This window comes from Salmonella sp. SA14318 (assembly GCF_029866905.1).
GTDB lineage: Bacteria > Pseudomonadota > Gammaproteobacteria > Enterobacterales > Enterobacteriaceae > Salmonella > Salmonella enterica.
In genome coordinates this window covers 1,034,511-1,495,883 of record NZ_CP123282.1, presented here as the reverse complement: position 1 = coordinate 1,495,883, position 461,373 = coordinate 1,034,511, and the positions used below count along the sequence as shown (strand labels likewise).

Below are 461,373 nucleotides of genomic sequence, written 5' to 3'. Positions count from 1 at the left end.
TTTTTTGGCTATCTCTCCCAATAATAAAATTCCTGCCATCGTCGATCACGCCCCGGCAGACGGCGGTCAACCGCTTAGTCTTTTTGAATCCGGCGAAATTCTTCTCTACCTGGCGGAAAAAAGCGGCAAACTGCTTAGCGGGGAGCTGCGTGAACGCCATACCACGCTGCAATGGCTGTTCTGGCAGGTCGGCGGGTTAGGGCCGATGCTGGGCCAGAATCATCACTTTAACCATTTTGCGCCGCAGGCCATCCCCTATGCGATTGAACGCTATCAGGTTGAAACGCAACGCTTATACAACGTCCTGAATAAACGCCTGGAAACCTCCCCGTGGCTGGGCGGCGACCACTACAGTATTGCGGATATCGCCAGTTGGCCGTGGGTTAACGCACATCAGCGTCAGCGAATCGATCTTGATACCTACCCGGCGGTGTATAACTGGTTTGAACGCATTCGCACGCGTCCTGCGACAGCGCGCGCACTGTTACAAGCGCAACTGCACTGTAACAGTGCGAAAGCGTAACGCGGTGGCATACATCATGTATGATGTAGAGGTGTATACACGGAAAAAACCTGCGTCCGGCACCCTTATTCGTATTAAAAACCTGACATTAGGGAAGAGGAAATCCTCCCTACTCTGGAGGTCATATGCAGATTCTGATTACCGGCGGTACGGGCCTGATAGGGCGTCATCTCATTCCCCGGCTGTTAACTCTGGGGCACCAGGTGACGGTCGTTACGCGCAATCCCGATAACGCGCGTCAGATTCTCGATTCCAGAGTGACATTATGGAAAGGGCTGGCGGAACGTGAGCACCTCAATGAGATTGATGCCATCATCAATCTGGCGGGCGAACCGATTGCCGACAAGCGCTGGACGTCGCAACAAAAAGAACGGTTGTGCCAAAGCCGCTGGGCTATCACGCAAAAGTTGGTGGATTTAATTCATGCCAGCGCTACGCCGCCCTCGGTGTTGATATCCGGCTCCGCCACGGGCTATTACGGCGATCTGGGCGACGTTGTCGTCACTGAAGATGAGCCGCCGCACAACGAATTTACGCATAAACTTTGCGCCCGCTGGGAACAGATTGCCTGTCGTGCGCAGAGCGACCAGACCCGCGTCTGCCTGCTGCGTACCGGCGTTGTCCTGGCGCCGCAAGGCGGGATTCTGGGGAAAATGGTTCCGCCGTTTCGCCTCGGACTCGGCGGTCCGGTGGGTAATGGTCGGCAATATCTGGCCTGGATTCACATCGACGATATGGTCAACGGCATCCTGTGGCTGCTGGATAACGATCTTCGCGGTCCCTTCAATATGGTCTCGCCGTATCCCGTCCATAATGAGCATTTTGCTCATGCGCTGGGTCGCGCGCTGCGCCGTCCGGCGATTATTCGCATTCCGGCGACGGCAATTCGCTTATTGATGGGAGAGTCGTCAGTGCTGGTATTGGGCGGACAGCGGGCGCTGCCAAAACGGCTTGAAGCCGCCGGATTCGCATTTCGCTGGTATGATTTAGAAGAGGCGCTGGCGGATGTGATTCGCTAGTTCCTAAAGCGCCGTATCCTGCCCGGTAAGCGATGCGCCGCCGGGCTTCTTTTATTTCAGCGAGCCTTTCAGGAATTGCTGTAAACGCGGGCTTTGCGGATTGCCGAACACCTGCTCCGGATCGCCCTCTTCTTCAATTTTCCCCTGATGCAGAAAAATAACGTGCGAAGAGACATGGCGGGCGAAGCCCATTTCATGCGTGACCACCACCATCGTTTTGCCTTCTTCCGCCAGTTGTTGCATGATGCGCAACACTTCGCCGACCAGTTCAGGATCGAGCGCCGATGTGGGTTCATCGAACAGTAAAACGTCAGGTTCCATCGCCAGCGCGCGCGCAATAGAAACGCGCTGCTGTTGGCCACCGGAGAGATGGACGGGATATTTGCCCTGAGCGCGCTCATCAATCCCCACCTTCGCCAGATATTTCAACGCCCGCTCGCGCGCGTCGTGCTTGCTTAATCCCAGTACCTGAATCGGCGCTTCCATCACATTTTCCAGCACCGTCATGTGGCTCCAGAGGTTGAAGTGCTGAAACACCATCGTCAGGCGGGTACGCAACAAGCGTAGCTGATTTTTATCCGCCACTTTGAGCTGCCCGTCTTTGTCGCGCACCAGATTAATGTTCTGACCGTTCACGATAATCGCGCCTTCGCTCGGTTTTTCGAGGAAGTTAATACAGCGCAAAAAAGTACTTTTACCGGAGCCGGACGAGCCGATGATGCTAATCACATCTCCGGCGCGGGCCTGCAGCGATACCCCTTTCAGCACTTCATGACCGCCGTAGCGTTTGTGCAAATCGATAACGTGTAATTTATTTTCTGACATCATGTTACTCGAATTATTTAGAGGACACGTGCTGCAACCAGCGTCTTTCCGCCCGACGGAACAGGCTTATCAGGACATACGAAATGAGTAAATACAACACGGCGGCAATGCCAAACGCGGTAAACGGCTGGTAAGTCGCTGAGTTAATATCGCGGGCGATTTTCAACAAATCCGGCACCGTCGCGGTAAACGCCAGCGCCGTAGAGTGCAGCATTAAAATCACTTCGTTGCTGTAGGCAGGCAAGGCGATGCGTAATGCCGATGGCAAAATAATGCAGCGATACATTTTAAATGACGAGAAGCCATAGGCCCGTGCCGCTTCAATTTCACCGTGCGGCACCGAGCGAATCGCCCCGGCGAAAATTTCCGTGGTGTACGCGCAGGTATTCAGCGTCAGCGCCAGTACGGTACAGTTCAGTCCGCTGCGGAAAAACGCGTTAAGAAGATCGGTGCCTTTGACTATCTCCAGCGTATACATCCCCGAATAGAACACCAGTAGCTGTACGTACAGCGGCGTGCCGCGAAAAATATACGTAAACAGCCAGATGGGAAAACGGATGAATTTATTACTGGAAACGCGGCCTACCGCCAGAATCACCGCCAGAAGACCGCCCATCACCACCGATGAAATTAACAGCCACAGCGTAATCGCCACGCCGGTAAAACGATAGCCATCCGTCCACAGCAGGGATTTCCAGTACTCCTGAATGATCTCAATCACAAATCGGCCCTCTTCACGCCCACGGAATAGCGACGCTCAAGTAAGAGCAGCACACCATTGGAAACGGTGGTAAATACCAGGTAGATAAGTCCACAGACCACGGCAAAATAGAAAGGCTCCCAGGTGCTTTTACCGGCAAGCTGCGTGGCTTTGACGACATCTTCCAGGCCCAGCAGCGACACCAGCGCCGTCGCTTTGAGTATCACCTGCCAGTTATTGCCGATCCCCGGCAGGGCGTAACGCATCATCGCCGGGAACATAATCCGCCGGAAGGTTTGCCCGTGGGTAAAACCAAAGGCCGTCGCCGCCTCGATATGGCCTTTCGGCACCGCCATAAACGCGCCGCGAAAGGTTTCGGTAAAATAGGCGCCGTAAATGAAACCAAGGGTGATAATACCGGCCACCATTGGATCAATATCTATCTGGTCGATACCCAGCGAATCGGTCACCACGTTAAGCGCGATTTGCAATCCGTAAAATATCAGCAGCATTAAAACCAGATCCGGCACCCCGCGAATCAGGGTGGTGTATCCTTCAAAAATAAGCCCCGTTACCCGGTTTTGCGAAAGCTTCGCCCCCGCGCCGACAAGACCAATAAGCACGGCCAGCACCACGGAACTGAGCGCCAGTTCCAGCGTGACGATCGCGCCCTGTAAAATTACGCCTGAAAACCCGTACAACATGCAGCCTGTCCTGTTGTGTGTGGTGAAGTAAGAAGCCTCTTTTGCATTTTTGCCTCACATCACGCCGGATGGCGGCTGTGCCTTGCCCGGCCTACGATGCTCCGTAGGCCTGACAAGCGCAGCGCCATCAGGCAATGCAGACAGTCAACATTCTTTGGGCTTTATCTGCACCGACGGTGATTAACCGCCATAAACATCAAAATCAAAGTACTTTTTCGCCAGCTTTTCGTAAGTACCGTCAGCACGCATTTCAGCAAAGGCTTTGTTCAGCGCTTCGCGCAGCTCGTTATCCTCTTTGCGCAGCCCCATACCGGTTCCTACGCCGAATAACTTCTCATCTTTCACCGCCGGGCCGCCGAATTTATAGTCTTTTCCGACGGGCTGTTTAAGGAAACCTTCGCTGGCCGCGACCTCGTCCTGGAACGCTGCATCAATACGGCCAGCCGTCAGATCGGAATAAATGTTGTCCTGCCCCTGGTAAGAGACGATCTCAATCCCTTTCGGCGCCCAGTGCTCATTGCCGAAGGTCTCCTGCGTCGTCCCCTGTAGCACGCCGACGCGCTTGCCTTTCAGCGACGCGACGGTCGGCTGAATATCAGAGTTCTTCGCCACCACCAGACGGGAATCAGCGGCGTAAAGCTTGTCGGTAAACGCGATTTCCTGCTGGCGCTTTTCAGTGATGGACAGCGAGGACATGATGGCATCAATTTTCTTCGCTTTTAAAGACGGAATCAGCGCATCCAGCGGGTTTTCCACGAACGTACACTGTGTGTTGATACGTTTGCACAGCTCTTTGGCCAGATCGATATCAAAGCCGACCAATTCACCTTGTGCATTTTTGGATTCAAACGGTGCGTATGTAGGATCGGTACCGATACGAATCTTTTGTGGAATAGCGGCAAATGCTGCGGTAGCGCTGGAAAATGCCAGCACCAGAGAAAGGGATAACGCCAGTTTTTTCATAACTATCCTCAACAGACTGTCTTTCCAGGAGATCTTTACAGATCCGATGCGACTATCGTGCCATTAATCAGGCCGACAAGGCAAAGCATTCTACCTTGTCAGCCGGTTTATTTTGCATAAAAATCGATTAAGTATGCATTTATGCGCCTGTTCCGCAACGGCTTATGCACCAAAAAGGTGCAAAACATCTATTTTGCACCGTGATAGTTCCCCAGCGCGGCGCGTTATCCCCTTCCCTCAATCGCCGTAGACATTAAAATCGAAGTACTTTTTGGCCATTTTGTCGTAAGTTCCGTCCTGGCGCAGTTCGGTCAGCGCTTTATCAAACGCGGCTTTTAGCTCGGTATCGTCTTTACGCAGCCCAACCCCCGTCCCGTCGCCAAAATATTTTTTATCCTTCACGGAAGGACCGGCAAACGCATACTCTTTGCCCGCTGGCTGCTTCAGGAAACCTTCGCTGGCGGCGACTTCATCCTGCAATGCGGCATCCAGACGACCGGCAGTTAAATCGGAATAGATAAGATCCTGGTTGGCATAAGCCACCACATCCACACCTTTTGTGCGCCAGTTATCATTGGCGTAAGCCTCTTGCGTGGACCCTTGCAGCACGCCGACATGCTTGCCTTTCAGCGATTCCAGCGTCGGCTGAATGGGAGACCCTTTTGCGGCAATCAGGCGTGAATCCGCCGCGTAAAGCTTGTCGGAAAACGCAATTTCTTGCTGGCGTTTATCGGTGATAGAGAGCGATGAAATAATGGCATCAATTTTTTTCGCTTTTAGTGAGGGAATAAGCGCATCAAAGTCGCTGGCGACCCAGGTACATTTCACCTGCATACGCTTACACATTTCATTACCGAGATCGATATCAAAGCCAATAAACTCGCCTTTGGCATCTTTTGATGAGAAAGGCGCGTAGGTGGTATCTGTTCCAATACGAACCGTTTGCGGGAGCGCGGCGTAACTGGCCGCCGTCGCGCCCAGACCTATCAGCAAAGACAAAGCGAGAACGGTCTTCTTCATACATACCCCTCAAGTGGCGTCATTTTCTTATGTTTTACGTGGTGTTGTGTGTTTGCAGACTTTTTCATGCAGGTCTTATGCCATTTTCACGTCAGCAAAACGATTCGACGTTAAATTTGTTAATAAAACGTTGCAATATTGTCCTGATGTTGAAGATAGCAGGTATGACGGTTGAACCGCAGCGTTTCGGCGGCTTTTAACGAATTAAATGTTGAGGATATGATCGCGGTTACAAAATTGCCCTGAAACAGGGCAACAGGGACAATAATGCACGCTAAACAGACAACGCTATGCGCCCTGCCAGCGAACAAAAAGATCGTGCGGAAGGGGGATATCAAACTGATCCAAAACTCGGTTAACCGTTTGATTTATAATATCATCTAACGTCTGAGGAAGATGATAAAAAGCCGGAACCGGCGGCATAATCACCGCGCCTATCTCAGCGGCCTGGGTCATTAAACGCAAATGCCCGATATGCAGCGGCGTTTCGCGCACACACAGCACCAGAGGTCGCCGCTCTTTTAATATCACATCCGCCGCGCGGGTAAGCAGTCCGTCAGTATAACTGTGGACAATCCCCGACAGCGTTTTAATCGAACAGGGCAAGATAACCATTCCCGCCGTCGGGTAAGAGCCCGAGGAAATGCTGGCGGCAATGTCGCGCGCATCGTGCGTCACATCGGCCAGCGCCTGCACCTCGCGCAGCGAAAAATGGGTCTCCAGCGCCAGCGTTTGCCGGGCCGCCTGGCTCATCACCAGATGCGTTTCCACGCTATCGACATCGCGCAAAATTTGTAATAAGCGCACGCCATAAATCGCTCCGCTGGCGCCGCTAATTCCTACAATGAGTCGTTTCATGTTCTCTTACCGTTTACGAGCGCCGTTCATCCCACTGTGTTACGTAATCGGCTCAAAGTGGGTCTGAAGAGATACCATGACAAAAGAATCCCTATCATAAAAGCCAGCTCAACCAACATTATCACTACCCCTTGCTCACTAAACCAGGTGCCGACCATAATGGCAAAATTGGTGATAATGACAAATCGGGCCGTCCAGGGGAAAAGCGGCGATCGATAGCGTAGCAAATCGCTGGCGTACGTTCCATTACGCACCGATTGTCGGAAACGATACTGGCACCATCCGATGGTTATCCATGCCAGGCAACCCACCTGCCCGGTACTGGCGATCAGATATAAATAAAATTGCTGTGCGGGAATATAGCGAGTCAGCAACGATACCAACGCCAACAAGGCCGTGATTAAAATAGCATACACCGGCACGCCGCCGCCGTTCGTTTTACCAAAGCAGGCTGGCGCAAAGCGATCGCCCGCCATAGACCACAGCATACGCGAACTGGCGTAAATGGCCGAGTTAGCGGCAGAAACCGCGGCGGAAAAGATCACCAGCGTCATCAGCGTATCCGCCCCCGGAATGCCCGCGTGGGAGAATACCCATACAAAGGGACTTTGTCCATTTGGCGTCAGTTCATGCGGATAGACCAGCGCCAGCACCGCAATCGCCAGGCCGTAAAACAAAATGATTCTGAGACCGATCCCCAGGATCACTTTCGGTAAAATAATGTGCGGCGATTCGGTCTCCCCTGCCGCATTTCCTACCAGTTCCACCCCCTGGAAGGAGTAAATCACGATCGTCATACAGACCACAATTTGCTCCCAACCGTGTGGAAACCACATTCCGTCTGTTTTTAACGTCGGGTGCCAGTCACTATGGCCCATTAGCGAGTAGATCATGACCCCGCCCGCGCAGATAAACAGCACGATCGCGAAGACCTTAATGGCCGAAAGCCAGTATTCGCATTCGCCAAAACTTTTTGCGGAGGTGAGATTGATGGCTGTCAGGATGAGCAGAATCGCCAGGCAGAACATATATACCGGAACCGCGGGGAAAAACTGGTGAGCAATAAACCCTGCGGCAGTGAGGTCGGCTGCCAGGGAAAAGACCCAGCTAAACCAGTAAAGCCAGCCAATGGTATAGCTCCAGCAAGGTGACGGCATAAACATCAGCGCGTAATGTTGAAATGAACCGGAGTGAGGAAAGGCGCATGATAATTCGCCAAGACACATCATCGTTGCCAGCATAATGGTTCCGGCAAACAGATAGGCCAGTAAGGTTCCCGCCGGCCCGACGCTGCTTAACGGTTCGGCAATGCCGATAAATAAGCCGGTGCCAATCGTGCCGCCCAGCGACATCATCAGCAGGTGCCGCTTCTTCAGGTTACGCCGCAGACCGCCTTCAGGCTCTGCTGGCGGAGATTGTTGCAGGGTATCCATCGTTACTCCCTGTCTTTCGTGAGGTCAAAGATGCCGCCGCGACATAGCCGCGGCGGTTATGCGTTAACGCGTAAACCTCCAGGCGACGCCTTTGGTCTGGCAGGCCATTAACAGGCCCGTATAATCCAGCTCAAAGCGAACCACATCGCCTACTTTTAGCGACTGACGACAATCTTCAATATCCACCAGCGTATGATCGCTGGTTTGCCCTAAGATAGTGATAGCGTCGTCGCATGGCACACAGTTATCCGACGGCACATCCTGGCGACCAAACGCCAGCAATGCGCGTCGGCGTATGCCACGATCGACAAAGGTTTTACTTTGCAAAAAGGCATCGACGCCCAGCTCCCCGACCGGGACGGTCGGTTTACTGTTCAGTTCGATGATTTCCGCTTCCAGGATATACATATCGGAACAGGCTTTATCGACCGGTTTTGCGGAGTGGTGAAATTCATTCAGGTATTTCATGTCCACATATTCAATGCCGAATTCATGCAGTCCGCCGATGCGCAGATGATTCAGCCCCTGCGGCCAGATACCTTTATCCAGCAGGTGATAGCTGGTGCAGTTTCCCGCAGAAAGCCGCCGGACAGGAATACCGCTGTCGGCTTCCAGCCGGGCGGCCAGCGCCAGAAAATCCTCGCCATTTTTTACCGTTGGCAACACGGTGCCGTAACAATTAAAGTTGGTTCCCAGTCCATATAATTCCAGACCGGGCAGACCAGTAATCAGAGTCACGGTCTCAAGAATGCGTTGATATTCACCAAACCAGATACCCTCGCGTAAATCGCCCATATCCACCATCAGTAATACCTGATGCGTTTTCCCCTGGCGTTGGGCTTCCTGCGATAATGCCCGTAATACCACCGGCTCGCTATTTAAACTAATATCCGCGTAGCGCACCACATCTTCGATTTCACTCAGACACGGGCTGCGTAACAGGCAGGTTGTACATCCTGTCTCGCGTATTTTTTTCAAATTATAGGTTCGTGATTCAGCAATAACGGTAATTCCGCCATTGAACACCGCCTGCGCAGTTTCCACGCAGCCGTCAAAAACTTTATTGACAGCCATCACGTCAATACCGCTACTTGCCAGCAGAGCTTTTTCCGTGCGGGCGTTTTCTTCCAGCTTGCGTAGATTTATTTCCAGAACTGGCATATACATTTTATTTTCCTCCCGCCATGCTTAAACGGGCATTACGTTTCTGCGCCCGATGGTAAATGTACTCCGCGACGACAACCGCCAGCACGGCTCCGCCAATAATTTTCCCGGCGTACTGGAAATATCCGCCCATATCAATTTGAGAAGGCGGAATAAATAACAGCGCAACGGCAAAGGCGATAGAAAGAAAGCCCAGCGCGGGTAAAATAGCCGGTAAAACCTTGCCCGGAATTTTAAAACTTCTTGGCGTATCCGGCTGAGTCTTACGTAAACGCCAGAACGCCGGGAACATCACCAGATAAGGAATAAAATAGGTGATGGTCGTTAGCGCCGTTAACATCCAGTAAGCCGCCGCAACGCTTGGCGAAATAAAAGTCGAAAAACACAGGACCGTGACAATAATCGCCTGTACAGTCAAGGCAAAGGCGGGCGTTTTCCACACCGGATGTAATTTGCCGATTCGGTCCCCCAGCAGATTATCTTCACGCGAGGCTTCCTGGAGCATATAAATCGGCCCCACCAGCCAGGAGTTAATCTGCCCGAGAGCGCCAAAAAACATACAGATGGCCATAACAGGAATTAACCACGGCATATGCAGCGTGTCCGCAGCAGCATGCATAGCCTGCATGACGCCTGCCACGATGTCGGTTTTCCCGGCGGGTAAAAGCGTGTTTAGCGCCCAGGTACCGACCATATAGATCCCAACGATAACGGCGGCGGAGACGGCCATCGCTCGCGGAAAATCACGCTGTGGATTACGGGTACGCCCGGCAATCATCGGGGCGACCTCCAGTCCGGCAAACGCAAACATCATGCTGGATAAGAAAACGATCGTATCCCAGTGTCCGAGATCCGGAATCCAGTTTTTCGCTGTAGTGTAGTCCGTCTGCATCTGGTGTCCGGTACATAGCCATACCACCGCCAGTAAAATGAGGATGGCGGAGGGAATAAATACACCGCACCAGGCGCTGATGCTATTAATAATTTTTGTCCATTCCATCCCGCGGATATTCATCAGCGTTAATAGCCAGAAAATTACCGCGGAACCAATACCGATAAATGCTTTATTTTCCGCCAGGCCGCCGCCGATCATATAGCCCAACGCGGTAAAGCCGAATTGCAGCATTAATGGGAAAAACAGTACGCAGGAAAAGAGAAAACAAACCACGACAATCCATGCAATACGTTTACCAAATGCCTCTTTAATCCAGACAAATATCCCGCCATCTTTCGGCCAGCCGGTTGACAGCTCGCCGCATACCATCGCTAAAGGAAAAAACAAGCAGAATGCGGCTATCACCCATAACAACATGGCCGATGCCCCGTAAGGCGCCACGTTAGGGATTTGCCGCAAACTCAGAATAGCGATGACATTCATAAAGACAATGTCTTTGATGCCAAGTAAGCCAGAATTCGTGTTACTCATGGCCATCTCCTGTTATGCATTCAGGCATCACTGCCCTCTTCTTATCATCTGACGACGGGCTTCAGCATAAAACTGAAGCCCAAAACAGTATTAATAAATGTCGTACTTGACCATATCTTCGTAACTGTCTTCCCGACGAATCAGACGCGTCTCACCATTTTTATCGATCATCACCACGCCCGTGCGCGGACGGTTGTTATAAACGGTTTGACTTTCAATGGTGTATGCCCCGGCATCAAGAAACGCGACAATATCGCCAACATGAGTCTCCTTCGGCAGTAAAAACTCTTCGCCTTTCACTCCCATGTGGAAATAATCTCCACCATCACACAGCGGCCCGGCTAATTTTATCCAGGCGTCGTGCGCTGCCGTCATGCGAGAGGCGTTATAGACATAAAAGAACCAGTCAAAATGCTGGCTGTCAGAGAGTACGCTGTAACCGGCGTCGACAAATTTCCATTCAACGTGGCATTCCACATTGCCGTTAAGATCGTAATTTGTTTTACGTTTTTCGCAGGAGACTTCCGTCAGTAAAACCGCCGCCGACCCGGTCACTTTACGTCCCGGTTCAATACATATTTCCACATCGGTACGCCATTTATGCACTTCGCGAATGACCGCATCGGCAAAATCCTGGGCGGTAATACCGGCATACATATTATCTTTTAACGGGTCGCCATTCTCGTCGTCATATTTATAGGGAACCGGAATTCCGCCGCCTACGTTGATCAAATCAAATTTAATACCGAGCACCTCTTCCAGGCGACGGGATTCATCCACCAGCACTTTAGTCGCTTTTGCGAAAGGCTCTGACTCCGGCACCTGATCGCCCACATGCATATGCAAGCCGCGCAAATGCACATAAGGCATCGCCAGAATGCGGCGGCAGGTTTCTTCCGCCTGTTCCAGGTCGAGACCCGACTTCGCATGGAAAGCGGTAACCAGTTCCGCATGCGTCGCCGAGGGAACATTCGGCTCTACGCGGACGCAAACATTGGCGACTTTCTTCAGCTTGCGAGAGATGGCATCAATATGTTCCAGCTCATACAGGCTATCAACATTAATAAGATACAGATCGTTAGCGATGGCATATTCCAGATCGGCAGGCTTTTTCACCACGCCGTTGAAGACGATCTGATCGCCGCGAAAGCCTATCTCCAGGCACTTGCGAACCTCATATTGTGAGTTTGCCTCCGCGCAAATTCCGGCGTCACGAATGGCTTTCAACACCCCCATGACCGAGCAGGTTTTTGACGCAAAGAAGGTTTTGGTATTTTTATGCGCCGCAAATGCCTGCTGGATTTCATGAATGTTACGAATAATCTCCGGCTCAGAAAACACATAGAACGGCGTGGGGTACTGGCGCGCCAGAGCGTCCAGATCGACCCCTTCAAAACACAAATGACCGTCTTTGTGCTGGAAACGGCGATCGCCGTTGATTACCTGCTCACGTAGCTGGTTGTAATTCTGCATAATCGAGTCAGTCATAACGCCCTCTGCTTAATGTTTATGGTAAAAATCCGCATTCTTTACAGGGATAAAGCAAAAGGCATGCCACTATTTTTTATCATAATAATCAATTGCTTATAAAAATAAGCTTTTTCTCATTTTCGTCATTGAGTTTGTTATTCATCACAACGACGAAAATTCGTCACTTTTATAATGACAACATGAACAATAGATATGAGGAATGCGTGTATGGCATCCACCAATCAGGAACTGGCCTCGGCGCTCAGGATGTTTTCCCGCTTTTTCGATTTGATTCATCAGCCGTTGGCCGTCATTAATGAGCGTGGTGAATACGTTTACTACAATCAGGAAAGCGCGGATCTGGACGGCTACAGTATTGAACGGGCAATGGGAAAACATATGCTGGATGTCTATCCGGGCATGAAAGAGACCCAAAGTACGATGCTTTCATCGTTAAAAAAAGGCGTGGAATACATTGGCCATTATCAAATTTATTACAATGCGCGAGGCCAGGCCGTTGACTATCAGCACACCACCGCGCCGCTCTATGCAAGCGATGGCGGCATGGTCGGCGTTATCGAAATCGGCAGGAATATGTCCGGCGTCAGGCGGCTCCAGGAGCAGGTGGTAGAACTGAACCAACTGCTGTATGCCGATCACCATGAGAAGCACCATGCCATTATTACCGAAAACCCGGAAATGCTCAGTAATATCGCCAAAGCCAAACGGCTGGCCGCCAGTAATATTCCGGTGACGATTGTCGGGGAGACGGGAACGGGTAAGGAGCTATTTTCCCGCCTGATACATCAATGCAGCAAGCGGGCGAATAAACCCTTCATCGCCCTGAACTGCGGCGCTCTACCGCCTACGCTTATCGAAAGTACGCTTTTCGGCACCGTGCGCGGCGCCTATACCGGCGCGGAAAATAGCCAGGGCTATCTGGAACTGGCAAACGGGGGAACGCTCTTTCTTGATGAGCTGAACGCCATGCCGATAGAGATGCAAAGTAAGCTGCTGCGATTCTTGCAGGATAAAACCTTCTGGCGGCTCGGCGGACAACAGCAACTCCACTCTGATGTCAGGATCGTTGCCGCCATGAACGAAGCGCCCGTCAAATTAATTCAACAAGAACGTCTGCGGGCAGATCTTTTTTATCGGTTGAGCGTCGGAATGTTGACGTTACCGCCGCTGCGCGCCCGCCCGGAAGATATTCCCTTACTGGCGAATTATTTTATTGATAAATACCGTAATGACGTGCCGCAGGACATTCACGGATTAAGCGAGACGGCGCGTGCTGATCTGCTCAATCACGCCTGGCCGGGTAATGTCAGGATGCTGGAAAACGCGATTGTACGCAGCATGATCATGCAGGAAAAAGATGGGCTGCTCAAACACATCATTTTTGAACAGGACGAGTTAAATTTAGGCGTACCGGAAACCGCGCCGGAAAATCCTTTTCCCTCGTCACCCGATCCGCAGTATGAAGGATCGCTGGAGGTACGGGTTGCCAACTACGAAAGGCATTTAATAGAAACCGCGCTGGATACGCATCAGGGGAATATTGCCGCCGCGGCCCGCAGCCTTAACGTATCGCGCACCACGTTACAGTACAAAGTACAAAAATACGCTATTCGCTTCGGCGTGGTGCGTAATTGACATCGGCCAGCGGCATCGCGCCGCTGGCAAAGCTATTAGCCTTCGTTATGCATTTCCAGGTTTTCCATTTCGTTCTGGAACAGCACCGCTTTGGCGTCGTCATTACGTAATGAATCCAGGAAGTCGAGGTATTGCTGGTCTACGTCTTTGGTGACATATACCCCGTTAAATACCGAACATTCAAACTGCTGGATATCCGGATTTTCCGCGCGTACGGCTTCGATCAGATCGTTCAGATCCTGGAAGATAAGCCCGTCTGCGCCGATGATCTGCCGAATCTCATCCACCTCGCGACCATGCGCGATCAGCTCATTGGCGGTCGGCATATCAATGCCATAGACGTTGGGGAAACGAATTTCCGGCGCGGCGGACGCCAGATAAACCTTCTTCGCGCCGGCTTCCCGGGCCATCTCGATGATCTGCTCTGATGTGGTGCCACGCACGATGGAATCATCCACCAGCAGGACGTTCTTATCGCGGAATTCCGCGCGATTAGCATTGAGCTTACGGCGCACGGATTTACGGCGTAGCTGTTGGCCCGGCATGATAAAGGTACGTCCCACGTAACGATTTTTGACAAATCCCTGGCGGTACGGCTTGCCGAGAATACGGGCAATTTCCAGTGCGATATCGCAGGAGGTTTCCGGGATAGGGATCACGACGTCGATGTCCAGATCTTCCCATTCACGAGCGATTTTTTCGCCAAGTTTGGTGCCCATATTCACACGAGCGCTGTAGACGGAGATCTTGTCGATAAAGGAGTCCGGGCGAGCGAAGTAAACATACTCGAACAGACAGGGGTTACTGACCGGGTTATCCGCGCACTGGCGCGTGAACAGTTGCCCCTTTTCGGTAATATAGATAGCTTCGCCCGGCGCGACATCGCGCAGAAACTCAAAGCCCAGCGTATCCAGCGCCACGCTTTCAGAAGCGACCATATACTCCGTACGACCATCGCCAACGTCACGCTTGCCCAGCACTAACGGGCGAATGCCGTGCGGATCGCGAAAAGCCACCATGCCGTGGCCGATAATCATCGCCACGCAGGCATAGGCGCCGCGGATTTGACGGTTAGTCGCGGCAATCGCGGCAAAAATATTGTCGGCTTCCAGCGGATAGTGACGGAAGTTGTCGAGCTCGCTGGCGAAAATATTGAGCAGGATTTCGGAATCGGAGGTGGTGTTGATATGACGGCGCTTTTCTTCAAACAGCTTTTTACGTAGCTCGTGCGCGTTAGTCAGGTTGCCATTATGGGCCAACGTGATGCCATACGGCGAGTTAACGTAAAAAGGTTGCGCTTCGGAAGCGCTGGAGCTGCCTGCGGTAGGGTAGCGCACATGGCCGATCCCCATGTTGCCCTGCAAACGCTGCATGTGGCGAGCTTCAAAAATATCGTTCACCAGCCCGTTTGCCTTACGCAAGCGGAAGCAGTTATTCGCATCAATGGTGATGATACCGGCAGCATCCTGACCACGATGCTGGAGCACTGTTAACGCGTCATAAATCGACTGGTTGACCGGCATAACACCGGCGATACCGACAATACCGCACATACGTCATTTTCCTCGTTAAGCCACATCTCAGAACCTGTTACGTCCTGGGCAAGAAACTCGACGAGCTTTGCAGATAGTCAAAGAACCATCTGATGATGAAGCTGAACTGCGGGATGAGCTGCGATTTGCTCCAGTCTTCGCTTTTCGACAAGCCGGTAAAGGTATCAAGGAAGAACAGAATGGCGGCGACAATCAGCGCGCCTCGCAGTGCGCCGAAACAGATCCCCAACACCCGGTCAGTTCCCGACAGGCCGGTCTTTTCTACTAGCTGACCTATCACAAAATTCACGATAGCGCCGACGATAAGCGTCGCGATAAACAGTACCGCGATAGCAATCCCATTACGAACCAGTTCGTCTTCAAAGCCCGTAAACCAGACAGACAGGTAAGTGTAGTAGTGACTGGCGACAAAGAAAGCACAACCCCACGTCACCAGCGATAACGCTTCACGAACAAAGCCGCGGATCAGGCTAACCAGACAGGAAAAAGCAATCACCGCGATAATGGCGTAATCAATCCAGACCATAGATGTCCCACGATTTTACGCCCTGTCGTCCTGTTCGGGGCGCATTCTAACAGAAAAAGAAAACGTTTGCGTAGGGATTTCCTTCCCACGCGTAAATAAAAATGGCGCTGAAAAAATATTCAACGCCATCACACTTTTTATCTCTTCGGGCACGACCAGAAGAGCTGCCATCGGCCTGATAAGCGCAGGATACCAGGTTTATTCCTTCTGCCGGATGACGGCGTAAACGCCTTATCCAGCCTACAGAACTTCGGCTATTACCAGATGAACACCGTAGGCCTTAACGCTGCGCGCTCAGGCAAAACGCGCCTTAGTTCGGGCTATATCCCATCACCACGCCGCTTAACCCGGAAATCTGCTTGAGCTCGCCAAGCGATCCTTTCATCTTATCTTTCGACGCATCCGGCCCGACGAGAATACGGGTTATTTTACCCTGTACCGGCGTTGAGGGGGAAGTATAAACCCGGAACCCGGCGGAACGAAGCTTGCCGACTATCTCGTTGACTTTATCCGCGTTTTTCAGCGCGCCCAACTGTACGACATAGGCTTTGCCGGTCGGCGCAGGTTTATCGTCGGCGACTGGTTGCGGAGCGGGCGTCGGCGTGGAAGCGGCGACAACCGGCTGTTGCGGTTTAGGCTGCGGCTTCGGCTTTTCAACCGGCTTCGGTTTAGGCGTCTCCGCCGGTATCGGATCAAGCTCAACATTGTTAGACGCCATGCGCGACGGGTCCAGCGATGGCGCTGCCGCATCTCCCGCCCGCACCTCTTCAGCCGCCCCTTCCGGCGGCTGTGTCGGCAGCGCCTGCGTTGCGGCAGGCATCATATCCGGCTCATCACGGTCGCCAGGCTTCGGTACCAGTGGAATCGCAGCAAATTCATCCTGATAATGCTTTTTCTGTCCGTCCAGCAGACCGGGAAGCACAATAACCCCCAGCGCGACTAACACAATCGTGCCGACTAAACGATTCTGAAACTTACTCGCCACCGATTCTCCCCGCGTCTATCACTTCCATAACATGTGCGACGGTGTGGAACGATCCGCACACCAGCACGGTATCTTCTGGCTGCGCCGCGTCGATAGCGGCCTGCCATGCCTGCGCGACGCTATCATAGACATTCCCTTTCCCCAGATGTTCCAGAAGTTGTTCCGCCGTCGCGCCGCGCGGCCCCTCTAACGGAGCACAATACCAGTCGTCAACCACGCTTTTCAACCAGGCTAACGTGCCGGCGATATCTTTATCATGCAGCATACCAATCACCGCAAGCACGCGCCCGCGTTTCGGCAACATTTTCAGACGACCCGTCAGGTATTCCGCCGCGTGGGGATTATGGGCGACATCAAAGATAACGCGCGGCGACTCACTCACGATTTGAAAACGTCCCGGCAAGGTAGCCTGCGCAATACCGTCGCGAATCGCCTGTTCGTCAATGTTCAACCCGCTGGCGCGCAGCGCGGCCAGAGCGGTGGCGGCATTCGGCTGGGGAACCTGCGGCAACGGCAGTCCGGCAAGCGTGCCGTCGCCATCGGTAAACGCCCAGTGGGTCGCTGTCACCTCATAACGCCAGTCAACGCCGCGACGCAGCAACAGCGCGCCGGTCTCCTGCGCGACATCCGCGATGGTTGCCGGCATTTCCGGTTCGCCGACGATAGCGGGTTTTTCCGCACGAAAAATCCCGGCTTTCTCGCGGCCGATACTTTCGCGATCCGGCCCCAGCCAGTCAGTATGGTCAAGCGCGATGCTGGTAATTACCGCTACATCGGCATCCACAATGTTCGTGGCGTCCAGGCGCCCGCCCAACCCGACCTCCAGAATCACCACGTCAAGGTTAGCCTGTTTAAACAGCCACAATGCCGACAACGTACCATATTCAAAATAGGTCAATGAAATATCGCCGCGCGCCGCTTCTATTTCCGCAAAGGACGCGGTATGCGCGGATTCCGCTAATTCTTTCCCCTGCACGCGCACGCGCTCGGTGTAACGTACCAGATGAGGCGAACTATAGACGCCCACACGGTATCCCGCCGCGATTAACACCGACTCCAGCGTTCGACAGGTCGTACCTTTGCCGTTGGTTCCCGCAACGGTAAAAACGAACGGCGCAGGCTTGAGGATGTCCAGACGCGCTGCCACCTGGCTTACGCGCTCAAGGCCTAAATCGATACTCTTGCTGTGCAGGTTTTCCAGATAAGAAAGCCACGAGGCCAGGGGCGACGCAGCTTGAGGTATAGATTTGTTTTTCATTGTTTCCGCTGCTTCTTTACGGTGAAAAGCAAAAGGGCAGAGCCTGCGGCCCTGCCCTTTTCAGTTATCAGGCCTCAGACTCCTGATCCGGCGCCGGAGGCACCACCACGCCTTCACGCGGGGCGTCCGGGTTCGGCGCGGGCAGATTCATCAGCTTCGCCAGAATGCTCGCCAGCTTCAGGCGCATTTCCGGGCGGCGGACTATCATATCAATAGCGCCTTTTTCGATCAGGAACTCACTGCGCTGGAATCCTGGCGGGAGCTTCTCACGAACGGTTTGTTCGATAACGCGCGGGCCGGCGAAGCCAATCAGGGCTTTTGGCTCGGCGATGTTGAGATCGCCCAGCATCGCAAAACTGGCGGAAACGCCGCCCATTGTCGGATCGGTCAGTACAGAAATGTACGGTAAACCGCGTTCCTGCATTTTAGCCAGCGCCGCCGAGGTTTTCGCCATCTGCATCAGCGACATCAGCGCTTCTTGCATACGCGCGCCGCCGGAAGCAGAGAAACACACTAACGGACAGTTGTCTTCCAGCGCCTGTTCAACGGCGCGAACGAAGCGTGCGCCAACGACAGACCCCATTGAGCCGCCCATGAACGCGAATTCAAACGCGGCGGCGACAACCGGCATACCGTGAAGCGTCCCTTTCATGACCACCAGCGCGTCTTTCTCGCCGGTTTCTTTCTGCGCGGACGCCAGTCTGTCTTTATATTTTTTGGAGTCGCGGAACTTGAGCACGTCTTTTGGCTCCAGCTCGCTACCCAACTCCACAAGGGAACCTTCATCTAACAGGCTATGCAGGCGATTGCGCGCCGACATGCGCATATGATGGTCACACTTAGGACAGACCTCAAGATTACGTTCCAGCTCAGCGCGGTATAAAACCTGACCGCAGCTATCACACTTGGTCCACACCCCTTCAGGAATGCTTGCCTTGCGGGTGGGAGTAATGTTGCTTTTAATTCGTTCAATCCAGCTCATTGGTGACCTTTCTGCCTGAACCTTAGTCAGCTTTATTATAAGGGGCGCATAATGCCATTTTTGCCCCCAACAGACCATGAATGTTGCACATTAAAACATAACAGCCCGAAACTTTGGATAAAAAAGTGGTCGAACCGCTGAGTTACTTTCTATTTTGCGGCACGCGACGCAGCGCGCTTATGCCGGACAATCTCAATGACGCCAGGTAATATCGAAACCACGATAATCCCCACAATCAGCAGCTTAAGGTTATCCTGAATCAACGGTATCGTACCGAAGAAATAACCGGCGTAGGTAAAGAGCAGTACCCACAGCAGCGCGCCGATGACGTTATAGGCTGCAAAATGCCGATAGGACATGTGCCCCATCCCTGCCACAAACGGCGCAAAGGTTCTGACGATCGGCACGAAGCGAGCGAGAATGATAGTTTTACCGCCGTGTTTTTCATAAAACTGGTGGGTTTTATCCAGATAACTGCGGCGGAAAATTTTCGAATTCGGATTACTGAACAGTTTTTCGCCGAACAGTCGACCAATCGTGTAATTTACCGCATCGCCGACAATTGCGGCGATCAGCATTAACGCCACCATGACATGCACATTGAGATCGTTGGTTTCCAGCGAAGCCAGCGCCCCGGCGACAAACAGCAGCGAGTCGCCCGGCAGGAACGGCGTGACGACCAGGCCGGTTTCACAAAACAGAATCAAAAACAAAATAGCGTACACCCAGACGCCGTACTCCGCGACCAGCTCCGCCAGATGCACATCGATGTGCAGAATAAAATCAATAATAAAGTAGATCAGGTCCATATTTGTCTTTGCCTTTCTACCCGACACGTTTCGGGTGTACGATTCGGATTAGTCCGCCAGAAATAGCGGGCCCATTGGCGGTTTTGGAAGGTCAAACCGGTCAGGGTAATCCACCGCAACCAAATATAGCCCCTCCGCCTTCGCCGTTGCCGCCGCCAGCGTTCTGTCCCTGGCCGCTAACAGCTCTGCGATCCAGCTCTCCGGCTGGTTGTGAGCGCCTACTTCCAGCAGGCTGCCGACAATATTCCTGACCATATGATGAACAAAGGCATTCGCTTTGATATCGACCACCACATAAGGGCCGTGGCGGGTAACGTTGATGTGCATCACATTACGCCACGGCGTGCGCGACTGGCACTGCACTGCGCGAAACGAGGTAAAATCATTTTCGCCAAGCAGACACTGCGCCGCGCGATGCATCCGCTCTGCATCCAGCGGCTCATAGTAATGCGTCACGCCTTTTGCTAATACCGCAGGACGCAGTCGATGATTGTAGATGATATAGCGATAACGGCGAGCCGTAGCGCTAAATCGCGCGTGAAAATCATCCGGTACAGTTTTCACCCAGCGCACGGCAATGTCACCAGGCAAATTCGCATTTACCCCCAGCGTCCATGCCGCATCTTTGCGCAATGCGGTCGTTTCGAAATGGACAACCTGCCCGGTGCCGTGAACGCCGGCATCGGTACGCCCGGCGCAGAACACGTTAATAGGTTCATTTGCCACCTGCGAGAGCGCTTTTTCCAGCTTTTCCTGCACGCTGCGCACTTCATTCTGACGCTGCCAGCCATAATACTTGCTGCCGTCGTACTCAATACCCAGCGCAATTTTATAGACCGGCGATGATTGCTGTCCGGACATCAGTACAGATACTCCTGCACCAGCTTCTCCGCAATTTTAACGGCCATCAGCGCGCCGCCGAAACGCACGTTGTCCGCCACTGACCAGAACTGAATTTGTTCCGGCATACCGTAATCATTATGCACACAGCCAATAGAAAGCTGTGGATTGCCGGAAGCGTCGCCCACCTGCGTCGGGTAATCCGTCTCTTCTGACAGTACGATATCTTCACCGCGGGAAAATGCCTCGCGCGCCTCTTCCGCCGCCAGCGGACGGAGCGCTTCAAAGCTCACCATCTGCGCATGGCCATAGAACACCGGCGACTGCACGACACTGGCGGAGATCATCACGCCATCGTCCTGCAAAATTTTACGCACTTCATCGACGATACGACGTTCCTGGCGCACGCTGCCTTCACGATCCGGCAGCAGCGGCAGCATATTGAACGCTAACTGGCGGCCAAAGAAATCATCTTCATCAATCGGTATGCCGTTAAGCAGCTTCGCACTCTGTCCGGCCAGCGCATCGACCGCTTTTTTCCCCTGTGCGGACGCTGATAACATACTGGTGACGGCGATGCGCGACAGTCCCCCCTGATCGATTAACGGCTTGAGCGCCGCCAGCAGTTGACTGGTCAGACTATCGGCGACCGCAATCACGTTACGGTTACGGTAATCCGCCAGTACATACGGGTTAACTTCCGGCACGACCAGCGGCACATCAGGCTCCAGCGCGAACAGACCGCTGGAATCTATCACCAGGCAACCTGCATTAGTCGCGTCGTCTATCCAGGCAGCCGATGCCTCTGCGCCGGCAACGAAAAACGCCAACTGCGCCTGCGTCCAGTCAAAGTCCGCCGCATCCTGGACAATGACCGACTTGCCACCAAAACGGAGGTGCTCGCCCGCGCTTTCATGACGCGCCAACGCATAAATTTCACCGACCGGGAACTGGCGTTCAGCCAGTGTTTCAAGCAGGGCTTCGCCTACGGCGCCCGTTGCGCCCAGAATGGCAATGTTCCAGCCTTCAGACATGGTGATTTACTCCAGAAATACATAAGCGTCCCTGTCGCATTATTCGACAGGGAGCATTAAGAAGACATTAATGTGCCGGGTGATGAACAGCGTTAAAACCTAGCTTACACAGCAAGGCGGCTGCCGTTTCGTCGTCACACATCACGTATAAAGACGACCATTCACGGCGCTCAAGATAATTTTTACGCAATTTATCAAATTCACCCGGAATTCCAGCGACTTTACGCAGCGGCGCATCGTCGCGGCGCACATCATACACCAAATGCGCCAGTCTTTTCAGCGTCGGTTGATCCAGCGGGCCATGAAGCGTAATACGACCAAACTCAGGCGCAGGCAGTAATGTCTCCAGCGCGACATGCTGCTCGCGGCCAATAAACGCGCTATACGCCTCAAAGACCTGGGTGGTGCCGCGCGCTTTGCCTTCCAGCGTATAGCCGGCAATATGCGACGTGCCGATATCCACGGCTTCCAGTAGCGCGACGTTAAGATCCGGTTCGCCCTCCCACACATCAAGCACCACGCTCAGCGGCTGCCCGGCATTAAGTCGCGCCAGCAACGCGGCGTTATCCACCACCGGACCGCGGCAGGCGTTAATGAGAATGGCGCCGGGTTTCAGTCGACGGATCAGCGTCTCATCGGCCAGATGCAGCGTTTTATACGGTCCGTCTTTATAAAGCGGCGTATGGAAAGTCAGGACATCCGCTTCCTGCACCAGCTCATCCAGCGTACGAAAATCACCCTCGTCCCCGCGTGCGGCGCGTGGCGGATCGCACAGCAACGTACGGATACCCAACGCTTCAAGCCTGGTCTGTAGCCGGCTTCCAACGTTACCCACACCGACAATCCCTATAGTGCGATCGCGTAACGAAAAGCCGTCACGTTCGGCCAGCATCAACAGCGCGGAAAACACATACTCCACCACGGCGATAGCATTACAGCCGGGCGCGGCTGAAAAACCGATGCCCGCCTGCTTCAGCCATGCCTCATCCACATGATCGGTGCCTGCCGTAGCAGTACCAACGAAGTTAATCGGCGTGCCGCTCAGCAGCGATTCATTCACTTTCGTGACCGAACGCACCATTAACGCATCGGCATGGTTCAATTCTTCAACGGGGATCGGGCGACCCGGCACTGCCTTTACCTCACCCAGGCGGCTAAATAATTCGCGGGCGTAAGGCATATTTTCATCAACGAGAATTTTCACGACTGTCGTACCTGTTTGAGAACGAGAGTTAACCGGACAAGTGTGCCATAATCTGGCCGCCAGGCATATATTGCTCAGATTTATGGTTAAAGGATAATTAATTATGCATCCCATCTCCGGCGCCCCTGCACAGCCTCCAGGCGAAGGGCGTAATCCTCTTTCCGCTGCGAGCGAGCAGCCGCTTTCCATGCAACAGCGTACGGTACTGGAAAGGCTGATCACGCGCCTGATTTCACTGACCCAGCAGCAAAGCGCGGAAGTATGGGCCGGAATGAAACACGATCTGGGGATAAAAAATGACGCGCCGCTACTGTCGCGCCACTTCCCCGCCGCTGAACAGAATCTTACCCAGCGTCTGGGCGTAGCGCAGCAAAATCACGCCAATCGTCAGGTACTTTCACAGCTAACAGAGCTGCTTGGCGTCGGGAATAATCGTCAGGCCGTCAGCGATTTTATCCGTCAGCAATACGGTCAAACCGCGCTTAGCCAGCTTACGCCCGATCAACTCAAAAACGTGCTGACGCTCCTGCAACAGGGGCAGCTTTCCATTCCGCAGCCGCAGCAACGTCCGGCAACGGATCGGCCATTATTGCCTGCTGAACATAATACGTTGAATCAGTTGGTGACGAAGCTGGCAGCCGCGACCGGCGAGTCAAACAAACTTATCTGGCAATCAATGCTGGAACTCTCCGGCGTGAAAAGCGGCGAGCTCATTCCGGCAAAACAGTTTACTCATCTGGCGACATGGCTACAGGCGCGGCAGACGCTGTCACTACAACACGCGCCTACGCTACATACGCTGCAGGCTGCGTTAAAACAACCGCTTGAGCCAGACGAGCTCACAGCGATCAAAGAGTATGCCCAACACACTTATCAAATTCAGCCGCAAACGGTGTTGACCACCGCCCAGGTGCAGGACTTACTTAACCATATTTTCCTGCGTCGCGTAGAGCGGGAGGCGGATGAGCTGGAACCGCTCTCTATTCAACCCATCTACCGCCCGTTCGCGCCGATGATTGAAACCGTAAAAAATCTGTCTGCGCGGCCAGGCCTGTTGTTTATCGCGCTAATAATTGTACTGGCGCTTTTCTGGCTGGTTTCTTAACCACGCCGGAACGATAATATCGTCACCAGGATGCCAACCACCGCGGAGATCGCTCCCGCGAGGAATACGGAAGGATAGCCGCATGACGTGGCCAGCACGCCCGCCAGCGGGCCGGTAACGCCGTAGGAGATATCCTGAAACGCGGCGTAACCGCCGAGCGCCGTACCGCGTACCTGAGAAGGTACGCGTTTCACAACCTCCACGCCCAGCGCCGGGAAAATCAATGAACACCCTGCCCCGGTGAGCGCCGCGCCTACCAGCGCTATCCAGGCCGTCGGCGCCAGCCACAAGAGCAGCAGTCCTGCCGTCTCAACCAGCAATGAGACAACGGCGACCTTCACGCCGCCAAAGCGGTCCGGCATCCAACCGAACAACATGCGCATCAGGACAAACGCACCGCCAAACGCGGTCAGGGTGAATCCCGCCATCGTCCAGCCATTGCTGACAAAATAAAGTGAAATAAACGTACCGATGACGGCAAAGCCCACGCCCTGCAATGCCAGGCCCAGGCCCGGTTTCCAGATAAGCCCGACCACGCTCCACAGTGAAGGTCGCTCCCCCGTATACGCAGGCACTTTACGCACGGTGCCGTTGAATGCCCAGGCCAGCAGCGGTAAAACCATCGTCGTCCCCGCCAGCGCCGCGAAGCCAAAGTGGCTATGGATCAGCAAGCCCAACGGCGCACCAGCCGCCAGCGCGCCGTAAATCGCCATTCCGTTCCACGACATCACCTTACCGGAACGCGTTGGGCCAACCAGCCCCAGTCCCCAGGTCAGGGTTCCGGTCAGCAGCTGGCTTTCGCCAAATCCGAGGATCAAACGCCCGACAATAAGCAGCGCGAATTTTACCGGCGCGGAAACCGGCAACAGCGCGGCCAGGAGCCAGGCGGCGCCCGCCAGTCCGCAGGCAAACATCCCCTGTAACGCCGATCGTTTAGCGCCATATTGATCCGCCAGCCGTCCGGCATAGCCGCGCGTCAGTACCGTCGCAAAAAACTGAATGCCCACGGCGATCCCAACCATCGTATTGCTATAGCCCAGTTCGTGATGGACAAAAAGCGGGATGACGGGTAACGGCAGGCCGACCGTCATATAGGTCAGGAAAACCGCAAAGGCGATGCGGAACAGCGAAAAATTCGCAGACGGGGTCGTTGTTTTTTGGCTAACTGCTGTCATGCATTACTCCAGAATGCAGAGTAAGGCGGGGAAAGGCCACGCCCCCCTCTACCTGAACGTCAGGATTAAGGTGCGTTGGATAACGTTAAACGCTTACGCATTATCGGAAGGATAATGTAGAAAGTGAAGTCTGCCTGTGAGACGCGAAACTTGTCAACCTTGAAATTGCAGCCAGGGTATCAACGTGGCGGCGTGTCATCAAACAGAAAGGGAAAGACCGCTTTCATCCCTCTCACCTTAAACCGTCCGGTCACCTGCTTGCGCTGTTCTGGCGTCAGTAACCTGAACATCATCTCCTGGATATCTTCAGGCTCCGCTTCCTGTAAGGAAATGGGTTCTGGCGTCGGTTCCTCTCCGCTGTCGTCAAGATAACGATGAACATAAAGAGGGAAAACAGATATATGAAACTCCTCGGCCTTTGATTTAACACGCTTACGCCTGACACCCTCTTTCCCTTCGCTGTACTTATACAAACGTTCGCGAACCGCAGGCTCGCTTCCCGGAAACCCCGGTAAGCCAAGACATTCCTTAACCGTGAACCATTCCTTTGCCATCGGTTTCTTTCCTTTCCCCTGATGAAATAAAAATATTTCTTCTTTTTCGCGAAATTTTGCTTTCTTTCTGGCACTATTCTCAGAGTGAAAAAGAAAGTAACTTTCTTTTTCTCGCGCTAATTTTTACCTTAAAAATATCGGTGCCGATAACACATCTTCTTAGGATTACAGAATGGAACCAAAAAGCCAGGACTGGCATCGTGCAGATATTAAAAGTGCACTTGAAAAAAGAGGTATTACGCTCAGAGATCTTTCTCGTCAGGCCGGTGTGCGGAATTTACCCGAAAGGCAATTCAGGCGGGCGGTATCACGCTGGGGCATACATATCATGCGAAAGATTATGGCCCAATGTTAAGAAGCGCCGGATTCACCGCTATTGGTACCTATGAAATGCCGCGCGAGGGTGACGTCATTATTATTCAACCTTACGCTGGCGGAAACCCGAGCGGTCACATGGCGATATACGATGGTGCAGAGTGGTATTCAGATTTTAAACAACGCGATATGTGGGCCGGCCCGGGCTACCGGGCAGCCAGGCCCTCATATACCATCTACAGGAAGAATTAATGAAAACGTTCTCCCTTGTCGCGCTTATCCTGTTGCTTTGTAGTTGCTCTGCGCCTCATCACGACAGTACGCAGGCCGTGAAGCAGTTCTATACCTCATGGATGACGACGTTCACGAACGATGTGAATACCCCTGACGACACCACCGCCTTAATGCAACGTTACGTTGCTAAAGAGGTTATTCATCGCCTGGCGCTAATACAGTCCCTTTATGAACAGGAGATTGTGGGGGCAGATTATTTTATGTATGCGCAGGACTATGCGCCAGAGTGGATTCCACAGTTACGGGTTGGGAAGGCACACCCTTTCCTCGGCGGAGAAAAAGTGGATGTTCTGTTGGCTACAGAGTCAACACCCATCCACCTGGAAGTTTATACCCGTTGGGAAGAGGGACGCTGGAAAATTTACCGCGTTCGGGATGCTGACAGGGGTTATGAACAGCCGATTTATGACGCAGGCGCCATCACCCAGGCTGAGGCCTGGTCAGCGAAAGTCGCGCCGGAATATAAGAAGCATTAAAAAAGGGAACCGCCATCGGTCTCTTGTTCGTACCGGAGAGGTTAAAGCGCCTCTTGCATCAGGCGCTTATTCCGTCGCTGAAAACAGTAAGCCGAAAATAACCCAGGCATTATTTAAAATATGAAGTATTATCGGTATCATTAACCCTCGACTTCTCATTCGAACAACGCATAATATCGATGAAAACACAAACAGATAAACAAAAGTCACCGCAAAGAGATATTGTGTATGCATAATTGCAAAAGCGAGTGAGGTAATAATAATACCGGAAACTCTTGAGTACCGACCCCAACCGATACTGCTGTTTAATAAAAACCCTCTGAATATAATTTCCTCCGTCACAGGAGCCAGAAAGCACATCGCCAGCGTGTTAAGAAATTTATGAAGAAAAAATTGCCTTGATAACTCGGCCATCCAGGGTTCCGGGCCACTAAAAGCATTGTAGAGAACGGTAAGGCACACCAGGGCCAGCGCCGGAAAAAAACATTCCACAAATGATAAGCGGCCCAATGATAAAAACGGGTAATACTTTGAATAAATACTCCAGGCAGCAATCGCATAGACAAAAACAATACTATATATAAAAGGCGCAGCCAGACCTCCCAAATAAAGCCAGGCATAGGAAGGCGAAAATGAGGCAAAAACAAAAATGCCAAGCAAACCAAATAAAACAGCCACACAACTCAAACTATGCCTAATTTTATCTAATGTATTAGTTGGCATTTATAGAATATCCATATAATTTGTTGTTCCCTGAATGAAAAAACAGGTCGCATTAGCGACCTGTTTCATTATTGATACTACAACGTAATAGTCAGGCTTACAACTTACGCATCACCAGCGTGGCGTTGGTGCCGCCAAAACCGAAGCTGTTAGACATTACAGTAGTCAGTTCACGCTCGGTCGTTTCGGTCACGATGTCCAGACCCGCAGCCTGCTCATCCAGCTCTTCGATGTTGATACTCGGCGCGATAAAACCGTGCTCCAGCATCAGCAGAGAGTAGATAGCTTCCTGCACGCCTGCGGCACCCAGCGAGTGGCCGGTCATCGCTTTGGTTGCAGAAATTGCCGGGCTGTTATCGCCAAACACTTCACGGATTGCACCGAGTTCTTTCACGTCGCCTACCGGAGTAGAGGTACCGTGAGAGTTCAGGTAGTCGATCGGCGTGTCTACGCCGTGCATCGCCATCTGCATGCAACGTACTGCGCCTTCACCAGACGGAGCAACCATGTCTGCGCCATCGGATGTTGCGCCGTAACCGACGATTTCCGCATAAATATGCGCGCCGCGCGCCAGAGCGTGTTCCAGCTCTTCGACAACAACCATACCGCCACCGCCTGCGATGACAAACCCATCACGGTGCGCATCATAGGTACGGGACGCTTTTTCAGGCGTATCGTTATATTTGGTGGACAGTGCGCCCATCGCATCGAACTCACAGGCCATTTCCCAGCACAGCTCTTCGCCGCCGCCAGCAAAAACGATGTCCTGTTTGCCCAGTTGGATCTGTTCAACCGCATTGCCGATACAGTGTGCGGAGGTCGCGCAAGCGGAGCTAATGGAGTAGTTTACGCCATAAATTTTAAACGGCGTAGCGAGGCAGGCGGAAACGCCGGATGCCATTGCTTTCGTCACCACATACGGGCCCACGGCTTTCAGACCACGCGGGCTACGCATGGCGTCTGCGCCAAAGACCTGGAATTTCGGGGAGCCGCCGCCGGAACCTGCAATCAGGCCGACACGCGGGTTATTCTGATAGACTTCCGGCGCCAGACCGGCGTCGGCCACTGCCTGCTCCATAGACAGATAAGCATAGATGGAGGCGTCGCTCATAAAGCGCACGACTTTGCGGTCAATGAGGCCAGTGGTATCCAGTTTTACGTTGCCCCATACCTGGCTACGCATGCCGGCGTCCTTCAGCTCCTGAGAGAAAGTGATCCCTGAACGTCCTTCACGCAGAGATGCCAGGACTTCCTGCTGGTTATTACCGATGCTGGAAACGATGCCCAGGCCAGTAATCACTGCACGTTTCATTCAATACCTCTGTAATTCGCACTATTTTTAAGTTTCGATTGGCACAATAGCGTACACTTGTACGCCGAACAAGTCCGATCAGCCATTTAGTACGGAAATTTGCGCCATCAGGCACACATCGTTAAGATCGCGATACCGCCCGTCAGACGAGTAACTTACGTGAAACAATACGCCATACAACCCGCCACACTCGAATTTAACGCTGAGGGTACACCTGTTTCCCGAGATTTTGATGATGTCTATTTTTCTAATGACAATGGACTCGAAGAGACACGCTACGTTTTTCTTGGCGGCAATCGTCTTGCGGAGCGATTTCCCGTACATTCACATCCATTATTTATAGTCGCGGAAAGCGGTTTTGGCACCGGACTCAACTTCCTGACGCTGTGGCAGGCGTTTGACAGCTTTCGTTCTGCGCACCCACAGGCGACGCTACAAAGGTTACATTTCATCAGTTTTGAGAAATTCCCGTTAACGCGCGACGATCTGGCGCTGGCGCACCAACACTGGCCGGAGCTCGCGCCCTGGGCAGAGCAGCTGCAGGCGCAATGGCCGCTGCCGCTCCCGGGGTGCCACCGCCTATTGCTGGATCGGGGCCGGGTGACGCTGGATTTGTGGTTTGGCGATATTAATGAATTGACCGACCAACTGGACGCCACGCTGAATCAAACAGTCGACGCCTGGTTCCTCGACGGTTTTGCCCCGGCGAAAAATCCGGATATGTGGACGCCAAACCTGTTTAACGCGATGGCGCGGCTGGCGCGGCCCGGCGCAACGCTGGCGACGTTTACCTCGGCGGGCTTCGTTCGTCGGGGGTTACAGGAAGCCGGTTTTACCATGCAAAAACGCAAAGGCTTCGGACGTAAACGCGAGATGCTTTGCGGAGTGATGGAACAACACCTCATGCCGACCCTTTCCGCGCCCTGGTTTTACCGCAGCGGAAGCGAAAAACGTGAAACGGCAATCATTGGCGGCGGCATCGCCAGCGCGCTGTTATCACTGGCGTTACTGCGTCGCGGCTGGCAGGTGACGCTCTATTGCGCAGATGATCAGCCCGCCCAGGGCGCTTCCGGTAATCGACAGGGCGCGCTTTATCCGCTCCTTAGCAAACATGACGCCGCCATTAATCGCTTTTTCCCGACCGCATTCACCTTTGCCCGTCGCCTGTATGATGCCCTGCCCGTCTCTTTTGATCATGACTGGTGCGGCGTGACGCAGCTCGGATGGGATGAGAAAAGCCAGCAGAAAATTGCCCAGATGCTGTCCCTGGCGCTGCCCGCCGGACTGGCCTCGGCGCTCAATGCCGAAGAGGCGGAACAGGCGGTTGGCGTGACGACACGCTGCGGAGGAATTACCTATCCGGCAGGCGGCTGGCTGTGCCCGGAACAATTAACTCGCGCAGTCATCGCACTGGCGACCGAACAGGGTTTACAAACGCGCTTTCGCCATACGCTCACGTCGCTCGTTGCGCAGGAGTCGCGCTGGCAACTGCGCTTTACGTCAGGTGAAACCGCCAGCCATGAGACCGCCGTTCTGGCGAACGGCCATCAGATTAACCGTTTTGATCAGACCCGGCCGCTGCCGGTGTATGCCGTCGGGGGGCAGGTCAGTCATATTCCCACCACCCCCGCTCTCTCGGCGTTGCGTCAGGTGTTATGCTACGACGGCTATCTGACGCCGCAAAATCCGCATAATCAGCAGCACTGTATTGGCGCCAGCTATCACCGGGGCGACGAAAGCACCGTCTGGCGCGAAGAAGATCAGCGTCAGAACCGACAGCGTCTGCTTGACTGTTTTCCGGATGCGAACTGGGCCACAGAGGTTGACGTTAGCGGCAACAGCGCTCGTTGCGGCGTGCGTTGCGCCACCCGCGACCATCTGCCGATGGTGGGCAATGTCCCGGATTACCATGCCACGCTGACGCATTACGCCGATTTAGCCGATAATAAAACGTCGGCGGCGCCTGCGCCTGTGTATCCGGGTTTATTTATGCTCGGCGCGCTGGGATCGCGCGGTTTGTGCTCAGCGCCATTATGCGCAGAAATTCTGGCGGCGCAGATGAGTAACGAGCCGATTCCACTGGATGCCAGTACGCTGGCGGCGTTAAATCCGAATCGGTTATGGGTGAGAAAGTTATTGAAGGGAAAAGCGGTGAAGTAATGGGCCAGTCAATAGCGGAAGGCGGCAAGCGTCGCCTTCCGGCCCACGGCGTTATTGTTTTGCCTTGTCGAACAAATTGTCCCACATCGCTTTGACTAACGCCTGATCGCGCGGCGACAGTTCGCCGGCGCCGATCGCTTTTTCCAGACTTTGGCTAACGTTGGCATAGACCGCCTCGACGGAGTGGTCATCACCGCTCTCCAGCTCGGCAATGGCTAACGTCAGGTGGCCACGCAGGTATCCACTGGCAAAAAGCTCATCGTCGCTGGCGTGCTCTACCATATCGTCAATTAATGCCAGAATGCGTGATTCAAACTCCGCGATCATCTTCTTTCCTCATTGTAAACGTGGCGCTGGCTTTAATTAAGCGCTTCCGGCCACGGGAACTGTTCCGCCTTAAGTTCGGGCGTGTGATAGTAATTCTGTAGCGCTTTGATGAAGCGGGCCGGACGTTCAGGAATGCCCTGCTCCAGATACGCCATTACCTGCGCATGAACCCGGCGCTGAAACGCCACGCGATCCGGCTCAATATCGCCTTCCAGATTGTCGCAACTGACGTTAAAGGGATACCCCGCCGCCACGCAAAACAACCAGTCGAAAGCCTGTGGCTTCACCTCAACGTCTTCGAATTGACTTTGGGTCTGCGCGTCGCGTCCGTCCGGGCAGTACCAGTAACCAAAGTCAACCAGTTCGCGGCGCGCCTTACCGGCGATACACCAGTGAGAAATCTCATGCAGCGCGCTGGCGTAAAACCCATGCGCAAAGACGATGCGGTGGTACGGTACCTGCGCGTCAGCAGGAAGATAGATCGGTTCGTCGTCGCCTTTAATCAGACGGGTATTAAATTCTTCGGCAAAGCAGCCGTTAAAAATCTCAATTAACTGTTCGTAATGGTGCGTATTGTTCATTAATTCATCCCCAACCAGTGGAGGATCTCCTGTCCGTGGCTATCATAAAGTAACCTGGCGCTCATTACCGCCGAGACAATAACGATCATCGGTCTGATAAGCTTTTGGCCTTTGCTCAACACCAGACGCGACCCCATTCGCGCCCCTAAAAACTGACCAACCAGCATCACGAAGCCCGTCGCCCAGATCACTTTGCCGCCGATGATAAATAACAGCAGGCCGCCAACGTTGGAGGTAGCGTTAAGCACTTTGGCATGTGCCGTGGATTTCGCCAGGTTATAGCCACATAAGGTGACAAACGCCAGGGCGTAAAACGACCCGGCGGCAGGCCCGAAAAAGCCGTCGTAAAACCCGACGCATCCCCCGGCTATCAGCGCGAACGGTAATCCATACAGGCGGCGCTGGCGATCTTCCTCGCCCAGCTTCGGCATCAATAAAAAATAGAGGCCGATGAAAATCACCAGGATGGGCAAGATCTGGCGCAAAATATCCGCCTGCACGTGCTGCACCAGCAGCGCGCCGCTCATCGAGCCAATGAACGTCATCAGAATATTGAGCTTTTGCTCGGCCAGGTTTACCACCTTACGGCGAATAAAATAGAGCGAAGACGAGAGGGAGCCGCCGCACGCCTGTAATTTATTGGTCGCCAGCGCGTTTGCCGGCGACATCCCGGCGGCCATCAGCGCAGGGATAGTGAGCAGCCCTCCGCCCCCGGCGATAGAATCGATAAATCCTGCCAGTACGGCGACAAAAAACAGCACCACCAGCAGCAGCGGGGAGACCATAAACAGATCATAAAAATTGTCCATCAGAGTACATGCTCATCCAGTAGCGCCTGGCAGGAAGGCGGCAGCGGCGGCGGTGTCTTCTTCTCAGGCTTTGTGGTGCCAGGTTTTGGCGGTTCGAACCAGCTTTGCAGTTCAGCGCCGCATCCATCGCCCGGCGGGGGTAAAGGTTGATCTTCGCACTCCAGGCTGTCGGCAGGGCAGCGTAAACGCACGTGCATATGCGCGCGATGCTGGAACCAGGGGCGTACTTTACGTAGCCAGTCACGATCGCTTCCGGCATCGAGGCAAAGCTGTTGTTTAATAGCCGGATTGACGAAAATACGGGTGACGTCATTGTCTTGTGCCGCCAGTTTGATCAGACTGGCGATATCCGACGACCAGCGAGACGGCACGACATGTTTACCGTCGCGGGACACCAGATCTAACGCCTGCGGGCGCAATAGCTGCGCCTGGCTCCAGCGCGTTTTCGGCAACTGCAAGAAAATATCCACATCAAGCCCGGTCTGATGACTGGCGTGTCCGCCATTAAAGCGGCCTCCGGCAGGCATCCCCATGTCGCCTATCAGGACGGTTCCGAGCCCCCGTTGCTGCGCCTGATGACTCAACCGCTGGATAAACATAACCAGATCCGGGTGGCCGAAATAACGGCGCTGATCGGTGCGCATCACCTGATAATTATCGGACTGTACCGGCAACGTGTCGGCGCCAATGATGCATCCGTTGGCAAAGCTACCAATAGACTGGGCGGCGCCGGGGACAGGATGGGTTATTTTCTGCCACGGCGTCGCCGCCAGGCTGGCGCTACTGACAAACCATGCCAGCAGCGCAATCGCGGTTTTTTTCATTTCTTACCAGCGTGGAATCTCTGTCTTTACATCCGCATTCTGTGCCCGATGGCGCAGCAGGTGATCCATCAGCACGATCGCCAGCATGGCTTCTGCGATCGGCACTGCGCGAATCCCCACACACGGATCGTGGCGCCCTTTGGTGATCATTTCGACTTCTTCACCCATCCGGTTGATCGTACGTCCCGGCACGGTAATGCTGGAGGTAGGTTTCAGCGCCATATGCGCCACAATGTGTTGCCCGCTACTGATGCCACCGAGGATGCCGCCAGCGTGGTTGCTCTGAAAACCCTGCGCCGTGATTTCATCGCGATTCTGGCTGCCGCGCAGCGCCACCACGTTAAATCCTTCGCCGATCTCCACGCCTTTCACCGCATTAATGCTCATCAGCGCATGGGCGATGTCCGCATCCAGTCGGTCAAATACCGGTTCGCCAAGCCCTGCCGGCACGCCGCTCGCCATCACCGTCACTTTCGCGCCGATGGAGTCACCCTCTTTTTTCAGCGCGCGCATCAGTTCGTCCAGCGCGTCAAGTTTGTCCGCATCGGGGCAAAAGAACGGATTAAGCTCAACCTGACGCCAGTCTTTAATCTCCAGCGGAATGTCGCCCATCTGGGTCAGGCAGCCGCGGATTTCGATGCCGAACTTTTCCGCCAGGTATTTCTTGGCGATCGCCCCTGCCGCTACGCGCATCGCGGTTTCACGCGCGGAAGAACGTCCACCGCCACGGTAATCGCGCAGGCCGTATTTCTGCTCATAGGTGTAATCCGCGTGTCCCGGACGAAAAACATCTTTAATCGCGCTGTAGTCCTGCGAGCGCTGATCGGTGTTTTCAATCAGCAGGCCAATGCTGGTGCCGGTCGTCACGCCATCAAACACGCCGGAGAGAATTTTTACCTGATCCGGTTCGCGGCGCTGGGTAGTATAGCGCGAGGTGCCGGGGCGGCGTCTGTCGAGATCGTGCTGCAGATCGGCCTCCGTTAACGGGATGCCGGGCGGCACGCCATCGACGATACACCCAAGCGCCAGCCCGTGTGATTCGCCGAAAGTGGTTACGCGAAAGAGTTGTCCAATTGTGTTTCCTGCCATCACGGCTCCGTTATCGTTGTTGTCGTTTGCGTGTTTTAATCTTTATAAATGTTGAAATGTTCACGGGCCGCGAGCAACTGCGCTTTGGTCAACATAAAGACGCCATCGCCGCCGTTGTCAAACTCCAGCCAGGTGAACGGCACATCCGGATACTGCTCCATCAGATGTACCATGCTGTTTCCGACTTCACAAATCAGAACGCCGTCATCGGACAGATAATCCGGCGCATTCCCCAGGATACGACGGGTCAATTTGAGGCCGTCAGTGCCGGACGCCAGCCCCAGCTCAGGTTCGTGGCGATATTCGTTCGGCAGATCGGACATATCCTCCGCATCGACATAAGGCGGGTTAGTGACAATCAGATCGTACTGAACTTTCGGCAGATCGCGGAACAGATCGGAACGGATTGGCGTCACGTGATGGATAAGACCGTGTTCTTCAATGTTATGCTCGGCGACAGCCAGCGCATCCGGCGAAATATCGACCGCATCAACCTCTGCGTCCGGGAAAGCATAAGCACAGGCGATGGCGATGCAGCCGCTGCCGGTGCACATATCCAGAATATATTTCGGCTGTTGGCTAATAAGGCCGGCGAAGTGGTTATTAATCAGCTCGCCAATGGGCGAACGCGGCACCAGCACGCGCTCATCGACATAAAATTCGTGGCCGCAGAACCAGGCTTTATTAGTCAGGTAGGCGACCGGGATACGCTCGTTAATGCGACGAATCACTCGCTCGACAATGCGGTGTTTTTCGCTGGACGTCAGCCGCGCGGTCCGCATATCTTCCGGAATATCCAGCGGCAGATAAAGAGACGGCAACACCAGTTGTACCGCTTCATCCCACGGGTTATCGGTACCGTGTCCATACCAGATATTCGCCGCGCTAAAGCGGCTTACCGCCCAGCGCAACATGTCCTGAATGGTATGCAGTTCACTTACTGCTTCATCGACGAAAATTTTATCCACGTATTCCTCCAGGGCATGCTCGCATTAAATTCGGCGGCTAGTTTGCCACGAAGACAGGGATAAATCAGCATTGACGCGGCGGGAGAATACGAAAAATCCGTTTTGACCGTTCGGATATCCTCCGGGTCGGGTAAACTAAGGCAAAAGATCAGACGAGACCCACGAATGAAAAAGAAAACATCGCTCAGCGAGGAGGACCAGGCGCTGTTCCGTCAGCTGATGGTCGGCACCCGAAAGATTAAACAGGATACTATCGTCCATCGGCCACTGCGCAAGAAAATCACGGAAGTCCCTACCCGAAGGTTAATTCAGGAACAGGCGGACGCCAGCCACTATTTTTCCGATGAGTTCCAGCCGCTGCTCAATACGGAAGGGCCGGTAAAGTATGTCCGTGAAGATGTCAGCCATTTCGAGCTAAAAAAAATGCGCCGCGGCGACTATTCGCCGGAACTGTTTCTGGATTTACACGGCTTAACGCAGCTTCAGGCCAAGCAGGAACTGGGGGCGCTGATTGCCGCCTGCCGTCGGGAACATATTTTTTGCGCCTGCGTCATGCATGGACACGGTAAACATATTCTGAAACAGCAAACGCCGTTATGGCTGGCGCAGCATCCGCATGTGATGGCCTTTCATCAGGCGCCGAAAGAGTACGGCGGCGACGCCGCGCTGCTGGTGTTGATTGAAGTGGAAGAGTGGCAACCGCCCGAATTACCCTGATGCGGAATTGCCGGATGGCGGCGCAAGCGCCTTATCCAGCCTACGAACAGCCAGCGCTGTCGTAGGCCTGATAAGCGAAGCGCCATCAGGCAGCAAAGATTAAATCGCTTTCGCCATTTTCAGATTGCAGGGACTCATTTGCCAGTTGAATGTCCCCTTGCCGCTTTCATCAAGCGTAACGTTGGCAATTGCGGACGTCGTGAACATCGGCGGCGTTTCGCCCGGACAAAGCTCAGATACCAGGTATCCGACCAGAGGTAAGTGAGAGATCACCAGCACCGATCCGATCTCTTCATTGGCCAGCGCCTGGAGGTAGGCGCTGACCAGACCGACATCGCCACAGGGCGTTAGCTCCGGCAGGACATCCACCTGAGCCGGCAGATTCATACAATCGCCGACCACATCTAACGTCTGTTCGGCCCGAAGAAACGGACTCACCAGAACACGTTCGATATCCACTTTTTGACCTTTCAGCCAGTTCGCCATCAGGCGAGACTCGTCACACCCACAAGGGGTCAAGGGACGAACCGAATCACTGGCGGCATCGAGGGCTGCGTCGCCGTGACGCATGATAAAAACTTGCATATTGCACCGCTTTTGTTAACCAGTTTCACCAACACGCTTACCACATGCCCCTATTGGCTGCGGCAAAAATGCGGTGGCCGGCATTGTGCCTTATCCATTCACTGAATGAAACGCTGTTTTTTACCTCAATGGCGTAAGTATAGTCAATCCTTGATTATTATTTCGCCACCAAGGAGGCATTCAGTGCGGATTCATATTCTCTTTGACCTCAATTTCCCTGGTCAGTTTCCCCATTCGTCCAGAAATGCTTCCTGCGCTCCGCCATGCGCACTAATTGTTCACAAGGCGCGTAACGAGGACCGTAAAGTGCGGCCAGGCGCTGTAATGTCGCCACCATTTCATCCGGCCCGAGAGCATCCATATAGCGGAACGGGCCACCGAGAAACGGCGGAAAACCGATACCAAACACGGCGCCAATATCGCCATCGCGCGCGCTGCGAATCACTTTTTCGTCGAAACAGCGCGCCGCTTCGTTAAGCATTAACATGACACAGCGCTCTGCCACCTGCTGCGCAGACAGTCGACTCTGCCCTTGCACGCCAATAAGCTTATAAATAGCAGGGTCAACCTGTTTTTTGCTTTTACGCCCTTTTTCGCCATAAAGATAGAAACCGCGACCATTTTTTCTACCTTTGCGATCGTCATTCAAAATTGAAGCGACAACATTTGCAGGGGCGCTAAAACGTTCTCCATACGCCGCCTCAAGCACAGGAATAATTTTAGTGCCCGTGTCGATTCCTACCTCATCCAAAAGTTGGATTGGCCCCACCGGAAAACCAAATTTTACCAGGGCGGCGTCAATATGTTCGACGCGTTCGCCTTCAGTCAGCATCCGAATCGCCTCATTGATATACGGCGCAAGAATTCGGTTAACATAAAACCCGGCTTTATCGCTGACGACTATCGGGGTTTTACCCTGTTTTTTCGCCAGCTTAACGGTCGTGGCGATGGTCTGCGCGGAAGTAGACGCATGAGGAATAACCTCAACCAGCGGCATTTTTTCGACCGGGCTAAAAAAGTGCAATCCAATCACCTGTTCCGGTCTGGCCGCATTCGCCGCAATATCGCCAATCGGCAGGGAAGAAGTATTGGAGGCAAAAATGGTGTGAGTAGCGCAATTTTGCTCCACTTCCGCCACCATCTGTTGTTTTAACGGCAGATCTTCAAACACCGCTTCAATGACCAGATCACGATGACTGAAACCACGGTAATCGGTCGAACCTGATATCAACGCCAACTGTTTATCGCGTTCGCTGGCTTTGATATGGCGGCGGCGTACTTTTGTTTCAAGCAGATCCCAGCTGTACTTCAGAGCATGATTGATCCCCTGAGTATTTATATCCTTAATTCGTACTGGCAAGCCGCCTTTACAGGCCGTAACCCAGGCGATACCGCCGCCCATTAACCCGCCGCCTAAGATGCCCACGCTGTTCAGCGGGCCGGGCGGCGCATCGCTACCGGGATCTTTTTTCACCTCGGTACTGGCAAAGAAAATAGCGCGCAGCGCCTGCGATTGAGGCGTCATCGCCAGCTCGCCGAAAGCGCGCGCTTCCGCGTCATAGCCGCTACTGCTGCCCTGCGCCAGTCCAGTTTCAATCACATCAATGATCCGCTCCGTCGCCGGATAATTACCCTGCGTTTTTTGCGCCGTCTTTTTACGCACCAGGCGAAATAACAGCGCGCGTCCCAGCGGCCCCGCCAGGATGCGTTCCCGGACCGGTAATGTCCGTTGCGCCAGGCGTTCTTTTTTAGCCAGCTCGACAGCCGCTTCCAGTAAAATAGTTTGCGGCACCACATCATCAACCAGCCCGGCTTTAAGCGCCTGTCTGGCGCGAAGCTGTTTACCTGTCAGGATCATATCCAGCGCGGTACTGACCCCCACCAGCCGTGGAAGTCGCTGCGTTCCGCCCGATCCCGGTAAAAGCCCTAACTGTACCTCCGGCAGTCCAAGAACGGTTTTAACGTCATCGGTACAGATGCGCCGATGGCAGGCCAGCGCCATTTCAAGGCCGCCCCCCAGACAGGCGCCATGAATGGCAGCGATAACCGGAACAGGCAACGCCTGAATCTCCGCCATCAGTTGTTGCCCCTGACGCGCCAGCGTTTCCGCTTCCTGCGCATTTTGGCAGTGACCTATCATGTTGATATCAGCGCCAGCAATAAAGTTATCTGCTTTGGCTGAGATAAAAACAACGCCCTGCAACGCTTTATTTTCCCGGATCTGCTTCAGGATGGCGCGTACCTGCGCGGCAAACTCCGCTTTCAGGGTGTTCACCTTTTCTCCAGGGACATCAATAGCGACAACCGCGACATTATCCAGACGCACGTTAAGCATAAAAGCTGATGTGGTAGTCATTATTCCGCCTCCAGAACCATCGCCGCGCCAAGACCGCCAGCCGCGCAGGCCGTGACCAGGCCAAAACCTCCGCCCCGACGCCGTAATTCATGCAACGTTTGGGTTATCATCCGTGCGCCCGTTGCGGCAAAAGGATGCCCGTAGGCGATTGAGCCGCCGAGCACGTTGAATTTAGCGTCATCCACCTCCCCTGTCGCCTGCGCACGACCAAGCACCTCACGGGCAAATCGTTCGCTGCCCAGCAGTTGTAAGTTCGCCAGAGTCTGGGCGGCAAACGCTTCATGCATGTCAAAAAGCGTCAGATCGGCCATCGTCAACCCGGCCCGCTCCAGCGCCAGCGGCGTTGACCAGGCCGGCCCCAATAGCATGTCCTGCCAGACATCAATAGCGGTAAAGGCGTAGCTGCGCAGATAACCAAGCGGGTGCAGCCCCAGCTCTTTAGCGCGGGATTCGGTCATCAGAATAACGGCGGCAGCGCCGTCGGTCAGCGGTGTACTATTGGCGGCGGTCACAGAGCCATGTTTTCTGTCAAAAGCGGGACGCAGTTTAGCGTAGTCCGCCAGCGTGGAGGTGCCGCGAATGTTGTTATCTTCTGCAAAGGGGTTTTTATACGGCGGCACATAGGTCGTCATCACTTCTTCCGCCAGTTTGCCCTCCGCCCATGCCTGCGCGGCGCGCTGATGTGAACGATGCGCCAGCGCGTCCTGCTGTTCACGCGTAATACCATACGTTTTCGCCATCTGTTCGGCGGTATCGCCCATGCGCAGACCGGTGGAATACTCAGCAACGGCGGGAGGCACAGGCAGCAGGTCGCGTAAGCGCAGACGAGAAAAAAGCGTCAGCCGTTGGCGGGTCGTCCGGGCTTTATTGACATCAACCAGTACCCGCGCCAGGGCTTTACTCACGCCTATTGGCAGTACCGACGACGAATCTGCGCCGCCAGCGATACCCGCGCGTATCGTGCCGGCCATCAGGCTTTCCGCCACATTCGCTACCGCCTGAAAACTGGTGGCGCAGGCGCGGCTTACGCTATAGGCATCGGTATGAACATTCATTCCCGTACCCAGCACAATTTCGCGCGCAATATTGGGGGCTTCCGGCATTTGTACTACCTGACCAAAAACCAGTTGCTCAATGGCATCGGCTGGAATTTCACTGCGCGCCAGCAGCTCGCCTACCACCATCTTGCCGAGATCAACAGCGGGAATACCATGAAATGCAGTGGCCTGACGAGCGAAGGGGGTTCGTAACCCACTGACAATAGCAATGCGATCGCCCTGACGGGTGACCAACGGTAAAGCCTGACGCATAGTACTCCCCTGTAAAAAAATAAATTAGTGGTCTGACCTGATCACAGTCTTAACCAATTTTTTACATTTAGCCAAGCAGAGAGAAAAGAAAGTGGGAGCTAAGGCACAGTGAAGGGAAGCGACAAAAAAAGAAAACGCCTCCGCCAGATGATGACGGAGGCGTCGTGAATGAACGGATTAACGCAGGCCGAGCTGGAAGATCAGCGTTTCTGCTTCGCAGGCGAAAACAAAATCAATATCCAGACGAACGCCTTCGGATTCCTCGGTAAAGGTTGGCGTAATTTGGCAAGGTTCAGACTCCACGCTACGCGCTTTTTCGGTTAACGCCGCCAGCGTCTCTTCAGCCTCTGCGCGGGTAGCGAATACGCGGCTGTATGACGCGGTGCAATCGGAGTTGTCCATGATGGTTCCAACGTCCATACAGCAGCAAACCGGGGTTTCATCAGCACTGCATTTACTCATTGTAGATTTCCTCTGTATTTGCACCCAGGGTGCCAGATAAACGATGGGGATATTTTACGCTCCCGGCATTCGCCTCTCCAGTCGTTAATGGTGGGAAACGCGTTAAGTGACCGAAATCACACTTAAAAATGATCTAAAACAAAAATCGCGCGATCGGGTGACCGTTAAGCCCGCCGATTTTGCCAGCCAGATCTCGTTTCTAAGATCACAATTGAAAAAACTTATAAACATACTTGCAACATTCTAGCTGGTCAGACCTATACTCTCGCCACTGGTCTGATTTCTAAGTCGTACCGCAGACCCTACACTTCGCGCTCCTGTTACAGCATGTAACATAGTTTGTATAAAAATAATCAATGAGGTTATGGTCATGAGCCAGAAAACCCTGTTTACAAAGTCTGCTCTCGCAGTCGCAGTGGCAATCATCTCCACCCAGGCCTGGTCTGCAGGCTTTCAGTTAAACGAATTTTCTTCCTCTGGCCTTGGCCGGGCCTATTCGGGTGAAGGCGCAATCGCAGATGATGCGGGTAACGTTAGCCGCAACCCGGCGTTAATTACCATGTTTGACCGCCCGACGTTTTCAGCGGGCGCGGTTTATATTGATCCTGATGTTAATATTAGCGGGACATCGCCATCTCGTCGGACGTTAGATGCGGATAACATCGCGCCGACGGCCTGGGTGCCGAACGTCCATTTTGTCGCCCCGATTAACGACCAGTTTGGCTGGGGGGCTTCTATTACCTCTAACTATGGTCTGGCGACAGAGTTTAACGACACATACGCCGGCGGCTCGGTTGGCGGTACGACCGATCTTGAAACCATGAACCTGAATTTAAGCGGCGCTTATCGCTTAAATGAGGCCTGGAGCTTCGGTCTCGGCTTTGATGCGGTATACGCGCGCGCGAAAATCGAACGTTTTGCGGGCGATTTAGGCCAGTTGGTCGCGGCACAGAATCCGGCGCTGGCGCCGGTCGCGGGTCAGATTCCCAGCGACACCAAGATTGCCCACCTGAACGGTAATCAGTGGGGCTTTGGCTGGAATGCCGGTATCCTTTATGAACTGGATAAAAATAACCGCTACGCGCTGACCTACCGCTCGGAAGTCAAAATTGACTTTAAAGGCAACTACAGTAGCGATCTTCCCATCGCTATAAACCGATTTAACCTGCCTATCCCAACGGCAACCGGCGGCGCGACGCAGTCAGGCTACCTGACGCTGAATCTGCCGGAAATGTGGGAAGTGTCCGGTTATAACCGTGTGGCGCCACAGTGGGCCATCCACTATAGCCTGGCCTATACCAGCTGGAGCCAGTTCCAGGAATTGAAGGCAAAATCGACCGCTGGCGATACGCTCTTTGAGAAGCATGAAGGCTTTAAAGACGCTTACCGCATTGCGTTGGGCACCACCTATTACTACGATGACAACTGGACGTTCCGTACCGGTATCGCCTTCGATGACAGCCCGGTACCAGCGCAAAACCGTTCTATCTCTATTCCGGACCAGGACCGTTTCTGGCTGAGCGCCGGTACGACTTACGCCTTTAACAAAGATACGTCTGTCGACGTTGGCGTCTCTTATATGCATGGTCAGAGCGTGAAAATTAATGAAGGCCCTTATCAGTTTGAATCTGAAGGGAAAGCCTGGCTGTTCGGTACTAACTTTAACTACGCGTTCTAATCTCTTTCTGAAACGGATCAAAAAGGTGAGCATTGCGCTCACCTTTTTATTTACTGCCGTTTATTCCGAGTCGATCTCTTTGAGTTCGTCCTGAATCGCCTGCGCGTTCGGGTTTTCCTGCGGCTTGAGTTTTCCGCCATTGGCGATAAAGTCATGACGCTGGAAGTACGCCTCGCGCACCATAATATAAGGATCGGAAGACTGGCGCAGCAAACCATCGGAGTCCAGCAACTGCGCGCGGGTTTCTATCCCTTCGATAGTCCATTTTCCTATGGACATTGGCCAGGTCAACCACGAGAGCACCGGATACAAGGTATCCGCCATATCCCCGCCATCTTCACGCAGCGTGAAGCTGCCGTAGAACGGAAGTTGCATATAAGGCCCATACCCCACGCCATAATGGCCCAGCGTACTGCCAAAGCGATGCGGTTCAACGCGCTGCAGCTTAGGATTCGCCATTCCCGCGACGTCAATAAAGCCGCCCATCCCTAATAAGGTATTCAGGAAGAAACGTGTGAAATGCACCATACCCTGATAAGGATCGCCCTGCAGGAAATAGTTCACCATGATCGCCGGTTCTTCGAGGTTGCCGGTGAAATTACTTAAACCGTTACGCGCAGGCTGTGGAACATAATCACGCCAGGCGACCGCGACCGGCCGAACAACATACGGGTCCAGCACATTAAAGTTGAAGTTGTACATGGTGCGGTTAAACCCTTCAAATGGGTCTGAACGCCCCTGCTGTTCTGTACCGGAACTCGCACACCCGACCAGCAGTGTGGTTCCCAGCGCCAGCGCCGACAGGCGAAGCTTCATAGATGTCTCCCTGTGAATTATGGCTATCGCTGATTGCCATCCATGACGGAACGCTACCGTATCCGCCTGTTTAGGTGTGAGCGATTTTAACAGCACGTCAAACGATGTCTATATGCGCGATCTCATTGCTTTGAGCATAGCCTGGTAACGCAACAACGTGACGGCCCTATTCTAACGAAACAGATAAAAACGAGCGTGATCATTTTTATTTTTTCGGAGAATGCCCCGGCCTGGGTAAATGAAAAACCGCTACGCTTTATTAATATGTGTTAATCAGCAGGGATCATCATGGATAGCCTTAACGACGATAAAATTAACCGGCACAGCAGTGACCTGGAAGTTGAAAGCGAAGAAAAACAAAGCGGTAAAAAGATTGAAGTGGATGAAGATCGTCTTCCTTCCCGCGCCATGGCTATTCATGAACATATTCGCCAGGATGGTGAAAAAGAGATGGAACGCGATGCGATGGCTTTGCTCTGGTCAGCCATTGCCGCAGGACTTTCTATGGGCGCATCACTCCTGGCGAAAGGGATTTTTCACGTGCAGCTTGAAGGCGTTCCCGGCGGCTTTTTACTGGAAAATCTCGGCTATACCTTTGGTTTTATCATTGTCATCATGGCCCGCCAGCAATTATTTACTGAAAATACCGTTACCGCCGTATTGCCGGTAATGCAAAATCCCACTCTGAGTAACGTTGGCCTGCTGATGCGCTTATGGGGCGTAGTCTTATTGGGCAACCTTATTGGCACCGGGGTTGCGGCGTGGGCATTTGAATATATGCCTATATTTGATGAAGAGACCCGCGACGCCTTTGTCAAAATTGGTATGGAGGTCATGAAAAATAGCCCAACGGAGATGTTTGCCAACGCGATTATCTCTGGCTGGATCATCGCCACAATGATATGGATGTTTCCTGCAGCAGGCGGGGCAAAAATTGTGGTCATTATTTTGATGACCTGGCTTATCGCGCTGGGCGATACCACCCATATTGTCGTCGGTTCCGTTGAAATTTTGTATTTGGTTTTCAACGGCACGCTGCCCTGGAGCGACTTTCTCTGGCCCTTCGCCCTTCCCACACTTGCCGGAAATATCTGCGGCGGCACCTTTATTTTCGCATTAATGAGCCACGCGCAGATCCGCAACGATATGAGCAATAAACGTAAGGAAGAAGCGAGGCTACGCGGCGAGCGCCTGGAACGGGAGCGGAAAAAAGCGGAAAAACAGCGCTGAGTGGCGACGGTTTAACCAGTCAGGCGGCGCTACACTTACTCCGGCGAATAAAAAACGCTATACTGGCGCCGCGTTGTCCCCTTAGTTAAATGGATATAACGAGCCCCTCCTAAGGGCTAGTTGCAGGTTCGATTCCTGCAGGGGACACCATTGATACCCAGGACATTCTCTTCTTGCTGCATAACCTTTCGAGCGGTTCCCCTTTCATGTTGCTTTTATTGCCCCTATGCAACATCACCGGATATGCCATACGTTCAGCAAAAAGTCGTCATCGGCCGGTTATGACCGATGACATCCCGATGTGGTCTAGAAGCGATACTGCAACCCCGCGGTAACCGTATAGTTATTATTAGCTATACCTGCGGCATCGCCACCAAAATACGCCGTATCACCGCTGGTTTTATCTATGATTTGCGTACCGCCCTTACCTTCTTCATATTTACTGTAAGCGAACTCAGCAAAGATTTTTGCATTACTGGTAATATAATATCCGGCGTCAATAGAAGCGCCATAATATCGTGAATTTTCCGTTTTTTCGCGGAAGGTAAGTTTGCGCATGTAGTGTTCGTCATTATCATGCGCATTTACCCAGTCGCTGTATTTAAACAGTACATTACACTCAAAGTCATTAATACGATAATCACCCGCCAGCCCGATATAGGGCATTTCGAAACGCTGGCTATAACCTATGCCGCGCACGCCATGAGGAAAGTTACCAATATATCGACCATTATCATAAATATAAGACCCGCCTCTTGCCGTCCAGCTAAAACGGGTTTCCTGATAGCCCGCTGTTACGCCCGCCTTGTAGTTATCGCCCTGCAATAACCAACCTTTCACGTTCAAATCGTATTCATTAGCATAGTTGGCGCTGGTGTCCGGATGAATTGAACGATCGGTCCAGCCAGGCTGCTCACTGCTCATCCAGTCATGGTCAACCATATGACCCGATCCCGACGCCAAAGACGTCCAGCCGCGGGCGTCCAGCGTCATGAACGAATAGGGTTCCCATGATAAATCCCCCTGCAACGTGGCGACATTTTTTATTTTCCAGTCCAGTTGACTCAGCTTCCGCCCGGTGTCGGTATCATAAACCAGCTCCCTGGATTTACCATTTAACACCCCCACAGAAAGGGATGTCGTGACGCTATCAGGAGAGACGTCCGGAATAAATAAGGTAGACTCCGCATAAACCGACTCAGAAAATACGGCGATCATCATTACTGCAATAGCATGTTTTTTCATTTCTCTTGTCCTCATATTCAGATGTAATCTGGAGAGGTGATGAAGTTTTCATCTTGTCAAATCGTCGGACAAGAGTACATTTATTACGCCAGAGAACTTGACGCATTTTTACCTTATATTGAAGTTAAGAAATAGAATTTGATGCTCAGGTGAATAATAAGCAATCTATAATCATGATGGAATGATTTACCATTACGGTGATGCGACGTTATCTGGCTAACGACATCGTTGCTGATGTTGTCAGCCAGATTGAAAGTAACTGTAATATCAGAATTTATAATGCTCTTTACTTAGACCATATTTTTTCATGCGCAGATAAAGTTTTTTACGGGGAATTTGCAGGTACTCCGCCACTTCATTAATTCGTCCCTGATGAATATTTAATGCTTCGGTAATAATTTGTCGCTCATACTCTTCAACGCGCCGGTCAAGCGGGGTCGGCTCCTGCAGAAGCAACTGCGGGTTGACCGTTTCCGCCAGCGGCAGCACGCCAACAGCAAAAAGCTCTGCCGCATTAGCCAGTTCGCGCACATTGCTTGGCCATGCGCGTCGCATTATTCCTTTCAGTAATTCCCCCGCTATTTCCGGCACTGGATGATTGAGTCGCAGGCAGGCTTTTCGAAGATAATGGCGAAATAACGGCTCGATATCATCCGGTCGCTGAGAAAGAGACTGGCAGGCGATTTGGGTCATGGCGAAACAGTAGTAAAGCTCGGCCGCAATCTGGTTAGCTGCCGCCTGCTCCACCAGCGAAGCGCTGCCAACGCCCACCAAACGAAAAGGCCGATGCTCCAGGCTTTGTAAACGCGCCAGATGGTGCTGCTGTTCGCGTGTCAGATATTCGGGATGACTCAACACCAGCGTGCCTCCTTGCGCCTGGTCGATGAATGTCTCCAACTGCCCGGCATTCTCCGGCGTCAGTTCATAGCGTACAAACGGCCCTTTCGCGTTACGCCCCAGTTGATGGAGATAACGGGCGCCAGTCATACGTCCAGTGCCATGCTCACCGTAAAACCATACGGCAATGTCCGTTTCCGCCAGTTGTTGTAACCGTTGTCGAAACTGATTCATCCACTCGCTGCGCCCAATCAGTTCAACCTGTAACGTCTGCTGGCAATATTGCCGCCGTGCAATGACCGACCGGCGCTGGCGTAGCGCGTCTTCAATTAATATCAACAGTTTGCCCGGATCGACGGGTTTTTGCAGAAAATCCCAGGCGCCCTTTTTCACCGCATCAACCGCCATCGGTACATCGCCATGTCCGGTAATCAATAAGATTGGCAGTTGATCGTCATCCTGATGAAACAGCGTCATAAGATCGATACCGGAACACCCCGGCATACACACATCGCTCAAAACGATCCCCTCCCAATCCGCTTTTACCCACTCTTTGGCCTCGAAAGGATGGGTAAAGCCACGCACGCGGTAGCCTGCCTGCTCAAGCATTTGGGTATAGGCGTCAAGTACATCAACGTCATCATCAATCAGCAAAATAGAACATTCATCATTCAACATCATCGACATCCGTTACCGAGAATTGCAGCACCACGCAAGCGTTACGCGTCAGCGTCGACGCCAGACGCAGGTCGCCCTTCATTTGCGCCATCAGCGACACGCTAATCGACAGCCCAATACCCAACCCGACAGCTTTACTGGTGGTAAACGGCTTGAGTAAAGAGGGCAACAGCGCCACAGGCCAGCCAGGACCGTTATCTGCAATATAAACCTCCAGCGCCTCTCCCTGCGTCTGCCACGTCACCGCGATCGCCGCATCATGCGAACAGGCGTCAAGCGCATTCGCCAGCACATTCACCAGAACCTGCTGAATACGCACTTCATCGCCGCTGACCCATACGGTGTCGGTTGGCAGTGAAAGCGCTCCCTGCCGGGATTGGTGGCGCATGGCTAATAACTCCCATGCCGCCACGAAGGTTTGGCGCAGATCAACGGGATACAATGGCGTTTCCAGCTCCGCCCGACGGGTAAACTGCCGCAGCGAACGGATAATGGCGTCAATCCGGTTAATGAGCCCTTCCGCTTTGGTGAGCGTATTTCTCGCCTGTCCGCTCTGACCTTGTTCAATCGCGCGTCCCGCCGTAAATAAATACATTGAAAGCGCATTCAGCGGCTGGTTAATTTCATGCGCCAGCGTGGTCATGGTCTGGCCGACTACCGCCAGTTTCGCCGTCTGAATCAACTCATCCTGCATGGCGCGCAGGTCGGCTTCTATCTCTTTGCGCTCGGCGACCTCTTGTTCAAGCTGTCTGCGTTGCATATTGAGCTGGCCCAGCGTATGGCGTAGCAAACGGGCTATCCGTCCTAGCTCATCGCGCCCGTAAACCGGGATAGTCGAGTCGGTTCTCCCCAGCCCTATCTGTACCACAGCCTGATTAAGCGCGGTAAAACGCTTTACCAGCCGGGAACGGATAAAATAGTGGTTGAGTCCCCAGGCCAGCAGCAACGCCAGGAGCGTCGCCACTAAAATAAGCCCGCCGCTAACGCGGACAATCTGCTCCAGGCGTTGATTGAACGTCTGCATTTGCTGGTGACTACTACCTAACTGCGCCTCAAGCAACGTGCGAAAGCGCCCTAGCGTAGCCTCTCTGGCGCGGCTGGCGTCCAGTAAGGCTTTTTGCGCCGCAACATAATCGCGCATGGTATCGGGCATCTTATTTTTTACCATCCCGATTTCCAATAGTTCGTCGATGGTTTGCCGCAGCGTGATCGTACTGGGCCAGTCATCGAGCGCACGAATATTCTCATCCGCCGTTTTTTTTAGGTTTTCCAGATAACGAATATGGGTCTCCACCAGCATCCCGTCATTATTGCCGGACTTGAGCTCATTCAATCTGTCGCGCAGGTCGTCAACAATCTGATTTTCAATTCGCGCCAGGGTATATACCTGCTGCTGCTCGTTCTGCACTTCGCGCGAACGTTGCAAGTACTGCGCCGCGTCGCCCTGATTCGCCTCAATTTGATCGAGTAGCGTCCCCTGCTGCCAGGTAAAATCCTGTACCAGCGAATTTAGCTCCGTGGTGAAATCATCATGGAGCCAGTCAATGCGAGCGGAAAGCTCGCTGACTTTCTCCCGCACCAAAAACATGTTGTAGAGGGCGTTGTCCAGCTCCGCCAGCAAGGTCCGGCTATCCTGTAAAATGACGGCCAGTTGCCGGCGTTCAGCAAGCTGAAGCCCCTGACTGAGACGCTCAATCTTATCCAGATGCTGAATAATCTGCGTACGTAACTGCAAACGTACCGTCGTGTTCGGCGCCAGCAAAAATTCATTGAGCTGATCCACGGCCAGATTCAGGTTCCCCTCAATTAAAAAAGCGGAGTGGATGCGAGGAAAATATTCATCAAGCGAATAGCGAACCTGCGAACTTTGCTCATGCCAGGAATAAAGGCTGACCATACTGACAATCAGCGTCAGTAATGCGCCCGTTAAAAATGCACCCCGTAAACTGTTGCTGATACTGAGCTGACGAAGCCGTTGCAATAATCTCCCCTTCATTTCAGCTCTTCCAGTTTGTGAATCGCCAGCCGCTGATTGTTCAGAAACCAGATCTGCCACTCCATCATTTTTTGTTCGGCAAAGCTTTTATTATCAAACTGCGCCAGCCAGGTTTCATCTTCGCTGCTTGCCGCATCCACCGGGACGCTGGTCAATAAGGCTCTGATTTCAGGTAAGGGGCGTTTAAGCCGCGTTTCTGCGCTGTGCAACGCTCGCCATGCATCTTTAAGCTGCGCGAGACGAAAACTGATCGCGGTATCAAACATGCGTTGTACCAGTTGCTGACGCTTCAGGATCAGACGATAGTTCAACGGCGGCTGGGCCATCAAACGCTGTTGTTGCGCGGCGCGAGGATTATCGGCGCTAAGCGGTGCAACGGGATACTTACCGGTATTCGCGTCAGCCAGTATCCTTTGCCCTTTCGGACTTAATAAGTAATGAATAAAAGCACGCGCTTCGTCTGCATGACGGCTGTTTTTCAACACCGCGACGTAAGTTGGCGACACCGCAGAATACGGAAAATAGGTAAAAGTAAGATTAGGATCGTTAAGTAGCAAATTAGCATAGTTATCAATGACCGGCCCGGCAACGCCAAGCCCGCTTTTGATTTTATCCGCTACGCCGAAACTGCGAGAGGAAATCGTGACCAGATTACCCGAGATTGCCAGCAGCGTCGCCCATCCTGCCGTCCAGCCTTTTTGCTGCAACAGCGACTCTACCATCAAATGATTGGTGTCTGAGCGTGACGGACTGCTCATTAATAGAGCGCCCTGGTAACTGGGCAGGCCCATATCCTGCCAGTCGGCAGGCGGCGGAAGATGGCGCGCAGCGAGCGCTGAACGGTTGATCAATAGCCCAAATCCGGATACCGCTACCGCCACTGAAGTTGAGCGGATAGAACGCGGCACCAGCTTCTGGCTGGCGGCAGGCGCGCTATCCAATAGCGCCAGCTTTTGGTGCTCCTGAAGGTGTTGCAACAGCATGGGGGATGACGTCAGGATCAGATCGACATTTTCCGCATTCGCCGTATCAAGTAATTGCTCTAAAGAACCGCTGGTACGGTTGAGCGTACGAATCATGACGGAACCCGGCTCCGTCTGCCAGCGCTGGATAATCCAGGCGGTCGCGCTGGGTGAAAAGGTCGTTGCCATCACCAGCTCGCGGCTGTACGCCTGGCAAGAACCGAACATTGCCGCCAGCCATAGCGTAAAAGCGCCCACTCTGGCGAAACGACTACAGCATGAGAAAAGTCGATTTGTGATCCCGTTCATAAATATCGATATCACATAAAGAAAATATTGAGACAAAACTTACCCTTTTATTTCTGTTGGCATCCAGAACAACGTTATTTGAATAATAACGGGTCCGTCGCCCGAAAACATCAATAAAGCGTATCAGATCACTGGCAGCAAATTTGTTAATATCCGCACATGCTAACGATAAAACGGCCATGCCAATAATTAAAGTTTCACCACACCCTTTAAAATGGGTCAAAAATAACCTTTAAATTCACCCAATTGAGTCAATTTTGACACATTTCTTCGACTTGAATTTTATTGTCACTCCTTTCACTCTACCGACAAAACCTCCTGATGTTCATCTCACTATAAAATACAGGTGACTCCATGTTAACAATATTAAAAACAGGGAAATCGGCGCATAAAGTCCCACCGGAAAAAGTCCAGGCTACGTATGGTCGATATCGTATACAGGCATTGTTAAGCGTATTTCTGGGATATCTCGCTTACTATATAGTCAGAAACAACTTCACATTATCGACGCCTTATTTAAAAGAGCAATTGGATCTCAGCGCTACGCAAATCGGCCTGCTGAGTAGCTGTATGCTTATTGCTTACGGAATCAGTAAAGGCGTAATGAGCAGTCTGGCGGATAAAGCCAGCCCAAAAGTCTTCATGGCGTGCGGTCTGGTACTCTGCGCGATTGTTAACGTTGGGCTGGGATTCAGTAGCGCATTCTGGATATTTGCCGCTCTGGTGGTCTTCAATGGTCTTTTTCAGGGCATGGGCGTCGGCCCCTCGTTTATTACCATTGCAAACTGGTTCCCTCGCCGGGAACGCGGACGCGTAGGCGCCTTCTGGAATATCTCGCATAACGTTGGCGGCGGGATCGTCGCGCCTATCGTCGGTGCGGCTTTTGCGATATTGGGCAGCGAACACTGGCAAAGCGCCAGTTATATCGTTCCGGCCTGCGTCGCCGTCATTTTTGCCTTAATTGTTCTGGTCTTGGGAAAAGGTTCGCCGCGCGAAGAAGGTCTTCCCTCCCTGGAACAGATGATGCCGGAAGAAAAAGTCGTACTGAAAACGAAGAATACGGCAAAAGCGCCGGAAAATATGAGCGCATGGCAAATCTTCTGTACTTATGTGCTGCGCAATAAAAATGCCTGGTATATTTCGCTGGTCGATGTCTTCGTCTATATGGTGCGGTTTGGCATGATTAGCTGGTTACCTATCTATCTGTTGACAGTAAAACACTTTTCAAAAGAACAGATGAGCGTCGCGTTTCTCTTTTTCGAGTGGGCGGCGATTCCCTCTACGCTACTGGCAGGCTGGCTGTCAGATAAACTGTTTAAGGGCCGCAGAATGCCGTTAGCCATGATTTGCATGGCGCTGATTTTTGTCTGTCTGATCGGATACTGGAAAAGTGAATCTTTGCTGATGGTAACGATTTTCGCCGCCATTGTAGGTTGTCTGATTTACGTCCCGCAGTTCCTCGCGTCCGTACAGACAATGGAGATAGTCCCCAGCTTTGCCGTAGGTTCCGCCGTCGGTTTACGTGGGTTCATGAGCTATATTTTCGGCGCCTCGTTGGGCACCAGCCTGTTTGGTGTAATGGTGGATAAACTTGGCTGGTACGGCGGATTTTATCTTCTGATGGGCGGCATCGTGTGCTGCATTCTATTCTGTTACCTCTCCCATCGCGGCGCGCTGGAACTGGAACGCCAGCGCCAGAATGCGTTACATAATCAGGACTCACTGCAGCTTGCGGACGCACAATAAACGATTAGCCTTCCCGGGGAACAGAAGCGCCGACATTGTCGGCGCTATCTATTCGCTGACATCGTGTATACCCAAAATAATTCGAGTTGCTTAAAAGCGGCAAGGGAGTGAGTCCCCGGGAGCATAGATAACGATGTGACTGGGGTGAGCGACGTCCCGTCAGGGCGAGGCCCATGAATGGGCCGAGTAATCCATAGCCAACACATCAGCAACTTGAAGTATGAAGGGTATGTACTGACTAACGCTTACCGTATCCCACCATAAAGCGAATAATTAACCCACATGCCGGTGCGAGAAAAAGCAATAATCCGCTAACGATGTCATCGCCATCCTGCAGCCATACATTGAGTAAATAAATCAGCGCGGCAAGGATAACCATTCCCGTAAAAGAAGAAACCGCAGAAAAAGCCCCCATCACCTGACCGATATAGCCACTCACGGCAAGTATACTTATTGCAAGAAATGTCCATAAATAGATCATCTATAATACCTCCTGTCTATGGCAAGGCTTCCATATAGCCTTACGGTCCCTCTCACTTCTCCTTTAAGATAAACCTTATCAGCACGTCATTTCCATAACATTTATCTCACATTTTATTTTTCTAATCATTTTTCAATGACCTTCGTCTGAAATAAAATTATTACTGTAAAAACAATGCATTAAAAATAATGATTAGCTTATTTTTGCTACGGAAGAAATATTTACGCTTCTTGATAAAGAATTTCTGGGCGCGAGTAAATAACTGGTGGTACATTAGCCTGCCTGGCGTTCATGCCCTCGTGGTTTAGTACTGACTTAGTTTTACACTCCTTACGGGAACCATTGTCGTACATGATGGCCTAACTATACGTAAATCATTCAAGTTACCCTGATGAGCTTACTCAAGTAAGTGCTTCGGATAAGCGAACGCAACTTGAAGGATGATGCGTATTTCAGAGTGTACCGCTGCGGATAATGACTCTTCTGCGATACATTATTTTCGTATCTACAGAAGGTATTTTATGTTTCCTCAAAGCAAATTTTCACGCGCGTTTTTGCACCCGCGCTACTGGCTGACGTGGTTTGGCGTTGGCGTCCTCTGGTTACTGGTGCAGCTTCCCTACCCGGTTTTGCGTTTTCTGGGCACCCGCACCGGTAAGCTGGCGCGCCCCTTCCTGAAGCGACGTGAGTCGATCGCCCAGAAAAATATTGAACTCTGTTTTCCGACCCTCTCCCGGGAAGAAAGGGAAAAACTGATCGCCGAGAATTTCCACTCTCTTGGCATGGCGCTGCTTGAAACGGGCATGGCCTGGTTCTGGCCTGATAGCCGGGTTCGCAAATGGTTTGATGTGGACGGGCTGGACAACCTTACCCGTGCGCAGGCGCAAAATCGCGGCGTAATGGTCGTTGGCGTGCATTTTATGTCGCTGGAATTGGGAGGCCGGGTAATGGGTCTCTGCCAGCCGATGATGGCGACCTATCGCCCGCATAACAATCCGCTCATGGAGTGGGTGCAGACGCGCGGTCGTATGCGCTCAAATAAAGCGATGATCGGCAGAAACAATCTGCGCGGCATTGTGGGCGCGCTAAAAAAAGGGGAAGCCGTTTGGTTTGCTCCCGACCAGGACTACGGCCCTAAAGGCAGCTCCTTTGCGCCATTTTTCGCGGTTGAAAACGTCGCCACCACCAACGGCACCTATGTACTGTCCAGGCTGTCTGGCGCCGCCATGTTGACCGTTACAATGGTAAGGAAATCCGATAACTCGGGTTATCGTCTGTATATTACCCCTGAAATGGAAGGTTACCCGGCAGATGAAAATCAAGCCGCTGCCTATATGAATAAAATTATTGAGAAAGAGATCATGCGCGCCCCGGAGCAATATCTCTGGATTCATCGCCGTTTCAAGACTCGCCCGTTGGGAGAAGCGTCACTCTACATCTGAAAAAGGCCGCAAGGCCTTTTATTTTATCATTTCGCATTGCCATAATATTCATATCGTAAATTACTCATTCCTGCTTTCAGCGATAAGTCTCCTGTTTACAGGCGATTTTTTACTGTGTCGGCGGCGTCGCTCAATAGCGATTCATCACTGTCAGAAATTAAACTGTCGCCGATTCCCGACACTTGTAAGTTACTAAAAGTAAATAAGAAAATGCCTCTTGTTTCACCTCATTTTTAGGCGTACATTAGCGCCGTCTGGAGCGATGACGCGCAGAATTCTGAGGTGATGCAGGCGGTCGAAACACGAATAATTCTCAATTTCGTATTGTCCGGCATCAACTCTCTATAATCAGGTAAGTGTAAGTTCATTTAGGCGTACGACAGGTACGCGGAGAGATGAAACGTGAAATATTTCTTTATGGGCATTTCATTTATGGTCATCGTTTGGGCCGGTACTTTCGCCCTGATGATTTAAAAGTACAATGCAAAGAAAAACAGGAGCCATGGGGCTCCTGTTTGCTTTTCTACTCCGTGCTCGCCTCAACGGGTTTTGGATGTGACGGCAGCACGCCATCGGCGCGGAACATCGCTTTAATCCCTCTGACGGCCTGGCGAATGCGGTCGCGATTCTCTATTAATGCAAAGCGTACATGGGTGTCGCCATAGTCACCAAAGCCTATCCCTGGAGAAACGCAAACCTTCGCCTCATTCAGCAGCTTCTTGGCAAACTCAAGCGATCCCATCGCCGCATATTGCTCCGGGATTTTCGCCCAGACGTACATTGAGGCTTTCGGCATTTCAACCATCCAGCCCGCCTCATGCAGCCCCTTCACCAGCACATCGCGACGACGTTTATACTGCTCGGCGATATCGCGCACGCACTGCTGATCGCCTTCCAGAGCGGCGATAGCCGCCACCTGAAGCGGGGTAAAGGTGCCATAATCGTGATAACTTTTAATGCGCGCCAGCGCGCTGACCAGGGTTTTATTGCCCACCATAAACCCAATACGCCAGCCCGCCATATTATAGCTTTTCGACAGCGTGAAAAATTCGACCGCCACGTCGCGCGCGCCGGGCACCTGCATAATGGATGGCGCTTTCCAGCCGTCGTACACGATATCGGCATACGCCAGATCGTGCACCACCAGCACATCATAACGTTTAGCCAGAGCGACCACTTTTTCAAAAAATTCCAGTTCGACGCACTGGGCCGTAGGGTTAGATGGAAAACCCAAAATCATCATTTTCGGTTTCGGATAACTTTCGCGAATAGCGCGCTCCAGCTCGTTGAAGAAATCCACCCCCTCTACCAATGGAACCGAACGCACCTGCGCCCCGGCGATAACGGCGCCATAGATATGAATTGGGTAACTGGGGTTCGGCACCAGAACCGTATCACCATGATCCAGCGTCGCCAGCATTAAATGCGCCAGTCCCTCTTTGGAACCGATGGTCACAATCGCTTCGGTTTCCGGATCGATATCGACATCATAACGTTCCTGATACCAGTGAGAAATCGCGCGGCGTAAACGCGGTATGCCGCGGGACGTGGAATAACCGTGCGTATCCGGACGCTGCGCGACGGTGCAAAGTTTTTCGACAATGTGGGGAGGGGTTGCGCCATCAGGATTACCCATACTGAAATCAATAATATCTTCGCCGCGCCGACGCGCAGCCATTTTGAGTTCAGCGGTGATGTTAAAAACATAGGGCGGAAGGCGATCGATACGCGTAAAGCGACGTTCAGGGCGGAAGTCAGCCATAATATCCTCAGATTAACGTTAGCGCCCGGACCGTCCGAGCGACGCTGCCACGATGGTGGCTCCTTTAGAAAATAGCCTGAAAATTTTCTTCCTGTCGAGAGGCTAATGAAAATATTTTTTAGCGACGAAAAAGAGGAACAAGCGTAAAAATTTACTTTTTAAGCGTGTCAGTTATAGCATCATACAAATCATATTATTAACAAATTGATATCTTTAAATTTACCTAACGTGGTAAAGCCGACGATAATTTCCTGTCAATAAACCTTATCTCAAATAATCCCCTTTTGATTTTGTGGTTTTTCCTCTTTAATTAAAGCCCTTACTAAAAATAATGGTATTCAATCATGTCATATTGCGGTGTTTTTCAGGGACATTTCCCCGAAAATGAGGATCCTTTCCGGCAAGCTGCCGCGATGAAAGCGTAAATAAGGCAGCGAACCGGATACGTATAGTAAAATAAATCCCTGTTTTCGCCTGACTAACCGCCATGACATGATGACTCAACGCGCTGGTGTTTGACCTTTCGCTCAGCAAGAGTAAAGTGAAATAATTCAGACAGTTGAAGCATTCATGCACAGGAAAGGCAATGAAAAAAACCGCGTGAGGAACGCGGTTTGAGACTGACAAGAGAATGTTTAATTGCCTGATGACGCTGCGCTTATCAGGCCTACAGATGACACACTTTTGTAGGCCGGATAAGGCGTTTATGCCGCCATCTGACTTATAGAATATGGCCTAATGTCTGACGCAGATGCGCGCCGGAACCTAACAAGCCAGGATTATCATGGACAATCAGATAGACCGGAATACCGTGTACATAATCTTTAAAGCGGCCTTTATCTTCAAAGCCACCACGGAAGCCGGACGCTTTAAAGAATTCCAGGAAGCGCGGGACAATGCCGCCAGCGATATAAACGCCGCCAAATGTCCCCATGGTTAACGCCAGATCGCCGCCAAATCGCCCCATGATGACGCAAAAGAGCGACAACGCGCGGCGACAATCGATACAGCTATCCGCCAAGGCGCGTTCGGTAATATCTTTCGGGCGCAGATTTTCCGGCAGACGGTTGTCGGACTTAACAATCGCCCGGTAAAGATTCACCAGCCCCGGGCCAGACAGCACGCGCTCGGCGGAAACGTGGCCAATTTCGGCGCGCAATATTTCCAGAATCATAGCTTCTTCTTCGCTATTAGGCGCAAAATCGACATGCCCGCCTTCGCCCGGAAGGCTAATCCAACGCTTATCCACATGCACCAGATGCGCCACGCCCAAGCCGGTTCCCGCGCCATACACCGCAATAGGTTTGCCGTCTACCGGTTCGCCGCCGCCGAACTGAATTAAATGCTCTTTTTTCAGCATCGGGATCGCCATCGACACGGCGGTGAAATCGTTGATGATTTCCAGATGACTAAAGCCGAGATTTTTTTTCATTTCCGCAATAGAAAAAGCCCAGGTATGGTTAGTCATCGCTACCCAGTCACCGGTAATCGGACAGGCTATGGCGATACAACCATCTTCCACGCTGACGCTATGCTCATCGAGATAAACGCGCACCACGGCCTCAAGACTGGGATAATCCAGGCCGGAATACGTTTTGGCCTGCGAGATTTCTCCACTGGCGATATCACACAGGGCAAGACGCGCATTCGTGCCGCCTACATCTCCTACTAAAGCATACTTTGTCATTCTTCTACTGCTCCGCTAAAGTCAAAATAAGTCTTTGTCACACTGTAAATTCATGGGGGCATAACAACAACGGCCATCAGGCTGACTGCCTATAAATATAGATCTTCATCACAGAATTACTTTCTTGTTTCAGCACCAATTGCAGCAATGCCGTCGGGCAGGCTGTGCAAAATAGGTATACGACCCCGTGTAAGGAAGAGATTATGTTCCACCCGCGTGCCCGAACGATGCTGCTGCTGTCGCTCCCCGCGCTGATTATTGGCGTAGCGTCAAGCCTGGTTTTAATCGCTGCGATGAAAGTCGCGTCGGTTTTTCAGCAATTTCTTTGGCAACAACTGCCCACCAGCATCGGCATCGCTTATGATTCGCCGTTCTGGATAGTGGGTATGCTCACGCTAACCGGGATCGTGGTGGGTTTGATTATCCGTTACAGTCCCGGACACGCTGGCCCCGATCCGGCCATCGAACCGTTAATCAGTATGCCGGTCTCGCCATCTGCGCTGCCCGGGCTGCTTCTCGCCTTAATCATCGGCCTTGCTGGTGGGGTAAGTTTGGGGCCAGAGCATCCGATAATGACAATAAATATCGCGCTGGCGGCGGCTTTCGGCTCCCGCCTGTTTCCACGTATTACGGCGTTAGACTGGACGATTCTGGCCTCAGCGGGCACCATCGGCGCGCTGTTCGGCACGCCCGTCGCTGCGGCGCTGATTTTTTCGCAAACGCTTAGCGGCTCTAACGATATTCCCATGTGGGATCGCCTGTTTGCGCCGTTAATGGCGGCAGCGGCGGGGTCACTCACCACCAGCCTGTTCTTTCATCCGCATTTTTCGTTACCCATCGCCCATTACACGCAGATGCGGCTGGTGGACATTGCCAGCGGAGCGATCGTCGCGGCGATCGCTATTGCCGCCGGGATGGTCGCCGTCTGGTGCCTTCCGCGTCTGCACGAGTTGCTGCACCGACTAAAAAATCCGGTCCTGATTCTCGGCATTGGCGGTTTTATACTGGGTATTCTGGGCGTCATTGGCGGGCCGCTTACCCTGTTTAAAGGACTGGACGAAATGCAACAAATGGCGTTTAGCCAGACGTTGGGCGCGGGAGATTATTTTACCTTAGCCGTCGTCAAACTCGCCGCGCTGGTCATCGCGGCGGCGAGCGGCTTTCGCGGCGGGCGCATTTTTCCGGCTGTGTTTATCGGCGCGGCGCTGGGGCTCATGCTCCATGCCCATGTTGAGGCCGTACCCGCGGCGATTACCGTCTCCTGCGCGATTCTTGGCTTAGTGCTGGTAGTGACGCGCGACGGCTGGCTCAGTCTGTTTATGGCGGCAGTCGTCGTACCGGATACCAATCTGCTGCCGCTGCTCTGCATTGTGATGCTCCCCGCCTGGCTATTGCTGGCGGGAAAACCGTTGCTGGCCGCCAACCGTCACGAACCCTAATCCGGCGCAGCGGGGGCCATTATCCCCCGTTGCGGGCTTCCAGCGCCCGGGTCACGGTACGCAGTAATTCCGGCAGATCGGCTTTTGGCAACATCACTTCAATAAATGACAGACGTTGTGGGCGCGCCAGACGTTCGAGGACCTCTGCCAGTTGGATAGCCTGCGTCACCCGCCAGCACTCCGCCTGTTGCGCCGCGTTTAGCGCCGGTGGTATCTGCGTCCAGTTCCAGCTCGCGATGTCGTTATACCGCTGGGCCGCGCCGTGAATGGCGCGCTCTACGGTATAGCCGTCATTGTTGAGCAGCAGGATGACCGGCGCCTGCCCGTCGCGTAACATCGAGCCCATCTCCTGAATCGTGAGCTGCGCCGCGCCATCGCCGATAATCAGAATCACCCGCCGATCGGGACAGGCGGTTTGCGCGCCAAACGCGGCGGGCAAGGAATAGCCGATAGACCCCCACAGCGGCTGAACCACAACTTCCGCGCCGTCAGGAAGCGACAGCGCGGCAGCGCCAAAGGCGGCGGTCCCCTGGTCGACAAGGACAATATCGCCCGGTTTGAGATACTGCTGTAAGGTTTGCCAGAAGCTTTCCTGGGTCAGTTCTCCCTTATCAATCCGCACTGGCTGTCCGGCGGAACGCGTCGGCGGCGGCGCAAAAGCGCATTCCAGGCACAGTTCGCGCAGCGTAGACACCGCCTGCGCCATCGGGAGGTTGAACCAGGTTTCGCCGATGCGCGACGCGTAAGGCTGAATCTCCAGCGTGCGTTCCGCCGGCAATTGTTGGGTGAATCCGGCCGTAAGGGTATCGACAAAACGGGTGCCGACGCAGATAACCCTATCGGCGTCCTCTATGGCCTGACGCACTTCTTTGCTGCTGGCGCCAGCGCTATAGGTGCCAACGAAGTTCGGGTGCTGTTCATCAAAAAGCCCCTTCCCCATCAGTAGTGTCGCATGAGCGATGGGCGTTTCCGCCATCCAGCGCTGCAACAGTGGTCGTAAACCAAAACGCCCGGCAAGAAAGTCGGCCAATAGCGCAATGCGCCGACTGTTCATCAGGCACTGACGGGCGTGGTAACGAAAAGCCGTCTCCACGCCGCTTTGCGCTTCATGCACGGGCAACGCCAGCGCCTGCGTAGGCGGGATGGCCGTTTTTTTCGCCACGTCGGCGGGCAACATGATGTATCCTGGCCTGCGTGCGGCAAACATTTCACCCAATACGCGGTCAATCTCGAAACAGGCGTTCTGTTCATCCAATATTGCGCTGGCAGCGGATATCGCCTGACTCATGCGATAAAAATGACGAAAATCGCCGTCGCCGAGGGTATGGTGCATCAATTCGCCACGCTGCTGCGCAGCGCTACAAGGCGCGCCGACGATATGCAAGACCGGGACATATTCCGCGTAACTGCCCGCGATACCGTTAATAGCGCTAAGTTCTCCCACGCCAAAGGTGGTGAGTAGCGCTCCAGCGCCCGACATGCGCGCATAGCCATCCGCGGCATAAGCGGCGTTCAGCTCATTGGCGCATCCCACCCAACGCAAGGTCGGGTGGTCAATCACATGGTCAAGAAACTGCAAGTTATAATCGCCCGGTACGCCAAAAAGATGGCCAATGCCGCATCCTGCCAGTCTGTCCAGCAAATAGTCGGCCACGGTATAGGGGTTTTGCATGACAGCTTTCCTTTTGACGTTGACATTATGTTGAGTATTAAGGAATGCCGATGGCTGTCCAGCACGACGGGGATGAAAGCCTGGAAAACAATGTTTACAGCGGCAAACAGTAAAATCCGGATACCGCCTGGCGAGTGTAACCGTATACACTATTTATTCACGCCACAGGGGGAAAGGTCATGATTTATCAGCCTGATGAAAATCGTTATCACACAATGGAGTATCGTCGCTGCGGGCGTAGCGGCGTCAAACTTCCCGCTATTTCGCTGGGGTTATGGCACAACTTCGGCGATGCGACACGGATAGAAAATAGCCGGGCGCTGCTGCAACGCGCGTTCGATCTGGGCATTACCCACTTTGATCTCGCCAATAATTATGGGCCGCCGCCGGGCTCCGCAGAATGCAATTTTGGCCGCATTCTGCAGGAAGATTTTTTACCGTGGCGCGATGAGTTAGTCATCTCCACCAAAGCGGGCTACACCATGTGGGATGGCCCTTATGGCGACTGGGGTTCACGGAAATACCTTATCGCCAGCCTCGATCAAAGCCTGAAACGTATGGGGCTGGAGTATGTCGATATCTTTTATCACCATCGTCCCGATCCCGAAACGCCGCTTAAAGAGACGATGAAAGCGTTAGATCACCTTGTGCGCCAGGGCAAAGCGTTGTACGTAGGGATCTCTAACTATCCTGCCGATCTGGCCAGACAAGCTATCGATATTCTGGAGGATCTCGGCACGCCTTGCCTGATTCATCAGCCTAAATATTCGCTTTTTGAGCGTTGGGTAGAGGACGGGCTGCTGGCGCTATTGCAGGAAAAAGGCGTCGGCAGTATTGCCTTCTCGCCGCTGGCGGGCGGGCAGCTCACTGACCGTTATCTGAATGGCATTCCGGAAGATTCCCGCGCGGCAAGCGGAAGCCGTTTCCTTAAACCAGAACAGATTACCGCCGACAAACTGGAAAAAGTTCGCCGGTTGAATGAACTGGCTGCGCGACGGGGTCAAAAATTGTCTCAGATGGCGCTCGCCTGGGTGCTGCGTAACGATAACGTTACCTCGGTACTGATTGGCGCCAGCAAACCGTCGCAAATCGAAGACGCCGTGGGAATGCTGGCCAATCGCCGTTTTTCAGCGGCGGAATGTGCAGAAATTGACGCTATTCTGGAGGGCCGGTTTTAGCAAAAAATGCTCTCCTTCATGATTTAAGAGTTAAGGCGATGAAACAAATCTTTACTGCTTTGTAATATTGCATTAACAGGCCGGCGACGGCTCGATCGTGAAGGAGAGAAAGTATGTTCAGGTCACTGATTCTGGCGGCAGCCTTGCTGGCTTTTACACCGCTTGCCGCGAATGCGGGCGAAATCACCCTGTTGCCCTCAATTAAATTACAGATTGGCGATCGCGATGATTACGGTAACTACTGGGACGGTGGTCGCTGGCGCGACCGGGATTACTGGCACAACCATTATGAATGGCGTAAAAATCGCTGGTGGCGCCATGACAACGGCTATCATCGCGGCTGGGATAAGCGTAAAGCGTATGAACGCGGTTATCGGGAAGGCTGGCGCGATCGCGACGATCATCGCGGGCGAGGCCGGGGTCACAAACATCATCACTAAGCCTCCTGCTGAATAATAGCCCGATGACGTTCACGCATCGGGCCTGCTATCTTTCTGTCTTTATGACAACCCCATCACCGTTCCAACCAGTAACCAGATATTCAGGGCGACGACCAGCACGACAATTATCCAGCCAATCTGTTTTACCCGCCGCGTGTTCACCAGCTCGCCCATTAGCGTAGCGTTACTGGTGAAAATCAGGAGCGGCACCAGCGCCAGCGCAATACCAAAACTCAGCAGCACCTGGCTCATCACCAGAATTCGGGTAGGGTCAAGCCCCATCAAAATCACAATAAATGAGGGCAGCATGGTAATGGTGCGCCGTACCCACAGCGGAATGTGAAAACGGACAAACCCTTGCATCACCACCTGCCCCGCCAGAGTCCCTACCACAGTGGAGGAAAGCCCTGCCGCTACCAGACTAAGACCAAACACCGTTGCCGCCGCATGGCTTAGTAACGGTTCCAGCGTCAGGTATGCCTGATCGAGGTCGGCGATGCCGGTGTGGCCGCTAAAATGAAACGCCGCCGCGGCGGTCGCCATCATTGCCAGATTGACAAAACCGGCAATCGTCATGGCAATAGCGACATCCCATTTCGTTGCTGAGTACCGTTGTTGCCGCGTTCCGCCGTGCAGATGCTGTGTTAATGACGAGTGCAGATAAATCACGTGCGGCATAATCGTCGCGCCAAGCACGCCGGCGGCTAAGAATACGGCTTCCGGGTTCGGTAGCGCTGGGATAACCATTCCTTTGCCGAGCTGCGCCATATCAGGCTGAGAGAAAAACAGCTCCACAATGTAAGCGGCGGCGACAAAAAGCAGTAAACCGCCGATGACTTTTTCAAGCGGTTTTTGACCGCGGCGCTGTAACATTAAAATCAGAAACGTCGCGATACCGGTCAATACCGCGCCCTGTAATAAAGAGACGCCCAGGATCAGCTTAAAACCTATTGCCGCGCCGATAAATTCAGCTAAATCGGTGGCCATCGCGATGATTTCCGCCTGTACCCAGTAAAACCAGACTACCGGGCGCGGATAATGGTCGCGAATTTGCTCCGCCAGGTTCTTGCCCGTGGCGATTCCGAGTTTTGCCGAGAGGATTTGAATCAGCATCGCCATCAGGTTCGCCCAGACCACCACCCAGAGTAGCTGGTAGCCAAAGCTGGCGCCGGCCTGAATATTGGTCGCGAAGTTACCAGGATCGATATAACCAATCGCGGCAATGAACGCAGGTCCCATTAATGCGAGCCTTAGCTTGCGCGCCGCCCGTCCGCTGCTATTCTCTACGCGATTGTCAGTCATCTTTTGCCTCAAAAACATAGCCTTTGCTATGTTTCATGCTATGTTTATTGATAATGATTATCAAGTGCATTTCAATGGGTACGGGTGATTACTTTGATAGTGTGAAACGATAGACCGATACGATGACGACCTGTATCAGAACAGTTTGGCTTAACATTACAAGATTAGCACACTGATATAACTTTTCATTTTCATATTCAGTACAGTAAAAGTGTATTACAGATCACTAATTTTGAATCTCGTCACAGGTCCTTATTATAGTGTGTGTTGGATCTCGTTTTCTTTACGGCTGTTGCATAGAATGTGCACGAAAATTAAACCTGCCTCATATTTGGAGCAAATATGGACCGCGTCCTTCATTTTGTCCTGGCGCTTGCCGTTGTTGCGGTACTCGCACTGCTGGTTAGCAGCGACCGTAAAAAAATTCGCATTCGTTACGTCATTCAGTTACTTGTTATCGAAGTATTACTGGCCTGGTTCTTCCTGAACTCGGATGTTGGCCTTGGCTTCGTAAAAGGTTTCTCCGAGATGTTTGAAAAACTGCTCGGATTTGCCAACGAAGGGACAAACTTCGTCTTTGGCAGTATGAACGATCAAGGTTTGGCGTTCTTCTTCCTGAAAGTATTGTGCCCGATCGTCTTTATTTCCGCGTTGATCGGTATTCTTCAGCATATCCGCGTTCTGCCAGTGGTCATCCGCGCTATTGGTTTCCTGTTGTCCAAAGTAAACGGTATGGGCAAACTGGAGTCTTTTAACGCCGTCAGCTCGCTGATCCTCGGCCAGTCTGAGAACTTTATCGCTTATAAAGATATCCTCGGCAAAATGTCCCGTAACCGCATGTACACCATGGCGGCGACCGCAATGTCTACCGTTTCCATGTCTATCGTGGGCGCGTATATGACCATGCTGGACCCTAAATATGTGGTCGCAGCGCTGGTTCTGAACATGTTCAGCACCTTTATCGTTCTGTCGCTGATCAACCCCTATGTCGTTGATGCCAGCGAAGAAAATATTCAGATGTCGAACCTGCATGAAGGCCAAAGTTTCTTCGAAATGCTGGGCGAGTACATTCTGGCAGGTTTTAAAGTGGCGATTATCGTCGCGGCGATGCTGATCGGCTTCATCGCGCTGATCGCGGCGCTGAACGCGCTGTTCGCAACGGTTACCGGTTGGTTCGGCTACAGCATCTCCTTCCAGGGCATTCTGGGTTACATCTTCTACCCGGTCGCATGGGTAATGGGCGTACCGTCCAGTGAAGCGCTGCAGGTAGGAAGTATCATGGCGACCAAACTGGTTTCCAACGAATTCGTGGCGATGATGGATCTGCAGAAAATCGCCTCTACCCTCTCTCCACGCGCTGAAGGCATTATCTCCGTCTTCCTGGTGTCCTTCGCGAACTTCTCTTCCATCGGTATTATTGCGGGCGCGATTAAAGGCCTGAACGAAGAGCAAGGCAACGTGGTTTCCCGTTTTGGTCTGAAACTGGTTTACGGTTCTACGCTGGTGAGCGTACTGTCCGCCTCTATCGCGGCGCTGGTACTGTAAGTCTGGGTTTAATGTAGAAACCGGGGAGCTATCCCCGGTTTTTTTATGCCGCTTATTTACCTAACGGGCGCGGGCGGCCAATCAGATATCCCTGCAAACTGTGTACGCCAAGCTGCAATAGCAGATCGCGCTGCGCAGGCGTTTCAACAAACTCAGCCACGACGCTCAACGATTTCGCTTTCGCTAAATCAGTGATGGATTTCACGATCATCGCATCCAGGGAGTCCGTCAGAATATCTTTTACGAAACAACCGTCGATTTTAATGATGTCCGCCTTGAGGCGTTTTAGCCGTTCATAGTTTGCATAGCCGGTGCCGAAATCATCAATGGCGATTTTTAGGCCAAACTTACGCAACTGGTTGATATTGTGCATACTGATTTCGGAATGAGAGAAGGCCTGTTCTTCAGTAATTTCGATGATGACCGAAGCAGGCGGGACGCCATAGCGTTTAAAAAGCTGCATAATGCGCGACGCCGTCTCTTTTTGCAGCAGCGTCAGCGGCATCAAATTAACCGAGAAACGCGCCCCCTGCTCCGCCGAAGGATGCGCGGACAACCATTGCAGGAGCGCTTCCATCACCTGCATATCAAACCGTACGCTCAGGTTAAACTGGGCGATAAGCGGAATGAACTGATTGGGCATCATGATACCGTCGTCGCACCGAAGCCGCGTCAGAATCTCGTCATACCCTTTTCCCTGCGCGTCGCGAATGGGTTGCGCATACAAAACCAGCGCGCCGCGCTCCAGCGCCTGACGGATTTTCTGCAACCGCAGCACCCGTTCCGTCGTCTGCCCGGAAGCGGCTTCAATACTCTGGGTCAGTGCAAGCACCCGACGATGCGAGCAGGATTGCTCCGCCAGCCAGCTTAATTGCCCCAACAGCGGTTGCAAGGTTTCCTGGCGACCATCGAATGTTCCCCACGATGCGCCGTATTCCATGTCCAGACCGGTATTGTTCCAGTAAATTTTGCGGTTATTAAGCACATTGAGCATATATTGCAGGCGGGCTTCCGTCTCCGGCCCCGTCAGCACCAGCAATAATTCACTGCCCGGCAGATGGAAAATTTTCTCCTTTTCCAGCAGCAGCGGCTGCAATACGCGAAACACCTCGCGTTCGCAATGCACGCGCATCTGCATACCGTAATGACGGCTCAGAAATTCCAGGTTTTCCATGCGTAAATAACACACGCTTTGCCCGGCATCCTGTAAAAGAAACTGCTCCAGCGCACGCAGGTTAGGCAGTTGCGTCAACGGATCGGTTAATGCCTGCGAGTGCCACTGTCGATTCAACCATTCGCTGCGCTGATTAATCCGCGCCATGTATAACAAACAAATACTAAAAGAAATGAGAACTGAAAGGATAAATGCCAGCGAATATTCTGAGCCCACGCCCTGCAGAAAATTGCGGTTATAGCTAAGCAGGAATAGCGCAGTGAGAGCCCAACTAAAATTCAACAGCGGATAGCTGATTTTCCCCACGCCGATGGTAAATCCAATGAACAGGACTGGCACCAGATAGCCAGCAATATACTTTGTCTCGAAAGGCGTACACAGCACCGCTAATAGCGTCGCCAGAGTGGCAAACCAGAGAAGCGTAAACAGGCGTTTTTCTTTGGCGAGATAAGGAGCGACATCCCTCCGCCAGAAAATACGAATATAGTGCGGGCTGACTATCATCCGCAGCGGATAATAGAAAAAGAGGGTAAAAATAAGCGCGGCAGAAATCAGACTCAATAAATCGACAATCGAGAAAATAGCGGTGCCGGTGCCAAAGAAGGTAGAGATGGTCACCGGGAAAGCCAGGTAGTGCCCCGCCAGATGCATACTGATTTTTATGCCAAACGGCGTCATTAACCCTAACCAGAAAACGCGTAGCCAGATGCCTTGGTTGGGTATTCCGTAGCGCCAGCGCGCGCCCAGCTGCCAGCGTACGATAGCGCAAACCAGCAACACGGGAAACGTTTGGCAAAATAGCAGCACCATCGCCTGTGGCAGAGGTAAATGAAAATTCCATTCATTAGTCAACATCATTCCGCCTACCATCGGCGCGACGCCACGGCGGCCAAATAAAAACAGCACGGAAAACATGACGCAGAGCGGTAGCCAGGCCAGAAAGATATAGCTGGAATCAATTGTGGCGCGGGGAGAAATGAGACGAGATAGCAGAATAGCCGGAACGGTCAGGCAGAAGGCCAGTAAGAATATTTTTATATTTTTTAATACGTTACACTTATCCGGCATTGCTTTAATGCTCACATCATTATATAAGGCGCATGAATAATAAGTATATTCGCATTATGAAGCAATCTAACAAAAGCTCATATTGACCGCAAAAGCAGCGGCAAACAAACGCACCTGAAGAGCAGATCAGACACCATGAATTTTGTGACAAAAAGCAAAAACCCCCGCTTTTCAGCGAGGGTTTGAATGTTGGTGGAGCTAAGCGGGATCGAACCGCTGACCTCTTGCATGCCATGCAAGCGCTCTCCCAGCTGAGCTATAGCCCCATAGTGCTTTTACGTATACGCCAAATTTATCGGGAGTAAATTTGGTGGAGCTAAGCGGGATCGAACCGCTGACCTCTTGCATGCCATGCAAGCGCTCTCCCAGCTGAGCTATAGCCCCACTACGTAAAGCTTGTCGAGTTGACGGGCGGCATCATATGAATTCCCTCGGCATGTGTCAACGGCAAAATGAACTTGCCGAATTCAATCGCTGAAAAAGCATTCAAATAAAGGACATTGCGGCACAACTCGCATTCAGTAGTTAAACACGTCACGGTTTCGACTAAAATGGTGCTATAAAATGAACCACTAATTAACCCCACGACTATTCAGGGAATCGTTATGTTCAAGGAACGGATGACGCCAGAAGAACTCGCTAATCTCACCGGTTACAGCCGACAAACCATCAATAAATGGGTACGGAAAGAAGGCTGGGCAACATCGCCCAAACCTGGCGTCCAGGGCGGTAAAGCCCGTCTGGTTCATGTAAACGAACAGGTTCGTGAATATATCCGCAGCGCTGAACGTTCAGTTGACCATCACGCAGACACATTTACGCCTGCCAGCAACGCATCGCTTGAAGCGCTGCTCATGACGCTTGCCAAAGAGATGACCTCATCCGAGCAGAAACAGTTTACCTCTCTCCTCGTGCGTGAAGGGATTACCGGTTTGTTACAACGCTTAGGGATACGCGATAGCAAATAATATGAAAAGATTACGCAGTAAAATGACCACTGAAGAGCTGGCTGAATGCCTCGGCGTGGCCAGACAAACCGTCAATCGCTGGATCAGAGAACAACACTGGAAAACCGAAAAATTTCCCGGCGTCAAAGGCGGACGCGCAAGACTCATCCATATTGATGCCAGCGTGCGGGAGTTTATTCTCAATATTCCGGCTTTTCGCAAACTGCCTGCGTTTTATCAGGCGGAAGAGGCTTTCGCAGAATATGCGAACGCGACGCACAGTCACGCTTATCGACAAATTATTGATGCCGTTGAAAATATGTCTGCTCAGGAACAGGAAAAACTGGCGCTGTTTTTATCGCGGGAAGGTATTCGCGGATTTCTGACGCGTTTAGGTATCAATGAGGCGGACTAACAAAGAATAAACGGCAGGCGTCTGCCCTGCCGTTTATTCTGTTTTAGCTGGCGTTACTGCTGACTTTCACGCTCGGCGATAAAGCCCAGCGCTTTGTTGATACGCTCAATGCTGCGGGTTTTACCAATCGCATGTACAGTGACATCCAGCGCAGGCGACTGCCCGGCACCGGTCACAGCCACACGCAGCGGCATCCCTACTTTACCCATCCCCACTTCCAACTCATCCGCCGTGGCCTGAATCGCGTGGTGGACGTTTTCTGCTGACCAGTCCGTAATCGCCGACAGCTTGTCGCGCACCACTTCCAGCGGCTGACGCGCCACCGGGCGGAGGTGTTTTTTCGCCGCATCGGCGTCAAACTCGCTGAAGTCTTCATAGAAGTAGCGGCAGCTCTGCGCCATCTCTTTCAGAGTTTTGCAGCGTTCGCCCAGCAACTTCACCAGTTCAGCAAGCTGCGGGCCGTTACGGGTGTCGATATTTTCCTGCTCGATATGCCACTGCAAATGCGTCGCCACATATTCCGGCGCCAGCGTATTGATATAGTGGTGGTTCAGCCACAGCAGTTTATCGGTGTTGAACGCGCTCGCAGACTTGCTCACCGCACCGAGGGAGAACAGCTTGATCATCTCTTCGCGGGTGAAGATTTCCTGATCGCCGCTGGACCAGCCCAGACGCACCAGATAGTTCAGCAACGCTTCCGGCAGATAACCGTCATCGCGATACTGCATCACGCTCACCGCACCGTGACGTTTAGACAGCTTTTTACCGTCGTCGCCGTTAATCATCGACACATGCGCGTACATCGGCACCGGCGCGTTTAACGCTTTCAGAATGTTAATCTGGCGCGGAGTATTGTTGATATGGTCTTCGCCACGAATCACATGGGTAATTTCCATATCCCAGTCGTCCACCACCACACAGAAGTTGTAGGTCGGCGAACCGTCGGTACGACGAATGATCAGATCGTCCAGCTCCTGATTGCTGAATTCGATCGGGCCACGGATCTGATCATCAAAAATAACGGAACCGTCCTGCGGGTTAGCAAAGCGCACCACGCATGGCTCATCGTCGGCATGATGTTCGTGACTGTGACGGCAGCGCCCGTCATAACGCGGCTTCTCGCCTTTCGCCATCTGATCTTCACGCAGTTGCTCCAGACGCTCTTTAGAGCAGTAGCATTTATAGGCCGTTCCCGCCTCCAGCATCTCGTCAATCACCGCGTTATAGCGATCAAAACGTTTGGTCTGGAAATATGGGCCTTCGTCCCATTCCAGGTTCAGCCAGTTCATACCATCCATGATGGCTTCAATGGCTTCCGGCGTGGAACGCTCAAGATCGGTGTCTTCAATACGCAGCACGAATTCACCGCCGTGGTGACGTGCGAAAAGCCAGGAATAAAGAGCAGTACGCGCGCCGCCGACGTGCAGATAACCTGTCGGGCTAGGCGCGAAGCGAGTTTTGATTTTCATGAAATGGCCTTACGTTTATAAAGATGCCGACAACCGGCAAATCCTGGAAAGATGAATAGCCTTGTATTCTATCACTGTGGCTTGATTCCTCAATGTTGATCCGGTCAGAACGCTGCGCTTTGCTATTTCCGTATAGAAATCATGCAGCGCGGGGTAATTCACGATCGTTTTGTTTAATTTTACGACGAACAAACAAAAACTTTAGAAAATGCGTTGACTCATTTTCAACTCTCCCTATAATGCGACTCCACACAGCGGGGGTGATTAGCTCAGCTGGGAGAGCACCTCCCTTACAAGGAGGGGGTCGGCGGTTCGATCCCGTCATCACCCACCAACTACTTTATGTAGTCTCCGCCGTGTAGATAAGAAATTGAGAAGTGGGTGATTAGCTCAGCTGGGAGAGCACCTCCCTTACAAGGAGGGGGTCGGCGGTTCGATCCCGTCATCACCCACCACTTTCTCGCCAGCTAAATTTCTTATTGTGAAGTACCGAAGTGGGTGATTAGCTCAGCTGGGAGAGCACCTCCCTTACAAGGAGGGGGTCGGCGGTTCGATCCCGTCATCACCCACCACTTCGGGTCGTTAGCTCAGTTGGTAGAGCAGTTGACTTTTAATCAATTGGTCGCAGGTTCGAATCCTGCACGACCCACCAATGTAAAAAAGCGCCCTAAAGGCGCTTTTTTGCTATCTGCGATATGGAAGATTCGAACCTGCAGCAGGTTCGGGTCTTGCCTGATGCGCTGCGCTTATCAGGCCTACAGACGACACCACACGCGTAGACCGGATAAGACGTTAGTCGCCATCCGGCACAGACGACACCGCACGCGTAGGCCGGATAAGACGTTAATCGCCATCCGGCACAGACGACACCGCACGCGTAGGCCGGATAAGACGTTAGTCGCCATCCGGCACAGACATCATACCGTCAACGCCGCCACCAGTTTCTCCAGTGCTGGCGTTGCCTGCTGCTGGTCATACACAATATACAAATCCGCCGGAATACGTTCCTCTAACGGACGGAACACCACACCCGGCCAGCTCATTTGCGCATAGCCATCAGCCATCAACGTAATCCCGATCCCCATACTGATCATCGCCAACACCGTTTGCGGCTCAACCACTTCCCGAATAATCATTGGCGAGAAACCCGCCTGTTGGCATACACGTTGTAAAAATCCCCAATCAGAATGTACGGAAGGCAACGTAACAAAATATTCATTGCGCAACGCCGCCAGCGGCACAGAATCTCTGGATGCCAGATCGTGATCTTCCGGAACTGCAACCATGAATGCAGATTCATGCAAACGTATGCTGGTAAAACCGACTGCCGGTTCGATAGCCATACGCCAGATCCCTGCATCAAGTTCCCGACGCTCTAACAACGCCATTTGCATACCTGGAGACTTTTCGCGAAAAAGTACTTCAACATTGGGATTTACTTTCAAAAAGTGACGCATCGCAGGACGCATTCTTCCCCACAGCGCCGTACCAACCACACCCAGTTCAATGCGCCCCGCTTCACCGCGACCAATCTGCTCCACTCGCGCCAGCGCCTGATTTGCATTGGCTAACAAGCGACGTGACTCCTCCATTAAAACTTTCCCGGCATGGGTTAATGCAACGCTGCGGGAATGACGAATAAACAGCAATGTACCCAGTTGCTGTTCAAGTTCTTTGATATGGATACTCAAGGGAGGTTGTGACATATTTAACCGGGCAGCAGCCCGGCCAAAATGCAATTCTTCTGCAACAGCGAGGAAATAACGTAATAGCTTTAGATCAATACGATGGGCTCGTTCCATCACTATCGCACTCCAGCAATAAAGGATAACGTCTGGAATTTACCATATTACTTAGTAAAAAATAGATTTAACGACAAGATACCCAATATACATAAATACAATAGATAAAACCCCGGGTAAAACATTTGGTGCAGGAATAGGTATTCGGCATAAAGTAAAAAATGCGCCAATACCAAATCCAATACCGGAGGAGAGAATAATTTCTTTCATGCTGTGTCCTTGTTCATAAAAATGGACTGGCGAACATCCTCTCGCCAGTCAAATAAAATTAATGTGCTAATGATTTGGTCGACAGTTTTTCTGGATGGTGCTGATATTTAAAGAACAATGCAAAAATAACGGCCAATGCCAGAGCGTAGGCGGCAAAAACCAGCCAAATGGTTTGCCAATCTTTTACACCATCAATAGAAAAATAATCCACGGCCATACCGCTTAAAAGAGACCCAATCCACGCCCCCACGCCGTTAACCATGGTCATAAATAGCCCCTGCGCGCTGGCGCGAATACTTGAGTCCACCTCCTGCTCTACAAATACTGACCCTGAGATGTTGAAGAAATCAAATGCGCAGCCATAAACAATCATCGACAGCAGCAGTAGCACAAAGCCAAACGGGGATGGATCGCCAAAGGCAAAGAAGCCGAAACGCAGCGTCCACGCCAGCATGCTCATCAGCATTACTGTTTTAATACCAAAGCGTTTAAGGAAAAACGGAATGGTGAGGATAAAGCCCACTTCCGCCATCTGCGAAACTGAAAGCAAGATAGAGGGATACTTCACCACAAAGCTGTCGGCAAACTCAGGATTACGGGCAAAATCATGCAGGAATGGATTACCGAAGACATTGGTAATTTGCAGCACCGCCCCCAACATCATCGCAAACAAAAAGAAGATTGCCATGCGTGGATTTTTAAACAGAACAAAAGCATCCAGTCCGAGCTTACTGACAAGCGTGGTGTTCGCCTTCTTCTCGGCTACCGGAATTTTCGGTAACGTCAGCGCATACAGGGCCAGCAATAACGATGCGCCAGAAGCGATGTATAATTGCGCACTGCTCAGTTCCAGCCCCATCAGGCTCACCGTCCACATCGCAACAATAAAGCCTATTGTGCCGAAAACGCGCACAGGCGGAAATGACGTTACCGGATCCTGACCTGCTTTCGCCAGACAGGAGTACGAAACGCTATTGGATAATGCAATCGTTGGCATATACGCCATCGCATTAACCAACATCACCCAAAACATCGTCTGGGGATCGGTAACGGTGGTGGCGTATAATAACGCCCCCGCGCAAACCAGATGGCAAAGCATATAGGCTCGCTCAGCGCGCAGCCATTTATCAGCAATGATCCCCATAATGCCCGGCATGATAATCGCTGCCAGTCCTTTTGAGCTGTAGACCATACCGACATTCGCGCCGGTAAAATCCAGAGTGTTGATCATGTAAGAGCCCAGGGTAACCAGCCAGCTCCCCCAGATAAAATATTGCAAGAACGACATGACTTTTAAGCGGGACGTAATACCCATTTTTTATTCCTTGCCGTGAGATAAAGCCCCAATACGGGGCCGTAGTCATTGTGTTTAGGCCAGCTTACGTAAAAAGCCGCAAATCAGATTGATAAAGTTCTGCCGGGAAAGTTCAGCCGCCGCCAGCGTTTGCGCATGGGAGAGTTTTACATCGCCCAGCCCTTCCGCCAGATTGGTGATCGCTGAGACGGCAACAACTTTGAGGCCACAATGACGTGCGCTAATCACCTCAGGGACAACGGACATTCCGACCACATCGCCGCCAATAATCTGCATCATGCGGATTTCTGCCGCCGTTTCGAAGTTCGGACCCGGATAAGAAACAAATACGCCTTCAGTGAGGGGGAATCCCTCCTCTGCCGCAACGGACTGAAGCATGGCGCGATAATCCGCGTCATAAGCATTAGCCAGCGAGAAGAAGCGATCGCCATAACGATCATCGTTTGGCCCCACCATCGGCGTACCGGGCATCGTATTAATGTGATCGCTAAGCGCAACCAGGCTACCCGGCCCCACTTCCGGACGCAGAGATCCTGCCGCATTGGTGCAGAACAACACTTCACAGCCCAGTAATTTCAACGTGCGAATGGCATCGGTCATCACCGCCATTCCACGCCCTTCATAAAAATGCCCGCGGCCTTTCATACAGGCCACCGGAACACCCGCCAGATGGCCGAGCACCAGTTCACCAGCATGGCCGTGTACGGTGCTGACGGGAAATCCCGGCAATTTCTCGTAAGAAATGGCTACCGCATCTTCGATTTGGTCCGCCAGAGCACCCAACCCGGAGCCTAAAATAAACGCGACTCGCGGGGTAAATGCCGGTTTATGTGCATGAATAATATCAACACAATACTCAGGATTATGAGAAAAAAGAGCGTGAGGCATAAGTTTCCTTGTTCTATCGGATTTAATTTGGCTCCTTTTTATAACGACCATCGCCCCTTGCTGACCAATACACTTTTCACGTGTCATCAATAGCCATTTAATATCGATAGATTTAGATCGCTTCTGTATTAATACAGAGGGAAAACAGTATTGGTTTTTGCTTGCACTTCATATTAACAATATGCCGCTTTCATATTTATAAATTGCCTCTTTTTAATTAACCCATTAATAATTATCGGCATAGGGAAATATGCTATGAAAAAAATTCTTACTCTGACGCTTTCTTCTTTACTCATTATTCCCACACTCACCCATGCGGAATTTAAAGGCGGGTTCGCCGATATCGGCCTCCATTACCTCGACTGGACATCAGACACCACGGAAAAAACCAGTAAAAAATCTCATAAAGATGATTTTGGGTACCTGGAACTGGAAGGCGGAGCGAATTTTAGCTGGGGAGAAATGTACGGGTTTTTCGACTGGGAAAATTTTTACAATGGCCGCCACGCTAAACCCGGCAGCGAACAGCGTTACACCTTTAAAAATACTAACCGTATTTATCTGGGCGATACAGGATTAAACCTCTATCTCCATGCCTACGGGACGTACGGTTCACCTCATCGCGCTAATTTCCATGATGACATGTTTCTCTATGGTTTAGGCTATAACTTCACAGGTAACGGTTACTGGTTTAAACCCTTCTTTGCCAAACGTTATACCGATCAAACCTACTACACAGGCGATAATGGTTATGTATTAGGTTGGGTGGCCGGCTATAGCTTCTCGTTGGGTAGTGAGAAATTCAGCGTAACGAACTGGAATGAGTATGAGTTTGACCGCGATGCGTCCTACGCTGCGGGCAATGGCGGGAAAGATGGCATTAATGGCGCAGTAGCGCTGTGGTGGAATGCGACTCCTCACCTGACCGCAGGAGTACAATATCGTTACGCTGATAATAAGTTAGGAGAATCCTTCCTGCAGGATGGCATTATTTATTCCATCAAATACCTGTTTTAACACACTGCCCTGTCAAAAATGGCAGGGCAAGACCGCACCTCACGCACGGACAGATAGATATTTATAGCTGATACAGCGGATCTTTCGCCCTCGCGGCGGTTAATTCGCTGGCCTGAGTACGCACCACGTCCCACAACGCCTGCGCCGCCGTGGAGAGCGATCGGTTTTTTCGCCGCGCCAGCATGAGCTGCCTTTCAACTACGGGCGTCAGCCGTTTAACCTGTAAGTGGCTGCCCTGCGGGAGCGGTAACGCCAGCGCGGGCAGCACGCTGATGCCGATTCCCGCTTCCACCATTGGAAACAGCGTGGCCGGGTGACCAATCTCCTGCACGATATCCGCCTCAATAGCAAAATGGGCCAGCGCCGCATCAATCAGCGGTCGACTGCCGGAAGCATAATCCTGTAAAACCAGCGAGGCCTGTTTAAGATCCTGCCAGCTCACCCATTCCTGATGCGCCAGCGGATGATCCTGGCGACACAACAGTAAAAAAGGCTCTGATAAGATGGCTTCACACTGTAAATCCACCGCTGCGCCGGGATCGATAACGATGCCAAAATCCACTTCACCCTGGCGGATGCTCTCCAGCACCCACTGCTGCGGACGATCGTGCAATACAAAATCAATAGCGGGATAAAGTGAATTACTTTGGGCAATGCATTGCGGAATAAGATGCGCAGAAATGGTTTGGCTCGCGGCAACGCGCACGGTGCCGGTTAATTGTGTCCCTACTCTACCTGCATCGCGCAGTATGCTGTTCAGTTCATCAAGCACCCGCTCCAGACGCGTCGCCAGTTGTTGCCCCGCCTCGGTCAGCACCACCTCACGCGTAGTGCGATCCAACAGTCTGACGCCGGTTTGCCGCTCCAGCTCTTTTACGCTATGACTGACCGCAGACTGGCTCAGTCCAATCCTGACCCCTGCCCGACTGAAACTTTTGGCCTGGGCGACGGTAATAAAAATACGCAGTTGACGCAGTGAATAGTTCATCGACTAGATTCATATATAGATGCAATAAATCAATTTTATTTCTCAAAGCGAAAAACGCAAAATAGCTGCACCGACTTTCAGGAGTTTTTATGAAACTTTTTCGAATCCTTGACCCTTTCACGCTGACACTTATCACCGTGGTACTACTGGCCTCTTTTTTCCCGGCGGAAGGCAGCTTTGTGCCTGTCGTTGAAGGCATTACGACAGCGGCTATCGCTCTGCTGTTTTTTATGCATGGCGCGAAGCTTTCGCGTGAAGCGATCATCGCTGGCGGCAGCCACTGGCGGTTGCATCTGTGGGTCATGTGCAGCACTTTTGTGCTCTTTCCTGTCCTCGGCGTACTGTTTGCCTGGTGGGCGCCTGTCAATGTCGACCCTATGCTCTACAGTGGCTTTCTGTATCTGTGCATTTTGCCCGCCACCGTGCAGTCGGCGATTGCATTTACTTCACTCGCGGGCGGTAACGTCGCGGCCGCGGTGTGCTCAGCGTCTGCGTCCAGTCTGCTGGGCATTTTCCTGTCGCCGCTGCTGGTCGGTCTGGTAATGAATATTCATGGCGCGCAGGGCAGTCTGGAAGAGGTGGGCAAAATTATGCTGCAACTGCTGCTGCCTTTTGTGCTGGGACACCTGTCTCGCCCGTGGATCGGCAACTGGGTCGCGCGCAACAAAAAGTGGATCGCGAAAACGGATCAGACCTCTATTCTGCTGGTGGTCTACTCGGCGTTCAGCGAAGCGGTGGTCAACGGCATCTGGCACAAAGTCGGCTGGGGATCGCTGCTGTTTATCGTCGTGGTCAGCCTCATACTATTGGCGATCGTCATCGCTATTAACGTCTTTGTCGCCCGTAAATGCGGCTTCAATAAAGCCGACGAAATCACTATTGTTTTCTGCGGTTCGAAAAAAAGCCTGGCCAACGGGATCCCGATGGCCAATATTCTGTTTCCGACGTCAGTGCTGGGTATGATGGTATTACCGCTGATGATCTTCCACCAGATCCAACTGATGGTCTGCGCAGGGCTGGCGCGGCGCTACAAACGCCAGACCGAGAAGTTACAGGCGCAGCAGGAAAGCCGCGCCGCGAAAGCTTAAAGCGGGCGTTTCAGGGGCTGCACCAGTTGCGTCAGCCCCTCGGTTTTAATCAGCAGCGTGATTTGCATCAATTCCCCCAGTTTACCCGCCGGAAATTGATCTTTACGGGCAAACCACAGCAAATACTCTTCCGGAAGGTCGATCAATCGACGTCCCTGATATTTGCCGAACGGCATCACGGTGTTGGCGATTTCAACCAGCTGCTCTTTCTCCATCTCAGGCATCCAGTAAGCGGATCATTTCCGCTTCATCAATCACGGTAATACCCAGTTCCTGCGCTTTTGCCAGTTTGGAACCCGCCGCTTCACCGGCAATCACCAGATCGGTTTTCTTCGATACGCTGCCTGCCACTTTCGCGCCCAGCGCCACTAAACGCGCTTTAGCGTCATCGCGGGACATCTGGCTCAGGCTACCGGTTAGTACCACGGTTTTACCGGCAAATGGGCTATCGATCTCTTGCACATTAATGACTACCGGCGCGGGCCAGTGAACCCCTTCCGCCAGTAGCTGCCCAATCACATCACGATTACTCTCTTCGGCAAAAAAGTTAAAGACGTGCGTAGCGACCACAATCCCCACGTCAGGTACTTTCTGCAACTCGTCAATGGTGGCGGCCTGCAGCGCCTCCAGCGTGCCGAAATAAGCCGCCAGCCCCGCCGCCGTCGCTTCACCCACTTCACGGATGCCCAGCGCATAGAGAAAACGCGCAAAGGTCGTCGCTTTGGCTTTTTCCAGCGCGTTAACAACATTTTGCGCGGACTTTGGCCCCATTCGGTCCAGGCCGGTCAGTTTACCCGCCGTCAGACGGAACAGATCCGCTGGCGTATGGACATACTCCCTTTCCACCAGTTGGTCGATGATCTTATCGCCCATCCCGTCTACATCCATTGCCCGGCGCGACACAAAATGTTTTAGCGACTCTTTACGCTGCGCGCCGCAAATCAGCCCGCCGGTACAACGGGTAACGGCTTCGCCTTCGACGCGCTCTACGTCCGATCCGCACACCGGACAGTGCGTTGGAAACACAATTGGACGCGTCTCTTCAGGGCGTTCGGACAGAACCACGTTGACCACCTGAGGGATCACATCTCCTGCCCGACGGATAACCACCTTATCGCCAATGCGCAAGCCAAGCCGTTCAATTTCATCGGCATTATGCAACGTGGCATTGCTGACCAGCACACCAGCCACCTGAACCGGTTCCAGACGCGCCACCGGCGTAATCGCCCCGGTACGCCCTACCTGAAACTCAACGTCGCGCACAAAAGTCATCTGCTCCTGAGCAGGAAATTTAAACGCCACCGCCCAGCGCGGCGCGCGGGCCACAAAGCCCAGCTGTTCCTGCAAAGCCAGCGAGTTGACCTTAATCACCACGCCGTCGATATCAAAACCGAGCGTGGGGCGATCTTTTTCGACGTTGTGATAAAAATCCAGTACCGCCTGGGGAGAATCGCACAGCGTCACGCGATCGCTGACCGGTAACCCCCACGCTTTAAATTGCAGCAAACGTCCCAGATGCGTATCCGGCAACTCGCCGCCTTCCAGAATACCGACGCCGTAGCAGAAAAATGTTAGCGGTCGCTTCGCCGTAATACGCGGATCGAGCTGACGCAACGAGCCCGCCGCCGCGTTACGCGGATTAGCAAACACTTTGCCGCCAGTACGGCGCGCGTCTTCATTGATCTTTTCGAACCCGGCCTGCGGTAAAAATACCTCTCCGCGAACTTCAAGACGCGCCGGAATATTATCGCCGTGCAGCTTTAACGGAATGGCGCGAATCGTGCGCACGTTTGAAGTGATATCTTCACCGGTGGTGCCGTCGCCACGCGTCGCAGCGCTCACCAGCACGCCGTTTTCATACAGAATGCTGACCGCCAGGCCATCCAGTTTTAGCTCGCAGCACCAGATGACATTTTCCGTGCTTTTTAGACGATCCTGCACTCGCTTGTTAAACGCCAGGAAGCTTTCTTCATCAAATACGTTATCGAGCGACAGCATCGGTACTTCATGGCGAATCTGGTTGAATGCCGTCAGCGGCGCCGCGCCAACGCGCTGCGTGGGCGAATCCGGCGTGATAAGGTCCGGACGTTGCGCCTCCAGCTCTCGCAGTTCCCGCATCAGGCGGTCATATTCGGCGTCGGGAATCTCTGGCGCATCCATCACATGATACAGATATTCATGATGGCGAAGCGTGGTTCGCAGTTCTGTCAGTTGTTGTTCGATTGGTTCCATATCACACCATCAATGATAAAAAACCCCCGACAGGCGGGGGTTACGTTAAAAATGTCACACCTGCGTTAACCTCAGGCGTTAGCGTCCATCACCTCGCGGATGCGGTCCTGATATTCGCGCAGTTTCTGCGGCGTCATCATCCGACGCTGGTCATCCAGCACGACGCCACCGACCTCATCAGCGATATGCTGCGCGGATTGCAGCATCAGCTTGAAGTTCTGCAGCGCATCGCCGTAAGACGGTACCTGCATAAAGATAGTGACGCCAGGCGTAGTGAAGTCCGTCATTTCAGGATCGAACGTTCCCGGATTGACCATATTCGCGAGACTGAACAAGGCCGGGCCGCTGCCGTCCGGGCTCAAATGACGATGGAAAATATTCATATCGCCAAATTTAAAGCCTGACTGCTGAATACTGTTCAGTAACACTTCACCATTAAGCTCGCTGCCATGATGGGCCGCGACGTTCATAATGATGACCGCCTCTTTACGCTGCGGTTTTTCCACAACCGGCGCTTCTTCCACTACCGGTTCCGCCTCAACCACAGGTTCCGCAGGCTGGAAGGTTTGCGCTGATGGCGGCGGCGCGGGCTGCGCAACAGGCTGCGGCGCTTGCGACGGCGGTGCAGGCTGCTGTTGCGGCGGCTGTACCGGCGGCGCAGATGGCTGAACCTGCTGAGGCTGCGGCGCAGGTTGGACCGGTTGCTGAACCGGCTGTTGCATCGGCGCTTGCGGCTGCGGCGGCGCCGCTGGACGCGGTTGCGCAGACGCATAAGGCGGCTGGTACTGGTGTTGCGGCGACTGACGAGGGGCATCATGCTCCTGCGACTGGCCGGGGGCATGATTTACGCGGTGAACACGAACTTCACCCACGCCTTCGTCTTCTTCGACATCGTCGTCATACGAGTCGTCGTCGCGTTTCGATTTCATGCGTTTTAGTGGACGATCGCGGAACATAGAAGATCGTTCTTTACGGCTGGTCCAGAAACCATGTACCAGTAAAGCGATTATGGCGATCGCGCCAACAATGATTAATATCAGACGCAAATCCTGCATCATTATATTCTCTGTTGTTCTAACACCTTGCCACCACGGCAAACATTTACTCACTAAGAGTATTTGCCGATTACGTCAAGTGCAAGTGTACTGTTGGCTTTCGCAGCATAAAGATGAAGGAAAATGTGCTTTTTGCTGTTTTTTCGAACATTTCCGAACTATCCACCGTCTGATAACCGGGTAAGATATCCCACGTTTACCCAGGGCTTTAAGAAAAAGGAGTATGTCCTGAATATGGTTTCATCATCCACAACCGTACCACGTAGCGGCGTCTATTATTTCTCGCAAGGATGGAAGTTAGTCACCCTACCGGGAATCCGCCGCGTTGTTATTTTACCTTTGCTGGTCAACATTGTGCTGATGGGCGGCGCATTTTGGTGGCTGTTTACCCAACTTGACGCCTGGATACCTTCGTTGATGAGTCATGTGCCGGACTGGCTGCAATGGCTGAGCTATCTGCTGTGGCCGATTGCGGTTATTTCTGTTCTGCTGGTCTTTGGCTATTTTTTCTCTACCCTCGCCAACTGGATCGCCGCACCGTTTAACGGCCTTTTAGCCGAACAGCTTGAGGCGCGGTTAACCGGCGCAACGCCGCCAGATACCGGCATACTCGGCATCATGAAAGATGTACCGCGCATTATGAAACGTGAATGGCAAAAGCTGGCGTGGTATCTGCCGCGCGCTATCGTGCTGCTGGTTCTCTATTTTATTCCTGGCATTGGCCAAACCATCGCGCCGGTGCTGTGGTTTTTGTTCAGCGCCTGGATGCTGGCGATCCAGTATTGCGACTACCCGTTTGATAACCACAAAGTGCCGTTTAAAACGATGCGCGCCGCGTTGCGCACGCAGAAGGTGGCGAATATGCAATTTGGCGCGCTCACCAGCCTCTTTACGATGATTCCGGTGCTTAACCTGTTCATTATGCCTGTCGCCGTCTGTGGCGCGACGGCAATGTGGGTTGATTGCTGGCGTGCTAAGCACGCGTTATGGAAATAACGTAAAAATGTATAAATAAGAGATGGCTTATGCTGTCTCTTATTCCATACTGATAACCATTATTCCCCATCAGCATATAGATATGCGAAATCCTTACTTCCCCATATCTGGCTGGAAGGTATGCTGGGAAGGTATCCCAATTTCATACAGTTAAGGACAGGCCATGAGTAAGATTTATGAAGATAACTCGCTGACTATCGGTCATACGCCGCTGGTTCGACTGAACCGTATCGGTAATGGACGCATTCTGGCGAAGGTGGAGTCGCGCAACCCGAGCTTCAGCGTCAAGTGCCGTATCGGCGCCAATATGATTTGGGATGCCGAAAAGCGTGGCGTACTGAAACCTGGCGTGGAACTGGTCGAGCCGACCAGCGGCAATACCGGTATTGCGCTGGCGTATGTCGCCGCCGCGCGCGGTTACAAACTCACCCTGACCATGCCGGAGACCATGAGCATTGAACGCCGCAAGCTACTCAAAGCATTAGGCGCGAATCTGGTGCTGACCGAAGGGGCGAAAGGGATGAAAGGCGCGATTCAGAAAGCCGAAGAAATTGTCGCCAGCGATCCGCAAAAATATCTCCTGCTCCAGCAGTTCAGCAACCCTGCCAACCCGGAAATCCATGAAAAAACCACCGGCCCGGAAATCTGGGAAGACACCGATGGTCAGGTGGATGTGTTTATCTCCGGCGTCGGCACTGGTGGTACGTTAACCGGCGTCACGCGTTATATCAAAGGGACGAAGGGTAAAACCGATCTTATCACCGTTGCGGTAGAACCCACTGACTCCCCGGTTATCGCCCAGGCGCTGGCTGGTGAAGAGATCAAACCGGGCCCGCATAAAATTCAGGGCATCGGCGCAGGCTTCATCCCAGGCAACCTGGATCTGAAACTGATTGATAAAGTGGTTGGCATCACCAATGAAGAAGCCATTTCTACCGCGCGCCGTCTGATGGAAGAGGAAGGTATTCTGGCGGGAATTTCTTCCGGCGCCGCAGTTGCTGCAGCGCTTAAGCTGCAGGAAGATGAAAGCTTTACCAATAAGAATATTGTGGTTATCCTACCCTCATCAGGTGAGCGTTATCTGAGCACCGCGTTGTTCGCCGATCTCTTTACTGAGAAAGAACTGCAACAGTGATGCCAGCATGTTAAAAACGCGTAAAAAAGCACCTTTTTGGGTGCTTTTTTGTGGCCTGCTTCAAACTTTCACCTCACCTGGCATTGATTCACCCTGCCGGAACTGGTATTTAACCAGACTAATTATTTTGATGCGCGAAATTAATCGTTACAGGAAAAGCGTTAGCTGAATCGATTTTATGATTTGGTTCAAATCTTCCTTTCGCGGCATAATGTTTAATGACGAGCGAAACGTCAGCGGCCATAAGTTGCCAGCAACGGATTGCGTAGAACACCTTTTGTGTCGCGTCCCGTTTACGCCGGCGCTAACAATACAGGCTAAAGTTGAGCCGCCAGGCTAGACTTTAGTTCCACAACACTAAACCTATAAGTTGGGGAAATACAATGTTCCAGCAAGAAGTTACCATTACCGCTCCGAACGGTCTGCACACCCGCCCTGCTGCTCAGTTTGTTAAAGAAGCAAAAGGCTTCACTTCTGAGATTACTGTGACTTCCAACGGCAAAAGCGCCAGCGCGAAAAGCCTGTTTAAACTGCAGACTCTGGGCCTGACTCAAGGCACCGTCGTCACCATCTCCGCAGAAGGTGAAGATGAGCAGAAAGCGGTTGAACATCTGGTCAAACTGATGGCGGAACTCGAGTAAGTTTTTTTCCGGGTTCTTTTAAAAATCAGTCACAAGTAAGGTAGGGTTATGATTTCAGGCATTTTAGCATCCCCGGGTATCGCTTTCGGCAAAGCACTGCTGCTGAAAGAAGACGAAATCGTCATTGACCGGAAAAAAATTTCTGCCGACAAGGTTGATCAGGAAGTTGAACGTTTTCTGAGCGGTCGTGCCAAGGCATCTGCGCAACTGGAAGCGATCAAGACAAAAGCTGGTGAAACGTTCGGTGAAGAAAAAGAAGCCATCTTTGAAGGGCATATTATGCTGCTCGAAGATGAGGAGCTGGAGCAGGAAATCATAGCCCTGATTAAAGATAAGCACATGACGGCTGACGCAGCCGCACATGAAGTTATCGAAGGTCAGGCCACTGCCCTGGAAGAACTGGATGACGAATACCTGAAAGAGCGTGCGGCTGACGTACGTGATATTGGTAAGCGCCTGCTGCGCAACATCCTGGGTCTGGCCATTATCGATCTGAGCGCGATTCAGGAAGAAGTTATCCTGGTTGCCGCTGACCTGACGCCGTCAGAAACTGCACAGCTGAACCTGCAGAAAGTGCTGGGCTTCATCACCGACGCGGGCGGACGCACGTCTCATACCTCCATCATGGCGCGTTCTCTGGAACTGCCAGCGATCGTAGGTACCGGTAGCGTCACCTCTCAGGTGAAAAACGGCGACTATCTGATTCTGGATGCCGTAAACAACCAGGTTTACGTCAACCCGACCAACGATGTTATTGAGCAACTGCGCGCCGTCCAGGAGCAGGTTGCGACCGAGAAAGCGGAACTCGCAAAACTGAAAGATCTGCCGGCAATCACGCTGGATGGACATCAGGTTGAAGTTTGCGCCAACATCGGTACCGTTCGCGACGTTGAAGGCGCTGAGCGTAACGGCGCGGAAGGCGTTGGTCTGTATCGTACTGAATTCCTGTTCATGGATCGCGACGCGCTGCCGACGGAAGAAGAGCAGTTTACCGCCTATAAAGCGGTCGCTGAAGCGTGCGGCTCGCAGGCGGTTATCGTCCGTACCATGGACATTGGCGGCGACAAAGAGCTGCCGTACATGAACTTCCCGAAAGAAGAGAACCCGTTCCTGGGCTGGCGCGCCGTGCGTATCGCCATGGATCGCAAAGAGATCCTGCGTGACCAGGTTCGCGCGATTCTGCGTGCCTCCGCTTTCGGTAAATTGCGCATTATGTTCCCGATGATCATCTCTGTTGAAGAAGTTCGCGCGCTGCGCAAAGAGATTGAAATCTACAAACAGGAACTGCGTGACGAAGGTAAAGCATTTGACGAAAGCATTGAGATTGGCGTGATGGTGGAAACACCGGCTGCGGCGACAATTGCGCGTCATTTAGCCAAAGAAGTTGATTTCTTTAGTATCGGCACCAATGATTTAACGCAGTACACCCTGGCAGTTGACCGTGGTAATGATATGATTTCACACCTTTACCAGCCAATGTCACCGTCCGTACTGAACTTGATCAAGCAAGTTATTGATGCTTCTCATGCTGAAGGTAAATGGACTGGCATGTGTGGTGAGCTTGCAGGCGACGAACGTGCTACACTTCTGTTGCTGGGGATGGGTCTGGACGAATTCTCTATGAGCGCCATTTCTATCCCGCGCATTAAGAAGATTATCCGTAACACGAACTTCGAAGATGCGAAGGTGTTAGCAGAGCAGGCTCTTGCTCAACCGACAACGGACGAGTTAATGACGCTGGTTAACAAGTTCATTGAAGAAAAAACAATCTGCTAATCCACGAGATGCGGCCCAATTTACTGCTTAGGAGAAGATCATGGGTTTGTTCGATAAACTAAAATCTCTGGTTTCTGATGATAAGAAAGACACCGGAACTATTGAGATTGTTGCCCCGCTCTCTGGCGAGATCGTCAACATCGAAGACGTGCCGGATGTAGTTTTTGCTGAAAAAATCGTTGGTGATGGCATCGCTATCAAACCAACCGGTAACAAAATGGTCGCCCCTGTTGACGGTACCATCGGCAAAATCTTTGAAACCAACCATGCGTTCTCTATCGAATCCGATAGCGGCATTGAGCTGTTCGTTCACTTCGGTATCGACACCGTTGAGCTGAAAGGCGAAGGCTTCAAGCGTATTGCTGAAGAAGGTCAGCGCGTGAAAGTTGGCGATCCGGTCATCGAGTTCGATCTGCCGTTGCTGGAAGAAAAAGCCAAGTCTACCCTGACTCCGGTTGTTATCTCCAACATGGATGAAATCAAAGAACTGATCAAACTGTCCGGTAGCGTGACCGTGGGTGAAACTCCGGTTATCCGCATTAAGAAGTAATTCTTGCCGCAGTGAAGAATGGCGCCTTTGGGCGCCATTTTTTTTGCCTGTACTTGCGCCGCCATCCGGCGATGGTGCAGCGCACTGCCTGATGGCGCTACGCTTATCAGGCCTACAAGGTTGCGAACATTTCAGCGCCAATCCACGGGTTACAACTGCGAGGTCACCGGGCGAAAGCACTTCTCGCGCATCAGGATCTTCATCCCATCCGGGCCACTCTCCAGCATCCTGCGTTCGGAATCGGACACTTGCAACTCGCACTGATAGCCGCCAGTGATGCCAAACATCGCCCGCGCTACGCAAATATCTTCCAGCGCGTCCAGCCCGCTCGTTTCAAAATGCCCCACGATACGTCCCTGCTGGCGAACGACCAGCCGATAACTCTTCATCGCGCCTCCCCTGCCGGCGGCAGAATTAACTCATCACAGCCACACTGCTGTGTCCAGGTCATCACCTCCAGCACGCGCTGCGCCGCATCTTTTGCCGCGGTCGTCAGTTTTTTTCCCTGCACAATACCGCTGACCAGCTCGGCGCAGAAGAGATCTCCCGTCCCTTTTAATTCCGTCGCCACCCGCGGATGAGAAAAGACCTCCACGACCTGCGCGGTAACGACGGCAACCGTTATGGTCTCCAGAGATTCGCCCGGCGCGCTGGTGATAACCACCCATTTCAGCGTATCGGAAAGCAGCGATTGCGCCGCCGCCACCGCCTCTTCCAGCGTGCGACACGGTTTACCACTCAGCATCTCCAGCTCAAATACGTTCGGCGTTAGCCCCTGCGCCTGCGGCAACAAATGTGTGCGATAAGCCTGCGGAATTTCCGCCTGCACATACATTCCACTGTCGGTATCGCCAATGACCGGATCGACAAGAATACACACCTCCGGATGCGAAGCCCGGATCGCCATTAGCCACTTCGAAAGCAAGACAATTTGGTCTGCGCTGCCCATGTAACCGGTGGTAATCGCTTTTAATTCACGTAACGCATCGCGCTCATTCAACGCCGTAAGGTAACCTGCAAACCACTCGGCGGGAATAATGCCGCCATAAAAGGTTTTATAGTGCGGCGTATTGCTGAACAGCACCGTCGGGACCGCCGTCACGCGTAATCCCTGCGCTTTAATGGCCGGAACAGCGATACTGTTGCCTACGCTGCCGTACACGACCTGTGACTGGACGGCGACGATATCGGTCTGTAACGCCCGATGGTTGTCGTCGAAGAGCACTGACTGAATATCACTCTCTTGTCCCATAAAATTTTCCTCTCGCTGGACAGCAGGCTACCGCCTCATTATCATTGTCATATGCTAAAATTCATTTTGTCATAGGTCAATAATGATCGACGGAAAAACCGCTAACGAAATTTTTGACAGTATCCGTCAACACATTATCGCCGGCACGTTACGGGCGAAGGATTCGCTCCCGCCGGTACGGGAGCTGGCAAGCGAATTAAAGGTGAACCGCAATACCGTCGCAGCGGCGTATAAACGGCTGATAACGGCGGGACTGGCGCAAAGTTTAGGCCGCAATGGGACGGTGATTAAAGGCAGTCCGTCTCCCGTAGCACTGGAAGGCGGCGATCCGCATACGCCTCTGCACGACCTTTCCGGCGGCAATCCCGATCCGCAGCGTCTGCCTGACCTTAGCCGTTATTTTGCCCGTCTCAGCCGCACGCCGCATCTCTACGGCGATGCGCCCGTTTCCCCTGAACTACACGCCTGGGCGGCGCGCTGGCTACGGGATGCCACCCCCGTCGCAGGTGAAATTGATATCACCAGCGGAGCTATCGACGCTATCGAAAGACTGCTTTGCGCACATCTGCTGCCGGGCGACAGCGTCGCGGTGGAAGATCCCTGTTTTTTAAGCAGTATCAATATGCTGCGCTATGCCGGTTTTAGCGCCAACCCGGTCAGTGTGGATAGCGAAGGAATGCAGCCTGAAAAGCTGGAACAGGCGCTAAACCAGGGCGCGCGGGCAGTGATCTTAACGCCGCGCGCGCACAACCCTACCGGCTGTAGCCTGAGCGCTCGCCGCGCCGCTGCGCTGCAAAATATGCTGGCGCGTTACCCTCAGGTACTGGTCATTATCGACGATCACTTCGCTCTACTTTCTTCGTCGCCCTGGCAGCCGGTTATTGCGCAGACAACGCAACACTGGGCGGTGATACGCTCCGTTTCCAAAGCCCTCGGCCCTGATTTACGTCTTGCTATTGTCGCCAGCGACAGCGCGACCTCGGCAAAACTTCGGCTGCGGCTAAATGCCGGTAGTCAGTGGGTCAGCCATCTGTTACAGGATCTGGTCTACGCCTGCCTGACCGACCCTGAGTATCAGCACAGGCTGGCGCAAACGCGGCTGTTTTACGCCGCCCGGCAACAAAAACTGGCCCGCGCCCTACAGCAATATGGCATCGCCATTTCTCCCGGCGACGGCGTGAATGCCTGGCTCCCGCTGGACACCCATAGCCAGGCTACCGCGTTTACGCTGGCAAAATCCGGCTGGCTGGTACGTGAGGGAGAAGCCTTTGGCGTAAGCGCGCCGTCTCACGGTCTACGTATCACGCTGTCGACATTAAATGACAGCGAGATCAACACGCTGGCGGCTGATATCCATCAGGCGCTAAATCGCTAACAGGAGAAAATAACGTGCGAGTTCATTTTGTTGTCCATGAGTCGTTTGAATCCGCTGGCGCTTATCTGAAATGGGCTGAAGATCGCGGTTATACCATTTCATGGTCGCGCGTCTATGCCGGAGAAGCGCTACCGCCCAATGCCGATGAGTTCGATATGCTCGTGGTATTTGGCGGTCCGCAGTCGCCGCGCACCACCCGCGAAGAGTGCCCGTACTTTGACTCTCGCGCCGAACAGCACTTAATTAATCAGGCGATTACGGCCCGGCGAATGGTTATCGGCATTTGTCTTGGTTCGCAGCTCATTGGCGAGGCGCTGGGCGCCGCTGTGTGCCAAAGTCCGGAAAAAGAGATTGGTCACTACCCTATTACGCTCACTGAAGCCGGTCTGCGGCATCCGCTTATCGCCCACTTTGGCTCCCCGTTAACCGTCGGCCACTGGCACAACGATATGCCAGGACTCACCGATCAGGCGACCGTGCTGGCCGAAAGCGAAGGCTGTCCACGTCAGATAGTGCAGTACGGCAATTTTGTCTACGGCTTCCAGTGTCATATGGAATTTACCGCTGAGGCGGTTGAAGGATTAATCCAACATTCGCAGCAGGAGCTGGCCGACGCGCAAGGGAAGCGTTTTATCCGCTCGGTCGCCGAGATGCGCGCATGGGATTACCAGCAGATGAATGAAAAGCTGTGGCGTTTTCTGGATGAACTCACGCTGGCGCACTCACAGAAATAACCCCACCAGGAGTGCAACTTATTACCCGGCTAACGGTCTGAGGTGCAGTAATTATCGCATGAAAAAGGATTTTACCATGAAGAAAATTGTCTGCGCCGTCGTTGCGCTCCTGCTGGCCCTACCCGCCTGGGCGAAGCTAAACGCCCACGAAGAAGCGCGCATTAACGCCATGCTTAATGCGCTGGCGCAGAAAAAGGATCTGACATTCGTTCGTAACGGTGATGCGCATAACTGCGAGGAAGCCGTATCGCACCTGCGCTTAAAACTGGGCAACACGCGCAATCGTATCGACACCGCCGAACAGTTTATCGATAAAGTCGCGTCGTCGTCGTCCATCACCGGAAAGCCCTATATCGTTAAAATTCCCGGTAAAAGCGATGAAAACGCGCAGCCTTATTTACATGCGCTTATTGCGGAAACGGATAAAACGCTATAACACACGGGTGTCATACGACGATGGCACCTCGTTTAAATCCCTGCCCCCTGGCTGAAATGCTCTTCACCAAACACGCCGGTCGAAAGGTAACGGTCGCCGCGATCGCAGATGATCGCCACCACTATCGCGCCGGGCGTGGCTCGTGCGACGCGTAACGCGCCCGCTACCGCGCCGCCGGAACTCACGCCGCAGAAAATGCCTTCACGAACGGCCAGTTCACGCATGGTGTTTTCGGCATCATTCTGGTGAATATCCAGCACCTCATCTACCAGCGAGGCGTTAAAAATGCCCGGCATATATTCCGCAGGCCAGCGGCGAATGCCCGGAATACTGCTGCCCTCTTCCGGCTGCAGGCCAACGATGGTGACCGGTTTTTCCTGCTCGCGCAGAAAACGCGACACGCCGGTAATGGTGCCGGTCGTGCCCATGCTGGAGACAAAATGCGTTACCCGCCCCTGCGTTTGCCGCCAGATTTCCGGGCCGGTGGTGGTGTAGTGAGCGTAGGGATTATCAGGATTATTAAACTGATCGAGCAGTTTGCCCTCGCCTCGTTCAGACATAGCGAGCGCTAAATCGCGCGCCCCTTCCATTCCCTGCTCTTTAGTGACCAGAATCAGTTCCGCGCCATAGGCCCGCATTGCCGCCCGACGCTCCTGGCTCATGTTGTCCGGCATCAACAGCTTCATGCGATAACCTTTCAGCGCGGCAATCATCGCCAGCGCAATGCCAGTGTTGCCGCTGGTCGCTTCAATCAGGACATCGCCCGGTTTAATTTCACCACGCTTTTCCGCCTCGACAATCATCGATAGCGCCGCGCGATCTTTCACCGATCCTGCCGGATTATTGCCTTCCAGCTTGACCCAGATTTCACTGCCGTTATCCGGCCCCAGACGTTGTAATTTGACCAGCGGCGTATTGCCGATGGTTTGTTCTAATGTATTCACGTTTTCAGCTCGTAAAAAAGCCCGGTATGCGTAGCGCCACCGGGCGATAACTATACAAATTAACCTATCAGGCCGATTGCGCCAGAGCAAGTTCCTCTTCACGCGTTTCAATACGCTGGTCGCCGTTATACAGACGCGCTTTTTGCAGTCCAACAAACAAACGCTCGCCGCGAACCGGAACATCCTCACCCGCCATCACCACCGTCAGCGGATCGTGATACCACCCCAGCGGCTGTACCACTAACTGTGTATAGTGACCTTTCGGGCTGGCCTCAATGACCTGTACTGGTAGCGGAGAATCCAGGCTGGTGCGGCGGCTAATATCCACCTCCCACGGACGCAGGAACAGATCGACCGGCCCCTGGTACGCGGGCGTATAACCCAGCGGCCAGCGATGCGCGCCAACGTGAAACTGCCCGCCGCGGACGGTGCCTGTCAGGCGGTTCACCTCGCCCATAAACTCCAGTACGAAGCGGGTTGCCGGTTCACGCCACACCCGATCCGGCGCATCAGCCTGTTCGATATTGCCCTGACTCATCACCACCACCCGATCCGCCACTTCCGTCGCTTCTTCCTGATCGTGGGTGACAAAGACGCTGGTGAATTTCAGTTCTTCATGTAGCTGGCGCAACCAGCGACGTAACTCTTTACGTACCTGGGCATCCAGCGCGCCAAAGGGTTCATCCAGCAGTAGAATTTGCGGTTCCACGGCAAGCGCGCGCGCCAGCGCCACGCGCTGTTTTTGTCCGCCGGAAAGCTGGGCGGGGAAGCGATCCGCGAGGTGCGCCAGTTGCACCATCTCCAGCAATTGCGTCACTTTCGTTTTAATCGCCGCCGCAGTTGGGCGGTCGCGTCGCGGCAGCACCGTCAGGCCAAAAGCGATGTTGTCAAACACCGTCATATGGCGAAACAGCGCATAGTGCTGAAACACAAAACCGACTTTACGCTCACGCGCGTGCAGGCGGCTAACGTCCGTACCGTGGAAACGAATATGACCGCTGGACTGATGCTCCAGCCCGGCAATAATGCGCAGCAGCGTCGTTTTGCCGGAACCTGACGGCCCCAACAAGGCAACCATCTGGCCGGAAGGAATATCCAGCGAGATATCATTCAGTACCTGAGTGCGACCAAAGGATTTCTTAATTCTGGCGATCTCAATGCTCATGATTTTCCTCCTGTTGCGCGCGTTTTTCCTGATTCTCCAGACGCCATTGCAACATGCTCTTCAAAAACAGGGTAATAATCGCCATTAGCGTCAACAATGCGGCGGCGGTAAAGGAGCCGACGGTGTTGTAGTCCTGCTCCAGTAATTCAATCTGTAACGGTAGCGATAACGTTTCGCCGCGAATCGAGCCGGACACCACCGACACCGCGCCAAACTCGCCAATCGCGCGGGCGTTGGTTAATACCACGCCGTAGAGTAGCGCCCAGCGAATATTCGGCAACGTCACGCGGCGAAACATTTGCCAGCCGGATGCGCCCAGTAAAATCGCCGCCTCATCTTCCTGGCTGCCCTGGCTGAGCATCACTGGCACCAGTTCGCGCACCACAAACGGGCAGGTGACAAAAATAGTGACCAGTACCATCCCCGGCCAGGAGAACATCATTTGCAAATTATGCTCATCCAGCCAGCCGCCCAACGGGCCGTTGGAACCATAAAACAACAGATAAACCAGACCGGCCACCACCGGTGAGACGGCAAAGGGAATATCCAGCAGGGTCAGCAGTAGCTGACGTCCGGGGAAGTTAAAGCGCGTCACCAGCCACGCCAGCAGAATACCGAACACCAGATTCACCGGCACTGCGATCAAGGCAATCAACACCGTCAGCCAGATGGCGTGCAGCATGTCCGGATCGGCCAGATTTTGCAGTACCGGCATTAACCCTTTGCTGAACGCCTGCACGAAGATGTAAATCATCGGCACCAGCAGGATAAAGGCCGAAACGAGCATCCCGACGCCAATCAAAAACCATTTTCCCCAGTTAATACGGGGGACGTCGTATCGCTTCAATTGAGTCACTTCCGCCATTAATGACCTACCACACGTCGACCAAAGCGACTTTGCAGAGTGTTAATTGAGAACAGCAGCAGCAGTGATGCCGCAAGGATCACCGAGGCAATGGCGCTGGCGGCGGGGTAATCAAACTCCTGCAAACGCACAAAAATCATCAGCGAGGTCACTTCTGTTTTCCAGGCGATATTTCCGGCGATAAAAATCACCGCGCCAAACTCGCCCAGGCTACGGGTAAAAGAGAGCGCCACGCCGGCAATCAGCGCAGGCGACAGCTCAGGCAGCACGACTTTGCGAAAACTTTGCAGGCGGGTGGCCCCCAGGGTTTGTGCCGCTTCTTCATATTCCGGCCCCAGCTCTTCCAGTACCGGCTGGACGGTGCGTACCACAAATGGAATGCTGGTAAAGGCCATCGCCACCGCAATGCCGAGCCAGGTATAGGTCACTTTGATATCAAACTGCGCAAGAAACTGACCGTAGAAACCGTTCACAGAGAACAGCGAGGCCAGCGTTAACCCCGCTACCGCTGTCGGCAGCGCAAACGGCAGATCCATCAGCGCATCCAGCAACGTGCGCCCCGGAAAACGGTAGCGGGTTAAAATCCACGCCATCAGCAGACCAAACACGCCGTTAAAAATCGATGCCACAAATGCCGCCAGTAGCGTCACTTTATAGGCAGCCACCACCTGAGGGTTGGTCACGACATCCCAGTATTGCGACCAGCTCATCTGTGAGAGCTGCATCACCAGCGCGCTCAACGGCAACAGCAGGATCAGGCAGACAAACAGCAAACTGGTGCCGAGGCTTAACGTAAAGCCGGGCAGCACGCGTCGGGAAGAAACGGCAAGCATTACTTACGCCCCGCCGCCAACAGTTTGTCCAGCTCGCCGCCGCTGGCAAAGTGCGTTTTCATCACTTCCGGCCAGGAACCAAACTTGTCTTCCACGCGGAACAGTTCGGTCTGCGGGAATTTATCTGCTTGCTTGCCCATGATTTCCGGGTTATTCACGCGGTAGTAGTAATGGGTGATGATGGTCTGCGCCTGCGGGCTATACAGCCAGTTCAGGTAAGCTTTGGCGGCTTTTTCTGTGCCGTTGGCCTGCACGTTTTTATCTACCCAGGCAACCGGGAATTCAGCAAGAATGTTCGTTTTCGGGATCACCACTTCAAATCCCTGGGCTTCATATTGTTTGCGGATGTTGTTCACTTCCGATTCAAAACTAATCAGCACATCGCCCAGACCACGCTCGGCAAAGGTAGTCGTAGCGCCGCGACCGCCGGTATCAAACACTTCGACGTTTTTCAGGAACTGGGTCATAAACTGTTCGGTTTTGGCTTTATCGCTGCCGTCCGCGTTATCCGCTGCGCCCCATGCCGCCAGATACGTGTAACGGGCGTTGCCGGAGGTTTTCGGGTTAGGGAAAATCAGCTTCACGTCGGAACGTACAAGATCGCTCCAGTCGTGAATATTTTTCGGGTTCCCCTTGCGCACCAGGAAGCCCATCGTGGAATAGAATGGCGAACTGTTGTTCGGCAGACGGCTTTGCCAGTCGGCAGGGATCAGTTTGCCTTTATCATGGAGAATCTGTACGTCGGTCACCTGATTGTAGGTGACGACGTCTGCCTTCAGTCCCTGCAAAATCGCCAGCGCCTGTTTTGATGACCCGGCATGAGACTGCTTAATCGTCAGCTTATCGCCGCCGTTATCCTTCGCCCATTGTTGCTCAAACGGTGGGTTAAGGGCGGCAAACAGCTCGCGGGAGACATCGTATGAGCTGTTCAGCAGCTCCGTTGCCTGCGCCTGCCCTGCCAGTAACAGCATTGCTGCCAGCGTCAGGGGTCTCTTTTTCAGTAAGTTAACGGCCATTGCGCACCCTTATAAATTTAATGACTTTCTTATGGTCATCATATTTATAACCAGCGCTAAAGGAGTAACGGTTTTATATACCGTTTGATGATTTGAAAGTTGAAAAGGGAATAAGAGAATCCCTCCCCACGCGGCGCGGGGAGGAGACCGGCATCAATCAGACGCCTACGCTTACGCTTTCAGGCAGGGTACTGCCGCCATCAATGACGTTTTGCGTTCCGGTAAGATAGCTGGACTCATCGGAAGCCAGAAATGCCGCCAGTTCCCCTACTTCCAGCGGATCGGCAAGACGGCGTAGCGGAATAGCTTTTGCCATTTCCGTTAATACCGATTCCGGATCGTCAGGGTTAGACTGACGGGCAATGCTTTCCGCCATCGGCGTTCTTACATAACCGGGGCAAATGGCATTCACACGAATACCGGACTGCGCATACTCTACCGCCAGCGATTTGGTTAAACCAACAATGGCAGCTTTTGACAGCGCATAGGCCGTTTCACCCGGGTCCGCCACCATATCTCCCGTGACGGAAGACATCATCACAATGCGGCCATCTTTACGTTTGATCATCTCCGGCAGGACGGCTTTGGTGACGTTCCAGACACCTTTAATATTAATATCAATGTGGAAATCGCGATCTTCTTCACTCATATCGAGGAAGTTGCCCAGACGGCACACGCCAGCGTTATTCACCAAAATATCAATTCTACCTTCAGTCTCTTTGGCGCGCGCAACCGCCGCCTGCACCGAAGCAAAATCTCTGACGTCAGCCTTAACGGCAGTGCAGCGATGCCCGCGCCCGCCCAGCTCATCCGCCAGCTTTTCAATCTCATCGGAGATATCCAGCAAGATTAAGTTCGCGCCGTGGCGTGCGAATACGCGAGCGATCCCTTCGCCAATGCCCTGCGATGCGCCCGTAATCAATGCTGTCTTGCCCGTGAGTTTACCCATTTTCAATGTCTCCTTTTGAATATGGAGTCTTACACTCCATTAACACTGAAAATACAGTAATAACAAATAAGTGCTGAGGAATAGCTCACTAATTCAGGTAAATATTAGGTAAAAAAATCCCCGCGGAGGCGGGGATGGGCATTTTTATGCTGTTCTGCCTGATGGCGCTGCGCTTATCAGGCCTACCAATCGTAGGTCGAATAAAGCGTTTGCGCTGCCATCCAACAGGGTTTTACCTTATAGCGCTAACAGGCGATCCAGCGACGGCGCAAAATAGTAGCCGCCAGTCACCGGTTTGGTGAAGCGCAGCATTGCGTCGCGTTTACCGTCGGTATCGCCGAACATACTCAGAAGCTGCTGTTCGATATTGTGCAGGCGTGCGCAGTAAGCGCAGAAATAGAGACCATGAGTACCGCTGGCGGTGCCGTATGGCAGGCTCTGGCGCACAATCTTCAGCCCTTTGCCATCTTCTTTGAGATCGACGCGGCTCAGGTGAGACGTTGCCGGACGCGCATCGCCGTCAATCTCTTCATTGGCTTCTTTGGTACGCCCGATCATCATCTCCTGATCGTGAATACTCATCCGGTTAAGTTGCTTGAGATTGTGCTCCCAACGCTGCACGAACACATAACTGCCGCCGGCATCCACGCCATCTTTGATCACCGCCACTTCACGACGCGTCTCTTCGCCCGCAGGGTTCTCTGTCCCGTCGACAAAGCCGCTCAGATCGCGTTCTTCCACCCAACGGAAGCCGTGAACTTCTTCTTTCACGTCGATACAGTCGCCGAAGGCTTCCATCGCCGCCTGGGCAACAGAAAAATTCACATCGTGGCGCAGGGAAAGGATATGGATCAGCACGTCATACTGCGTGGCCGGCGCCAGCCCTTTACCATAAGGAATAAAATCTTTCAGTTCTTCCGCCCCGACGCCGCCGCTCAGGGCACGCCAGGTATTGTTGCCAAACGCCACAACGGCCCCAAGATGGGCGTCCGGAAATTTGACTTCGAAGGTCGCCAGTTTATCGGCAAATGTTCTGCTGGCCGCGCGCAGGGCGTCCAGGTCGCCTTTCACATTGGCTTCAATCCAAATTGCCGCACGGCAATGTTCCGGCAAAATGCCACTTTGAACCTGAGACATGATTCCTCCTGAAAATGAGAATGCCACGCAGTCGTGGCATTAATGGAGGCTATTTTACCTTGTTTTTAAGCGAAGCGGTTTGTTCAGGCGCAAATTAACGACGCCAGATAATTTTGCGCACGTCCCAGTTTTTTAAGACGTCATCAGGAGGCATTAAGCCTTCCGGTCCGCTCCACTCGCCGGAGAAAACATAGCTAATATGCTGACTTCCCTCGGCTTTACATTCGACGCTGGTATGGCTATCGCTGGAAACCGGCTCGCAGTGACCAAAAGCTTTGCTGTAAAGGTCGCTAAACGGCGTACCGATTTTGCCCCCCGCGGCGGTTGGGATATCGCTGTCCAGCACATCAATACGGCTCACGGTTCCCTGCTCGCCGTTGATCACCATCGCGACGCTGTCGCCCTTCATCGCTTCGAAAAAGCGCACCACGTTGCCGTTATCGGTTTTCATACCGCTACGCAGGCGATAATCGCCATCTAATGCCTCTGCAATAGCCGGCTCTTCCAGCGGCGTGGCGGCGGTCAGCGCTCCCACGCCTTGCTCAGTGACTTCTGTCGAGGAACCAAACCAGTTCCATGGATTTGCGGCAGACCAGTTGACCGAGGAGAGCGTCGAGCAGCCGGTCAGCGCCAGCGGCAGTGCGAGTAAAGTCAAACGCAGCGATTTCATCTCACTTCCTTTCTTTTATTAATTAACGTTGATTGGAGTGCGGGTTCGCCAAAAAGTGCCGTTATTCTTTCTCAAGGGAAAAACAGGCACGCAAACGTTGATTGGTTAACAGCCAGATCAGCGCGACGATGTCCGCCAGCAGCAGCGCCAGCCCGACGCCGTTGACCGGGTCGCCACCCAGCCACATCACCGGCAGCCAGCACAACGACACCAGTTGAGCGAGGATCAGGAGTCCGCGCAGCCAGCGCCACACACCAGGAACCGCTTCACGCCGCCCGCTGAGTAAAAACGCCACTACCGCCGGAACGCCGGGCAACAGCCCCAGCCAAAAATTATCATGGTCGGGATAAAAAAAGTTTAACAAAGTATTACCCTGTCCACGGGATGAACCGGCAATGACAAAGAGTACCCAGGCGCGCGCCTGAAGTAACAGTACGCACCAGAACAGAAACGGCAGGCGTAAACGTCCGTGTACATCATAATCGGCTGGATGAAACTCAGTACTCTTCATCTTCAATCAGGCGTTTACCCAAACTTAGGGCGTCAGAATGCTCATACCCCAGACGTTCATACATGCCCAGCACAACGTCGTTATCATCACGCACCATAATTTGGATTTTCGGACACCCGCGAGCGATGAGTTTTTTTTCCAGCCGGTTAAGCAACGCATTCGCAATGCCGCGCCCGCGGAACTCCGGGTGAACGCCCAGGTAATACGCCGAGCCGCGATGCCCGTCATAACCGCCCATTACCGTACCGACGACTTCGCCGCTAACTTCCGCAACGAGGAACAAGCTGACATCGTGATTCACCTTGCGTTCAATATCCATTTCAGGATCGTTCCATGGACGCAGCAGGTCGCAACGCTCCCAGAGGGTAATCACCTCTTCGAAATCTTCCTGGCGAAAAACGCGTATTTCCATGGTATTCGTTGCCTTTTCGGGTGGAAAAACCAAGATTATGGCGCAAACATCTGATTCAGCCAATATCTGACGCGATGTAGCGGAAAAAATGGCATAATGGCGATGTGTCACGTATTGAAATGAAAAGTAAAACAATTCTCATCACCAACCGTCGTAACGGATTACGCGATACGATATAACATCTTGAACTTAATTTTCACAACTCAGGCCGTATGAGCACTTTTAAACTCCTAAAAACTCTCACTTCGCGCCGCCAGGTACTCAAAACAGGTCTGGCGGCCCTGACGCTGTCAGGTATGTCGCACGCAATAGCCAAAGAAGAAACGCTAAAAACCAGTAATGGTCACAGCAAACCCAAAACCAAAAAAACCGGCAGTAAACGGTTGGTGATGCTCGACCCCGGACACGGCGGCATCGATACCGGCGCGATTGGCCGCAACGGTTCTCAGGAAAAACACGTCGTACTGGCAATTGCCAAAAACGTACGCGCTATTTTGCGAAATCACGGAATCGATGCGCGTTTAACCCGGACAGGGGATACCTTTATTCCGCTGTACGATCGGGTGGAAATCGCCCATAAGCACGGCGCGGATCTGTTTATGTCCATTCATGCCGATGGTTTTACCAATCCGAAAGCGGCGGGCGCTTCCGTTTTTGCGCTTTCCAACCGCGGGGCCAGTAGCGCCATGGCGAAGTATCTCTCCGAGCGTGAAAACCGCGCGGACGAAGTGGCGGGTAAAAAAGCCACTGACCGGGATCATCTATTACAACAAGTTTTGTTTGATCTGGTGCAAACCGATACGATTAAAAACAGTCTGACGCTGGGTTCGCATATTCTCAAGAAAATCAAACCTATACATAAATTACACAGCCGCACTACCGAACAAGCGGCTTTCGTGGTGCTAAAATCACCGTCAATTCCGTCGGTACTGGTCGAAACCTCGTTTATTACCAATCCGGAAGAAGAACGCCTGCTGGGCACGACGGCGTTTCGCCAGAAAATCGCTACGGCGATCGCCAACGGCATCATCAGTTATTTTCACTGGTTTGATAATCAGAAAGCACACACGAAGAAACGGTAATCATGAAACCCGATGCTCATCACGTAAAACAGTTTCTGCTACGCCTGCAGGATGATATTTGCCAAACGTTATCCGCTGTGGATGGCGCAAACTTTGTCGAAGATAGCTGGCGACGCGAAGCGGGCGGCGGCGGACGCAGCCGGGTATTACGCAACGGCGGGATTTTCGAACAGGCGGGCGTTAATTTCTCTCACGTTCACGGCGATGCAATGCCCGCGTCCGCCACCGCGCATCGGCCAGAACTGGCCGGGCGTAGCTTTGAAGCGATGGGCGTATCGCTGGTGGTGCATCCGCACAATCCGTATATTCCCACCAGCCATGCTAACGTGCGCTTTTTTATTGCCGAAAAACCGGGCGCCGATCCGGTGTGGTGGTTTGGCGGCGGGTTCGATTTAACGCCCTACTACGGCTTTGAAGAGGATGCCGTTCACTGGCACCGCACCGCCCGCGACCTGTGCCAGCCGTTTGGCGACGATGTGTATCCGCGCTATAAAAAGTGGTGCGATGACTACTTTTTCCTCAAGCATCGTAACGAGCAGCGCGGTATCGGCGGCCTGTTTTTTGACGATTTGAATACGCCGGATTTCGACCACTGTTTTGCTTTTATGCAGGCGGTCGGTAACGGCTACACCGAGGCGTATTTACCGATTGTCGAACGACGCAAAGCGATGGTCTGGGGAGAGCGGGAGCGTAATTTTCAACTTTATCGCCGCGGTCGCTACGTGGAGTTCAATCTGGTATGGGACAGAGGCACCCTGTTTGGTCTGCAAACCGGCGGGCGCACTGAATCTATCCTGATGTCGATGCCGCCGCTGGTGCGCTGGGAGTACGACTGGCAGCCGGAAGCGGGTAGCCCGGAAGCGGCGCTGAGCGAGTTTATTCAGGTACGCGACTGGATTTAACTTATTTATAAAGTAAAACAATGCAAACAAATACACGAAAAGTAGTAACCAGTGACGCCAAATGGCATCCCCATCTGGGTATAAGTTTTATTGGCTGCCTGCTTGCCATTACGCTAGAAATATATTTTGAAGAAAGAATATTCATCCCTCATAGCGGAGGGGTGAGCTTCGGTCTGATCGTGCTTCTGGTTATCAATATGGTGACCATCCCTGTGGTCATGGCCCTGATAACATTACTCTGCTTTATTATTCATATTCCGCGTAAAAGCGTTAACTGCATCTTGCTATGCCTACTGGCATGTATTTTGACGATAGCCGGTTTGTTTATCGCCTATCCGGTTGGCCGTTGAATAAAAGCAGGCTCGTAGAAATAAACGAGTTCATTGTAGATAAAGAATTCGGATAACCGCCCGCTGCCGTTATCATTAGTAAAACAGTACAGTAAGCACTCGTAGAATTTGCAGTGGAGCACTACCGCATGGACGAGCGTATTCCTTGTAAAAACCCGCAATGCTCACACTTCATCCTGCCAGCAACGGCTGCCCGCACGGAGGGCTATTGTATGCCCTGCGTCCAGGCGCGCTATCGGCAAGAGCAGGAAGAATATATCCGGAAAAACAGAAAAACGATCGACGCGTTCAGTGGCATTACCAACCCTGTTGAAATGCTTAAACTCGTTCATGAACCCCGGGAACACGATCCGTTAATCGAGTGGATTCCCTGCCCCATTCCGACCGATGAGCTTTACAAAAAGCTCTCCGATGATGAAAGCCGCGACATGGTCGATTATGCAGAAGAATTATTTGATTCCGGATGGCAGGAGGAAGCTCAGGAAATTGCGCTGTGCCTGGCGGCATTTACCCGGGCCAATCTGGATAATTTCCTGCGCCAGGTAATAAATGAAGAAGAACTGGAGCTCTCTTCACCCCTACCTTTTCACCGTGCGCCGCCTGACGTACGCGACGCGCTTTTGCAGAAGGTGGAAACCGATGACGAAAACCGTGACGGCATTCTTTGCGCCCTGGCCTGGATTGGCGATGAGGTTGTCGTTGAGCATTTTAACCGCTGGCGCCAGGAACCACCTGCGTGGAGTGCTTCACTTCATATCCTCCCTCATCGCTATGCTCACCAGGCGGGATGGGAGCTCACTGAAAATGGCCGCAGGCGCGATCTTTACTTTACGCAATGTACCCATCTGGTAAAACAGGCACCTGAACAGCCTGCCGTTTTTCGCGCCGTCGCAGAATATGGTGAAAACTGCCCACACTGTTCCCTGCCGCTAATCAATCTGTTTGAGGTTGCGCCGAGCGCCGTCGGCCTCAGCACGCAGGGTTGGCCCGGTCAAATTCGTATTCTGACCTGTCAGTGTTGTACGGCATATAACACCGTTTTCGCCACCGTCGATCCACAAGGCCAGCCGCGATGGTGCGAAAAAAATGCGCTCTCGACGCTGGCGGTGGAGAATTCCTCTGACTGGATAACGCTACCGCTTGATGTTCTGCACCCCGGGGAATCCCGTTTGCCGCTATTCGCTGCTGAAATATTTTTACCCACCACCTTCTCACAGCTCGGCGGCCATCCCGCATGGGTTCAGGATGCAGACTATCCCACGTGCCCAACGTGCGCGCAAACGATGATGTTTCTTGCGCAGCTAAGCTATGAAGATATTGAGGAAGAGGAATATGCGGAAGGAATGCTTTACGGGTTTATCTGCCCCTCCTGCCAAACAACGGCAACGTCTTATCAGCAAACATAAACGTTCATCCTCATGACCTGATGACAAAACTGTTTTGCACGTTGTGCGCGCGGTTCCCCGGAGGCGGCGCTGGCGCGCCTTGTCCGGGCTACCAACCACAGACGGCAGCGAATCCGTAGGCCCGGTAAGGCGCCAGCCGCCACCGGGTAATTCCCGACACGCGCACGTTATCAGCAACCGGAGAGCCTACCCATCAATATCAAGCCCATTGCCGCATCCGTTGATGCAGCGTCAACGACGGTTTTTCGGCAAATAATTGCTGATAATCGGTGGCAAACTGCCCCAGATGCCAGAATCCCCACTGCATCGCGGCATCTTTGACCGTGGTGCTCTGCGACCACGGGCTAATCAGTTCCCGGCGTACTGCGTTTAAGCGAATACGTTTCAGCCACGCATTGGGGCCAATGCCCAAAATGGCGTGAAACGCATTTTGCAGCGTGCGACGGCTTACGTGTAGCTGGTTACATAAGTCGAGCACCGTCAGCGGCTCCGACATATTTTCCAGCACATATTCCCGCGCCCGCGACAGTAGCCTACGATATCCCTGATGGCTGATGCTCTCAGCGCTATGAATCGGCTTCGCCTCTTCCAGCATCGTGCCCATCGCCAGCAATAAATTATCACTCAAGACCTTACGCACCGCAGGTTGATGCAGGGTTTCAGGACTCTCGCTGAAGGTGGCCAGCGCCTGCTGCACAAAGCCCCACAGCGCTGCTTTATGCTGCTCTTTTACCTCCAGCGCTAGCTGGTTACGCAGCATATGCAGCACCCTTTCCGGGTTATGCAAAAACGTGGCCTGACGGGAAATAACATCTTCCGAGATAACGACGCCCAGAATGGTGTAATCATCCGGCGTGCTCAGTTCAAACTCGGTGCCTCCCGGTCGGGTGGCAATCTCGGCGCTGCCGAGCCCCTGCGCGCCGATAAATCCCTGTTCGCCGCGCGTCGCCGGAATACCAAACCAGAAAGAGTTTGGCCAAACCAGACACGACTGACGCAGCGCCAGGCCGGTGTATTCACGGAACACCTGAATCTCATCAAGCAGGATTTCCGTGAACTCGCCATGAAATTTACCCGGGTGTAACTGATCGTAGATCTGCTGCCAGGCGGTGATAGTCAGAGCATGTTCATAGACATCCGTCGTCCGTCTCTGATGAACATTGTCCACCTCGACTCTGGGCGTAAGTTTAACGTCTTCGGGTAACGCTTCATGATAAAGATGGTGCAAATTCGCTGTACGGGTCTTTTTCATGATCTTCTATGCCGGACGCCCGCCAGGACGCCCGGCCCTCCGACAGATTAATTTTTGATGCGATAGCGACTACTGCGTTTACGCAACGCTCCGTCAGAAAAGAGTTGTTCCAGCACGTTTCTGGCCTGCTCCAGCGGCCAGCCAAAATGCGCGGCCACCTCTCCCGCCGTCATTCCCTGGCGTACTGATGCCAGCAGCGCCAGTAACGCTTCAGCGAACTCAGGCGTTGCGGGTACCTGGGGCGCTTTCTCAGTCGGCGTTGTCGCACGCGCAAACCCGCCAATCAGCCACTGGGTGTCCTCTTCCGGACGACCAATTTCTTTGCGACTAATCACACGGCCTGTGCGCTGCGCGGCGGCGCTTCCGGCATCCAGCGCCGCACGACACGCCGCCAGATCGCCCTCCACCACCAGCGTTAGCCTGCCAGGGTCGAGCACTTGATGACTGAGCAAACGCACGTTGGCCGCTTTCAGCATGGCATCCGCCGCATCGACGGCGGCGACCATTCCGTCCACTTCCAGTAATCCCAGGGCATTGATCATTGGCAGCCTCCGTTACGCACGCTGGACAGGGTTACGGGCGATATCCAGCACGGCGTCGGTAAAGGCGTTGCAGGCGGCTTTACACGCGGCCTGGCTTCCCGTTAAGAACGCGGCCGAATAGTTGGTTTCCGACGGCGGCGGCACGTAAGTCACCAGCTGAACGTCAGCGGATTTCATCGCCGCGTCAATGCCGAATGTCGCTTCCAGCGGCGGCGCCACCAGATAGGCCATTGGATCGCCCAGCGCGATACCTGCGGTAGACGAGAGGTACGAGCCGGTACGCGAAACCACATGCGCCAGGAACGCGGTATTTTCCGCATCGTTCGCCCACTGGAACGCCGCGCCGTTTTCAATGCTGGCGACCATTGCATCCAGACCGGCGCGCACTTCCGCCGGGTTCGGTCCGCCCAGCATAATCAACACCTCACCGGCGGTAGGCGACGGCCCGTGAGCCGCCCCGGCATAGAGGGAGCGGCCATAGACTACTTCCACCATCGCCTGTTTGGTCGCTTCGTCAGCGGCAATATAGGTCACATCATCAGAATCTGCCGTGATGAGTCCGAGACTACGTATATGTGGCGGTAATTTAAGTTCCCGCGCAAAGCCGTCATTCACGGAGGCAATCACGCGCATGGCAGTCACTGAAGGTCGAATCAAATCTAATGCAGGCATGATGTCTCCTTAACGGGTCATGTTGATGCCGGACGCTTTCTGCTCCAGCATCCGTTTGGCCAAATCCACAATCACGGCGGCGGCTTCTACTGGCGGCGTCCCCCCCTGATGAATGTTTGAAATACAGGTTCTGTCGGCCTCGACGGTGGTCGCCACGCGCGGGGAATAGACCGCGTAGCAGGAAAGGCTTTCCGACTGCCCCAGCCCCGGACGTTCGCCCACCAGCAGGATGACGACCTTCGCGCCGAGAATTTCGCCAATCTGATCTTCAATCTTCACGCGGCCATAGCGCACAAAGAACGGCGTGCCGACGTTCAGCCCGGCCTGCTTCAGACCGGCAAGCAGCGGCGGCAGGATCTCTTCATAGTTGGCGGTGATCGCATCCGTAGAGAGGCCATCGGAGACCACTACCTGCACATCCGGGTTCATCACGCACTGCGACTTCAGCGCGTCAATGGCTTCCGGGCTCAGGCGACGCCCCATATCCGGGCGCGTCAGGTACAGGTTTTTGTCGCTGATTTCCGAACGCACTTCCAGCAGCCCTTGCGCTTTTACCCACTCTTCCGGTACTTCTTTGAGCACGGTGTCTTTCGAACGGGAGTGATCCGCCAGGAAGCGCAACAGCGCCTGGGTACGTGGACGCGGCCCGGCACGACCCGTACAGACACGTGCCGCAGTACTGCGACGCAGTTCGGTCAGCACGTCCGCACGATGCGGGTTCTCGACGCCAATCCAGGCTTTTGCCTCTGCGGAACCTAAATCCAGCGCGCAGCTTTCGGTCACCGTCGGCGCGGCGCACTGCGGCTTTGCGCCTTCCTGCGTTGACGGCGCGACGGGCTGCGGTACGTCCTGTCCCATTGACGCCATCACGCTACGTACAATTTCTTCAATCTGTTTTTGATCCATGGTGTTATCCCCGCGTCATCAGAAGAACAGTGACGGATCGCCCGCCCGTTTGGTCAGACGACCGTTTGCCATAATGCCCATCGTTTCCAGCCAGCGTTCAAACTCCGGCGATGGCCGTAAATTCAGCAACTGACGGACGGTGGCGGTATCGTGGAAAGCGGTGGTCTGGTAGTTGAGCATGATGTCGTCGCCGAGCGGCATCCCCATGATGTAGTTACAGCCGGCAGTGGCGAGCAGAATCATCAGGTTTTCGTTAAGGTTCTGGTCGGCGTCGGCATGGTTGGTATAGCAGCAGTCGCAGCCCATCGAGATGCCGCTCAGCTTGCCCATAAAGTGATCTTCGAGACCGGCGCGGATAATCTGCCTGTCGTTGTAGAGATACTCCGGCCCGATAAAGCCCACCACGGTGTTCACCAGGAACGGATCGTAGTGGCGAGCCAGCCCGTAGTTACGCGCTTCCATCGTCACCTGGTCGGCACCAAAGTTCGCGCCAGCCGACAGCGCAGACCCCTGCCCGGTTTCAAAGTACAGGCAGTTTTCCCCGGCGATGCGGTTGAACTCCGCCCCCACAGCCCGCGCTTCGTCGAGCATCGCCAGTTCGACGCCGAACTCTTTTAAGCCCTTCTCGCTGCCGCAAATGCTTTGGAAAATCAGTCCGCCCGGCGCGCCGCGACGAATCGCTTCGATCTGGGTGGTGACGTGCGCCAGCACGCAGCCCTGGGTCGGAATATTGAATTTATCGATAACGCCGTAAACGGTGTCGAGCACGCGGGTCAGGTTCTCCACGTCATCGGTCACCGGGTTAACGCCGATCACCGCATCGCCTGCGCCGAAAGAAAGCCCTTCGTAGATTTGCGCGGCGATACTCTGTACATCGTCACGGGTATCGTTCGGCTGCAAACGGCAGCTAAAGGTGCCCGGAATACCGATGGTGGTATTGGCTTTTTTGATCACCGGCATTTTCTTGCCGCCGTAGATCAGGTCAGCGTTGGAGCAGATTTTCGCTACTGCCGCCACCACTTCGGAGGTCAGGCCTTTGCGGGTAAACGCGATGTCGTCCACGGAGGTTTCATCGCTCAGTACGTATTCGCGCAGTTCGCTGATGCTCCAGTTTTTAATCCGGTTATAGGCCGTTTCGTTGACGTCGTCCTGAATCAGGCGCGTCACGCAGTCCTCTTCATAGGCAATCACCGGATTGTTGCGGATATCCGCCACCGTCATTTCCGACAGTACCTGTTTTGCCGCTACGCGCTCCTGCGAACTTGCCGCGGCAACCCCGGCCAGCACATCCCCCGAACGCAGTTCGTTGGCTTTGGCCAGTACCTCTTTTACATCCTTAAACTGATAAACATTGCCGAACAATGTGGTCTTTAGTTTCATAAGTCGTTCCCTCAGGAAGGAAATGCGAGTGATTTCACCGTCACCGGCACAACCGATCCGCCAAAAAGAGGCGTACCAATGTCGATATAGTCTCCCGCCCGCACGACCACCTCATCGATGACCGCCAGCGGAAGTTGCGGTAACTGTGGGCGCAATAACATGCCCAGCGCTTTACCAAAATCCTGCTCGGCCACCACCAGCAGGGGATGTGGATTGGGATAACGCGCGACAAAAGCCGTCAGCGCGTTGATGACCGTGAGTAATGCGGCGTAACGCACCGGAAGCGTGGCGGGAAGCGCCAGCACGTAAGCGTCGGTTTGCGGGTCGAGATCAAGCTGGAGAAGCGCCTGCCGCCAGGCGTTCACCAGATCGGCGTCATCCTGCGGGATCGCCACCGGCAGGTTGCGCAGCGGCAGTTGGACGTCTTCCAGCCAGATAGTACTGCCGGAAAGCGACAGCGTATGGGCCCCCGCGCCAATCACCGTGGCGCGCACGGTTTGCGCCGGAAACTGCACGTTCATCTCGCGCAGACGCGGGTGCTCATGCAGCGCGGTCGCCAGCAGCGGCCCGATATCAGAAAAGCAGAACGGATCGGCAGGTTGGTTGCGGTAGCATTCACCTACCCCACCGGAAAGGGTGATCACCTCTGGCGTAATATCGGCGGGCAGTAGCCCGGTTTGCATCAGCGATTGCGCCAGCGGCGAGAGCGCGCCGGTGATAACCTCGACGATGAGATCCGCCATCCGCCGCGCCACCTGCCCCAACTGTGCGGCAGCTAAGGCGCGAGCATCAGTACCCGAACCGAATACCTCATCGATAATCATCTGCCCCGGCTGATGGGCATAAACCACGCGCCCCTGAGCGTCGGTTTCCAGCAGGCGACCACCGACGTTAAGGCAGGCGGTGCCGCTGACTTTTCCCGCGTCAAACAGCGCGTAGTTAGACGTGCCGCCGCCGATATCAATATTCAGCACCCGACACATCCGCTGCTCAGACAGGCTTTGCGCTCCGGCGCCGTGACCGGCAATGACTGATTCCAGATGCGGCCCGGCGCTGGCGACCACAAAGTCGCCCAGCGACTGCGAGAGCGCCATGACCGCCGGACGGGCGTTGCGGGTTTTGGCGCTTTCGCCGGTGATAATGATAGCCCCTGAGTCCACCGATTCAGGCGCGATGTCTGCGGCCTGATACTGGGCCAGAATCAGCGCTTTAAGTTCGGCCTCTTTCAGACCGCCCTGCTTATCCACGGGCGTAAAGAAGACCGGGCTTTGCCAGCTAATGTCGCGTTTGATGAATTCGTAGCGCGGCACCTGCGACACCGCCGCACGGTTAACCAACTCCAGGCGCGAGAAGATCACCTGCGTGGTGGTGGTGCCGATATCGATACCGACGCTCAGTAGCTGGCGAGTGTTCACGATTGCGCCTCCGCTTCGGTTTTCACCTGGGCGGCGTCATCTTTCGGCACCAGCATCATCGCCACGCCAATCGCCGTCACGCCGCCGATCAGCTTGCCGACAATCATCGGGAAGATCATGGCGTTCATGTTGGCAGCGGCGAAGCCTAAATGGTCGCCCAGCGCGAACGCCGCAGAGACGGCAAATGCGCAGTTAATCACTTTGCCGCGGGTATCCATCTGCTTCATCATGCCGAACATGGGGATATTGTTCGCCAGGGTCGCTACCATGCCTGCCGCCGCAATATTATTTACGTTCAGCAGTTTACCGACATTCATCAACGGTTTTTCAAACCAGCGGGTCAGTAACAGCACCATCGGATACGCGCCAAGCAGCACGCAGGAGATAGAGCCGATCACTTCAATGGCGCGCATCACTTCGCCGGGTTTGTCGCCTGGCGCCATAAAGATTGGGTCGAGTCCCGGAATCAACTCCCAACCCAACAGGAATTTAACCACCGCAGCCGCCAGACCGATGGTGATCAGCGCCACCAGAAATTTGGCGAAAATCTGGAAACCGTTGATCATTTTTTCCGGGATGAACTTCAGCCCCAGCGCTACCAGCACCGCGACGATCAATACCGGGATCATGTTCATCAGGATCAGCGCGAAGGTAAACTCCACTGGCTGACCATTGATCTGCACGCCTGAGTACATGGCGATCAGTCCCCCCGCAATGCAGCCAATGGGAATGGTGACGATACCCGCCAGTACGCCAAGCGCCAGGTAGCGGCGGTCAGACGGTTCGATAATGCCGAGCGCCACCGGAATGGAGAACACAATGGTCGGCCCCATCATCGACCCAAGTATTAATCCTGAGTATAGCCACGCCGCGACATCACCGCCGGCCAGCTCTTTGGCGAGGAAGAACCCGCCCATATCACAGGCCAGCAGCGTACCCGCGAACATGGATGGGTTCGCGCCCAGCATTTCGTATACCGGGATAATAACCGGCCCCAGTACATGCGCCAGCACCGGCGCCAGCGCGGTCATACCGACCATCGCCAGTCCCAACGCGCCCATCGCCATAAAGCCCTCTTCAAACTGGCCGCCAGACCCCTCGATACTCTTGCCGAATTTACCGAGAAAGCGCGCCGACCCGCCGAACTGTGACAGGATTCTGTCCACGGCGGCAATCAGCATAAAGAACATCATGATGTACATGATGATTTCGTTAATTCCCATAGCCCTTACTCCCTGCCATTTATGATTTGTAGGCCGGATAAGACGTTTACGTCGCCTCCGGCATTAACGCCGTGTTATTGCCGGATGGCGGTGCGAGCACCTTATCCGGCCTACAGGCATTACCCGGCAGCCACGTACAGGTCGATAATCTGTGCCTGTGTGGCGGTGCGTGGGTTACTGCGCAGACAAATATCCTCCAGCGCGGCTTGCGCCCACGCGCTGTAGTGTTCGGGTTTGGCGCCAGCGTCAGCCAGCCGTTTGCTCTGCCCCACTTCGGCAATCAGCTCGCTCACCGCCGCAATCGCATCGCGATCGTCCGATTTCTTATTGGTTAGCGCCCGGCCGATTTGACTGAAGCGTTCGCGGCATACCATCCGGTTAAAGCCCATGACCGTTGGCAGCAGCATAGCGTTGGCCTGGCCGTGCGGAATATGCAGCGCCGCCCCTGGCTGGTGCGCCATCGCATGACACAGCCCCAGACCGGCGCTGGAAAAGGCCATTCCCGCCATACAGGAGGCCAGTAACATATTTTCACGCGCCGCCAGATCGTGGCCGTAACCCACGGCTTTCGGCAGCGATTTGCCAATCATCGCTATCGCGCCAATCGCCAGGCTGTCGGTAAACGGCGTGGCGTTGAGCGCGCTGTAGGCCTCAATCGCATGCGTCAACGCATCGATACCGGTCATCGCCGTCACGTTTGGCGGAACGCCTTCGGTCACGGCAGCATCAAGAATCGCCACGTCCGGCATTAGTGACGCGTGCGCCAGCACCTGCTTGCGCCCGCTGACCGCGTCGATAATCACCGTCACGTTGGTGGTTTCAGAACCGGTTCCGGCGGTGGTCGGCACCGCAATCAGCGGCAGACGCGGGCGTAATGTACTGCGCTCGGTCATGGCGCTCAGCGTCTGGTCAGGGTTAGTCACCAGCAGGGCAACCGCTTTCGCCGCGTCCAGCACCGAACCGCCGCCAAAGGCCACTACGCCGTCGCACGCCGCCTCACGCAGTTGCGCCACCGCCGCGCAGACATCGGTGATGCACGGCTCGCCTGGCGGACACGGCCAGACCGTCATCGCCACGCCTTTCATCGCCAGGCTGCGTGCCAGCGGCGCGGTCATTCCCGCCTGATGCAGGAAGCTGTCGACCATCACAAACAAATGGCTTACGCCTCGCGCTTGCGCTTCCTGGCCGCAGGCGCCGAGCGCCCCAAGCCCGCATAGCGTGACCGGCGGTACGCTGAACGTTTTCACCCGTTGCAGATTCAGGGTGTCGAATGCCTGAAACAGCGCCGTCTGTAGTTCAGCTTGCATAGAGTCCCTCCGCTTTCGCTCTCCCGCTGTTAGCTATCGCCAGCGGGGTCATAAACAGGCTGTGCTGCGGCAAATGCACCTGTAACTCCGGGAAACGCTGGCGAAATAACGCCTCCACGCCCGGCTGCATACAGGAACCGCCCGCCAGCCATAAATCAGCAATTCCTTGCCCTTCAATGTGGCGAGCAACGATTTCCGCCATTTTTTCGTACACCGGCTTCACTACCGGCCAAATCTCCTGCGCATTGCTGCGCTTGTACTGTTCCGCCTCTTCCAGGGGAATACGGCGGTTGCCCGCCAGCGTCAGGGAGATATGGTGCCCGCCAGTGGCTTCATCGGCGGAGTAAGTCACCTTGCCCTGTTTGACGATGGCAATGCCGGTAGTGCCGCCGCCAATATCCACCACGCCTGCATTATCAAGCGCCAGCAGATCCGCTACCGCCGTCGGTTCATCCAGTACGTGGCTGACTTCTAACCCGGCAGACTCCAGCACGTTGATCGAAATACGCGGGTCGGTGCCTGGCGGAAACGAGGTCGCCGCGTGGGTAAAGCGGCAGCCGAGCTGCTGTTCAAGGGTGTCGAGATGGCGGCGCACGAGGGTGACGGCGCCGAAGAAATCCCAGACGATGCCGTCACGCACAACGTCGGCCCAGTCAAGGCACACCGCCACCGGCTGGGCGTTGCCGTCGACCACCATCGACACCACGTCGCAGGTGCCCAAATCGACGCCCAGCCACAGCGGTGTATCGCTGGCGGCGGGCGTCTGGTTACACAGGGCCGCCGCTTTTTGCAGTCTTGGGGTGAGCCAGAGTTGTTCGTCATGCGCCATGAGTCATCCCTTATACAATGCGAAACGCATCCACCAGCACGCATCGACGCAGGCGAACAAAGGTACGCGCGCTGGTCACCCCTTCGCCGGTTGGCGTAGTGATAGTCATGGTGGTCCAGCCTTCTCCGCCCAATCCAAGCCCGGCAATGCACGGCCCGTTTTTGACGAAAATGCTGGTGTCGATGGCGTTCGCCATCTGGTTCATGTTGTCGATATTGCGCGAGTGCATCGCCGCCGTATGGTGGCAACCGCCTTCAAGCTGAACCGCCAGGGCGATGGCTTCTTCGACGTTGGCGACCCGTACCACCGGCAGTACCGGCATCATCATTTCAGTGACGGCAAACGGATGGTTAGCGGGCGTTTCCACAAACAGCAGGCGCGTTTGATCCGGGACGTTCAGGCCAATGGCTGCGGCAATCTTGCCCGCGTCACGACCGACCCAGTCACGGCTGACGGTGCCTTTGCCGCGTTCATCGATATTCTTCAGCAGCACCGGCTGGAGCTGTTCGGCCTGAGCGGCGGTCAGTTTCACCGCGTGCTGACCTTCCATCAGACGCATCAGCTCGTCGGCGACGCTATCCACCACAATCAGCACTTTTTCGTCGGCGCAGATGATGTTGTTATCAAACGACGCGCCTTTGACGATGGATTGTGCAGCGCGCGGCAGGTCGGCGGTCTCATCCACCACCACCGGGGGATTACCGGCACCGGCGGCGATCAGGCGTTTATTAGTATGTTTACGCGCCGCGTCCACCACCGCTTCGCCGCCAGTCACCACCAGCAGGCCAATATCGGGATATTTGAACAACCGCTGGGCGGTTTCGATATCCGGGTTCGCCACGGTGACCAGCAAATTTTCCGGGCCACCGGCGGCGACCACCGCCTGATTGAGGAGGGTGATTGCCCGCTGAGAGACCTTTTTAGCCGCCGGATGCGGGGCAAACACGACGCTGTTGCCTGCGGCAATCAGGCTGATGGCGTTATTAATCACCGTCGCCGCCGGATTGGTGGACGGCGTGACCGAGGCCACCACGCCCCACGGCGCATTTTCAATCAGCGTCAGGCCGTTATCGCCGGTCAGCACCTGCGGAGATAAACACTCGACGCCCGGCGTGCCGCGCGCCTGCGCCACGTTTTTAGCAAATTTATCGTCAACGCGTCCCATGCCGGTTTCGCTGACGGCAAGCTCCGCTAATTCTCGGGCGTGTTTTTCGCCCGCTTCGCGAATGGCATGAATGGCAAGCTGGCGCATCGCCACGCTCTTCAGCCCCTGCTGGGCCCGTTTTGCTGCCGCCACTGCGTCATCCAGGGAGGCAAAAACGCCCATCTCATGAACAGTGCTGGCCGGCTGGCTGCTGTCTTTCATTTTCAGCAGTACCGCTTTCACCACCTGTTCAATATCCTGTTGATTCATGATGTTCAGTCCTATTTATGGAAAACCACTTTCCCGCCAGCCACCACTTCATCGACGATGCCAATGACGCACAGATCGACCGGTGATAATTCGCTGCGATGCGCCTGGCGCGCGGAACTGCCGCTGACCAGCAGTACCCACTCTCCGGTTCCCGCCCCGATACTGTCGATAGCGACGGCACACTGCCCGTCGGGGTTGCCCTGGGCATCGATCATTTCCACCATCAGCAATTTGTCATGCGCCAGTCCCTGATGGCGGACGGTACATACGATTTGTCCTGTGACGACTGCCAGTTTCATATCCGCCTCCATGGATTGCCCGTTGGGTCGTAGGCCTTGAATCTGCGCACCATCAGGCAATGGCGCGCATTCATGCCGGATGGCGACGCTGCGCGTCTTATCCGGCCTACCATCAAATGTTGCTGTCGCCTTTGAAGCTGATCGGGAACACTTCCTCCAGATCGCCGTGCGGGCGTGGAATCACGTGTACAGAGACCAGCTCGCCAATGCGCTGCGCCGCAGCGGCGCCAGCATCGGTTGCGGCTTTGCACGCCGCCACGTCGCCACGCACCATGGCCGTACACAGGCCACCGCCAATCTGCTTCACGCCGACCAGCTTCACGCGTGCGGCTTTTACCATCGCATCTGAGGCCTCAATCAGCGCAACCAGGCCCCGGGTTTCAATCATTCCTAATGCTTCCATCGTGTTTTCCTCTCATTAAAGGGGTCCAGAACGGGACCGTTCATTCAACCAGTGTGTGTAAGCTGCGTTCGCGGCTCACGTCAGCCTGGCGCGGCACGGCTGCCACCAACGCCAGTTCGATAATTTCCTGCACGCTACAGCCTCGGGAGAGGTCGTGAAGCGGCGCGGCAAGCCCCTGAATTAGCGGCCCAACAGCGCGATAGCCTCCCAGACGCTGAGCGATTTTGTAGCCAATATTGCCCGCCTCCAGCGACGGGAAAATCATCACGTTGGCGCGGCCTTGCAGCGGGCTGTCAGGCGCTTTTTGCGCGGCGACCTCCGGTACGAAAGCGGCGTCAAACTGCAATTCACCGTCCACAAGCAGTTGCGGCGCACGTTCGCGAACGAGCTCTGTCGCCTGCTGCACGTTGGCAACATTGGGGTGACGGGCGCTGCCGTTGCTTGAAAATGACAGCATCGCCACGCGCGGCTCTTCGCCGGTAATGGCCCGCCAGGTGTCGGCGCTGGCGAGAGCGATATCCGCCAGCTGCGCCGCCGTCGGCTGCGGCACTACGCTACAATCGGCGAACCCTAATGCCGGGCCGGCATACTGCGGCAGCATCAGGAAAATAGACGACAATGTTTTGCACCCGGGTTGCAGGCCAATCACCCGCAGCCCTGCGCGCAGCACATTCGCCGTTGACGACAGGTTGCCTGCGATACACACATCAGCCTCACCGGCGCTCACCATGGCGGCAGCGAACATTAGCGGGTCGCTAAGCTTTTCCACTGCGTCCGGCGGCGTTTTTTCTCCGGCACGGGCAAGCCAGCGTTGCGCAAAACGCTGGCGCATACTCAGGTTGCTGTGTGGGTCGATGACCTGAATGCCATCCATCGCCATACGATGACTCAGGGCAAACTGACGCAGCGCAAACGGACTGGCGACCAGAACGGGGCGAGCCAGACCGTACTGTTGCAGGTAATGCGCCGCTTTCAGCACGCGTTCGTCCAGCGCATCGGGAAAGACGACTCTGGCGGGGGCGCGTACCGCCAGTTCGCGGGCGCGTTCAATGATCATGGCTTCTCTCCCAACCGTTGTTGAATTTGGGCGACCGTCAGCGGATGTTTCGCCACGCTCAAAATCATCATCACGTAAACCGTGCTGGAGAGTCGGTTCAGCGCCTGTAAAATGTCCGGGCGCAAGACCTCAAAACTACGGGTAATAAACACTTGTGCGGCGAGGGTTTCCGTTTCGCGGACTTTGGTTCGCAGCAGATTAAGCAGCGCCGCATCGCGACCGTGGCTGGCCTCCGGCACCAGGTGATCGTGGTCGAGATAGCGCAGCGGCTGGTGGGAAAGCCGATGCAGCTCATCCTCGTTCAGCCCGACGATAGACTGCGCCGCCAGCGGCTCATCTATAGCGTCGGCGCGCATAATGTTGCCCAGCCGCGACCGGATATCGAAAAGCCACGGCTGCCAGGGTTCCGCCAGTTCGATTTGTAGCCACACGGTCAGCGCGATGGCGCTGTCGAGCGCGGCGCGAAAGCCGAGGCGCGGGTCGCTTTTGGCGACCATTTTGTCCGCCGTCAGATGGGTCAGCGTATCGGGCTTTTTCACCACCGGCTGGCGGCACAGTTCACAGCAGGCCTGTGGGTGCGTATCGCTACTGGTTAAGCCATGTACCGGCTGCGGCTGCTGTTCGTCATCATCGACAAACAGCCGGCCTTGCTGATCCAGAAACTTAATGCGCAGGCGGCGGCTTTCCAGCAGTTCCCGGGCCGAGGGCGTCAGTCGTGCATCAGCGGGCAGATGGATTTCCGATCCTTCGCTGAGCGTGTGATTCGCTCTGAGCCACGTTTCGGTGATGAAATCGTTCATACGGATTGCCAGTTCGCAGGCCAGGCGACGTACAGAAAGCGCACAGTCGTCGGCGTGCCAAATTCAATGCTGGAGCCTTTAGGGATGAACATGACATCTCCGGCTTTGGCAATCATGGTTTCGCCTTCATGACGTACGTGCAGTTCGCCCTCCAGCACCATGTCGATTTCGTCGTAGTTCAGCGTCCACGGGAAAAAGGCGTTGTCCCACTGCATAAACCCGGCGGCCATGCTGCTGCCGTCCTGCTCTGTAACCAGATCGGTTAAGCCGACGCAGTGCGGTTCGGCGCCGTCGAAGCGGCCAAATTTCACGCTGCTGCCGTCAATGACTTTCACGCCGCCTTTACCCGTGACGGAGGTAAAGCTCGGCTGCATCGTCCCCAGTTCCAGCGACTGCTTTTCCTTGAGCACTTTTTCCATCAGCTGCGCCACCAGGCTTTCAGTAAACTGCCCTTCCGGGAGCTGCGCGATGATGGCTTCCCGAATGCGCTGGCTTTCGCTTTTACACGCCTGCGCCGATGTGGATGCCGGGACGGACTCGTCGCATTCGGTAATCGTGAAGCCCAGTAGTTCCGCCACTTCGCGAGCCTCCGGGGTAATAATGCTGGCGCGCAGCACTACCGACATCGCCTGTTCGCCGCGGGCGTGGGCCGCACGAATATCGTTAGCTGTGATAAGTTTTTTCACCTGCCTCTTCCTCCTGTTCACTGAGAGCCGCCAGATAATCCACCAACTGCCGCACGCTTTGCGGGTCGTGACCGTTGAGCTCGAAAATCGGCTCCCGGAATCCAATCTCGCAAAGCAACTGCCGCGTAGCGGCGACGTCGGCATCCGGCATGTCCGTTTTGCTGATAACGGCGATATGTCGTTTACGGGTTCCAACATCCAATAACCCGGCAGGTAAGCGACTTTCTTTATCGTTTGCCGCGTGGACATAAATCAGCGTGTCCACATCCTGCAACGTGGTAATTAAGGCGTGATACCAACGGGGATGGCTAAAATATTCACCCGGCGTATCGATATCGCCATGATCATTAAATTCCACGGCCTGCGTTTTTCTGGCGAGGGAATAATTTCCCCGTAACGCGTTAAAAAGCGTTGTCTTTCCGGCACCGACCGCGCCGACAAAAGCAATACGTTTCATTACCGCCACCAATTAACTTTTTGTTAACTCACACAGGGTAAAGTTTAATAATCGCCCCAGCCCGCTGACCGTCTGTAATAGCGCTTCTTCTACTGCACCGACGGTGCCATAAATCACCAGCGCGCCGCTAAATCTGTCGAGAAAACCGATGTGTACATCCGCAGCCTTCATCGCTAAATCGCCAGCGATCATGGCCGTTTCCCCCGGCGTTAAGGTCATAATGCCAATCGCGCCGGCATCGGGAACGCCGATCTTTTTCGCCAGTTCTTCACCAGGGTGCGCAATGAGATGCGCCAGCGTGACCTGTTTGCCCGGCACAAATTCCTGAATAATGCGTTCTTTATTCATTGCTCACCGTCTCCACTGAAACTGCCGTCATCGTGGCAATTTTTTGTCGGAGTAAATAACAAAATTCGGCAAGGTGATGTAAAAGGTGAGGTAGATCACTAAGAGAAAGAAAATAAAAGGGACTTCTGTCGAAGGTGTTAACGATAAATATCGTGGTGCATCACATTTTCAGGCGTCATTCTGAATTTAAGCTTGTTCCTCAATAAATACCCACCGGCTATTCTTTGTATTACTATTATTGATAAAAATAATGCGTATCACTCGATTTGTGCATAGTACAGATTCAGTGAAATAAGTAGGGGTAACGCAATAGGTTCCAGAATATCCCCACCCGAGCCTTTCATGCCATGGCGAAGCCCAGCGGCGCATAAAAAAAGCGCAGGAGAACCTGCGCCAGAAGAGAGAGTAATGCGTTATTAAAGCGGCGTGGTTTGCGCTTCAACTACCGCTAACGCCACCATATTCACGATACGGCGTACAGAGGCGATCGGCGTTAATACATGTACCGGTTTAGACACGCCCATCAGGACCGGACCGACCGTGACGCCTTCGGAACTGGAGACGCGTAGTAAGTTGTAACTAATGCGGGCGGCTTCCATATTCGGCATCACCAGAATATTGGCGGCTCCCTTCAGCGGGCTATCCGGCATCCGGTCATTACGAATACTTTCCACCAACGCCGCATCACCGTGCATCTCACCGTCAATCATCAGATCGGGCGCTCGTTCGCGTACCCGCTCAAGGGTTTCGCGCATTTTGCTGGCGGACAGCGAATTTGAGGAACCAAAGTTAGAGTGCGACAACAGCGCGACTTTCGGCTCAATACCAAAGCGGCGAACGGTTTCCGCCGCCATTACGGCGATCTCCGCCAACTGTTCCGGCGTGGGATCTTCGTTAACATAAGTATCGGCGATAAAAGTGTTGCCGCTTGGCAGCAGTAAGGCGTTCATCGCCCCTGCCGTATGCACGCCGTCACGGTAGCCAAAGACGGCTTTCACGACGCTGAAATGCTCATGGTAGTCGCCGATGGTGCCGCAGATCATCGCATCCGCTTCCCCACGCTGCACCATGATCGCGCCAATGGCCGTATGGTTGCCGATCATCGCACGCTGCGCCTGTTCCTGAGTTACCCCGCGACGCTTCATGATCTGGTAATACTCGCTCCAGTACTCTTTGAAGCGCGGATCGGATTCATTATTCACGATCTCGAAATCAACGCCCGCTTTGATCTGTAGCCCCAGTTTCTGGATACGCATTTCGATCACGCTCGGACGTCCGATCAGGATGGGCTTCGCCAGCCCCAGGGTGATCAACTCCTGAGTTGCGTGCAGCACGCGCGCCTCTTCCCCTTCCGGCAGCACTACGCGCTTCGGATCTTTGCGTGCCTGCGAGAAGATCGGCTTCATGAACAGGTTGGTTTTGTAGACAAACTCGGTCAGTTTATCGATATAGGCATCAAAGTCAGCAATCGGGCGCGTCGCCACGCCGGAATCCATTGCCGCTTTCGCGACCGCCGGAGCGATTTTGACAATCAGACGCGGGTCAAACGGTTTCGGAATAATGTATTCCGGCCCAAAGCTCAGGTCCTGATCGCCATAGGCCGAGGCCACCACTTCGCTCTGTTCGGCGTGCGCCAGCTCGGCAATCGCACGGACCGCCGCCAGTTTCATCTCTTCGTTGATCGCCGTCGCGCCGACGTCCAGAGCGCCGCGGAAGATAAACGGGAAGCACAATACGTTGTTCACCTGGTTCGGATAGTCGGAACGACCGGTACAGATAATGGCGTCCGGACGCACTTCTTTCGCCAGCGGCGGCAGAATTTCCGGTTCCGGGTTGGCCAGCGCCAGAATCATTGGCGCGCGGGCCATTTTCTTCACCATCTCCTGAGTCAGCACTTTCGGGCCTGAACAGCCGAGGAAAATATCCGCGCCGTCAATGACCTCATCCAGCGTGCGCTTGCCGCTGTCGTCTACCGCATAGGCCGCTTTGGTCTCCGCCATATTCGGCTCACGGCCTTTGTAAATAACGCCCTTAGAGTCGCACACCACGATGTTGTGCTTTTGCATCCCCAACGCGACCAGCAGGTTCATACAAGCGATTGCCGCCGCCCCTGCGCCGGAGACGACCATCCGCACGTCGGAAATATTTTTCTCTACGACTCGCAGGCCATTAAGAATGGCGGCCGTACTAATGATCGCCGTTCCGTGCTGATCGTCATGGAAAACCGGGATGTTCATGCGCTCGCGCAGTTTCTGTTCAATATAGAAACATTCCGGCGCTTTAATGTCTTCGAGGTTAATGCCGCCAAAGGTCGGCTCCAGCGCTGCGACCACATTGATAAATTTGTCCGGATCAAGCTCATCGACTTCAATGTCAAACACATCGATGCCGGCGAATTTTTTAAACAGAACGCCTTTGCCTTCCATGACCGGCTTGCCGGCCAGCGCGCCAATGTTGCCTAACCCCAGTACCGCTGTACCGTTGGAAATGACCGCGACAAGGTTGCCGCGCGCGGTGTATTTGTAGGCTGCCAGCGGATCTTTTTCGATTTCCAGGCAGGGCGCCGCCACGCCTGGCGAGTAAGCCAACGCCAGATCGCGTTGGGTGGCAAGGGGCTTAGTCGGAGAAACCTGAATTTTACCGGGTACCGGAAATTCGTGGAAATCAAGGGCGCTTTGTTTTAACTGCTCATCCATTTTGTTGTTCCTTTCACGTATCGTTCAAAAAGTGACGCGGCCTGGTGCGCCGCACATTATCACCGTACTGCGCAACACAAACTTTGAAGGTCTGCAAACTATCACGACGCGGCGCAAGAGTTTGTTATCAACTTATAACAGCCATGTTACCTGCTTATACCAGCAATACCATGCCTGTCTGCTATGCTTTTTGGTTATGTAGTGTATCAATCTTTCAGAAGTGTGAATCAACACACTCATCTAACACTTTACTTTTCAAGGAGTATTTCCTATGAACCAGCTAGACGGCATCAAACAATTCACTACCGTCGTCGCCGACAGCGGCGACATTGAGTCCATCCGCCACTACCAGCCGCAGGATGCCACGACAAATCCCTCTTTACTGCTGAAAGCCGCCGGGCTTGAGCAGTATGGTCATTTGATTGAGGATGCGATTGCCTGGGGAAAAAAACACGGCGGTACGCAGGAACAGCAGGTTGCAGCAGCCAGCGATAAACTGGCGGTCAATTTTGGCGCGGAAATACTGAAAAGTATTCCCGGTCGCGTCTCCACTGAAGTCGACGCGCGGTTATCATTCGATAAAGAAAAAAGTATCGAGAAAGCGCGCCATCTGGTGGATCTCTACCAGCAGCAGGGTATTGATAAATCGCGCATTCTGATCAAGCTCGCCGCAACCTGGGAAGGTATCCGCGCCGCCGGGCAGCTCGAAAAAGAGGGCATTAATTGCAACCTGACGTTGTTGTTCTCTTTTGCCCAGGCGCGCGCCTGCGCCGAAGCGGGCGTCTATTTGATCTCTCCGTTCGTGGGCCGAATTTACGACTGGTATCAGGCACGTAGTCCGCTGGAGCCGTATGTCGTGGAGGAAGATCCCGGCGTGAAATCGGTACGCAATATCTACGATTACTTTAAACAGCATCGCTATGAAACCATCGTGATGGGGGCAAGTTTCCGCCGTACTGAGCAAATCCTCGCGCTAACCGGCTGCGATCGACTGACTATCTCCCCCAACCTGCTTAAAGAGCTGAAAGAAAAAGAAGAACCGGTGATCCGTAAACTGGTGCCTTCCTCGCAGATGTTCCACCGTCCTACGCCAATGACGGAAGCGGAGTTCCGCTGGGAACATAATCAGGACGCGATGGCCGTAGAGAAGCTGTCGGAAGGTATCCGTCTTTTTGCCGTTGACCAGCGCAAACTGGAAGACCTGCTTGCCGCCAAACTATAAACCTTGCATGGAGTGATTTATGTCCCGTAAAGACCTTGCCAATGCGATTCGTGCGCTGAGCATGGATGCCGTTCAAAAAGCCAATTCCGGGCACCCCGGCGCGCCGATGGGGATGGCGGATATCGCTGAAGTGCTATGGAACGATTTTCTTAAACATAACCCCACCGATCCGACCTGGTATGACCGTGATCGTTTTATCCTTTCCAACGGTCACGCCTCCATGCTGCTCTATAGTCTGCTGCATTTAACCGGCTATGACCTGCCGCTGGAGGAGCTAAAAAACTTCCGTCAACTGCACTCTAAAACGCCAGGTCACCCGGAGATTGGCTATACGCCCGGCGTTGAAACCACCACCGGGCCGCTGGGCCAGGGGCTGGCGAATGCCGTCGGGCTGGCGATTGCCGAGCGTACGTTAGGCGCACAGTTCAACCGGCCGGACCATGAGATTGTCGACCACTACACCTATGTCTTTATGGGCGACGGCTGTCTGATGGAGGGGATCTCGCATGAGGTGTGTTCGCTGGCTGGTACGCTGGGGCTGGGCAAACTGATCGGCTTTTATGATCACAACGGCATCTCCATTGATGGCGAAACCGAAGGCTGGTTTACCGACGATACCGCCAAACGTTTTGAAGCCTACCACTGGCATGTCGTGCATGACATTGACGGGCACGATCCGGAGGCGGTGAAAAAAGCCATTCTGGAAGCCCAGAGCGTAAAAGACAAACCTTCGCTAATTATCTGTCGGACGGTGATAGGTTTTGGCTCGCCGAATAAAGCCGGGAAGGAGGAGTCGCACGGCGCGGCGCTGGGCGAAGAAGAGGTGGCGCTGACTCGCCAGAAGCTGGGATGGCATCATCCGGCGTTTGAGATCCCAAAAGAGATTTACCGCGCGTGGGATGGCCGTGAAAAAGGCGAGAAAGCGCAGCAGCAGTGGCAGGAAAAGTTTGCTGCTTATGAGAAGGCTTATCCTGAGCTGGCCGCAGAGTTTACCCGCCGGATGAGCGGCGGATTGCCGGAGGCATGGGAATCCGCCACGCAAAAATTTATTAACGACTTGCAGGCTAATCCGGCCAAAATCGCCACCCGTAAAGCATCGCAAAATACGCTCAATGCCTACGGTCCCCTGTTGCCGGAACTGTTGGGCGGATCGGCGGATCTGGCGCCGAGCAACCTGACTATCTGGAAAGGTTCGACCTCGTTGAAAGAGGATCCGGCAGGTAATTACATCCACTATGGCGTGCGCGAATTCGGCATGACCGCCATTGCCAACGGCATCGCCCACCACGGCGGCTTTGTACCGTATACCGCCACGTTTCTGATGTTTGTCGAATATGCGCGTAACGCGGCGCGTATGGCGGCCTTAATGAAAGCCCGGCAGATTATGGTCTATACCCACGACTCCATCGGCTTGGGCGAAGATGGCCCGACGCACCAGGCCGTGGAACAACTGGCGAGCCTGCGCTTAACGCCCAACTTCAGCACCTGGCGTCCCTGCGATCAGGTTGAGGCGGCGGTCGGCTGGAAGCTGGCCATTGAACGTCAGCACGGGCCGACGGCGTTGATTCTCTCGCGGCAGAATCTGGCGCAGGTGGAACGCACGCCGGAACAGGTGAAAGCGATTGCCCGCGGCGGTTATATTCTGAAAGATAGCGGCGGCAAGCCGGATATCATTCTGATCGCTACCGGATCGGAAATGGAAATTACCCTCCAGGCGGCGGAAAAATTGACTGGCGAGGGGCATAACGTTCGCGTGGTGTCGTTGCCTTCAACGGATATTTTCGATGCGCAGGACGAGGCATATCGCGAATCAGTGCTACCGGCGCACGTGACCGCCCGCGTCGCGGTGGAAGCCGGTATAGCCGACTACTGGTATAAATATGTTGGCCTAAAAGGTGCAATTATCGGCATGACGGGATACGGTGAATCCGCCCCGGCTGACAAACTGTTCCCGTATTTTGGCTTTACCGTGGAAAATATTGTAGAAAAAGCCCGCCGGGTGCTAAACATCAAAGGCTAAGGCGAGCGTTAGCAACACAGACTTTGCACAGTCTGCAGACCTGTTCTGTAGGCTGTGCAAAATTACTTCGTAGACTCAGGCGCATCTGACTGCCCGATGACGACCTCATCAATGGATTTATGGCACATCAGGCAAAAGGCCTTTTTTTTATGCGCCTGTAATGTTGAATCCCACGCCGCTGATCCGCCTTCTTTATTCACTTTTTCTCTTATCGCCGCCAGTCGATCTATTTCATAATAAGCGCTCAGGCAGCCACAATGGGGGCATAATACGGGGCCATTATTTATTTTCATACTATTTCCTGCTGTGGTGAGGCTATCGGGTAAAGTAACAATCCTACCGTAACGTAGCAATCTCTATACCATAAATGAAACCTCAATAGGTGTATCCCTATTCTGAAAAGGGGATAAAAACCAGGATTCAACGCGTGATCCACAGCGTAGGCCAGGCATCCGGCCCGTGCCAGTTATCGCAGCTCGGTTCTTCGGCATAACGTACCAGACGAAAACGATCGCCATCATAGCGCCAGCGCGTCTGGATACCACAGTCGGTTAACCCCCGCCCTTTCGCCAACGTCACCAGCTCGCGCGTTTTCTCGTCAAAGAAGGCGTTCATCAACTCCATGTCATTACTTTCGACGCCGCGATTAAACGGCAGCCGCAAACGTACGGCGCGCGAGGCGAGCGTTTTTTTGCGTGAAACTACCCAGGCGAGATCAATAGTGTTATAGGCGCCGGCTTCGCAGTTAACAATCAATAACGCTTTATCATCCGTCAACGCGCTGACCTGCGTCTCGCGACGCAGCGGATCAAGCGAACAGCGAATGCCGTTTACCCGCCATGCTGCGTAGTCCAGCAGATCGTCGCGTTCTTCCTCACTCAGCGGTACGGGCGTTGGATTAATCACGGCGATCCCCTTTAATGCCGGCGCCGGGGGCACGCTGAGCGGCGGTTCGTTTCCTTTTTCAATCCAGGCGGTTTCGCTGCCCACACGTTTTTGTTGCGCGTCGATAAACAGTAATGCCGCTTTTAATCCCGCCAGCGAAAGCGTCTGAACGCCGTTTTTTAAGGTGATAGCCTGCGCATCCTGAATCGTCTGTAAAAATGCGGTGATGGTGGCAGGATCGCCGGTCATGAGATGCCAGGGCGACACGCGCCAGTGTGGACTGTTGAACGAAAGCGGTTTGCCATCCAGCAATAAGCGAGGCGCAATTGCGGCTTCTTTAGCGTCGGGCGGCGCCAAACCGCCGCGGTCGATACGCAGTACCGCATCGGTACGCGCCCCGGCGCTGCGGCTTAATGTCATCACCAGCCCATGATGTTCGCCAGTATTGCGCGCTACGCAAAAATTTTGGTTATTGCAGGTGACCTGCCAGTCGGAAAAAGTCCGTTGCGCTGGCGCAGCCCACAGTAGCTGGACCGGCAACAGGCCAAACAGACAAAAAAGAATAACGCGGTAGCGCATGAACGGAACAACCCCAGATTCAGAACAACACAGCTAAGGCGGTATCTTCCTTGCGCGCATCAGGGTTCTCAATCAGATTTATCGGATTGGTCTTTTTTGTGTAAAGAAATATATTTCTTTTTTTTCAGTCCATTAGATGAGACGTCTGTAAATAGTTAAGCAATAACACGGTCTTACCGTCCCGAATCTCACCTGAGCGCACCATTTCCAGCGCCCGGGAAAACGGCAGTTCAAGCACCTCAATCTCTTCGTCCTCCACGCCGCCGCCGATGCTGGCACGCTCGCTATCATGATATTCGGCAATGAAGAAATGAATCAGCTCCGTGACGCCGCCTGGCGACATATACAGCTCAAATATCTTGCGTACCTCACCAACGTCATACCCTGTCTCTTCAATGGCCTCTTTACGGATACAGACCTCCGGCTCGTCGTTATCAAGCAGGCCAGCGCAGGTTTCAATTAACATACCGTCTTGATTACCGTTGACCCATGTCGCCACGCGAAACTGACGAACCAGAAGCACGGTTTTTTTAGTTGAGTTGTAAAGCAGAATGGTTGCGCCATTCCCGCGATCGTAAACCTCACGCTTGTGACGGATAACCTCGCCATTACGACGGGTCAGGTCATAGGTAATGTTGCGCAGAGTAAAATAATTATCAGAAAGAATTTTATCCTTAATAAGCGTAATGGTTTGCGACATGCTGGCTCCAGGGTGTAAAAAGAGCATTAATATTACGCCGTGAGGCCGGTTTTGTCTGCTGAAGGGTTAATCCTTAATGCCGACTGAACGGACGTACAGCCATATTTTTCTGTCACTGCCATGACCATATTCTGCTTCTCCGGGCCGCAGAGTCCATGCTCGCGATATGATTTGACGGCCGGAGTGAGACTGAGGGAATCATCATGAAATTTACTCTCGTTGCGACGGTTCTACTGACGTTTTCCCTTTCAGCTTTTGCCGTTGAGTATCCGGTATTGACCATCGCGAGCCCTGATCAGGTGGGGTTTGATAGCCAAAAACTTCACCGACTTGATGGCTGGATTCAAAATCAAATTGATGCCGGATATCCCAGCATCAATCTTCTGGTGATAAAAGATAATCATATTGTTCTACAAAAAGCCTGGGGCTATGCTAAAAAATATGACGGTTCCACGCTGTTAGCCCATCCCATTCGGGCGACCACTAACACGATGTATGATCTGGCTTCAAACACAAAAATGTATGCCACTAACTTCGCATTGCAAAAACTAGTGTATGAAGGAAAAATAGATGTCAATGATTTGGTATCAAAATATATCCCCGGCTTTAAGGATATGCCTGGGGATAAAATAAAAGGCAAAGATAAACTCCGCATTATTGATATTCTTCATCACGTCGCGGGCTTTCCTGCCGACCCACAATATCCCAATAAAAACGTCGCCGGTAAATTATTTTCACAGAGTAAAAGCACTACTCTGGAGATGATTAAAAAGACACCGCTGGAATATCAACCTGGGTCGAAGCATATCTACAGCGACGTGGATTATATGATTCTTGGTTTTATCATTGAATCGATAACGGCAATGCCATTAGATCGCTACGTCGAAACCACCATTTATAAACCGCTCGGATTAAAACATACCGTCTTTAACCCGCTGATGAAAGGCTTCACGCCGCCGCAAATCGCCGCAACGGAACTACACGGCAACACGCGTGACGGCGTGATTCATTTCCCCAATATTCGCACCAATACACTATGGGGCCAGGTGCATGACGAAAAAGCCTGGTACTCAATGGGCGGCGTTTCAGGACACGCCGGACTGTTTTCTGACACCCATGATATGGCTGTGTTAATGCAAGTCATGCTCAATGGGGGCGGCTACGGTAACGTGAAGCTATTCGACGACAAAACGGTTGCGCAGTTTACTCGCCGCTCGCCAGAAGACGCTACCTTTGGTCTGGGGTGGCGCGTTAACGGCAACGCCTCAATGACCCCCACGTTCGGGGTATTAGCCAGTCCGCAAACGTATGGACATACCGGATGGACCGGCACGCTGACGTCTATCGATCCGGTTAATCATATGGCGATTGTGATTTTAGGTAACAGGCCGCACTCGCCGGTAGCAAATCCTAAAGTGAATCCGAATGTTTTTGTCAGTGGATTATTACCTGCGGCGACGTATGGCTGGATTGTTGACCAGATATATGGTTCCTTAAAATAAAAATTAAGAGCCTGTCCCACCAGGCGTTATTGGCGCAGCCAGTTTGGACACGGACAGCGCGCAAAAACCGCAGCGTACACGTAGTACGTGAGGTTTGACTCGCTACGCTCGCCCTTCGGGCCGCCGCAAGCGGCGTTCAAAACGCTAACGCGTTTTGGCGAGCACTGCCCAGGACCAAAATGGCAAGTAAAATAGCCCTAATGGGACAGGCTCTAAGAAGGGATTCTGATAGCGTCCCTTCCTTCAATTTACACTCTATTTTCAATACTAAGATTGGCCTCATCAGGCCTGTTAAACGTCGACCCGACGGAAAAATGTTTATCGCAGGGCGTCCAGCCCTGCGAGCGTCAACATTTCTGCAAACGGAGTAAGGTTAGCCAATAAGTTTAAGATTTTTTATCACTCAATCATTTAACCGTTCCAGGCCTTAACCGGCCTACAAATACGCTTATTTAGCTAACCAGTCGAGTATCCCCTGCGCCGCATGTCGGCCTTCTGCCATCGCCGTCACCACCAGATCGGCGCCGCGCACCGCATCGCCGCCAGCGAAAATTTTCGGGTTGGACGTCTGGTAACGAAACTCGCTCTCGACGCTGGCGGCAATACGTCCCCAGTTATCCACCTTCACGCCATGCGATTCCAGCCACGACATACCATGCGGATGAAAACCAAACGCCATAATGACCGCATCCGCCGGCATCACGAACTCGCTGTCCGGTACAGGTACCGGGCGGCGTCGCCCCTGACCATCCGGTTCGCCAAGCCGCGTACGCAAAAAGCGAATACCGCTGGCGCGCCCGTGCGTATCCAGCACCAACTCAACCGGCTGAACGTTAAATTCAAAGTTCGCGCCCTCTTCACGCGCGTTTTTCACCTCTTTTTTCGACCCTGGCATATTGGCCTCATCGCGGCGATAAGCGCAGGTGACGTTGGCAGCGCCATGACGCAGCGCCGTACGTACGCAGTCCATTGCGGTGTCACCGCCGCCCAACACAACCACGTTAAGGCCCGCAGTATCAATAAACGGCTCGTCAGGCAACGCCGGAAGCCCCATCACCTGTTTGGTATTGGCGATGAGGAATGGCAACGCATCATATACCCCCGGCGCGTCTTCATTCGGTAAATCAGCCTTCATGGAACGATAGGTTCCTACCCCGACAAAGACGGCGTCATAACTCTCCAGCAGCGTCTCCAGAGAAATATCTTTCCCTACTTCGCAGTTAAGCTCGAAACGAATCCCCATCGCGCTGAAGATCTCCCGACGGCGCGCCAGCAGAGATTTATCCAGTTTGAAAGCCGGAATACCAAAGGTGAGCAAACCGCCGATTTCCGGGTGGCGATCGTAGACGGTGGCGCTTACGCCATGGCGCGCCAGCACGTCAGCGCAGGCAAGACCTGCCGGCCCCGCGCCGATAATCGCCACGCGCTTATCGCTCTTCTGTACGTCCGACAGGTCGGGACGCCAGCCTTTGCTCAGAGCGCGATCGGAGATATAGCGCTCAATGTTGCCGATGGTAACCGCGCCATACTCATCGCGGAGTGTACACGCGCCTTCGCATAGCCGGTCCTGCGGACAGACGCGCCCGGTAATTTCCGGCAGGCAGTTGGTCTGGTGGGAAAGCTCTACCGCCGCATCAATATCGCCAGCTTTCACCAGTTCGATCCACTGGGGAATATGGTTATGCAGCGGACAGGTCCATTCGCAGATACTGTGTTCCCCGCATGTGAGGCAGCGGGCCGCTTCACGCTCCGCCTGCGCGGCACGAAACGGCAGATAAATTTCCTCAAAGGTGGTTTTACGCGCTTCAATCGCCAGTTTATCCGGTTCGCCGCGTGGTGGCGTCGCCTGCATACGCTCGACTTTGCTGCTTGCTGTCCCACTGTGTTGTGTATCCACGGTATGCCAGGGGCGAATCTCCTGCCGGGCGGTACGAAGCCGTCGCGTTTTAGCCAGACGGGTCAACGAGTCTTCGGTGACCAGTTGCAGCGCATCCGCCGGGCAATTTTCCACACAGGCCGGGCCCTGTTCACGTCCCTGACACAGATCGCATTTATGCGCGCTGGCTTTGAACTGGTTTGGCGCGACGGGCGTTAATACCATCTGCATGGTGCCGAATGGGCAGGCGACGACGCAGGATTTACAGCCGATGCACTTCTGCGCATTGACCTGCACGCTGTCGTTAATATGCGCGATCGCGCCGTTCGGACAGCTACGGGCGCAGGGCGCATCTTCACAATGGTGACATGTGACCGCGCTGCGCTGGTGCTGATGTTTGATGACAGTAATTCGGGGCTGATAGCGCTGTGACGTCAGGACATGTCGCTCATCATTGTGAGCCATTACGCAGGCGACCTCGCAGGCATGGCAGCCCAGACACTGCTGGCTATTGGCCATAATAAAACGATTCATGGCATCCTTCTGTTTTGGTTGTAAAAACCTTATTCTTTATATGAGCATTGTTATTAACTGACGAAGGCGGGGTCGGCAATGTTCATCTGCCCAGGAAGCACAACTATCTGTCCAGAACCTGTGGCAGATCAATTTATTTCAAAGCAAATGCAATTGCGATTCAGCTAAATGCGGGGAGTACCAGCGTGACGGTTAAACGCCCGGTCTCAGCCAGTCTGGCTAAGGCTTTTTTCTATATTGTGCTGTTGTCTATTCTGTCCACCGGCAGCGCATTACTGACGCTGACCAGCAGTTTACGGGATGCAGAAGCGATCAATATCGCCGGTTCGCTACGAATGCAGAGCTATCGGCTGGGTTACGATCTGCAAAGCCGTAGCCCGCAGATTAATGCGCATCGTCAACTTTTCCAGCACGCGCTCAACTCGCCGGTACTGCAAAATCTCAACGCCTGGTATGTGCCGCAGGCGGTGAAAACTCGCTACGCGCGCCTGCACGCCAACTGGCTGGAGATGAATAGCCGCCTACAGGACGGCGACATTGCCTGGTATCAGACCAATATCAACAATTACGTCGATCAAATTGATCTCTTCGTTCTGGCATTACAGCATTACGCCGAGCGTAAAGTCATGCTGGTCGTAGCCATATCGCTGGCGGGCGGTATCGGCATATTTACGCTGGTCTTTTTTACCCTACGGCGTATCCGCCAGCAGGTCGTTCGCCCGCTGAATCAACTGGTCACCGCCAGTCAGCGAATTGAACATGGTCAGTTCGCCCCGCTGCCGCTGGATACCAGCTTACCCAATGAGCTGGGATTGTTGGCGAAAACGTTTAGCCAGATGTCGAGCGAGCTGCATAAACTTTACCGTTCGCTGGAAGCCTCGGTGGAAGAAAAAACGCACGATCTGCACGAAGCGCATCGCCGCCTGGAGGTGTTATACCAGTGCTCCCAGGCGCTGAATACCAGCCAAATCGATGTCCACTGTTTTCGCCATATTTTGCAAATTGTCCGTGAACATGACGCCGCCTGGTATCTGGAGTTAACCGTGGGCGATAACTGGCGGATTAGCGAAGGCACGCAAAGCCCCGACCTGCCGATGCAAATGCTGCCAGTGACGATGCAGGACACGGTCTATGGCGAACTCCACTGGCAAAGCCCCAACGTTAATGCCTCTACGCCGCTGCTGAACAGCGTCTCCACGATGCTGGGGCGTGGTTTGTACTTTAATCAGGCGCAAAAACACTTCCAGCAACTTTTGTTAATGGAAGAGCGCGCGACAATTGCCCGTGAGCTACACGATTCGCTGGCGCAGGTACTTTCTTATTTACGTATTCAGTTAACGCTTTTGAAGCGCGCCATTCCAGAAGATAACGCCGGCGCGCAAAGCATCATGGCGGATTTTTCCAGAGCGCTGAACGACGCCTACCGCCAGCTTCGCGAGCTACTCACCACGTTCCGTCTGACGTTACAGCAGGCCGATTTACCCTCCGCATTGCATGAGATGCTGGAAGATTTACAGAGTCAGACTCCGGCCAAACTCACGTTGGATTGCCGTTTACCCACGCTGGCGCTGGATGCGCAAATGCAGGTGCATTTGTTGCAAATTGTGCGTGAAGCGGTCCTGAACGCCATTAAACACGCCAACGCGAGCGAAATCGCCGTGAGCTGCGTCACCGCGCCTGACGGCGATCATACCGTTTATATTCGCGATAATGGCATTGGTATCGGCGAACCGCATGAGCCTGCCGGACACTATGGTCTGAATATAATGCGTGAGCGCGCGGAGCGCCTTGGCGGCACGCTGAATTTTTCGCAACCCTCCGGCGGCGGCACGCTGGTCAGTATCAGTTTTCGCTCCTCCAACAAGGAAGAGAGTCAGTTAACGTAAAGAACGGCAAATCGCCGGAAGGCCAGATGTCAGGCTTTCCGGCGTTGGCACAAAAAGTATGCTGTAAAAGCGCATGATAATTTACATTATCTCCTTTATTTCTCCACGTTTGGCTCGTAGCTTGCCGCTACAGTGAAGCAGTTCAAATCTATAACGATATGTAGAAACACGAGGTTTCCCTTTAATGGCGAATTTTTTTATCGATCGCCCCATTTTTGCCTGGGTGCTGGCTATCCTGTTATGTCTGACAGGGGCGTTAGCCATTTTCTCTTTACCTGTTGAACAATATCCCGATCTGGCGCCGCCCAACGTACGTATTACCGCAAATTATCCGGGAGCGTCGGCGCAAACGCTGGAAAATACCGTAACCCAGGTTATTGAGCAGAATATGACGGGCCTCGATAATCTGATGTACATGTCATCACAAAGCAGCGGAACCGGACAGGCGACCATCACGCTGAGCTTTATTGCGGGAACCGATCCTGATGAGGCGGTTCAGCAGGTGCAAAACCAGTTACAGTCCGCGATGCGTAAACTGCCGCAGGCGGTACAGGATCAAGGCGTCACGGTACGCAAAACGGGCGATACCAATATTTTGACCATCGCTTTCGTCTCTACCGACGGTTCTATGGACAAGCAGGATATCGCCGACTACGTCGCCAGTAATATTCAGGACCCGCTCAGCCGCGTCAACGGCGTCGGCGATATTGACGCTTATGGTTCACAGTACTCTATGCGTATCTGGCTCGATCCGGCCAAATTGAATAGTTTTCAGATGACCACGAAAGACGTGACCGATGCGATTGAGTCGCAGAATGCGCAAATCGCCGTCGGGCAGCTTGGCGGTACGCCTTCGGTCGACAAACAGGCGCTGAACGCCACCATTAATGCGCAGTCATTGCTGCAAACGCCGCAACAATTTCGCGATATCACCCTGCGCGTTAATCAGGACGGTTCCGAGGTCAAACTGGGCGATGTCGCCACCGTGGAGCTGGGGGCGGAAAAGTATGACTACCTCAGCCGTTTTAACGGCAATCCGGCTTCCGGTCTTGGCGTTAAGCTGGCCTCCGGCGCAAACGAAATGGCGACCGCGAAGCTGGTGCTGGATCGCCTCAACGAGCTGGCGCAGTACTTCCCTCAAGGGCTGGAATACAAGATCGCGTATGAAACCACCTCCTTTGTCAAAGCCTCGATTATCGATGTGGTCAAAACGTTGCTGGAGGCTATCGCGCTGGTTTTCCTGGTGATGTACCTGTTCCTGCAAAACTTTCGCGCCACGCTAATTCCGACGATCGCCGTGCCGGTAGTATTAATGGGCACCTTCTCTGTGCTTTACGCGTTCGGCTACAGTATTAACACATTAACCATGTTCGCGATGGTGCTGGCAATCGGGCTCCTGGTCGACGATGCCATCGTGGTGGTGGAAAACGTCGAACGTATCATGAGCGAAGAAGGGCTCACGCCGCGTGAAGCGACGCGCAAATCCATGGGACAAATCCAGGGGGCGCTGGTCGGTATCGCGATGGTGCTGTCTGCGGTATTCGTGCCGATGGCGTTCTTTGGCGGTACCACCGGGGCGATTTATCGTCAGTTTTCTATCACCATTGTCTCGGCAATGGTGCTGTCGGTGCTGGTCGCCATGATCCTGACACCGGCGCTGTGCGCAACGTTATTAAAACCGCTGCACAAAGGCGAACAACACGGGCAACGCGGATTTTTCGGCTGGTTTAACCGTACCTTCAATCGTAATGCCGAACGTTATGAGAAAGGCGTAGCGAAAATTTTGCATCGCAGCCTGCGCTGGATTCTGATTTATGTTCTGTTGCTTGGCGGCATGGTGTTCCTGTTTTTGCGTCTCCCCACCTCCTTTCTACCGCAAGAAGATCGGGGCATGTTCACTACGTCTATCCAGCTACCGAGCGGTTCTACGCAACAACAGACCCTGAAAGTCGTTGAAAAGGTTGAAAACTATTACTTCACCCATGAGAAAGACAACATTATGTCGGTCTTCTCGACGGTAGGTTCCGGCCCTGGCGGGAATGGGCAAAACGTCGCGCGCATGTTTGTTCGCTTGAAAGACTGGGACGCGCGCGATCCCACCACCGGCTCCTCGTTCGCCATTATTGAGCGGGCGACAAAAGCGTTTAACCAGATTAAAGAAGCTCGCGTCTTCGCCAGCAGCCCGCCGGCAATTAGCGGTCTGGGCAGCTCCGCCGGTTTTGATATGGAATTACAGGATCACGCCGGAGCAGGCCATGACGCGCTGATGGCCGCACGAGATCAACTCATTGAGCTGGCCGGGAAAAACAGTTCCTTGACCCGCGTGCGCCACAACGGCCTGGACGACAGCCCGCAACTGCAAATTGATATTGACCAACGGAAAGCGCAGGCGCTGGGCGTATCGATTGACGATATCAACGACACCCTGCAAACAGCCTGGGGATCGAGCTACGTCAACGACTTTATGGACCGTGGTCGCGTGAAGAAGGTCTATGTTCAGGCCGCAGCGAAATATCGTATGTTGCCGGATGATATTAATCTTTGGTATGTCCGTAACAAAGATGGCGGCATGGTCCCCTTCTCCGCCTTCGCCACCTCGCGCTGGGAAACCGGCTCGCCGCGTCTGGAACGCTATAACGGCTATTCGGCGGTAGAAATTGTCGGAGAGGCCGCGCCGGGGGTCAGTACCGGGACGGCGATGGATGTCATGGAGTCGTTGGTGCATCAGCTACCGGGCGGTTTTGGCCTGGAATGGACAGCCATGTCTTACCAGGAACGGCTCTCCGGCGCGCAGGCGCCCGCGCTGTACGCTATTTCGCTATTAGTCGTCTTCCTGTGTCTGGCGGCATTGTATGAAAGCTGGTCGGTGCCCTTCTCGGTGATGCTGGTTGTGCCGCTCGGCGTCATTGGCGCGCTACTCGCTACCTGGATGCGCGGGCTGGAAAACGATGTTTACTTCCAGGTGGGGCTGTTGACCGTTATCGGCCTCTCGGCGAAAAACGCGATTCTGATTGTGGAATTCGCCAACGAAATGAATCAGAAGGGACACGCGCTGTTAGACGCCACGCTGTACGCCAGCCGCCAGCGCCTGCGACCGATACTGATGACTTCGCTGGCGTTTATCTTTGGCGTATTGCCGATGGCCACCAGCACCGGGGCAGGCTCGGGTAGCCAACATGCTGTCGGAACCGGCGTGATGGGGGGAATGATCTCAGCAACCATTCTGGCTATCTTCTTTGTACCCCTGTTTTTCGTGCTGATACGTCGCCGCTTCCCGCTGAAGCCGCGCCCGGAATAAGCTCCTGGCCAGCCTGATACGAGGTGTCGGGCACAAAAAAGGCGACTTTCGTTGAGTCGCCTTTTCTTATCCCCTATGGGAGCGCGGTGCCTTCCAGGCATTTATTTACGAAGCATGACTTCGATAAAATCTTTCCAGTTCCCCAGTTCACGTTCAATCATAATAGCCTCTCTTATTATTATGGGTATTCTACGTAGTTAGCGGTATAGAGAGAAGTTCATTTAACCGATTGTTGCGATATCCTCTGGTTACGCTGTCTATGATATTACTATGGCGCTGTAGCCGTAAATTTTATGTGACTTACTGCAATATTTAGCAACATTAATACCTTTTCTACTACTTTATCAAATCGGGTTAAAAAACAATCAATTGCATGTGCGCAAAATAGGATTTTCCTCGCGAATTATAAACAAGCCACATCTGGAACGTTTTGGAATCATTATTCACATTCACTCAACAATGTTATATTGATTGCCGATCAGCGCTGGATAAATAACCATTAATAGCCACACTTATTATCCCGCAGACGATACTATTGATTATTTATTCGAATTTCGCGTTAAAGGATTCAATATGATTACCCTCTATGGCATTAAGAATTGCGACACGATCAAAAAAGCGCGCCGTTGGCTGGAGGAGCATGGCATTGATTATCGTTTTCACGATTACCGTGTGGATGGCATAGACCTCCCTCTTCTTAATACCTTTATTGCCGAACTCGGCTGGCAGCCTTTACTGAATACGCGCGGCACAACATGGCGCAAACTGGATGAAGGCGACCGCAGCGGGATTACCGATGCCGACTCCGCCGCTGCTCTCATGGTTGAACAGCCGGCAATCATCAAACGCCCATTGCTCTGCGCGCCCGGGAAGCCTATGCTGCTTGGTTTCAGTGAATCCCGTTATCAGCAGTTTTTTGATGAGGTGTAGTCTATGTCGTGCCCGGTTATTGAGCTGACACAGCAACTTATTCGTCGCCCCTCCCTGAGTCCGGATGACGCAGGCTGTCAGGCATTAATGATTGAACGCCTGCGTAAAATCGGTTTTACCATTGAGCATATGGATTTTGGCGACACGCAAAATTTTTGGGCATGGCGTGGGCGTGGCGAAACGCTGGCGTTCGCCGGGCATACTGACGTCGTACCGGCTGGCGATGTCGATCGCTGGATCAATCCGCCGTTTGAGCCTACGATTCGCGACGGAATGTTGTTCGGTCGCGGCGCGGCGGATATGAAAGGTTCACTGGCGGCCATGGTGGTGGCTGCTGAACGTTTTGTTGCGCAGCATCCTCATCACCGGGGCCGTCTCGCATTTTTGATTACCTCTGATGAAGAAGCCAGCGCAAAAAATGGCACCGTAAAGGTGGTTGAAGCGCTGATGGCCCGTCACGAGCGGCTGGATTACTGTCTGGTCGGCGAACCTTCCAGTACTGAAATTGTGGGTGATGTCGTCAAAAACGGGCGTCGCGGTTCCCTCACCTGTAACCTCACTATTCATGGCGTTCAGGGGCACGTCGCCTATCCGCATCTGGCAGATAACCCTGTTCATCGCGCCGCGCCTTTTCTTAATGAACTGGTCGCTATCGAGTGGGATCGGGGCAATGACTTTTTCCCGGCCACCAGTATGCAGGTAGCCAATATCCAGGCAGGCACCGGCAGCAATAATGTCATTCCCGGTGAACTGTTCGTGCAGTTTAACTTCCGTTTCAGCACGGAACTGACCGATGAGATGATCAAAGAGCGGGTACATGCGCTGCTTGAGAAGCATCAGCTACGCTATACCGTAGACTGGTGGCTTTCCGGCCAGCCGTTCCTGACCGCACGCGGCAAGCTGGTGGACGCGGTGGTAAACGCCATTGAGCACTATAATGAAATTAAACCGCAATTACTGACGACGGGCGGTACGTCCGACGGACGTTTTATCGCCCGTATGGGAGCGCAGGTGGTAGAACTGGGGCCGGTGAACGCCACCATTCATAAAATTAATGAATGTGTGAATGCCGCCGATCTCCAGCTACTGGCCCGTATGTATCAACGCATTATGGAACAGCTCGTCGCCTGATGAGCGTTCCGGTAAGAGGAAATAAGCATGGACTGGCTGGCAAAATATTGGTGGATTCTGGTATTGGTGTTTCTGGTAGGCGTACTGCTGAATGTGATCAAAGATCTCAAACGCATCGACCATAAGAAATTCCTTGCCAATAAACCTGAGCTGCCCCCGCATCGCGATTTTAACGATAAGTGGGACGATGAAGACGACTGGCCGAAGAAAGATCAGCCGAAAAAGTAACCGGATATCATGCCGGACAGGTATCGCTATCCGGCATGGTCCCCACCGCCGGGCATTACGTCGCGCAAACGCTGCGTTCGTCCGGCATCCAGCGCAATCAGCGCCTGCGCCGCCTGCGCACGCTGCAACGCCAGCAGAGCTTTACGGCCTGAAATGCGTAGCCGGGCGCACAGTTCGGCATCGCTGGCTTTTTCTTCCAGCCGCCCTCTCAGCGCTGGTAATGGCAATGCGCTGTATTGCAGTAAACGATGCAGGCAACCTAACGATGTCAGTAGCGGGCGGTGCGCGAACGCAAAACCGACCAGCTCACGCCAGTCTTCATCATTAAGCGCCTGTTCATCTAACGCCGCCAGCGGTATCGCCTCGCCGTTCCACTGCGTCAGGATATCCGCATCGCGGCGCAAACGTTGGTGTTCCTGCTGCGCCAGCCGTTTTCCCGCGTCGCTCAGCGGCAATAACGCCATCGCCGTATAGCAACCGCTGCTCGCCTCCCGATGGTTGCCCATCCGTACCAGCACAAAGCCGCAGCGTTGCCAGAAACGCCACAGCTCCGGCGTATAGCCGAAGCTGACGGAGAGATAATCACACTGCGCCGCCTGCATGCACGCGCAGGTAATCAACTGCTGACCGATGCCTTCACGCTGGCGAGCGGGGTGCACTGCGATACGGCTTACGCGACGCCCAACCAGCGTCGCGGCTAAAGGGTCGCTACCGTGCGCCGCCAGCGACTGCGCCACCAGATTTCCACGCGGCCGCCGGAAACCGCCCCATACAGCCTGACTGAGTTCTGCGGATAAGCCCCCCTCTTCGACCAGCCAGACGGCGCCCGCCACACGGTTATTCGCCGTGGCCTGCAAGAAATGCTGTCCTGGCGCATCCATCATTCGGCGCAGATCCAGCGGCGAAGTACGATAGTGCGCCCCCGACAGTAACTGATACACAGCCCTCGGCAACGCGGGCGTCTCCCCCCAGGCCTGCTGGTAAAACGACGAGATTGCTATCGCACCATGTGGCGCCTGCGCAAACGCTTCATCGTCGAATATCAGCGCCTCGCTGACGATATTTTCCAGCGGGCATTCTGGCGCCCAGCGGACAGGCTGACGAAGCGTGAAGCGGTGAAGCTGCGGAAAACGGGCGCAAAACTTAAGTAAAAAGCCGCGTCCGGTGCCTTCGTAGCCCTGAACGGTGGTGGTGAGTAGTATGCGGGAAAAGCGCGAAACCAGTTGCAGCAGCAGCGGCGCGGGGATTGCCGCCGCCTCGTCAACCACCAGCCAGTCGGCTCTTGCCCCGCTCGCCAGCAACGCATCCGGCGCCATAAAGCAGAACCGCTCACCGGCAAACGCTGCCAGGATATCCGTTGCCGTTTTCGCCGGTGCGGTCACGATAGCCGTGCCCGCCATCCGGGAGATGAATTGCCCGGCCAGCGCCGATTTGCCGCGCCCACGGGGGGCAATCACCGTCGCCACGCCGGGCGGCATTTCACGTAAACGCGATAAGATAGCCGCCTGCTCCGGCTGCGGCTCGCCGGTGGCGGGTCGCCAGCGTTCACGGGAAGGATAAGATGGCCAGCAAAACGGCTGGCGCTGTCGCCACAGCAGCGTTTGCGGATCGCGGGAAAGAGTCCGTTTAAGATGCTGTGCAAACTGCGGTGTGGGGATAGGCTGCGCGCAGTCGCTCCAGCGCAGTGAATCGGTATCAGGTCTGCTTTCCCACGTCTCGTACGGCGGCATCAGCAGAAGCAGCCAGCTTCCGGCCTGCAAGGTCCCGCTCAGAGCGGCAAACGCTGCGGCGTCAAAGCCCTGCCAGGCATCAAATATCGCATGACGGAATTCACGGCCCAGCAGCGTTTGTAACGCCTGTGGCGTACAGCACGGCTGGGCGGGCGCGTCAGGCGCGACCCACAGCCAGTCACCGGGCAACGCAGCGCGTATCGCCTCGGCCCGCTCCCGGCACCACGCCGCATCGCCGCTGATGACCAGTAAACGGCGAATGCCTTCCTGTGTCATTTGCGACGTTAACGCCTGTAGCGCATCGATATCAGACATCCCTGCCCCGGTTTATCAAAAGTTTTTGCCAAACGTATTACATTGCGCCGGGTCACCGCTGTCAAAGCCACGCTTAAACCAGCTGTAGCGCTGTTCTGAGGTGCCGTGGGTAAAACTATCCGGCACGACGCGCCCCTGCCCCTGTTGCTGTAAGCGATCGTCGCCGATAGCCTGTGCGGCATTGAGCGCCTCTTCCAGATCGCCCGCCTCCAGTACGCCTTGCTGCTGCATACTGTGTCCCCACACGCCGGCAAAGCAATCCGCCTGTAGCTCCATGCGCACCGAAAGGCGATTCACCTCCGTTTGCGACGCGTTTTGCTGCAACTGGCGTACTTTCGGCTCAATACCTAACAGTTTTTGTACGTGGTGGCCGACTTCGTGGGCGATGACATAACCCTGAGCAAAATCACCGTCCGCGCCCAGCTTATTTTTCATATCATCGTAAAATGAGAGATCGATATAAACGGTGCCGTCCGCCGGGCAGTAAAACGGCCCCATCACGGACTGACCCGCACCACAGCCGGTGCGCGTCATACCACGGTACATCACCAGTTTTGGCTGCTGATAGCCGCGCCCCATTTTTTGAAAGAGTTGACCCCAGGTATCTTCGGTCGTCGCCAGAATCACCGAGGTAAATTTTGCCGCTTCATCATCATTGGGGCTTATCGAACGCGTCGACTGCTGCTGCGAAACCGGCTGGCCGGTCAACAGACCGGTTAAATCCACCCCATAGTACCCTGCGACCAACACCACCACCAACAGAATGATGCCGCCTTTTCCGCGCGGAAGACGAAAGCCTGGGCCACCCAGCGAGGGGCCGCCTGGCCGATTACGTCTGTCCTCTACATTGTTACTTTCACGACGCCCTTGCCAGCGCATAATCACCTCATTCTCTCTTTGTTATACAGATGATCGTAGGCGGTCAGGCGCAGGATTACCACAGGTAAACGCTATCAGAATGAGGAAAGGATGATACCGGAGAGCGGTTGCCCTCCGGTCAGAAGCGGAATTAATCTAATTTCACGCCCAGGCGATGCGCGACGGCTTCATAGGCTTCAATCAGACCGCCCAGACTCTGGCGGAAGCGGTCTTTGTCCATTTTGTCCAGCGTCTCTTTATCCCACAGGCGGCTGCCGTCCGGCGAAAACTCATCGCCCAGCACCACTTCGCCTTTATACAGGCCAAACTCCAGTTTGAAATCCACCAGGATAAGACCCGCGTCATCAAACAGTTTTTTCAGTACGTCGTTGGCTTTGTAGGTTAGCTCTTTCATACGCGCCAGATTTTCCTGACTTACCCAACCGAACGTTTCACAGTAGGAACTATTCACCATCGGGTCGTGCAGCGCGTCGTTTTTCAGGAACAGATCGAATATCGGCGGGTTAAGCTCCATGCCTTCTTCCACGCCCAGACGCTTGACCAGCGACCCTGCCGCACGGTTGCGCACCACACATTCAACCGGCACCATCTCCAGCTTCTTCACCAGACACTCGGTATCAGACAGCAAACGTTCCATCTGGGTCGGGATGCCCGCCTCGGCCAGTTTGGTCATAATGAAATGGTTGAATTTGTTATTTACCATGCCTTTGCGATCAAACTGTTCAATGCGCGCGCCATCCCCTGCTGACGTATCATTGCGGAATTCGAGCACCAACAGGTCCGGGTTTTCCGTGCTGTATACGGTTTTCGCTTTACCACGATACAACTCAGCTTGCTTTTGCATCTTTAACACTCCTGGGTGTGAATTAACGATAAGTATTCATTTCCTGCTACGCCTGCCGGAGACGTCAGCCTGTAATTGTGGTGCGAAATAGCGGTTAAATCGCGTTTTTGTACCGACGCACACGTTTGCGTATCTTATCAGAAAAAAGGGCCGGATTACTCCAGCCCTGTTAAATTACTTGTTGAACGCTGCCTGGAAGACGGCAACCAGCGCGTCGTTCTGGCTTTGCGTCAGAGTATGCCCCTTAGGATCGATAAACTGCAAGCTGCTGCGGTTATCTAAATCGCCGACCTGCAATTTATAGTCTCCGGATGCCAGGCCCGGGTCGCTAGCGCCCAGATCCCGCCAGTCGCTGTCAGACAACGGTTTGTACGTTACCGCCATGCTGCCCTGAGAGCGAGTGCTGTCGGTGACTTTCATGCCCACTTTTTCCAGCGCGGCCGGGAGGCGCTGCCACACGAGGTTGAACGGACCGCGAACGACCAGCATAGGTAAACCGGTATCATCAGCGGCGCTCTGCACATCCATCGTTGCGGCGGAACGGTTCTGCGCGGCATTTGCCGCATCCGTAGCGGTCTTATCCAGACCGGCGGAAATGACGTTCATCATTTCCGTGCTATAGCGCTGCAGCGACGCCGCGTCAGCGACCGGCTTGCCAGCCTGTTCCAGATTAACCAGTTTTACCGTTACCGCCTGCTGATAGCCCTGCGGCTTCACCGAGATTTGATAACGTCCACGATACTGTTCGTCTTCATCCAGGCGGTTCCAGTTCACCCAATCGGTCGTCAGGGTCTGGCTGGCATCGTCACGTTTTTCAATCGGATAATTTTTCGCCTGAATCACGCTGACGACTTGCGGCCACAGCGTGCTGCTACGACCATTTTCCACCAATAGCGTAGCGGTATCGCCAGAGAACTGGGTACGCGCGCCGCTCACTAACGCTAACGGCTGCGCTGGCGGACGGATATCCAACGCCTTACCAACCGCGCCGCTCCCCTTCGTGACCGGAATAACGTAGTCGCCGGTCGTTATCGGCAGGATCATTCCTGCCGGGGCGTGAAGTTCAGCAAGCGGCGCGGCATCCAGATAGGATTCATCGCCGCTTACCTGGCGCTTGTAGCGCGAATCGGAACTACAGGCAGCGAGCAGCAAAACAAGCGAAACACCCGCAACCTTCGCCAGGCGCGACTTTTGTACTGAGTAAGCCATCAAATCTCCCTAAACTTTACAGCAGGCCAGCATGCTGAAGCGCTGCTTTGACGATGTCACGACCATGGTCCGTGATAGGCGTCATTGGCAGGCGCAGCGTGTCGGTCGCCACAAGACCCAATGCCTTACATGCCCATTTCACCGGGATAGGATTGGGTTCGACAAATAGTTTGTTGTGTAACGGCATCAGACGCTGGTTGATAGCGCGCGCCTCGGCAAATTGCCCTTCCGCCGCCAGTTTGCACATGTCAGCCATCTCGCGCGCCGCTACGTTAGCCGTAACGGAAATCACGCCATGACCACCCAGTTGCATAAAGTCCAGCGCAGACGCGTCATCGCCGCTAAGCAGAATAAAATCGTCTGAAACCAGCTCTTTGATCTGGTGAACGCGGGTTAAGTTCCCTGTCGCCTCTTTGATAGCGATAATATTTTTTATTTCCGCCAGACGACCCACGGTTTCCGGCAACATGTCGCAACCGGTACGGGACGGCACATTATACAGAATTTGCGGCAAGTCAGTGTGTTCCGCGATGGCTTTGAAATGCTGGAACAAACCTTCCTGCGTCGGGCGATTGTAGTACGGCGTTACCGTCAGGCAGCCAACAATGCCGCTATCGTTAAAACGCTGCGTCAGGCTAATCGCTTCCGCGGTCGCGTTTGCGCCCGTGCCGGCGATAACCGGAATACGTCCGTCAGCCAGTTCCAGCGTCATCATCACGACATCGCCATGTTCATCATGGCTTAGCGTGGCAGACTCGCCGGTAGTGCCAACCGAAACAATCGCCGAGGTACCGTTGGCGACATGATAATCAATGAGTTTTTTCAGGCAAGACCTACTGACGTTACCTTTCTCATCCATCGGCGTAACAAGCGCGACAATACTTCCCGTGAACATGGGCCATCCTCTGTGCAAACAAGTCTCTCAATGGTACGTTTGGTATGGCAATAAAAGCAAGCGACCAAAGCCGTTCTGATTGTTGTATGCAGGTTTTTTTTATGGTTTCCTTAAGATTACCTCACCGCTCAAAGGAATAACTGGTTTGACACCGTCATCACAACACTATTTGGTTATCACTGCGCTGGGCGCCGACAGGCCCGGTATTGTGAATACCATTACTCGCCATGTCAGCAGTTGCGGCTGTAATATCGAAGACAGCCGACTGGCGATGCTGGGCGATGAATTCACGTTTATTATGCTGTTGTCCGGCACGTGGAACGCGATTACCTTGATTGAATCGACATTGCCGTTAAAAGGCGCGGAGCTGGATCTGCTGATTGTGATGAAACGGACGTCCGACCGTCCCCGCCCGGCAATGCCCGCGACGGTATGGGTTCAGGTTGAGGTCGCCGACTCCCCGCATTTAATTGAGCGATTCACCGCGCTGTTTAATAGTCATGAAATGAATATTGCGGAGCTGGTCTCCCGCACGCAGCCGGCTGAAGGTGATAAAGCTGCGCAATTATTTATTCAAATCACCGCACATAGCCCGGCGTCGCAAAATTCCGCAAATATTGAGCAAGCCTTTAAAGCACTATGTACAGAACTCAATGCGCAAGGCAGTATAAACGTCGTCAATTACTCACAACATGATGAACAGGATGGAGTTAAGTAATGAATCCACTGAAAGCCGGTGATATCGCACCGAAATTTAGCTTGCCGGATCAAGACGGGGAACAAGTAAATTTGACCGACTTCCAGGGACAGCGCGTTCTGGTTTATTTCTACCCAAAAGCCATGACACCCGGCTGTACCGTGCAGGCCTGCGGCTTACGCGATAACATGGACGAGCTCAAAAAAGCAGGCGTGGACGTGCTGGGCATCAGCACCGATAAACCTGAAAAACTCTCCCGTTTCGCTGAAAAAGAGCTGCTGAACTTTACCCTTTTGTCCGATGAAAACCATCAGGTGTGTGAACAGTTCGGCGTCTGGGGCGAAAAGTCGTTTATGGGCAAAACGTATGACGGCATTCACCGCATCAGCTTTTTGATTGACGCTGATGGTAAGATTGAACACGTCTTTAATGATTTTAAAACCAGCAATCACCATGATGTGGTGCTGAACTGGCTGAAAGAAAACGCGTAAAAGCCTCAGGCCGCGCTGATGTGCGGCCTGGAAAGGGAATGCGCCGTCAGACTTGCCGCGCCAGACGCCATATCGCCGCCACATTGCGCGCCGACAGGCTCAGGTTATATTCCGCCTCGTGTAAGGCTTCCGGCAGCGTAACGATATGCGACAAAATCGATAGCGCCGCATCGATACCCTGCTGATACACAACGTGATGATCGTGTTGCAGCCCACCGGCGAGCGCGATAACCGGTTTATGATACCGCTTCGCCACTCTGGCGACGCCAATCGGCGTCTTGCCGCAAATACTTTGGCTGTCCAGCCGACCTTCTCCGGTAATCACCAGATCGGCATCTTTAACCGCCTGCTCAAGCTGTAGCGTTTCCACGACAATCTCTACGCCGGCGCGTAATTCCGCATTGAGCAACCCTAAAAGCGCGGCGCCCATTCCACCTGCCGCGCCCGCGCCGGGAGCATTAATCACCTCACGTCCCGTAGCCTGATAAATATGCCGGCCCCAGTTTTCCAGCGCCGCGTCCAGGGTGTTCACCATTTCCGCTGTCGCCCCTTTTTGTGGGCCAAAAATGGCCGATGCGCCCTGGGGACCACACAGCGGATTGTTGACATCGCACGCCACGGTTATCGATACCTTACGCAGCAATGGGTGACAACCGGACAGATCGATAGAGGCCAGCGCCGCCAGCGCCTCGCCGCCCGGAGAAAGCGAGCGCCCCTGTTTATCGCGCAATATAACGCCAAGCGCCTGCATCATCCCCGCGCCGCCGTCATTCGTCGCGCTGCCGCCAATTCCCAGAATAATACGCTTTACGCCACGCTCCAGCGCCGCGACGATTAACTCGCCGGTGCCGTAGCTGGTGGTATTAAGCGGGTTGCGCAATTCAGGCGAAACGTGATGCAGCCCGGATGCCGCCGCCATTTCAATCACGGCGGTATCGCTATCGCCCAGCATTCCCCAGCGCGCGGCCACCGGTTGCCCAAGCGGGCCTTGTACCCACTGGTCGACATAACGCCCGCAGCTGGCCTCCACCATTGATTGTACGGTTCCTTCCCCGCCATCCGCCATGGGCACTTTAACGTAGTCGGCGTCAGGATAAATTTCGCGGAACCCCTTTTCTATCGCCTCAGCGACCGCCATTGCGGACAAACTTTCTTTAAATGAATCAGGAGCAATAACAATTTTCATAGGGATTATCCTGCAAAACCAAAGAAACCGAACATCAGAGTAGAAATAAAGGTAATGGCTAACCCCACCAGCGTTTCATACGGCATTAGCTTTAAACGTTCATGAATTTGCATATTGACGCTGCCGCCCGTCGCGTGGAAAAAGCTGCCGTGCGGCAGATGGTCCAGCACCGTGGCGCCCGCATGGATCATAGCGGCTCCCGCCAGGGCGGAAACGCCAAGTTCAAGTAACGTGGGAGAGAAAACGCCGGACGCCACCGCCGTTCCCGCCGTGGTTGAGGCCGTCGCCATTGACATCATGGCGCCAGACACGGGCGCCAGCAGCCAGGACGGCAATCCCGAAGCGGTGAGGCCATGAATCAGGACATCTTTAAGTTCGGAATTAGCGATAATGCCGGCCAGCGTACCGGTTCCCAGCAACATAATAGCGACAGGCGCCATACGCATCAGACCGGCGACCATGTACTGGTTACAGTGGCGCGCGCGTCCCATCAACAGCAGACCGACCAATCCCCCTACGGGCAGGGCAATTAACGGGTCAATGGAAATGCCGGCAAACGGACGGAGAGAAAGCAGGAAAATAGCGACCAGCGGCGCGCTAATCGCCACCAGAAAGCCGGGTCTGGCGACGGAGTCATCATGGTGAGTCACTTCATGATCGGCGACGCCCGCGCCTTTATTATTCAGCCGTTTCGCTAACAGATAGGCGATAATAAGCCCAACGATGCCCGGAACCACGCCCGCCAGCATAATAGAGGTAAGAGGAACATGAAACGCATCGGAGGCGGCAATAGCGTTCGGGTTGGGTGACATCACGTTACCCGCTTTGCCGCCGCCGACCATCGCCAGCAGAATAGCGCTTTTTGACAGCCCTGCATTACGCGCAATCGACAGCGCAATCGGCGCGACGGTAATCACCGCCACATCAATAAATACGCCGACGGCGGTCAAACATAGTGTGGCAATGGCTAATGCCAATAATGCCCGGGTTTCCCCCACTTTGCGGACAATCGTCTCAGCAATCGTATTCGCCGCCCCGGACTCAATTAATACGCCCGCCAGTACGCCTGCGGCCAGAATACGCAATACGGCATTAACGATGCCCTGCGCGCCTGACACCATCAGCGACACGGTTTGCAGAAGATCGGCGCCGCCAATCAAACCGCCGACCAGCGCGCCCGCCATCATGCCGTAGGCTGGCGACACTTTTCTTAAAATTAATACGATGGCCACAACCAATGCGGCAATGGCTCCCAGGGTGGATATCGACGTCATATACTGCGCCTCCTTTAACATGGAGCGCGCAGTATGGAAAAACCCGCCTAAAAATCCGCTGGAGCTTTCAACAAATTTCGATTCGACCTGGCAGCGGTAACTTGTCGGACGGTACAGATTCGGCCTGGAGCTCCATACCGATATAAAGCCAAAGCGTACTTTTTAACTCATTGATTTTTATGTGCGTAATATCCTCACAGCGCTGTAAGCGATAGCGCAATGTATTCACATGAATATGCAATGCTTTGGCCGTTTGCGTCAGGTCACAATTATGTTCAAACCAGGTCCGCAGCGTCTGTTGCAATACGCCTTTCGCGTCATGTTGCGCCAGTTGCAGCCACAGACGCGATAACTCCTGCACTTGCCAACTTTCAGACAGCCCGCTTAGCAGCGCGGGAAGCGCGTGGTCATGATAAAAAATGTACTGGCTGCGCAGCTTTTGTCTTTTCGCCATCGCCTGCGTGGCTCTCGCAGTGAGCAAAGATCGGTGCAATCCCGTCTCGCCGGCAAAATAGCCCCCAACCAAAATACGGCTAAAGCCCGATGATGCAGCCCATGATTTAAAAATCTGCAATTCACCCATTTCCTGGCGGGTATTCCACTTTCCCTCTTTTAACGTGATAGGCTTAATAATGATTAATTCATTAAATTCGGTAAACGTCACCAAATGGTTGCGCGCGTGATTCTCGAAATAATCCATTACATTGCGCAGCGCTTCGCGATCCGGCTGGGAAAGTTCAATAATCAGCACCACTCTGGGAACCGCCAGATCAATGCCCAGATAGGCCGCCATAGAGCGCAACGACTCTGTTGAATTTTCTCGCAAAATCAATTGGTTGATCAGCTCTTCGCGATAGCGTTTATCCCACTGTCGCTGTTCGATCAGCACCATATGCTCGATCACCAGCTCCGCCGCCATTTTAACCAGCTCGGCATACGCGCGAACCTCCTCCGGCTCGCCGGTAATGCCGACCACGCCGATAAGCTGTTCATGAAAAGAGATGGGAAGATTAATGCCGGATCGCACACCTTTAAGCTGATTGGCGGTAGCGGAATCAATTTCTACAATACGGTTTTCCTTCAGCGCCAGAATGGCCCCTTCATGACGCTGGCGAAGCCGCGAAGGTTCGCCAGACGCGATAATGACGCCATGTTCATCCATGACGTTTACCGAGTAAGGAATAATTTTCATGGCTCGCTGTACAATTTGCCGCGCGGTATACCCTTTCAAGTAATGTTTTCTCAACACACTCATTCCCTGTTTCGTTATCGCTTCACATTAAAAAAACAATCTCGCATCAATGATGTCACTTATTAACGAATTTCTCAGAAGAATGCTTAGGCTAAGTCACCAAATTTTGGCGGCTTTACAGCGAGAATTTTGTAGGTTCCGACAATAAAAATGCCGCAACACGGTGCGGCATTAAAAAAAAGAGCGGCTTTCTAAGCGCTTGTCCCTCATCAGGCGTGCGCAAAATGGCGGCAGGGCACTATGATGTCGTTCACGCTTTACAACTTTTGTACAGACCGCTCAGGATGAGGTATCCGTCACCTGACCATCCGGCCAGGCATGGACAACGGCTTTAATCAGCGTCGCCAATGGAATGGCGAAAAACACTCCCCAGAAACCCCACAGACCGCCGAAAATCACCACTGACAGAATAATCACCAGCGGATGCAAATTCACCGCTTCGGAGAAAAGTACCGGTACCAGCAGATTGCCATCCAGTGCCTGAATAATCAGATAAACGGCAAAACAGCTCCAGAATTCCGTCCCCAGGCCAAACTGAAACAGCGCGACGCCCACCACCGGAATTGTTACCACAAAGGCGCCGATATAGGGGATCAGGACCGAAAAGCCCACCAGTACCGCCAACAGTAGCGAATAGTTGAGGCCAAACAGCAAAAAGCCCAGCCAGGTCGCTACGCCCACCACCACCATCTCCAGCACTTTTCCGCGGATATAGTTGGTGATCTGCTGATTCATCTCATTCCACACCTGCCCCGCCAGCCCGCGATTACGCGGCAGCACGCGGCGCACGGCATTCAGCATCTGCTCTTTATCTTTTACCAGGAAAAAGACCATCAGCGGCACCAGCACCAGATATACCGCCAGCGTCAGTAGCCCGACCAACGAAGCCAGCGAATACTTCACCACCGAATCGCCCATGTTAAGCATCCGGGTACGCATGTTTTCCGCCATCGCATCAATAATGCCCGCATCCATCAGCGCCGGATAGCGTCGCGGCAAGGTCGCGGCAAAATCGGACAGTTTATTCAGCATACCGGGCATATCACGAATCAGGTAAATACCCTGCTGCCAGGCAATCGGCATCACCACAAACGCCATTAATAACAGAATGCCGACAAAGAGGATAAGGACAATGGAGGCTGCCCAGCGCCGGGAACAGCCAATCGCCTGCAGGCGCGCCGTCGGCCACTCCAGCAGGTAGGCCAGTACGATAGCGACCAGCAGCGGCGCTAACAGGCCGCTAAAGAAAAAGAGGATGCTAAAACCAGCCACCAGAATGACCAGCAAGGCAATCGCCTCCGGGTCGCTGAAGCGACGGCGATACCATTGCATTAACATTTCGAGCATAAAACCCTTCCCAGAACTCAACTGCGGGATTGTGATGCCGAATTGTATCGAAATGTCACAAAAAAGACTTCGCTTTTTATCGTTGATTCAGGAAACTAAAATAGTGAGTCTGTGCTCATCACAGTTACACTTATGAAGTGTCGGAGCGTGGAACGATATTTCACGACGTTGGTCAAAGGGCTATCTCAAAACAACAGGATAGAGGTTATGTTCAGGCAGTTGAAAAAAAACCTGGTGGCAACCCTCATTGCAGCATTGGCTCTCGGTCAGGTCGCGCCCGCATTTGCCGACCCTGCCGACACGCTGCCCGATATGGGAACCTCGGCAGGAAGCACGCTTTCTATCGGACAAGAGATGCAAATGGGCGACTTTTATGTGCGCCAGCTACGCGGCAGCGCGCCGTTAATCAACGATCCGCTGCTGGTGCAATACATTAACGCGCTGGGTATGCGTCTGGTCTCGCACGCCGACTCCGTCAAAACGCCCTTCCATTTTTTCTTGATCAATAATGACGAAATCAACGCGTTCGCGTTCTTTGGCGGCAATGTGGTGCTGCACTCGGCACTTTTTCGCTACGCGGATAACGAAAGCCAGCTAGCTTCAGTCATGGCGCATGAAATCTCCCACGTGACGCAGCGCCACCTGGCGCGCGCGATGGAAGATCAAAAGCGCAGCGCGCCGCTTACCTGGGTGGGCGCGCTGGGTTCCATTTTGCTGGCCATGGCCAGCCCACAGGCCGGTATGGCGGCACTAACCGGTACTCTGGCGGGAACGCGCCAGGGAATGATAAGTTTCACCCAGCAAAATGAGCAAGAAGCCGACCGTATTGGTATTCAGGTACTGCAACGCGCCGGATTTGACCCACAGGCGATGCCCTCTTTCCTCGAAAAACTGCTCGACCAGGCGCGTTACTCCACGCGTCCGCCTGAAATTTTGCTCACTCACCCCTTACCGGAAAGCCGCCTTGCGGATGCCCGCAACCGTGCCAACCAGATGCGCCCGGTCGTGGTGCAATCTTCCGCCGACTTTTATTTCGCCAAAGCGCGCGCCCTGGGAATGTACAATTCCGGACGTAACCAGCTAACCAGCGACCTGCTGGATCAGTGGTCTAAAGGCAACGTGCGTCAGCAACATGCGGCGCAATATGGCCGGGCGTTGCAGGCGATGGAAGCGAGCAAGTACGATGAAGCGCGCAAAACGTTGCAGCCGCTGTTAAGCGCGGAACCGAACAATGCCTGGTATCTTGACCTCGCCACCGATATTGACCTGGGGCAGAAAAGAGCCAACGACGCGATTAATCGCCTGAAAAATGCCCGCGATCTGCGCGTTAATCCTGTGCTGCAGTTAAACCTCGCCAATGCGTACCTCCAGGGAGGCCAGCCGAAAGCGGCGGAAACCATTCTGAATCGCTACACCTTTAGCCATAAAGATGACGGTAACGGCTGGGATCTGCTTGCTCAGGCCGAAGCCGCGCTGAACAACCGCGATCAGGAGCTGGCGGCGCGCGCTGAAAGTTATGCGCTGGCGGGACGACTGGATCAGGCAATTTCACTGCTCAGTAGCGCCAGCGCCCAGGCAAAACTGGGTAGCCAGCAACAGGCGCGTTACGATGCGCGTATCGACCAGCTGCGCCAGTTACAGGAACGCTTCAAGCCATACACGAAAATGTAATCGCCGTTTATTAGCCGGATGGCGTCACAAGGAGAACTCATGACCGACACGATTAAAATCTACCATAACCCGCGCTGCTCGAAGAGCCGCGACACGCTGAACCTGCTGAAATCTAACGGCGTGGAACCGGAAGTGGTGCTTTATCTGGATACGCCCGCCGACGCCGCCACCGTGCGGGAACTGCTGCGTATGTTGGGCATGTCCAGCGCGCGCGAACTGATGCGCCAGAAAGAAGATCTCTATAAAACGCTTCACCTGGCGGATAGCCAGCTGAGTGAAGAGGCGTTAATCCAGGCGCTGGTTGAACACCCTAAACTGATGGAGCGCCCCATTGTGGTGGCAAATGGTCAGGCGCGCATTGGCCGACCGCCTGAGCAGGTGCTGGACATCCTCGGTTAACCGTTGAACGCCGCCGTCGCGGCGTATTACAGTTTCAGGATCTCTTTGACAAACGGGATCGTCAGTTTTCGCTGGGCAGTGATCGACGCATGATCGAGCTGATCCAGCGTCATAAACAGCGTACGCATTTCGCGATCAAGACGTTTGAGCAAAAACCGCCCGACATCTTCCGGCAGTTCAAACCCCCGTAACCGGGCGCGCAACTGTAGCGCCTGAAGTTTGTCTTCATCGGAAAGAGGCTGGAGTTTATAGATTTGCCCCCAGTCCAGACGGGAAGCGAGATCGGGCAAGCCCAGATTTAACTGTCTTGGCGGACGATCGCCGGTGATCAATAACCGCGTCTTACCGGACTCCAGAATGCGGTTATAGAGATCAAAGATCGCCATCTCCCACAGTTCATCGCCAGCGACACACTCAATGTTATCAATACACACCAGCGAGAGGTGTTCCATACCGTCGAGCACTTCCGGCACGAACCAGGTACGTTTATCGAGCGGGACGTAGCCTACCGCATCTCCACGCTGCGACAATTCAGCGCAGGCGGCGTGCAGCAAATGGCTGCGGCCCGCGCCTTCACGCGCCCAAAGGTAGATATATCCACTATGTTCCTGGCGCAACACGTTTTGTAACGCGGCCAGTAGAGAGGCGTTATCCCCCGGCCAGAAACTTGCGAAAGTTTCGTCGTCAGGAAGATAAAGTGGCAAAGAGAGCTGTGCCGGTGTGTTCAGAGATACCTCAACCCAGGATGACATAAAATCGCGCTGAGTTTACCACATAATTCCCTTGAGATAGAACCGGGCAGCATCGCTGCCCGGCAACCCGTTACTGATGCGGAGACTCCGCATCATTTGCCTCCAGTACCACTTCTTCCGGACGCAACAGGCTAATCAGTTTAAAAATCAGGCTCAGGCAAATCCCGACGATGGTCGCCAGCGCCATCCCTTTCAATTCTGCCGCACCGATATGCACTTTCGCGCCGCTCACGCCGATGATCAAAATCACCGAGGTGAGGATCAGGTTTTGCGCTTTGTTGTAGTCGACTTTTGATTCGATCAAGACGCGAATCCCCGACGCGCCGATAACGCCGTACAACAGCAGCGAGACGCCGCCCATCACGGGTAACGGGATAATCTGAATCGCCGCCGCCAGTTTGCCAACACAGGAAAGCAGAATGGCGAAAATCGCCGCGCCGCCGATAACCCAGGTACTGTAAACGCGGGTGATCGCCATGACGCCAATATTTTCCCCATAGGTGGTATTCGGCGTGGAGCCGAAGAAACCGGAAACGATCGTCGATAGTCCGTTAGCGAACATCGAGCGGTGCAAACCGGGATCGCGCACTAAATCTTTTTTGACGATATTCGCCGTCACCACCAGATGACCGACATGCTCGGCGATCACGACCAACGCTGCGGGCAGAATCGTCAGGATCGCGAACCATTCAAAACGCGGCGTATAGAAGGTCGGCAGCGCAAACCAGTGCGCCTGGGCAATCGGCGTGGTATCGACCACTCCCAGCGCGAATGACAGCGCATAGCCCGCCAGCACGCCGATCAAAATCGGAATGATCGCCAGGAAACCGCGAAACAGTACGGAGCCGAACACCGTCACCGCCAGCGTGACCATGGAGATGATAATTGTTTTCGTGTCCGGCGACTGCCCTTGCGCAGGCAGCAATCCGGCCATCCCCGCCGCGACGCCAGCCAGCTCCAGACCGATGACGGCAACGATTGCGCCCATTGCCGCAGGCGGGAACATCACATCCAGCCAGCCGGTGCCCGCTTTTTTAACGATGAAAGAGACCAGACAGAACAGCACGCCGCACATAATAAAACCGCCCAGCGCCACTTCATAACCCAGCGGCAACAGCAGTAGTACCGGGGAAATAAAGGCAAAGCTCGATCCGAGGTAGGCCGGAATTTTACCTTTGCAGATAAAGAGATACAGCAACGTTCCGATACCGTTAAACAGCAGAACCGTCGCGGGGTTGATATGAAACAGAACTGGCACCAGCACGGTCGCGCCAAACATGGCGAAAAGGTGCTGTAAACTAAGCGGGATTGTCTGTAAAAGCGGCGGTCTTTCACTCACCCCGATAGCACGGCGCGTCATAGTGTTTTCCTCTAAGTGTGTTTGTTATGAGTTGTTTTATTCAAAAAAAAGCCGACTCTTAAAGTCGGCTTTTAATTATTTATTCACTTATTTGGTACCAAAAATCTTATCGCCGGCATCGCCAAGCCCCGGAATAATGTATCCGTGCTCGTTAAGCCCCTGATCGATAGAGGCGGTGTACAGTTCAACGTCCGGGTGCGCTTTTTCCAGCGCCGCAATGCCTTCCGGCGCGGCGACCAGCACCAGCACCTTAATGCTGCTACAGCCTGCTTTTTTCAGCAGGTCGATGGTCGCGATGACAGAACCGCCGGTCGCCAGCATCGGGTCGACGATCAGCGCCATGCGCTCATCAATGTTCGATACCAGTTTCTGGAAATAAGGTACTGGCTCAAGCGTCTCTTCGTTACGGTACATCCCGACTACGCTGATACGCGCGCTCGGTACATTTTCCAGAACGCCTTCCATCATGCCCAGACCCGCGCGCAGAATCGGCACAACGGTAATTTTTTTACCTTTGATCTGGTCGATTTCCACCGGGCCATTCCAGCCTTCGATGGTGACTTTTTCCGTTTCCAGGTCGGCTGTCGCTTCATACGTCAGCAGGCTGCCTACTTCTGAGGCGAGTTCACGAAAGCGTTTAGTGCTAATGTCGTTTTCACGCATCAGACCCAGCTTGTGTTTGACGAGTGGGTGTTTGACTTCCACGATCTTCATACTCTTCTCCTATCCTCAGATGACTGGCAACCACAAAAAAAATCGCCGGATTATACCGCTTTTCCTCTCTGACGCAACACAATGTATGCTTGACCTGGATCAACCAAAAGCGCAGATAGCGGAAAAGTGAGTATAAATCACTCACGTTGAAACAGGCGATAAAGGCTAACAACCGTTTGAATCTTAGCAATTTTAAGGATGAATGGCCTGTCCCGACCGCCTGTCGTAAACCAAGTGCTGGATATCCTTTTCTTTTTTACCAACAGAGAAATTTTCAAGCAGCGACCGAAACCATGCCAAAAAAATCGCCCGGATATCCAGGGCGCAGACCACGCTCGCAAACGTTTGCTTTCCCTGTTAGAATTGCGCCGAATTTAACTTTTACCGCAAGAAAAAACGTGGGGAACCAGGCAGTGACCGATAAGACCTCTCTTAGCTATAAAGATGCCGGCGTCGATATTGATGCGGGTAACGCTCTGGTTGATCGAATCAAAGGCGTAGTGAAGAAAACTCGCCGCCCGGAGGTTATGGGCGGTCTGGGCGGTTTCGGTGCGCTGTGCGCGTTGCCGCAAAAATATCGTGAACCGGTACTGGTTTCCGGCACTGACGGCGTAGGCACCAAACTTCGCCTGGCGATGGACTTAAAGCGTCACGACGCTATCGGTATTGATCTGGTGGCGATGTGCGTAAACGATCTGGTCGTTCAGGGCGCGGAACCGCTGTTTTTCCTCGATTACTATGCCACGGGTAAACTGGATGTCGATACCGCTGCCAGCGTGATCAACGGTATTGCCGAAGGCTGCCTGCAATCCGGCTGCGCGCTGGTCGGCGGCGAGACGGCGGAAATGCCGGGCATGTATCACGGCGAAGATTACGATGTGGCGGGTTTCTGCGTCGGCGTAGTCGAAAAATCAGAAATCATCGACGGCTCCCGGGTTGCCGAAGGCGACGTGCTGATTGCGCTCGGCTCCAGCGGCCCGCACTCGAATGGATATTCGCTGGTGCGGAAAATTATTGACGTTAGCGGCTGCGACCCACAAACCACTCTGCTGGAAGGGAAGCCGCTGGCCGATCATCTGCTTGAACCGACCCGTATCTACGTAAAATCGGTTCTGGAACTGATTGAAAACGTCGATGTGCACGCTATCGCCCACCTCACCGGCGGCGGCTTTTGGGAAAATATTCCGCGCGTTCTGCCGGAGAATACCCAGGCGGTAATTAATGAGTCGTCATGGCAGTGGCCCGCCATCTTTACCTGGCTGCAAACCGCCGGTAATGTCAGCCGACATGAAATGTACCGTACCTTTAACTGCGGCGTCGGCATGGTGATTGCGCTCTCCGCTCCGGAAGCGGACAAAGCGCTTGCTCTGCTAAACGAGAAAGGTGAAAACGCATGGAAAATCGGTATCATCAAAGCCTCTGATTCCGAACAGCGTGTGGTTATTGAATAATGAATATTGTGGTGCTGATTTCCGGCAATGGAAGCAATTTACAGGCGATTATCGATGCCTGCGAAGCGAAGAAAATTAAAGGCACCCTCAGGGCAGTATTCAGCAATAAGGCCGACGCGTTCGGCCTTGAACGCGCCAGAGAAGCCGGCATTCCGGCGCAAGCGCTGACTGCCGATCGGTTTGACAGCCGCGACGCCTTCGATCGCGAGTTGATTCGCAAGATAGACGCGTATGCGCCCGATGTGGTCGTGCTGGCCGGTTTTATGCGTATTCTGAGTCCGATGTTTGTCGCGCATTACTACGGGCGTCTGCTGAACATTCACCCTTCCCTGCTGCCAAAATATCCGGGGTTGCATACCCATCGCCAGGCGCTGGAAAACGGCGATGAGGAGCACGGTACCTCGGTGCATTTCGTGACAGACGAGCTCGACGGCGGCCCGGTCATTCTCCAGGCGAAGGTGCCGGTTTTTGCCGACGACAGCGAAGATGATATCACCGCACGCGTACAGACTCAGGAACATGCGATTTATCCGCTGGTGATTAGCTGGTTTGCGCAGGGGCGTCTAAAGATGCGCGATAACGCCGCCTGGCTGGACGGGCGTCGTCTACCGCCGCAAGGTTATGCGTCTGACGAATAATACGTCATCGAACAGGACTGCGTCTGCTTGCCGGATGGCGGCATAAATGCCTATCCGGCCTACTCTTTTCCCTTCCTTTATGCTATCAGTTTATTGTCATATTTTTCTGGCGCAGTTGGACATTAACGCGTAATGCTCGCCATAATCATCAGGCAGTGTCCCGTGAATAAAACGGAGTATAGGTAGTAATGGGTCAGGAAAAGCTATATATCGAGAAAGAACTAAGCTGGTTAGCATTTAACGAACGCGTGTTACAGGAAGCGGCGGATAAATCCAACCCGTTGATTGAGCGGATGCGGTTCCTGGGAATCTATTCTAATAACCTCGACGAGTTCTACAAAGTGCGTTTCGCTGAACTGAAACGACGCATTATTATCAGCGAAGAACAGGGTTCAAATTCTCATTCACGCCATTTGTTAGGTAAAATTCAGTCCCGCGTGTTGAAAGCAGACCAGGAGTTCGACGGCCTGTACAACGAATTACTGCTGGAAATGGCGCGTAATCAAATCTTTCTGATCAACGAGCGTCAGCTCTCGGTGAACCAACAAAGCTGGTTGCGCCACTATTTTAAGCACTATTTGCGCCAGCATATTACCCCGATTCTCATTAACCGGGAGACGGATCTTGTTCAGTTTTTAAAGGATGATTACACCTATCTGGCGGTGGAGATTATCCGCGGCGACACCATCAACTATGCGCTGCTGGAGATACCGTCCGACAAAGTCCCACGCTTCGTTAATCTGCCGCCGGAAACACCGCGCAGACGCAAGCCGATGATTCTTCTGGATAATATTCTGCGCTACTGCCTGGATGACATTTTTAAAGGGTTCTTCGACTATGACGCGCTTAATGCCTATTCGATGAAAATGACCCGCGATGCCGAATATGACCTGGTGCATGAGATGGAATCCAGTCTGATGGAGCTGATGTCTTCCAGCCTGAAGCAGCGCCTGACCGCTGAACCTGTGCGCTTTGTCTATCAACGCGATATGCCCGCCGCGCTGGTCGACGTGCTGCGGGAAAAACTGACGATCTCCCGGTATGACTCAATCGTACCCGGCGGGCGCTACCACAATTTTAAAGACTTTATTAATTTTCCGAATGTCGGTAAAGCCAACCTGGTCAATAAACCGTTACCGCGGTTACGCCATCTTTGGTTTGATAAAGAGAAGTTTCGTAACGGTTTCGACGCGATTCGCGAACGTGATGTGCTGCTCTATTATCCTTATCACACCTTTGAACATGTGCTGGAACTGCTGCGTCAGGCGTCGTTTGACCCAAGCGTGCTGGCGATCAAAATCAATATTTATCGCGTAGCGAAAGACTCGCGCATTATTGACTCGATGATCCATGCCGCCCATAACGGCAAAAAAGTTACCGTGGTGGTGGAGTTGCAGGCGCGCTTCGATGAAGAGGCGAATATTCACTGGGCCAAGCGGTTAACCGAAGCGGGCGTCCACGTTATTTTCTCTGCGCCCGGGCTGAAAATTCACGCCAAACTCTTCCTCATCTCACGAAAAGAGGGCGATGACGTGGTGCGTTATGCGCATATCGGCACCGGTAACTTCAACGAAAAAACAGCGCGGCTGTATACCGATTATTCGCTGCTGACCGCCGATGCGCGCATTACCAATGAAGTGCGCCGGGTCTTTAATTTTATTGAAAACCCCTATCGCCCGGTCACTTTCGATTATTTGATGGTTTCTCCACAAAACTCACGGCGTCTGCTGTATGAGATGATCGATCGTGAAATCGCCAATGCCCAGCAAGGCTTACCGTCAGGGATTACCTTAAAGCTTAACAACCTGGTCGATAAAGGGTTGGTCGACAGGCTATACGCCGCGTCGGGTTCGGGCGTCCAGGTCAATCTGCTGGTGCGCGGTATGTGTTCTCTTATTCCGCAACTGGAAGGCATTAGCGATAATATTCGTGCGATTAGCATTGTGGATCGCTATCTGGAACACGATCGGGTTTATATTTTCGAAAACGGCGGTGATAAGCAAGTTTGGCTCTCTTCAGCTGACTGGATGACGCGTAATATTGACTACCGTATCGAAGTCGCTACGCCTATCCTCGACCCGCGGCTTAAACAGCGCGTCCTGGATATCATTGACATTCTGTTTAGCGACACGGTAAAAGCGCGTTTTATCGATAAAGAACTCAGCAACCGCTACGTACCGCGCGGCAATCGCCGTAAAGTCCAGGCGCAGCTGGCAATTTATGACTACATCAAATCACTCGAGCAACCAGACTAACGCTATGCCAATTTACGATAAATCCCCCCGCCCGCAGGAGTTCGCTGCGGTCGATCTCGGCTCAAACAGCTTTCATATGGTCATTGCCCGCGTGGTTGACGGCGCAATGCAGATTATCGGGCGCTTAAAACAGCGCGTCCATCTGGCGGACGGGCTGGGCGCAGATAACAAACTCAGCGAAGAAGCCATGGAACGGGGGCTTAGCTGTCTGTCGCTGTTTGCTGAACGCTTACAAGGTTTCTCCCCTTCCAGCGTCTGTATCGTAGGTACCCATACGTTACGTCAGGCGCAAAATGCCGCTGATTTTCTCAAACGCGCGGAAAAGGTTATTCCCTACCCGATAGAGATTATTTCCGGTAACGAAGAAGCGCGCCTGATTTTTATGGGCGTAGAACATACGCAGCCGGAAAAAGGCCGCAAGCTGGTGATCGATATCGGCGGCGGGTCAACAGAGCTGGTCATTGGCGAAAACTTCGAACCCAGGCTGGTTGAAAGCCGTCGTATGGGCTGCGTGAGCTTCGCGCAGCTCTACTTTCCCGGCGGCATTATCAATAAAGAAAACTTCCAGCGCGCCCGAATGGCGGCGGCGCAAAAACTGGAAACCTTAACCTGGCAGTATCGTATTCAGGGTTGGAACGTAGCGATGGGCGCTTCCGGTACGATTAAGGCCGCTCATGAAGTTCTCCTGGCGCTGGGTGAGAAAGATGGCTTCATTACACCGGAGCGCCTCGATAAACTGAAGTCAGAAGTGTTGAAGCACCGCTCCTTTAATGCGCTCAGCCTGCCGGGTCTGTCTGAAGAACGAAAAGCGGTCTTTGTGCCGGGCCTGGCGATTCTGTGCGGCGTTTTTGATGCTCTGGCTATCCGCGAGCTTCGCCTTTCCGACGGCGCGTTGCGCGAAGGCGTGCTGTATGAAATGGAAGGCCGCTTCCGCCATCAGGATGTTCGCAGCCGTACCGCAAAAAGTCTGGCCAATCAATACAACATTGACAGAGAACAGGCCAGGCGCGTGCTGGAAACCACCATGCAGATGTACGAACAGTGGCAGGCCCAGCAGCCAAAACTGGCGCATCCGCAGCTTGAAGCGTTGCTCCGTTGGGCGGCAATGCTGCATGAGGTTGGACTGAATATTAATCACAGCGGTTTACATCGCCATTCGGCTTATATTCTGCAACACAGCGATTTGCCCGGCTTTAATCAGGAGCAGCAAATGATGATGGCGACGCTGGTGCGTTACCATCGTAAAGCCATAAAACTGGATGATATGCCCCGCTTTACGCTGTTTAAGAAAAAACAGTATCTGCCGTTAATTCAGCTACTTCGGCTGGGCGTATTACTGAACAACCAGCGGCAGGCGACCACCACGCCGCCGACGCTGCGGCTAACGACCGATGACAGCCACTGGACGTTATGTTTTCCGCATGACTGGTTCAGCCAGAATGCGCTGGTACTGCTTGATCTGGAAAAAGAACAGCAGTACTGGGAAGCGGTAACTGGCTGGCGTCTCAATATTGAGGAAGAAAGCTCGCCGGAGATCGCCGCGTAAATTGTGAGCCAGACGCCGCGCCGCGGCGTCTGCCTTTACTGAATCTCAGATAATAGCTGCGGCTCGCCAATTAAATATCCCTGAAGATAGTCGATTCCCAACGAGAGCACGACGCTTCGTATTTCTTCGCTCTCGACATACTCCGCGACGACCTGCATATTTTTCATTCGCGCTAAATGACAAATAGAAGCCACAATCTGATAATCGAGACTGTTTGACACTATATTGCGAATAAAACTGCCGTCAATTTTAAGAATATCGGCGTCAACGTTTTTCAGCCGCGCATAGCTGGCGTAGCCAGTACCGAAATCATCAATCGCTATCTGACAGCCAAACTGCTGTAGCTGTCCCAGCGTCAACTGCGCCTGCTCAGCATTGGTGAGAGAGTTGCTTTCCGTTACCTCAAAAACCAGTTGCCAGGGTTCAACCTGATATTGCGTAAGCAACTGCTTAACTTCTGCAGGAAAACGAGCGCGGCATACCGATGTTGGCGACAGATTAATGGCAAAACGATGCGCGGGCATATATTCCCGGCTGGCCGCCATAAACCGCAGCGTGTTTTCAATCACCCAGAGATCGATAGCGGAAGACAAACCAAACTCATGCGCCACGGGTAAAAAATTGTCCGGGTTGATAACGTCGCTGTTGTCATCCCTGAGTCGCAGTAAAATTTCATGGTAAACGTCCCCACGAACGCCGAAAATAGGCTGCGCCATCAGGAAAAAATGATCGTGCTCCAACGCCTGTTGCAGGCGATTCATCATTGCAATTCTGCCCTTCAAATCGCGCTGCAGGTGCATTGCGCCGCGCCGCTGTAAATCCTCCGGCGCGTTAGTCGTCAACGAAAGATCGGAACTGGTGCTTAATTCGCCCAGCAGAAGATAAAGGTGGCTAACCGGAGAACGCACGCAGCAGTAGCTCACGCCGACAGGCGGCTGTAGCGGCAGTCCATCCCAGATAAACCGAAACTGCTTAATATGTTTATCCAGCGCTTCAATACGCTGCTGATGCGCCTCTGTATTAAGACGCAGCACCAGGTCGTGCCCTGACATCTGGTAGACGCACTCATTTGAGGCCAGCATCGGCGTAATCCAGTGAGAGAGCTTTTGCTTATACTGGATGCGTAGCATGACGCCATAATTTTTACCCAATAGCTCCAGGCCCGGCACGTGTAAAAAACAGATCGTAGACCAGGGCGCATTTTGGAGCGCGCGGTTTAACGCACGTAAATTGGGAAGATGTACAACCGGGTCAAGATAGGCCAGCCGCCGTGCGCGACCACTCACTACGCGCTGACGCGTGGCCAGTACAGACATATAATTAACAATAAAAGAAAAAACCAGATAGCTCGAAGAGGTAATCGCTAATTGCGTATCATAACCTGAATACCAGGGCATATAACGCTGATAATAATGAATCGACGTAATTAGCACGACGGCCCAGATAATTGAAATAAACTTATAGCCATAGCGCATCGCACCCCACAGCATGACCGGCAATAATAACGAAAGCGTATAGTTGGTACTAAATATTGAACTATTATCAGTCAATGGCATACACAGTATAAACATTAGTGTAGTCAATACGGCCAGCCAAATAACGATCTCTTTTTTAGTGGCCTTGCTATCAATCTGTAGCTTTAATTGCTGATAATACCCCCGCAGGTGCAGCGGATTGCGGAGAGTACGAATAATAAAATAGCACAATGGCACGCCGACAAGGTTACCGACCAGTAACGCCTGGTAATTAATCAGCGTGTTGATATTAAAGGGCATTACCCCCATCAGGCTGGCTTTGCTTTCGTACATGCCAACAAAAGCGGCAAACTGGTAGATGACCAGAAATAATGTTGCTGAACAAAATACCTGCCAGAATATTCGTTGAAACAACAGGTGGGCGTCGCCGTGGGAAACATTGTTTCGCCGGGGGGAAAAGACACGATAGCCGCCCCAGCTTAGCACGATAGTAATGATAAAGTGCATCGTCACAGAAAGGGTTTCATACAGCCCTGTCTGCGGGTATCTGCGCCAGAAGATAGCAAGCACAATGCCCGGCAGTGCTGCCCAGCCGAAAAAGAGCATCAGGCTAAGCATAAAAGCTAACGGCAGGTAAAAAAGAACCACATTTCCAGTGCTGGTAAGCGCATAAGTATTTGCGCTACTTAAAACAGGTAGTAAAATCGAAGGAAGGATGAGCGGTAGTCCCCACCATTTATCTCTGATATTTATATAAGTTTTATTTAGTTTCATAGATGCTCAGCAGAACCCCCCAATCCCAAAGGGGCGTTAACAGACAGGCATCCCACCTGACTTTAAATTGATGATGCGATATACATCACACGATAGTCATCGATTGTAATTATTAAACAAAAGTAACATTTGATTTAAGTCAATTATTACCTTTCTCCTGCAGCCTTTATTCGCCTTTTTATTCTTTGTTATCATTAATTTATTATTAATGTAAATACTAAAATTATCTTCCATAACAATATAAGATAAATCAACTGACGCAATTTTACATTAAGAGGAATTGACCATCGGTTCGCAGTATGCCTTAATGTAGAGTGAACGCAGGCTTGTTACGTTCTTCGCCTTGATAATACCCTTGAAGAACCCAGCCTGATCCCGCCCATACCGCTGGGCCAACGTTAAGGAACCCTTTGTGAGTCAGGCCAACAGTATGCGAAAACGACATCGATTTAACACTCGCATGACCCGTATCGTACTGCTTATCAGTTTTCTCTTCTTCTTTGGACGTTTCGTCTACTCTTCTATCGGCGCCTGGCAGCACCATCAGGATAAAAAAGAAGCGCAACAGTCATCGCTTTCTGTCACCACGCCGGGACAACGTTAAGCTGTTATCCGTTAAAAAGCCCGCGCAAGAAAAAGAAGCTTTAGCGTTAACGCAAAAAGACAACCCACTCAATGGGTTCAGGCCATGATCAGACGCTTAAAGAGCAACCGCGGGATATCCTGCCTGGGTGATAAGATCACATGCGCGGTTACTAAGATTCCCTTGACCGAATACAAAACCCGATAGCCTTCAGCGTGGTTAAACTCCCGGTAGCTGGCACAAGTTCAGGGCAAATCTGGCATCCCAGCGGGCACTGGCGTACGGTACTCTCAAACTGTATGAGTATCTCTACGATAGCCGGACGTGGTTCAACATCAACGCGCTTCAGGAACCCGCTATTGTGTCGATGCAGTGCTTTACCGTAAACGTATACTCAAAGGTCACCTGCGGTTCCGCCCTATCCGCCAGAGTCAATGCGAAATCAGGAAGATAACCATCGTGGGAGGAGAATAAGGTGACCAGTCCCATACGTCAGAATTTGTTTTGTAAAGAGCCACCTGGGATCAGATTACCAACGTTGACAGGCAAAACCATCAACTCATTACAGCTAAGCTCAACGAATAATTTAGGTCGTTTCGTTGGTCGTAATGTACCCTGGCTCGGTTGGGTTATGACATTCACTACGATTTATGATATCCAGCGTGATATTAAAGATACATTTAATCGTGTGGCGGTTCCTAAAGATCGCATTCAGTGGACGTACTTCTAATGAGAGATATTGAGAAAGAAATTATCGATTTTATCGATCAGGAATATAACACTAAAAAGTACTTTCTCTGTGGGCCAAAGCGAACCATCACGCTTGATACCAGTATTAGGGATGATCTAAAACTCGTTTTTGAAGATAGTGAAGAACTTCTACAAGAGTACTTCAAGCGTTGGAATGTAGATTCAGAAGGATTTGACATACTCAACTATCTGAATCCAGAGTACTTTGGAAGTAAAGAGCCTGATCCGCGTAAACCACTAACGGTTGGTATGCTCGTTGAAAGTGCTAAAGCTGGACGTTGGTTATATAGTTGAAGAATAAAGTTATTATATTTTAAATACCCCTTATTTGGGCTGAATCGCCACGGATAACCAGGGCCTTCTGAGTCGTTGGTAGATCTTTTTCTTTATCCGTTCACGCTTCAGTAGCTGGAAAAAGCTTTCTGCAACCGCATTGTCATGACAGTTGCCACGACGGCTCATACTGCCTTCCAGTCCGTGCAATTTCAGCCATTCATAGCGGGTGTATTGACTATCCTGATCAGAATGAACCAGCACCTGTTTTTGGGGATGACGTCGCCACACGGCCATCAGAAGCGCATTCAGGACAATATCTTTTGTCATTCGTGGTTGCATTGACCAACCGATAACTTTGCGCGAGAACAAATCAACGACCACGGCAAGATACAGCCAACCTTCGTGGGTTCGTAATTACGTCAAATTTGCCGTCAGGAACTGTGCGCCACATAGAAAATTCATGAATGCACATAAATAAAAACCCTCTGCAAAAACAGAGGGTTAAATTCACTTTTACCTGTTCATGAAAACACAGGAAGGATTATCGACTTATTCCCACTCAATTATCAATTAAATTAAAATTAATCGAAATAACAGTTAGTTATAAAGTCGATCTTTCTCGATACCACAATCTATACCATGCGGAGATTTTTTTATTTTTTCTGCTCATCGATGTTTATTAAGCTCAGGCTCATGCTGAGAAAACTCTCGCACAACATGAATAAAATCTCAAATTAAAGATAAAAATCAGTATATTACACAAATTTATGCACAACCTCCATTTGAACTCCTAAGCAGATTCTACCGTCCATGACATCTCTTGTATTTCATGCCACTGCCACATGGACAAGGGACATTACGGCCAATCTTTTTGCTCTTGCGACCAAGGTGGACTTGTTTTTCCCGTTCGAGATTGACCGTACGTACAGGATTGGCCATTTTCGCCGCGTCTTCATAAATGTGTGCGTTTTCTGCTGTTTGCTCCGTCGGTATGTAAATTTTGAAAGACCGCGCCTGGACATAAGTACCATCGGCACTAACTTCAGCCACAACGCCAATGACGTTAGTAGCCTTGGCGCTCAACGCAACTGCGCTAGCCTTATTGTTCACCTTATTCCAGTCAATTGGATGACCATGCCGTTGAAGCCAAACGAAGAGCAGTACACCGTCCCCGCCCAGAACAAAGTAACGAACGGGATGCTGAATCAGTGTTTTTCGATGGTCGGACAGCATCCTGGCCAGATTATTCCGGCCTTCCTCTCCTAGGTCACGGATATGACTCTCTGCTGAAAGCCAGCCGCTAGCTCGGGTGCTATCGAGTGCTCCAAGCAGCTTCAGAACCTCCTCCGGGAACTTCTGACTTGGGAACGGTTTGCTTTCCCACTCCTCACCTTCGAAGGCCCTGTCGACGATGTCACTCATGCCATCCCAGATAACCATGTTCGCTTTCTCTTCCTTCAATTGCTCGATAATATCCTGATCAAAACGGTTCTTCGACAGGTAAGCACCCAAGTGATCGAACTCATCAAAGAGATGAGCCCCGCGTATTCCGGCCACGGCTTGCCGCACCTCCAAGTAATGGACAAACTCCCCGGGTGTGGGCAAGAGTCGCTTGAGCACAAACAAATCGTCGATGGACAGTGAAATGAAAGCATGCTTTCCAAGTAAAGGCTCAACCTGCGGTAATTCTTTACAGTACGTGGAAAAGGGCGAGAACGACTCGACTGTCAACCCAATCGGCACCATCACCCGGTAGTCAGAGCGACGCACACGACAACACTCTTCGTATTTGCCATTCACGAGGTGGTAGAGGGACACTTCATCCGCCGAATTCATATAATTGAAGAAGCGCGCACATTGTTTATATGCCTTGAGTACTAAGTCCTGCACTGATTGAGCATGGCGGCCAAAATCAAGCGCCGGTGATGCAATGGTGGCAGCTGCACCAGCCTTAGCCTCAACTAGTAACAGCACATCATCGACCAGGATGAGAGTATCATTTTCGGACCACTGCTTGCTGTCAGGATCCTTGTAGTAAACCTCCTGGAGAACTGTGGCTCCCGGAAGCTGGGCATAGAGAATGTCAGCAAAGGCTGCTTCGCTCATCATTTTCTGCCGATCTTTAAAGACCTTATTGTAATCCGGCTTTCGCTGAAGGAGATTAAATAGGAGCGCACGATACCCCGCATCGCGAGCAAAACAGGGATCGACCGCGTAGTAGTCCGACCCAAGTTGAATTAGAGGTTTCTTACGTGCTGGCAGTGTCCGAAAGGGTGTCCCCTTAAAATCGCCCGCTGCGAAGAACTCTGTATCTTCTCCTCGCTGGTATGACAAGTCTGCTAGCAATGTCGGTGGCAACTTCGTGTGACGACTTACATTGGCAATACCGCCGCGAAGTATATCCTCCATCGCCCCCCGGGCCGCTTTCGACTGCTCCTCATTTTCAGCAATCCATGACTCCATAGCGTCTTCCATAGACTTACTTTGCTCTATAGAAAAAGCTTTTACCGCCTCAAACTGCTTCATCATCTCAATGATAGCGTTGGCCTGTCCAGAACGAGTAGCGTCGGCCATGGCTTGAAAGCCTTCCGCAATATCGGTGGCACCAATGCCGTACACCTCCTCCAAAACATCATTGTGAGGCGCCAGAACGTAGCGATAGAACTCGCCCTCCAAAACTTGATAACGATTCCCGCGTATCATGACCCAAGTGGATTTCGCACGGAATTCAATGTCGGCCGTATTAGGACCGAAGATGCCATCTTTGGTATCAGCAGAGGTGGCCATAGCAAAGAACATGGCCAGCTCTCTCAGTTTTCGGCTACGTTCAAACAGCTCAGCGCACAGTGCTTCGTCGAATTCCATATCCGCAGGTGCGGCCTCAGATGCCAGAACCGCGTGAACATACTCCAGTAAGAACTGGGTTTCATTAACTACGTCAGCTGGGCTACCCTCTTGGCCTTGCTTTTCGCCCCCAATTTGGTTTCCCATTTTTTTCATCATGTGCTGAGCGTAGATGTACCCGAGCAAATCATGCGGAGGCATTTTGACAATCAACTCACGCATTCGGTCAGCAATGGATTCCATATCCTTCAATAAAGAAGCTACAGCCTTCTTTCGATCTTCTTCCATATTCATTCTTATCACCCCATTTTGAACTACTGATCTTTCGAGCACCATAATGCTCACTCGTCAATCATATCAGCTCAGTCCTGCATCTTGGCTTTACGCTGTTCACGATAATCAGCTTTCTTATATATCGCCCTTACTCTGGTTACGTCGAGGTTTCGAGTGACCTTCCACTGGCAACCATTTTTTTGGCTTCATTGAGCCGTTCACGCGCTTCTGCAAGCGTGATCCCTCCAACACCATAGCGGCCAAAAGTAACGGTCTCCTGTCTTCCGTTTATTGAATAGTTATAACGAAATGAAATAGTTCCAGCCGGAGTGACCGCAACATACAGACCATCACGGTCATTAACTTTATAGAGTTTCTCCTTCGGCTTAAGGTGACGCAGCCTGGTGTCAGTCAACATGGTTTATTGTTTTCCTTTATCAAAAAATACCATGTTGTAAAAAATTCAGAAAATTCATTTAACTCGCTGTTTTTAATTGAGTTATAAAAAAAAAATACCATAACTCAACCGAAATTTATCACATGGTACTTTTTCAAACCTGAATTCAAAACCAGAGAGTACCATCAAAAATTCCATTGAAAAAACCATGCTTCCCGTTGCTAAAAGCTGCCAGAAAGTGCCAGACACAAAAACAAAAAAGCCCGCAGTTACGCGGGCTTAGAGGTACTTTACTGCTTTTACGTGCAGGCTGTTGCCAGACGTTAAATCATTCCCACTCAATGGTAGCCGGTGGCTTACCGCTGATGTCATACACCACACGGGAAATCCCGTTGACTTCATTGATGATGCGGTTGGAAACACGACCCAGGAAGTCATACGGCAGATGTGCCCAGTGTGCGGTCATAAAGTCGATGGTTTCGACGGCACGCAGGGAGACCACCCAGTCATACTTACGACCATCGCCCATAACGCCAACGGAACGAACCGGCAGGAAGACGGTAAACGCCTGACTGACTTTGTCGTACAGATCCGCTTTGCGCAGCTCTTCAATGAAGATAGCGTCCGCGCGACGCAGCAGGTCGCAGTACTCTTTCTTCACTTCGCCCAGTACGCGCACGCCGAGGCCCGGCCCCGGGAACGGATGGCGATACAGCATGTCGTACGGCAGGCCCAGCTCCAGACCAATCTTACGCACTTCGTCTTTGAACAGCTCTTTCAGCGGTTCAACCAGACCCATCTTCATCTCTTTCGGCAGGCCGCCGACATTGTGGTGAGATTTGATGACGTGCGCTTTACCGGTTGCAGACGCCGCAGATTCGATAACGTCAGGGTAGATGGTGCCCTGCGCCAGCCATTTCACGTCTTCCAGTTTGAGCGCTTCTTCGTCGAACACTTCAACGAAAACGCGACCGATGATCTTACGCTTGGCTTCCGGATCGTTCTCACCAGCCAGCGCGGACAGGAAGCGATCTTCTGCCGGTACGTGAACGATATTCAGGCCAAAATGGTCGCCAAACATGTCCATCACCTGCTCGGCTTCGTTCAGGCGCAGCAGGCCGTTATCGACGAAAACACAGGTCAGATTTTTACCGATCGCGCGGTGCAGCAGCATTGCGGTGACGGAAGAATCCACGCCACCAGAGAGGCCGAGGATCACTTTGTCGTCGCCCACCTGCTCGCGAATGCGCGCCACGGCGTCGTCGATAATTTTCGCCGGCGTCCACAGCGCTTCACACTGGCAGATATCACGCACAAAACGCTCCAGCATGCGCATACCCTGGCGGGTATGAGTCACTTCCGGGTGGAACTGTACGCCGTAGAAGCGTTTTTCTTCGTTGGCCATAATGGCGAACGGACAGCTCTCGGTGCTGGCGACGGTCACGAAGTCGGACGGAATCGCCGTCACTTTATCGCCGTGGCTCATCCACACGTCCAGCAGCGGTTTGCCGTCTGCGGTCAGGGAATCTTCAATACCGCGAACCAGCGCGCTGTCGGTCAACACTTCGACCTGCGCGTAACCAAATTCACGCTCATTAGAACCTTCTACATGACCGCCAAGCTGCATCGCCATGGTCTGCATCCCGTAGCAGACGCCAAATACCGGCACGCCTGCTTCAAAGACATACTGCGGCGCGCGCGGGCTGTTTTCTTCGGTGGTGCTTTCCGGGCCGCCGGAAAGAATAATGCCGCTTGGGTTGAAGTCACGAATTTGTGCTTCTGTCACATCCCACGCCCACAGTTCGCAGTAAACACCCAGCTCACGCACGCGGCGTGCAACCAGTTGAGTGTACTGAGAACCGAAGTCCAGAATGAGGATGCGATGCTTATGAATGTTTTCCGTCATTGACGCTTATTCCGAGGCAAGTGAAACAGATTAAATAAATCGCCCGACGCGAAGGTCGGGCGAAGAAAATCAGGAGCCCAGACGGTAGTTCGGGGACTCTTTGGTGATGGTCACGTCGTGAACGTGGCTTTCCTGGATACCCGCACCGCTGATACGCACAAACTCCGCTTTAGTACGCAGTTCGTCGATGGTAGCACAACCGGTCAGCCCCATACAGGAGCGCAGGCCGCCCATCTGCTGGTGAATGATCTCTTTCAGGCGACCTTTATAGGCTACGCGGCCTTCGATACCTTCCGGCACCAGTTTGTCGGCGGCGTTGTCGCTCTGGAAGTAACGGTCAGAAGAGCCTTTGGACATCGCGCCCAGCGAGCCCATGCCGCGGTAAGATTTGTACGAACGGCCCTGGTAGAGTTCGATTTCGCCCGGGGATTCTTCGGTACCGGCCAGCATAGAACCCACCATCACCGCGCTCGCGCCTGCGGCGATGGCTTTGGCGATGTCGCCGGAGAAACGGATACCGCCGTCAGCGATAACCGGAATCCCGGTGCCTTCCAGCGCTTCCACCGCGTCGGAAACAGCGGTGATCTGCGGAACGCCCACACCAGTCACGATACGAGTGGTACAGATGGAACCCGGGCCGATACCCACTTTCACCGCGCTGCAACCGGCTTCCGCCAGCGCGCGAGCGCCTGCGCCAGTGGCGACGTTGCCGCCGATGATTTGCAGGTCAGGATATTTAGCGCGCGTCTCACGGATACGTTGCAACACGCCTTCTGAATGACCGTGAGAGGAGTCGATCAGCAGGACATCAACGCCTGCCGCCACCAGCGCGTCAACGCGCTCTTCGTTGCCCGCGCCTGCGCCGACCGCCGCGCCGACACGTAAACGGCCCTGCTCATCTTTACAGGAGTTTGGTTTACGTTCCGCTTTCTGGAAATCTTTTACGGTAATCATGCCAAGCAGATGGAAGTTATCATCAACGACCAGCGCTTTTTCTACGCGTTTTTCGTGCATTTTTGCCAGCACGACTTCACGGGCTTCGCCTTCACGAACAGTCACCAGACGCTCTTTCGGCGTCATGTAGACACTTACCGGCTGGTTCAGGTCAGTCACAAAACGCACGTCACGACCGGTGATGATACCCACCAGCTCGTTATCTTCAGTCACCACCGGATAGCCCGCAAAACCGTTACGCTCGGTCAGGGCTTTCACTTCATGCAACGTGGTGGTTGGCAGGACGGTCTGCGGGTCGGTCACTACACCGGACTCGTGTTTCTTCACGCGGCGAACTTCTTCCGCCTGGCGCTCAATGGACATGTTTTTGTGGATAAAACCAATGCCGCCTTCCTGGGCCAGGGCAATTGCCAGGCGCGCTTCCGTCACGGTGTCCATCGCCGCAGAAAGCATAGGAATATTCAGACGAATAGTTTTCGTCAACTGCGTGCTGAGATCGGCAGTATTCGGCAAAACGGTGGAGTGAGCGGGAACAAGGAGGACGTCGTCAAACGTCAGGGCTTCTTTAGCGATACGTAGCATGGGCAATATCTCACCTGGGAGGTTAATAAATATTGCCGCGGCATTATACAGAACGTAATCGGTTGCATCTACATTTTTTTGCAAATAGTGCTTGCGATCCCCCGTGAGCAGGTTACTATCGATTGAATAACCTGCTGATTTAGAATTTGATCCCGCTCACATGTTATCCTCTCAAACTTCCTCAATTTTTACCGTAAGCCGCCTTAACCAGACGGTTCGTCTGCTGTTAGAACAGGAGATGGGACAGGTATGGATCAGCGGCGAGATTTCTAATTTCACGCAGCCTGCGTCGGGCCACTGGTACTTTACGCTCAAAGACGATACCGCTCAGGTGCGCTGTGCGATGTTCCGTAACAGCAACCGTCGGGTGACGTTCCGTCCGCAGCACGGGCAGCAGGTGCTGGTACGCGCCAATATCACGCTGTACGAGCCGCGCGGCGATTATCAAATCATCGCCGAAAGTATGCAGCCCGCGGGCGAAGGCTTGTTGCAGCAGAAATATGAGCAGCTAAAAGCCAAACTGCAGGCCGAAGGCTTGTTCGATCAGCAGCATAAACAACCGTTGCCCTCCCCGGCCCACTGCGTGGGGGTGATCACCTCGAAAACCGGCGCGGCGCTGCACGATATTCTCCACGTGCTAAAGCGTCGTGACCCATCCCTGCCCGTAATTATCTACCCGACGGCGGTCCAGGGCGACGACGCGCCGGGGCAGATCGTTCGTGCTATCGAACTGGCGAACGCGCGCGGCGAATGTGATGTACTGATCGTCGGGCGCGGCGGCGGTTCGCTGGAAGATTTGTGGAGTTTTAACGACGAACGCGTGGCGCGGGCGATTTTTGCCAGCCGTATTCCGGTGGTCAGCGCCGTCGGTCACGAAACGGACGTCACGATAGCTGATTTTGTCGCCGACCTGCGCGCGCCGACGCCATCAGCAGCGGCAGAAATTGTCAGCCGCAACCAGCAGGAGTTGTTGCGCCAGATTCAATCCGCCCAACAGCGTCTGGGCATGGCGATGGACTACTACCTCGCCAACCGCAGCCGCCGTTTCACGCAGATTTTTCACCGTCTGCAACAGCAACATCCGCAACTGCGTCTGGCCCGTCAGCAAACCGCGCTGGAACGTTTACGCCAACGGATGGGATTTGCGCTTGAGGCCAGGATTAAGCAGGCCACTCAGCGCCAACAGCGCGTAAGTCAACGCCTGAGCCAGCAAAATCCGCAGCCGCGCATTCACCGCGCGCAGTCGCGCATCCAACAGCTGGAATATCGTCTGACGGAGAATACCCGCTCACGGTTAAGCGAACAGCGCGAACGCTTTGGCAACGCGGTCACGCATCTGGAAGCGGTCAGCCCGTTAGCCACGCTGGCGCGCGGCTATACGGTTTCGACGACAACGAACGGCAAGGTGCTGAAAAAGATCAAACAGGTCAAAGCAGGCGATATCATGACCACGCGGCTGGAGGACGGCTGGCTTGAAAGTGAAGTCAAATCCGTCACGCCGGGCACGTAATCCAATATTCCCCCACCCTCGGCAGCGCAATGTCAGGTTTCGGTTTCTCCTCAGCCAACCTACGCGCCACGTCGGATAAGGTGTAGCCGCAATCCGACGATCAACCGGTTTGTCATTCGCCTCAAAACCGGGCAGGGAACACCCGCCCGGTTTTGTCTAACTTACCAGTTATAGCGCAGATTCAGGCTACCGTTCAGATCGCCAAAATCATTGCTGCCAGTCTGCCCGGCAACCTGAGCGCGAACGCTCCACTGCTTATCGATATCTGCCTGCAGACCCACTTTCAGCTCCGCACGGTTAGCCGGAAGATCCTGTTTCACCGTGGCATCATCAAACGATACCGACACATCATCGCTGGTGTGCAGCCAGTTAGCTTCAGCAAACGGCTGGATAACCGTACGGCTGCCTTTGTACAGCTTGCCGTCAACACGCAGACCCAGACGCGTTGTCCAACTGTCGCCATCCTGACCATCGATCCGGGTGCCGTAGTTATCCTTCACGCTATCCGCTGAGTAATTCTGCCAGACAACCTGCGCCTGCGGCGTCAGACTGACAGTATTGCCGTTGCTAAGCGCAATATCGTAGCGATAACCAGTTTCCAGCGAGACAGCGTTAGCGGTTGAATCATAAGATTCAGATCCCGCATCACCGCTCTCTACGCTGTTGTTGTAGAAACCGTATTGATACCAGCTATCGACATACGCGCCGCTATGCGTTTGGGCATCGGCAAACCAGGTGGCATAGACACCGAGGTTGTAGCCGTCTACGTTGGCGCTACTGGTGAACTGGCTACCGTCTGCGCCACGGTTACCGGTGCTGTCGGTATCGGCGTTGATGTAGCTCGCCATGACGCCAACGGTAAAGCTCTGCTGGCCGTTACCCCAGGCCAGAATGTCACCGCCTAGCTGGAACTGGGAGTAGTTGCTGTCCATATCGATATTGCCGCTGACAGCCTCGGATTCCGCTTTACCCGCTTTGAAGCGCGCCCATACGCTGCCATCGGCATTACGATACTGGCTGCCCTCGCGGTCATAGAGGGTCTGCATTTGCAGGTTGCGCGCCATCCACTGGTTGCCCATGTACGCGCCGATATCCGCACGGTACTGCGGTGCGACATCGCCGCCGTGGTCCGGAGGCGTGACATCGCCGCCGTCGCCGCCGTCGTCCGGAGGCGTGACATTACCGCCATCGCCGCCATCGTCCGGAGGCGTGACATTACCGCCATCGTCACCGCCATCCGAAGGCGTGTCATCACCGCCGCTGTCGTCATCATCAGACTGTGCTTTTGATGCCAGATACCAGTCGTTGTCACTTTCATTCCAGTACAGACGGTAGGTATACAGACCGGCGTTAACCTCATTTTTTAGCTCAAACGCATCGCTGGTCGATACGCCGCCAACATCCACCACTTCGATACCGTTAGTGGTCTGTGCTCCATCGCCGATGCCGTTGATGTACAGATCGGTGGTGCCGGAGGCATCGCCGGTAATGACTAACTTATCGGTCGCCGAATCATCGTCGCCCAGGACGGTATTCAGGTAAAGCGAGCCGCCGTTGCCGGTGTAATTGCCATCAACATAAAGCGTATTGCCAGGCGTGCTGGAGCTGCTACCGCTGGTTATTGTCCCCATGTTGATCAGATCGCCATTGAGGGTAAAGATGGCGCCTGTTTCCTCGCTGTCGCCAAAGACCAGCGTCCCTTCGTTGGTCACCTTACCGTTAACGGTCGTACCATTGCTGCCGCCGAAGGTTGCCCCGGAGGCGACGTTCACCGCCTGCTGGCTGCCCATCTCGCCAATCGTACCGTCTCCGGACAGCCATAGCGTGCCTTCCTGTACGTTAGTATCGCCGGTGTAGGTGTTCGCGCCGCTCAGCGTCAGTTTACCCGCGCCCAGTTTGGTCAGCGATTTACCGTCCCAGTCGCCGTTGCCGGTTTTATCGCCCAGTACGCTGGTGACTTCAAAACTGTCGCCTGCGCCCAGGGTAAACGTGCCGTGTGCTGGCGTCGCTGACGTGGCGGTCGCATTCCAGCTCAGCCCTTCGGTAAGCAAATATTCTGACGCATCTGCAGGATTGATTGTCCCGGTTACGGTCAGATAGTCCGGCTGGTCGGTGAGGTTCATCGTCAGGCTGGTAAAGTCGCCGCTGATATCGCTGTCCATATCCATCAGTTTAAAGGACTGGAACTCCGCGTCGGAGGCGCGCGCTTGCAGGCTGGCGTCGCTGACGACCAAATCGCCGCCAAGCGTGGCGCTGCCGCCGGTGATCAGCGGTTGCACTGAGTCACTATTCAGCTCAACGTTCAGCGTACTGCCATCTTGCTGAATTAACGCGCTGTCGCCGAGATCCAACGAGGTGCCGAGCGCCAGTTGGGTCGTCGCGCCGCTATGAGTGGTGATGCCGCCCACCGCGCTGACTTCGCCGTCTACGTCCAGCACCAGCGTGGCGTTATTGTCTACCAGACCGGTGCCCAGCGCCGTCGTACTGGCGGCGACCAGCGTACCTTCATTGATGGTGGTGCCGCCGCTGTAGTCGTTGTCGCCGGAGAGGAACAGCGTGCCTGCGCCTTCTTTGGTCAGCGATTTACCGTCCCATCTGCTACCCGGATCCAGCGTGTCATCAACGTCTGTCAGTGTAGCCGCAACGTTAAAGCTGCCGTCAGGGTCGCTCAGGGTAAAGGTGCCGTGGGCGTCGGTAGTGGCGTTGTCTCTGTCCGCATACCAGGAGAGGGAGGCTGTCAGATCATAGTGGGTGTTGTCCGTTTCATCGACTTTTCCGTCGATAGTCAGGAAGTCAACATCTTCGCGGTTCATCCCTGCAATGGTCAGATCGTCGAAATCGCTCGTAATGGCGCTGTCGCTGTCAATCAGCGTGTAGGTGTATGCCTCGGGCGTCCAGCTGTCTGTAACGCTGCCGATGCCGGTAACATTCAGAGTGCCGCCCAGCGTGACGCTGTCGGCGGTAATTACTGCGTCGTCGGTGGCCGCGCCGAGGTCAATACTTAGCGTACTGCCGTCTTCCTGAGTAAGCTGGCTCGCGTAAAGGGTGCTGCCCGCCGCCAGCGCGGTAGTGGCGCCGGTATGGGTGGTGATGTTCGCAAGCTCAAATGCGCCGTTGGCATCCAGCATCAGCGTACCACTGTTGTCGATATCGCCGCTGCCCAGCGCGTTCACGTTGGCGGCAATCAGCGTGCCGTCAGAGATAGTGGTGGCGCCGGAATAGCTGTTATCGCCGCTTAACGTCAGCTCGCCGGTACCGGTTTTCACCAGCGAGCCGCTGCCGAAAAGCGTATTTTCCAGCTCGCCCTCGCCCACCTTAAGCACGCCGCTGTTGTCGATATCGCCGCTGCCTAACGAATCCGCATGGTCAGCCGTCAGCGTACCGCCGGAAATAGTGGTGCCGCCGGAGTAATTGTTATCGCCGGTCACGATCAGCTCATCGCTACCGCTTTTGACAATTTGGCCCCCGCCGGTCACGTTGTTATCCAGCGTGCCCTGGCTCAGCGCAAGCGTTGCGTTTTCTGCAATCGTCACATCGCCAGTGCCGAGCGAGGCGGCGTCTTTGGCGGCCAGAATGCCGCCGACAATTTCAGTGTCGCCGTAGTCGTTGCCGGTGTTGCTGAGGATCAGCGTGCCGTCGCCTTGTTTGGTTAGCTTGCTGCCGTTCCAGTTGGAGTTAGCCGTGGTTTCGTCCAGTTCGCTGGTGACGGTAAAGGTATTGTCTGCATCAACGGTAAAAGTGCCATGCGCAGCGCGCGCAGAATTTGCGCCCGCGTACCAACTCAAGCCCGTAGACAACTCGTAGTTGGTATTATCATTCGCATCAACGCCCGCGTTGATCGTAAGGTAATCCGGCATAGCGGAGGTGTCGGCATCCAGCGTTACGCTGTCAAAATCGGTAGTGATCGCGGTTTGCGAATCAATCAGCGTGACCGATCCAAAGTGTTCGTCGGTTTCGGGCGCGACAAAGGTGGCCGTTGAGCTAAGGTTCAGCGTCCCGCCCAGCGTGACGTTGGCGGCTTTGATAATTGGCGAGCTGTTGGCGGTATCCAACGTCGCGTTTATCTGGCTGTCATCCTGCAAAGTCAGGGTATTGTCCACCGTCAGTAGCGTACCTGTCGAACCGCTCGCGTTGCCCAGCGTAATGCCGCCGTCGTTGGTCAGATTGCCGATGATTGACGGGTCGGTCATGTTCCACAGGCTGGTGTCGTCGAGCGTCAATGAACTGTTCAGGCCGTTGACGCTCCCTTGCAGTGAGGATTTTTCGGCCAGCGACAAGGCCGATACTGTGCTCCCCGTCTCAATGTTGCCATTCAGCGTTGTGTTTTTGGCCTCTACGGTTGCCGCATTATCCAGTTTAATAGCCGTTGGGCCGGTCAATGTGCTGTCGGTTAATGTAATGGGCGTTTCTATCACCGTGTTTTTATCAACGTGCAGCGCGGCGGCGTTGTCTGAGGTCACGTCCGCATTTTCGACCGTCAGCCCGGAGATATTGCTGTAAAAACTGCTGCCTCCCGTGGTCATCAAAATGCCATCGCCTTTGGCTCCGACGGTGGCGCCATTAATTTTGACGGAAGATCTCGCGCTTTTAATGCCTATATCTTCGGAGGTGATGACCATCAAACTTTTTTTGCCGGAAATATTCACCGTTGAGGCGTTAGCGGCCTCAATGGCGGCGCCTTTGGCATTATCGTGCGTGACGGTAGAGTTCGTAATATCAAGAACGCCCTTGTTGGACGCAATAACAGTACTGTCTGTACCCGTGGAACTAACTGCACTACCGTCCACCTCCAGCCAGGAGTTGTATGTCGTATCGCCAACCACACGCACCTGGCCGTTTGTCAGCGTGATTGTGCTGCCGCCCTCAATTCTCAGCGTACTTCCTTCTTGCGATGTTAAGTCACTGGTATTTTCCGTTGTCGCCTTAACCTCAGTCCCTATCAAGGTTGCTTTTGACTCGCCATTGAGCGTCAGGACACCATAGTTCCCCCCGATCTGGATGATTCCCCCCGTTAGTGTCATGCTACTTTGTTCTTTGAGATCGATGCCGGCAGTGTAGATTCCTGTCGTAGTGATTTGTGCGTCGGTAAGGTTAAGCGTCGCCCCTTTGTTAAGCGAAACCGCCGTGCCGATCGCACGAGTACTACCTGAGAGGATGTCTCCACCGCCGTCTGTTTCAATCACAACATCCGTGCCTGTACCCGACGTTGCCTGCCAGCCCCCCTTATCCGTTGGCAGACCTTCCAGAGACAGTGCTGTACCCTGGCCGGTACCTGAATAAGAGATTGGAGACGTTTCTGTGCTCAGGTCATGCTTGGTTCCGTCAATGTAGGACACTTGATTGTCGGCCATGGCCAGCGGGCTGAAAAATCCGAGCGCCGCAGCCACGGCGCAAGCCAGCGCCGCTCGCGTAGCTTTTATTATTTGTCCATATTCGGACTTTTGGTTTGGGGAATGGGTTTCACTCGCGCATACTTGCGCTTTAACTTTGCTGTGGCCTCGCGCCAGTTCTGAAGCCACAACATACATATTTCGCACGGCGCTCCAGACAATACTGTAGGTCCTGTTCAATTTTTAAATTTCCTTTTAATAACGTTCACGAAGCAAACTGGATTTTGATTGGCTGTAAATAGCTTTTAAATGGTGTATATAAATGAGATAAATAATAAATGATAAAAATATGGTTTTATGAATGATTGCAATCACCTGTAACAATATATTATCAAAGCCAAATTATTAACCAATTTCAAGGCCTATTTCAATATCAGGTCAACTTTTGATTAATTTATAATTGATATAAATATATCCATCTCTTTTATATATATTTATATTGTGAATATCATTTAATGATTTCATATATTGAGATAAATAGATGCGCGAAGCAAAAAGGGGTAATTATCATGCGACACCTGGCGTTATTTTAAATATACTCGTCATACTTCAAGTTGCATGTGCTGCGGCTGCGTTCCCTCACCCCAGTCACTTACTTTAGTAAGCTCCCGGGGATTCGCTCGCTTGCCGCCTTCCTGCAACTCGAATTATTTAGAGTATATAGGTAGCGCCAGACGCGTAATACGTAACTCCACACACGTCGCATAACCTGCTGTGCTTGCCGGCTTAATGGCGCAGTTTTGTTGCCTGGTATTCTCATCCACGCCGCAATACATGCCGCCGCTCGAGGTTGATTTAGATAAACAGGGATAGCCCTGCGTCGGCCAGCCTAACGAGCTACAGGATTCGCCGCATCAGAGCGCAACTGAACGCTACCCTGATATACCGGGATCGTTACACTGTCGGCCTGAGGCGGAGTGCCGTTAATAGCCGCAGTTTGCTCAGTGAGTTCCTGCCATGCGCCGCTGCTTCGCACGGCCTGCGCGAAGAAAGGCGTTAAACTGAGGGCGCATAGCAGCAGCCAGAATAAAAAACCGACACACTTTTTCGATTTCACTGACGTACCTGAGAAAGGTCCATTTCGTTGCAGTTCATTCCGTGAATACAAAAACGTAAAAATGCATCGCTACCGGAACAACGCCAGCCGCAAGGGATACCCAGGTTGGGCGACGCGAAGCGTCACCCAACATTCAAAGGCGCTCCCGGCCCCATTCACTACGGCACCCGGCACGAGCCTAAGCCCGAGGTCGTCGATTTTTCACGAGTACAGGTTGTCTGGCCGGTCGTTTCGTTAAATGAACAGTAGTACTTATTGCTTTGGCCTTCATCTTGCGACACATAATCCCAGGACGATGTCGTCGGCCATTGCAACGTGCCGATAACGCTCTGCAACGCTTTCAGATCATCCAGCGAGGCCATATTTTCCTGCGATCCGCAAAGATGTGTCAGCGATGTTTCAACGTGCTCGGACTGATAATAATAGTTCGACGCCCAGTATTCGTTAGTCATCAGCCAGGTATACTGGGGCATGGCAGAGAGCTCGGCTTTCAGATACGGGCGGCGCAGCGTAACGCCGTTCACCTGCACGGTATCCGGCATATGACCCCAGTATGACGCATACGGCGTATCCGGGCTGGTTTGTACCGTAAAGATTGCATCCACACTCGCCGCCTCATCAAATTGATTCGCAAGCGCCGCCGTGACAGACGTTTTTAACCCCGACGATTTATCCTGAGTTAACGTAAACCGCAACTTACCGTCATCGCCAGTGAAGCCAGACCATTTTGTGCTGAGGCCATTCTGGTTATTAAACACCACTGCCGTACCCGCCACAGGTGAAACCGGCGTCAGCATCATATTCGCTGGCGAAGTTGTAAACGGAACCGGCTCGCCAATCACGCCGGGATCAATGTATTGCTTATCCACCGCACCGCGCGAATAAGCGTATCCACGCGTCAACAGTACGGCCACCCCGGCCTGCGGCTGCCCGGCGTCGTTAGTCACCGTTACCGTCATCGGTATCGTTTCGCCTTTTTTCGCCACGGCCGCCGATTTATCGGCGTTCCATGCGTCGGAAGAGAGCGCGATATTCAGCCCGCTGCGCGGTTCTGTCAGGCAGAGTTGTAAGTAGTAGCTACCCGGGGTTTCCGACATGCTGTAGTTTTTCCCCGACTTGAGATCTTTATACTGCCAGTAAAGGGTTGAGCCTTTCAGCAGGCTATCGCCAGCCCACCACCGCTTCCCGACGGGCAATCCAATATCGGTCGCCACCTTGCCGCCTGGGTGATCGTTGTACAGCGCCGTGAAATCATCTATCGCAGCCATCTGGTTCATCGGGCACCCACCGTAATTACCGGTATTAAAATTATTCACCATGATCCAGTATTCATTGGTTTCGAAATAGGTATCCGTGTGCGCCTCCGATGAGGGCTCGCCTACCACCAGCGGGCGCTTAAACTCCGCACCGTTGCTGGCGGTGAAGGTCTCCGGCATATGGCCGTACATGTTGGCCTTGTCGCTGTCCGGGCTGGTGAGGACGGTGAACACCACCGGCAGCGATGAGGTCGCCGTCGGCGTATCGTACAGACTCGCGGTCAGCAGGTTTTTCAACCCTATGCCGCCGGGTTCGGCAAGTGTCAGAGTCAGCGTACCGTCCGCGCCGGTGGTGCCGGTCAGAGCCGATGTGGCATAGTAAAACTGTTGCTGCGCACCGGCTAGCGGCGTCACCGTCATGTTGGTGCCGTTAGTGGCTACAAATTTATTATAGTCAGTGTTGCGCGGCGTCCCGGCGTCGCGTTTAAGCGAAAAAGCCGTATAAGGCATCGGGTTGCCCATCGCATCGGTAGTGGTGATGAGCAGCGGGATCGACTCGCTGTTTTTCGCCTTCACCGCCTGAATAGCGTCATCCATCGCCTGCGGGGAGGTGAGGGTGATCTGCGTGGCCTGCGGTATCGGCGTCCTGGCGCAAATTTGGTACTGCCAGACAGAGTTGGGCGAGCTGTTTTCTGACCGACGCGAACCATCAGCCAGATCGACTACGTAATAGAAGTCAACTTTTGCCCCGCTGGAGAGTGACGTCGAGTTCGATCCGCTCCAGTAAGAATAGTAGACCGGCCAGCCCTGGGCAGTATTTATCGTTCGGTTCGGGTATTTGCTGTAGAGCGAATCCAGCGCCTCAACGGCAGGGTAATAGCCCGCCGCGCAGCGGGCCGAATTTGCCCCTGTATTGGCTGGCCCATGAAAAATCGCCCAGGTTTCGTTGGTTTCTTGCTTAGTCGTAGTATTGTCCGTACTGGCCAGCTCAGCGTACAACAGCGGGCGCTGGTACACCGCGCCATCTGCCGCCGTCAGCGACGGCGCCATATGCCCCCACATGCGGGCGACGCTGACATCCGGGCTGGTGACGACGGTAAAGATGGTGTCGATGCTGGCGCTCACGGCGGCATTTTCATACAGCGTCGCGTTAATCGCGGTGCGGGTGCCGTGGGTGTCCGGGCGGGTGACGCTGATGATACGGGTGCCGTCAGGACCGGTCTGCGACCCCATTTTAGTGGTGGTCCAGGCCAGCGATTCGCCGTCGATCACCACGGGCGTCACGATGCCTTGCATATCGTCGCCGTCCTGGGCGGTATACTTTTCGCCACGGCGATCGTAACCGTCGCCGCGGGTGAGCACAAACGGCGCTTCCGGGATCGGGTTGCCGCTGGCGTCCTTCACCGTCACCTTGAGCTGTAGGGTATCGCCCTTTTTCACTTTGACTGCATGCACGTCGCTGCCGTCGTACCACAGCGATGGATCGACCGGTTCAATGGTGATGGCGGCTGGTACCGGGTTGTCTCTGGCCAAACAACTGGCATAAATGGAGTCGGTGTTGCCCGCGGAGACGTTGCCATCCTTCAGCGCGATCCATTTCCACGTGCTGGCGCTCTGGAAGGTGGACGACCAGTAGTTCAGATAGACTGGCCAGCCCTGAATGCCGTTAATTTTGCCACCGCTGTTGGCGTTATACAGCGCCTCAAGCTGGTCGATGCGCGGCAGGCGGTTCGCCGCGCAGCCGCCCGCATCCGGATTGCCCGCCGCGTCGGTGTGGGCCACACGCGTCCAGGTCTCATTGCTCTCGTCCTGGGTACGCAGCGGGTTGCTCACTTCATCCGCCAGTTTGGGCCGCTCAAAGGTCCAGTCACCCACGGTAATTGTGTCGGCCATATGGCCCCACATTTTGGCTTTTGCCGTATCCGGGCTGGTGGCGACGGTAAACTTCACGCTGCGGGAAACCGGCGTATTGATGTATGAATGGATGGGCACGATGCTTAACTGTGTCAGCAACCCCACGCCCTTATCCTGGGTGAGGATAATGGTCGCATCGCCGTTGGCGTCGGTGATCCCCTGATAAACCTGTCCGGCAATGTAGCCGACGCCGTCAAACTGCATCTCGCCGTTGCTGGTATCGGTAAAACCGGTCGTCAGCCCGTCGCGCCGCCTGCCGTTCGCCATGGTGATGGTGAAGTCGGTATTGGCGATCGCCATGCCGTTAAGAGCGTTGCGCGAATGGATGTTCAGCTTAATCTGTTCACCCACTTTGGCGGTCATATCGGCGTTTTTGGTCGCCGGGTCGTCGTTGAAATAGACGTCCAGCACCGCCACCATTTCATTGGCCGAGCAGGTCAGGTAGTTCGGCGTATCGGTAAATTTGCCGCTATCGCCGTTTTCGAGGTTGACGTGTACCGTCCCGGAGGCGTCGCTGTCGGCGGCGATGTAATAATCTTCGGTCGGCCAGCCGTGTTCGCTTTCCATCTGCCCGCCCGCATGTTCGCTGTACAAATGCGCCAGCGACGACTGATCCGGCACCTGGCCGACACCGCACTGCGCGGTGGCCGACGCCACGGAGTTAAATGTCGCCCACTGTTCGTTGTTTTCGTCGAACTGGCCGTCTTTATGGCTGGCCTCCACCGCCAGCAGCGGACGTTTGTACAGGTTGCCCGCATCCACCACGCCGCGCATATGGCCCCACATGTTGGCGCCGTCCACGTCCGGGCTGGTGACTACGGTAAAAATCACACTAAAGGGCAGCTCAACGTTGCCGCCTTCATCGTCCGGCATCACGATGCGGATGGGCGTCTCGACGCCCAGACCACTGTCGTGTTTTAACGTCAGGTGCGCCTGACCGTTGACGTCGGTCACGCCGGTATAGTGCTCCGGCGACGAGGCGCGCATGTCTTCGGAACTGACGGTCACCCGCAGGTTATCCCACGCGTCCTGATGCTCCCCTTTGCGGTTTTTCGCCGGGTCGATAAACAGCTCCATATAACGGTAAGGCAGCGGTTTTTGCGTGTCCCGGTCGACTACGGTCATCGTCAGATTGATCTCGTCCCCCACCTGCGCTTTATACGGCCCCACCGGAGAAAGGGTAATCTGCGGGTGCGCCGCAGGCTGGGCTTTATCCACGCAGCTGACCAGCAGCGTGTCGCTGTCGGCGGCCCTGACGACCGATGCGCTGTTCATATGTACGGCAGCGTGGTAGCCGCTCATCTGATCTTTGGTCGACGACCAGTATTCGGCATCGTCCGTCGCCGGCCAGCCGGTGTACGTTGCCAGCGTGCTGTGCTCATGTCGCATCTGCACCAGTTGTTCGGCGTCCGGCAGAATATTGCAATGGTTATCGGCGCCGTTCCAGTCGAACAGCGCCCAGGTTTCGTTGGTATCGACGACGCTTTTGTCAGCGCCGCTCGCTTCCGCCGCCAGCTTCGGGCGGGTGAAGGTGTAGGTTATACCGTTCAGCGTCGCGGTAGCGCTCTCTATCATGTGGCCGTACATACTGGCCTTATCGCTGTCCGGACTGGTGATGGTGGTGAAAATGACGTCGACATTGTCGGTCAGCGTGGGATAGTTTTGCGAAGAGACGATAAGTCGCGTTTTTACCCCCGGACCGTTCTCTTGCGTTACCACCACCGTGGCGTTGCCCTGCCCGTCCGTTACACCATGATATTCTGTTTGCGCAGTCGTTAACTCGGTATTGCCAACGCGCACCGGGTTAGCGTTATTGACCACACCCTGGCGATTTATTGCATCCTCGCGACGGATCACAAACGGCGCATTGATCGCAGGTTTGCCATCACACGCTTTGGTGGTGACAGTAAGAGTAATACTTTCTCCGACCTTAACTTTCGATGCTTCAAAACTGGCATCGACATGATCGCCGCTCACAGAAACAGGGTCGCTCACCGCTGGTTTGATATTCAGCGTCACTTTCGGGCTTAACAGCGGAATGGTCGCATAATTCGGCACCCCGGTATTCGTAAAGAGCCACAGCGCGGGAACGTTGGTTTCATCTTCCACCTGCGCCCAGGCCACCAGCTGTCGCCCGGCGAGGTTTTGGGCGCAAAAGGTCAGGTTCGGAACCGGCTGCGGCGAGAGCGGCGTATCGGGCGTGGCGGCATCGGCCCATACCAGACCCATGGCGGGCGGCTGGCGGTTTTCCCAGGCGATGGTGGGCGGATCGCTAAAGAGATCGCCTTCGGTATCGGTGGAATTGACCGCCTGCATCGAGGTTGAGGCAGCATCCGCGCTAAAATCGCGCGGCATGGCGCTGAATTCAATATCGTGGGTTTTGGTAGGGTCAAGCAGCATACTGCCTTGATACAGGGGAATAATCGCGCCGTCGGCCAGCGGCGCGGTGCCGTTAACAGCGCCGGTGACTGAGTTCAGCTCTTGCCAGGTTCCGCCCTTCAATAGCGCCTGCGCAGGCGCGATCGACGCTGCAAACATGACCAGTAATGTCAGTAAGAAATGTACAACTTTATTCACTTGCCGATTCCCGTCCATGAGCGATAGCTACCCGTTTTCATTTTCTGTCGTGATTCAACCCACTTTGCTTAGCGCGCGGCTAAGCAAAGTGCGCGGAAAATACCACTCCCCGCAGGGAGTGGTATGTTGAGGACAACTTATTTGCGTTTGTAGTCGATGGACAAAGCAAAGCCCTGGACACCGTCGCTACCCACGGTAACGCCGCCTTCCGCACCCTCGAACGCCTCTTTCGCTTCGGCGTTGGTAAGCGGGATGACAAGGTCTTTATCGTTCCAGCTTTCGTTGACAATACCGCCGGCACCAGTACCTGCTTTTGCGCTGGTCCCCATGAATTTCCAGCGGTAGTCATACTGGCTGGTAACCTCTTCACCGGTATCGTATTTACCTGCCGTACCACCCTCTTTATCTTTCCACAACAGAACCTTATAAGTTGTGTTGGTTTTGAGCGGAGTAGAGGTACCCAGCAGGTTGGTGGTTGAGCCAGACTCGTAGATCACAACATGGACGTTTTCATCCACCACCGGACCTTCCGGAATATCGTCGCCATCCGCACCACCGCCCGCATCGGTCGACAGGTCTTTCAACAGCAGTTCGGTTGCCACGGCAGGGTCACCGGTGGTGGTGGTTGGCGTGATTTTGATACCGATATAATGGTCTGCGTCAGCCGCCTGAATTTCATAGGTATCGCTACCTTCGGTGCCAATCTCTTCGGGATTGCTACCATTCTGGTCGCTGTATCTCATCCACTGCACCGTCTGTTTCGTGGCGGCGTTGTCGGCATCCAGGTCGCCTTCCGTATCGCCAATCGCCCAGTTCACCGTGACCTTATCGCCAACGTGAAACTGCTTATCGCCTTCGGTCACAATTTTACGATCGCCGCGATCGATAGTTACCGTTACGTGATCTTTGTCGGTATCCGCGGTTTTATCCGCCGCACGGGTAATCCACGGCACCGTACCCTGAATGGTGCCCGTCTGTTCAGTGGCACTCTGCCACTGCCCCGATTTCAGATTACCGTTTGCCGCCACCGCTGGCGCGGCGCAATATCCGGCAACTACTAATGCTAAAGCGACCTTCGTCAGCCGCCGTTTTACTGTTGCTTGCATTCAGACTCTCCTTTTTCTCAAAATTCAGCGGCTGGCTGGTCAGCCATAACGCTGACGCTATTTCTGGCTATACGTAACGCGTATGCCGTAACCCTGAACGCCATCTTCCTCGTTGGCGGCAAACTTCTGCGCCGCCTCTTTATTGGTTACTGGCAGGACAAGATCTTCATTCATGGTGTTGGCCAGCGCGCCGGTATGTCCGTTTGTACTCTGCCCGGTAAACTCCCACTGGTAGTCGTACAGCGCCATCTCTTCTTCCGTGAGCTGCTCGGACATCTGAAAAACATTGTCTTTATTTTTGTCGCGCCACAGCAGGAAACGGTAAGCATTATTGACCGTAGGGTGCTTATCTTCTTTGCCGATAAGGTTGACAGGGTTAGCGGCTTTGACCTGATAAATCACCGCATTCAGCGCGCTCAGGCTGTCGCCGATAAAAGTGACATCAACGTAGTTACTGTCGCCATAGGCGTCTGCTTTCGCCTTCCAGCGGAAAGTGCCCGGCAGGGTGCTGGAAAGCGTCACCGTCCCCGCTTCTTTATCACGGCTGGCAATAAACACGCAGGGGGTTTCCGTGGTGCAGGGCGTCTGGGCCAGGGTGACTTTTTTATCATTGCTGTCGTACAACACGGGCGTCATGGCATCGTCCACCAGTTCGTTACCATTGCGATCCGTGGAGTCGCCAAAGGAATCGGTGATCAGCAGATCCATCACCACGCCGTCTTCGCCATCGGCCAGCGCGCTGGCTTCATGGCTGTGATCGCTGCGATCGGTATCGGCAATGTTGTCGACGATCAGCTCAATTTTGCGATCCTGCTGGACGGTGATTTCCACCACGCCAGAGTTCTGCTTATTGCCCTTTTCGTCTTCCAGCGTCATGCGTACTTTCCAGGTGTTCATGGCGGTACGCTGCTCTTCGGTATCGGCGTTAACCCAGGCAGGAAGCACCAGATTCCAGCTGTTATTGTTGCCTTCGGTTAACGCATTAGCTTTTACCACCGGCATCACCAGCGTACGGGCGGCGTTGTTTTTCGCCTGCCAGGAAGCAGAAATAATTTTGTAATGGTGGTTAATCAGCGCGTTGACCGTCCACTTACATTTCTCCAGCCCCACCGCGGCCTCAGGCGTATCTTCAATCACGCATTCCGGGTGTTCGTTGGTGGCGTCAGCCTTCAGCCACAGCGTGACGTCCAGCGGATCTTTCTCGCGATATTCGAGAATGATGAAATTGTTACGATCGACAAAATCGGTGCGGCTGCCCATTAAGGAGTGCTGAATTTTAACGTTTTCCGGATCGAGTTGCGCCGCCAGCGGCGTGCCTATCTGGTAGTTCACAGTCGCGTTAACGCTAAAATCGTTACTATCGCCAGTACCGGCTTTGTAATCCGTACCAACCGTGACCAGCGGTACCGGCGTATATTCCAGCCCCAAAGTGACGGCATGAGGATCTTTTTGCAGATTATCGGTGCCAAACAGCGCTACTTCATCGCCGTAGTACTGTTCGTAAACTAATTTAGCGCCAAGCTGCGGATAAAACGGCAGCCAGCTTTCCATGCGGATATCCCAGCCGCGCGCGGGTCGTTCTTCATAAAAGTCGAAATCTTCGGAGTCTTTCCAGTCAGAAAGAGGATGGTAATAGTTGCCGGAGAATTTCAGGTAATCCGTCCAGGCTTCGGTTCCCAGACCTAATCGACGGTGACCGCGCGTAAAATCGTAGTCATAGAATGCGTTGCCGCCAAGCAGCCAGTTGCCGACGTTCTGGCGAACGCCAAGCCCAAAGTTACCAATGGTGCGGTCTTCCTTACGCTGAGCCGAAATCTGGCTAAAGAAAAGCGTGCTCTGATTGTCATACCAGGGAATAAAATAATCCAGCGAACTGCCGTCCAGATCGCCGCCTTCGCCTACGGTGAGGCTGGTACGGATCTTGCCATAAGGTGACATTACGCCTTCAAGATATGACTGTGCTGAGGAAGTGATTTGGTTTTGCAAATAGCTACGCGCCTGGGATTCCAGCGCTTCCGGGGTGAGATTATCAAAGCCCTGGGTGGCGGAATTAATAAAGTAGTCAGCGCCCTGTTCTTTAAAGGACTTTCCTTTATTTTCCTGTTCTTCTTTTTTGGCGGATTCACTGGCTAAATCAGGCAGAGAGGAGTGGCTTTCATCATTTGCAGATACAGAGTTATCTGCGCCGGAAGCCGCAACTGATACTCCAGACACTACTAGCAAAACCAGAATGCGAATCCTTCGCACCATATGATATCCCTGTCGTTAAATAAACACGCCTCAATGAAAAGATATTATATGGATGATTCAGATGGAATCATAACTAACAGACCTAAATATATTCCTAAAAAGAAAAGTTTAATATGAAACAGACTTATAATATTGATATAATAAATAAAAAGAAGGCTGTTATTTATTTCTAATATTAATTTTTGGGAATAATATTCTCTATAAATAGTTGAATCAATAAAAAGAATAAAATAGCCGCCGGGCAGGATACTATGCTGATATTACGGGAGTATCGAATAACGCTTTTGTCCTTAGCCGGATAAGACGCCGACGCCTCTGCTCTGCGGCGCAACGTCGACAGCGGTTTTATTGATTGGAAATGACGAAGTTAACCCGTTTTTTTGAAATTAAACCATGACCGTTCTGGCAAAAATAGTCCACTGCGCCGCAGGCTTTCAAAACCTGTAACGGCTGGCGGCAGTCAGGACAAAGTGCCTGTAACGAGAAATCTTTAGCGCATGTCTCGCAATGCGCTGTATCGCCATTGCGCTCCAGCGCGTGATGGCAAACGGGGCAGGTTATTTCCATAACATTCTCCTCAGGCGCGTGACTCACTTTTACTTGAAAGGCCTGATAGCGCAGCGCTTGTCAGGCCTGGAATATTACTGAAAAAGCATTACTTGCTTTTCTTGATATGTTTCATCAGACGCTTACGTTTGCGCATTTGCGTTGGCGTCAGTGTGTTACGCTTGTTCGCATACGGGTTCTCCCCTTCTTTAAACTGAATGCGAATCGGCGTCCCCATCACTTCCAACGACTTGCGGAAGTAGTTCATCAGATAGCGCTTATAGGAGTCTGGCAGATCTTTTACCTGGTTGCCGTGAATCACCACAATCGGCGGGTTATAGCCGCCAGCGTGGGCATATTTCAGTTTCACACGGCGACCGCGCACCAGCGGCGGCTGATGATCTTCCACCGCCATCGTCATGATACGGGTCAGCATCGCAGTGCTCACCCGGCGAGTGGAACTGTCGTAAGCCTCGCGTACGGACTCAAACAGGTTGCCGACGCCGCTGCCGTGTAGCGCAGAGATAAAATGGACGCGGGCAAAATCAATAAAGCCCAGACGGAAATCCAGCGTCTCTTTCACCTGCTCTTTGACTTCCTGGCTCAGGCCATCCCATTTGTTGACTACGATAACGAGTGAGCGCCCACTATTGAGGATAAAGCCCAGCAGAGACAAATCCTGGTCGGAGATCCCCTCGCGCGCATCGATAACCAACAGTACGACGTTAGCGTCTTCAATCGCCTGCAACGTTTTAATCACCGAGAACTTTTCTACCGCATCGGTGATTTTTCCGCGCTTACGCACTCCTGCCGTGTCAATCAGCACATATTCCCGTTCGTCGCGTTCCATCGGGATATAAATGCTATCGCGAGTGGTGCCCGGCATGTCGTATACCACCACGCGCTCTTCACCGAGAATACGGTTAGTAAGTGTGGACTTACCTACGTTCGGGCGACCGACAATCGCCAGCTTTATCGGCAGGCTTTGCGGGTCAAAATCATCTTCCGGCGCTTCTTCGCCATTTTGTTCCGCCTCGAACTGCGCCCAGTATTCCGCGTCTTCATCCACCTCTTCCTGCGGCGCGACATCATCCATCCACGGCAGAAGCACATGTTCCAGCAGGCTCAATACGCCGCGACCATGTGAGGCGGCGATAGGGTAAATTTCGCCTAATCCCAGCGAGTAAAAATCGACAACCGCCTGATCGGGATCGAGACCATCCGTTTTATTCGCCACCAGGAAGGTCGGTTTTTCACGGGAACGCAGATGTTTGGCAATCGCTTCATCCGCCGGCATCAGGCCAGCGCGCGCATCTACCATGAATAACACTACATCCGCTTCTTCAATCGCCAGCAGCGACTGTTCCGCCATCCGCGTTTCGACGCCGTCTTCGGTGCCGTCAATACCGCCGGTGTCGATACAGATAAACTCGCGGCCTTCAACTTCCGCACGACCGTACTTACGGTCACGAGTCAGACCCGGGAAATCCGCAACCAGCGCATCTCGGGTGCGGGTCAGACGGTTAAATAGCGTGGATTTTCCGACGTTAGGGCGCCCGACAAGCGCGACCACAGGTACCATGTTTAAAGCCTCATTAAAAAAATCATCAGACAACGCGCGCATTTTGCGCCATTGTTAAAAACAGGAAAACGGCCCCTACACCAGGAGCCGTTTTTTAAAACGCACAACCGTGACGATTAACGCGTAATCGCGTAGACCGTACCGTCTTTGGCCTGGATGAGCAGTTTACCATCCGCCACCGTCGGTTCGGTCAGGAAACCGGAACTGTCTACTTTTTGTTGGGCCACAAAACGCCCGTCATCAACATTTATCCAGTGCAGATAACCTTCGCTATCGCCGACGACTAAATCACCATTATACAGCACCGGGGAGGTCAGCAAACGGTGCAGCAGATCGCTTTGCGTCCACAGCGTTACGCCGCCGTCAGTGGTCAGCGCCAGCACGCGATCGTTCTGATCGACCAGGTAGATACGGTCGCCGTCGACGATAAAGTCATTGACCGAACCCAGCTCGCGTTTCCACATAATCTGACCACTGCGCAGATCCAGTGCCGTTAAGTTACCATTATACGCCAACGCGTAAACGACGCCGTTTACCACAACCGGCGTGGTATCAACGTCGCTCAGACGGTCAATTTCCGTTGGGCCAGTGGCCTGGGAGATACGCTGTTGCCAAATCATCTGGCCTTGTTGCATCAACACGGCGCTGACGCGGCCATTATCACCACCAACGATAGCCGCGCCGAACGCGGTTGCCGGCGCAGATTCGCCGCGCAGCGACAGCGAAGGCATATCCAGGTTCACCGTCCATTTAATGGCGCCATCCGCCTGATTTAGCGCCTGCAACTGACCGTTGCTGGTATGGATAAGGACGATTCCATCACTGACAACCGGGCGAGACAACGCTTCGCCTGCGACCTTCGTCTGCCATGCTGTGGTGCCGTCGCTGGTATTCAGCGCATAAACCTCGGCCTTTTCACTGCCGATATAGACGTGACCGCCCGCGACAGTGACGCCGCCGGACAACAGCGCGGACGAACGAGAGAACCAGCCGTCTTTTTCGCCCAGATTCACAGACCAGATCTCTTTGCCATCATCCGCATTGAGCGCTTTTACCACGCCCGCGCGATCGGCTGCATAGACCACGTTATCTGCCATTACCGGATGAAGGTTAGAATAAAATTCGCCAATTCCGTTACCGACAGAGGTGCTCCAGACAGTGGTCGGGGTAAACTGGTTTTCAACCTGCGGTAATGGAGACATCTTGACGACATCTTCTTCGCCGCTAAACAGTGAACAGCCGCTGAGCAGGGTAACGGAAAGCAACCCTGGCAGAAGTAATTTACGCAATTGCATCGGGTCCCTCTCAGATGGACAAGTTATTGATTTTCATCTGCATCATTTCGCTCAACGCCGGAGAAGCATCGCTATTGACGCCCGCTTCCCATGCGCTGCGCGCGCCTTTTTTATCACCCTTACTCAGCAACGCTTCGCCGCGCAAATCAGCGACAATGGCCGTCCATCCTTCGCCTTTAACGGCATCCAGAGTTTTCAGCGCGGCGTCAGCTTGCTTAAGCTGCAACTGAACGCGAGCGAGACGCAGATTAATCACCGCTTTGAGATTTTCATCGCTGGTGGCCGCCAACCCCTGCTGCAACTGGGCTTCGGCTTTTTTAAGTTCATTCTTATCCACAAACTGCTGCGCCAGTTCCATAGACGCCAGCGCACCATAGGTATTTTTATTCTCAGCCGCGAATTTTTCAGCGGCGGGAATGCTATCCGGCTTATCGGCGCTTACCGCCGTCACCGCATTTTGATACGCCAGAGAAGCAGCACGCGCGGACTCCGTCTGATGGCTGCTCCAGTAACGCCAGCCAACCAGCGCGCCAACCCCTAAAATCACTCCGACAGCCAGCGCTTTGCCGTTTTCGGCAAAGAAGCGTTTAATCGCATCCACCTGGTCGTGTTCGTTCTCGTAAATTTCCACGCTGTCCTTCTCCTTAGCCCAATAAAGTGCGCAAATGCGCGGCGACGCTGTCCTGCGCCACTGCCGTTTGCTCACCGGAGCGCAAATCCTTCACTACAACAGTCCCATCGGCGACTTCAGATTCGCCAAGAACCAGTGCAATACGGGCGCCCCACTTATCGGCGCGGGCAAACTGTTTCTTAAAGTTGCCGCCGCCGTGGTTTGTCATTAGCTTCACGCCTGGCATTTCATCGCGCAGCCGCTCCGCCAGCGTCATTGCCGCAGACTGCGTTTGTGCGCCGGCAGCTACCAGGTATATATCGACAACAGGAGAGGCAATAAATTCCGGATTAACTGCCTGAACTAACAAAACAAGTCGTTCCAGGCCCATCGCAAAGCCCACTGCCGGGGTAGCGCGACCGCCCAGTTGTTCCACCAGACCATCATAACGACCACCCGCACAGACGGTGCCTTGTGACCCCAGACTGTTTGTTACCCATTCAAATACGGTGCGGTTGTAGTAATCCAGACCGCGTACCAGACGCTGGTTGACGGTGTAGGCAATCCCCGCCGCGTCCAGCAATTTACACAGGCCGGAAAAGTGCTCGCGTGAATCGTCATCGAGATAGTCGCCGAGAGCGGGCGCGTCGTTGAGCAGCGCCTGCACGTCCGGATTTTTTGAATCCAGCACGCGCAGCGGATTGGTATACATACGGCGTTTGCAGTCTTCGTCCAGCGTCTCTTGATGCTGTTCGAGGAACGCGACCAGCGCATCGCGATAGTTCGCACGCGCCTCTAATGAACCAATAGAGTTCAGCTCCAGGCTAACGTGGTCAGCGATGCCCAGCGCGCGCCACCAGCGTGCGGTCAGCATAATCAGCTCCGCGTCAATATCCGGGCCTTGTAAGCCGAAGACTTCGGCGCCTAGCTGATGGAACTGACGGTAGCGGCCTTTTTGCGGACGCTCATGACGGAACATCGGGCCGATATACCACAAACGCTGTTCCTGATTGTACAGGAGACCATGTTCGATGCCGGCGCGTACACAGCCCGCCGTACCTTCAGGGCGCAATGTCAGGCTATCGCCGTTGCGATCCTCAAAGGTGTACATCTCTTTTTCAACCACGTCAGTAACTTCACCGATCGCGCGTTTGAATAACGGGGTCTGCTCTACAATCGGCAAGCGGATTTCACTGTAACCGTAGCTGCCGAGCACGTTTTTGAGTGTGCCTTCAATGCGCTGCCAGATGGCGGTTTCGCCAGGCAGATAATCGTTCATGCCGCGAATGGCTTGAATGTTTTTTGCCACGTTTATTCTCTTTCTGAATATAAAAATGAACCCTCAGCGCTTCCCCGAACGAACCGGGAGCCATGCGGGTTCAATCATACACGGGAAGCGCGCCGCTTCCCATCACGTTCTTATTTTTCAACCTGCAGCACGTCAATCCGACGCGCTTCATCAAGTTGACTTGCTTTCGCGCGAATACGGGATTCAAGCTGCGCGATCATATCGTCGTTATCGAGTCTGTCCTTACGCACGCCGTCTTCATACAGGCCGCTTTTCTTATTGCCGCCCGTCACGCCCAGCGTCGATACCAGCGCTTCGCCCGGCCCGTTCACTACGCAACCGATGATCGAGACGTCCATCGGGGTGATGATATCTTCCAGACGCTGCTCCAGCGCGTTCACCGTGCCGATAACATCGAACTCCTGGCGAGAACAGGTCGGGCAGGCGATGAAATTGATGCCGCGCGCGCGAATGCGCAGCGACTTCAGAATATCGAAACCGACTTTGATCTCTTCCACCGGGTCGGCCGCCAACGATACGCGCAGCGTGTCGCCGATACCTTCCGATAACAGCAGACCTAAACCGATCGCCGACTTGACCGCCCCGCTACGCGCGCCGCCCGCTTCGGTGATCCCCAGATGCAGCGGCTGATCGATCTGTTTAGCCAACAAACGATAAGACTCAACGGCAAGGAATACATCGGACGCTTTTACGCTCACTTTGAACTGATCAAAGTTGAGACGATCGAGATGATCGACATGGCGCATGGCTGATTCCAGCAGCGCCTGCGGCGTCGGCTCACCGTATTTTTCCTGCAGATCTTTTTCCAGCGATCCGGCATTTACGCCGATACGAATAGGGATGTTTTTGTCGCGCGCGCAGTCCACCACCATACGAATACGTTCTTCGTTACCGATATTGCCGGGGTTGATACGCAAGCAGTCAACGCCGTATTCCGCTACTTTCAGCGCAATGCGGTAGTCGAAGTGAATATCGGCAACCAGCGGGACGTTAACCTGCTGTTTGATAAGCTTGAACGCTTCGGCGGCGTCCATGGTCGGTACAGAAACACGAACAATATCTGCGCCAACGCGTTCCAGCGCTTTGATCTGATTAACCGTCGCTTCCACGTCAGTGGTACGCGTGTTAGTCATCGACTGGACGGCGATGGGGGCGCCATCGCCAATCGGCACATTCCCAACGTAAATACGTGTCGATTTTCTACGTTGAATCGGAGCCTGGTTATGCATGAAAAATCTCCCGCGTTACCCGTCTGTTACTGCGCCGGTGTCGGTTCGGCATTAAGGGTCAGACGCGCAACCTGATTAGTTCTGATAAAGCGGCTCAGATCGACAGGTTTTCCTTGATACTGGATCTGCACCGCGGCCGGCGCGCCAATTTTAAGTTTATAAGGCGCCTGACCGGTTAGGTTTAAATTACCATCTTTACGCTGCATACCGCTAAACAGCTTCTTACCCGTGGCGTCAGTGACTTCGAGCCAGCAGTCAGCGGTAAAATTCATCACCAGCGCGTTCGGATCGGCAGCAGGCGCCGCTATGCCAGCCTGACTGGTCGGCAGCGCGGACGGCGTCTCCGTTGCCGCTGGCGCGGCAGATGTCGCAGCCGTATCGACATTCGCCTGCGAAGGCGCGACTACCGTATTTTGCGTCGCCGCCGCCGTTGGCGCTGGCGTTTGCGTCGCCGCCGTCGAATCAACCGGCGTCGCAGGAGCCGGAGCCGTTTGCGCTGGCGTCGTATCCTGGCTTGTCGCGGCACCGGTGTCCAGCGGTACGCTTTGGCCGCTGTCTTTATCTGCGTTCAGTTCAGCCGTGCTTTGATCGGCCATTGTCGTGATCTCTTCCTGCTGCGCCTTATGGTTCTGCCACCACCAGGCGCCGGTCAGCCCTACGACCACAAACAGTACCAGCCAGGTAAAAGACATTAACCAGCCGTCGCGTTTTTTACGACGCTTTCCTAATGAGAAACTCTGCATCGGGGCGACTTTGGCGGCGCGCAGCGGGGCCTGCTTTTCCAGCCCCGGCAGCAGTTCCTCTTCTGGAACATGCACCAGACGCGCATATGAGCGGATATATCCGCGCAGGAAGGTTGAAGCAAGATCGGACGGCGCCTTATCTTCTTCAATATCGCGTACCGTAGAAACCTTCAGGCAAAGTCGCTCAGCGACAGCCTGCTGGCTGAGTCCGAGTTGTTCACGGGCATTGCGCAGACGAACGCCGGTGGTTTGTGCTTCATTTTGGTCGTGCGTGGCTTCAGTATTCATTCGCTACAGCTACAGGTACGTGTAAATTAGGATTCAGGCGCCGACGAGCCGTAATGCCCGCCCACACCGCGAAACATCAGGTTAGTTAACCTTAGTCAGACAGTATAAGCCTGTCAGGCCGCAGATGACAAAACCGCTAAGACACAAGGCTAAACTCTTGTTGCACCATTACATACTGCCTTAAAGTCGACAAAAACGCACCGTTATTATTGACCAGACAAGTACAACGCCAGACATTATTCAACTGACATTGCGCCACGGTATAATGAATGCCCCGTGGCGCAACTGCTATCAAATAGCCTTGATGTCAATCACCTCTCCCTGCATACGCTTACGCAGAGTACGTTTAGTACGGTCAATCACATCGCCTGCCAACTGTCCGCATGCCGCATCAATGTCATCGCCACGCGTCTTGCGTACGATGGTCGTGAAACCATAACTCATCAAAACCTTAGAAAAGCGATCGATACGGCTGTTAGAGCTGCGGCCATACGGCGCGCCAGGGAACGGGTTCCACGGAATCAGATTAATCTTGCAAGGCGTCTCTTTTAATAGCTCCGCCAGTTGATGCGCGTGTTCAGTGCCGTCGTTGACGTGGTCAAGCATCACGTATTCAATCGTCACGCGCCCCTGATTGGCGTTAGATTTCTCCAGATAGCGGCGAACCGCGCCCAGGAACGTTTCGATATTGTATTTTTTGTTGATCGGGACGATTTCGTCGCGAATAGTGTCATTCGGCGCATGTAAGGAGATAGCCAGCGCGACATCTATCATATCGCCCAGTTTATCCAGCGCAGGCACCACGCCGGACGTTGAGAGCGTGACACGACGTTTGGACAGGCCGAAACCAAAGTCATCGAGCATAATTTCCATCGCCGGTACGACATTGGTCAGGTTAAGCAATGGCTCGCCCATCCCCATCATGACCACGTTGGTGATCGGACGCTGGCCGGTGACTTTGGCCGCGCCGACGATTTTCGCCGCACGCCAGACCTGACCGATAATTTCCGATACGCGCAGGTTGCGGTTAAAGCCCTGCTGCGCAGTTGAACAAAACTTGCACTCCAGCGCGCACCCTACCTGTGAAGAGACACACAGCGTAGCGCGGTCGTCCTCCGGGATGTAGACCGTTTCAACGCGCTGATCACCGACAGCAATCGCCCACTTGATGGTGCCGTCTGAGGAACGCTGCTCTTCAACGACCTCCGGCGCGCGGATTTCCGCGACCTCTTTTAATTTGCCGCGCAACACTTTGTTGATGTCGGTCATCTCATCAAAATTATCGCAGCAATAGTGATACATCCATTTCATCACCTGATCGGCGCGGAAAGGCTTTTCACCTAAGTTTTTAAAAAACTCGCGCATCTGCTGACGGTTGAGATCCAGCAGGTTGATTTTTGTTTCGTTGTTAAGAACTACCGGGGTACTGCTTTCAGGTGTGACAATTTGTTCAGACATATGCTATTCCGGCCTCGTTATTACACGTTATGGCCCCTGGAGGGTTGAAAAAAGAAACGCCCCGGTAAGCTTACTGCTCGTCCGGGGGCGCTGCATTGTACAAATTCTGGCGTAAGGATGCCACGTCTGCACGCGGCATTAGCAAAAATAATATTTGAACCGATAATTTATCGCCAACGCATTTACAGCGTGAAAGACGAAGGAGATTAACGGGTGCGCGGGCACACTTCGCCTTCACCGAAGAAAAAGGCGATTTCGCGCTGCGCGGATTCCAGCGAATCCGAACCGTGGGTGCCGTTTTCAGTTAAGCTATCAGCGTAGTCGGCGCGCAGCGTACCCGCCAACGCGTTCGCCGGATTGGTGGCGCCAAGCAGATCGCGATGACGCTGTACCGCATTTTCACTTTCCAGCACGGATACCACGATAGGGCCAGAGGTCATGAACTCCACCAGACCGTCAAAGAACGGCTTGCCGTCGTGCTCAGCATAGAAGCCGCGCGCCTGCTCAACGGTCAGGTGCAGCATTTTAGTGCCAACAATTTTGAACCCTGCAGCTTCAAAGCGCGCAAAGATGCTGCCAATAACGTTTTTTGCCACCGCGTTGGGTTTAATGATGGAAAAAGTCCGTTCAATAGCCATGTTTACCTCTGAAATATGTTCTGTTGTTATGTCAGGCGCGGATTATAAAGAGCATCCCATCAATTGCCTATGGATGCAGGTAACATTTTTTTAAAATAAAATGAGCATTAGCAACAAAAGTTAAAGGCGCACAGCAAACCCAGGGGACTGACACAGCACGCAGTGCGTGTGTTCAGGCGTGAGAGCATGGAAAGTACGTTTGCAGATGTCGCAGGTGAGCGTATGCACCGCACTATGCCGCGTTGAGGCGGGTTCCACGTCAAACCGCAGCCGCAGCGCCTGATGCGGACATACCGCCGCACAGCCGCCGCATCCCGTACAACGCACCGCCACTATCGTCAGGGTATTGTCGTCAAACTGGATAACGTTCTCCGGGCAGCTTCGCCAGCAGGCACCGCACATCCTGCACTCTTGCGGACTGATTTCGGGTACGCATTCGCTGAACGCGGAAAACGCCTGTCTGAGACGCCGTTTCCCCGGCTCGACGGCGCACGGGGTAATGGCGTCGCGCGGAACATGAAACAGAGTGCGCCGCGAGGCGTTAATCTCCGCGCCGACAACGTGTTTGAAAGACCAGCCCGGCTCGCCGTAGCGGCGCAGCGCTAAATTTAGCCCCGCCAGCGCCATCAGCCACTGCGCCGATCGCTCCACCGCAATATCAATAAAGCGAATACCGTACTGGCTATGCCAGAGAAGCAGTTCATCGACCGTTGGCGCCTGTAGCGAAAACGGCCCCACCAACGTATCCCCCTGCACAAAGCGTTTAACCGGTTTGATACCGGTAATGGCGTCAACAGGACAGACAAACAGACAGTCGCCACAGGCTATGCAGCGCGTCGTATCTATGCTGACCTGCCCCTGCGCCAGCGAAAACGCCTGCGCCGGACAAACATCGGCGCAAGCGCGGCAGGAAGAAAAACGAAAGCGACGACGGACGCAGGCCTGCGTCACGTCTACCGCCGGATCGATCGTCAGGTTAACCATCAGCCAATACTAAAGAAGACGTAGCGCAGCACAATCTCGCCGATAAGCAGCAATACGCTGCCCGCCACCAGAGTTCCTCTGGCGTTTCGCAGACCGCCTGCGGCAAAGCAGAGCATTCCCGCCGCTGAGACACACCAGCCGAGAAGATAGACGTCACGCAACTGCGCCAGCGCCTGTAGCGGATGATGCGGGAAAGTGACGACCGTCGTATCCACCGCATTAACATCCGCCAGCCATAGCGGCTGCATGATCAGACGAATCAGCACCATCAGTGCGACCACCACCACAGCGCAGCGCATTGCGGCGCCAGCGTTGCGCAGATAAGCCAGCGCAATGACTACCGAACCGATAATGCCTGACGTGCCAAAGAACAGCGCCAGCGTGTTGCTATGCTGCCAGGTCGCCACCGAGGCATGGATATAAACCTGCGCCATGCAGAATACATCCACCAGCCCAAACGCTGCCGCCAGCGCCAGCAGCGGCTGCCAGCCTGGCTTTCGGAAAAACAGCAGCACAACCCCCAGCCCCAGCGCCGCCAGATAAAGGCTGGCAAAGACGATTTCGCGACTCAGCCACGAACTGGCGACATGACGTAACGCATTTAGCGCATTCAGGGGATAGCCCATGTGCAGCGCTGAAGCAAGCAGCCCTACGCAGGCCAGTACAAACGCCCCCGCCATCGCGGGAAGCGCGCCGCGTGCAGGCACGCGTCCCTCTACGGCGTACTGGCGGCCCAACGCCAGCCACAGAGTCACACCCACAGACCCTTGCAAACAGAGCGTAAAAATCAGCAGCGGTAACTCATGCATGGCGTTTACCCTCTTTTTCTGCGCCCTGATGCGCTTTTACAACCAGATTAGGCTTGGTTATGGATGAATCTGGCAGCCCGTTAACGTCGCATACGCTACCGTACTTCGCGCGCAGTTCATCAATCGGGCCAAACTTGATGGCCTCCAGCGGACAGGTCGCAACACAGACGGGCGGTTCACCTTTCGCCAGTAAATCAACGCACATGTCGCATTTGGACATTTGGCCGGTCTGCTCGTTAAGCTGCGGCGCGCCGTAAGGGCAGGACCAGGCGCAATAGCCACAGCCGACGCATTTGTCGGTATCAACGCGCACGATGCCGTCGCCCGGGCGTTTATGCATAGCGGTAGTCGGGCAATTTTTGGTGCAGACAGGGTCCGCACAGTGGTTGCAGGAAATGGAAAGCGTATAAGCAAATACGTTATTGCTGACCCCGCCCTGCCCGGTCGGGATGAAACTTCCGCCCTTGACTTCATAGACGCGGCGGAAACGACGGCCTACTTCCAGATTGTTTTTGTCTTTGCAGGCCACCTGGCAGGCTTTACAACCGGAGCAGCGTGAGGAGTCGATGAAAAATCCCAGTTGTTTATCGCTCACCGGCGGGTAATGTGTAAACTGACTCATGCTTTAGCCACCTCCACCAGCATGGTTTGATGTGAATTTCCCTTCGCCAGCGCGGTAATACGGGCCGAGCTGAGGACGTTCGCACAGCCGCCTTTATCAATACCGTTCTCATCCGGCTGCCACCAGGCGCCGGCCTGCATCGCGACAACGCCGGGAATAATGCGCGGCGTCACTTCCGCCGGGATTTCGCAAATCCCGCGTGAGTTATGAATGCGCACCATGTCGCCATGCGTAATGCCGCGCTTTTGCGCATCCTGCGGGTTGATCCACAATGTTTGATGCTGCACTTCAATCAGCCACGGGTTAGCGTATTGGGTTGAGTTGGCGCGGTTTTTTCCTTTCCACGTAATTAACTGGAGCGGAAAATCTTTCGCCAGCGCATCCTCCGGGCCTTCATGCGCGGGAACGTAGTGCGACAACGCCGGGATTTCCGGATGCTGCATGTCGTACAGGCGCTTCGAGAAGATCTCTATTTTCCCTGACGGCGTCGGGAACGGATGATTTTCCGGATCGCGAATATTGTCTTCAAAGGCGATAAATGGCGCGCTTTTGAACAGATGCTGACGGGTCTTTTGCAGCGTGGCGAAATCCGGCAGATTTTCGTCCGGCATCGCCAGGCGCGTCTGTTCCCAGATGTGTTCAATCCACGCTTTCTCATCGCGCCCCTGGCTAAATTCATTCTCAATGCCTAATTTCGCCGCCACCTCACGTAGCCAGTCGTAGTCGGAGCGACGCTCAAATTCAGGCTCAATCAGTTTTTCAGAGAGTATCAGGTAGCTTGCCGTGCCCCAGGTTTCACCGATGTTCCAGCGTTCCATAAAGCTGGTTTCCGGCAGCAGTAGATCAGCGTATTTCGCGCTCGGCGTCATAAACAGATCGCTGGCGACAATAAACTGGATCTTTGATTCATCCTCCAGTACGCGTACCGCCTGGTGCAGATCGGGGTTCTGATTCGCCAGATAGTTTCCGGCCAGCGAGAACAGAATACGGATGTTACTGTCCAGCTTATCGGCATCTTTCAGCCCAATATCCGGCGTCACTTTGCTGGCGTCGTCTGCGGCCTGCACCCAGTTCATCACCGAAATTTTGGCTTTTACCGGGTTATCCGGCATCTCCGGACCCGCGGCGAATTTACGGTTAGCGCAGCCGCCGTAACCCGCAGCCCAACCGCCTTTGATGCCGACATTACCGGTAATGGTCGCCAGTAGGGTCGAGCCGCGCGCGGTGCGCTCGCCGCAGTTGTGGCGCTGTGGTCCCCACCCCTGAATCAACGCGGCGGGTTTGGTATTCGCGTAATCACGCGCTAACTGGCGAATGGTTTGCGCCGGCACATGGGTGATCTTTTCCGCCCACTCGGGGGACTTAACGACACCGTCTTTGGCGCCGGTCAGATACGCCACCAGCGATTCGTTAGCCGGTACGCCTTCCGGCATTGAGTCTTCATCAAAACCGATAGCGTAGCGCGCAATAAATGCGCGATCGTGCAGATTCTCGCTGATGATGACGTACATCATCGCGTCCATCAGCGCATTGTCGGTGGTGGGCAGCAGCGGGATCCACTGATCCGCCAGCGACGAAACGGTGTCGGAATAGCGCGGATCGACCACGATAAACCGCGTACCGTTCTGCTTCATCTTCTGCAGGAAATAGTTGGTATGACCAAAAATGGTCTCCGTCGGGTTATGGCCCCACAGAATCACCAGTTTGGTCTCCAAAAGCGTATCCAGCGAACTGCCGCTGGCGGCAATGCCGTAAGTATAAGGCGTCGCGGCCGCCGTGTTGCCCATACTCACAGAATGGTAGCTTTCGAGATAGCCGCCGGTCAGATTCAGCAGGCGACGCGCCATTTTATCGCCGGAAAAGGTGCCGCCGGAAACGGCGGTGCCAACATGAACATAGCGCGAAGCCGGGCCATATTTTTCAGTAATCGATTTTAAATTATCGGCGATTAAGGTTGTCGCTTCATCCCAGGAAATTCGCTCGAACTTTCCTTCACCGCGTTTTCCTACGCGCTTCATGGGATATTTAAGTCTGTCAGGATGATAAACAAATTTACGGTATGCGCGTCCACGAACACAGGCACGCATCACCGGCATTTGCGCATCCAGCGCATTATCCGGTCGCGTTGAAATTCGCGTCACGATACCGTCACTAACATGCGCCCGAATATCGCATTTGCCCCCGCAGTCAAAAGTGCTGCATGTCTGAACGACTTTTTCCGCAGGACTGTTTTCAGTTGCTGTCACAGCGCGCGCCTGAGCGGTAGCTGGCGAGGAGACAAACGGTAACGCAATAAGCGCGGAGCTGGCCTGGATAAAGTGGCGGCGAGAAATAGCAGGCTGTTCGCCATTTCCCTGGCTTTTTATATTTTTCATGATCCGTCTCGTCAAATAAAAACCCATTCTCACGTTTTTAAGTGTTAGATCTCTTGATATTTATCAAGCTCCCTCATTAAGGGTAATTTCGGAAAAATTAATAATTCTCATTAACTTTAAATTAAATGAAATTCATAATTTATTCTGAAGAGTTGTTAACGTATTAATTCAAAATTAACCGCTGCAACCTGACCGGACTCATCCATTACGACAAGTTGATAACGTCCAGCGATATTGAGTAATAAAGAAAGGCGATTATTTTCGCCATTAACAGGTTCGCCATTTAAAAACCACCAGCGACGCCCTTTGCCGCCGGTAGTCGAGACGGGCAGCGTGACGTTTTCCTGGCCTGGCAGTTGCCTGATCACCGCGCCATCCCTCACTCCTGACAGCATTAACGGCGCGGCATCATTGCCCTGTAGCGGCGGGCAGTGGTCGGACGCCGCGGGCAAGCGGGCGCTACGTCTTTCCGCAGGCGGCAGCCACGGCTCCAGCGGCCGCGGCCAGACGATAAACGTATGCGCACGCGCCTGCGGACAGTCGGCAGCGACACGCCGCCCCGTATCATCCAGCCAGACCGGGAAACGAATACCGTTGATGTCTTCCTGCTCAGGTAACAGCAGCGTGGGCGGCTGGCTGTCATCGAGAAGCCATGTCGCCAGGCGGCGGCGACAGTTGCTGTCTCCGGCAGGCAGAGTCTGTCCGCCCGGCCAGCAAATGACGCCGCGGCTTACCGCCTGCGGACGCGGATCTTCCGGCAGGCGTCCCGTATGCGCCAGTAACAGATTATTGACCTGGTTAAGCAATGGCACCGCGCTGGCAAAACCAAATTGCCCCACCACAGGCGTGCCGTCGGGTCTGCCTGTCCAGATGCCGATGATATAGCGCGCGTTAACGCCAATAGCCCACGCATCGCGATAGCCGTAGCTGGTGCCGGTTTTCCACGCCAACGGCACAATGCGCGGCAGCGCATTATCCGGTAAGGGTTGCGCTTCATCCGCCATAATTCGTCGAATGATCCACGCCGCTCCCGGCGACATTAATGGTCTTTCCGACAGCGGATCGTCCGGCTGTAACCGTAATTTCGCCGCTTTCCCATGACGAGCGAACGCGCTGTATGCCGCCGCCATCTCGTCAAGCCGCGCGCCCGCGCCGCCCAGAATCAGCGAAAGATTGGGCGCCGCGCCAGCAGGCAAATATAGCGGCAGGCCGACGTTACGCAGTTTTGCCGCAAATCGTTTCGGCCCATAGGCTTCAAGCACCTGAACGGCAGGCAGATTCAGTGAGCGTACCAGCGCGTCGCTCATGCTGACCGGGCCGTGAAATCCGCTGTCGAAGTTTCCCGGGCGGTAATCTCCGGTGCGGCGCGGAACGTCCTGTAATAATGATGCGGGATGGATCAAGCCGTCATCCAGCGCCAGACCATACACAAAGGGTTTGAGTACCGATCCCGGCGATCGGATCGCCGTTACCATGTCGACATGACCAAAACGGCTGTCGTCATTAAGGTCTACCGATCCGACCCAGCCGCGCACGCTCATATCGGTATGATCGACAACGATCATCGCCAACGAACTGCGTGCAGGCAGCCGCCCTTTCCATGCCCGCGCCAGATCTTCCAGTTGCCGCTGCAACCCGGCGTCCAGCGTGGTCACAATTTTGTCGTTCTGGCTTTTACTCAACATCATTCGGGCAAAAAGCGGCGCCAGTTGCGGCATTTGACGCGGCGCCAGCCAGACCGGTTCTTCACGCGACTCGCGTACCGTTTCGGCAGGCCAGACGCCCTGAGCCGCCATCCGATCCAGCACTTTATTTCGTGCCGCTTCGGCTCTCGCAGGCCAGCGGTCGGGGCGTAACCGGCTCGGCGCCTGCGGCAATACGGCCAGCAGCGCCGCGTCAGCGTAGCTCAGGCGCGCGGGCGGCTTGCCGAAGTAGGCCCAGCTTGCAGCGCCAATACCCTGTAGCGTGCCGCCGAACGGCGCGCGGTTCAGGTACAGCGTCAGGATATCGCGCTTGGACAAATGCCATTCAAGCTGGAGGGCGCGCCAAAGCTGGCGGATTTTACCGCCGAACGTGCGCGAATGCGGGTCCAGCAGTCTCGCCACCTGCATAGTCAGCGTACTGCCGCCGGAAATAACGCGCCCGGCGGTAAGATCCTGCCATGCCGCGCGCGCGACGGAGAAAGGGTTAACGCCAGGGTGCCGCCAGAACCAGCGATCTTCGTAATTGATTAAGGCCTCCAGGTAACGGGGAGAGACCTCTTCAATCGTCACCGGATAACGCCAGATCCCCCCGGCGTCGGCAAAGCGCCACAGCGGCGTACCGTCATGGGCTACCACGACCCGCGCAGGATGGACCTCATTGAGCGGCAGCGGCCAGAGTTTATCCGCTGCCCATAACGCCAGGAAAATAAAAAGCGGCGCGCCCGCCAGCCACAGCCAGCGGCCACGTTTACCACGCCAACCGTTCATTTAAGGCGTCACAATCAGCAGCCCCTCGCTCGCGCCGGTTGCCCGCCACTGAGGCGCGTACATCGATTCCACCTGCGGTTGCGCAAGCTGGTACGTTCCCGGCGTTACCGCGCGCGCCAGGTAGACCAGCGTCACGGGCTGGCCCTCATTGACAACGACGGCAGCCACAAACCGATCGTCGCGGAATTCCATATACTGAATATCCGCCTGCTGCATCTGATTAAGCAGATTTTGCACTTCGCTACCGCTCTCCGGCAGGCTGGCGCTGCTGTCAGCCAGATTCTGGTTTTCCAGCTCCAGCCCGGCCGGGAGCAGGTCCACCACCAGAGCATCCGGCACATTGCGATCGGCCACTACCGTTAACCAGACCAGCACCAGTTCGCCGCTACGCAACGAGGACAGCGATTTGCGCTGACCATCGGTCCCCAGTATTTGTCGTTCAATCTGCAAAACGTTGCTGGCAGGCTCAGGCGCAGATGAGGGATAGCCGCTGCTATCCAGACGCAGCCATAGCGGCTGGCTACCGGTGTTCGTCACCTCAAGGGCGGCCAGCTGGTCAGCATCCAGATTACGGGTCAGCGCCTTGTCGCCCGACAGCGGCTGCGCCTCTAACGAGGTCTGCGCCTGCCAGGCGCCCGCACTGGCCTGTCGCGAATGCGCGGCGAGGAACAAGGCATTGTTCTCCTGGGTAGAGAGCCAGCGCTGACCGAAGGCCTGCTCAGAAAGCGAGCTTAATAGCGCGTTTTGCGCGTCCGGTCTGAGGTTGTTCTCTTCCAGTAACGACAACATCAGAGCGTTATCGCGCAGAGAACTGCCGTAATCCGCTATCCATTGCCGTTCGTCCTGACGCGGCGTATTCAGAGCCAGCGTAATGGCCTCTTCGCCGCGTCTGGCATCACCCATCGTGTTTAACGCGATGCCCAATTGCATCAGCGGCAGTCCTGAAGCCGCCTGACTACGGCGCTCCCAGATTTCGCGCAGCGCGCCGAGCGGCGCTTTCTGCTGACGCGCCAGTACCAGCGCGGCGTAAGCCTGAGCGGCAAAAGTACTGGCCTGGGTATTATCGCTATAACGAATCAGCATCAGCATCGTGCCGGGATCCTGCAGATAGCGCAGCAGTCGCTCATTGCCCCGGTTAATGGCCTCCGGCGGGACGCTATATCCCTGCTCGCCCGCGCGAATGAGGAAATCCATCGCGTAGGCCGTTAGCCAGGGCTCTTCCGCCCCATTTTCATCCCATAGCGCAAAACCGCCGTTATCACGCTGCATCTGTAGTATGCGGGAGATGCCGATATCCACCGCGGCGCGCCGTTTTTCATCGCTATCGCCGGTAATACCGAGCGACTGCAATTGAGCGGCATTAGTATACAGCGCCGGGAATAACCCGCTGGCGGTTTGTTCCAGGCACCCGTACGGATATGCTTTCAGCTCGCGAATGTAGCGCGCCAGATTGAGCGGCGGTTTTCCGCTTAACAGCAGTTGTCCCTGTAACGTGGCTGGCGAGACGTTTGCCAGATGCTGCTCTGGTAAATGCCAGCTCTCTCCCGGCGCCAGCGCAATGCCGCTATTTACCGTTTGGGCAGGCCAGGCCGGACGCACGCCGATTTGCCACTGCTTATGCTGCGCGCCGAGGGTTTCTCCCGGCAGATTCAGACCGCTAATGGTCGCCTGGATTTCGCCTTCGCCAAAACCTTCCAGCGCACGTACCGGAACGAATAAGGTGGTGCGCACGCCCGGCGCCAGGTTGACCGGTTGCGGCTGTTGACTAAGCAGTTCCAGTAACCCACTGGCGGCGAGCGCAATATTCAGCGTCTGCGGGCGGTCGGTCAGATTGGTGACGTCCAGCACCAGTCGCGAAACATCCCCTCCCGCCAGAAAACGCGGCATATTCAGCTCGGCAATCACTGGCGCGGCGACAACGACTTTGCTTTCGCCGCGACCAAAATCGTCCGCTGTCCATGCCTGCGCCATAACCCGCAGTTCGCCGTTAAAGTCGCCAATCGGCAGCGTTACGACCCCTTCGCCCTGCTCATTGAGCGTGATCGGCTGCGCCTGCTGCGCGATGATATTGACATGGTTTACCGGCGGTTTTCCGCCGCGCTTAAGGTCGTCGCCATCGCCGCCAAAACGCAACGCCGCCAGCCGCCCCTGCCCTTCAATGACCTGGCCGTAAATATCGTAGATATCCGCACCGTAGCGTTTTTGACCGAAGAACGCCTGCCACGGGTCCGGCGTCGCGTAATCGGTGATATTCAATACGCCGCTATCGACCGCGGAGACCAGCACGTTGATCTGTTTTGGCATTTCGCCGTGTTTAACGCTGGCTTTCACCCTGACGGTGAGCGGCTGATTCGGGCGCATTTTAGCCGGGCTTTCCAGCGCCAGATCGAGGCGGCGGTTTTCATCCCCCAGCGGTAGGTGTAGTAACCCCACGGCGCGTTTTGGCGTCGCGGAACGAGATTTATCGCCGGGACGCACCACCAGCGTACTGAGATAGAGATCGTGGCGATTCCAGGTTTTATCCACCGGAATCGTGAGCTCCAGACCTTGTGCCGGCACATCGATCGCCTGCCACCACAGCGGACCGTCGCTGGACTCCACCATGGCATAACCTTTACCGGCGACCGGCGCGGCGATATGCAATTTCATGGTGTCGCCTGGACGATAATTCGCTTTATCCAGTTTGAGGGTGACGCGATCCGGACGCGCCGCGTCGCTACCGTCGCTGTTATCCTGCCAGCTATAGCCGGCCCAGAAACGAACGCTGCTGACCGTCTCATTCGGCGCTTTGACCTCCAGACGGTACGCGCCCCATTCCACCGGGAAGCTGACTTTTCCGGTTTCATCCGCGTTAAGATCCAGCGTCTGCTCGCCCTCCACCAGATCTTTTTGATCAAACTGCGACTGCCAGCCTTCGCTTTCCGACCAGTTCCAGTAATAGTCGCGACGCTCGCGGATGAGCCGCACCTGTAAACCAGACACCGCTTTTTTCTCGCCCTGCGCGTTGGCGTAAACAATATCGAATGCGGCGTTGCTGTCTTCGTCGACAATCGGTTGATTAACGGTGGTATCCGTACGGTAGTCGTATACCGCCTTGGCGGCGAACTGTGGACGAATTCCCGGTAACGTATCGGCAGGCCAAATCGCCTGCTCTACGCGACGAGTGACCGGACGACCGCCAGACTCCAGCAGGCTGGCCTGTAGAATTACCTGCAGCGGCGAATGCGCTTCTTGCCACTGGCTGGCAGCACTCACTTCACCACGTCCGCCTTTATCCAACGTCAGTTGAACTTCGTCCAGGCTGCGCGAAAGATTCTCTTCGGCAATATTGCCGAACTGGAAGCCAGGCAACGCCGCGACAGCGTCGCGCAGCGGACGCAGGAAAAGTTGCCCTTGCAGGGTATTGCCGTTAGCAGGCGCGCCATACAAGTAATAGCCGACAACGGAGAATTTCACCTCATCCGCAGGCGCCAGCGGTGTTTTTTGCGCCGTCAGGTTGAGCGCCATCCGCTCCGGCATAAAGTCTTCCACGTGGAAATCCCAACTCCGCAGCAAATTATCGCCGGTGTTGGCGCGGACATGCCACAAGCCGGTCGGCGCGTTGATATCCAGCGGATAATTCAAACGGTATAGCCCGTTTTCCGGCTGGCTGACGACGGTACGCATCACCTGTCCGTCTGGTTTTACCACTTCCAGCTTAACGGGTTGATCGGGCAGCGTTTTACCGTCGCTATCGCGCAGTAATCCGTTGAGGATAACCGTTTCGCCCGGTCGGTAGAGATCGCGCGGGCTGAACATAAAGAACTGCTTGCTGTAGCCGGGCGCGCCAGCGACATTAAATTCCGACAGATCCAGAGCCGGAAGCGTGAGATCGAGCAGCGTGGTCTGCTCCTCTTTACGCGCCAGTAATAGCGCCGCCGCTTTATCAGCTTCCAGTTGCACATGTCCCTGCGCGTCGCTCGTCGCCTGCGCCAGCGTCTGACCTTTATCATTCAGAAGAACGATCTCAATTCCCGACTGCGCCGCGCCGTTTTCCAGGCTTTGCGTAAAGATATCCAGCCGATTATGGTAACGGTGCGCGGACACGCCGATATCGCTAAGGGTAAACAACGTAGCGGCATTACTATAGTTGTAGTGTCCAGCCTGATTCATTACCGCCACATATACGCCCGCCTGTTGCAGCGGCTTAATATCGCTTAATGGCAGCAGCAGTTTCTCACGCGTATTGCGCGCCGGATTAAGATCAAAACGACCGGTATAAACCAGATCCGCCATTTTCAGCAGATGGTCGGACTCCCAGTTAGAGAGAGAACTACGGTACTCCCACTGGCTGACAAATGACGCCAGCGATCCGGGCTTAACGCGGAAAAAGTTCACATCAACGTGGTTGACGTTAAGCGCCATGACCGGCAGTCCTTCCGCGATTTTCCCCGGTAGCAGCGATCCCCGGCTGGCAAAGCCGACGCTGGGCTGGACATCACGCGTGGTAATCGTTTTTTCATAAGACTTGCCGAAGGTGGCGTTATTCAGCGCTTTAACGGCGGGATCAACCGTGACCACCAGCACGCGCTCAGGTTCCAGATGACGTAACCTTAGCTCTTTTAAATTTGGCGCCAGCTCCCATGCGCCATCAACGCTGCCGCTTTTCTTATCAACCACGTGAACCACACGGGAAAAATCCTGTTCAGGATCTAAAGGAATTGAAAACGTCAGCACCAGCGTCGCAGCGCCGTCGAGCTGCGCTTCGGAGGCGTCTAATAGCGTGAGCGCTTTGCCCTGGCTTTGCTGCGCCAGCTTTTGTAGCTGTGCCGGGTCTTGCGCGGGCGAGGGCTGCGCTACGGCTGGCGCTTCGCTTTTAGTCGTCGGGGCGGTTTTATCGTTGTTATCGCATCCCGCCAGCGCCAGCATGATCATGCAGGCCACCACGCGTAAATGTTTCATCTTTCATCCCTGGCCTTAACGGCCTGTCAGCAACGGTTGATGAGATATTATGCGCGAGAAATTTTATTGTGTAAGTCCGTATTACTGTGATGATGCGAAAATTTTACGCAGAAATGTGGTTTCGCCAGCCAAAACAGCCTCTTCTACTTGTCCCTTTTCGGGAAACGTCCGACAATTTGATCATAATCAGGTAACAATGGAGATGCCCATGACCACCGCCTTTTTTGTCGCCGCCGACTGGCTTGCCGAACATATTGATGATCCGGAAATACAGATTCTTGACGCCCGTATGGCGCCGCCAGGACAGGAACATCGTGATATGGCGGGCGAATATCGCGCCGGACATATTCCCGGTGCGCTGTTTTTTGATATTGAAGCGCTTTCCGATCGCGCATCGCCGTTGCCGCATATGATGCCGCGCCCGGAAGCGTTTGCGGTGGCCATGCGTGAACTGGGTGTTCGCCAGGATAAACACCTGGTCATATACGATGAAGGCAATCTGTTCTCCGCTCCGCGGGCGTGGTGGATGCTGCGCACGTTCGGTGCCGAGAAAGTGTCCATTCTGGCGGGCGGACTGGCGGGCTGGCAGCGCGACGAATGGCTATTGCGCGAAGGCGAGGAAGCGCATGAAGGAGGCGAGTTTGAGGCGAAATTCACGCCGCAAGCCATGGTGCGTCTCACCGACGTATTGCTGGCAAGTCATGAAAAAACCGCGCAAATCGTTGACGCGCGTCCGGCGGCACGTTTCAACGCTCAGGTTGATGAACCGCGTCCGGGACTGAGGCGCGGACACATTCCTGGCGCGCTAAACGTCCCGTGGACGGAACTGGTGTATGAGGGCGAATTAAAGACCACTGACGAACTGAATGAGGTTTTTTTCAGCCACGGCGTGAGTTTCGACAGACCGATTATCGCCAGTTGCGGTTCCGGCGTGACGGCCGCGGTCGTGGTGCTGGCGCTCGCCACGCTGGATGTGCCTGACGTCACGCTTTACGACGGCGCGTGGAGCGAATGGGGCGCGCGTACCGATTTACCGGTTGAACCCGCTTAATATCTGCCATGCCGGATGGCGCTCACGCTTATCCGGCCTACCGTTCAGGCTGATGTAAAACGATCTACAGACATTGTTTTTATTCAGCTCTTTTCCACTGTCCTGCAAACGGGCATTATTTTCTCTTAATAAAATCCTATTTTTTATCGGTAAATACTTTACGTCGGGTATAAGGAGTATCATCACCGCTGTTTTGGTTTTCACCGGGAAATAACTCCTGTAAATATAATTTTTTAAGGATGGAAAATGGATATTTCACTCGCTAATTTAATGGAGCTAGTTAAAAAGGTTAACCGCAATAAGGTGCCTACTCCTATGCCTGCCGAGGAAATAAGTCGTCTGCGAGTGCGTAAGTATCGCGATCCGCAAAATACGGAAACCACTGAGTTACCTGATAGCTTGAAGGCGTTACTGGCCTACGACCGCGATCTACTTAGCAATTATAATATGCCTGTGATTGAAACATTACAAAGATCTATTGATAAAGAGGGAGTAATACATTCTTACTCTCCTGATGAAGAGGCGTATTACGGCGCTGGCATGGATAGCTCAGGTATTGATATTGAAGATCTGATGCCTGTCTGGAGTAACGATCCCCGTCTTCCGGCATTAATTCGTATCGATCATGTCGGCGATCAGGCCATTTTTATCTATATCACAGAACGGGATGCCAACGGCGAATACCCTATTGCCCGCATGGAACGTAATGAATTCTGGCTGGCGGAGTCTTCTCTGGTGGAATATCTCTATAATATTATTTCGGGCGCTAAAGACATTGGCTTTACCGAAGAGGATTTACATCTTCCGCAATGGAAGGCACAGCAAAAAATGAATGAACAACGCGATGCCGCTTTACTTGACCTGGAGGATTATCATGAGGCGTTTTGGGCAAAACTGGACGCGCTCGTCGATTAATCGACATGCTGTCGGGTGGCGCTCACGCTTATCCAGCCTACCGTTCAGGCTGATTTAAAACGAATCTACATAAATTCGGTTTAAGCAGGCCACAAAAAAACCGCTCAATTGAGCGGTTTTTTTGTGCTGGTCCGGTTCGCGGCCTTTCCAGCAGGCTTTGTTGCCATAGCAACGCAGGCACACCGTAGGGGATTAATACTCCCTTTTAAGGGAGCAAATGTCAATATGATTTACCGGGAAACTATTCAACATTTGAGGTATTATCTTTCCCGGCCCTTTCCGCCGTCTCGCAAACGGGCGCTGGCTTCAGGAGAGGATAACCCATGGCCGTAAGCGCAGGCACACCGTAGTGCCTGCTATCACGGCATTATCGCCAGCGGTGCTGCCGTGATGCGGTCTTCGCAAGGACCGCAACATGAAGGTACGATACTTTTGTGTCGTGCTTCTTGTTTCTGGCACGTTGTGTCTTCACGCAGACAGAAGCTACCCAGGTAGCTCTGTTCCCGTAACGCTCAACGTCCAGAGCAGGTAAGCCAGGAGGCCGCCCTGTTGGGCGGCTTTCTTTTCTTCAGATGATGCGGTTCTGTTTAAAATCGCGCAGGAACCCGCCCCAGCGGCGCTCGTAGAACGGCGCGATATGCTCAGTGATAAAGTGGCTGATACCCTGCTCGCCCTTCCTCACCTGACAAATATCGATCGGTTCGTCACCCGGTAACGTGTCGGTCGCCACATTGCCCGCTGCGTGAATGATCTCTTCAATTTCGCCGTCAGCCTCAATGCCAATCAGCAGATTGGGTTGGGCGTCCGCATGTTCTTTAATCGCGCAGAGAAACGCGCGTTTCACCGGTTTGATGGTTTTAAACAGCGTAGTGAGGGAATCAATCATCTGCGACGGCGGCTCGGCCACTTCGGATAAAATAAGCGACTCGCCGCCTTCCAGCACTTCCTGCGTACTTAATGGGCTGCTTTCCTCAGCGAGAAGCAGGCTGATTTCACGCGGCATAAACTCTTTGCCGGTCGGCAATTTAGCGTTGAGGAATAGCGTTTCGCCAAGCGTCATTTCAAACAGCGTGCGCGCTGGCATCACCACAAACGCCTGTTCGTCTTCCACGGCCTGCTGCAGCGCCTCCAGAGAAGTAAAGAAGGGAATGACGGTCGTGCCGTCTTCTTTTTCCCAGTGCTGCAAATCCAGAGCGCTGTCTTCCACTATCGCCTCGCCTTCGGCAGCGCTGCCCGGCACCCAGACGGTGGACTCCAGTAAGGTACGGAAAAATGCCGGACGATGCGCGGGCTCAGTCGCCGCTTTCTCCAGCAAGATTTCTAATTCATTTTTAGTTTCGGACATAGGAATCACAAATTATGTATATGGGTTGTAGGCCTGATAAGACGCACGGCGTCGCCATCAGGCAAAATGCCGGGTGGCGCTTCGCTTACCCGGCCTACAAAAACACCGTTCAGGCGGTCAGCAGATTCGCGATGGTGCGCACACCCAAACCGGTTGCCCCGGCAGCCCACTGCTCAACCGGCGCTTTGCGATAAGTGGCGGAACAGTCAATGTGCAGCCAGCCTTCGCGGTAATTTTCAACAAAGTGCGACAGAAAACCCGCGGCGGTGCTTGCCCCAGCGGGATACGCCGCGCTGCCGGTGTTGTTCAGTTCCGCAAAGTTAGACGGCAGCTGGTTACGGTGAAACTCCGCCAGCGGCAGACGCCAGAACGGTTCATTCTCTTGCGCCGCGCTGGTCAGCAAGCGCCCCGCCAGCGTATCGTCAAAACTGAATAGCGCATGATAGTCGTTACCCAGCGCCGTTTTCGCCGCGCCGGTTAACGTCGCCATATCAATGATTAGCTGCGGGTGTTGCGCGCTGGCGTCAATCAGGCCATCCGCCAGTACCAGTCGCCCTTCCGCATCGGTATTCATGACTTCAACATTCTTGCCATTACGGTAGCGAATAATATCGCCCAGTTTAAACGCATTGCCGCTGATCAGATTATCGGCGCAACACAGGAACAGTTTTACGCGTTTATTCAACCCACGGGTAATGGCGAACGCCAGCGCGCCCGTTACTGTCGCCGCGCCGCCCATATCGGATTTCATTGAGTCCATAAAAGCGCTTTGTTTGATACTGTAGCCGCCGGAGTCAAAGGTGATACCTTTACCGACCAGGCAAGCATAAACCGGCGCATCTTTGTCTCCCGTCGGGTTGTAATCCAGCGCCAGCAGCACCGGCGGACGCTCAGAACCACGGCCTACGGTATGCAACCCCATATAGTTCTGCTCGCGCAGATCTTCGCCTTTGGTGATACGATAAGTGACGCTATCGCACGCGACGCTGCACAGCAGATCCACTGCGCGCTGCGCCAGTTGCTCCGGCCCAAGCTCTTCCGCCGGAGCATTAATGGTGTCGCGCACCCAGTCAATAATGGTCAGGCGGTTATCCAGTTCCTGACGTTGGGCATCGTCTAAATCCGGCCACATTACGGTACGGACGCCTTTTGGTCCTTTGTAACCCGCCCAGAATGCCCAACAACGCTCGGTATCCCATCCTTCGCCTGTCAGCGCGACCTGTTTTATTCCCAGGCCGTCGATTTTACGCGCCGCACGCTGGATCAACCCCAGATCGTCTTTACCGTTAAGATGCAAGGTAATACCGTCGTTATTAATACTGTAAGTGGCTTTATCGCCCCAGCGCGCATCGGCAGGCTGCGTGGAAAGCGTAATTTTCATGGCTTCTGTCATTGTTATTTTCCTTATTAGCAAACGGGCCGCCGTAGGGCAGCCCGTTATTTGACTTACTCTGCTTCATCCAACCAGACTAGCAGAATCGCCTCCAGAATTTTTTCATTGGATGCGTTAGGGTCGTCGTCAAAATCGTCCAGTTCGCAGATCCACTGATGCAGATCGGTGAAACGAACGGTTTTAGGATCGACATCAGGATATGCGTCGTATAACGCTTCGCCGATCTCGCGGCTATCGGTCCACTTGAGTCCCATACTACCCTCTGTTAATGCTCACGCGCATGGTTGATTGTGTAACGTGGAATTTCGATAACCAGATCGTCGTCGGTAACGCGGGCCTGGCAGCTCAGTCGACTTTCCGGCTCCAGCCCCCACGCTTTATCCAGCATATCGTCTTCTTCTTCCGAACTTTCCGGCAAGGAGTCGAAGCCTTCACGTACAATACAGTGACAGGTGGTGCAGGCGCACGATTTCTCACAGGCGTGTTCAATCTCGATGCCGTTGCGCAGCGCAACGTCAAGAATGGTTTCACCGGTCTCAGCTTCCAGAACTGCGCCATCCGGACAAAGATCCTGATGAGGCAGAATAACAATCTTCGGCATGTTAAACCTCGTCTACGGAATGGCCTTTCAACGCGCGACGAACCGACTGGTCCATGCGGCGAGCGGCAAATTCCTGGGTTTGTTTATCTACGTTTTTAATGGCTTGTTCTATGGCGTCAACATCATCGCCTTGTGCGACCGCGCTTAAATGTGCGGCGGCATCATCAATGCATTGACGTTCTGCGGCGCTTAACAGCGCGGCGTCGGCAGTTAGCGCGCCGGTCAAACTTTCCAGCACGCGCGCGGCTTCGACTTTTTGCTCCGCCAGCATACGCGCTTTCACGTCCTGCTCGGCAAAACTCATGGAATCCTTGATCATCGAGGCGATTTCGCCATCGGTCAGGCCATAGGAAGGTTTGACCTGAATGGAGGCCTCGACACCGGTGGATTTTTCCATTGCGGTGACGCTCAACAGGCCATCGGCGTCTACCTGGAAGGTCACGCGAATATGCGCCCCGCCCGCCGGCAGCGGCGGAATCCCGCGCAGCGCAAAGCGCGCCAGCGAGCGGCAGTCCTGCACCAGTTCGCGTTCGCCCTGCATCACATGGATAGACATCGCGGTCTGACCGTCTTTGAAGGTGGTGAAATCCTGCGCGCGCGCCACCGGGATAGTGGTGTTGCGCGGAATGACTTTTTCCACCAGGCCGCCCATCGTTTCCAGCCCAAGAGAGAGTGGAATCACGTCCAACAGCAGCATTTCGCTGTCTGGCTTGTTGCCGACCAGAATATCGGCCTGAATCGCTGCGCCGATAGCGACCACTTTATCCGGGTCGATAGCGGTTAACGGCGTGCGGCCAAAAAATTCGCCCACCCGCTCACGAACCAGCGGTACACGGGTCGAACCGCCGACCATGACCACTTCCAGAACGTCCTGGGGCTCAACGCCGGCATCTTTCAATGCGCGACGGCAGGCCAATAGCGTGCGCTTAACCAGCGCGGAAATGAGATCGTTAAACTGCTCGCGAGTGATCTCCCCCTGCCAGCCCGCAACGTTAACGCGAACGGTATCGGCATCGCTTAAGGCAATTTTCGCCGCAATCGCGGCATCCAGCAGTTCGCGCTGAACGCGATTGTCGCTACGATCGGCAATCCCCGCCTGCTCGCGAATATAGTCCGCCAGCAGATGGTCAAAGTCATCGCCGCCGAGCGCAGAATCACCGCCCGTCGCCAGCACTTCAAACACCCCGCGGCTCAGGCGTAAAATAGAGATATCGAAGGTACCGCCGCCGAGATCGTAAACAGCAATAACGCCTTCTTTGCCTGAGTCCAGACCGTAGGCAATCGCCGCTGCCGTCGGTTCGTTGAGCAGGCGCAGTACATGCAGGCCCGCCAGCCGCGCGGCGTCTTTCGTCCCCTGACGTTGGGCATCATCGAAATAGGCGGGAACGGTAATCACCACGCCATCCAGCTCGCCGGAGAGCGATTCGCTAGCCCGCGCGGCCAGCGCTTTGAGAATATCAGCCGATACGCGTACCGGATTGAGCAATCCAGCCGCCGTGTCAATCATCGGCAGCCCATTAACGCTTGCCTTAAACCGGTAAGGCAGATGCGGATAGCGCGCCTGGATATCCGCCAGCGAGCGTCCCATCATGCGTTTCACAGAGCTGATAGTGTTGGTCGTATCCTGCGCGGCATTGTCACGCGCAGCGTAACCGACCGTATGGCCCTGCTGCTGATAGTGAACCACTGAAGGCAACAGGTGGCGCCCTTCGTGGTCAGGCAGAGTTTCCGCCTGGCCGCTGCGAACCGTCGCAACCAGAGAGTTGGTAGTGCCTAAGTCGATGCCCGCCGCCAGACGACGCTGATGCGGCGCGGCGCTCAGACCAGGCTCACTAATTTGTAATAAGGCCATGTTAGATTCCAGTTAAAAATCGAGCAGCTTTTCTTCGAGTTGTTCTGCGCTGCTTCGCAGTTTATCGAGAAACCGCAGTTTGCGCACCGTATCCGCCGCCGCGTCCCACGCGGCGTTGTCCAACTGTTCCACCATTTGCTGAAGACGAGCATCAAACATCTTTTGTACGCGTTTGATGAAGCTTTCCAGCCGCGCGTCGTCTTTTGTTTGCTCGATATCGTCCAGCTCTTCGCGAAGCGTGAGTTGTTCCATCAGAAACGCGGTGTCGCGTACCGTATGTTGCTCACTGGCCAGATCGAACCCGTGTAAGGAAAGCAGATACTCCGCGCGCGTCAAAGGGTGACGCAGCGTTTGCCAGGCCTGGTTGATCGTGGCGGATTGCTGGACGGCGGCAAGCTGCTGCGCCTGGGTGCCGTTGGCAAATTTGTCAGGGTGATACTGGCGTTGCAGATCCTGAAAACGAAGGCTCAGCGCCTGGGTGTCAATCTGATAACGGGCTGGTAAGCCAAAGAGGGTGAAGTAATCCATAACATTCTCAGGGATAGCCTGTCAGAACAAACCCCACACGCAGGCGACCACGGTGGGGTTATACCTTCTTACTTCGCGCCGCAGATGCGTTGTCTGCGCGGGTTCCCCCAGTCATTTACTCAAGTAAGCGCCTGGGGATTCACTCGCTTGCCGCTTTTCTGCAGCACGAATGCTCGGTATAACAGCGGAACACGGTTACACGTGGAAGCTTTCGCCGCAACCACATTCATCTTTCACATTCGGGTTGGAGAATTTAAACCCTTCGTTCAGACCTTCTTTTACGAAGTCCAGCTGTGTACCGTCCAGAAATTGCAGGCTCTTGCCGTCAACCACTACCTTAACGCCTTTGTCTTCAAACACGGTGTCTTCCGCCGTTGGCTCGTCAACAAATTCCAGTACATAAGCCATACCTGAGCAGCCGGAGGTTCTCACGCCCAGACGCAGACCAAACCCTTTACCACGGTTGGCCAGGAAGGTATTAACTCGCGCTGCTGCACTGTCGCTAAGTGTAATCGACATAACAAAACCTCAATGTTAACGTTCTATTTTATTTCGCTTCGCGTTTGCTTTTGTAATCCGCAATAGCGGCTTTAATCGCGTCTTCCGCCAGAATAGAGCAGTGAATTTTCACCGGCGGCAGCTCCAGTTCGTCTGCAATGTCGGTGTTTTTAATCGCCTGCGCTTCGTCCAGGGATTTCCCTTTCACCCACTCCGTTACCAGAGAACTGGAGGCGATAGCGGAACCGCAGCCGTAAGTCTTGAAGCGCGCGTCTTCAATGATACCTTCATCGTTAACTTTAATCTGCAACTTCATGACGTCGCCGCAGGCCGGCGCGCCAACCATGCCGCTTCCCACGTTATCGTCGTTGTTGTCAAACGACCCTACGTTACGCGGGTTCTCATAGTGATCGATTACTTTTTCGCTGTAAGCCATTATAAATTCTCCTGATTCCGATACCGATTAATGATGTGCCCATTCGATGCTGTTCAGATCCACACCCTGCTTGTACATTTCCCACAGTGGAGAAAGGTCACGCAGACGGCCAATGGATTTACGAACCAGATCAATGGTGTAGTCGATCTCTTCTTCAGTGGTAAAACGACCTAAAGAGAAACGGATAGAGCTATGCGCCAGCTCGTCATTCATGCCCAACGCGCGCAGCACGTAGGACGGTTCCAGACTGGCGGAGGTGCAGGCGGAACCGGAAGAGACCGCCAGGTCTTTCAGCGCCATGATCAGCGACTCGCCTTCAACGTAGTTAAAGCTCACGTTGAGAATGTTTGGCGCGCCCTGCTCAAGGTCGCCGTTCAGGTAAACTTCTTCAATATCTTTGATGCCGTTCCACAGACGGTTACGCAGACCGCGCAGACGGGCCATTTCGGTCTCCATCTCTTCTTTCGCGATACGGTAAGCTTCGCCCATGCCGACGATCTGGTGGACAGGCAGAGTACCAGATCGCATACCGCGCTCGTGCCCGCCGCCATGCATCTGCGCTTCAATGCGAATACGCGGCTTACGACGCACATACAGCGCGCCAATGCCTTTCGGACCATAAATTTTATGACCGGAGAAGGACATCAGATCCACTTTCAGTTGGCTCAGATCGATAGGCAGTTTGCCCACGCTCTGGGTGGCGTCAACGTGGTAGATGATACCGCGCGCGCGGCACATTTCGCCGATGGTCGCGATATCCTGCACCACGCCGATTTCGTTGTTCACGTGCATGATGGAAACCAGAATGGTGTCGTCACGCATCGCTGCTTCGAGCTCGTTGAGATCGATGATGCCGTTGCGCTGCGGTGCCAGGTAGGTCACTTCAAACCCTTCGCGCTCAAGCTGACGGCAGGTGTCCAGCACCGCTTTGTGCTCGGTCTTGCTGGTGATGATGTGCTTGCCTTTTTTCTGATAAAAGTTGGCAGCGCCTTTAATCGCCAGGTTATCGGACTCCGTCGCCCCTGAGGTAAAGACGATTTCACGCGGGTCGGCGCCGACCAGTTCAGCAATCTGGTTGCGGGCGATATCGACGGCTTCTTCAGCCTGCCAGCCGAAACGGTGTGAACGAGACGCCGGGTTCCCAAAGGTTCCGTCCAGGGTCAGAAACTGCATCATTTTCTCGGCAACACGCGGGTCCACCGGCGTGGTTGCGGAGTAGTCGAGATAAATCGGTAATTTCATTGCTCTTAAACTCCGTACATCACTCAATGCAAGGAATCAGGCAACCGGCTGGATGTACGACCGTGTTGACGGGACGTCCGCGTCCCGGCCTGATTCTGAATTCTTTTTTACGCTTCATCCTTCAGACGACCGCGGCATTCACCGCATGAGGCCGCCAGAAGAGATGGCGTAATATTTTAATTAAGCGCGTAATTTAACGTCGATAGCGTCCTGCGCACGACCACTGGCGCGCGGCGCGTCATGCGTGTGCTGGCGACCAGACACATCCAGAACTTCCTGGTTATTCACCAGCTCGCCTAAGGTAATATTGTTGAGAAAACCGGTCAGGCGATCGCTTAAATCACGCCACAGCGCATGGGTCAGGCATTTATCGCCGCCCTGGCAGCCGCCTTTGCCCTGGCAACGGGTCGCGTCAACGGATTCATCAACCGCGCTGATCACTTCGCCGACCGCGATACTGCCAGCATCTTTACCCAGCAGATAACCGCCGCCCGGCCCGCGTACGCTGGAAACCAGACCGTTTTTACGTAAACGGGAAAATAGCTGTTCCAGATAAGAAAGGGAAATCCCCTGACGTTCAGAAATATCAGCCAACGGTACCGGGCCCGCTTCGGAGTTGAGCGCAACGTCTAACATTGCGGTCACGGCATAACGCCCTTTAGATGTCAGTCTCATGTCTTACTTAACCTCAAACTCGCCCCTGCCCGGGGTTTTTTATTGTAAAATGGGGGTATTGCATAGCAGGGACAAGTCTGACATTCCCGAGTAATTTGGTCAACTATTTACTTGAGTAAATTAGTCAGGTATTTAGCGTTCCGTGCGGCATTAACGCGGTTACTTGCCTTTATTCTGCTGCTCAATAGACGCCAGAATCCCACGCAGAATATTCAACTCCTGGCTTTCCGGGCGGGCGCGGGTAAACAGACGGCGCAATTTATTCATCACCTGCCCCGGATGGTTTTCGCGAATAAAGCCAGTGGAGAGCAACGTCTGCTCCAGATGGCCGTAAAAACGTTCAAGATCGTCCACCAGCGGATACGGTGTCTCTTCATGATCTGCCGCGTCGCCGTTTTCCTGCGTCGCCAGCCAGGCCATGCGGACTTCATACGCGATGACCTGTACCGCCATCGCCAGATTCAACGAGCTGTACTCCGGGTTAGCGGCAATAGCGACGTGATAATGGCATTTTTGCAACTCATCGTTAGTCAGCCCGACACGCTCACGACCAAAAACCAGCGCAACCGGCGTATTTGCCGCTTCCGCCACGCTTTTTAAGCCGCACTCGCGCGGATCAAGCATCGGCCACGGCAGAGTGCGGGAGCGGGCGCTGGTGCCGACCACCAGGCTACAGCCAGCCAACGCTTCGTCCAGCGTATCGACGATCTGCGCATTACCGATCACATCGCTGGCGCCTGCCGCCAGGGCGATGGCCTGGGAGTCCGGTTTCACCAACGGGTTTACCAGCCACAGGTTAGTTAAGCCCATGGTTTTCATAGCGCGAGCCACGGAGCCCATATTGCCGGTGTGGGAGGTTTCCACCAGCACAATTCGAATGTTTTGCAGCATTGTCTTTCTTCAGCTAAAGATTATTCTGACATCTTACCATAAAACCAAGACAGATTCCGATCTCGCTGCTATACTCTGCGCCGTTTTCCCGTTCTTTAACATCCAGTGAGAGAGACCGATGCATCCGATGCTGACCATCGCCGTGCGCGCAGCGCGCAAGGCGGGTAATGTAATTGCCAAAAACTATGAAACTCCGGACGCTGTAGAAGCGAGCCAAAAAGGCAGTAACGATTTTGTGACCAACGTAGATAAGGCCGCTGAAGCGGTAATTATCGACACCATTCGCAAATCTTACCCGCAACACACTATTATCACCGAAGAAAGCGGTGAGCACGTTGGCACAGATCAGGATGTTCAATGGGTTATCGATCCGCTGGATGGCACCACCAACTTCATCAAACGTCTGCCACACTTCTCCGTTTCCATTGCCGTACGCATTAAAGGCCGTACTGAAGTGGCTGTCGTTTACGATCCGATGCGTAACGAACTGTTTACCGCCACCCGCGGTCAGGGCGCGCAGCTGAACGGCTACCGTCTGCGCGGCAGTACCGCGCGCGATCTGGACGGCACTATTCTCGCCACCGGCTTCCCGTTCAAAGCCAAACAATACGCGACCACCTACATTAATATTATCGGCAAGCTGTTCACCGAATGCGCCGATTTCCGCCGCACCGGTTCCGCCGCGCTGGATCTGGCCTATGTGGCTGCAGGTCGTGTCGATGGTTTCTTTGAAATTGGCCTTCGTCCGTGGGATTTCGCCGCGGGCGAACTGCTGGTTCGTGAAGCGGGCGGTATCGTCAGCGATTTCACCGGCGGTCATAACTACATGATGACCGGTAATATCGTGGCGGGGAATCCGCGCGTCGTTAAAGCCATGCTGGCGAATATGCGCGACGAACTGAGCGATGCGCTGAAGCGCTAAGTCTCTTCGGCGGATGGGGCCACTCATCCGCCGTGCCTTTTCAGGCGTTTTTCCTAAACACAGCCTCATCGCTTTACTTGCCTGCATGTTTTTGTACGATCGCTCCCTGCTCCGCTATTGGCATAAAGCGGCAAGGAAGCGAACATGACCCTTCAACATACCCGACGCATCGTCAAATCCCTTTTTATTCTGTTTATTATTGTGGTCTGTATTTACCTGCTACCCCGCGTAGCGATCAATGCCTTTTATTACCCGGACAATAAAGTCTATGGACCAACCCCTGCCGAAGCTGAATCCATTACCTTTACCGCCAAAGATGGCACGCATCTGCACGGCTGGTTTATTCCCACTGCTTTCGGCAGGCCGGAAAACGCCGTCGCGACGGTGATTCATGTCCATGGCAACGCCGGAAATATGTCGGCGCACTGGCCGTTAGTCAGTTGGCTGCCAGAACGCAACGTAAACCTGTTTATGTTTGATTACCGTGGTTTTGGCGAATCGGAGGGCACCCCATCACAAGAGGGGCTACTGGACGATACGAAAAGCGCGATAGATTATGTGCGGCATCGCGCCGACGTTAACCCCGAGCGCCTGGTACTGCTGGGACAGAGCCTGGGCGGCAATAATGTACTGGCCGCCGTAGGCCACTGCGTAGGCTGCGCAAATATGCGCTACGCCGACCAGGCGGGCATACGTGCGATTATCCTCGACTCAACGTTTTTATCCTATTCCTCCATCGCCAACCAGATGATCCCGGGCAGCGGCTATTTGCTTGATGACCGCTATAGCGCGGATCGCAATATCGCCAGCGTCAGCCCCATTCCGGTATTGATTCTTCATGGCACGGCAGACCATGTTATTCCCTGGCAGGACAGTGAGAAATTGTATGCCCTCGCCCGGGAGCCCAAACAAAAAATCTTCATTCCTGACGGCGATCACATTGATGCTTTTTCCGGACGTTATGCAAACCTTTACCGTGATGCAATGATTAAATTTATTCAGACCGCGCTATCCGCTAAATAGCACGACGCTGTATATATGCATATTTTATGATTAAGAATATATTTATTATACCGATAGTAAAAACCATTTTTTCCCGTTAGCGAAGGCGGTGGATTAGCGCTAGCGTAACAGTAATATTCAACTGATTTTTATAACAATTTATTTTCATTTGTTTTTCCTGAATATTACTGTGGAGTATGTGATGGCTATCAAAATTACGCCTGACGAGTTTAGTTTGCTTATCCAGCGATTAAACAAAAAATGGCGCGTGTTTGCCCCGTCCGCAGAGTTTCGCGGCGGACGTTTTTCCGACACTGACAACATTATTTATCAACGGATTAGCGGCTGGCGCGATCTCATCTGGCACGAGAAATCGCACATGTCGCCGAATACCATTATCGCCCCTATCACCGAAACGCTCTTTTATTTCGATAAAGACACCATTCAAATTGCCGAGACAGACACTTCCCCGATAATCATCTTTGCCCGCGCCTGCGACATTAACGCCATGTCGCGGCTGGATTATATGTATTTATCAAATGGGAATAATTCCGATTACAGTTATCAACTGCTACGGGAGCATATTCGTTTCGTCCTTATTGAGTGTGAAGAAAGCTTCGAAAATTGTTTCTGCGTCTCAATGGGTACTAATAAAACTGACTGTTATAGCGCCGCCATGCGTTTTAGCGATGAGGGCGCGCTTGTCAGCATCCGCGATCCCTTTATCGAGGCGGCGATACAAGGGCTGGGGCAGGAGGCTGACTATACCCCCTCTTTCGTCAGCGAAAACCGGGAAACCGTCGTCACGCCGGACAGCGTTTGCCGCGATCCGCAAAAAATTCGCGACATTCTCACCCGCCACTCGCTATGGGACGCCTACGACAGCCGCTGCATCAGTTGTGGCCGCTGCACTACCGGGTGCCCAACCTGTACCTGCTATAGCGTCTTTGACGTCGCCTATGATGAAAATCCGCAGCGCGGCGAACGCCGTCGCCAGTGGGCAAGCTGCATGGTGCCGGGCTTTAGCGACATGGCCGGCGGTCATGGTTTTCGCGAAAAACCCGGCGAGCGTCTGCGCTACCGCGCCCTGCATAAGGTCAATGACTACAAAGCGCGCAACGGCATTGAACATATGTGCGTCGGCTGCGGCCGCTGCGACGATCGCTGCCCGCAATACATCAAATTTTCTTTGATTATCAATAAAATGACCGCTGCCGTTCGGCAGGCGCTGGCAGAGGAGGCATAACGCATGTCACATTGTTCCTGTCATGATAAACCGCAGCACAGTTTGCTGCCTGCGGCGTACCGCATCCTCAGTATTACTCGCCACACGCCGCTGGAGTGGAATTTCCGCGTGGCCGTCGATTTTCCTGCGCACTGGGGGCAATTTGTTGAGGTGTCGCTGCCGCGCGTCGGCGAAGCGCCCATCTCCGTTTCCGACTACGGCGACGGCTGGATAGATCTGCTGATCCGTAATGTCGGAAAAGTGACCAGCGCCCTCTTTACGCTGAAAGAAGGCGACAACGTGTGGCTACGCGGCTGCTATGGCAATGGCTATCCGGTCGATACGCTGCGCCATAAACCCTTACTGGTTGTCGCAGGCGGCACGGGCGTCGCGCCGGTGAAAGGCTTAATGCGCTATTTCGTTGAGAATCCCCAGGAAATTGGTCAACTGGATATGATTCTCGGCTATAAAAATCGCGATTGCGTGCTGTACAAAGAAGAAATGGCGACATGGCGCGGCAAACATAATCTGGTGCTCACGCTGGATGAAGGCGAGGCTGATGACCGTTACCAGATTGGTCGGGTGACCGATCGGCTTGCCGACATGACGCTTAGCGATATCGACACCATGCAGGCCATCGTCGTTGGGCCGCCAATAATGATTACCTTTACCGTAAAAATGCTGCTGCAAAAAGGGCTCAAGCCGGAGCAAATTTGGGTGGACTACGAACGCCGGATGGCCTGCTCCGTCGGGAAGTGCGGCCACTGCCGTATGGGCGAAGTGTATGTCTGCACCGACGGCCCGATATTTAACTACGCCGTCGCGCAACGTTTTGCCGATTAAGGAGAACATCATGAGCATTGATATTGATATCATTAAAGCCCGTGCGAAAAACGAATATCGCCTGTCAAAAGTGCGCGGCGAAGCCATGATCAGCGTCCGCATTCCCGGCGGTATTTTGCCCGCGCATTTGCTAACGGTGGCGCGTGACATCGCCGAAACCTGGGGCAACGGACAAATTCACCTCACTACCCGCCAGAAGCTGGCGATGCCGGGTATCCGTTACGAAGATATCGACAACGTGAACGCCGCGCTGGAGCCGTTTCTTCGCGAGATTGAAATAGAACTGTGCGACGTCCAGGTTGAGGATACCAAAGCGGGCTATCTCGCTATTGGCGGGCGAAATATTGTCGCCTGTCAGGGGAACCGCATTTGCCAGAAAGCCAACACTGACACGACCGGTCTGTCCCGTCGTCTTGAAAAACTGGTCTATCCCAGCCCTTATCATCTCAAAACGGTCATCGTTGGCTGCCCGAATGATTGCGCGAAGGCGTCAATGGCCGATCTGGGAATTATTGGCGTGGCGAAAATGCGCTTCACTGCCGATCGCTGTATCGGTTGCGGCGCCTGCGTGAAGGCCTGTAGTCACCACGCGGTAGGCTGCCTGGCGCTGAAGAACGGCAAAGCGGTCAAAGAAGAGTCCGCCTGTATCGGCTGCGGCGAGTGCGTGCTGGCCTGTCCGACGCTGGCCTGGCAACGTAAGCCGGATCAGCTCTGGCAAGTCCGTCTGGGCGGACGCACCAGTAAAAAGACGCCGCGCGTCGGCAAGCTCTTCCTCAACTGGGTGACTGAAGATGTGATAAAGCAGGTGATCGTTAACCTGTATGAATTTGAAAAAGAGATGCTCGGCGGAAAACCGATCTATCTCCATATGGGCCATCTGATCGACAAAGGCGGCTACCTGCGTTTTAAAGAACGGGTACTGCGCGGCGTTCAGCTCAATCCGGAAGCGATGGTCGCCGAACGCATTTACTGGGCCGAAGACGAATCCGTCGCGCGGATGCATCTCAAACCCGCCGGGCACTAATCAACCACGCCATGGCCGCAGCCCGCCCACAGGCTGCGGCACGCTAAACCACATGACCAGCGCCGCAACAAGCAGTATGACCCCTCCGGCCAGCGCCAGCGTTGACCAGCCTACCTGCCGCCATAACGCCGGCGCTTTGTTTACACTGAGTTTCACCGCCAGAGCACGAAAAGTGTGTACCAGCAGCGCCAGCGAGGTAATCGTTAGCGAGGTTCCCGCCGCCATCGCCAGTACCGACGCCATTCCCCAGCTAAAAACGCCAATCACTTTACTGAATAACAGCACCATTATCGCGCCGGAACAGGGCCGCATCCCCATAGACAGTACGATCATGAGCCGCGCGCGCCAGTCATCGCCGCTATGCAATTGTTCCTGCGTCGGTAAATGCTGATGTCCGCAGCCGCATTTTTCATGGTGAACATGGCGCGGCGTAAAAGCGATAAAGACAGGTTTACGTAGCAGCGCGCGTAACCTTTTTATGGCCCGCCAGCACAGCAAGATGCCCAGCCCGCCAACTAACGCATAGCTCCCCTTTTCCAGCCAGAAACCGCTCAGATGTAGCTGCCTGGCCGGAAGTTGCAATACGGTCAGCACGCCCACCACCAACCCGATAGCCACGAACCCCTGTAATAACGCGGCGGCGAGGGTTAACACGATACTTGATTTCAGCTTCGAAGGATGCGTCGCCAGCCATGTCGCGATCACCACTTTGCCGTGTCCCGGCCCCAGCGCATGAAGCACGCCATACATAAAACTCAGCAGAAGCAACGATCCGCCCGCCCGCTCAGGATGCGTCGCCACCGCGTTAAGCAGCGCGCTCAACTGCTGATTCACGTCCCGCTGCCAAAGAGCGCTTTTCAACATCACCTGCGGCCAGGCCTGCCATATCCACAGACCGCCAACCAGCATCAGCAGCAGGAATAACGCCAGTGGCCACAGCGAGAGCCAGCGTCGCCCCGGAGCGCGTTGAGAAAAAATTACTGACATTGCAAGGTCACCGTTTGGGCAAACTGTTTACCTAAATCCATATCCTCCGGCGGCGCGTCCTCTTTATCCAGCGACTGGGCGAAACGTAGCGTCTCTTCGCCGGGCGCAGGAGTATAAACCTGAATCCGACACTTTTCGCGCAGCGGTTCCGGCATCGTAATATCGCTGTCCTGGTCATAATGCATATCGACATAATAAGAGGGATCAAACGTTGAAAAGGTATAAGTCTGTCCGCTTAACGGCTGCGGTTCAGCCAGCGGTAGCGTAAAGTTCAATACCGCCTGATGCGCCTCACGCGTCATACCGTATTCTGTCGGCCTGTTTTTAAACTTCACTTTCGCGCCATTGCGCCACACTTCTGTAAAATAGTGCTGCCCAAGTACGTTAGCCATCACTTCCGCCGCCAACTTTTTCCATATTTCTGACCCCGGTGCCGCGTTTCCGGCGTCATACAGCAGATCTGCGGACGTCAGCGCGTCCATTGTCCAGCGCATTTTTAACGCCACAAATTGCTCATTTTCACTGACCACCTGCGTTTGCAGACGGATGAAGCTGTGCGGATGCGCCGCCGCCACGAAAGATAAAACGGCAAGAAATAGTGTTAAGGCGCTGCGTTTCACTGGCTTCATCTGTTCCTCGCGATAAAAATTCTGTGACGTTCCTCAGCATTCCTGGCCTAAAAGCACGCTTATCACATTTTTCACACGCAAACTTTAGCTATCCTTACCAGACAAACTAACGGGAGACCTGACAGATGATGCCGACAATTGCCCCACCATCTGTACTTTCCGCTCCCCAGCGCCGCTGTCAGGTATTGCTGACGCTTTTCCAGCCGGAGCCAATTGCCACGGTGGAAATCTTCAGCGCGCTTAATGGCGTTGATGATGATACTGCCCGTGAGGATATCACTGAGACAAGCCTGGAGATCCAGCGCTATCATCGCCTTGCCATCACAACATGCCAGAACGGTTGCTATCGGATCGAAGGTACAGCACTCGATCAGCGCCTTTGCCTTTTACACTGGCTCAGGCGCGGCCTGCGTTTATGCCCGACCTTCGTCACGCAACAGTTTACCCCGGCCTTAAAAAACGCGCTAAAGCAGCGCGGTATCGCGCGTCCGCTGTATGATGATATTAATCTTCACGCGCTCATCAATCTGTGCGCCCGCCGGTTGCAAAAACCATTTGAACATCGCGACGTGCAGTTCCTGCGTCTCTTTTTACAGTATTGTCTGCTACAACACCATGCCGGCATCACCCCGGAGTTCAACCCTGTACAGCAGATTTGGGCGCAGTCGTGCGCGGAATATCCACTCGCCCAGGAAATTGGTCGTCACTGGCAGCGCCACGTGATGCAGGCCGCACCGCTCAATGAAGCGCTGTTTATGGCGTTACTGTTTTCAATGATTCGCCTCCCCGACCCGATTCGCGACACGCATCAACGGGCGCAGCAACTGCGACTGGAGGTGGCGCGGCTGGTGCTGCGCTTTCGAGAAAAAGGGAACGTACGCTTCAGCGACGAACAAGGGCTTAACGATCAGCTGTATGTCCATCTCGCCCAGGCGCTGAACCGAAGTTTATTCACGATTGGCATCGATAATACGCTTCCGGAAGAGTTCAACCGTCTTTATCCGCGTCTGGTTCGCACCACACGTGAGGCGCTCGCCGGGTTTGAAGCCGAATATGGTATCCACTTTTCCGAGGAAGAGACGGGGCTGGTGGCAGTGATTTTCGGCGCCTGGCTAATGCAGGATAACGATTTGCATGAGAGACAGATCGTATTGTTAGCGGATAAAAATGATGCGCTGGAGACGCATATTGAGCAGCAACTGCGTGAACTGACCCTGTTGCCGCTGAATATCAGACGGATATCGCTCCAGGCGTTTCAAAAAGAGGGATGCCCGCGCGGCGTAGCGCTGATTGTTACCCCTTACGCCACGCCGCTACCGCTCTTCTCACCGCCATTAATTCATGCGGATCGCGCCCTCACAGAGCACCAGCAGCAGCAGATCCGCAAGATCCTGGAATCATGACGCGGCAACCACTTTGGGCCGAAGGAAGATAGCGGGCAATGCCACCAGCGCCATAATCCAGAATACGCCGCCGCCCAGATGTTGATACAGAAAACCGGCAAATACCGTCATAATCGCGATACTGCCGCCCATCGCCACAGCGGAATAGACGGCCTGCAAACGAATCACCTCGCTTCCCTGACGCGCAGCGATATAGCGCATGGCGGCCAGATGGCAAACGGTAAACGTGCCACAGTGCAGGATTTGTATCACAATCAGCCACGGCAACGCCGTACTCCAGCCCATCAGTCCCCAGCGTACCACGCCGCACACAGCGGAAAGCAACAGCAAGTCGCGGGCGCTAAACCGGCGGAATAGCTTTTTACTCAGGGCAAAAATGATCACTTCCGCCACCACGCCCAACGACCATAAATAGCCGACCGCCGATGCTGAATAGCCAGCCCCCTGCCAGTAGATGGCGCTAAAACCGTAGTAGGCGGCGTGCGCCCCTTGCAGCAAACAGACGCAGGCGAGAAAACGCCAACTTTGTGCCACCAGCGTACGCCAGGCGGGCCAGCCTGCGCTCTCCTGCTGACGGCTTTCCCCTTGCGGCGGCACGCTGGGACGTAACAACATACCCAGCAACATCGAGGCGACGCCGAGCGTCAGTAGCGCCAGAATCGCCTGGTAATCGTATAAACTCACCAGCTTACCGGTCAGCGCCGACCCTATCACGAAGGCGATGGACCCCCACAGCCGCACCCGACCATAGTCCAGGGTAATTTGCTTTTGCCAGGTATTGGCCAGCGCATCGGTCAGCGGCACCAGTGGTGAAAAGAAGAGGTTAAACCCAACCATCACCACCATTAGCCACGCGACATGCGTTCCTGCCCAAAATGCCAGCGCAAATACCAGCGTCAGCAATGCCAGTACGCGCAGCGCGGAGATCAACCGCGAAGGATCGCTTACGCGAGGCGCAATGAGCAGGCTGCCAAGAAAACGCGCGACCAGACCCACACCCAGCAGAAGACCGATGGTTTCCGGCGTTAGCCCAAGACCTTTGAGCCAGACGCTCCAGAAGGGCAGAAAAATACCGTAACTAAAGAAGTAGGTGAAATAACTGAGCGCCAGCCAGCGCGTGGAATGCAATGCCATGATTCCCTCCCGTTTGGAGGCGATAGTCTGGCGGTAAACGGTTGCGCTGGCAAGGGTAACATAAGGTTAACAGGCGGAGGGAGAAGTTCAAACGACAACGCCGCCGGATAATGACTTCCGGCGGCGTCACGTTATGGCGCATAAGTAATGCCCGACAGACGCAGCGCCATCGGGCCATTCTCACAACACAAGCGCTTACGCGTAAACCGGGAAGCGGGCGCAGATATCCAGCACTTTCGCTTTCACGCGTTCAATGGTGGCTTCATCATTGATGTTGTCCAGCACGTCACACATCCAGCCAGCCAGCTCTTTCACTTCCGCTTCTTTGAAGCCGCGACGAGTAACCGCCGGAGAACCAATACGGATACCGGAGGTCACGAACGGGCTCTTAGGATCGTTCGGCACGCTGTTTTTGTTCACGGTGATGTTAGCACGGCCCAGCGCGGCGTCAGCTTCTTTACCGGTCAGGTTTTTATCCACCAGGTCCAGCAGGAACAGGTGGTTCTCAGTGCCGCCAGACACCACTTTGTAGCCGCGGTTCAGGAACACTTCCACCATCGCTTTGGCGTTTTTCGCCACCTGCTGCTGGTAAACTTTGAACTCCGGCTCCATCGCTTCTTTCAGCGCTACCGCTTTACCCGCGATCACGTGCATCAGCGGGCCGCCCTGCGCGCTTGGGAACACGGCGGAGTTCAGTTTTTTGTACAGCTCTTCATCGCCGCCCTTCGCCAGGATCAGGCCGCCGCGCGGACCCGCCAGGGTTTTGTGGGTGGTGGTGGTGACAACGTGAGCGTGCGGAACCGGGTTCGGGTAAACGCCTGCGGCAATCAGGCCCGCCACGTGCGCCATGTCGACAAACAGGTATGCGCCGATGCTGTCAGCGATTTCACGCATTTTTGCCCAGTCAACCACGCCGGAGTAGGCAGAGAAGCCACCGATAATCATCTTCGGCTTGTGCTCTTTGGCCAGCTTCGCCATCTCGTCATAGTCAATTTTACCGGACTCATCGATACCGTAAGGTACGATGTTGTACAGTTTACCGGAGAAGTTAACCGGGGAGCCGTGAGTCAGGTGGCCGCCCTGCGCCAGGTTCATACCCAGAACGGTATCGCCCGGTTGCAGCAGCGCGGTGTAAACAGCGAAGTTAGCCTGAGAACCGGAGTGCGGCTGCACGTTAGCGTAGTCGGCGCCGAACAGTTCTTTCGCGCGGTCGATAGCCAGCTGCTCAACGACATCAACGTATTCGCAACCGCCGTAGTAGCGCTTGCCCGGATAACCTTCAGCGTATTTGTTGGTCAGCTGAGACCCCTGCGCCTGCATCACGCGCGGGCTGGTGTAGTTTTCGGAGGCGATCAGTTCGATGTGCTCTTCCTGACGTACTTTTTCCTGCTCCATAGCCTGCCACAACTCGGCATCATAATCGGCAATGTTCATTTCACGCTTTAACATCCGCATCTCCTGACTCAGCTAACAATAAAATTTGTGCCTGAAAAGGCAGTCCGTGGGACTTCGGCCAACAGTATAACCGAATCATTCTTCGATAACAGGTCTTGACAAAGGTTTTTACGCAAACGATTACCTGTGCGTCAGATAAGGGTTTCCTGAATGAGAGTCTGACGAATTTCAACGGATTTCTTTTCAGCTTTGTGATGCAGATTTTTCACGTTGTTACATCCATAACGTAAAGCAGAGAAGATCCATTTACAATGCAAGGGTATTTTTATAAGATGCATTTGATATACATCATTAGATTTTCACATAAAGGAAGCACGTATGCTTGACGCACAAACCATCGCTACAGTAAAGGCCACCATTCCCCTGCTGGTTGAAACAGGACCGAAACTGACCGCCCACTTCTACGACCGTATGTTTACGCATAATCCGGAGCTCAAAGAAATCTTCAATATGAGCAACCAGCGTAACGGCGATCAGCGCGAAGCCCTGTTTAATGCTATCGCGGCCTACGCCAGCAATATCGAAAATTTACCGGCGTTGCTGCCGGCGGTAGAAAAAATCGCGCAGAAGCACACCAGCTTCCAGATTAAGCCGGAGCAGTACAACATCGTCGGGACGCATCTGCTGGCGACGCTGGACGAAATGTTCAACCCGGGCCAGGAAGTGCTGGACGCGTGGGGCAAAGCCTATGGCGTACTGGCTAACGTCTTTATTCATCGGGAAGCCGAGATTTATCACGAGAACGCCAGCAAAGACGGCGGCTGGGAAGGCACGCGCCCCTTCCGCATCGTTGCGAAAACCCCGCGTAGCGCACTGATCACCAGCTTTGAGTTTGAACCGGTCGACGGCGGTACGGTGGCGGAATACCGTCCCGGGCAGTATCTGGGCGTCTGGCTGAAGCCGGAAGGTTTTGCGCATCAGGAGATCCGCCAATATTCACTGACCCGTAAACCCGATGGCAAAGGGTACCGTATTGCCGTGAAGCGTGAAGACGGCGGCCAGGTATCAAACTGGTTACACCACCACGCCAGCGTGGGCGATGTGGTGCATCTGGCTGCGCCGGCAGGTGACTTCTTTATGAATGTCGCCGCTGATACCCCCGTTTCGCTGATTTCCGCTGGCGTCGGCCAGACGCCGATGTTGGCGATGCTCGATACGCTGGCGAAAGGACAGCATACCGCGCAGGTGAACTGGTTCCACGCGGCGGAGAACGGCGACGTTCATGCGTTTGCCGACGAAGTGAGCGAGCTGGGCCGTACACTGCCGCGTTTCACTGCCCATACCTGGTACCGCGAGCCGACTGAAGCCGATCGCGCCCAACGCCTCTTCGACAGCGAAGGGCTGATGGATTTAAGCAAACTGGAAGCCGCGATCAGCGATCCGGCAATGCAGTTCTATCTTTGCGGCCCGGTAGGCTTTATGCAGTTTGCCGCAAAACAACTGGTTTCACTTGGCGTGAATAACGAAAACATTCATTACGAATGCTTCGGCCCGCATAAAGTGCTGTAATTGCAAGAAATCCGCTGAAAAAACGGGCGTTATCGTTAAGGCGAACGCCCGTTTTCCTCCCCGTTCTCCTGCTTATTGCGCTGCTTTTTATGCCTTTCTTTTACAAAAAAGGGGAATAAAAAAAGTCTGTGCAAATCGTGTTATTATTAACGTTTGACTTAGCTCGTTAGGGCATCTTTTTATGCAGCAACCTGTTGTACGCATTGGAGAGTGGCTGGTTACACCTTCTGTTAATCAGATCAGTCGTCAGGGACGCCAGATTACTCTTGAACCACGGCTGATCGATCTTCTGATGTATTTTGCGCATCATCCGGATGAAGTGTTAAGCCGGGATAACATTATTGATCATGTCTGGATGCGCACCATCGTGACCAACCATGTTGTCACCCAAAGCATTTCTGAACTACGCAAATCATTAAGAGATGGCGGAGACAGCAATGCTGAATACATCGTTACCGTACCTAAACGCGGCTATAAGCTGACGGCACCGGTTATCTGGTGCGAAGAAAATAGCGATGAGATCGATAATTCATCAACGTCGCCGCCGCCGCCGATCGCAGCGACGAATGCAGAACCGACGGAGGGGGTTCCTGCCGCTGCGCCTGTGCCGCCCGCCTCTTTGCAAACGCCGACTAAAAAGGCGAAAAAGCCGCGTATCGCCGCTTTCTGGACGTGGGTGATGTTCCTGCTCTCGCTGGCGACGCTGGTGGTGTTTATCGTGATGTCGGTGGTAGATCATAATGCCGCGGTAACAAAAACGCGGTTATTACTTAACCCACGAGATATAGATGTTCGTTTTGAAGGCGGCAATTCCTGTAATAACTGGGTCTCGCAGGAGTCCTACGCCATCGGTCTGGGCGGCTTAATCACCGACCTGCTGAACACCTACTCGACCTTTATGGTGCACGATAAAACTAATTACCGGGTCAATGAGCCAAGCAGCTCCGGTAAGACGTTAACCATTCAGTTTGTCAATCAGCGCCACTATCGGGCGCAGCAGTGCTTTATGTCTGTGGTGCTCATTGATAACGCCGATGGTTCAACCATGCTGGATAAGCGTTATTTCGTCACCAATACTAACCAGTTGTCCATCCAGGATGATCTGTTTAATAGCCTGTCTTTCGTTTTAACACAGCCCTGGCCTAATCGAATGCGAGAACAACTGGCCCTGTTCAGAACGCCGCAAAATACCGCGCTGATGCGTTTTTATGAGGCGCGCCAGCTTATTCTGAGCGGCGATGCGCAGGCGCTAGGTAAAGCCAGCGATATTCTGAATGGCATTATTAAGGAAACGCCTGATTTCAACTATGCCTATGAATATAAAGTGCTGGTAGATGTATTACGGCAATCACAACAGCCGTTTGATAAAGAACAAGTGGCTGCGCTGAACGAAGAGTTTAAAAAAATAGATCAAATTCCGGGCGTTGAGAAAACGTCTGTTTATTATAAAATCAAGACCGTTGATCTTTTGGGCAAAGGTGATATCGATGCAGCGTATGAGGAAATCAATAAAAGCATCGAGCTTGAAATGTCGTGGTTTAACTATGTCCTGTTGGGGAAAGTTTACGAAATGAAAGGTGAGAATCGTCTGGCCGCTGATGCCTATCTGACCGCCTTTAATTTACGTCCAGGTGAAAATACGCTGTACTGGATCGAGAACGGCGTATTTCAGACATCCGTTCAGAAAATTGTCCCTTATCTGAATAGTTTTCTGGCAGAAGATTAAATTTAACGCTGAACCATGACAAATAAAAGCGAAAAGATATTAAATTTTTCGCTTTTATTTTGTGAAAAATATGTTGCCAAAAATAGCTTATGTTAATTTTGGCAACATATTCATCGCAAAGAAATGTAAATATAACCCTTTGTAATTAAACGATGTTTATCCTTTCATGATATTTTCCATGATATTTATATGTTAATTCAAAAAAATCAATCTATCAGTTTTTTCATGTTTGTGTTTATTTCACTTTTTCTTTAGGACTTATCTCAACCCATTCGTTAATCTTGTCGACAGTTGAACGGGCACGCAGCATATATGAAGCATAAGCCCGGTTCTTAAAAATACAGCTCAGGAGAAATGAACATGAGTTCTGTCAAAAAGATCGGGCTATTTGCCTGTACTGGCGTCGTTGCCGGTAATATGATGGGGAGCGGGATTGCATTATTACCCGCCAACCTTGCCAGTATTGGTGGCATTGCCATCTGGGGCTGGGTAATTTCTATTATTGGGGCAATGTCGCTGGCTTATGTTTATGCGAGGCTGGCAACCAAAAACCCTCAACAGGGTGGCCCTATCGCTTATGCTGGGGAAATATCTCCGGCGTTTGGTTTCCAGACCGGCGTTCTTTATTATCACGCAAACTGGATTGGTAACTTAGCCATCGGCATTACCGCTGTTTCTTATCTTTCTACGTTCTTCCCGGCATTAAATAATCCAATACCGGCAGGTATTGCCTGTATTGCTATCGTCTGGCTGTTCACCTTTATTAATATGCTGGGTGGGGCCTGGGTCAGCCGCTTGACAACGATTGGCCTATTCCTGGTGCTGATCCCGGTAGTCTTGACCGCAGTCGCCGGCTGGCATTGGTTCGATATCGCGACCTATCACGCGAACTGGAACACGTCCACGACGACCGACTCTCACGCCATTGTTAAAAGTATTCTGCTCTGCCTGTGGGCGTTCGTTGGCGTTGAGTCTGCCGCCGTCAGCACCGGCATGGTGAAAAACCCGAAACGCACCGTACCGCTGGCAACCATGCTGGGTACCGCGCTGGCAGGCATCATCTATATCGCCGCGACTCAGGTTATCGCCGGGATGTTCCCAGCTTCCGTTATGGCCTCTTCCGGCGCGCCGTTCGCTATCAGTACCTCCACGATTCTGGGTGGCTGGGCTGCGCCGCTGGTTTCCGCCTTTACCGCTTTCGCCTGCCTGACGTCTCTGGGCTCCTGGATGATGCTGGTCGGCCAGGCTGGGGTTCGCGCCGCCAACGACGGCAACTTCCCGAAAATTTACGGTGAAATGGATAAAAACGGTATTCCGAAAAAAGGTCTGCTGTTGGCTGCGGTGAAAATGACGGCGCTGATGATTCTGATCACCATCATGAACTCCAGCGGCGGTAAAGCGTCCGACCTGTTCGGCGAACTGACCGGGATTGCCGTACTGCTTACCATGCTGCCGTACTTCTACTCCTGTGTTGACCTGATTCGCTTCGAAGGGTTCAACATCCGTAACTCGGTAAGCCTGATTTGTTCTGTACTGGGCTGCGCATTTTGCTTCATCGCACTGATGGGCGCCAGCTCCTTCGAACTCTCCGGCACCTTTATCGTCAGTCTGATCATCCTGATGTTCTACGGTCGCAAAATGCACCAGCGCCAGAACAACGACAGCGACAACAATACGGCTGAAGCGCTTTAACCGCTAACTCCTTTTTCTCAAAGCCCCTTTCGTCACCTGCTATAGCGTAGCGGGAGGGGCCCACTTTACCAGGAACAAGACTATGAACGTTATTGCTATCATGAACCACATGGGCGTCTACTTTAAAGAAGAGCCTATTCGTGAACTGCATCGTGCACTGGAAGGTTTAAATTTCCGTATCGTCTATCCAAACGACCGAGAAGACCTGCTGAAGCTGATTGAAAATAACTCCCGCCTTTGCGGCGTCATTTTCGACTGGGATAAATATAACCTTGAGCTTTGCGAAGAGATTAGCAAGCTGAACGAGTATATGCCGCTGTACGCCTTCGCCAACAGCTACTCTACGCTGGACGTCAGCCTCAACGATCTGAGAATGCAGGTTCGCTTCTTTGAATATGCTTTAGGCGCCGCAGCCGATATCGCGGCGAAAATTCGCCAGAATACCGATGAATACATCGACAATATTCTGCCGCCGCTGACAAAAGCACTGTTCAAATATGTGCGCGAAGGGAAATATACTTTCTGTACGCCTGGCCACATGGGCGGGACCGCTTTCCAGAAAAGCCCCGTCGGCAGCATCTTTTATGATTTCTTCGGCCCGAACACGATGAAATCCGATATTTCGATTTCCGTTTCTGAACTGGGTTCGCTGCTGGACCACTCCGGCCCGCATAAAGAAGCGGAAGAGTATATCGCCCGCGTCTTTAACGCCGAACGTAGCTACATGGTGACGAACGGCACCTCTACGGCGAACAAAATCGTCGGTATGTACTCCGCGCCGGCAGGCAGCACGGTACTGATTGACCGTAACTGCCATAAATCGCTGACCCATCTGATGATGATGAGCGACATTACGCCGATTTATTTCCGCCCAACCCGTAACGCCTACGGTATTCTTGGCGGTATTCCGCAAAGCGAGTTCCAGCACGCCACTATCGCTAAACGGGTAAAAGAGACGCCTAACGCAACCTGGCCGGTCCATGCTGTTATTACTAACTCAACCTATGACGGTCTGTTGTATAACACTGACTACATCAAGAAAACTCTGGATGTGAAGTCCATTCATTTTGACTCCGCCTGGGTGCCTTACACCAATTTCTCCCCTATTTATCAGGGTAAATGCGGTATGAGCGGCGACCGTGTAGAAGGCAAAATCATTTATGAAACCCAGTCCACGCATAAACTGCTGGCGGCGTTTTCACAGGCATCCATGATTCATGTTAAAGGCGACATTAACGAAGAAACCTTTAACGAAGCCTACATGATGCATACCACCACTTCTCCGCACTACGGTATCGTAGCGTCTACTGAAACCGCAGCGGCGATGATGAAAGGTAATGCGGGTAAACGCCTGATTAACGGCTCTATTGAACGTGCGATTAAATTCCGTAAAGAAATTAAACGCCTGAAAAGCGAATCTGACGGCTGGTTCTTTGACGTATGGCAGCCGGAACATATCGATGGAGCTGAGTGCTGGCCGCTGCGTTCAGATAGCGCATGGCATGGCTTCAAAAATATCGATAACGAACACATGTACCTCGACCCGATCAAAGTCACTATCCTGACGCCGGGGATGAAGAAAGACGGTACGATGGATGAATTCGGTATTCCGGCAAGTCTGGTCGCCAAATATCTCGATGAACGCGGCATCATCGTAGAAAAAACCGGTCCATACAACCTGCTGTTCCTGTTCAGCATTGGTATCGACAAAACCAAAGCTCTGAGCCTGCTGCGCGCGCTCACTGAATTTAAACGCGCCTTTGACCTGAACCTGCGCGTCAAAAACATTCTGCCGGCACTGTACCGCGAAGCGCCTGAGTTTTATGAAAATATGCGCATCCAGGAACTGGCGCAGAATATTCATAAACTGGTCGAACATCATAATCTGCCGGACTTAATGTACCGTGCGTTTGAAGTGCTGCCGAAAATGGTGATGACGCCGTATACTGCGTTCCAGAAAGAGCTGCATGGCGAAACGGAAGAGGTGTATCTTGAAGAGATGGTTGGTCGCGTCAACGCCAACATGATCCTTCCTTACCCTCCGGGAGTGCCGCTGGTGATGCCTGGTGAAATGATCACCGAGGAAAGCCGTCCGGTACTGGAATTCCTGCAAATGCTGTGCGAAATCGGCGCCCACTATCCGGGCTTCGAAACCGATATCCACGGCGCCTATCGTCAGGCAGACGGACGTTACACCGTTAAGGTGCTGAAAGAAAATACGAAATAAGTACCAAAGGGAAGTGGCTTGCCACTTCCCTTTTTTCACGCAGCAAGGAGACTTTATGAAAACACCCTCACAACCGCGCGCGATTTTTTACATCGTGGCGATTCAAATTTGGGAATACTTCAGCTTTTACGGCATGCGTGCCTTACTCATCCTTTATCTTACCCACCAGCTTGGTTTTAATGACAGCCACGCGATCAACCTCTTCAGCGCCTACGCCTCTTTAGTTTACGTTACCCCTATTCTTGGCGGCTGGCTTGCCGACCGCCTGCTTGGCAACCGCGTGGCGGTTATCACCGGCGCCCTGTTGATGACGCTGGGTCATGTGGTATTGGGCTTAGAATCTGATTCAACGCTGAGTTTATATGCGGCGCTGGCCATTATTATCTGCGGCTACGGCTTGTTTAAATCCAATATTAGCTGTCTGCTGGGCGAACTTTACGCCCCTGATGACAACCGCCGCGACGGGGGATTCTCGCTGCTCTACGCCGCCGGGAATATTGGATCGATAGCCGCGCCGATCGCCTGTGGTCTGGCGGCGCAGTGGTATGGCTGGCATGTCGGCTTTGCGCTGGCGGGCGTGGGAATGTTCATCGGCCTGCTCATCTTTTTAAGCGGTCATCGCCACTTTCAGCAGACGCGTGGGGTTAATCGCCCCGCGCTGCGGGCGGTTAAATTCGCCCTTCCAACCTGGGGTTGGCTGGTATTAATGCTGTGTATCGCGCCGGTATTCTTCACCCTCCTGCTGGAAAATAACTGGTCTGGCTATGTGCTGGCCATTGTCTGCGTCTTCGCGGCGCAACTTATCGCCCGTATTATGGTTAAATTTCCCGAACACCGTCGCGCCTTGTGGCAAATCGTTCTGTTAATGATCACCGGCACTCTCTTTTGGGTTCTGGCGCAGCAGGGCGGAAGTTCGATCAGTTTATTCATCGACCGTTTTGTCAACCGCCACTGGCTGAATATGACCGTCCCCACCGCATTGTTCCAGTCGGTCAATGCGATTGCGGTGATGGCGGCGGGCGTGGTGCTGGCGTGGCTGAGCAGCCCGAAAGAGAGCGCCCGCTCGGTGCTGCGCGTCTGGCTTAAATTTGCCGTGGGGCTGGTATTGATGGGCGGCGGTTTTATGCTGTTGGCGCTAAACGCGCATCAGGCCCGGTTAGACGGGCAGGCATCAATGGGAATGATGATCGCAGGGCTGGCGCTGATGGGCTTTGCAGAGCTGTTTATTGATCCGGTCGCGATGGCGCAAATTACCCGCCTCAACCTGCCTGGCGTCACGGGTGTACTGACCGGTATTTATATGCTGGCGACCGGCGCGGTCGCTAACTGGCTGGCTGGCGTCGTCGCGCAACAAACCACGGAATCGCAAATTAGTGATACGGCGGTAGCCGCCTACGGACACTTTTTCTCGCAAATGGGCGAGTGGACGCTAAGTTGCGTGGCGCTGATCGTCGCCATTGTCGGCCTGAGATGGGTTTGCACCCGGACAACATCGGCGCTACCGCAGGGCGATTAAACGGTGGTTCGCTGCCCACAAGGAGGGGACGGGCAGCGAATCGGCACATCAGATAGCCGCGTCGTCTTCTTCGCCAGTACGGATACGAATAACGCGGGCGACATCAAAGACAAAGATCTTACCGTCGCCGATTTTCCCCGTCTGCGCGGTACGAATGATGGTGTCAACACAGGTATCCACGATGTCGTCAGGCACAACGATTTCAATTTTTACCTTCGGCAGAAAATCCACCATATATTCCGCGCCGCGATACAGCTCGGTGTGGCCTTTTTGACGGCCAAAGCCTTTGACTTCGGTGACCGTCATGCCGGTAATACCTACCTCGGCCAGCGCTTCACGGACATCGTCCAGCTTGAAGGGTTTAATAATCGCATCAATCTTTTTCATGCTATTCCTTGAAAAGGTCGCCTGTGTTTTGATCGGTTAAACGTAACATATTTCGCGCTACTTTACGGCATGAAAACTACTCTTTGAAATCATTCGCATCCAGTTCGTGACGGGAGAGTAGCTTATAGAATTCCGTGCGGTTGCGCCCCGCCATCCTTGCCGCGTGCGTCACGTTACCTTTGGTAATTTGCAGTAACTTGCGCAGATAGTTCAGTTCAAATTGGTTTCGCGCTTCGGCAAAGGTGGGCAGCGCGGTGTTTTCGCCTTCCAGCGCCTGTTCGATCAACGCATCGCTGATCACCGGCGAAGAGGTTAACGCCACGCATTGTTCAATGACGTTGACCAGTTGGCGCACGTTGCCCGGCCAGCTTGCCGTCATCAGCCGTTTCATTGCATCAGTAGAAAAGGCGCGAACAAACGGTTTATGCCGCTGTGCCGACTGTCTGAGCAGATGATTAGCCAGCAGCGGAATATCCTCGGTACGCTCCGCCAGCGCCGGAATTTTCAGGCTCACGACATTCAGCCGGTAGTACAAATCTTCACGAAATTCGCCCCGCGCCATCGCCTTCGGCAGATCGCGGTGCGTTGCGGAAATAATTCGCACGTCGATATCAATATCGCGATTGCTACCCAGCGGCCTGACTTTGCGCTCCTGTAACACCCGCAGCAGCTTCACCTGTAACGGCGCGGGCATATCGCCAATTTCATCCAGAAACAGCGTGCCGCCTTCCGCCGCCTGGAACAACCCTTCACGATTGCTCACTGCGCCGGTAAAGGCGCCGCGCGCATGGCCGAATAATTCGGACTCCAGCAACTGTTCCGGCAACGCGCCGCAGTTGATGGCGACAAACGGCTTGTTACTGCGCGGGCTGGCATTATGAATCGCCTGTGCGAAAATCTCTTTCCCGGTGCCGCTTTGTCCGTTAATCAATACGCTGACATCCGACTGCGCGACCATGCGCGCCTGTTCAAGCAGTCGCAGCATCAGCGGGCTACGGGTAACGATAGCGTTGCGCCAGCTATCGTCCGTCGCGGGAGCGGACTGTTCCAGCGCTTCATCTATCGCTTTATATAACGCGTCTCTGTCGATCGGCTTCGTCAAAAAGCTGAATACGCCTTTCTGGGTAGCGGCCACCGCATCCGGAATGGAACCATGCGCCGTCAGAATGATAACCGGCATTCCTGGCTGTACTTTCTGAATTTCTGTGAACAGTTGCATACCATCCATTTCGTCCATGCGCAGGTCGCTTATTACCAGATCCACTTTTTCCCGATGTAGTACCCGTAGTCCTTCCTGGCCGCTCTCTGCGGTCACGACGCTGTATCCTTCACTGGTCAGGCGCATACCGAGCAATTTCAGTAATCCGGGATCGTCATCGACCAGCAGCAGGTGCGCCGGTTTACGGCTTATCATGGCGTTACCTCATCTTGTGACGGCGACGGCGCCGCGCCATCTTCAGACGTCGCGGGTTTGTCATTCGTATGCGGCGTATCGGCGTTGTAATTCCCTGCCGGTTTTCGTGTCGAAAGCTGGCGCTCAATATCGGTTAAACTCTCCAGCTTACGGGTGGTAAGATCGAGCTGCGTTTGCAAGGCCTGTTGCTGCTGGCGCAGCGCATCCAGCTCACTATCTGACGTTTGCTGGAGTTTGCTATAACGCTGACGTTCGGCAGAAAGTGCTAATTGCAGCGCCTGACCGTCATGCCAGATTTGGTAGACGGGCCGTACCTGAGCCGGTATTTGCGCGCTTAACGCCTCCAGACGGGTCACGATGGCGCGCCGCTCCGGCGGCGTAATTTTTGCATCCGCCAGTAAAATCCCGCGCCTGAAGGCATTCTGCCAGTTATCATCCGTCAACGCGCGCGCCTCTGCGCGCGACTGAACCGGCATCAGACGATCGGCGCAGTCAATCGTGCGTAGCCAGTACAGCGGATTCGTCTCCACCGCCTGCCCGCGTAGCGACCAGATATCCGCGCACGCCGTCGGGAGATAATCCGCCAGTTGATAATGGGGGAGCGTGTCCTGCGCTGCGCTACCGGGCAGTTGCTGTGAAGCATGGGGAACACATGCGGTCAGCGCCAGACACGATATGCCCACCGGTATTCCCCACCGCAAAAGGCATCGTTTAATAGTTTGGACGAAAACGTGTGACATACGCACCAGGCTTAAATTCATATTAGTGTTTGTCAGATGCAGGCAATGGCAGCGAGATGCGAAAACAGACTTCCTGCGCGTTGTCATCCACCAGTTGGATCTCTCCCTGCATTCGACGAATACAATCTCTGGCGATACTCAGCCCTAACCCACTGCCTTTTACCGCCCCTTTTCGCTGGTGGCTTCCCTGGAAAAAAGGCTCAAAAATCATTTCTCTTTCGGTTTGCGGAATCGGCTCGCCGCTATTAACCACATCGATATAAACCGTGGAGCCCTGAGAGCGACTACGGATACAAATGTTACCGGATTCAGCGCCATAGTGCACCGCGTTGGAATAGAGATTATCCAGCACGCTCATCAGCAACATGGGCTCTGCTATGCAGCGTTCGGCCTCCAGGTCGACATCGGTATGCATCATTTTAGCGCGGGCAGGCAAACTGTGGGCGGAAACCACCATATCCACAAGCGGCGCGATATCGACCGCTTCCAGCTCTGTGGCACTGTCTACCAGTTTCCGGTTGTAATCAAGCAATTGCTCAATCAATTTTTGTAAATTACGACTGCTGTCATCCAGAATATCGACCACCTCTTTTTGCTCCGGCGTCAGCGGCCCAACCACCTGATCGGCCAGCAGCTCTGTCCCCTCGCGCATACTGGCCAGCGGGGTTTTCAGCTCATGGGACAGATGACGTAGAAACTGATGGCGCTGGGATTCCAGCCACGCCAGACGCTCACTCAGCCAGATAATGCGCTGCCCCACCGATCGTAATTCACGCGGACCGGTAAAGGTGACGGTATTCCCCAAAGAACGGCCTTCGCCCAGGCGATTAATCATCCGTTCAATTCCTTTCACCGGCCCGATAATCATGCGGGTAAAAAGTAGCACCATCGCCAGGCTCACCAGAAATAGCACCAGCGCCTGCCAGCCGAAAAATTGTCCGCGCTCGGCGATTTCTTGTTGTAACTGCTGCCCGCGCGAGTAAACCACAGTACGCGTCGCCTGCACCATTTCCGTATTCGCGTTGGCAAAGGCCTCCAGACGCGCGGCCGCTGCCGCTTCCGGGCCGCTATCTTTACACTGCAATTGCGCCAGCGCGTTTAAATCCTGGCGTAACGCCTGATACAACTTATCATCCGGCAAGACGCCGGCATGGGCGTCCAGCATATCGCTATAGCGCTTACGCTGGCTTTGATACACTTTTGCCAGCGTCGGATCGTCAAGCACGCAATACTGTCGGTAGCTTCGCTCCATCTCCAGCGCGACGTTGGTCATCGCCTCGCTGCGCCGGGCGTCAATAAGCGTGCTGCGGTTAGTCACCGCAGCCTGATCGCTTAACGCGTTAAGGCTTTGCCACGCCTGCCAGGCCAGAACCAGCAACGGCAGCAGGATCAGCAAAAAGGCCAGCATGACCAATTGTCGTAAAGAACGGGGGAAAACAGACCAGCGCTTCAACGTGTCGCTCACATAAAAGAAGAATAAAAAAGATGCTAACCGAGGGAAGCGCCAGATACAACAAAGCCGGGCTAAACCCGGCTTTGTTATGGAATAAGGCGGTGCCTAACTCGACGTTTCGCCCGGAGGTTGATAAAGCTACGCTATTATCAGAAGTTGGACGGCAGGCACCTTGTTGTGCGTCATTCGAAGTTTATGTAGCGCGTCCCTAAGGGGCTGACATAAGAAGGTGAATGAGCCACTGGTTATCATTATGCAGTAATTGTGCCAGGTTGCAAAACAATTAATTAACATGATGATTTTAATATATTTTATAACTTAACCTCACTCTGGCGCTAACGAGCAAAACTTAAGCAATATGTCGCCAAAAGGCAACACTAAACACCATCACCTTAATATTAATCGAAAAACAATGAGTTAAGTGTCACCTTTTAGCGACACTGTATTTAGGGTGATGTCGGCATTTCGCGACACCACCCAAATACGGGACGGCGATGAATGGAACTACCCTAGCTGCTTACGCGCATTACGGAAGATACGCATCCACGGGCTATCCTCGCCCCAGTTTTCCGGGTGCCAGGAGTTGGCGACGGTGCGGAATACGCGTTCCGGATGCGGCATCATAATCGTCACCCGACCATTTTCGGTCGTCACCGCCGTGATGCCGTTCGGCGAACCGTTCGGGTTAGCCGGATAGGTTTCGGTCACCTTACCAAAGTTATCAACGTAGCGCAGGGCGACCAGGCCTTTGCTCTCAAGCGCGGCAAGATGCGCATCGTCCCGCACCTCAACGCGCCCTTCCCCATGGGAAACCGCAATCGGCATCTGTGATCCTACCATTCCTTGCAGCAGCAGCGATGGGCTTTGCGTCACTTCCACCAGGCTGAAGCGGGCTTCGAAGCGGTCAGAATGGTTACGTACAAAACGCGGCCACAGTTCGCTGCCCGGGATCAGCTCGCGCAGATTCGACATCATCTGGCAACCGTTGCACACCCCAAGCGCCAGCGTCTGCGGACGATGGAAAAAGGTTTCGAATTCGTCGCGCACCCGATGGTTAAACAGAATGGATTTCGCCCAGCCTTCGCCCGCCCCCAGCACGTCGCCGTAGGAAAAGCCGCCGCAAGCCACCAGCGCATGGAAGTTACCCAGACCGATACGACCGCCCAGCAGGTCGCTCATATGGACGTCAATCGCGTCAAAGCCCGCACGATGGAACGCCGCCGCCATCTCCACGTGAGAGTTCACCCCCTGCTCGCGCAGTACAGCGACTTTCGGTCGTGCGCCTGTCGCAATGTACGGCGCGGCGATATCTTCATTAATATCAAACGACAGCTTCACGTTGAGGCCCGGATCGGCATCATTCGCTTTCGCCTCATGTTCCTGGTCAGCACATTGCGGATTGTCGCGCAGACGCTGCATCTGCCAGGTGGTTTCCGCCCACCAGACACGCAGCGTAGTGCGGCTTTCGCTGAATACCGTCTGGTCATTAGCGGTAATCACAAAGCGATCGCCAGCCAGGGCCTGACCAAGGTAGTGGACGCAGTCAGCAAGGCCGTACTGCGCCAACAGCGCTTCGACCGCGTCTCTGTCTTCAGCGCGTACCTGAATCACGCCGCCCAGCTCCTCGTTGAACAGTGCGGCCAGATGGTCATCGCCCAGCGCAGCGATATCGACCTGCACGCCGCAGTGGCCGGCAAAGGCCATCTCGGCCAGCGTCACCAGCAGACCGCCGTCGGAACGGTCGTGCCAGGCCAGTAATTTACGCGCAGCGACCAGCGCCTGCATGGCGTCATAGAAGCCTTTCAGTTGCGCGACGTCACGCACGTCCGCGGGTTTGTCGCCAAGCTGACGATAGACCTGCGCCAGCGCCGTTGCGCCCAGCGCGTTGTGGCCCTTGCCAAGATCGATCAGCAGCAAGGCGTTATCTTCCGTTGACAGCTGCGGCGTAAGGGTGTGACGCACGTCTTCCACGCGGGCAAACGCGGAAATAACCAGCGACAGCGGCGAGGTCATTTCGCGCTGTTCGTTGCCTTCCTGCCAGCGGGTTTTCATCGACATCGAATCTTTGCCCACCGGAATCGTCAGGCCAAGCTGCGGACAGAGTTCCTCTCCCACCGCTTTAACCGCGTCATACAAACCGGCATCTTCGCCAGGATGACCGGCTGCCGCCATCCAGTTAGCGGAAAGCTTAATGCGCTTGATATCGCCAATCTGCGTCGCGGCAATGTTAGTCAACGCTTCACCGACGGCCAGACGGGCGGAGGCGGCAAAGTCCAGCAGCGCCACCGGCGCGCGCTCGCCAATCGACATCGCTTCGCCGTAGTAGCTGTCGAGGCTGGCGGTAGTGACCGCGCAGTCAGCCACCGGGACCTGCCACGGGCCAACCATCTGGTCACGCGCCACCATACCGGTGACGGTACGGTCGCCAATAGTGACAAGGAAGGTTTTTTCCGCCACGGTCGGCAGATGCAGAACACGATTTACCGCGTCGGCAATAGTGATATCCGCGCGGTTCAGCGCATCGCCTTTCGCCTTCAATGTTTGCACATCGCGGGTCATTTTCGGCGTTTTGCCCAGCAGGACATCCAGCGGCAGGTCGATCGGCTGATTGTCGAAATGGTTATCATGCAACGAGAGATGCTGTTCTTCGGTAGCGTCGCCAATGACCGCATACGGCGCGCGTTCGCGCTTACACAGTTCGTCGAACAGCGGCAACTGGTCAGCCGCGACCGCCAGCACATAGCGCTCCTGGGATTCGTTACACCAGATTTCCAGCGGGCTCATGCCTGGCTCGTCGCTAAGAATGTCGCGCAGTTCGAACTTCCCGCCGCGCCCGCCGTCGCTCACCAGCTCCGGCATCGCATTGGAGAGACCGCCCGCGCCCACATCATGGATAAACAAGATTGGGTTGGCGTCGCCCAACTGCCAGCAGCGGTCGATCACCTCCTGGCAGCGGCGTTCCATTTCCGGGTTGTCGCGCTGAACAGAGGCAAAATCGAGATCCGCATCAGACTGGCCGGAAGCCATTGACGATGCCGCGCCGCCGCCGAGGCCGATATTCATCGCCGGGCCGCCAAGGACGATCAGCTTCGCGCCCACGACGATCTCGCCTTTCTGCACGTGATCGGCGCGAATATTACCGATCCCGCCCGCCAGCATGATCGGCTTATGGTAGCCGCGCAGCTCTTCGCCGTTGTGGCTGTTCACTTTCTCTTCATAAGTACGGAAGTAACCGGTCAGCGCCGGGCGACCAAATTCGTTGTTAAACGCCGCGCCGCCCAGCGGACCTTCGGTCATGATATCCAGCGCGGTGACAATACGTTCCGGCTTGCCAAAATCCTCTTCCCACGGCTGTTCAAAGCCCGGAATACGCAGGTTGGAAACGGAGAAGCCCACCAGCCCGGCTTTTGGTTTCGCGCCACGCCCGGTGGCGCCTTCATCACGAATTTCGCCGCCGGAACCGGTCGCCGCCCCCGGCCACGGAGAGATAGCGGTTGGGTGGTTATGCGTTTCGACCTTCATCAGAATGTGCGCGGGCTCCTGATGAAAATCGTAACGGCCGGTATTGTGGTCGGCGAAGTAGCGCCCCACCGCAGATCCTTCCATCACCGCGGCATTGTCTTTATAGGCAGAGAGCACATAGTCCGGCGTGGTTTCGAAGGTGTTTTTAATCATTTTAAACAGCGACTTCGGCTGCGGTTTACCGTCGATAATCCAGTCGGCATTAAAAATCTTGTGGCGGCAGTGCTCGGAGTTCGCCTGGGCGAACATGTACAATTCGATATCGTTCGGGTTGCGCCCCAGTTTGGTAAACGCCTCCTGCAAATAGTCGATTTCATCTTCCGCCAGCGCCAGACCAAGACGCAGGTTGGCGTCAATTAACGCCTGACGGCCTTCTCCCAGCAGATCGACACTGGAAACCGGCGCAGGCTGATGGTGGATAAACAGTTTTTCCGCATCGGTTAAAGAAGAGAACACCGTCTCCATCATACGGTCGTGCAGCTCTGCGGCCACTTGTCGCCACTGTTCCGCCGTCAACGTCGAAGCCTCGATATAGTACGCTACGCCGCGCTCCAGCCGATCAACCTGTTGCAGGCCGCAGTTGTGGGCGATATCCGTTGCTTTTGAAGACCAGGGGGAGATGGTACCAGGACGCGGTGTGACCAACAGGAGTTTACCCGCCGGCGTATGGCTGCTAAGCGCCGGGCCGTATTGCAGCAGACGGGTAAGCTGCGCCTGCTCGCTATCATTTAACGGGGCGTTCAGGTCAGCAAAATGGACATACTCAGCGTATATATTGTGGACCTGGAGGTTGGCAGCCTGAAAGCGCGCCAGCAGTTTATTGATACGGAATGCAGACAGTGCAGGCGAACCACGCAGAATTTCCATCATAAGTCTCTCGTCTTCTAAGCTTCGGTGTGCGCAAGGGGGGAAACGGCCGTCATTATAAAGAATCTGACGCGTCGACGAAACCGTTTGCGTAGAAATAAAATCACCGCTTTTTCTTGTCATACGGTGCGGCTATCGTTGCGAATAAGTTGCCAACTGGCGCATTGTTACGCAAAATGCCGCTCATTAATGACTTATCTATTGCAGCAAAACATCTTTTTCAGCCCGAGGCAACGCACGATCCAGAGAATTAACTAATTGAAAAAATTAAAGATTAATTATCTGTTCATCGGCATATTGACGCTGCTGCTGGCAGCAGCCCTTTGGCCCTCAATCCCCTGGTTCGGTAAAACCGAAAACCATATCGCCGCGATTCAAGCCCGGGGGGTACTGCGCGTCAGTACGATCGACTCGCCATTAACCTATTCCGTTATCAACGGTAAAAAATATGGTCTGGACTATGAACTGGCGCAGCAGTTCGCCAACTATCTCGGCGTGAAGCTGAAAGTGACGGTGCGCCAGAATATCAGCCAGTTGTTTGACGATCTGGATAACGGCAATGCCGACCTGCTCGCGGCAGGGCTGGTCTACGACAGCGCACGCGTTAAAAACTATCAGCCCGGTCCCATGTATTACTCGGTTTCGCAACAGCTCGTCTACCGGGTCGGACAATATCGCCCACGTTCGCTGGCGACCGTTAACGAGAATCAGCTTACCATTGCGCCAGGGCACGTCGTGGTCAATGATTTACAGCGTTTAAAAGAGACAAAGTTTCCCGACCTGAGCTGGAAAGTGGATGATAAAAAAGGCTCGACGACGCTGCTGGAAGAGGTCATCAGCGGCAAACTGGATTACACCATTGCCGATTCAGTGGCGATCAGTCTGTTTCAGCGCGTTCATCCCGAGCTGGCCGTGGCGCTGGACGTCACGGATGAACAGCCCGTGACCTGGTTTAGCCGACTGGACGACGATAATACGCTCTCCGCCGCGCTGCTCGATTTTTTCAATTCGATCAATGAAGACGGGTCGTTGGCGCGGATCGAAGAGAAATATCTGGGGCATGGCGATGATTTCGACTACGTTGATACCCGCTCTTTCCTGCGAGCGGTGGATAACGTCCTGCCGGAGCTGGAGCCGTTATTTAAAAAATATGCCAAAGAGATAGACTGGCGCCTGCTGGCGGCGATCTCTTATCAGGAATCACACTGGGACCCGCTGGCGACCTCGCCAACCGGCGTGCGCGGCCTGATGATGCTGACTAAAAATACCGCCCAAAGTCTGGGGCTGACCGACCGTACCGATGCGGAGCAAAGCATCAGCGGCGGCGCTCGCTATCTTGAAGATATGATGGCTAAAGTTCCCGAAACCGTTCCGGAAGACGAGCGTATCTGGTTTGCCTTAGCCGCCTACAATATGGGTTATGCGCACATGCTCGATGCCAGATCGCTGACGGTAAAAACCAAAGGCAATCCGGATAGCTGGACCGATGTGAAGCAGCGTTTGCCTCTGTTAAGCCAAAAACCGTATTACAGTAAGCTAACCTACGGTTACGCGCGTGGACATGAGGCTTATGCTTATGTGGAAAATATCCGTAAATACCAGATAAGTTTAGTGGGGTATTTGCAGGAAAAAGAAAAGCAGGAAGCGGAAGCCATGAAACTGGCGCAGGATTACCCGGCGGTGTCGCCGGAGGAGCTGAATAAAGCCCCCTTCCCCCTCCTGTCGTTTTTATCGCAGTCATCAGGCTACCTGACGCATTCGCCGTCTTTACTGTTTACGCCGCAGAAGAAAGAAGAAAAATAGCGCGATGGTCTTATCGGATGGCGACGCGCAACCTCTTATCCGGCATTGCGCTATACTGTCGGCCCCGCGCCTTCCGCACGGTCGGCTTTCTTCAGGGCTTTAATTTCCTGACGACGCATACGGAAAAAATCACTGAGCAGCGTCGCACATTCATCGCGCAGCACCCCTTCAATAATCTCGACCCGGTGATTCATTCCCGGATGGTGCAGCACATCAATTAGCGATCCGGCCGCGCCGGTTTTTGCATCGCGCGCGCCAAAGACAACGCGTCCAATGCGGCTATGCACCATAGCGCCTGCGCACATCACACAGGGTTCCAGCGTGACATACAGCGTGGTATCCAGTAACCGATAATTCTGCAATACCAGACCGCCCTGACGCAGCGCCATTATTTCAGCATGCGCAGTAGGATCGTGGCGGCCAATGGGTCGGTTCCAGCCTTCGCCAATGACGCGATGGTTATGCACCAATACCGCGCCAACCGGAACCTCGCGTTCGTCCCAGGCGCGTTTCGCCAGCGTCAGCGCGTGGCGCATCCAGTATTCGTGATCTAATTCGACATCAGACAAAGAGGTAACTCCGGTAATGAAAGCGGGCGGCATTATACACAGACGCTATGCGTTTCACTATTCGAGCTGCTGCAACTCGCCGTGCGGCGTCACCCGCCAGCGATGCTGGCAAAAATAAAGCAGCGGGTTATCCTGTTTGCTGTCGCTGTAGCCGCTATAAAGACGCAGCGGCGTACCGATTTTACGTTCCAGTTGCGCGACTTTTTCATGGCCCAGACAGCGCACGGTTAATACCCAGCCGCCATACCGTCGCGCCATCTGGCTGGCGATGAGGTTAACGCGCGGCAGCCACGGCGTATCAAAATAGACTTGCTCTACCAATGATTGCGGAGAACCGGTAATAAGCCAGATATCCGCGTCAGAGCTCAATAGATAGGTGGTCAGACGCTCCTGTACAACCGGAAACGCCGTGACGTTAGCGCGAAACCAACGGACAAAATCCGCCTGATGCGCCTGCAAACGCGTTTCGCTATGGCCAAAAGTACAGCCCCACAACAACAGACTCATCGGCCAGCGGGCCGCACGCCCTTTTACCAGTAAACCGATACCGATAATGGGCAACAACGGCAGTACGAGCAGCGCATTTAGCGGCTGACGGCGCAGCAAATAACGCAGAAAACTGCCGAACATATCCTGTTGATGTAACGTTCCATCCAAATCAAAAAAGACGACACGACGCTCGTGGCTGACCAAACCTTACTCCTCTGGATCATTGAACCCCAGCAGCCAGGTAAAAATAAACCCGGCAATTACCGCTATTAAATAGCCTAACAGATAGAACAGGACTTTTCCGGCAACAATTGTTAATGCCAGCGGCAAACCGGAAATACCAAAGGTAATTACCGTCGCCACTTTCCAGTAGCTGATCAACGCCCCGCCTACCGCGCCGCCGAGGCAAGCGCCAATAAATGGCTTACCCAATGGCAGCGTGACGCCAAAAATCAGCGGCTCGCCAATCCCCAGCAGTCCGACCGGAAGCGCGCCTTTAATCACCTTTTTGAGCCGCGCATTGCGGGTTTTCATCAGTACGGCAATGGCCGCGCCTATCTGACCAACGCCCGCCATCGCCAGGATGGGAAACAGCGCGTTATAGCCGTGCGCTTGCACCAGCTCCACATGAATAGGCACCAGCCCCTGATGCAGCCCGGTCAGTACCAACGGCAGGAAGGTTCCGGCTAACACCGCGCCCACCAGAAAACCGCCGCGATCGATAGCCCAGGACGCGCCGTGAGCGATAGCGTCTGAAATCCAGCCGCCAAGCGGTTGCAGAGCGACAATCGCTACCGCGCCGGTGATAACAGTCGTCAATAAAGGGTTAAGAATTAACTCCAGCGACCCCGGCAGCAGCTTACGGAACTGGCGCTCAATCCAGCACATTAACGCCACCACCAGCAGGACGGCGATAACGCCGCCCCGTCCCGGCTGAAGCGCCTCGCCAAAGAGCGTAATCTGCGCCAGTTGCGGGCTGGAAAGGATCCCCGCCATCACGCCGCCTAACGCCTGCGATCCGCCAAAGACTTTCGCGGTATTGACGCCAACCAGAATGTTCATGATAGCGAACACCGCGCTACCAAATATCCCCATCAGGCCCAGCAGGTTAGGATAGTGGACGGCAACATCGCCGACGATATCCGGACGTTTAAGAATGTTGATAATGCCGGTAATCAAGCCGGATGCGATAAAGGCGGGAATAAGCGGAATAAAAACATTCGCCAGCTTACGCAACGCATCGCTCATCGGCGCTTTATACTTCGCTTTCACCTCGGATTTGGTACGCGCCATAGCGTCGTCCGGCTTTACACCACCTGCGGCAATCTGCACGCGCATCGCATCAACCACCTGTGCAGCCTTCCCCGGCCCAACGATCAGCTGATGTTGCTCCCCTTGCTTTACGTATCCACTGACGCCAGGCAACGCTTTTAAGCGCGGAATATCCAGTTGGCTGTCGTCCTGTACCTCCACCCTGACTCGCGTCATACAGTTTTCCAGGCGCAGAATATTTTGCTCTCCGCCGATACCACGTAAAATGTCGCTGGCGAGCGCTGCCGTCTTATCCATACACACCTCTTTAGTGTTCTAACGCCGCCCTTAAAAAGCCCTGATGAGCGGCGAGTTTTTCCCTGGCGGCTGCAGCATCCAGCCCCGTAAGCGCCATCAAAATGGCGGGCTTAACCTCAAAATCGGTCTGTTTCAGCAACGTTTCCGCCTCTTCACGACCTATCCCGGTCGCTTCAACGACCATCCGACACGCGCGATCGACCAGTTTGACGTTGGTGGCTTTCATATCCACCATCAGGTTTTGATAGACCTTGCCGAACTTCACCATCGCGCCGGTAGAAATCATATTGAGCACCATTTTCTGCGCGGTGCCGGATTTCAGCCGCGTGGAGCCGGTAAGCGCTTCCGGCCCGACAACGGGCGAAATAGCGATATTAGCCTCCCGCGCAATAGGCGAATCTGGATTACAGGAGACGGCAACAGTGGTACAACCGGACTGTCGCGCATAGCGCAGGCCGCCAATCACATAGGGTGTACGACCCGACGCCGCGAGCCCCACGACCAGATCCTGTTCTTGCAGATTTAGCGCGACAAGATCGTCTTCGCCTGCCTGTTGGCTGTCTTCCGCGCCTTCGACCGCTTTCAGCAACGCGCCCGGCCCACCGGCAATCAGCCCGACGACCAGACCGTGCGGAACGCCAAACGTCGGGGGGCATTCTGAGGCATCCAGTACGCCAAGCCGACCACTGGTGCCCGCGCCCATATAGATGATACGTCCGCCAGACTTCAGCGCCGCCGCAGCGGCATCCACCGCACGCGCAACGTCAGGCAGAGTGGCTTTTACCGCTTCCGCTACCCGCGTATCCTGTTCATTAAAACGCTTAACTAATTCAGGAGTAGGCAACGCATCCAGATCCATCGTTTGCGGGTTACGGGTTTCAGACACTAAGGTACCAAGATTCATTTTTGTCCCTCTGGAATTTTTAATTCATAATAAGCGTCCATGATGGAATAGAATATTCCCCCAGGCGAGTGAAATTTCGTTTTGTCGTCGCCATCACGTTTCGCAGGAGCTGCTCATGAACTGTTTGATTCGTATTCGCCAGCGTTATCCGGATCTCGCGCAAAGCGACAGGAAACTGGCGGATTATCTGCTCGCGCAACCGGATACGGCGCGGCATCTGAGCTCACAGCAACTGGCGGCCGAAGCGGGCGTCAGCCAATCCAGCGTAGTCAAGTTCGCGCAAAAACTGGGGTTTAAAGGGTTTCCGGCGTTGAAACTGGCTCTCAGCGAAGCGTTGGCCAGCAATCCTAATCCGCATTCCGTTCCCGTTCATAACCAGATTCGCGGCGACGATCCGATGCGCCTGGTCGGGGAAAAATTAATTAAAGAGAATGTGGCGGCGATGCACGCCACGCTGGACGTTAACAGTGAAGAAAAGCTGTTAGAAAGCGTCACGATGCTGCGCCACGCCCGCCGTATTGTGATCACCGGGATTGGCGCCTCTGGGCTGGTGGCGCAAAATTTTGCCTGGAAGCTACTGAAGATTGGCATTAACGCGGTGGTTGAGCGCGATATGCACGCCCTGCTGGCGACGGTGCAGGCGCTGGCGCCGGAGGATCTGCTGCTGGCGATCTCTTATTCCGGGGAACGGCGCGAGCTGAACCTGGCGGCGGACGAAACATTACGCGCAGGCGCGAAGATCCTGGCCATTACCGGTTTTTCTCCCAACGCCTTGCAGCAGCGCGCCACCCGCTGTCTGTATACGATTGCTGAAGAGCAGGCGACGCGTAGCGCCGCTATCTCCTCGACACATGCGCAAATGATGTTGACCGACTTACTGTTTATGGCGCTGGTACAACAGGATTTAGAGCGGGCGCCGGAGCGTATTCGCCATAGCGAGGCGCTGGTAAAAAAACTGGTTTGAAAATGGCTCTTCCGCCTCATGCAGAAGAGCTATCAAGTTTATTGCGCTTCTTTCGCGTGAATCAATTGCGTCAGGAGTGTGTTAACCGGTACGGCAATATTGTTCTGAGCGCCGATTCGCGCAATCGCACCATTTAAATAGTCGATTTCAGTCAGTCGGCCTTTATGTAAATCCTGATGCATAGAAGGATAGTGGTGGCCGCTCTCACGCGGATCGAACACTTTCTTCACCGTATTCATCACCATTTGCTCAGTCAACGGAATATTCTGGCTGGCAGCAACTAACACAAACTCATCAACTACCGCTTGCGCTAAATCTAAAGCACCAGGCCGCTGACCAAATCCGCCGACATTACAATCCAGTAGCGCGCAATAGGTGTTCATTACGCTATTAAAGGCTGCCTTCTTCCAGATCGATAATAATACGTCAGGGCTTATTTCAGCATTCAATCCAGCGCTATTAAGGGTGGCAATGACCTTAGTCTCTTGAGCCGAATCCTGGCTGGCAATCGGCTGCAGTTCAATCGTTCCGGTACCGGTGGCCATAATATGCCCAGCCCCCTCCAGTTCGCTGGACCATAACGTCACACCCGCATAGATTTTCTGCCGATCGACATATTTCTCCAGGGTTTCGATATTTCCCAGGCCGTTAGATAAAATCATCACGACCTTCGCGGCTGGCAGCAGCGGCTTAATACGCTGTAACATGCTATCCAGCTGCATGGCTTTGGTAAACAGAATAACCAGCTCAAACTCCCCCTGGGATTCATCAGCCAACATAGCAGGGATGGGGTAATACTTCTGAGTCGTTTCCGTTTCGACAAACAACCCCTTGCTACGAATAGCGTCGACATGCTCCTGCCAGCTATCGATAAGCGTCACGTCATGCCCGGCCTCCAGCAGCATATAGCCAAAACGACATCCCATAGCGCCTGCACCTGCGATTGCAATTTTCATTTTTATTTCCTTATTATCTGATTAATGAATTTTGGCTAAAACCGTTGCGACATATTTTTTCGTTATCAGGGTCAACACGACTCCAATAAGCAATAGCACCGTGGTTAAAATAAATACTGTATTGTAGCTTCCGGTATATTTTGCAATAGCGGACGTTACATAAGGAGCAATAACCGCACCGACGGCAAAACCAAAATACATAAAGCCGTAGTTTAGCCCCTGGTTACGCATACCAAAATTCTGGCTGGTCAAACCAGGGAAGATAACTAATATACCGGCATAAGCAAAGCCCACGCCCAGAGCGCTGAAATAAAATACCGAAGTATTGCCATTGAAGAAAAATAACAGCAGCATACACAAGCAAGTAAAGAGGTAAACAATAACCAGCGTATTATAGCCGCCTAATTTATCGGTTAACCCTCCCCAGAACAGGCGACCGATCGAGTTAAATATCGAGACCAGGCTAACGACTAATGCACCGGACAGTAAACCGTACTGCGTCATACCAATTTGCGCAGAACTTGAGCTAATTACCATCCCAGAGAACACGCCCAGCGCCAGAATCATAAACAGCAGCCAGAAGCGCAGATCTTTCAGCATGTGCCGATAGTCTTTATCCAGTGGCGACGCTTTAATTCCTCCACTATCTTTTGCTGGCGCGCTACGAATAAAGAACTGGACGATAAAAATAACCACCAGATAAACAATGCCCAGATATAACAACGCCCGACTAACATCGTGAGTTTGCGCCATAAAATATTCGGCCAGGCGGGTGCAAAGTAGCGTCCCGACGCCAACACCCGCCAGTACGATACCGCTGGCAAGACCGCGACGGTCAGGGAAAAATTTCAGAATATTATTAAGATTACCCGTAAAAGCCAGGCCCGATCCCAACCCGGCAATGACGCCGTAGGTTAAAAACAGCATGGGCAAATTATCCACAAACCCGGACAAGATAAAACCTAAAGAAAACAGGATACCACCGATAACTATCGCCTGCTTTCCTTTACCATTGTCGATCATTCTCCCGCCCCAAATCATCGGTAAAGGAATGATCCCCATGTTGATAGAGAATGCTAACGCCAGCGTAGCCGGATCCCAGTGATATTGCGCCATGAGTGGTGTTTTGAAATAGCTAAATGCGTAGACGCCCCCGAGCACAAAATTGATGCACACGTGAGCGGCAAGCATTCCCCAGCGGTTGATTGATGCCGACATAATTTTCCCTTTTTAAAATGTACTGATCACAGTTTAAAAAAAGCAAAATAGGCAAACAATTTGGTATTTTTTATAATCGTTATAACAAAACCCAATCGATTGGCATTAAATTTTAATGAATATCAAACAACTACACTCCTTCCTGATATTGTGTGATGAATTACATTATGGTCGGGCAGCCAGTCGCCTGTTTATCACTCAGCCATCATTAAGTCAGCAAATCAAACAACTTGAGTCATCACTTAAAACAATATTATTTAAGCGAAAAGGTAGAGGAATTAAATTAACAAAAGCAGGCATTATTTTGCAACGACACGCTAACAAAATAATGCTGGATTTAAAAAATGCCGAAAATGAACTTCTTCCCTATCAGGATCAACAGCGCGATACTATTTCAATCGGGGTGTCAGGCAGCTACCTGGTCCTGCCCGCTTTTCGCAACTTTATGGCGCACCATCCGGAAATATCTTTAAATGTTAAAGAGTTCTCAACTGAGCAAACCATTAAAAAGCTGACGGATAGCGCCGTTGATATTGGCATTGTTTATCGAACAGCGCTCCCTGCCCAGCTAAGCTCGACCATGCTGTTTGAAGATGAAATTATCGCTGCAATCCCACTTTCTCATCCTCTGGCGACACGCGAACGTCTGCATTTAAAAGATTTAAACGACCAGCCCATTATCGTGCTTAATGACTCTCTGCTATTAAGAGGGATCATCACCACAGAATTTAATAACCGCAAAGTCGTTCCTAACGTCATCTGCGAACTGGATAACCACTACTCATGCCTTGAGTATGCCGAAGCGCAGATTGGCATCGCATTTATTACCCGCTCGCTAACCCATTTATCGACACCCAAAAATGTTCGCCTGGTTTCACTGGGCATCCCCGCATTCTTTATTCCTGTCATGCTGGTGCACAGTAATGACCTTTCACTGGATAACGCAACCATCTGCCTGCTCAAGCAGATCAAAAATTTTTACACTGTAGATAACAAATCAGCGCCAGAAAAGAGCTGGCCCGAGCAGAAAATAGGCGTATAATGCCCGCCCGATTTGTGTTGTTTCTGAGAATTTCCTGATGGCGCTGTTAATCACCAAAAAATGTATCAATTGCGATATGTGCGAGCCGGAGTGCCCGAATGAGGCGATTTCAATGGGCGACAGCATTTATGAGATTAACAGCGACAAATGCACCGAGTGTGTAGGCCATTACGAAACGCCGACCTGTCAGAAAGTCTGTCCGATCCCCAATACGATTTTGCAGGATCCCGCCCATGTCGAAACCGAAGAACAGTTGTGGGATAAGTTTGTTCTGATGCATCACGCAGATAAACTGTAAGCGGGTTAACGCACTTCCAACGCAACAATGCCTGATGGCGCTATGCTTATCAGGCCGACAATATATCGGCCTGTAGGTCAGGTAATGTGTTTACGCCGCCATCCGGCAAATCTAACTTTCCAGAATGACCGTAGCGCAGGCGTAATGGCGTTCATCGGCCAACGTGACATGCATGTGCGCCACACCGAGTTTTTCCGCCAGCGTTAACGCCTCGCCCCACAGCCGCAAACGTGGTTTTCCCAGCTCATCGTTAAACACTTCGAACTGATTAAACGCCAGACCGTTGCGGATGCCGGTGCCAAAAGCTTTCGCTGCCGCCTCTTTGACCGCAAAACGCTTGGCGAGAAAACGCACCGGCTGCTGATGCGTCTCCCAGATAGCCCACTCGTTGTCACTGAGCACACGCCTTGCCAGACGTTCGCCGGAACGGGAGATCACTGCCTCAATGCGGGCAATCTCTACAATATCCGTTCCCAGGCCGAGAATCGCCATTAGCCGCGCGCTTCCAGCATCAAACGTTTCATTTCAGCCACCGCCTCTTTCAGCCCCGTCATCACCGCCCGACCAATAATGGCATGACCGATATTGAGCTCGTGCATTTCCGGCAGTGCGGCAATAGCTTTGACGTTATGGTAGGTCAGGCCATGACCCGCATTTACTTTTAGCCCCAGACGGGCCGCCAGGGTCGCGGCGCTGGCAATACGCGCCAGCTCTTTTGCCTGTTCCGCATCGGTTTCTGCGTTGGCATAGCAGCCGGTATGGATTTCGATAAACGGCGCGCCGACTTCCGCTGCCGCGTTGATTTGCGCTTCATCGGCATCGATAAAGAGCGAAACCTGGATGCCAGCCGCCGCCAGGCGCGCGCAGGCATCACGCATTTTATCGCGCTGTCCGGCCACATCCAGACCGCCTTCGGTGGTGACTTCCTGGCGTTTTTCCGGCACCAGACAACAGAAATGCGGCCTGGTTTCTACGGCGATCGCCAGCATCTCTTCGGTCACCGCCATCTCCAGATTCATACGCGTATGCAGCGTCTGACGCAGAATGCGCACATCGCGATCGGTAATGTGGCGACGATCTTCGCGCAGGTGTACGGTAATGCCGTCCGCGCCTGCCTGTTCAGCAATAAACGCCGCCTGTACCGGATCCGGATAGTCGGTGCCGCGCGCATTACGTAACGTGGCAATGTGGTCAATATTGACGCCTAACAGTAATTCAGCCATGACAATCCTCGTTAATCTTTCTTCGTTTTTACTGTGCGTTTGGGCATAAATTGCCGGAACAGCTCCCGGCTTTTTAACGGTTTTCCCCCAAGATACGGCTTTAATGCCATACGGGTAAAGCGTTTAGCGGCACGCAGGGTATCTACATCCGGAAATTCCCGCGCCTCCAGCGCTTTCAGGTGCCGTCCGGTAAAGGTGTTGTTATCGATGACGACGCTGGCGAAAAAGCCTTTTTCTTCGCGGTAACGGTAGGTCATGGTGTCATCCACCCGTTCGCCGCTGCCTGCACAGTGGGTGAAATTGACGCCATACCCCAGATGGCCCAGCAACGCCAGTTCGAAACGTCGCAACGCCGGTTCAGGTGAGCCGGTGGTTCCCGCCAGCGCCTGAATACAGTTCAGATAATCAAAAAAGAGTTCGGAGAAGCGCGTTTCATATTCCAGTACGCGAGAGAGGAGTTCGTTGATGTACAGGCCGCTATAGAGCGTAATACCGCTTAACGGCAGCGCCAAAGAAACTGCCTCGGCGCTGCGCAGGGTTTTCACCTCGCCGCGTCCGCTGTAGCGTAGCAATAACGGCGTAAAAGGCTGTAACGCGCCTTTCAGATTGGAACGTTTAGATCGCGCGCCTTTGGCGACAAGGCGCACGCGCCCCGATTCTTCCGTGAAGACGTCCAGCATCAGGCTGGTTTCGCTCCAGGGGCGACTGTGCAGGACAAATGCGCGCTGCCACCCTTCCACGCTGTGTTAACTCACAGATCGTCTACGTAACCGAGACTGCGCAGAGCGCGTTCGTCATCGGCCCAGCCGGATTTCACTTTCACCCACAATTCCAGGTGTACCGGCGCTTCGAACATCTCCTGCATGTCTTTACGCGCTTCAATACCAATGGTTTTGATTTTGGCGCCTTTGTTGCCAATCACCATCTTCTTCTGCCCTTCGCGCTCGACGAGGATCAGCCCGTTGATATCATAGCCGCCGCGTTCGTTGGTAACAAAACGTTCAATCTCAACGGTAACGGAATACGGCAGCTCGGCGCCGAGAAAACGCATCAGCTTTTCACGGATGATTTCAGACGCCATAAAGCGCTGAGAGCGATCGGTGATGTAATCTTCCGGGAAGTGGTGAATAGCTTCCGGTAAATGTTTACGCACGATACCGGCAATGGTATCGACGTTCATACCCGTTTCAGCAGAGATGGGTACGATATCAAGAAAGTTCATCTGGCTTGCCAGGAACTGGAGGTGCGGCAGCAAATCAGCTTTTTCCTGCACGTTATCCACCTTGTTAACGGCGAGAATAACCGGCGCTTTGCCATCGCGCAGTTTGTTCAGGACCATTTCGTCGTCCGGCGTCCAACGGGTGCCTTCCACAACGAAAATCACCAGCTCAACGTCGCCAATCGAACTGCTCGCCGCCTTATTCATCAAACGGTTAATGGCGCGCTTTTCTTCCATATGCAGTCCCGGGGTATCGACATAGATTGCCTGATACGGGCCTTCGGTATGAATACCGACAATGCGGTGGCGCGTGGTCTGCGCTTTACGGGAAGTGATCGAAATCTTCTGCCCGAGCAGTTTGTTCAGCAAGGTGGATTTGCCAACGTTCGGACGTCCGACGATGGCAATAAATCCGCAGTAAGTTTTGTCGGTGCTCATTCCAACTCCAGTTTTTTCAGCGCCTGTTCGGCGGCAGCCTGCTCCGCCTTACGACGGCTGGAACCCGTGCCAACCACCGGTTCGCTCAGGCCGCTGACCTGGCAGTGGATAGTAAATTCCTGATCGTGCGCCTCGCCGCGCACCTGCACAACCAGGTAAGATGGCAGCGGCAGATGGCGACCCTGCAAATACTCCTGCAAGCGCGTTTTAGGATCTTTTTGTTTATCGCCCGGACTTATCTCATCCAGACGGGTTTTATACCAGTTAAGGATTAACTGCTCGACGGTCTGGATATTGCTATCGAGAAATACTCCGCCGATTAACGCTTCCACGGTGTCCGCCAGAATGGACTCCCGACGAAATCCGCCGCTTTTTAATTCGCCCGGCCCTAAACGCAGGCACTCGCCTAAATCAAATTCACGGGCTAATTCCGCCAGCGTATTACCACGTACCAACGTGGCGCGCATACGGCTCATATCTCCCTCATCCACCCGTGGAAAACGGTGATAAAGCGCGTTAGCGATAACGAAGCTCAGGATTGAATCGCCTAAAAACTCCAGGCGTTCGTTATGTTTACTGCTGGCGCTGCGGTGAGTTAATGCCTGCTGCAACAGCTCCTGATGATTAAAAGTGTAGCCCAGCTTCCGTTGAAGCCGATTAATTACGATGGGGTTCATGCGATACCAATAAATGAATGCGTCAACAATCCAGCACACGAAACAGACCTGATACACGTCATCTGTCCTGCCGCATCGCTGCAGCGGAAAGAAGGTTGTCTATAACCAACGCTGTTTCGTGTGCCGTGGCGACCAAACGGCGCCAACCTAAAACTTCGGGGGAATATTCTATACACAACGACAGGGGATGTCGTTAGTCTGAGGGAATTTATCCAGGAAATAATTCACGCTGCCGCTAAAAAGACGGCAGCGTGAACGATCATTTCGTCACAGTTAGTGAATACCGCCGATACGACTCAGGCGTACGCCTGTCGGCCACTCCCCTTCCTGCTTGTCAAAGCTCATCCAGATAGCGACCGCTTTACCGACCAGATTCGCTTCCGGAACAAATCCCCAGTAACGGCTATCCGCGCTGTTATCGCGGTTGTCGCCCATCATGAAATATTGCCCCGGCGGTACAACCCAGGTCGCCAGCGGTTGTCCTGGCTGTTGGTAATACATGCCCAACTGATCCTGAGCTATCGGCACCATCAGGATGCGGTGGGTCACATCGCCTAACGTCTCTTTACGTTCGGTCAGGCGAATGCCGTTTTCTTTTGTCTCGTTTAGCGGAACCTCAAAGAAACCGCTGGTCGCTTCTCCGCCGTTACGGCGGGCAAAGGTCTGTACAAAATCGCTCGGCTCAACGTTAGAGTAGGTAACCGGCAGCGCATTTTCGCACGCCTGACCGGAGCTACAGCCAGGCTGAATCGTCACCTCTTTCGCAACCGGATCATAAGTGATTTTATCGCCCGGCAAACCGACTGCGCGTTTGATGTAATCTAACTTAGGATCTTCCGGATATTTAAATACCACAATATCCCCGCGCTTTGGATGACCGGTTTCAATCAGGGTTTTCTGGTAGATCGGATCTTTAATGCCGTAGGCAAATTTTTCCACCAGAATAAAATCGCCGATAAGCAGTGTCGGCATCATTGAGCCTGACGGGATCTGAAAGGGTTCATAAAGAAATGAACGAACGATCAGAACGATCGCCAGAACCGGGAAAACCGACGCCCCGGTCTCCAGCCAGCCCGGCTTAGGCGCCACTTTATTGAGCGTAGCGTTATCCAGCGCATCTCCCGACGCCGTTTGCGCGGCAGCCTGGCGCGCCCGACGTTTTGGCGCGAAAACAAACTTATCAACGCACCATAAAATGCCCGTCACCAGTGTGGCTATCACCAGAATCAGGGCAAACATGTTCGCCATGCCAACTCCTTAGGGATTATTTATTGTCTTTACCGACATGCAGAATGGCGAGGAACGCCTCCTGAGGCAGCTCGACGTTACCGATCTGCTTCATGCGTTTCTTACCTTCTTTCTGTTTCTGCAGCAGTTTTTTCTTACGACTGATATCGCCGCCGTAGCACTTCGCCAGCACGTTTTTACGTAACTGTTTTACCGTCGAACGGGCAATAATATGCGTACCAATCGCCGCCTGAATCGCGATATCAAACTGCTGACGTGGGATCAAATCTTTCATCTTCTCCACCAGCTCGCGACCACGGCTTTGCGAGTTATCACGGTGCGTGATCAGCGCCAGCGCATCGACACGTTCGTTGTTGATTAACACATCAACACGCACCATATCGGAAGCCTGGAAGCGCTTGAAGTTATAATCCAGAGACGCATAGCCGCGCGACGTTGATTTCAGACGGTCAAAGAAGTCGAGCACCACTTCCGCCATCGGGATTTCATAGGTCAACGCGACCTGGTTACCGTGATACACCATGTTAGTTTGTACGCCGCGTTTCTCAATACACAGCGTAATAACGTTACCTAAATAGGCTTGTGGTAACAGCATATGACATTCGGCGATAGGCTCGCGCAGTTCATAAATGTTATTCAACGGCGGCAGCTTGGAGGGGCTATCAACATAGATAGTCTCTTTCGCCGTTGTTTCTACTTCATAAACCACGGTCGGCGCAGTGGTGATCAGATCCAGATCGTATTCGCGTTCCAGACGCTCCTGAATGATCTCCATGTGCAACAGGCCGAGGAAGCCGCAGCGGAAACCAAAGCCCAGCGCCGAGGAGCTTTCCGGTTCATAAAACAGTGAGGCATCGTTCAGGCTCAGCTTGCCGAGCGCGTCGCGGAAACTTTCATAATCGTCGGAGCTGACCGGGAACAGACCTGCATAGACCTGCGGTTTCACCTTCTTAAAGCCCGGCAACGCTTTTTCCGCTGGGTTACGCGCTGAGGTTAAGGTATCGCCAACCGGCGCGCCGAGGATATCTTTAATGGCGCAGACCAGCCAGCCTACTTCGCCGCACTTCAGCTCGGTACGATCAACCTGTTTTGGCGTGAAGATCCCCAGGCGGTCAGCGTTGTAGGTCTGCCCGGTGCTCATCACTTTAATTTTGTCGCCTTTACGCATGGTGCCGTTTTTAATACGCACCAGCGATACCACGCCCAGGTAGTTATCGAACCAGGAGTCAATAATCAGCGCCTGCAGCGGGCCGTCCGGATCGCCTTGCGGCGGCGGGATATCGCGCACCAGGCGTTCCAGAACATCCGTCACGCCGACACCCGTTTTGGCGGAGCAGCGTACCGCGTCCGTCGCATCGATACCGACAATGTCTTCGATTTCTTCCGCCACACGCTCCGGATCGGCGGCCGGCAGGTCAATCTTGTTAAGCACCGGCACCACTTCAAGATCCATTTCCATCGCGGTGTAGCAGTTCGCCAACGTTTGCGCTTCTACGCCCTGGCCGGCATCCACCACCAGCAGCGCGCCCTCGCAGGCGGCTAACGAACGGGAAACTTCATAGGAAAAGTCAACGTGTCCCGGCGTGTCGATAAAGTTCAGTTGATAAGTTTCACCATCAGACGCTTTAAAATCCAGCGTCACACTCTGGGCTTTAATAGTAATACCGCGCTCACGCTCAAGATCCATCGAATCAAGTACCTGAGCTTCCATTTCACGGTCAGACAGGCCACCGCAGATTTGGATAATACGGTCAGACAGCGTCGATTTACCGTGGTCAATGTGAGCAATGATCGAAAAGTTACGTATGTTCTTCATAGAGATAAATTATTATGCCTTACGCCTGGTTGACCAGACTTTAGAGGTCGCTGTTCTGAGCTTAACGTCTGTTTTAACTGAAACGCCGCATTCTACACTACAACGCTAAGGCGAGGAAATGTTCATAGTGTACGGAGAGCGGGAACTGGAAAACGCCTCGCTTTTTTCCTGTAAAACACCGCAACGCAGGAAAAGCGCATGCTTATCGGGACAACAACCCAACGCGGCAGGTGTACCGTTGGGCAAAACGTTTACTGGCGCGTTTCGATTGAGGTAGTTTCGACGCGAACAAGGTCCGGCGGGAGGGCAACGTTTAAAATCACCGGCTGCCAGGCGTCGCGCTCCGCCAGTTTTCGGGAATAGCCGCGGGCAACCAGAAAACCGCCCACGCCGCCCAGCACGGCCCCGCTTAATGCGGCAAGGTCAGATCCAAACAGCATCTGAAAAAGCGCCGCACAAAGAAATAGCCCCGCTAAAGGCGACATATAGACCAGCAACGCCGAACCTAAAAGGCTTTTTTCGGCGATGCCCAACTCGACTTTCTGCCCCGGCGCCAGCGGCTCCGCGCTTGGCACAACAATGGTATGGGTGGTTTGCGGCCCTAATTTATTCAGCACGCGACTGCCGCATCCCGCACGGGAGGCGCAGCTGCTGCATGACGCTTTAACGTCGCAGCTCACCACCGCCTGACCATTCTGCCAGGAGATAACGGTTGCCCACTCTTTAATCATTGTACTGCCCTGAATTTGATACTGTCGGCAATGCGCTTCGCCGTTTGCGGCGGAAGCTCGCCGACAATGGTGATTTCCGCGTTGTCGCGAATGCTGCTATAAACCGTTCGGCGCCCGGTGCGCAGCATCTGATCGCTGCTGTTTTGCGTCGCCCGGTTCACATTGACGGAAAAGCTAAACAGACCGTCAGAATAAAGCCGCGATTCGATAGGCAGGTTATCCATCGTCGGCAACGGACGACGGCTGCTGGAAACTTCGCCAAAGCCTTGCGGCACCCAGGATGGACTCCAGTTAAATTTCGTTTTTTCGCCACCGGGAACAGAAAGCAGCGGCGGCAGATTCGCCTTCGCCAGCGCCTGCATGTTGCTGCCGATATCCTGACTCACCGTGAACGCAATAACGCGGAACTGCTCCAGCGTCTCGCCATCGCGATCCAGCAGATCAACGCGCATCGGTAGTTTGGTGTCCATGTCCATCCAGACAATATAGCTGTAACGCGTACCATCGCGCGCCACAACGCGGATAACTTCGCACAATCTGTCTGCGATACGGGTGCGTCCGACGGAAATAAAGTCGTAGTAAGGCGCCAGACGCTTGAAATCGGTGTAAATCAGGGAAGGCAGGGAATCGACAATATAATCACCGTTCAGGGTGAACGGCTCAAGGCCCGGTTCAAAATAACTGATTTCATTACCACGCTGTACGACCTCCCGGCGGGGACCGTCCAACTGTAGCAATTGCGCAAGCGGGCGACTATCCAGGCGTGCGTGTCGATAACGCAGAGATTCAACGCCTTGTTTCGTGATGCTGACGAATGACAGCTCGTAATTCAGTGACTGACTGGCGATGTTCATCTGCTGCAATAACGCCCCGGACGCAGGGTCGGCCGAGGCGTTTGCTGAGAAGAACAGGCTAGCCGCCACAAGGGACATGGCAAACCAAAGTTGCTTCATTACTGCGATTGCGTTCCTAAAGTTTGGATTCCTGGCACCTGTACCGCGGCTTGCTGGGTTTGCGCCTGCTCAAACTGAAGCTGTTCGGAGTGCAGTCGGCGCTGCAGTTCATAGTCCTGCAACATGGCATTAATGCGACGACGCTGCTCCTGTACCTGCTGTTGCTGACTGCCGACAGGCGCTGCTTCAGAAGGCACTCCCAGACTTACCGGGCTGGCTTTCCCCATCATAGGCAGGGTATTGAAAACCGGCGTTTCAGGTTGTTGGGATGTTTCAGATTGCCCATTATAGTGCTGGACACCGACGATAACTGCAAGTGAAACGCACGCCGCCACGCCCATTTGGGTAAGCTGCGCCGCCCACGGACGCACTTTTTTCCAGAACGGCATTTTCTGCCATTGCTGCGGAGCGGGTTGGGCCTCAGGGATTAATGGCGTCACCTGACGTACTGGCTCGTTTTCAATAGCGGCCATCACGCGAGCGGATATATCGAAATGGAGAACGTCAGGCGTATCCCCCCGCATTGAATCGCGGATCAGGTGATAACTCTCCCAGGTTTTCTGCATTTCCGGGTCGTGCGTAAGCGCTTTGAGCAGCTCACTATCCAACGTTTCGCCATCCATCAAAGCGGAAAGTTTTTCTTTCTGCATGCCTAATACCTTTTCCAGTATCCCGCTATCGTCAACGCCTGATAAGCGGTTGAACTTTATTATCAATAGCTTCCCGCGCCCGGAAGATACGTGAACGCACCGTCCCCACCGGGCAATCCATGATAGCCGCTATCTCTTCATAGCTCAGGCCATCCAGCTCCCGTAAGGTGATTGCCATACGTAAATCTTCCGGGAGGGACTCAATAGTTCGGAAAACTATCTGTCTCAGTTCTTCTGACAACATTAAGTTCTCAGGGTTCGAAATTTCTTTCAGCGCGCCGCCGCTTTCAAAGTTTTCTGCTTCAATCGCGTCTACATCACTGGAAGGCGGACGACGCCCCTGCGCAACCAGGTAGTTCTTCGCGGTATTGACCGCAATACGATACAACCAGGTATAAAAAGCGCTATCCCCCCGGAAAGAATCCAGCGCGCGATAGGCCTTAATAAATGATTCCTGTACGACATCGGGAACGTCGCCCGATGGCACATAGCGGGAAACCAGACTCGCCACTTTATGCTGGTAGCGCACTACCAGTAAGTTAAAGGCTTTCTGATCTCCCTTCTGGACCCGTTCAACCAGGACCTGGTCCGTTAACTGCTCGCTCATCCGAGGTAATGTCTCCCCAAACCAAATTTCCACGCGCTTTCGAAACGCCACTCCATAAGCCGCACTATGAGCAAGCAACAGGTTAGAGTGTCTATGTTTCGTAAAGTTCCGTTACGCATTTGTTTTTGTTTGTCATGTTGTAGACAGGTCTTATCTTCCATTATAAGTCTACAGATGCTGAACAACGCACTATCTGTACAGAAATGCCCATTTCGTCGTTTGCAGAGTAACCTAACAGCATCTTTATTTCACTACAAAATCCGACGCTAACACCCTGCCCTATAAAATATTTTTTGCCGTTTATCTCTCGCCGTATTTTTATTTTATGTTTAATAAGCACAACACCAGCGAAATCATTACGTGCTTTTTAGCGCCATATAGTGCTAATCTGCCGCAACCATGTTTAGTAAATTAAACAAGAACCATGATGACAACTCCTGAACTGTCCTGTGATGTGTTAATTATCGGCAGCGGCGCGGCCGGACTCTCGCTGGCGCTGCGTCTGGCTGAAAAACATAAGGTTATCGTCCTGAGTAAAGGGCCGGTGAGCGAGGGCTCCACGTTTTATGCGCAGGGCGGTATTGCCGCCGTGTTTGATGAAACCGACAGTATTGCGTCGCATGTCGAAGATACGCTGATTGCCGGCGCCGGAATTTGTGATCGCCACGCGGTGGAGTTTGTCGCCAGCAACGCCCGTACCTGCGTGCAGTGGCTTATCGATCAGGGCGTGCTGTTTGATACGCATGTCCAGCCAAACGGCAAGGAGAGCTATCATCTCACGCGTGAAGGCGGCCATAGTCATCGCCGTATCCTTCATGCCGCCGACGCTACCGGAAAGGAAGTCGAAACCACATTGGTCAGTCGGGCGCAAAATCATCCTAATATTCAGGTGCTGGAGCGCAGCAACGCCGTTGATTTAATTATCTCCGATAAAATGGGTCTGCCGGGGCCTCGCCGGGTCGTCGGCGCCTGGATCTGGAATCGCAATAAAGAATGGGTTGAAACCTGTCATGCGAAGTCGGTGGTGCTGGCGACCGGCGGCGCCTCAAAGGTGTATCAATATACCACTAACCCGGATATTTCCTCCGGCGACGGTATCGCGATGGCCTGGCGCGCGGGCTGTCGGGTCGCTAATCTGGAATTTAACCAGTTTCATCCCACCGCCCTTTATCACCCGCAGGCGCGTAATTTTCTCCTTACCGAAGCGCTGCGCGGCGAAGGCGCATACCTTAAACGTCCGGACGGTTCACGGTTTATGCCGGACGTTGACGAACGCGGGGAACTGGCGCCGCGCGATATTGTCGCCCGCGCCATTGACCATGAGATGAAACGACTCGGCGCAGACTGTATGTTTCTCGATATCAGCCACAAGCCTGACGATTTTGTCCGCCAGCACTTCCCGATGATCTATGCGAAACTGCTCGATTTGGGGATGGATTTAACCAAAGAACCGATTCCCATTGTTCCTGCCGCGCACTATACCTGCGGCGGCGTGGTCGTCGATGATTATGGTCGTACCGATGTAGACGGCTTATATGCCATTGGCGAAGTCAGTTACACCGGCCTGCACGGCGCTAACCGTATGGCGTCCAACTCGTTGCTGGAATGCTTAGTGTACGGCTGGTCCGCAGCAATGGATATCGACAGGCGAATGCCTTCTGTCCACAGCGTTGACGCCCTTCCCGCCTGGGATGAAAGCCGCGTGGAGAACGCCGATGAGCGGGTGGTGATTCAGCATAACTGGCACGAACTGCGCCTGCTGATGTGGGACTATGTGGGCATTGTGCGCACGACGAAACGGCTGGAGCGCGCCCTACGGCGTATTACTATGTTGCAACAAGAGATTGACGAATATTACGCCAACTTTCGCGTCTCGAATAATTTACTGGAGCTGCGCAATCTGGTGCAAGTGGCCGAACTGATTGTGCGTTGCGCGATGATGCGTAAAGAGAGCCGGGGGCTGCACTTTACGCTGGATTATCCGCAACAACTGGCTGAATCAGGCCCATCGATCCTTTCGCCGTTAACGCCTCACATAAACAGATAAAATGCCTGGGTCAGCGCCGTATAACTTTCAGAATAATGCTGGTCTGACCCGCGAATTACTAATCTGTCGCTAAAGCACTCCCCGGCTTGCGGGGAGAATGCGAGCAAAACCCGGTGCGGCAAGCGCGCTTCGTTTTCCGCAACGTCAGTACGTAGCCGCAAATGCCATCCCATGTTGAGCGCTTGCTGCGTAAAAGCGTTACCTATTTGTTCCGGCAAGACTACGCAAAAAAAGCCATCTTCGGTAATACAATCCGCCGCAATAGCCAATAACGTCTGGTGATCCAGCGTAGCGGTGTAACGCGCCTGCTCCCGCTGCGGCGTGGCGCATTCCACTCCGGGTTCGTAATAAGGCGGGTTGCTGATAATAAGATCAAAGCGTACCGTCTGGCGAGGCGCCCAACGCTGAATATCGTCAGTATGCACCGTTATTCGATGCGGCCAGGGAGAGTGAGCCACGTTTTCCTGCGCTTGCATGGCAGCCCCGGCATCCAGTTCCACGGCGTCAATAGGCACATTGTCATCCGTCCGCTGCGCCAGCATTAACGCCAGCAGACCGCTTCCAGTACCGATATCCAGAATTCGCTTTACATCCGCGACCGGCGCCCACGCCCCGAGTAAAATACCGTCAGTTCCCACTTTCATCGCACACCGATCGTGTGCGACAAAAAACTGTTTAAACGTAAATCCGTTACGACGAAGAACGGAGCCAGACTGAGACATGTAAAAACAACCTTGCAAAAAACGGCGACAGCGCCGGGTGAAAACAATACCTGAGAAGGGATATCCATACAAACAGATGAAGATTGCGGCCGTAACGTCTATAATCAGCGCCCCACACAGAGGTAGAACATGACTGTAACGACTTTTTCCGAACTTGAACTCGACGAAAGCCTGCTGGATGCCCTCCAGGATAAAGGTTTCACTCGCCCGACCGCCATTCAGGCTGCCGCCATTCCGCCTGCGCTCGATGGCCGTGATGTACTCGGTTCTGCGCCGACAGGCACCGGTAAAACGGCGGCATATCTGCTGCCGGCGTTGCAGCACCTGCTCGACTTTCCGCGTAAAAAATCGGGGCCGCCGCGTATTCTGATCCTGACGCCAACCCGCGAACTGGCAATGCAGGTTGCCGATCACGCTCGTGAACTGGCTAAGCATACTCATCTGGATATCGCCACGATTACCGGCGGCGTGGCCTATATGAACCATGCTGAAGTGTTTAGCGAAAACCAGGATATCGTGGTCGCCACGACGGGCCGTCTGCTGCAATATATAAAAGAAGAGAACTTTGACTGCCGGGCGGTTGAAACACTGATCCTTGACGAAGCTGACCGGATGCTCGACATGGGCTTCGCTCAGGACATTGAACATATCGCCGGTGAGACCCGCTGGCGTAAACAGACGATGCTGTTCTCCGCCACGCTGGAAGGCGATGCGATTAAAGATTTTGCCGAGCGCCTGCTGGAAGACCCGGTTGAGGTTTCCGCCAATCCGTCAACCCGCGAGCGTAAGAAAATTCACCAGTGGTACTACCGTGCCGACAATTTCGAACATAAAGTTGCGCTGTTGAAGCATCTGCTAAAACAAGACGATGCAACCCGTTCTATCGTGTTTGTACGTAAACGTGAACGCGTCCATGAACTGGCTGAAACGCTGCGTCTGGCAGGGATCAACAATTGCTATCTTGAAGGTGAGATGGCGCAGATCAAACGTAACGAAGGTATTAAGCGTCTCACCGACGGTCGCGTTAACGTGCTGGTCGCGACCGACGTCGCGGCACGCGGGATTGATATTCCTGACGTCAGCCACGTTATTAACTTCGACATGCCGCGCAGTGGCGATACCTATCTGCATCGCATTGGTCGTACAGGCCGTGCGGGCCGCAAAGGCACTGCAATCTCGCTGGTAGAAGCCCACGACCATCTGTTGCTGCTGAAAATCGGTCGCTACATCGAAGAGCCGCTAAAAGCGCGCGTCATTGATGAGCTTCGCCCGACCACGCGTGCGCCCAGCGAAAAGCTGACCGGCAAACCGTCGAAAAAAGTGCTGGCGAAACGCGCCGAGAAGAAAAAAGAGAAAGAAAAAGAGAAGCCGCGCGTGAAGAAACGTCACCGCGATACAAAAAATATCGGTAAGCGCCGCAAGCCAAGCGGTACGAAAATGCAGGAGCAATCCAGCGAAGAGTGATGATAATGCCGGGTTCGTTAACCCGGCATTTTTTTATCTTCCACGGTAAAACACGCCTCCATACACTGCATAAATATCTGCATTGCCGGGCTGACCGCTTTCCCGGCATGATGGGCGCACAGCGCCATGATCGATAGCGACGGCGCGCCAAACGGCAGCTCTTTCAACTGACCGGTACTAAGTTCTCGTTCAACGGCAAAACGTGGTAAAAAGCTGATGCCCAGGTTAGCAGCCACACACTGTTTAATGCTCTCAATACTCCACAGTTCAATGGTGTTTTCCAGCGTAATCCGCCTCTGCCGTAGCGTACTTTCAAACAGCTGGCGGAAGACACATTGCGGTTCATTGATGATGAAGCTGCAGGGGATATGCTGATCTGGCTGCGTAAAATCAGCATCCTGTAGCAGTGGAGAGGCCACCAGCGCCAGCGACTGCTCCCCCAGTTGCTGCATCGTGAGCGCGTCATCATTACCTACGCGATAAAAAACGCCTAGATCGACCTCGTCATTCAGCAACGCATCACGTATCACATAGCAATTCAGCGATTGTAGCGACAATCTGACATTCGGCGCTCGCAGCTTAAAACGTTGTAAAACCTGCGGCATTTTGTACGCCAGTAAGGTTTCACCTGTCGCCACGCGCAGCTCTCCGCCGGGTTCCGCATCCTGTCTTGCGGCTTCACGAATCGACTCCATCACACGCGTCAGTTCATGGATATGCGGCATCAGCTTTTTCCCCTCATTGGTCAGGCACATTCGGCGCCCTATTTTCTCGAACAGTTGCAGGGAAAACTCACGTTCAAGCTGTTGAATATGAAAAGTTACTGTCGACTGAGTGCAGCACAGCTTTTGCGAAGCCCGCAGAAACGAGCCCTCTTCCACTACCGTTTTCAGCGTAATAAACCGACGCAGATCCATAACCACCAACCTATCGAAAATCTCGAATTCAGAATTAAAAAACATTCATTTTTTTAAATATTTCATATCGGGTACTGTCTGCTAAAACAGAGGAGATGACAAGTGACACCGATGCTTTTAAGCGCTTTCTGGACTTATACATTAATCACCGCCCTTACCCCCGGCCCAAACAATATTCTCGCGCTTAGCGCAGCAACTGCACATGGTTTTCGGCAGAGTATTCGTGTACTGGCAGGTATGAGTCTGGGATTTTTGGTCGTCATGCTGCTGTGCGCCGGGATCGCGTTTTCCCTTGCGGTTATCGATCCGGCAATCATTCATTTGCTCAGTTGGGTAGGGGCTGCGTATATCCTGTGGCTGGCGTGGAAAATTGCCACCAGTCCAGCGGCGGATGAGAAGGTCAGACCAAAACCGGTTGGCTTTTGGGTAAGCTTTGGCCTGCAGTTTGTGAACGTCAAAATTATTCTGTACGGCATTACCGCTCTGTCTACATTTGTTTTACCGCAAACGCAGGCGCTGAACTGGGTCATCGGCGTCAGTATATTGCTGGCATTGATCGGCACGTTCGGTAATGTGTGCTGGGCGCTGGCGGGACATCTGTTTCAGCGGGCGTTTCGCCATTATGGTCGCCAGTTAAATATCATTCTGGCGTTACTGCTGGTGTACTGCGCGGTGCGGATTTTTTACTGACACAAATAAAACAAAAGCGGAAAAGGCCCGGCCTCTTCCGCTTGTTATTACCGGATAAGCCTTACAGGCTTTCGGTAAAGGTACGAGCGATAACGTCGCGCTGCTGTTCCGGCGTCAGGGAGTTAAAACGCACCGCATAACCAGAAACACGAATAGTCAGCTGCGGGTATTTTTCCGGATGCTTAACCGCGTCTTCCAGAGTTTCACGACGCAGAACGTTAACGTTCAGATGCTGACCGCCTTCAACGCGTACTTCCGGTTTAACTTCCATCGGAATTTCACGGTATTCAATCTCGCCCAGTTTGCTGACAGCCACAACTTCATCTTCAGCAAAGCCGGATTTTGCAACGATGCAGCGCGCTTCGCCTTTTTCGCTGTCCAGCAGCCAGAAGGAATTCAGCAGGTCGTCGTTAGCGGCTTTAGTAATCTGGATACCTGTAATCATGTGATGCCTCCCCAGGCAAAATTATTTGATTTCGGTCGGCCTAATCCCGGCCAATTGGTAAAACCATTGTTGCTTGAGTGTATATATACCCTTCGATCACCCTTCATTCTTTGATTTAAATCAATAAAAACCACACCACAAAAAGGGTGATGAAGGGAATTTATTGTTTTACATCAACTTACACCATTCAGACCTATAAACTTTTTACATAAATTTTCAACTATCTTTTGTAGGTAACCGTTTTTGTAGCACGCAGGATTTTGCACTGCAGAAAGAAGCAGTTAAGCTAAGGGAACTGGAAATTCGCAGGAGAGCGAGATGGCGACTGAGTTAACCTGGCACGATGTGCTGGCTGATGAGAAACAGCAACCTTACTTTATCAATACGCTTCACACTGTTGCTGGCGAGCGTCAGTCGGGTATCACGGTCTACCCGCCGCAAAAAGATGTGTTTAACGCCTTTCGCTTTACGGAACTGGGCGACGTTAAGGTGGTGATCCTGGGACAAGATCCTTACCACGGCCCCGGCCAGGCACATGGTCTGGCGTTTTCCGTGCGTCCTGGGATCGCTCCCCCGCCGTCATTAGTGAATATATACAAAGAGCTGGAAGCCTCCATTCCCGGCTTTGTTCGCCCCGCGCACGGTTATCTGGAAAGCTGGGCGCGCCAGGGCGTACTGTTACTGAATACGGTGCTCACGGTACGGGCAGGCCAGGCGCACTCTCATGCCAGCCTGGGGTGGGAAACCTTTACGGATAAAGTGATAAGCCTGATTAACCAACACCGCGAAGGGGTCGTCTTCCTGCTGTGGGGCTCGCACGCCCAGAAGAAAGGCGCGATTATTGATCCACAGCGCCACCATATTCTGAAAGCCCCGCATCCCTCGCCACTCTCTGCGCACCGTGGATTTTTTGGCTGTAACCATTTTGCGCTAACGAACCAATGGCTGGAACAACACGGCGAGAAAACTATCGACTGGACGCCAGTATTACCGGCTGAGAGTGAATAACGTTGGCGGCTCGCCGTTTTATCGCCCGGATAACGGCGCGAAAGCGCCTTGTCTGGCCGGGCGGCAGGAAGTACATCATTGGCCCGGCGCGCGTTGCGTCACCGGGCTGCAGCCCTTACGCTTTATTCTGTCGCCACCACTCGGCGAGCAGCACGCCTGTCGCAACCGACACATTCAGGCTTTCCACGTTCCCGGTGCCGTTAATTTTCACGCACAGATCGTCGGGTTCGCGCGCCGCTTCCGGCAGGTAGTCATATTCACGGCCTAAGACCAGCACCATCTTTTCCGGCAGGGTCGTACTAAAGAGCGCCTGACCGCGATCGCTGGACGTCGTCACCACGGTGTACCCCGCCTGACGAAAATCATCCAGTACGTCAACAATGCTTTCACCAGTGATCGGCTGGACATGCTCCGCCCCGCCTTCCGCGGTACGAATCGCCGCGCCGGACTCCAGCAACGCCGCATCCTGTACCACCACGCCTTTCACGCCGAAGTGCGCGCAGCTACGCATCATGCCGCCCAGATTATGCGGGTTAGCGACATCTTCCAACGCCAGCACGCAGTCTTGATCCGCCGCCTGCTTTACCCATTGCTTAACGGTCGTACCGTTACGCTTTTTAATCAGGAAACACACGCCACCGTGGTGCTCGGTGCCGGAAGCTTTTGCCAGTTCGGCTTCATCCACCACATGGTAGGCTTTACGATTCGCCGCCATCCAGCGCAGCGCCTCTTTAAAACGCGGGGTCACGCTTTGGATAAACCATGCGCGCACGATGGCGTCAGGACGGCTCTGGAATAGCGCCTGGCAGGCATTTTCGCCGTAGACGCGTGTCTCTTCCGCACGCTGGCGACGCAAAACTTCAGGGTCGATAAAACTTTTACCGCTAATACCACCATGATCGACTTTCTCAGGAGTTTCATCGCCTGGCGCGCGGGACACGGTGCGCCACGGCGAAGTTTCATGTTTACGGTCACGGCTCTGATTATTTCGCTCATCACGGGCGGGACGACGTCCACCGTCAGTGCGAGACTTTGCTGGGCGGCCTCCCCCTTTCCCGGTACGCGGGTTATGGGTGCGTTTATCAGAGTCATCATCACTACGGACATACATCACTTTGACTTTGCCGCTTTTGTTTTTTAATTCATCGTTCATGCTTTTCTCCACCAGCGCTGCGCGAAGCGCGAAGATTACCCGATGTGCATCCGGTTAGCCATGATTTCGTTTAAAAGCTTGCGACTATTGTACTCATTGAATAAAACACATTGTTGTTTAGCACAGACTCCTCGATAATATGTAACATTATAGAAACATCCCGCGCGTAGCGGGACGTCTTCCGACGTATTCAGAGGTTAGCTATGAACACCGTTTGTACCCATTGTCAGGCCATTAACCGCATCCCCGACGATCGGCTTCAGGACGCGGCAAAATGTGGACGCTGCGGTCATGAGTTGTTTGACGGAGAAGTCATTAATGCGACCGGCGAAACGCTGGACAAACTGTTGAAGGACGATCTTCCAGTGGTGATCGACTTTTGGGCCCCCTGGTGCGGCCCTTGCCGTAACTTTGCGCCAATCTTCGAGGATGTCGCAGAAGAGCGCAGCGGTAAAGTCCGTTTCGTCAAAGTGAATACCGAGGCGGAACGGGAACTCAGCGCCCGTTTCGGTATCCGCAGCATCCCGACGATTATGATTTTTAAACATGGACAGGTGGTCGATATGCTTAATGGCGCAGTGCCTAAAGCGCCTTTCGACAGCTGGCTGAACGAAGCGCTGTAAACGCCACGGGGCGCATCTTGTGCCCCGTTTTCACCTCTGCCACAATAGCGTTTTTCTCCGCAAACGCTTTCTATGACCAATAACGCTGTCCTTCAGTTACGCGCCGAACGGCTTGCGCGCGCTACTCGCCCTTTTCTTGCCAGAGGCAATCGGGTTCGCCGCTGTCAACGCTGCCTGCTGCCGCTAAAATCTTGCCTGTGTGATACGTTAACGCCTTCTCAGGCGAAAAGCCGTTTTTGTCTGGTCATGTTTGACACTGAACCGATGAAACCCAGCAATACCGGCCGGCTGATAGCCGATATTTTGCCGGATACCGCGGCGTTTCAGTGGTCGCGTACCGAGCCGCCGCAGGCGTTGCTGGAGCTGGTACAGCATCCGGATTATCAGCCGATAGTGGTTTTTCCTGCGTCCTACGCCGACGAAGCGCGCGAGGTCATTTCCACCCCGCCCGCCGGGAAACCGCCGCTGTTTATCATGCTGGACGGCACCTGGCCCGAAGCACGTAAAATGTTTCGTAAAAGCCCTTATCTGGATCATCTGCCGGTCATTTCCGTCGATTTATCGCGTCTTTCCGCTTATCGTCTGCGTGAAATCCATGCCGAAGGGCAATATTGCACCGCCGAAGTCGCCATAGCGTTGTTAGATCTGGCGGGAGATACCGAGGCGGCAACCAGTTTAGGTGAACATTTCACCCGTTTCAAAACGCGCTATCTGGCAGGAAAAACGCAACATCCGGGAAACGTCACAGCATAAAATAGCGAAAGCGTTTAAAATTATCCGGTCACTTCTGTGTAAGGGAAACCGGTATGAGCCAGCAAGGACTGGAAGCGCTACTGCGACCAAAATCGATCGCGGTGATTGGCGCATCAATGAAGCCCCACCGCGCGGGTTACCTGATGATGCGTAACTTGTTGGCGGGCGGATTCAATGGCCCCGTCCTTCCCGTGACGCCCGCCTGGAAAGCCGTTTTAGGCGTCATGGCCTGGCCGGATATCGCCAGTCTTCCTTTCACCCCCGATCTGGCTATTTTATGCACTAACGCCAGCCGTAACCTGGCGTTACTGGACGCGCTTGGCGCGAAAGGGTGTAAAACGTGCATTATCCTTTCTGCTCCCACGTCGCAACATGAAGAACTTCTTGCCTGTGCCCGGCATTATAAAATGCGTCTGCTGGGTCCAAACAGTCTTGGGCTCCTCGCGCCGTGGCAAGGGCTGAATGCCAGCTTTTCTCCCGTCCCGATTAAACAGGGCAAGCTCGCTTTTATTTCCCAGTCTGCCGCCGTTTCCAATACTATTCTTGACTGGGCGCAACAGCGTGAAATGGGCTTTTCCTACTTTATCGCGCTGGGCGATAGCCTGGATATTGATGTCGATGAACTACTGGACTATCTGGCGCGCGATAGCAAGACCAGCGCAATTTTGCTCTATCTGGAACAGTTAAGCGACGCCCGCCGTTTTGTTTCCGCCGCCCGTAGCGCTTCACGTAACAAACCGATTCTGGTGATTAAAAGCGGCCGAAGCCCGGCAGCCCAGCGTTTACTTAATACCAGCGCGGGAATGGACCCTGCGTGGGATGCGGCCATCCAGCGCGCAGGCCTGCTGCGAGTCCAGGATACGCACGAGCTTTTTTCCGCCGTCGAAACACTGAGCCATATGCGTCCGCTACGCGGCGACAGACTGATGATCATCAGCAATGGCGCCGCGCCTGCCGCGCTGGCGTTAGATGAGTTGTGGTCGCGTAACGGCAAGCTGGCGACGTTGAGCGAAGAGACCTGCCTGCAACTACGGCAGGCGCTTCCCGCGCACATTGATATTGCCAATCCGCTGGATCTGTGTGATGACGCCAGCAGCGAACATTACGTCAAAACGCTGGATATCCTGCTCGCCAGTCAGGATTTTGACGCGCTTATGGTTATCCACTCTCCCAGCGCTGCCGCGCCGGGTACGGAAAGCGCCCATGCTCTGATCGAGACGATTAAGCGCCACCCCAGAGGCAAGTTTGTTACGCTGCTGACAAACTGGTGCGGCGAGTTCTCGTCTCAGGAGGCAAGACGGCTATTCAGCGAAGCCGGATTACCAACCTACCGCACGCCGGAAGGCACGATTACCGCGTTTATGCATATGGTGGAATACCGGCGTAACCAGAAGCAACTGCGGGAAACGCCAGCGTTGCCGAGTAACCTGACGTCCAATACCGCTGAGGCGCATAATCTGTTACAGCGGGCGATTGCGGAAGGCGCCACCTCACTGGATACCCATGAAGTACAGCCGATTTTACACGCCTATGGGCTGCATACGCTCCCAACCTGGATTGCCAGCGACAGCGCTGAAGCGGTGCATATCGCCGAACAGATAGGCTATCCGGTAGCTCTCAAGCTGCGCTCGCCCGACATTCCGCATAAATCTGAAGTTCAGGGGGTCATGCTTTACCTGCGGACCGCAAGCGAGGTACAACAGGCCGCGAACGCCATTTTCGATCGTGTAAAGATGGCCTGGCCGCAGGCGCGGATTCACGGTTTGCTGGTACAAAGCATGGCTAACCGCGCCGGCGCGCAGGAGCTGCGTGTGGTGGTCGAGCACGATCCGGTGTTTGGTCCTTTGATTATGTTGGGTGAAGGCGGCGTAGAGTGGCGTCCGGAAGAGCAGGCTGTCGTCGCGCTGCCGCCGCTCAACATGAATCTGGCGCGCTATCTGGTGATTCAGGGCATTAAACAGCGGAAAATTCGCGCCCGTAGCGCGCTGCGTCCGCTGGATATTGTCGGTTTAAGCCAATTGCTGGTCCAGGTTTCAAACCTGATTGTCGACTGCCCGGAAATTCAGCGTCTGGATATCCATCCGTTGCTGGCTTCCGCCAGTGAGTTTACCGCGCTGGATGTGACGCTGGATATTGCCCCGTTTGATGGCGATAACGAAAGTCGACTTGCGGTACGCCCCTATCCCCACCAGCTTGAAGAGTGGGTGGAGATGAAAAATGGCGATCGCTGCCTGTTCCGTCCTATCCTGCCGGAAGATGAGCCCCAACTGCGACAATTCATCGCCCAGGTCACCAAAGAGGATCTTTACTACCGTTATTTCAGCGAGATCAACGAATTCACCCATGAAGATTTAGCCAACATGACGCAGATCGACTACGATCGAGAAATGGCCTTTGTGGCCGTGAGGCGGATGGACAACGCTGAAGAGATCCTCGGCGTAACGCGCGCGATCTCCGATCCTGACAACGTAGATGCCGAGTTTGCCGTATTGGTGCGTTCAGATCTCAAAGGGTTGGGTTTAGGACGCCGTTTAATGGAGAAATTGATTGCCTATACTCGCGATCACGGATTGAAGCGGCTGAACGGTATTACGATGCCAAACAATCGCGGCATGGTCGCGCTGGCCAGAAAACTGGGATTTCAGGTCGATATCCAGCTCGAAGAGGGCATCGTGGGATTGACGCTGAATCTGGCCAAATGTGATGAATCGTGAGTAATGTACTGGAAATGTTGACCACTTTAACGGGTACTGATGTTATTATTGCTCGCTTATGTCGTCTGCATAGCACAGAGGACCCTTCAATGAACAGAGAAGAAATGCACTGTGATGTTGTCAAAATTTAAGCGTAATAAACATCAACAACACCTTGCCCAACTCCCTAAGATTTCTCAGTCAGTTGATGATGTAGATTTCTTTTATACTCCTGCTACTTTTCGGGAGACACTGCTGGAGAAAATCGCCAGCGCGACGCAGCGTATTTGTATCGTTGCCCTGTATCTGGAACAGGACGATGGGGGTAAAGGTATACTCGACGCGCTCTATGCGGCTAAACGGCAGCGTCCTGAACTGGACGTGAGGGTGCTGGTCGACTGGCATCGCGCGCAACGCGGGCGCATTGGCGCAGCGGCCTCGAATACCAATGCAGACTGGTATTGCCGACTGGCGCAGGAAAACCCCGGCATTGATGTCCCGGTTTACGGCGTACCGATTAATACGCGAGAAGCGCTTGGCGTACTGCATTTTAAAGGCTTTATCATTGATGATAGCGTCCTGTACAGCGGCGCCAGCCTGAACGATGTCTATCTCCATCAGCATGACAAATATCGTTACGATCGCTACCAGCTGATTCGCAATCGGCAAATGGCAGACATCATGTTTGACTGGGTGACGCAAAATCTGATGAATGGCCGTGGTGTGAATCGTCTGGATAATACCCAGCGTCCGAAAAGCCCGGAGATTAAAAACGATATCCGCTTATACCGTCAGGAGCTGCGTGATGCGTCATATCATTTTCAGGGTGACGCTAATGACGAGCAACTCTCCGTTACGCCGCTGGTCGGGCTTGGCAAATCCAGTCTGCTGAACAAAACCATTTTCCATCTCATGCCCTGTGCGGAGCATAAGCTCACCATTTGTACCCCTTATTTCAATCTACCAGCGGTGCTGGTGCGGAATATTATTCAGCTACTGCGCGACGGAAAGAAAGTCGAAATCATTGTTGGCGATAAAACCGCGAATGATTTTTACATTCCGGAAGATGAACCGTTCAAGATCATTGGCGCGCTGCCCTATCTCTATGAGATTAACCTGCGCCGCTTCCTGAGCCGTTTACAGTATTACGTCAATACCGATCAGCTTGTGGTGCGTCTGTGGAAAGATGACGACAATACCTATCATCTGAAAGGGATGTGGGTAGATGATAAATGGATGCTACTCACCGGCAACAATCTGAATCCCCGCGCCTGGCGTCTGGATCTGGAAAACGCCATTCTGATCCACGACCCTAAGCAGGAGCTTGCCCCTCAGCGGGAAAAAGAGCTGGAACTTATCCGAACGCACACAACCATCGTAAAACATTATCGTGACCTGCAGAGCATTGCCGACTATCCGATAAAAGTGCGTAAATTGATTCGCCGTCTGCGCCGGATCCGCATCGACAGATTAATTAGCCGTATCCTGTAATCGAAGCCCCGTCCTGTACGGGGTTTTCTCTTAGGAGTGAACTGGTGCGCGTGTTGATTCCTTTTACGGTGTTGTTTCTCTCCGGGTGCAGCCATCTGGCTAACGACCACTGGAGCGGTCAGGATAAAGCCCAACATTTTATGGCATCAGCGATGCTATCGGCAGCCGGTAATGAGTATGCGCGTCACCAGGGAGTAAGCCCTGACCGCAGCGCAGCGATAGGGCTGATGTTTTCTTTGAGTCTCGGAGCCTCAAAAGAACTCTGGGACAGCCGCCCGGAAGGCAGCGGCTGGAGCTGGAAAGATTTTGTCTGGGATGTCGCTGGCGCGACAACCGGTTACGCTATCTGGCAAATGGCGCGATACTAAAGGCGCAAGCCCTTTCCTTTACGGTGCAACATCAGCGAAACCAGGAAAGCCAGAACGGCCATCGCGGTAACATACCAGAAGAACGAACTCTCCATACCGACAGATTTTAGCGACAGCGCGACATATTCCGCAGAGCCGCCAAATAACGCATTTGCTACCGCGTAAGATAAACCGACGCCCAGGGCGCGAACCTGCGCCGGAAACATCTCCGCTTTCAGGATCCCGCTAATCGAGGTATAGAAACTCACAATCAATAGCGCGCACATCACTAAAGCAAATGCGGCATAAGGCGACGTCACATTCTGCAACGCGGAGAGAATTGGAACGGTGAAAAGCGTCGCGAGTGCGCCAAAACATAGCATAGAGGTGCGCCTGCCAATCTTATCGGATAACGCGCCGAATAACGGCTGCACCAACATGAAAACACACAGCGCGACCGTCATAATGACGCTGGCGACATTGGCATGCATACCTGCTGTATTTACCAGATATTTCTGCATATAGGTGGTGAAGGTATAAAAGCACAGCGAGCCTGCCGCGGTGAAACCAAGCACCATCAAAAAGGCTTTGCGATTACGCCACAAACCTTTCAACGAACCGGCTTCTTTTAATGCGCGAGTCTCATGCTTCGAGGTTTCATCCAGCTGGCGACGTAGCCATAACGCCACAACCGCCAGCACGGCGCCCAGCGCAAAGGGAATACGCCATCCCCAGGCACGAAGCTCAGCATCTTCCAGAACCTGCTGCAAAATCACAACGACCAGCAATGCCAGCAGTTGGCCACCGATAAGCGTAACATACTGAAACGAGGCGAAAAATCCCTTACGACCTTCAAGCGCAACTTCACTCATATATGTCGCGCTGGTCCCATACTCTCCCCCTACCGAGAGCCCCTGAAATAACCTTGCAATAAGTAGCAGCGCCGGTGCCCAGGTGCCGATGGTATCGTAACCAGGTAAGCAGGCAATCACCAGCGACCCCATGCACATCATGCACACCGAAATCAACATTGAGGCTTTGCGCCCGCGTCGATCGGCAATGCGTCCAAACAGCCAACCACCGATAGGTCGCATTAAAAAACCGGCGGCAAAGACGCCTGCCGTTTGCAAAAGCTGAGTGGTGGTATTACCAGAAGGAAAGAAGATATGTGCAAAATAGAGCGAGCAGAAAGAGTAGACGTAGAAATCAAACCATTCCACTAAGTTTCCGGAAGAAGCCCCCACGATAGCCCATATGCGCCGCCGCATCTCCGGAGCCTCAGCGTTGTTTTTATCTATACGCTGAATAATTTCTGCCATACTGTTCTCCTTGTTGCCAGGCTTAATCGGCCTTTTATTTTGGAGATTCAGATTACGCGAGACCAAAAAGTAAATAAAGTGTTAATTATTTGTTTGCTAATTTTTATCCCCACCGTGCCTGATGCTGGCGTTTCCGTTTCAGATAGTCTTCGTCCTGACGAATTTTATCCCACCAACCTTTGAAAACCGTTGCCGCCGCGGCCTTAATAGGATCATTACCCCGTGTATTCAGGCTGCCGTCTTCTGCATACTTTTTACCACCTTTATAGTTAGCGTATCGCCTGGCGCGGGTGTATCCCATCTGAATAAATTTACGCGCCATGTCCATACCAACGAAATCATCCTGCTGCCGGTAAGCTTCGAACAACTGGTAGATTTGCTCTGCGGATTTCATCGCCGATGCTTTATCTTTATAGCGCCAGAAAGGAAGAATTTCGCTTTTGTAGGGTTCAACCAGTAGCACCCCCTGCTCGCCTCGTCCAACCTGATACAATTCAGGCTGCTGGCGGAAGTCGATGCTGGAAAAGTCCTGCTGGTAGTTAAAAGGTTTGATAGCCAATGAAAATCCTCACTGCTTATATAAGCACGTGTAAAGGATAGTTCATCGTTAACGATTGGGTGGGTTGTGCTCTTATCAGTTCTACAAGAGCACCAGCTTCGTAGGCGGAATAATTGCTGTGGGCCGGATAAGGCGAAGCTGCCATCCGGCGGTGCCGGTTGCCTGATGGCGCTGCGCTTATCAGGCCTACATTTTTACAGTTACCACACACGCAAAGAAGCCCGTCCAGACGGACGGGCTTCTTCACTTGTCTGATGCCTGGCAGTTTATGGCGGGCGTCCTGCCCGCCACCCTACGGGCCGTTGCTGCGCAACGGGTGCTCACCGGCAGACCACAGATAAAACAAAAGGCCCAGTCTTTCGACAGGGCCCTTCGTTTTATTTGATGCCTGGCAGTTCCCTACTCTCGCATGGGGAGACCCCACACTACCATCGGCGCTACGGCGTTTCACTTCTGAGTTCGGCATGGGGTCAGGTGGGACCACCGCGCTACGGCCGCCAGGCAAATTCTTTGTGCTCTGTACGCAATTCTTTATCGCATCAGCGGCGTTGCCTGCGCTCGTAAACTCAGTCACATACTTCTGTATGCTCCTTCCTTTCCTTCGCTTGCCGCCTTGCTGCTGCGCAAATTATTGCGTACTCAACTCTGAATCAGTGCTGAAAATCGTCTCTCATCCGCCAAAACATCTTCGGCGTTGTAAGGTTAAGCCTCACGGTTCATTAGTACCGGTTAGCTCAACGCATCGCTGCGCTTACACACCCGGCCTATCAACGTCGTCGTCTTCAACGTTCCTTCAGGAGACCTAAAGTCTCAGGGAGAACTCATCTCGGGGCAAGTTTCGTGCTTAGATGCTTTCAGCACTTATCTCTTCCGCATTTAGCTACCGGGCAGTGCCATTGGCATGACAACCCGAACACCAGTGATGCGTCCACTCCGGTCCTCTCGTACTAGGAGCAGCCCCCCTCAGTTCTCCAGCGCCCACGGCAGATAGGGACCGAACTGTCTCACGACGTTCTAAACCCAGCTCGCGTACCACTTTAAATGGCGAACAGCCATACCCTTGGGACCTACTTCAGCCCCAGGATGTGATGAGCCGACATCGAGGTGCCAAACACCGCCGTCGATATGAACTCTTGGGCGGTATCAGCCTGTTATCCCCGGAGTACCTTTTATCCGTTGAGCGATGGCCCTTCCATTCAGAACCACCGGATCACTATGACCTGCTTTCGCACCTGCTCGCGCCGTCACGCTCGCAGTCAAGCTGGCTTATGCCATTGCACTAACCTCCTGATGTCCGACCAGGATTAGCCAACCTTCGTGCTCCTCCGTTACTCTTTAGGAGGAGACCGCCCCAGTCAAACTACCCACCAGACACTGTCCGCAACCCGGATTACGGGTCCACGTTAGAACATCAAACATTAAAGGGTGGTATTTCAAGGTCGGCTCCATGCAGACTGGCGTCCACACTTCAAAGCCTCCCACCTATCCTACACATCAAGGCTCAATGTTCAGTGTCAAGCTATAGTAAAGGTTCACGGGGTCTTTCCGTCTTGCCGCGGGTACACTGCATCTTCACAGCGAGTTCAATTTCACTGAGTCTCGGGTGGAGACAGCCTGGCCATCATTACGCCATTCGTGCAGGTCGGAACTTACCCGACAAGGAATTTCGCTACCTTAGGACCGTTATAGTTACGGCCGCCGTTTACCGGGGCTTCGATCAGGAGCTTCGCTTGCGCTGACCCCATCAATTAACCTTCCGGCACCGGGCAGGCGTCACACCGTATACGTCCACTTTCGTGTTTGCACAGTGCTGTGTTTTTAATAAACAGTTGCAGCCAGCTGGTATCTTCGACTGACTTCAGCTCCGTGAGTAAATCACTTCACCTACGTGTCAGCGTGCCTTCTCCCGAAGTTACGGCACCATTTTGCCTAGTTCCTTCACCCGAGTTCTCTCAAGCGCCTTGGTATTCTCTACCTGACCACCTGTGTCGGTTTGGGGTACGATTTGATGTTACCTGATGCTTAGAGGCTTTTCCTGGAAGCAGGGCATTTGTTGCTTCAGCACCGTAGTGCCTCGTCGTCACGCCTCAGTGTTAAAGTGAACCGGATTTACCTGGAACACACACCTACACGCTTAAACCGGGACAACCGTCGCCCGGCCAACATAGCCTTCTCCGTCCCCCCTTCGCAGTAACACCAAGTACGGGAATATTAACCCGTTTCCCATCGACTACGCCTTTCGGCCTCGCCTTAGGGGTCGACTCACCCTGCCCCGATTAACGTTGGACAGGAACCCTTGGTCTTCCGGCGAGCGGGCTTTTCACCCGCTTTATCGTTACTTATGTCAGCATTCGCACTTCTGATACCTCCAGCAACCCTCACAGGCCACCTTCGCAGGCTTACAGAACGCTCCCCTACCCAACAACACACAGTGTCGCTGCCGCAGCTTCGGTGCATGGTTTAGCCCCGTTACATCTTCCGCGCAGGCCGACTCGACCAGTGAGCTATTACGCTTTCTTTAAATGATGGCTGCTTCTAAGCCAACATCCTGGCTGTCTGGGCCTTCCCACATCGTTTCCCACTTAACCATGACTTTGGGACCTTAGCTGGCGGTCTGGGTTGTTTCCCTCTTCACGACGGACGTTAGCACCCGCCGTGTGTCTCCCGTGATAACATTCTCCGGTATTCGCAGTTTGCATCGGGTTGGTAAGCCGGGATGGCCCCCTAGCCGAAACAGTGCTCTACCCCCGGAGATGAATTCACGAGGCGCTACCTAAATAGCTTTCGGGGAGAACCAGCTATCTCCCGGTTTGATTGGCCTTTCACCCCCAGCCACAGGTCATCCGCTAATTTTTCAACATTAGTCGGTTCGGTCCTCCAGTTAGTGTTACCCAACCTTCAACCTGCCCATGGCTAGATCACCGGGTTTCGGGTCTATACCCTGCAACTTAACGCCCAATTAAGACTCGGTTTCCCTCCGGCTCCCCTATTCGGTTAACCTTGCTACAGAATATAAGTCGCTGACCCATTATACAAAAGGTACGCAGTCACACAGGTAAACCTGTGCTCCCACTGCTTGTACGTACACGGTTTCAGGTTCTTTTTCACTCCCCTCGCCGGGGTTCTTTTCGCCTTTCCCTCACGGTACTGGTTCACTATCGGTCAGTCAGGAGTATTTAGCCTTGGAGGATGGTCCCCCCATATTCAGACAGGATACCACGTGTCCCGCCCTACTCATCGAGCTCACAGCACATGCGCTTTTGTGTACGGGGCTGTCACCCTGTATCGCGCGCCTTTCCAGACGCTTCCACTAACACACATGCTGATTCAGGCTCTGGGCTCCTCCCCGTTCGCTCGCCGCTACTGGGGGAATCTCGGTTGATTTCTTTTCCTCGGGGTACTTAGATGTTTCAGTTCCCCCGGTTCGCCTCATTAACCTATGGATTCAGTTAATGATAGTGTGACGAGTCACACTGGGTTTCCCCATTCGGGTATCGCCGGTTATAACGGTTCATATCACCTTACCGGCGCTTATCGCAGATTAGCACGCCCTTCATCGCCTCTGACTGCCAGGGCATCCACCGTGTACGCTTAGTCGCTTAACCTCACAACCCGAAGATGTTTCTTTCGATTCATCATCGTGTTGCGAAAATTTGAGAGACTCACGAACAACTTTCGTTGTTCTGTGTTTCAATTTTCAGCTTGATCCAGATTTTTAAAGAGCAAATATCTCAAACGTGACTCGTAAGTCAGTTTTGAGATATTAAGGCAGGTGACTTTCACTCACAAACCAGCAAGTGGCGTCCCCTAGGGGATTCGAACCCCTGTTACCGCCGTGAAAGGGCGGTGTCCTGGGCCTCTAGACGAAGGGGACACGAAAATTGCTTATCACGCGCTGCGTGATATTTTCGTGTAGGGTGAGCTTTCATTAATAGAAAGCGAACGGCCTTATTTTTTCAGCCTCACTCCCAACGCGTAAACGCCTTGCTATTTACTTTCTATCAGACAATCTGTGTGAGCACTGCAAAGAACAGTTCTTTAAGGTAAGGAGGTGATCCAACCGCAGGTTCCCCTACGGTTACCTTGTTACGACTTCACCCCAGTCATGAATCACAAAGTGGTAAGCGCCCTCCCGAAGGTTAAGCTACCTACTTCTTTTGCAACCCACTCCCATGGTGTGACGGGCGGTGTGTACAAGGCCCGGGAACGTATTCACCGTGGCATTCTGATCCACGATTACTAGCGATTCCGACTTCATGGAGTCGAGTTGCAGACTCCAATCCGGACTACGACGCACTTTATGAGGTCCGCTTGCTCTCGCGAGGTCGCTTCTCTTTGTATGCGCCATTGTAGCACGTGTGTAGCCCTGGTCGTAAGGGCCATGATGACTTGACGTCATCCCCACCTTCCTCCAGTTTATCACTGGCAGTCTCCTTTGAGTTCCCGACCTAATCGCTGGCAACAAAGGATAAGGGTTGCGCTCGTTGCGGGACTTAACCCAACATTTCACAACACGAGCTGACGACAGCCATGCAGCACCTGTCTCACAGTTCCCGAAGGCACCAATCCATCTCTGGAAAGTTCTGTGGATGTCAAGACCAGGTAAGGTTCTTCGCGTTGCATCGAATTAAACCACATGCTCCACCGCTTGTGCGGGCCCCCGTCAATTCATTTGAGTTTTAACCTTGCGGCCGTACTCCCCAGGCGGTCTACTTAACGCGTTAGCTCCGGAAGCCACGCCTCAAGGGCACAACCTCCAAGTAGACATCGTTTACGGCGTGGACTACCAGGGTATCTAATCCTGTTTGCTCCCCACGCTTTCGCACCTGAGCGTCAGTCTTTGTCCAGGGGGCCGCCTTCGCCACCGGTATTCCTCCAGATCTCTACGCATTTCACCGCTACACCTGGAATTCTACCCCCCTCTACAAGACTCAAGCCTGCCAGTTTCGAATGCAGTTCCCAGGTTGAGCCCGGGGATTTCACATCCGACTTGACAGACCGCCTGCGTGCGCTTTACGCCCAGTAATTCCGATTAACGCTTGCACCCTCCGTATTACCGCGGCTGCTGGCACGGAGTTAGCCGGTGCTTCTTCTGCGGGTAACGTCAATTGCTGCGGTTATTAACCACAACACCTTCCTCCCCGCTGAAAGTACTTTACAACCCGAAGGCCTTCTTCATACACGCGGCATGGCTGCATCAGGCTTGCGCCCATTGTGCAATATTCCCCACTGCTGCCTCCCGTAGGAGTCTGGACCGTGTCTCAGTTCCAGTGTGGCTGGTCATCCTCTCAGACCAGCTAGGGATCGTCGCCTTGGTGAGCCGTTACCTCACCAACAAGCTAATCCCATCTGGGCACATCTGATGGCAAGAGGCCCGAAGGTCCCCCTCTTTGGTCTTGCGACGTTATGCGGTATTAGCCACCGTTTCCAGTAGTTATCCCCCTCCATCAGGCAGTTTCCCAGACATTACTCACCCGTCCGCCACTCGTCAGCGAAGCAGCAAGCTGCTTCCTGTTACCGTTCGACTTGCATGTGTTAGGCCTGCCGCCAGCGTTCAATCTGAGCCATGATCAAACTCTTCAATTTAAAAGTTTGATGCTCAAAGAATTAAACTTCGTAATGAATTACGTGTTCACTCTTGAGACTTGGTATTCATTTTTCGTCTTGCGACGTCAAGAATCCGTATCTTCGAGTGCCCACACAGATTGTCTGATAAATTGTTAAAGAGCAGTGCAACGCGGCTTTCGCTCACCGTTGCGAGGTGGCGTATATTACGCTTTCCTCTTTTTGAGTCAAGCCTTTATTTTCGCTTTCCTCACAGACTTCTTAACGAAGCCTTTCTGACCCGGCGGCCTGTATGCCGTTGTTCCGTGTCAGTGGTGGCGCATTATAGGGAGTTATTAGAGCCTGACAAGACCTAAATGCAAAAAAAAGCTCAACCGTTCACTTTTCAAACAACATTTGAACCAAAAGCCTATTTTCGCCTGGTTTTTAAACAAAAACGAGCCCGTCAGGGCCCGTTTTATTCAAATTTGTGACTTACTGCACTGCCACAATACGATCATCATTGGCTTCAAGGCGAATCACTTTGCCAGGAACCAGTTCACCAGACAGGATTTGCTGCGCCAGTGGGTTTTCGATCTGCTGTTGAATAGCACGTTTTAACGGACGCGCCCCGTAGACCGGATCGTAACCGTTGGCGCTCAACAGTTTCAGCGCCTCGTCGGAGATATGGATTTCATAACCACGTTCTTCCAGACGTTTGTACAGACGCTGCAGCTGGATCTGAGCAATAGAAGCGATGTGTTGCTCACCTAACGGATGGAATACCACAACTTCATCAATACGGTTGATAAATTCCGGACGGAAGTTTTGGCTAACCACACCCAGCACCATCTCTTTCATTCGACCGTAATCCAGTTCGCCAAAGCGCTCCTGAATGAGATCGGAACCGAGGTTAGAAGTCATAATGACCACCGTATTACGGAAGTCGACCGTTCTCCCCTGCCCGTCAGTCAGCCGACCGTCGTCCAGCACCTGCAACAGAATGTTGAATACATCCGGATGCGCTTTTTCTACTTCATCCAACAAGATGACGGAATAAGGACGACGGCGTACCGCTTCTGTCAAATAACCGCCTTCTTCATAGCCGACATATCCCGGAGGCGCCCCGACCAAACGAGACACGGAGTGTTTCTCCATAAACTCAGACATGTCGATACGCACCATCGCGTCGTCGCTGTCGAACATAAAGTTAGCCAGCGCTTTACACAGTTCGGTTTTACCGACCCCCGTCGGCCCAAGGAACAGGAAGGAACCAATCGGACGGTTCGGATCGGACAGCCCTGCACGGCTACGACGTATGGCGTTCGATACTGCTTCAACGGCTTCATTCTGCCCGATCACACGGCTGTGTAACTCTTGTTCCATACGCAACAGTTTTTCACGTTCGCCTTCCAGCATTCTGGCAACCGGAATACCGGTCCAGCGCGCCAGCACTTCGGCAATTTCCGCATCCGTTACTTTGTTACGTAACAGACGCATGGTTTTACCTTCCGACTGGGTCGCGGCTTCCAACTGTTTTTCCAGCTCCGGAATTTTGCCGTACTGCAGTTCAGACATTCGCGCCAGGTCGCCAACGCGACGCGCCTGCTCGATGGCGATCTTCGCCTGCTCCAGCTCCGCTTTAATAGTTTGCGTACCAGAGAGCGACGCTTTTTCCGCTTTCCACTCTTCTTCTAACTCAGAATACTGGCGCTCTTTGTCGTCCAGTTCTTCGTTGAGCATATCGAGACGTTTTTTACTCGCCTCGTCAGACTCTTTCATCAACGCCTGCTGTTCCAGTTTGAGCTGAATAATGCGGCGGTCGAGTCTGTCCAGCTCCTCCGGCTTAGAGTCAATCTGCATACGAATGCTGGATGCCGCTTCATCGATCAGGTCGATAGCTTTATCCGGCAACTGACGGTCGGCGATGTAGCGGTGAGATAATGTTGCCGCCGCCACAATCGCCGGGTCAGTGATCTGCACATGGTGGTGCAGCTCGTAACGTTCTTTCAGGCCACGCAGAATAGCAATGGTGTCTTCCACTGAAGGTTCTGCGACAAACACTTTTTGAAAACGACGTTCCAGCGCCGCGTCTTTTTCAATGTACTGACGGTATTCATCCAGCGTGGTGGCGCCCACACAGTGCAGTTCACCACGCGCCAGCGCCGGTTTCAGCATATTCCCGGCGTCCATGGCGCCATCGGCCTTACCTGCGCCAACCATCGTGTGCAGCTCATCGATAAACAGGATGACGTTGCCTTCCTGTTTCGCCAGATCGTTCAGCACGCCTTTCAGACGCTCTTCAAATTCGCCGCGATATTTCGCCCCGGCCACCAGCGCGCCCATATCCAGCGCCAGTACGCGGCGACCTTTTAAGCCTTCAGGGACTTCACCGTTAATAATGCGCTGCGCCAGTCCTTCAACAATTGCCGTTTTACCGACCCCTGGCTCACCGATTAACACCGGGTTGTTTTTAGTACGACGTTGCAGTACCTGAATGGTACGGCGAATTTCTTCATCACGACCAATTACCGGGTCAAGCTTACCTTGTTCAGCCCGCTCGGTCAGATCGACGGTATATTTTTTCAAGGCCTGACGTTGGTCTTCAGCCCCTTGATCGTTCACGCTTTCACCTCCGCGCATCTGTTCAATTGCCTGAGTGATATTGACCGTGGTCGCACCGGCTGATTTCAGCAGATCGGTTAACGTGCCGCGAGACTCAAGCGCCGCCAGAACAAACAGCTCTGACGAAATAAAATTGTCCCCTCGTTTTTGCGCCAGCTTGTCGCAAAGGTTCAGTACGCGTACCAGTTCCGAAGAAGGCTGTACGTCGCCGCCGGTGCCTTCCACCTGCGGTAAACGGCTCAGCGCCTGATCGATAGCGGTGCGCAACTGGCCAGCATTAATGCCGGCGGAGGTTAATAAAGGACGTATCGATCCCCCTTCCTGGTTCAGCAAGGCGCTCATTAAATGAAGAGGTTCGATGAATTGGTTGTCGTGCCCCAGCGCGAGCGACTGGGCATCGGCAAGAGCAAGCTGGAATTTGTTAGTAAGACGATCCAGACGCATAACTCCTCCCATAACAGGTCAAAATTGCTACTGGAGATTAAATGAGGTCATCCCTCAATTATTCAAGGTGAATGACCTGAATTATGTGAAAAGAAAGTTACCCGTACCGGATCGTCTTGATTCTTTAGGTTATATCAGCCAAATAAAACTTGCCATACGACCTGTCGTCTTGTCGCGACGATAAGAGAAGAAAGTCTCACTTTCGCTAAAGGTGCAGCGATCCCCGCCATAGACATGTTCAACGCCGGTATTCGCCAGACGTTGGCGTGCAAGCTGATAAATATCCGCCAGAAATTTTTCCCCGTGCGGCAAAAATGCGCTATCGGCTTGCGCATCTTTTGCTAAAAATGCGTCACGCACTTCCGGCCCCACTTCAAACGCGGTCGGGCCGATCGCCGGACCTAACCAGGCGATGATATTTTCTGGTTTGTCAGCAAAGCAGGTGACAGTTTCCTCCAGTACGCCTTCACATAATCCGCGCCAGCCCGCATGAGCCGCCGCCACTTCTGTTCCCTCACGGTTACAGAATAGCACAGGCAGGCAGTCTGCCGTCATTACCGCGCAGACGGTTCCTGGCGTATTGCTGTAAGACGCATCCGCACGTTTGGAGGCATAAGGTTCTCCGGTAAGCCTCAACACATTTTTACCGTGAACCTGTTCAAGCCAGACAGGTTTCGAAGGCAGATTGCCCGCCGCAAACAGACGCTTGCGGTTCTCTTCAACATGCTCCGGGTTATCGCCGCAATGCGCGCCCAGATTCAGCGAGTCGTAAGGCGGTAAACTCACCCCGCCAATACGGGTAGAACTACAGGCTGCGACGCCTTTCGGCAGCGGCCACTGCGGGACAATCAGTGCATTCATAACCAGTCCACATCATCTTTATGATCTTCGAAATCGACGCGCATCGCATCAATAAGGTCCACCATATCCTGTGGAATCGGCGCGTGCCACTCCATTTCGATACCCGATACAGGATGGTAGAGACGCAGCATCGTTGCATGAAGCGCCTGGCGGTCAAACTTACGCAGAGTGGAAATAAACTCTTCCGATGCGCCTTTCGGTGGACGTGGACGACCACCGTAGACCTGATCGCCCACTAACGGGTGCGTAATATGCGCCATATGCACGCGGATCTGGTGCGTACGCCCGGTCTCCAGACGCAACCTAAGACGCGTGTGCACACGGAAATGTTCCATAATGCGGTAGTGGGTCACCGCCGGTTTGCCCATGGGATGTACCGACATATGGGTACGTTTGGTCGGGTGACGACTAATGGGTTCATTCACCGTTCCTCCCGCCGTCATATGTCCGATCGCGACCGCTTCATATTCGCGGGTAATCTCGCGCAGCTGCAAAGACTCCACCAGGCGCGTTTGCGCCGGAACGGTTTTGGCCACCACCATCAGCCCCGTCGTGTCCTTATCCAGACGATGCACAATGCCCGCGCGCGGAACATCCGCAATCGGCGGATAATAATGTAGCAACGCGTTCAGTACCGTACCGTCCGGGTTACCCGCGCCAGGATGTACCACCAGATCGCGTGGTTTGTTGATAACCAGAATATCGTCATCTTCATAAACAATATCTAACGGGATATCCTGCGCTTCAAAACGAATCTCTTCGTCGATCTCCGCATCAATAGCCACCCGCTCGCCGCCTAACACTTTTTCTTTTGGCTTATCGCAAAGTTGACCATTGACCAACACGCGCTGATTCAAAATCCATTCTTTTATACGCGAACGTGAATAATCCGGGAACATTTCGGCCAAAGCCTGATCTAAGCGTTGACCGAGTTGGTTTTCGGAGACCGTTGCGGTGAGTTGTACTCGTTGTGCCATATACAGCTTCTTCGTTTAACGTTGGGTTTTACGGCTTTGCCGTTTAATATAGTGTGCTATTGTAGCTGGTCTTAACCGGGAGCAGGAACAGAGAATCTCCCGTAAAACATTTTGAGGAAAGTCAAAACGTCATGACGCGCATGAAATATCTGGTGGCAGCAGCCACGTTGAGCCTGTTTCTGGCGGGTTGCTCGGGTTCAAAGGAAGAGGTGCCCGATAATCCGCCGAATGAAATCTACGCGACTGCTCAGCAAAAGCTGCAGGACGGTAACTGGAAACAGGCAATAACGCAATTGGAAGCGTTAGATAATCGTTATCCATTCGGACCGTATTCTCAGCAGGTGCAGTTGGATCTTATCTACGCCTATTACAAAAACGCCGATTTGCCGCTAGCGCAGGCCGCTATCGATCGTTTTATGCGTCTTAATCCAACGCACCCTAATATTGACTATGTCATGTACATGCGCGGCCTGACGAACATGGCGCTGGATGATAGCGCGCTGCAGGGTTTCTTTGGCGTCGATCGCAGCGATCGCGATCCGCAACATGCGCGGGCGGCGTTCAATGACTTTTCGAAACTGGTACGCAGCTATCCTAATAGCCAGTACACCACCGACGCCACTAAGCGTCTGGTATTCCTGAAAGACCGTCTGGCGAAATATGAATATTCCGTCGCAGAGTACTATACCGCGCGCGGCGCATGGGTTGCGGTCGTAAACCGGGTAGAAGGTATGCTACGCAATTATCCTGATACGCAGGCCACGCGCGATGCGTTGCCGCTGATGGAAAACGCCTATCGTCAGATGCAGCTGAATGCGCAGGCTGACAAAGTCGCGAAAATTATTGCCGCTAACAGCAAAAACACCTGAAGCAATACCAACAAGCAAAACGGCAGCCTTCCGGCTGCCGTTTTTTTATTCGATATCTGATGCAACAGAAATGATTTCACTGCAACGCATCCAGTCAAATATGGCCTGCTTTCAGCCATTCCTCAAGTAAAAGATCGCTTCTTCCTGCGATGCCTCACAAAAAGTTCGCCTTGACAAAAAGTGACAAAATAATGTGATTTACATCACACATTTTGACATTAAGAACGGTATGCTGGAATCACCAAGACGGGAAAGACAAGAGGTAAAATTTATGACAATGAACATTACCAGTAAACAAATGGAAATTACTCCGGCAATCCGCCAACATGTCGCAGACCGTCTCGCCAAACTGGAAAAATGGCAAACTCACCTGATTAATCCTCATATCATTCTGTCTAAAGAGCCACAGGGCTTTATTGCTGACGCCACCATTAATACACCGAACGGACATCTGGTCGCCAGCGCAAAACACGAAGATATGTACACCGCTATTAATGAATTGATCAACAAGCTGGAACGGCAGCTCAATAAAGTGCAGCACAAAGGCGAAGCCCGTCGTGCCACCGCATCGGTGAAAGATGCCAGCTTCGTCGAAGCAGAAGAAGAGTAGTCCCTTACATTGAGTGTATCGCCAACGCGCCTTCGGGCGCGTTTTTTGTTGACAGGATTAAAACAGTACGGGTACTGTACTTACGTACACAAAGGAAACAGTTATGAAGCTAACCCGGTTTTTCTTCGCATTCTTTTTTATCTTCCCCTGACCGGGAGGCGTTTCGTCATGTGATAAAGAATGCGAAGACGAACAAGAAGGCCTCCCCCACCGGGAGGCCTTTTTTATTGATAACAAAAAAGGCAACACTATGACATCGGAAAACCCATTACTGGCGCTGCGAGATAAAATCAGCGCTTTAGACGAAGAGTTACTGGCCTTACTGGCAAAACGACGCGCGCTGGCGATTGAAGTGGGACAAGCAAAACTACTGTCGCATCGTCCGGTTCGGGATATCGATCGTGAACGCGCGCTGCTGGACAGGCTCATCCATCTCGGTAAAGTCCACCATCTCGACGCACACTACATTACCCGTCTGTTCCAGCTTATCATTGAAGACTCCGTGCTTACTCAGCAGGCGCTGCTGCAACAACATCTGAATAATACTCACCCTCATTCGGCACGTATTGCGTTTCTTGGGCCGAAAGGCTCCTATTCTCATCTCGCGGCGCGCCAGTATGCCGCACGCCATTTTGAGCAATTTATCGAGAGCGGTTGCGCAAAATTCACCGATATTTTTCATCAGGTCGAAACCGGCCAGGCCGATTACGCCGTGGTTCCGATAGAGAACACCAGCTCCGGCGCTATCAACGATGTGTACGACTTATTGCAACACACCAGTCTGTCGATTGTCGGTGAGATGACCGTCACTATCGATCACTGCGTACTGGTTTCCGGCGCTACGGATCTGAATACCATCGAAACGGTGTACAGCCATCCGCAGCCGTTCCAGCAGTGCAGTAAATTTTTGAGCCGCTATCCGCACTGGAAAATTGACTATACCGAGAGTACGTCGGCAGCGATGGAAAAAGTCGCGCAGGCAAACTCTCCGCGCGTCGCGGCGCTCGGCAGCGAGGCAGGCGGCATGTTGCACGGTTTACAGGTGCTGGAACGCATCGCCGCAAACCAGACGCAGAATATCACCCGCTTTCTGGTACTGGCGCGCAAAGCCATTAATGTTTCCGATCAGGTTCCGGCAAAAACCACTCTGTTAATCGCCACCGGGCAGCAAGCTGGCGCGCTGGTCGAAGCGCTGCTGGTGCTGCGTAACCACAATCTCATCATGACGAAACTGGAGTCGCGCCCCATTCACGGCAATCCGTGGGAAGAGATGTTTTATCTCGATATTCAGGCGAACCTGGAGTCGCAGGTAATGCAAAGCGCGCTAAAAGAGCTGGGCGAGATCACGCGCTCAATGAAAGTGCTTGGCTGCTATCCCAGCGAAAACGTCGTGCCGGTAGAACCTGCCTGACGTTCAATAAAACGGCTTTTCTTCATCCCTGCGACGGCTACCTGCAGGGTGAAGATGGCGCCGGAGAGCGGATAATCCGCCACTTCCTGAGCAGACATATTTTCTCTGGTAGTTGTAATAAACAGCGTTTTCATATCTGCGCCGCCAAAGCAAACCATCGTCGGACAACGTACCGGCAACCGGTACTCTTCCAGTTGCTCTCCTTGCGGTGAGAAACGCGCCACGCGCCAGCCGTCAAACATCGCGCTCCAGTAGCACCCTTCGCTATCCATCGCCGCGCCGTCGGGAAGTCCTTCTCCTTCGCCAAAATGGCGAAAAAGTTCACGCTTGCCCGGTTCGCCATGCTTATCAAGTAACGTGCGGTATATCACGCCATTCGGCGTATCGGAGGTATACATCCACTGGTTATCCGGGCTGAACGCCAGGCCGTTGTGTCCCTGGATATCGCACTGGATCACTTTTGCCGTCAGGTCATGATCGATCCGCATCAGCAACGCGCCATTATAGTCACCTGGCGCCCAGAACGTTCCAGCATAAAAACGTCCATCGCCATCAGTGCCGCCATCGTTGAAACGCGCCAGTTTCGTATTAGAGGGATTGTCGCAAACCTTACGCTGCAATAATCCATTTTTATCGGCCAGCCAGATAGCATGACGCATGGCCACAATAAATCCGCCCTGCTCACGCAAGGCAAAACAGCCTACCTCTTCCGGAAACGCCAGCACGCTATGCGTCCCGCTCGCCGGATGGTAACGATGGATCTCCTGTTCCAGGATATCGGTCCAATACAGCGCGCTTTCATCCTCGCTCCATGTGGGGCATTCTGGTAGATGTCCGACATAATCAAATAAAACGTGCGGCGTAGTCATAACGGTTCCTTAAACGAAAAAAGCCAGCAAAGCTGGCTTTTAGTATAGATGTCATCATTATGGTCGGCTGTCATTCGCCTGACGCAATAACACACGGCTTTCATTCTGGAAGCGTCTGGCATAATCGCCAAACCAGTGTTCAACTTTGCGAAAACTGTCGATAAAAGCCTGCTTATCACCCTGTTCCAGTAACCCGATCGCATCGCCAAAACGTTTATAGTAACGCTTGATAAGCGCCAGATTGCGCTCCGACGACATAATAATGTCCGCATACAGCTGCGGGTCCTGGGCGAACAGACGCCCGACCATCGCCAGCTCCAGTCGATAAATCGGCGATGATAGCGCCAGAAGCTGCTCAAGCTGGACGTTCTCTTCCGCCAGATGCAGCCCATAAGCGAAGGTAGCAAAGTGGCGCAGCGCCTGGATAAAAGCCATGTTCTGATCGTGCTCGACAGCGCTAATTCGGTGCAACCGCGCGCCCCACACCTGGATTTGCTCAAGGAACCACTGATACGCTTCCGGTTGACGCCCATCACACCAGACCACCACCTGCTTCGCCAGGCTCCCGCTGTCCGGACCAAACATCGGATGCAAGCCCAACACGGGGCCATCATGGGCCGCCAACATTGCCTGCAACGGACCGCTTTTCACCGATGCCAGATCGACCAGAATACAGTCGGACGGCAGGGGCGGCAGTTGCGCTATGACCTGTTCAGTAACATGAATCGGCACGCTGACGATCACCATTCCGGCATCGGCGACAATGGCCCTGGCGCGCGGCCAGTCCTGCTGTTCCAGAATACGGACCTGATAGCCCGACAGCGTGAGCATTTTTTCAAACAGACGCCCCATCTGTCCGCCGCCGCCCACAATGACGACCGGACGCAGAGAAGGACAAAGCGTTTTGAACCCCTTATCATTTTCGCTGGAGTAAGATTCACGCATTACCCGGCGCAGGACATCTTCAATGAGATCGGGCGGGACACCGATCGCTTCTGCTTCCGCCCGTCGTGAAGCCAGCATAGAGGCCTCACGCTCCGGCACGTAAATAGGCAGGCCAAAACGGCTTTTCACCTCGCCGACTTTGGCAACCAGTTCCAGGCGCTTAGCCAGTAAATTCAACAACGCTTTATCGACATCATCTATTTGATCGCGTAACGCGGTCAATTCAGCAACCATAACAACCTCTTATGCGACGCGCACCGCCAGCTGGCCGCTCAAATCTTTATGAATTTCACGTAACAGGGCATCGGTCATCTCCCAGCTAATACAAGCATCGGTGACGGAAACGCCATACTTCATTTCGCTGCGCGGCTGCTCGGAAGACTGATTACCCTCATGAATATTACTTTCAATCATTAAGCCAATGATTGAACGATTGCCATCTTTAATCTGCGCAACCACAGATTCGGCAACGGCTGGCTGGCGGCGATAATCTTTATTGGAGTTACCATGACTGCAATCTACCATCAGCGAAGGACGTAGTCCCGCCTGTTCCATCTCTTTTTCACACTGAGCGACATCTGCCGGGCTATAGTTTGGCGCTTTGCCGCCACGCAGAATTACATGGCCATGCGGATTTCCCTGGGTTTGCAATAACGCAACCTGACCGGCCTGGTTAATGCCAACAAAACGATGAGGTTGCGCAGCGGCGCGCATGGCGTTAATCGCTGTCGCCAGGCTGCCATCCGTGCCGTTTTTAAAGCCGACCGGCATAGAAAGACCAGACGCCATTTCGCGGTGGGTTTGCGATTCGGTTGTGCGCGCGCCTATCGCCGACCAGCTAAACAGATCGCCCAGGTATTGCGGGCTGTTCGGATCCAACGCTTCGGTCGCCAATGGCAACCCCATATTCACCAGTTCCACCAGTAGCTGACGCGCTATTTTCAACCCGGCTTCCACATCAAATGAGCCATCCATGTGAGGATCGTTAATCAGCCCTTTCCAGCCGACGGTAGTCCGCGGCTTTTCAAAATAGACGCGCATTACCAGATAGAGGCTATCGCTGACCTCTGCGGCAAGGGCTTTAAATCGACGGGCATATTCCAGAGCGGTTTCAGGATCGTGAATAGAACAAGGACCGCATACCACCAACAGACGCGGATCGCGCCCGGCAATAATGTCAGAAATGATTCCCCGGGACTGCGCTATCTGCGCTTCCTGCGCCAGGCTCAACGGAAAGGCCGCTTTAAGCTGCTCCGGCGTCATTAATACCTGTTCATCGGTGATACGTACGTTATTCAGCGCGTCTTTTTGCATGATGGCGATCCTGTCTTTTCTTGTTTGCGATAGTTGATCCTCCACGAGGATGTTTAAACCATACCACAAAAAGTAAAGATTTCAATCCATATTACGTAAAATAAACTTTACACCATGCGCAATCGTCGATTGAACCCCTTCATTTCGTATCAAAAACTTTACACAACAAGTGAATTATTTTATTCCCAGCCTCAGAAAAGCGGTAAAATGAGCGATGCTCGCTATTTTTTGATTATTTTTTCTCCGCACACATATTTTTACTTTCTGATATAGGGTGATTAATACCATTATCACAAGAATTTAATATTAGGGATGCCATTTAAATTATTCATATTATCAATAAGAAATAATGACGATATGGCAAAATAATGTTATTTTGCTACAAACAATCACGGATGTATTTTAATGCTTTACGACTGAAGATGGTGAGGACTTGTTAATGCGTTTTTCTCACCGATTTATCCTTCTGTTATCGCTATTATTAGCAAGCTTGCCTCTGTATGCTCAACGCGTCACGGAAGAAGAGAAATCCGTACGCGCCATCGTCTCCGGTATCGTCAGTTATACACACTGGCCAGCGTTATCCGGGCCGCCAAGGCTATGCATATTTTCATCTGCGCGTTTTGTCAGGGTACTTAGCGAAGAGGCTGACTGGGCTTTCCCTTATCAACCGCTTGTCATCCGTACCACACAAGAAGCCCTGAGCGCCCGCTGTGATGGTTTTTACTTTGGCAATGAATCGCCAGCTTATCAGGTGGAGTTAACGCGTCATTATCCAGTTAATGCCTTGTTATTAATTGCCGAGCAAAATACCGAATGTATTATTGGCAGCGCATTTTGTCTGATCATTAACAATGATGAAGTCAAATTTTCCGTCAACCTGGACTCCCTCTCGCATAGCGGCGTGAGAGTAAATCCAGAAGTATTAATGCTTGCACGGAATCAAAAGCATGAATAAGGAATTTTCTCTGTCCAGGCCAACATTTAAACGCACACTACGGCGGATTAGTATAATCAGCGTGCTGCTTACAATGACATTGATCTGGCTATTAATTTGCGTTGCGTCTGTCCTTACACTCAAACAGTATGCGCAAAAGAATCTCGATTTGACCGCCGCCACAATGGCCCATAGCCTTGAAGCGGCACTGGTATTTTCCGATAACGCGGCCGCAGCGGAAACGCTCGCCACACTGGGACGCCAGGGACAATTTTCAGCGGCGGAGGTCCGCGATAAAAATGGCCGTACTATCGCCTCATGGCGCTATGATGCGCGAGCCGCAGACGATAAGCTCATTGGCTTAATTAGCCACTGGCTTTTTCCATTGCCGGTATCACAACCCGTCTGGCACAACGGCAGGGCCATCGGCGAAGTACGGCTTGTCGCCCGCGACAGCCTTATTGGTCATTTTATCTGGCTATCGCTGGCAGTGCTGACAGGATGTATTCTGCTGGCATCCGGCATTGCCCTGCTGCTCACGCGTTATTTACACAATGGCGTTGTGGATGCGCTGCAAAATATTACTGAAGTTGTACACGACGTTCGCACTAACCGAAATTTTTCACGCCGGGTACCTGATGAGCGTATTGCGGAATTTCACCTGTTTGCGCAGGATTTCAATAGCCTTCTGGATGAGATGGAAGAATGGCAGCTACGGCTTCAGGCTAAAAATGCCCAGTTACTACGTACCGCGCTGCACGATCCGCTGACGGGGCTTGCCAATCGCGCGGCATTTCGCAGCTGTATTAACGCGCTGATGAAGGACAATTCCGCTCGTAGCAGTTCGGCATTGTTATTTCTGGATGGCGATAACTTTAAATATATTAATGATACCTGGGGACATGCGGCAGGCGACCGCGTACTTATAGAGGTTGCCAAAAGATTAGCGGAATTCGGTGGTAGCCGTTATCAGACTTACCGACTCGGCGGCGATGAATTTGCGATGGTGCTTTACGATGTACATTCGGAATATGAAGTACAACGTATTTGCGCAGCGCTATCCCAGGCGTTTAATCGACCTTTTGAACTGCATAACGGCCAGCGGATAACGATGACCCTGAGTATTGGCTTTGCGCTGACATGGGAACATGCCACTGCCGAAAAACTACAAGAACTGGCCGATCGAAATATGTATCAGGCTAAACACCGGCGTGCGGAGCGCTCGCTAAACTAAGGAACGGGCCTGGCCGTTTCTGACTCAGCGTTGAGACCACAGACCCAACCTAATCATGCAACCGTCTATGGCGTGGAGCAAACCCATAAAAAAGGGGCCAGCGTAATGCCAGCCCCTTCTTTTCTACAAGCTTTCGGATGTTGCGAAAGCGCGTTCTTAGTTAAGACGCTCTTTGATACGAGCCGCTTTACCAGTACGCTCACGCAGGTAGTACAGTTTAGCTTTACGAACAGCACCACGACGTTTAACAGCAATGCTGTCAACTACCGGAGAGTGAGTCTGGAAGACACGCTCAACGCCTTCGCCGTTGGAAATTTTACGAACAGTGAATGCAGAGTGCAGACCGCGGTTACGAATAGCGATAACCACGCCCTCGAATGCCTGCAGACGTTTCTTGGTACCTTCAACAACCCATACTTTCACTTCCACGGTATCGCCCGGACGGAAGGAAGGTACGTTCTGCTTCATCTGCTCTTGTTCAAGTTGCTTAATAATGTTGCTCATAATTTAATCTCTTATCCTGGGTAAACTGATATTCGGGGGCCTATGCCATCCCATCATGTTTATGCTGCTGTTGTGCGTGTTCTGTTTTGAACTCCGCCAGCAACCTTGCTTGCTCTTCAGTCAGAGCCAGGTTTTCCAGAAGTTCAGGTCTTCTAAGCCAGGTTCGGCCCAGCGACTGTTTCAAACGCCAGCGACGTATCTCAGCATGGTTTCCCGACAGCAATACTGGCGGTACTTCCATCCCCTCTAACACTTCAGGGCGCGTATAGTGCGGACAATCCAGCAACCCATCAGCAAACGAATCTTCGATTGCTGATGCTTCATGCCCCAGAACTCCCGGTATAAACCGGGCCACGGAGTCAATCAGCGTCATTGCCGGTAGTTCGCCACCGCTGAGAACGTAATCGCCAATTGACCATTCTTCGTCAATTTCGGTCTGAATTACGCGCTCATCTACGCCTTCGTAGCGACCACACACCAGAATGAGTTTCTGATTCGTGGCCAGCTCGCTAACGCCCGCTTGATCAAGCTTGCGTCCCTGAGGCGACAGATAAATCACTTTAGCGCCTTCACCTGCCGCGGCTTTTGCTGCGTGAATGGCGTCCCGCAAGGGTTGCACCATCATTAACATCCCTGGTCCGCCGCCGTAAGGACGATCGTCCACGGTACGGTGCCGGTCATGCGTGAAGTCGCGAGGACTCCAGCTTTGGATGTTCAGCAGGCCTTTTTTTACTGCCCGGCCAGTTACCCCGTAATCGGTAATTGCGCGGAACATTTCAGGAAACAGGCTAACTATGCCAATAAACACGAGCCAATCCCCATAACGCCATTTATTACCGTTTATTCGGTGGTTTAAAAACCAGGATCCCAGTCTACTTCGATAGTACGAGTAGCGAGATCGACTTTCTTGATAACCTGCCCATCGAGGAACGGTACTAGTCGTTCCTTGATACCAAATGCATCTTTCAGGTTCGCCTTAATGACGAGAACGTCATTCGACCCGGTTTCCATCATGTCGATAACTTTACCGAGATCGTAGCCTTCAGCGGTGACTACCTGGCAACCCATCAGGTCTTTCCAGTAATAGTCTCCCTCCTCAAGCGCAGGAAGTTGCGAGGAATCCACGACAATTTCGCAATTGGTCAGAAGATTCGCTGCATCTCGATCGTCAACGCCTTTCAGCTTGATGATCAGATCCTGATTGTGGTGCTTCCAGCTTTCCAGCTGTACCTGCTGCCACTGACCCGCCTTCTGGATAAACCAGGGCTGATAGTCAAAAATGCTTTCGGCGTCTTCAGTGGAGGAAAACACTCTGAGCCAACCACGGATACCGTATGAAGAACCCATTTTCCCCAGTACAACCGGTTCAGCGGGTACTTGTGCGGCGAGTTGCTTGCTCATCATGACCACCGTGACAGATTAAGCTGCTTTTTTTACTTCTTTGATCAGCGCCGCAACGCGATCGGAAATGGTTGCGCCCTGGCCAACCCAGTGAGCGATGCGATCCAGATCCAGGCGGGTGCCTTCTTCTTTTTCGCTAGCGATTGGGTTGAAGAAACCAACGCGCTCAATGAAGCGACCGTTGCGTGCATTACGGCTGTCGGTGACAACAACCTGGTAGAACGGACGCTTTTTAGCGCCGTGACGAGCTAAACGAATAGTTACCATAACATCCTCTTGTGTGAATAAAACAACCGGGCCCCATCGAGGAACGGAGCCCGGCGTCATATTAAAAGCCCGAAAATTTTACTGATTTCTGGGAAAAAAGCAATCAACAGTTAATAACTCTGCTGTAGAAGGCCGTCGGCGGCGCAGCGAGTTCGGTGCCGGCGTGCGCGCAGCCACCGCAGCGTACACGCAGTACGTGAGGATGGCGAGCACACCCCGGTGCCGAAATAGCAAGTGAGCCAGGCAGGGAAATTAGCGGCCAGGGAAGCCTGGCGGCATCATCCCCTTCATACTCCGCATCATCTTCGCCATCCCGCCCTTCTTCATCTTCTTCATCATGCGCTGCATGTCGTCGAACTGTTTCAGAAGGCGGTTAACGTCCTGCACCTGCATCCCACAGCCCTGCGCGATACGACGCTTGCGGGAACCTTTGATGATTTCCGGCTTCGCGCGTTCTTTCAGCGTCATCGAATTGATGATCGCCTCCATACGCACCAGCACCTTATCATCCATCTGCGATTTAACGTTGTCCGGAATCTGCCCCATGCCCGGTAATTTGCCCATCAGACTGGCCATACCGCCCATGTTTTTCATCTGTTTGAGCTGTTCCAGGAAGTCGTTCAGGTCGAAACCGTCGCCTTTCTTCAGTTTGGTCGCCAGCTTCTCAGCCTGTGCGCGGTCAACTTTGCTTTCGATATCTTCGATAAGAGACAGTACGTCGCCCATGCCGAGAATACGCGAGGCGATACGATCCGGGTGGAACGGCTCCAGCGCGTCGGTTTTCTCGCCGACACCGAGGAATTTAATCGGCTTGCCGGTGATATGACGAATAGAGAGCGCCGCACCGCCACGCGCATCACCATCAACTTTGGTCAGCACCACGCCGGTTAACGGCAGCGCTTCGTTAAAGGCTTTTGCGGTATTCGCCGCATCCTGACCGGTCATCGCATCGACGACAAACAGCGTTTCTACTGGCTTGATAGAAGCGTGGACCTGTTTGATTTCGTCCATCATCGCTTCGTCAACGTGCAGACGACCGGCGGTATCCACCAGCAGCACGTCGTAGAATTTGAGCTTCGCTTCTTTCAGCGCGGCGTTGACGATATCAACCGGTTTCTGGCCGACATCAGACGGGAAGAAATCCACGCCAACCTGCTCAGCCAGCGTTTCGAGCTGTTTGATCGCCGCCGGGCGATAGACGTCGGCAGAGACGACCAGCACTTTCTTCTTGTGCTTCTCGCGCAAGAATTTACCCAACTTACCGACGCTGGTGGTTTTACCCGCCCCCTGCAGACCCGCCATCAATACTACGGCTGGCGGCTGCGCAGCTAAATTCAGCGTCTGGTTCTCTTCGCCCATCGCCGCAACCAGTTCGCTACGGACAATCTTGACGAACTCCTGCCCTGGGGTCAGGCTCTTGTTAACTTCATGACCAACCGCTTTCTCTTTTACGCGATTGATGAACTCACGCACTACCGGCAGCGCAACGTCAGCCTCCAGCAGCGCCATGCGCACTTCGCGCAGCGTCTCTTTAACGTTGTCTTCAGTAAGGCGCCCACGGCCACTGATATTGCGCAGCGTGCGCGACAAACGATCGGTTAAATTATCAAACATTGTCTCTCGCCTGGGGTGGAAACGGTTGGTCGCCGCAGCGACACAGTTACAGAATTTCGCCACAGTATACCATGAAGCCGTCTTTGTTGTTATGCAACGGTTGGAGCTGCGGTCACGTAACGCTATACTGCTTCTCTTTCTCACTGGTCAACTGTCGACACAACTATGCCCGTTTTTGCTTTACTTGCCCTTGTCGCCTACTCCTTCAGCCTCGCGCTGATCGTTCCCGGACTGTTGCAAAAAAACAGCGGCTGGCGGCGTATGGCTATTCTTTCTGCGGTCATCGCGCTGGTGTGCCATGCTGTCGCGCTGGAATCGCGTATTCTGCCCGGCGGCGACAGTGGACAAAACCTGAGCCTGCTGAATGTCGGTTCGCTGGTCAGCCTGATGATCTGCACGGTGATGACCATTGTCGCGTCGCGTAATCGCGGCTGGTTACTTCTGCCCATTGTCTATGCTTTTGCGCTGATTAACCTGGCCTTCGCCACATTCATGCCTAATGAATATATTACGCATCTGGAAGCGACCCCAGGCATGATGGTGCACATCGGTCTGTCGCTTTTCTCTTACGCGACGCTGATAATCGCCGCGCTGTATGCGCTACAGCTGGCGTGGATCGACTATCAGTTGAAGAACAAAAAGCTGGCGTTTAGTAATGAAATGCCGCCATTGATGAGCATTGAGCGCAAAATGTTTCATATCACGCAGATTGGCGTCGTACTGCTGACCCTTACTCTGTGTACCGGCCTGTTTTACATGCATAACCTGTTCAGTACTGAAAATATTGATAAAGCCGTGCTCTCTATCGTGGCATGGTTTGTCTATATCGTTCTGCTGTGGGGGCATTACCATGAGGGCTGGCGGGGTCGGCGGGTCGTGTGGTTTAACGTCGCAGGCGCGGGTATTCTGACGCTGGCCTATTTTGGTAGCCGCATATTACAGCAATTTGTAAGCTAAGCTTTTAAAGGAGTTTCCCCTGGAACACATCTCCACCACCACGCTGATTATCATATTAATCATCATGGTGGTCATCTCGGCCTATTTTTCCGGTTCCGAAACTGGAATGATGACGCTAAACCGTTACCGTTTACGCCATATGGCGAAGCAAGGTAATCGCTCGGCAAAACGGGTAGAAAAATTATTGCGTAAACCCGACCGACTGATAAGCCTGGTGCTGATCGGCAATAACCTGGTCAACATTCTTGCCTCGGCGCTCGGCACGATTGTGGGTATGCGGCTTTACGGCGACGCCGGCGTGGCTATCGCCACCGGGGTACTGACGTTTGTCGTGTTAGTTTTTGCCGAAGTCCTGCCCAAAACTATCGCCGCGCTCTATCCGGAAAAAGTGGCCTATCCCAGCAGCTTCCTGCTGGCGCCGTTACAGATACTGATGATGCCGCTGGTGTGGTTACTTAACACCATCACCCGCCTGCTGATGCGTCTGATGGGAATTAAAACGGACATCGTGGTCAGCGGGTCGTTAAGCAAAGAGGAATTACGCACTATCGTGCATGAATCCCGTTCGCAAATCTCTCGCCGCAATCAGGATATGCTGCTGTCGGTTCTCGACCTGGAAAAGGTCAGCGTGGATGACATCATGGTGCCGCGTAATGAAATTATCGGGATCGATATCAATGACGACTGGAAGTCTATCGAGCGGCAGCTCACCCACTCGCCGCACGGACGCATTGTGCTCTATCGCGATTCGCTGGATGACGCCATCAGTATGCTGCGCGTGCGTGAAGCCTGGCGGTTAATGGCCGAGAAAAAAGAGTTCACCAAAGAGATGATGCTGCGCGCCGCCGATGAAATCTATTACGTCCCGGAAGGTACGCCGCTCAGTACACAACTGATTAAATTTCAGCGCAATAAAAAGAAAGTCGGACTGGTCGTCAACGAATATGGCGATATCCAGGGGCTGGTCACCGTGGAAGATATTCTCGAAGAGATCGTCGGCGACTTCACCACATCGATGTCGCCGACACTGGCGGAAGAGGTCACACCGCAAAACGACGGTTCGGTCATTATTGACGGTACCGCCAACGTCCGGGAAATCAATAAAGCGTTTAACTGGCACCTGCCGGAAGATGACGCGCGCACCGTCAACGGGGTGATTCTGGAGGCGCTGGAGGAAATTCCGGTTGCTGGCACGCGCGTGCGCATTGAGCAGTACGATATCGATATTCTCGACGTACAGGAAAATATGATTAAGCAGGTAAAGGTTGTACCGGTAAAACCGCTGCGCGAGAGTGTGGCGGAGTAACCCAATGGCGAACTCCGGTTCGCCTTTTTTATCGCCGTCTTTTAAGATTCCATCAATTCCTGCCATTTACTTAACAATGCAATAATGTCTTTTCAGGCATTCAGAAAGGATATTGATGTTATGTCAGAAGATTATGTAATTGAATGGGATAAGAATTTTGCAGACGACCTCAACGTCGTCGCCAACGTTTTTTTATCGCACAACCCAACCTTATGGCCCACTATTTTCTCTCAACTTTCGACGCAACCTGAAATCTTTGAAGACGAAGATGAAGACGAATATGGGTTGCAGGACGTCCTGGATTGTAGCGGTGGCGATCTCGGAAATAACGATCTGGCACAGGCATTTTTACAAGTTCTACGCGGCGAAGGATTTATTCACCTCGTTGACTGGAAAGGTGAAGATGAAGAAGGCGAACTGGCTAATTTTGCCGCAGATCGCTTTTATGAACTCACAAAAAACCTGACGGATTCTGAGGAATTAAGAAATCTTCTTGTCGAAATAACCCAAGAGGATGAAATCTCCGATGTCTGTGAAGCCGGGGACCGTTACCTTGACGAGATCTTTGAACGCATCCAGACCGAACTCAATAAGAGGGGCTTCCAGATTTTTGATCTGAATGAAGGATCTGACACCTATAATGTGGTCGTTCTGCCAATGAGCGAATATAAAAAAATAGAGGATTTCAACACGCCGTGGCTGGAAGTGCAGGATTTTTTAAGCTAAAAAAATGGCCGACTTTACATCGGCCATCAGACTTTTACTTCGCCTTCGCTACCGTCACCATCGCCGCGCGAATGGTACGACCGTTCAGCGTATAGCCTTTCTGCATAATACCCAGCACATTGCCTGCCGGAACCTCTTCCGACTCCACCATCGCAATCGCCTGATGCACGTTCGGGTCCAGCGGCACGTTGGTCTCAGCAATCACTTCCACGCCGAACTTACGCACCACATCCAGCATAGACTTCAGCGTCAGCTCAATCCCTTCGACCATTGCCGCCATATCCGGATTGGCTTTGTCTGCGACTTCCAGCGCGCGATCCAGGCTATCGATTACCGGCAGCAATTCGTTGACGAACTTCTCGAGAGCGAATTTATGCGCTTTTTCGATATCCTGTTCAGTACGACGGCGCAGGTTTTCCATTTCCGCTTTGATGCGCAACACGGTGTCGCGTTCGCGAGTCTGGGCTTCTGCAAGCTGAACTTCCAGATTCGCAATTTTTTCATCGCGCGGATCCACCTGCTCAGCAGAATCGTTTGGTTCAACTGCCTCAACCTCTTCGTGCTGATCCATGATAATTTCTTCCGGGGCTTGCCCCTCAGGCGTTTTCTGTTCTTTACTACTCATGAATTTCTCCGCGTTTTTTTTCGCATTCATCTCGCTAACTTCGCTTATTATGGGGATCAGATTCAAGGTTTCAAGGGAAGTACTCACATTGTCATCAATCTTCGCTACAAGGACCTCAGAAAAATGAATAATCATTTCAAGTGTATCGGCATTGTGGGGCATCCGCGTCATCCCACCGCACTCACGACACATGAAATGCTCTACCGTTGGCTATGCGATCAGGGTTATGAGGTCATTGTGGAGCAACAAATCGCCCACGAATTACAGCTAAAAAATGTGCCAACCGGCACGCTGGCGGAAATTGGTCAACAGGCGGATCTGGCGGTAGTCGTGGGCGGCGACGGCAATATGCTTGGCGCAGCGCGTACGCTGGCGCGTTATGACATCAATGTGATTGGCATTAACCGCGGTAATCTTGGCTTCCTGACCGATCTCGATCCGGACAACGCCCTGCAACAATTATCGGATGTGCTGGAAGGGCGCTATATCTCCGAAAAACGTTTTCTGCTGGAAGCGCAGGTCTGCCAACAGGACCGCCAGAAGCGTATCAGCACAGCCATTAATGAAGTGGTGCTGCATCCGGGAAAAGTGGCGCATATGATCGAATTCGAGGTTTATATTGATGAAACCTTCGCTTTTTCACAGAGATCTGATGGTCTGATCATTTCTACGCCGACCGGCTCCACCGCCTATTCGCTCTCCGCAGGCGGCCCTATTCTGACCCCTTCACTGGATGCCATCACCCTGGTGCCGATGTTCCCGCATACCTTGTCGGCGCGCCCGTTAGTCATTAACAGCAGTAGCACGATTCGTCTGCGTTTTTCGCATCGCCGTAGCGATCTGGAAATTAGCTGCGACAGCCAGATAGCGCTGCCTATTCAGGAAGGAGAAGATGTGCTGATTCGCCGCTGCGATTACCATCTCAACCTCATACATCCCAAAGACTATAGCTATTTCAATACATTAAGCACAAAACTCGGTTGGTCAAAAAAATTATTCTAATTTTACGTTAGCCTCTTTACTGTATAAAAAACCAGTTTATACTGTATTTAATTACAGTCATGGTTTTTCATACAGGAAAACAGCTATGTTGGCGCAACTGACCATCAGCAATTTTGCTATCGTTCGTGAGCTTGAGATCGATTTTCAGAGCGGAATGACCGTCATTACTGGTGAAACCGGCGCGGGTAAATCTATTGCGATTGATGCCCTGGGTCTGTGTCTGGGCGGTCGCGCTGAGGCCGATATGGTCCGTACCGGAGCGACCCGCGCCGATTTGTGTGCCCGCTTTGCGCTGAAAGACACGCCTGCGGCATTGCGCTGGCTGGAAGAAAACCAGCTTGAAGAAGGGCGCGAATGCTTACTTCGCCGCGTTATCAGCAGCGATGGTCGCTCACGGGGCTTTATTAACGGCACCGCTGTGCCCCTGTCTCAATTGCGCGAGCTCGGTCAGTTGCTGATTCAAATTCACGGTCAACATGCGCACCAGCAGCTTACCAAACCCGAACAGCAAAAATCGCTGCTGGATAGCTATGCCAACGAAGCCGCTTTAGCGCAGCAGATGGCTGCTCGCTACCAATTATGGCATCAAAGCTGCCGCGATCTCGCCCATCACCAGCAACAAAGCCAGGAACGCGCCGCGCGCGCGGAACTGCTGCAATATCAGTTAAAAGAGTTGAACGACTTTAATCCGCAGGCCGGCGAATTCGAGCAAATTGACGAAGAGTACAAACGGCTGGCCAACAGCGGGCAGTTGCTTACGACCAGCCAGAACGCTCTGGCGCTACTCGCGGACGGCGAAGACGTTAACCTGCAAAGCCAGTTATATAGCGCAAAACAACTGGTTAGCGAGCTGGTAGGTATGGACAGCAAGCTTTCCGGCATCCTGGATATGCTGGAAGAAGCCACTATCCAACTCACCGAAGCCAGCGATGAATTACGCCACTATTGCGAGCGTCTGGATTTAGACCCCAATCGCCTGTTTGAGCTTGAACAGCGCATCGCTAAACAAATTTCGCTGGCGCGAAAACATCACGTCAGCCCGGAAGCGCTGCCGCAGCTTTATCAGTCACTGCTCGAAGAACAGCAGCAGCTCGACGATCAGGCCGATTCGCTGGAAACGCTAACGCTGGCGGTTAATAAGCATCACCAACAAGCGCTGGAAACGGCGCAAGCACTGCATCAACAGCGTCAGTTTTACGCCCAGGAGCTGGGGCAGTTGATCACTGAAAGTATGCATTTACTTTCGATGCCGCACGGTCTGTTTACTATCGACGTGAAATTTGATGAGCATCATCTGAGCAACGACGGCGCCGATCGCGTGGAGTTTAAAGTGACGACAAACCCGGGTCAGCCGCTGCAGCCTATCGCTAAAGTCGCGTCTGGCGGTGAACTGTCGCGCATTGCGCTGGCTATTCAGGTGATTACCGCGCGCAAAATGGAAACGCCGGCACTGATTTTTGACGAGGTCGATGTTGGCATCAGCGGCCCAACCGCCGCCGTGGTCGGTAAACTCCTGCGTCAGCTTGGCGAATCCACTCAGGTGATGTGCGTCACTCACCTGCCACAGGTAGCCGGGTGCGGTCACCAGCACTTCTTTGTCAGTAAAGAAACAGACGGGGCAATGACCGAAACCCATATGCAACCTTTGGATAAACGTGCGCGTTTACAAGAACTGGCCCGCCTGTTGGGAGGAAGTGAAGTTACGCGTAATACGCTGGCAAACGCAAAAGAACTGCTGGCGGCGTAAACTTTTTTATCTCCCGAAGGTCTGAGTTCACAACAAAAACGCCGTAAGACCCGACAGCAAAAGGTTTTAAAGTGATGAAAGGTCTATTATCATCGGCATATTAATATGAGCCACGTACTGCTCAGGCCCGAAAAGGAACCCAATCACTATGCGCTGTAAAACGCTGACTGCTGCCGCAGCAGTACTCCTGATGTTGACCGCAGGCTGTTCCACTCTGGAGCGAGTGGTTTACCGACCTGACATCAATCAGGGGAACTATCTTACACCTACGGATGTCGCCAAAGTGCGTGTTGGTATGACGCAACAACAGGTTGCGTATGCTTTAGGCACGCCGATGATGACCGATCCTTTTGGTACGAACACCTGGTTTTATGTCTTCCGCCAGCAGCCAGGACATGAGAACGTGACGCAGCAGACTCTGACGCTCACCTTTAACAGCAGCGGCGTGTTAACCAATATTGATAACAAACCGGCGTTGACGAAGTAATTTTGTGATACCGCCTGATGAGGTTACGTTCATCAGGCCTGCAAACCTCTCCCCCGCCATTTGGTACGAATTTGCCTGATGGCGCTACGTTTATCTGGCTTACAGGCACGCCTGTGCTTCAGGTGTGGTACGGCTTTCACACCGTTATCCGGCAAAAGAGGCTAATTATCTGCCAGCCGATTTTTCGGCACGCTGGCGGCGTAACGCTTTTGGATCGGCGATTAAGGGACGGTAAATTTCAACCCGATCGCCATCCTGCACCGTATCGGTGAGTTTTACCGGACGACTGTAGATACCTACTTTATTTTTCGCCAGATCGATATCCGTGCGCAATTCCAGCAAGCCGGAAGCGCGAATCGCCTCTTCGACCGTCGCGCCCTCCTCCAGCGTTACGCGCTGCAAATACTGCTTTTCCGGCAGCGCATAAGCCACTTCAACCACAAGTTTATCCGGCACGGTAAACCTCTTTGGCGCGAACCGTAAACGCCTGCACCATGTTGGACGCTAACTCTTTGAATATACGACCAAACGCCAGCTCAATGAGTTTATTGGTAAACTCAAAATCAAGCTGAAACTCAATGCGGCACGCCTCGGGGCTGAGCGGGGTAAATTTCCAGCCGCCGATCAGCTTTTTAAAAGGGCCATCCACCAAATGCATCAGAATGCTCTGGTTACGCGTTAGCTGATTACGCGTCGTAAACGTCTTGCTGATACCCGCCTTCGACACGTCAACAGCCGCCGTCATCTGTGCTGGCGATGACTCCAGGACACGACTGCCAACACACCCAGGCAAAAACTGGGGATACGATTGCACGTCATTCACTAACTGATACATCTGTTCCGCACTGTAGGGGACTAAAGCAGTCCGACTAATCTGAGGCATAGCAATTCCCATCAACATAAATCGTGTAAATAATACCACTTATCAGCGAGTAAAAAAAATGCTGTCCCCAACCGTCATGCCTTAATTGTGCGTGCATAGCCCAACTCATGCTAAGATAGATTTTTGCACCTCATCAGGACGTAATGGGGTGTTTTCGATATCAGATTACCTATGAATTCACGACACTTATGACGAAGAAAAAAGCACATAAACCGGGCTCAGCCACCATCGCGCTGAATAAGCGCGCCCGGCACGAATACTTTATCGAAGAAGAGTTCGAGGCTGGTCTCGCCCTGCAAGGCTGGGAAGTAAAATCTCTGCGCGCAGGAAAAGCCAATATCGGCGACAGTTACGTTATCCTCAAAGATGGCGAGGCCTGGCTGTTTGGCGCAAACTTTACGCCGATGGCGGTCGCCTCGACACATGTTGTATGCGACCCAACCCGAACCCGCAAACTGTTGTTAAATCAGCGTGAGCTTGATTCGCTGTATGGCCGTATTAATCGTGAAGGTTATACTGTCGTCGCGCTTTCTCTGTACTGGAAAAATGCCTGGTGCAAAGTGAAGATCGGCGTGGCGAAAGGTAAAAAACAGCATGATAAACGTTCCGATCTTAAAGAACGTGAGTGGCAACTGGATAAAGCACGCATTATGAAAAATGCAGGCCGATAATAGACATTTTTTGTGACCAGCTTCTCAGTATGAAGCTGGTCAATATTCATATCTCATTCATGCCTTGAAAATATATTCTCTGTGTCTGACGCTTATCAATAGCAATAAATACCACAACAAGAATATATTCTTTGTTTAAAAAATTTTTATAGCCTAATAACACAATACTTCAAATGATTTTTATAAAATTTAATATTGCTGAATACCTTCACAAAAGGTATTGTTTTTATGTTAAAAAAGAAAAAGAAGAAGAAATTAAAATTCATTATAAAACATAAAGATAAATAAAAAATCATCATACATTGTTAGCCCACCCCACATCTCCTTAACACAAACTCCGTTATATTTCAGACGCACTAACACCTTTATCAATAGATCTTAATTTGCAGAAAGATTTTTTTCTGACTATATCATCTAATACGAAAGCACTAGTCAGGCACAAAAAATAAAGGGTTATTCGGCGAGAAAACCAGACCTTCACCTACGCTCATAAAAAAGAATATGGCTACGGAAATTCATCTCTCATGATGAACGGGAAGGCTCGTCTACGCATTTTGCCCTGAACGTCGTGCCCGTTAATTAATACACAGAGCAAATCCATCAGGAGCTAATTTATGCGTCTACTCGCCGTGGTTTCGAAATTGACTGGCGTCTCCACCACTGTGGAATCCTCAGCGGTCACTCTTAACGCCCCGTCAATTGTTAAATTATCAGTGGCCCGGGAGGAAATTAGTCAACTTACGCGCATTAATCAGGATCTGGTGGTGACGCTCCATTCCGGCGAAACGATCACGATTAAAAACTTTTACGTTACCAACGATCTGGGCGCAAGCCAGCTGGTACTGGCGGAAAACGATGGCACGTTATGGTGGGTAGAAAATCCGCAAGCCGGGCTACATTTTGAACAAATCGCTGATATTAATGAGCTGCTGGTCACTTCTGGCGCTTCCCATGAAGCAGGCGGCGCCGTTTGGCCGTGGGTACTGGCTGGCGCGGTGGCGGCTGGCGGCATTGCCGCTATCGCATCTTCCGGCGGCGGCGATTCCCATCATCATTCGGATGGCGATAATCCGCCCCCCGATAACACCAATCCTGACGGTAATCCCCCTGATAACAGCAATCCCGGCGGCAGTAACCCTAACGGCAATACTCCAGGTAGCAGTAATCCTGTAGATACTACCCCGCCTCTCGCTCCCGGCAACTTGTTGATTTCAGCGGACGGAAAAACGGTGAGCGGCGAGGCCGAAGCGGGCAGTACCATTACCATCAAAGATCCTTCAGGCAACGTCGTTGGCGAAGGCAAAGCGGATAGCGACGGTAAATTTAGTATTGATCTGACAGCGCCACAGCTTAGCGGCGAACAACTTACCGTGACCGCGACTGACGATGCCGGCAATACCGGCCCATCCGCAACCATTGATGCGCCCAACATTCCTCTCCCCGATACACCAGCTATCACCGCCGCTATCGATGATGCCGCTCCCCTCACCGGCACGCTGAGCAATAATCAGTTTACGAACGACAATACCCCCACGCTGGAGGGAACCGGCAGCGCAGGCACAGTCATCCATATTTACGCCAATGGTCAGGAAATAGGCTCCACAACGGTTGATAGCAGCGGAAGCTGGCGTTTTGCCATTACCAGCGCGCTAGCGGATGGGGAAAATCATTTCACCGCCATTGCGACTAACGTTAAAGGCGAAAGTAGCGAATCAGCCCGATTTACGCTGACTATCGACACACTCAGCCCCGATGCCCCACGCGTTGAACTGATTGCCGATAACACCGGTTTGCTCACCGGGCCACTACAGAATAATGACCGGACTGACGAGGCAAAACCGCTATTTTCCGGGCAGGGAGAGGCAGGCAATACCATCACGATTAAAGAGGGTTCAACCGTTATCGGCATCGCTACCGTAGACGAAAATGGACGCTGGACCTTTACGCCGACTACGCCGTTAAGCGATGGCGAACATACCTTTACCGTCGAACAAAGCGACAAAGCCGGAAACACGAGCCGCGTGACGACAACGCCTACTATCATTGTGGACACCACGCCACCGGACGCCGCTACCATTGATAATGTTGCGAAAGACGGCACAACCGTTAGCGGCACCGCTGAAGCTGGCAGTACCGTGTCGATCTATGACCCGGCGGGAAATTACCTGGGCTCCACGATTACCGGAGAAAATAACCACTTCAGCATCACGCTGAATCCGGCTCAGACCCACGGCGAGCGTCTGGAAGCGCGTATTCAGGACGCCGTCGGTAACATCGGCCCCACCACGGAATTTACCGCTTCTGATTCACAGTATCCTGCCCAGCCGACTATCCTTACCGTGACGGATGACGCTGGCGCCGTTACCGGGCTACTGAAAAATGGCGATGCCACAGATGATAACCGCCCAACCCTCAGCGGTACTGCTGAACCAGGCAGTACGATATCGATTAACGATAATGGCTTTCCTGTAGCGACCTTTCCGCCCATTGTCGCCGACGCTGACGGCAAATGGAGCTTTACCCCCTCGCTGGCGCTTGCCGATGGCGACCATGTCTTTACCGCTACCGCGACCAACGATCGCGGCACCAGCGGGCAGTCCGTCTCCTTTACCATTGATATCGACACGCAGCCGCCGGTGCTGGAAGGCCTGGCGGTTAGCGACGTCGGCGACAGACTCACCGGCACTACGGAAGCTGGCAGTACTGTGGTTATCAAAGACAGCCTGGGAAATACGCTCGGGAGTGGAACGGCAGGCGACGACGGTACCTTCTCAATAGGTATTAGCCCGGCGAAAATTAACGGCGAAACATTAAGCATTAGCGTTACCGATAAAGCCGCGAATAGCGGTCCGGTAGAAACGCTGAACGCGCCGGATAAAACTGCGCCTGCGGCACCGGACGGTCTTATCGTGGCGACCGACGGTCTGTCCGTAAGCGGTCAGGCGGAAGCCGGGGCAACGGTCACTATCCGTGACAGTAGCAACACCGTACTTGGCAGCGCCGTCGCTAACGGCAACGGACAATTTATCGTTCCGCTGAATACGGCGCAGACTAACGGCCAGGCGCTTATCGCTACCGCCACCGATGTTGCGAAAAACGAAAGCGCCGCCGCGACGGTTATCGCGCCGGACAGTACCGCGCCGGAAATGCCGAAAAACGTGGTAATTAGTGAGGATGGCGCCAGTATCAGCGGCACCGCCGAACCGGGTAGCGCCATCACGATCGCCACGCCGGACGGCACGCCGCTTGGCAGCGGCAAAGCAGATGGCGAAGGTCATTTTACCCTTCCCCTCGTCCCCGCACAGACCAACGGCGAACAGGTTACCGTCACCGCCACCGACAGCGCCAACAACGTCAGCCCGCCAACTACAGCGCAAGCGCCCGATATCACCGCCCCGGATAAGCCCATTATCACTCAGGTGCTGGACGATGTTGAAAGCTTCACCGGGCCGCTGGTTAACGGACAAACAACCAATGACAACCGCCCCACCCTTAGCGGTACGGCGGAGGCTGGCGCGCGTGTCGAAGTCTTTGATAACGGTGTTTCGCTGGGACTCGCCACGCTACAGCCCAACGGTGGCTGGACGTTTACGCCGTCGCAAAATTTAGGTGAAGGCGCGCATCGACTGACCGTAATCGCAACCGACGCTAAAGGCAATGCAAGTCCGGCCGCGTCATTCGACCTGGTGGTCGATACGCAATCGCCGCAGCAACCGGTAATCACCTTCATTACAGATGATGCGCCGGGTATTCTCGGTAGCGTCGCGCATCTGGGGCTCACTAACGACAGCACGCCAACGATTAACGGTACAGGTGAACCGGGTTCCACAGTACACCTGTATCAGAATGGCGCCCGGATAGCGGATATTATCGTCGGTAATTCCGGCGTCTGGAGCTACGCTTACACCACGGCCTCGCCACTGGCGGACGACACCTACACCTTTACCGTGACGGCCAGCGACAGTAACGGCAACACCACGCCTTTTTCGACCGATTTTACGATTACCATTGATACCCAGGCCCCTGCCGCCCCCGGCGTTATCGGCGTAGCTGACGGCGACGGAAATACGATTGATACCAATCAGATTACCCAGGAATCCCAGCCCCGGTTGAGCGGTAGCGGCACCGCAGGCGACATAATCATCCTTTACGATAACGGCAATGCCATAGGTCAGGCGCTGGTCGGCACGGACGGGCGCTGGCAGTTTACGCCGCCTGCCGCGCTGGGCGACGGCGACCACCATCTGACCGCTCGCGCCAACGATCCGGCGGGGAACGAAAGTCCCGAATCCCTCAGCTTTACCCTGCGCGTCGATACCCAGGCGCCGGATGCGCCGCAGATCGTGTCAGCCGCCATCACAGGCGGAGAAGGCGAGGTGCTACTGGCAAACGGCAGTATTACCAATCAGCGTATGCCGACCCTCAGCGGCACCGGCGAACCCGGCGCCATCATCACCCTGTACAATAACGGCGTAGAACTGGCTACCGTCCAGGTCAATCCACAGGGTAGCTGGACCTATCCGCTAACCCGTAATCTGAGCGAAGGGTTAAACATCCTGACGGCCACCGCCACGGATGCCGCAGGCAATAGTAGCCTGACCTCCGGCGTTTTCTCCGTTACCCTTGATACCCAGCCTCCAGCGCAGCCTGACGCGCCGCTAATCAGCGATAACGTCGCGCCGGTTATCGGCAACATCGGCAATAATGGCGCAACGAACGATACCACGCCGACCTTCAGCGGCACGGGAGAGATCGGCAGCACGATAATTCTCTACAATAATGGCAGTGAAATTGGTCGCACAACGGTAGGCGATAACGGTAGCTGGAACTTTACGCCTGCGGCACTGACGCCAGAAACCTATACCATTACCGTCACGGAAACCGATATAGCGGGCAATATCAGTCCACCTTCCGCCTCAGTCACTTTTACGCTAGACACCACTGCGCCCGCCAATCCAGTTATCACTTTTGCCGAAGATAACGTCGGCGAAGTCCAGGATACTATTGTCAGCGGCGCAACCACTGACGACAATACACCGGTCATTCACGGCACTGGCGACATCGGCAGCATTATTACGCTCTATAACGGCAGCAGCGTTTTAGGCGTAGTCACCGTCGATGAGACCGGCACATGGATGCTGTCGGTGACCAGCGCGTTGCCGGATGGCGTCTACACCCTGACCGCCATTGCCGCCGATGCCGCCGGAAACAGCAGCGGCGTATCGAACAGCTTTACCTTCACCGTCGATACCGTTCCGTTGCAGCCGCCCGTCGTCAATGAAATCCTTGACGATGTTGCGCCAGTGACCGGGCCATTAACCGATGGCGCCTTTACTAACGATCGGACGCTGACTATCAACGGCAGCGGCGAAAACGGCAGCACCGTCACGATTTACGACAATGGCGTGGCAATCGGTACGGCGCTCGTCACCGACGGGGTCTGGACATTCAATACGCCCGAATTGTCAGAAGCCAGCCATGCGCTAACCTTCAGCGCGACTGACGATGCTGGAAATACCACGGCGCAAACCCAACCGATCATCATTACCGTGGATATCACCACCCCGCCCGCGCCAACAGTCCAGACGGTGGACGACGATGGCACGCGCGTGGCCGGACTTGCCGACCCTTACGCTACCGTTGAAATTCATCATGCCGATGGCACCCTGGTCGGCAGCGCTGTCGCTAATGGTACCGGTGAATTCGTCGTTACGCTCAGTCCGGCGCAAACCGATGGCGGTACGCTGACGGCAATTGCTATCGATCGCGCGGGGAATAACGGCCCGGCTACGAATTTTCCCGCTTCCGACAGCGGTCTGCCCGCCGTCCCGGCCATCACGGCGATTGAAGATAATGTCGGGAGCGTACAGGGGAATATTGCGGCGGGCGGCGCCACGGACGACACCACGCCGACGCTGCGCGGCACCACGGATATCGGCTCTACCGTTGAAGTTTTCATTGATGGCGATTCGGCAGGCTTTGCCACCGTTGACGCCAGAGGGAACTGGATCTTTGAGATCGCGACGCCATTAAGCGAAAGCACACATTACTTCACCGTCCAGGCAACCAATGCGAATGGCCCGGGCGGCCTGTCCGCACCGGTCGGGATCACTGTCGATCTTAGCGCGCCGGCGCAACCGGTTATTACCAGCGCAACGGATGATGTCCCCGGCATGACCGGTACGCTGGATAACGGCGCGCTCACCAATGATTCACGCCCGACGCTCAACGGAACGGGAGAAGCAGGCGCCACCATCCGCATTCTGGATAACGGCGTAGAAATCGGTTCCGCCACGGTAGATCAAAGCGGCAACTGGCGCTTCACCCCGAACGCGCCGCTGGAGAGCATCGCACACATCTTTACCGCCGTGGCGACCGATCCCGCCGGCAATAGCGGCCAGCCTTCGGACGGCTTTACGCTGAACATTGACGCGCAGGCGCCAGATGTGCCGGTTATCACGTCCGTGATTGACGATAACAATCAACCGACCGTTCCGGTGTTACCGGGGCAATCTACCGACGATCGGCAGCCAATACTGAACGGAACTGGCGAACCTGGCGCGACAATCACCATTTTTGATAACGGTACGCCGCTTGGCACGGCTCAGGTAGGCGAAAACGGTAGCTGGACCTTCCCGGTGCCCCGCAATTTGTCAGAGGGAAGCCATAATCTGACAGTTAGCGCTACCGATCCGGCGGGCAATACCAGCGCGGTCTCCGCGCCGTGGACGATCATAGTCGATATTACGCCTCCGGCGATCCCGGTTCTCACCTCCGTCGTGGATGACCAGCCCGGTATTACCGGCAACCTGGTAAGCGGGCAGCTAACGAACGATGCGACGCCCACCCTGAACGGGCGCGGAGAGGCAGGCGTGACGATTAATGTCTATCTTGACGGTAATCCCGCGTCCATCGGTACCACGACGGTGAATAGCGACGGCACGTGGAGTTTCACGCCGCAGACGCCGCTTGCAAACGGTAGCCACACGTTCACCCTTAGCGCCACCGATCCGGCGGGTAATAGCAGCGCGGTGTCCAGCGGATTTGTGCTGACGATTGACGCCACACCGCCCGCCGCGCCGGTTATCGCCAGCGTGGCAGACAATACGGCGCCGGTGACGGGCATCGTCCCCAACGGCGGCTCGACGAACGAAACCCGACCAACACTCTCGGGTACCGGTGAGGCGGGTACAACCATCTCGATTTATAATGGCAGCGCGCTGGTCGGCACGGCGCAAGTTCAGGCCAACGGTAGCTGGAGCTTTACGCCGTCTACCTCGCTGGGCGCGGGCGTCTGGAACCTGACGGCGACAGCAACCGATGCGGCAGGCAATACCAGCGCCGCGTCCGAAATACGCTCGTTTACTATTGATACCACGGCTCCCGCCGCGCCTGTTATTAATACGGTCTACGACGGTACGGGCCCCATTACCGGCAATCTGAGTTCAGGACAGATCACAGACGAGGCGCGCCCTGTCATTAGCGGCACCCGTGAAGCCAACACAGCTATTCGTCTCTACGATAACGGCACGCTGCTGGCTGAAATTCCCGCCGACAATAGCAGTAGCTGGCGCTACACGCCCGATGCCTCGCTGGCGACGGGCAACCATGTAATTACCGTCATTGCCGTTGATGCCGCAGGCAACGCCAGTCCCGTTTCAGACAGCGTTAATTTCGTCGTCGATACCACGCCGCCGCTGACGCCGGTAATCACATCAGTCAGTGACGATCAGGCGCCAGGCCTCGGCACGATCGCGAACGGCCAAAATACCAACGATCCTACGCCAACCTTCAGCGGCACCGCAGAAGCCGGCGCCACGATCACGCTCTATGAAAATGGTACGGTCATTGGCACGACAACGGCTCAGCCTGACGGCGCGTGGAGCGTCGCCACCTCAACGCTGGCAAGCGGAACGCACGTCATCACCGCCGTGGCCACCGATGCCGCAGGAAACAGCAGCCCGAACAGTACGGCTTTCACCCTGACGGTCGATACCACCGCGCCGCAAACGCCAATCCTGACGTCCGTGGTGGATGACGTCGCGGGCGGGGTCACAGGAAATCTCGCTAATGGTCAGATAACCAATGATAACCGCCCCACGCTGAACGGCACTGCCGAAGCGGGCAGCGTGATCAGTATCTATGATGGCAACACTCTGCTTGGCGTCACCTCGGCTAACGCGGGCGGCGCGTGGAGCTTCACGCCAACGACAGGGTTAAACGACGGCACGCGCACATTAACAGTGACCGCCACCGACCCGGCAGGCAACGTTAGCCCGGCCACCAGCGGTTTTACTATCGTGGTCGATACCCTTGCGCCAACGGTTCCGCTTATAACCAGCATCGTTGATGATGTCCCGAACAATACCGGCGCCATTGGCAATGGACAATCGACCAACGACACACAGCCGACGCTCAACGGTACCGCGGAAGCCAACAGCGCGGTAAGCATCTTCGATAATGGCGCGCTGGTCGCGACCGTGAACGCCAATGCCAGCGGCAACTGGAGCTGGACGCCAACCGCCGCGCTCGGCCAGGGAAGTCACGCTTATAGCGTTAGCGCCGCCGATGCGGCTGGCAACGTTAGCGCCGCTTCGCCATCGACAACGATTATCGTGGATACCATTGCGCCCGGCGCGCCCGGCAACCTGGTCATCAATGCTACCGGTAATCGGGTGACGGGCACCGCGGAAGCAGGCAGTACAGTGACGATTACCTCTGAGACTGGTGTGGTACTGGGAACCGCCACCGCCGACGGTACAGGCAGCTTCACCGCCACACTCACGCCCGCGCAGACCAATGGTCAGCCGCTACTGGCATTTGCCCAGGATAAAGCAGGCAACACTGGCATTGCCGCCGGATTTACCGCGCCCGATACGCGCGTGCCGGAGGCACCGATCATCACCAACGTAGTGGATGATGTGGGTATTTATACCGGCGCTATCGCCAACGGCCAGGTCACTAATGACGCACAACCTACATTGAATGGTACCGCTCAGGCGGGCGCCACGGTGAGCATTTATAACAACGGGGCGCTGCTCGGCACCACCACGGCGAACGCCAGCGGAAACTGGAGCTTTACCCCGACAGGTAATTTGACCGAAGGCAGCCACGCCTTCACCGCCACCGCGACTAACGCCAACGGAACAGGCAGCGTCTCCAGCGCCGCGACAGTGATTGTCGATACGCTGGCGCCCGGTACGCCGTCAGGTACGCTCAGCGCCGATGGCGGTTCACTTTCCGGACAGGCAGAGGCAAACAGCACCGTAACCGTCACGCTGGCGGGCGGCGTGACGCTCACCACCACCGCCGGCAGCAACGGCGCATGGTCTCTCACCTTGCCGACAAAACAAATTGAAGGTCAACTCATTAACGTGACGGCCACTGACGCTGCGGGTAACGCCTCCGGCACGTTAGGCATTACCGCACCGGTTCTGCCGCTGGCGGCAAGGGATAACATCACCAGTCTTGATCTGACCTCGACCGCCGTCACCAGCACGCAAAACTATTCGGATTACGGCCTGCTGCTGGTTGGCGCGCTTGGCAATGTCGCCTCGGTTTTGGGTAACGATACCGCTCAGGTTGAGTTCACCATTGCTGAAGGTGGTACGGGCGACGTCACCATCGATGCCGCCGCAACGGGAATCGTGCTTTCGCTGCTCAGTACTCAGGAGATTGTGGTACAGCGTTATGACACCAGCCTCGGCGCCTGGACGACGATCGTCAACACCGCCGTTGGCGACTTCGCGAATTTGCTTACCCTGACCGGGAGCGGCGTTACCCTGAACCTGAGCGGTCTGGGCGAAGGCCAGTACCGGGTACTCACTTATAACACCAGTCTGCTCGCCACCGGGTCATATACCAGCCTGGATGTCGACGTACACCAGACCAGCGCAGGTATTATTAGCGGGCCAACCATCAGTACCGGCAACGTCATGGCTGATGATACCGCGCCGACGGGCACCACGGTCACCGCCATCACCAACGCCAACGGCGTCAGTACGCCGGTCGGCGCGGGCGGCGTGGATATCCAGGGGCAATACGGCACGCTGCACATTAATCAGGATGGCAGTTACACCTACACGCTGACTAAGCCCACGGCAGGATACGGACATAAAGAGAGCTTCACCTACACCATTACCCAGAATGGCGTCGGTAGCAGCGCCGCGCAACTGGTTATCAATCTGGGTCCCGCGCCTGTACCGGGCAGCGTGATAGCGACAGACAATAATGCCTCGCTGGTCTTTGATACTCACGTTAGCTACGTCAACAACGGTCCCTCGACACAAAGCGGCGTCACGGTATTAAGCGTCGGACTTGGTAATGTACTGAACGCGAATCTGCTTGATGATATGACTAATCCGATCATCTTTAACGTTGAAGAAGGCGCTACGCGAACCATGACGTTACAGGGAACCGTCGGCGGCGTCTCACTGGTTTCCACGTTCGATCTGTACGTTTATCGCTTCAACGATGCCATTCAGCAATATGAGCAGTTCCGGGTGCAAAAGGGCTGGATTAACACCCTGCTGTTAGCCGGACAGTCTCAGCCGCTGACCCTGACGTTGCCTGGCGGCGAATACCTGTTCGTGCTGAATACCGCCAGCGGCATTAGCGCCCTCACTGGCTATACGCTAGCGATTTCCCAGGACCACACCTATGCCGTTGACAGTATCACCGCCAACACCACCGGCAACGTACTGACCAATGATGTCGCCCCTACGGACGCCCTCCTCACTGAAGTAAATGGCGTGGCGATTGCGGCGACCGGCACGACGGAGGTAAACGGGTTGTATGGCTCGCTCATCATTGACGCAAGAGGCAACTATACCTACACGCTGAAGAACGGCGTCGGCGCCGACAGCATTAAAACGCCGGACAGCTTTATCTATACGGTCAAAGCGCCAAACGGCGATACCGATACGGCCTCGCTCAATATCACGCCAACCGCCAGGGCGCTGGATGCGATTAATGATGTCAGCGATACCCTTAGCGTCGCCACGCTTCAGGATACCGCTGCCTGGCTGGACTCCAGCGTCGGCAGCGCCAGTTGGGGGTTACTCGGCAAATCGGGCAGCGGGAGCGGCACCTTTGACGTTGCAACGGGCACCGTACTTAAAGGCGCGTCACTGGTCTTTGATGTCTCCACGCTCATTACGCTGGGCAATCTGAATATTAGCTGGGCCATTCAGGAGAACGGGACCGTCATACGCAACGGAACCGTTCCGGTGGCGAATATCACGCTGGGCAGCGCGACGGTGACCGTCAACCTGAGCGGCCTGGAGCTGGATGCCGGAACGTACACGCTGAACTTTACCGGCACCAATACCCTGGCCGGGGCAGCGACGATCACGCCACGCGTCATCGGCACCACCGTCGATCTGGATAATTTTGAAACGTCCGGAACGCATACCGTTCTCGGCAATATTTTTGACGGCAGCGACGCGGCGGGGGCGATGGATCAGCTTAATACGGTGAATACCCGCCTGAGCATTAGCGGGTATAACGGCAGCGCCGCCACGCTGGACGCCGCAGCGAATACCACCAGCGCCACGATTCAGGGACATTACGGCACATTGCAAATTAACCTTGATGGCGCTTACACCTACACCCTGAATAATGGCGTCGCGATGTCGTCCATCACCAGTAAAGAGGTCTTTACCTATCAACTGGATGACAAGATGGGTCATACGGATAGCGCCACATTGACCATTGATATGGCGCCGCAAATCGTCAGTACCAACCAAAACGATGTTCTCATCGGCTCCGCCTATGGCGATACGCTGATTTATCACCTGTTAAACGGCGCGGACGCGACCGGCGGCAATGGCGCCGATCGCTGGCAAAACTTCTCCACCGCGCAGGGCGACAAGATCGATATCCACGAACTGCTGACCGGCTGGGATCATCAGGCGACGACGCTGGGTAACTTTGTTCAGGTTCATACCAGCGGCGCCAATACGGTGATCTCCGTCGATCGCGACGGCGCCGGCAGCGCGTTTAAATCAACTGACCTTGTCACTCTGGAGAATGTGCAGCTTACGCTAAATGATCTTTTGCAGAACAACCACTTGATAACCGGCGGTTGATAAAAAAGCCCCGAACGCCACGACGTTCGGGGCAACAAGCGGTGATATTTAAAAGGGATAAACTATGGGAAGAGTCGCGCCTGTCGCCATCGTACTGGCATTTGCTTTGTTTCATCACCAGCCCCGGGGCGCAGAAGCGCCGCCAATGATTACATCCGAAGGATTAGCAACGGACCAGATGCTTCCTTCGCTGGATGGCTCCGCCGCTGAGTTGCCGCTCAGCGCCGCCGCGCCGGGCAACCTGACGCTCAATGACGCGGTCAATCGCGCCGTTAACTGGCATCCTTCTATTCGCGAAGCCGTCGGCAAACTGCTCGCACAGAATGAACAAATAGAGGTCGCCAAATCGAAATATTATCCGCAAATCAGCGCTGGCGTGAACAATGGGTACAGCAATACCTACACCGATCACGGGTATAGCCCCTCGCTGGTGCTGTCGGTATCGCAAATGCTTTATGACTTCGGCAAAGTGGCAAGCCAGGTTCGCGCCGAAACCGCAGGCGCAGCGCAGCAACAGGCCAATGTGTTGCTCAGTATTGATACCGTCGCGCACGAAACCGCCAACGCCATTGTACAAACGCAGAGCTGGCAGCAAATGGTAGAAGCGGCGGAAGAACAGCTCATCGCGCTGGACGGCATCGGTAAACTTATCCGGCAGCGCAGCGATGAAGGCGCTACGTCGCTATCTGACGTGGTGCAAACCGAAGCCAGAATCGAATCCGCCCGCTCGCAACTGGCGCAGTATCAGGCCAATCTCGACAGTGCGAAAGCCTCACTGATGAGCTGGCTGGGCTGGAATTCGCTTAACGGCATCAATAATGACTTCCCGGCGAAACTCGCTCGCAGCTGTGAGACGGCGACGCCCGACGATCGACTGGTGCCCGCGGTACTGGCCGCCTGGGCGCAGGCCAACGTTGCGCGGGCGAATCTGGACTATGCCAGCGCGCAGATGACGCCGACGATTTCGCTCGAACCTTCTGTACAACATTATCTTAATGATAAATATCCCAGTCATGAAGTGCTGGATAAAACCCAGTATTCCACCTGGGTGAAAGTTGAGATGCCGCTTTATCAGGGCGGAGGGCTGACTGCCCGACGCAACGCCGCCAGCCATGCGGTAGACGCGGCTCAGTCGACCATTCAGCGCACCCGGCTTGATGTCCGCCAGAAACTGATGGAGGCGCGCAGCCAGGCAATGAGTCTTGCCAGCGCGTTACAAATCCTTCGTCGGCAACAGCAGCTTAGCGAACGCACGCGCGAACTGTATCAGCAGCAATACCTTGACCTCGGTTCCCGCCCGCTGCTCGACGTGCTTAATGCGGAGCAGGAGGTTTACCAGGCGCGTTTTGCCGAACTGCAAACGGAAAGCCAGTTGCATCAGTTGCAACTGAACTGTCTGTATAACACCGGCGCGCTTCGTCAGGCGTTCGCGTTAAATCATCGCAGCATTCAATCCGTGGAGATCCAGCCATGACCCGCGCCGCCCCCGATGTAGAAGAGGTACTCAGTGAGCGCGCGCTGAGCCAATGGGCGCAGGCCATCAGCCATGTCGCCGGTCATTATCGCGTTGCCTGTTCTCCCGGTTCAATTCAGGCCAACGCCCCGTGGTTTAGGGGTAAAAGCAGAACGACCGCCTTAACGCAGCTCGCGCGGCAGGCGGGTTTATCCTTTCATGCGCCGGACATAGACAAAACGGCATTTAGTCAGTGGCGATTGCCGTTGGTTGTCGAGCTCCGGGACGGGCAGTTATTGGTCATCGAACATGTTAATGGCGAAGATGCGGCAGACGTTTTTGTGATTGAAGAAGAGAGTCAGCGTAACCGCCTGACGCTCAGCGAGTTATTACCGGAGATCCTCTATGTTGCCGCGCTACGCCCGCTATCGGCGCTCAAGGATAGCCGCGTCGATCGCTATATCTCCCGCTTTAAACCCGACTGGATGCGCGAGCTGGTTCTGCAGGATATTCGCCCTTATTTACCGGTAATGGTCGCCGCCTTTCTGATTAACGTGCTGTCGCTGGCCGGGATTGTGTTCTCTATGCAGGTTTACGATCGGGTGATCCCCGCTCAGTCATATCCTACCCTGTACGTGCTCTCCTTCGGAGTGCTGGTAGCGGTGCTGTTCGGTTTTCTGCTGCGTGAAGCGCGTACGCACATTATGGATGTGCTCGGTAAACGCGCCGATATGCGCATTTCCGATCGGGTATTCGGTCATGCGTTAAGGCTGCGCAACAGCGCTATCCCCCGTTCCACCGGCAGTTTTATCTCGCAGTTACGCGAACTGGAGCAGATCCGCGAGATGATTACCTCTTCAACGCTGGCGACCATTGTCGATCTGCCTTTCTTTTTCCTGTTTATGGTAGTCCTGGCGATTATTGCCCCACCGCTGGCATGGATAGCGCCCGTGGCGGCTCTGCTGATGATCCTGCCGGGCGTCGCACTGCAAAAAAAACTGGCTGTCCTCGCCAACCAGGCCGCCCACGAAGCGACGCTACGCAATGCAGTCTTGGTCGAAAGCGTTCAGGGGCTGGAAGATATTAAACTGATGCAGGCGGAGAACCGCTTTCTTCAGCAGTGGAATAGCTATATCCGTATTACCGGTGAGTCGGGTCTACGCACCCGCAAACTCACGCAAGGGCTTATCAGTTGGGGGATGTCGGTACAAAGTCTGGTGTATGCCGCAGTGATTATGTTCGGCGCGCCGATGGTCATTGAAGGCAGTATGACTACCGGCGCCGTGGTCGCCGCGTCGATGCTCGGCTCGCGGATGATCGCGCCAATGGCTAACCTGTGCGGCGTGCTGGCGCGCTGGCAGCAGGTGAAAGCGGCGAAGATGGGTCTCGACAACATTATGCAACTGCCCACCGAGACACAGCATGACGATAGCCTGATACACCGCGACATCCTCCACGGGCATTACCTCTTTGAAAACGCTCAGTTTCGTTACCATAACGACGATCAACGCATACCGTTGCGCCTCGTGCGTCTGGAGATCATGCCAGGCGAGCGGATTGCGATACTGGGGCGTAACGGTGCGGGTAAATCCACACTTTTACAGGCGATGGCGGGTGGCCTGGAGATGATTCAGGGAGATGCCCGGCTTGATAATCTCAGCTTGTCGCACATCGATATGGCGGATTTACGCCGCAACATCGGCTTTCTTAGCCAGAACGCGCGGCTTTTCTTCGGCACCCTACGAGAGAACCTGACGCTCGGCGCGCCGCACGCCAACGATGAACAGATTTTTGACGCGCTCGAAGTCAGCGGCGGCGCCGTCTTCGTCAGGCGGCTGGCAAAAGGGTTGGATCATCCCATTATGGAGGGTGGTAACGGCCTGTCCGGTGGGCAGCGTCAGTCCCTGTTGCTGGCGAGAATGCTGCTGCGCTCCCCCAATATTGTGCTACTTGACGAACCCAGCGCCTCGCTGGACGAGCATACGGAACGAGAGTTTATTCAGCGGTTACATCAGTGGCTTGGCAATCGTACCTTGGTCGTCGCGACGCACCGGGTACCAATACTGGAGCTGGTTGAGCGTGTCGTTGTCCTGAAAGAAGGGCAACTGGTGATGGATGCGCCAAAAGCGCAGGCGCTTAACGCGGATCGGATGCAAAGTCACCGTCGGGAGTGGAAAAATGAAAATCAATCAGCATGATGCCGCGATGGACGATCCCGATATTCAGCGTGAACGGGCGTTTTCCGGCGCGGGTCGTATTGTTCTGATCTGCTCACTGTTATTTCTCATTCTCGGCATCTGGGCGTGGTTTGGCCGACTGGATGAGGTTTCCACCGGCAACGGGAAAGTGATCCCCAGTTCACGCGAACAGGTTCTGCAGTCGCTGGATGGCGGCATTCTGGCGCAGTTGACGGTGCGGGAAGGCGACAGAGTTCAGGCTAACCAGATTGTCGCCCGGCTTGATCCGACGCGTCTGGCGTCCAATGTGGGTGAAAGTGCGGCAAAATATCGCGCTTCACTCGCCTCCAGCGCACGGTTAACCGCGGAAGTCAGCGACTTACCTCTCGCCTTCCCCGCTGAGCTGAACGGCTGGCCGGATCTGATTGCCGCAGAGACGCGTCTCTATAAAAGCCGCCGCGCGCAGCTGGCCGATACCGAAGCCGAGCTACGGGATGCGCTGGCGTCGGTTAATAAAGAGCTGACCATTACCCAGCGGCTGGAGAAAAGCGGCGCGGCCAGTCATGTTGAAGTGCTACGCCTGCAACGACAAAAAAGCGATTTAGGCTTAAAAATTACCGATCTGCGCTCACAATATTATGTGCAGGCACGCGAAGCGTTATCGAAAGCAAACGCTGAGGTCGATATGCTCTCCGCCATTTTAAAAGGACGCGAGGATTCCGTCACCCGCCTCACCGTGCGTTCGCCGGTACGCGGCATTGTTAAAAATATCCAGGTCACGACGATTGGCGGCGTGATCCCGCCTAACGGCGAGATGATGGAGATAGTGCCGGTAGACGATCGTCTGTTGATTGAAACCCGCCTTTCGCCACGTGATATCGCCTTTATTCATCCCGGCCAACGCGCATTGGTTAAAATTACTGCTTACGATTACGCCATTTACGGCGGGCTTGACGGCGTGGTGGAGACCATTTCACCGGACACCATTCAGGATAAAGTGAAACCGGAAATTTTCTACTATCGCGTGTTTATCCGCACCCACCAGGACTATCTACAAAATAAATCAGGACGCCGTTTTTCGATTGTTCCAGGCATGATCGCCACGGTGGATATCAAAACCGGTGAAAAAACCATTGTCGACTATTTAATCAAACCGTTTAATCGCGCGAAAGAAGCGCTGCGCGAGCGGTAAATCGTTGAAGATAAGAAGATACGGGGGCTGGTCACGCGTGTCACAAGTCTGTTATACTTACCTTACACATTGGGGCTGATTCTGGATTCGACGGGATTTGCGAAACCCAAGGTGCATGCCGAGGGGCGGTTGGCCTCGTAAAAAGCCGCAAAAAAATAGTCGCAAACGACGAAAACTACGCTTTAGCAGCTTAATAACCTGCTTAGAGCCCTCTCTCCCTAGCCTCCGCTCTTAGGACGGGGATCAAGAGAGGTCAAACCCAAAAGAGATCGCGCGGATGCCCTGCCTGGGGTTGAAGCGTTAAAACGAATCAGGCTAGTCTGGTAGTGGCGTGTCCGTCCGCAGGTGCCAGGCGAATGTAAAGACAGACTAAGCATGTAGTACCGAGGATGTAGGAATTTCGGACGCGGGTTCAACTCCCGCCAGCTCCACCAAAATTCTCCATCGGTGATTACCAGAGTCATCCGATGAAGTCCTAAGAGCCCGCACGGCGCAAGCCATGCGGGCTTTTTTGTGCCTGTCCTTGTCCGAGAACATCCGGCTAAATCCGGTGATTGTTGGTATACGTTTAGGTATACGGTAGGATGTATACCTAAAAGCGTATACCAATTCATGAAGGAGCGGCCACAGTGGCACGGACAACGCGCTCCCTGACCAACACCGAAGTTCTGCGCGCTAAAGCGTTAGAGAAGGATCTAACGCTGCATGATGGCGATGGCCTTTTCCTGATAGTGAAAACCAGCGGGAAAAAGCTCTGGCGCTTCCGTTATCAACGTCCGGCGACAAAACAGCGGACAATGATGGGGCTAGGTGCTTTCCCCGCCCTTTCGCTTGCTGATGCTCGCGGACTAAGAGCGGATTACCTTGCCTTATTAGCCAACGGAATCGACCCGCAAATTCAAGCTGAAGTTGCAGAGGAACAGCAGCAAATCGCTCTGGACAGTATTTTTTCGACGGTCGCTGCTAACTGGTTCAAGCTCAAAAGCAAAAGCGTCACCCCTGATTACGCAAAAGACATTTGGCGTTCACTGGAGAAAGGTGTATTCCCTGCCATCGGTGAGATCCCTGGTCAGCAAATCAAAGCCCGGAAACTGGTTGAAGCTCTTGAGCCAATCAAAGCTCGTGGGGCGCTTGAGACTGTACGTCGACTGGTGCAGCGCATTAACGAGATAATGATTTATGCTGTCAACACTGGTCTGATAGATGCGAATCCAGCATCAGGTGTTGGGATGGCCTTTGAGAGGCCTAAAAAACAAAACATGCCGACGCTTCGGCCAGAAGAGTTACCAAAACTCATGCGTTCTTTGGTGATGTCAAATCTCTCTGTTTCGACTCGCTGTTTAATTGAATGGCAACTCCTGACGCTTGTGCGCCCTTCTGAGGCCTCCGGTGCTCGTTGGGCAGAAATCGATCTCGATGCAAAGCTTTGGACTATTCCAGCCGAACGGATGAAGGCGAAGAGGGAGCACATTGTACCTCTATCTTCTCAGGCATTAGAGATTCTGGAAGTGATGAAGCCAATCAGTGCTCACCGTGAACATGTTTTTCCCAGCAGAAATGATCCAAAGCAGCCAATGAATAGTCAAACGGCTAATGCGGCTATAAAGCGCATCGGATATGGAGGTAAGCTAGTAGCGCATGGATTGCGTTCTATAGCCAGTACAGCTATGAATGAAGCAGGATTAAACCCTGATGTTATTGAATCTGCTTTAGCACATACAGATAGAAATGAAGTAAGAAAAGCTTATAATCGGTCAACATATATTACTCAACGTGTTGAAATAATGTCATGGTGGGGATGCTATGTTAATGGTTCAAACAAATAAGATAAGGGAGTCTAACATGTCAAAAAAGACAAATGACCAAATAATACTTGAACAAATTCTTAAAGATAAAAAGAATGAACTCGATGTCGATATTAAAGATTCTGAGTTCTTTGAAATATACTCAGCGTCAGAAATCCTCAAAGATTACGATGTTACCTATGATGACATTGAATATGGCATTGTTGGAAATGGTGGTGATGGCGGCATTGACTCTATATTTACTTTTATTAATGGTGAACTACAAAAAGAAGATACTCAACTTAATACTCAAGCAAGAAAAAACCAAATTGAATTGGTAGTAATTCAGTCTAAAACATCCTCAACATTTAAAGAGGATGCAATAATTAAATTCCGAGAAACCATTCAGGATTTATTTGACTTAGGTAACGATCTCGATAAATTTAAAAAACGATATAACTCATTATTACTCGAGAAAGTTAGCCTGTTCAGAAATGCTTATTCAAAACTTGCAAAAACATTCCCGACGATTTTAATAAAATTCTTTTATGCAACCCAAGGTGTTGAAAATGACATTCATCAAAATGTAATTGATAAAGCAAGTAAGTTACGTGACGATATACATGGATTATTTAGTGGTTCAGTCTGCGACTTCTCTTTCATCGGAGCTACCACTCTATTAGAAATGAGCAGAAACATACCAGCGAGTTCACGCATATTAGAGGTATCAGAACAGCCAATAAGCACATCTGCAGGTAGCTACATTTGCCTTGCTTCACTTACAAAATATTATGAATTCATCAGCGATAATGGCGCATTAGCTCGAAGTATTTTCGAATCAAACGTTCGAGACTACCAAGGAAGTGTAACTGTTAACACAGGAATTCGACTGACGCTTCAAAATATGAACTCTGATGACTTCTGGTATTTGAACAATGGCGTTACAATAATTACACCGAAAGCAGTCAGCGCAGGAAAACAATTAACCATAGAAGACCCACAAATTGTTAACGGGCTCCAAACCTCACATGAAATATACCGACACTTTTCCAATTCCGAGAATTCTCAAAATGATAAAAGGTCTATTCTCATTAGAATAATCTGTGAAGAAAATGAAGATGCACGTGACAGAATAATCCGTGCCACCAACAGCCAAACAGCTATTTTACCTGCATCCCTTCGCAGTTCTGATGAAATTCATAGAAACATTGAAGATTATTTGAAAGCCAATGATTTCTATTATGATAGAAAGAAAAATTTCTACAAAAACCTTGGAAAACCAGCATCAAAAATCATAAGCATCGCGTATCTTGCACAAGCAATGATGACAATATTATTGTTCAGACCTGATAGTGCAAGGGCACGTCCATCAACACTTATCAACTCTGATGCTGAATATAAAAAAATATTCAGTCTAGATATCACCATTGATACCTACTTAAAAGTAATACTAATTATAAAGGCTACTGAAGCTTTTTTGAAAGTAGAAACAGAAAAATACACCCCAGATCCAAAAACCACAACAAATATTAAATATTATGTTGCGATGGTTGCAGCCATAAAATACTTAGGAACCAAAGATAATATCTTACAGGAACTATCAACAATAAATCAAATAAACATCGACAATGCTATATTTAATGAAAGTCTTGATATTGTATTAGCTCATTACCATAAGCTAGGAGGGGATGATCAGGTTGCCAAAGGCGCTGCGTTGACCCCAGCGATTCTAGCTTCACTTTAAAATAATCACTATACATCTGGAGGGGAGTCCCCTCCATTTTTAAAATAATTAATAATATTTCCAGCGCGCAATGCTCTCCCCGCCACGCCAGCCCGCTAAAGAAGTCGCTTTTAATGCAGGTGCAGGTGCCAGCTCCGCGCCGTGCTGCTGCATAAAGTCATGGAGCCGGTTAAGGATGTTGATACGTTGCACCTCCTCATGCGAGAAGATGTAGCGACCGGCGGCCTGATTCACCTCCCATTTTTTTACGTCAATCAGGTCACGCAATGTCTGTAATCTGCGGGAACCTGATGCGTGTCATCCAGCAATAATTCCTGATATTCCTGCTCTGCGGCGGTCAGTTCGGCTTTACGGTCCAGCCACGCCGTTTTGTTCATCTGACAGGCTTCAAACGCCTGCTCTAAGGTCAGGGAGGAGCTCACTTACACCTGCATGTGTTTACCAAAGGAGTACAGGTTACTAATGCCTCGTCCATTTTCTCTCAACCCTAAGAAGAATTAGCCCGTAAGGAATAAGGGTAATATCCATGCATATAAACCTGAAAATCCAAACTTCGTGGTAAGTTCAAGCCTTACCCCCACTGGTGCTAAATTTTATCTCATATTCAGAAGGAGATGATAGAAAACTATATCTTTCACACGGTATCGAACTTCCTTGCCAAGCCATAATTGGTCAGTTATCTCTACCGTTTCAACACGTTTCTTTTTATCAGTAAAACCAGCATAACTAATATCTGAAACATATTTTTTATAATCTTTTGTCAGTTGCGTAAAATCGTCGATATCACAGTAAACTATAATAAATACCGGACTTAGCCCCTCATTATCATAAGATGAAATCTTATCCAAATGCCCACTAATAGTCCTTTTTTCAAGTGAGAAAAGGCGAAAAGCCTCAAAAATAGCAATTCTAGTATTATCACTGTGCTTAATAACACCATCTATTTCTCCGATACTTTGACCCGATGCTGAGCGCCCCATCCTTTTCTGGTCACCAAAACCAATCCTGGCTTCAGACATACGCATATCAAACAACGACGTAAACCAATCATTAATCAGATCCTCATTAGTAATCTGGCTGGTTATTGTACCTTTTGCTCTCCTACTAGCTTGAAGCTGAAGATTTTTTTTGCGCATCAGAAGTTCACGACCAATGCTGATAACCACATCTTTCAAGAAAATCTCAGTAGTTTGGCCATTCCCAATAATTTTGACATATTCGTTAAATTTACGACTAACGATCAAACCGTATTGTTTGGCGAGTTGGAATGTACTATTCTTCTGTGACTCAACCATAGCCCTGAAAATACCAGTCACAACAGGTTCTTCAGGAAGAGCCTTATTTAACTTCTCAAGAAGTGGCATTAGACTGGTATCGTCACCGATATCAGCATTTAATTTTCGATAATTATCAATGATCTGCTGTGCTGCCCAGACTTCGTTTCGTTCTACAAGAGCAAGGCAATATGGCAGCATTATTTCTTTGGTGTTACGCTGCTCAGGCGTTAATTTTCGCCAGAAAATATCAGCCTGATGTTGAAAATTCAGTTTCCGCATAGCATCCAGTATTTGGCTTGCCCACTGAGTTCCAATATCTTGGGGTTTCGTCTCTTTAATAGATATGAGAAATTTATCAAGAGCGAGAGATAGAAGTGAAAGATCCCCCACTTTCTCGCCATATTCAATTCTTGCCACAAAAAGGGCAAAGGAATGGTGAAGGCTCTTACTAGTCCTACAAAGGGACTCCATTATACTTACACTTTTCTCCGGTTCGCTTTTATACAAGGCTATTGCACAAATGTAACGACTAAACTGGTCACATTCATAAGACAAATTCTTAAAGTGGATGTTGTTTTCAGATAAATCTATATCAGGTTTCTTGAAAGATATTAACTTAGAGGCCCTAATATATTCATCAGGATTATCTTTTAACTCCATAAATAATCTTAAATGTTCATACTTATAAGCATATCCTTCCCATCGACAAATACGCTCTAGTAAATCAATGTTTTTCATACTTCTAAGTCGACTAAGAATAGGTTTTGCTGCCTGCAAGACCCCCCAAGCTAATTTTAAATGATTATTGTCACATGCCGATATGAATGCTAATTCAAGATCATTGAGACCTAAATTTTCTTTATCCAGATCTCGACGAGCTAAAATAATATCCTGCAAAACCTGCTCTCTAGCCAAGATATGACAATGGTCAAGCATGATGTACAAGGAGCTAACTGGAATTCTCTCTTTACACTGTTCGATAAAATCAACATAGAGATCATCGGGGATACTATTCAAAAAAACACTAAAGGCCACCCATAAATCCCTAGCATTATCAGTAATATATCTATCAAATATATATACCCTACCTTCCTGTTTTCCAAACCCATACGAACACACTATTTCTGTTACTTTTCGCCAAACCCTTTTCTGCTCAATGACATCAATTTTGCACTTAACAACACACATCAAAGTCTGCATGTAATGTCTTATAGCAGAAGCAACTGCCGACCAGTTTTTATTTTCATATGTCAGTGAATCTTTCCAATCTAATATCCTCACTGACATAGAAAGCAAAGGACTAGCTCCTTTTACTGCAATCAGACTTGCCCATGGTAAGGAGGCAAAAAAAGCGCCAGGTTCAAGATCTCGGCGCTTTCCACTAAAACATTCTTCAAAGGCTGTTTGATAGAAGGTATACAAACAGGTACACAATTCTTGCTGAATCTTTTGTTTATGATTTCCCTCCACTTTTTCAATACGCTCAGCGAGCCAAAACCCAATATAGTAAATACTTCTTTCTTTAAGCCTCAAAACTCGTCGAGGTAGTTGCTCTTCTAATTGCTTAATGAAAGAACTGACCAATTGCAGCACACTCGCATCGTCAAGACGTTGCAGTAGGCAAGTTAATATTCTGTATTCTGGCGAATCAATATAATTGTCATTATAGAAACCACATAAATCAGCGATATGATATGCAATCTTCAGTAGACGTTGCCCATTGGCATCACAGCCCTCAATTGTTCGTAAATACTCTTTTAAAAGCGCTTCCCTGTAGGTTTTCTCAATACCCGCAGCCCCAGAATAACTGCTCAAGAGCGAATGAAGCGTTCCCCTACTGATCAAATGAACTAAGGCTGTATCACAAGTATCGGCACGGGATAACAGAAATAGCATATACGTCCAGTTGAATCGTTGTGGTAGGATATTAAACAAGATGTGCCTTAAAACCGGATTGTTTTTAGCCATTACAAGCAGATTTAATGAAAAAGACGAACCTCTGAGGCATCGTCTGTCAATATAGATTGAATGAATCAAACACTCTTGGATCAACCATGTTAAGGGCATCGACAGTCCAAGTTCATACCCGAATTGTTCCCATTTTTCAAAAGCCTCCATTTCATCGGGGTCATCTCCTGCAGGATACATATATAGCGCATCTAAATCCTGAGCCGTTATATTTCCAGTAGCTGATATTCCTGACTTCATTACACTTTCAGGCATATCCTCGTTCAGGGATACATTAAATTGTATAGTTCGAGACTCAACAAGTTGCCGGAAATATTGAGAATTTGTAACTTGTTTGAATATAGTTTTCAATGAATATGACGATGAGAGTTCTGATGATAAGAGCCTTTCAATTTCTTCAAAAAACATTTCCTCTTGCTTCTTTTCCAGAAGGCTAAATAGTACAGGAACAATAGCCCTTCCCTGTACTTGTATACATAGCATCCAGCGTCTAAACGCCTCCTTCGCAGGATACTTCTCAAGTAGAGTTTGCCAGAGATAAGTACTATGAAGAGGAGTGAATTTTGAGGTCTCAGGTGCAACACTGACAGCGTCGTTTATCCGCGTACATAGTGGTAATAATGTTTCCAGAGAAACGTTGCCAAATTCTTCACTTAATAGTGCTGTAAGTTCGTTAACATTTATGCAAAAGTGTGGTTCAATAAAATCATTCAAGCCAAGCCGTATCTGTTTAAGCTGTTCCGCTGTGTTCAAAATATCGATAATACTGTCATCGAGCACTTCTGTTTGCCAAGGATGTTGACAATGTACGCTACACCAGTCAGCGTAAAATGACAAAAATCCCGCATCCTCGAGGAAATCAAGCGAACAGTTAGTTTGTATAAAATGGTGCTTACCATCTTTACATGGCCAGCCTCTCGATCCAGATAATAGTTCAGCTATAGTTGTTTTGTTAAGTACAGGGGTTGCCAAAGTGGCGTGCGCAAGATAGATCGCGAGCGCTCTGGCATGCTGATGCTCTTTGTAAGTCCAGAGTCTATCCCGAGTGAACACAGGTGTTTCATCAACCAATAACTTATGCAAAAGATACCAATTTGGGGAGTAATTATTCATTTTGTTCATCATCTTAGCATTCTTGCCTTTTGCTGATTGTAACCTAACTTAAAATGAATACTTATTTTCTCACTTACTGTAGTCCCTCAAGGTGATTATGGTTGTGAGGTGCCCCTAGCTTATAGCCTGACAGCTCCTGAAATCCCCATCAGAATATTAAACGTCTACTCCAAGTAGATAGAGGTCTGAACGAAAGGCTATAAGATCAGCTAGAAGCAACAAACCTATGACGTCCACCCACAAGCCTCGACTAACACGCAAAATCCTTCCTACAACAATCAACTTAAGAATCAACAAGATCCCCCCCCTTCCATATCAACACTATCGCCACTCTTTTGCGCCTTCGCCTTCGCGCAAAAAATAAAAATCCCCAACAAACTCAGCCACCTCCCCCACCAATTACAAGGACGCCAGCAAATAAAACAAGGGGCAACGTGAATACGTAGCCCCTTTTTGTTGTCTATGTCCACTTTACGTCCACCAAATTAAAGGATTTAACGCCAGGATTAATGCAGTCATTAAAAGTATGGCACTGACTACTTTAGGAAGAGGCGTCCGTCACATCACTGCACGGAAAGTCCACACAGAACACGATCTGCCGCCGGACACCAGTAAATTGCCCCGCAACGCGTTATCAATACTACTACCTACGTTTCCCATTACCTTGCTGTCGGTACGTTTACCTCATTGTCTGAAAGGTTATTTACGAAGTTATCATTAATAATCCACGGGCGTCTGGTATGCGAATCCAGTTCCCCAATCCTGGCGCTTTGCCTTCGCGACCATACGCGCGTAAATAAGTCTGAAACCAAACTTCACCGCTTAACGCTCTCCTCTTCCCCGATTTTTATGAAAAAAATCATCACATGATCAAGGGTCGTATTAGTTATTGCATTTTTCAAATGATATTGGTAATTATTATCATTCTCATTAACAACCTGTTCGATTTATGACGTGGAGAGAGAGGATTTCTCATGCGTATTCTGTTTGTCGGTCCACCACTGTATGGACTGCTATACCCTGTGCTGTCCCTGGCGCAAGCGTTTCGTGTTAATGGCCATGAAGTGCTGATTGCAAGCGGTGGAAAATTTGCACAGAAAGCAGCAGAAGCTGGGTTGGTGGTATTTGACGCTGCGCCTGGTTTCGATTCGGAAGCGGGTTATCGCCGTCAGGAGGCATTACGAAAAGAAAATAACATTGGAACAAAAATGGGGAACTTCTCATTCTTCAGCGAAGAGATGACTGACCCGCTGGTCGCGTTCGCCGGGCAATGGCGGCCAGATCTCATCGTCTACCCTCCTCTTGGGGTCGTTGGACCACTGATTGCCGCTAAGTATGACATTCCGGTAGTGATGCAAACCGTCGGCTTCGGTCATACGCCCTGGCACATCAAAGGCGTGACGAAATCACTTTCTAACGCCTACCGCCGCCATGGGGTCAGCGCGCCACCAAGAGATCTGGCGTGGATAGACGTCACACCGCCCAGCATGAGCATACTGCAAAATGACGGAGAGCCGGTTATCTCCATGCAATACGTCCCGTATAACGGCGGCGCCGTCTGGGAAGAATGGTGGGAACGTACACCTGATCGCAAGCGTCTTCTGGTCAGCCTCGGCACCGTCAAACCGATGGTGGATGGCCTGGATCTGATTTCCTGGGTAATGGATTCTGCCGGCGAAGTAGATGCCGAAATCATCCTGCATCTTCCGGCAAACGCCCGCTCGGATTTACGTTCTCTGCCGCCGAATGTCCGTCTGGTCGACTGGCTTCCGATGGGCGTTTTCCTTAACGGCGCCGACGGTTTTATCCACCATGGCGGCGCAGGCAACACCCTGACGGCGCTGCATGCCGGCATTCCGCAGATAGTCTTTGGCCAGGGTGCCGACAGACCCGTCAATGCCCGCGCCGTGGTCGAGCGCGGATGCGGCATTATTCCCGGTAAGAGCGGGCTTACGAGCAGCATGATCAATACCTTCCTCGGTAATCGCGCGCTTCGCGAGGCGTCGCAGGAGGTCGCGGCGGAAATGGCGGCCCAGCCTTGCCCGACCGAGGTGGCAAAAAAACTGATCGCCATGCTGCAACACGGCTAACCGCGGCAGCGCAATGACAATATGGCGGCTGAACCCAGCGTGTGTCGCCATATCTCATCTTTCACCGATAAGGAGGCTTAATGCCCGCGACTCATTCCCCCATGCCCGCTCGTGCCTGGATAGTTCGCCTTGCCCGCGTGTGTTGGGAACGTAAAACACTGAGCATCATTGTCATCGTAGCATCAGTATCGACCATTTTACTGGCTGCGCTGACGCCGCTAATAACGCGTCAGGCCGTCAATGACGCGATAGCAGGCGATACAACCCACCTGCCGTTACTTGCCTGCGGCCTGCTGTTAATTGCCCTTTTTGATTTTATCGGGAATTACGTGCGCCGCGGCTATGCCGGGGAACTCTCGCTGTGGGTTCAGCATACGTTACGTAGCCGTGCGTTCGACAGTATTCAGAAACTGGACGGCGCAGGCCAGGACGCCTTGCGTACCGGGCAGGTCATTTCGCGTACCAACAGCGATCTTCAACAGGTACACACCTTGCTACAGATGTGTCCGGTGCCGCTGGCGGTGCTCACTTACTATGTGGCCGGTATCGCGGTGATGCTATGGATGTCGCCATCCATGACGCTTATCGTGATTTGCGTACTGGCCGCCCTTGCTATTACCGCCCTGCGCGCCCGTCGCCGTGTTTTCGCGCAAACGGGGCTTGCCTCAGACCGGCTGGCGCACATGACGGAGCATATGCGCGAAGTATTGGAACAGATCTCAGTGGTGAAGTCCTGCGTGGCGGAGTTGCGCGAAACGCGTTGGCTCGATGGTCAGTCGCGGCAGATGGTGCGGGTACGCATCGGCGCCGCTATCTCGCAGGCGATGCCGGGCGCAACCATGCTGGCGCTACCGGTGATAGGGCAGATCGTCCTGCTGTGCTATGGCGGCTGGTCGGTAATGAATGGGCGCATCGATCTGGGAACCTTCGTTGCGTTCGCGAGTTTTCTCGCTATGCTGACCGGCCCTACCCGCGTACTGGCATCGTTTTTGGTTATCGCACAGCGCACACAGGCGTCGGTAGAGCGCGTCTTCGCGCTTATCGACACGCGTTCTCGCATGGAAGACGGTACTGAGTCGGTTGAAGGTCAGATTATCGGGCTGGACGTGGAGAAGATGAGTTTCCACTACGACAACGGTAACCGTATCCTCAATGAGATCTCGTTTTCCATTCACGCCGGTGAAACCGTGGCAGTGGTTGGCGCCTCCGGCTCCGGAAAATCAACATTGCTGATGTTGCTGGCGCGCTTTTACGATCCCACCTCCGGCGGAGTATGGCTCAACACCACTACGGGTCAACAGAATATTCGCGACCTGAAACTGACGGCGCTTCGTCGTCGCGTTGGCGTAGTGTTTGAAGACGCGTTTCTGTTTGCCGGTACGGTGGCGGAAAACATCGCCTATGGGCACCCGCAAGCGACTCAGGACGACATTCGACGCGCCGCCGATGCCGCAGGCGCCAGCGGGTTCATCAATGCGCTACCGCAGGGGTTCAACACCCGACTGGCCGAACGCGGAAGCAACCTCTCCGGCGGCCAACGCCAGCGTATTGCGCTAGCCCGGGCACTGATTACCGCGCCGGAACTGCTGATTCTCGATGACACCACCTCGGCGGTCGATGCCGGTACTGAAGCGGAAATTAATACGGCTCTTGGTCGTTATGCCGATAATGAGCATATGCTGCTGGTAATTGCACGCCGCCGTTCAACACTGCAGTTAGCCGATCGGATCGTCGTGCTGGATAAAGGCCGCGTCGTGGATACCGGTACCCAGGCGGAGCTGGATGCAAGGTGTCCGACGTTTCGCTCGCTGATGAGCGGCGAGGGGGATTTTCTCGCCCTTGCCCCGGCAGAACAACGTACGCTATGGCCAACAACGCAGGCGGTAAAATCCGACGACGCGCATGAGCGCCAGACAACCGCCGGAAAAGGTTTTGTCGACCGGATGACGCGCGTTCCAGAACGCGCCGTACAGATGGCGCTGGCAGGCCACGGGCGTCAAGTCTCATCGCTGCTGACGCCAGTAGCCTGGATGTTCGTCATCGCCGCCCTGCTTATCGCGCTTGATTCCGCCGCAGGCGTTGGCGTGCTGGTGCTTTTGCAGCGCGGTATTGACTCAGGCGTTGCCGCAGGGGATATGTCGACTATTGGCATATGCGCCCTGCTCGCGCTGTGCCTGGTGGCGATCGGTTGGTGCTGCTATGCGCTGCAAACGATCTTCGCCGCCCGCGCGGCAGAGTCGGTACAGCATACGGTACGCTTACGCAGCTTCAGCCACCTGCTACGCCTGAGTCTTCCCTGGCACGAGAAGCACATCGACTCGCGTCTTACTCGCATGACCGTCGACGTTGATTCACTCGCCCGATTTCTGCAAAACGGTCTTGCCAGCGCGGCCACCAGCATCGTGACGATGGTCGCTATCGCCGCGGCAATGTTCTGGCTTGACCCCATTCTTGCGTTAACGGCATTAAGCGCCGTACCTGTAGTGATACTGGCGACGTGGATTTACCGCCGTTTGAGCTCGCCTGCCTACGCCCAGGCACGGCTGGAAATTGGTAAGGTGAACAGTACGCTTCAGGAAAAGGTCTCCGGTATGCGGGTAGTGCAGTCACACGGTCAACAGAAGCAGGAAGCCGCCAGGCTACGGGCGTTATCAGACAACTTCCGCGCCACCCGCGTGCGGGCGCAAAAATACCTTGCTGTCTATTTTCCGTTCCTGACCTTCTGCACCGAGGCCGCCTATGCCGCCGTGCTTTTAATCGGGGCGACCCGGGTCGCCGGAGGCGAAATGACGCCCGGGATACTGGCGGCGTTCTTCCTGCTACTGGGACAATTTTATGGCCCGGTACAGCAGTTGTCAGGCATTGTTGATTCCTGGCAGCAGGCAACCGCCAGCGGCAAACATATCAATGCGCTATTGGCGACTGAGGAAACGGAGAATATTGAACCGTCCTCCATAACGCCTGGCACTGGCGGCGCGCTACGTCTGGAGGCATTGACATTCCGCTATCCCGAAAAAACGCAACCTGTGCTTGATAATCTCTCGCTCACCATTCCGCCAGGAACGGTAGTCGCGGTGGTCGGACGTAGCGGTGCCGGCAAATCGACGCTGATCAAGCTGCTGGCCGGGCTCTACTCTCCCGGCAGCGGGCAAATCCGTGTCGGTGAGCGCCTAATTGATGCCGCATCGCTTAGTGATTATCGTCGCCAGACGGGGCTGGTCACTCAGGATGTCGCATTATTTAGCGGCGATATTGCCGAAAATATCCGCTATTCGCGGCCAGACAGCAGCGACACGGAGGTGGAGATCGCGGCGCGACAGGCGGGACTCTTTGAAACTGTGCAACATCTGCCGCTGGGGTTTCGTACTCCGGTCAATAACGGCGGCACGGATCTGTCCGCGGGCCAGCGTCAGTTGATTGCCCTCGCCCGCGCCCAACTGGCGCAGGCGCACATTCTGCTGCTCGACGAGGCGACAGCGCGTATCGACCGCAGCGCCGAGGAGCGCTTAATAACCTCGCTTACCAGAGTGACGCATACCGAGAAACGCATCGCGCTTATCGTCGCGCACCGGCTGACCACCGCTCGCCGCTGCGATGTTATTGTCGTAATCGATAAAGGATGTATCGCTGAATATGGCAGCCATGAGCAGTTGATAGCGGCTCATGGCCTGTATGCTCGTCTGTGGCGGGCCAGCGTCGGCCAGACACGCGATACGCAAGGAGAGGTCGTAGGATAGTTTTTATCGCCACGATTTACGCAAAAGAAAGCCCGCAAGCGGCTGTTCCTGTAACAGCCGCTTTAGCTATTGATACTGACCGAAATATAAATGAGATGGAATACAAAGAATGAGACTGAGCCCGCCCGTCGCTCCTGTCGCTATACAGACCGCTACGCGCCTTCGCCGTCAACTCGCCGCCGGAAGCCAGGTTGACGCTTCTCACTTCTGGCGAGAAGCAAACTCGCTCGCACTGCCGCTGGTGACAGCCATTAACGGCGCAGACGATGAACGGGAAGTCACCTTCCTGTGGCGTGCCGCCTCTCCTCTGCGGGGGGTTTATGTTCGCCTGAACCGTGTCACCGATAAAGATAACGTGGCGAAAGGTATGATGACGCAACTGCCCACAACGGATATCTGGCATCTGACGCTTCGCTTACCGGCGTCCTACTGCGGTTCCTATACGATGGTCGAAATACCACCGAAAACCCCGGACGAGACGGTGTTGCAGCTTGGAAGCCGTTTCGCCTCCCTTGTCGGGAAGGCGGACCCGCTGAACAGCACGCCGGGAATAAATGTTCGGGGCAATGCGCAGGAGTCCGTTCTGGCGTTGGATCATGCCCCGGCACAGGAGGAGTGGTCAGGCTGTCGCGCTTACGCCGGGCAGCTTTTCACCTCAGAACATCGGCTCGCCGGACAACGTCGCCGTGTGCGGCTGTATCTTCCTGACGTTCCTGTCGTACAACCGCTGGGCTTACTGGTACTCACGGATGGCGAGATCTGGTTCGACCATCTTGGGGTAAGCGCCGCCATTGACGCCGCCATCCGCAGCGGACGCATCGCGCCGGTGGCCGTACTCGGCATTGATAACATCAACGCGGGTGAACGCGTCGCAATCCTCGGCGGTCGCCGCGAGCTGGTGCTCGACATTGCCGAACGCCTGCTGCCAACCCTTCGCGCCAAATACCCGGAACGGCGGTGGGCGGACCGTACACAAACGGTGCTGGCTGGGCAAAGCCTCGGCGGCGTGACCGCGCTGATGGCGGCCCGCCACGCGCCAGAGAGCTTCGGCCTGGTGCTGAGCCACTCCCCCTCAATGTGGTGGACGCCGGACAACCGCAACCGCCCGAACCATTTCAGCGCAGAAGAGCGCTCATGGGTCAGCGAACATGTGTTATCCGCGCCCTCGCCAGCCGTACGTACGCATCTGTGCGTGGGATCGCTGGAAGGTTCGACGGTCCCGCAGGTCAAACAGTTGCATGAAAAATTGCGCGCCGCCGGCGTTGAAAGCCATTGCAGCGTGTACACCGGCGGTCACGATTATGCCTGGTGGCGCGGCGCGCTGATTGACGGATTACGTCTACTGCCCCGATAAAACTTCACCTGCCAAAAAGGAATCACATCCGATGTATGGTCGCCAGTACCACAACAAGTGCTATCGCATGGCGCTATTTTTAGTGAGTTTTTGTTTTAGCGCGCTGAGTTATGCGCAGCCGGATATGCAGCCATTAGGACCGAATATTGCTGATAAAGGTTCGGGATATTACCATTTTAGGGTCAATGACTTTCAATCTGCCGATGGCGCAAGACATTACCGGGTATGGACCGCTATTCCCAATAAAGCCGCCCCGCCGTCGGGTTATCCTGTCTTATATATGCTGGACGGCAACGCAGTGATGGACAGACTGCCGGAGACGCTGCTCAAACAGCTGGCAGACCACTCGCCGCCGGTGATTGTGGCGATTGGCTATCAGACTAACCTGCCGTTTGATCTTAACGGCAGAGCTTATGACTATACGCCGGCGCCGGGAATCGAAGGCAGTGAAAATAACCCGCGTTTTCATCGTAAGACCGGCGGCGGGCCAGCGTTCCGCCAGCTACTGGAGAGACATATCGCGCCGCAGGTGGAACAAGGAATAACCATCAACCCCGAACGGCGCGGGGTATGGGGACATTCTTATGGCGGCCTGTTCGTTTTAGACTCCTGGCTGTCGTCATCCTTCTTTCATATCTATTACAGCGCCAGCCCGTCACTCAGCAGGGATAATTTTGCTCTGTTGAATCGCCTTACGACAGTGAAGCCGTCGCCGTTCTGCCATAAAAAACTCATTATAATGGAAGGTTCAGCGTCGAATGGGGATAGCAGGCAACGCCAGATGGCCGAGCTCCTGCAAAAAGTTCAGGAGACCGTGAGAACGCTTGAGAACAACGGCGTTAACGCGGCTCTGCAGCATTACCCGGGCCTGGGCCACGGGCCCATGTTTAACGCCTCTTTTCGCAGTGCATTGCTGGATATCAGTCGCGAACCGGCAAGCCAAAAACCACGCTGCCATTAACCCGCCGCCAGAATATGCCCGCCAGCGGCGGGCATAATCCATCAAAACGAGGCCGTCACACCGGCATAATAAGCCCGACCCGGTTCGTTATAGGTATTTGCCCCTTCGGCGGAGCGATAGATCTGTTTATCGAAGATATTGCTGATACCGACATTAAGACGCAGGTTCTTGTTGATATCGTAGTTAACGTTGGCACCAACCAGTGAGTAAGCCCCCAGCGCTTTCCCGGACAATCCTTTGGTCTCTTCACTACGCGACTCCGCATGTGTTCGCGGTTTTTGCTTGCCGTATAACGTCCAGTTGACGTTAGCGGAGAGCGCGCTGGTGATAGTCCAGTCGAGGAAGGTATTCACCGTATATTTCGGGATTATCGATAAGGGATTGCCGGTATCTTTTTGCTCAGACGCGATCATATAAGTCGCATTGGTATTCCAGTTCAGACGGTCCGGCATCAGCGGAACAGCCATGCTGGCTTCAATACCTTCAATCAGCGCCTTACCGCCGTTCTGCCACTGCAATACATAAGCGCCAGATGCGCTTCTGCCAATAATCTTATCACCTGCGACAATCTTATTCTGATAATCGTTACGGAAATACGTGACGCTTGCGTGGTAATCGTCTACGGTAAATTCCAGCCCGATCTCTTTATTGATGCTAATTTCAGGATCGAGGTTCTTATTACCAACCAGGTAACAGCCGCCCGACGTAATATCTTTTGGACAACCGTTGCCTTTCGAATAGAGTAAATATCCCTCACTGGTTTGATACAAGTTCGGTGCCTTAAAGGCACGGGCAATACCGGCTTTCACCTTGACGTATTCACCTAACTCCTGGGAAAGGTTAAGACTGGGACTAAAATTACTCCCGGATTCGCTTAAATAGTCAAAACGCAGACCCGGAATAATATTGGTACCGGCCATGGGTTCGATATTATCTTCAACGTACAGCGCACTGATTTCCGATTTATTTTTGCTGCTACGGTTAGCCGCCGAACCGGAAATCCCGGCGATATTGCTATCCTTAACCGTCAGACTGGTAGAGGAAGGATCGTTTAGCTCATCGCGGTTCCACTCCGCGCCGACGGTGAGCGTTTGCTCAAATAGCCATATCACCGGGACATTCACCTCGCCGCTGGTGCGATACGAGGTCAGGCGGTTAGTGGTGAACGTCTGGTCGTTGGTAATACGCCCCTCGCCGCCGCCGGAGAGCCCCTCATTCATGCGGGTATTATCGGTTTTTTCATAGTAGAACCCCAGGCGGCTTTGCCCCCAGTCCCAGATGCCGTTATGAGTTAGACCGTAATTCTGCCGGTACAGGCGATTGGTCTCCCGCCCGGACTGCGCCAGACTTTTGGTAACCGCGTTTGAAGTACTGTTTTGCGTATCGCCAGCATAAATATTCCCCTGCCGACTATATCCCGCTTCAAAATCAAGGATTTGCTGCGGGGTCATTTTCCATGAGAAGACGCTATTAATATCTTTATTGGTGACCCCCTCCCGTCCGGCGGCATTTTTGGTCCCGGCGGAGGAGTTAATATCCCAGCTGTCGGCATCGGTTCTGTTGAGATTACCGTACAGGCGCATCGTCAACGTATCACCAGCCAACGGGCCGCTAAGGCTAAAGTTACCCCGCCGGGTGTCACCTTCTTTGCTGCTTTCCGGCTGGTTGGTATAAAGCGACAGCGAGCCGTGCCAGTCATTAGTGGGGCGTTTGGTGATGATATTCACCACCCCACCTGCGGCACCGGAGCCATAGCGCGCGGCGGCGGGCCCACGGATTACTTCAATACGTTCTACCATCTCCGGCGGCACCCAGTTCGTATCGCCACGGGTGTCGCGTTCTCCGCGCCAGCTATAGCGAACCGAATTTCGCGACGTCACCGGCACGCCGTCAATCAGCACTAAGGTATTTTCCGGCCCCATACCACGAATATCAATTTGTCGGTTATTTCCGCGCGTTCCCGAGGCGCTATTGCCGGTAAGATTAACCCCAGGCATCTTACGAATAATATCGGCAAGATCGTTAACGGGAGGATTCTTTTGAATATCGTCACGAGTAATAATCGAAACGCCCGGCTGTTGCTTTAATACTTGCTCGGCGGTGGATTCAACCACCATCGTTTCGCCGTTGTCGTCAGTAGATTCTGCTGCTGATAATGGACTATTAACCCCTGTAGAAACCACGGTTATTAACCAGATGAACTTCTTAACTCTCATACCCATTCCCTAAATAATGTCTAAAGTAGCGCTGTTGCCCTCAAGCTCACATCCTTGCCAGGTTACGTCTATATAGTAATTATTATCATATGCTAATGATAATAATTATCATTCAATTAAGAAAAAGGCAATCTTTCGACCGCAAAAATCTGGTAATAAAAAACGGAAATGGGATTTTGCAATATGACTCTCTGTCCGGGCTCCGCTTTGCCAGTAAATCCGGGAAGGGTGGCAGAATGCGCCTACTGAACGAAGGTTTTACAAAACAGAAATAGATGAAATAAAACTATTTTTCAAAGCGTTAATGATAATAAACACCCAGGTAAGATGGTATAGTGCGGTTCAGAGTTCACCGGCGCTTCCCTGTCGACGGCAAACCGTTCTTACAGTTTGCCGTCAGGGTAATGGCGGGATCGGATACGATTGTAGTCATTCGATATATGACAATGAAAGTGATGTTGGCTCCAAAATACAAAGCGCCTGGTAATAATTATCAGGCGCTTTGCAGACAGAAAACCATCAAACATCGGTTTCTCGTTCTCCAGGATCTACTGGAAAATATGGCAACCCACAGTTAGTGGATTTTACTGTCGGGTCTTGCCAGGGATGTTGTGTTACCCCCAGGTCTTTTAAAAGACCTCGTAACAGCACTAACTCGCTGGGTGTCATTTTTTGCTTTGGTTCACCCTCTTTAGGTGGACGAATATCCTCCTGACTAGTACATGTAACACAATAACCTTTTAACTCTATCCACTTAGGCTTAGGGGGGGCCTTAGGATCGGGAGGCGTCGGGCTGGCAACGCACGAACAGGCACTTATACATCCAGGCATAACGTTTTCCTTTTCAAACAATTCACTTTAGTTGGAAGTTCTACTTGAGAAAATAGAAATAGTTATTCAGATATTTTTACCGTTGCATACTCCTGTAATAATAAAAGATACTGTAAATAATTTACTCTCAGCTACTATTCAGTAGCAGATTGTCATTCTTACATTGCTTTTATTTCAGATTTACGTCAAGTAGGGCTAAATATTTTCACTATAAAATTCGTTAAAGAGTGTTTGTGTACTTGTAGACATTCTGGCGTCTTCGGTACGCAAATCGGTTAGTGTACAATCTTTAAAACAGGTATTATTTAAATTAGCCTCAGCCAAATCAGCCCTGTCCAGGTTCGTAGAAATGAAACTAGCCTTTCGCAGGTTTGCCCGGGTTAAGATAGCGCCTTCCATATCAGCAGCCATTATAGTAGCACTCTGTAATGTCGCACCGCTCATATCAGCACGTATTAGGGTTGCGCCTGAAATATTAGCGTGATCCATATTTGCACCGGAGCAAAGACATTCTACCATGCTACAGCCTAACAGACTTGTGTATTGTAAATTGGCGCCAGTAAGATTAGCGCGATCGAGGGTAGCGCCACACATAATACTATCTTCCAGACAGGCGTTCATTAAATTACTGTCGCCTAATGATGCTCCCGATAGATTTGCACCCTTAAAATTTGCACCGTCACAATCCGCCATAAACAGTACTGCCCCCCCTAAATCTGCGTCGCTTAGGTCTGCGCCACATAAATTTTCTGCCGTCAGATTTGCTCCTGTAAGGACAGCGCCTTTAAGATTCATGCCTCCCTGGGCAGTTAACATTACAGAATCCTGAGGGAGAGAAAATTCGTATCTGAATAGTAAAACTCGACATATTTTTTCAAAAGAGACAAGCGGAATTTCTCTTGTCTCAGAATTGTCGCCTTTACTGACTCGTACAATAACTTGTCCAGCTTCGTTATTCTCACCAGGAAGATTAAATTCGACACGAAACCCGCCCATATCCTCCAGTATAATGTTTTCTGGCAACGGAGCACCTCTGTCAGACATTGAACTTTTCAATGTATCAGCCATAGTGTCTATCAATTCCTGATACTGTGCTTCATTTTTCCGACGCACCCCACCACAGGTAAAAAAGTTAATGATATATTCCAGAATGGTTTTGGGAGAGGTGGCTTGCCGCATAGCAGCAGAAGTCCCCGCGCCAAAAGCAGATGTAGCCATACCAGCCAGACTATCGAGTGAACGCTGCATAATATTTTCTCCCAGAGATAGCAACATGGTACATGATAAAATTTATCATATAGATTTGCATTTAGAGATAAGGTGAATACCCCCTTTGCGTCTGGTTACATAATAACGTATCACGACGCTTTGCTGTCTGGCTTACACAATACCAGCCAAATAAATATATTGGCTTATACTCGTCATACTTCAAGTTGCATGTGCTGCGGCTGCGTTCCCTCACTCCAGTCACTTACTTTAGTAAGCTCCTGGGGATTCGCTCGCTTGCCGCCTTCCTGCAACTCGAATTATTTAGAGTATAAACATTATTTAAAATAATAAACACGGCATCCGTTTTAATACTACGTTCAGGACTCATCCCACTCATTAGCAGAAAATCTATTAAAAAGCGTGTTCAGGCGTTTTATTGCTGCCATTGATAAACTGTTTAACAACGTCGTCTGTACAGGCCTTCTTCGTTGCCTTTACGTTTAACTCAATCAGGCTACCGTCTCGGTTATAAGTCTATCGAGTAGTAGGGATGTAGTATGACGATGCAGCAAAGTGATATGGAAAGATATAATCCATTATTAATGTTAAAAGAAGTCATGGCGCAGACGCCTTATCGCCATAAACGCTGGGGAGAGCGTAAGTTTCGCTATAAATTTGTATTACGTTGCCTTATTAACCCCGTAACGACAATTAAATACTTCAATGAATTATGCCATCTGTCTCAGCCCAGAACGCTGATCATTCATCGTCCACTGTTGCCGGCAAAAATCCAGCGGCCCTATTTGTATACCGGGCTTAGCATACGTTGCCGGGCAAAAGCTATTCTGGAACACTACCAGTTCGTTCAGTCCTTTCCGGAAAATAAAATTAAAAAGATCCTCCTGTCCGAGGAACAAATCTTGCTCGCTCACCTGGAAGGAAAAAACGGCGCTCTGGTGGATATCTACTGCGGTCCCTGTGGCTATGACAGGGAAGGTGAACTGACATTAACGCTGTGCTTCAATGATACGCCGTTGGCACGTTTATCATTTTCCTTTATCCGCCATGAAGGGAAGCAAATAGCGCTGGTTGCCGGGTTACAAGGGCCCAGTAAACATGTCGGCCCACAAGTCATACGTAACGCCACCAAAGATTGTTACGGTCTCTTTCCTAAACGGATGCTGTATGAAGCATTTGCGACATTGATGCTGGCCTGTAATGTCGACGAGATTTATGCGGTAAGTGAAAACAACCATGTTTATCGTCAACTCCGGTACTTATTCCAGAAGAAAAAAACTTTTGTGGCCAGCTATAGTGAATTCTGGGAGTCGCTAAACGGCGTTAAGAAAGGTGCCTTATATCATCTGCCATCACAGGTGATGCGTAAAGCGCCTGAAAGTATCCCCAGCAAAAAACGCGCAGAGTATCGGAAACGCTATCATATTCTGGATACAATAATACAAGAGGTTAACAGCCTCTCCCGGTAGAACTATTTCATACGCGGATGTGCAGATCCTGCTACCGTTCAGCGGAGCTCTTTGAAATCTGTATCGCTACTGGATGGTTAAATACAGAATGGCTTGCGAGTGAAAAGCGCGGCATTAAACCGTCGCTTTCACTCATGCTATGATCAACATCTTAATCTTATTCCCTTCACCATAACGTCATCGATTAGCATGTTAACCATTAAATACAAGCTAAACATTTGTCACATTTTTATTTGGTTGAGCAAAAAAATAATACAAAATAGAATTTTCAGTAAGCTAAGTCAGGAGTTTTGGTGAAAATACAAGAAGTTAAGCGTATATTAACCCGCTGGCAACCGTCTTCCTTTTCCCTATACCGGGAGGTGTTTACGCAATACGGCGGTAGTATCAATATGCACCCAGATATTGTGGATTATTTCATGAAGCGCCATAACTGGCATTTTAAATTCTTCCACTATAAAGAAGATGATAAGATTAAAGGCGCCTACTTTATCTGTAATGATCAGAATATTGGCATCCTGACGCGCAGAACCTTCCCGCTATCTTCAGATGAGATACTTATTCCGATGGCGCCAGATTTACGCTGCTTCTTGCCCGATCGTACTAACCGACTTTCGGCGTTGCATCAGCCACAAATACGCAATGCCATATGGAAACTCGCCAGAAAGAAACAAAATTGTCTGGTCAAAGAAACGTTCTCTTCTAAGTTTGAAAAAACACGCCGTAATGAATATCAGCGGTTTCTTAAAAAAGGCGGAAGTGTAAAAAGCGTTGCTGATTGTTCTTCTGATGAACTGACTCATATTTTTATCGAGTTATTTCGGTCTCGTTTCGGCAATACTTCATCCTGCTATCCCGCTGATAACCTTGCCACCTTTTTTAGTCAACTGCATCACCTTCTGTTTGGGCATATTCTTTATATTGAAGGGATACCCTGTGCATTTGATATCGTATTGAAATCTGAAAGCCAGATGAACGTCTACTTTGACGTATCTAATGGTGCAATTAAAAATGAATGCAGGCCACTCAGTCCCGGCAGCATACTAATGTGGCTAAATATTAGCCGTGCCAGACATTACTGCCAGGAAAGACAAAAAAAATTGCTTTTCTCCATCGGCATACTAAAGCCTGAATGGGAATATAAGCGCATGTGGTCGACCCCCTATTTTACCGGGAAATCGATTTGCTAAAAAGAAAGCCTGGACGTAAATATGTTTTTTACGCCCAGGTTTTTCATAAGTCCTGATAAAATGATAAAAAACGAAAATTTAATCAGAATTTAAAAAATAAGTTAACCACCATATAATCATAATGACAATTACTCGAAATTCACTTACACTATGCTCGGTTTTATGGAATTGATTAACACGGTATGTTACAGATAACGTGCTAAAAAGCGTGCAGCGGTTATACATTTTCATATGTGTGTGTCATTAACCTGGCGTCAGGAACAGATGATGATGACAACTACCCTTTTATCTCTTCTGGCCTGGCATACCGTCAGTAGATTAAAGGTGTAGCCTTGCTTTATGGCATTACAAAAATGTGGGTGAGGTCTATGCTCAATGTATACGTTATTTGTAACAACGCTCTTGTGCATAAACAATACGTTATTGCCAACAGCACTGAACGGGTACAGTGGTTCTTGCTGACAACAGGCTTAAAGATCGTCTTAACACGGGATACCTGATAACTGGATTATATTATGACACATGCAGACTGGCTGATTCTTGGGTATACAACTGTTATTATTATTTTTGGTATTGTATGTTATATCGGATTGCTTAAATTGATAACGAAAGGCAAGCATGAAAAATAACGCACTTACCGGGAAGAATATACTCTCAGGAGATAAAATGCTTCGGCAATGATATGACACCACTGCCGAAATGCTATTTTTACAGAAATCAATCAGGTATTGAGGGTGATTTTATCATAGCCGCGCCAGCGATAATTCAACAACGAGAGCAGCCAGAATAGCACAAAAGCGCCCACTACCCAGAAGCCCACATTCCCCATATGATCGTTAAGCGTGCTTACGGTCTGCCAAAATGTTCCGCTTAACTGTAACGTATCATCAATCAACCCCAGCGCCTCAAGCCCGCCAATCGCCAGCGCGACAATGACGGATGCGGCGGTAATGGTCATATTATAATAAAGCTTACGTAATGGATGCGAGAAAGCCCAACCGTAAGCGCCGACCATGACAAAGTTATCCAGGGAATCCACCAGCGCCATCCCGGCGGTAAACAGCACAGGAAAAATCATCATCGACCAGAGAGATAGCCCCTGGTTGGCTGCTGAAGCGGAAATGCCCAGCAACCCAACCTCGGTTGCGGTATCAAATCCCAGACCAAACAGAAAACCGACAAAATACATATGCCAACTGGAAGTGACCAAACGAAACGTACGCTGAAATATACGCGTCATCAGCCCGCCAGGTATGGCCTCGTCATGCGCCCTCACTGACTCGCCGCGGGTAACCGAGCGAAATTGCCGCCAGACGTTGAACAAAATAAACAGGTTAAGCAGGGCCATCGCCAGCAGAAAAAAAGCGGAAACAGCCGTACCAATCAATGAACCATATTGATGCAAAACATCAATACGATCGCGAAATGCCATCGACGTCACAACAATCGCCAGACATGCCAGAACGACAATGGTCGAATGACCCAATGAAAAAAACGCCCCCACGCCTAAAGGCGTTTTACCCTGCTGCATCAGTTTACGGGTGACGGTATCGATGGCTGCGATATGATCGGCATCAACCGCATGACGCAGCCCAAAGCTATACGCCAGTATGGCTGCACTTAGCATGACTGCATGGTGATGAAAAACACAGAACGCCCAAATCCAGGCCAGGATGTTAACCCCGACAAGAAAGACGGTTAATGCTATTCCCCGTCGTTTAGTATGATTATTCATGCCCCTGCACCCACTATATTTTTAATTAACGCTACGGTTTGTAGGGGGAATGTATGATCATTTGATTAAAACGTCACACCTCAAGATGCGACTTTTTGTAAACGTGCTTTACCGCTGACACATTTGTGCGCATTACTGCGGAACAAGGCTTAAAAAGCGTATCCGAACGTATAACCCTCCCAACGCTTCACTACGGGAAAAATGGGGATGAGTACGGTGCAGGCGTGCGATATCATTGACCAAAGCCAGACCAATGCCCGCCCCGGCCACATTTCCTACGTTATCGAGCCGGTGGAACGGCTGTAGCGCCAGATGGATGTGTTCATCATCAATGCCGGGGCCGCTATCTTCGACAACCAGCGTCACGGCATCGCCATCCCGTTCAAGCCGCGCGGTGACGATGCCTTGCTCAGGCGTGTATTTCAGCGCATTATCCAGCAAGTTTCCGCACAGCTCGCTAAGCAGTACCTCATCCCCCTCGATCCACATCGCTTCCTGTTCGCCTTCGTAGCCCAGGTCGATATGTTTACTCCGCGCCTGCGCCAGGCGGGTAAAACAGCCGCTCTGTACGATATCGTACAGATTCACCGGGGAAAAACGCCGCTCGCCCTGCTCTTTATGCTTTACCGCAGAAAGTTGCAACAATCTTTCCGTGAGCTGAATGGTGCTATCCAGCGTTACGCTCATCGCCTGCAGACTTTCGTACCAGTGATGAGGATGCTGGCTGGCTAACGCCACCGCCGCCTGCGTTTTTAACACCGCCAGCGGCGTTTTTAACTGGTGAGAAGCATCGGCGCTAAAGCGTTCCTGCCGGGAGAGGATGCCGCGGAGCCTGTCAATGTAGCGATTAAACGCCACGATTAACAAGCGTGTTTCCGACCACGGCAGCAGTTCCGGCAGCGGCGTTAACAGACCCGGTTCGCGGCGTACCATTAATGACGAAAGTTGACGCATAGGGCGCAGGATCCGGCGTAATAACCAGCCAACCAGCACCAGGGTCAGCAACACCAGCAGCCCCTGTGAGATCCAGGAAGAGAACAGCAGTTGGCCCGCCAGATAACGACGGGACTGCAGCGTCTCTGCGACATAAATCTCCGCCATGCCGATAATGCCGCCTTCGTTGACCGGCTGTAGCAAACGCGCCACGCGGATCGCCTCGCCGCGATACTCGGTATGATAGAACCACGCCAGCGCCGGATAAAGCCGGGTACGGGGCGTAGCGGGCGGCATGACGGGCAGATCGTCATAACCGGAAATGACCTTTCCGGAAGGGTCGACGACTTTGTAATAGAGTCGATCATTCATATTAAGCTCGAAGCTATCCAGCACCACCCAGGGCACGTTAACTTCCAGATGGTTATTGCGCACCACCAGCCGTTCCGATACCGTTCGCGCCGAGGAGAGCAACGTACGATCATAAGCCTGAGTGGCGGCCTGTAGCGCATTGACATAGCTGTTAAACGCCGACAGCCCCCATAGCAGAATCAGCGGCAACCCCAGGAACAGCAAGAGTTGCAGGTACAACGATTGCGGCTTAACCCACTTCATCGCCGCGCTCCAGCACATAACCCAGGCCGCGCAGCGTCGTAATTCGTACATCGCTTCCCTGGAGTTTTTTACGCAGTCGATGAATATAAAGTTCGATGCTTTCAGGGCTTACCTCATCGTTCAGGCTGAACACCTGTTCAAAAAGCTGCTGACGCGAGACCGGCCGCGTTCGTCGGTACATCAATACGGTTAAGAGCGCCTGCTCACGCGGCGTCAGCGCTAACGGCTGTCCCTGTAACAGAAAATACCCTTCATCATGAAAGATCAATTCACCCAGTTGCTGAACTTCATGGACCTGCCCAGCGCTGCGTCGGAGCAAGGCCCGTAAACGGGCATCCAGTTCTTCCAGTTCAAAGGGTTTCGGCAGATAGTCATCGGCGCCGACGTTGAGACCTTTTACACGATCCGCCACCGCGCTTCGCGCCGTGAGCAGCAAAACGGGCAAGGTCTGACCGCGTTTACGCAGCCGTTGCACCACCTCCAGTCCATCCATTCCCGGCATATTGATATCCAGCACCGCCAGCGCGTACATTTCACTGTGCAGAAGATGGTCAGCCGCCAGGCCGTCAAATACGCAGTCCACGGCAAAGCCGTTTTGCACCAGCGCTTTCTCCAGCCAGTGAGCCAGCTCACGGTTATCTTCCGCCAATAAGAGACGCATATCACATCCTGTAAAGTTTCTGCCGCATTGAAAGGGAATTGAAAGGTTATTGTTTTAACAATCACGCAACCGAACTGCTACATGTCGGCTCACATAATCACAAAAATCTTCTTCCGAACCTGAAAAATCCGGACGTCCGGCGTGAGGATAAAAAATGAAAAAACAATTACTTCGTACCCTTACTGCAAGCATTTTATTAATGAGTACCTCTGTTCTGGCGCAGGAGGCGCCGTCGCGAACGGAATGTATCGCGCCAGCCAAACCTGGCGGCGGTTTCGACCTCACCTGTAAGCTGATTCAGGTGAGTTTGCTGGAGACTGGCGCTATCGAGAAACCCATGCGGGTAACGTATATGCCCGGCGGCGTCGGCGCTGTGGCCTATAACGCGATAGTCGCCCAACGCCCTGGCGAACCCGGGACTGTGGTCGCCTTTTCCGGCGGTTCGCTGCTCAACCTGTCGCAGGGGAAATTTGGTCGCTACGGCGTGGATGATGTGCGCTGGCTGGCAAGCGTGGGCACTGATTACGGCATGATCGCCGTGCGTGCGGATTCCCCGTGGAAAACGCTGAAAGATCTGATGACGGCGATGGAAAAAGATCCCAACAGCGTGGTCATTGGCGCTGGCGCCTCTATTGGCAGCCAGGACTGGATGAAGTCGGCGTTGCTGGCGCAAAAGGCGAACGTCGACCCGCACAAGATGCGCTACGTTGCCTTTGAGGGCGGCGGCGAGCCGGTGACGGCATTAATGGGCAACCATGTTCAGGTTGTCTCCGGCGATCTCAGTGAAATGGTGCCTTATCTGGGCGGCGACAAAATCCGCGTGCTTGCCGTCTTTTCAGAAAATCGTCTGCCGGGCCAGCTTGCCAATATCCCTACCGCTAAAGAACAGGGCTACGACCTGGTGTGGCCGATTATTCGCGGCTTCTACGTCGGGCCCAAAGTCAGCGATGCCGATTACCAGTGGTGGGTGGATACCTTCAAGAAGCTTCAGCAAACCGACGAGTTTAAAAAGCAGCGCGATCTGCGCGGCCTGTTTGAGTTCGACATGACCGGCCAGCAGCTCGATGACTACGTGAAAAAACAGGTTACTGATTACCGTGAACAGGCGAAAGCCTTCGGACTCGCGAAATAATCGCGGAGGCAATGATGAGCGATCGTATCTTTGCGGGTATCTGGCTGTTGCTCTGTATCGCCGGGCTATTCATCGCCTGGCAGATCCAAAGCGAATACAGCTATGAACCCGTCGGCCCCCGCCCTTTTCCGCTGGGGATTATCGGCCTGATGGCGCTCTGCGCGCTGGCGCTGTTATTGCGCCATCCCGACACGGTTAGCTGGCCGCGCCGCCATGTTCTGCAAAAGCTAATTACCATGATCATCATCCTGTTGATGTATGCCTGGGGATTCGAATGGCTGGGTTTTCCCATCGCCACCGCGCTTCTCACCATGGTTATCGGGATGCTGTTCGGCGCCACGATTCCGGCGGCGGGTATCTCCGGCGCGGTATTAGGCATTCTGCTGTGGTATGCCTTTGACCGGCTGCTTGATGTCACCTTACCTCTCGGCGCCTGGCTGAGTTAACGGAGCAACGATGGATACCTGGATATATCTTTCTCAGGGCTTTGCGGTGGCGATGACGCCGGAAAACCTGGTTATCGCGTTGATTGGCTGCTTCGTGGGCACGATCGTCGGTCTGCTGCCGGGCCTGGGACCGATCAACGGCGTGGCAATCTTACTGCCGCTGGCCTTTGCGTTGCATCTGCCTGCGGAGTCGGCGCTAATTCTGCTGGCGACGGTGTACATTGGCTGTGAGTATGGCGGCAGGATCTCCTCCATATTGCTCAACGTCCCCGGCGATGCGGCGGCGATCATGACGGCGCTGGACGGTTACCCGATGGCGCAACAAGGGAAAGGCGGCGTAGCGCTGTCGATTTCCGCAGTCAGCTCGTTTTTCGGTTCATTAATCGCTATCGGCGGCATCATTCTGTTCGCCCCTTTACTGGCGCAATGGTCGCTGGCCTTTGGTCCTGCGGAATATTTCGCCTTAATGGTTTTTGCCATCGCCTGTCTTGGCAGCATGATGGCGCAAAACCCGCTTAAATCATTTCTGGCAGCGCTGATCGGTCTTGGCCTTGCGACCGTCGGCGTAGACGCCAACACCGGGGTTTATCGCTTTACCTTTGACAGCGTTCATCTTTCCGACGGCGTACAGTTTATCGTCGTGGTGATCGGCCTGTTCTCGGTATCAGAAATACTTTTAATGCTGGAACATACCAGCAGCGGGCAAACAATGGTCCGCAAAACGGGTCGAATGTTGTTCAACCTGAAAGAAGGCGCGCAGTGTATCGGCACCACCCTGCGTTCTTCGGTAATCGGCTTTTTTGTCGGCGTATTGCCCGGCGCCGGGGCGACCATCGCCAGCGCCATTACCTATATGACCGAGAAAAAACTCAGCGGCAACAGCGATAGCTTCGGCAAAGGGGATATTCGCGGCGTCGCGGCGCCGGAGGCGGCAAACAACGCCTCTGCCTGCGGCTCCTTCATCCCGATGCTGACGCTGGGCGTTCCCGGTTCCGGCACTACGGCAGTGATGATGGGGGCGCTGACGCTGTACAACATCACTCCAGGCCCGGCGATGTTCACCGAACAGCCGGATATCGTCTGGGGACTCATCGCTGCGCTGCTGATTGCGAACGTGATGCTGCTGATCATGAATATCCCGTTGATCGGTCTGTTCACCCGTATGCTCACCATTCCGCTGTGGTTCCTGGTACCCGCCATCGCTGCCGTATCGGCGGTAGGGGTGTATGCGGTACACAGCACCACCTTCGATCTGGTGCTGATGGTCGCACTCGGCGTGTTAGGGTACATTTTACGTAAAATGCACTTCCCCATGTCGCCGCTGATCCTGGGATTCGTACTGGGGGAAATGCTGGAGCAAAACCTGCGTCGCGCACTCTCCATCAGTAACGGCAATATGGCGATTTTGTGGCAAAGCGGCGTTGCCAAAGCCCTGCTGATCATGGCGATCATGGTCATTGTCGTACCGCCAGTGTTACGTCTGATCCGTAAACACAGCCGTAAACCGCAGGTTGACGCCGGTTAATTGACTGCTGAAATACGTTGTACTTGTCCGGCCTACGCGCTCATGTGCCAGGCCGGGCAACCCCGCCAGCATCACTCTTTCCATAACTCGCTCATTTTACCCCCCTTCTTGCCGTTGTCAGGCTCGTGGCGCCGTTAACCTCACCCTTCGCATTGTTAAATATTTGTTGTTTTTGATCACAATAATTAAACAAAAGCGGTTATTTCATACGCGCTCCTGGAAAATGTCGATATTTTTAATTTATGGCTACGAAATGAGCATCGCCATGTCTCCCTGACCATCTTACCGAGAGGAATGATTCTGATGAATGCACTGACTGCCGTAAAAGCGAACACAGATGATTTAGCCCAACGCCATACTGGTTTCACTCTTGCCCCTTCGGCGCAGTCGCCGCGCCTGCTGGCGTTAACGTTTACGGCGGATACCACAAGACAATTTCTCCATCAGGTTGCGCAGTGGCCGGTGCAGGCGCTGGAATACAAATCTTTCTTACGTTTCAAAATCGGCAAGATCCTCGACGATCTGTGCGGCAATCAGCTACAACCGCTGTTGATCAAAACGCTCCTCAACCGTGCACAAGGCGCGCTGTTGATCAGCGCCGAAGGGATCGATGATGTCGCACAGGCAGAAGAGATGGTCAAACTGGCGACGGCGGTGGCGCATCTTATTGGTCGCTCCAACTACGATGCGATGAGCGGCCAGTATTACGCGCGTTTCGTGGTCAAAAACGTCGACAACTCCGACAGTTATCTGCGCCAGCCCCACCGCGTAATGGAACTGCACAATGACGGTACCTATGTTGAGGAGGTGACCGACTACGTGCTGATGATGAAAATCGACGAACAAAATATGGAAGGCGGTAATTCGCTGCTGCTGCACCTTGATGACTGGGAACATCTGGAGTCGTTTTTTACCCATCCGCTGGCGCGTCGCGTCATGCGCTGGGCGGCGCCGCCAAGCAAGAATGTTAGCCATGACGTCTGGCACCCGGTGTTTGATGTCGACCAACAAGGCCGCCCGGTCATGCGTTATATCGACCAGTTCGTCCAGCCAAAAGACTTTGAAGAAGGCGTCTGGCTCAGCGAGCTTTCAGACGCGCTGGAAACCAGTCAAAACATCCTCTCCGTGCCGGTACCGGTCGGCAAATTCCTGCTGATTAACAATCTGTTCTGGCTACATGGACGCGATCGTTTTACGCCGCATCCTGACTTGCGTCGCGAACTGATGCGCCAGCGCGGTTACTTCGCCTACGCCGCCAGCCATTATCAAACTCACCAATAAGCGCCACGGCGAAGGAATTACGCGGATGTATGATTTTGTGATTATCGGCGGCGGCATTATCGGCATGTCGACCGCCATGCAACTTATTGATGTCTACCCGGATGCGCGCATCGCGTTGCTGGAAAAAGAGTCCGCGCCAGCCTGCCACCAGACCGGGCATAACAGCGGCGTGATCCATGCCGGGGTGTACTACACGCCCGGCAGCCTCAAAGCGCGGTTTTGTCTGGCAGGCAATCAGGCGACCAAAACCTTTTGCGATCAAAACAACATCCGCTACGACACCTGCGGCAAAATGTTGGTCGCCACCTCGGAGCTGGAAATGGCGCGGATGCGCACGCTATGGGAGCGGACGGCGGCCAACGGCTTAGAGCGCGAGTGGTTAAGCGCGGCGGAGCTGCGTGAACGCGAACCCAATATCGTTGGCCTGGGCGGGATTTTTGTCCCTTCCAGCGGGATTGTCAGCTATCGCGATGTCGCGACGGCCATGGCGAACCGCTTTCAGGCCAAAGGCGGCGAGATCATCTACCATGCCGAGGTCAGCGCGCTGACAGAACATGCCGCTGGCGTTGTTATTCGCACCTCGCAAGGTCGGGAAATCGAAACCGCTACGCTTATCGGCTGTGCAGGGCTGATGGCGGATCGGCTGGTCAAAATGCTGGGCGTGGAGCCCGGTTTTATTATCTGCCCTTTCCGCGGCGAGTACTTTCGTCTGGCCCCGCGACACAACCGGATCGTTAACCATTTGATCTACCCGATCCCCGATCCGGCAATGCCGTTTCTCGGCGTCCATCTTACCCGCATGATCGATGGCAGCGTTACGGTCGGGCCGAATGCGGTGCTGGCGCTTAAACGCGAAGGCTACCGTAAGCGCGACGTTTCCTTCACCGACACCCTGGAGATTTTCCGCTCCGCCGGCATTCGCCGCGTACTGCAAAACCATCTGCTTTCCGGGCTGGGCGAGATGAAAAACTCGCTGTGCAAAAGCGGCTATTTGCGGCGAGTACAAAAGTATTGCCCCAGCCTGACCGTCAACGATCTCCAGCCCTGGCCGGCAGGCGTGCGGGCGCAGGCGGTTTCACCGGACGGCAAACTGATTGATGATTTTCTGTTTGTCACGACGCCGCGTTCCATTCACACCTGTAACGCCCCCTCCCCGGCGGCGACATCCGCGATACCTATCGGCGCGCATATCGTCAGCAAAGTTCAGGCGCTACGCGCAAGCCAGAGCAACCCCGGACGTACGCTGCGTGCGGCACGCAGCGTGGACGCATTACACGCCGCATTTACCCGTTAACCCTTCAGACAGGAAGCAATTATGCAACTTAACGACTCTACCCTGTTCCGCCAGCAGGCCTTTATCGATGGCGACTGGCGCGACGCGCGCGGCGGCGATGTCATCCCCGTGAGCAACCCCGCCAACGGGAAACCGCTCGGCAATGTGCCCAAAATGGGGGCGGAAGAGACGCGCGACGCCATCAACGCCGCCAATCGCGCCCTGCCCGCCTGGCGCGCGCTCACCGCCAAAGAGCGAGCCAATATCCTGCGTCGCTGGTTCAATCTGATGATGGAACATCAGGACGATTTGGCGCGTCTGATGACGCTGGAACAGGGTAAACCGCTGGCGGAAGCGAAAGGCGAAATTAGCTACGCCGCCTCGTTTATTGAATGGTTCGCCGAAGAGGGGAAGCGTATCTATGGCGACACGATTCCAGGCCATCAGGCCGATAAACGGCTGCTGGTGATTAAACAGCCCATCGGCGTCACCGCCGCGATTACCCCGTGGAACTTTCCCTCGGCAATGATCACCCGTAAAGCCGGCCCCGCGCTGGCCGCAGGCTGCACAATGGTACTCAAACCCGCCAGCCAGACGCCGTTTTCCGCGCTGGCGCTGGCGGAACTGGCCCAGCGCGCCGGAATTCCCGCAGGCGTATTTAACGTCGTTACCGGTTCGGCAGGCGATATCGGCGGCGAGCTGACCAGCAACCCGCTGGTACGCAAACTGTCGTTTACCGGCTCGACGGAGATTGGCCGCCAGCTGATGGAACAATGCGCCAAAGACATTAAAAAAGTGTCGCTGGAGTTGGGCGGCAATGCGCCGTTTATCGTCTTTGACGATGCCGATCTGGATAAAGCCGTCGAAGGCGCGCTGGCTTCGAAGTTTCGCAACGCCGGGCAGACCTGTGTCTGCGCCAATAGATTGTATGTTCAGGACGGCGTTTACGAGCGTTTTGCGGAAAAACTCAACCAGGCGGTAAATAAGCTCGCGGTCGGCGACGGCCTGCAAGCCGACGTCGCTATCGGGCCGCTGATTGATGAAAAAGCCGTGGCGAAAGTCCAGGAGCATATCGCCGACGCGCTGGAAAAAGGCGCCCGCGTCATTACGGGCGGTGAAGCGCACAAATTGGGCGGCAACTTTTTTCAACCGACCATTCTGGCGGATGTTCCTGATAACGCGAAAGTCGCCAAAGAAGAGACATTCGGGCCGCTCGCGCCTCTGTTCCGCTTCAGCGACGAGGCGGATGTCATCAGACAGGCTAACGATACCGAGTTCGGCCTGGCAGCCTATTTTTATGCACGCGATTTAAGCCGCGTTTTCCGCGTCGGCGAAGCGCTGGAATACGGCATCGTCGGTATTAATACCGGCATTATCTCCAACGAAGTCGCGCCTTTCGGCGGTATTAAGGCCTCCGGATTAGGCCGTGAAGGTTCCAAATACGGCATCGAAGATTATTTAGAAATCAAATATATGTGCATCGGCCTTTAACAGGAGAGTCGCTAATGAATACCAATAACGCTTTAATGCAGCGCCGTCATAACGCCGTTCCTCGCGGCGTGGGCCAGATTCACCCGATTTTCGCCGAGCGGGCGGAAAATTGTCGGGTCTGGGATGTCGAAGGCCGTGAGTATCTCGATTTCGCGGGCGGCATTGCCGTCCTGAACACCGGTCATTTACATCCGGGCATTGTTTCAGCGGTCGAAGCGCAGTTGAAGAAATTGTCGCATACCTGTTTTCAGGTGCTGGCCTATGAACCGTACCTGGCGTTGTGCGAACGCATGAACCAGAAGGTACCGGGCGATTTCGCCAAAAAAACGTTGCTGGTCACGACCGGTTCAGAAGCGGTTGAAAACGCGGTGAAAATCGCCCGCGCGGCGACAAAACGCAGCGGCGCTATCGCGTTTAGCGGCGCTTACCACGGTCGTACCCACTACACGCTCTCTCTGACCGGGAAAGTACACCCGTACTCTGCTGGTATGGGATTGATGCCAGGCCATGTCTACCGCGCGCTTTATCCTTGCCCGCTACACAACATCAGCGACGACGACGCGATCGCCAGCATTGAACGCATCTTTAAAAATGATGCCGCGCCGGAAGATATCGCCGCCATTATTATTGAGCCGGTACAGGGCGAAGGCGGATTTTACGCTGCCTCTCCCGCGTTTATGCAGCGACTGCGCGCGCTATGCGACCAACACGGCATTATGTTGATTGCCGACGAAGTGCAAAGCGGCGCGGGCCGGACCGGTACGCTGTTCGCCATGGAACAGATGGGCGTTGCGGCAGATATAACCACGTTTGCGAAATCGATCGCCGGCGGCTTTCCGCTGGCAGGCGTTACCGGCCGGGCAGACGTGATGGACGCTATCGCGCCGGGCGGGCTGGGCGGCACCTATGCCGGAAACCCGATTGCCTGCGCCGCCGCGCTGGCGGTACTGGACATTTTCGAGCAGGAAAATTTACTGCAAAAGGCGAATACGCTTGGCAACACGCTGCGCGATGGCCTGATGGAGATAGCGGAAACGCACCGTGAGATTGGCGACGTGCGCGGACTGGGCGCCATGATCGCCATTGAGTTGTTTGAAAATGGCGACCCCGGCAAACCGAACGCGGCTCTGACCGCCGACATTGTGACCCGCGCCCGCGAGAAAGGGTTAATTCTGCTCTCCTGCGGTCCTTACTACAACATCTTGCGCATCCTCGTTCCACTCACTATTGAGGCCTCGCAGATTCGACAAGGCCTGGAGATTATCGCCCGGTGCTTTGATGAGGCGAAACAAGCGTAATGTCCAATAAGCAGCGTCGGATGGCGACGTAACTGTCTTATCCGGCCTACAAAAACCGTTTCGATTGTAGGCCGAATTAAGCCAGGCGCCATCCGGTAAACGAGCGCAATAACAATAAAGAGGTTTTAGGATGGGGCAATTGTCAGAATCACATGCATTAGGGGGCGGGCTGAAATCACGCCACGTCACCATGTTATCGATCGCCGGCGTCATCGGCGCCAGCCTGTTTGTCGGTTCCAGCGTGGCGATTGCGGAGGCCGGCCCTGCGGTACTGCTGGCCTATCTGTTCGCAGGACTTTTAGTCGTCATGATTATGCGAATGCTGGCTGAAATGGCCGTCGCCACGCCGGATACCGGTTCTTTTTCCACCTATGCGGATAAAGCGATCGGCCCCTGGGCCGGGTATACCATCGGCTGGTTATACTGGTGGTTTTGGGTGCTGGTTATTCCGCTGGAGGCCAATATTGCCGCCATTATTCTGAATTCATGGATACCGGGTATTCCGGTGTGGCTATTTTCATTAGTGATTACGCTTGCCTTAACCGGAAGCAATTTATTGAGCGTCAAAAATTACGGCGAGTTCGAATTCTGGCTGGCGCTATGTAAAGTAATTGCCATTCTGGCGTTTATCGCGCTGGGCGCGACGGCGATTAGCGGTTTTTATCCGTATGCCGAGGTAAGCGGTATCTCCCGGCTCTGGGATCACGGCGGTTTTATGCCTAACGGCTTCGGCGCGGTGTTAAGCGCCATGTTGATCACCATGTTCTCTTTTATGGGCGCGGAAATCGTCACTATTGCTGCCGCGGAATCCGATACGCCGGATAAACATATCGTACGCGCCACCAATTCTGTTATCTGGCGAATTTCCATCTTTTACCTGTGTTCCATTTTTGTGGTGGTGGCGCTGATCCCGTGGAATATGCCGGGTCTGAAAAGCGTAGGTTCGTACCGCTCGGTACTGGAGCTGCTTCATATTCCGCACGCAAAATTCATTATGGACTGCGTGATTTTGTTGTCGGTGACCAGTTGTCTGAACTCCGCATTATATACCGCCTCCCGGATGCTCTATTCCCTTAGCCGCCGCGGCGATGCGCCTGCGATAATGGGAAAAACTAACCGTAGCAAAACGCCCTGGGTAGCGGTCCTCCTCTCTACCGGCGCGGCGTTTTTAACCGTTATCGTCAATTATTATGCCCCGGCAAAAGTGTTTAAATTTCTTATCGACAGTTCCGGCGCCATCGCGCTGTTGGTCTATCTGGTGATTGCGATTTCGCAATTGCGGATGCGTAAAATTCTGCTGGCGCAGGGCGGAGAAATTAAGTTGAAAATGTGGCTTTATCCGTGGCTCACCTGGCTGGTTATCGGCTTTATCTGCTTTGTCCTGGTGGTGATGCTATTTCGACCGGCACAGCAACTAGAAGTCATTTCAACGGGGCTGTTAGGGCTGGGCATAATAGGTACTGTCCCCATTATGTCTCGCTGGAAAAAACTGATAAGGTGGCAAAAAGCCCCCCTGCAAAACCTACGTTAGTTATTCCCGGCGTCAGCCGGGAAGCTTCTCAGGAGTAAAAGATGACCGCCCTTTCCCAACCGACGGCCATAGATGGCTATCGCTGGCTTAAAAATGACATTATTCGCGGCACTTATCAGCCGGATGAGAAACTGCGGATGAGTTTATTAACCGCCCGCTATGCGCTCGGCGTAGGGCCGCTGCGTGAGGCGCTGTCGCAACTGGTGGCGGAACGGCTGGTCACCGTGGTGAATCAAAAAGGCTATCGCGTGGCATCCATGTCAGAGGCGGAACTCCTCGATATTTTTGACGCGCGCGCCAATATGGAAGCGATGCTGGTACGCCTGGCGATTGAACGCGGCGATGATGCGTGGGAGGCGGAGATCCTGGCGCGAGCGCATATGCTCAGTAAACTGGAAGCCAGCGATGCCAGTGAACATATGCTCGATGAATGGGATCAGCGCCACCAGGCGTTTCATTCCGCCATTGTCGCCGGGTGCGGCTCCCATTACTTGCTACAGATGCGCGAACGCTTATTTGACCTGGCGGCCCGCTACCGCTTTATTTGGTTACGTGAAACCGTTCTGTCCGTCGAGATGCTGGAAGATAAACATATCCAGCATCACACGCTAACCGAAGCGATACTGGCGCGCGAGGCGGCACGCGCCAGCGAATTAATGCGTCAGCATTTGCTGACGCCGATTCCCATTATTCGCCAGGCGATGGCAGGAAAAATGTAGCCTGGCGCGGCCTGATAGCCATTATTCTTCAGGAATACGCAACACTTGTCCCGGATATATTTTTTCCGGGCTTTTCAGCATCGGTTTATTTGCCTCGAAGATTTTATTATACAGATTGGCGTTACCATACACTTGCTTTGAAATAGCGCTCAGGGTGTCGCCTGATTTTACGGTATAAAACTGACTTTCAGCCGCCGGCGTCGTGGTTTTAACCTGATCGTCAACACTGCTAATCCCGGCGATATTCCCCACGGCAACCAGGATTTTTTCTTTTGCCTCCTGACTCAGCCCATCACCCGTCACTGTCGCTTTTCCATCAGCAATTTGCACATTCACTTTGTCAGCGTCGGGTATTCCCGTTTTATTTAAATGTTCCTGGACTTTTTTCGCCTGATCGTCCTTATCATGATTAGCGGTTACCGCGTCCCAGAGTTTTTCACCTGCATCTTTTACAAAATTGAAAAGTCCCATATTCACCTCGCTTGTCAAAAATACACACAAAGAAAAGTGTAGCAGAGGGAATGAGGTTATCCTGATAAGCGGCGCTTATGCGCCGCCGGTGGCCGGTAATTAATGACGCATCTGAACCCAAAATGCGTGGATAAGCCCCGGAATATATCCGAGTAATGTCAGCAGGATATTAAGGATAAATGCCCAACCGAACCCTTTTCCTAAAAGTACGCCGAGCGGAGGCAAAATAATCGTAAATACAATTCTCCAGAAACCCATATACACTCCATACAAGCAAAATTAGTCATTGTTTAAAAAGAGATTTTATCTCTAAGCATAGTCAGTTTACCTGAGCCTGCCAGTCACGCGCCGCGCTTTTACCCTCCTTTACGCTCTTTACGCTGGCATTAGGTTGACGTTTATTTTAGAATTAACTAAATTTAGAAAATGCTTAAATAACTATGACAGAGCTTGAACAACTTCAGTCCAGCGCAGAACAGGCGGCGGCCCTGCTCAAAGCGATGAGCCACCCAAAAAGATTACTGATTTTATGTATGCTTTGCGGTTCGCCAAAAACCAGCGCAGGCGAACTGGCGCGCATTACCGGGCTAAGCCCCTCCGCGACGTCGCAACATCTGGCGCGGATGCGGGAAGAAGGGCTGATTGATAGTCAACGCGATGCCCAGCGCATTCACTATTTCATTAAAAATGAGGCGGTTAATACGATTATCGCCACGTTAAAGAATCTCTATTGTCCATAAGGAGGCACGATGTCCATTGGGATAGTTTCCCCCCGTGAGGCGCAAGCGCTGATAGCGCAAGGCGCGAAACTGATTGATGTGCGCGACGCCGATGAATATCTGCGCGAGCATATTCCACATGCGCAACTGGCGCCGCTCTCCCGGCTTGAACAGGGCGATTTGCCCGCCAACCTGCGAGCGGAACAGATTATTTTTCACTGTCAGTCAGGTAAACGAACCAGCAGCAATGCAGCAAAACTACAGGCCATTGCCGCCCCTGCTCAGGTCAGTCTACTGGAAGGCGGCATCGACGGATGGAAAGCGGCAGGATTGCCCGTCACAGAAGACAAATCGCAACCGTTGCCGCTGATGCGTCAGGTGCAAATCGCCGCCGGCGGGTTGACGTTGCTTGGGGTGATTCTTGGCTATACGGTCCACGGCGGCTTTTTCCTCATTAGTGGTTTTGTCGGGGCCGGGTTAATGCTGGCAGGCATGACCGGCTTCTGCGGAATGGCGCGACTACTGGAAAAAATGCCCTGGAATACCCGTACTCATTAAGCGGTACCTTCACCGCGCGTCGGTAGGTGTGTAGTAGACTGAAGGCGGGTTTATACCATTGTTCAACAGGAGAGCGTGATGTTCACACCAGGCGATATCGTACAGCCCCGAATGGGTGGGCCGAAACTGAAAGTGATTGAAGTCAACGAGGATCATATTGTCGCGGTACAGGTCGGTAATGAGCCGGGTGAAAAATTGATCCTCAAAGCAGCAGATGTCACCCCCTATTGCGAAGAGGGCGATTTTGGCGTGTGCTGATTTATCAGAATGAGCATGGCGCAACGTTCCCTGAGTCCCGGTTAATAGAGACAGGAAACGAAGCGCCATCTGTTAAAGGTTATCCGTGATTAGATTAAGAAATCATCCAGAGATTTCCCCGCCGCCAGCGCCTGGGCAATCGGTTTAGGCGTACGACCTTGTCCGGTCCAGGTTTTTTCTTCGCCATTGAAATCAGTAAAACGATATTTTGCCGGACGCGGCTGGCGCTTTTTAGCAGAACGCGGCATTGCTGAATCCATGGCAAATAACTCTTCCGGGTTAATACCGTCTGCTTTCATCAGCTCCAGAAAGGCATTAATTTTCTCCTGCTTCTCGGCAAGCTGGCGTTGCTGCAATTCTTCTTCTTCGCGTCTTTCTTTAGTGACAACCCTGAATTTTTCGAGCATTTCTTCAAGAACGTCAATGGAGAATTCGCGAGCCATAGCGCGCAGCGTGCGGATATTATTTAAGTTCTGTAACATCAAATTCATATCAATAAAAACCTTTTAACGCAGAAAACAAAAACTATTACAGGCGGTATTGTATGCGATTATTGATTATATTTCCAGATCCTAAAGTTCATACAGATATACTCAGTATAACTCGATTAATTATATTAATCTGTTAACCAGAAGGTTATATTCATTACCCCCTGTGTGTTTCAGGTTATTCTGCCTACGGTATATCTGTAGGTTTCCCGTTCGGCTGTTTATACCCTTCATTCTTCAAGTTGCTTATGTGTTGGCTACGGATTACCCGGCTCATCCATGGGCCTCGCCCTGACGGGTCGTCGCACGCGACGTTCAAATCTGCTCCCGGCAGATTTGTCGCTCCCCACAGTCACATCGTTATCTATACTCCTGGGGACTCACTCCCTTGCCGCCTTTAAGCAACTCGAAATCCATAGCGTATATAGCGTATTGCGTATCTCAGTAACCACGGTGACCCTCACGGTGGCTGACCTTATACAGAAGTGAATATTTCAGCACAATAAGAGATTAACCATTCAAAAATCATCATCAGAGCTTTATGCTAAAAATCAGCCTGCAATAGCTATAATTATGCTGAGAAAAGTAGAGCGCGTGCCGTTAGCCGAGAATACATCGCATCTGACAACATTTGGAATGTGGCTGAAAATCGCCAGAAAAACAATGCATTATAATGCATTGATTTAAAAGTAATTAATAACTAACAACAACGAAAATCTCGCCGCGAGCAAAAAACACACAACCACAGAGTATTTTATCGACAAAAAGTCTATAAATAAAAATATTGCACTAGTTGATAGTTATTATATAGGGATATACTCTATGCAAAGACAAAAGTGCTTTATGATTTCACTACCAACCATCACCTCATTCTGATTGATACGCTACAAGGAGCATTAACATGTTCTCTCCACAGTCACGCTTGCGTCATGCCGTAGCAGACACGTTTGCGATGGTTGTTTACTGTTCTGTTGTGAACATGTTGATCGAGATATTCCTCTCCGGAATGAGCTTTGAGCAGTCGCTTTCTTCCAGGCTGGTGGCGATACCTGTCAACATTTTGATTGCATGGCCATACGGCGTTTACCGCGATCTGATTATGCGCGTCGCGCGTAAGGCAAGCCCGGCGGGATGGGTCAAAAACCTGGCGGATGTATTGGCTTATGTCACCTTTCAGTCACCCGTTTATATTATCATCTTGCTGACCGTCGGTGCCGGCTGGCATCAGATAGTGGCCGCCGTGAGTTCAAACATTGTTGTTTCAATGTTAATGGGCGCGGTTTATGGCTACTTCCTGGATTATTGTCGCCGCCTGTTTAAAGTGAGCAGCTATCATCAGGCTAAGGCGTAAGTTAGCGTCGCGACTGGCATTGCCAGTCGCGCTTTTAGTCGCTTTTTTCGTCGCCAAAAAGCCCGTTCAGATAACGTTCTAACGCTATTCGGGAGCTAAAGCCGTGGGGAATACCGTAATGTTCGTGGGTCTCGCCGCCTAAATAGAGCGGAAAATTTTGGTAATGATCGCAGGTTTTAATATCCGAAGCCGGGTCAGCCAGTGATGAGCTACGGTCTTTTAATCTGGGGTGAATGATCAGCGCGGTACGCCCCATACGCGCCTCGCGGTTAACATAAACATAATTCTCGCCGCGTCGATAACCATACGTCTTATTCGTCACCACATCGACGGTAAACCCTGCCTTTTCCAGTACCCGCGCCACCTCGTCAGGTCGTAAATACATATTTTATCCTCATTCTCTTTTACTGCGGGCTTACCTTACCCGATAGCGCGTTATCAACGCTTTCAGAAAAGTCCAGAAACGCATGATATCGCCGTAACAAGCCTCAGCAGGTAAAAATATGAACTACACTGAAAGCTACATCGAAATCAATGGAGGATCATATGCTTAACAAACCGAACCGAAACGACGTCGATGATGGTGTTCAGGATATTCAGAATGATGTCAATCGATTAGCCGACAGTCTGGAAGATGTCCTTAAATCCTGGGGAAGCGATGCGAAAGACGAAGCCGAGGCTGCGCGACGTAAAGCACAGGCGTTGCTGAAAGAGACCCGGGCGCGGATGCAGGGTCGTACTCGCGTAAAACAAGCCGCCTGTGATGCGATGGGGTGCGCGGATACGTTTGTGCGTGAAAAACCCTGGTGCAGCGTAGGAACCGCCGCAGCGGTAGGGATTTTTATCGGGGCGCTGCTTAGCCTGCGTCGCTAACGACGTGCGCTGCCGGATGGCGACATACTTTATTGGGCCTGCATCATTGCCGCAGGCCCAGGTCGCGCCATTCGGCGAAACGGTTACTGTATCGCCTGTCGAAGCTGCCATGCGACCTGTTTCGCCATGCCAGCGGAAGTAATATTGGTAAACGACAGTAAAATGCCCCCCTTTCCTGACGAAACCACTCGCCAACGGCTTAGCGCCTGTACCGCCAGTCCGGCCTGATTCGCTTTTGCTACCTGCGCTTTATCATCGTCTTCAACCTCAATAACCAATTGAATACCGCCTTTCTGTAATGTCACGACAAATCCCTGTTCTGCCAGCGCCTCTTCAATCCATAACCGTCGCTGAGCATAATGTTGACGCATCTTTTTCAGATGCCGCCAGAAATGGCCATCACGGATAAAATCAGCCAGCGTGTGCTGCCATAACAACGGTACGCTACAGGGCATCAGCGACGCCTGCTGGCGGAAATGCTCAATCTGCTTTATCGGCACCACCAGCCAGGCGGTACGTAATGCCGGAAAGAGCGACTTACTGAACGTTCCGGCGTAAATCACTCGCTGCGGGGCATCCAGACTCTTGAGCGGCGGAAGCGGTTTACCGTGATAACGAAATTCGCTGTCGTAGTCATCTTCAATAATCCAGGCCTGCACATTCGCCGCCCATGCCAGAAGTTGCCGTCGGCGAGTTAACGACAGCGCCACCCCCAACGGACTTTGATGGGCGGGCGTCACCAATGCAAAGCGTCCCTGCGGGCAATCCCGCATCCCCGCCGCGACATTCAGCCCATCGGCATCGACCGGAATCGGCGCCAGCGTAATCCCCTCCTGCGTTATCACCGGGCGAATTAACGGAAAGCCGGGATCTTCCACCCACATGCTGTCTCCCGGCACAGACAATGTACGCAGGATTAGCCGCATAGAATCCGCATATCCGGAGGTAATAAATACCTGTTCCGGCAGGCATTCAATGCTACGCGAAACCCGCAGGTAATCGACTATCGCTTGGCGCAAAATCACCTCGCCGCAGACGTCGCCTAATGCCAGATCGAAGCGCGTCTGCGTGCGCAACCGACGTCCCATCACTCGCGCCCACTTCTCGCGTGGAAAGAGATCCAGCGCCGGTAACCCCATCTGAAAGGGTTTCGGTTCCGGACTTTCTCCGGCAAAAACAGCAGGTATCGGCGGCGCCGTCTCAAACCGTAGAGCGTTGCTCACAAACGTGCCTGCCTGGCCACGTCGCTCCAGCCAGCCCTGCGCCACCAGCTCGCCATAGGCATTTTCCACCGTGGCGCGAGAAACGCCAAGTTCCTGCGCCCACGTCCGACTGGAAGGCAAACGCGTTCCGGGCGCGAGTTCTCCTTGCTCAATGGCCGTTTTTAACTGACGAGCGATGTGCTGATAGCGCGGCATATGGTCTGCTTTTTCTGTAAAAATATGGCCCTCTTTTACAGACCATTATAGTGCTACAGTGCTCGTCATCAACACGAGGAGAAACATGATGACAACGTTACGCCAACCCTATTATGAACTGAGCCCGGAGGTTTATAGCGCTCTGGTGCAGGCGAAAAACGCGCTGGAAAAGAGCACGCTTGACCTCACTCTGATGGAGCTGATTTACCTGCGTGTTTCGCAAATAAATGGCTGTGCATTTTGCCTGGAGATGCACAGTAAAGCGCTGCGTAAGGCTGGCGTAAATCAAGCTAAATTAGATGCGCTGGCAGGATGGCGGGTAAGCCACCATTTCAGCGAGCAAGAGTGCGCGGCGTTAGCCTGGGCGGAATCGGTGACGCACATTGCTGAAACCCACGCCGAAGATAATGTTTACCTGCCGCTGCTCGATCATTTCAGCGCGCGTGAAATCAGCGATCTGACCTTCGCCATCGGTTTAATGAACTGCTTTAACCGTCTGGCGATCGGTATGCGAATGTGACGCATTGTTGCCGGATGGCGCTGATGTCAGCCAACTCTGTTATGCGTCAACCTGCAGGCCGGAGCGGGCGTTCACGCCGCCATCCGGCAAAAATTAGCCATGCCGCCCCTACCCCGCTGCGTTCATCAGCGGCGTTAAAATCAATCGAAAATTCCCATATCTTGTATGGTTGAATCTTAATTCAACTACATCTAGTATTTCCTGTATCAACACCCGACAATCCGACGCGTTTCATCGCGCCGTTTTCTCATTTTAAATGGAAATACGAATCATGAGCATTACTATTTACACTCGCAATAACTGTGTTCAGTGCCACGCCACAAAGCGGGCGATGGAAAGCCGTGGATTTGAATTTGAGATGGTGAACGTCGATCTGGTGCCGGATGCAGCGGATACGCTCCGGGCGCAAGGATTTCGTCAATTACCGGTGGTGATGGCGGGCGATTTGAGCTGGTCTGGCTTCCGCCCGGACATGATTAACCGTCTGCACCCGACACCCCACGCGGCAAACGCATGAGCGCGCTCGTCTACTTCTCCAGCAGCTCTGAAAATACGCACCGTTTTATGCAGCGTCTGGGGCTGCCTGCCACGCGTATTCCGCTCAATGAACGGGAGCGAATTCAGGTAGACGAACCGTACATTCTGGTTGTGCCGTCATACGGCGGCGGCGGGATGGCCGGTGCGGTGCCGCGACAGGTGATCCGCTTTTTAAATGATGAACACAACCGGGCGCGCATTCGCGGCGTCATTGCCTCCGGTAACCGCAATTTCGGCGATGCCTGGGGATGCGCTGGCGATGTGATAGCACAAAAATGCGGCGTACCCTGGCTGTACCGCTTTGAGCTCATGGGCACACAACGCGACATCGATAACGTCCGAAAAGGAGTAAATGAATTTTGGCAACAACTACCCCGGAGCGCGTAATGCAGGAAACCATGGATTACCACGCCCTGAACGCGATGCTGAATCTTTATGATAAAGCAGGCCATATTCAGTTCGACAAGGACCAGCAGGCGATCGACGCCTTCTTTGCCGCCCACGTCCGCCCGCATTCCGTGACGTTTGCCAGCCAGCATGAACGTCTGGAGACGCTGGTTCGGGAAGGGTATTACGATGACGCCGTCCTCGCGCGTTACGACCGCGCCTTCGTCCTTCGCCTGTTCGAGCACGCCCATGCCAGCGGCTTTCGCTTCCAGACGTTTCTTGGCGCCTGGAAGTTCTATACCAGTTACACGCTGAAAACCTTCGACGGCAAACGTTATCTGGAACACTTTGAAGATCGGGTGACAATGGTGGCGTTGACGCTGGCGCAGGGTGACGAAACGCTGGCCACCCAACTGACCGATGAAATGCTTTCTGGTCGCTTTCAGCCCGCTACCCCGACTTTTTTAAATTGCGGCAAACAGCAGCGTGGGGAACTGGTCTCCTGCTTCCTGCTCCGTATCGAAGACAATATGGAGTCGATCGGGCGGGCGGTGAATTCGGCGCTACAACTCTCCAAACGCGGCGGCGGCGTCGCGTTTTTACTCTCCAATCTGCGCGAGGCGGGCGCGCCGATCAAACGCATTGAGAATCAGTCTTCCGGCGTGATCCCGGTGATGAAAATGCTGGAAGACGCGTTTTCGTATGCCAACCAGCTTGGCGCGCGCCAGGGGGCCGGCGCGGTTTATCTCCATGCGCACCATCCGGATATTCTGCGTTTTCTGGATACCAAACGGGAAAATGCCGACGAAAAAATCCGGATCAAAACGCTCTCTCTCGGCGTGGTGATCCCGGATATCACCTTCCGGCTGGCGAAAGAAAACGCGAAAATGGCGCTCTTTTCGCCCTATGACGTACAACGACGCTACGGCAAACCGTTTGGCGATATCGCCATTAGCGAACGGTACGATGAATTAATTGCCGATCCGCACGTGCGTAAAACCTATATTAACGCCCGTGACTTTTTTCAAACACTGGCGGAGATTCAGTTCGAATCCGGGTATCCCTACATCATGTTTGAAGATACGGTAAACCGCGCGAATCCCATTGCTGGTCGCATTAATATGAGCAACCTGTGCTCAGAAATTTTACAGGTCAATAGCGCCTCCCGTTACGACGATAACCTTGACTATACCCACATCGGGCATGACATTTCCTGCAATCTCGGCTCGCTGAATATCGCTCACGTCATGGATTCACCGGACATTGGTCGTACCGTAGAAACCGCTATTCGCGGCCTGACGGCGGTGTCGGACATGAGCCATATACGCAGCGTACCCTCAATAGCCGCCGGTAATGCCGCCTCTCATGCCATCGGTCTGGGCCAGATGAATCTGCATGGCTATCTGGCGAGAGAAGGCATTGCCTACGGTTCGCCGGAGGCGTTGGATTTCACCAATTTCTATTTTTACACCATTACCTGGCATGCCGTGCACACTTCAATGCGGCTGGCCCGCGAACGCGGCAAAACCTTCGCCGGATTTGCGCAGTCGCGCTATGCCAGCGGCGACTATTTTACGCAGTATTTACAGGACGACTGGCAACCGAAAACGGCGAAAGTCAGGACGCTATTTGCCCGTAGCGGCATTACGTTGCCCACACGAGAAATGTGGCTAAAGCTGCGCGACGATGTGATGCGCTATGGCATCTATAACCAAAATTTGCAGGCGGTGCCGCCGACCGGTTCGATTTCTTACATTAATCATGCGACCTCCAGCATTCATCCGATTGTGGCCAAAATTGAGATTCGCAAAGAGGGCAAAACCGGGCGTGTGTATTACCCCGCGCCGTTTATGACCAATGAAAATCTGGACATGTATCAGGATGCTTACGATATCGGTCCGGAAAAAATTATTGATACCTATGCCGAGGCCACGCGCCACGTCGATCAAGGGCTGTCGCTCACCTTGTTTTTCCCCGATACCGCCACGACCCGCGATATCAACAAGGCGCAGATCTATGCCTGGCGAAAAGGTATTAAGTCACTGTATTACATCCGGCTTCGCCAGTTGGCGCTGGAAGGTACTGAAATTGAAGGCTGCGTATCCTGCGCGCTATAAGGAAAGCCATATGAAATTATCTCGTATTAGCGCCATCAACTGGAACAAGATCCAGGACGACAAAGATCTGGAGGTGTGGAACCGGCTGACCAGTAACTTCTGGCTGCCGGAAAAAGTGCCGTTATCGAATGATATTCCGGCCTGGCAGACGCTGAGCGCCGCCGAACAGCAGCTCACTATTCGCGTGTTTACGGGTCTTACGCTGCTCGACACTATCCAGAACATCGCTGGCGCGCCGTCGTTAATGGCAGATGCCATCACGCCGCATGAAGAGGCAGTGCTGTCGAACATCAGCTTTATGGAAGCGGTACACGCCCGCTCTTACAGTTCTATTTTTTCCACGCTGTGCCAGACGAAAGAGGTTGATGCCGCCTACGCCTGGAGCGAAGAAAACCCGCCGCTTCAGCGTAAGGCGCAGATTATTTTGGCTCATTACGTCAGCGATGAACCGCTAAAGAAAAAAATTGCCAGCGTCTTTTTAGAGTCTTTTCTGTTCTATTCCGGCTTCTGGCTGCCAATGTATTTCTCCAGCCGCGGTAAGCTCACGAACACTGCCGACCTGATTCGTTTAATCATTCGCGATGAAGCGGTTCACGGTTATTATATTGGCTATAAGTATCAGATAGCGCTACAAAAACTATCGGCAATCGAGCGTGAAGAGTTAAAGCTTTTCGCGCTGGATTTATTGATGGAACTGTACGACAACGAAATCCGCTACACAGAAGCGTTATATGCGGAAACCGGCTGGGTTAACGACGTCAAAGCCTTCTTGTGCTACAACGCCAATAAAGCCTTAATGAACCTGGGTTATGAGGCGTTATTTCCGCCGGAGATGGCAGACGTGAATCCCGCAATCCTTGCCGCGCTCTCGCCGAATGCCGACGAAAACCATGATTTCTTTTCCGGCTCAGGTTCATCTTATGTGATGGGGAAAACAGTCGAAACCGAAGACGAAGACTGGAATTTTTAACCTTGCGGGCATGGGAAATAACGTTACATTTTCCATGCCTTTATTTCAAGCAATACCGGGTTAAATCGCGCAAATATTACAACATGTCCTACACTCAATACGAGTGACATTATTCACCTGGATTCCTCCAATTCAGGTGGATTTTTGCTGGTTGTCTCAAAAAATATCTCTCCCTCCCCATTCGCGTTCAGCCCTTATATCATGGGAAATCACAGCCGATAGCACCTCGCAATATTCATGCCAGAAGCAAATTCAGGGTTGTCTCAGATTCTGAGTATGTTAGGGTAGAAAAAGGTAACTATTTCTATCAGGTAACATATCGACATAAGTAAATAACAGGAATCATTCTATTGCATGGCAATTAAATTAGAAGTGAAGAATCTGTATAAAATATTTGGAGAGCATCCACAGCGTGCCTTCAAATATATTGAAAAGGGACTATCGAAAGAGCAAATACTGGAAAAAACGGGGCTATCGCTTGGCGTTAAAGACGCCAGTCTGGCCATTGAAGAAGGCGAGATATTTGTCATCATGGGATTATCCGGTTCGGGTAAATCCACAATGGTACGCCTTCTCAATCGCCTGATTGAACCCACCCGCGGACAGGTACTGATCGACGGCGTTGATATTGCCAAAATATCAGACGCTGAGCTTCGCGAGGTGCGCAGGAAAAAGATTGCGATGGTCTTCCAGTCATTTGCGCTCATGCCGCATATGACCGTGCTGGATAATACGGCATTCGGTATGGAATTAGCGGGCATCGCGGCGCAAGAGCGTCGCGAAAAAGCGCTGGACGCCTTGCGTCAGGTGGGGCTTGAAAATTACGCTCACGCCTATCCGGATGAACTTTCCGGTGGGATGCGTCAGCGTGTTGGGCTTGCCCGCGCGCTGGCAATCAACCCTGATATCTTATTAATGGATGAAGCGTTTTCCGCCCTCGATCCATTAATTCGTACCGAGATGCAGGATGAGCTGGTGAAATTACAGGCGAAACATCAGCGCACCATTGTCTTTATTTCCCACGATCTTGATGAGGCTATGCGTATTGGCGACAGGATTGCCATTATGCAAAATGGCGAGGTCGTACAGGTTGGTACGCCGGATGAGATCCTGAATAATCCGGCAAATGATTATGTCCGCACGTTCTTCCGTGGCGTGGATATTAGTCAGGTCTTTAGCGCCAAAGATATTGCCCGTCGCAGTCCGGTCGGATTAATTCGTAAAACGCCAGGTTTTGGTCCCCGTTCGGCACTGAAATTATTACAGGACGAAGACCGTGAATATGGTTACGTCATTGAGCGTGGCAATAAATTCGTGGGCGTCGTGTCCATCGACTCATTAAAAGCGGCATTAAGCCAGGCGCAAGGGATTGAAGCGGCGCTTATCGACGACCCTTTAGTCGTTGATGCGCAAACCCCACTCAGCGAGTTGCTCTCTCACGTCGGTCAGGCGCCCTGCGCGGTGCCGGTTGTCGATGAAGAACACCAGTATGTTGGCATTATTTCAAAACGTATGTTGCTACAGGCTTTAGATCGCGAGGGGGGTAACAATGGCTGATCAAACGAATCCGTGGGATACCGCACAGGTGGCCGATACTACGACGCAAACGGCTGATGCCTGGGGAACACCGGCAGGCGTAGCCACGGACGGCGGCAGTACCGACTGGTTGAACAGCGCGCCCGCGCCAGCCCCTGAACACTTTTCTCTTCTGGACCCGTTCCATAAGACGCTAATCCCGCTGGATAGCTGGGTCACAGAGGGAATCGACTGGGTCGTCACCCATTTCCGTCCCCTTTTTCAGGGGATTCGTGTGCCGGTGGATTACATCCTTAACGGCTTTCAGCAACTGCTGCTGGGAATGCCCGCCCCTGTGGCGATTATTCTCTTTGCGCTGATTGCCTGGCAGGTTTCCGGCGTGGGCATGGGGATCGCAACGCTGATATCGCTGATCGCGATCGGCGCGATCGGTGCCTGGTCGCAGGCGATGATTACCCTGGCGCTGGTGTTGACCGCCCTGTTGTTCTGCGTCGTGATCGGATTACCGATGGGAATCTGGCTGGCGCGCAGCCCGCGTGCGGCCAAAATAGTTCGTCCGCTGCTGGATGCGATGCAGACCACGCCCGCGTTTGTCTATCTGGTGCCGATTGTCATGTTATTCGGCATCGGTAACGTGCCGGGCGTGGTGGTGACGATTATTTTTGCTCTACCGCCGATTATACGCCTGACGATCCTGGGCATTAACCAGGTGCCTGCCGACTTAATTGAAGCGTCGCGCTCGTTCGGCGCCAGCCCGCGCCAAATGTTGTTCAAAGTGCAGCTACCGCTGGCGATGCCCACCATTATGGCAGGCGTTAATCAGACGCTGATGCTGGCTCTCTCAATGGTCGTCATCGCCTCGATGATTGCGGTCGGTGGGCTTGGCCAGATGGTACTACGCGGCATTGGTCGTCTTGATATGGGGCTGGCAACCGTCGGCGGCGTCGGCATTGTGATTCTCGCCATCATTCTGGACCGTCTGACGCAGGCCGTCGGGCGCGACTCGCGTAGCCGTGGTAACCGTCGCTGGTATACCACCGGTCCTGTTGGGCTAATCACCCGCCCTTTCGTTAAGTAACTCTCCTGACGCCCGGTGACGCTACGCTTACCGGGCTTACAACTCCCTACCATAATTAAAGGAACAACGATGCGACATACTGTGATATTTGCCTCAGCGTTTGCCACCCTTGTCACCGCCAGCGCTTTCGCTGCCGACCTGCCTGGCAAAGGCATTACCGTTCAACCTATCCAAAGCACTATTTCTGAAGAGTCCTTCCAGACGTTACTGGTCAGCCGGGCGCTGGAAAAGTTGGGTTATACCGTAAATAAGCCGAGTGAAGTCGATTACAACGTAGGCTATACCTCCATCGCCTCTGGCGATGCGACGTTTACCGCCGTGAACTGGCAGCCGCTGCATGATGATATGTATGCCGCAGCAGGCGGAGACAAAAAGTTTTACCGCGAGGGCGTCTTCGTCTCCGGCGCTGCGCAGGGCTATCTGATCGATAAAAAAACCGCCGAGCAGTACAACATCACCAATATCGCTCAGCTAAAAGATCCGAAAATCGCCAAAATCTTCGATACCAATGGCGACGGAAAAGCGGACATGATGGGCTGCTCGCCGGGCTGGGGCTGCGAAGCCGTGATCAATCACCAGAATAAAGCGTTTGATCTGCAAAAAACCGTTGAGGTCAGCCACGGTAACTATGCGGCGATGATGGCTGATACCATTACCCGTTTTAAAGAAGGCAAGCCGGTGCTGTATTACACCTGGACCCCGTACTGGGTGAGCGACGTAATGAAGCCGGGTAAAGATGTCGTCTGGCTACAGGTGCCGTTCTCCTCTCTGCCGGGCGAACAGAAAAATATTGATACTAAACTGCCGAACGGCGCGAACTATGGGTTCCCGGTTAATACCATGCATATTGTCGCCAATAAGGCATGGGCGGAGAAAAACCCGGCGGCGGCGAAACTGTTCGCCATCATGAAGCTGCCGCTGGCGGATATCAACGCGCAGAACGCCATGATGCATGCCGGTAAATCGTCTGAAGCCGATGTTCAGGGCCACGTGGACGGCTGGATCAACGCCCACCAGCAGCAGTTTGACGGCTGGGTGAAAGAAGCGCTGGCCGCGCAGAAATAAGATCGTTTTTTATGCCGGATAAGGCGCAGTTCATGCGCTGCTATCCGGCCAACGCAATCTCTCCTCAAAGCGCACGATTCATCACGTCACTGTTCCCCTTTATTCATCAACATCCGCTATGATTGTTTTCCCAGGAAATAATTATCTGAATCACGATTACCATAATGACGAAACCCACTCATGAGCTTAGCCCGGCGCTGATCGTTTTAATGTCTGTGGCCACAGGTCTGGCGGTCGCCAGCAACTACTATGCCCAGCCGCTGCTTGATACCATCGCGCATCACTTTTCGCTTTCCGCCAGCTCCGCAGGGTTTATCGTTACCGCCGCGCAGTTGGGCTATGCCGCTGGCCTGTTGTTTCTGGTGCCGCTCGGCGACATGTTTGAACGCCGAACGCTGATTGTCTCCATGACGTTGCTGGCGGCTGGCGGAATGCTGATCACCGCCAGCAGTCAGTCGCTTAGCATGATGATACTCGGAACGGCCTTAACCGGACTGTTCTCCGTGGTGGCGCAGATTCTGGTTCCGCTGGCCGCCACGCTTGCGACGCCCGCCACCCGCGGTAAAGTGGTCGGCACCATTATGAGCGGCCTGTTGCTGGGGATCCTGCTGGCGCGAACGGTCGCCGGACTGCTGGCAAACCTCGGCGGTTGGCGCACCGTATTTTGGGTAGCGTCGGCGCTGATGGCGCTGATGGCCGTCGCGTTGTGGCGCGGACTGCCAAAGCTCAAATCCGACACCCATCTTAACTACCCGCAGCTGTTGGGTTCTGTATTCAGCCTGTTTATTCACGATAAGCTGCTGCGTACCCGCGCGCTGCTGGGCTGTCTGACCTTTGCTAATTTCAGCATCCTCTGGACGTCAATGGCCTTTTTGCTCGCCGCGCCGCCGTTTAGCTATTCCGAGGGGATGATTGGCCTGTTTGGCCTGGCGGGGGCCGCCGGCGCTTTAGGCGCGCGTCCGGCTGGCGGATTTGCCGATAAAGGTAAATCTCACCTCACCACCACGTTCGGCTTACTGCTGCTGTTACTCTCCTGGCTGGCTATCTGGCTTGGGCACACCTCGGTACTGGCGCTGATTATTGGCATTCTGGTACTGGACCTCACCGTTCAGGGGGTACATATCACCAATCAGACGGTCATCTATCGTTTGCATCCGGATGCGCGTAACCGGCTCACCGCCGGCTATATGACCAGCTACTTTATCGGTGGCGCCGCGGGGTCGCTGATTTCCGCCTCCGCCTGGCAACATGCCGGCTGGGCCGGCGTTTGTCTGGCGGGTGTCACGGTAGCCTTACTTAATTTACTGGTCTGGTGGCGAGGTTTTCACCGACAGGAAGCCGTAAATTAAGCGGATAGTGAGCGTTTACCTTTGTTTAAGCTCCTTAGGGTGTTAAGGAGCTCCCCAGTCTGTTAAGGTTATGCTATTCATTTATCATGGTTATTTTTATACCGGTGAAGAATAATATAATTCTATGGAAAGCCCTGCATCCCCATCTGCTCCCAGGCCAATAGCGCCCGTTCAAGGATTCGAAGGTCGTTCACCGATAGCTATCCGTGATATTCCGGTGGCTTTTGCATCGGGTTGTAAGGCCGTTTACCCGGCTTTCGCCCCTCCCGCTTATCGTTCTCTCCTGATTTTTTCATGCAGGCACTCACGCTTTTCTCGTCATTCCTGGATTTGCCGCAGGCGGCGCTTTACCGGGCCCAATGTTCCCGCTGGCGTCTCAGTCTGCGTATCATTGGTTGCTTTATAGCCTGAAAGAATGATTTTGTATTAATAATACATTTACTTTATTTGTCACTGTCGTTACTATATCGGCTGAAATTAATGAGGTCATGCCCAAATGGATAGTTCGTTTACGCCCATTGAACAAATGCTAAAATTTCGCGCCAGCCGTCACGAAGACTTTCCTTATCAGGAAATTCTTTTGACTCGTCTTTGTATGCACATGCAAGGCAAGCTCCTGGAAAACCGCAATAAGATGCTGAAGGCTCAAGGGATTAACGAGACGTTGTTTATGGCGTTGATTACGCTGGAGTCTCAGGAAAACCACAGTATTCAGCCGTCTGAATTAAGCTGCGCGCTGGGTTCATCTCGCACCAATGCGACACGCATTGCAGATGAGCTGGAAAAACGCGGCTGGATTGAGCGTCGTGAGAGCGATAACGACCGCCGTTGCCTGCATCTGCAATTAACGGAGAAAGGTCAGGCATTTTTGCAAGAAGTGCTTCCGCCTCAGCATCATTGTCTGCATCAACTCTGGTCATCACTTAGCACTGCCGAAAAAGATCAACTTGAGCACATCACTCGTAAACTCCTGACGCGTCTTGATCAAATGGAGCAGGAAGGCACTGTTCTTGAGGCGCTGCGCTAAAGCGCCGACCCGCTCAAAAATCCAGATTAATAACAGGAAAGCGGACAGGCCGGCACGCATTACTGCTGGCCTTTCTGACAACAGGTCGGCTCAGCCGATGTGAATAATAAGATCGTGGAGAACAACATGAGCGCAAATGCGGAGATCCAAACCCCGCAGCAACCGGCTAAGAAGAAAGGCAAACGTAAAACAGCGCTGCTACTTCTTACCTTGCTCTTTGTTATTATTGCCGTGGCATATGGAATTTATTGGTTTTTAGTATTGCGTCATATTGAAGAGACAGATGATGCTTACGTGGCAGGGAACCAGGTTCAAATCATGGCGCAGGTGTCAGGCAGCGTGACGAAAGTCTGGGCTGATAACACCGACTTTGTAAAAGAGGGCGATGTTCTGGTCACGCTCGATCAGACTGACGCCAAACAAGCGTTTGAAAGAGCCAAAACGGCGCTGGCCTCCAGCGTGCGCCAGACGCACCAGTTGATGATTAACAGCAAGCAGTTGCAGGCGAATATCGACGTGCAAAAAACCGCCCTGGCGCAAGCGCAAAGCGACCTTAACCGTCGTGTGCCGCTGGGTAATGCCAATCTTATTGGCCGGGAAGAGCTGCAACACGCCCGCGATGCCGTCGCCAGCGCGCAGGCACGGCTGGATGTCGCCATTCAACAGTACAATGCCAACCAGGCAATGATACTCAACAGTAAACTGGAAGATCAGCCCGCGGTTCAACAAGCGGCGACCGAAGTGCGTAACGCCTGGCTGGCGCTGGAGCGTACCCGCATCGTCAGCCCAATGACTGGTTATGTCTCCCGCCGCGCCGTCCAGCCTGGCGCGCAAATCAGCCCCACCACGCCGCTGATGGCCGTGGTGCCTGCAACCGATCTGTGGGTGGACGCTAACTTTAAAGAGACCCAATTAGCGAATATGCGCATTGGGCAGCCAGTGACGGTGATTACTGATATTTATGGCGACGACGTAAAATACACCGGTAAAGTCGTCGGTCTGGATATGGGAACAGGCAGCGCCTTCTCCCTGCTGCCCGCGCAAAATGCGACGGGTAACTGGATTAAAGTGGTTCAACGTCTGCCGGTACGCGTCGAACTGGACGCCCGCCAGTTAGAACAACATCCGCTGCGTATTGGTTTATCGACGCTGGTCACCGTGGATACCGCTAATCGCGACGGTCAGGTACTGGCCAGCCAGGTACGAACGACGCCGGTTGCCGAAAGTAACGCACGCGAAATTAATCTCGCGCCGGTCAATAAACTGATCGACGACATCGTACAGGCTAACGCGGGTTAATCCTGAGGTGCGTGTGATGCAACAGCAAAAACCGCTGGAGGGCGCGCAGCTCGTCATCATGACGATCGCGCTGTCGCTGGCGACATTCATGCAGGTGCTGGACTCCACCATTGCCAACGTGGCGATTCCGACCATCGCCGGGAACCTGGGTTCTTCCCTAAGCCAGGGGACATGGGTTATCACCTCTTTCGGGGTGGCGAACGCTATCTCGATTCCCTTAACCGGCTGGCTGGCGAAACGTTTTGGCGAAGTCAAACTGTTCATGTGGTCGACGGTCGCCTTTGCCGCGGCCTCCTGGGCCTGTGGCGTATCCAGCAGCCTGAACATGCTGATCTTCTTCCGCGTGGTGCAGGGCGTGGTCGCCGGGCCGCTGATTCCGCTCTCGCAAAGCCTGTTGCTGAATAACTATCCGCCTGCAAAGCGCTCCATTGCGCTGGCGCTCTGGTCAATGACCGTCATTGTCGCGCCGATTTGCGGCCCGATTCTGGGGGGCTATATCAGTGATAATTACCACTGGGGATGGATTTTCTTCATCAACGTGCCGATTGGCATCGCCGTCGTCCTGATGACGTTACACACGCTGCGCGGACGTGAAACGCATACCGAACGGCGACGTATTGACGCCGTCGGGCTGGCGTTACTGGTGATTGGCATCGGCAGCCTGCAAATTATGCTCGATCGCGGTAAAGAGCTGGACTGGTTCTCCTCGCAGGAAATTATCATCCTGACCGTGGTCGCCGTCATCGCCATCAGTTTCCTGATCGTCTGGGAACTGACCGACGATCACCCTATCGTCGATCTTTCTCTTTTTAAATCGCGTAACTTCACGATTGGCTGCTTGTGCATCAGCCTTGCCTATATGCTCTATTTCGGCGCCATTGTTCTACTGCCGCAGCTTTTGCAAGAGGTGTACGGCTATACCGCAACGTGGGCAGGTCTGGCGTCGGCGCCAGTCGGCATTATTCCGGTAATTTTGTCGCCGATTATCGGACGCTTCGCGCATAAACTGGATATGCGCAGGCTGGTCACGTTCAGCTTCATTATGTACGCCGTCTGTTTTTACTGGCGCGCCTGGACGTTCGAACCGGGTATGGATTTCGGCGCTTCCGCATGGCCGCAGTTTATTCAGGGATTTGCCGTCGCCTGCTTCTTTATGCCGCTGACCACCATTACGCTCTCCGGGTTACCGCCAGAACGGCTGGCAGCGGCATCAAGCCTGTCGAACTTCACGCGAACGCTGGCAGGTTCCATCGGCACCTCGATTACCACCACTATGTGGACCGATCGTGAGTCGCTACACCATGCTCAGCTCACGGAGTCGATTACGGCGTATAATCCAAACGCTCAGGCTATGTACGATAAACTGGAAGGCTTAGGGATGACGCACCAACAGGCGTCAGGCTGGATAGCCCAGCAAATCACGAATCAGGGGCTGATTATTTCCGCCAACGAAATCTTCTGGATGTCGGCGGGGATCTTCCTGGTGCTGCTCGGCCTGGTGTGGTTCGCCAAACCGCCCTTCGGTGCGGGCGGCGGCGGTGGCGGCGCGCACTAACTATCTGATAAAAGGGATCTGCGGATCCCTTTTTTAGTAGACCAACAATCAGAAGAAATATTTGAATCTCAGACGCCCGCCGTAACGCGCATCTTCACTGTTATCGCCATTATTCGGATTGGCCTCTACCCATGAAGCATAGGCACCGAGGTAGATGTTAAAGTTTTTCATATCCATCACGTTGGGGAATAAATATGAGGCATGAATAGTGTGAATGTCATAATTGCCGGGATCGGTGATCCAGCAATCGTCCTCACAAACGGCATCGATATTAGTAGCATTGAAGGCTTCGATTTTGTTATGCGCATAGATATAACCCAGTTCAAATCGATGCCACAGCGCATTCACCCCAGCGGTAAAATCTGTCTCATCGGTCGCATCCATATAGGCGGTATTCAGGTTAATCACTGCGCCATCTTCCGGGTCAGTTTTTTGACCATTCCAGGTCATGGTAAAACCATAGCCCGTACGATCTGACTGATCGATCCACTTCCCATTCTCATAATAGCCATAGGCGTTGTTAACAACGTTACTTTCCATCGCTATCGCCGTTGAAAAACGCCCGTTTTGCCAGGCGATAACCGGACGGACGTAAGCCACGTTTTTATCGTTGGTTAAATCCATTCCGTGGTACTGCTTCTCGGTATATAACGTACTGCCATTTTCCAGCAATGTGTTAACTTCGAAATACCAGTTGTCGATGGTTTTACTCAGCAGGAAGTTACCCCCACTGTCGCTACGTCCCCGTCCTTCTTTCATCATATAGATATAGCCGTAACCGTCACTGTAAAGATCGTTCGCTGTATTCCCCGAATATTCAATAAACGTATCCTGATTCAGCGGGAACATATCGTAGGCTTCAAAACGACCAACCTTAATTTTCCAGTCATTCTCACGACCAAAGAAGAAAACGGCATCATCAAGGTTCATTTTTCCGGTCAGGTCCGCCAGAGGCTGTACAGAGAATCCGGCAAAATTACCGTTGTCCAGCCGCTGGTAGCCATCAAAGCCCAGCAACAGGCGTCCGTTAATATCCCAGCGTTCATTGGTTCCTGATGCCCAATCTTTATTCGCTGACGTTCTCATCGAGGTCAGGCTACCGGAACGGCTTGCCGCATCCATATTAAATTCGACATCGCCATAGAACTTAATATCGCTGAATCCAGATAAGGTCAGCTTCGGCGGCGTTTTATCTGCTGCAATGGGCTCGGCGGACTGGACATTCACCGTCGGCGTAGCGGCGACCTGCTGCTGTTTCAGCGAGCGAATTTGCGCCTCGGCATCGGATGCCCGTTTTTCAGCATTAACAACACGTTGCTCCAGTTCAGCCAGACGCTGCTCAATAGTGATATTATTCGCTGCCCAAAGGTTATGAGAAAAGCAAGCGCCGATCATCAGCGCCAAATATTTAGCCTTCATTTTTTATCCCTTAAGTTTGATGTATACCAGATAAGATTTGCTAAAAACCCCATCGACCGGCTATTAGTAGAGTCTTGTTATTACCTGGATATCTGGCGCATTCCATTATGTTTTTCTATTAATTATTTATGATTTTTAGTTTATGTGATCAATACACTCTGGCATCGTGAGTTATCCGCCTTTTCTGTTTACCAGATCACATTTTATTATTTAACAGGCCAGGCATTACTTAATTTAAAATGTATTCTCGCCGCAAATATAATAAACGCAAATTATATTAAGCAATAAAAAACCCCGGCCATAGACCGGGGTTAATTTAAATACTGGAAACGCTTACCAATAAGACTAAATATGCAGTTCCTGCAGTTTTTCTTTCGGCAGCGCCAGCTCTTTATTGCTGTTCACGCGCACATCACACTCCAGAATATGACGGGCAATGTCCTGCGCTTCACTGAGCGAGTGCATCTGATACGTACCGCACTGGTAAACGTTCAGCTCCGGGATCTGGTTTTGATCCTGCACTTTCAGCACATCCGCCATCGCCGCTTTCCAGGCGTCGGCAACACGCTGCTCGTCCGGCGTGCCAATCAGGCTCATGTAAAAGCCGGTGCGGCAGCCCATCGGCGAGATATCGATAATCTCAACGCCGTTACCGTTGAGGTGGTCGCGCATAAAGCCAGCAAACAGATGCTCAAGCGTATGAATCCCTTTTTCCGGCATCACTTCTTTGTTCGGAATGCAAAAACGCAGATCAAACACGGTGATTGCGTCGCCATGCGGGGTGTTCATCGTTTTTGCAACCCGGACCGCCGGCGCTTGCATCCGGGTATGATCGACTGCGAAGCTATCTAATAATGGCATTTAGTCACCTCCGATAATTTTTTAAAAATAAACTGAACTCTTTGTTCCGGGGCGAGTCTGAGTATATGAAAGACGCGCATTTGTTATCATCATCCCTGTTTTCAGCGATGAAATTTTGGCCACTCCGTGAGTGGCCTTTTTCTTTTGGGTCAGGCGTGTTTCGCAAGCCACGCGGCAAACGGCTCGGTATCCGCCGCCTCAATCTCCTGCTGACGACGTACTGAAGCGTCACGTTCAGCAATAAACTCTTCTTCCTGTAAAATCTCCAGCGGCTCTTCGCGTAACAGATTACGGTAAGCCTCACCGAACGCTTTCCCGGTGCCGCCAATGCCTTCATCAATCATAGACCGTAGGATCCGGGCGGAGAATGTCAGTTCAGGATTATCAAAGCAGGCGACCAACTCGTCACACACCTTTTGATACTCCTCTCCCCCGTGGATACTGTCCAGCGTTTGCGCCACGCGTTTCAGATCGCGGAAAAGATCTTTCCCGACTTTGGGCAGCGGGAACTGCGCAGTTTCACAGCCAATGCCTAACGTCAGGCCCGGCTTACGCCCTTCCAGAATAACGCGATTCCAGTTAGTACGCGTACATAACAGCTCATCGCTACTCATTTCCGGCGCATCGGCCAATACGCACCAGACCATAAACAGATCGAGGAAGCGCACCTGTTGCTCGTCTACGCCGATCGGTGAGAACGGGTTAATATCGAGAGAACGAACTTCAATATACTCAATACCACCACGCAGAAGCGCGTCAGAAGGCGATTCGCCGCTGCGCGTCACGCGCTTGGGACGAATGGGCGCGTACAGCTCATTTTCAATTTGCAGAACGTTGCTGTTAATCTGTAGCCGCTTACCGTCTTTTTCCACACCAATCCGCGCGTACTCCTCGGAAGGGGTTTTAATCGCGCGCTTCAGACCTGCAACGTATTCATGCAAATCGTTAAACGTAATTCCGAGATTGCTTTGCGACTTATTGGTATAGCCCAAATCACTCAAACGCAGCGACGTCGCATACGGCAGGTAGTACATGCCGCAGTCCGTTTTTTCAAACGGTAATGTGGTTGGCTTTCCTTGCAGGAAAGAGGAACAAATGGCCGGAGACGCGCCAAACAGATAGGGGATGACCCAGCCAAAACGGTAATAGTTGCGAATCAGACGAAAATAGCCGGCAGAAATTTTTTCTTTTGCCGCTTCGCCTTCCGTAACGCCGCATTTCGCCTGCCAGAACGCCATCGGTAATGAAAAATTGTAATGTACGCCGGAGATGGTTTGCATCAAAGCGCCATAACGATTTTTCAGCCCTTCGCGATAGAGCGTCTTAAAACGCCCGGTATTGGATGTGCCGTACTGCGCCAGCTCTATGTCCTGCCCTTCCGCAATATAGCAGGGCATACTTAATGGCCACATCCGCTCATCGCCCAGTTTCCTGGCCGTATACCGATGGAGATCGCGCATAAAAGTGAGCATATGCTGGATATCGCCATCGACTGGCGTAATAAACTCCAGTAGGGCTTCCGCAAAATCTGTGGTAATCCATTTATGGGTCAGCGCTGAACCTAACGCTTCAGGATGACCTGTTGTCGCCAGCGTGCCATCAGCATTGACACGCAGCGTTTCGCGCTCTAACCCGCGCTGTATCCCCTTTAACGCCTGAGGATGTTTTTCCAGCCAGGCCAGAGCCTGTGATACGTCCGGGATCAAATTGACCTCCCGCCTGTCCAAATCGTTTTAATAAGCATAACTGTAATGGCGGCCATACATGCCAAACCTACAATTATTACCACCACATCATGCCCTGAACCGTCGCCGCTGCGAGCGCAACATAGCGCAGCGCCTTACCAAGACACAAAAAAAAGATCGTCCGCCCCCACGGGATGCGCATCCATCCCGCTAACAGGCACAACAAATCACCGATGACCGGCATCCAGCTTAATAATAGTGTGGCTGCGCCATAACGCTTTAGCCAGCCAGTCGCTTTTTCCTGCCAGCGCGACGTTTTGCGCAGCGGAAAGAAACGCCCAAGAATAACGTTAGTTACCCCTCCAAGGCTATTACCCATTGTTGCTGTTAAGACTAAGACCCAGGGATGGCTGACGCCGGAGACCAGCATAGCAACCAAAACCACCTCAGAATTACCGGGTAACAGCGTCGCGCTGAGAAAACTACTGGCAAACAGAGACAGGAGCGACAGTCCGTCACTCACAATAGTCGAACATCCACGGCATCCATTCCCGCCGCCCGCGCCGCCTGTAAACCAAAATCGGCATCTTCAAATACCACGCACTGCGTCGGCATGACGCCCATCTGCTGGGCGCACAGTAGGAAGGTGTCAGGCGCAGGTTTGTGATGCTGTACGTGATCTGCCGCCACAACCGCATCAAAATAACGACGCAGCCCCAGATGCGCTAACAAGGCTTCCGCGATAGCGCTTTCGCTACCGGTACCGACCGACATGGGACGCCGCCCATGCCACGCTTTAACCACCTCAACCAGCGGCAGCGGTTCTACGCAGTCCAGCAGGATGCTTTTTACCGCGTCGGTTTTCTCACGCGCCAGTGACAGGGGATCAAGATCGGCATGGTTAAGCTCAATGATTGACTGGGCGATAAGCCAGGTTGGCGAACCGTTAAGCGCGACCATTGCCTGTTCATCAAAACGAAGACCATAGCGCCCCAAAACCTCACGCCACGCTTTGCGATGCGTGGGTTCGGTATCCAGGAGAGTACCGTCCATATCAAAAATCAAACCAGCATAACGTGCGTACATCGTGTTCTCGCAAACCGAATAACCAGACAGTACTTTATCGCAATTGGTTGATTTTGTCGCTAATAGAGATGAAGAGGTATATTCAGGATAAGGGGAAAAGCGATTGCGGGGCAGTGACGTATCCGGGAGGATTATTCACCTTATGGGCCGTTGCTGACGCAACGTTATCCTTCCTGGTGCCAGCGGTGATTATAGCTATCTTATCTGCATCTTTATCGCTGAAAGTACGGAGAATATGGTGCATCCGGGAGGATTCGAACCTCCGACCGCTCGGTTCGTAGCCGAGTACTCTATCCAGCTGAGCTACGGATGCATTGGAAATGATGTTTACTACAAGATTTGATGTCGCATTTACTGCCACACTAAATAAGATGGTGCATCCGGGAGGATTACTCGCCCTTCTGGCCGTTGCTGACGCAACGTTATCCTTCCTGGTGCCAGCGGTGATTACCGCTATCTTATCCGTATCTTCATCACTGAAAGTACGGAGAATATGGTGCATCCGGGAGGATTCGAACCTCCGACCGCTCGGTTCGTAGCCGAGTACTCTATCCAGCTGAGCTACGGATGCATCGGAAAACTTGCTTTACTGCCGATATTGATACCGCGGTGAAAGCCGTATCAAGTAAGAGATGGTGCATCCGGGAGGATTCGAACCTCCGACCGCTCGGTTCGTAGCCGAGTACTCTATCCAGCTGAGCTACGGATGCATCGGGAAACTTGCTTTACTGCCGATATTGATACCGCGGTGAAAGCCGTATCAAGTAAGAGATGGTGCATCCGGGAGGATTCGAACCTCCGACCGCTCGGTTCGTAGCCGAGTACTCTATCCAGCTGAGCTACGGATGCAAATGGCGGTGAGGCGGGGATTCGAACCCCGGATGCAGCTTTTGACCGCATACTCCCTTAGCAGGGGAGCGCCTTCAGCCTCTCGGCCACCTCACCACACGCCTCTTACGAGTGCTTCGAAGAACTTGTTCTGCTCATCGTCGCTGCGTGGCGCACATATTACTTTCTGGGACTTATAAGTCAAACAATTTTTCCAGAGCTTTTATCGTTTGCACACTTCACGCTCAATTAGTCTGTAAAAAAGCCAAAAAGAGTGTTTTATCAACAGATAATTTGATGACACGCTGGCCGCCAAAAGCGCACCATATCAACAGTGAGGTTGAAAAAAGTCATGAAGGGACAACGCGGGCGAGCGAGAAGAGAGGCTGCGTCTCACCCGAAAAGTGAGACGCGAAAACCTTAGTAACTGGACTGCTGGGATTTTTCAGCCTGGATACGCTGGTAGATCTCTTCACGATGGACAGAAACTTCTTTCGGGGCGTTCACGCCAATACGCACCTGGTTGCCCTTCACCCCTAAAACTGTCACGGTGACCTCATCGCCAATCATGAGGGTCTCACCAACTCGACGAGTCAGAATCAGCATTCTTTGCTCCTTGAAAGATTAAAAGAGTCGGGTCTCTCTGTATCCCGGCATTATCCATCATATAACGCCAAAAAGTAAGCGATGACAAACACCTTAGGTGTAAGCAGTCATGGCATTACATTCTGTTAAACCTAAGTTTAGCCGATATACAAAACTTCAACCTGACTTTATCGTTGTCGATAGCGTTGACGTAAACGCCGCAGCATGGGCTGCGGCGCCAACGAACGCTTATAATTATTGCAATTTTGCGCTGACCCAGCCTTGTACACTGGCTAACGCTGCAGGCAGAGCTGCCGCATCCGTACCACCGGCTTGCGCCATGTCCGGACGACCGCCACCCTTACCGCCCACCTGCTGAGCGACCATACCAATCAATTCTCCTGCTTTAACCCGGTCGGTCACATCCTTCGACACGCCCGCAATCAGAGAAACCTTACCTTCAACAACCGTTGCCAGTACGATAACGGTAGACCCCAGTTGATTTTTCAGATCATCAACCATGGTTCGCAGCATTTTCGGCTCAATACCAGCAAGCTCGCTGACCAGGAGCTTCACGCCGTTGAGATCGACCGCTTTACTGGAAAGATTTGCACTCTCCTGCGCTGCGGCCTGGTCCTTCAACTGCTGCAACTCTTTTTCCAGCTGACGTGTACGTTCCAGCACGGCGCGCACTTTGTCGCCCAGATTCTGGCTGTCGCCCTTCAGCAGATGCGCAATATCGTTTAAGCGATCGCTTTGCGCGTGAACGGTGGCCATAGCGCCTTCACCGGTTACCGCCTCAATACGACGAATGCCCGCTGCGGTGCCGGACTCAGAGATAATACGGAATAGACCGATATCACCGGTACGACTGGCGTGAGTACCGCCGCACAGTTCGGTAGAGAAATCGCCCATGCTCAGAACGCGTACACGTTCGTCGTATTTCTCGCCAAACAGCGCCATGGCGCCTTTCGCCTTCGCCGCGTCGAGATCCATGATGTTCGTTTCAATCGGCAGGTTGCGACGGATTTGCGCATTCACCAAATCTTCAACCTGACGAATCTCCGACGGCTTCATCGCTTCATTGTGCGAGAAGTCGAAGCGCAGCACTTTATCGCTAACCAGCGAACCTTTCTGCGCAACGTGTGTCCCAAGCACCTGGCGCAACGCCGCGTGCATCAGGTGCGTGGCGGAGTGGTTCAGACGGATACGTGCGCGGCGCGCTTCATCTACGTCAGCCTGTACCGCATCGCCCACTTTCAGAGCGCCCGCAGACAATTTGCCGATATGACCAATCGCCTGACCATATTTTTGCGTGTCGTCCACAGCGAAAGTAAATCCAGCGCCTTTCAGCTCGCCTTTATCGCCAACCTGACCGCCTGATTCCGCATAGAATGGGGTCTGATCCAGCACGACAACCGCTTCCTGTCCCGCGTTAATCACTTCAACCGCTTTACCATCGACAAACAGCGCGGTCACTTTGCCGTTCAGTTCCAGATGGTCATAACCTTTAAATTCAGAAGCGCTATCAACGCGGATCATCGCGTTGTAGTCCGCGCCAAAACCGCTAGCTTCGCGCGCGCGACGGCGTTGCTCTTCCATAGCGGCTTCAAAACCAGCTTCATCGACTTTGATGTTGCGCTCACGGCAGACGTCCGCCGTTAGATCGACCGGGAAACCATAAGTATCATACAGACGGAAAGCGGTTTCGCCGTCCAGGGTGTCGCCCTGCAATTTCGCCAGTTCTTCATCCAGCAGCGCCAGACCGCGCTCCAGCGTACGGGCGAACTGCTCTTCTTCCGTTTTCAGAACCTGCTCGACCTGCGCCTGCTGACGTTTCAACTCTTCGCCTGCGGAGCCCATTACCTCAATCAGCGGCCCAACCAGCTTGTAGAAGAAGGTCTCTTTCGCGCCCAGCATGTTGCCGTGACGAACCGCGCGACGAATAATGCGACGCAGCACATAGCCACGGTTTTCATTCGACGGCAGCACGCCATCGGCAACCAGGAATGCGCAGGAACGGATGTGGTCGGCGATAACGCGCAGCGATTTATTACCCAGATCGGTGGCGCCGGTGACTTTCGCTACCGCTTCAATCAACGTGCGGAACAGGTCGATGTCATAGTTAGAGTTAACGTGTTGCAGTACCGCGGCAATACGCTCCAGCCCCATACCGGTATCTACAGACGGTTTCGGCAATGGTTCCATAGTCCCGTCAGCCTGACGGTTGAACTGCATAAAGACGATGTTCCAGATCTCAATATAGCGATCGCCGTCTTCTTCCGGGCTTCCCGGAGGGCCGCCCCAGATGTGGTCGCCATGATCGTAGAAGATTTCGGTGCACGGACCGCAGGGACCGGTATCACCCATCTGCCAGAAGTTATCCGATGCGTATGGCGCGCCTTTATTGTCGCCAATACGGATAATACGCTCGCGCGGGATGCCGACTTCTTTTTCCCAGATCTCATAGGCTTCGTCGTCGGTTTCATAGACGGTGACCCATAAACGCTCTTTTGGCAGAGCAAACCAGTTTTCACCGGTCAGTAATTCCCATGCGAACTGAATGGCGTCGTGTTTGAAGTAATCGCCGAAGCTGAAGTTGCCCAGCATTTCGAAGAAAGTATGGTGACGTGCAGTGTATCCGACGTTTTCCAGATCGTTGTGTTTACCCCCCGCGCGTACGCAACGCTGGGAAGTGGTTGCACGGGAATAATTACGTTTATCGAGCCCAAGGAAAACATCCTTGAACTGGTTCATCCCGGCATTGGTAAACAACAGAGTGGGGTCATTGTTAGGCACCAGGGAACTGCTGGCAACTACCTGATGCCCTTTACTATGGAAAAAGTCGAGAAACGCCTGACGGATCTCAGCGGTGCTCTTGCTCATAATTATCCTGAAATCAAGCTACACTTCATCCTTCAGGCCGCCTCTGCGTTGGCTGCGAGTTTCCCGGTCACGCGTTCCCGAGGCTCACTTGCCGCTTTGATGCGGCTTGAATGATTTTGTGTATTTAAGGAATATTCGTCGCAGACGCTGTTCGCCGTTAAGCAACCCGCGTCCAGACGGAAAAAGTGGGAATAAGATAAGTTTTCTTTACCGGGAAGTAAAATCCCGTATGCGCTCAATCTGCAAAATTTCGCCATATTTGCTGGATATCGTCCATCAGATACCCGCGATAGAGCAAAAAGCGCTGTACCTTAACCTTTTCTGAAAAGTTTGAAGGGAGCGGCTCGCCATATTTGCGAACGGCCTGTTCACGTGCCATTTCACTCCAGTCAATTTCACATTCTCGCATCGCTTTTTCAGTCGATTCACGGGAAATGCCTTTCTGATTCAACTCCTGGCGAATACGCGCCGGGCCATAGCCTTTGCGGCTACGACTGGCGATAAAGCGCATCACGAAGCGCTCGTCATCAAGATAGTGATGTTCGTGGCACCAGGCGATCACGCGTTCATAATCGTCTGCCGTCGCATCAATCTCTTCCGGCCCATTTTTGCCCATCACCGGCGCGGAGAGTTTACGCCGTAATTCCTGCTCGCTGTGATCGCGGACAGCAAGAATACGTACCGCACGATCAAGGAGACGAGCATAAGCGGGACGGCGCGATGTGGGTTCACTCATAAAAAACCTTAACAGGGAGAAATGCCAAAAGGGCCGCATAAATGCAGCCCTTGATGGTAATTTAACGTTTTGCTGAATGGCGGCTTCGTTTTGTCCGACCCACCATCACCTGATGATTAAAAATCTTCGTTGGTTTCTGCAACGCCTTCGCTATCGTCAACGGCGAAATCAGGCGTGGTATTCTGATTACTCAACAGTAATTCACGTACCCTTTTCTCGATCTCTTTCGCTGTCGCCGGGTTCTCTTTCAGCCAGGTAGTCGCGTTCGCTTTACCCTGGCCAATCTTCTCGCCGTTGTAGCTGTACCATGCGCCCGCTTTCTCGATCAGCTTCTCTTTCACGCCCAGGTCAACCAGTTCGCCATAGAAGTTGATGCCTTCACCGTAGAGGATCTGGAACTCGGCCTGCTTAAACGGCGCGGCGATTTTGTTTTTCACCACTTTCACACGCGTTTCGCTACCCACGACATTATCGCCCTCTTTCACCGCGCCAATACGACGGATATCAAGACGAACAGAGGCGTAGAATTTCAGCGCGTTACCGCCGGTGGTGGTTTCCGGGTTACCGAACATCACGCCAATCTTCATACGGATCTGGTTGATGAAAATCAACAGCGTGTTGGACTGTTTCAGGTTCCCCGCCAGCTTACGCATCGCCTGGCTCATCATACGCGCCGCGAGGCCCATGTGAGAGTCGCCGATTTCGCCTTCGATTTCCGCTTTCGGCGTTAGCGCCGCTACGGAGTCGACCACAATGACGTCCACCGCGCCTGAACGCGCCAGCGCGTCACAGATTTCCAGCGCCTGCTCGCCGGTATCCGGCTGAGAACAGAGCAGGTTATCGATATCGACGCCCAGCTTGCGTGCGTAAACGGGGTCAAGCGCGTGTTCCGCATCGATAAACGCACAGGTTTTACCTTCACGCTGCGCAGCGGCAATCACCTGCAGCGTCAGGGTCGTTTTACCGGAAGATTCCGGCCCGTAAATTTCGACGATACGCCCCATCGGCAGACCGCCCGCACCGAGTGCGATGTCCAGTGAAAGCGAACCGGTGGAGATAGTTTCCACATCCATAGAACGGTCTTCACCCAGACGCATGATGGAGCCTTTACCAAATTGCTTTTCAATTTGGCCCAGTGCTGCCGCCAACGCTTTCTGTTTGTTTTCGTCGATAGCCATTATTACTCCTGTCATGCAACTTGGTATTGAACCGGATAGTGAATTCGTACTGTTGAAGCAATTATACTGTATGCTCATACAGTATCAAGTGTTTTGTAGAAATTGTTGCCACAGGGTTTGTAGCGCGTACGTCGTCGCCTGTCGACGCACCGATTCACGGTCGCCGCTGAAGCATTCCCGACGCGTAATCCCTTCTCCGCTGACGCTGGCGAAAGCAAACCACACCGTACCAACCGGCTTTTCTTCACTGCCGCCATCCGGCCCGGCAATTCCGCTAATAGCGACAGCAAAATCGGCGCGAGCGGCCTTCAGCGCCCCGATCGCCATTTCGACCACTACGGGTTCGCTGACCGCGCCATGCTGCGCCAGAGTCTCTTCACGCACGCCAATCATCTGCGCTTTGGCTTCATTACTATAGGTGACAAAGCCGCGTTCAAACCAGGCGGAGCTTCCGGCGGTGTCGGTAATGGCTTTCGCCAGCCAGCCGCCGGTACAGGACTCTGCTGTCGTTACGGTCGCCCCGCGCGCTTTTAACGCCAGCCCGACCTGCTCGCTAAGCCGCATCAGTTCACTGTCAGTCATCATGACCTCTGTCAGTTAGAAATCCTGCCGCACAAGATAGCACTTTCCCACCAGAGATGGGGACGAGCAGTCGATTTTACGAGTCGGATTCCGAAAAAATGCCAGCAGGTTATTTATGCAGAATGAAATGAGGTAGCACATGACTAAATAGCAGTACCATGTCGCTAAATTTACACGCACGGAGAGAAAGCAAGGATGTCACTCAAAAAAACGGAAAGCACACAGCACAAACTGAAACAAACCACCCAACTACGGCTATGGGCCACAATTGGCGGCGTCTGTTCACTTGTCATGGGAGTACTGAATATATTGTCGTCAGGCTATTTTGAACCGTATGATGGCGGTCAAATTATCTTAGGCCTGGGATGTCTGGGATATAGTCTGGCACTATCAAAGAAGATATCCCACTTGCAGGCAGAGAATCAGCCCAAAAAGCCATAATAATAGCGGAGGGGGGGCTCCCCTCCCTAAGCGTAAATTAGCGCACCCGCGCCAGCGCTACCGCCTGGCCCAGTTGCCAAACCGCCATCGCATAATGCGTGCTGTGGTTATATCGGGTAATGGTGTAGAAGTTCGGCAGGCCGTACCAGTACTGGTAGCCCGTACCGATATCCAGACGCAGCAGGCTGGCTTCCTGATGATTGCCCAACGATTGCTGCGGCGTTAAGCCTGCGGCGGCAAGCTGAGAGAGGCTGTATTTTGTTTTGAAACCATTCGCCAGTCCCGGCGCCTGACCATTCGCCGGCACCGCAACCGTATCGCCTTTCACCCAACCATGCGCCTTGAAGTAGTTCGCCACACTGCCGATGGCATCTACCGGATCCCACAAGTTAATGTGCCCATCGCCATTGAAATCGACCGCATATTCTTTATAGGAAGATGGCATAAACTGGCCGTAGCCCATCGCGCCCGCAAAGGAACCTTTCAGATTGAGCGGATCGTCTTGCTCATCGCGCGCCATGAGCAGGAAGGTTTCCAGCTCGCCGGAGAAATATTCCGCCCGGCGCGGATAGTTAAATGACAGCGTCGCCAGCGCGTCCAGAATCCGCGTTTTCCCCATGATACGTCCCCAGCGGGTTTCCACGCCGATGATGCCCACAATGATTTCCGGCGGTACGCCGTATACCTGCCAGGCGCGGTTCAGCGCGTCTTCATACTGATTCCAGAACGCGACGCCGTTTTGCACGTTATCCGGCGTAATAAATTGTTTGCGGTAGCGCAGCCAGGCGCCATTTGGTCCGGCGGGCGGCTGAGTGGTCGGCGCTTGTCTGTCCATCAGACGCAGGACGTAATCCAGTCTTTTAGACTGCGAGAGGATCTCCTGCAGCTGCTGACGGTCGAAACCGTGTTTACTGACCATTTTATCAATGAACTGCTGCGCATTAGGGTTGTTGGCGAAGTCGCCGCCCATTTGCATGACGTTATGCTGCGGCTCAAGCAGGAAGCCGCCGGAAGACGTGCCCGTCGTCGCTTGAGTCTCGGAAGATTTTGGCGTGCTGCTACAGGCAGCAAGCAATACGCAAAGTGGAAGTAACGCTACATAACGACGCTTGAACATGAGACATCCATTAAACAAATTCAGCCAGGGAGAAGTATGGTAAAGCATCCCCCGCCGCACAAGGAAGCGGCACAAGAGAATAAATCACCTTTCTCCTCTTTTCAGTTTGTATCCGCTCCCCCACTCCCGCAATCTTTCAACTTAAAATATTTTTCTTTTATTTTGCGATCACAATAACACTTTTTAATCTTTCAACATGATTACAATGAACAGGAAATTAGCAAGAAAACTAAAAACCCTACAGGAGAGAACAATGATCGAAACCATTACACATGGTGCGGAGTGGTTCATCGGGTTATTCCAGAAAGGCGGAGAGGTGTTTACCGGTATGGTGACAGGTATTCTTCCGCTACTGATAAGCCTGCTGGTTATCATGAATGCGCTCATCAATTTTATCGGCCAGCAGCGTATTGAGCGTTTTGCCCAACGTTGTGCCGGAAATCCGCTATCTCGTTACCTGCTTTTACCGTGTATCGGGACATTTGTTTTTTGTAATCCGATGACCCTGAGTCTGGGACGCTTTATGCCGGAGAAGTACAAGCCGAGCTATTACGCGGCGGCCTCCTATAGCTGTCACTCCATGAACGGTCTGTTTCCGCATATCAATCCCGGCGAACTGTTTGTTTATCTGGGTATCGCCAGCGGACTCACCACGTTAGGGCTTCCTCTCGGCCCGCTCGCGGTGAGCTATCTGCTGGTAGGTCTGGTGACGAACTTCTTCCGCGGTTGGGTCACCGATCTCACCACCGCTATTTTTGAGAAAAAAATGGGGATTCAACTTGAGCAGAAAGTTCATCTGACAGGAGCGGTATCATGACACGGGTTCGTATTGAGAAAGGCGCCGGCGGCTGGGGCGGCCCGCTTGAACTGGACGTTACGCCAGGCAAAAAGATCGTCTATATCACAGCCGGTACGCGCCCGGCGATCGTCGACAAACTGGCGCAACTAACAGGCTGGCAAGCGGTGGACGGCTTTAAAGAAGGCGAACCGCCGGAAGCGGAGATCGGCGCGGCCATTATCGACTGCGGCGGTACGCTGCGCTGCGGTATCTATCCGAAACGCCGGATTCCAACCATTAATATTCACTCGACGGGTAAGTCCGGCCCACTGGCGCAGTATATTGTTGAGGATATTTATGTCTCCGGCGTAAAAGAAGAAAACATTACTCTTGTCGGCGAAACGCCTGCCAGTCCCCAGCCTGCCAAAACGACATTAGGACGTGACTACGACACCAGCAAAAAAATCACCGAGCAGAGCGACGGGCTGCTGGCAAAAGTCGGTATGGGAATGGGCTCCGCCGTGGCGGTACTGTTCCAGTCCGGTCGCGACACCATTGATACAGTCCTGAAAACAATCCTGCCGTTTATGGCGTTCGTTTCGGCGCTGATCGGCATCATTATGGCCTCAGGTCTTGGCGACTGGATCGCCCACGGCCTGGCGCCATTAGCCAGCCATCCACTGGGGCTGGTGACGCTGGCATTGATCTGCTCTTTCCCGCTGCTGTCGCCCTTTCTCGGCCCTGGCGCGGTTATCGCTCAGGTCATTGGCGTCCTGATCGGCGTTCAGATAGGCCTGGGCAATATCCCCCCGCATCTGGCGCTTCCCGCCCTGTTCGCGATTAACGCGCAGGCGGCCTGCGACTTTATCCCGGTCGGCCTGTCACTGGCGGAAGCGAAACAAGACACCGTTCGCGTCGGCGTACCTTCTGTGCTGGTCGGACGCTTCCTGACTGGCGCGCCCACGGTACTTATCGCCTGGTTTGTTTCCGGCTTTATCTATCAATAAGAGGTTCAGACATGAGCGTGATTTATCAAACCACCATCACCCGTATCGGCCAGAGCGCGAAGGAGGCGCTCGGCGAACAGATGCTGATTACGTTTCGGGAAGGCGCGCCGGCGGATATCGAAGAATTTTGCTTCATCCATTGTCATGGCGAACTGACCGGCGCGCTGCAGCCTGGCGCGCGGTGTGAATTGGGCCAACATTGCTATCCGGTCACGGCGGTCGGCAGCGTAGCCGAGCAAAACCTGCGTGAACTGGGGCATATCACTTTGCGCTTCGATGGTCTGCGCGAAGCAGAATTTCCCGGCACCGTACACGTTGCGGGGCCTGTACCGGACGATATCGCGCCGGGCTGTATTTTGACGTTTGTCGCTTAAGGAGAAAAAACATGAATCAAGTTGCCGTTGTCATTGGCGGAGGCCAGACCCTGGGGGCATTCCTTTGCCGTGGGCTTGCAGAAGAAGGATACCGCGTGGCGGTCGTTGATATTCAAAGCGATAAAGCCGCGAATGTCGCCCAGGAAATTAACGCCGATTTTGGCGAAGGTATGGCGTACGGTTTTGGCGCCGACGCCACCAGCGAGCAGAGCGTGCTGGCGCTGTCCCGCGGCGTAGACGAGATTTTCGGGCGCGTCGATCTGCTGGTTTACAGCGCGGGTATCGCCAAAGCGGCGTTTATCAGCGATTTCCAGTTGGGCGATTTTGACCGCTCGCTACAGGTGAATCTGGTAGGCTATTTCCTCTGCGCCCGTGAGTTTTCCCGCCTGATGATCCGCGACGGCATTCAGGGGCGCATTATTCAGATTAACTCTAAATCCGGCAAAGTGGGCAGTAAACACAACTCCGGCTACAGCGCGGCGAAATTCGGCGGCGTGGGGTTAACCCAGTCTCTGGCGCTGGATCTGGCGGAATACGGCATTACCGTACACTCGTTGATGCTCGGCAACCTGTTGAAATCGCCGATGTTCCAGTCACTGCTGCCGCAATACGCCACTAAACTGGGCATTAAGCCCGACGAGGTGGAGCAGTATTACATTGATAAGGTACCGCTCAAACGCGGGTGTGATTATCAGGATGTGCTGAACATGCTGCTATTTTATGCCAGCCCGAAAGCGTCTTATTGCACCGGGCAGTCGATCAACGTAACCGGCGGTCAAGTGATGTTCTGACCGTGAATTGCCGGATGGCGCCGTAGGCCGGATAAGACGGTTACGCCGCCATCAGGCAAACCAACAGGAGCACATTATGGTTTCCACTCTGATTACCGTCGCCGTTATCGCCTGGTGTGCGCAACTGGCGCTGGGCGGCTGGCAGATTTCCCGCTTTAATCGAGCTTTCGATAAACTTAGCCAACAGGGGCGGGTCGGCGTCGGGCGCTCCGGCGGGCGTTTTAAGCCCCGGGTGGTGGTTGCCGTGGCGCTGGACGAACAGCAGCGGGTGACGGACACTTTATTGATGAAAGGCCTTACGGTATTCGCCAGACCGGTTAAAATTGCCGCAATGCAAGGAAAACATTTGCATGAATTACAGCCTGATGTGATCTTTCCCCATGATTCGCTCGCGCAGAATGCACTATCATTGGCGCTTAAACTGAAACATGGGTAATTTCGTTGTGAATGCGTATAGCTTGCGAAATTATCATTTTGCAACCAATACCCTAAATAATTCGAGTTGCAGGAAGGCGGCGACGCAGTGAATCCCAGGAGCGTACATCAGTACGTGACCGGGGTAAGCGAGGAAAGCCAACGCACATGCAGCGTGAAGTATGACGGGTAAATACATAAGTCAGGGTAATCACGCCTATGAAACCTCGTCAGCGTCAGGCCGCGATTCTGGAGCACCTGCAAAAACAGGGAAAATGCTCGGTTGAAGAACTGGCCCAGTACTTTGACACGACAGGCACCACTATCCGTAAAGATCTGGTCATTCTGGAAAATGCCGGAACCGTCATCCGCACCTATGGCGGCGTGGTGTTGAATAAAGAAGAGTCCGATCCGCCTATTGATCACAAAACGCTTATCAACACCCACAAAAAAGCGCTGATAGCCGCAGCCGCTGTGAAATATATCCATGATGGCGATTCCATTATTCTGGACGCCGGAAGTACCGTGTTACAGATGGTGCCGTTGCTTTCGCGTTTTAGCAACATCACGGTGATGACCAACAGCCTCCATATTGTTAACGCGCTATCGGAACTGGACAACGAACAAACTATCCTGATGCCCGGCGGCACCTTCCGTAAAAAATCGGCGTCGTTTCACGGTCAACTGGCGGAAAACGCCTTTGAGCAATTCAGCTTTGATAAACTTTTCATGGGAACTGACGGTATTGACCTGAATGTCGGTGTGACCACGTTCAATGAGGTTTACACCGTCAGTAACGCAATGTGCAATGCAGCACGCGAGGTGATTCTGATGGCGGACTCCTCAAAATTTGGTCGTAAAAGCCCCAATGTGGTGTGCAGTCTGGAAACCGTCGACAAACTGATCACGGACGCGGGTATCGATCCGGCATTTCGTCAGGCGCTGGAAGCAAAAGGGATTGAAGTAATCATAACCGGAGAAAGCAATGAGTGATGCACTACTAAACGCGGGCCGTCAGACCTTAATGCTGGAGCTACAGGAAGCCAGCCGTCTGCCGGAGCGTCTGGGCGATGATTTTGTCCGCGCCGCCAATATCATTATTCACTGTGAAGGCAAAGTGATCGTTTCCGGCATTGGCAAGTCAGGTCATATTGGTAAAAAAATCGCCGCGACGCTTGCCAGTACCGGTACTCCCGCTTTTTTTGTTCATCCGGCGGAAGCACTGCATGGCGATCTGGGGATGATTGAAAGCCGCGACGTGATGTTATTTATCTCCTATTCCGGCGGCGCAAAAGAACTCGACCTCATCATCCCGCGTCTGGAAGATAAATCCGTCGCGCTGCTGGCGATGACCGGTAAACCTCACTCTCCGCTGGGGCGAGCGGCAAAAGCCGTTCTGGATATTTCCGTCGAGCGTGAAGCCTGTCCGATGCATCTGGCGCCGACATCCAGTACCGTCAATACGCTGATGATGGGCGATGCGCTGGCGATGGCGGTCATGCAGGCGCGCGGTTTTAACGAAGAAGATTTCGCCCGTTCGCATCCGGCTGGCGCACTGGGCGCGCGTTTGCTCAATAATGTGCATCACCTGATGCGCCAGGGCGATGCAATACCGCAGGTGATGCTCGCCACCAGCGTGATGGATGCCATGCTGGAACTTAGCCGTACCGGGCTGGGGCTGGTGGCGGTTTGCGATGAGCAACATGTTGTGAAAGGCGTCTTTACCGACGGCGACCTGCGTCGCTGGCTGGTAGGCGGCGGCGCGCTCACCACGCCGGTAAGCGAAGCCATGACGCCCAACGGTATTACGCTCCAGGCGCAAAGCCGCGCCGTTGACGCCAAAGAGCTCCTGATGAAACGCAAAATTACCGCCGCGCCAGTGGTCGATGAAAACGGCAAACTCACCGGCGCCATTAACCTACAGGATTTCTACCAGGCGGGGATTATCTAATCTTTCAGTCCCAGACGCTTCGCCAGCCGATGCAGGTTGGCGACGTCGGTTTCCAGCGCCCGCGCGCTGGCCGCCCAGTTGTGATTATTTTGCGCCAGCGCCTGGCGAATCATCTCTCGCTGGAAGTTCTCCGTCGATTCGCGCAAATTGCGGCAGGCCGGCAGCGCCAGAAAGCTTTCCGCAGGCGGCGCGGGTAAAACGTCCTCTGACAAGGCAAAATGCTGCGCCTCCAGTATCACCTCATCCCCTGCCCGGGTCGCTCTCGCCAGTACAACCGCACGGTGAATGGCATGTTCCAGCTCCCGGACGTTGCCCGGCCAGCCATAGTTGAGCAAATGGCGACGTGCGCCGGGACTCAGCACCACGCGGGACAGCCCCAGCCGCAGTCGGCACTGCTCGCAAAAATAGCCCGCCAGCAGCACCACATCATCGCCGCGCTCGCGCAGCGGCGGTACAAAGAGCGGGAAAACGCTCAGGCGATGGAACAGATCGGCGCGAAAACGCCCCGCCAGCACCTCTTCACGCAGGTCACGGTTGGTCGCCGCCAACACCCGCACATCCACGCGCAGGCTACGATCGTCGCCGACGCGCTGAATATCGCCATACTGCAACACGCGAAGTAGCTTGGCCTGTAGCGCCAGCGACAGTTCGCCAATCTCATCCAGAAACAGCGTACCGTTATCCGCCATTTCGAACTTACCGCTACGATTACTGATAGCCCCGGTAAAAGCCCCTTTTACATGACCAAACAACTCGCTCTCCGCCACGCTTTCCGGCAGCGCGGCGCAGTTGAGATAGACCAGCGGATTGACCGCTCTGGGGGAGCCCTGGTGAATAGCTTTCGCCACCAGCTCTTTACCGGTCCCCGTTTCACCGCCGATCAGCACGTTAAGATCGGAGCCCGCCACAATCTCGATCTCTTTTTTCAACTGCGTCATCGCCGGCGACAGGCCGATCATGTGCGTCTCTTTTATCGGTTCAAACACGCCTGACGACCCCGGCAGCATGTTCTGGCTTTCCAGTTGTTCAATTAACAGCGCATTACTCAATGCCCCGGCGGCCAGCGCGGCAACAAGCCGTAGCTCTTCATCGCTAAATACCTCGAACTGCTCCGGCGTCATAGCATCAAGGGTCAGCGCACCGATGAGGTTCTGTCCGGCAAACAGCGGCAGACCAACACAGGCGTGGACTTTCAGGCTTTCCTGTCCGGGAATTAACCCGTCATACGGATCGGGTAAATCGCTATCAGCCGGAAAACGCACCACGTCCCCCGCGCGGGCGATGGCTTCCAGGCGCGGATGCCCTTCCAGGGTAAAACGTCTGCCGAGAACGTCCTGCGCCAGGCCATCAATCGCCAGTGGAATAAATTGTCGTGATTCATAGCGCAACAGCGCCGAGGCGTCGCACGCCAGCACCTGACGCAGCGTAGTAATCAGCCGCTGAAAACGATCCTGATGCCCAATGCCGCGTTGTAACTCAATGGCGATGCCCGCCAATACCTCCACGGAAAAACTCATGGTTACCTCATTGTCATTTTGACAATCTATAGTGTCATATTGACAGCATCATTTATAGTCTTTTTGACTACATCAAAAATAAAAAACCAATATAACTTCATACAAATCAATAAGATGAAAAGTTGGCACACTACCTGCAATAAGCAAAACAACTTTTTGTAAACGTTGAATGAATTGAGGTGGTTATGTCTATTCTGGTTAAAAATAATATTCATTGGGTTGGCCAACGCGACTGGGAAGTACGTGATTTTCACGGCACTGAATACAAAACGCTGCGTGGCAGCAGCTATAACAGCTATCTCATTCGTGAAGAAAAGAATGTGCTGATCGATACCGTCGATCATAAGTTTAGCCGTGAGTTTGTGCAAAATCTGCGCAGTGAAATCGACCTCGCGGACATCGACTACATCATCATTAACCATGCCGAAGAAGACCATGCAGGCGCGCTGACCGAACTGATGGCGCAGATCCCGGACACGCCTATCTACTGTACCGCCAACGCCATTGACTCTATCAACGGCCATCACCATCACCCGGAATGGAATTTTAAGGTGGTGAAAACCGGCGATACGCTGGATATCGGCAACGGCAAGCAGTTGATCTTCGTGGAAACGCCGATGCTGCACTGGCCGGACAGCATGATGACCTATATGACCGGCGACGCGGTGTTATTCAGCAACGACGCCTTTGGTCAGCACTATTGCGACGAGCGCCTGTTCAATGATGAAGTGGACCAAACTGAACTGTTTGAACAATGCCAGCGCTACTACGCCAATATCCTGACGCCGTTCAGCCGTCTGGTAACGCCAAAAATTACCGAAATCCTCGGCTTCAACCTGCCGGTGGATATGATTGCCACCTCACACGGCGTGGTATGGCGCGACAACCCAACGCAAATCGTGGAACTGTATCTGAAATGGGCGGCAGATTATCAGGAAGATCGTATCACTATTTTCTACGATACCATGTCGAACAATACTCGCATGATGGCGGATGCCATCGCGCAGGGTATCAATGAAGTGGACCCGAACGTGGCGGTCAAAATCTTTAACGTCGCCCGCAGCGATAAAAATGAAATATTGACCAACGTCTTCCGTTCGAAAGGCGTGCTGGTCGGCACTTCTACCATGAACAACGTGATGATGCCGAAAATCGCTGGTCTGGTGGAAGAGATGACCGGCCTGCGCTTTCGCAACAAACGCGCCAGCGCCTTCGGTTCTCATGGCTGGAGCGGCGGCGCGGTGGATCGACTGTCCACGCGCTTACAGGATGCCGGTTTTGAAATGTCCCTGAGTCTGAAAGCGAAATGGCGTCCGGATCTGGATGCGCTGGAGTTGTGCCGTCAGCACGGTCGCGACATCGCGCGTCAGTGGGCGCTTGCTCCGCTGCCGGAAACCACACAGAAAACCGCGCCAGTCGAAGAAACCACAACCTGCGCCGCCGCAGACCTCGGCCCCAAAATGCAATGCAGCGTATGCCAGTGGATTTACGACCCTGCGCTGGGCGAGCCGTTGCAGGATGTCGCACCGGGTACGCCGTGGAACGACGTGCCGGATAACTTCCTGTGCCCGGAATGTTCATTAGGTAAAGACGTGTTCGACGTACTGGCGACGGAGGCAAAATGAGTCGGGGGATCATCATTATTGGGTCGGGCTTCGCCGCCCGCCAGCTCGTCAAAAATATCCGTAAACAAGATGCGCATGTGCCGTTAACTCTGATTGCGGCGGACAGCATGGATGAGTACAACAAGCCCGATCTCAGCCACGTTATCAGCCAATCGCAACGCGCCGATGCTCTCACCCGCCAGTTAGCGGGGGAATTTGCTGAACAGTTTAATCTGCGACTGTTCCCGCATACCAGGGTTGCTGACATTGATGCCGATGCCCATGTGGTGAAAAGTCAGGATAAGCAGTGGCAGTACGACAAGCTGGTACTGGCGACCGGGGCGACAGCCTTTGTGCCGCCGATTGCAGGACGTGAGTTAATGCTTACTTTGAATAGCCAGCAGGAGTACCGCGCCTGTGAGACACAACTGCGCGACGCGCAGCGAGTGCTGATTGTCGGCGGCGGTCTCATTGGCAGTGAATTAGCGATGGATTTCTGCCGCGCCGGGAAAACGGTAACGCTGATGGATAACGCCGCCAGCCTTCTCGCCTCACTGATGCCACCAGAAGTGAGCAGTCGCTTACAGCATCACCTGACCGATATGGGGGTGCATCTGCTGCTGAAATCGCAGTTGCAAAAACTGGAGAAAACCGAAGCCGGTATCCGCGCTACGCTGGTAAGCCAGCATAGTATTGAGGTCGATGCGGTGATTGCCGCCACCGGCTTACGCCCGGAAACCGCTCTGGCGCGCCGCGCCGGGGTAGCCGTCAACCGCGGCGTCTGCGTGGATAGCTATCTACAGACCAGTCACCCGGATATTTATGCGATCGGCGATTGCGCGGAGATCAACGGTCAGGTGCTGCCCTTCCTGCAACCGATCCAGTTAAGCGCGATGTACCTGGCGAAAAATCTGCTCGGCGGCAACGCGCCGCTGAAGCTACCGGCGATGCTGGTCAAAGTCAAAACGCCGGAACTGCCGCTGCATCTGGCGGGAGAAACTCAGCGCCGCGATTTGAGCTGGCATATTACCGCAGAATCTGACGGTATGATTGCCAAAGGCATGAGCGGAGAAGGCCAACTACGCGCCTTTGTGGTGAGTGAAGACCGCATGAAAGAGGCCTTTGCACTGCTGAAAACGTTGTCCGTATAAGCCTGTGATGCCGGATGGCGCCGCTTCGCGTCTTATCCGGCCTAAGAATGAGCATCTGTTTACAGGCCGGATAAGGCGCAGCCGCCATCCGGCGCCCTACACTTCCCTTAACGCTCGCGCTGCGGCAATCACGCCCTGTCCAAACGATAGTCCGCCGTCGCCCGCCGGTAACCGCTGCGGAAATAACAATTTAAAATCAGAAAGATAAAAGGCAAGACGCGCGCGCAGTAAGCGGTTGTGTATCACCCCGCCGCTGAAGACCAGAGTGGTTATCCCCCGCGCCGTAGCCTGCTGGCGCATTAGCGTGGCAAACCCGCACGCCAGCGCATCATGAAAAGCCCAGGCGCGTTGCGCGGGCGTGGCCTGCCAGTTCAACCATTGCCGCCAGAAAACAGCGACGTCCAGTTGAGCGCCGTTAAGCGGCATCGTTACCGGATGCTCAACGTTAGCGCATTGAGAGGCCAGCGCCTCCAGCGCGCAGGCGGCCTCGCCCTCATAGCTAAGCGATGCTGGCGCGCAGCGAAGCGCGGCAGCCACCGCGTCAAACAACCGCCCGCAGGAAGAGGCCAACGGGGCATTGACGCCGCGCTCAATGGCGCGCGCCAGGACACTCCAGTTTTGCTGTTGCAGCCCCGCTGTCTCCGGGTAATCCTGCCAGTCCGGCACAAAGCGCAGGCACTGCGCCAACAGATTACGCCACGGCTGTTTGGCAGCCAGATCGCCTCCCGGCAGCGCCACGGCGGGTAAACCGCCTAAATGTTCGCACTCGCGATAATTGACCCGCAGACATTCTCCGCCCCATAGCGCGCCATTCTCACCCATGCCGATACCGTCTACCGTCAGGGCAATCACCTCTCCGCCGTCCAGCGGCCAACCATGCTCGGCCAGGCAAGCCGCCGCATGGGCATGATGGTGTAACACCGTCTCTGTCGGCAGACGCATCTCACTGGCCCACTGACTGGAAACATAGCCCGGATGCGCATCACAGACGATACGCTCTGGGGTAAAATCGTAGATTGACTGGATCAAACGCAATGCCTCGCGCCACTGCGCCTGGATACCGTCATCGCTGAGATCGCCTAAATGCTGGCTGACAACCGCCTGTTCGCCGCGTACCAGACAGAACGTGTTTTTCAGATCCGCGCCCAGACAAAGTATCGGCGGCACATCGCGAAATCCGGGCGGCAACGCAATCGCGTCCGGCACGTATCCCCGCGAACGACGCAGCATTTCGCCGCTGTCGCGCACGACAGAGTCGTCCATGCGCTGTACAATGTCGCGATTGTGCAACAGAAAACCATCGGCAATATCGTGTAAATCGTCCAGCGCCTGTTCGTTGGTGATGGCGGGCGGTTTGCCGCTCAGGTTGCCGGATGTCATCACCAGCGGGTAATTGAGCTCCTGCAACAAGAGGTGTTGCAATGGGTTGGCTGGCAGCATCACACCCACCTCCGTAAGTCCTGGCGCGATGCCCTCACTCAGCGAAGGTACATACTGCTTATCCACCAGTACAATCGGGGCCGCTGGCGTGGTCAGCAGCGAACGCGCCGCGGTCGGCAGCGTTTGCGCCGTGGGCAACATCACCGCCAATGGTTTCGCCGGACGATGTTTACGCGCCCGCAGCATCGCCACTGCGTTAGCGTTGCGCGCATCGCAGGCCAGATGAAAACCACCCAGCCCTTTAACGGCAATAATGCCTCCGGCGTTCAGTTGGGCGACCGCCGCCTGCAAAGCCGCCTCTTTTTCCGCTCGTTCATGTTGGCTCCGCCACTCAAGATGCGGCCCGCATGACGGACAGGCAACGGGCTGGGCATGAAAACGGCGATCGTACGGATCGCGGTATTCGCTGTCGCATTCCGGACACAAGGGAAACGCCGCCATCACCGTAAATGGCCGGTCATAGGGCATAGCGCGAATAATGGTGAAGCGTGGTCCGCAGTGGGTGCAATTGATGAAAGGATAACGGTAGCGCCGCTCGCCTGGGGTATTCATCTCGGCAAGACATGCCGGGCAGGTCGCCGCATCCGGCACGATTTGCGTGTTCATCGAACCGCCTGCGCTCTGACGAATGGTGAAATCCGTCGGTGCGCGCTCCCATACCAACGACGCGTGTTCAACGCTGTCAATGCGCGCCAGCGGCGGGCAATCCTGATAGAGCGCGGCAATAAATTGCGACGGATCTTCCAGCAGCCGAACGACGACGCCGTCGCCGTCATTACACACGTCGCCGTGTAATTGCAACTGCTGCGCCAGCTGCCAGACAAAAGGACGAAAACCGACGCCCTGTACTTTGCCCCGAATGCGTAGCTGTACGCCGGAAGGTGTGTCTATCGCCATCTTATTTTCCCGCCATCATCGAACCCGGATGCCTGATGGCGCGACGCTTATCAGGCCTACAACCGCACGGACCGTAGACCGGATAAGGCATTGATGCCGCCATCCGGCAATGCTTTGTGGCGTATTCTACGCGCAATCGCAGAAATCAGAAAAGCAGCGATGCCGTTGAATCCAGCGCCGCACGACGGCGTTTTTCCGCGCTTAGCTGTTCGAGCTTATTGCGGTCCACGCAGATGAGGGCGTGCGTTGGGCAAGCGGCCATACAGGCCGGACCGGCTTCACGGTGGTGACACAGATCGCACTTGTTGGCTTCGGCTTTTTCGGCACGCACGTTCAGCCCCGCGCCGCTATTGCGAACCACCGGACGTACCACCACTTCCATGGCGCCGTAAGGACATGCCACTACGCAAGTTTTACAGCCAATGCAGCGTTCTTGCATCACATGAACAAAGCCTTTGTCACGGCTGATGGCGCCATTCGGGCAAACGTTGGCGCACGGCGCGTCTTCACACTGGCGACACAGCGTTGCCGTGGAAACATTCACGCCTTTGATGACATGGATACGAGGTAAAAAGGTTTCAGGGGTCAGCGATGCGCAATCCTGATTTTCCTGATGGGATACGACGCAAGCCACTTCACAGGTACGGCAACCAATGCACTTACTCGCGTCTGCAATGATGAAACGGTTCATCAAATTCTCCAGCAATAACAGATGATGTGCCGATATATACACGAATCGTGCCAATTTTTATTTCATTGTTATTTAAGAACATTCTTTCTATTTTCGTGAGCATTTACGTGTCATCGTCACAAGTGTCGATGACACGTAATGTCGCCAGTGGTGGTCAAGATTTGCAGTGATAGCCAGCCAACTCTGCACCGCAACTGACATCAATCCTGATTAACGCCTGGCAATACGTTACCGCGTATTAAACAGCGCTGCGTAAGGGAAAGATCGTCCGTTTGCGGATTCCTTCCGGCAATAGGTTTGATAATTAATTTACGGCCAGGATAGTGATTAAAACGGGTCAGCGCCGGATAACTCAACCGGCCAAACCAGCCGTGTACGCGCTGCCAGCGGGCGTCCTTCACCTGATATAAATTGGTTATCCAGTAGCCTGAGTCAAACTGCATATCCAACAGTTGCGTGCGCCCATTGCCCTGTAAATCAAGCAAATCATCGACGCCAGTATCGGTGGCGGTATAAAACCCCCACGGTTCAAAGACGCAGGGGCGGCCATTCTTGAGAAAGGTGAAAATGATGTATTGCGCGCTCGGCGCCAGGCCCAACCCAGGATTGCCCAACCAGATAACCAGATCCTGAATGCCGTTACGATCGAGGTCAGCGCGATAAAATTGCGCATTACCCGCCAAATTAATCAGCATTCCCACCGGGACAACCCACGAATTACCGGCTCTGTCTTTTCCGCTAATCCGCCATTCGTTATCTTTTTTCGGCTCCGGCAGTAGCGTCACGCCACTGACTCCGACCTGGCGAAAATGCCAGGTCTGGTCGGGCGATACAGAATAAGGCAGGGTCAACAGCGGCTTCAGCGCACGCTTTTGCGCATATTCACCGTCGCTCATCGGCAGGTAACCGACAAAACCGGTGGCCAGTGCGCGCGCGGCGATGCAGAAAAATAGCAGTCCGCTCCATACGATAATCTTCACGTCCTTCTTACCGCCTATGCCGGGTAACACAAATCCGTCCAATGGGTACGCATTTTACGCCTCCGGCGCTTCCAGCGCGGCAAATCCGCCGTTTCCCTGCCAGCCTTCCAGACGCTGATAGACAGTGTTTACCGCGTCCTTAATCGGTTGAGTCATCGGATAATAAAACCCGACAATATCCGGCTGGATACCAACAAAAATCACCTCGCCGACATCCTCTTTCAGCTGATCGATAAGGTAGTTGAGCGGCATATTGTGGGTGGTCATCATAAACATTTCGGCGATATCATCCGGATCGATAATGCGGATCTCGCCCGGATTAAGCCCCATGTCGGTGGCGTCGACAATCAACAGACGCTGCGGGCGCAGTTCGCGAATCGCCACAATGTCGTTTTCCGGCGCGCTGCCGCCATCAATCACCACCCAATTACCCTTCGGCTGCGCCGCGCACATTTCCGCCAGTAACGGGCCTGCGCCGTCGTCGCCCATCATGCTGTTGCCGACACAGAGTAAAACGTCAGTCACGAAGCCTCCTCACCATCAGGTAGATGGCGCTTTCCTGATGAATGTCATGCAGCATACTGAGCATCAGTTTGCTCCATTCTTGCTGCTGCGGGGTCTGCGCGGCGCGCGCCTCATCAAACGCGCGCGCCAGCATTTGCACATGGTTGAAATCGATGACGATCTCGCCATACTTCGGCACGCCTTCCATTTTACGCCGGGCATCGCTACCGGCTTCCAGGGTGGCGATCCACGCCAGATACTCATCCCATGGGCAGGTGAGCGCGGCCTCCAGACAATCGATAACCCCCAGGTGGTGACCAATCGCCAGGCTGTAATAGACAACCTGCTGCGCCTCGGCGGGCGTCGCATCGTTCTCATCAATAAACTTACGGCTCAGTTGACTGAACACCACCTGTTCGCTCATCGGATACGCGCCTCTTCAACAACATGATTGAGATGGGTGACAATTTCGGTTAAACGCGGATCGTTTTCCGCTTCCAGCCAACGCGCCACTTGCTGCTCGCCCTGCCCCAACTGTGTCAGGTAATCATCAGCGATCTGACGACCATAGCGATAACCCGCCAGCCGGCGCGCCGCGCGATCCACCTTCACGCGCAGCGGCTGCACCATATCCGGATGCAGGATCTCTGCGGGCTGATCGTCCAGCTCACCCGGCGCGCGGGCGTGGATTTTCTGCTCCAGCAGGCCAAGCGCCATCGCAAAGCCATACAGCGTGGCGGCAGGCGTTGGCGGGCAGCCTGGAATATACACATCCACCGGGACGATTTTGTCGGTACCGCCCCAGACGCAGTAGAGATCGTGGAAAATACCGCCGCTGTTGCCGCAGGCGCCGTAAGAGATACAGATTTTCGGGTCCGGCGCCGACTGCCAGGCGCGCAGCGCCGGAGAGCGCATGGCGCGGGTCACCGCGCCGGTAAACAGCAGAATATCGGCATGACGCGGCGACGGTACCACTTTGATACCGAAACGCTCGGCATCAAACAGCGGCGACAGCGTCGCAAAGATTTCGATTTCACAGCCGTTACAGCCGCCGCAGTCCACGCGGTAAACGTATGCCGAACGCTTAATATTTTTCAGTAGAGACGCTTTCATGCTGGCGATGGATTCATCCACCGTCATCGGTACCGGAATACCGTTGGCGTCACGCGGGCCTAATAAATTGCTCATTAGCTGACCTCTTTCATATGGCGAGTCAGTTCAATACGGTCGGACGGCACCAGGCATTTCTGACGCTTACAGTCCGGGCAGGTCTCAAAGCTTTCGCGGTGGTTTTCCGCGCGGCTGTCGCCGTTGTGCGCAAGCAGCGCAATGGCGTAGTCAATCTCTTTCTGTACGGCGAAAGGACGATTACACACGCGGCAGTTGCACAGCGCAAAGCGGGACTGTTGCAGGAAATCTTCTTTCTTCCACACTGCCAGTTCGTACTCTTGCGACAGTTTGATCGCCGCCGTCGGGCACACCTCTTCGCAGCGGCCGCAGAAGATGCAGCGGCCAAGATTGAATTGCCACGCCAGCTCATTGGTCGCAAGATCGGTTTCCACCGTCAGCGCGTTCGACGGGCAGGCATTAACGCAGGCGGCGCAGCCGATGCACTGCTGCGGATTATGTTCCGGCTTGCCGCGGAAGTTTTTATCAACCGCAATCGGCTCCAGCGGATAAGACGAGGTCGCCGTGCCGGTTTTGATAACTTTTTTGATAAAGGTAAACATGGCGATTCCTTATTTCAGCGGCGAGTTTTTACGCTCAATGCTGTAGCGCTCAAGTTCTTTGTACGGCACGACTTTGCTCTTCTTCTTACGCACATCGACCACGGTCATCCGGTCGGTACAGGAGTAGCAAGGGTCGAGGCTGCCGATAATCAGCGGCGCATCGGAGACGGTGTTGCCGCGCAGCATATAGCGCAGCGTCGGCCAGTTGGCGTAGGTCGCCGCACGACAGCGCCAGCGGTACAGCTTCTGGTTGTCGCCGGTCATGCTCCAGTGGATATCATCGCCACGCGGCGCTTCAGCAAAGCCGAGCGCAAAACGGTGCGGAATATAGGTAAAGCCTTCCACCATCAGCGGGCCGCCCGGCAGATTATCCAGACCGAAATCGATCATATTCAGCGAGGTGTAAACTTCGTTGATACGGACTTTCAGACGAGAAATCACATCGCAGCCCTGCTCGCTGTGCACTTCCATCGGCAGCAGACCGTAGCCGACAAACGGGTGGTCGGCGCGGGTGTCGCGGGCGTGACCGCTGGCGCGCACCATCGGGCCGACATTACTGAAGTCACGGGCAATTTCCGGGTCCAGACGGCCGATACCCACGGTACGCTGTTCCATATTCGGCGTGCTCAGCAGCATGTCCACCAGCTCCTGCACGTCACGACGCATCTGCTGCGCCAGTTGACGGGTCTGGATCATGTCCTCTTTGAGCAGATCGCGGCGAATCCCGCCGATCAGGTTCAGTCCGTAAGTTTTGCGCGCGCCGGTAAGGATCTCTGCCATTTTCATGGAGGTTTCACGCACGCGGAAGAACTGCATAAAGCCGGAGTCAAAGCCGGTGAAGTGACAGGCCAGGCCAAGGTTGAGCAGATGCGAGTGCAGGCGTTCCACTTCCAGCAGAATAGCGCGGATCATTTGCGCACGCTCCGGCACCTGAATGCCCATCGCGTTTTCCACGGAAGTGGTGTAGGCGGTGCTGTGGGCGAAGCCGCAGATACCACACACGCGATCCGACAGGAAGGTGACTTCGTTATAACCCATGCGGGTTTCCGCCAGTTTTTCCATACCACGGTGGACGTAGAACAGGCGGTAGTCGGCGTCGATAATGTTTTCGCCATCGACGAACAGACGGAAGTGGCCCGGCTCATCGGAAGTAACATGCAGCGGGCCAATCGGCACCACGTTATTTTTCTTGTCACCCAGCTCGTTAATGAACTCGTAGGTTTCCGCATCGGTGGTCGGCGCCGGGCGCTGACGATAATCCATGCTGTCTTTACGCAGCGGATAGAGTTCATCCGGCCAGTCGTCCGGCAGCACCAGACGGCGCTCGTCCGGCAGACCGACCGGGATTAAACCGTACATGTCGCGTACTTCGCGCTCACCCCACACGGCAGCCGGCACGCGCGGCGTAACGGATGGGAATTCCAGCTTATTGGCATCTACTTCAACGCGAACGGTAATCCAGCACTTCGTGCCCTGCTCCATCGACAGCACGTAATAAACGGCATAGTGGCCGCACAACTGGCGTTCGTCATTACCGAACAGCACCGACAACCACCCACCCTGCTGGTAGTAAAGAAACTCCACCACTTCCGGCAGATAGTTTACTTTCACCGTAATAGTCAGCTGATCTTTGGTCTGCCAGGCTTCGTCCAGCACGACGCCCGGAAACGCCTGGTGCAGCGCCGCAAGGTATTGTTGACCTAATTTTTCTTCAGACATGCTCAAACTCTCTTAAATCACGCCGCCAGCAAGGAGACGAAGGCTAAAAACGCAAACCCAAAACCGGCCCAGGTCACGCGTGAAGTGGCGCAAAAACGCAGTCGCGCCATGCTGTTTTCAAACAGGGCGATCACCAGTACGCCGACAATCAGCTTGACGACGGCAATCACCAGCGCCAGCAACAGTCCGCCTGCGCTGAAGGTTTCCATTTGTCCCCACGGCAGAAACACGCCGACGAACATTTGCAGCACCACCAGTTGCTTAAGGCTGATGCCCCATTTCAGCACCGCAAAGCCGCTACCGCTGTATTCGGTCAACGGCCCTTCCTGCAACTCCTGCTCCGCTTCCGCCAGGTCGAACGGCAGCTTGCCCATTTCGATAAAGGTGGCGAAGGCGCAGGCGCACAGCGCCAGAATCAGCGGAATACTGCGCGCGACAGGCCAGTGATAAATGGTATCGGCGATATTGCTGATATGAGTTGAACCCGCCACCTGCGCGGCGACCCACAGACCCAGCAGCAGAATCGGCTCCACCAGCACGCCGAGCATCGCTTCACGGCTGGCGCCGATCGCGGTGAACGGACTGCCGGTATCCAGGCCTGCAATAGAGAAGAAGAAGCGCGCAATCGCGAACAGGTAAATCAGGGTGATTAAATCACCCAGTTGCGGCAACGGAGATCCAACGGTGACGACCGGCAGCGCGGTGGCGATAGTCAGCATCACGCCGACCATCACAAACGGCGTCAGGCGAAAAACCCAGCCGGAATCAGCGGGCGCAATACTCTGACGACCGAGCAGTTTGATAATGTCGCGGTACTCCTGCAACACGCCCGGCCCACGGCGATTGTGTAGACGGGCGCGCGCCACGCGAGTAATACCGGACAGCAATGGCGCAACGGCAAATAGCACCAGCGCCTGAATTAACGGATAAAACACACTCATTTTCAGGCTCCTCGTGAAACCACAATCACCACCAGCACCGCCAGCTCAATCAGCGCCAGACGACGGAACAGCACCGCGGCCGCCGCGTTCTGCCAGCCCGGCACCAGCGATACCGGGTTAAGCCATTTACGCAGTTTAAGTACCGGGGCAAAGGCCTCTTTCACCGGCATGGCGAAACCGTGCGCGGTAATCACCATCGACTGCTCATGGTCGTAGCCGCACACCCAGGCCGCGCCGCGAGAACGCGACGGCAGACGGTTGCCTTTGAATATCGCCATAATGATGAACGGCAGTAGCGGACAGGCGACCAACAGCAGCGTGATCATCGGCTGCGATACGGTGGTGTGCGCGGTTTCCAGCGGCAACGGTACCGCAGTGGAAATCATCGGCAGCAGCCACGGCGCGGCAACCCCGCCCAGTACGCAGCAAATCGCCAATGCCACCACGCTGACGCCCATCAGGATCGGCGCGCAGCTGGCATTTTCAGCTTCCTTCGTGCGCGGCGCGCCAAGGAACGTAACGCCATACACTTTCGCCATACACATCACCGCCAACGCGCCGGTAATCGCCAGGCCAACCGCCAGCAGCGGTCCTAACAGACGACCAACAAACGCGCCGCTGTTGCCCAGTTTGAAGAAGGACTGGTAAATCACCCACTCGCCGGCAAAGCCGTTCAGCGGCGGCAACGCCGCCATCGCCATCAGACCGACCAGCATGGCGATAGAAATAACCGGCATCCGTTTACCAATACCGCCCAGTTTTTCGATATCGCGATGACCGGTACGGAACCAGATGCTGCCCGCGCCCAGAAACAGCACGCTTTTGAACAGGCTATGGTTCAGCAGGTGATAGAGCCCGCCGGTCAGACCCAGCGCGATCAGTACCGGCTGATTGAGAGCAATCCCGGTAACGCCTGCGCCCAGACCGAGCAAAATGATGCCGATATTTTCCAGCGTGTGATAGGCCAGCAGGCGCTGAATGTTATGCTCCATCAGCGCGTACAAACCACCGACAAAGGCGGTGATCATCCCAAGCACCAACAGCGCCACGCCCCACCACAGCGGCGCATTGCCGCCAAGCAGAGATAGCGTGAGAATGCCCAGCAGCCCGATTTTCATCACCACGGTCGAGAACAGCGCGGCGGCGGGAGCGCTGGCGTTGGCGTGCGCCTGCGGCACCCAACCGTGTAGCGGGATAATCCCGGCCAGCAGACCAAAACCGATAACGCCGAGCAGCCAGATATCGGAGCCCAGCGGCAGTTGCTGAGCGCGTTGATCCAGCAGCCCCAGATCCAGCGTGCCGTAGCGCTGCCACACCAGCCAGCAGGCGATTGCCAGCAGCAGCGTACCGAGACGGCCCAGCGCAAACCACAGTTTGCCCTCTTTGCTACCGCCGGTGAGGAACACGGCGCAGAGCGCCATGATTTCCGCCATCACCACCATCGTCCCCAGATTACTGGCGACCACGGCGCAGACGGCTGCCGCCATCAGCAGGTTGATCAACAGTCCGTTGGCTTTTACCTGTGGATGGCGATGCCAGTCGATATTGAACAGGCTGACAAACAGGCCGCACAGCCCCAGCGTAATCAGCCAGATAGCATTCAGCGGCGTAATTTGCAGCATGTGACCGGTAAACGGCATCACGCCGCTCACCGTAACGGCGCTGGTCAGCGCGGTGAACCCCGCGCCTGCCGTACACAGGCTGCCGACCGCGCCGCCGATACCGGCAATCCAGCCGCTCAGCGCTTTATGAAACGAAAACAGAAACGCCAGAACGGCGGCGGCGGCAAACCACGCGACGCCGCTAGTAATCAGTGAAAGTGAACTCATTATGCATCCCCACTCTGAGCCTGCTGAAACAAGGTGAGATCGCCAAAATCGGTATTAAACGTCAGCTCACGTTTACGTTTGCTGGCGCGGGCGATATCCGTGTTCTCCACCAGGTGTAGCGCTTTAGTCGGGCACATCCGCACACAGGCCGGGCCTTGCTCGTCAAAGCTGCACAGGTCGCATTTCACCGCGATAGCGCGTACGCCCGGCACCCAGTCGAGCAACGTACTGACGCGCGCAGGCGCTGGCGGCGCGGGCGGCGCTTTCGGCGTATTGGCGTTCGCCGGAATATGCAGCGGACGGCTGCCGGAAAACTCAATAGCGCCAAACGGACAGGCAATACCACACAGTTTGCAGCTCACGCACAGGCTTTCATTAAGCTGGACAGCGCCGTCAACGCGATTAATCGCGTTAACCGGGCATACCGTGGCGCATGGCGCATCTTCACAGTGGTGACAAAGCTGCGGCGCAGATTCTTTTTCATTCAGCATCACTTTCAGGCGCGGCATTGACTGCAGGCCATGCTGGCGATGCGTCTCTGAACAGGCGGCCTCACAGGTGTGGCAGCCGATACAGAGAGTGGAGTCAGCAATTACAAAACGATTCACCAGGCATTCCTCAGGTGATTGTCATTTTTGACGAAAACATGCCGTTGAAATGTCATTTTCGACACTTATCGACACGCCCATCCCCAAAACATTCATGACATGGCGCAACGCCACATCGCGAATCAAAGCGGGCAACGCCTCAGGCTTATACAGCCGGGCTGTGTCCCTTTACCAATTGGCGCAAATTAACCGGCGAGTTGGTTTCTACAGCGGTATAGAGGCTGTCGTAAACGCTGGCGATTTTTTCCAGATAGTGCTCCAGTACCTGCTCGCGATCGCGGTTGTTAACCCGTTCATCAACCTTGCCGTCGATATCAAGCTGCGCCTGTGCAATCAATTGCTTATCTTCGCCATCTTTGGTTTCAACGTAGTACTCAATGGTGTGGCTGTTAAAACCATCCGCCAACGCGACGTAAATACGAAAGTGCTCAAACAGGACAAAGCAAAGATCCCTTTCCGGCGCGCAGCTCATTGCGTGATGCAGGCGCGCTTTCGAGAGGGTGATCCCCTGAACCAGCGAGTTGCAGTAAATATGCCACTGGTCCTGTAGGCGACGATGCCGTTGCGCGATGTAATCGGCCTTTTCGCTTATTTCCCAAATAGTCATGTCAGGTTACCCGTTTAACAGAGATGCCTGCGTTAAGCATTTTCCATGCCAATTTTTAACTTGTTGTTTTTAATGGCAGACGAGCGCAGTTACTGCCGTTTCGACGCGGTGACGACATGTCATTTCGTCATCGTCGACATTAACCTGCCAGGGGATACAAATATTGGCATAAATATTGCTTTACAGGGGCAACCACTACGGGAGGCGATATGCACGAAATCACCCTCTGCCAACGGGCACTGGAATTGATTGAACAACAGGCTTCAGCATACGGTGCAAAACGTGTGACAGCCGTCTGGATCAAAATTGGCGCATTTTCTTGCGTGGAAACCAGCGCTCTTTCCTTTTGTTTTGATCTGGTATGCCGCGGCACGATAGCAGAAGGTTGTAAACTGCACCTCGAAGAACAGGAAGCCGAATGCTGGTGTGAGCATTGTCAACAATATGTCACGTTGTTAACCCACCGTGTACGTCGTTGTCCGCAATGTCATAGCGATACACTGCGAATTGTGGCCGATGACGGCTTACAAATTCGGCGCATAGAGATTGATGAAACTGAAGATTAATGCCGGATAGACGCTCGCGTCGCCATCCGGCAGAAAGCCTGTAACAAGAAAAAGATCAGGAGTAAGCGATGTGTACGACTTGCGGTTGCGCTGAAGGCAACCTTTATATAGAAGGCGATGAACATAATCCGCACTCAGCGTTTCGTAGCGCGCCCTTTGCCCCAGCGGCTCGCCCGGCGCTGAATATTACCGGCATTAAAACGCCTGACTTTGCCCCAAGTCAGACCGCAGAAGGCGATCTGCATTACGGCCACGGCGAAGCCGGAACCCACGCGCCTGGTATGAGTCAGCGGCGGATGCTGGAGGTTGAAATCGACGTGCTGGACAAAAATAATCGTCTGGCTGAGCGCAACCGCGCCCGTTTCGCTGCCCGCCAGCAACTGGTGCTCAACCTGGTGTCCAGCCCCGGGTCCGGTAAAACCACCCTGCTGACCGAAACGCTGATGAAATTGAAAGACCGTGTACCGTGCGCGGTGATTGAAGGCGACCAGCAGACAGTGAACGACGCCGCCCGCATCCGCGCTACCGGCACGCCCGCCATTCAGGTCAACACCGGTAAAGGCTGCCATCTTGACGCGCAAATGATCGCCGACGCCGCGCCGCGCCTGCCGCTGGATGACCATGGTATTCTGTTTATCGAAAACGTCGGTAATCTTGTCTGCCCGGCCAGCTTCGATCTGGGCGAAAAGCATAAAGTCGCAGTGCTTTCCGTGACCGAAGGTGAAGATAAGCCGCTGAAATATCCCCATATGTTTGCCGCTGCGTCGCTCATGCTGCTCAATAAAGTCGATCTGCTGCCCTACCTCAATTTTGATGTTGAGAAGTGCATCGCCAGCGCGCGTGAAGTGAACCCGGAGATTGAAATTATCCTGATTTCCGCCACCAGCGGCGAAGGCATGGATCAGTGGCTGGCCTGGCTGGAGGCGCAGCGATGTGCATAGGCGTGCCGGGTCAAATCCGCGCCATTGACGGCAATCAGGCAAAAGTTGACGTCTGCGGCATTCAGCGCGACGTCGATCTCACATTAGTCGGCAGTTGTGATGGAAACGGTCAGCCGCGTCTGGGTCAGTGGGTGCTGGTTCATGTCGGATTCGCCATGAGCGTCATTAACGAAGCGGAAGCGCGCGACACGCTCGACGCGCTACAAAATATGTTTGATGTTGAGCCGGACGTCGGCGCACTGCTGTATGGTGAGGAGAGATAATGCGTTTTGTTGACGAGTACCGTGCGCCGGAACAGGTAATGCAGCTCATTGAACACCTGCGTGAACGCGCCGCCCTTCTTCCTTACACTGCCGAACGTCCGTTGCGCATTATGGAAGTCTGCGGGGGTCATACCCACGCAATTTTTAAATTTGGTCTCGATCAGTTACTGCCCGAAAACGTGGAGTTTATTCACGGCCCCGGTTGTCCGGTCTGCGTGCTGCCGATGGGACGTATCGACAGTTGCGTGGAAATCGCCAGCCATCCGGAGGTGATTTTCTGCACCTTTGGCGATGCCATGCGCGTGCCGGGGAAACAGGGTTCTCTGTTGCAGGCTAAAGCGCGCGGCGCGGATGTCCGTATTGTTTATTCTCCGATGGACGCGCTGAAGCTGGCGCAGGATAACCCGACCCGCAAAGTGGTATTTTTCGGGCTGGGCTTTGAAACCACCATGCCGACTACCGCCATCACGCTACAGCAGGCAAAACAGCGTGACGTGCGAAACTTCTACTTTTTCTGCCAGCACATTACGCTGATCCCGACGCTGCGTAGCCTACTGGAGCAGCCGGACAACGGCATTGACGCCTTTCTTGCGCCAGGCCACGTCAGCATGGTCATCGGCACCGAGGCGTACCAGTTTATCGCCGCCGATTTTAATCGCCCGCTGGTGATAGCTGGATTCGAACCGCTTGATCTACTGCAAGGCGTGGTCATGCTGGTTGAGCAGAAAATAGCGGCCCTAAGCCAGGTTGAAAACCAATACCGTCGCGTGGTGCCGGATGCCGGAAACATGCTGGCGCAGCAGGCCATCGCCGATGTGTTCTGCGTTAATGGCGATAGCGAGTGGCGCGGTCTGGGCGTGATTGAATCCTCCGGCGTCCACCTGACGCCAGAGTATCAGCGCTTTGACGCCGAAGCGCATTTCCGCCCAGCGCCACAGCAGGTCTATGACGATCCGCGCGCCCGCTGCGGCGAAGTGCTGACCGGCAGATGCAAGCCGCATCAGTGCCCGCTATTTGGTAAAACATGTAATCCAGAGACCGCGTTCGGCGCGCTGATGGTCTCTTCCGAAGGCGCATGCGCCGCCTGGTATCAGTATCGTCAGCAGGAGTGTGAAGTTTGAACAATATACAACTCGCCCACGGCAGCGGCGGCCAGGCTATGCAACAGTTGATTAATAGCCTGTTTATGGAGGCCTTTGCCAACCCGTGGCTGGCGGAACAAGAAGATCAGGCGCGTCTGGAGCTGGCGCAACTGACGGCGGAGGGCGACCGTCTGGCGTTTTCTACCGATAGCTATGTGATCGATCCGCTCTTTTTCCCCGGCGGCAATATCGGCAAACTGGCGATTTGCGGTACGGCGAACGACGTAGCGGTGAGCGGCGCGATCCCCCGCTATCTCTCCTGCGGCTTTATCCTTGAAGAAGGGCTGCCGATGGAGACGTTAAAAAGCGTGGTCAATAGCATGGCGGCGACCGCGCGGGAAGCGGGTATCGCCATTGTAACCGGCGACACCAAAGTTGTGCAGCGCGGCGCGGCGGACAAATTATTTATCAACACTGCCGGCATGGGGGCGATTCCCGCCGATATTCACTGGGGCGCGCAAACGCTGAGCGTTGGCGATGTGCTGTTAGTCAGCGGTACGCTTGGCGATCACGGCGCCACTATCCTCAACCTGCGTGAGCAACTGGGGCTGGATGGCGAGCTGGCGAGCGACTGCGCAGTATTAACGCCGCTTATTCAGACGCTGCGTCATATTGACGGAGTGAAGGCATTGCGTGACGCCACGCGCGGCGGCGTGAATGCGGTCGCCCATGAGTTTGCGGCGTCCTGCGGTTACGGTATTGAATTGTCCGAATCCGCACTACCGCTCAAACCTGCCGTGCGCGGCGTCTGCGAGCTGTTGGGGCTGGATGCCCTGAACTTTGCCAACGAAGGAAAACTGGTGATTGCCGTTGAACGGCAGGCCGCAGATCGGGCGTTGGCGGCATTACGCGCGCATCCGCTGGGACGTGATGCGGCGCTGATTGGCGAAGTCGTGGAACGCAAAGGCGTTCGCTTAGCCGGACTCTATGGCGTGAAGCGAACCCTTGATTTGCCACACGCCGAACCATTACCTCGTATATGCTAGCAGCCTGTTGGCAGCATACTGTAGGCCGGATAAGACGCATTTGCGTCGACATCCGGCATTAACGCTGCATTAACGCCTGATGGCGCTTTGCTTATCAGGCCTACGGAGTGTGTGACCAGCGAGTTTGCGGTCAGCCATCCGGCAATAACTTACGACTTATACCTATAATTCATTTACCGTTTTCGCACCGTTTTGCGGTATTTTCCTGGAAAAGCAACATGTCGTATACACCCATGAGCGATCTTGGACAGCAAGGCTTGTTCGATATCACTCGTACCTTATTGCAGCAGCCCGATTTGTCGTCGCTCAGTGAAGCGCTTTCGCAACTGGTAAAGCGTTCAGCGCTCGCCGACAGCGCCGGCATTGTGCTATGGCAGGCGCAGTCGCAACGCGCACAATATTATGCGACGCGAGAAAATGGCCGTCCTGTTGAATATGAAGATGAAACCGTACTGGCGCACGGCCCGGTACGTCGCATCCTTTCTCGCCCCGATGCATTGCACTGTAATTTCCATGAGTTTACCGAAACCTGGCCGCAGCTTGCCGCGAGCGGCCTCTACCCTGAATTTGGTCATTACTGTCTGCTTCCTTTAGCCGCGGAGGGCCGTATTTTCGGCGGCTGCGAATTCATCCGTCAGGAAGATCGTCCCTGGAGTGAAAAGGAATATGACCGTCTGCATACGTTTACCCAAATTGTCGGCGTGGTCGCCGAGCAAATTCAAAACCGGGTAAACAATAATGTCGATTATGATCTGTTGTGCCGAGAACGCGATAACTTCCGTATTCTGGTTGCGATTACTAACGCCGTCCTGTCGCGTCTGGATATTGATGAACTGGTAAGCGAAGTCGCAAAAGAGATCCACCACTATTTCAATATCGACGCAATCAGCATCGTGTTGCGCAGCCATCGCAAAAATAAGCTGAATATCTACTCCACCCACTACCTTGATGAGCATCATCCGGCGCACGAACAGAGCGAAGTCGACGAAGTCGGCACGCTCACGGAGCGCGTCTTTAAAAGTAAAGAGATGCTGCTTATCAACCTCAACGAACGCGATCCGCTTGCCCCCTACGAACGCATGCTGTTCGATACCTGGGGCAATCAGATCCAGACGCTTTGCCTGCTGCCGTTGATGTCCGGCAAGACGATGCTTGGCGTGCTCAAACTGGCGCAGTGCGAAGAAAAAGTGTTTACCACCGCCAACCTCAAGCTGCTGCGTCAGATTGCCGAACGGGTAGCCATTGCCGTGGATAATGCGCTGGCCTATCAGGAAATCCACCGACTGAAGGAACGCCTGGTCGACGAAAACCTGGCGCTCACGGAGCAGCTTAATAACGTCGACAGCGAGTTTGGCGAGATCATCGGGCGCAGCGAAGCGATGTACAACGTGCTAAAGCAGGTTGAGATGGTGGCGCAGAGCGACAGTACCGTACTGATTCTGGGCGAAACGGGAACCGGTAAAGAGTTGATTGCCCGCGCCATTCACAACCTGAGCGGACGTAGCGGGCGCAGGATGGTAAAGATGAACTGCGCCGCGATGCCGGCGGGGCTGCTGGAAAGCGATTTGTTTGGTCATGAGCGCGGCGCGTTTACCGGCGCCAGCGCGCAGCGGATTGGCCGTTTCGAGCTGGCGGATAAAAGCTCGCTGTTTCTGGATGAAGTGGGCGACATGCCGCTGGAGCTACAGCCTAAGCTGCTGCGCGTCCTTCAGGAGCAAGAGTTTGAACGTCTCGGCAGCAATAAACTGATCCAGACCGACGTGCGGCTGATCGCCGCGACTAACCGCGATCTGAAAAAAATGGTCGCCGATCGCGAATTCCGTAACGATCTCTACTATCGGCTGAATGTTTTTCCGATCCAACTTCCTCCGTTACGCGAACGTCCGGAAGATATTCCACTACTGGTCAAAGCGTTCACTTTCAAAATCGCCCGCCGAATGGGGCGTAATATCGACAGCATTCCCGCCGAAACGCTGCGCACGCTCAGCAGCATGGAATGGCCGGGGAACGTTCGCGAGCTGGAGAATGTCGTCGAGCGCGCCGTGCTGCTGACGCGCGGCAATGTGCTACAACTGTCGCTGCCGGATATTACCGCCGTAACGCCCGATACCTCGCCTGTTGCGACTGAAAGCGCCAAAGAAGGCGAAGATGAATATCAGCTTATTATACGCGTGCTGAAAGAGACCAATGGCGTAGTGGCTGGACCAAAAGGCGCGGCGCAGCGTCTGGGGCTTAAACGAACCACCCTGCTGTCGCGTATGAAGCGATTGGGTATTGATAAAGACGCGTTAGTGTAACGGGTTGCCGGATCTGATCCGGCCAGGAGATGATGCGCGCCGTAGGCCTGGCGCTTCCCCTTCACTTCTTGCGCTGATATTTTTCCGGCAATTCCGGAACGGGGCGCTTATCGTCGATAAGGTGCCGCACGGTCAGGACAGGATGCCGCCAAAGCATTCGCGGACCTGCCCAACGCATAATCTGCTTCATCTCCTCGCGTTTAGCCGGCTGATAGCAGTGCACCGGGCACTGCTTACAGGCGGGTTTTTCCTCGCCAAATACGCATTTATCAAGACGTTTTTGCGCGTAGGCGAACAGCGCGTCGTAATGCCCCTGCACCGCTGACGCCTGTGGGCACTGGCTTTCATACAGCGCGATCATTTTTTTGATCGTCAGTTTTTCACGAGCGATACGTTTACCAGGCATCGTGTTCTCTCCGAACATTAAGGTGTATTTATTTTACACCTTATCCCTCTTTAGCACTATCACTGCATATCGTCGCCATTTCGCAAATAAGAATTATTTTCATTTATTCATACCTTGTGCTATATAACATAGCAAAGGCTATATTCGATGATTAATTAACCACATTGTTGCGAGGGATACTATGACGAATCTACATCGTCTGAAAACACTCCTGATTGCCGGTATTGTCGCGATACTCGCGCTATCGCCAGCCTATGCAAAAGAGAAATTTAAAGTCATCACCACGTTTACCGTTATTGCCGACATGGCGAAAAACGTGGCGGGCGACGCAGCGGAAGTCAGCTCAATTACCAAGCCCGGCGCTGAAATCCATGAGTATCAGCCAACGCCCGGCGATATTAAACGAGCGCAGGGGGCACAGCTTATCCTCGCGAATGGTCTGAACCTGGAGCGATGGTTCGCCCGCTTTTATCAGCACCTTTCCGGCGTGCCGGAAGTCGTCGTCTCCACCGGTGTCAAACCGATGGGCATTACCGAAGGCCCGTATAACGGTAAACCGAACCCGCACGCCTGGATGTCGGCAGAAAACGCGCTGATTTATGTCGATAACATTCGCGACGCCCTGGTGAAGTACGATCCGGATAATGCGCAGATCTATAAGCAAAACGCCGAACGCTATAAAGCGAAAATTCGCCAGATGGCCGATCCGTTGCGTGCCGAACTGGAAAAAATTCCCGCCGATCAGCGCTGGCTGGTCACCAGTGAAGGCGCGTTCTCTTACCTGGCGCGCGATAACGACATGAAAGAGCTTTATCTCTGGCCAATTAACGCCGATCAACAGGGGACGCCAAAACAGGTGCGTAAAGTGATTGATACCATTAAAAAGCACCATATTCCCGCCATCTTTAGCGAGAGTACGGTTTCCGATAAACCGGCCCGCCAGGTCGCGCGTGAATCCGGCGCGCATTATGGCGGCGTGCTGTATGTCGATTCTCTGAGCGCCGCTGACGGCCCTGTGCCAACCTATCTGGATCTGCTGCGCGTCACGACCGAAACCATCGTCAACGGCATTAACGACGGACTGAGGAGTCAACAATGAGTCAATCTGCGATTACCGTTGATCAAGTCACGGTGACGTATCGCAACGGTCATACCGCCCTACGGGACGCCACTTTTCAGGTGCCTGGCGGTTCAATCGCCGCGCTGGTAGGCGTAAATGGTTCCGGTAAGTCTACGTTATTTAAAGCGTTAATGGGCTTTGTGCATCTTGCGCAGGGCAATATCACTATCCTGCAACAGTCAGTCAACAAGGCGCTGAAAAAAAACCTCATTGCTTATGTTCCGCAATCGGAAGAAGTGGACTGGTCATTTCCGGTGCTGGTAGAAGATGTGGTGATGATGGGACGCTACGGCCATATGGGCTGGCTACGCCGTCCCACTGCGCATGATCACGCCTGTGTTGACGCCGCGCTGGCGCGGGTGGATATGCTGGAATATCGTCACAGGCAGATTGGCGAGCTGTCCGGCGGGCAGAAAAAACGTGTGTTTCTTGCCAGGGCCATCGCTCAGGATGGACAGGTAATCCTGCTGGATGAACCTTTTACCGGCGTGGATGTAAAAACCGAAGCGCGAATCATCGATCTACTGCGGGAACTGCGCGATGAAGGCCGCACGATGCTGGTCTCAACGCATAATCTCGGCTCCGTCACCGAGTTTTGCGACTATACGGTAATGATTAAAGGAACCGTACTGGCCAGCGGCCCTACCGAAACCACGTTTACCGCCGCGAATCTGGAACAGGCGTTTAGCGGCGTTCTACGTCATATCGCGCTAAGCGGAGGCGAAGAGCACATCATCACCGATGACGAGCGCCCCTTTATTTCCCGGCGCGTGGCCAGCGGAGGAAAATCGTCATGAACTGGCTTGTTGAGCCGTTTGGCTACCAGTATATGCTCAACGCGATGTGGGTCTCCGCGATGGTGGGCGGTCTGTGCGCGTTTCTCTCCTGCTATTTGATGCTCAAAGGCTGGTCGCTCATTGGCGATGCGCTATCTCACTCTATTGTGCCTGGCGTCGCTGGCGCCTGGATGTTAGGGCTGCCCTTCTCGCTCGGCGCGTTTCTTTCCGGCGGACTGGCGGCAGGCAGTATGCTCTTTCTTAACCAACGCTCACGCCTGAAAGAAGACGCGATTATCGGGCTTATCTTCTCCTCTTTTTTTGGCGTCGGCCTTTTTATGGTGTCGCTCAATCCGATGTCGGTGAATATCCAGACGATTATTCTCGGCAACGTGCTGGCGATCGCGCCAGCGGATATTGCGCAACTGGCGATTATCGGCGCAGTCTCGCTGACGATTCTGCTGTTAAAGTGGAAAGATCTGATGGTCGTCTTTTTCGATGAAACCCATGCGCGCTCTATCGGGCTTAATCCGGGTCGACTAAAGCTGTTGTTTTTCACTCTATTGTCCGTCTCCACCGTGGCGGCTCTGCAAACCGTTGGGGCGTTTCTGGTAATCTGTCTCGTCGTCACGCCGGGCGCGACGGCCTGGTTACTCACCGACCGTTTTCCACGTCTGCTCATGATTGCCGTCGTGATTGGTAGCCTGACCAGTTTTCTGGGCGCATGGCTTAGCTACTGGCTGGATGGCGCCACTGGCGGAATTATTGTCGTCATGCAAACCTTACTGTTCATCACAGCCTTTATTTTCGCCCCGAAACACGGTCTGTTAGCCAACCGTCGACGCGCCCGCCTGCAGAAGGAGCCGACATGTTCTTAACAACGTTACTGGAACCCTTTCAGTTTGATTTTATGGTGAACGCCCTTATGGTTTCGGTCATTGTGGCGATTCCCTGCGCCTTACTGTCCGTGTTTTTAGTGTTAAAAGGCTGGGCGTTAATGGGCGACGCAATGAGTCATGCGGTATTCCCCGGGGTCGTGCTGGCATATATTGTGGGGATCCCCCTGGCGATTGGCGCTTTCATTGCCGGATTATTTTGCGCTATCGCGACCGGCTATCTGGACGATAACAGCCGCATCAAGCGTGATACGGTGATGGGCATCGTCTTTTCCGGGATGTTTGGCGCAGGTCTGGTGCTCTATGTTTCTATTCAATCGGAAGTGCATCTGGATCACATCCTGTTTGGGGATATGCTGGGCGTATCGCTGGGGGATATCGTACAAACGTCAGTTATTGCACTGGGTATTGCGTTAATCATTGGGCTGAAATGGAAAGATCTCCTGCTACACGCTTTTGACCCGCACCAGGCGAAAGCCAGCGGGCTGAATACGACGCTACTGCATTATGGCCTGCTATGTATGATTGCGCTGACTATCGTCGCCACGCTGAAATCGGTGGGCATTATTCTGTCGATCTCACTGCTTATCGCCCCCGGCGCAATTGCCATTTTGCTGACGCGACGCTTTGCGCGCGCGCTGGGATTAGCGGTGAGTCTGTCAGTTATTACCGCTTTTGCGGGCGTCTATCTGTCTTTTTATCTTGATAGCGCGCCAGCGCCGACCATCGTGGTATTATTTGCCATCGTGTTTATTGCGGCATTTATTTACGCGACATGGCGCGACAGGCGTAATGAAATCGTACCAGAGGCGCAAGGTTAACACTTTTTTGCCTGCTATTCAGGAAACATACGGTCATAATATAGAGTAGTTTTATGGCGCTGGAAGGATTTCCTCTGGCAGGCAACCTCATAATTTCATTACGGTTTAAGTAAAGAATTATATTCAGCTATCCTTTTTTTATGAGCGGATATAGAGAGTTTTTTATCGTTTAGCATAACGGCATTGTTATCGAATCGCTCATAAAGCGTTTCATTCTTTTTGTTTACTATACTGCTTCCCGCCGCCGGATTGGCCTGCACATATTCATTTAATCGTTGTACGCCTTGAGTATGTTTGTAAAAACTCACCGGCAGATAGCGGTCTGCTTTATCGGACGGGAGAAAAGGTTCTTCACCACACAGACGTTCACAAATATTATCTTCATGAATTTTTACTAAGTTCATAAATTCAAGCTGAAGTTTTTTGGCGAGCGCCAGGCTAAAAATACCGCATTCAGAAGAGCTTCGTTGAATGTCCAGCTCGACCATAGCAAAATAACAATCAGGCAGTTGTTCACGTTCAAGAGCTGCTTTGGTCCTCAACGCCAGTAAAGCAGGTCCAAAAGCGCTACACGCTGCTGGTTCGAACAAAATCACCGATGTCTTTCCGTCCATAACTCTAAAATCGACGACTGAAATATGGATACCTGAACTTCCCATATTTACGAGAAATCGGGCAGATTCAACGCCTTCCATTCTGGTCTCCTTTATAGAGGAAACAAGCTCATGGACTGACATAACAAATTTAAGATTTAACTCTGGATACTTCTTATTGGCCTGTGCAACAAGAAAAGGCATCATTTCGAGATCGGTTTCCTCGTAACTGATATGAATCCAGCTGCCATCTATAATTTCACTTTCCAGACGCTCAACAATACAGGTCAATGCTTCGGTGTTTAGCTCCCCGCTGACGTCAGGCTGAGGCGATAAACTCGCCCCCATATTACGAGCCGTAGGACTTAGCATACTTTTCCCTCCACATGATAGCTCCTGCACCGAAAATATCATCTTTAACTTTTCAGATTCAATATATTGCCCGCAAAAATATGCCTCAATGATTGAGCCAGGCAACCAATCACCTCCAGATGATTATATATACGAATTACTACTCAAAAAATCTTTTTTATAATAAAAGCTCAACACATGGTCATAAATGATAAAAAATATTTTAATTCATTCCTACCGCAATCGGTAACGCGCAATTATCGTCAAGTACACCAGGGTTATGTGCAAAAGCAGTGCGCTGTAAATGCGCGTCAAGTTTCAGTCCCCGGAACAGCGATAGCGGTGAAGAGTCCATCCCCAAACGATACATAACCTTCTTACGATAAATACTGACGGTTTTTGTTCCCAGACCAAATTTTTTCGCCAGTTCAATTGCCGGATGTCCGGAGGATAATAATATCAGCAGCGCATATTTCGCCTGAGTGACGCCGGGAGGTAGATTCCACCAGGCGTATTGATTGATATTAAACAATACCTCTTCCGGCGTCTCGCCGGCATTAAAAGCATACGTAGCAGCCACGGTTTTCTTTTGTGGCCTGTGGCAGAAACGCAGCCAGGCTTCCGGAAGACGAAGCTTCTCTCGATCCGAGCGGATAGCGCAGGATAGTTCGTCTTTTAAAACATAATCCATAACGCCAAAATATTGCAGCACACAGCGATCGATATAATACAAGCGATCTGCCACTACCAAAACTTTACGGTTCTGCAACCGCGTCTGCAACGCATGAAAAAGATAAACATGCTCATGCGGGTTCAAAGCTAAAATCAGCCCGGCGTCCGGCATATCAGATAGAGAATGCAAAAGTGCGGTTAATGAGTTACACGTTTTAACGCACTTTTCCGGATATTTTTGCTTAAAAATAGACTGAAGGGCATAACAATTAGTCCAGTTAATACCGTATATAATTACATTTCTCATTTATTTATCCTTTTTTGAAAACTGACCACAGCTTCGGTAATTATTTTTCTTCCTGGGCGACTACTGCGCAAGTAGATAACGCCTTCTTACTACAAAGGTAATAAGACCAGATACGTTATTACATGCGCAATGTCGTTACCGAAATGAATTCCTTTTACAAATCTGATAATGATTAAATTTGCTGTTTTACTTTACTGTAATCTCTTAGAGTACAACGATTGCCCGGCGCCTGGTGGCCATGTATGTCTGACAATGAACGCTTTCGATTCCCTTTCATTAACTACATATCACTGGTGTAGCGATACTGAAATATACACTACGATTAAAAAAATATTTGGTATCTGTAACGCAGACAGATAGTAACGTTTAAAATAATTTCACAAATCAATGGTTCATTGTACGCATAAAGCTAAGCGGTGTAATCTTAAAATGCCTTTTAAAAATAGCGATAAAATAAGAAGGCGTATCATAGCCACACATCGTCGCGACTTGTGAAATATTTCCAGCCCCCATACGTAATAATTTTATAGCCTGATTCATACGAGCATCCAGGTATATTTTGCTAAAACTCACCTCTTCAGCGGCCAGTTTTCGCTTCAGACTTGATACGCTCATAAACAGCTTTCCTGCCACCTCAGCCTGTGACCATTTGCGGGTGAGATCGCTGATAATAATGTTATAAACTTTCTCTTTTGTCGTAATTTTTATTGCTCGCTCAAGGAAGTCAAACCCACCGGGCTTACGTACAAATGCCGATATAAGATACATCAATGAGAAATATGAATAATCATGATCATCAATACTCACATTACTACAAACCCGTGGACATGCCACACCATGCAAAATAGAGTCAAAAGTATCACTCATCCCTGGCAACAAGTCCGCATGAAAAAAATACTTTGGTTTCGTTTTTAATGATAGCTCTCGATCATTATAGTTTCTTGTACTGTAAAAAACTTTGTAGAATTTTTGCATTAAGTCATAGGAAACTTCCAGTGAAGAAAAATCAATATGCCCTTCTATTTCGCTCATACTAAGAGTGATTGTTTGATCTTTTTCCAATAAAAATAAACACGGCGCAGATTGTTCGATGAACTCCCCAAATTCGTTTTCAATTCGCAAACTGCCTTTATTAAGTTTAAATAATAAGCAGTTTGCGACATAATAGTCTCTTACGTCAGCTAATCCATTTATTAATGGAAATTTGTTCGGCTGTTGAAGGTGATTATTGCTAATGGCCTCAACTGATTTATTCATTGAAGGCAATACCATATTTTATCCTGTGTGCTATAAGGAACTCAAAATCGTTATATTCTTATAAACAAATAATTAAAACTCACAGAGATGATTTAAATCCGATTTTTTTATTATTATAGCCAATAATTACATTCCAACGCGCGTTCATTTCGTCACAAAAAGATACTCTTACAAACTTTATGCACAATTTTGTAATGGAAGCTTACAATATTAATATAATCATTTCAGAATAAAACGCCTGGTAGATACCTTAATAATCCATATACATCAATAAGATAGATACACTGACATGGTGCATTTTCTGCATTATTTGCTAATATATACACCATACCTTATCACAAATCGCCAGCAATGGGGGGTTCACCAGTCAATTGCCTCTTTGTTTTCCCCGCCCGATAAAATAATCTCCTGCATCCAGGAGGTCATTTGTGACTGCGCATTCATTGTACCAACTAATACCCCGTTTAAAGCCTCATATAAATGAGTACCCGGTTCAACTTTTGCTAACATGTTTTGTAGCATAGCCGTTTGCTGCTCAAAAGAAACAAAAGCCGAATCACCACTTTTCGGATCTTTGAAGGCATTCATCTCTTGATAAATGCTATCTTTAAGCGTTTCAGAAGAGGCTGACTCAGGAAGCGCCAAAAGTCGTTGGTAGAATGCATCATAAAGATCAACGTCGCCGCCATTGCTTAAAGGCGCGCTATCCACATTATTCAGCATAGCGGCCCTGGCACTCAACGAAACCACACCCGTCGCTTCAGTATCCGCTGTCGGGACCAAATAAGAAGTCGGAATCGTACCCGGTATCACCTTATAACCTCCATTTTACAATGCTTGCGTTTTTGTCTTCCATTCATCAATAAGTGCGTTAATGGCGTTATCAGAAATCGTCCGGCAGTCTTGTGGAAGTTCATCAAGATGATGCTTAATGACGCCTACTGCCGTTTCAACAAATTGTTCAGGTGAAAATTCTGCGATCTGATCGCCGCAACTCATGATAAAGCGCTGTTCCTGATGATATTTAAGATTAAAAGTGCCTGGCCAGTTCTCCATAAGCAACACCATCAGTTTTTGGTGATCTTTTTTCGCGTTAACTGGTAGTGTTAAAAAAAGTTGCCCCTCAGGCTTATCGAAATCCCTTAGCCACTCATCCAGGACGGTTAAAAGCGTTTCGGGATGGTCGACCGCAGCTGAAAATAACTCGCGGGCATAAATCTGTATTTTTTCCATCCACTTCCAGGCCATTGTCTGATTATCAGTAAGATAAGCGGCGACCTGCTGTAACGCGTCTATCATTCCCTGCTCGTAACCTTCCTGATAGGCGTACATCCGCAAGGTCTTTGCCTCTTCTTCCGCCTCTCGCAAAATACGCTTAGCCCGTTGATGCGCCTGCTGTTCTAATCTTTCAATAGAGAAATAACGTTCCAGCGTTTTACGCTTTATCAGTATCCCCTCAACAGGCGAAAGCGGGGACGGAATTGGGATATTTTTGAGCATATTGTAAGGCCAGTAGCAAAATTGACATTTCTACAGCATCCTGCTTCGATGCCTCCTCAATAAATGGAGGAAAAAGCAAAGGAAAACGCTGTGCTAAAGATTCAGGTAAAAATTCATTCAGGGCATTTAACTGTGCATACCCGACGCTAAGTAAAAACCGGTGATTTGGCGCCTTATTGCAGACAGATAAACTTGTTCCCTGATGCATTGCCAAAAATGCTTGCGCCCAATCCGGCAGGCCAAGCAAGGCTCCCTGCCTTGCCAGATCGGCTCTCAGTTTATGGCAACCGAGTAAATACGCTACTTGCGGCAGTCGGCGCCACTGACGCAGCCACAGCTGCGTCAGTGAGTTTTGAATACACTCCTTTTCTCCGTTCTTAAGCCGCCATGCCGCCAGTATTAACTCATTTGCCGCCGCCCTGGCGGCGGGTCTGACAATCATTTCCGGCGCTATCTGCAACCGCTGAGGATGGATATACGATAACGGATCAAAAATGATTCTTTGCCAGATAATGGGTAATGGCTGCCTATTCATTTGACGATTTCGCCTTATCATCAGCCGTTATGCCTTTCTTATTGCGGGCATAATGGTTTTTGTAATACCAGACGCCAAAGCCTGCTGACATCACGGATAACAAAATAATCAACACAATCCAACTGGTTGCAAAAGAATTACGTTTTACTGGTGTGCCGGGAGCCTGTAATTGGGCATCAGAACGTTCTGACAACACAACAGAAATGTTGTCATAATCCACATCGGCAAAACTATTCTTTAAGAAACGCTTGATATCGCTGATCTGATGCGCAAGCGGCGAACCTCGTTCATATACGGCTAATGCCGACAGATGAACAGGTTTTGGCGGGCGGCCATTTTCACCAGCATCAATATCATAACTAATATGGACCCTGGCGGAGAGCACGCCCTCCATCGTCTGTAATGACTGTTCCAGTCGCTGTTCAATAGCCGAATATAACCTGGCCTTTTCAGCTCGCGGAGAGGATACCAGCGAATCCGCCGGGAACATCTGCGCTATTTCCACCCGTGGCCGGGGAGGAAGCTGATAAGTTTTAATCCAGTACACCGCAGCGGTAAAATCAGGCTCAGCAACGGTAATGCTATAGCCCAATTTTCCGCTATCAATTTTATTCGCCTCTATATTGTGCATTTGCAGAACGGCAATGACCTCATTAGCCTGTTCCTGGTCCAGTCCTTTTAAAAGATCCTTATCCTTACAGCCGGCAAGGGTCATTACCAGCAAAAAGGTATATAGATATCGACGAATCATGAGCGTAATAGCGTTTCAACAGCCCCGACTCCTTTACGAGTAAGGGTACTTACCATAGAAACATACAGGTTATAATCTGAAATCATCTCTTGCGAAATAGCCAGCTCTTTAGGATCCGTCACCAGATTAGGGTCCTCAATCCTGTTGGTAATCGTCTGTTTATCCACAGCCGTGGCAATCGCCGAACCAGAAAAAGCCTGGAGTAGCCGGTCATCCAGCGAGACAATGTCCGTCTCCATAGACCTGATATTGACCGCCTGCCCTATAACGGCATTCTCAGGGACAATAGTTGCAATCGACATAATCCACCTTATAACTGATTAACGGAAGTTCTGAATAATGGCAGCATCAATATCCTTAAAGACTTTTACCGTGTTCGATTGCGCGTTACGGTACAAGTTATATTCCGAAAGCTTACTCTGATACGCCGCCAGTAGCGCCGGATCGGAGGGTTTTGCTGCTAATTTATCCAGCGCCTCTGTTACCTGCGTTTGTAGATCATCAACGCCCTTATCAAATTTTGCAGAAACTTCATCCAGATAGCCTGACCAAGATGTTGGCATAATGACTTCCTTATTTGCGTTAAATTAAAGTGGGCTTGGGAAATACCAATGGCCTGGGCTCATTTTGATATAACCTTCCGCCCCGTACTGAAATGAGCGCCCCTTGAGCCAGTCATCTTTTAATTCGATCGCAAACTGCACATAGCGTCCTCCCCATGTGCGGTAATAGCTATCGACAAATTGACGGGCTCTGAGTATTTCTACATCATCGAGCGCCCCCTGAATAACAAACGTTACGCCCCCCTTATGATTCCTGCGGGAATAAGGTAACGCCTGCTGTTTTAGCCCCGCTTCCGCCTGGCCTGCGGCGGTAACATCGTCCATCAACGTGATGTTAACCGAATCCGCGTAAGGCATTAGCGCTCTCAGCTTTTGACTTAACACCTCGAGCTCTTTCTTGCTCATCGTGTTTCGCTGGCGGCTTAGCCAGAAAACGGGTTTACGCGGCTCATCGAAATGAAGCCGATAATAAGCCAGCTGCGGATAATAGGTATCCAGCCAGGTAGAGATACGCTTATTTTCTTCGTTTTCGTTAATCACTCGCGCATTTTTATCATAATCGCCCCTCGCTAAAACCTGACGAGCCCACAGCGTATCTCTTTCATTTTGCGCAGCGACATAGAGCATTTTGTCCCGTCCTGGCAACACCTGAAAGCGCTCCTTCTCCTGCCCCAATAACGAATCGAGCTCTGCGGCCTGCCGCTGCGGCGAGTTAAGTATCCATAACGTCCCCACCGTCCCAATTCCCAATATAAAAAACCCGGCCAGTGCGGCTACAATTCCGTTTTTAAAACGCGGCTCGTTCTTTTTTGCAGACGTTTCTAACTTCTCAGGCTGCTCGGGCACCCACGGCTCGCTTTCCGGGCGAATCAGGATAAGCAATTCACCGACCTGTATTGGCGTATTTAATTGCACCGAACGAGATTCAGAATTTCCTTCTTTCAGCTCATGGAGTATAATTTCGGTCGCATCCGTATCCACCTGGATTTCAAAATTTACTCCGCCATGGTCCAGCGGGATAAAAAAGCTATCGGCAGGTATATCAGGGAGTTGGCCTGAAGCAGTGAGCGCATCACTCTGACCTACCACAAAGAGTGTTCGGCCTGTCAGCAATGGAAACTCACAGCCGTTCAGTGAGCTGTTAAGTAATCGAACTATGTATGGCCCTGGGCTTGTTATCGTCTTCTCTTTTGATGTTTCCATATATACTGTTAGCGATGTCTGTCGTTCTCGATAGCAGCAGATTACCGCACAGGACACAGGGATTCCTGATGAAAATAGAATGAAAAGTGAGAAATAAAATCAATTTATTCTGTATAATGCGTCTCAACACATATTAAAAGAACCATCATCCCCATTGGGGCTTAAACTACTGTAGATAAATTACCCAAATTTGGGTTCTTTTGGTGTAACAATCAGACCATTGCCAACACACGCTAATAAAGAGCATTTACAACTCAGATTTTTTCAGTAGGATACCAGTAAGGAACATTAAAATAACATCAACAAAGGGATAATATGGAAAATGTAACCTTTGTAAGTAATAGTCATCAGCGTCCTGCCGCAGATAACTTACAGAAATTAAAATCACTTTTGACAAATACCCGGCAGCAAATTAAAAGTCAGACTCAGCAGGTTACCATCAAAAATCTTTATGTAAGCAGTTTCACTTTAGTTTGCTTTCGGAGCGGTAAACTGACGATTAGCAATAATCACGATACGATTTACTGTGACGAACCTGGGATGTTGGTGCTCAAAAAAGAGCAGGTAGTTAACGTGACGCTTGAAGAGGTCAATGGCCACATGGATTTCGATATACTCGAGATACCGACGCAACGACTTGGCGCTCTCTATGCACTTATCCCAAACGAGCAGCAAACCAAAATGGCGGTACCCACAGAGAAAGCGCAGAAGATCTTCTATACGCCTGACTTTCCTGCCAGAAGAGAGGTATTTGAACATCTGAAAACGGCGTTCTCCTGTACGAAGGATACAAGCAAAGGTTGCAGTAACTGTAACAACAAAAGTTGTATTGAAAATGAAGAGTTAATTCCTTATTTTCTGCTGTTCCTGCTTACTGCTTTTCTCCGACTCCCGGAGAGTTATGAGATCATCCTTAGCTCGGCTCAGATAACGTTAAAGGAGCGCGTTTACAACATTATATCTTCGTCACCCAGTAGACAGTGGAAGCTTACGGATGTTGCCGATCATATATTTATGAGTACGTCAACGCTCAAACGGAAACTTGCAGAAGAAGGTACCAGCTTTAGCGACATCTACTTATCGGCAAGAATGAATCAGGCAGCAAAACTTTTACGCATAGGCAACCATAATGTTAATGCTGTAGCATTAAAATGTGGTTATGACAGCACGTCCTACTTCATTCAATGTTTCAAAAAATATTTTAAAACTACGCCATCGACATTCATAAAAATGGCGAACCATTAACATTTTTTGTATCTGTCACTCAAGTAAAGATTTTTATTAAAATTGTAATAATTTAAAATTCAGACTGCGCATTAACACGCTATATCAGGATGGGAGGCTATTTAATATCATTGTTCTGTCCGGAAGACAGCTTATACTGATATCTCTGGTAATTTAAAGTAAGGCTGATTATATAACACGATTTTTGTGAACTTGTCATCGCTATGATGACTGGTAAACCGATATTGCCTTATTCACAGCGTAAGAATTCGTCCAGATGACACTATCTCCTTCCGGCTTTAACCCTGTGGATTAAGGCCGGCATTTTATTCATATTTATACATCATCCGTTCCCTATGAGAACTATTTGCCTGAACGGTCTACACCGAAACAGTCACGCTTGTTAGCTTTCTGCCAGGCATACCTCTTCTCTTCCTCCTGATATCGATATAATGCCTGGGGGCCAGCCTGAGGATGATACTGCTCATAACCCCCCTGCCTTTTTGACGCTATAGCTGAAAGGAGTAAAGAAAAGACGATATCATTATTTTGCAAAAAAATATAAAAATAAGCGCACCATTAAAAACAGTCTTTCATTTATATTTTGACACCTAAGACAAATTACACTCTTAAACTTCCAACGAATGGTCATTTAGTGGAAATCTTCGAGAAAAATGGTTCTGATGGTGTAATTATCAGACCATTAACCATGAAGATATAATAAGCAGCATTTACACCCCCAAAAAATGCAGTAAGATAGCTACAAAACTAATCTCTATTGCAATGAGGCCAGGTTAAATATGTAAATATTTAGATGCCCGGCGCTGACTCTCTGCTCCAGGATATACGACAGCGTCCATTCGATAATCACGGTTAGTTATAACAATATCATTACCAACATGTCAGTTATTTAAAGCACAGGCATAAGCTAAATAATCAAATGTTAAAAACATATAAACCCGAGCCCGTACAATATGACATTAAGCTCATAATAAAAGCTCAACCTGACCGTTAGTACTAACAGCAGAATTACTGAAACAGTAGATTCTATCCTAACGACTTGTATTAGCTATTATAACTTTTCACCCTGTAAGAGAATACACTATTATCATGCCACATTTTAATCCTGTTCCTGTATCGAATAAAAAATTCGTCTTTGATGATTTCATACTCAACATGGACGGCTCCCTGCTACGCTCAGAAAAGAAAGTCAATATTCCGCCAAAAGAATATGCCGTTCTGGTCATCCTGCTCGAAGCCGCCGGCGAGATTGTGAGTAAAAACACCTTACTGGACCAGGTATGGGGCGACGCGGAAGTTAACGAAGAATCTCTTACCCGCTGTATTTATGCCTTACGACGTATTCTGTCGGAAGATAAAGAGCATCGTTACATTGAAACACTGTACGGACAGGGCTATCGGTTTAATCGTCCGGTCGTAGTGGTGTCTCCGCCAGCGCCGCAACCTACGACTCATACATTGGCGATACTTCCTTTTCAGATGCAGGATCAGGTTCAATCCGAGAGTCTGCATTACTCTATCGTGAAGGGATTATCGCAGTATGCGCCCTTTGGCCTGAGCGTGCTGCCGGTGACCATTACGAAGAACTGCCGTAGTGTTAAGGATATTCTTGAGCTCATGGATCAATTACGCCCCGATTATTATATCTCCGGGCAGATGATACCCGATGGTAATGATAACATTGTACAGATCGAGATAGTTCGGGTTAAAGGTTATCACCTGCTGCACCAGGAAAGCATTAAGTTGATAGAACACCAACCCGCTTCTCTCTTGCAAAACAAAATTGCGAATCTTTTGCTCAGATGTATTCCCGGGCTTCGCTGGGACACAAAGCAGATTAGCGAGCTAAATTCGATTGACAGTACTATGGTTTACTTACGCGGTAAGCATGAGTTAAATCAATACACCCCCTATAGCTTACAGCAAGCGCTTAAATTGCTGACTCAATGCGTTAACATGTCGCCAAACAGCATTGCGCCTTACTGTGCGCTGGCAGAATGCTACCTCAGCATGGCGCAAATGGGGATTTTTGATAAACAAAATGCCATGATCAAAGCTAAAGAACATGCGATTAAGGCGACAGAGCTGGACCACAATAATCCACAAGCTTTAGGATTACTGGGGCTAATTAATACGATTCATTCAGAATACATCGTCGGGAGTTTGCTATTCAAACAAGCTAACTTACTTTCGCCCATTTCTGCAGATATTAAATATTATTATGGCTGGAATCTTTTCATGGCTGGTCAGTTGGAGGAGGCCTTACAAACGATTAATGAGTGTTTAAAATTGGACCCAACGCGCGCAGCCGCAGGGATCACTAAGCTGTGGATTACCTATTATCATACCGGTATTGATGATGCTATACGTTTAGGCGATGAATTACGCTCACAACACCTGCAGGATAATCCAATATTATTAAGTATGCAGGTTATGTTTCTTTCGCTTAAAGGTAAACATGAACTGGCACGAAAATTAACTAAAGAAATATCCACGCAGGAAATAACAGGGCTTATTGCTGTTAATCTTCTTTATGCTGAATACTGTCAGAATAGTGAGCGTGCCTTACCGACGATAAGAGAGTTTCTGGAAAGCGAACAGCGTATTGATAATAATCCGGGATTATTACCGTTAGTGCTGGTTGCCCACGGCGAAGCTATTGCCGAGAAAATGTGGAATAAATTTAAAAACGAAGACAATATTTGGTTCAAAAGATGGAAACAGGATCCCCGCTTGATTAAATTACGGTAAAATCTGAGAGAGGAGATATGCATTATTTTTTTATCATCGTAATCTGGTTGCTTAGCATAAATACAGCATGGGCTGATTGCTGGCTTCAGGCTGAAAAAATGTTCAATATTGAATCCGAACTACTTTACGCTATCGCCCAGCAGGAATCGGCGATGAAACCTGGCGCCATTGGTCATAACCGAGATGGTTCAACCGATCTTGGCCTGATGCAAATTAACAGCTTCCATATGAAAAGGCTGAAAAAAATGGGGGTTAGTGAAAAACAGTTGTTACAGGATCCCTGCATTTCTGTCATTGTGGGCGCATCCATTTTATCAGATATGATGAAAATCTACGGTTATAGCTGGGAGGCCGTTGGCGCTTATAATGCCGGGACGTCACCGAAACGATCGGATATAAGGAAACGTTATGCTAAAAAAGTTTGGGAGAATTACAGAAAATTAAAAGGGATGTCAGCAGAAGAGAAAAACAAAAGACTTTCTATCGCGGTAAACAAATAATGAGACAGGAATAGCTTACTTTCAGATAGTTCTAAAAGTAAGCTATATTTTTATCAGCTTGCCGTCGTCATAAGCAACTGGGCTTGCATTGCTTTTAGTTGTACAAACTGTGAGGCGTCTTCCAGCATTCTATTGTTCCGTGAATCCCGGAAATCTGCACGTACCTGCTCCAGATTACTATGAGGATTATCCTTAAGTACAAGAGCCGCCGCCATCGTTCCGGTTCTCCCCACTCCGCCCAGACAATGAATCATCGGTAAATGCTTATCTGATGAACTACGCCCCGGCGCGCTATTTTGGTTACTATTTTTCACCCTATCTGCCAGGTATTCTAACTGATCAGTAGACGGTAACGGCTGGTGATCTGGCCAATTTTTGACATGTAATACCGGGATTGTATACTGCTTTTCCCCGCAGGACAGGTGCATATTGTATTGGTCTACCGCTTCTCCCTGACTGGCTGAGCTCACTTTTTGGCTGTTGGTATGCACCTCGCCAAAGGTGTAGCTCCCTCTGAAATAGGGTGGTAATTGTTTTGCCTGCATCTGATCTTCCGACGTTAACACCACCAGGCACGAGCATTCTTTTTCAAGAAGCATTTTCATATGCGCTTCCAGCGCGTCCGGCGTATTTTTGGGGTACGAACCGGCTAATGCCACAGGCTTACCGTCAAAAGTTAACGTATTCACTGGCACAGGCATTCCATCGCTCAGTTTCACCTGGGTTTGCTGATTAATTGGAATGCTGCTGACCGCAAACCGTGCCAGGCCCAGTGTCGGTCCGCTCATCGTCTGTGGCATTGGCGCGCCGGCTTCTATTTTCTCAAGTTCAGCTGTAACATTTTTCAGTTCTTTAGCAATAACGTGAATTTTTTTTACAGCCTGGGTTAATTCATGAGTAGAGGCTTTATCAACCCACCTCTCAACCTCTCCTCCACAGGTTCCCCATTGTGAGAACCGGGCTACACCGACCTGAATATTTGTTAACGTTGTAACATAATCATTAAGTTGTTTAGCCTCTGGAATTTTATTTAAATTCTGTAAATTCGTCATTAATGAACGCAGCGGGCCGTTACCTGAAGCCATCTCCTGGAAGTTTTCTCGCAGGCTATTTCCATCCATTTGTTCCAGTTGCGGTAATGTTCTTTTAAGTCCCTTTAGCGCGATATCAAGTAAAGGTTGCTTACTTTCTGCTCCAACATCGTTATTTTTTTCTGCCACTTTTGTATCGCCGCCTTTTATGACTAAAGCGGCATTCCTGACACCAACATTATCCTTGATATTAATAAGGTTTATAAACCCTTCGTCAGCAGCTTTTACACACTCCGTGATCTGCACTGCTAAACGTTGGGTAAGGGGTTTGTTCATATTTATACGGGACATTAACAGTGCGTCATTAACCGCTGTTTCCCCATATTTTTCCGTTAGTGCATGGAGAAATGTCTGTAAAATCTTTTGGTCCTGTACTCTGATATTTTCCGTATGTTTTTGCACCACTTCAGTGTTTTTAAATAACGGCATTTTTCCAAGCCAGGTTAATACTTTTGACGAAAATTTTTCAGGCGCAACATATGCCTTATCAGTATTTTCCTTAGCAATATAAAGTCGGGCATCATTCGACACACCAACTTTTGAAAACGAAGACAACGTTAAATTATTCAATTTTCTCTCCTCATACTTTAGCATATTCCTGCAGTATGTTTTTGAGCGCTTCCTGCTGATTCACAAATGACTCAAGCTGCGATATAATATGGTAAGTATTTGTCAGATCGGTAATTGCATGTATAAACAACAACGTCTCTGCGGCATCAATATACGCTAACGTACCTTCATTATTCGCAGCCAGTTCACCATTAATCACCATAATCTGCCGCCAGATAGAATCGCCACAAAAAGGCGATAACGGTATAATCATACCGTTCAATAACCAGATATCATCTTTAGCTTCAATAGACGTAAAAATATCGCTATCGAGTAGTAATAAGCACTGATTGTTGTCGTCAAAAGTGAGCGGTAAACCCAATTTCTCACCAATATTAGCGATAATATCCTGGTGTGCTTGCAATTTACTTTCCTCTTGAATTATATCTTTTATAAGATTGCTTCTTCAAATTTAATCTGGTTACATGATGTTTTGATGCATTTTCGCGCCCATCGCCGGGCGCAATATTTCTCTCCTTTAATCCAGTAGAATAGCCATTCACTACGCATCGGAACACATATCAGCAGCTCCTTCGGATCATTTTCAACATGACGTAACTTGCCTTTAATAACAAAACGCGAACTGTCAGCAATATCATCATATATTGCAGCCATACCTGAACCGGGTACTACATGTGTGATGATTTTCATAACAATTAATCTTGTTCAATTGTTGTCGAGCGAGAGAAAAATACTACACCCTGGACTCAAGACTTTTTTTAACAACACGGCATATATCCGCAAAGGTCGTCATATCAGGAAGATCGTTTTCATTGCAACTAATGTCAAACTCCTCACTAAGACCAAATACAATATCAATTAAATCCAATGAGTCAGCGTAAAGATCCTCAACCAGATGGGTCTGACCATTGATACTATCAACATCAACGGCAATACAAGAGGTGATCACTTTTTTGACTCTTGCTTCAATATCCATATTCATCGCATCTTTCCCGGTTAATTAACGCTGCATGTGCAAACCATCAACGGTTGTAATAACCCGATCCACGCCAGGTTTATTCAGGTATGACTCGTAAGCCGGGCCAGCTCGCCAGCTACCGTCTCCGATAAGGCCGTCCAGCACATTACTTAACACATAGTCAGTTTCCCCTTTTAGCCTGGTCAGCCCCGCCTCTCTGGCAAACTGCAGTGCAATCTCAGCCAGTTTTTCTTTTTGTGGATGATGAGTAATGACCTCTTTAAGCGTATCCATTTTCGCTTTCAATTCTGGGTGCTTGTCAATATCGCTACATTGCGCTTTCAACGCTGCACTCTTTATCGTGTCATTGGGTAATATTTCCGCACGCAAGCCGTCAAACGCTCTGCGTACAGGGAACGGTGTGGAGGTATCCGGCTCCAGGGCTTTACGTATCACACCCAAAAACGCCTCACGGGCGTTGAAATGCATTGAATGCATATTCGTAACGCTCGGTACTGTTGAGAGGAAACTATTTTGCTTAAACTTCAAACCAGAAAATGGGCCAGTCTTATCTGTCTGGCTATTATCATTATCGGTCGTACCGGCTTTATTACCTGTAATTACCGTCGAGTCTGATTGTAAGGTATCGATTTTAACATTCTCGACGCCAGCCAATTGACTGGCAAGCGGCTTCACATTCACAATCTCTGCCGTCTGGCTTTGCTGTTTATTATCGTCAACGCTGTGCACCGTGGCTTGTACCGGCTTGCCGATACTGCTCTTGCTGGTTATGCCATCGACTTCATCAAAAGAGGGTGTTTCACCCGTAGTGCCCTTTTCTGACGTGACCACCTTTCCATCTTTACTTTCAGATGAAGCGTTGGTCACAGCCTCTGCCATCGCATGAGCCGTGACGTCAATTTTACCCGCGATGCCATGGTCAATTGCCCCTGTGCTGGCGCTGTGTGCCGTCTCCGTTTGATGCGTAGTCGAATCCACACGCGAATGACTATGACTTACGTTGCTGCTGTTAGTCGAATGGTGTGACTCGCCATGGCGTTGGCTGTTATCAATAAATGTTCGGCTATTATCATGGTTGCTATTATCGATATGGCGCTGGCTATTATCGACATGGCTTCGGCTATTGTTAATATGCTTACTGTTATCCACGCTATGGCTACTGCTATCAATATTAATATTGATATTAATACCCGTAGGTTCTGCTTTTTTCCCACCATCAGGTACTGGTCCAGCCGCAGGTTCCGGAATTTTAGGGTCAGGCAGTTTATCTGCAGGAATTTGTGCAAAAACATTACGTAGCAGCAGGGGTATCAACGTTTGCGTTTCAAGGTGCCGGGCTTCCCGTCCTACGCTGGTACCCTGCTCTTGCGTTAATTTTTGGTGGCACATATCAAGCGCCTCAACCGCCTTCGCCGCCGCTTTGTCAACAAGGTGCGTAAGATTGCTGCGGGTTAACGGATCTAACGTACAGCCAAAGTTATGTTCAATGCAGCTGGCAATATAGGGCATCACCTCCTGCATAACAAGATTCGTCGATAATTTACTTAATTCACCGCCAGTGTTATTTTTGATAATATCTAACAGCTGCTTTTCCAGGTTTTCCAGCTTCGCTTCCGCTTTCTTTGTTTCTGGCAGCCATGGCCCAAAAGCTGACTTTTCTTTCAGGCCATCTTTTATGATTTGCGCGGTATACTCTGCCCCCACCTTCATCAGTAGCGTCTTCGCCTCAGGAGAATCACTGGTGGCGTTGAGCGCTGAACGAAAGAGCCCGGCAAACTCCATTATCGCTTTCTTACCGGCGACATTATTTGAATTGGTAAAAACTTCTTTTAACGCCTCAGCGTCTTTCCCGCATTTAAACAACGCATCCAGACTCGCCTGTTTGATCAGCGCGGGAAAATCTTCCAGTTGCGGGCCTCTAATTTCCCCTGACAGCGTCGTTGTGGCACTTTCTCTGACTGCGGAAAGATTCGCCGCAAGATTCGTGGCCTGCGTTTTGATCTCGGTCTGCATACCTGGCATTATGACGGGGGGCTGAGTCCTTACACTTGTAACCATTATTAATATCCTCTTCTGTTATCCTTGCAGGAAGCTTTTGGCGGTTTCCAGGCTGCTACTTATCGTACTGCTCAGCACTTTTACCAGGTTGTCGTATAATGAATTGGCATTGCTATATTTTTGCGTCAGCGTCTGTAATGTGGTTTTCAGATTTTCTTCCTGCGCTTTAAAACCCGACTGCCAGGCTTGATATTTGGCGTTATCCATTTCGAGTTTTGAATCTTTTCCCGGCGCGCCTAAACCATCAATATCCTGAACCATTTTTTGTAATGGCGTCAGATCAACGGTGACGACATAACCGGATCCATAAGATTTGAGGCAGCTATTCGGTAAATTCAATTCACTGAGCCACTGTCTCGCTTCCGCTTCAGTGGCTACTTTAACGCCGCTGCCTGACTGCGCTGGAAATAAAACGGTATTACTGTTTATTTGATTATATTTATTGACTAAACTGTTTAAATCATTTTTGAGTGAGGTAACATCTAGCTTAACGGTATTACCGTCCTTACCTGGTAATAACCAGCCTCCCATTTTGGAAAGAATATCACTGAAGGCCTGATAAAAATCGGTATAGACTGCGACAACGTTTTCATAAACGCCCAGATAGCTGTCACCTATCGCCGATATATTTTGGGAAACCATATCCCAAATCTCAGCATCAGAAATGGTTGTTCTCGGCTGCGCCATAGGCGAAGCGCTAAATAAGGCCGACGTCGGCGCAGAAAACGCGCTCCGCAGGTTCTCATTTTGTTCTGCGGATAATGACACGCCAGACTTCGCCAGCGCATTCAGGCTGCTGGTCAACTGCTGGCGCGCCAGCGTGCGCTCGTCATTATTCTCTTCAGAGATCGGTGGCGTTGACTGCAGCGTCTGCTGTGCCTGCTGGATTTTAGTAGCCGCCTGCGATAATGAAATGATATCTGTACCGCGATGTTCTGTGGTAGACGGTACCACGGCAGTCTCGACGTGCTCGCTCGCCGAGGGAGTCTGCGGCCGTTCGGCAACGATCCCCGGATGAGGAGAAGCGGAATAATTTTGAATATTAAGCATAATATCCCCAGTTCGCCATCAGGAGCGCGATTAAATCACACCCATGATGGCGTATAGATGACCTTTCAGATTAAGCGCGAATATTGCCTGCGATAGCAGCAAGTGCGGATGCTTTCGACTGGTTAATGCTCTCCATTGTTTTCAGCATTTCCTGAATCAGGCTGGTCGATTTACGTGAACTTTCACGGGCTTCGTCCGATGCGGTGCTGGCAACACGGTTATTCACCTGGCTAATTTGCTGCTCGGAACGTTCCTGAGTAGCGGCGTACTGCCCGGACGCCCCTGCAATACCACCGACCGTGACCGAGTTCTTCATAATCAGATCGCCCGTCATCTGCATCTTGCGCGCATCGATTCGGGTCATATCCATGGTATTCTGCTCAAGACGAATATCGGATTCGACAGACTCAAGACGTTTCGACAGAATAGCCTGATGTTCAGGGGAGATTTGTTTATTACTGTCTTTAATACCCAGACTTTCCGTGGCGCTGGTTCCGGCATTAGATTTAAGCGTCGCATCATTAAGATTTTTCGTCGCATCGGTACCGGTTTTCTTCATATTTAACGATTTCAGAGAATCGACGCCTTCAGCACCGAGTTTGACGCTATTCTGCCCGTTCAGCACGTTTTTAATACTGTGGCTTTCAGTGGTCAGTTTATCGATCTTCGCGGCATTATGTTTAAGCGCGCCTCTTTCATTCTGCAGCCCCTTATATTCCAGTTTGGCGCCCACGCCAGTGATCCCCAACTGAAGCGCGCTCTGGGAAATACTACCGGACAACGCATTCATCCCTTCGCGCATCATGGAGCTTGCCGTCGTTTTAGCTGCATCAAAACTGACTAATGACAACTTACCAGACAGTTTGCTATCAGCCTGGTTCAACGTCAGCATTAACGTATTCGCGGCAGCCAACAGCGCAACGGCACTGGAAGACATTCCGCTAATATCAAAAAACTTTCCGACTTCTGCCTGCTGCTCGCGTAACTGGGTTTGCACAACCTCATTCGCTTTAGTCGTGACATTATTTGCCAGGGCATTCAAATCCTGATTCATGTCGGTATTTTGAATACTGGCTTTTAAAAAGGACGTGATCGTTCCGGGGGTTTGCGTTAATACCCCTGGCGCAGGCGCGCTCAGTGTAGGACTCAACCCCAGGTCACTGACTTTACTGCTGCTAATACCAATACTATTCAGAATATCTTTAGCGCTAACGGATTGCGAAGCTGTCTGTGAACTATTCTCAACAGAATGATTATTTAAATAAGCGGCGGGATTTATTCCCACATTACTAATTAACATATTTTTCTCCCTTTATTTTGGCAGTTTTTATGCGCGACTCTGGCGCAGAATAAAACGCGAAGCATCCGCATTTTGCTGTACCGCAGAAGACATGGCTTTTTGCAGTTCCGCCGTTACCTTCTGGTTTTCACCAAATATTTCTACGGATTGTTTAAGCCACTGCTGAATCTGATCCATGGCAAAACGGGCGAGCATAAAATCAGCAAGCGCCTCGCTGGCATTTTTAATAAATACGCCCTCGGCAACACCACCGGCTGACTGGGCTGCGGTATTCGTGACTTCCATGCCCAACGCCACTTTATTTAGGGTATTACCTACCAGCTCTTTACTTAAGGCATTCGTTTGCAGGCCCATCTTGCTACCCACATTACCCAGGCCGCTAGTAATACGTTGCATCCCTTGGGTAAAGAGTTTGCTGCCGTTTTGCGCCAACTGTTTCAGCACGTTAGGCACCAACTTCTTAATCGTTTCGCCCATCATTTTGCTCAGCGCGTTACCCAGTTTCGCCGCCGCGCCTTTCCCGACAACTGCGACCACCACAATGACCGCCACCATCGCAATAGCGGCAACAATCGCACCAACAATGCTGCCTGCCATCTCTGCCGTTTTCTTATCGACGCCTAATCCTTCCAGCGCTTTGGTAATCGCCTTGCCAATCAACTCCATTAACGGCTTCAGCACATGCTCCATAATCGGGTTTAGCGCCTGCTGAATAAACGACACCCCCGTCGCCGCCTTCACAATTTCATCGGCCACCATTACCGCAAGTCCCACCGCAGCCAGCGCCAGACTCGCCCCACCGGTAAAAACAGCGGCCACAACGCTGACAATGGTTAGCAGCGCGCCGAGGACTTTCCCGATACATCCCATAATGCGGTTCGTTTCCTCGGCTTTGCGCGTCTCTTCCTGAAATTCAGCCGATTTCTTTTCCATCTCCGCCTGACGCCCTTCCTGCAAGGCGTTGAAAAGCGCAAGATCGTTTTGCAGGCTTTCTTCCGTATTTTTGCCCACAATCTCAATAAACATGGCCATGAGCATAGTGAGGCGGGCGACATTTGACAGATTATCCTGCTCACCCTGGGAAACCTGATTCTGAGAGGCGGCATTAGCCGTTCCCTGGAATTTAGTCAGAATGTTATCCGCTTTCTCGGCTTTCGCTTTGGCGTCTGTGCCTGCTTTAACCGCCGCATCCGTGGCCTTATCTAATGCCTCTTTCGCCTCTGTCGCTTCTTTTCCTGCCTGTTCTACCGCGGCTTCAGCTTGTGCATAGCCGGGGTCAGCCGGGTCCAGCGATTGCAATTTATTTTGCGCCTGCGTCAGTTTTTTGGCCGCAGCGTCATAAACACTCTTGGCGGTATCCGTCTTTTTGATGCTGGCTTCATAGAGATCCGTCGCCTCCTGAGCCTCTCCCAGAGCCGTCTGGAATTCTTTCGATACCTGAATCCCCATCTCTTTTTGTGACTCAATCATCGCCTGCCATACCGCCAGACGAGACTCCAGTTGAGACAGCGAAACATCGCCCAGTAGGGTCATTAACTTGCCAAGCAGTAACGTCAATTGCCCTTCGCTGGAGAGTTTTTCCCGGGCGGCGTCCGTAGGCGGCTTTAGACCCACCGTATTAATAGCGCTCTCGCCGGACTTTGTTCCGGCTTTAAGGTCGCCCGCTTTCGTTGCCACCACATCTTTAAAAGCTTTATCCGCCGCTTTTAAAAAGTCCGTGTTCTTACGAACGCCCTCAAAAGCCGCCTCAGCGAGGCGCGGATTTTGGGTATATCCGCTACGGCTAATGCTACTTGCGTCATTTACCATAATTATTCCTTTTCTTGTTCACTGTGCTGCTCTGTCTCCGCCGTTTTTAGCGCCTCCAGATAGACCAACGCTTTTGCCCGCAGAGACTCATCTTCAGTACGTTCATTGACAAGTTCAAAACACTGTCTGGCTTTTGCCGCCTTACGCATTAATAATTGACACTGCCCGGTAAAAAAAACGGGGCGATAATCATTTTTAAGTAACGTAAACGCTACTGCATAAAGGTCACATGCTTTCTGAAATTGTTTTTTCAGTTGGCATACCGCCGCCAGTCCCATGGTGTAATCGGGATTGTAAAAATCATAAATGCATAAGAAACGAAAGAATGTCTCAGCTTCATCCAGTCGTCCCTGGTTATAAAACTCATAAGCATGAGCATATAAACCGTCCATCATATCTTGAGGGATCCCGTGAACGTCTTTTAGCGTGGCGCCTTCACTAACGGCATCCCAAATCATTTCCGCAACACGTTCTTCGCTGACATTATTTTGATAATCCATTACTTACTCCTGTTATCTGTCACCGACTTTGTAGAACTTAACGACTGCGTTTATCTGATGCAGTTATTAAACCCCGACGGTGGTTAGTGAACATTCAAAAAACGCCCAATGAATACATCGCTACTGCTTTACGCGGCTCAATGCCGTACCTCGTTTTCTTGTGGCTGAATAACGTCTTTGCCCGCGTTTTCTACCTCTTCCAGCCAAACCAGAAGACGTAAAACTTCATCAATTTCTTCCAGACTCACCAGATCATAACGGCGATGGGTTTTGAAAAGACTGCGCGCCAGTTTGATATCGACGATCACAGGTACGCCAACCTTCTCCGCATAGGCGCGGACGGCCAGCGCGCGCTGATTCGTTTCATACACCGAGATCATCGGAATCGGCATCAATTCGGGTTTAAAATAAATCCCGATCGTAATATGCGTGGGGTTGGCAACAATCAGGCGTGAGTTTTCAATATCGGATTTCACCTGTTCAGACAGAATTTCCATATGAACTTCACGTCTTTTAGATTTAACCTCTGGGTTCCCTTCCTGCTCCTTCATTTCACGCTTCACTTCTTCCTTATCCATTTTCATATCTTTCATGGTCAGGAAATATTCCGCAATAGCATCCAATAATAAGACAATCAATGCGCAAGCAAGGCAAGTTAATACCAATGCGAGGAGAAGTTCACGCCAAATGACGGCAATATCCACAACATTGCCATTTAACTGAGAAAAGATTTCAACCTTATATTTCTTCCAGCAAATGATGGCGGCCACCACAAAGGATGAGAGATACAGTAGGGTTTTGACCGTATCTTTAACCGTGCGCATACTAAAAAGTTTTTTCGCCCCTTCTACCGGGTTTAACGCCGATAAATTAGGTTTTAATGCTTCTGTCGCCAGCACAAAACCGGCCTGTAATAACGCCGGTAATGCGGAACACACTAAGCAGAGCAGCATAAATGGAATTAGATATTTTAACCCTATCCCAAAAACGGCCAAACTGTAGTCAGCCATGCTCTGATCAAAATTATCCGCAATAATGATCTTAATTATCCCCATAAACTCATTAAATGAGCCATACGACACCAGATAAGCAATTCCTCCCAGCGTCAGGCAGGCGATAATGAGATCTTTACTTTTAAATGACTGGCCTTTTTTAGCGGAGTCTTCCAGCCGTTTTTTAGTCGGTTTTTCTGTTTTATTCGAGGACATGCGTCGCCCCTCGCTCGTAAAACCAACTGCTTAATCCTGTGGCCTGGAAAGAGAGTCGCAGTACATTGTCCGGTAGTACCGGGGAGAAATAAAGCAGCATAATTAAAACAGCAATACCGCTTTTTACCGTCAGTGAAATCGCAAAGGCGTTCATTTGCGGAGCAAAGCGCGACAATAAACCCAGGAATACTTCTGACAGCAACAGCACTAATACCACCGGACTGGCCAGAACCAAGGCGTTTTGAGCCACCTGATTAATAAACGTTAATAGCGGCGGTAATGAAGGCGTGCACTCGTTCATCGGATCGCATAGCTGATAGCTTTTATTTAACACGTCAACCATCGTGACCAGACCGCCGTTTTGTAAATAAACGACAGCGGCAAACATATTCAGGAAATTAGCCATTTCCGAGGTATCAATACCGTTTGCCGGATCGATACTGCTACTTAGCGTTGCCCCTCGCTGGTTATCGATAATACAACCCAGCGCATGCATAACCCAAAAAGGCCATGACAGCAGACAGCCCAGCATGACGCCTACCGCCGCTTCTTGCAGAACTAACGGGATCATCGCCACCGATAAAAACGGCGGCGCCTCGTTCAATGCATGCGGCCATACTCCCAATGCCACCAGGATGATAATGGCGTTTCTCGGCGCGCCGCTTAATACCCCGCTATTCAAAAACGGCAGGAAGAAAAAAATCGGCGCCACGCGAGCAAACCCTAGTGCCGCAGACGCAACCAGGTGATGAATTTCAAAGTACAACGCGTAAAACATTTTTTACCCCTTAGCCAACGCCAGGAATATCACCTGACGCCCGTAAGAGAGTAAAACTTCGCCATACCAGCCAGAGAGTAAAAACAAGCACAAACACACGCCAAGTAATTTAATGCCAAAAGGCAGCGTCTGTTCCTGTAATTGCGTTACCGTCTGGAATAACCCTACCAGGAGGCCGATAATCGTTGCGACAATCGTCGGCCACCCTGACAGGATCAAAACAAGATAGAGCGCCTTATTACCTGCAAACACTAAATCATCCATTTAACTATCCCGTCTCGTAATGATGTCATGTTGCAATGTCCATATACTGTAATATCAATCCCTTAGACAGTAAGGTCCAGCCATCAAGCGCGACAAAAAGCACCAGCTTAATAGGTGTAGATATCGTCACCGGACTCATCATCATCATCCCCAGCGCCAGTAGCACGCTGGATACCACCAGGTCGACGACGACAAAGGGCAAATAGAGATAAAAACCAATTTTAAACGCGCTTTTTATTTCGCTCAGCGCATAAGCAGGTAATAACGCAAATATTGATGGTTTTTCAATTTCATCTTTGTCACGCTTTACCGTCTCGGTCTCTTCTCCATACTGACGCTTCAGTTGCGCGTTTTCAAAAAACTGGACTAACTCGCGATCTGAATATTTGATCAGATAATCGCGATAACCATCCAGACCTTCATCAACGTGTTTACTTAATGACGAAATATCATTAAAGGTGACATCTTCGTCCTCAAAATAGACGTAGGCATCATGCATTATGGGCCACATAACAAACATAGAAAGCAGCAATGCGACGCCGTTAAGCGTCATATTTGAAGGTATCTGCTGCAATCCCAGGGCGTTACGCACCATGACAAATACAATAGAAAATTTAACGAAACAGGTTCCTGACGCAATAATAAATGGCAACAGGGTGGAAAATGCCAGTAAGGCAATTAATGAGATATCATTCCCCATTACCAGACTCGCTCAGCCATTCATGGATCTCAACGCCTAAGGTGTCATTCATCTGTACCAGTTCGCCATTACCCAGCAAAACACCATTCGCCATAATTTCAACGTTAAGTTCAGCATTGGTCGGCAGTGATAATAGCTGTTGCTGCCCCATGGCTTCGAGTTCGGCGAGGGTAACGTTCTTACGATACAAAACAAATTCCAGTTTGACGGGCAATTGATTCAAGCCAGGCAGAGTTTCTGCAGTTTCAGTTGTATTATTTTCTTCTTCGATATGTTGAATATCTAACGTTTCCACAATAATTCCCCCTTCAACACGGTTGAAATGACCTAACTTTTTCGCGTAGCAATAAACTTCCGCACGGGAAGTACGAATCAGGAGTACATCTCCGATCCCGATTCGGCCCAGCAACGAACGCTGCGTATCACTGCTACCGATTACAAAGCGCAACGGCCAACGCAGCATTTTCGGCCTGCCACCCCCGACTGCAGGCAGTTCAGGAAGATGCTCAAACCACAGGCCGCCCCGATCGCTCATAATGTGCAACAATTTCCCTTCCGGCAGCGCGCTTCCCGGCACGGGGTTCTCTACGCATAAACGCCGACAGGACAAATGCGGCACGGGCAACTCAAACGGTCGCTCTGTTGCAGCAAGCCAGGGAACGACCAGGTGCTCAGCGCCAGCAGAAACCGCCGCCCCCGCCAGAGCGGGAGAGACATGCTCAAGCCAGTCCCCAGGTTTAATCCAGGCCGACCACCGTTTTTCTGCATCGCTCAACCGAACCCACATTCCCTGTCGCGTCGGATATTCCAGCGTCGCTTCCCGGCCATGGCGCTGGCATTCTGTCGCGGTTTGCGCCAATAGCCATTCGCGACGATCAATCTGTCTCACACGCAATGACATCAGGCGTCATCCTCCTCGCCAGATTGCTGTCTGTGCTGTTGCTGCTGCGGATTTTGTTGATCGTCTCGCGTCAGGTGCCAGCGCTGGGGATTACCGTTTTGCCATTGATCATGCAAACGATGTTCAACCTGCGTATTTGACGGTATTAACGAAAACTCCCCTGCTTGCCGCGCCTGAATATTGACGGAATAGTCATTTCCCCAGCGCTGAAAACGGTAAGTCAGCGAGCTATCCTCTCCTTTCACGCCATCGGCAGTGGGAAAAATAGTCATCATCGGCTTTGATTGCGCCGCTAAAGGCATTTTTTCATCGCCGCCGGTTAATTGGCTAAGATCGGCGATAGTGGTTGGTTGCAGCGGAAGCTGAGAAACATCTTTAACCTTTTTATGATCTTTATCGTCAGGCTTACCGGTATTGGCTGCGGCCATTCGGGCAGGTGCGACATCCCGCGCCAGCGGCGCGCCCTCTTTACGAATGCCTTCGCCCGCGATGGCTTTATTATCTCCAGGCAATGCCTTGATATTATCGTCAGAGATTCCCGTGGCGTTATCGGCTACTTCACTAGCGGATTCCACGGCTTTTAAATCAGCAGATAATTTTTTACCGCTTACGCTTTCTAACGGCCTATTTTTAGACGATAGCAACGCTGCGGATTTATCTACTTTGGCCTCCGCAGAGATCAAACCGACAGATTTTTCAGCAGTGACTTTCAACAGTTTTTCAGCAATCCTGAGTTCGCCTTTTCCGTTATGATGCAGACCAGAAACGTTGCCATTGTGATGTTCTGATTTTGCTGGCGCGCCATGTCGCCATGCCGCCAGTAATACCGGTAAAGCCGTTTCTTTATGCATTACGAAAGCATCACCATAGTCGCGATCTTTTTTATCACCAGAATATTCTGTCTTATGTTTCTCCACCGCTTTTTTTAATGCTTCTGATAAACCGCCGACCTCATCCTGCTGCGGCAGTAAAATGTTTCCGGATGAACTGACAGCTGACACATCGCCCATTAAATTATCTCCTCTGACTCGGCCTCTTCCTGCTGTATCTCTCGCTGGATGTAGTGTCTTTTCTGACGGATTATCCAGCGTTGATAGTTCCCTTCTTTGCGCAACCAATATTTACTTTTTTTCTGAAACTCTTCCCTTTTCTTTTCCAGCTCGCTCCGTTTTTCCTGAATTTGTATAATCTGGAGTTCTAAATCTTTTATCTGCCGGCGAACAATAGACTGCTTACGTAATAACGTATAAATTTCCTCACGACTGAGCTGTCTGTTTTCTGCACGCAGCGTATCTAATAACAATTTCAGACCCGCTATTTGTTCAAGGATCGCCTCCTCCTCGGCCTGCAGCCCGCGGTCCTCATCCTGATAGCGAAGTAATATCGACTCACACTGTGAATGAAATACCGTACAGCGCCGCTGCAATACTTTAATTCTGGTCAGCGAATGCATTCATACCGCTCAACGTGTCATCAAAGGATGAATATTGCGCTACCGGCTGGCATAACCAGGCTTTCAGGCTATCCCGCATCTGCATCGCCCGATCGTTATCGATATTTTCGCCAGGACGATATTCTCCCAAGTCAATGAAAAGCTGGAGCTCTTCCAGACGCGTCATTAATTTACGCACGGCAGATGCCTGTTCAGCATGTGTCGGC

The 461,373-nt window shown here is 52.9% G+C and carries 401 protein-coding genes, 13 tRNA genes, 3 rRNA genes, 1 other RNA gene, 5 pseudogenes and 1 other annotated feature (2 of these 424 running past the window's edge); of the genes and pseudogenes, 160 read left to right on the top strand and 263 right to left on the bottom strand.

All coding sequences use genetic code 11. The features are described from left to right. Together yfcG and QEN32_RS07035 are read left to right on the top strand one after the other, a co-directional pair. Positions 1–523 carry the 3' portion of a GSH-dependent disulfide bond oxidoreductase gene (yfcG, locus tag QEN32_RS07040; RefSeq protein WP_000566562.1) on the top strand. The gene continues 125 nt to the left of window position 1, outside the view, so the window shows 523 of its 648 coding nt (coding positions 126–648); the start codon falls outside the window, past its left edge; it ends in the stop codon at positions 521–523. A gap of 125 nt (positions 524–648) precedes the next feature. Then, positions 649–1,542 (top strand): TIGR01777 family oxidoreductase, encoded by an 894-nt coding sequence (locus tag QEN32_RS07035; RefSeq protein WP_001166274.1) that lies wholly within the window; start codon positions 649–651, stop codon positions 1,540–1,542. A gap of 51 nt (positions 1,543–1,593) precedes the next feature. Here QEN32_RS07035 and hisP read toward each other — a convergent pair whose 3' ends face one another. The 10 genes from hisP to QEN32_RS06985 all read right to left on the bottom strand — a co-directional run bounded on the left by hisP (position 1,594) and on the right by QEN32_RS06985 (position 12,123). Next, the gene (gene hisP, locus QEN32_RS07030) at positions 1,594–2,367 is read right to left on the bottom strand and encodes a histidine ABC transporter ATP-binding protein HisP (RefSeq protein WP_001293591.1); all 774 of its coding nucleotides are present in this window, start codon (positions 2,365–2,367) and stop codon (positions 1,594–1,596) included. 13 nt (positions 2,368–2,380) lie between these two features. After that, positions 2,381–3,088, bottom strand: a complete 708-nt coding sequence (gene hisM, locus QEN32_RS07025; protein ID WP_000569771.1) for a histidine ABC transporter permease HisM — start codon at positions 3,086–3,088, stop codon at positions 2,381–2,383. Then, positions 3,085–3,771: a histidine ABC transporter permease HisQ gene (locus tag QEN32_RS07020; protein ID WP_000965498.1), complete on the bottom strand. Its 687-nt coding sequence runs from the start codon at positions 3,769–3,771 to the stop codon at positions 3,085–3,087. Before QEN32_RS07020 ends, hisM begins: the two co-directional genes overlap by 4 nt. Before the next feature lie 180 nt (positions 3,772–3,951). After that, a complete protein-coding gene (gene hisJ, locus QEN32_RS07015) occupies positions 3,952–4,734 on the bottom strand; it encodes a histidine ABC transporter substrate-binding protein HisJ (protein ID WP_000731868.1) in 783 nt (260 codons plus the stop codon). Positions 4,735–4,971: 237 nt separating this feature from the next. Then, positions 4,972–5,754: a lysine/arginine/ornithine ABC transporter substrate-binding protein ArgT gene (gene argT / locus QEN32_RS07010; protein WP_000754423.1), complete on the bottom strand. Its 783-nt coding sequence runs from the start codon at positions 5,752–5,754 to the stop codon at positions 4,972–4,974. Positions 5,755–6,042: 288 nt separating this feature from the next. Further along, entirely contained in the window at positions 6,043–6,612 is a 570-nt protein-coding gene (locus tag QEN32_RS07005; protein WP_000825680.1) for a UbiX family flavin prenyltransferase, read from the bottom strand. A gap of 26 nt (positions 6,613–6,638) precedes the next feature. Then, a complete protein-coding gene (locus QEN32_RS07000) occupies positions 6,639–8,045 on the bottom strand; it encodes an amino acid permease (protein WP_000380356.1) in 1,407 nt (468 codons plus the stop codon). Between the two features lie 63 nt (positions 8,046–8,108). Beyond that, on the bottom strand, positions 8,109–9,212 hold the full coding sequence (locus QEN32_RS06995) for an alanine/ornithine racemase family PLP-dependent enzyme (RefSeq protein ID WP_000281907.1): 1,104 nt from the start codon (positions 9,210–9,212) through the stop codon (positions 8,109–8,111). A gap of 1 nt (position 9,213) precedes the next feature. Next, complete coding sequence (locus QEN32_RS06990) at positions 9,214–10,635, bottom strand: APC family permease (RefSeq protein ID WP_000072512.1); 1,422 nt, start codon at positions 10,633–10,635, stop codon at positions 9,214–9,216. A gap of 90 nt (positions 10,636–10,725) precedes the next feature. Then, positions 10,726–12,123, bottom strand: a complete 1,398-nt coding sequence (locus tag QEN32_RS06985; protein WP_000132306.1) for an alanine racemase — start codon at positions 12,121–12,123, stop codon at positions 10,726–10,728. A gap of 210 nt (positions 12,124–12,333) precedes the next feature. On the opposite strand from QEN32_RS06985, the gene QEN32_RS06980 reads away from it, so the two are divergent. Further along, positions 12,334–13,761: a sigma-54-dependent Fis family transcriptional regulator gene (locus QEN32_RS06980; protein ID WP_076735819.1), complete on the top strand. Its 1,428-nt coding sequence runs from the start codon at positions 12,334–12,336 to the stop codon at positions 13,759–13,761. A 35-nt stretch (positions 13,762–13,796) separates the two neighbouring features. Here QEN32_RS06980 and purF read toward each other — a convergent pair whose 3' ends face one another. The 9 genes from purF to pdxB form a co-directional block, all read right to left on the bottom strand. Beyond that, on the bottom strand, positions 13,797–15,314 hold the full coding sequence (gene purF / locus QEN32_RS06975) for an amidophosphoribosyltransferase (protein ID WP_000334205.1): 1,518 nt from the start codon (positions 15,312–15,314) through the stop codon (positions 13,797–13,799). A gap of 37 nt (positions 15,315–15,351) precedes the next feature. After that, the gene (gene cvpA / locus QEN32_RS06970; RefSeq protein WP_000262102.1) at positions 15,352–15,840 is read right to left on the bottom strand and encodes a colicin V production protein; all 489 of its coding nucleotides are present in this window, start codon (positions 15,838–15,840) and stop codon (positions 15,352–15,354) included. 310 nt (positions 15,841–16,150) lie between these two features. Beyond that, the gene (gene dedD / locus QEN32_RS06965) at positions 16,151–16,825 is read right to left on the bottom strand and encodes a cell division protein DedD (protein WP_000157031.1); all 675 of its coding nucleotides are present in this window, start codon (positions 16,823–16,825) and stop codon (positions 16,151–16,153) included. Continuing rightward, the gene (folC, locus tag QEN32_RS06960) at positions 16,815–18,083 is read right to left on the bottom strand and encodes a bifunctional tetrahydrofolate synthase/dihydrofolate synthase (RefSeq protein ID WP_000792271.1); all 1,269 of its coding nucleotides are present in this window, start codon (positions 18,081–18,083) and stop codon (positions 16,815–16,817) included. The genes dedD and folC overlap by 11 nt, the downstream gene beginning before the upstream one ends. Before the next feature lie 67 nt (positions 18,084–18,150). Continuing rightward, entirely contained in the window at positions 18,151–19,065 is a 915-nt protein-coding gene (accD, locus tag QEN32_RS06955) for an acetyl-CoA carboxylase, carboxyltransferase subunit beta (protein ID WP_000118383.1), read from the bottom strand. A gap of 149 nt (positions 19,066–19,214) precedes the next feature. Next, complete coding sequence (locus tag QEN32_RS06950; RefSeq protein ID WP_000364318.1) at positions 19,215–19,874, bottom strand: DedA family protein; 660 nt, start codon at positions 19,872–19,874, stop codon at positions 19,215–19,217. Between the two features lie 48 nt (positions 19,875–19,922). Continuing rightward, on the bottom strand, positions 19,923–20,735 hold the full coding sequence (gene truA / locus QEN32_RS06945) for a tRNA pseudouridine(38-40) synthase TruA (protein ID WP_000016631.1): 813 nt from the start codon (positions 20,733–20,735) through the stop codon (positions 19,923–19,925). After that, positions 20,735–21,748 (bottom strand): aspartate-semialdehyde dehydrogenase, encoded by a 1,014-nt coding sequence (locus tag QEN32_RS06940; protein WP_001289141.1) that lies wholly within the window; start codon positions 21,746–21,748, stop codon positions 20,735–20,737. The genes truA and QEN32_RS06940 overlap by 1 nt, the downstream gene beginning before the upstream one ends. A 67-nt stretch (positions 21,749–21,815) precedes the next feature. Continuing rightward, entirely contained in the window at positions 21,816–22,952 is a 1,137-nt protein-coding gene (gene pdxB / locus QEN32_RS06935; protein WP_000699176.1) for a 4-phosphoerythronate dehydrogenase PdxB, read from the bottom strand. A 103-nt stretch (positions 22,953–23,055) separates the two neighbouring features. On the opposite strand from pdxB, the gene flk reads away from it, so the two are divergent. Then, positions 23,056–24,057 (top strand): flagella biosynthesis regulator Flk, encoded by a 1,002-nt coding sequence (flk, locus tag QEN32_RS06930; protein WP_000553395.1) that lies wholly within the window; start codon positions 23,056–23,058, stop codon positions 24,055–24,057. Here flk and QEN32_RS06925 read toward each other — a convergent pair. Together QEN32_RS06925 and QEN32_RS06920 are read right to left on the bottom strand one after the other, a co-directional pair. Further along, positions 24,054–25,232 (bottom strand): MFS transporter, encoded by a 1,179-nt coding sequence (locus QEN32_RS06925; RefSeq protein ID WP_265322254.1) that lies wholly within the window; start codon positions 25,230–25,232, stop codon positions 24,054–24,056. The genes flk and QEN32_RS06925 overlap by 4 nt on opposite strands. Before the next feature lie 179 nt (positions 25,233–25,411). Continuing rightward, positions 25,412–25,786 carry a hypothetical protein gene (locus tag QEN32_RS06920; RefSeq protein ID WP_023138696.1) on the bottom strand — a complete coding sequence of 125 codons (375 nt, stop codon included), beginning with the start codon at positions 25,784–25,786 and terminating at the stop codon, positions 25,412–25,414. Positions 25,787–25,958: 172 nt separating this feature from the next. Between QEN32_RS06920 and QEN32_RS06915 the strand changes: the two genes are divergently transcribed. Together QEN32_RS06915 and QEN32_RS06910 are read left to right on the top strand one after the other, a co-directional pair. Further along, entirely contained in the window at positions 25,959–26,141 is a 183-nt protein-coding gene (locus QEN32_RS06915) for a helix-turn-helix domain-containing protein (protein ID WP_000433432.1), read from the top strand. 211 nt (positions 26,142–26,352) lie between these two features. Then, positions 26,353–26,871, top strand: coding sequence for a YbjP/YqhG family protein (locus tag QEN32_RS06910; RefSeq protein WP_000847540.1), 519 nt, complete (start codon positions 26,353–26,355; stop codon positions 26,869–26,871). Between the two features lie 66 nt (positions 26,872–26,937). Here QEN32_RS06910 and QEN32_RS06905 read toward each other — a convergent pair whose 3' ends face one another. Then, a complete protein-coding gene (locus tag QEN32_RS06905; RefSeq protein WP_265322253.1) occupies positions 26,938–27,594 on the bottom strand; it encodes a type II CAAX endopeptidase family protein in 657 nt (218 codons plus the stop codon). 97 nt (positions 27,595–27,691) lie between these two features. After that, positions 27,692–28,906 carry a beta-ketoacyl-ACP synthase I gene (fabB, locus tag QEN32_RS06900; protein ID WP_000817159.1) on the bottom strand — a complete coding sequence of 405 codons (1,215 nt, stop codon included), beginning with the start codon at positions 28,904–28,906 and terminating at the stop codon, positions 27,692–27,694. A 159-nt stretch (positions 28,907–29,065) separates the two neighbouring features. Between fabB and mnmC the strand changes: the two genes are divergently transcribed. Next, a complete protein-coding gene (mnmC, locus tag QEN32_RS06895) occupies positions 29,066–31,066 on the top strand; it encodes a bifunctional tRNA (5-methylaminomethyl-2-thiouridine)(34)-methyltransferase MnmD/FAD-dependent 5-carboxymethylaminomethyl-2-thiouridine(34) oxidoreductase MnmC (protein WP_280144443.1) in 2,001 nt (666 codons plus the stop codon). Between the two features lie 51 nt (positions 31,067–31,117). On the opposite strand, the gene QEN32_RS06890 is transcribed toward mnmC, so the two are convergent. Genes QEN32_RS06890 through prmB form a run of 6 tightly spaced genes read right to left on the bottom strand, consistent with a single transcriptional unit; the run spans position 31,118 to position 35,664 of the window. After that, the gene (locus QEN32_RS06890; protein WP_000559749.1) at positions 31,118–31,393 is read right to left on the bottom strand and encodes a YfcL family protein; all 276 of its coding nucleotides are present in this window, start codon (positions 31,391–31,393) and stop codon (positions 31,118–31,120) included. Positions 31,394–31,425: 32 nt separating this feature from the next. Next, a complete protein-coding gene (locus tag QEN32_RS06885) occupies positions 31,426–31,974 on the bottom strand; it encodes an elongation factor P hydroxylase (protein ID WP_001066345.1) in 549 nt (182 codons plus the stop codon). Continuing rightward, entirely contained in the window at positions 31,974–32,783 is an 810-nt protein-coding gene (locus QEN32_RS06880; protein WP_000368599.1) for a sulfite exporter TauE/SafE family protein, read from the bottom strand. The genes QEN32_RS06885 and QEN32_RS06880 overlap by 1 nt, the downstream gene beginning before the upstream one ends. After that, entirely contained in the window at positions 32,783–33,607 is an 825-nt protein-coding gene (gene mepA, locus QEN32_RS06875; protein WP_000750429.1) for a penicillin-insensitive murein endopeptidase, read from the bottom strand. The genes QEN32_RS06880 and mepA overlap by 1 nt, the downstream gene beginning before the upstream one ends. A 3-nt stretch (positions 33,608–33,610) precedes the next feature. Beyond that, positions 33,611–34,696 carry a chorismate synthase gene (gene aroC / locus QEN32_RS06870; protein WP_000918457.1) on the bottom strand — a complete coding sequence of 362 codons (1,086 nt, stop codon included), beginning with the start codon at positions 34,694–34,696 and terminating at the stop codon, positions 33,611–33,613. Between the two features lie 35 nt (positions 34,697–34,731). Further along, the gene (gene prmB / locus QEN32_RS06865) at positions 34,732–35,664 is read right to left on the bottom strand and encodes a 50S ribosomal protein L3 N(5)-glutamine methyltransferase (RefSeq protein WP_001542329.1); all 933 of its coding nucleotides are present in this window, start codon (positions 35,662–35,664) and stop codon (positions 34,732–34,734) included. A gap of 165 nt (positions 35,665–35,829) precedes the next feature. Between prmB and smrB the strand changes: the two genes are divergently transcribed. Continuing rightward, positions 35,830–36,381 carry an endonuclease SmrB gene (gene smrB, locus QEN32_RS06860; RefSeq protein ID WP_000730794.1) on the top strand — a complete coding sequence of 184 codons (552 nt, stop codon included), beginning with the start codon at positions 35,830–35,832 and terminating at the stop codon, positions 36,379–36,381. A 99-nt stretch (positions 36,382–36,480) separates the two neighbouring features. On the opposite strand, the gene sixA is transcribed toward smrB, so the two are convergent. From sixA to QEN32_RS06840, 4 genes are all read right to left on the bottom strand, one after another. Then, the gene (gene sixA / locus QEN32_RS06855; protein ID WP_001195800.1) at positions 36,481–36,966 is read right to left on the bottom strand and encodes a phosphohistidine phosphatase SixA; all 486 of its coding nucleotides are present in this window, start codon (positions 36,964–36,966) and stop codon (positions 36,481–36,483) included. 208 nt (positions 36,967–37,174) lie between these two features. Then, a complete protein-coding gene (fadJ, locus tag QEN32_RS06850; protein WP_265322252.1) occupies positions 37,175–39,322 on the bottom strand; it encodes a fatty acid oxidation complex subunit alpha FadJ in 2,148 nt (715 codons plus the stop codon). Next, on the bottom strand, positions 39,322–40,632 hold the full coding sequence (gene fadI / locus QEN32_RS06845) for an acetyl-CoA C-acyltransferase FadI (RefSeq protein ID WP_001248130.1): 1,311 nt from the start codon (positions 40,630–40,632) through the stop codon (positions 39,322–39,324). The genes fadJ and fadI overlap by 1 nt, the downstream gene beginning before the upstream one ends. A gap of 177 nt (positions 40,633–40,809) precedes the next feature. Continuing rightward, positions 40,810–41,094: a YfcZ/YiiS family protein gene (locus QEN32_RS06840; protein ID WP_000030904.1), complete on the bottom strand. Its 285-nt coding sequence runs from the start codon at positions 41,092–41,094 to the stop codon at positions 40,810–40,812. 370 nt (positions 41,095–41,464) lie between these two features. Between QEN32_RS06840 and fadL the strand changes: the two genes are divergently transcribed. After that, entirely contained in the window at positions 41,465–42,772 is a 1,308-nt protein-coding gene (gene fadL / locus QEN32_RS06835) for a long-chain fatty acid transporter FadL (protein ID WP_280144442.1), read from the top strand. A 60-nt stretch (positions 42,773–42,832) separates the two neighbouring features. Here the strand turns inward: fadL and mlaA are convergent, their stop codons facing one another. Next, complete coding sequence (gene mlaA / locus QEN32_RS06830) at positions 42,833–43,588, bottom strand: phospholipid-binding lipoprotein MlaA (RefSeq protein WP_000776787.1); 756 nt, start codon at positions 43,586–43,588, stop codon at positions 42,833–42,835. A gap of 288 nt (positions 43,589–43,876) precedes the next feature. On the opposite strand from mlaA, the gene QEN32_RS06825 reads away from it, so the two are divergent. Then, positions 43,877–44,818 (top strand): formate/nitrite transporter family protein, encoded by a 942-nt coding sequence (locus tag QEN32_RS06825; RefSeq protein WP_265322251.1) that lies wholly within the window; start codon positions 43,877–43,879, stop codon positions 44,816–44,818. A 75-nt stretch (positions 44,819–44,893) separates the two neighbouring features. Beyond that, positions 44,894–44,968 (top strand) — tRNA-Arg (locus QEN32_RS06820). 156 nt (positions 44,969–45,124) lie between these two features. On the opposite strand, the gene pgtE is transcribed toward QEN32_RS06820, so the two are convergent. The 4 genes from pgtE to pgtC all read right to left on the bottom strand — a co-directional run bounded on the left by pgtE (position 45,125) and on the right by pgtC (position 50,764). Next, the gene (gene pgtE, locus QEN32_RS06815; protein ID WP_000716011.1) at positions 45,125–46,063 is read right to left on the bottom strand and encodes an omptin family outer membrane protease PgtE; all 939 of its coding nucleotides are present in this window, start codon (positions 46,061–46,063) and stop codon (positions 45,125–45,127) included. A gap of 267 nt (positions 46,064–46,330) precedes the next feature. After that, complete coding sequence (gene pgtA, locus QEN32_RS06810; RefSeq protein WP_000930843.1) at positions 46,331–47,578, bottom strand: two-component system response regulator PgtA; 1,248 nt, start codon at positions 47,576–47,578, stop codon at positions 46,331–46,333. Next, positions 47,568–49,574, bottom strand: coding sequence for a two-component system sensor histidine kinase PgtB (gene pgtB, locus QEN32_RS06805; RefSeq protein WP_000678493.1), 2,007 nt, complete (start codon positions 49,572–49,574; stop codon positions 47,568–47,570). Before pgtB ends, pgtA begins: the two co-directional genes overlap by 11 nt. After that, positions 49,571–50,764 carry a phosphoglycerate transport regulator PgtC gene (gene pgtC, locus QEN32_RS06800; protein ID WP_000467985.1) on the bottom strand — a complete coding sequence of 398 codons (1,194 nt, stop codon included), beginning with the start codon at positions 50,762–50,764 and terminating at the stop codon, positions 49,571–49,573. The genes pgtB and pgtC overlap by 4 nt, the downstream gene beginning before the upstream one ends. 435 nt (positions 50,765–51,199) lie before the next feature. Here pgtC and pgtP point away from each other — a divergent pair, with 435 nt between their 5' ends. Further along, positions 51,200–52,591, top strand: a complete 1,392-nt coding sequence (pgtP, locus tag QEN32_RS06795) for a phosphoglycerate transporter PgtP (RefSeq protein ID WP_000955735.1) — start codon at positions 51,200–51,202, stop codon at positions 52,589–52,591. 238 nt (positions 52,592–52,829) lie between these two features. Here the strand turns inward: pgtP and QEN32_RS06790 are convergent, their stop codons facing one another. After that, a complete protein-coding gene (locus QEN32_RS06790; RefSeq protein WP_000639889.1) occupies positions 52,830–53,072 on the bottom strand; it encodes a YfdY family protein in 243 nt (80 codons plus the stop codon). 521 nt (positions 53,073–53,593) lie between these two features. Here QEN32_RS06790 and lpxP point away from each other — a divergent pair. Beyond that, positions 53,594–54,514, top strand: coding sequence for a kdo(2)-lipid IV(A) palmitoleoyltransferase (gene lpxP / locus QEN32_RS06785; RefSeq protein WP_000484431.1), 921 nt, complete (start codon positions 53,594–53,596; stop codon positions 54,512–54,514). A 402-nt stretch (positions 54,515–54,916) separates the two neighbouring features. Further along, positions 54,917–54,988: a membrane protein YpdK gene (gene ypdK, locus QEN32_RS06780; RefSeq protein WP_010723117.1), complete on the top strand. Its 72-nt coding sequence runs from the start codon at positions 54,917–54,919 to the stop codon at positions 54,986–54,988. Positions 54,989–55,037: 49 nt separating this feature from the next. Here the strand turns inward: ypdK and alaC are convergent, their stop codons facing one another. Both alaC and glk read right to left on the bottom strand, forming a co-directional pair. After that, complete coding sequence (gene alaC / locus QEN32_RS06775; protein ID WP_000763118.1) at positions 55,038–56,276, bottom strand: alanine transaminase; 1,239 nt, start codon at positions 56,274–56,276, stop codon at positions 55,038–55,040. 721 nt (positions 56,277–56,997) lie between these two features. Further along, positions 56,998–57,963 (bottom strand): glucokinase, encoded by a 966-nt coding sequence (gene glk / locus QEN32_RS06770; protein ID WP_000170380.1) that lies wholly within the window; start codon positions 57,961–57,963, stop codon positions 56,998–57,000. A 203-nt stretch (positions 57,964–58,166) separates the two neighbouring features. Here glk and QEN32_RS06765 point away from each other — a divergent pair, with 203 nt between their 5' ends. Next, a complete protein-coding gene (locus QEN32_RS06765) occupies positions 58,167–59,402 on the top strand; it encodes an ion channel protein (protein ID WP_000468914.1) in 1,236 nt (411 codons plus the stop codon). 19 nt (positions 59,403–59,421) lie between these two features. On the opposite strand, the gene QEN32_RS06760 is transcribed toward QEN32_RS06765, so the two are convergent. Further along, entirely contained in the window at positions 59,422–61,074 is a 1,653-nt protein-coding gene (locus tag QEN32_RS06760) for an alpha-keto acid decarboxylase family protein (protein ID WP_023224645.1), read from the bottom strand. Positions 61,075–61,253: 179 nt separating this feature from the next. Here QEN32_RS06760 and mgrA point away from each other — a divergent pair, with 179 nt between their 5' ends. Next, complete coding sequence (mgrA, locus tag QEN32_RS06755; protein WP_020899059.1) at positions 61,254–62,252, top strand: L-glyceraldehyde 3-phosphate reductase; 999 nt, start codon at positions 61,254–61,256, stop codon at positions 62,250–62,252. 113 nt (positions 62,253–62,365) lie between these two features. Next, the gene (gene ypeC, locus QEN32_RS06750) at positions 62,366–62,692 is read left to right on the top strand and encodes a DUF2502 domain-containing protein YpeC (RefSeq protein ID WP_000490091.1); all 327 of its coding nucleotides are present in this window, start codon (positions 62,366–62,368) and stop codon (positions 62,690–62,692) included. A gap of 60 nt (positions 62,693–62,752) precedes the next feature. On the opposite strand, the gene QEN32_RS06745 is transcribed toward ypeC, so the two are convergent. Next, complete coding sequence (locus QEN32_RS06745) at positions 62,753–63,994, bottom strand: Nramp family divalent metal transporter (RefSeq protein ID WP_000131734.1); 1,242 nt, start codon at positions 63,992–63,994, stop codon at positions 62,753–62,755. 342 nt (positions 63,995–64,336) lie between these two features. Here QEN32_RS06745 and nupC point away from each other — a divergent pair, with 342 nt between their 5' ends. Next, positions 64,337–65,539 (top strand): nucleoside permease NupC, encoded by a 1,203-nt coding sequence (nupC, locus tag QEN32_RS06740; protein WP_000376347.1) that lies wholly within the window; start codon positions 64,337–64,339, stop codon positions 65,537–65,539. Positions 65,540–65,591: 52 nt separating this feature from the next. Here the strand turns inward: nupC and QEN32_RS06735 are convergent, their stop codons facing one another. From QEN32_RS06735 to QEN32_RS06725, 3 genes are all read right to left on the bottom strand, one after another. Beyond that, the gene (locus tag QEN32_RS06735; protein ID WP_001112941.1) at positions 65,592–67,781 is read right to left on the bottom strand and encodes a sensor domain-containing phosphodiesterase; all 2,190 of its coding nucleotides are present in this window, start codon (positions 67,779–67,781) and stop codon (positions 65,592–65,594) included. Between the two features lie 190 nt (positions 67,782–67,971). Continuing rightward, positions 67,972–68,047 (bottom strand) — tRNA-Ala (locus QEN32_RS06730). A gap of 42 nt (positions 68,048–68,089) precedes the next feature. Beyond that, a tRNA-Ala gene (locus tag QEN32_RS06725) sits at positions 68,090–68,165 on the bottom strand. A gap of 221 nt (positions 68,166–68,386) precedes the next feature. On the opposite strand from QEN32_RS06725, the gene QEN32_RS06720 reads away from it, so the two are divergent. Both QEN32_RS06720 and QEN32_RS06715 read left to right on the top strand, forming a co-directional pair. Continuing rightward, the gene (locus QEN32_RS06720; protein WP_000472034.1) at positions 68,387–68,749 is read left to right on the top strand and encodes a YfeC-like transcriptional regulator; all 363 of its coding nucleotides are present in this window, start codon (positions 68,387–68,389) and stop codon (positions 68,747–68,749) included. 1 nt (position 68,750) lies between these two features. After that, complete coding sequence (locus tag QEN32_RS06715; RefSeq protein WP_000826515.1) at positions 68,751–69,143, top strand: YfeC-like transcriptional regulator; 393 nt, start codon at positions 68,751–68,753, stop codon at positions 69,141–69,143. Between the two features lie 53 nt (positions 69,144–69,196). Here the strand turns inward: QEN32_RS06715 and gltX are convergent, their stop codons facing one another. Continuing rightward, positions 69,197–70,612, bottom strand: coding sequence for a glutamate--tRNA ligase (gene gltX / locus QEN32_RS06710; RefSeq protein WP_000695623.1), 1,416 nt, complete (start codon positions 70,610–70,612; stop codon positions 69,197–69,199). A 258-nt stretch (positions 70,613–70,870) separates the two neighbouring features. On the opposite strand from gltX, the gene QEN32_RS06705 reads away from it, so the two are divergent. From QEN32_RS06705 to QEN32_RS06690, 4 genes are all read left to right on the top strand, one after another. Next, a tRNA-Val gene (locus tag QEN32_RS06705) sits at positions 70,871–70,946 on the top strand. Positions 70,947–70,991: 45 nt separating this feature from the next. Beyond that, positions 70,992–71,067, top strand: a tRNA-Val gene (locus QEN32_RS06700). Positions 71,068–71,108: 41 nt separating this feature from the next. Beyond that, positions 71,109–71,184 (top strand) — tRNA-Val (locus QEN32_RS06695). 4 nt (positions 71,185–71,188) lie between these two features. Beyond that, positions 71,189–71,264, top strand: a tRNA-Lys gene (locus tag QEN32_RS06690). 265 nt (positions 71,265–71,529) lie between these two features. Here QEN32_RS06690 and QEN32_RS06685 read toward each other — a convergent pair. The 4 genes from QEN32_RS06685 to xapA are packed head-to-tail and all read right to left on the bottom strand — an operon-like array spanning position 71,530 to position 74,827. Further along, positions 71,530–72,414, bottom strand: a complete 885-nt coding sequence (locus QEN32_RS06685) for a LysR family transcriptional regulator (RefSeq protein WP_000438888.1) — start codon at positions 72,412–72,414, stop codon at positions 71,530–71,532. 51 nt (positions 72,415–72,465) lie between these two features. Continuing rightward, the gene (locus QEN32_RS06680) at positions 72,466–72,624 is read right to left on the bottom strand and encodes a DUF1427 family protein (RefSeq protein ID WP_000658727.1); all 159 of its coding nucleotides are present in this window, start codon (positions 72,622–72,624) and stop codon (positions 72,466–72,468) included. Between the two features lie 58 nt (positions 72,625–72,682). Next, positions 72,683–73,939, bottom strand: a complete 1,257-nt coding sequence (locus tag QEN32_RS06675) for a nucleoside permease (protein WP_000513243.1) — start codon at positions 73,937–73,939, stop codon at positions 72,683–72,685. A 54-nt stretch (positions 73,940–73,993) separates the two neighbouring features. Further along, positions 73,994–74,827, bottom strand: a complete 834-nt coding sequence (gene xapA / locus QEN32_RS06670; protein ID WP_001119755.1) for a xanthosine phosphorylase — start codon at positions 74,825–74,827, stop codon at positions 73,994–73,996. A 255-nt stretch (positions 74,828–75,082) separates the two neighbouring features. Between xapA and QEN32_RS06665 the strand changes: the two genes are divergently transcribed. After that, a complete protein-coding gene (locus tag QEN32_RS06665; RefSeq protein WP_000722938.1) occupies positions 75,083–75,844 on the top strand; it encodes an outer membrane protein OmpK in 762 nt (253 codons plus the stop codon). 61 nt (positions 75,845–75,905) lie between these two features. On the opposite strand, the gene QEN32_RS06660 is transcribed toward QEN32_RS06665, so the two are convergent. Beyond that, on the bottom strand, positions 75,906–76,832 hold the full coding sequence (locus QEN32_RS06660) for a LysR family transcriptional regulator (RefSeq protein ID WP_024157186.1): 927 nt from the start codon (positions 76,830–76,832) through the stop codon (positions 75,906–75,908). Between the two features lie 89 nt (positions 76,833–76,921). Between QEN32_RS06660 and QEN32_RS06655 the strand changes: the two genes are divergently transcribed. Further along, positions 76,922–77,920 carry a bile acid:sodium symporter family protein gene (locus QEN32_RS06655; RefSeq protein WP_000765580.1) on the top strand — a complete coding sequence of 333 codons (999 nt, stop codon included), beginning with the start codon at positions 76,922–76,924 and terminating at the stop codon, positions 77,918–77,920. Here QEN32_RS06655 and QEN32_RS06650 read toward each other — a convergent pair. From QEN32_RS06650 to zipA, 3 genes are all read right to left on the bottom strand, one after another. Then, complete coding sequence (locus tag QEN32_RS06650) at positions 77,917–78,135, bottom strand: DUF3820 family protein (RefSeq protein ID WP_001519708.1); 219 nt, start codon at positions 78,133–78,135, stop codon at positions 77,917–77,919. The genes QEN32_RS06655 and QEN32_RS06650 overlap by 4 nt on opposite strands. A gap of 1 nt (position 78,136) precedes the next feature. Beyond that, positions 78,137–80,152, bottom strand: coding sequence for an NAD-dependent DNA ligase LigA (ligA, locus tag QEN32_RS06645; protein WP_023215012.1), 2,016 nt, complete (start codon positions 80,150–80,152; stop codon positions 78,137–78,139). A gap of 71 nt (positions 80,153–80,223) precedes the next feature. Further along, positions 80,224–81,210 carry a cell division protein ZipA gene (gene zipA, locus QEN32_RS06640; RefSeq protein WP_000983126.1) on the bottom strand — a complete coding sequence of 329 codons (987 nt, stop codon included), beginning with the start codon at positions 81,208–81,210 and terminating at the stop codon, positions 80,224–80,226. 231 nt (positions 81,211–81,441) lie between these two features. Between zipA and cysZ the strand changes: the two genes are divergently transcribed. The 5 genes from cysZ to crr all read left to right on the top strand — a co-directional run bounded on the left by cysZ (position 81,442) and on the right by crr (position 86,305). Continuing rightward, on the top strand, positions 81,442–82,203 hold the full coding sequence (cysZ, locus tag QEN32_RS06635) for a sulfate transporter CysZ (RefSeq protein ID WP_265322247.1): 762 nt from the start codon (positions 81,442–81,444) through the stop codon (positions 82,201–82,203). A gap of 163 nt (positions 82,204–82,366) precedes the next feature. Next, complete coding sequence (cysK, locus tag QEN32_RS06630) at positions 82,367–83,338, top strand: cysteine synthase A (RefSeq protein WP_000036904.1); 972 nt, start codon at positions 82,367–82,369, stop codon at positions 83,336–83,338. 383 nt (positions 83,339–83,721) lie between these two features. Further along, positions 83,722–83,979 (top strand): phosphocarrier protein Hpr, encoded by a 258-nt coding sequence (ptsH, locus tag QEN32_RS06625; RefSeq protein ID WP_000487600.1) that lies wholly within the window; start codon positions 83,722–83,724, stop codon positions 83,977–83,979. A 48-nt stretch (positions 83,980–84,027) separates the two neighbouring features. Continuing rightward, positions 84,028–85,755, top strand: coding sequence for a phosphoenolpyruvate-protein phosphotransferase PtsI (ptsI, locus tag QEN32_RS06620; RefSeq protein WP_135369686.1), 1,728 nt, complete (start codon positions 84,028–84,030; stop codon positions 85,753–85,755). 40 nt (positions 85,756–85,795) lie between these two features. Continuing rightward, complete coding sequence (gene crr / locus QEN32_RS06615; RefSeq protein ID WP_000522253.1) at positions 85,796–86,305, top strand: PTS glucose transporter subunit IIA; 510 nt, start codon at positions 85,796–85,798, stop codon at positions 86,303–86,305. A 149-nt stretch (positions 86,306–86,454) separates the two neighbouring features. Here the strand turns inward: crr and QEN32_RS06610 are convergent, their stop codons facing one another. Then, positions 86,455–86,694: a hypothetical protein gene (locus QEN32_RS06610; protein WP_000844541.1), complete on the bottom strand. Its 240-nt coding sequence runs from the start codon at positions 86,692–86,694 to the stop codon at positions 86,455–86,457. Next, positions 86,691–87,557: a pyridoxine/pyridoxal/pyridoxamine kinase gene (gene pdxK, locus QEN32_RS06605; protein WP_023206500.1), complete on the bottom strand. Its 867-nt coding sequence runs from the start codon at positions 87,555–87,557 to the stop codon at positions 86,691–86,693. Before pdxK ends, QEN32_RS06610 begins: the two co-directional genes overlap by 4 nt. Before the next feature lie 82 nt (positions 87,558–87,639). On the opposite strand from pdxK, the gene ptsJ reads away from it, so the two are divergent. Genes ptsJ through QEN32_RS06590 form a run of 3 tightly spaced genes read left to right on the top strand, consistent with a single transcriptional unit; the run spans position 87,640 to position 90,102 of the window. Then, complete coding sequence (gene ptsJ / locus QEN32_RS06600) at positions 87,640–88,932, top strand: transcriptional regulator PtsJ (RefSeq protein WP_265322246.1); 1,293 nt, start codon at positions 87,640–87,642, stop codon at positions 88,930–88,932. 14 nt (positions 88,933–88,946) lie between these two features. After that, on the top strand, positions 88,947–89,666 hold the full coding sequence (locus tag QEN32_RS06595) for a GMP synthase (protein ID WP_001728959.1): 720 nt from the start codon (positions 88,947–88,949) through the stop codon (positions 89,664–89,666). Between the two features lie 58 nt (positions 89,667–89,724). Further along, positions 89,725–90,102 carry a YfeK family protein gene (locus tag QEN32_RS06590; protein ID WP_000710726.1) on the top strand — a complete coding sequence of 126 codons (378 nt, stop codon included), beginning with the start codon at positions 89,725–89,727 and terminating at the stop codon, positions 90,100–90,102. A gap of 32 nt (positions 90,103–90,134) precedes the next feature. On the opposite strand, the gene cysM is transcribed toward QEN32_RS06590, so the two are convergent. From cysM to QEN32_RS06540, 10 genes are all read right to left on the bottom strand, one after another. Beyond that, positions 90,135–91,046 carry a cysteine synthase CysM gene (gene cysM, locus QEN32_RS06585; protein WP_039590966.1) on the bottom strand — a complete coding sequence of 304 codons (912 nt, stop codon included), beginning with the start codon at positions 91,044–91,046 and terminating at the stop codon, positions 90,135–90,137. A 67-nt stretch (positions 91,047–91,113) separates the two neighbouring features. Further along, entirely contained in the window at positions 91,114–92,211 is a 1,098-nt protein-coding gene (cysA, locus tag QEN32_RS06580) for a sulfate/thiosulfate ABC transporter ATP-binding protein CysA (protein WP_000021076.1), read from the bottom strand. After that, positions 92,201–93,076, bottom strand: a complete 876-nt coding sequence (gene cysW / locus QEN32_RS06575) for a sulfate/thiosulfate ABC transporter permease CysW (RefSeq protein ID WP_000852705.1) — start codon at positions 93,074–93,076, stop codon at positions 92,201–92,203. Before cysW ends, cysA begins: the two co-directional genes overlap by 11 nt. Next, the gene (gene cysT, locus QEN32_RS06570) at positions 93,076–93,909 is read right to left on the bottom strand and encodes a sulfate/thiosulfate ABC transporter permease CysT (RefSeq protein ID WP_000881746.1); all 834 of its coding nucleotides are present in this window, start codon (positions 93,907–93,909) and stop codon (positions 93,076–93,078) included. The genes cysW and cysT overlap by 1 nt, the downstream gene beginning before the upstream one ends. Continuing rightward, positions 93,909–94,925 carry a thiosulfate/sulfate ABC transporter substrate-binding protein CysP gene (cysP, locus tag QEN32_RS06565; protein ID WP_000290281.1) on the bottom strand — a complete coding sequence of 339 codons (1,017 nt, stop codon included), beginning with the start codon at positions 94,923–94,925 and terminating at the stop codon, positions 93,909–93,911. Before cysP ends, cysT begins: the two co-directional genes overlap by 1 nt. 157 nt (positions 94,926–95,082) lie before the next feature. Further along, a complete protein-coding gene (gene ucpA, locus QEN32_RS06560; RefSeq protein ID WP_000517460.1) occupies positions 95,083–95,874 on the bottom strand; it encodes an SDR family oxidoreductase UcpA in 792 nt (263 codons plus the stop codon). A 237-nt stretch (positions 95,875–96,111) separates the two neighbouring features. Then, on the bottom strand, positions 96,112–97,011 hold the full coding sequence (gene yfeX, locus QEN32_RS06555) for a porphyrinogen peroxidase (RefSeq protein WP_000084583.1): 900 nt from the start codon (positions 97,009–97,011) through the stop codon (positions 96,112–96,114). 94 nt (positions 97,012–97,105) lie between these two features. Next, positions 97,106–97,681 (bottom strand): RpoE-regulated lipoprotein, encoded by a 576-nt coding sequence (locus QEN32_RS06550; protein ID WP_000838971.1) that lies wholly within the window; start codon positions 97,679–97,681, stop codon positions 97,106–97,108. Positions 97,682–97,742: 61 nt separating this feature from the next. After that, positions 97,743–98,192, bottom strand: a complete 450-nt coding sequence (locus QEN32_RS06545) for a DUF2919 domain-containing protein (RefSeq protein WP_000842940.1) — start codon at positions 98,190–98,192, stop codon at positions 97,743–97,745. Continuing rightward, positions 98,179–98,604, bottom strand: coding sequence for a GNAT family acetyltransferase (locus QEN32_RS06540; protein WP_000406008.1), 426 nt, complete (start codon positions 98,602–98,604; stop codon positions 98,179–98,181). The genes QEN32_RS06545 and QEN32_RS06540 overlap by 14 nt, the downstream gene beginning before the upstream one ends. Positions 98,605–98,816: 212 nt before the next feature. Between QEN32_RS06540 and amiA the strand changes: the two genes are divergently transcribed. The 4 genes from amiA to QEN32_RS06520 all read left to right on the top strand — a co-directional run bounded on the left by amiA (position 98,817) and on the right by QEN32_RS06520 (position 102,344). Further along, positions 98,817–99,686, top strand: coding sequence for an N-acetylmuramoyl-L-alanine amidase AmiA (gene amiA, locus QEN32_RS06535; RefSeq protein ID WP_000102880.1), 870 nt, complete (start codon positions 98,817–98,819; stop codon positions 99,684–99,686). A 2-nt stretch (positions 99,687–99,688) separates the two neighbouring features. Further along, complete coding sequence (gene hemF, locus QEN32_RS06530) at positions 99,689–100,588, top strand: oxygen-dependent coproporphyrinogen oxidase (protein ID WP_000801339.1); 900 nt, start codon at positions 99,689–99,691, stop codon at positions 100,586–100,588. Between the two features lie 20 nt (positions 100,589–100,608). Next, complete coding sequence (locus QEN32_RS06525) at positions 100,609–100,938, top strand: hypothetical protein (protein WP_023242678.1); 330 nt, start codon at positions 100,609–100,611, stop codon at positions 100,936–100,938. 128 nt (positions 100,939–101,066) lie between these two features. Further along, a complete protein-coding gene (locus QEN32_RS06520; protein ID WP_000344437.1) occupies positions 101,067–102,344 on the top strand; it encodes a DUF1963 domain-containing protein in 1,278 nt (425 codons plus the stop codon). A 199-nt stretch (positions 102,345–102,543) separates the two neighbouring features. Here the strand turns inward: QEN32_RS06520 and eutR are convergent, their stop codons facing one another. From eutR to maeB, 18 genes are all read right to left on the bottom strand, one after another. After that, a complete protein-coding gene (gene eutR, locus QEN32_RS06515) occupies positions 102,544–103,596 on the bottom strand; it encodes an HTH-type transcriptional regulator EutR (RefSeq protein ID WP_000753666.1) in 1,053 nt (350 codons plus the stop codon). Positions 103,597–103,643: 47 nt separating this feature from the next. Continuing rightward, positions 103,644–104,138, bottom strand: a complete 495-nt coding sequence (gene eutK / locus QEN32_RS06510) for an ethanolamine utilization microcompartment protein EutK (protein WP_000606266.1) — start codon at positions 104,136–104,138, stop codon at positions 103,644–103,646. 12 nt (positions 104,139–104,150) lie between these two features. Further along, positions 104,151–104,810 (bottom strand): ethanolamine utilization microcompartment protein EutL, encoded by a 660-nt coding sequence (eutL, locus tag QEN32_RS06505; RefSeq protein WP_001111056.1) that lies wholly within the window; start codon positions 104,808–104,810, stop codon positions 104,151–104,153. Between the two features lie 9 nt (positions 104,811–104,819). Then, a complete protein-coding gene (gene eutC / locus QEN32_RS06500) occupies positions 104,820–105,716 on the bottom strand; it encodes an ethanolamine ammonia-lyase subunit EutC (protein ID WP_000372354.1) in 897 nt (298 codons plus the stop codon). 18 nt (positions 105,717–105,734) lie between these two features. Beyond that, positions 105,735–107,096 carry an ethanolamine ammonia-lyase subunit alpha gene (eutB, locus tag QEN32_RS06495; protein WP_000769990.1) on the bottom strand — a complete coding sequence of 454 codons (1,362 nt, stop codon included), beginning with the start codon at positions 107,094–107,096 and terminating at the stop codon, positions 105,735–105,737. Positions 107,097–107,107: 11 nt separating this feature from the next. Next, a complete protein-coding gene (gene eutA / locus QEN32_RS06490; protein ID WP_001097510.1) occupies positions 107,108–108,511 on the bottom strand; it encodes an ethanolamine ammonia-lyase reactivating factor EutA in 1,404 nt (467 codons plus the stop codon). Continuing rightward, complete coding sequence (gene eutH / locus QEN32_RS06485; RefSeq protein WP_000512359.1) at positions 108,508–109,734, bottom strand: ethanolamine utilization protein EutH; 1,227 nt, start codon at positions 109,732–109,734, stop codon at positions 108,508–108,510. Before eutH ends, eutA begins: the two co-directional genes overlap by 4 nt. Before the next feature lie 119 nt (positions 109,735–109,853). Next, positions 109,854–111,041 carry an ethanolamine utilization ethanol dehydrogenase EutG gene (gene eutG, locus QEN32_RS06480; RefSeq protein ID WP_001147507.1) on the bottom strand — a complete coding sequence of 396 codons (1,188 nt, stop codon included), beginning with the start codon at positions 111,039–111,041 and terminating at the stop codon, positions 109,854–109,856. Next, the gene (eutJ, locus tag QEN32_RS06475) at positions 111,031–111,870 is read right to left on the bottom strand and encodes an ethanolamine utilization protein EutJ (protein WP_000929675.1); all 840 of its coding nucleotides are present in this window, start codon (positions 111,868–111,870) and stop codon (positions 111,031–111,033) included. Before eutJ ends, eutG begins: the two co-directional genes overlap by 11 nt. Before the next feature lie 10 nt (positions 111,871–111,880). Continuing rightward, entirely contained in the window at positions 111,881–113,284 is a 1,404-nt protein-coding gene (locus QEN32_RS06470) for an aldehyde dehydrogenase family protein (protein ID WP_265322245.1), read from the bottom strand. Between the two features lie 11 nt (positions 113,285–113,295). After that, a complete protein-coding gene (gene eutN, locus QEN32_RS06465; RefSeq protein ID WP_001522340.1) occupies positions 113,296–113,583 on the bottom strand; it encodes an ethanolamine utilization microcompartment protein EutN in 288 nt (95 codons plus the stop codon). Positions 113,584–113,695: 112 nt separating this feature from the next. Beyond that, positions 113,696–113,986: an ethanolamine utilization microcompartment protein EutM gene (gene eutM / locus QEN32_RS06460; protein WP_000387716.1), complete on the bottom strand. Its 291-nt coding sequence runs from the start codon at positions 113,984–113,986 to the stop codon at positions 113,696–113,698. 40 nt (positions 113,987–114,026) lie between these two features. After that, on the bottom strand, positions 114,027–115,043 hold the full coding sequence (pta, locus tag QEN32_RS06455) for a phosphate acetyltransferase (RefSeq protein ID WP_000582929.1): 1,017 nt from the start codon (positions 115,041–115,043) through the stop codon (positions 114,027–114,029). Next, a complete protein-coding gene (gene eutT, locus QEN32_RS06450; protein WP_000997661.1) occupies positions 115,040–115,843 on the bottom strand; it encodes an ethanolamine utilization cob(I)yrinic acid a,c-diamide adenosyltransferase EutT in 804 nt (267 codons plus the stop codon). The genes pta and eutT overlap by 4 nt, the downstream gene beginning before the upstream one ends. Continuing rightward, complete coding sequence (gene eutQ, locus QEN32_RS06445; RefSeq protein ID WP_000733868.1) at positions 115,840–116,529, bottom strand: ethanolamine utilization acetate kinase EutQ; 690 nt, start codon at positions 116,527–116,529, stop codon at positions 115,840–115,842. Before eutQ ends, eutT begins: the two co-directional genes overlap by 4 nt. Beyond that, positions 116,507–116,986, bottom strand: a complete 480-nt coding sequence (eutP, locus tag QEN32_RS06440) for an ethanolamine utilization acetate kinase EutP (protein ID WP_000820751.1) — start codon at positions 116,984–116,986, stop codon at positions 116,507–116,509. Before eutP ends, eutQ begins: the two co-directional genes overlap by 23 nt. Before the next feature lie 12 nt (positions 116,987–116,998). Further along, the gene (eutS, locus tag QEN32_RS06435; protein ID WP_001031445.1) at positions 116,999–117,334 is read right to left on the bottom strand and encodes an ethanolamine utilization microcompartment protein EutS; all 336 of its coding nucleotides are present in this window, start codon (positions 117,332–117,334) and stop codon (positions 116,999–117,001) included. Positions 117,335–117,750: 416 nt separating this feature from the next. After that, the gene (gene maeB / locus QEN32_RS06430) at positions 117,751–120,030 is read right to left on the bottom strand and encodes an NADP-dependent oxaloacetate-decarboxylating malate dehydrogenase (protein WP_000344299.1); all 2,280 of its coding nucleotides are present in this window, start codon (positions 120,028–120,030) and stop codon (positions 117,751–117,753) included. 271 nt (positions 120,031–120,301) lie between these two features. Here maeB and tal point away from each other — a divergent pair, with 271 nt between their 5' ends. Together tal and tkt are read left to right on the top strand one after the other, a co-directional pair. Further along, positions 120,302–121,252, top strand: coding sequence for a transaldolase (tal, locus tag QEN32_RS06425; protein ID WP_001072443.1), 951 nt, complete (start codon positions 120,302–120,304; stop codon positions 121,250–121,252). Positions 121,253–121,271: 19 nt separating this feature from the next. Next, positions 121,272–123,272 (top strand): transketolase, encoded by a 2,001-nt coding sequence (tkt, locus tag QEN32_RS06420; RefSeq protein WP_000087326.1) that lies wholly within the window; start codon positions 121,272–121,274, stop codon positions 123,270–123,272. Between the two features lie 62 nt (positions 123,273–123,334). Here tkt and QEN32_RS06415 read toward each other — a convergent pair whose 3' ends face one another. The 3 genes from QEN32_RS06415 to nudK form a co-directional block, all read right to left on the bottom strand. Then, positions 123,335–123,565 carry a hypothetical protein gene (locus QEN32_RS06415; protein ID WP_000700635.1) on the bottom strand — a complete coding sequence of 77 codons (231 nt, stop codon included), beginning with the start codon at positions 123,563–123,565 and terminating at the stop codon, positions 123,335–123,337. 127 nt (positions 123,566–123,692) lie between these two features. Continuing rightward, a complete protein-coding gene (locus QEN32_RS06410) occupies positions 123,693–124,736 on the bottom strand; it encodes a DUF1176 domain-containing protein (RefSeq protein WP_001270668.1) in 1,044 nt (347 codons plus the stop codon). Positions 124,737–124,860: 124 nt separating this feature from the next. Continuing rightward, a complete protein-coding gene (gene nudK, locus QEN32_RS06405; protein WP_000084033.1) occupies positions 124,861–125,436 on the bottom strand; it encodes a GDP-mannose pyrophosphatase NudK in 576 nt (191 codons plus the stop codon). Positions 125,437–125,639: 203 nt separating this feature from the next. Between nudK and pbp4b the strand changes: the two genes are divergently transcribed. Then, positions 125,640–126,938 carry a penicillin binding protein PBP4B gene (gene pbp4b, locus QEN32_RS06400; protein ID WP_000673285.1) on the top strand — a complete coding sequence of 433 codons (1,299 nt, stop codon included), beginning with the start codon at positions 125,640–125,642 and terminating at the stop codon, positions 126,936–126,938. 448 nt (positions 126,939–127,386) lie between these two features. Here the strand turns inward: pbp4b and aegA are convergent, their stop codons facing one another. Continuing rightward, positions 127,387–129,348 (bottom strand): formate-dependent uric acid utilization protein AegA, encoded by a 1,962-nt coding sequence (aegA, locus tag QEN32_RS06395; RefSeq protein ID WP_001078942.1) that lies wholly within the window; start codon positions 129,346–129,348, stop codon positions 127,387–127,389. 185 nt (positions 129,349–129,533) lie between these two features. Here aegA and narQ point away from each other — a divergent pair, with 185 nt between their 5' ends. Next, positions 129,534–131,234 (top strand): nitrate/nitrite two-component system sensor histidine kinase NarQ, encoded by a 1,701-nt coding sequence (gene narQ, locus QEN32_RS06390; RefSeq protein WP_000216814.1) that lies wholly within the window; start codon positions 129,534–129,536, stop codon positions 131,232–131,234. Between the two features lie 184 nt (positions 131,235–131,418). Continuing rightward, positions 131,419–134,532 carry a multidrug efflux RND transporter permease AcrD gene (gene acrD / locus QEN32_RS06385; RefSeq protein WP_001263087.1) on the top strand — a complete coding sequence of 1,038 codons (3,114 nt, stop codon included), beginning with the start codon at positions 131,419–131,421 and terminating at the stop codon, positions 134,530–134,532. A gap of 101 nt (positions 134,533–134,633) precedes the next feature. Here acrD and ypfM read toward each other — a convergent pair whose 3' ends face one another. After that, positions 134,634–134,693: a protein YpfM gene (gene ypfM / locus QEN32_RS06380; protein WP_001386977.1), complete on the bottom strand. Its 60-nt coding sequence runs from the start codon at positions 134,691–134,693 to the stop codon at positions 134,634–134,636. 412 nt (positions 134,694–135,105) lie between these two features. Here ypfM and QEN32_RS06375 point away from each other — a divergent pair, with 412 nt between their 5' ends. The 3 genes from QEN32_RS06375 to QEN32_RS06365 are packed head-to-tail and all read left to right on the top strand — an operon-like array spanning position 135,106 to position 136,821. After that, complete coding sequence (locus tag QEN32_RS06375; protein WP_000631923.1) at positions 135,106–135,462, top strand: ArsC family reductase; 357 nt, start codon at positions 135,106–135,108, stop codon at positions 135,460–135,462. 3 nt (positions 135,463–135,465) lie between these two features. After that, positions 135,466–136,593 carry a succinyl-diaminopimelate desuccinylase gene (dapE, locus tag QEN32_RS06370; protein WP_001277822.1) on the top strand — a complete coding sequence of 376 codons (1,128 nt, stop codon included), beginning with the start codon at positions 135,466–135,468 and terminating at the stop codon, positions 136,591–136,593. Positions 136,594–136,620: 27 nt separating this feature from the next. Continuing rightward, positions 136,621–136,821: a YpfN family protein gene (locus QEN32_RS06365; protein WP_000383839.1), complete on the top strand. Its 201-nt coding sequence runs from the start codon at positions 136,621–136,623 to the stop codon at positions 136,819–136,821. 26 nt (positions 136,822–136,847) lie between these two features. Here QEN32_RS06365 and tmcA read toward each other — a convergent pair whose 3' ends face one another. The 5 genes from tmcA to dapA all read right to left on the bottom strand — a co-directional run bounded on the left by tmcA (position 136,848) and on the right by dapA (position 142,693). Continuing rightward, positions 136,848–138,866: a tRNA cytosine(34) acetyltransferase TmcA gene (gene tmcA, locus QEN32_RS06360; RefSeq protein WP_265322244.1), complete on the bottom strand. Its 2,019-nt coding sequence runs from the start codon at positions 138,864–138,866 to the stop codon at positions 136,848–136,850. 15 nt (positions 138,867–138,881) lie between these two features. Then, the gene (locus QEN32_RS06355; protein ID WP_001267523.1) at positions 138,882–139,745 is read right to left on the bottom strand and encodes a neutral zinc metallopeptidase; all 864 of its coding nucleotides are present in this window, start codon (positions 139,743–139,745) and stop codon (positions 138,882–138,884) included. A 130-nt stretch (positions 139,746–139,875) separates the two neighbouring features. Further along, positions 139,876–140,589 carry a phosphoribosylaminoimidazolesuccinocarboxamide synthase gene (gene purC / locus QEN32_RS06350; protein WP_001171630.1) on the bottom strand — a complete coding sequence of 238 codons (714 nt, stop codon included), beginning with the start codon at positions 140,587–140,589 and terminating at the stop codon, positions 139,876–139,878. A gap of 174 nt (positions 140,590–140,763) precedes the next feature. Beyond that, positions 140,764–141,798: an outer membrane protein assembly factor BamC gene (gene bamC, locus QEN32_RS06345; RefSeq protein ID WP_000331877.1), complete on the bottom strand. Its 1,035-nt coding sequence runs from the start codon at positions 141,796–141,798 to the stop codon at positions 140,764–140,766. Between the two features lie 16 nt (positions 141,799–141,814). Further along, positions 141,815–142,693 carry a 4-hydroxy-tetrahydrodipicolinate synthase gene (gene dapA, locus QEN32_RS06340; RefSeq protein WP_000494020.1) on the bottom strand — a complete coding sequence of 293 codons (879 nt, stop codon included), beginning with the start codon at positions 142,691–142,693 and terminating at the stop codon, positions 141,815–141,817. Between the two features lie 145 nt (positions 142,694–142,838). Between dapA and QEN32_RS06335 the strand changes: the two genes are divergently transcribed. Both QEN32_RS06335 and bcp read left to right on the top strand, forming a co-directional pair. Beyond that, the gene (locus tag QEN32_RS06335) at positions 142,839–143,411 is read left to right on the top strand and encodes a glycine cleavage system transcriptional repressor (RefSeq protein WP_000189061.1); all 573 of its coding nucleotides are present in this window, start codon (positions 142,839–142,841) and stop codon (positions 143,409–143,411) included. Then, complete coding sequence (bcp, locus tag QEN32_RS06330; protein ID WP_001068686.1) at positions 143,411–143,881, top strand: thioredoxin-dependent thiol peroxidase; 471 nt, start codon at positions 143,411–143,413, stop codon at positions 143,879–143,881. The genes QEN32_RS06335 and bcp overlap by 1 nt, the downstream gene beginning before the upstream one ends. Before the next feature lie 46 nt (positions 143,882–143,927). Here bcp and QEN32_RS06325 read toward each other — a convergent pair whose 3' ends face one another. From QEN32_RS06325 to QEN32_RS06310, 4 genes are all read right to left on the bottom strand, one after another. Beyond that, a complete protein-coding gene (locus tag QEN32_RS06325; protein WP_265322243.1) occupies positions 143,928–145,067 on the bottom strand; it encodes a glycerate kinase in 1,140 nt (379 codons plus the stop codon). A 5-nt stretch (positions 145,068–145,072) separates the two neighbouring features. Continuing rightward, a complete protein-coding gene (locus tag QEN32_RS06320) occupies positions 145,073–146,341 on the bottom strand; it encodes an SLC13 family permease (protein ID WP_000200859.1) in 1,269 nt (422 codons plus the stop codon). 67 nt (positions 146,342–146,408) lie between these two features. After that, positions 146,409–147,596, bottom strand: a complete 1,188-nt coding sequence (locus QEN32_RS06315; protein ID WP_001533732.1) for a sugar diacid recognition domain-containing protein — start codon at positions 147,594–147,596, stop codon at positions 146,409–146,411. A gap of 276 nt (positions 147,597–147,872) precedes the next feature. After that, positions 147,873–148,940 (bottom strand): AI-2E family transporter, encoded by a 1,068-nt coding sequence (locus QEN32_RS06310; protein WP_000892057.1) that lies wholly within the window; start codon positions 148,938–148,940, stop codon positions 147,873–147,875. Positions 148,941–149,147: 207 nt separating this feature from the next. Between QEN32_RS06310 and bepA the strand changes: the two genes are divergently transcribed. After that, positions 149,148–150,611 (top strand): beta-barrel assembly-enhancing protease, encoded by a 1,464-nt coding sequence (gene bepA, locus QEN32_RS06305; protein ID WP_000489630.1) that lies wholly within the window; start codon positions 149,148–149,150, stop codon positions 150,609–150,611. Between the two features lie 39 nt (positions 150,612–150,650). Beyond that, entirely contained in the window at positions 150,651–151,010 is a 360-nt protein-coding gene (arsC, locus tag QEN32_RS06300; protein WP_000132650.1) for an arsenate reductase (glutaredoxin), read from the top strand. Between the two features lie 26 nt (positions 151,011–151,036). On the opposite strand, the gene QEN32_RS06295 is transcribed toward arsC, so the two are convergent. The 3 genes from QEN32_RS06295 to upp all read right to left on the bottom strand — a co-directional run bounded on the left by QEN32_RS06295 (position 151,037) and on the right by upp (position 153,836). Further along, positions 151,037–151,738, bottom strand: coding sequence for a DnaA inactivator Hda (locus QEN32_RS06295; RefSeq protein WP_061835882.1), 702 nt, complete (start codon positions 151,736–151,738; stop codon positions 151,037–151,039). A gap of 94 nt (positions 151,739–151,832) precedes the next feature. Beyond that, a complete protein-coding gene (gene uraA / locus QEN32_RS06290) occupies positions 151,833–153,122 on the bottom strand; it encodes a uracil permease (RefSeq protein WP_000198344.1) in 1,290 nt (429 codons plus the stop codon). An 87-nt stretch (positions 153,123–153,209) separates the two neighbouring features. Then, positions 153,210–153,836 (bottom strand): uracil phosphoribosyltransferase, encoded by a 627-nt coding sequence (gene upp, locus QEN32_RS06285; protein ID WP_000706208.1) that lies wholly within the window; start codon positions 153,834–153,836, stop codon positions 153,210–153,212. A 413-nt stretch (positions 153,837–154,249) separates the two neighbouring features. Between upp and purM the strand changes: the two genes are divergently transcribed. The 4 genes from purM to ppx all read left to right on the top strand — a co-directional run bounded on the left by purM (position 154,250) and on the right by ppx (position 159,726). Then, positions 154,250–155,287 carry a phosphoribosylformylglycinamidine cyclo-ligase gene (gene purM / locus QEN32_RS06280; RefSeq protein WP_000130477.1) on the top strand — a complete coding sequence of 346 codons (1,038 nt, stop codon included), beginning with the start codon at positions 154,250–154,252 and terminating at the stop codon, positions 155,285–155,287. Then, entirely contained in the window at positions 155,287–155,925 is a 639-nt protein-coding gene (gene purN / locus QEN32_RS06275) for a phosphoribosylglycinamide formyltransferase (RefSeq protein ID WP_001028589.1), read from the top strand. The genes purM and purN overlap by 1 nt, the downstream gene beginning before the upstream one ends. A 188-nt stretch (positions 155,926–156,113) precedes the next feature. Then, positions 156,114–158,180: a polyphosphate kinase 1 gene (gene ppk1 / locus QEN32_RS06270; protein ID WP_000529555.1), complete on the top strand. Its 2,067-nt coding sequence runs from the start codon at positions 156,114–156,116 to the stop codon at positions 158,178–158,180. A 4-nt stretch (positions 158,181–158,184) separates the two neighbouring features. Beyond that, positions 158,185–159,726 (top strand): exopolyphosphatase, encoded by a 1,542-nt coding sequence (ppx, locus tag QEN32_RS06265; RefSeq protein WP_023181768.1) that lies wholly within the window; start codon positions 158,185–158,187, stop codon positions 159,724–159,726. A gap of 35 nt (positions 159,727–159,761) precedes the next feature. On the opposite strand, the gene QEN32_RS06260 is transcribed toward ppx, so the two are convergent. Both QEN32_RS06260 and QEN32_RS06255 read right to left on the bottom strand, forming a co-directional pair. Next, complete coding sequence (locus tag QEN32_RS06260) at positions 159,762–161,975, bottom strand: sensor domain-containing phosphodiesterase (RefSeq protein WP_265322242.1); 2,214 nt, start codon at positions 161,973–161,975, stop codon at positions 159,762–159,764. 96 nt (positions 161,976–162,071) lie between these two features. Then, positions 162,072–162,209 carry a hypothetical protein gene (locus tag QEN32_RS06255; RefSeq protein ID WP_001540598.1) on the bottom strand — a complete coding sequence of 46 codons (138 nt, stop codon included), beginning with the start codon at positions 162,207–162,209 and terminating at the stop codon, positions 162,072–162,074. A 178-nt stretch (positions 162,210–162,387) separates the two neighbouring features. Here QEN32_RS06255 and QEN32_RS06250 point away from each other — a divergent pair, with 178 nt between their 5' ends. After that, entirely contained in the window at positions 162,388–162,579 is a 192-nt protein-coding gene (locus QEN32_RS06250) for a YfgG family protein (RefSeq protein WP_000075924.1), read from the top strand. A 77-nt stretch (positions 162,580–162,656) separates the two neighbouring features. Here the strand turns inward: QEN32_RS06250 and QEN32_RS06245 are convergent. Then, a pseudogene (locus tag QEN32_RS06245) lies at positions 162,657–162,800 on the bottom strand (hypothetical protein); the annotation flags it as partial. A 278-nt stretch (positions 162,801–163,078) separates the two neighbouring features. Between QEN32_RS06245 and QEN32_RS06240 the strand changes: the two are divergent. Further along, a pseudogene (locus QEN32_RS06240) lies at positions 163,079–163,288 on the top strand (hypothetical protein); the annotation flags it as partial. Continuing rightward, on the top strand, positions 163,273–163,602 hold the full coding sequence (locus tag QEN32_RS06235; protein ID WP_023244201.1) for a DUF1493 family protein: 330 nt from the start codon (positions 163,273–163,275) through the stop codon (positions 163,600–163,602). The pseudogene QEN32_RS06240 and the gene QEN32_RS06235, both read left to right, overlap by 16 nt. 78 nt (positions 163,603–163,680) lie before the next feature. On the opposite strand, the pseudogene QEN32_RS06230 reads toward QEN32_RS06235, so the two are convergent. From QEN32_RS06230 to guaB, 5 genes and pseudogenes are all read right to left on the bottom strand, one after another. Then, positions 163,681–164,010, bottom strand: a pseudogene (locus QEN32_RS06230) (DDE-type integrase/transposase/recombinase); the annotation flags it as partial. Between the two features lie 375 nt (positions 164,011–164,385). Next, positions 164,386–166,764 (bottom strand): SEC-C metal-binding domain-containing protein, encoded by a 2,379-nt coding sequence (locus QEN32_RS06225; protein ID WP_001747849.1) that lies wholly within the window; start codon positions 166,762–166,764, stop codon positions 164,386–164,388. Positions 166,765–166,876: 112 nt separating this feature from the next. After that, a pseudogene (locus QEN32_RS06220) lies at positions 166,877–167,119 on the bottom strand (Arm DNA-binding domain-containing protein); the annotation flags it as partial. 307 nt (positions 167,120–167,426) lie between these two features. Next, positions 167,427–169,004 (bottom strand): glutamine-hydrolyzing GMP synthase, encoded by a 1,578-nt coding sequence (gene guaA / locus QEN32_RS06215; RefSeq protein ID WP_000138293.1) that lies wholly within the window; start codon positions 169,002–169,004, stop codon positions 167,427–167,429. 69 nt (positions 169,005–169,073) lie between these two features. Continuing rightward, positions 169,074–170,540 carry an IMP dehydrogenase gene (gene guaB / locus QEN32_RS06210; RefSeq protein ID WP_000944174.1) on the bottom strand — a complete coding sequence of 489 codons (1,467 nt, stop codon included), beginning with the start codon at positions 170,538–170,540 and terminating at the stop codon, positions 169,074–169,076. 160 nt (positions 170,541–170,700) lie between these two features. Between guaB and xseA the strand changes: the two genes are divergently transcribed. Continuing rightward, positions 170,701–172,050, top strand: coding sequence for an exodeoxyribonuclease VII large subunit (gene xseA, locus QEN32_RS06205; protein ID WP_265322241.1), 1,350 nt, complete (start codon positions 170,701–170,703; stop codon positions 172,048–172,050). A gap of 161 nt (positions 172,051–172,211) precedes the next feature. Here the strand turns inward: xseA and shdA are convergent, their stop codons facing one another. From shdA to QEN32_RS06105, 20 genes are all read right to left on the bottom strand, one after another. Then, the gene (gene shdA, locus QEN32_RS06200; protein WP_265322240.1) at positions 172,212–177,620 is read right to left on the bottom strand and encodes a fibronectin-binding autotransporter adhesin ShdA; all 5,409 of its coding nucleotides are present in this window, start codon (positions 177,618–177,620) and stop codon (positions 172,212–172,214) included. 649 nt (positions 177,621–178,269) lie between these two features. Beyond that, on the bottom strand, positions 178,270–178,497 hold the full coding sequence (locus QEN32_RS06195) for a hypothetical protein (protein WP_000837122.1): 228 nt from the start codon (positions 178,495–178,497) through the stop codon (positions 178,270–178,272). Between the two features lie 158 nt (positions 178,498–178,655). Next, the gene (ratA, locus tag QEN32_RS06190; RefSeq protein WP_265322239.1) at positions 178,656–184,262 is read right to left on the bottom strand and encodes a DUF823/DUF824 repeat adhesin RatA; all 5,607 of its coding nucleotides are present in this window, start codon (positions 184,260–184,262) and stop codon (positions 178,656–178,658) included. A gap of 119 nt (positions 184,263–184,381) precedes the next feature. Next, complete coding sequence (locus QEN32_RS06185) at positions 184,382–185,350, bottom strand: SinI family autotransporter-associated protein (RefSeq protein WP_265322238.1); 969 nt, start codon at positions 185,348–185,350, stop codon at positions 184,382–184,384. Between the two features lie 57 nt (positions 185,351–185,407). Further along, positions 185,408–187,600, bottom strand: a complete 2,193-nt coding sequence (sinH, locus tag QEN32_RS06180) for an intimin-like inverse autotransporter SinH (protein WP_265322237.1) — start codon at positions 187,598–187,600, stop codon at positions 185,408–185,410. Positions 187,601–187,945: 345 nt separating this feature from the next. After that, a complete protein-coding gene (locus QEN32_RS06175) occupies positions 187,946–188,167 on the bottom strand; it encodes a zinc ribbon domain-containing protein (RefSeq protein WP_265322236.1) in 222 nt (73 codons plus the stop codon). 88 nt (positions 188,168–188,255) lie between these two features. After that, on the bottom strand, positions 188,256–189,728 hold the full coding sequence (gene der, locus QEN32_RS06170; RefSeq protein ID WP_000249411.1) for a ribosome biogenesis GTPase Der: 1,473 nt from the start codon (positions 189,726–189,728) through the stop codon (positions 188,256–188,258). Positions 189,729–189,844: 116 nt separating this feature from the next. Next, a complete protein-coding gene (bamB, locus tag QEN32_RS06165) occupies positions 189,845–191,023 on the bottom strand; it encodes an outer membrane protein assembly factor BamB (protein WP_001177072.1) in 1,179 nt (392 codons plus the stop codon). Between the two features lie 10 nt (positions 191,024–191,033). Beyond that, positions 191,034–191,654: a YfgM family protein gene (locus QEN32_RS06160; RefSeq protein WP_000409190.1), complete on the bottom strand. Its 621-nt coding sequence runs from the start codon at positions 191,652–191,654 to the stop codon at positions 191,034–191,036. Between the two features lie 13 nt (positions 191,655–191,667). Continuing rightward, positions 191,668–192,942: a histidine--tRNA ligase gene (gene hisS, locus QEN32_RS06155; RefSeq protein WP_023195324.1), complete on the bottom strand. Its 1,275-nt coding sequence runs from the start codon at positions 192,940–192,942 to the stop codon at positions 191,668–191,670. A 110-nt stretch (positions 192,943–193,052) separates the two neighbouring features. Beyond that, positions 193,053–194,171 (bottom strand): flavodoxin-dependent (E)-4-hydroxy-3-methylbut-2-enyl-diphosphate synthase, encoded by a 1,119-nt coding sequence (ispG, locus tag QEN32_RS06150; protein WP_000551804.1) that lies wholly within the window; start codon positions 194,169–194,171, stop codon positions 193,053–193,055. A 26-nt stretch (positions 194,172–194,197) separates the two neighbouring features. Next, positions 194,198–195,202 carry a cytoskeleton protein RodZ gene (rodZ, locus tag QEN32_RS06145; RefSeq protein ID WP_079954713.1) on the bottom strand — a complete coding sequence of 335 codons (1,005 nt, stop codon included), beginning with the start codon at positions 195,200–195,202 and terminating at the stop codon, positions 194,198–194,200. Positions 195,203–195,493: 291 nt separating this feature from the next. After that, positions 195,494–196,660, bottom strand: coding sequence for a bifunctional tRNA (adenosine(37)-C2)-methyltransferase TrmG/ribosomal RNA large subunit methyltransferase RlmN (locus QEN32_RS06140; protein WP_000003206.1), 1,167 nt, complete (start codon positions 196,658–196,660; stop codon positions 195,494–195,496). A gap of 206 nt (positions 196,661–196,866) precedes the next feature. Then, positions 196,867–197,298: a nucleoside-diphosphate kinase gene (gene ndk / locus QEN32_RS06135; RefSeq protein ID WP_000963846.1), complete on the bottom strand. Its 432-nt coding sequence runs from the start codon at positions 197,296–197,298 to the stop codon at positions 196,867–196,869. Positions 197,299–197,418: 120 nt separating this feature from the next. Beyond that, positions 197,419–198,282 (bottom strand): 4Fe-4S binding protein, encoded by an 864-nt coding sequence (locus tag QEN32_RS06130; protein ID WP_265322235.1) that lies wholly within the window; start codon positions 198,280–198,282, stop codon positions 197,419–197,421. Beyond that, positions 198,282–199,091 (bottom strand): dimethyl sulfoxide reductase anchor subunit family protein, encoded by an 810-nt coding sequence (locus QEN32_RS06125; protein WP_197395401.1) that lies wholly within the window; start codon positions 199,089–199,091, stop codon positions 198,282–198,284. Before QEN32_RS06125 ends, QEN32_RS06130 begins: the two co-directional genes overlap by 1 nt. Next, on the bottom strand, positions 199,084–199,713 hold the full coding sequence (locus tag QEN32_RS06120) for a DMSO/selenate family reductase complex B subunit (protein WP_000077436.1): 630 nt from the start codon (positions 199,711–199,713) through the stop codon (positions 199,084–199,086). The genes QEN32_RS06125 and QEN32_RS06120 overlap by 8 nt, the downstream gene beginning before the upstream one ends. Further along, positions 199,710–202,088 (bottom strand): DMSO/selenate family reductase complex A subunit, encoded by a 2,379-nt coding sequence (locus tag QEN32_RS06115; RefSeq protein ID WP_345947281.1) that lies wholly within the window; start codon positions 202,086–202,088, stop codon positions 199,710–199,712. Before QEN32_RS06115 ends, QEN32_RS06120 begins: the two co-directional genes overlap by 4 nt. Before the next feature lie 155 nt (positions 202,089–202,243). Continuing rightward, a complete protein-coding gene (pbpC, locus tag QEN32_RS06110) occupies positions 202,244–204,559 on the bottom strand; it encodes a peptidoglycan glycosyltransferase PbpC (protein ID WP_001014757.1) in 2,316 nt (771 codons plus the stop codon). After that, on the bottom strand, positions 204,560–209,500 hold the full coding sequence (locus tag QEN32_RS06105; protein WP_265322234.1) for an alpha-2-macroglobulin: 4,941 nt from the start codon (positions 209,498–209,500) through the stop codon (positions 204,560–204,562). A 208-nt stretch (positions 209,501–209,708) separates the two neighbouring features. On the opposite strand from QEN32_RS06105, the gene sseA reads away from it, so the two are divergent. After that, positions 209,709–210,551, top strand: a complete 843-nt coding sequence (gene sseA / locus QEN32_RS06100; RefSeq protein ID WP_023241637.1) for a 3-mercaptopyruvate sulfurtransferase — start codon at positions 209,709–209,711, stop codon at positions 210,549–210,551. Here the strand turns inward: sseA and QEN32_RS06095 are convergent. Next, on the bottom strand, positions 210,531–210,755 hold the full coding sequence (locus tag QEN32_RS06095; protein WP_024134286.1) for a hypothetical protein: 225 nt from the start codon (positions 210,753–210,755) through the stop codon (positions 210,531–210,533). The two genes, sseA and QEN32_RS06095, sit on opposite strands and share 21 nt — an antisense overlap. Positions 210,756–210,797: 42 nt before the next feature. On the opposite strand from QEN32_RS06095, the gene QEN32_RS06090 reads away from it, so the two are divergent. Continuing rightward, entirely contained in the window at positions 210,798–211,466 is a 669-nt protein-coding gene (locus tag QEN32_RS06090; protein WP_265322233.1) for a DUF5066 family protein, read from the top strand. A 568-nt stretch (positions 211,467–212,034) separates the two neighbouring features. Here QEN32_RS06090 and sseB read toward each other — a convergent pair. The 11 genes from sseB to trmJ all read right to left on the bottom strand — a co-directional run bounded on the left by sseB (position 212,035) and on the right by trmJ (position 220,927). Next, a complete protein-coding gene (sseB, locus tag QEN32_RS06085) occupies positions 212,035–212,811 on the bottom strand; it encodes an enhanced serine sensitivity protein SseB (protein ID WP_001662818.1) in 777 nt (258 codons plus the stop codon). A 109-nt stretch (positions 212,812–212,920) separates the two neighbouring features. After that, on the bottom strand, positions 212,921–214,204 hold the full coding sequence (gene pepB, locus QEN32_RS06080; protein ID WP_000133541.1) for an aminopeptidase PepB: 1,284 nt from the start codon (positions 214,202–214,204) through the stop codon (positions 212,921–212,923). 53 nt (positions 214,205–214,257) lie between these two features. Next, complete coding sequence (gene iscX / locus QEN32_RS06075; RefSeq protein ID WP_000523621.1) at positions 214,258–214,458, bottom strand: Fe-S cluster assembly protein IscX; 201 nt, start codon at positions 214,456–214,458, stop codon at positions 214,258–214,260. Positions 214,459–214,469: 11 nt separating this feature from the next. Next, positions 214,470–214,805, bottom strand: coding sequence for an ISC system 2Fe-2S type ferredoxin (fdx, locus tag QEN32_RS06070; RefSeq protein ID WP_001124466.1), 336 nt, complete (start codon positions 214,803–214,805; stop codon positions 214,470–214,472). A 1-nt stretch (position 214,806) separates the two neighbouring features. Further along, a complete protein-coding gene (gene hscA, locus QEN32_RS06065; RefSeq protein ID WP_023182385.1) occupies positions 214,807–216,657 on the bottom strand; it encodes a Fe-S protein assembly chaperone HscA in 1,851 nt (616 codons plus the stop codon). A 12-nt stretch (positions 216,658–216,669) separates the two neighbouring features. Beyond that, complete coding sequence (hscB, locus tag QEN32_RS06060; RefSeq protein ID WP_265322232.1) at positions 216,670–217,185, bottom strand: co-chaperone HscB; 516 nt, start codon at positions 217,183–217,185, stop codon at positions 216,670–216,672. Between the two features lie 195 nt (positions 217,186–217,380). Then, complete coding sequence (iscA, locus tag QEN32_RS06055) at positions 217,381–217,704, bottom strand: iron-sulfur cluster assembly protein IscA (RefSeq protein WP_000028952.1); 324 nt, start codon at positions 217,702–217,704, stop codon at positions 217,381–217,383. Positions 217,705–217,732: 28 nt separating this feature from the next. Beyond that, positions 217,733–218,119: a Fe-S cluster assembly scaffold IscU gene (iscU, locus tag QEN32_RS06050; RefSeq protein ID WP_000331704.1), complete on the bottom strand. Its 387-nt coding sequence runs from the start codon at positions 218,117–218,119 to the stop codon at positions 217,733–217,735. 27 nt (positions 218,120–218,146) lie between these two features. After that, complete coding sequence (gene iscS / locus QEN32_RS06045) at positions 218,147–219,361, bottom strand: cysteine desulfurase (RefSeq protein ID WP_000775263.1); 1,215 nt, start codon at positions 219,359–219,361, stop codon at positions 218,147–218,149. A 180-nt stretch (positions 219,362–219,541) separates the two neighbouring features. Continuing rightward, complete coding sequence (gene iscR / locus QEN32_RS06040) at positions 219,542–220,036, bottom strand: Fe-S cluster assembly transcriptional regulator IscR (RefSeq protein WP_001241346.1); 495 nt, start codon at positions 220,034–220,036, stop codon at positions 219,542–219,544. Positions 220,037–220,195: 159 nt separating this feature from the next. Beyond that, positions 220,196–220,927, bottom strand: a complete 732-nt coding sequence (gene trmJ / locus QEN32_RS06035; protein WP_000940032.1) for a tRNA (cytosine(32)/uridine(32)-2'-O)-methyltransferase TrmJ — start codon at positions 220,925–220,927, stop codon at positions 220,196–220,198. A gap of 118 nt (positions 220,928–221,045) precedes the next feature. Here trmJ and suhB point away from each other — a divergent pair, with 118 nt between their 5' ends. From suhB to asrC, 5 genes are all read left to right on the top strand, one after another. Then, positions 221,046–221,849: an inositol-1-monophosphatase gene (suhB, locus tag QEN32_RS06030; RefSeq protein WP_000553473.1), complete on the top strand. Its 804-nt coding sequence runs from the start codon at positions 221,046–221,048 to the stop codon at positions 221,847–221,849. A gap of 144 nt (positions 221,850–221,993) precedes the next feature. After that, positions 221,994–222,872, top strand: coding sequence for an alpha/beta hydrolase (locus QEN32_RS06025; RefSeq protein ID WP_000174944.1), 879 nt, complete (start codon positions 221,994–221,996; stop codon positions 222,870–222,872). Positions 222,873–223,053: 181 nt separating this feature from the next. After that, positions 223,054–224,097, top strand: a complete 1,044-nt coding sequence (gene asrA / locus QEN32_RS06020) for an anaerobic sulfite reductase subunit AsrA (RefSeq protein ID WP_023202121.1) — start codon at positions 223,054–223,056, stop codon at positions 224,095–224,097. A gap of 3 nt (positions 224,098–224,100) precedes the next feature. Continuing rightward, positions 224,101–224,919, top strand: a complete 819-nt coding sequence (asrB, locus tag QEN32_RS06015; RefSeq protein ID WP_000017587.1) for an anaerobic sulfite reductase subunit AsrB — start codon at positions 224,101–224,103, stop codon at positions 224,917–224,919. A gap of 10 nt (positions 224,920–224,929) precedes the next feature. Continuing rightward, a complete protein-coding gene (gene asrC, locus QEN32_RS06010) occupies positions 224,930–225,943 on the top strand; it encodes a sulfite reductase subunit C (protein ID WP_000020685.1) in 1,014 nt (337 codons plus the stop codon). Here the strand turns inward: asrC and QEN32_RS06005 are convergent, their stop codons facing one another. After that, entirely contained in the window at positions 225,944–226,930 is a 987-nt protein-coding gene (locus QEN32_RS06005) for a nickel/cobalt transporter (RefSeq protein ID WP_265322231.1), read from the bottom strand. Continuing rightward, on the bottom strand, positions 226,921–227,559 hold the full coding sequence (locus QEN32_RS06000; protein WP_039519006.1) for a DUF1007 family protein: 639 nt from the start codon (positions 227,557–227,559) through the stop codon (positions 226,921–226,923). Before QEN32_RS06000 ends, QEN32_RS06005 begins: the two co-directional genes overlap by 10 nt. A gap of 125 nt (positions 227,560–227,684) precedes the next feature. Between QEN32_RS06000 and csiE the strand changes: the two genes are divergently transcribed. After that, on the top strand, positions 227,685–228,962 hold the full coding sequence (csiE, locus tag QEN32_RS05995; protein ID WP_000982961.1) for a stationary phase inducible protein CsiE: 1,278 nt from the start codon (positions 227,685–227,687) through the stop codon (positions 228,960–228,962). On the opposite strand, the gene QEN32_RS05990 is transcribed toward csiE, so the two are convergent. Both QEN32_RS05990 and glyA read right to left on the bottom strand, forming a co-directional pair. Further along, a complete protein-coding gene (locus QEN32_RS05990) occupies positions 228,957–230,096 on the bottom strand; it encodes a 3-phenylpropionate MFS transporter (protein ID WP_001173729.1) in 1,140 nt (379 codons plus the stop codon). The genes csiE and QEN32_RS05990 overlap by 6 nt on opposite strands. A gap of 195 nt (positions 230,097–230,291) precedes the next feature. Beyond that, positions 230,292–231,545, bottom strand: a complete 1,254-nt coding sequence (glyA, locus tag QEN32_RS05985) for a serine hydroxymethyltransferase (RefSeq protein ID WP_000919178.1) — start codon at positions 231,543–231,545, stop codon at positions 230,292–230,294. 324 nt (positions 231,546–231,869) lie between these two features. Between glyA and hmpA the strand changes: the two genes are divergently transcribed. The 5 genes from hmpA to dtpD all read left to right on the top strand — a co-directional run bounded on the left by hmpA (position 231,870) and on the right by dtpD (position 240,221). After that, on the top strand, positions 231,870–233,060 hold the full coding sequence (gene hmpA / locus QEN32_RS05980; RefSeq protein WP_000883151.1) for an NO-inducible flavohemoprotein: 1,191 nt from the start codon (positions 231,870–231,872) through the stop codon (positions 233,058–233,060). A 181-nt stretch (positions 233,061–233,241) separates the two neighbouring features. Next, positions 233,242–234,786, top strand: coding sequence for a lysine decarboxylation/transport transcriptional activator CadC (gene cadC / locus QEN32_RS05975; RefSeq protein WP_053258931.1), 1,545 nt, complete (start codon positions 233,242–233,244; stop codon positions 234,784–234,786). A gap of 360 nt (positions 234,787–235,146) precedes the next feature. Next, entirely contained in the window at positions 235,147–236,478 is a 1,332-nt protein-coding gene (cadB, locus tag QEN32_RS05970) for a cadaverine/lysine antiporter (RefSeq protein ID WP_000100008.1), read from the top strand. An 82-nt stretch (positions 236,479–236,560) separates the two neighbouring features. Beyond that, positions 236,561–238,705 (top strand): lysine decarboxylase CadA, encoded by a 2,145-nt coding sequence (gene cadA, locus QEN32_RS05965; protein ID WP_001100652.1) that lies wholly within the window; start codon positions 236,561–236,563, stop codon positions 238,703–238,705. Between the two features lie 55 nt (positions 238,706–238,760). Then, entirely contained in the window at positions 238,761–240,221 is a 1,461-nt protein-coding gene (gene dtpD, locus QEN32_RS05960) for a dipeptide permease DtpD (protein ID WP_000856793.1), read from the top strand. Positions 240,222–240,269: 48 nt separating this feature from the next. On the opposite strand, the gene glnB is transcribed toward dtpD, so the two are convergent. The 5 genes from glnB to purL form a co-directional block, all read right to left on the bottom strand. Beyond that, positions 240,270–240,608 (bottom strand): nitrogen regulatory protein P-II, encoded by a 339-nt coding sequence (gene glnB, locus QEN32_RS05955; protein ID WP_000717694.1) that lies wholly within the window; start codon positions 240,606–240,608, stop codon positions 240,270–240,272. A gap of 76 nt (positions 240,609–240,684) precedes the next feature. Continuing rightward, entirely contained in the window at positions 240,685–242,019 is a 1,335-nt protein-coding gene (glrR, locus tag QEN32_RS05950; protein WP_312038676.1) for a two-component system response regulator GlrR, read from the bottom strand. Further along, positions 242,019–242,783: a two-component system QseEF-associated lipoprotein QseG gene (gene qseG / locus QEN32_RS05945; protein WP_001054239.1), complete on the bottom strand. Its 765-nt coding sequence runs from the start codon at positions 242,781–242,783 to the stop codon at positions 242,019–242,021. The genes glrR and qseG overlap by 1 nt, the downstream gene beginning before the upstream one ends. A 1-nt stretch (position 242,784) precedes the next feature. Continuing rightward, on the bottom strand, positions 242,785–244,215 hold the full coding sequence (gene qseE / locus QEN32_RS05940) for a two component system sensor histidine kinase QseE/GlrK (RefSeq protein WP_001670672.1): 1,431 nt from the start codon (positions 244,213–244,215) through the stop codon (positions 242,785–242,787). 504 nt (positions 244,216–244,719) lie between these two features. Then, positions 244,720–248,607: a phosphoribosylformylglycinamidine synthase gene (gene purL / locus QEN32_RS05935; protein ID WP_000970047.1), complete on the bottom strand. Its 3,888-nt coding sequence runs from the start codon at positions 248,605–248,607 to the stop codon at positions 244,720–244,722. Between the two features lie 24 nt (positions 248,608–248,631). Between purL and QEN32_RS05930 the strand changes: the two genes are divergently transcribed. Next, positions 248,632–248,862, top strand: a complete 231-nt coding sequence (locus QEN32_RS05930; protein WP_001667158.1) for a hypothetical protein — start codon at positions 248,632–248,634, stop codon at positions 248,860–248,862. Further along, positions 248,863–250,407 (top strand): membrane-bound lytic murein transglycosylase MltF, encoded by a 1,545-nt coding sequence (gene mltF, locus QEN32_RS05925; RefSeq protein WP_000734249.1) that lies wholly within the window; start codon positions 248,863–248,865, stop codon positions 250,405–250,407. 50 nt (positions 250,408–250,457) lie between these two features. Here mltF and tadA read toward each other — a convergent pair whose 3' ends face one another. From tadA to murQ, 4 genes are read right to left on the bottom strand one after another with little or no spacing between them, the layout of a single operon-like run. Continuing rightward, on the bottom strand, positions 250,458–251,009 hold the full coding sequence (tadA, locus tag QEN32_RS05920) for a tRNA adenosine(34) deaminase TadA (RefSeq protein ID WP_023207142.1): 552 nt from the start codon (positions 251,007–251,009) through the stop codon (positions 250,458–250,460). Between the two features lie 24 nt (positions 251,010–251,033). Next, complete coding sequence (gene yfhb, locus QEN32_RS05915) at positions 251,034–251,669, bottom strand: phosphatidylglycerophosphatase C (RefSeq protein WP_000253558.1); 636 nt, start codon at positions 251,667–251,669, stop codon at positions 251,034–251,036. 3 nt (positions 251,670–251,672) lie between these two features. Next, entirely contained in the window at positions 251,673–253,034 is a 1,362-nt protein-coding gene (locus QEN32_RS05910; RefSeq protein ID WP_000361667.1) for a PTS transporter subunit EIIC, read from the bottom strand. Positions 253,035–253,044: 10 nt separating this feature from the next. After that, entirely contained in the window at positions 253,045–253,938 is an 894-nt protein-coding gene (murQ, locus tag QEN32_RS05905; RefSeq protein ID WP_001048535.1) for an N-acetylmuramic acid 6-phosphate etherase, read from the bottom strand. A gap of 115 nt (positions 253,939–254,053) precedes the next feature. Here murQ and QEN32_RS05900 point away from each other — a divergent pair, with 115 nt between their 5' ends. Next, on the top strand, positions 254,054–254,902 hold the full coding sequence (locus QEN32_RS05900) for a MurR/RpiR family transcriptional regulator (protein WP_000995703.1): 849 nt from the start codon (positions 254,054–254,056) through the stop codon (positions 254,900–254,902). Between the two features lie 38 nt (positions 254,903–254,940). Here QEN32_RS05900 and QEN32_RS05895 read toward each other — a convergent pair whose 3' ends face one another. Further along, positions 254,941–255,858: an oxidoreductase gene (locus tag QEN32_RS05895; RefSeq protein WP_058331988.1), complete on the bottom strand. Its 918-nt coding sequence runs from the start codon at positions 255,856–255,858 to the stop codon at positions 254,941–254,943. 21 nt (positions 255,859–255,879) lie between these two features. Further along, the gene (locus tag QEN32_RS05890) at positions 255,880–257,076 is read right to left on the bottom strand and encodes an OFA family MFS transporter (protein WP_001276364.1); all 1,197 of its coding nucleotides are present in this window, start codon (positions 257,074–257,076) and stop codon (positions 255,880–255,882) included. 115 nt (positions 257,077–257,191) lie between these two features. Here QEN32_RS05890 and QEN32_RS05885 point away from each other — a divergent pair, with 115 nt between their 5' ends. Together QEN32_RS05885 and QEN32_RS05880 are read left to right on the top strand one after the other, a co-directional pair. Then, a complete protein-coding gene (locus QEN32_RS05885) occupies positions 257,192–258,118 on the top strand; it encodes a LysR family transcriptional regulator (RefSeq protein ID WP_001022463.1) in 927 nt (308 codons plus the stop codon). Positions 258,119–258,155: 37 nt separating this feature from the next. After that, positions 258,156–258,416: a YfhL family 4Fe-4S dicluster ferredoxin gene (locus QEN32_RS05880; RefSeq protein ID WP_001196291.1), complete on the top strand. Its 261-nt coding sequence runs from the start codon at positions 258,156–258,158 to the stop codon at positions 258,414–258,416. A 111-nt stretch (positions 258,417–258,527) separates the two neighbouring features. Here QEN32_RS05880 and acpS read toward each other — a convergent pair whose 3' ends face one another. From acpS to rseD, 12 genes are all read right to left on the bottom strand, one after another. Then, complete coding sequence (acpS, locus tag QEN32_RS05875; protein WP_000986043.1) at positions 258,528–258,908, bottom strand: holo-ACP synthase; 381 nt, start codon at positions 258,906–258,908, stop codon at positions 258,528–258,530. Then, positions 258,908–259,639 (bottom strand): pyridoxine 5'-phosphate synthase, encoded by a 732-nt coding sequence (pdxJ, locus tag QEN32_RS05870; protein WP_000818964.1) that lies wholly within the window; start codon positions 259,637–259,639, stop codon positions 258,908–258,910. The genes acpS and pdxJ overlap by 1 nt, the downstream gene beginning before the upstream one ends. Positions 259,640–259,650: 11 nt before the next feature. Next, complete coding sequence (gene recO / locus QEN32_RS05865) at positions 259,651–260,379, bottom strand: DNA repair protein RecO (RefSeq protein ID WP_000399380.1); 729 nt, start codon at positions 260,377–260,379, stop codon at positions 259,651–259,653. Between the two features lie 11 nt (positions 260,380–260,390). Further along, positions 260,391–261,296, bottom strand: coding sequence for a GTPase Era (era, locus tag QEN32_RS05860; RefSeq protein ID WP_000102230.1), 906 nt, complete (start codon positions 261,294–261,296; stop codon positions 260,391–260,393). Then, a complete protein-coding gene (gene rnc, locus QEN32_RS05855) occupies positions 261,293–261,973 on the bottom strand; it encodes a ribonuclease III (protein WP_001068341.1) in 681 nt (226 codons plus the stop codon). Before rnc ends, era begins: the two co-directional genes overlap by 4 nt. A 273-nt stretch (positions 261,974–262,246) precedes the next feature. Beyond that, positions 262,247–263,221, bottom strand: coding sequence for a signal peptidase I (gene lepB, locus QEN32_RS05850; protein ID WP_000002559.1), 975 nt, complete (start codon positions 263,219–263,221; stop codon positions 262,247–262,249). Positions 263,222–263,237: 16 nt separating this feature from the next. Next, on the bottom strand, positions 263,238–265,037 hold the full coding sequence (lepA, locus tag QEN32_RS05845; protein ID WP_000790154.1) for a translation elongation factor 4: 1,800 nt from the start codon (positions 265,035–265,037) through the stop codon (positions 263,238–263,240). A gap of 251 nt (positions 265,038–265,288) precedes the next feature. Further along, on the bottom strand, positions 265,289–265,768 hold the full coding sequence (gene rseC / locus QEN32_RS05840) for a SoxR-reducing system protein RseC (RefSeq protein WP_000589049.1): 480 nt from the start codon (positions 265,766–265,768) through the stop codon (positions 265,289–265,291). Beyond that, positions 265,765–266,721 (bottom strand): sigma-E factor regulatory protein RseB, encoded by a 957-nt coding sequence (gene rseB, locus QEN32_RS05835; protein WP_265322229.1) that lies wholly within the window; start codon positions 266,719–266,721, stop codon positions 265,765–265,767. The genes rseC and rseB overlap by 4 nt, the downstream gene beginning before the upstream one ends. Continuing rightward, positions 266,721–267,371, bottom strand: a complete 651-nt coding sequence (gene rseA / locus QEN32_RS05830; protein WP_020839156.1) for an anti-sigma-E factor RseA — start codon at positions 267,369–267,371, stop codon at positions 266,721–266,723. The genes rseB and rseA overlap by 1 nt, the downstream gene beginning before the upstream one ends. A gap of 31 nt (positions 267,372–267,402) precedes the next feature. Then, positions 267,403–267,978, bottom strand: a complete 576-nt coding sequence (rpoE, locus tag QEN32_RS05825; protein ID WP_000003307.1) for an RNA polymerase sigma factor RpoE — start codon at positions 267,976–267,978, stop codon at positions 267,403–267,405. Further along, positions 267,975–268,139 (bottom strand): rpoE leader peptide RseD, encoded by a 165-nt coding sequence (gene rseD / locus QEN32_RS05820; RefSeq protein ID WP_014344135.1) that lies wholly within the window; start codon positions 268,137–268,139, stop codon positions 267,975–267,977. The genes rpoE and rseD overlap by 4 nt, the downstream gene beginning before the upstream one ends. A gap of 263 nt (positions 268,140–268,402) precedes the next feature. Here rseD and nadB point away from each other — a divergent pair, with 263 nt between their 5' ends. Next, positions 268,403–270,025 carry an L-aspartate oxidase gene (gene nadB, locus QEN32_RS05815; protein WP_000989181.1) on the top strand — a complete coding sequence of 541 codons (1,623 nt, stop codon included), beginning with the start codon at positions 268,403–268,405 and terminating at the stop codon, positions 270,023–270,025. On the opposite strand, the gene trmN is transcribed toward nadB, so the two are convergent. Next, on the bottom strand, positions 270,010–270,747 hold the full coding sequence (gene trmN, locus QEN32_RS05810) for a tRNA(1)(Val) (adenine(37)-N(6))-methyltransferase TrmN (protein WP_000083343.1): 738 nt from the start codon (positions 270,745–270,747) through the stop codon (positions 270,010–270,012). The genes nadB and trmN overlap by 16 nt on opposite strands. A gap of 129 nt (positions 270,748–270,876) precedes the next feature. On the opposite strand from trmN, the gene srmB reads away from it, so the two are divergent. Continuing rightward, on the top strand, positions 270,877–272,211 hold the full coding sequence (gene srmB / locus QEN32_RS05805; RefSeq protein WP_000219174.1) for an ATP-dependent RNA helicase SrmB: 1,335 nt from the start codon (positions 270,877–270,879) through the stop codon (positions 272,209–272,211). 17 nt (positions 272,212–272,228) lie between these two features. Here srmB and QEN32_RS05800 read toward each other — a convergent pair whose 3' ends face one another. Continuing rightward, entirely contained in the window at positions 272,229–273,128 is a 900-nt protein-coding gene (locus QEN32_RS05800) for a LysR family transcriptional regulator (protein ID WP_001521114.1), read from the bottom strand. Between the two features lie 102 nt (positions 273,129–273,230). Here QEN32_RS05800 and eamB point away from each other — a divergent pair, with 102 nt between their 5' ends. Then, on the top strand, positions 273,231–273,818 hold the full coding sequence (eamB, locus tag QEN32_RS05795) for a cysteine/O-acetylserine transporter (protein WP_000188410.1): 588 nt from the start codon (positions 273,231–273,233) through the stop codon (positions 273,816–273,818). Between the two features lie 61 nt (positions 273,819–273,879). On the opposite strand, the gene grcA is transcribed toward eamB, so the two are convergent. Continuing rightward, entirely contained in the window at positions 273,880–274,263 is a 384-nt protein-coding gene (gene grcA / locus QEN32_RS05790) for an autonomous glycyl radical cofactor GrcA (RefSeq protein ID WP_000627811.1), read from the bottom strand. A 318-nt stretch (positions 274,264–274,581) separates the two neighbouring features. On the opposite strand from grcA, the gene ung reads away from it, so the two are divergent. Further along, a complete protein-coding gene (ung, locus tag QEN32_RS05785; RefSeq protein WP_000179975.1) occupies positions 274,582–275,271 on the top strand; it encodes a uracil-DNA glycosylase in 690 nt (229 codons plus the stop codon). A gap of 115 nt (positions 275,272–275,386) precedes the next feature. On the opposite strand, the gene QEN32_RS05780 is transcribed toward ung, so the two are convergent. Further along, positions 275,387–276,424 (bottom strand): tRNA/rRNA methyltransferase, encoded by a 1,038-nt coding sequence (locus QEN32_RS05780; protein ID WP_000997368.1) that lies wholly within the window; start codon positions 276,422–276,424, stop codon positions 275,387–275,389. A gap of 203 nt (positions 276,425–276,627) precedes the next feature. On the opposite strand from QEN32_RS05780, the gene trxC reads away from it, so the two are divergent. The 5 genes from trxC (at position 276,628) to QEN32_RS05750 (ending at position 282,352) form a co-directional block, all read left to right on the top strand. After that, positions 276,628–277,047 (top strand): thioredoxin TrxC, encoded by a 420-nt coding sequence (gene trxC, locus QEN32_RS05775; protein ID WP_001098732.1) that lies wholly within the window; start codon positions 276,628–276,630, stop codon positions 277,045–277,047. A gap of 72 nt (positions 277,048–277,119) precedes the next feature. Beyond that, the gene (gene tapT / locus QEN32_RS05770; RefSeq protein ID WP_131045166.1) at positions 277,120–277,800 is read left to right on the top strand and encodes a tRNA-uridine aminocarboxypropyltransferase; all 681 of its coding nucleotides are present in this window, start codon (positions 277,120–277,122) and stop codon (positions 277,798–277,800) included. A gap of 53 nt (positions 277,801–277,853) precedes the next feature. Further along, positions 277,854–280,514, top strand: a complete 2,661-nt coding sequence (gene pat, locus QEN32_RS05765) for a protein lysine acetyltransferase (protein ID WP_000082643.1) — start codon at positions 277,854–277,856, stop codon at positions 280,512–280,514. Positions 280,515–280,628: 114 nt separating this feature from the next. Beyond that, the gene (gene pssA / locus QEN32_RS05755; protein ID WP_000949286.1) at positions 280,629–281,984 is read left to right on the top strand and encodes a CDP-diacylglycerol--serine O-phosphatidyltransferase; all 1,356 of its coding nucleotides are present in this window, start codon (positions 280,629–280,631) and stop codon (positions 281,982–281,984) included. Positions 281,985–282,028: 44 nt separating this feature from the next. After that, the gene (locus QEN32_RS05750; protein ID WP_001264473.1) at positions 282,029–282,352 is read left to right on the top strand and encodes a YfiM family lipoprotein; all 324 of its coding nucleotides are present in this window, start codon (positions 282,029–282,031) and stop codon (positions 282,350–282,352) included. On the opposite strand, the gene QEN32_RS05745 is transcribed toward QEN32_RS05750, so the two are convergent. From QEN32_RS05745 to rluD, 9 genes are all read right to left on the bottom strand, one after another. Further along, positions 282,349–283,650 (bottom strand): MFS transporter, encoded by a 1,302-nt coding sequence (locus QEN32_RS05745; RefSeq protein ID WP_265322228.1) that lies wholly within the window; start codon positions 283,648–283,650, stop codon positions 282,349–282,351. The two genes, QEN32_RS05750 and QEN32_RS05745, sit on opposite strands and share 4 nt — an antisense overlap. A 103-nt stretch (positions 283,651–283,753) precedes the next feature. Further along, positions 283,754–284,209: a DUF4385 domain-containing protein gene (locus QEN32_RS05740; protein WP_000985658.1), complete on the bottom strand. Its 456-nt coding sequence runs from the start codon at positions 284,207–284,209 to the stop codon at positions 283,754–283,756. Positions 284,210–284,595: 386 nt separating this feature from the next. Continuing rightward, positions 284,596–284,711: ribosomal RNA gene (rrf, locus tag QEN32_RS05735) — 5S ribosomal RNA — on the bottom strand. Positions 284,712–284,907: 196 nt separating this feature from the next. Then, positions 284,908–287,814, bottom strand: a 23S ribosomal RNA gene (locus QEN32_RS05730). A gap of 193 nt (positions 287,815–288,007) precedes the next feature. Next, a tRNA-Glu gene (locus QEN32_RS05725) sits at positions 288,008–288,083 on the bottom strand. A gap of 170 nt (positions 288,084–288,253) precedes the next feature. Continuing rightward, positions 288,254–289,795: ribosomal RNA gene (locus QEN32_RS05720) — 16S ribosomal RNA — on the bottom strand. The 16S, 23S and 5S rRNA genes sit together here with 1 tRNA gene alongside, the layout of an rRNA operon. Positions 289,796–290,248: 453 nt before the next feature. After that, positions 290,249–292,822, bottom strand: a complete 2,574-nt coding sequence (gene clpB, locus QEN32_RS05715; RefSeq protein ID WP_023200636.1) for an ATP-dependent chaperone ClpB — start codon at positions 292,820–292,822, stop codon at positions 290,249–290,251. A gap of 129 nt (positions 292,823–292,951) precedes the next feature. After that, on the bottom strand, positions 292,952–293,683 hold the full coding sequence (gene yfiH, locus QEN32_RS05710; RefSeq protein ID WP_000992639.1) for a purine nucleoside phosphorylase YfiH: 732 nt from the start codon (positions 293,681–293,683) through the stop codon (positions 292,952–292,954). Further along, positions 293,680–294,660 (bottom strand): 23S rRNA pseudouridine(1911/1915/1917) synthase RluD, encoded by a 981-nt coding sequence (gene rluD / locus QEN32_RS05705; RefSeq protein ID WP_023138905.1) that lies wholly within the window; start codon positions 294,658–294,660, stop codon positions 293,680–293,682. The genes yfiH and rluD overlap by 4 nt, the downstream gene beginning before the upstream one ends. Positions 294,661–294,791: 131 nt before the next feature. Here rluD and bamD point away from each other — a divergent pair, with 131 nt between their 5' ends. The 4 genes from bamD to pheA all read left to right on the top strand — a co-directional run bounded on the left by bamD (position 294,792) and on the right by pheA (position 297,550). Further along, entirely contained in the window at positions 294,792–295,529 is a 738-nt protein-coding gene (bamD, locus tag QEN32_RS05700; protein WP_000197660.1) for an outer membrane protein assembly factor BamD, read from the top strand. A 271-nt stretch (positions 295,530–295,800) separates the two neighbouring features. Further along, complete coding sequence (gene raiA, locus QEN32_RS05695) at positions 295,801–296,139, top strand: ribosome-associated translation inhibitor RaiA (protein WP_000178449.1); 339 nt, start codon at positions 295,801–295,803, stop codon at positions 296,137–296,139. A gap of 102 nt (positions 296,140–296,241) precedes the next feature. After that, positions 296,242–296,367: a sequence feature (Phe leader region), on the top strand. Beyond that, positions 296,243–296,290: a pheA operon leader peptide PheL gene (gene pheL, locus QEN32_RS05690; RefSeq protein WP_010989056.1), complete on the top strand. Its 48-nt coding sequence runs from the start codon at positions 296,243–296,245 to the stop codon at positions 296,288–296,290. It overlaps the preceding feature by 48 nt. Positions 296,368–296,389: 22 nt before the next feature. Beyond that, positions 296,390–297,550: a bifunctional chorismate mutase/prephenate dehydratase gene (gene pheA, locus QEN32_RS05685; protein WP_080203073.1), complete on the top strand. Its 1,161-nt coding sequence runs from the start codon at positions 296,390–296,392 to the stop codon at positions 297,548–297,550. Here the strand turns inward: pheA and QEN32_RS05680 are convergent. The 3 genes from QEN32_RS05680 to aroF are packed head-to-tail and all read right to left on the bottom strand — an operon-like array spanning position 297,511 to position 300,678. After that, positions 297,511–298,419, bottom strand: a complete 909-nt coding sequence (locus tag QEN32_RS05680; RefSeq protein ID WP_000210991.1) for an SMP-30/gluconolactonase/LRE family protein — start codon at positions 298,417–298,419, stop codon at positions 297,511–297,513. The two genes, pheA and QEN32_RS05680, sit on opposite strands and share 40 nt — an antisense overlap. A 57-nt stretch (positions 298,420–298,476) precedes the next feature. Beyond that, on the bottom strand, positions 298,477–299,598 hold the full coding sequence (gene tyrA / locus QEN32_RS05675; RefSeq protein ID WP_076936962.1) for a bifunctional chorismate mutase/prephenate dehydrogenase: 1,122 nt from the start codon (positions 299,596–299,598) through the stop codon (positions 298,477–298,479). Positions 299,599–299,607: 9 nt separating this feature from the next. After that, positions 299,608–300,678 (bottom strand): 3-deoxy-7-phosphoheptulonate synthase AroF, encoded by a 1,071-nt coding sequence (gene aroF, locus QEN32_RS05670; protein ID WP_001168062.1) that lies wholly within the window; start codon positions 300,676–300,678, stop codon positions 299,608–299,610. Between the two features lie 439 nt (positions 300,679–301,117). On the opposite strand from aroF, the gene QEN32_RS05665 reads away from it, so the two are divergent. Next, entirely contained in the window at positions 301,118–301,636 is a 519-nt protein-coding gene (locus QEN32_RS05665) for a YfiR family protein (RefSeq protein ID WP_001212379.1), read from the top strand. Then, positions 301,629–302,849 (top strand): diguanylate cyclase DgcN, encoded by a 1,221-nt coding sequence (gene dgcN, locus QEN32_RS05660; protein WP_001030985.1) that lies wholly within the window; start codon positions 301,629–301,631, stop codon positions 302,847–302,849. The genes QEN32_RS05665 and dgcN overlap by 8 nt, the downstream gene beginning before the upstream one ends. 156 nt (positions 302,850–303,005) lie before the next feature. On the opposite strand, the gene rplS is transcribed toward dgcN, so the two are convergent. From rplS to ffh, 5 genes are all read right to left on the bottom strand, one after another. Then, positions 303,006–303,353 (bottom strand): 50S ribosomal protein L19, encoded by a 348-nt coding sequence (gene rplS, locus QEN32_RS05655; RefSeq protein ID WP_000065257.1) that lies wholly within the window; start codon positions 303,351–303,353, stop codon positions 303,006–303,008. 40 nt (positions 303,354–303,393) lie between these two features. After that, complete coding sequence (gene trmD, locus QEN32_RS05650) at positions 303,394–304,161, bottom strand: tRNA (guanosine(37)-N1)-methyltransferase TrmD (RefSeq protein WP_000469807.1); 768 nt, start codon at positions 304,159–304,161, stop codon at positions 303,394–303,396. A 44-nt stretch (positions 304,162–304,205) separates the two neighbouring features. Continuing rightward, positions 304,206–304,754, bottom strand: coding sequence for a ribosome maturation factor RimM (gene rimM / locus QEN32_RS05645; RefSeq protein ID WP_000043266.1), 549 nt, complete (start codon positions 304,752–304,754; stop codon positions 304,206–304,208). Between the two features lie 18 nt (positions 304,755–304,772). Then, complete coding sequence (rpsP, locus tag QEN32_RS05640; protein ID WP_000256453.1) at positions 304,773–305,021, bottom strand: 30S ribosomal protein S16; 249 nt, start codon at positions 305,019–305,021, stop codon at positions 304,773–304,775. Positions 305,022–305,273: 252 nt separating this feature from the next. Continuing rightward, entirely contained in the window at positions 305,274–306,635 is a 1,362-nt protein-coding gene (ffh, locus tag QEN32_RS05635) for a signal recognition particle protein (protein WP_000460052.1), read from the bottom strand. 165 nt (positions 306,636–306,800) lie between these two features. On the opposite strand from ffh, the gene QEN32_RS05630 reads away from it, so the two are divergent. The 3 genes from QEN32_RS05630 (at position 306,801) to QEN32_RS05620 (ending at position 309,624) form a co-directional block, all read left to right on the top strand. Then, positions 306,801–307,592, top strand: coding sequence for an inner membrane protein YpjD (locus QEN32_RS05630; protein WP_001537507.1), 792 nt, complete (start codon positions 306,801–306,803; stop codon positions 307,590–307,592). A gap of 19 nt (positions 307,593–307,611) precedes the next feature. Next, on the top strand, positions 307,612–308,898 hold the full coding sequence (locus QEN32_RS05625; protein WP_127172650.1) for an HlyC/CorC family transporter: 1,287 nt from the start codon (positions 307,612–307,614) through the stop codon (positions 308,896–308,898). A 120-nt stretch (positions 308,899–309,018) separates the two neighbouring features. Next, entirely contained in the window at positions 309,019–309,624 is a 606-nt protein-coding gene (locus QEN32_RS05620) for a hypothetical protein (protein WP_001727770.1), read from the top strand. A 34-nt stretch (positions 309,625–309,658) separates the two neighbouring features. Here QEN32_RS05620 and grpE read toward each other — a convergent pair whose 3' ends face one another. Further along, positions 309,659–310,249 (bottom strand): nucleotide exchange factor GrpE, encoded by a 591-nt coding sequence (gene grpE, locus QEN32_RS05615; RefSeq protein ID WP_001518875.1) that lies wholly within the window; start codon positions 310,247–310,249, stop codon positions 309,659–309,661. 123 nt (positions 310,250–310,372) lie between these two features. Here grpE and nadK point away from each other — a divergent pair, with 123 nt between their 5' ends. From nadK to bamE, 3 genes are all read left to right on the top strand, one after another. Further along, positions 310,373–311,251, top strand: a complete 879-nt coding sequence (nadK, locus tag QEN32_RS05610; RefSeq protein WP_001059155.1) for an NAD(+) kinase — start codon at positions 310,373–310,375, stop codon at positions 311,249–311,251. Between the two features lie 85 nt (positions 311,252–311,336). Next, complete coding sequence (recN, locus tag QEN32_RS05605; RefSeq protein WP_000880965.1) at positions 311,337–312,998, top strand: DNA repair protein RecN; 1,662 nt, start codon at positions 311,337–311,339, stop codon at positions 312,996–312,998. 148 nt (positions 312,999–313,146) lie between these two features. Beyond that, positions 313,147–313,485 carry an outer membrane protein assembly factor BamE gene (bamE, locus tag QEN32_RS05600; RefSeq protein ID WP_001203445.1) on the top strand — a complete coding sequence of 113 codons (339 nt, stop codon included), beginning with the start codon at positions 313,147–313,149 and terminating at the stop codon, positions 313,483–313,485. Positions 313,486–313,650: 165 nt separating this feature from the next. On the opposite strand, the gene QEN32_RS05595 is transcribed toward bamE, so the two are convergent. Continuing rightward, on the bottom strand, positions 313,651–313,941 hold the full coding sequence (locus QEN32_RS05595; protein ID WP_001112990.1) for an RnfH family protein: 291 nt from the start codon (positions 313,939–313,941) through the stop codon (positions 313,651–313,653). Next, a complete protein-coding gene (locus QEN32_RS05590; RefSeq protein ID WP_001537508.1) occupies positions 313,931–314,368 on the bottom strand; it encodes a type II toxin-antitoxin system RatA family toxin in 438 nt (145 codons plus the stop codon). The genes QEN32_RS05595 and QEN32_RS05590 overlap by 11 nt, the downstream gene beginning before the upstream one ends. Before the next feature lie 188 nt (positions 314,369–314,556). Here QEN32_RS05590 and smpB point away from each other — a divergent pair, with 188 nt between their 5' ends. From smpB to QEN32_RS05550, 8 genes are all read left to right on the top strand, one after another. Further along, complete coding sequence (smpB, locus tag QEN32_RS05585; RefSeq protein WP_001518569.1) at positions 314,557–315,039, top strand: SsrA-binding protein SmpB; 483 nt, start codon at positions 314,557–314,559, stop codon at positions 315,037–315,039. Between the two features lie 614 nt (positions 315,040–315,653). After that, positions 315,654–327,128 carry a biofilm-associated protein BapA gene (gene bapA / locus QEN32_RS05580; RefSeq protein WP_280144441.1) on the top strand — a complete coding sequence of 3,825 codons (11,475 nt, stop codon included), beginning with the start codon at positions 315,654–315,656 and terminating at the stop codon, positions 327,126–327,128. A gap of 64 nt (positions 327,129–327,192) precedes the next feature. Next, the gene (locus tag QEN32_RS05575; RefSeq protein ID WP_079984629.1) at positions 327,193–328,602 is read left to right on the top strand and encodes a TolC family outer membrane protein; all 1,410 of its coding nucleotides are present in this window, start codon (positions 327,193–327,195) and stop codon (positions 328,600–328,602) included. Beyond that, positions 328,599–330,779 carry a type I secretion system permease/ATPase gene (locus tag QEN32_RS05570; RefSeq protein ID WP_017442216.1) on the top strand — a complete coding sequence of 727 codons (2,181 nt, stop codon included), beginning with the start codon at positions 328,599–328,601 and terminating at the stop codon, positions 330,777–330,779. Before QEN32_RS05575 ends, QEN32_RS05570 begins: the two co-directional genes overlap by 4 nt. Positions 330,780–330,786: 7 nt before the next feature. Then, on the top strand, positions 330,787–331,950 hold the full coding sequence (locus QEN32_RS05565; protein WP_000342601.1) for an HlyD family type I secretion periplasmic adaptor subunit: 1,164 nt from the start codon (positions 330,787–330,789) through the stop codon (positions 331,948–331,950). 71 nt (positions 331,951–332,021) lie between these two features. Further along, positions 332,022–332,384: a transfer-messenger RNA gene (gene ssrA / locus QEN32_RS05560) on the top strand. Between the two features lie 195 nt (positions 332,385–332,579). Then, positions 332,580–333,776: an integrase domain-containing protein gene (locus QEN32_RS05555; protein ID WP_265321984.1), complete on the top strand. Its 1,197-nt coding sequence runs from the start codon at positions 332,580–332,582 to the stop codon at positions 333,774–333,776. A 16-nt stretch (positions 333,777–333,792) separates the two neighbouring features. After that, positions 333,793–335,478 (top strand): AIPR family protein, encoded by a 1,686-nt coding sequence (locus QEN32_RS05550; RefSeq protein ID WP_080189483.1) that lies wholly within the window; start codon positions 333,793–333,795, stop codon positions 335,476–335,478. A gap of 126 nt (positions 335,479–335,604) precedes the next feature. On the opposite strand, the pseudogene QEN32_RS05545 reads toward QEN32_RS05550, so the two are convergent. Next, a pseudogene (locus QEN32_RS05545) lies at positions 335,605–335,855 on the bottom strand (phage polarity suppression protein); the annotation flags it as partial. Between the two features lie 216 nt (positions 335,856–336,071). After that, on the bottom strand, positions 336,072–339,848 hold the full coding sequence (locus tag QEN32_RS05540) for a hypothetical protein (RefSeq protein ID WP_265321983.1): 3,777 nt from the start codon (positions 339,846–339,848) through the stop codon (positions 336,072–336,074). Between the two features lie 962 nt (positions 339,849–340,810). Here QEN32_RS05540 and iroB point away from each other — a divergent pair. The 4 genes from iroB to QEN32_RS05520 all read left to right on the top strand — a co-directional run bounded on the left by iroB (position 340,811) and on the right by QEN32_RS05520 (position 347,978). Continuing rightward, entirely contained in the window at positions 340,811–341,926 is a 1,116-nt protein-coding gene (iroB, locus tag QEN32_RS05535) for a salmochelin biosynthesis C-glycosyltransferase IroB (RefSeq protein WP_001221110.1), read from the top strand. A gap of 80 nt (positions 341,927–342,006) precedes the next feature. Continuing rightward, on the top strand, positions 342,007–345,663 hold the full coding sequence (iroC, locus tag QEN32_RS05530) for a salmochelin/enterobactin export ABC transporter IroC (protein WP_265321982.1): 3,657 nt from the start codon (positions 342,007–342,009) through the stop codon (positions 345,661–345,663). Between the two features lie 109 nt (positions 345,664–345,772). After that, positions 345,773–347,017 (top strand): esterase family protein, encoded by a 1,245-nt coding sequence (locus QEN32_RS05525; RefSeq protein ID WP_265321981.1) that lies wholly within the window; start codon positions 345,773–345,775, stop codon positions 347,015–347,017. A 31-nt stretch (positions 347,018–347,048) separates the two neighbouring features. Further along, a complete protein-coding gene (locus tag QEN32_RS05520; RefSeq protein ID WP_115178892.1) occupies positions 347,049–347,978 on the top strand; it encodes an alpha/beta hydrolase in 930 nt (309 codons plus the stop codon). A 41-nt stretch (positions 347,979–348,019) separates the two neighbouring features. Here QEN32_RS05520 and QEN32_RS05515 read toward each other — a convergent pair whose 3' ends face one another. From QEN32_RS05515 to pipB2, 3 genes are all read right to left on the bottom strand, one after another. Further along, on the bottom strand, positions 348,020–350,194 hold the full coding sequence (locus QEN32_RS05515; protein ID WP_001747679.1) for a TonB-dependent siderophore receptor: 2,175 nt from the start codon (positions 350,192–350,194) through the stop codon (positions 348,020–348,022). Positions 350,195–350,713: 519 nt separating this feature from the next. Continuing rightward, a complete protein-coding gene (locus QEN32_RS05510; protein WP_077905756.1) occupies positions 350,714–351,046 on the bottom strand; it encodes a hypothetical protein in 333 nt (110 codons plus the stop codon). Positions 351,047–351,220: 174 nt separating this feature from the next. After that, a complete protein-coding gene (gene pipB2, locus QEN32_RS05505; protein ID WP_020899119.1) occupies positions 351,221–352,273 on the bottom strand; it encodes a type III secretion system effector PipB2 in 1,053 nt (350 codons plus the stop codon). 518 nt (positions 352,274–352,791) lie between these two features. Between pipB2 and QEN32_RS05500 the strand changes: the two genes are divergently transcribed. Further along, positions 352,792–353,721: a VirK family antimicrobial peptide resistance protein gene (locus QEN32_RS05500; RefSeq protein WP_000178739.1), complete on the top strand. Its 930-nt coding sequence runs from the start codon at positions 352,792–352,794 to the stop codon at positions 353,719–353,721. Between the two features lie 293 nt (positions 353,722–354,014). Next, positions 354,015–354,911: an antimicrobial resistance protein Mig-14 gene (locus QEN32_RS05495; RefSeq protein ID WP_197404534.1), complete on the top strand. Its 897-nt coding sequence runs from the start codon at positions 354,015–354,017 to the stop codon at positions 354,909–354,911. A gap of 721 nt (positions 354,912–355,632) precedes the next feature. Here QEN32_RS05495 and QEN32_RS05490 read toward each other — a convergent pair. The 3 genes from QEN32_RS05490 to tctD form a co-directional block, all read right to left on the bottom strand. Next, a complete protein-coding gene (locus QEN32_RS05490) occupies positions 355,633–356,646 on the bottom strand; it encodes a HoxN/HupN/NixA family nickel/cobalt transporter (protein WP_001059353.1) in 1,014 nt (337 codons plus the stop codon). Between the two features lie 132 nt (positions 356,647–356,778). After that, positions 356,779–358,194: a sensor histidine kinase gene (locus QEN32_RS05485; RefSeq protein ID WP_000872348.1), complete on the bottom strand. Its 1,416-nt coding sequence runs from the start codon at positions 358,192–358,194 to the stop codon at positions 356,779–356,781. Continuing rightward, positions 358,181–358,855 carry a transcriptional regulator TctD gene (gene tctD / locus QEN32_RS05480; protein WP_001237934.1) on the bottom strand — a complete coding sequence of 225 codons (675 nt, stop codon included), beginning with the start codon at positions 358,853–358,855 and terminating at the stop codon, positions 358,181–358,183. The genes QEN32_RS05485 and tctD overlap by 14 nt, the downstream gene beginning before the upstream one ends. Before the next feature lie 154 nt (positions 358,856–359,009). On the opposite strand from tctD, the gene QEN32_RS05475 reads away from it, so the two are divergent. The 9 genes from QEN32_RS05475 to csiR all read left to right on the top strand — a co-directional run bounded on the left by QEN32_RS05475 (position 359,010) and on the right by csiR (position 369,551). Next, complete coding sequence (locus tag QEN32_RS05475) at positions 359,010–359,987, top strand: tripartite tricarboxylate transporter substrate binding protein (protein WP_000744413.1); 978 nt, start codon at positions 359,010–359,012, stop codon at positions 359,985–359,987. 11 nt (positions 359,988–359,998) lie between these two features. Beyond that, positions 359,999–360,433, top strand: coding sequence for a tripartite tricarboxylate transporter TctB family protein (locus QEN32_RS05470; RefSeq protein WP_001574835.1), 435 nt, complete (start codon positions 359,999–360,001; stop codon positions 360,431–360,433). Positions 360,434–360,443: 10 nt separating this feature from the next. Beyond that, positions 360,444–361,958, top strand: a complete 1,515-nt coding sequence (locus tag QEN32_RS05465) for a tripartite tricarboxylate transporter permease (RefSeq protein ID WP_000382034.1) — start codon at positions 360,444–360,446, stop codon at positions 361,956–361,958. A 303-nt stretch (positions 361,959–362,261) separates the two neighbouring features. After that, the gene (glaH, locus tag QEN32_RS05460; protein ID WP_000993100.1) at positions 362,262–363,239 is read left to right on the top strand and encodes a glutarate dioxygenase GlaH; all 978 of its coding nucleotides are present in this window, start codon (positions 362,262–362,264) and stop codon (positions 363,237–363,239) included. A 25-nt stretch (positions 363,240–363,264) separates the two neighbouring features. After that, a complete protein-coding gene (lhgO, locus tag QEN32_RS05455; protein WP_265321980.1) occupies positions 363,265–364,533 on the top strand; it encodes an L-2-hydroxyglutarate oxidase in 1,269 nt (422 codons plus the stop codon). Between the two features lie 21 nt (positions 364,534–364,554). Continuing rightward, positions 364,555–366,003: an NADP-dependent succinate-semialdehyde dehydrogenase gene (gabD, locus tag QEN32_RS05450; RefSeq protein ID WP_140236132.1), complete on the top strand. Its 1,449-nt coding sequence runs from the start codon at positions 364,555–364,557 to the stop codon at positions 366,001–366,003. A gap of 14 nt (positions 366,004–366,017) precedes the next feature. Continuing rightward, the gene (gene gabT / locus QEN32_RS05445; protein ID WP_023201823.1) at positions 366,018–367,301 is read left to right on the top strand and encodes a 4-aminobutyrate--2-oxoglutarate transaminase; all 1,284 of its coding nucleotides are present in this window, start codon (positions 366,018–366,020) and stop codon (positions 367,299–367,301) included. Positions 367,302–367,431: 130 nt separating this feature from the next. After that, positions 367,432–368,832 (top strand): GABA permease, encoded by a 1,401-nt coding sequence (gabP, locus tag QEN32_RS05440; protein ID WP_000531282.1) that lies wholly within the window; start codon positions 367,432–367,434, stop codon positions 368,830–368,832. 41 nt (positions 368,833–368,873) lie between these two features. Beyond that, on the top strand, positions 368,874–369,551 hold the full coding sequence (gene csiR / locus QEN32_RS05435) for a DNA-binding transcriptional regulator CsiR (protein WP_000126152.1): 678 nt from the start codon (positions 368,874–368,876) through the stop codon (positions 369,549–369,551). 21 nt (positions 369,552–369,572) lie between these two features. On the opposite strand, the gene lysM is transcribed toward csiR, so the two are convergent. Both lysM and QEN32_RS05425 read right to left on the bottom strand, forming a co-directional pair. Further along, the gene (gene lysM / locus QEN32_RS05430; protein ID WP_000522406.1) at positions 369,573–370,022 is read right to left on the bottom strand and encodes a peptidoglycan-binding protein LysM; all 450 of its coding nucleotides are present in this window, start codon (positions 370,020–370,022) and stop codon (positions 369,573–369,575) included. A gap of 99 nt (positions 370,023–370,121) precedes the next feature. After that, positions 370,122–370,280 carry a YqaE/Pmp3 family membrane protein gene (locus QEN32_RS05425; protein ID WP_000508175.1) on the bottom strand — a complete coding sequence of 53 codons (159 nt, stop codon included), beginning with the start codon at positions 370,278–370,280 and terminating at the stop codon, positions 370,122–370,124. Between the two features lie 182 nt (positions 370,281–370,462). Between QEN32_RS05425 and QEN32_RS05420 the strand changes: the two genes are divergently transcribed. From QEN32_RS05420 to QEN32_RS05410, 3 genes are all read left to right on the top strand, one after another. After that, positions 370,463–370,762 (top strand): metalloregulator ArsR/SmtB family transcription factor, encoded by a 300-nt coding sequence (locus QEN32_RS05420; protein WP_001749413.1) that lies wholly within the window; start codon positions 370,463–370,465, stop codon positions 370,760–370,762. A gap of 9 nt (positions 370,763–370,771) precedes the next feature. Continuing rightward, complete coding sequence (locus QEN32_RS05415; protein WP_000022011.1) at positions 370,772–371,299, top strand: rhodanese family protein; 528 nt, start codon at positions 370,772–370,774, stop codon at positions 371,297–371,299. A 78-nt stretch (positions 371,300–371,377) separates the two neighbouring features. Further along, positions 371,378–371,557: a hypothetical protein gene (locus QEN32_RS05410; RefSeq protein ID WP_000494942.1), complete on the top strand. Its 180-nt coding sequence runs from the start codon at positions 371,378–371,380 to the stop codon at positions 371,555–371,557. Positions 371,558–371,646: 89 nt separating this feature from the next. Here QEN32_RS05410 and stpA read toward each other — a convergent pair whose 3' ends face one another. Continuing rightward, a complete protein-coding gene (stpA, locus tag QEN32_RS05405) occupies positions 371,647–372,048 on the bottom strand; it encodes a DNA-binding protein StpA (RefSeq protein WP_001051100.1) in 402 nt (133 codons plus the stop codon). Positions 372,049–372,946: 898 nt separating this feature from the next. Between stpA and alaE the strand changes: the two genes are divergently transcribed. Continuing rightward, on the top strand, positions 372,947–373,396 hold the full coding sequence (gene alaE, locus QEN32_RS05400) for an L-alanine exporter AlaE (RefSeq protein WP_000492671.1): 450 nt from the start codon (positions 372,947–372,949) through the stop codon (positions 373,394–373,396). A 34-nt stretch (positions 373,397–373,430) separates the two neighbouring features. On the opposite strand, the gene QEN32_RS05395 is transcribed toward alaE, so the two are convergent. Further along, on the bottom strand, positions 373,431–373,781 hold the full coding sequence (locus QEN32_RS05395; RefSeq protein ID WP_000281304.1) for a DUF2002 family protein: 351 nt from the start codon (positions 373,779–373,781) through the stop codon (positions 373,431–373,433). A 161-nt stretch (positions 373,782–373,942) separates the two neighbouring features. Here QEN32_RS05395 and QEN32_RS05390 point away from each other — a divergent pair, with 161 nt between their 5' ends. Beyond that, positions 373,943–374,269, top strand: a complete 327-nt coding sequence (locus QEN32_RS05390; protein ID WP_001519557.1) for a DUF883 domain-containing protein — start codon at positions 373,943–373,945, stop codon at positions 374,267–374,269. Positions 374,270–374,352: 83 nt separating this feature from the next. On the opposite strand, the gene QEN32_RS05385 is transcribed toward QEN32_RS05390, so the two are convergent. Beyond that, positions 374,353–375,687 carry a PLP-dependent aminotransferase family protein gene (locus QEN32_RS05385; protein WP_265321979.1) on the bottom strand — a complete coding sequence of 445 codons (1,335 nt, stop codon included), beginning with the start codon at positions 375,685–375,687 and terminating at the stop codon, positions 374,353–374,355. An 88-nt stretch (positions 375,688–375,775) separates the two neighbouring features. On the opposite strand from QEN32_RS05385, the gene QEN32_RS05380 reads away from it, so the two are divergent. The 12 genes from QEN32_RS05380 (at position 375,776) to emrB (ending at position 389,127) form a co-directional block, all read left to right on the top strand. Continuing rightward, the gene (locus tag QEN32_RS05380; RefSeq protein WP_000209807.1) at positions 375,776–376,207 is read left to right on the top strand and encodes a carboxymuconolactone decarboxylase family protein; all 432 of its coding nucleotides are present in this window, start codon (positions 375,776–375,778) and stop codon (positions 376,205–376,207) included. Positions 376,208–376,478: 271 nt separating this feature from the next. Continuing rightward, a complete protein-coding gene (gene nrdH / locus QEN32_RS05375) occupies positions 376,479–376,724 on the top strand; it encodes a glutaredoxin-like protein NrdH (RefSeq protein ID WP_000028870.1) in 246 nt (81 codons plus the stop codon). Further along, entirely contained in the window at positions 376,721–377,131 is a 411-nt protein-coding gene (nrdI, locus tag QEN32_RS05370) for a class Ib ribonucleoside-diphosphate reductase assembly flavoprotein NrdI (RefSeq protein WP_001275401.1), read from the top strand. Before nrdH ends, nrdI begins: the two co-directional genes overlap by 4 nt. Beyond that, positions 377,104–379,248 (top strand): class 1b ribonucleoside-diphosphate reductase subunit alpha, encoded by a 2,145-nt coding sequence (gene nrdE, locus QEN32_RS05365; RefSeq protein WP_061383879.1) that lies wholly within the window; start codon positions 377,104–377,106, stop codon positions 379,246–379,248. Before nrdI ends, nrdE begins: the two co-directional genes overlap by 28 nt. 10 nt (positions 379,249–379,258) lie before the next feature. Further along, positions 379,259–380,218, top strand: coding sequence for a class 1b ribonucleoside-diphosphate reductase subunit beta (gene nrdF / locus QEN32_RS05360; RefSeq protein WP_000777903.1), 960 nt, complete (start codon positions 379,259–379,261; stop codon positions 380,216–380,218). Positions 380,219–380,572: 354 nt separating this feature from the next. Then, a complete protein-coding gene (gene proV / locus QEN32_RS05355) occupies positions 380,573–381,775 on the top strand; it encodes a glycine betaine/L-proline ABC transporter ATP-binding protein ProV (RefSeq protein WP_000985529.1) in 1,203 nt (400 codons plus the stop codon). Next, positions 381,768–382,832 (top strand): glycine betaine/L-proline ABC transporter permease ProW, encoded by a 1,065-nt coding sequence (proW, locus tag QEN32_RS05350; RefSeq protein ID WP_000775021.1) that lies wholly within the window; start codon positions 381,768–381,770, stop codon positions 382,830–382,832. Before proV ends, proW begins: the two co-directional genes overlap by 8 nt. 69 nt (positions 382,833–382,901) lie before the next feature. Beyond that, positions 382,902–383,897, top strand: a complete 996-nt coding sequence (proX, locus tag QEN32_RS05345; protein WP_001216613.1) for a glycine betaine/L-proline ABC transporter substrate-binding protein ProX — start codon at positions 382,902–382,904, stop codon at positions 383,895–383,897. Between the two features lie 164 nt (positions 383,898–384,061). Beyond that, a complete protein-coding gene (locus QEN32_RS05340) occupies positions 384,062–385,246 on the top strand; it encodes an MFS transporter (protein ID WP_000165758.1) in 1,185 nt (394 codons plus the stop codon). Between the two features lie 496 nt (positions 385,247–385,742). Beyond that, complete coding sequence (mprA, locus tag QEN32_RS05335) at positions 385,743–386,273, top strand: transcriptional repressor MprA (RefSeq protein ID WP_000378431.1); 531 nt, start codon at positions 385,743–385,745, stop codon at positions 386,271–386,273. 126 nt (positions 386,274–386,399) lie between these two features. Further along, positions 386,400–387,572: a multidrug efflux MFS transporter periplasmic adaptor subunit EmrA gene (gene emrA / locus QEN32_RS05330; protein WP_197397782.1), complete on the top strand. Its 1,173-nt coding sequence runs from the start codon at positions 386,400–386,402 to the stop codon at positions 387,570–387,572. Positions 387,573–387,588: 16 nt separating this feature from the next. Further along, positions 387,589–389,127 carry a multidrug efflux MFS transporter permease subunit EmrB gene (emrB, locus tag QEN32_RS05325; protein ID WP_001187297.1) on the top strand — a complete coding sequence of 513 codons (1,539 nt, stop codon included), beginning with the start codon at positions 387,589–387,591 and terminating at the stop codon, positions 389,125–389,127. 48 nt (positions 389,128–389,175) lie between these two features. Here emrB and QEN32_RS05320 read toward each other — a convergent pair whose 3' ends face one another. The 15 genes from QEN32_RS05320 to pncC form a co-directional block, all read right to left on the bottom strand. Then, on the bottom strand, positions 389,176–390,546 hold the full coding sequence (locus QEN32_RS05320; RefSeq protein ID WP_000645137.1) for a carbohydrate porin: 1,371 nt from the start codon (positions 390,544–390,546) through the stop codon (positions 389,176–389,178). A 345-nt stretch (positions 390,547–390,891) separates the two neighbouring features. Next, on the bottom strand, positions 390,892–391,407 hold the full coding sequence (gene luxS / locus QEN32_RS05315) for an S-ribosylhomocysteine lyase (protein ID WP_001130193.1): 516 nt from the start codon (positions 391,405–391,407) through the stop codon (positions 390,892–390,894). Positions 391,408–391,556: 149 nt separating this feature from the next. After that, a complete protein-coding gene (gene gshA / locus QEN32_RS05310; protein WP_000611821.1) occupies positions 391,557–393,113 on the bottom strand; it encodes a glutamate--cysteine ligase in 1,557 nt (518 codons plus the stop codon). Between the two features lie 76 nt (positions 393,114–393,189). Beyond that, on the bottom strand, positions 393,190–393,615 hold the full coding sequence (locus tag QEN32_RS05305) for a YqaA family protein (protein WP_001279499.1): 426 nt from the start codon (positions 393,613–393,615) through the stop codon (positions 393,190–393,192). Continuing rightward, positions 393,612–394,178, bottom strand: a complete 567-nt coding sequence (gene yqaB, locus QEN32_RS05300; protein ID WP_000271291.1) for a fructose-1-phosphate/6-phosphogluconate phosphatase — start codon at positions 394,176–394,178, stop codon at positions 393,612–393,614. The genes QEN32_RS05305 and yqaB overlap by 4 nt, the downstream gene beginning before the upstream one ends. A gap of 236 nt (positions 394,179–394,414) precedes the next feature. Further along, a tRNA-Arg gene (locus tag QEN32_RS05295) sits at positions 394,415–394,491 on the bottom strand. 181 nt (positions 394,492–394,672) lie between these two features. Next, positions 394,673–394,749 (bottom strand) — tRNA-Arg (locus QEN32_RS05290). 62 nt (positions 394,750–394,811) lie between these two features. Beyond that, positions 394,812–394,888, bottom strand: a tRNA-Arg gene (locus QEN32_RS05285). A 62-nt stretch (positions 394,889–394,950) separates the two neighbouring features. Continuing rightward, positions 394,951–395,027 (bottom strand) — tRNA-Arg (locus QEN32_RS05280). 3 nt (positions 395,028–395,030) lie between these two features. After that, a tRNA-Ser gene (locus QEN32_RS05275) sits at positions 395,031–395,123 on the bottom strand. A 303-nt stretch (positions 395,124–395,426) separates the two neighbouring features. Continuing rightward, a complete protein-coding gene (gene csrA / locus QEN32_RS05270) occupies positions 395,427–395,612 on the bottom strand; it encodes a carbon storage regulator CsrA (RefSeq protein ID WP_000906486.1) in 186 nt (61 codons plus the stop codon). Between the two features lie 234 nt (positions 395,613–395,846). Next, the gene (alaS, locus tag QEN32_RS05265; protein WP_000047232.1) at positions 395,847–398,477 is read right to left on the bottom strand and encodes an alanine--tRNA ligase; all 2,631 of its coding nucleotides are present in this window, start codon (positions 398,475–398,477) and stop codon (positions 395,847–395,849) included. A gap of 235 nt (positions 398,478–398,712) precedes the next feature. Beyond that, a complete protein-coding gene (recX, locus tag QEN32_RS05260; RefSeq protein ID WP_001294863.1) occupies positions 398,713–399,213 on the bottom strand; it encodes a recombination regulator RecX in 501 nt (166 codons plus the stop codon). Between the two features lie 116 nt (positions 399,214–399,329). Then, positions 399,330–400,391 carry a recombinase RecA gene (recA, locus tag QEN32_RS05255; RefSeq protein WP_000963151.1) on the bottom strand — a complete coding sequence of 354 codons (1,062 nt, stop codon included), beginning with the start codon at positions 400,389–400,391 and terminating at the stop codon, positions 399,330–399,332. Positions 400,392–400,475: 84 nt separating this feature from the next. Beyond that, positions 400,476–400,973 (bottom strand): nicotinamide-nucleotide amidase, encoded by a 498-nt coding sequence (gene pncC, locus QEN32_RS05250; protein ID WP_010835022.1) that lies wholly within the window; start codon positions 400,971–400,973, stop codon positions 400,476–400,478. A gap of 195 nt (positions 400,974–401,168) precedes the next feature. On the opposite strand from pncC, the gene QEN32_RS05245 reads away from it, so the two are divergent. Beyond that, positions 401,169–401,414, top strand: a complete 246-nt coding sequence (locus QEN32_RS05245) for a hypothetical protein (protein WP_000053775.1) — start codon at positions 401,169–401,171, stop codon at positions 401,412–401,414. Positions 401,415–401,451: 37 nt separating this feature from the next. Here the strand turns inward: QEN32_RS05245 and mltB are convergent, their stop codons facing one another. After that, positions 401,452–402,531, bottom strand: coding sequence for a lytic murein transglycosylase B (mltB, locus tag QEN32_RS05240; RefSeq protein ID WP_000476826.1), 1,080 nt, complete (start codon positions 402,529–402,531; stop codon positions 401,452–401,454). A 253-nt stretch (positions 402,532–402,784) separates the two neighbouring features. Here mltB and srlA point away from each other — a divergent pair, with 253 nt between their 5' ends. The 7 genes from srlA to gutQ all read left to right on the top strand — a co-directional run bounded on the left by srlA (position 402,785) and on the right by gutQ (position 407,846). Then, complete coding sequence (gene srlA, locus QEN32_RS05235) at positions 402,785–403,348, top strand: PTS glucitol/sorbitol transporter subunit IIC (RefSeq protein ID WP_000573333.1); 564 nt, start codon at positions 402,785–402,787, stop codon at positions 403,346–403,348. Next, on the top strand, positions 403,345–404,316 hold the full coding sequence (locus QEN32_RS05230) for a PTS glucitol/sorbitol transporter subunit IIB (RefSeq protein WP_000199039.1): 972 nt from the start codon (positions 403,345–403,347) through the stop codon (positions 404,314–404,316). The genes srlA and QEN32_RS05230 overlap by 4 nt, the downstream gene beginning before the upstream one ends. 11 nt (positions 404,317–404,327) lie before the next feature. After that, positions 404,328–404,690, top strand: coding sequence for a PTS glucitol/sorbitol transporter subunit IIA (gene srlB / locus QEN32_RS05225; protein ID WP_000111553.1), 363 nt, complete (start codon positions 404,328–404,330; stop codon positions 404,688–404,690). Positions 404,691–404,701: 11 nt separating this feature from the next. After that, positions 404,702–405,481 (top strand): sorbitol-6-phosphate dehydrogenase, encoded by a 780-nt coding sequence (gene srlD / locus QEN32_RS05220; protein ID WP_001077372.1) that lies wholly within the window; start codon positions 404,702–404,704, stop codon positions 405,479–405,481. Between the two features lie 76 nt (positions 405,482–405,557). Continuing rightward, on the top strand, positions 405,558–405,917 hold the full coding sequence (gene gutM, locus QEN32_RS05215) for a transcriptional regulator GutM (RefSeq protein WP_000255198.1): 360 nt from the start codon (positions 405,558–405,560) through the stop codon (positions 405,915–405,917). Between the two features lie 197 nt (positions 405,918–406,114). Then, on the top strand, positions 406,115–406,888 hold the full coding sequence (gene srlR / locus QEN32_RS05210) for a glucitol operon DNA-binding transcriptional repressor SrlR (protein ID WP_000804536.1): 774 nt from the start codon (positions 406,115–406,117) through the stop codon (positions 406,886–406,888). Continuing rightward, positions 406,881–407,846: an arabinose-5-phosphate isomerase GutQ gene (gutQ, locus tag QEN32_RS05205; RefSeq protein WP_265321978.1), complete on the top strand. Its 966-nt coding sequence runs from the start codon at positions 406,881–406,883 to the stop codon at positions 407,844–407,846. Before srlR ends, gutQ begins: the two co-directional genes overlap by 8 nt. Here the strand turns inward: gutQ and norR are convergent. Then, positions 407,843–409,363: a nitric oxide reductase transcriptional regulator NorR gene (gene norR, locus QEN32_RS05200; protein WP_000010813.1), complete on the bottom strand. Its 1,521-nt coding sequence runs from the start codon at positions 409,361–409,363 to the stop codon at positions 407,843–407,845. The two genes, gutQ and norR, sit on opposite strands and share 4 nt — an antisense overlap. Before the next feature lie 185 nt (positions 409,364–409,548). Here norR and norV point away from each other — a divergent pair, with 185 nt between their 5' ends. Then, positions 409,549–410,988 (top strand): anaerobic nitric oxide reductase flavorubredoxin, encoded by a 1,440-nt coding sequence (norV, locus tag QEN32_RS05195; RefSeq protein ID WP_000026011.1) that lies wholly within the window; start codon positions 409,549–409,551, stop codon positions 410,986–410,988. After that, positions 410,985–412,118: an NADH:flavorubredoxin reductase NorW gene (gene norW / locus QEN32_RS05190; protein ID WP_080250662.1), complete on the top strand. Its 1,134-nt coding sequence runs from the start codon at positions 410,985–410,987 to the stop codon at positions 412,116–412,118. The genes norV and norW overlap by 4 nt, the downstream gene beginning before the upstream one ends. 96 nt (positions 412,119–412,214) lie before the next feature. On the opposite strand, the gene hypF is transcribed toward norW, so the two are convergent. The 12 genes from hypF to hycA all read right to left on the bottom strand — a co-directional run bounded on the left by hypF (position 412,215) and on the right by hycA (position 424,064). Further along, the gene (gene hypF, locus QEN32_RS05185) at positions 412,215–414,455 is read right to left on the bottom strand and encodes a carbamoyltransferase HypF (RefSeq protein ID WP_265321977.1); all 2,241 of its coding nucleotides are present in this window, start codon (positions 414,453–414,455) and stop codon (positions 412,215–412,217) included. Between the two features lie 145 nt (positions 414,456–414,600). Continuing rightward, the gene (hydN, locus tag QEN32_RS05180; RefSeq protein WP_001078791.1) at positions 414,601–415,146 is read right to left on the bottom strand and encodes an electron transport protein HydN; all 546 of its coding nucleotides are present in this window, start codon (positions 415,144–415,146) and stop codon (positions 414,601–414,603) included. Positions 415,147–415,346: 200 nt separating this feature from the next. Further along, positions 415,347–416,156: a hypothetical protein gene (locus QEN32_RS05175; RefSeq protein ID WP_000936681.1), complete on the bottom strand. Its 810-nt coding sequence runs from the start codon at positions 416,154–416,156 to the stop codon at positions 415,347–415,349. A 24-nt stretch (positions 416,157–416,180) separates the two neighbouring features. After that, complete coding sequence (gene hycI, locus QEN32_RS05170; RefSeq protein ID WP_010835030.1) at positions 416,181–416,651, bottom strand: hydrogenase maturation peptidase HycI; 471 nt, start codon at positions 416,649–416,651, stop codon at positions 416,181–416,183. Next, on the bottom strand, positions 416,644–417,054 hold the full coding sequence (locus QEN32_RS05165; protein WP_000003725.1) for a formate hydrogenlyase maturation HycH family protein: 411 nt from the start codon (positions 417,052–417,054) through the stop codon (positions 416,644–416,646). The genes hycI and QEN32_RS05165 overlap by 8 nt, the downstream gene beginning before the upstream one ends. After that, positions 417,051–417,818 (bottom strand): formate hydrogenlyase subunit HycG, encoded by a 768-nt coding sequence (hycG, locus tag QEN32_RS05160; RefSeq protein ID WP_000067419.1) that lies wholly within the window; start codon positions 417,816–417,818, stop codon positions 417,051–417,053. The genes QEN32_RS05165 and hycG overlap by 4 nt, the downstream gene beginning before the upstream one ends. After that, positions 417,818–418,360, bottom strand: a complete 543-nt coding sequence (hycF, locus tag QEN32_RS05155) for a formate hydrogenlyase subunit HycF (RefSeq protein WP_000493767.1) — start codon at positions 418,358–418,360, stop codon at positions 417,818–417,820. The genes hycG and hycF overlap by 1 nt, the downstream gene beginning before the upstream one ends. Positions 418,361–418,369: 9 nt before the next feature. Continuing rightward, positions 418,370–420,079: a formate hydrogenlyase subunit HycE gene (hycE, locus tag QEN32_RS05150; RefSeq protein WP_001288155.1), complete on the bottom strand. Its 1,710-nt coding sequence runs from the start codon at positions 420,077–420,079 to the stop codon at positions 418,370–418,372. A 17-nt stretch (positions 420,080–420,096) separates the two neighbouring features. Further along, positions 420,097–421,020, bottom strand: a complete 924-nt coding sequence (locus tag QEN32_RS05145; RefSeq protein WP_000110563.1) for a respiratory chain complex I subunit 1 family protein — start codon at positions 421,018–421,020, stop codon at positions 420,097–420,099. A 2-nt stretch (positions 421,021–421,022) separates the two neighbouring features. Beyond that, positions 421,023–422,849, bottom strand: a complete 1,827-nt coding sequence (gene hycC, locus QEN32_RS05140; protein ID WP_000097037.1) for a formate hydrogenlyase subunit 3 — start codon at positions 422,847–422,849, stop codon at positions 421,023–421,025. Then, positions 422,849–423,457, bottom strand: a complete 609-nt coding sequence (gene hycB / locus QEN32_RS05135) for a formate hydrogenlyase subunit HycB (protein ID WP_001079164.1) — start codon at positions 423,455–423,457, stop codon at positions 422,849–422,851. Before hycB ends, hycC begins: the two co-directional genes overlap by 1 nt. Before the next feature lie 145 nt (positions 423,458–423,602). After that, positions 423,603–424,064, bottom strand: a complete 462-nt coding sequence (hycA, locus tag QEN32_RS05130) for a formate hydrogenlyase regulator HycA (RefSeq protein ID WP_000158074.1) — start codon at positions 424,062–424,064, stop codon at positions 423,603–423,605. A 209-nt stretch (positions 424,065–424,273) separates the two neighbouring features. Here hycA and hypA point away from each other — a divergent pair, with 209 nt between their 5' ends. From hypA to flhA, 6 genes are all read left to right on the top strand, one after another. Beyond that, positions 424,274–424,630 carry a hydrogenase maturation nickel metallochaperone HypA gene (gene hypA, locus QEN32_RS05125; protein WP_000544461.1) on the top strand — a complete coding sequence of 119 codons (357 nt, stop codon included), beginning with the start codon at positions 424,274–424,276 and terminating at the stop codon, positions 424,628–424,630. A gap of 68 nt (positions 424,631–424,698) precedes the next feature. Beyond that, positions 424,699–425,571: a hydrogenase nickel incorporation protein HypB gene (hypB, locus tag QEN32_RS05120; RefSeq protein WP_000337636.1), complete on the top strand. Its 873-nt coding sequence runs from the start codon at positions 424,699–424,701 to the stop codon at positions 425,569–425,571. Further along, the gene (gene hypC / locus QEN32_RS05115; protein ID WP_116526231.1) at positions 425,562–425,834 is read left to right on the top strand and encodes a hydrogenase 3 maturation protein HypC; all 273 of its coding nucleotides are present in this window, start codon (positions 425,562–425,564) and stop codon (positions 425,832–425,834) included. Before hypB ends, hypC begins: the two co-directional genes overlap by 10 nt. Further along, a complete protein-coding gene (gene hypD, locus QEN32_RS05110) occupies positions 425,834–426,955 on the top strand; it encodes a hydrogenase formation protein HypD (protein ID WP_265321976.1) in 1,122 nt (373 codons plus the stop codon). Before hypC ends, hypD begins: the two co-directional genes overlap by 1 nt. Beyond that, positions 426,952–427,962, top strand: coding sequence for a hydrogenase expression/formation protein HypE (gene hypE, locus QEN32_RS05105; RefSeq protein WP_001059959.1), 1,011 nt, complete (start codon positions 426,952–426,954; stop codon positions 427,960–427,962). The genes hypD and hypE overlap by 4 nt, the downstream gene beginning before the upstream one ends. Before the next feature lie 218 nt (positions 427,963–428,180). Beyond that, a complete protein-coding gene (gene flhA / locus QEN32_RS05100; protein WP_265321975.1) occupies positions 428,181–430,259 on the top strand; it encodes a formate hydrogenlyase transcriptional activator FlhA in 2,079 nt (692 codons plus the stop codon). A gap of 61 nt (positions 430,260–430,320) precedes the next feature. On the opposite strand, the gene QEN32_RS05095 is transcribed toward flhA, so the two are convergent. Continuing rightward, on the bottom strand, positions 430,321–430,665 hold the full coding sequence (locus tag QEN32_RS05095; protein WP_001117938.1) for a nitrous oxide-stimulated promoter family protein: 345 nt from the start codon (positions 430,663–430,665) through the stop codon (positions 430,321–430,323). Positions 430,666–430,846: 181 nt separating this feature from the next. Between QEN32_RS05095 and sitA the strand changes: the two genes are divergently transcribed. The 4 genes from sitA to sitD are packed head-to-tail and all read left to right on the top strand — an operon-like array spanning position 430,847 to position 434,278. Next, positions 430,847–431,764, top strand: a complete 918-nt coding sequence (sitA, locus tag QEN32_RS05090; protein WP_000182930.1) for an iron/manganese ABC transporter substrate-binding protein SitA — start codon at positions 430,847–430,849, stop codon at positions 431,762–431,764. Then, complete coding sequence (gene sitB / locus QEN32_RS05085; RefSeq protein WP_000083160.1) at positions 431,761–432,582, top strand: iron/manganese ABC transporter ATP-binding protein SitB; 822 nt, start codon at positions 431,761–431,763, stop codon at positions 432,580–432,582. The genes sitA and sitB overlap by 4 nt, the downstream gene beginning before the upstream one ends. Beyond that, complete coding sequence (gene sitC, locus QEN32_RS05080) at positions 432,579–433,439, top strand: iron/manganese ABC transporter permease subunit SitC (protein ID WP_001104336.1); 861 nt, start codon at positions 432,579–432,581, stop codon at positions 433,437–433,439. Before sitB ends, sitC begins: the two co-directional genes overlap by 4 nt. After that, positions 433,430–434,278, top strand: coding sequence for an iron/manganese ABC transporter permease subunit SitD (gene sitD, locus QEN32_RS05075; RefSeq protein WP_000480208.1), 849 nt, complete (start codon positions 433,430–433,432; stop codon positions 434,276–434,278). Before sitC ends, sitD begins: the two co-directional genes overlap by 10 nt. Before the next feature lie 98 nt (positions 434,279–434,376). On the opposite strand, the gene avrA is transcribed toward sitD, so the two are convergent. The 10 genes from avrA to prgH form a co-directional block, all read right to left on the bottom strand. Beyond that, on the bottom strand, positions 434,377–435,285 hold the full coding sequence (avrA, locus tag QEN32_RS05070; RefSeq protein ID WP_077946801.1) for a type III secretion system YopJ family effector AvrA: 909 nt from the start codon (positions 435,283–435,285) through the stop codon (positions 434,377–434,379). 160 nt (positions 435,286–435,445) lie between these two features. Further along, positions 435,446–436,201: a transcriptional regulator SprB gene (gene sprB, locus QEN32_RS05065; protein WP_001246666.1), complete on the bottom strand. Its 756-nt coding sequence runs from the start codon at positions 436,199–436,201 to the stop codon at positions 435,446–435,448. Positions 436,202–436,585: 384 nt separating this feature from the next. Beyond that, positions 436,586–437,473 carry an invasion transcriptional regulator HilC gene (hilC, locus tag QEN32_RS05060; protein ID WP_000243998.1) on the bottom strand — a complete coding sequence of 296 codons (888 nt, stop codon included), beginning with the start codon at positions 437,471–437,473 and terminating at the stop codon, positions 436,586–436,588. A 345-nt stretch (positions 437,474–437,818) separates the two neighbouring features. Then, positions 437,819–438,271, bottom strand: coding sequence for a type III secretion system effector protein OrgC (locus QEN32_RS05055; RefSeq protein ID WP_000612177.1), 453 nt, complete (start codon positions 438,269–438,271; stop codon positions 437,819–437,821). Between the two features lie 15 nt (positions 438,272–438,286). Beyond that, a complete protein-coding gene (gene orgB / locus QEN32_RS05050; protein WP_000916655.1) occupies positions 438,287–438,958 on the bottom strand; it encodes a type III secretion system linker protein OrgB in 672 nt (223 codons plus the stop codon). Further along, positions 438,915–439,514 carry an oxygen-regulated invasion protein OrgA gene (gene orgA / locus QEN32_RS05045; protein WP_001591231.1) on the bottom strand — a complete coding sequence of 200 codons (600 nt, stop codon included), beginning with the start codon at positions 439,512–439,514 and terminating at the stop codon, positions 438,915–438,917. Before orgA ends, orgB begins: the two co-directional genes overlap by 44 nt. Then, entirely contained in the window at positions 439,486–440,244 is a 759-nt protein-coding gene (prgK, locus tag QEN32_RS05040; protein WP_000621238.1) for a type III secretion system inner membrane ring lipoprotein PrgK, read from the bottom strand. Before prgK ends, orgA begins: the two co-directional genes overlap by 29 nt. Continuing rightward, positions 440,241–440,546 (bottom strand): type III secretion system inner rod protein PrgJ, encoded by a 306-nt coding sequence (gene prgJ, locus QEN32_RS05035; protein WP_000020431.1) that lies wholly within the window; start codon positions 440,544–440,546, stop codon positions 440,241–440,243. The genes prgK and prgJ overlap by 4 nt, the downstream gene beginning before the upstream one ends. Before the next feature lie 18 nt (positions 440,547–440,564). Then, positions 440,565–440,807, bottom strand: coding sequence for a type III secretion system needle complex protein (locus QEN32_RS05030; RefSeq protein WP_001143298.1), 243 nt, complete (start codon positions 440,805–440,807; stop codon positions 440,565–440,567). Positions 440,808–440,831: 24 nt separating this feature from the next. Continuing rightward, the gene (prgH, locus tag QEN32_RS05025) at positions 440,832–442,010 is read right to left on the bottom strand and encodes a type III secretion system inner membrane ring protein PrgH (RefSeq protein ID WP_000450196.1); all 1,179 of its coding nucleotides are present in this window, start codon (positions 442,008–442,010) and stop codon (positions 440,832–440,834) included. Between the two features lie 315 nt (positions 442,011–442,325). Between prgH and hilD the strand changes: the two genes are divergently transcribed. The 3 genes from hilD (at position 442,326) to iagB (ending at position 446,506) form a co-directional block, all read left to right on the top strand. Then, positions 442,326–443,255, top strand: a complete 930-nt coding sequence (hilD, locus tag QEN32_RS05020; RefSeq protein ID WP_000432699.1) for a transcriptional regulator HilD — start codon at positions 442,326–442,328, stop codon at positions 443,253–443,255. 1,089 nt (positions 443,256–444,344) lie between these two features. Then, complete coding sequence (gene hilA, locus QEN32_RS05015) at positions 444,345–446,006, top strand: transcriptional regulator HilA (RefSeq protein WP_001120085.1); 1,662 nt, start codon at positions 444,345–444,347, stop codon at positions 446,004–446,006. Positions 446,007–446,023: 17 nt separating this feature from the next. Continuing rightward, positions 446,024–446,506 (top strand): SPI-1 type III secretion system invasion protein IagB, encoded by a 483-nt coding sequence (gene iagB / locus QEN32_RS05010; RefSeq protein ID WP_020899139.1) that lies wholly within the window; start codon positions 446,024–446,026, stop codon positions 446,504–446,506. A 53-nt stretch (positions 446,507–446,559) separates the two neighbouring features. On the opposite strand, the gene sptP is transcribed toward iagB, so the two are convergent. The 17 genes from sptP to invC form a co-directional block, all read right to left on the bottom strand. Then, positions 446,560–448,191 (bottom strand): SPI-1 type III secretion system effector GTPase-activating protein SptP, encoded by a 1,632-nt coding sequence (sptP, locus tag QEN32_RS05005; protein WP_094964716.1) that lies wholly within the window; start codon positions 448,189–448,191, stop codon positions 446,560–446,562. Then, positions 448,178–448,570 (bottom strand): chaperone SicP, encoded by a 393-nt coding sequence (gene sicP / locus QEN32_RS05000; protein WP_001748715.1) that lies wholly within the window; start codon positions 448,568–448,570, stop codon positions 448,178–448,180. The genes sptP and sicP overlap by 14 nt, the downstream gene beginning before the upstream one ends. A 26-nt stretch (positions 448,571–448,596) precedes the next feature. Continuing rightward, complete coding sequence (locus tag QEN32_RS04995; protein WP_000692252.1) at positions 448,597–448,857, bottom strand: hypothetical protein; 261 nt, start codon at positions 448,855–448,857, stop codon at positions 448,597–448,599. 43 nt (positions 448,858–448,900) lie between these two features. After that, positions 448,901–449,149 (bottom strand): acyl carrier protein, encoded by a 249-nt coding sequence (locus QEN32_RS04990; RefSeq protein ID WP_001055579.1) that lies wholly within the window; start codon positions 449,147–449,149, stop codon positions 448,901–448,903. An 18-nt stretch (positions 449,150–449,167) separates the two neighbouring features. Then, a complete protein-coding gene (sipA, locus tag QEN32_RS04985) occupies positions 449,168–451,204 on the bottom strand; it encodes an SPI-1 type III secretion system effector SipA (protein WP_265321973.1) in 2,037 nt (678 codons plus the stop codon). Positions 451,205–451,222: 18 nt separating this feature from the next. Then, positions 451,223–452,254, bottom strand: a complete 1,032-nt coding sequence (gene sipD / locus QEN32_RS04980; RefSeq protein WP_023231968.1) for an SPI-1 type III secretion system needle tip complex protein SipD — start codon at positions 452,252–452,254, stop codon at positions 451,223–451,225. A 70-nt stretch (positions 452,255–452,324) separates the two neighbouring features. Next, a complete protein-coding gene (gene sipC, locus QEN32_RS04975; protein WP_000909019.1) occupies positions 452,325–453,554 on the bottom strand; it encodes an SPI-1 type III secretion system needle tip complex protein SipC in 1,230 nt (409 codons plus the stop codon). A 27-nt stretch (positions 453,555–453,581) separates the two neighbouring features. Then, positions 453,582–455,363 (bottom strand): SPI-1 type III secretion system needle tip complex protein SipB, encoded by a 1,782-nt coding sequence (gene sipB / locus QEN32_RS04970; protein WP_000245779.1) that lies wholly within the window; start codon positions 455,361–455,363, stop codon positions 453,582–453,584. 2 nt (positions 455,364–455,365) lie between these two features. Continuing rightward, positions 455,366–455,863, bottom strand: a complete 498-nt coding sequence (sicA, locus tag QEN32_RS04965) for a SycD/LcrH family type III secretion system chaperone SicA (RefSeq protein WP_000386309.1) — start codon at positions 455,861–455,863, stop codon at positions 455,366–455,368. Positions 455,864–456,000: 137 nt separating this feature from the next. Next, positions 456,001–457,071 (bottom strand): SPI-1 type III secretion system export apparatus protein SpaS, encoded by a 1,071-nt coding sequence (gene spaS, locus QEN32_RS04960; protein WP_000097721.1) that lies wholly within the window; start codon positions 457,069–457,071, stop codon positions 456,001–456,003. Continuing rightward, positions 457,058–457,849: an SPI-1 type III secretion system export apparatus protein SpaR gene (gene spaR, locus QEN32_RS04955; RefSeq protein WP_000498965.1), complete on the bottom strand. Its 792-nt coding sequence runs from the start codon at positions 457,847–457,849 to the stop codon at positions 457,058–457,060. The genes spaS and spaR overlap by 14 nt, the downstream gene beginning before the upstream one ends. 3 nt (positions 457,850–457,852) lie before the next feature. After that, positions 457,853–458,113, bottom strand: a complete 261-nt coding sequence (spaQ, locus tag QEN32_RS04950; RefSeq protein ID WP_000342503.1) for an SPI-1 type III secretion system export apparatus protein SpaQ — start codon at positions 458,111–458,113, stop codon at positions 457,853–457,855. Positions 458,114–458,138: 25 nt separating this feature from the next. After that, positions 458,139–458,813: an SPI-1 type III secretion system export apparatus protein SpaP gene (gene spaP / locus QEN32_RS04945; protein ID WP_000526016.1), complete on the bottom strand. Its 675-nt coding sequence runs from the start codon at positions 458,811–458,813 to the stop codon at positions 458,139–458,141. After that, the gene (spaO, locus tag QEN32_RS04940; protein WP_000058734.1) at positions 458,803–459,714 is read right to left on the bottom strand and encodes an SPI-1 type III secretion system protein SpaO; all 912 of its coding nucleotides are present in this window, start codon (positions 459,712–459,714) and stop codon (positions 458,803–458,805) included. Before spaO ends, spaP begins: the two co-directional genes overlap by 11 nt. Further along, on the bottom strand, positions 459,714–460,724 hold the full coding sequence (gene spaN, locus QEN32_RS04935; protein WP_000503104.1) for an SPI-1 type III secretion system protein SpaN: 1,011 nt from the start codon (positions 460,722–460,724) through the stop codon (positions 459,714–459,716). Before spaN ends, spaO begins: the two co-directional genes overlap by 1 nt. Further along, on the bottom strand, positions 460,724–461,167 hold the full coding sequence (gene spaM, locus QEN32_RS04930) for an SPI-1 type III secretion system protein SpaM (protein ID WP_000555884.1): 444 nt from the start codon (positions 461,165–461,167) through the stop codon (positions 460,724–460,726). The genes spaN and spaM overlap by 1 nt, the downstream gene beginning before the upstream one ends. Next, positions 461,145–461,373 carry the 3' portion of a SctN family type III secretion system ATPase InvC gene (gene invC, locus QEN32_RS04925; protein ID WP_000856766.1) on the bottom strand. Its footprint extends 1,067 nt past the window's final position, so 229 of the gene's 1,296 nt are visible here — the last part of the coding sequence; its start codon lies beyond the right edge, outside the window — the gene reads right to left on this strand; the stop codon is at positions 461,145–461,147. Before invC ends, spaM begins: the two co-directional genes overlap by 23 nt.

Coding starts and splice junctions, on each gene's coding strand:
- QEN32_RS07035 (WP_001166274.1), top strand. CDS start 649: ATGCAGATTCTGATTACCGGCGGTACGGGCCTGATAGGGCGTCATCTC.
- hisP (WP_001293591.1), bottom strand. CDS start 2,367: ATGTCAGAAAATAAATTACACGTTATCGATTTGCACAAACGCTACGGC.
- QEN32_RS07020 (WP_000965498.1), bottom strand. CDS start 3,771: ATGTTGTACGGGTTTTCAGGCGTAATTTTACAGGGCGCGATCGTCACG.
- hisJ (WP_000731868.1), bottom strand. CDS start 4,734: ATGAAAAAACTGGCGTTATCCCTTTCTCTGGTGCTGGCATTTTCCAGC.
- argT (WP_000754423.1), bottom strand. CDS start 5,754: ATGAAGAAGACCGTTCTCGCTTTGTCTTTGCTGATAGGTCTGGGCGCG.
- QEN32_RS07005 (WP_000825680.1), bottom strand. CDS start 6,612: ATGAAACGACTCATTGTAGGAATTAGCGGCGCCAGCGGAGCGATTTAT.
- QEN32_RS07000 (WP_000380356.1), bottom strand. CDS start 8,045: ATGGATACCCTGCAACAATCTCCGCCAGCAGAGCCTGAAGGCGGTCTG.
- QEN32_RS06995 (WP_000281907.1), bottom strand. CDS start 9,212: ATGTATATGCCAGTTCTGGAAATAAATCTACGCAAGCTGGAAGAAAAC.
- QEN32_RS06990 (WP_000072512.1), bottom strand. CDS start 10,635: ATGAGTAACACGAATTCTGGCTTACTTGGCATCAAAGACATTGTCTTT.
- QEN32_RS06985 (WP_000132306.1), bottom strand. CDS start 12,123: ATGACTGACTCGATTATGCAGAATTACAACCAGCTACGTGAGCAGGTA.
- QEN32_RS06980 (WP_076735819.1), top strand. CDS start 12,334: ATGGCATCCACCAATCAGGAACTGGCCTCGGCGCTCAGGATGTTTTCC.
- purF (WP_000334205.1), bottom strand. CDS start 15,314: ATGTGCGGTATTGTCGGTATCGCCGGTGTTATGCCGGTCAACCAGTCG.
- cvpA (WP_000262102.1), bottom strand. CDS start 15,840: ATGGTCTGGATTGATTACGCCATTATCGCGGTGATTGCTTTTTCCTGT.
- folC (WP_000792271.1), bottom strand. CDS start 18,083: ATGAAAAACAAATCTATACCTCAAGCTGCGTCGCCCCTGGCCTCGTGG.
- accD (WP_000118383.1), bottom strand. CDS start 19,065: ATGAGCTGGATTGAACGAATTAAAAGCAACATTACTCCCACCCGCAAG.
- QEN32_RS06950 (WP_000364318.1), bottom strand. CDS start 19,874: ATGGACCTGATCTACTTTATTATTGATTTTATTCTGCACATCGATGTG.
- truA (WP_000016631.1), bottom strand. CDS start 20,735: ATGTCCGGACAGCAATCATCGCCGGTCTATAAAATTGCGCTGGGTATT.
- QEN32_RS06940 (WP_001289141.1), bottom strand. CDS start 21,748: ATGTCTGAAGGCTGGAACATTGCCATTCTGGGCGCAACGGGCGCCGTA.
- flk (WP_000553395.1), top strand. CDS start 23,056: ATGCATCCCATCTCCGGCGCCCCTGCACAGCCTCCAGGCGAAGGGCGT.
- QEN32_RS06925 (WP_265322254.1), bottom strand. CDS start 25,232: ATGACAGCAGTTAGCCAAAAAACAACGACCCCGTCTGCGAATTTTTCG.
- QEN32_RS06920 (WP_023138696.1), bottom strand. CDS start 25,786: ATGGCAAAGGAATGGTTCACGGTTAAGGAATGTCTTGGCTTACCGGGG.
- QEN32_RS06915 (WP_000433432.1), top strand. CDS start 25,959: ATGGAACCAAAAAGCCAGGACTGGCATCGTGCAGATATTAAAAGTGCA.
- QEN32_RS06910 (WP_000847540.1), top strand. CDS start 26,353: ATGAAAACGTTCTCCCTTGTCGCGCTTATCCTGTTGCTTTGTAGTTGC.
- QEN32_RS06905 (WP_265322253.1), bottom strand. CDS start 27,594: ATGCCAACTAATACATTAGATAAAATTAGGCATAGTTTGAGTTGTGTG.
- fabB (WP_000817159.1), bottom strand. CDS start 28,906: ATGAAACGTGCAGTGATTACTGGCCTGGGCATCGTTTCCAGCATCGGT.
- QEN32_RS06890 (WP_000559749.1), bottom strand. CDS start 31,393: ATGATCGCGGAGTTTGAATCACGCATTCTGGCATTAATTGACGATATG.
- QEN32_RS06885 (WP_001066345.1), bottom strand. CDS start 31,974: ATGAACAATACGCACCATTACGAACAGTTAATTGAGATTTTTAACGGC.
- QEN32_RS06880 (WP_000368599.1), bottom strand. CDS start 32,783: ATGGACAATTTTTATGATCTGTTTATGGTCTCCCCGCTGCTGCTGGTG.
- mepA (WP_000750429.1), bottom strand. CDS start 33,607: ATGAAAAAAACCGCGATTGCGCTGCTGGCATGGTTTGTCAGTAGCGCC.
- aroC (WP_000918457.1), bottom strand. CDS start 34,696: ATGGCAGGAAACACAATTGGACAACTCTTTCGCGTAACCACTTTCGGC.
- smrB (WP_000730794.1), top strand. CDS start 35,830: ATGAAAAAGAAAACATCGCTCAGCGAGGAGGACCAGGCGCTGTTCCGT.
- sixA (WP_001195800.1), bottom strand. CDS start 36,966: ATGCAAGTTTTTATCATGCGTCACGGCGACGCAGCCCTCGATGCCGCC.
- fadJ (WP_265322252.1), bottom strand. CDS start 39,322: ATGACTACCACATCAGCTTTTATGCTTAACGTGCGTCTGGATAATGTC.
- fadI (WP_001248130.1), bottom strand. CDS start 40,632: ATGCGTCAGGCTTTACCGTTGGTCACCCGTCAGGGCGATCGCATTGCT.
- QEN32_RS06840 (WP_000030904.1), bottom strand. CDS start 41,094: ATGAGTAAATGCAGTGCTGATGAAACCCCGGTTTGCTGCTGTATGGAC.
- fadL (WP_280144442.1), top strand. CDS start 41,465: ATGAGCCAGAAAACCCTGTTTACAAAGTCTGCTCTCGCAGTCGCAGTG.
- mlaA (WP_000776787.1), bottom strand. CDS start 43,588: ATGAAGCTTCGCCTGTCGGCGCTGGCGCTGGGAACCACACTGCTGGTC.
- QEN32_RS06825 (WP_265322251.1), top strand. CDS start 43,877: ATGGATAGCCTTAACGACGATAAAATTAACCGGCACAGCAGTGACCTG.
- pgtE (WP_000716011.1), bottom strand. CDS start 46,063: ATGAAAAAACATGCTATTGCAGTAATGATGATCGCCGTATTTTCTGAG.
- pgtA (WP_000930843.1), bottom strand. CDS start 47,578: ATGTTGAATGATGAATGTTCTATTTTGCTGATTGATGATGACGTTGAT.
- pgtB (WP_000678493.1), bottom strand. CDS start 49,574: ATGAAGGGGAGATTATTGCAACGGCTTCGTCAGCTCAGTATCAGCAAC.
- pgtC (WP_000467985.1), bottom strand. CDS start 50,764: ATGTTCGGTTCTTGCCAGGCGTACAGCCGCGAGCTGGTGATGGCAACG.
- pgtP (WP_000955735.1), top strand. CDS start 51,200: ATGTTAACAATATTAAAAACAGGGAAATCGGCGCATAAAGTCCCACCG.
- QEN32_RS06790 (WP_000639889.1), bottom strand. CDS start 53,072: ATGATCTATTTATGGACATTTCTTGCAATAAGTATACTTGCCGTGAGT.
- lpxP (WP_000484431.1), top strand. CDS start 53,594: ATGTTTCCTCAAAGCAAATTTTCACGCGCGTTTTTGCACCCGCGCTAC.
- alaC (WP_000763118.1), bottom strand. CDS start 56,276: ATGGCTGACTTCCGCCCTGAACGTCGCTTTACGCGTATCGATCGCCTT.
- glk (WP_000170380.1), bottom strand. CDS start 57,963: ATGACAAAGTATGCTTTAGTAGGAGATGTAGGCGGCACGAATGCGCGT.
- QEN32_RS06765 (WP_000468914.1), top strand. CDS start 58,167: ATGTTCCACCCGCGTGCCCGAACGATGCTGCTGCTGTCGCTCCCCGCG.
- QEN32_RS06760 (WP_023224645.1), bottom strand. CDS start 61,074: ATGCAAAACCCCTATACCGTGGCCGACTATTTGCTGGACAGACTGGCA.
- mgrA (WP_020899059.1), top strand. CDS start 61,254: ATGATTTATCAGCCTGATGAAAATCGTTATCACACAATGGAGTATCGT.
- ypeC (WP_000490091.1), top strand. CDS start 62,366: ATGTTCAGGTCACTGATTCTGGCGGCAGCCTTGCTGGCTTTTACACCG.
- QEN32_RS06745 (WP_000131734.1), bottom strand. CDS start 63,994: ATGACTGACAATCGCGTAGAGAATAGCAGCGGACGGGCGGCGCGCAAG.
- nupC (WP_000376347.1), top strand. CDS start 64,337: ATGGACCGCGTCCTTCATTTTGTCCTGGCGCTTGCCGTTGTTGCGGTA.
- QEN32_RS06735 (WP_001112941.1), bottom strand. CDS start 67,781: ATGCCGGATAAGTGTAACGTATTAAAAAATATAAAAATATTCTTACTG.
- QEN32_RS06720 (WP_000472034.1), top strand. CDS start 68,387: ATGTTCAAGGAACGGATGACGCCAGAAGAACTCGCTAATCTCACCGGT.
- QEN32_RS06715 (WP_000826515.1), top strand. CDS start 68,751: ATGAAAAGATTACGCAGTAAAATGACCACTGAAGAGCTGGCTGAATGC.
- gltX (WP_000695623.1), bottom strand. CDS start 70,612: ATGAAAATCAAAACTCGCTTCGCGCCTAGCCCGACAGGTTATCTGCAC.
- QEN32_RS06685 (WP_000438888.1), bottom strand. CDS start 72,414: ATGGAACGAGCCCATCGTATTGATCTAAAGCTATTACGTTATTTCCTC.
- QEN32_RS06680 (WP_000658727.1), bottom strand. CDS start 72,624: ATGAAAGAAATTATTCTCTCCTCCGGTATTGGATTTGGTATTGGCGCA.
- QEN32_RS06675 (WP_000513243.1), bottom strand. CDS start 73,939: ATGGGTATTACGTCCCGCTTAAAAGTCATGTCGTTCTTGCAATATTTT.
- xapA (WP_001119755.1), bottom strand. CDS start 74,827: ATGCCTCACGCTCTTTTTTCTCATAATCCTGAGTATTGTGTTGATATT.
- QEN32_RS06665 (WP_000722938.1), top strand. CDS start 75,083: ATGAAAAAAATTCTTACTCTGACGCTTTCTTCTTTACTCATTATTCCC.
- QEN32_RS06660 (WP_024157186.1), bottom strand. CDS start 76,832: ATGAACTATTCACTGCGTCAACTGCGTATTTTTATTACCGTCGCCCAG.
- QEN32_RS06655 (WP_000765580.1), top strand. CDS start 76,922: ATGAAACTTTTTCGAATCCTTGACCCTTTCACGCTGACACTTATCACC.
- QEN32_RS06650 (WP_001519708.1), bottom strand. CDS start 78,135: ATGGAGAAAGAGCAGCTGGTTGAAATCGCCAACACCGTGATGCCGTTC.
- ligA (WP_023215012.1), bottom strand. CDS start 80,152: ATGGAACCAATCGAACAACAACTGACAGAACTGCGAACCACGCTTCGC.
- zipA (WP_000983126.1), bottom strand. CDS start 81,210: ATGATGCAGGATTTGCGTCTGATATTAATCATTGTTGGCGCGATCGCC.
- cysZ (WP_265322247.1), top strand. CDS start 81,442: ATGGTTTCATCATCCACAACCGTACCACGTAGCGGCGTCTATTATTTC.
- cysK (WP_000036904.1), top strand. CDS start 82,367: ATGAGTAAGATTTATGAAGATAACTCGCTGACTATCGGTCATACGCCG.
- ptsH (WP_000487600.1), top strand. CDS start 83,722: ATGTTCCAGCAAGAAGTTACCATTACCGCTCCGAACGGTCTGCACACC.
- ptsI (WP_135369686.1), top strand. CDS start 84,028: ATGATTTCAGGCATTTTAGCATCCCCGGGTATCGCTTTCGGCAAAGCA.
- crr (WP_000522253.1), top strand. CDS start 85,796: ATGGGTTTGTTCGATAAACTAAAATCTCTGGTTTCTGATGATAAGAAA.
- QEN32_RS06610 (WP_000844541.1), bottom strand. CDS start 86,694: ATGAAGAGTTATCGGCTGGTCGTTCGCCAGCAGGGACGTATCGTGGGG.
- pdxK (WP_023206500.1), bottom strand. CDS start 87,557: ATGGGACAAGAGAGTGATATTCAGTCAGTGCTCTTCGACGACAACCAT.
- ptsJ (WP_265322246.1), top strand. CDS start 87,640: ATGATCGACGGAAAAACCGCTAACGAAATTTTTGACAGTATCCGTCAA.
- QEN32_RS06590 (WP_000710726.1), top strand. CDS start 89,725: ATGAAAAAGGATTTTACCATGAAGAAAATTGTCTGCGCCGTCGTTGCG.
- cysA (WP_000021076.1), bottom strand. CDS start 92,211: ATGAGCATTGAGATCGCCAGAATTAAGAAATCCTTTGGTCGCACTCAG.
- cysW (WP_000852705.1), bottom strand. CDS start 93,076: ATGGCGGAAGTGACTCAATTGAAGCGATACGACGTCCCCCGTATTAAC.
- cysT (WP_000881746.1), bottom strand. CDS start 93,909: ATGCTTGCCGTTTCTTCCCGACGCGTGCTGCCCGGCTTTACGTTAAGC.
- cysP (WP_000290281.1), bottom strand. CDS start 94,925: ATGGCCGTTAACTTACTGAAAAAGAGACCCCTGACGCTGGCAGCAATG.
- ucpA (WP_000517460.1), bottom strand. CDS start 95,874: ATGGGTAAACTCACGGGCAAGACAGCATTGATTACGGGCGCATCGCAG.
- yfeX (WP_000084583.1), bottom strand. CDS start 97,011: ATGTCTCAGGTTCAAAGTGGCATTTTGCCGGAACATTGCCGTGCGGCA.
- QEN32_RS06550 (WP_000838971.1), bottom strand. CDS start 97,681: ATGAAATCGCTGCGTTTGACTTTACTCGCACTGCCGCTGGCGCTGACC.
- QEN32_RS06545 (WP_000842940.1), bottom strand. CDS start 98,192: ATGAAGAGTACTGAGTTTCATCCAGCCGATTATGATGTACACGGACGT.
- QEN32_RS06540 (WP_000406008.1), bottom strand. CDS start 98,604: ATGGAAATACGCGTTTTTCGCCAGGAAGATTTCGAAGAGGTGATTACC.
- amiA (WP_000102880.1), top strand. CDS start 98,817: ATGAGCACTTTTAAACTCCTAAAAACTCTCACTTCGCGCCGCCAGGTA.
- hemF (WP_000801339.1), top strand. CDS start 99,689: ATGAAACCCGATGCTCATCACGTAAAACAGTTTCTGCTACGCCTGCAG.
- QEN32_RS06525 (WP_023242678.1), top strand. CDS start 100,609: ATGCAAACAAATACACGAAAAGTAGTAACCAGTGACGCCAAATGGCAT.
- QEN32_RS06520 (WP_000344437.1), top strand. CDS start 101,067: ATGGACGAGCGTATTCCTTGTAAAAACCCGCAATGCTCACACTTCATC.
- eutR (WP_000753666.1), bottom strand. CDS start 103,596: ATGAAAAAGACCCGTACAGCGAATTTGCACCATCTTTATCATGAAGCG.
- eutK (WP_000606266.1), bottom strand. CDS start 104,138: ATGATCAATGCCCTGGGATTACTGGAAGTGGACGGAATGGTCGCCGCC.
- eutL (WP_001111056.1), bottom strand. CDS start 104,810: ATGCCTGCATTAGATTTGATTCGACCTTCAGTGACTGCCATGCGCGTG.
- eutC (WP_000372354.1), bottom strand. CDS start 105,716: ATGGATCAAAAACAGATTGAAGAAATTGTACGTAGCGTGATGGCGTCA.
- eutB (WP_000769990.1), bottom strand. CDS start 107,096: ATGAAACTAAAGACCACATTGTTCGGCAATGTTTATCAGTTTAAGGAT.
- eutH (WP_000512359.1), bottom strand. CDS start 109,734: ATGGGAATTAACGAAATCATCATGTACATCATGATGTTCTTTATGCTG.
- eutG (WP_001147507.1), bottom strand. CDS start 111,041: ATGCAAGCTGAACTACAGACGGCGCTGTTTCAGGCATTCGACACCCTG.
- eutJ (WP_000929675.1), bottom strand. CDS start 111,870: ATGGCGCATGACGAACAACTCTGGCTCACCCCAAGACTGCAAAAAGCG.
- QEN32_RS06470 (WP_265322245.1), bottom strand. CDS start 113,284: ATGAATCAACAGGATATTGAACAGGTGGTGAAAGCGGTACTGCTGAAA.
- eutN (WP_001522340.1), bottom strand. CDS start 113,583: ATGAAACTGGCAGTCGTCACAGGACAAATCGTATGTACCGTCCGCCAT.
- eutM (WP_000387716.1), bottom strand. CDS start 113,986: ATGGAAGCATTAGGAATGATTGAAACCCGGGGCCTGGTTGCGCTGATT.
- pta (WP_000582929.1), bottom strand. CDS start 115,043: ATGATCATTGAACGCGCCCGCGAACTGGCGGTACGCGCCCCCGCCAGA.
- eutT (WP_000997661.1), bottom strand. CDS start 115,843: ATGAACGATTTCATCACCGAAACGTGGCTCAGAGCGAATCACACGCTC.
- eutP (WP_000820751.1), bottom strand. CDS start 116,986: ATGAAACGTATTGCTTTTGTCGGCGCGGTCGGTGCCGGAAAGACAACG.
- eutS (WP_001031445.1), bottom strand. CDS start 117,334: ATGAATAAAGAACGCATTATTCAGGAATTTGTGCCGGGCAAACAGGTC.
- maeB (WP_000344299.1), bottom strand. CDS start 120,030: ATGGATGAGCAGTTAAAACAAAGCGCCCTTGATTTCCACGAATTTCCG.
- tal (WP_001072443.1), top strand. CDS start 120,302: ATGAACCAGCTAGACGGCATCAAACAATTCACTACCGTCGTCGCCGAC.
- tkt (WP_000087326.1), top strand. CDS start 121,272: ATGTCCCGTAAAGACCTTGCCAATGCGATTCGTGCGCTGAGCATGGAT.
- QEN32_RS06415 (WP_000700635.1), bottom strand. CDS start 123,565: ATGAAAATAAATAATGGCCCCGTATTATGCCCCCATTGTGGCTGCCTG.
- QEN32_RS06410 (WP_001270668.1), bottom strand. CDS start 124,736: ATGCGCTACCGCGTTATTCTTTTTTGTCTGTTTGGCCTGTTGCCGGTC.
- nudK (WP_000084033.1), bottom strand. CDS start 125,436: ATGTCGCAAACCATTACGCTTATTAAGGATAAAATTCTTTCTGATAAT.
- pbp4b (WP_000673285.1), top strand. CDS start 125,640: ATGAAATTTACTCTCGTTGCGACGGTTCTACTGACGTTTTCCCTTTCA.
- aegA (WP_001078942.1), bottom strand. CDS start 129,348: ATGAATCGTTTTATTATGGCCAATAGCCAGCAGTGTCTGGGCTGCCAT.
- acrD (WP_001263087.1), top strand. CDS start 131,419: ATGGCGAATTTTTTTATCGATCGCCCCATTTTTGCCTGGGTGCTGGCT.
- QEN32_RS06375 (WP_000631923.1), top strand. CDS start 135,106: ATGATTACCCTCTATGGCATTAAGAATTGCGACACGATCAAAAAAGCG.
- dapE (WP_001277822.1), top strand. CDS start 135,466: ATGTCGTGCCCGGTTATTGAGCTGACACAGCAACTTATTCGTCGCCCC.
- QEN32_RS06365 (WP_000383839.1), top strand. CDS start 136,621: ATGGACTGGCTGGCAAAATATTGGTGGATTCTGGTATTGGTGTTTCTG.
- tmcA (WP_265322244.1), bottom strand. CDS start 138,866: ATGTCTGATATCGATGCGCTACAGGCGTTAACGTCGCAAATGACACAG.
- QEN32_RS06355 (WP_001267523.1), bottom strand. CDS start 139,745: ATGCGCTGGCAAGGGCGTCGTGAAAGTAACAATGTAGAGGACAGACGT.
- purC (WP_001171630.1), bottom strand. CDS start 140,589: ATGCAAAAGCAAGCTGAGTTGTATCGTGGTAAAGCGAAAACCGTATAC.
- bamC (WP_000331877.1), bottom strand. CDS start 141,798: ATGGCTTACTCAGTACAAAAGTCGCGCCTGGCGAAGGTTGCGGGTGTT.
- dapA (WP_000494020.1), bottom strand. CDS start 142,693: ATGTTCACGGGAAGTATTGTCGCGCTTGTTACGCCGATGGATGAGAAA.
- bcp (WP_001068686.1), top strand. CDS start 143,411: ATGAATCCACTGAAAGCCGGTGATATCGCACCGAAATTTAGCTTGCCG.
- QEN32_RS06325 (WP_265322243.1), bottom strand. CDS start 145,067: ATGAAAATTGTTATTGCTCCTGATTCATTTAAAGAAAGTTTGTCCGCA.
- QEN32_RS06320 (WP_000200859.1), bottom strand. CDS start 146,341: ATGACGTCGATATCCACCCTGGGAGCCATTGCCGCATTGGTTGTGGCC.
- QEN32_RS06315 (WP_001533732.1), bottom strand. CDS start 147,596: ATGAGTGTGTTGAGAAAACATTACTTGAAAGGGTATACCGCGCGGCAA.
- QEN32_RS06310 (WP_000892057.1), bottom strand. CDS start 148,940: ATGCTCGAAATGTTAATGCAATGGTATCGCCGTCGCTTCAGCGACCCG.
- bepA (WP_000489630.1), top strand. CDS start 149,148: ATGTTCAGGCAGTTGAAAAAAAACCTGGTGGCAACCCTCATTGCAGCA.
- arsC (WP_000132650.1), top strand. CDS start 150,651: ATGACCGACACGATTAAAATCTACCATAACCCGCGCTGCTCGAAGAGC.
- uraA (WP_000198344.1), bottom strand. CDS start 153,122: ATGACGCGCCGTGCTATCGGGGTGAGTGAAAGACCGCCGCTTTTACAG.
- upp (WP_000706208.1), bottom strand. CDS start 153,836: ATGAAGATCGTGGAAGTCAAACACCCACTCGTCAAACACAAGCTGGGT.
- purN (WP_001028589.1), top strand. CDS start 155,287: ATGAATATTGTGGTGCTGATTTCCGGCAATGGAAGCAATTTACAGGCG.
- ppk1 (WP_000529555.1), top strand. CDS start 156,114: ATGGGTCAGGAAAAGCTATATATCGAGAAAGAACTAAGCTGGTTAGCA.
- ppx (WP_023181768.1), top strand. CDS start 158,185: ATGCCAATTTACGATAAATCCCCCCGCCCGCAGGAGTTCGCTGCGGTC.
- QEN32_RS06260 (WP_265322242.1), bottom strand. CDS start 161,975: ATGAAACTAAATAAAACTTATATAAATATCAGAGATAAATGGTGGGGA.
- QEN32_RS06255 (WP_001540598.1), bottom strand. CDS start 162,209: ATGGAAGATAATTTTAGTATTTACATTAATAATAAATTAATGATAACA.
- QEN32_RS06225 (WP_001747849.1), bottom strand. CDS start 166,764: ATGGTGCTCGAAAGATCAGTAGTTCAAAATGGGGTGATAAGAATGAAT.
- guaA (WP_000138293.1), bottom strand. CDS start 169,004: ATGACGGAAAACATTCATAAGCATCGCATCCTCATTCTGGACTTCGGT.
- guaB (WP_000944174.1), bottom strand. CDS start 170,540: ATGCTACGTATCGCTAAAGAAGCCCTGACGTTTGACGACGTCCTCCTT.
- xseA (WP_265322241.1), top strand. CDS start 170,701: ATGTTATCCTCTCAAACTTCCTCAATTTTTACCGTAAGCCGCCTTAAC.
- ratA (WP_265322239.1), bottom strand. CDS start 184,262: ATGGACGGGAATCGGCAAGTGAATAAAGTTGTACATTTCTTACTGACA.
- QEN32_RS06185 (WP_265322238.1), bottom strand. CDS start 185,350: ATGCAAGCAACAGTAAAACGGCGGCTGACGAAGGTCGCTTTAGCATTA.
- sinH (WP_265322237.1), bottom strand. CDS start 187,600: ATGGTGCGAAGGATTCGCATTCTGGTTTTGCTAGTAGTGTCTGGAGTA.
- QEN32_RS06175 (WP_265322236.1), bottom strand. CDS start 188,167: ATGGAAATAACCTGCCCCGTTTGCCATCACGCGCTGGAGCGCAATGGC.
- der (WP_000249411.1), bottom strand. CDS start 189,728: ATGGTACCTGTGGTCGCGCTTGTCGGGCGCCCTAACGTCGGAAAATCC.
- bamB (WP_001177072.1), bottom strand. CDS start 191,023: ATGCAATTGCGTAAATTACTTCTGCCAGGGTTGCTTTCCGTTACCCTG.
- ispG (WP_000551804.1), bottom strand. CDS start 194,171: ATGCATAACCAGGCTCCGATTCAACGTAGAAAATCGACACGTATTTAC.
- rodZ (WP_079954713.1), bottom strand. CDS start 195,202: ATGAATACTGAAGCCACGCACGACCAAAATGAAGCACAAACCACCGGC.
- QEN32_RS06140 (WP_000003206.1), bottom strand. CDS start 196,660: ATGTCTGAACAAATTGTCACACCTGAAAGCAGTACCCCGGTAGTTCTT.
- ndk (WP_000963846.1), bottom strand. CDS start 197,298: ATGGCTATTGAACGGACTTTTTCCATCATTAAACCCAACGCGGTGGCA.
- QEN32_RS06130 (WP_265322235.1), bottom strand. CDS start 198,282: ATGGTTAACCTGACGATCGATCCGGCGGTAGACGTGACGCAGGCCTGC.
- QEN32_RS06125 (WP_197395401.1), bottom strand. CDS start 199,091: ATGCATGAGTTACCGCTGCTGATTTTTACGCTCTGTTTGCAAGGGTCT.
- QEN32_RS06120 (WP_000077436.1), bottom strand. CDS start 199,713: ATGAGTCAGTTTACACATTACCCGCCGGTGAGCGATAAACAACTGGGA.
- QEN32_RS06115 (WP_345947281.1), bottom strand. CDS start 202,088: ATGAAAAATATAAAAAGCCAGGGAAATGGCGAACAGCCTGCTATTTCT.
- pbpC (WP_001014757.1), bottom strand. CDS start 204,559: ATGAACGGTTGGCGTGGTAAACGTGGCCGCTGGCTGTGGCTGGCGGGC.
- QEN32_RS06105 (WP_265322234.1), bottom strand. CDS start 209,500: ATGAAACATTTACGCGTGGTGGCCTGCATGATCATGCTGGCGCTGGCG.
- sseA (WP_023241637.1), top strand. CDS start 209,709: ATGACCACCGCCTTTTTTGTCGCCGCCGACTGGCTTGCCGAACATATT.
- QEN32_RS06090 (WP_265322233.1), top strand. CDS start 210,798: ATGGATATTTCACTCGCTAATTTAATGGAGCTAGTTAAAAAGGTTAAC.
- sseB (WP_001662818.1), bottom strand. CDS start 212,811: ATGTCCGAAACTAAAAATGAATTAGAAATCTTGCTGGAGAAAGCGGCG.
- pepB (WP_000133541.1), bottom strand. CDS start 214,204: ATGACAGAAGCCATGAAAATTACGCTTTCCACGCAGCCTGCCGATGCG.
- iscX (WP_000523621.1), bottom strand. CDS start 214,458: ATGGGACTCAAGTGGACCGATAGCCGCGAGATCGGCGAAGCGTTATAC.
- fdx (WP_001124466.1), bottom strand. CDS start 214,805: ATGCCGAAGATTGTTATTCTGCCTCATCAGGATCTTTGTCCGGATGGC.
- hscA (WP_023182385.1), bottom strand. CDS start 216,657: ATGGCCTTATTACAAATTAGTGAGCCTGGTCTGAGCGCCGCGCCGCAT.
- hscB (WP_265322232.1), bottom strand. CDS start 217,185: ATGGATTACTTCACCCTCTTTGGCTTACCAGCCCGTTATCAGATTGAC.
- iscA (WP_000028952.1), bottom strand. CDS start 217,704: ATGTCGATTACACTTAGCGACAGTGCAGCAGCGCGAGTTAATACCTTC.
- iscU (WP_000331704.1), bottom strand. CDS start 218,119: ATGGCTTACAGCGAAAAAGTAATCGATCACTATGAGAACCCGCGTAAC.
- iscS (WP_000775263.1), bottom strand. CDS start 219,361: ATGAAATTACCGATTTATCTCGACTACTCCGCAACCACGCCGGTGGAC.
- iscR (WP_001241346.1), bottom strand. CDS start 220,036: ATGAGACTGACATCTAAAGGGCGTTATGCCGTGACCGCAATGTTAGAC.
- trmJ (WP_000940032.1), bottom strand. CDS start 220,927: ATGCTGCAAAACATTCGAATTGTGCTGGTGGAAACCTCCCACACCGGC.
- suhB (WP_000553473.1), top strand. CDS start 221,046: ATGCATCCGATGCTGACCATCGCCGTGCGCGCAGCGCGCAAGGCGGGT.
- QEN32_RS06025 (WP_000174944.1), top strand. CDS start 221,994: ATGACCCTTCAACATACCCGACGCATCGTCAAATCCCTTTTTATTCTG.
- asrA (WP_023202121.1), top strand. CDS start 223,054: ATGGCTATCAAAATTACGCCTGACGAGTTTAGTTTGCTTATCCAGCGA.
- asrB (WP_000017587.1), top strand. CDS start 224,101: ATGTCACATTGTTCCTGTCATGATAAACCGCAGCACAGTTTGCTGCCT.
- asrC (WP_000020685.1), top strand. CDS start 224,930: ATGAGCATTGATATTGATATCATTAAAGCCCGTGCGAAAAACGAATAT.
- QEN32_RS06005 (WP_265322231.1), bottom strand. CDS start 226,930: ATGTCAGTAATTTTTTCTCAACGCGCTCCGGGGCGACGCTGGCTCTCG.
- QEN32_RS06000 (WP_039519006.1), bottom strand. CDS start 227,559: ATGAAGCCAGTGAAACGCAGCGCCTTAACACTATTTCTTGCCGTTTTA.
- csiE (WP_000982961.1), top strand. CDS start 227,685: ATGATGCCGACAATTGCCCCACCATCTGTACTTTCCGCTCCCCAGCGC.
- QEN32_RS05990 (WP_001173729.1), bottom strand. CDS start 230,096: ATGGCATTGCATTCCACGCGCTGGCTGGCGCTCAGTTATTTCACCTAC.
- glyA (WP_000919178.1), bottom strand. CDS start 231,545: ATGTTAAAGCGTGAAATGAACATTGCCGATTATGATGCCGAGTTGTGG.
- hmpA (WP_000883151.1), top strand. CDS start 231,870: ATGCTTGACGCACAAACCATCGCTACAGTAAAGGCCACCATTCCCCTG.
- cadC (WP_053258931.1), top strand. CDS start 233,242: ATGCAGCAACCTGTTGTACGCATTGGAGAGTGGCTGGTTACACCTTCT.
- cadB (WP_000100008.1), top strand. CDS start 235,147: ATGAGTTCTGTCAAAAAGATCGGGCTATTTGCCTGTACTGGCGTCGTT.
- cadA (WP_001100652.1), top strand. CDS start 236,561: ATGAACGTTATTGCTATCATGAACCACATGGGCGTCTACTTTAAAGAA.
- dtpD (WP_000856793.1), top strand. CDS start 238,761: ATGAAAACACCCTCACAACCGCGCGCGATTTTTTACATCGTGGCGATT.
- glnB (WP_000717694.1), bottom strand. CDS start 240,608: ATGAAAAAGATTGATGCGATTATTAAACCCTTCAAGCTGGACGATGTC.
- qseG (WP_001054239.1), bottom strand. CDS start 242,783: ATGAATTTAAGCCTGGTGCGTATGTCACACGTTTTCGTCCAAACTATT.
- purL (WP_000970047.1), bottom strand. CDS start 248,607: ATGATGGAAATTCTGCGTGGTTCGCCTGCACTGTCTGCATTCCGTATC.
- tadA (WP_023207142.1), bottom strand. CDS start 251,009: ATGCCGCCCGCTTTCATTACCGGAGTTACCTCTTTGTCTGATGTCGAA.
- QEN32_RS05910 (WP_000361667.1), bottom strand. CDS start 253,034: ATGGATAAGACGGCAGCGCTCGCCAGCGACATTTTACGTGGTATCGGC.
- murQ (WP_001048535.1), bottom strand. CDS start 253,938: ATGAATCTTGGTACCTTAGTGTCTGAAACCCGTAACCCGCAAACGATG.
- QEN32_RS05900 (WP_000995703.1), top strand. CDS start 254,054: ATGAACTGTTTGATTCGTATTCGCCAGCGTTATCCGGATCTCGCGCAA.
- QEN32_RS05895 (WP_058331988.1), bottom strand. CDS start 255,858: ATGAAAATTGCAATCGCAGGTGCAGGCGCTATGGGATGTCGTTTTGGC.
- QEN32_RS05890 (WP_001276364.1), bottom strand. CDS start 257,076: ATGTCGGCATCAATCAACCGCTGGGGAATGCTTGCCGCTCACGTGTGC.
- QEN32_RS05885 (WP_001022463.1), top strand. CDS start 257,192: ATGAATATCAAACAACTACACTCCTTCCTGATATTGTGTGATGAATTA.
- QEN32_RS05880 (WP_001196291.1), top strand. CDS start 258,156: ATGGCGCTGTTAATCACCAAAAAATGTATCAATTGCGATATGTGCGAG.
- acpS (WP_000986043.1), bottom strand. CDS start 258,908: ATGGCGATTCTCGGCCTGGGAACGGATATTGTAGAGATTGCCCGCATT.
- pdxJ (WP_000818964.1), bottom strand. CDS start 259,639: ATGGCTGAATTACTGTTAGGCGTCAATATTGACCACATTGCCACGTTA.
- era (WP_000102230.1), bottom strand. CDS start 261,296: ATGAGCACCGACAAAACTTACTGCGGATTTATTGCCATCGTCGGACGT.
- rnc (WP_001068341.1), bottom strand. CDS start 261,973: ATGAACCCCATCGTAATTAATCGGCTTCAACGGAAGCTGGGCTACACT.
- lepB (WP_000002559.1), bottom strand. CDS start 263,221: ATGGCGAACATGTTTGCCCTGATTCTGGTGATAGCCACACTGGTGACG.
- lepA (WP_000790154.1), bottom strand. CDS start 265,037: ATGAAGAACATACGTAACTTTTCGATCATTGCTCACATTGACCACGGT.
- rseC (WP_000589049.1), bottom strand. CDS start 265,768: ATGATTAAAGAGTGGGCAACCGTTATCTCCTGGCAGAATGGTCAGGCG.
- rseB (WP_265322229.1), bottom strand. CDS start 266,721: ATGAAGCAACTTTGGTTTGCCATGTCCCTTGTGGCGGCTAGCCTGTTC.
- rseA (WP_020839156.1), bottom strand. CDS start 267,371: ATGCAGAAAGAAAAACTTTCCGCTTTGATGGATGGCGAAACGTTGGAT.
- rpoE (WP_000003307.1), bottom strand. CDS start 267,978: ATGAGCGAGCAGTTAACGGACCAGGTCCTGGTTGAACGGGTCCAGAAG.
- rseD (WP_014344135.1), bottom strand. CDS start 268,139: ATGGAAGATAAGACCTGTCTACAACATGACAAACAAAAACAAATGCGT.
- nadB (WP_000989181.1), top strand. CDS start 268,403: ATGATGACAACTCCTGAACTGTCCTGTGATGTGTTAATTATCGGCAGC.
- trmN (WP_000083343.1), bottom strand. CDS start 270,747: ATGTCTCAGTCTGGCTCCGTTCTTCGTCGTAACGGATTTACGTTTAAA.
- srmB (WP_000219174.1), top strand. CDS start 270,877: ATGACTGTAACGACTTTTTCCGAACTTGAACTCGACGAAAGCCTGCTG.
- QEN32_RS05800 (WP_001521114.1), bottom strand. CDS start 273,128: ATGGATCTGCGTCGGTTTATTACGCTGAAAACGGTAGTGGAAGAGGGC.
- grcA (WP_000627811.1), bottom strand. CDS start 274,263: ATGATTACAGGTATCCAGATTACTAAAGCCGCTAACGACGACCTGCTG.
- ung (WP_000179975.1), top strand. CDS start 274,582: ATGGCGACTGAGTTAACCTGGCACGATGTGCTGGCTGATGAGAAACAG.
- QEN32_RS05780 (WP_000997368.1), bottom strand. CDS start 276,424: ATGAACGATGAATTAAAAAACAAAAGCGGCAAAGTCAAAGTGATGTAT.
- trxC (WP_001098732.1), top strand. CDS start 276,628: ATGAACACCGTTTGTACCCATTGTCAGGCCATTAACCGCATCCCCGAC.
- tapT (WP_131045166.1), top strand. CDS start 277,120: ATGACCAATAACGCTGTCCTTCAGTTACGCGCCGAACGGCTTGCGCGC.
- pat (WP_000082643.1), top strand. CDS start 277,854: ATGAGCCAGCAAGGACTGGAAGCGCTACTGCGACCAAAATCGATCGCG.
- pssA (WP_000949286.1), top strand. CDS start 280,629: ATGTTGTCAAAATTTAAGCGTAATAAACATCAACAACACCTTGCCCAA.
- QEN32_RS05745 (WP_265322228.1), bottom strand. CDS start 283,650: ATGGCAGAAATTATTCAGCGTATAGATAAAAACAACGCTGAGGCTCCG.
- clpB (WP_023200636.1), bottom strand. CDS start 292,822: ATGCGTCTGGATCGTCTTACTAACAAATTCCAGCTTGCTCTTGCCGAT.
- yfiH (WP_000992639.1), bottom strand. CDS start 293,683: ATGAATGCACTGATTGTCCCGCAGTGGCCGCTGCCGAAAGGCGTCGCA.
- rluD (WP_023138905.1), bottom strand. CDS start 294,660: ATGGCACAACGAGTACAACTCACCGCAACGGTCTCCGAAAACCAACTC.
- bamD (WP_000197660.1), top strand. CDS start 294,792: ATGACGCGCATGAAATATCTGGTGGCAGCAGCCACGTTGAGCCTGTTT.
- raiA (WP_000178449.1), top strand. CDS start 295,801: ATGACAATGAACATTACCAGTAAACAAATGGAAATTACTCCGGCAATC.
- pheA (WP_080203073.1), top strand. CDS start 296,390: ATGACATCGGAAAACCCATTACTGGCGCTGCGAGATAAAATCAGCGCT.
- QEN32_RS05680 (WP_000210991.1), bottom strand. CDS start 298,419: ATGACTACGCCGCACGTTTTATTTGATTATGTCGGACATCTACCAGAA.
- tyrA (WP_076936962.1), bottom strand. CDS start 299,598: ATGGTTGCTGAATTGACCGCGTTACGCGATCAAATAGATGATGTCGAT.
- aroF (WP_001168062.1), bottom strand. CDS start 300,678: ATGCAAAAAGACGCGCTGAATAACGTACGTATCACCGATGAACAGGTA.
- QEN32_RS05665 (WP_001212379.1), top strand. CDS start 301,118: ATGCGTTTTTCTCACCGATTTATCCTTCTGTTATCGCTATTATTAGCA.
- dgcN (WP_001030985.1), top strand. CDS start 301,629: ATGAATAAGGAATTTTCTCTGTCCAGGCCAACATTTAAACGCACACTA.
- rplS (WP_000065257.1), bottom strand. CDS start 303,353: ATGAGCAACATTATTAAGCAACTTGAACAAGAGCAGATGAAGCAGAAC.
- rimM (WP_000043266.1), bottom strand. CDS start 304,754: ATGAGCAAGCAACTCGCCGCACAAGTACCCGCTGAACCGGTTGTACTG.
- rpsP (WP_000256453.1), bottom strand. CDS start 305,021: ATGGTAACTATTCGTTTAGCTCGTCACGGCGCTAAAAAGCGTCCGTTC.
- ffh (WP_000460052.1), bottom strand. CDS start 306,635: ATGTTTGATAATTTAACCGATCGTTTGTCGCGCACGCTGCGCAATATC.
- QEN32_RS05630 (WP_001537507.1), top strand. CDS start 306,801: ATGCCCGTTTTTGCTTTACTTGCCCTTGTCGCCTACTCCTTCAGCCTC.
- QEN32_RS05620 (WP_001727770.1), top strand. CDS start 309,019: ATGTCAGAAGATTATGTAATTGAATGGGATAAGAATTTTGCAGACGAC.
- grpE (WP_001518875.1), bottom strand. CDS start 310,249: ATGAGTAGTAAAGAACAGAAAACGCCTGAGGGGCAAGCCCCGGAAGAA.
- nadK (WP_001059155.1), top strand. CDS start 310,373: ATGAATAATCATTTCAAGTGTATCGGCATTGTGGGGCATCCGCGTCAT.
- recN (WP_000880965.1), top strand. CDS start 311,337: ATGTTGGCGCAACTGACCATCAGCAATTTTGCTATCGTTCGTGAGCTT.
- bamE (WP_001203445.1), top strand. CDS start 313,147: ATGCGCTGTAAAACGCTGACTGCTGCCGCAGCAGTACTCCTGATGTTG.
- QEN32_RS05590 (WP_001537508.1), bottom strand. CDS start 314,368: ATGCCTCAGATTAGTCGGACTGCTTTAGTCCCCTACAGTGCGGAACAG.
- smpB (WP_001518569.1), top strand. CDS start 314,557: ATGACGAAGAAAAAAGCACATAAACCGGGCTCAGCCACCATCGCGCTG.
- bapA (WP_280144441.1), top strand. CDS start 315,654: ATGCGTCTACTCGCCGTGGTTTCGAAATTGACTGGCGTCTCCACCACT.
- QEN32_RS05575 (WP_079984629.1), top strand. CDS start 327,193: ATGGGAAGAGTCGCGCCTGTCGCCATCGTACTGGCATTTGCTTTGTTT.
- QEN32_RS05570 (WP_017442216.1), top strand. CDS start 328,599: ATGACCCGCGCCGCCCCCGATGTAGAAGAGGTACTCAGTGAGCGCGCG.
- QEN32_RS05565 (WP_000342601.1), top strand. CDS start 330,787: ATGGACGATCCCGATATTCAGCGTGAACGGGCGTTTTCCGGCGCGGGT.
- QEN32_RS05550 (WP_080189483.1), top strand. CDS start 333,793: ATGTCAAAAAAGACAAATGACCAAATAATACTTGAACAAATTCTTAAA.
- QEN32_RS05540 (WP_265321983.1), bottom strand. CDS start 339,848: ATGATGAACAAAATGAATAATTACTCCCCAAATTGGTATCTTTTGCAT.
- iroB (WP_001221110.1), top strand. CDS start 340,811: ATGCGTATTCTGTTTGTCGGTCCACCACTGTATGGACTGCTATACCCT.
- iroC (WP_265321982.1), top strand. CDS start 342,007: ATGCCCGCGACTCATTCCCCCATGCCCGCTCGTGCCTGGATAGTTCGC.
- QEN32_RS05525 (WP_265321981.1), top strand. CDS start 345,773: ATGAGACTGAGCCCGCCCGTCGCTCCTGTCGCTATACAGACCGCTACG.
- QEN32_RS05520 (WP_115178892.1), top strand. CDS start 347,049: ATGTATGGTCGCCAGTACCACAACAAGTGCTATCGCATGGCGCTATTT.
- QEN32_RS05515 (WP_001747679.1), bottom strand. CDS start 350,194: ATGAGAGTTAAGAAGTTCATCTGGTTAATAACCGTGGTTTCTACAGGG.
- pipB2 (WP_020899119.1), bottom strand. CDS start 352,273: ATGCAGCGTTCACTCGATAGTCTGGCTGGTATGGCTACATCTGCTTTT.
- QEN32_RS05500 (WP_000178739.1), top strand. CDS start 352,792: ATGACGATGCAGCAAAGTGATATGGAAAGATATAATCCATTATTAATG.
- QEN32_RS05490 (WP_001059353.1), bottom strand. CDS start 356,646: ATGAATAATCATACTAAACGACGGGGAATAGCATTAACCGTCTTTCTT.
- QEN32_RS05485 (WP_000872348.1), bottom strand. CDS start 358,194: ATGAAGTGGGTTAAGCCGCAATCGTTGTACCTGCAACTCTTGCTGTTC.
- tctD (WP_001237934.1), bottom strand. CDS start 358,855: ATGCGTCTCTTATTGGCGGAAGATAACCGTGAGCTGGCTCACTGGCTG.
- QEN32_RS05475 (WP_000744413.1), top strand. CDS start 359,010: ATGAAAAAACAATTACTTCGTACCCTTACTGCAAGCATTTTATTAATG.
- QEN32_RS05470 (WP_001574835.1), top strand. CDS start 359,999: ATGATGAGCGATCGTATCTTTGCGGGTATCTGGCTGTTGCTCTGTATC.
- QEN32_RS05465 (WP_000382034.1), top strand. CDS start 360,444: ATGGATACCTGGATATATCTTTCTCAGGGCTTTGCGGTGGCGATGACG.
- glaH (WP_000993100.1), top strand. CDS start 362,262: ATGAATGCACTGACTGCCGTAAAAGCGAACACAGATGATTTAGCCCAA.
- lhgO (WP_265321980.1), top strand. CDS start 363,265: ATGTATGATTTTGTGATTATCGGCGGCGGCATTATCGGCATGTCGACC.
- gabD (WP_140236132.1), top strand. CDS start 364,555: ATGCAACTTAACGACTCTACCCTGTTCCGCCAGCAGGCCTTTATCGAT.
- gabT (WP_023201823.1), top strand. CDS start 366,018: ATGAATACCAATAACGCTTTAATGCAGCGCCGTCATAACGCCGTTCCT.
- gabP (WP_000531282.1), top strand. CDS start 367,432: ATGGGGCAATTGTCAGAATCACATGCATTAGGGGGCGGGCTGAAATCA.
- csiR (WP_000126152.1), top strand. CDS start 368,874: ATGACCGCCCTTTCCCAACCGACGGCCATAGATGGCTATCGCTGGCTT.
- lysM (WP_000522406.1), bottom strand. CDS start 370,022: ATGGGACTTTTCAATTTTGTAAAAGATGCAGGTGAAAAACTCTGGGAC.
- QEN32_RS05425 (WP_000508175.1), bottom strand. CDS start 370,280: ATGGGTTTCTGGAGAATTGTATTTACGATTATTTTGCCTCCGCTCGGC.
- QEN32_RS05420 (WP_001749413.1), top strand. CDS start 370,463: ATGACAGAGCTTGAACAACTTCAGTCCAGCGCAGAACAGGCGGCGGCC.
- QEN32_RS05415 (WP_000022011.1), top strand. CDS start 370,772: ATGTCCATTGGGATAGTTTCCCCCCGTGAGGCGCAAGCGCTGATAGCG.
- QEN32_RS05410 (WP_000494942.1), top strand. CDS start 371,378: ATGTTCACACCAGGCGATATCGTACAGCCCCGAATGGGTGGGCCGAAA.
- stpA (WP_001051100.1), bottom strand. CDS start 372,048: ATGAATTTGATGTTACAGAACTTAAATAATATCCGCACGCTGCGCGCT.
- alaE (WP_000492671.1), top strand. CDS start 372,947: ATGTTCTCTCCACAGTCACGCTTGCGTCATGCCGTAGCAGACACGTTT.
- QEN32_RS05395 (WP_000281304.1), bottom strand. CDS start 373,781: ATGTATTTACGACCTGACGAGGTGGCGCGGGTACTGGAAAAGGCAGGG.
- QEN32_RS05390 (WP_001519557.1), top strand. CDS start 373,943: ATGCTTAACAAACCGAACCGAAACGACGTCGATGATGGTGTTCAGGAT.
- QEN32_RS05385 (WP_265321979.1), bottom strand. CDS start 375,687: ATGCCGCGCTATCAGCACATCGCTCGTCAGTTAAAAACGGCCATTGAG.
- QEN32_RS05380 (WP_000209807.1), top strand. CDS start 375,776: ATGACAACGTTACGCCAACCCTATTATGAACTGAGCCCGGAGGTTTAT.
- nrdH (WP_000028870.1), top strand. CDS start 376,479: ATGAGCATTACTATTTACACTCGCAATAACTGTGTTCAGTGCCACGCC.
- nrdI (WP_001275401.1), top strand. CDS start 376,721: ATGAGCGCGCTCGTCTACTTCTCCAGCAGCTCTGAAAATACGCACCGT.
- nrdF (WP_000777903.1), top strand. CDS start 379,259: ATGAAATTATCTCGTATTAGCGCCATCAACTGGAACAAGATCCAGGAC.
- proV (WP_000985529.1), top strand. CDS start 380,573: ATGGCAATTAAATTAGAAGTGAAGAATCTGTATAAAATATTTGGAGAG.
- proW (WP_000775021.1), top strand. CDS start 381,768: ATGGCTGATCAAACGAATCCGTGGGATACCGCACAGGTGGCCGATACT.
- proX (WP_001216613.1), top strand. CDS start 382,902: ATGCGACATACTGTGATATTTGCCTCAGCGTTTGCCACCCTTGTCACC.
- QEN32_RS05340 (WP_000165758.1), top strand. CDS start 384,062: ATGACGAAACCCACTCATGAGCTTAGCCCGGCGCTGATCGTTTTAATG.
- mprA (WP_000378431.1), top strand. CDS start 385,743: ATGGATAGTTCGTTTACGCCCATTGAACAAATGCTAAAATTTCGCGCC.
- emrA (WP_197397782.1), top strand. CDS start 386,400: ATGAGCGCAAATGCGGAGATCCAAACCCCGCAGCAACCGGCTAAGAAG.
- emrB (WP_001187297.1), top strand. CDS start 387,589: ATGCAACAGCAAAAACCGCTGGAGGGCGCGCAGCTCGTCATCATGACG.
- QEN32_RS05320 (WP_000645137.1), bottom strand. CDS start 390,546: ATGAAGGCTAAATATTTGGCGCTGATGATCGGCGCTTGCTTTTCTCAT.
- luxS (WP_001130193.1), bottom strand. CDS start 391,407: ATGCCATTATTAGATAGCTTCGCAGTCGATCATACCCGGATGCAAGCG.
- yqaB (WP_000271291.1), bottom strand. CDS start 394,178: ATGTACGCACGTTATGCTGGTTTGATTTTTGATATGGACGGTACTCTC.
- csrA (WP_000906486.1), bottom strand. CDS start 395,612: ATGCTGATTCTGACTCGTCGAGTTGGTGAGACCCTCATGATTGGCGAT.
- alaS (WP_000047232.1), bottom strand. CDS start 398,477: ATGAGCAAGAGCACCGCTGAGATCCGTCAGGCGTTTCTCGACTTTTTC.
- recX (WP_001294863.1), bottom strand. CDS start 399,213: ATGAGTGAACCCACATCGCGCCGTCCCGCTTATGCTCGTCTCCTTGAT.
- recA (WP_000963151.1), bottom strand. CDS start 400,391: ATGGCTATCGACGAAAACAAACAGAAAGCGTTGGCGGCAGCACTGGGC.
- pncC (WP_010835022.1), bottom strand. CDS start 400,973: ATGACTGACAGTGAACTGATGCGGCTTAGCGAGCAGGTCGGGCTGGCG.
- QEN32_RS05245 (WP_000053775.1), top strand. CDS start 401,169: ATGTCACTCAAAAAAACGGAAAGCACACAGCACAAACTGAAACAAACC.
- mltB (WP_000476826.1), bottom strand. CDS start 402,531: ATGTTCAAGCGTCGTTATGTAGCGTTACTTCCACTTTGCGTATTGCTT.
- srlA (WP_000573333.1), top strand. CDS start 402,785: ATGATCGAAACCATTACACATGGTGCGGAGTGGTTCATCGGGTTATTC.
- QEN32_RS05230 (WP_000199039.1), top strand. CDS start 403,345: ATGACACGGGTTCGTATTGAGAAAGGCGCCGGCGGCTGGGGCGGCCCG.
- srlB (WP_000111553.1), top strand. CDS start 404,328: ATGAGCGTGATTTATCAAACCACCATCACCCGTATCGGCCAGAGCGCG.
- srlD (WP_001077372.1), top strand. CDS start 404,702: ATGAATCAAGTTGCCGTTGTCATTGGCGGAGGCCAGACCCTGGGGGCA.
- gutM (WP_000255198.1), top strand. CDS start 405,558: ATGGTTTCCACTCTGATTACCGTCGCCGTTATCGCCTGGTGTGCGCAA.
- srlR (WP_000804536.1), top strand. CDS start 406,115: ATGAAACCTCGTCAGCGTCAGGCCGCGATTCTGGAGCACCTGCAAAAA.
- gutQ (WP_265321978.1), top strand. CDS start 406,881: ATGAGTGATGCACTACTAAACGCGGGCCGTCAGACCTTAATGCTGGAG.
- norR (WP_000010813.1), bottom strand. CDS start 409,363: ATGAGTTTTTCCGTGGAGGTATTGGCGGGCATCGCCATTGAGTTACAA.
- norV (WP_000026011.1), top strand. CDS start 409,549: ATGTCTATTCTGGTTAAAAATAATATTCATTGGGTTGGCCAACGCGAC.
- norW (WP_080250662.1), top strand. CDS start 410,985: ATGAGTCGGGGGATCATCATTATTGGGTCGGGCTTCGCCGCCCGCCAG.
- hypF (WP_265321977.1), bottom strand. CDS start 414,455: ATGGCGATAGACACACCTTCCGGCGTACAGCTACGCATTCGGGGCAAA.
- hydN (WP_001078791.1), bottom strand. CDS start 415,146: ATGAACCGTTTCATCATTGCAGACGCGAGTAAGTGCATTGGTTGCCGT.
- QEN32_RS05165 (WP_000003725.1), bottom strand. CDS start 417,054: ATGAGCGAACAGGTGGTGTTCAGTCAACTGAGCCGTAAGTTTATTGAT.
- hycG (WP_000067419.1), bottom strand. CDS start 417,818: ATGAGCAATTTATTAGGCCCGCGTGACGCCAACGGTATTCCGGTACCG.
- hycF (WP_000493767.1), bottom strand. CDS start 418,360: ATGTTTACCTTTATCAAAAAAGTTATCAAAACCGGCACGGCGACCTCG.
- hycE (WP_001288155.1), bottom strand. CDS start 420,079: ATGTCTGAAGAAAAATTAGGTCAACAATACCTTGCGGCGCTGCACCAG.
- QEN32_RS05145 (WP_000110563.1), bottom strand. CDS start 421,020: ATGAGTGTGTTTTATCCGTTAATTCAGGCGCTGGTGCTATTTGCCGTT.
- hycC (WP_000097037.1), bottom strand. CDS start 422,849: ATGAGTTCACTTTCACTGATTACTAGCGGCGTCGCGTGGTTTGCCGCC.
- hycA (WP_000158074.1), bottom strand. CDS start 424,064: ATGACTATTTGGGAAATAAGCGAAAAGGCCGATTACATCGCGCAACGG.
- hypA (WP_000544461.1), top strand. CDS start 424,274: ATGCACGAAATCACCCTCTGCCAACGGGCACTGGAATTGATTGAACAA.
- hypB (WP_000337636.1), top strand. CDS start 424,699: ATGTGTACGACTTGCGGTTGCGCTGAAGGCAACCTTTATATAGAAGGC.
- hypC (WP_116526231.1), top strand. CDS start 425,562: ATGTGCATAGGCGTGCCGGGTCAAATCCGCGCCATTGACGGCAATCAG.
- hypD (WP_265321976.1), top strand. CDS start 425,834: ATGCGTTTTGTTGACGAGTACCGTGCGCCGGAACAGGTAATGCAGCTC.
- flhA (WP_265321975.1), top strand. CDS start 428,181: ATGTCGTATACACCCATGAGCGATCTTGGACAGCAAGGCTTGTTCGAT.
- QEN32_RS05095 (WP_001117938.1), bottom strand. CDS start 430,665: ATGCCTGGTAAACGTATCGCTCGTGAAAAACTGACGATCAAAAAAATG.
- sitA (WP_000182930.1), top strand. CDS start 430,847: ATGACGAATCTACATCGTCTGAAAACACTCCTGATTGCCGGTATTGTC.
- sitB (WP_000083160.1), top strand. CDS start 431,761: ATGAGTCAATCTGCGATTACCGTTGATCAAGTCACGGTGACGTATCGC.
- sitC (WP_001104336.1), top strand. CDS start 432,579: ATGAACTGGCTTGTTGAGCCGTTTGGCTACCAGTATATGCTCAACGCG.
- sitD (WP_000480208.1), top strand. CDS start 433,430: ATGTTCTTAACAACGTTACTGGAACCCTTTCAGTTTGATTTTATGGTG.
- avrA (WP_077946801.1), bottom strand. CDS start 435,285: ATGATATTTTCGGTGCAGGAGCTATCATGTGGAGGGAAAAGTATGCTA.
- sprB (WP_001246666.1), bottom strand. CDS start 436,201: ATGAGAAATGTAATTATATACGGTATTAACTGGACTAATTGTTATGCC.
- hilC (WP_000243998.1), bottom strand. CDS start 437,473: ATGGTATTGCCTTCAATGAATAAATCAGTTGAGGCCATTAGCAATAAT.
- orgB (WP_000916655.1), bottom strand. CDS start 438,958: ATGCTCAAAAATATCCCAATTCCGTCCCCGCTTTCGCCTGTTGAGGGG.
- orgA (WP_001591231.1), bottom strand. CDS start 439,514: ATGATAAGGCGAAATCGTCAAATGAATAGGCAGCCATTACCCATTATC.
- prgK (WP_000621238.1), bottom strand. CDS start 440,244: ATGATTCGTCGATATCTATATACCTTTTTGCTGGTAATGACCCTTGCC.
- prgJ (WP_000020431.1), bottom strand. CDS start 440,546: ATGTCGATTGCAACTATTGTCCCTGAGAATGCCGTTATAGGGCAGGCG.
- QEN32_RS05030 (WP_001143298.1), bottom strand. CDS start 440,807: ATGCCAACATCTTGGTCAGGCTATCTGGATGAAGTTTCTGCAAAATTT.
- prgH (WP_000450196.1), bottom strand. CDS start 442,010: ATGGAAACATCAAAAGAGAAGACGATAACAAGCCCAGGGCCATACATA.
- hilD (WP_000432699.1), top strand. CDS start 442,326: ATGGAAAATGTAACCTTTGTAAGTAATAGTCATCAGCGTCCTGCCGCA.
- hilA (WP_001120085.1), top strand. CDS start 444,345: ATGCCACATTTTAATCCTGTTCCTGTATCGAATAAAAAATTCGTCTTT.
- iagB (WP_020899139.1), top strand. CDS start 446,024: ATGCATTATTTTTTTATCATCGTAATCTGGTTGCTTAGCATAAATACA.
- sptP (WP_094964716.1), bottom strand. CDS start 448,191: ATGCTAAAGTATGAGGAGAGAAAATTGAATAATTTAACGTTGTCTTCG.
- QEN32_RS04995 (WP_000692252.1), bottom strand. CDS start 448,857: ATGAAAATCATCACACATGTAGTACCCGGTTCAGGTATGGCTGCAATA.
- QEN32_RS04990 (WP_001055579.1), bottom strand. CDS start 449,149: ATGAATATGGATATTGAAGCAAGAGTCAAAAAAGTGATCACCTCTTGT.
- sipA (WP_265321973.1), bottom strand. CDS start 451,204: ATGGTTACAAGTGTAAGGACTCAGCCCCCCGTCATAATGCCAGGTATG.
- sipD (WP_023231968.1), bottom strand. CDS start 452,254: ATGCTTAATATTCAAAATTATTCCGCTTCTCCTCATCCGGGGATCGTT.
- sipC (WP_000909019.1), bottom strand. CDS start 453,554: ATGTTAATTAGTAATGTGGGAATAAATCCCGCCGCTTATTTAAATAAT.
- sipB (WP_000245779.1), bottom strand. CDS start 455,363: ATGGTAAATGACGCAAGTAGCATTAGCCGTAGCGGATATACCCAAAAT.
- sicA (WP_000386309.1), bottom strand. CDS start 455,863: ATGGATTATCAAAATAATGTCAGCGAAGAACGTGTTGCGGAAATGATT.
- spaS (WP_000097721.1), bottom strand. CDS start 457,071: ATGTCCTCGAATAAAACAGAAAAACCGACTAAAAAACGGCTGGAAGAC.
- spaR (WP_000498965.1), bottom strand. CDS start 457,849: ATGTTTTACGCGTTGTACTTTGAAATTCATCACCTGGTTGCGTCTGCG.
- spaQ (WP_000342503.1), bottom strand. CDS start 458,113: ATGGATGATTTAGTGTTTGCAGGTAATAAGGCGCTCTATCTTGTTTTG.
- spaP (WP_000526016.1), bottom strand. CDS start 458,813: ATGGGGAATGATATCTCATTAATTGCCTTACTGGCATTTTCCACCCTG.
- spaO (WP_000058734.1), bottom strand. CDS start 459,714: ATGTCATTGCGTGTGAGACAGATTGATCGTCGCGAATGGCTATTGGCG.
- spaN (WP_000503104.1), bottom strand. CDS start 460,724: ATGGGCGATGTGTCAGCTGTCAGTTCATCCGGAAACATTTTACTGCCG.
- spaM (WP_000555884.1), bottom strand. CDS start 461,167: ATGCATTCGCTGACCAGAATTAAAGTATTGCAGCGGCGCTGTACGGTA.